The 461,373-nt window shown below is 41.3% G+C and carries 358 protein-coding genes, 5 tRNA genes, 3 rRNA genes, 1 other RNA gene, 8 pseudogenes and 1 riboswitch (1 of these 376 cut by a window edge); of the genes and pseudogenes, 242 read left to right on the top strand and 133 right to left on the bottom strand.

Annotated features, from left to right (window positions below):
* Window positions 1–86: 86 nt before the first annotated feature.
* The 9 genes from Bovatus_RS07495 to Bovatus_RS07455 are packed head-to-tail and all read left to right on the top strand — an operon-like array spanning window position 87 to window position 16,326.
* Entirely contained in the window at window positions 87–1,460 is a 1,374-nt protein-coding gene (locus tag Bovatus_RS07495; RefSeq protein ID WP_025813877.1) for an ATP-binding protein, read from the top strand.
* Between the two features lie 36 nt (window positions 1,461–1,496).
* Window positions 1,497–2,990 carry a type I restriction-modification system subunit M gene (locus Bovatus_RS07490; protein WP_004300588.1) on the top strand — a complete coding sequence of 498 codons (1,494 nt, stop codon included), beginning with the start codon at window positions 1,497–1,499 and terminating at the stop codon, window positions 2,988–2,990.
* 5 nt (window positions 2,991–2,995) lie between these two features.
* Window positions 2,996–4,528 carry a type I restriction-modification system subunit M gene (locus Bovatus_RS07485; protein WP_004300587.1) on the top strand — a complete coding sequence of 511 codons (1,533 nt, stop codon included), beginning with the start codon at window positions 2,996–2,998 and terminating at the stop codon, window positions 4,526–4,528.
* Entirely contained in the window at window positions 4,521–5,651 is a 1,131-nt protein-coding gene (locus Bovatus_RS07480) for a restriction endonuclease subunit S (protein WP_004300586.1), read from the top strand. Before Bovatus_RS07485 ends, Bovatus_RS07480 begins: the two co-directional genes overlap by 8 nt.
* Before the next feature lie 57 nt (window positions 5,652–5,708).
* Window positions 5,709–6,692 carry a site-specific tyrosine recombinase/integron integrase gene (gene xerA, locus Bovatus_RS07475; RefSeq protein ID WP_004300585.1) on the top strand — a complete coding sequence of 328 codons (984 nt, stop codon included), beginning with the start codon at window positions 5,709–5,711 and terminating at the stop codon, window positions 6,690–6,692.
* Window position 6,693: 1 nt separating this feature from the next.
* Entirely contained in the window at window positions 6,694–7,845 is a 1,152-nt protein-coding gene (locus Bovatus_RS07470) for a restriction endonuclease subunit S (RefSeq protein WP_004300584.1), read from the top strand.
* Between the two features lie 32 nt (window positions 7,846–7,877).
* Window positions 7,878–10,808: a type I restriction endonuclease subunit R gene (locus tag Bovatus_RS07465; protein WP_004300583.1), complete on the top strand. Its 2,931-nt coding sequence runs from the start codon at window positions 7,878–7,880 to the stop codon at window positions 10,806–10,808.
* A 23-nt stretch (window positions 10,809–10,831) separates the two neighbouring features.
* Window positions 10,832–12,652, top strand: a complete 1,821-nt coding sequence (locus tag Bovatus_RS07460) for a GmrSD restriction endonuclease domain-containing protein (RefSeq protein ID WP_004300582.1) — start codon at window positions 10,832–10,834, stop codon at window positions 12,650–12,652.
* A 53-nt stretch (window positions 12,653–12,705) separates the two neighbouring features.
* Complete coding sequence (locus Bovatus_RS07455; RefSeq protein ID WP_004300581.1) at window positions 12,706–16,326, top strand: YobI family P-loop NTPase; 3,621 nt, start codon at window positions 12,706–12,708, stop codon at window positions 16,324–16,326.
* Between the two features lie 120 nt (window positions 16,327–16,446).
* Here Bovatus_RS07455 and Bovatus_RS07450 read toward each other — a convergent pair whose 3' ends face one another.
* The 8 genes from Bovatus_RS07450 to Bovatus_RS07415 form a co-directional block, all read right to left on the bottom strand.
* A complete protein-coding gene (locus Bovatus_RS07450) occupies window positions 16,447–16,986 on the bottom strand; it encodes a hypothetical protein (RefSeq protein WP_004300580.1) in 540 nt (179 codons plus the stop codon).
* 4 nt (window positions 16,987–16,990) lie between these two features.
* A complete protein-coding gene (locus Bovatus_RS07445; protein WP_004300579.1) occupies window positions 16,991–18,202 on the bottom strand; it encodes a hypothetical protein in 1,212 nt (403 codons plus the stop codon).
* Complete coding sequence (locus tag Bovatus_RS07440; RefSeq protein WP_032855182.1) at window positions 18,199–18,618, bottom strand: plasmid mobilization protein; 420 nt, start codon at window positions 18,616–18,618, stop codon at window positions 18,199–18,201. Before Bovatus_RS07440 ends, Bovatus_RS07445 begins: the two co-directional genes overlap by 4 nt.
* Window positions 18,619–18,932: 314 nt before the next feature.
* Window positions 18,933–20,003, bottom strand: a complete 1,071-nt coding sequence (locus Bovatus_RS07435) for an AAA family ATPase (RefSeq protein WP_004300576.1) — start codon at window positions 20,001–20,003, stop codon at window positions 18,933–18,935.
* Between the two features lie 2 nt (window positions 20,004–20,005).
* The gene (locus Bovatus_RS07430) at window positions 20,006–20,380 is read right to left on the bottom strand and encodes a helix-turn-helix domain-containing protein (RefSeq protein ID WP_004300575.1); all 375 of its coding nucleotides are present in this window, start codon (window positions 20,378–20,380) and stop codon (window positions 20,006–20,008) included.
* A gap of 99 nt (window positions 20,381–20,479) precedes the next feature.
* The gene (locus Bovatus_RS07425) at window positions 20,480–21,253 is read right to left on the bottom strand and encodes a hypothetical protein (protein ID WP_004300574.1); all 774 of its coding nucleotides are present in this window, start codon (window positions 21,251–21,253) and stop codon (window positions 20,480–20,482) included.
* A 167-nt stretch (window positions 21,254–21,420) separates the two neighbouring features.
* Window positions 21,421–22,536 (bottom strand): tyrosine-type recombinase/integrase, encoded by a 1,116-nt coding sequence (locus Bovatus_RS07420; protein WP_032855155.1) that lies wholly within the window; start codon window positions 22,534–22,536, stop codon window positions 21,421–21,423.
* A 117-nt stretch (window positions 22,537–22,653) separates the two neighbouring features.
* Window positions 22,654–23,532, bottom strand: a complete 879-nt coding sequence (locus tag Bovatus_RS07415) for a helix-turn-helix domain-containing protein (RefSeq protein ID WP_004300570.1) — start codon at window positions 23,530–23,532, stop codon at window positions 22,654–22,656.
* 284 nt (window positions 23,533–23,816) lie between these two features.
* Here Bovatus_RS07415 and Bovatus_RS07410 point away from each other — a divergent pair.
* From Bovatus_RS07410 to Bovatus_RS07365, 10 genes and pseudogenes are all read left to right on the top strand, one after another.
* Window positions 23,817–25,223: pseudogene (locus Bovatus_RS07410) on the top strand (TonB-dependent receptor); the annotation flags it as partial.
* An 81-nt stretch (window positions 25,224–25,304) separates the two neighbouring features.
* Window positions 25,305–26,381, top strand: a complete 1,077-nt coding sequence (locus Bovatus_RS07405) for a sensor histidine kinase (RefSeq protein ID WP_004300566.1) — start codon at window positions 25,305–25,307, stop codon at window positions 26,379–26,381.
* Window positions 26,378–27,457, top strand: a complete 1,080-nt coding sequence (locus Bovatus_RS07400; protein ID WP_004300564.1) for a sensor histidine kinase — start codon at window positions 26,378–26,380, stop codon at window positions 27,455–27,457. Before Bovatus_RS07405 ends, Bovatus_RS07400 begins: the two co-directional genes overlap by 4 nt.
* Window positions 27,454–28,170, top strand: coding sequence for a LytR/AlgR family response regulator transcription factor (locus Bovatus_RS07395; protein WP_004300562.1), 717 nt, complete (start codon window positions 27,454–27,456; stop codon window positions 28,168–28,170). The genes Bovatus_RS07400 and Bovatus_RS07395 overlap by 4 nt, the downstream gene beginning before the upstream one ends.
* A gap of 64 nt (window positions 28,171–28,234) precedes the next feature.
* Window positions 28,235–28,783: an RNA polymerase sigma-70 factor gene (locus tag Bovatus_RS07390; protein ID WP_004304159.1), complete on the top strand. Its 549-nt coding sequence runs from the start codon at window positions 28,235–28,237 to the stop codon at window positions 28,781–28,783.
* 85 nt (window positions 28,784–28,868) lie between these two features.
* On the top strand, window positions 28,869–30,038 hold the full coding sequence (locus tag Bovatus_RS07385; RefSeq protein WP_004300558.1) for a FecR family protein: 1,170 nt from the start codon (window positions 28,869–28,871) through the stop codon (window positions 30,036–30,038).
* Window positions 30,039–30,048: 10 nt separating this feature from the next.
* Complete coding sequence (locus Bovatus_RS07380) at window positions 30,049–33,426, top strand: TonB-dependent receptor (protein ID WP_004300556.1); 3,378 nt, start codon at window positions 30,049–30,051, stop codon at window positions 33,424–33,426.
* Between the two features lie 26 nt (window positions 33,427–33,452).
* Entirely contained in the window at window positions 33,453–34,910 is a 1,458-nt protein-coding gene (locus tag Bovatus_RS07375) for a RagB/SusD family nutrient uptake outer membrane protein (protein ID WP_004300554.1), read from the top strand.
* Window positions 34,911–34,934: 24 nt separating this feature from the next.
* On the top strand, window positions 34,935–36,101 hold the full coding sequence (locus Bovatus_RS07370) for a metallophosphoesterase (protein ID WP_004300552.1): 1,167 nt from the start codon (window positions 34,935–34,937) through the stop codon (window positions 36,099–36,101).
* Window positions 36,102–36,121: 20 nt separating this feature from the next.
* Window positions 36,122–37,270 carry a metallophosphoesterase gene (locus Bovatus_RS07365; RefSeq protein WP_004300549.1) on the top strand — a complete coding sequence of 383 codons (1,149 nt, stop codon included), beginning with the start codon at window positions 36,122–36,124 and terminating at the stop codon, window positions 37,268–37,270.
* 82 nt (window positions 37,271–37,352) lie between these two features.
* Here Bovatus_RS07365 and trxA read toward each other — a convergent pair whose 3' ends face one another.
* Window positions 37,353–37,850, bottom strand: coding sequence for a thioredoxin (gene trxA / locus Bovatus_RS07360; RefSeq protein WP_004300547.1), 498 nt, complete (start codon window positions 37,848–37,850; stop codon window positions 37,353–37,355).
* A 513-nt stretch (window positions 37,851–38,363) separates the two neighbouring features.
* Between trxA and Bovatus_RS07355 the strand changes: the two genes are divergently transcribed.
* The 5 genes from Bovatus_RS07355 to Bovatus_RS07335 all read left to right on the top strand — a co-directional run bounded on the left by Bovatus_RS07355 (window position 38,364) and on the right by Bovatus_RS07335 (window position 42,464).
* On the top strand, window positions 38,364–39,761 hold the full coding sequence (locus Bovatus_RS07355) for an RtcB family protein (protein WP_004300545.1): 1,398 nt from the start codon (window positions 38,364–38,366) through the stop codon (window positions 39,759–39,761).
* Window positions 39,762–39,804: 43 nt separating this feature from the next.
* Window positions 39,805–40,512, top strand: coding sequence for an RNA ligase family protein (locus tag Bovatus_RS07350; RefSeq protein WP_004300543.1), 708 nt, complete (start codon window positions 39,805–39,807; stop codon window positions 40,510–40,512).
* A gap of 2 nt (window positions 40,513–40,514) precedes the next feature.
* Window positions 40,515–41,624, top strand: coding sequence for an AAA family ATPase (locus tag Bovatus_RS07345; protein ID WP_004300540.1), 1,110 nt, complete (start codon window positions 40,515–40,517; stop codon window positions 41,622–41,624).
* A gap of 145 nt (window positions 41,625–41,769) precedes the next feature.
* On the top strand, window positions 41,770–42,015 hold the full coding sequence (locus Bovatus_RS07340; RefSeq protein ID WP_004300538.1) for a hypothetical protein: 246 nt from the start codon (window positions 41,770–41,772) through the stop codon (window positions 42,013–42,015).
* Entirely contained in the window at window positions 42,015–42,464 is a 450-nt protein-coding gene (locus Bovatus_RS07335; protein ID WP_004300536.1) for a WG repeat-containing protein, read from the top strand. The genes Bovatus_RS07340 and Bovatus_RS07335 overlap by 1 nt, the downstream gene beginning before the upstream one ends.
* A 970-nt stretch (window positions 42,465–43,434) precedes the next feature.
* Here the strand turns inward: Bovatus_RS07335 and Bovatus_RS07330 are convergent.
* From Bovatus_RS07330 to Bovatus_RS07320, 3 genes are all read right to left on the bottom strand, one after another.
* Window positions 43,435–44,934, bottom strand: coding sequence for an L-lactate permease (locus tag Bovatus_RS07330; protein WP_004300533.1), 1,500 nt, complete (start codon window positions 44,932–44,934; stop codon window positions 43,435–43,437).
* Window positions 44,935–45,026: 92 nt separating this feature from the next.
* Complete coding sequence (locus tag Bovatus_RS07325; RefSeq protein WP_004321329.1) at window positions 45,027–46,478, bottom strand: DUF3868 domain-containing protein; 1,452 nt, start codon at window positions 46,476–46,478, stop codon at window positions 45,027–45,029.
* Window positions 46,479–46,502: 24 nt separating this feature from the next.
* A complete protein-coding gene (locus tag Bovatus_RS07320; RefSeq protein WP_004300526.1) occupies window positions 46,503–47,090 on the bottom strand; it encodes a DUF3575 domain-containing protein in 588 nt (195 codons plus the stop codon).
* 250 nt (window positions 47,091–47,340) lie between these two features.
* Between Bovatus_RS07320 and Bovatus_RS07315 the strand changes: the two genes are divergently transcribed.
* The 4 genes from Bovatus_RS07315 to Bovatus_RS07300 all read left to right on the top strand — a co-directional run bounded on the left by Bovatus_RS07315 (window position 47,341) and on the right by Bovatus_RS07300 (window position 53,475).
* Window positions 47,341–48,885 carry an acyl-CoA carboxylase subunit beta gene (locus Bovatus_RS07315; RefSeq protein ID WP_004300524.1) on the top strand — a complete coding sequence of 515 codons (1,545 nt, stop codon included), beginning with the start codon at window positions 47,341–47,343 and terminating at the stop codon, window positions 48,883–48,885.
* Between the two features lie 78 nt (window positions 48,886–48,963).
* Window positions 48,964–50,475: an acetyl-CoA carboxylase biotin carboxylase subunit gene (gene accC, locus Bovatus_RS07310; RefSeq protein WP_004304129.1), complete on the top strand. Its 1,512-nt coding sequence runs from the start codon at window positions 48,964–48,966 to the stop codon at window positions 50,473–50,475.
* Window positions 50,476–50,504: 29 nt separating this feature from the next.
* A complete protein-coding gene (locus Bovatus_RS07305) occupies window positions 50,505–51,029 on the top strand; it encodes a biotin/lipoyl-containing protein (protein WP_004297139.1) in 525 nt (174 codons plus the stop codon).
* An 88-nt stretch (window positions 51,030–51,117) separates the two neighbouring features.
* Window positions 51,118–53,475, top strand: a complete 2,358-nt coding sequence (locus Bovatus_RS07300) for a hybrid sensor histidine kinase/response regulator (RefSeq protein WP_004297137.1) — start codon at window positions 51,118–51,120, stop codon at window positions 53,473–53,475.
* A 105-nt stretch (window positions 53,476–53,580) separates the two neighbouring features.
* On the opposite strand, the gene bioD is transcribed toward Bovatus_RS07300, so the two are convergent.
* From bioD to Bovatus_RS07270, 6 genes are all read right to left on the bottom strand, one after another.
* Window positions 53,581–54,234: a dethiobiotin synthase gene (gene bioD / locus Bovatus_RS07295; RefSeq protein WP_004297136.1), complete on the bottom strand. Its 654-nt coding sequence runs from the start codon at window positions 54,232–54,234 to the stop codon at window positions 53,581–53,583.
* Entirely contained in the window at window positions 54,231–55,097 is an 867-nt protein-coding gene (gene bioC / locus Bovatus_RS07290; RefSeq protein WP_004297135.1) for a malonyl-ACP O-methyltransferase BioC, read from the bottom strand. The genes bioD and bioC overlap by 4 nt, the downstream gene beginning before the upstream one ends.
* A gap of 64 nt (window positions 55,098–55,161) precedes the next feature.
* The gene (locus tag Bovatus_RS07285) at window positions 55,162–55,824 is read right to left on the bottom strand and encodes a DUF452 family protein (protein ID WP_004297134.1); all 663 of its coding nucleotides are present in this window, start codon (window positions 55,822–55,824) and stop codon (window positions 55,162–55,164) included.
* On the bottom strand, window positions 55,821–56,975 hold the full coding sequence (locus Bovatus_RS07280) for an 8-amino-7-oxononanoate synthase (protein WP_004297133.1): 1,155 nt from the start codon (window positions 56,973–56,975) through the stop codon (window positions 55,821–55,823). The genes Bovatus_RS07285 and Bovatus_RS07280 overlap by 4 nt, the downstream gene beginning before the upstream one ends.
* A 221-nt stretch (window positions 56,976–57,196) precedes the next feature.
* Window positions 57,197–59,611, bottom strand: coding sequence for an adenosylmethionine--8-amino-7-oxononanoate transaminase (gene bioA / locus Bovatus_RS07275; RefSeq protein ID WP_004297131.1), 2,415 nt, complete (start codon window positions 59,609–59,611; stop codon window positions 57,197–57,199).
* Between the two features lie 88 nt (window positions 59,612–59,699).
* Window positions 59,700–60,809 (bottom strand): DUF4421 domain-containing protein, encoded by a 1,110-nt coding sequence (locus Bovatus_RS07270; protein ID WP_004297129.1) that lies wholly within the window; start codon window positions 60,807–60,809, stop codon window positions 59,700–59,702.
* Between the two features lie 157 nt (window positions 60,810–60,966).
* Between Bovatus_RS07270 and Bovatus_RS07265 the strand changes: the two genes are divergently transcribed.
* Complete coding sequence (locus Bovatus_RS07265; RefSeq protein ID WP_004297128.1) at window positions 60,967–64,095, top strand: SusC/RagA family TonB-linked outer membrane protein; 3,129 nt, start codon at window positions 60,967–60,969, stop codon at window positions 64,093–64,095.
* A gap of 14 nt (window positions 64,096–64,109) precedes the next feature.
* Window positions 64,110–65,591: a RagB/SusD family nutrient uptake outer membrane protein gene (locus Bovatus_RS07260; RefSeq protein WP_004297127.1), complete on the top strand. Its 1,482-nt coding sequence runs from the start codon at window positions 64,110–64,112 to the stop codon at window positions 65,589–65,591.
* A 132-nt stretch (window positions 65,592–65,723) separates the two neighbouring features.
* Here Bovatus_RS07260 and Bovatus_RS07255 read toward each other — a convergent pair whose 3' ends face one another.
* Window positions 65,724–66,929: an MFS transporter gene (locus tag Bovatus_RS07255; protein WP_004297126.1), complete on the bottom strand. Its 1,206-nt coding sequence runs from the start codon at window positions 66,927–66,929 to the stop codon at window positions 65,724–65,726.
* 207 nt (window positions 66,930–67,136) lie between these two features.
* Here Bovatus_RS07255 and Bovatus_RS07250 point away from each other — a divergent pair, with 207 nt between their 5' ends.
* From Bovatus_RS07250 to uxuA, 5 genes are all read left to right on the top strand, one after another.
* Entirely contained in the window at window positions 67,137–67,382 is a 246-nt protein-coding gene (locus Bovatus_RS07250) for a GlsB/YeaQ/YmgE family stress response membrane protein (RefSeq protein ID WP_004297125.1), read from the top strand.
* A gap of 44 nt (window positions 67,383–67,426) precedes the next feature.
* Entirely contained in the window at window positions 67,427–67,714 is a 288-nt protein-coding gene (locus tag Bovatus_RS07245; RefSeq protein ID WP_004297124.1) for a YtxH domain-containing protein, read from the top strand.
* 390 nt (window positions 67,715–68,104) lie between these two features.
* On the top strand, window positions 68,105–69,178 hold the full coding sequence (locus tag Bovatus_RS07240) for a LacI family DNA-binding transcriptional regulator (RefSeq protein WP_004297122.1): 1,074 nt from the start codon (window positions 68,105–68,107) through the stop codon (window positions 69,176–69,178).
* Between the two features lie 21 nt (window positions 69,179–69,199).
* Window positions 69,200–70,012: an SDR family oxidoreductase gene (locus Bovatus_RS07235; RefSeq protein ID WP_004297121.1), complete on the top strand. Its 813-nt coding sequence runs from the start codon at window positions 69,200–69,202 to the stop codon at window positions 70,010–70,012.
* 63 nt (window positions 70,013–70,075) lie between these two features.
* Window positions 70,076–71,245 (top strand): mannonate dehydratase, encoded by a 1,170-nt coding sequence (gene uxuA, locus Bovatus_RS07230; RefSeq protein WP_004297120.1) that lies wholly within the window; start codon window positions 70,076–70,078, stop codon window positions 71,243–71,245.
* Window positions 71,246–71,319: 74 nt separating this feature from the next.
* Here uxuA and Bovatus_RS07225 read toward each other — a convergent pair whose 3' ends face one another.
* Window positions 71,320–71,916: a 3'-5' exonuclease gene (locus Bovatus_RS07225; RefSeq protein ID WP_004297119.1), complete on the bottom strand. Its 597-nt coding sequence runs from the start codon at window positions 71,914–71,916 to the stop codon at window positions 71,320–71,322.
* 310 nt (window positions 71,917–72,226) lie between these two features.
* On the opposite strand from Bovatus_RS07225, the pseudogene Bovatus_RS25155 reads away from it, so the two are divergent.
* From Bovatus_RS25155 to Bovatus_RS07215, 3 genes and pseudogenes are all read left to right on the top strand, one after another.
* Window positions 72,227–72,397 (top strand): annotated as a pseudogene (locus Bovatus_RS25155) (ammonia-forming cytochrome c nitrite reductase subunit c552); the annotation flags it as partial.
* 37 nt (window positions 72,398–72,434) lie between these two features.
* On the top strand, window positions 72,435–73,259 hold the full coding sequence (locus tag Bovatus_RS07220) for an AraC family transcriptional regulator (RefSeq protein WP_004297116.1): 825 nt from the start codon (window positions 72,435–72,437) through the stop codon (window positions 73,257–73,259).
* A gap of 81 nt (window positions 73,260–73,340) precedes the next feature.
* Complete coding sequence (locus Bovatus_RS07215) at window positions 73,341–73,757, top strand: pyridoxamine 5'-phosphate oxidase family protein (RefSeq protein ID WP_004321324.1); 417 nt, start codon at window positions 73,341–73,343, stop codon at window positions 73,755–73,757.
* A 67-nt stretch (window positions 73,758–73,824) separates the two neighbouring features.
* Here the strand turns inward: Bovatus_RS07215 and Bovatus_RS07210 are convergent, their stop codons facing one another.
* Window positions 73,825–74,100: a putative quinol monooxygenase gene (locus tag Bovatus_RS07210; RefSeq protein ID WP_004297114.1), complete on the bottom strand. Its 276-nt coding sequence runs from the start codon at window positions 74,098–74,100 to the stop codon at window positions 73,825–73,827.
* Between the two features lie 393 nt (window positions 74,101–74,493).
* On the opposite strand from Bovatus_RS07210, the gene Bovatus_RS07205 reads away from it, so the two are divergent.
* From Bovatus_RS07205 to Bovatus_RS07095, 24 genes are all read left to right on the top strand, one after another.
* On the top strand, window positions 74,494–75,333 hold the full coding sequence (locus tag Bovatus_RS07205; protein WP_004297112.1) for an RteC domain-containing protein: 840 nt from the start codon (window positions 74,494–74,496) through the stop codon (window positions 75,331–75,333).
* A gap of 108 nt (window positions 75,334–75,441) precedes the next feature.
* Window positions 75,442–76,044: a DUF1062 domain-containing protein gene (locus Bovatus_RS07200; RefSeq protein WP_004304101.1), complete on the top strand. Its 603-nt coding sequence runs from the start codon at window positions 75,442–75,444 to the stop codon at window positions 76,042–76,044.
* An 85-nt stretch (window positions 76,045–76,129) separates the two neighbouring features.
* A complete protein-coding gene (locus Bovatus_RS07195; RefSeq protein WP_004321318.1) occupies window positions 76,130–76,831 on the top strand; it encodes an SIMPL domain-containing protein in 702 nt (233 codons plus the stop codon).
* Between the two features lie 217 nt (window positions 76,832–77,048).
* On the top strand, window positions 77,049–78,137 hold the full coding sequence (gene rsgA, locus Bovatus_RS07190; protein WP_004297109.1) for a ribosome small subunit-dependent GTPase A: 1,089 nt from the start codon (window positions 77,049–77,051) through the stop codon (window positions 78,135–78,137).
* Window positions 78,138–78,335: 198 nt separating this feature from the next.
* A tRNA-OTHER gene (locus tag Bovatus_RS25375) sits at window positions 78,336–78,455 on the top strand.
* Between the two features lie 213 nt (window positions 78,456–78,668).
* The gene (locus Bovatus_RS07185; RefSeq protein ID WP_004297108.1) at window positions 78,669–80,915 is read left to right on the top strand and encodes a hypothetical protein; all 2,247 of its coding nucleotides are present in this window, start codon (window positions 78,669–78,671) and stop codon (window positions 80,913–80,915) included.
* Window positions 80,916–81,184: 269 nt separating this feature from the next.
* Window positions 81,185–81,802 carry an HU family DNA-binding protein gene (locus tag Bovatus_RS07180; RefSeq protein ID WP_004297107.1) on the top strand — a complete coding sequence of 206 codons (618 nt, stop codon included), beginning with the start codon at window positions 81,185–81,187 and terminating at the stop codon, window positions 81,800–81,802.
* Window positions 81,803–81,883: 81 nt separating this feature from the next.
* On the top strand, window positions 81,884–83,596 hold the full coding sequence (locus Bovatus_RS07175) for an ATP-binding protein (RefSeq protein WP_004297105.1): 1,713 nt from the start codon (window positions 81,884–81,886) through the stop codon (window positions 83,594–83,596).
* Window positions 83,597–83,630: 34 nt separating this feature from the next.
* Window positions 83,631–84,206 carry an RNA polymerase sigma-70 factor gene (locus Bovatus_RS07170; protein WP_004297104.1) on the top strand — a complete coding sequence of 192 codons (576 nt, stop codon included), beginning with the start codon at window positions 83,631–83,633 and terminating at the stop codon, window positions 84,204–84,206.
* A 144-nt stretch (window positions 84,207–84,350) separates the two neighbouring features.
* Entirely contained in the window at window positions 84,351–85,349 is a 999-nt protein-coding gene (locus Bovatus_RS07165) for a FecR family protein (protein WP_004297103.1), read from the top strand.
* 145 nt (window positions 85,350–85,494) lie between these two features.
* Window positions 85,495–88,749: a TonB-dependent receptor gene (locus Bovatus_RS07160; protein ID WP_004297102.1), complete on the top strand. Its 3,255-nt coding sequence runs from the start codon at window positions 85,495–85,497 to the stop codon at window positions 88,747–88,749.
* Between the two features lie 32 nt (window positions 88,750–88,781).
* Entirely contained in the window at window positions 88,782–90,335 is a 1,554-nt protein-coding gene (locus Bovatus_RS07155) for a RagB/SusD family nutrient uptake outer membrane protein (protein ID WP_004304085.1), read from the top strand.
* Window positions 90,336–90,369: 34 nt separating this feature from the next.
* Window positions 90,370–91,788 (top strand): DUF5121 domain-containing protein, encoded by a 1,419-nt coding sequence (locus tag Bovatus_RS07150; protein ID WP_004297100.1) that lies wholly within the window; start codon window positions 90,370–90,372, stop codon window positions 91,786–91,788.
* A 31-nt stretch (window positions 91,789–91,819) separates the two neighbouring features.
* Entirely contained in the window at window positions 91,820–94,387 is a 2,568-nt protein-coding gene (locus Bovatus_RS07145) for a beta-mannosidase (protein ID WP_004297099.1), read from the top strand.
* A gap of 45 nt (window positions 94,388–94,432) precedes the next feature.
* The gene (locus Bovatus_RS07140) at window positions 94,433–96,526 is read left to right on the top strand and encodes a hypothetical protein (RefSeq protein WP_004297098.1); all 2,094 of its coding nucleotides are present in this window, start codon (window positions 94,433–94,435) and stop codon (window positions 96,524–96,526) included.
* A gap of 73 nt (window positions 96,527–96,599) precedes the next feature.
* Window positions 96,600–97,556, top strand: a complete 957-nt coding sequence (locus Bovatus_RS07135) for a hypothetical protein (RefSeq protein WP_004297097.1) — start codon at window positions 96,600–96,602, stop codon at window positions 97,554–97,556.
* 72 nt (window positions 97,557–97,628) lie between these two features.
* Complete coding sequence (locus tag Bovatus_RS25815; protein WP_004297096.1) at window positions 97,629–97,943, top strand: hypothetical protein; 315 nt, start codon at window positions 97,629–97,631, stop codon at window positions 97,941–97,943.
* An 87-nt stretch (window positions 97,944–98,030) separates the two neighbouring features.
* Window positions 98,031–100,190, top strand: a complete 2,160-nt coding sequence (locus tag Bovatus_RS07125) for a TonB-dependent receptor (RefSeq protein ID WP_004297095.1) — start codon at window positions 98,031–98,033, stop codon at window positions 100,188–100,190.
* Complete coding sequence (locus tag Bovatus_RS07120) at window positions 100,187–100,678, top strand: DUF4625 domain-containing protein (RefSeq protein WP_004297094.1); 492 nt, start codon at window positions 100,187–100,189, stop codon at window positions 100,676–100,678. The genes Bovatus_RS07125 and Bovatus_RS07120 overlap by 4 nt, the downstream gene beginning before the upstream one ends.
* A gap of 162 nt (window positions 100,679–100,840) precedes the next feature.
* Window positions 100,841–101,440, top strand: coding sequence for a cytochrome c nitrite reductase small subunit (gene nrfH / locus Bovatus_RS07115; protein WP_004297093.1), 600 nt, complete (start codon window positions 100,841–100,843; stop codon window positions 101,438–101,440).
* Between the two features lie 39 nt (window positions 101,441–101,479).
* The gene (gene nrfA, locus Bovatus_RS07110) at window positions 101,480–102,961 is read left to right on the top strand and encodes an ammonia-forming cytochrome c nitrite reductase (protein WP_004297092.1); all 1,482 of its coding nucleotides are present in this window, start codon (window positions 101,480–101,482) and stop codon (window positions 102,959–102,961) included.
* A gap of 12 nt (window positions 102,962–102,973) precedes the next feature.
* A complete protein-coding gene (locus tag Bovatus_RS07105) occupies window positions 102,974–104,197 on the top strand; it encodes a cytochrome c biogenesis protein ResB (RefSeq protein ID WP_004297091.1) in 1,224 nt (407 codons plus the stop codon).
* Complete coding sequence (locus tag Bovatus_RS07100) at window positions 104,194–104,985, top strand: cytochrome c biogenesis protein (protein ID WP_004297090.1); 792 nt, start codon at window positions 104,194–104,196, stop codon at window positions 104,983–104,985. Before Bovatus_RS07105 ends, Bovatus_RS07100 begins: the two co-directional genes overlap by 4 nt.
* 29 nt (window positions 104,986–105,014) lie before the next feature.
* The gene (locus Bovatus_RS07095; protein WP_004297089.1) at window positions 105,015–106,295 is read left to right on the top strand and encodes an alginate export family protein; all 1,281 of its coding nucleotides are present in this window, start codon (window positions 105,015–105,017) and stop codon (window positions 106,293–106,295) included.
* Between the two features lie 66 nt (window positions 106,296–106,361).
* Here Bovatus_RS07095 and Bovatus_RS07090 read toward each other — a convergent pair whose 3' ends face one another.
* The 6 genes from Bovatus_RS07090 to Bovatus_RS07065 form a co-directional block, all read right to left on the bottom strand.
* Window positions 106,362–107,123: an NADPH-dependent oxidoreductase gene (locus tag Bovatus_RS07090; RefSeq protein ID WP_004297088.1), complete on the bottom strand. Its 762-nt coding sequence runs from the start codon at window positions 107,121–107,123 to the stop codon at window positions 106,362–106,364.
* Window positions 107,124–107,163: 40 nt separating this feature from the next.
* On the bottom strand, window positions 107,164–108,003 hold the full coding sequence (locus tag Bovatus_RS07085; protein ID WP_004297087.1) for an aldo/keto reductase: 840 nt from the start codon (window positions 108,001–108,003) through the stop codon (window positions 107,164–107,166).
* Window positions 108,000–109,193 carry an MFS transporter gene (locus tag Bovatus_RS07080; protein WP_004297086.1) on the bottom strand — a complete coding sequence of 398 codons (1,194 nt, stop codon included), beginning with the start codon at window positions 109,191–109,193 and terminating at the stop codon, window positions 108,000–108,002. The genes Bovatus_RS07085 and Bovatus_RS07080 overlap by 4 nt, the downstream gene beginning before the upstream one ends.
* Before the next feature lie 9 nt (window positions 109,194–109,202).
* Window positions 109,203–110,276: an alpha/beta hydrolase gene (locus Bovatus_RS07075; protein ID WP_004321299.1), complete on the bottom strand. Its 1,074-nt coding sequence runs from the start codon at window positions 110,274–110,276 to the stop codon at window positions 109,203–109,205.
* A 376-nt stretch (window positions 110,277–110,652) separates the two neighbouring features.
* The gene (locus tag Bovatus_RS07070) at window positions 110,653–111,489 is read right to left on the bottom strand and encodes an AraC family transcriptional regulator (RefSeq protein WP_004304056.1); all 837 of its coding nucleotides are present in this window, start codon (window positions 111,487–111,489) and stop codon (window positions 110,653–110,655) included.
* A gap of 136 nt (window positions 111,490–111,625) precedes the next feature.
* On the bottom strand, window positions 111,626–112,315 hold the full coding sequence (locus Bovatus_RS07065) for a Crp/Fnr family transcriptional regulator (RefSeq protein WP_004304055.1): 690 nt from the start codon (window positions 112,313–112,315) through the stop codon (window positions 111,626–111,628).
* Window positions 112,316–112,509: 194 nt separating this feature from the next.
* Here Bovatus_RS07065 and Bovatus_RS07060 point away from each other — a divergent pair, with 194 nt between their 5' ends.
* From Bovatus_RS07060 to Bovatus_RS07050, 3 genes are all read left to right on the top strand, one after another.
* Window positions 112,510–113,049 carry a flavodoxin family protein gene (locus tag Bovatus_RS07060; protein WP_004297080.1) on the top strand — a complete coding sequence of 180 codons (540 nt, stop codon included), beginning with the start codon at window positions 112,510–112,512 and terminating at the stop codon, window positions 113,047–113,049.
* 406 nt (window positions 113,050–113,455) lie between these two features.
* The gene (locus tag Bovatus_RS07055) at window positions 113,456–114,268 is read left to right on the top strand and encodes an MBL fold metallo-hydrolase (RefSeq protein WP_004297078.1); all 813 of its coding nucleotides are present in this window, start codon (window positions 113,456–113,458) and stop codon (window positions 114,266–114,268) included.
* A 30-nt stretch (window positions 114,269–114,298) separates the two neighbouring features.
* A complete protein-coding gene (locus Bovatus_RS07050) occupies window positions 114,299–117,658 on the top strand; it encodes a S41 family peptidase (protein WP_004297077.1) in 3,360 nt (1,119 codons plus the stop codon).
* Between the two features lie 156 nt (window positions 117,659–117,814).
* Here Bovatus_RS07050 and Bovatus_RS07045 read toward each other — a convergent pair whose 3' ends face one another.
* Window positions 117,815–118,486: a YczE/YyaS/YitT family protein gene (locus Bovatus_RS07045; protein WP_004297076.1), complete on the bottom strand. Its 672-nt coding sequence runs from the start codon at window positions 118,484–118,486 to the stop codon at window positions 117,815–117,817.
* Window positions 118,487–118,641: 155 nt separating this feature from the next.
* On the opposite strand from Bovatus_RS07045, the gene Bovatus_RS07040 reads away from it, so the two are divergent.
* Window positions 118,642–119,532, top strand: a complete 891-nt coding sequence (locus Bovatus_RS07040) for a helix-turn-helix domain-containing protein (RefSeq protein ID WP_004297074.1) — start codon at window positions 118,642–118,644, stop codon at window positions 119,530–119,532.
* A 196-nt stretch (window positions 119,533–119,728) separates the two neighbouring features.
* On the opposite strand, the gene Bovatus_RS07035 is transcribed toward Bovatus_RS07040, so the two are convergent.
* Both Bovatus_RS07035 and Bovatus_RS07030 read right to left on the bottom strand, forming a co-directional pair.
* A complete protein-coding gene (locus Bovatus_RS07035) occupies window positions 119,729–121,486 on the bottom strand; it encodes a 1-deoxy-D-xylulose-5-phosphate synthase (protein WP_004297073.1) in 1,758 nt (585 codons plus the stop codon).
* Between the two features lie 141 nt (window positions 121,487–121,627).
* On the bottom strand, window positions 121,628–122,533 hold the full coding sequence (locus Bovatus_RS07030) for a helix-turn-helix domain-containing protein (RefSeq protein ID WP_004297072.1): 906 nt from the start codon (window positions 122,531–122,533) through the stop codon (window positions 121,628–121,630).
* Window positions 122,534–122,723: 190 nt separating this feature from the next.
* On the opposite strand from Bovatus_RS07030, the gene Bovatus_RS07025 reads away from it, so the two are divergent.
* The 6 genes from Bovatus_RS07025 to Bovatus_RS07000 all read left to right on the top strand — a co-directional run bounded on the left by Bovatus_RS07025 (window position 122,724) and on the right by Bovatus_RS07000 (window position 128,410).
* Window positions 122,724–123,419 (top strand): flavodoxin family protein, encoded by a 696-nt coding sequence (locus Bovatus_RS07025; protein WP_004297071.1) that lies wholly within the window; start codon window positions 122,724–122,726, stop codon window positions 123,417–123,419.
* A gap of 16 nt (window positions 123,420–123,435) precedes the next feature.
* Complete coding sequence (locus Bovatus_RS07020) at window positions 123,436–124,641, top strand: MFS transporter (RefSeq protein ID WP_004297070.1); 1,206 nt, start codon at window positions 123,436–123,438, stop codon at window positions 124,639–124,641.
* 129 nt (window positions 124,642–124,770) lie between these two features.
* Window positions 124,771–125,802, top strand: a complete 1,032-nt coding sequence (locus Bovatus_RS07015; protein WP_004297068.1) for an alpha/beta hydrolase — start codon at window positions 124,771–124,773, stop codon at window positions 125,800–125,802.
* A 17-nt stretch (window positions 125,803–125,819) separates the two neighbouring features.
* Window positions 125,820–126,371, top strand: a complete 552-nt coding sequence (locus tag Bovatus_RS07010) for a cyclophilin-like fold protein (protein WP_004297067.1) — start codon at window positions 125,820–125,822, stop codon at window positions 126,369–126,371.
* 11 nt (window positions 126,372–126,382) lie between these two features.
* The gene (locus tag Bovatus_RS07005; protein WP_004297066.1) at window positions 126,383–127,246 is read left to right on the top strand and encodes a DUF3737 family protein; all 864 of its coding nucleotides are present in this window, start codon (window positions 126,383–126,385) and stop codon (window positions 127,244–127,246) included.
* Window positions 127,247–127,249: 3 nt separating this feature from the next.
* A complete protein-coding gene (locus tag Bovatus_RS07000; protein WP_004297065.1) occupies window positions 127,250–128,410 on the top strand; it encodes a MalY/PatB family protein in 1,161 nt (386 codons plus the stop codon).
* Window positions 128,411–128,489: 79 nt separating this feature from the next.
* Here Bovatus_RS07000 and nrdG read toward each other — a convergent pair whose 3' ends face one another.
* Window positions 128,490–128,975 carry an anaerobic ribonucleoside-triphosphate reductase activating protein gene (gene nrdG / locus Bovatus_RS06995; protein WP_004297064.1) on the bottom strand — a complete coding sequence of 162 codons (486 nt, stop codon included), beginning with the start codon at window positions 128,973–128,975 and terminating at the stop codon, window positions 128,490–128,492.
* Window positions 128,959–131,052 (bottom strand): anaerobic ribonucleoside-triphosphate reductase, encoded by a 2,094-nt coding sequence (gene nrdD / locus Bovatus_RS06990; RefSeq protein ID WP_004297063.1) that lies wholly within the window; start codon window positions 131,050–131,052, stop codon window positions 128,959–128,961. The genes nrdG and nrdD overlap by 17 nt, the downstream gene beginning before the upstream one ends.
* Before the next feature lie 130 nt (window positions 131,053–131,182).
* A riboswitch (cobalamin riboswitch) is annotated at window positions 131,183–131,403 on the bottom strand.
* A gap of 430 nt (window positions 131,404–131,833) precedes the next feature.
* Here nrdD and Bovatus_RS06985 point away from each other — a divergent pair.
* From Bovatus_RS06985 to tnpC (Bovatus_RS06935), 11 genes are all read left to right on the top strand, one after another.
* Window positions 131,834–132,970: an OmpA family protein gene (locus Bovatus_RS06985; protein ID WP_008774604.1), complete on the top strand. Its 1,137-nt coding sequence runs from the start codon at window positions 131,834–131,836 to the stop codon at window positions 132,968–132,970.
* A 201-nt stretch (window positions 132,971–133,171) separates the two neighbouring features.
* Window positions 133,172–134,245 (top strand): STM4015 family protein, encoded by a 1,074-nt coding sequence (locus Bovatus_RS06980; RefSeq protein WP_004321288.1) that lies wholly within the window; start codon window positions 133,172–133,174, stop codon window positions 134,243–134,245.
* 3 nt (window positions 134,246–134,248) lie between these two features.
* A complete protein-coding gene (locus tag Bovatus_RS06975; protein WP_004297059.1) occupies window positions 134,249–135,259 on the top strand; it encodes an STM4014 family protein in 1,011 nt (336 codons plus the stop codon).
* Window positions 135,246–136,100, top strand: a complete 855-nt coding sequence (locus Bovatus_RS06970) for an STM4013/SEN3800 family hydrolase (RefSeq protein WP_004297058.1) — start codon at window positions 135,246–135,248, stop codon at window positions 136,098–136,100. Before Bovatus_RS06975 ends, Bovatus_RS06970 begins: the two co-directional genes overlap by 14 nt.
* Window positions 136,097–137,374, top strand: coding sequence for an STM4012 family radical SAM protein (locus Bovatus_RS06965; RefSeq protein WP_004297057.1), 1,278 nt, complete (start codon window positions 136,097–136,099; stop codon window positions 137,372–137,374). Before Bovatus_RS06970 ends, Bovatus_RS06965 begins: the two co-directional genes overlap by 4 nt.
* 11 nt (window positions 137,375–137,385) lie before the next feature.
* The gene (locus Bovatus_RS06960; RefSeq protein WP_004321286.1) at window positions 137,386–138,951 is read left to right on the top strand and encodes an STM4011 family radical SAM protein; all 1,566 of its coding nucleotides are present in this window, start codon (window positions 137,386–137,388) and stop codon (window positions 138,949–138,951) included.
* A 237-nt stretch (window positions 138,952–139,188) separates the two neighbouring features.
* On the top strand, window positions 139,189–140,553 hold the full coding sequence (locus Bovatus_RS06955; RefSeq protein WP_004297055.1) for an MATE family efflux transporter: 1,365 nt from the start codon (window positions 139,189–139,191) through the stop codon (window positions 140,551–140,553).
* Between the two features lie 40 nt (window positions 140,554–140,593).
* Entirely contained in the window at window positions 140,594–141,142 is a 549-nt protein-coding gene (locus tag Bovatus_RS06950; RefSeq protein WP_004297054.1) for a Crp/Fnr family transcriptional regulator, read from the top strand.
* 158 nt (window positions 141,143–141,300) lie between these two features.
* On the top strand, window positions 141,301–141,669 hold the full coding sequence (locus Bovatus_RS06945) for a hypothetical protein (RefSeq protein WP_170834904.1): 369 nt from the start codon (window positions 141,301–141,303) through the stop codon (window positions 141,667–141,669).
* A 1-nt stretch (window position 141,670) separates the two neighbouring features.
* Window positions 141,671–142,015, top strand: a complete 345-nt coding sequence (gene tnpB / locus Bovatus_RS06940; protein WP_004297053.1) for an IS66 family insertion sequence element accessory protein TnpB — start codon at window positions 141,671–141,673, stop codon at window positions 142,013–142,015.
* Window positions 142,016–142,103: 88 nt separating this feature from the next.
* The gene (gene tnpC, locus Bovatus_RS06935) at window positions 142,104–143,882 is read left to right on the top strand and encodes an IS66 family transposase (RefSeq protein WP_004300191.1); all 1,779 of its coding nucleotides are present in this window, start codon (window positions 142,104–142,106) and stop codon (window positions 143,880–143,882) included.
* A 237-nt stretch (window positions 143,883–144,119) separates the two neighbouring features.
* Here tnpC (Bovatus_RS06935) and Bovatus_RS06930 read toward each other — a convergent pair.
* Both Bovatus_RS06930 and Bovatus_RS06925 read right to left on the bottom strand, forming a co-directional pair.
* Window positions 144,120–144,193, bottom strand: a tRNA-Asp gene (locus Bovatus_RS06930).
* Between the two features lie 55 nt (window positions 144,194–144,248).
* Window positions 144,249–144,322: transfer RNA gene (locus tag Bovatus_RS06925), tRNA-Asp, on the bottom strand.
* Window positions 144,323–144,764: 442 nt separating this feature from the next.
* Between Bovatus_RS06925 and purU the strand changes: the two genes are divergently transcribed.
* The 10 genes from purU (at window position 144,765) to Bovatus_RS06875 (ending at window position 154,934) form a co-directional block, all read left to right on the top strand.
* Window positions 144,765–145,622, top strand: a complete 858-nt coding sequence (purU, locus tag Bovatus_RS06920; RefSeq protein WP_004297049.1) for a formyltetrahydrofolate deformylase — start codon at window positions 144,765–144,767, stop codon at window positions 145,620–145,622.
* Window positions 145,622–146,212, top strand: coding sequence for an imidazole glycerol phosphate synthase subunit HisH (gene hisH / locus Bovatus_RS06915; protein WP_004297048.1), 591 nt, complete (start codon window positions 145,622–145,624; stop codon window positions 146,210–146,212). Before purU ends, hisH begins: the two co-directional genes overlap by 1 nt.
* 18 nt (window positions 146,213–146,230) lie before the next feature.
* Window positions 146,231–146,950, top strand: a complete 720-nt coding sequence (gene hisA / locus Bovatus_RS06910; RefSeq protein ID WP_004297047.1) for a 1-(5-phosphoribosyl)-5-[(5-phosphoribosylamino)methylideneamino]imidazole-4-carboxamide isomerase — start codon at window positions 146,231–146,233, stop codon at window positions 146,948–146,950.
* 103 nt (window positions 146,951–147,053) lie between these two features.
* On the top strand, window positions 147,054–147,809 hold the full coding sequence (hisF, locus tag Bovatus_RS06905) for an imidazole glycerol phosphate synthase subunit HisF (RefSeq protein ID WP_004297046.1): 756 nt from the start codon (window positions 147,054–147,056) through the stop codon (window positions 147,807–147,809).
* Window positions 147,810–147,939: 130 nt separating this feature from the next.
* Window positions 147,940–148,551 (top strand): bifunctional phosphoribosyl-AMP cyclohydrolase/phosphoribosyl-ATP diphosphatase HisIE, encoded by a 612-nt coding sequence (gene hisIE / locus Bovatus_RS06900; RefSeq protein ID WP_004297045.1) that lies wholly within the window; start codon window positions 147,940–147,942, stop codon window positions 148,549–148,551.
* 41 nt (window positions 148,552–148,592) lie between these two features.
* On the top strand, window positions 148,593–149,321 hold the full coding sequence (locus Bovatus_RS06895; RefSeq protein ID WP_004297044.1) for a cell division ATP-binding protein FtsE: 729 nt from the start codon (window positions 148,593–148,595) through the stop codon (window positions 149,319–149,321).
* Between the two features lie 13 nt (window positions 149,322–149,334).
* Window positions 149,335–150,654, top strand: coding sequence for an aspartate kinase (locus Bovatus_RS06890; RefSeq protein ID WP_004297043.1), 1,320 nt, complete (start codon window positions 149,335–149,337; stop codon window positions 150,652–150,654).
* 78 nt (window positions 150,655–150,732) lie between these two features.
* Entirely contained in the window at window positions 150,733–151,893 is a 1,161-nt protein-coding gene (gene lysA / locus Bovatus_RS06885; RefSeq protein WP_004297042.1) for a diaminopimelate decarboxylase, read from the top strand.
* 141 nt (window positions 151,894–152,034) lie between these two features.
* A complete protein-coding gene (locus tag Bovatus_RS06880) occupies window positions 152,035–152,514 on the top strand; it encodes a ferritin (RefSeq protein ID WP_004304025.1) in 480 nt (159 codons plus the stop codon).
* A 155-nt stretch (window positions 152,515–152,669) separates the two neighbouring features.
* Complete coding sequence (locus tag Bovatus_RS06875) at window positions 152,670–154,934, top strand: sensor histidine kinase (protein WP_004297040.1); 2,265 nt, start codon at window positions 152,670–152,672, stop codon at window positions 154,932–154,934.
* 31 nt (window positions 154,935–154,965) lie between these two features.
* On the opposite strand, the gene Bovatus_RS06870 is transcribed toward Bovatus_RS06875, so the two are convergent.
* Together Bovatus_RS06870 and kbl are read right to left on the bottom strand one after the other, a co-directional pair.
* Entirely contained in the window at window positions 154,966–155,373 is a 408-nt protein-coding gene (locus Bovatus_RS06870; RefSeq protein WP_004297039.1) for a DUF2721 domain-containing protein, read from the bottom strand.
* A 211-nt stretch (window positions 155,374–155,584) separates the two neighbouring features.
* Window positions 155,585–156,778, bottom strand: coding sequence for a glycine C-acetyltransferase (gene kbl, locus Bovatus_RS06865; protein WP_004297038.1), 1,194 nt, complete (start codon window positions 156,776–156,778; stop codon window positions 155,585–155,587).
* Window positions 156,779–156,914: 136 nt separating this feature from the next.
* Here kbl and Bovatus_RS06860 point away from each other — a divergent pair, with 136 nt between their 5' ends.
* The 5 genes from Bovatus_RS06860 to Bovatus_RS06840 all read left to right on the top strand — a co-directional run bounded on the left by Bovatus_RS06860 (window position 156,915) and on the right by Bovatus_RS06840 (window position 162,183).
* Window positions 156,915–157,868 (top strand): NAD-dependent epimerase/dehydratase family protein, encoded by a 954-nt coding sequence (locus Bovatus_RS06860; protein ID WP_004297037.1) that lies wholly within the window; start codon window positions 156,915–156,917, stop codon window positions 157,866–157,868.
* Window positions 157,868–158,716, top strand: coding sequence for a DUF4348 domain-containing protein (locus Bovatus_RS06855; protein ID WP_004297036.1), 849 nt, complete (start codon window positions 157,868–157,870; stop codon window positions 158,714–158,716). Before Bovatus_RS06860 ends, Bovatus_RS06855 begins: the two co-directional genes overlap by 1 nt.
* A 47-nt stretch (window positions 158,717–158,763) precedes the next feature.
* Window positions 158,764–159,756 (top strand): UDP-N-acetylmuramate dehydrogenase, encoded by a 993-nt coding sequence (gene murB / locus Bovatus_RS06850; RefSeq protein WP_004297035.1) that lies wholly within the window; start codon window positions 158,764–158,766, stop codon window positions 159,754–159,756.
* 10 nt (window positions 159,757–159,766) lie between these two features.
* The gene (locus Bovatus_RS06845) at window positions 159,767–160,525 is read left to right on the top strand and encodes an MBL fold metallo-hydrolase (protein WP_004311496.1); all 759 of its coding nucleotides are present in this window, start codon (window positions 159,767–159,769) and stop codon (window positions 160,523–160,525) included.
* Window positions 160,526–160,608: 83 nt separating this feature from the next.
* Window positions 160,609–162,183 (top strand): DUF3352 domain-containing protein, encoded by a 1,575-nt coding sequence (locus tag Bovatus_RS06840; RefSeq protein ID WP_004297032.1) that lies wholly within the window; start codon window positions 160,609–160,611, stop codon window positions 162,181–162,183.
* A gap of 102 nt (window positions 162,184–162,285) precedes the next feature.
* On the opposite strand, the gene Bovatus_RS06835 is transcribed toward Bovatus_RS06840, so the two are convergent.
* Entirely contained in the window at window positions 162,286–162,660 is a 375-nt protein-coding gene (locus Bovatus_RS06835) for a DUF3127 domain-containing protein (RefSeq protein WP_004297031.1), read from the bottom strand.
* A gap of 153 nt (window positions 162,661–162,813) precedes the next feature.
* Between Bovatus_RS06835 and dnaN the strand changes: the two genes are divergently transcribed.
* The 29 genes and pseudogenes from dnaN (at window position 162,814) to Bovatus_RS06690 (ending at window position 195,618) form a co-directional block, all read left to right on the top strand.
* Complete coding sequence (dnaN, locus tag Bovatus_RS06830) at window positions 162,814–163,938, top strand: DNA polymerase III subunit beta (RefSeq protein ID WP_004297029.1); 1,125 nt, start codon at window positions 162,814–162,816, stop codon at window positions 163,936–163,938.
* A 101-nt stretch (window positions 163,939–164,039) separates the two neighbouring features.
* Entirely contained in the window at window positions 164,040–164,819 is a 780-nt protein-coding gene (locus tag Bovatus_RS06825; RefSeq protein ID WP_004297028.1) for a 3'-5' exonuclease, read from the top strand.
* Window positions 164,819–166,027 carry a bifunctional phosphopantothenoylcysteine decarboxylase/phosphopantothenate--cysteine ligase CoaBC gene (gene coaBC / locus Bovatus_RS06820; protein WP_004297027.1) on the top strand — a complete coding sequence of 403 codons (1,209 nt, stop codon included), beginning with the start codon at window positions 164,819–164,821 and terminating at the stop codon, window positions 166,025–166,027. Before Bovatus_RS06825 ends, coaBC begins: the two co-directional genes overlap by 1 nt.
* A 26-nt stretch (window positions 166,028–166,053) precedes the next feature.
* The gene (recN, locus tag Bovatus_RS06815) at window positions 166,054–167,715 is read left to right on the top strand and encodes a DNA repair protein RecN (RefSeq protein WP_004297026.1); all 1,662 of its coding nucleotides are present in this window, start codon (window positions 166,054–166,056) and stop codon (window positions 167,713–167,715) included.
* Between the two features lie 48 nt (window positions 167,716–167,763).
* On the top strand, window positions 167,764–168,507 hold the full coding sequence (gene rlmB, locus Bovatus_RS06810) for a 23S rRNA (guanosine(2251)-2'-O)-methyltransferase RlmB (protein ID WP_004297025.1): 744 nt from the start codon (window positions 167,764–167,766) through the stop codon (window positions 168,505–168,507).
* A 1-nt stretch (window position 168,508) separates the two neighbouring features.
* Window positions 168,509–170,215, top strand: a complete 1,707-nt coding sequence (locus Bovatus_RS06805) for a serine protease (RefSeq protein WP_009000042.1) — start codon at window positions 168,509–168,511, stop codon at window positions 170,213–170,215.
* Between the two features lie 360 nt (window positions 170,216–170,575).
* Window positions 170,576–171,520, top strand: coding sequence for a tyrosine-type recombinase/integrase (locus Bovatus_RS06800; RefSeq protein WP_052587871.1), 945 nt, complete (start codon window positions 170,576–170,578; stop codon window positions 171,518–171,520).
* A gap of 357 nt (window positions 171,521–171,877) precedes the next feature.
* Complete coding sequence (locus Bovatus_RS06795; protein WP_004297022.1) at window positions 171,878–172,474, top strand: UpxY family transcription antiterminator; 597 nt, start codon at window positions 171,878–171,880, stop codon at window positions 172,472–172,474.
* Entirely contained in the window at window positions 172,452–174,866 is a 2,415-nt protein-coding gene (locus tag Bovatus_RS06790; protein ID WP_004297021.1) for an SLBB domain-containing protein, read from the top strand. Before Bovatus_RS06795 ends, Bovatus_RS06790 begins: the two co-directional genes overlap by 23 nt.
* A 12-nt stretch (window positions 174,867–174,878) precedes the next feature.
* Complete coding sequence (locus Bovatus_RS06785; protein ID WP_004297020.1) at window positions 174,879–176,009, top strand: chain-length determining protein; 1,131 nt, start codon at window positions 174,879–174,881, stop codon at window positions 176,007–176,009.
* Between the two features lie 24 nt (window positions 176,010–176,033).
* Window positions 176,034–177,440 carry an undecaprenyl-phosphate glucose phosphotransferase gene (locus tag Bovatus_RS06780; RefSeq protein WP_059365513.1) on the top strand — a complete coding sequence of 469 codons (1,407 nt, stop codon included), beginning with the start codon at window positions 176,034–176,036 and terminating at the stop codon, window positions 177,438–177,440.
* A 138-nt stretch (window positions 177,441–177,578) separates the two neighbouring features.
* Window positions 177,579–177,872: an acyl carrier protein gene (locus Bovatus_RS06775; protein ID WP_004297017.1), complete on the top strand. Its 294-nt coding sequence runs from the start codon at window positions 177,579–177,581 to the stop codon at window positions 177,870–177,872.
* Window positions 177,872–178,570, top strand: a complete 699-nt coding sequence (locus tag Bovatus_RS06770; RefSeq protein ID WP_004297016.1) for an SDR family NAD(P)-dependent oxidoreductase — start codon at window positions 177,872–177,874, stop codon at window positions 178,568–178,570. The genes Bovatus_RS06775 and Bovatus_RS06770 overlap by 1 nt, the downstream gene beginning before the upstream one ends.
* A gap of 19 nt (window positions 178,571–178,589) precedes the next feature.
* Window positions 178,590–179,927: an ANL family adenylate-forming protein gene (locus Bovatus_RS06765; RefSeq protein WP_052587870.1), complete on the top strand. Its 1,338-nt coding sequence runs from the start codon at window positions 178,590–178,592 to the stop codon at window positions 179,925–179,927.
* 4 nt (window positions 179,928–179,931) lie between these two features.
* Entirely contained in the window at window positions 179,932–180,579 is a 648-nt protein-coding gene (locus tag Bovatus_RS25790; protein WP_004297014.1) for an acyltransferase, read from the top strand.
* A gap of 142 nt (window positions 180,580–180,721) precedes the next feature.
* The gene (locus tag Bovatus_RS06755; RefSeq protein ID WP_004297013.1) at window positions 180,722–182,269 is read left to right on the top strand and encodes an MATE family efflux transporter; all 1,548 of its coding nucleotides are present in this window, start codon (window positions 180,722–180,724) and stop codon (window positions 182,267–182,269) included.
* An 87-nt stretch (window positions 182,270–182,356) separates the two neighbouring features.
* Window positions 182,357–183,361: a glycosyltransferase family 10 domain-containing protein gene (locus Bovatus_RS06750; protein WP_004297012.1), complete on the top strand. Its 1,005-nt coding sequence runs from the start codon at window positions 182,357–182,359 to the stop codon at window positions 183,359–183,361.
* Between the two features lie 107 nt (window positions 183,362–183,468).
* Window positions 183,469–183,837, top strand: coding sequence for a hypothetical protein (locus Bovatus_RS06745; protein ID WP_170834904.1), 369 nt, complete (start codon window positions 183,469–183,471; stop codon window positions 183,835–183,837).
* A gap of 1 nt (window position 183,838) precedes the next feature.
* Window positions 183,839–184,183, top strand: coding sequence for an IS66 family insertion sequence element accessory protein TnpB (gene tnpB / locus Bovatus_RS06740; RefSeq protein WP_004297053.1), 345 nt, complete (start codon window positions 183,839–183,841; stop codon window positions 184,181–184,183).
* Between the two features lie 88 nt (window positions 184,184–184,271).
* Complete coding sequence (tnpC, locus tag Bovatus_RS06735; RefSeq protein ID WP_004300191.1) at window positions 184,272–186,050, top strand: IS66 family transposase; 1,779 nt, start codon at window positions 184,272–184,274, stop codon at window positions 186,048–186,050.
* Window positions 186,051–186,137: 87 nt separating this feature from the next.
* Window positions 186,138–187,244, top strand: coding sequence for a polysaccharide pyruvyl transferase family protein (locus Bovatus_RS06730; RefSeq protein ID WP_081015846.1), 1,107 nt, complete (start codon window positions 186,138–186,140; stop codon window positions 187,242–187,244).
* Window positions 187,244–188,413, top strand: coding sequence for a Coenzyme F420 hydrogenase/dehydrogenase, beta subunit C-terminal domain (locus tag Bovatus_RS06725; RefSeq protein WP_070275893.1), 1,170 nt, complete (start codon window positions 187,244–187,246; stop codon window positions 188,411–188,413). Before Bovatus_RS06730 ends, Bovatus_RS06725 begins: the two co-directional genes overlap by 1 nt.
* Before the next feature lie 342 nt (window positions 188,414–188,755).
* A complete protein-coding gene (locus tag Bovatus_RS06720) occupies window positions 188,756–189,886 on the top strand; it encodes an O-antigen ligase family protein (protein ID WP_167560851.1) in 1,131 nt (376 codons plus the stop codon).
* Window positions 189,887–189,913: 27 nt separating this feature from the next.
* Window positions 189,914–190,711: an alpha-1,2-fucosyltransferase gene (locus Bovatus_RS06715; protein ID WP_004296622.1), complete on the top strand. Its 798-nt coding sequence runs from the start codon at window positions 189,914–189,916 to the stop codon at window positions 190,709–190,711.
* Between the two features lie 12 nt (window positions 190,712–190,723).
* Entirely contained in the window at window positions 190,724–191,695 is a 972-nt protein-coding gene (locus Bovatus_RS06710; protein WP_004296623.1) for a glycosyltransferase family 2 protein, read from the top strand.
* Window positions 191,692–192,768 (top strand): glycosyltransferase family 4 protein, encoded by a 1,077-nt coding sequence (locus Bovatus_RS06705; protein ID WP_004296624.1) that lies wholly within the window; start codon window positions 191,692–191,694, stop codon window positions 192,766–192,768. Before Bovatus_RS06710 ends, Bovatus_RS06705 begins: the two co-directional genes overlap by 4 nt.
* Window positions 192,769–192,932: 164 nt before the next feature.
* A pseudogene (locus Bovatus_RS06700) lies at window positions 192,933–193,913 on the top strand (acyltransferase family protein).
* Window positions 193,914–193,936: 23 nt separating this feature from the next.
* Complete coding sequence (locus Bovatus_RS06695; RefSeq protein ID WP_052587855.1) at window positions 193,937–194,695, top strand: WecB/TagA/CpsF family glycosyltransferase; 759 nt, start codon at window positions 193,937–193,939, stop codon at window positions 194,693–194,695.
* A gap of 689 nt (window positions 194,696–195,384) precedes the next feature.
* Entirely contained in the window at window positions 195,385–195,618 is a 234-nt protein-coding gene (locus tag Bovatus_RS06690; protein ID WP_004296628.1) for a DUF4248 domain-containing protein, read from the top strand.
* A 59-nt stretch (window positions 195,619–195,677) separates the two neighbouring features.
* Here the strand turns inward: Bovatus_RS06690 and Bovatus_RS24620 are convergent, their stop codons facing one another.
* The 4 genes from Bovatus_RS24620 to Bovatus_RS06680 form a co-directional block, all read right to left on the bottom strand.
* Window positions 195,678–196,121, bottom strand: coding sequence for an N-acetylmuramoyl-L-alanine amidase (locus Bovatus_RS24620; protein ID WP_008020284.1), 444 nt, complete (start codon window positions 196,119–196,121; stop codon window positions 195,678–195,680).
* 16 nt (window positions 196,122–196,137) lie between these two features.
* The gene (locus tag Bovatus_RS25475) at window positions 196,138–196,236 is read right to left on the bottom strand and encodes a smalltalk protein (protein ID WP_004303901.1); all 99 of its coding nucleotides are present in this window, start codon (window positions 196,234–196,236) and stop codon (window positions 196,138–196,140) included.
* 70 nt (window positions 196,237–196,306) lie between these two features.
* Window positions 196,307–196,795, bottom strand: a complete 489-nt coding sequence (locus tag Bovatus_RS06685) for an HU family DNA-binding protein (protein WP_004296631.1) — start codon at window positions 196,793–196,795, stop codon at window positions 196,307–196,309.
* A gap of 256 nt (window positions 196,796–197,051) precedes the next feature.
* Window positions 197,052–199,379, bottom strand: coding sequence for a DUF3987 domain-containing protein (locus Bovatus_RS06680; RefSeq protein WP_004296633.1), 2,328 nt, complete (start codon window positions 199,377–199,379; stop codon window positions 197,052–197,054).
* A gap of 152 nt (window positions 199,380–199,531) precedes the next feature.
* On the opposite strand from Bovatus_RS06680, the gene Bovatus_RS06675 reads away from it, so the two are divergent.
* The 6 genes from Bovatus_RS06675 (at window position 199,532) to Bovatus_RS06650 (ending at window position 204,885) form a co-directional block, all read left to right on the top strand.
* The gene (locus tag Bovatus_RS06675; protein ID WP_004296634.1) at window positions 199,532–199,891 is read left to right on the top strand and encodes a hypothetical protein; all 360 of its coding nucleotides are present in this window, start codon (window positions 199,532–199,534) and stop codon (window positions 199,889–199,891) included.
* Window positions 199,892–200,028: 137 nt separating this feature from the next.
* Window positions 200,029–200,535, top strand: coding sequence for a DUF805 domain-containing protein (locus Bovatus_RS06670; protein WP_004296635.1), 507 nt, complete (start codon window positions 200,029–200,031; stop codon window positions 200,533–200,535).
* Window positions 200,536–200,661: 126 nt separating this feature from the next.
* The gene (locus Bovatus_RS06665) at window positions 200,662–202,920 is read left to right on the top strand and encodes a hypothetical protein (RefSeq protein ID WP_004296636.1); all 2,259 of its coding nucleotides are present in this window, start codon (window positions 200,662–200,664) and stop codon (window positions 202,918–202,920) included.
* Window positions 202,921–202,924: 4 nt separating this feature from the next.
* Window positions 202,925–203,497 (top strand): sigma-70 RNA polymerase sigma factor region 4 domain-containing protein, encoded by a 573-nt coding sequence (locus Bovatus_RS06660; protein ID WP_004296637.1) that lies wholly within the window; start codon window positions 202,925–202,927, stop codon window positions 203,495–203,497.
* A gap of 4 nt (window positions 203,498–203,501) precedes the next feature.
* The gene (locus Bovatus_RS06655) at window positions 203,502–204,569 is read left to right on the top strand and encodes a RyR domain-containing protein (RefSeq protein ID WP_004310255.1); all 1,068 of its coding nucleotides are present in this window, start codon (window positions 203,502–203,504) and stop codon (window positions 204,567–204,569) included.
* 22 nt (window positions 204,570–204,591) lie between these two features.
* Complete coding sequence (locus Bovatus_RS06650) at window positions 204,592–204,885, top strand: RyR domain-containing protein (protein WP_004303891.1); 294 nt, start codon at window positions 204,592–204,594, stop codon at window positions 204,883–204,885.
* On the opposite strand, the gene Bovatus_RS06645 is transcribed toward Bovatus_RS06650, so the two are convergent.
* Genes Bovatus_RS06645 through Bovatus_RS06635 form a run of 3 tightly spaced genes read right to left on the bottom strand, consistent with a single transcriptional unit; the run spans window position 204,860 to window position 210,468 of the window.
* Window positions 204,860–208,141 carry a CHAT domain-containing protein gene (locus Bovatus_RS06645; RefSeq protein WP_004296640.1) on the bottom strand — a complete coding sequence of 1,094 codons (3,282 nt, stop codon included), beginning with the start codon at window positions 208,139–208,141 and terminating at the stop codon, window positions 204,860–204,862. The two genes, Bovatus_RS06650 and Bovatus_RS06645, sit on opposite strands and share 26 nt — an antisense overlap.
* 20 nt (window positions 208,142–208,161) lie before the next feature.
* Complete coding sequence (locus Bovatus_RS06640) at window positions 208,162–208,830, bottom strand: hypothetical protein (RefSeq protein WP_004296641.1); 669 nt, start codon at window positions 208,828–208,830, stop codon at window positions 208,162–208,164.
* 21 nt (window positions 208,831–208,851) lie between these two features.
* Window positions 208,852–210,468, bottom strand: a complete 1,617-nt coding sequence (locus Bovatus_RS06635; RefSeq protein WP_004296642.1) for a formylglycine-generating enzyme family protein — start codon at window positions 210,466–210,468, stop codon at window positions 208,852–208,854.
* Between the two features lie 95 nt (window positions 210,469–210,563).
* Here Bovatus_RS06635 and Bovatus_RS06630 point away from each other — a divergent pair, with 95 nt between their 5' ends.
* The gene (locus Bovatus_RS06630) at window positions 210,564–210,938 is read left to right on the top strand and encodes a RidA family protein (RefSeq protein ID WP_004303886.1); all 375 of its coding nucleotides are present in this window, start codon (window positions 210,564–210,566) and stop codon (window positions 210,936–210,938) included.
* On the opposite strand, the gene Bovatus_RS06625 is transcribed toward Bovatus_RS06630, so the two are convergent.
* A complete protein-coding gene (locus tag Bovatus_RS06625; protein ID WP_004296644.1) occupies window positions 210,906–212,396 on the bottom strand; it encodes a bifunctional folylpolyglutamate synthase/dihydrofolate synthase in 1,491 nt (496 codons plus the stop codon). The two genes, Bovatus_RS06630 and Bovatus_RS06625, sit on opposite strands and share 33 nt — an antisense overlap.
* A 131-nt stretch (window positions 212,397–212,527) precedes the next feature.
* Here Bovatus_RS06625 and Bovatus_RS06620 point away from each other — a divergent pair, with 131 nt between their 5' ends.
* A complete protein-coding gene (locus Bovatus_RS06620; RefSeq protein ID WP_004296645.1) occupies window positions 212,528–213,853 on the top strand; it encodes a PhoH family protein in 1,326 nt (441 codons plus the stop codon).
* Between the two features lie 120 nt (window positions 213,854–213,973).
* Here Bovatus_RS06620 and Bovatus_RS06615 read toward each other — a convergent pair whose 3' ends face one another.
* The 4 genes from Bovatus_RS06615 to Bovatus_RS06600 all read right to left on the bottom strand — a co-directional run bounded on the left by Bovatus_RS06615 (window position 213,974) and on the right by Bovatus_RS06600 (window position 216,776).
* Window positions 213,974–214,951 (bottom strand): dihydroorotate dehydrogenase-like protein, encoded by a 978-nt coding sequence (locus tag Bovatus_RS06615; RefSeq protein ID WP_004296646.1) that lies wholly within the window; start codon window positions 214,949–214,951, stop codon window positions 213,974–213,976.
* 23 nt (window positions 214,952–214,974) lie between these two features.
* Window positions 214,975–215,643: a YggS family pyridoxal phosphate-dependent enzyme gene (locus Bovatus_RS06610; protein ID WP_004296647.1), complete on the bottom strand. Its 669-nt coding sequence runs from the start codon at window positions 215,641–215,643 to the stop codon at window positions 214,975–214,977.
* A 6-nt stretch (window positions 215,644–215,649) separates the two neighbouring features.
* Window positions 215,650–216,129 (bottom strand): DUF4494 domain-containing protein, encoded by a 480-nt coding sequence (locus Bovatus_RS06605; RefSeq protein WP_004296648.1) that lies wholly within the window; start codon window positions 216,127–216,129, stop codon window positions 215,650–215,652.
* 83 nt (window positions 216,130–216,212) lie between these two features.
* Window positions 216,213–216,776 carry an HdeD family acid-resistance protein gene (locus tag Bovatus_RS06600; protein WP_004296649.1) on the bottom strand — a complete coding sequence of 188 codons (564 nt, stop codon included), beginning with the start codon at window positions 216,774–216,776 and terminating at the stop codon, window positions 216,213–216,215.
* A gap of 137 nt (window positions 216,777–216,913) precedes the next feature.
* On the opposite strand from Bovatus_RS06600, the gene tpx reads away from it, so the two are divergent.
* Window positions 216,914–217,414, top strand: coding sequence for a thiol peroxidase (gene tpx, locus Bovatus_RS06595; protein ID WP_004296650.1), 501 nt, complete (start codon window positions 216,914–216,916; stop codon window positions 217,412–217,414).
* Window positions 217,415–217,612: 198 nt separating this feature from the next.
* Complete coding sequence (locus tag Bovatus_RS06590; protein ID WP_004296651.1) at window positions 217,613–218,497, top strand: DUF3078 domain-containing protein; 885 nt, start codon at window positions 217,613–217,615, stop codon at window positions 218,495–218,497.
* A 169-nt stretch (window positions 218,498–218,666) separates the two neighbouring features.
* Here Bovatus_RS06590 and Bovatus_RS06585 read toward each other — a convergent pair whose 3' ends face one another.
* The 4 genes from Bovatus_RS06585 to Bovatus_RS06570 all read right to left on the bottom strand — a co-directional run bounded on the left by Bovatus_RS06585 (window position 218,667) and on the right by Bovatus_RS06570 (window position 223,496).
* A complete protein-coding gene (locus Bovatus_RS06585) occupies window positions 218,667–219,311 on the bottom strand; it encodes a DedA family protein (protein WP_004296652.1) in 645 nt (214 codons plus the stop codon).
* A gap of 30 nt (window positions 219,312–219,341) precedes the next feature.
* Window positions 219,342–220,793: a tetratricopeptide repeat protein gene (locus tag Bovatus_RS06580; protein ID WP_004296653.1), complete on the bottom strand. Its 1,452-nt coding sequence runs from the start codon at window positions 220,791–220,793 to the stop codon at window positions 219,342–219,344.
* A gap of 102 nt (window positions 220,794–220,895) precedes the next feature.
* Window positions 220,896–222,635, bottom strand: a complete 1,740-nt coding sequence (locus Bovatus_RS06575; protein ID WP_004296654.1) for a glutamine--tRNA ligase/YqeY domain fusion protein — start codon at window positions 222,633–222,635, stop codon at window positions 220,896–220,898.
* Window positions 222,636–222,683: 48 nt separating this feature from the next.
* Entirely contained in the window at window positions 222,684–223,496 is an 813-nt protein-coding gene (locus Bovatus_RS06570; RefSeq protein WP_004296655.1) for a PstS family phosphate ABC transporter substrate-binding protein, read from the bottom strand.
* A gap of 177 nt (window positions 223,497–223,673) precedes the next feature.
* Between Bovatus_RS06570 and pstC the strand changes: the two genes are divergently transcribed.
* The 6 genes from pstC to Bovatus_RS06540 all read left to right on the top strand — a co-directional run bounded on the left by pstC (window position 223,674) and on the right by Bovatus_RS06540 (window position 228,815).
* Window positions 223,674–224,870 (top strand): phosphate ABC transporter permease subunit PstC, encoded by a 1,197-nt coding sequence (gene pstC, locus Bovatus_RS06565; RefSeq protein WP_004296656.1) that lies wholly within the window; start codon window positions 223,674–223,676, stop codon window positions 224,868–224,870.
* 1 nt (window position 224,871) lies between these two features.
* Window positions 224,872–225,747 carry a phosphate ABC transporter permease PstA gene (pstA, locus tag Bovatus_RS06560; RefSeq protein ID WP_004296657.1) on the top strand — a complete coding sequence of 292 codons (876 nt, stop codon included), beginning with the start codon at window positions 224,872–224,874 and terminating at the stop codon, window positions 225,745–225,747.
* Window positions 225,748–225,755: 8 nt separating this feature from the next.
* Complete coding sequence (gene pstB, locus Bovatus_RS06555; protein WP_004296658.1) at window positions 225,756–226,514, top strand: phosphate ABC transporter ATP-binding protein PstB; 759 nt, start codon at window positions 225,756–225,758, stop codon at window positions 226,512–226,514.
* 55 nt (window positions 226,515–226,569) lie between these two features.
* Window positions 226,570–227,259, top strand: coding sequence for a phosphate signaling complex protein PhoU (phoU, locus tag Bovatus_RS06550; RefSeq protein WP_004296659.1), 690 nt, complete (start codon window positions 226,570–226,572; stop codon window positions 227,257–227,259).
* A 375-nt stretch (window positions 227,260–227,634) separates the two neighbouring features.
* Complete coding sequence (locus tag Bovatus_RS06545; RefSeq protein WP_004296660.1) at window positions 227,635–228,237, top strand: riboflavin synthase; 603 nt, start codon at window positions 227,635–227,637, stop codon at window positions 228,235–228,237.
* Window positions 228,238–228,269: 32 nt separating this feature from the next.
* Window positions 228,270–228,815, top strand: a complete 546-nt coding sequence (locus Bovatus_RS06540; protein ID WP_008777194.1) for a nitroreductase family protein — start codon at window positions 228,270–228,272, stop codon at window positions 228,813–228,815.
* Between the two features lie 212 nt (window positions 228,816–229,027).
* Here Bovatus_RS06540 and Bovatus_RS06535 read toward each other — a convergent pair whose 3' ends face one another.
* The 3 genes from Bovatus_RS06535 to rnpB all read right to left on the bottom strand — a co-directional run bounded on the left by Bovatus_RS06535 (window position 229,028) and on the right by rnpB (window position 234,181).
* Window positions 229,028–232,312, bottom strand: a complete 3,285-nt coding sequence (locus Bovatus_RS06535; protein ID WP_004296662.1) for a S41 family peptidase — start codon at window positions 232,310–232,312, stop codon at window positions 229,028–229,030.
* Window positions 232,313–232,363: 51 nt separating this feature from the next.
* Complete coding sequence (locus Bovatus_RS06530; RefSeq protein WP_004296663.1) at window positions 232,364–233,683, bottom strand: YihY/virulence factor BrkB family protein; 1,320 nt, start codon at window positions 233,681–233,683, stop codon at window positions 232,364–232,366.
* A gap of 112 nt (window positions 233,684–233,795) precedes the next feature.
* Window positions 233,796–234,181: RNase P RNA component class A (rnpB, locus tag Bovatus_RS06525), an RNA gene on the bottom strand.
* A 98-nt stretch (window positions 234,182–234,279) separates the two neighbouring features.
* On the opposite strand from rnpB, the gene Bovatus_RS06520 reads away from it, so the two are divergent.
* The 30 genes from Bovatus_RS06520 to Bovatus_RS06375 all read left to right on the top strand — a co-directional run bounded on the left by Bovatus_RS06520 (window position 234,280) and on the right by Bovatus_RS06375 (window position 279,971).
* A complete protein-coding gene (locus Bovatus_RS06520) occupies window positions 234,280–235,260 on the top strand; it encodes a C40 family peptidase (RefSeq protein WP_004296665.1) in 981 nt (326 codons plus the stop codon).
* A 4-nt stretch (window positions 235,261–235,264) separates the two neighbouring features.
* Window positions 235,265–236,416, top strand: a complete 1,152-nt coding sequence (locus Bovatus_RS06515) for a dipeptide epimerase (RefSeq protein WP_004296666.1) — start codon at window positions 235,265–235,267, stop codon at window positions 236,414–236,416.
* A gap of 219 nt (window positions 236,417–236,635) precedes the next feature.
* Window positions 236,636–238,171, top strand: coding sequence for a trypsin-like peptidase domain-containing protein (locus tag Bovatus_RS06510; RefSeq protein ID WP_004296667.1), 1,536 nt, complete (start codon window positions 236,636–236,638; stop codon window positions 238,169–238,171).
* Between the two features lie 184 nt (window positions 238,172–238,355).
* Complete coding sequence (locus tag Bovatus_RS06505; protein WP_002561589.1) at window positions 238,356–239,216, top strand: sigma-70 family RNA polymerase sigma factor; 861 nt, start codon at window positions 238,356–238,358, stop codon at window positions 239,214–239,216.
* Window positions 239,217–239,350: 134 nt separating this feature from the next.
* Window positions 239,351–239,974, top strand: a complete 624-nt coding sequence (locus Bovatus_RS06500; protein ID WP_004296668.1) for a murein L,D-transpeptidase catalytic domain-containing protein — start codon at window positions 239,351–239,353, stop codon at window positions 239,972–239,974.
* A gap of 77 nt (window positions 239,975–240,051) precedes the next feature.
* Window positions 240,052–240,453, top strand: a complete 402-nt coding sequence (locus tag Bovatus_RS06495) for a hypothetical protein (protein WP_004296669.1) — start codon at window positions 240,052–240,054, stop codon at window positions 240,451–240,453.
* A gap of 90 nt (window positions 240,454–240,543) precedes the next feature.
* Complete coding sequence (locus Bovatus_RS06490) at window positions 240,544–241,734, top strand: clostripain-related cysteine peptidase (protein ID WP_004296670.1); 1,191 nt, start codon at window positions 240,544–240,546, stop codon at window positions 241,732–241,734.
* 57 nt (window positions 241,735–241,791) lie between these two features.
* Complete coding sequence (locus tag Bovatus_RS06485; RefSeq protein ID WP_004296671.1) at window positions 241,792–242,337, top strand: RNA polymerase sigma factor; 546 nt, start codon at window positions 241,792–241,794, stop codon at window positions 242,335–242,337.
* 62 nt (window positions 242,338–242,399) lie between these two features.
* Window positions 242,400–243,572, top strand: a complete 1,173-nt coding sequence (locus Bovatus_RS06480) for a FecR family protein (protein ID WP_004296672.1) — start codon at window positions 242,400–242,402, stop codon at window positions 243,570–243,572.
* A 148-nt stretch (window positions 243,573–243,720) separates the two neighbouring features.
* Entirely contained in the window at window positions 243,721–247,146 is a 3,426-nt protein-coding gene (locus Bovatus_RS06475; protein ID WP_004296673.1) for a TonB-dependent receptor, read from the top strand.
* A gap of 5 nt (window positions 247,147–247,151) precedes the next feature.
* Entirely contained in the window at window positions 247,152–248,909 is a 1,758-nt protein-coding gene (locus Bovatus_RS06470; protein WP_004321141.1) for a RagB/SusD family nutrient uptake outer membrane protein, read from the top strand.
* A gap of 29 nt (window positions 248,910–248,938) precedes the next feature.
* Window positions 248,939–251,767 (top strand): SusC/RagA family TonB-linked outer membrane protein, encoded by a 2,829-nt coding sequence (locus tag Bovatus_RS06465; protein WP_004321138.1) that lies wholly within the window; start codon window positions 248,939–248,941, stop codon window positions 251,765–251,767.
* A 26-nt stretch (window positions 251,768–251,793) separates the two neighbouring features.
* Window positions 251,794–254,457 (top strand): RagB/SusD family nutrient uptake outer membrane protein, encoded by a 2,664-nt coding sequence (locus tag Bovatus_RS06460; RefSeq protein WP_004296676.1) that lies wholly within the window; start codon window positions 251,794–251,796, stop codon window positions 254,455–254,457.
* Between the two features lie 19 nt (window positions 254,458–254,476).
* Window positions 254,477–257,626, top strand: a complete 3,150-nt coding sequence (gene bglX / locus Bovatus_RS06455) for a beta-glucosidase BglX (RefSeq protein ID WP_004296677.1) — start codon at window positions 254,477–254,479, stop codon at window positions 257,624–257,626.
* A 16-nt stretch (window positions 257,627–257,642) separates the two neighbouring features.
* Window positions 257,643–258,824 (top strand): metallophosphoesterase, encoded by a 1,182-nt coding sequence (locus tag Bovatus_RS06450; RefSeq protein WP_004296678.1) that lies wholly within the window; start codon window positions 257,643–257,645, stop codon window positions 258,822–258,824.
* 57 nt (window positions 258,825–258,881) lie between these two features.
* On the top strand, window positions 258,882–260,942 hold the full coding sequence (locus Bovatus_RS06445) for a SusF/SusE family outer membrane protein (RefSeq protein WP_224440791.1): 2,061 nt from the start codon (window positions 258,882–258,884) through the stop codon (window positions 260,940–260,942).
* Between the two features lie 1,309 nt (window positions 260,943–262,251).
* Window positions 262,252–263,779 (top strand): 16S ribosomal RNA (locus tag Bovatus_RS06440).
* Between the two features lie 185 nt (window positions 263,780–263,964).
* Window positions 263,965–264,041, top strand: a tRNA-Ile gene (locus tag Bovatus_RS06435).
* Window positions 264,042–264,104: 63 nt separating this feature from the next.
* Window positions 264,105–264,178 (top strand) — tRNA-Ala (locus Bovatus_RS06430).
* A 160-nt stretch (window positions 264,179–264,338) separates the two neighbouring features.
* Window positions 264,339–267,218 (top strand): 23S ribosomal RNA (locus Bovatus_RS06425).
* Window positions 267,219–267,295: 77 nt separating this feature from the next.
* Window positions 267,296–267,406 (top strand): 5S ribosomal RNA (gene rrf / locus Bovatus_RS06420).
* Together the 16S, 23S and 5S rRNA genes with 2 tRNA genes alongside form the textbook arrangement of a ribosomal RNA operon.
* A 452-nt stretch (window positions 267,407–267,858) precedes the next feature.
* Window positions 267,859–268,449: a V-type ATP synthase subunit E family protein gene (locus tag Bovatus_RS06415; RefSeq protein WP_004297635.1), complete on the top strand. Its 591-nt coding sequence runs from the start codon at window positions 267,859–267,861 to the stop codon at window positions 268,447–268,449.
* Window positions 268,450–268,460: 11 nt separating this feature from the next.
* Entirely contained in the window at window positions 268,461–269,303 is an 843-nt protein-coding gene (locus Bovatus_RS06410; protein ID WP_004297637.1) for a DUF2764 domain-containing protein, read from the top strand.
* A 17-nt stretch (window positions 269,304–269,320) separates the two neighbouring features.
* The gene (locus tag Bovatus_RS06405; protein ID WP_004297638.1) at window positions 269,321–271,081 is read left to right on the top strand and encodes a V-type ATP synthase subunit A; all 1,761 of its coding nucleotides are present in this window, start codon (window positions 269,321–269,323) and stop codon (window positions 271,079–271,081) included.
* A gap of 29 nt (window positions 271,082–271,110) precedes the next feature.
* Entirely contained in the window at window positions 271,111–272,439 is a 1,329-nt protein-coding gene (locus Bovatus_RS06400; protein ID WP_004297639.1) for a V-type ATP synthase subunit B, read from the top strand.
* Between the two features lie 107 nt (window positions 272,440–272,546).
* A complete protein-coding gene (locus Bovatus_RS06395; RefSeq protein ID WP_004297640.1) occupies window positions 272,547–273,152 on the top strand; it encodes a V-type ATP synthase subunit D in 606 nt (201 codons plus the stop codon).
* A complete protein-coding gene (locus Bovatus_RS06390; protein ID WP_004297642.1) occupies window positions 273,149–274,966 on the top strand; it encodes a V-type ATP synthase subunit I in 1,818 nt (605 codons plus the stop codon). Before Bovatus_RS06395 ends, Bovatus_RS06390 begins: the two co-directional genes overlap by 4 nt.
* 74 nt (window positions 274,967–275,040) lie before the next feature.
* Window positions 275,041–275,505 carry a V-type ATP synthase subunit K gene (locus Bovatus_RS06385; RefSeq protein WP_004297644.1) on the top strand — a complete coding sequence of 155 codons (465 nt, stop codon included), beginning with the start codon at window positions 275,041–275,043 and terminating at the stop codon, window positions 275,503–275,505.
* 202 nt (window positions 275,506–275,707) lie between these two features.
* On the top strand, window positions 275,708–277,369 hold the full coding sequence (locus Bovatus_RS06380) for a glycogen/starch synthase (protein WP_004297648.1): 1,662 nt from the start codon (window positions 275,708–275,710) through the stop codon (window positions 277,367–277,369).
* A gap of 37 nt (window positions 277,370–277,406) precedes the next feature.
* A complete protein-coding gene (locus tag Bovatus_RS06375) occupies window positions 277,407–279,971 on the top strand; it encodes a glycosyltransferase family 1 protein (protein WP_004297649.1) in 2,565 nt (854 codons plus the stop codon).
* 210 nt (window positions 279,972–280,181) lie between these two features.
* On the opposite strand, the gene Bovatus_RS06370 is transcribed toward Bovatus_RS06375, so the two are convergent.
* Window positions 280,182–281,285 (bottom strand): TlpA disulfide reductase family protein, encoded by a 1,104-nt coding sequence (locus tag Bovatus_RS06370; RefSeq protein ID WP_004297651.1) that lies wholly within the window; start codon window positions 281,283–281,285, stop codon window positions 280,182–280,184.
* 138 nt (window positions 281,286–281,423) lie between these two features.
* On the opposite strand from Bovatus_RS06370, the gene Bovatus_RS06365 reads away from it, so the two are divergent.
* The 7 genes from Bovatus_RS06365 to tnpC (Bovatus_RS06335) all read left to right on the top strand — a co-directional run bounded on the left by Bovatus_RS06365 (window position 281,424) and on the right by tnpC (Bovatus_RS06335) (window position 288,531).
* On the top strand, window positions 281,424–282,815 hold the full coding sequence (locus Bovatus_RS06365) for a polyamine ABC transporter ATP-binding protein (protein ID WP_004297652.1): 1,392 nt from the start codon (window positions 281,424–281,426) through the stop codon (window positions 282,813–282,815).
* An 11-nt stretch (window positions 282,816–282,826) separates the two neighbouring features.
* Window positions 282,827–283,627, top strand: coding sequence for an ABC transporter permease (locus Bovatus_RS06360; protein WP_004308090.1), 801 nt, complete (start codon window positions 282,827–282,829; stop codon window positions 283,625–283,627).
* Entirely contained in the window at window positions 283,621–284,415 is a 795-nt protein-coding gene (locus Bovatus_RS06355; RefSeq protein ID WP_004297655.1) for an ABC transporter permease, read from the top strand. Before Bovatus_RS06360 ends, Bovatus_RS06355 begins: the two co-directional genes overlap by 7 nt.
* A gap of 32 nt (window positions 284,416–284,447) precedes the next feature.
* On the top strand, window positions 284,448–285,779 hold the full coding sequence (locus Bovatus_RS06350; RefSeq protein ID WP_004297656.1) for an ABC transporter substrate-binding protein: 1,332 nt from the start codon (window positions 284,448–284,450) through the stop codon (window positions 285,777–285,779).
* A gap of 170 nt (window positions 285,780–285,949) precedes the next feature.
* Window positions 285,950–286,318, top strand: coding sequence for a hypothetical protein (locus Bovatus_RS06345; RefSeq protein WP_170834904.1), 369 nt, complete (start codon window positions 285,950–285,952; stop codon window positions 286,316–286,318).
* A 1-nt stretch (window position 286,319) separates the two neighbouring features.
* Complete coding sequence (gene tnpB / locus Bovatus_RS06340) at window positions 286,320–286,664, top strand: IS66 family insertion sequence element accessory protein TnpB (protein WP_004297053.1); 345 nt, start codon at window positions 286,320–286,322, stop codon at window positions 286,662–286,664.
* 88 nt (window positions 286,665–286,752) lie between these two features.
* The gene (gene tnpC, locus Bovatus_RS06335; protein WP_004300191.1) at window positions 286,753–288,531 is read left to right on the top strand and encodes an IS66 family transposase; all 1,779 of its coding nucleotides are present in this window, start codon (window positions 286,753–286,755) and stop codon (window positions 288,529–288,531) included.
* A 125-nt stretch (window positions 288,532–288,656) separates the two neighbouring features.
* Here tnpC (Bovatus_RS06335) and Bovatus_RS06330 read toward each other — a convergent pair whose 3' ends face one another.
* The 21 genes and pseudogenes from Bovatus_RS06330 to Bovatus_RS06230 form a co-directional block, all read right to left on the bottom strand.
* Window positions 288,657–289,349: a DNA alkylation repair protein gene (locus Bovatus_RS06330; RefSeq protein ID WP_022199559.1), complete on the bottom strand. Its 693-nt coding sequence runs from the start codon at window positions 289,347–289,349 to the stop codon at window positions 288,657–288,659.
* A 124-nt stretch (window positions 289,350–289,473) separates the two neighbouring features.
* Complete coding sequence (locus Bovatus_RS06325) at window positions 289,474–290,133, bottom strand: DUF4840 domain-containing protein (RefSeq protein WP_004300189.1); 660 nt, start codon at window positions 290,131–290,133, stop codon at window positions 289,474–289,476.
* Window positions 290,134–290,305: 172 nt separating this feature from the next.
* The gene (locus Bovatus_RS06320) at window positions 290,306–292,003 is read right to left on the bottom strand and encodes a hybrid sensor histidine kinase/response regulator transcription factor (protein ID WP_004300188.1); all 1,698 of its coding nucleotides are present in this window, start codon (window positions 292,001–292,003) and stop codon (window positions 290,306–290,308) included.
* A 685-nt stretch (window positions 292,004–292,688) separates the two neighbouring features.
* Window positions 292,689–294,242, bottom strand: a complete 1,554-nt coding sequence (locus Bovatus_RS06315; RefSeq protein ID WP_004317799.1) for a BT_3987 domain-containing protein — start codon at window positions 294,240–294,242, stop codon at window positions 292,689–292,691.
* A gap of 27 nt (window positions 294,243–294,269) precedes the next feature.
* On the bottom strand, window positions 294,270–295,505 hold the full coding sequence (locus tag Bovatus_RS06310; RefSeq protein WP_032846868.1) for a DUF1735 and LamG domain-containing protein: 1,236 nt from the start codon (window positions 295,503–295,505) through the stop codon (window positions 294,270–294,272).
* 14 nt (window positions 295,506–295,519) lie between these two features.
* Window positions 295,520–296,554 (bottom strand): glycoside hydrolase family 18, encoded by a 1,035-nt coding sequence (locus tag Bovatus_RS06305; RefSeq protein WP_032846860.1) that lies wholly within the window; start codon window positions 296,552–296,554, stop codon window positions 295,520–295,522.
* A 24-nt stretch (window positions 296,555–296,578) separates the two neighbouring features.
* Entirely contained in the window at window positions 296,579–298,174 is a 1,596-nt protein-coding gene (locus tag Bovatus_RS06300; protein ID WP_004300183.1) for a RagB/SusD family nutrient uptake outer membrane protein, read from the bottom strand.
* Between the two features lie 4 nt (window positions 298,175–298,178).
* Window positions 298,179–301,517 (bottom strand): annotated as a pseudogene (locus Bovatus_RS06295) (TonB-dependent receptor).
* A gap of 144 nt (window positions 301,518–301,661) precedes the next feature.
* Window positions 301,662–302,648, bottom strand: a complete 987-nt coding sequence (locus Bovatus_RS06290; protein WP_004300180.1) for a FecR family protein — start codon at window positions 302,646–302,648, stop codon at window positions 301,662–301,664.
* 56 nt (window positions 302,649–302,704) lie between these two features.
* Window positions 302,705–303,256, bottom strand: a complete 552-nt coding sequence (locus Bovatus_RS06285) for an RNA polymerase sigma-70 factor (RefSeq protein WP_004300179.1) — start codon at window positions 303,254–303,256, stop codon at window positions 302,705–302,707.
* A 242-nt stretch (window positions 303,257–303,498) separates the two neighbouring features.
* Entirely contained in the window at window positions 303,499–304,809 is a 1,311-nt protein-coding gene (fucP, locus tag Bovatus_RS06280) for an L-fucose:H+ symporter permease (RefSeq protein ID WP_004300178.1), read from the bottom strand.
* Between the two features lie 19 nt (window positions 304,810–304,828).
* The gene (locus Bovatus_RS06275; RefSeq protein ID WP_004300177.1) at window positions 304,829–305,221 is read right to left on the bottom strand and encodes an L-rhamnose mutarotase; all 393 of its coding nucleotides are present in this window, start codon (window positions 305,219–305,221) and stop codon (window positions 304,829–304,831) included.
* A gap of 6 nt (window positions 305,222–305,227) precedes the next feature.
* Complete coding sequence (locus Bovatus_RS06270) at window positions 305,228–306,658, bottom strand: rhamnulokinase (RefSeq protein WP_004300176.1); 1,431 nt, start codon at window positions 306,656–306,658, stop codon at window positions 305,228–305,230.
* Window positions 306,659–306,675: 17 nt separating this feature from the next.
* Entirely contained in the window at window positions 306,676–307,314 is a 639-nt protein-coding gene (locus tag Bovatus_RS06265; protein ID WP_004300175.1) for a class II aldolase/adducin family protein, read from the bottom strand.
* A gap of 129 nt (window positions 307,315–307,443) precedes the next feature.
* On the bottom strand, window positions 307,444–309,219 hold the full coding sequence (gene fucI / locus Bovatus_RS06260) for an L-fucose isomerase (protein WP_004300174.1): 1,776 nt from the start codon (window positions 309,217–309,219) through the stop codon (window positions 307,444–307,446).
* 67 nt (window positions 309,220–309,286) lie between these two features.
* Window positions 309,287–310,282, bottom strand: a complete 996-nt coding sequence (locus Bovatus_RS06255; protein ID WP_004300173.1) for a GntR family transcriptional regulator — start codon at window positions 310,280–310,282, stop codon at window positions 309,287–309,289.
* A gap of 177 nt (window positions 310,283–310,459) precedes the next feature.
* On the bottom strand, window positions 310,460–311,014 hold the full coding sequence (locus Bovatus_RS06250) for a 30S ribosomal protein S16 (protein WP_004300172.1): 555 nt from the start codon (window positions 311,012–311,014) through the stop codon (window positions 310,460–310,462).
* A 106-nt stretch (window positions 311,015–311,120) separates the two neighbouring features.
* Entirely contained in the window at window positions 311,121–312,422 is a 1,302-nt protein-coding gene (locus Bovatus_RS06245) for a Na+/H+ antiporter NhaC family protein (RefSeq protein WP_004300171.1), read from the bottom strand.
* A 47-nt stretch (window positions 312,423–312,469) separates the two neighbouring features.
* Window positions 312,470–315,628: an ATP-binding protein gene (locus Bovatus_RS06240; protein WP_032846867.1), complete on the bottom strand. Its 3,159-nt coding sequence runs from the start codon at window positions 315,626–315,628 to the stop codon at window positions 312,470–312,472.
* A 147-nt stretch (window positions 315,629–315,775) separates the two neighbouring features.
* On the bottom strand, window positions 315,776–317,380 hold the full coding sequence (locus tag Bovatus_RS06235; RefSeq protein WP_004300169.1) for a GAF domain-containing sensor histidine kinase: 1,605 nt from the start codon (window positions 317,378–317,380) through the stop codon (window positions 315,776–315,778).
* A 499-nt stretch (window positions 317,381–317,879) separates the two neighbouring features.
* Complete coding sequence (locus tag Bovatus_RS06230) at window positions 317,880–318,407, bottom strand: DJ-1/PfpI family protein (protein WP_004303842.1); 528 nt, start codon at window positions 318,405–318,407, stop codon at window positions 317,880–317,882.
* Window positions 318,408–318,573: 166 nt separating this feature from the next.
* Between Bovatus_RS06230 and Bovatus_RS06225 the strand changes: the two genes are divergently transcribed.
* Window positions 318,574–318,924: a winged helix-turn-helix transcriptional regulator gene (locus tag Bovatus_RS06225; RefSeq protein WP_004300166.1), complete on the top strand. Its 351-nt coding sequence runs from the start codon at window positions 318,574–318,576 to the stop codon at window positions 318,922–318,924.
* 29 nt (window positions 318,925–318,953) lie between these two features.
* Complete coding sequence (locus Bovatus_RS06220; RefSeq protein ID WP_004300165.1) at window positions 318,954–319,397, top strand: GNAT family N-acetyltransferase; 444 nt, start codon at window positions 318,954–318,956, stop codon at window positions 319,395–319,397.
* 457 nt (window positions 319,398–319,854) lie between these two features.
* Here Bovatus_RS06220 and creD read toward each other — a convergent pair whose 3' ends face one another.
* The 3 genes from creD to Bovatus_RS06205 are packed head-to-tail and all read right to left on the bottom strand — an operon-like array spanning window position 319,855 to window position 322,130.
* Window positions 319,855–321,207: a cell envelope integrity protein CreD gene (gene creD / locus Bovatus_RS06215; protein ID WP_004300163.1), complete on the bottom strand. Its 1,353-nt coding sequence runs from the start codon at window positions 321,205–321,207 to the stop codon at window positions 319,855–319,857.
* Window positions 321,208–321,233: 26 nt separating this feature from the next.
* Window positions 321,234–321,530: a winged helix-turn-helix domain-containing protein gene (locus tag Bovatus_RS06210; RefSeq protein WP_004300162.1), complete on the bottom strand. Its 297-nt coding sequence runs from the start codon at window positions 321,528–321,530 to the stop codon at window positions 321,234–321,236.
* On the bottom strand, window positions 321,531–322,130 hold the full coding sequence (locus Bovatus_RS06205) for a hypothetical protein (RefSeq protein WP_004300161.1): 600 nt from the start codon (window positions 322,128–322,130) through the stop codon (window positions 321,531–321,533).
* Window positions 322,131–322,383: 253 nt separating this feature from the next.
* On the opposite strand from Bovatus_RS06205, the gene Bovatus_RS06200 reads away from it, so the two are divergent.
* From Bovatus_RS06200 to Bovatus_RS06185, 4 genes are read left to right on the top strand one after another with little or no spacing between them, the layout of a single operon-like run.
* Entirely contained in the window at window positions 322,384–322,824 is a 441-nt protein-coding gene (locus tag Bovatus_RS06200; RefSeq protein ID WP_004300160.1) for a MarR family winged helix-turn-helix transcriptional regulator, read from the top strand.
* Window positions 322,805–324,124, top strand: coding sequence for a TolC family protein (locus Bovatus_RS06195; RefSeq protein ID WP_004300159.1), 1,320 nt, complete (start codon window positions 322,805–322,807; stop codon window positions 324,122–324,124). The genes Bovatus_RS06200 and Bovatus_RS06195 overlap by 20 nt, the downstream gene beginning before the upstream one ends.
* A 14-nt stretch (window positions 324,125–324,138) precedes the next feature.
* Window positions 324,139–325,209, top strand: a complete 1,071-nt coding sequence (locus tag Bovatus_RS06190) for an HlyD family secretion protein (RefSeq protein WP_004300158.1) — start codon at window positions 324,139–324,141, stop codon at window positions 325,207–325,209.
* Window positions 325,206–326,810 carry an MFS transporter gene (locus Bovatus_RS06185; RefSeq protein ID WP_004300157.1) on the top strand — a complete coding sequence of 535 codons (1,605 nt, stop codon included), beginning with the start codon at window positions 325,206–325,208 and terminating at the stop codon, window positions 326,808–326,810. The genes Bovatus_RS06190 and Bovatus_RS06185 overlap by 4 nt, the downstream gene beginning before the upstream one ends.
* A 116-nt stretch (window positions 326,811–326,926) precedes the next feature.
* Here Bovatus_RS06185 and Bovatus_RS06180 read toward each other — a convergent pair whose 3' ends face one another.
* Window positions 326,927–328,417, bottom strand: a complete 1,491-nt coding sequence (locus tag Bovatus_RS06180; protein ID WP_004300156.1) for a UxaA family hydrolase — start codon at window positions 328,415–328,417, stop codon at window positions 326,927–326,929.
* A gap of 30 nt (window positions 328,418–328,447) precedes the next feature.
* Window positions 328,448–329,512 carry a LacI family DNA-binding transcriptional regulator gene (locus tag Bovatus_RS06175; protein WP_004300155.1) on the bottom strand — a complete coding sequence of 355 codons (1,065 nt, stop codon included), beginning with the start codon at window positions 329,510–329,512 and terminating at the stop codon, window positions 328,448–328,450.
* Window positions 329,513–329,765: 253 nt separating this feature from the next.
* Here Bovatus_RS06175 and Bovatus_RS06170 point away from each other — a divergent pair, with 253 nt between their 5' ends.
* The gene (locus tag Bovatus_RS06170) at window positions 329,766–330,791 is read left to right on the top strand and encodes a sugar kinase (protein ID WP_004300154.1); all 1,026 of its coding nucleotides are present in this window, start codon (window positions 329,766–329,768) and stop codon (window positions 330,789–330,791) included.
* A gap of 54 nt (window positions 330,792–330,845) precedes the next feature.
* Window positions 330,846–331,514: a bifunctional 4-hydroxy-2-oxoglutarate aldolase/2-dehydro-3-deoxy-phosphogluconate aldolase gene (locus tag Bovatus_RS06165; protein WP_004300153.1), complete on the top strand. Its 669-nt coding sequence runs from the start codon at window positions 330,846–330,848 to the stop codon at window positions 331,512–331,514.
* Window positions 331,515–332,097: 583 nt separating this feature from the next.
* On the opposite strand, the gene Bovatus_RS06160 is transcribed toward Bovatus_RS06165, so the two are convergent.
* Genes Bovatus_RS06160 through Bovatus_RS06130 form a run of 7 tightly spaced genes read right to left on the bottom strand, consistent with a single transcriptional unit; the run spans window position 332,098 to window position 341,956 of the window.
* Window positions 332,098–332,436 (bottom strand): DUF2149 domain-containing protein, encoded by a 339-nt coding sequence (locus tag Bovatus_RS06160; protein WP_004300151.1) that lies wholly within the window; start codon window positions 332,434–332,436, stop codon window positions 332,098–332,100.
* Window positions 332,423–333,031, bottom strand: coding sequence for a MotA/TolQ/ExbB proton channel family protein (locus Bovatus_RS06155; RefSeq protein ID WP_004300150.1), 609 nt, complete (start codon window positions 333,029–333,031; stop codon window positions 332,423–332,425). Before Bovatus_RS06155 ends, Bovatus_RS06160 begins: the two co-directional genes overlap by 14 nt.
* An 8-nt stretch (window positions 333,032–333,039) precedes the next feature.
* Window positions 333,040–333,753, bottom strand: a complete 714-nt coding sequence (locus Bovatus_RS06150) for a hypothetical protein (RefSeq protein ID WP_004300149.1) — start codon at window positions 333,751–333,753, stop codon at window positions 333,040–333,042.
* Between the two features lie 6 nt (window positions 333,754–333,759).
* The gene (locus Bovatus_RS06145; RefSeq protein WP_004300148.1) at window positions 333,760–338,178 is read right to left on the bottom strand and encodes a cobaltochelatase subunit CobN; all 4,419 of its coding nucleotides are present in this window, start codon (window positions 338,176–338,178) and stop codon (window positions 333,760–333,762) included.
* 38 nt (window positions 338,179–338,216) lie between these two features.
* Window positions 338,217–340,364: a TonB-dependent receptor gene (locus Bovatus_RS06140; RefSeq protein ID WP_004300147.1), complete on the bottom strand. Its 2,148-nt coding sequence runs from the start codon at window positions 340,362–340,364 to the stop codon at window positions 338,217–338,219.
* Window positions 340,361–341,044 carry an HmuY family protein gene (locus Bovatus_RS06135; protein WP_004300146.1) on the bottom strand — a complete coding sequence of 228 codons (684 nt, stop codon included), beginning with the start codon at window positions 341,042–341,044 and terminating at the stop codon, window positions 340,361–340,363. The genes Bovatus_RS06140 and Bovatus_RS06135 overlap by 4 nt, the downstream gene beginning before the upstream one ends.
* Before the next feature lie 15 nt (window positions 341,045–341,059).
* Window positions 341,060–341,956: a calycin-like domain-containing protein gene (locus Bovatus_RS06130; protein ID WP_004300145.1), complete on the bottom strand. Its 897-nt coding sequence runs from the start codon at window positions 341,954–341,956 to the stop codon at window positions 341,060–341,062.
* A gap of 196 nt (window positions 341,957–342,152) precedes the next feature.
* Between Bovatus_RS06130 and Bovatus_RS06125 the strand changes: the two genes are divergently transcribed.
* From Bovatus_RS06125 to Bovatus_RS06090, 10 genes and pseudogenes are all read left to right on the top strand, one after another.
* Window positions 342,153–343,034 carry a hypothetical protein gene (locus Bovatus_RS06125; RefSeq protein WP_004300144.1) on the top strand — a complete coding sequence of 294 codons (882 nt, stop codon included), beginning with the start codon at window positions 342,153–342,155 and terminating at the stop codon, window positions 343,032–343,034.
* A gap of 18 nt (window positions 343,035–343,052) precedes the next feature.
* Entirely contained in the window at window positions 343,053–343,433 is a 381-nt protein-coding gene (locus Bovatus_RS06120) for a thioesterase family protein (RefSeq protein WP_004300143.1), read from the top strand.
* 80 nt (window positions 343,434–343,513) lie between these two features.
* On the top strand, window positions 343,514–344,416 hold the full coding sequence (locus Bovatus_RS06115) for a cation diffusion facilitator family transporter (protein ID WP_004300142.1): 903 nt from the start codon (window positions 343,514–343,516) through the stop codon (window positions 344,414–344,416).
* 47 nt (window positions 344,417–344,463) lie between these two features.
* Window positions 344,464–346,062: an aspartate:alanine exchanger family transporter gene (locus tag Bovatus_RS06110; RefSeq protein WP_004300141.1), complete on the top strand. Its 1,599-nt coding sequence runs from the start codon at window positions 344,464–344,466 to the stop codon at window positions 346,060–346,062.
* A 46-nt stretch (window positions 346,063–346,108) separates the two neighbouring features.
* On the top strand, window positions 346,109–346,489 hold the full coding sequence (locus tag Bovatus_RS06105) for a hypothetical protein (protein WP_004317845.1): 381 nt from the start codon (window positions 346,109–346,111) through the stop codon (window positions 346,487–346,489).
* 84 nt (window positions 346,490–346,573) lie between these two features.
* Window positions 346,574–347,236: pseudogene (locus Bovatus_RS25870) on the top strand (TonB-dependent receptor); the annotation flags it as partial.
* 342 nt (window positions 347,237–347,578) lie between these two features.
* Window positions 347,579–348,676 (top strand): annotated as a pseudogene (locus tag Bovatus_RS25865) (TonB-dependent receptor plug domain-containing protein); the annotation flags it as partial.
* Window positions 348,677–348,688: 12 nt separating this feature from the next.
* Window positions 348,689–348,895 (top strand): annotated as a pseudogene (locus tag Bovatus_RS25860) (hypothetical protein); the annotation flags it as partial.
* A 124-nt stretch (window positions 348,896–349,019) separates the two neighbouring features.
* Window positions 349,020–349,361: a hypothetical protein gene (locus Bovatus_RS06095; RefSeq protein WP_008776571.1), complete on the top strand. Its 342-nt coding sequence runs from the start codon at window positions 349,020–349,022 to the stop codon at window positions 349,359–349,361.
* Between the two features lie 113 nt (window positions 349,362–349,474).
* Window positions 349,475–351,814: a TonB-dependent receptor gene (locus tag Bovatus_RS06090; protein WP_004300137.1), complete on the top strand. Its 2,340-nt coding sequence runs from the start codon at window positions 349,475–349,477 to the stop codon at window positions 351,812–351,814.
* Between the two features lie 335 nt (window positions 351,815–352,149).
* On the opposite strand, the gene Bovatus_RS06085 is transcribed toward Bovatus_RS06090, so the two are convergent.
* Window positions 352,150–353,064, bottom strand: a complete 915-nt coding sequence (locus Bovatus_RS06085; RefSeq protein WP_004300135.1) for a cation diffusion facilitator family transporter — start codon at window positions 353,062–353,064, stop codon at window positions 352,150–352,152.
* Between the two features lie 184 nt (window positions 353,065–353,248).
* On the opposite strand from Bovatus_RS06085, the gene Bovatus_RS06080 reads away from it, so the two are divergent.
* The 4 genes from Bovatus_RS06080 to Bovatus_RS06065 all read left to right on the top strand — a co-directional run bounded on the left by Bovatus_RS06080 (window position 353,249) and on the right by Bovatus_RS06065 (window position 359,948).
* A complete protein-coding gene (locus Bovatus_RS06080) occupies window positions 353,249–355,555 on the top strand; it encodes a family 20 glycosylhydrolase (RefSeq protein WP_004300134.1) in 2,307 nt (768 codons plus the stop codon).
* 265 nt (window positions 355,556–355,820) lie between these two features.
* Complete coding sequence (locus tag Bovatus_RS06075) at window positions 355,821–357,593, top strand: ABC transporter ATP-binding protein (RefSeq protein ID WP_004300133.1); 1,773 nt, start codon at window positions 355,821–355,823, stop codon at window positions 357,591–357,593.
* Window positions 357,586–359,322 (top strand): ABC transporter ATP-binding protein, encoded by a 1,737-nt coding sequence (locus tag Bovatus_RS06070; protein WP_004300132.1) that lies wholly within the window; start codon window positions 357,586–357,588, stop codon window positions 359,320–359,322. The genes Bovatus_RS06075 and Bovatus_RS06070 overlap by 8 nt, the downstream gene beginning before the upstream one ends.
* 17 nt (window positions 359,323–359,339) lie before the next feature.
* Complete coding sequence (locus tag Bovatus_RS06065) at window positions 359,340–359,948, top strand: TetR/AcrR family transcriptional regulator (protein ID WP_004300131.1); 609 nt, start codon at window positions 359,340–359,342, stop codon at window positions 359,946–359,948.
* A gap of 317 nt (window positions 359,949–360,265) precedes the next feature.
* On the opposite strand, the gene Bovatus_RS06060 is transcribed toward Bovatus_RS06065, so the two are convergent.
* From Bovatus_RS06060 to Bovatus_RS06015, 10 genes are all read right to left on the bottom strand, one after another.
* Complete coding sequence (locus Bovatus_RS06060) at window positions 360,266–362,365, bottom strand: cytochrome c biogenesis protein CcsA (protein WP_004317851.1); 2,100 nt, start codon at window positions 362,363–362,365, stop codon at window positions 360,266–360,268.
* A 20-nt stretch (window positions 362,366–362,385) separates the two neighbouring features.
* The gene (locus tag Bovatus_RS06055) at window positions 362,386–363,540 is read right to left on the bottom strand and encodes a Rid family hydrolase (RefSeq protein WP_004300129.1); all 1,155 of its coding nucleotides are present in this window, start codon (window positions 363,538–363,540) and stop codon (window positions 362,386–362,388) included.
* Window positions 363,541–363,561: 21 nt separating this feature from the next.
* Complete coding sequence (locus tag Bovatus_RS06050; RefSeq protein ID WP_004300128.1) at window positions 363,562–364,275, bottom strand: hypothetical protein; 714 nt, start codon at window positions 364,273–364,275, stop codon at window positions 363,562–363,564.
* 23 nt (window positions 364,276–364,298) lie between these two features.
* Window positions 364,299–365,513 (bottom strand): porin, encoded by a 1,215-nt coding sequence (locus tag Bovatus_RS06045; RefSeq protein ID WP_004300127.1) that lies wholly within the window; start codon window positions 365,511–365,513, stop codon window positions 364,299–364,301.
* A gap of 27 nt (window positions 365,514–365,540) precedes the next feature.
* Window positions 365,541–366,971: a di-heme oxidoredictase family protein gene (locus tag Bovatus_RS06040; protein ID WP_004300126.1), complete on the bottom strand. Its 1,431-nt coding sequence runs from the start codon at window positions 366,969–366,971 to the stop codon at window positions 365,541–365,543.
* 110 nt (window positions 366,972–367,081) lie between these two features.
* On the bottom strand, window positions 367,082–368,236 hold the full coding sequence (locus tag Bovatus_RS06035; RefSeq protein ID WP_004300125.1) for an imelysin family protein: 1,155 nt from the start codon (window positions 368,234–368,236) through the stop codon (window positions 367,082–367,084).
* Between the two features lie 26 nt (window positions 368,237–368,262).
* Window positions 368,263–369,603, bottom strand: coding sequence for a hypothetical protein (locus tag Bovatus_RS06030; protein ID WP_004300124.1), 1,341 nt, complete (start codon window positions 369,601–369,603; stop codon window positions 368,263–368,265).
* A 390-nt stretch (window positions 369,604–369,993) separates the two neighbouring features.
* Window positions 369,994–370,356 carry a DUF2023 family protein gene (locus Bovatus_RS06025; protein WP_004300123.1) on the bottom strand — a complete coding sequence of 121 codons (363 nt, stop codon included), beginning with the start codon at window positions 370,354–370,356 and terminating at the stop codon, window positions 369,994–369,996.
* Between the two features lie 33 nt (window positions 370,357–370,389).
* A complete protein-coding gene (fldA, locus tag Bovatus_RS06020; RefSeq protein ID WP_004311873.1) occupies window positions 370,390–370,896 on the bottom strand; it encodes a flavodoxin FldA in 507 nt (168 codons plus the stop codon).
* A 135-nt stretch (window positions 370,897–371,031) separates the two neighbouring features.
* Complete coding sequence (locus Bovatus_RS06015; protein ID WP_004300121.1) at window positions 371,032–372,207, bottom strand: phosphoribosylaminoimidazolecarboxamide formyltransferase; 1,176 nt, start codon at window positions 372,205–372,207, stop codon at window positions 371,032–371,034.
* Between the two features lie 208 nt (window positions 372,208–372,415).
* Between Bovatus_RS06015 and Bovatus_RS06010 the strand changes: the two genes are divergently transcribed.
* Together Bovatus_RS06010 and Bovatus_RS06005 are read left to right on the top strand one after the other, a co-directional pair.
* Window positions 372,416–373,120 carry a hemerythrin domain-containing protein gene (locus Bovatus_RS06010; RefSeq protein ID WP_004311871.1) on the top strand — a complete coding sequence of 235 codons (705 nt, stop codon included), beginning with the start codon at window positions 372,416–372,418 and terminating at the stop codon, window positions 373,118–373,120.
* Entirely contained in the window at window positions 373,110–373,721 is a 612-nt protein-coding gene (locus Bovatus_RS06005) for a helix-turn-helix transcriptional regulator (protein WP_004300118.1), read from the top strand. The genes Bovatus_RS06010 and Bovatus_RS06005 overlap by 11 nt, the downstream gene beginning before the upstream one ends.
* 543 nt (window positions 373,722–374,264) lie before the next feature.
* Here Bovatus_RS06005 and Bovatus_RS06000 read toward each other — a convergent pair.
* The 13 genes from Bovatus_RS06000 to trpB form a co-directional block, all read right to left on the bottom strand.
* Window positions 374,265–374,912, bottom strand: a complete 648-nt coding sequence (locus Bovatus_RS06000) for an acyltransferase (protein WP_004300117.1) — start codon at window positions 374,910–374,912, stop codon at window positions 374,265–374,267.
* Window positions 374,864–375,811 (bottom strand): glycosyltransferase family 2 protein, encoded by a 948-nt coding sequence (locus Bovatus_RS05995; protein WP_004300116.1) that lies wholly within the window; start codon window positions 375,809–375,811, stop codon window positions 374,864–374,866. Before Bovatus_RS05995 ends, Bovatus_RS06000 begins: the two co-directional genes overlap by 49 nt.
* 11 nt (window positions 375,812–375,822) lie before the next feature.
* Window positions 375,823–376,980, bottom strand: coding sequence for a sugar transferase (locus tag Bovatus_RS05990; RefSeq protein ID WP_004300115.1), 1,158 nt, complete (start codon window positions 376,978–376,980; stop codon window positions 375,823–375,825).
* A gap of 17 nt (window positions 376,981–376,997) precedes the next feature.
* The gene (locus tag Bovatus_RS05985) at window positions 376,998–377,363 is read right to left on the bottom strand and encodes a response regulator (RefSeq protein WP_004300114.1); all 366 of its coding nucleotides are present in this window, start codon (window positions 377,361–377,363) and stop codon (window positions 376,998–377,000) included.
* Between the two features lie 234 nt (window positions 377,364–377,597).
* The gene (locus Bovatus_RS05980) at window positions 377,598–379,982 is read right to left on the bottom strand and encodes an LruC domain-containing protein (RefSeq protein WP_004300113.1); all 2,385 of its coding nucleotides are present in this window, start codon (window positions 379,980–379,982) and stop codon (window positions 377,598–377,600) included.
* Between the two features lie 241 nt (window positions 379,983–380,223).
* Window positions 380,224–381,264 (bottom strand): asparaginase, encoded by a 1,041-nt coding sequence (locus Bovatus_RS05975; RefSeq protein WP_004300111.1) that lies wholly within the window; start codon window positions 381,262–381,264, stop codon window positions 380,224–380,226.
* 754 nt (window positions 381,265–382,018) lie between these two features.
* Window positions 382,019–382,789: a tryptophan synthase subunit alpha gene (gene trpA, locus Bovatus_RS05970; RefSeq protein WP_004300109.1), complete on the bottom strand. Its 771-nt coding sequence runs from the start codon at window positions 382,787–382,789 to the stop codon at window positions 382,019–382,021.
* Between the two features lie 18 nt (window positions 382,790–382,807).
* On the bottom strand, window positions 382,808–383,431 hold the full coding sequence (locus tag Bovatus_RS05965) for a phosphoribosylanthranilate isomerase (RefSeq protein WP_004300108.1): 624 nt from the start codon (window positions 383,429–383,431) through the stop codon (window positions 382,808–382,810).
* A 26-nt stretch (window positions 383,432–383,457) separates the two neighbouring features.
* Window positions 383,458–384,240 (bottom strand): indole-3-glycerol phosphate synthase TrpC, encoded by a 783-nt coding sequence (gene trpC, locus Bovatus_RS05960; protein ID WP_004300107.1) that lies wholly within the window; start codon window positions 384,238–384,240, stop codon window positions 383,458–383,460.
* Window positions 384,241–384,288: 48 nt separating this feature from the next.
* Complete coding sequence (trpD, locus tag Bovatus_RS05955) at window positions 384,289–385,284, bottom strand: anthranilate phosphoribosyltransferase (RefSeq protein WP_004300106.1); 996 nt, start codon at window positions 385,282–385,284, stop codon at window positions 384,289–384,291.
* Window positions 385,285–385,288: 4 nt separating this feature from the next.
* Window positions 385,289–385,855 carry an anthranilate synthase component II gene (locus Bovatus_RS05950; protein WP_008651733.1) on the bottom strand — a complete coding sequence of 189 codons (567 nt, stop codon included), beginning with the start codon at window positions 385,853–385,855 and terminating at the stop codon, window positions 385,289–385,291.
* A gap of 45 nt (window positions 385,856–385,900) precedes the next feature.
* The gene (locus Bovatus_RS05945) at window positions 385,901–387,307 is read right to left on the bottom strand and encodes an anthranilate synthase component I family protein (RefSeq protein WP_004300104.1); all 1,407 of its coding nucleotides are present in this window, start codon (window positions 387,305–387,307) and stop codon (window positions 385,901–385,903) included.
* Window positions 387,308–387,355: 48 nt separating this feature from the next.
* Window positions 387,356–388,543 (bottom strand): tryptophan synthase subunit beta, encoded by a 1,188-nt coding sequence (gene trpB, locus Bovatus_RS05940; protein WP_004300103.1) that lies wholly within the window; start codon window positions 388,541–388,543, stop codon window positions 387,356–387,358.
* A 360-nt stretch (window positions 388,544–388,903) separates the two neighbouring features.
* On the opposite strand from trpB, the gene Bovatus_RS25470 reads away from it, so the two are divergent.
* Both Bovatus_RS25470 and Bovatus_RS05935 read left to right on the top strand, forming a co-directional pair.
* Entirely contained in the window at window positions 388,904–389,044 is a 141-nt protein-coding gene (locus tag Bovatus_RS25470) for a hypothetical protein (protein WP_004300101.1), read from the top strand.
* A gap of 79 nt (window positions 389,045–389,123) precedes the next feature.
* A complete protein-coding gene (locus Bovatus_RS05935; protein ID WP_004300100.1) occupies window positions 389,124–390,269 on the top strand; it encodes an iron-containing alcohol dehydrogenase in 1,146 nt (381 codons plus the stop codon).
* A gap of 76 nt (window positions 390,270–390,345) precedes the next feature.
* Here Bovatus_RS05935 and Bovatus_RS05930 read toward each other — a convergent pair whose 3' ends face one another.
* Complete coding sequence (locus Bovatus_RS05930) at window positions 390,346–391,971, bottom strand: sensor histidine kinase (protein ID WP_052587998.1); 1,626 nt, start codon at window positions 391,969–391,971, stop codon at window positions 390,346–390,348.
* 337 nt (window positions 391,972–392,308) lie between these two features.
* On the opposite strand from Bovatus_RS05930, the gene Bovatus_RS05925 reads away from it, so the two are divergent.
* The 3 genes from Bovatus_RS05925 to Bovatus_RS05915 all read left to right on the top strand — a co-directional run bounded on the left by Bovatus_RS05925 (window position 392,309) and on the right by Bovatus_RS05915 (window position 397,461).
* The gene (locus Bovatus_RS05925; RefSeq protein ID WP_004300098.1) at window positions 392,309–394,168 is read left to right on the top strand and encodes an SLC13 family permease; all 1,860 of its coding nucleotides are present in this window, start codon (window positions 392,309–392,311) and stop codon (window positions 394,166–394,168) included.
* A gap of 360 nt (window positions 394,169–394,528) precedes the next feature.
* The gene (locus Bovatus_RS05920) at window positions 394,529–396,868 is read left to right on the top strand and encodes an LruC domain-containing protein (RefSeq protein WP_004300097.1); all 2,340 of its coding nucleotides are present in this window, start codon (window positions 394,529–394,531) and stop codon (window positions 396,866–396,868) included.
* Between the two features lie 128 nt (window positions 396,869–396,996).
* Complete coding sequence (locus Bovatus_RS05915; RefSeq protein ID WP_004300096.1) at window positions 396,997–397,461, top strand: hypothetical protein; 465 nt, start codon at window positions 396,997–396,999, stop codon at window positions 397,459–397,461.
* Window positions 397,462–397,527: 66 nt separating this feature from the next.
* Here Bovatus_RS05915 and Bovatus_RS05910 read toward each other — a convergent pair whose 3' ends face one another.
* The 3 genes from Bovatus_RS05910 to Bovatus_RS05900 form a co-directional block, all read right to left on the bottom strand.
* Window positions 397,528–398,175: a GNAT family N-acetyltransferase gene (locus Bovatus_RS05910; RefSeq protein ID WP_004300095.1), complete on the bottom strand. Its 648-nt coding sequence runs from the start codon at window positions 398,173–398,175 to the stop codon at window positions 397,528–397,530.
* Between the two features lie 157 nt (window positions 398,176–398,332).
* Window positions 398,333–399,256, bottom strand: coding sequence for a Ppx/GppA phosphatase family protein (locus tag Bovatus_RS05905; RefSeq protein WP_004300094.1), 924 nt, complete (start codon window positions 399,254–399,256; stop codon window positions 398,333–398,335).
* Window positions 399,253–401,322 (bottom strand): RNA degradosome polyphosphate kinase, encoded by a 2,070-nt coding sequence (locus Bovatus_RS05900; RefSeq protein WP_052587997.1) that lies wholly within the window; start codon window positions 401,320–401,322, stop codon window positions 399,253–399,255. Before Bovatus_RS05900 ends, Bovatus_RS05905 begins: the two co-directional genes overlap by 4 nt.
* A gap of 173 nt (window positions 401,323–401,495) precedes the next feature.
* Here Bovatus_RS05900 and Bovatus_RS05895 point away from each other — a divergent pair, with 173 nt between their 5' ends.
* A complete protein-coding gene (locus tag Bovatus_RS05895; protein WP_004303713.1) occupies window positions 401,496–402,074 on the top strand; it encodes an HdeD family acid-resistance protein in 579 nt (192 codons plus the stop codon).
* 79 nt (window positions 402,075–402,153) lie between these two features.
* Here Bovatus_RS05895 and Bovatus_RS05890 read toward each other — a convergent pair whose 3' ends face one another.
* The 6 genes from Bovatus_RS05890 to dapF form a co-directional block, all read right to left on the bottom strand.
* Entirely contained in the window at window positions 402,154–404,343 is a 2,190-nt protein-coding gene (locus Bovatus_RS05890; RefSeq protein WP_004300091.1) for a glutamine synthetase III family protein, read from the bottom strand.
* Between the two features lie 46 nt (window positions 404,344–404,389).
* Window positions 404,390–405,778, bottom strand: a complete 1,389-nt coding sequence (locus tag Bovatus_RS05885; RefSeq protein ID WP_004300090.1) for an ammonium transporter — start codon at window positions 405,776–405,778, stop codon at window positions 404,390–404,392.
* A 48-nt stretch (window positions 405,779–405,826) separates the two neighbouring features.
* On the bottom strand, window positions 405,827–406,183 hold the full coding sequence (locus Bovatus_RS05880) for a P-II family nitrogen regulator (RefSeq protein WP_004300089.1): 357 nt from the start codon (window positions 406,181–406,183) through the stop codon (window positions 405,827–405,829).
* 144 nt (window positions 406,184–406,327) lie between these two features.
* A complete protein-coding gene (locus tag Bovatus_RS05875) occupies window positions 406,328–407,053 on the bottom strand; it encodes a hypothetical protein (protein ID WP_004300088.1) in 726 nt (241 codons plus the stop codon).
* Between the two features lie 72 nt (window positions 407,054–407,125).
* The gene (locus Bovatus_RS05870; RefSeq protein ID WP_004300087.1) at window positions 407,126–408,358 is read right to left on the bottom strand and encodes an LL-diaminopimelate aminotransferase; all 1,233 of its coding nucleotides are present in this window, start codon (window positions 408,356–408,358) and stop codon (window positions 407,126–407,128) included.
* Window positions 408,359–408,418: 60 nt separating this feature from the next.
* The gene (gene dapF, locus Bovatus_RS05865; protein ID WP_004300086.1) at window positions 408,419–409,228 is read right to left on the bottom strand and encodes a diaminopimelate epimerase; all 810 of its coding nucleotides are present in this window, start codon (window positions 409,226–409,228) and stop codon (window positions 408,419–408,421) included.
* 414 nt (window positions 409,229–409,642) lie between these two features.
* Between dapF and Bovatus_RS05860 the strand changes: the two genes are divergently transcribed.
* Window positions 409,643–409,939 carry a thioredoxin family protein gene (locus Bovatus_RS05860; RefSeq protein ID WP_004300083.1) on the top strand — a complete coding sequence of 99 codons (297 nt, stop codon included), beginning with the start codon at window positions 409,643–409,645 and terminating at the stop codon, window positions 409,937–409,939.
* Window positions 409,940–410,185: 246 nt separating this feature from the next.
* Here Bovatus_RS05860 and Bovatus_RS05855 read toward each other — a convergent pair whose 3' ends face one another.
* From Bovatus_RS05855 to gltB, 4 genes are all read right to left on the bottom strand, one after another.
* Window positions 410,186–410,953 (bottom strand): glycerophosphodiester phosphodiesterase family protein, encoded by a 768-nt coding sequence (locus tag Bovatus_RS05855; RefSeq protein ID WP_004300081.1) that lies wholly within the window; start codon window positions 410,951–410,953, stop codon window positions 410,186–410,188.
* Window positions 410,954–411,124: 171 nt separating this feature from the next.
* Window positions 411,125–412,792, bottom strand: a complete 1,668-nt coding sequence (gene asnB / locus Bovatus_RS05850) for an asparagine synthase B (RefSeq protein WP_004300078.1) — start codon at window positions 412,790–412,792, stop codon at window positions 411,125–411,127.
* Window positions 412,793–412,831: 39 nt separating this feature from the next.
* On the bottom strand, window positions 412,832–414,175 hold the full coding sequence (locus tag Bovatus_RS05845; RefSeq protein WP_004300076.1) for a glutamate synthase subunit beta: 1,344 nt from the start codon (window positions 414,173–414,175) through the stop codon (window positions 412,832–412,834).
* A gap of 166 nt (window positions 414,176–414,341) precedes the next feature.
* Window positions 414,342–418,892 (bottom strand): glutamate synthase large subunit, encoded by a 4,551-nt coding sequence (gene gltB / locus Bovatus_RS05840; RefSeq protein ID WP_004300074.1) that lies wholly within the window; start codon window positions 418,890–418,892, stop codon window positions 414,342–414,344.
* Between the two features lie 362 nt (window positions 418,893–419,254).
* Here gltB and glmS point away from each other — a divergent pair, with 362 nt between their 5' ends.
* The 26 genes from glmS (at window position 419,255) to Bovatus_RS05710 (ending at window position 451,578) form a co-directional block, all read left to right on the top strand.
* Window positions 419,255–421,099 carry a glutamine--fructose-6-phosphate transaminase (isomerizing) gene (gene glmS / locus Bovatus_RS05835; protein WP_004300072.1) on the top strand — a complete coding sequence of 615 codons (1,845 nt, stop codon included), beginning with the start codon at window positions 419,255–419,257 and terminating at the stop codon, window positions 421,097–421,099.
* A 28-nt stretch (window positions 421,100–421,127) separates the two neighbouring features.
* Window positions 421,128–423,011, top strand: a complete 1,884-nt coding sequence (locus tag Bovatus_RS05830; protein ID WP_004300070.1) for an amidophosphoribosyltransferase — start codon at window positions 421,128–421,130, stop codon at window positions 423,009–423,011.
* Between the two features lie 27 nt (window positions 423,012–423,038).
* Window positions 423,039–424,184, top strand: coding sequence for a glutamine-hydrolyzing carbamoyl-phosphate synthase small subunit (carA, locus tag Bovatus_RS05825; protein WP_004300068.1), 1,146 nt, complete (start codon window positions 423,039–423,041; stop codon window positions 424,182–424,184).
* Between the two features lie 2 nt (window positions 424,185–424,186).
* Window positions 424,187–427,414, top strand: a complete 3,228-nt coding sequence (gene carB / locus Bovatus_RS05820) for a carbamoyl-phosphate synthase (glutamine-hydrolyzing) large subunit (protein WP_004300066.1) — start codon at window positions 424,187–424,189, stop codon at window positions 427,412–427,414.
* Between the two features lie 171 nt (window positions 427,415–427,585).
* On the top strand, window positions 427,586–428,956 hold the full coding sequence (locus Bovatus_RS05815) for an OprO/OprP family phosphate-selective porin (protein ID WP_004300062.1): 1,371 nt from the start codon (window positions 427,586–427,588) through the stop codon (window positions 428,954–428,956).
* 35 nt (window positions 428,957–428,991) lie between these two features.
* On the top strand, window positions 428,992–429,999 hold the full coding sequence (locus Bovatus_RS05810) for a lamin tail domain-containing protein (RefSeq protein WP_052587995.1): 1,008 nt from the start codon (window positions 428,992–428,994) through the stop codon (window positions 429,997–429,999).
* 17 nt (window positions 430,000–430,016) lie between these two features.
* Window positions 430,017–431,114, top strand: coding sequence for a metallophosphoesterase family protein (locus Bovatus_RS05805; RefSeq protein WP_004300058.1), 1,098 nt, complete (start codon window positions 430,017–430,019; stop codon window positions 431,112–431,114).
* Window positions 431,115–431,258: 144 nt separating this feature from the next.
* Window positions 431,259–432,206: a tyrosine-type recombinase/integrase gene (locus Bovatus_RS05800; RefSeq protein ID WP_004317894.1), complete on the top strand. Its 948-nt coding sequence runs from the start codon at window positions 431,259–431,261 to the stop codon at window positions 432,204–432,206.
* 351 nt (window positions 432,207–432,557) lie between these two features.
* On the top strand, window positions 432,558–433,139 hold the full coding sequence (locus tag Bovatus_RS05795; RefSeq protein WP_004300054.1) for a UpxY family transcription antiterminator: 582 nt from the start codon (window positions 432,558–432,560) through the stop codon (window positions 433,137–433,139).
* A gap of 66 nt (window positions 433,140–433,205) precedes the next feature.
* On the top strand, window positions 433,206–434,318 hold the full coding sequence (locus Bovatus_RS05790; protein ID WP_004317895.1) for an MraY family glycosyltransferase: 1,113 nt from the start codon (window positions 433,206–433,208) through the stop codon (window positions 434,316–434,318).
* 1 nt (window position 434,319) lies between these two features.
* Window positions 434,320–435,207 carry a glucose-1-phosphate thymidylyltransferase RfbA gene (gene rfbA, locus Bovatus_RS05785; protein WP_004300050.1) on the top strand — a complete coding sequence of 296 codons (888 nt, stop codon included), beginning with the start codon at window positions 434,320–434,322 and terminating at the stop codon, window positions 435,205–435,207.
* 4 nt (window positions 435,208–435,211) lie between these two features.
* On the top strand, window positions 435,212–436,276 hold the full coding sequence (gene rfbB, locus Bovatus_RS05780) for a dTDP-glucose 4,6-dehydratase (protein WP_004300048.1): 1,065 nt from the start codon (window positions 435,212–435,214) through the stop codon (window positions 436,274–436,276).
* 5 nt (window positions 436,277–436,281) lie between these two features.
* Entirely contained in the window at window positions 436,282–436,686 is a 405-nt protein-coding gene (locus tag Bovatus_RS05775; RefSeq protein ID WP_004300047.1) for a sugar 3,4-ketoisomerase, read from the top strand.
* Window positions 436,683–437,105, top strand: coding sequence for a sugar 3,4-ketoisomerase (locus Bovatus_RS05770; protein ID WP_004300044.1), 423 nt, complete (start codon window positions 436,683–436,685; stop codon window positions 437,103–437,105). Before Bovatus_RS05775 ends, Bovatus_RS05770 begins: the two co-directional genes overlap by 4 nt.
* Entirely contained in the window at window positions 437,102–437,761 is a 660-nt protein-coding gene (locus Bovatus_RS05765; protein WP_004300042.1) for an acetyltransferase, read from the top strand. Before Bovatus_RS05770 ends, Bovatus_RS05765 begins: the two co-directional genes overlap by 4 nt.
* 16 nt (window positions 437,762–437,777) lie before the next feature.
* Entirely contained in the window at window positions 437,778–439,277 is a 1,500-nt protein-coding gene (locus tag Bovatus_RS05760) for an O-antigen translocase (RefSeq protein ID WP_004300040.1), read from the top strand.
* Window positions 439,278–439,288: 11 nt separating this feature from the next.
* Window positions 439,289–440,578: a glycosyltransferase family 61 protein gene (locus Bovatus_RS05755; RefSeq protein ID WP_004300039.1), complete on the top strand. Its 1,290-nt coding sequence runs from the start codon at window positions 439,289–439,291 to the stop codon at window positions 440,576–440,578.
* A gap of 145 nt (window positions 440,579–440,723) precedes the next feature.
* A complete protein-coding gene (locus Bovatus_RS05750) occupies window positions 440,724–441,749 on the top strand; it encodes a hypothetical protein (RefSeq protein WP_224440792.1) in 1,026 nt (341 codons plus the stop codon).
* Complete coding sequence (locus tag Bovatus_RS05745; RefSeq protein ID WP_004300035.1) at window positions 441,746–442,861, top strand: glycosyltransferase; 1,116 nt, start codon at window positions 441,746–441,748, stop codon at window positions 442,859–442,861. The genes Bovatus_RS05750 and Bovatus_RS05745 overlap by 4 nt, the downstream gene beginning before the upstream one ends.
* A gap of 12 nt (window positions 442,862–442,873) precedes the next feature.
* A complete protein-coding gene (locus Bovatus_RS05740) occupies window positions 442,874–443,389 on the top strand; it encodes an acyltransferase (RefSeq protein WP_004300033.1) in 516 nt (171 codons plus the stop codon).
* Window positions 443,390–443,396: 7 nt separating this feature from the next.
* Window positions 443,397–444,497 carry a DegT/DnrJ/EryC1/StrS family aminotransferase gene (locus Bovatus_RS05735; protein ID WP_004309278.1) on the top strand — a complete coding sequence of 367 codons (1,101 nt, stop codon included), beginning with the start codon at window positions 443,397–443,399 and terminating at the stop codon, window positions 444,495–444,497.
* 7 nt (window positions 444,498–444,504) lie between these two features.
* Entirely contained in the window at window positions 444,505–445,749 is a 1,245-nt protein-coding gene (locus tag Bovatus_RS05730; protein WP_224262691.1) for a glycosyltransferase family 4 protein, read from the top strand.
* 31 nt (window positions 445,750–445,780) lie between these two features.
* On the top strand, window positions 445,781–446,773 hold the full coding sequence (locus Bovatus_RS05725) for an NAD-dependent epimerase/dehydratase family protein (RefSeq protein WP_004300024.1): 993 nt from the start codon (window positions 445,781–445,783) through the stop codon (window positions 446,771–446,773).
* Window positions 446,774–446,785: 12 nt separating this feature from the next.
* Window positions 446,786–447,580 (top strand): polysaccharide biosynthesis/export family protein, encoded by a 795-nt coding sequence (locus Bovatus_RS05720; RefSeq protein WP_004300023.1) that lies wholly within the window; start codon window positions 446,786–446,788, stop codon window positions 447,578–447,580.
* A gap of 9 nt (window positions 447,581–447,589) precedes the next feature.
* Window positions 447,590–450,028, top strand: coding sequence for a GumC family protein (locus Bovatus_RS05715; protein ID WP_004300020.1), 2,439 nt, complete (start codon window positions 447,590–447,592; stop codon window positions 450,026–450,028).
* 503 nt (window positions 450,029–450,531) lie between these two features.
* Window positions 450,532–451,578, top strand: coding sequence for a mannose-1-phosphate guanylyltransferase (locus Bovatus_RS05710; RefSeq protein WP_004300018.1), 1,047 nt, complete (start codon window positions 450,532–450,534; stop codon window positions 451,576–451,578).
* A gap of 3 nt (window positions 451,579–451,581) precedes the next feature.
* Here Bovatus_RS05710 and Bovatus_RS05705 read toward each other — a convergent pair whose 3' ends face one another.
* The gene (locus Bovatus_RS05705) at window positions 451,582–452,478 is read right to left on the bottom strand and encodes a helix-turn-helix domain-containing protein (RefSeq protein ID WP_004300016.1); all 897 of its coding nucleotides are present in this window, start codon (window positions 452,476–452,478) and stop codon (window positions 451,582–451,584) included.
* 161 nt (window positions 452,479–452,639) lie between these two features.
* Between Bovatus_RS05705 and Bovatus_RS05700 the strand changes: the two genes are divergently transcribed.
* The 5 genes from Bovatus_RS05700 (at window position 452,640) to Bovatus_RS05680 (ending at window position 458,621) form a co-directional block, all read left to right on the top strand.
* Window positions 452,640–453,899 (top strand): TolC family protein, encoded by a 1,260-nt coding sequence (locus Bovatus_RS05700; RefSeq protein WP_004317898.1) that lies wholly within the window; start codon window positions 452,640–452,642, stop codon window positions 453,897–453,899.
* 16 nt (window positions 453,900–453,915) lie between these two features.
* Window positions 453,916–454,821 carry an HlyD family secretion protein gene (locus tag Bovatus_RS05695; protein WP_004303643.1) on the top strand — a complete coding sequence of 302 codons (906 nt, stop codon included), beginning with the start codon at window positions 453,916–453,918 and terminating at the stop codon, window positions 454,819–454,821.
* 31 nt (window positions 454,822–454,852) lie between these two features.
* Entirely contained in the window at window positions 454,853–456,322 is a 1,470-nt protein-coding gene (locus tag Bovatus_RS05690; RefSeq protein WP_004300011.1) for an ATP-binding cassette domain-containing protein, read from the top strand.
* A gap of 2 nt (window positions 456,323–456,324) precedes the next feature.
* The gene (locus Bovatus_RS05685; RefSeq protein ID WP_004300010.1) at window positions 456,325–457,428 is read left to right on the top strand and encodes an ABC transporter permease; all 1,104 of its coding nucleotides are present in this window, start codon (window positions 456,325–456,327) and stop codon (window positions 457,426–457,428) included.
* Window positions 457,429–457,505: 77 nt separating this feature from the next.
* Window positions 457,506–458,621, top strand: a complete 1,116-nt coding sequence (locus Bovatus_RS05680) for an ABC transporter permease (RefSeq protein ID WP_004303641.1) — start codon at window positions 457,506–457,508, stop codon at window positions 458,619–458,621.
* A gap of 97 nt (window positions 458,622–458,718) precedes the next feature.
* Here Bovatus_RS05680 and Bovatus_RS05675 read toward each other — a convergent pair whose 3' ends face one another.
* From Bovatus_RS05675 to Bovatus_RS05660, 4 genes and pseudogenes are all read right to left on the bottom strand, one after another.
* Complete coding sequence (locus Bovatus_RS05675) at window positions 458,719–459,147, bottom strand: Hsp20/alpha crystallin family protein (RefSeq protein ID WP_004300008.1); 429 nt, start codon at window positions 459,145–459,147, stop codon at window positions 458,719–458,721.
* 271 nt (window positions 459,148–459,418) lie between these two features.
* Complete coding sequence (locus Bovatus_RS05670) at window positions 459,419–459,895, bottom strand: alanyl-tRNA editing protein (protein ID WP_004300007.1); 477 nt, start codon at window positions 459,893–459,895, stop codon at window positions 459,419–459,421.
* A gap of 3 nt (window positions 459,896–459,898) precedes the next feature.
* Window positions 459,899–460,705: pseudogene (locus tag Bovatus_RS05665) on the bottom strand (KilA-N domain-containing protein).
* A 108-nt stretch (window positions 460,706–460,813) separates the two neighbouring features.
* Window positions 460,814–461,373: the 3' portion of a SanA/YdcF family protein gene (locus Bovatus_RS05660; protein WP_004300005.1), read on the bottom strand. It continues 76 nt past the right edge of the window; only the last 560 of its 636 coding nucleotides appear in the window; its start codon lies off the right edge, out of view — the gene reads right to left on this strand; it ends in the stop codon at window positions 460,814–460,816.

Genomic DNA, 461,373 nt, shown 5'->3' with positions numbered 1-461,373 from the left:
TGACTCTATCAGGATAAAAAATACAGCTTAAAATTTTGTATTATGCCATAAAAACATTATGTTTGCACTGCATAATAATGTGGGATATGAAATTTGTTGATAGAATAGATGAAGCAGCACGACTGAAGGATGCTCTTGCAAGAGAGAAATCCTCGTTAGTTGTGATGTATGGTCGCAGACGATTGGGTAAATCAACGCTTATTAAAAGGGTGTTGTCAGAAAATGATGTATACTTCCTTGCAGACCGTTCGGAAGGTCAACATCAGAGGGCATTACTTGCAAAAGTGATAGCACAGGTGTTTCCTGATTTTGAGAAGTTGTCGTATCCCGATTGGGAGTCGATGTTTCGTGCGGTTAATTATCGAACAGACAAACGTTTTACTTTGTGTTTGGACGAATTTCCGTATCTTGTGGAGCAATCTCCTGAACTGCCGTCTGTATTGCAGAAACTTGTTGATGAGAAACAGTTGAAGTATAATCTGGTGCTTTGTGGTTCATCACAAAATATGATGTATGGGTTGTTTCTTGATTCTACTGCGCCTCTTTATGGTCGTGCTGATGAGATAATGAGACTTACCCCTATACGTTTACCCTATATTCAGGAGGCATTGAACCTTAATGCGATGAACGCTATTGAAGAGTATGCTATATGGGGCGGTGTGCCGCGCTATTGGGAACTGAGGGAAAACAGAATTTCGCTTGATGATGCCATGTGGCATAATATCCTTTCTGTAAATGGGACTCTTTATGAGGAGCCGGTAAAACTGTTTCAGGATGATGTTAAGGATATAGTCAAGACTTCGACAATAATGTCTTATATCGGTACTGGTGCAAACCGTCTTTCCGAAATTGCTGCACGATGCAATGAACCTGCAACTAATCTGTCGCGTCCATTGAAGAAACTTGTTGATCTCGGTTTTTTGGAAAAAGATGTTCCGTTCGGGATTGATGAAAAGAATGCGAAAAAGAGCCTCTACAAGATTGCCGATCCGTTTATGGCATTCTACTATCAGTTTGTTGTCCCTAATCGTTCGTTCATTGAACTTGGTCGTCGCTTACCCATAGAACAGGCTTTGACTGCTCATTTCTCTGAGTATGTGAGTATGCAATGGGAAAAACTGTGTCGGGATGCCGTAACAGGAAATCTTGTTAATGGAGTAGTTTATGGCAAAGCAAAACGCTGGTGGGGCTCTGTTCTCAATGAGGATAAGAAGCCGGAACAAGTTGAATTTGACGTGATGGCTGAATCGCTCGATAAAAAGTATCTGTTGGTCGGAGAATGTAAATGGACAACAGGGGAGAATGGCAAACAGCTAACTGCTGAGCTTCTCCGCAAAGCTAATCTGTTGCCGTTTGCTAAGAACTACACTATCGTTCCTGTACTGTTCCTTAAGAACGCTCCGAAAGATGATGCTGGGAATGCAATGTTGTCGGAAAATGTTGTAGAGTTAATGAAGTAAAGAGATATCAAATTTACGATTTGACAGAGTTATTAGATGGCAAAAAAAACAATAAATAAAGAGCTTACAGGTGCACAGGACTTATACAATTTCTTGTTTGAGGCCTGTAATATAATACGCGGTCCTGTAAGCCAAGATAATTTTAAGGATTATATCACGCCTTTACTTTATTACAAGCGGATATCTGATGTTTATGATGAAGAAACAGAAGAAGCTTTAATATCAAGTGGTGGTGATAAGGAGTATGCATCTCTGCCAGAACAACATCGTTTTGTTATTCCTGATGGTTGTCATTGGCAAGAAGTCCGAGAGCGTACAGAAAATCTTGGAGCTGCCATAGTCGGTGCTATGAGGCAGATAGAGATAGCAAACCCAGATACATTGTATGGGGTGCTATCTATGTTTTCATCTCAGAAATGGACTAACAAAGCAATACTCAATGATAGCAAGATTCGTGACCTGATAGAACATCTATCAAAACGAAAACTTGGTAATAAGGATTACCCTGCGGACTTAATGGGTGATGCTTATGAAATATTATTGAAGAAGTTTGCCGATGATAGTAAGGCTCAAGCTGGAGAGTTTTATACTCCTCGTTCTGTTGTGAGATTATTAGTGCATATTCTCGATCCGCAACCGGGGGAAACTGTATATGATCCTGCTTGTGGTAGTGGAGGAATGCTTATCGAAGCTATACGATATATGCACGATGATTCTCTTTGCTGCGGAAGTATATTCGGACAGGAAAAGAATGTCGTGAATGCGGCCATTGCTAAAATGAATCTATTCCTGCATGGTGCATCTGATTTTAATGTAATGCAAGGCGACACATTGAGAGACCCAAAAATTCTTCAAGGTGGTAATATCGCCAAATTCGATTGTGTTATAGCAAACCCCCCATTTTCTCTTGAAAATTGGGGAGCAACGGAATGGAGTTCAGATAAATATAAGCGCAATATCTATGGCACACCGAGTGATAGTTGTGGTGACTATGCGTGGATTCAGCATATGATATGTTCTATGTCTTCCGGCAAGGGGCGTATGGCTGTTGTAATGCCGCAAGGTATTCTGTTTCGTGGAAATCAAGAAGCAGAAATAAGGAAACAATTAGTCGAAAGTGATTTGATAGAAGCCGTTGTTACATTAGGAGATAAATTGTTTTATGGAACTGGACTTTCACCGTGCTTTTTGATAATACGAAGAATGAAACAGGCTCATCATTCCGGACGGATTTTGATGATAGATGGTTCCAAAATTCTAACTCAAAAGAGAGCGCAGAATATTTTAGAAGAGAATGATATAGATAGGTTATATTCACTTTATCAAAATTACTCCGATGAAGAGGACTATTCTCGAATCGTTACATTGCAGGAGATAAGAGATAAAGAGTATAATCTTTCGCCCAATCGCTATGTGGTTTACCACAAGGAGGAAATTCGTCCTTATGCGGAAGTGTTGGCTGAGTTCAAACAAGCATACGCAGATGTGAAGCGATTGGAGAACGAATTTTCATTACTCATTAACGCATAATCAATATGGCAGAAAAAGTAAAACAATATCGTCTTCCTGATGACCCTATTACGCTCGATGAACTTAAAAGTTTCCTTTGGGCGGCTGCCACTCATTTGCGTGGTCAGATTGATGCTGCAGGATATAAAGAGTATATTTTCCCTTTGCTTTTTTTCAAACGCATTTCCGATGTTTATGATGAACAGTTTGAAGGATTTGTGTGTGAAGGAGGAGTTGAGTATGCAGGTATGCAAGTAGAAGATCTCCCCATCCGTATTCCTGATGGTGCGCACTGGAGAGATGTTCGTGAGGTGACGGAAAATGTTGGTAATAAATTAGTCGAAGCATTTATTGCCATTGAGCAAGCCAATCCTGCTAAGGAAATGGATGGTAGAAAAATCGGAGGATTAGAAGGTATTTTCGGACCTAAGGATGGCTGGACCAATAAGGCGAAGATGCCTGATAATATCATTACTTCGTTGATTGAGGATTTTTCTAAATATACGTTGAGCCTAAAGGCTTGTCCTGCCGATGAGATGGGGCAGGCATACGAATACCTTGTTGGAAAGTTTGCCGATGATGCCGGAAATACTGCTCAGGAGTTCTATACGAATAGAACAGTCGTTCAACTTATGGCTGAGATACTGCAGCCACAACCGAATGAAAGCATTTATGACCCAACTTGTGGTTCCGGGGGTATGTTGGTTAAATGTTTAGACTATCTTCGCAACAAAGGTGCAGAGTGGCAGAGTGTACAGGTGTTCGGACAAGAGGTGAATGGCTTGACTTCTTCTATTGCACGAATGAATCTTTATTTGAATGGAGTTGAAGATTTTTCGATTGCATGTGCAGATACGTTGGAGCATCCTGCATTCTTGGATGGCAGCCATCTTCGTAAGTTCGACATTGTTCTGGCAAATCCTCCTTATTCAATCAAAGAATGGAATCGTGAAAAATTCATGAATGATAAGTGGGGACGTAATTTCTTGGGAACGCCTCCGCAAGGAAGAGCTGATTATGCATTTTTTCAACATATTATTGCTTCGATGGATAGAAATACTGGTAGGTGTGCTATATTGTTTCCCCATGGTGTACTATTTCGTGATGAAGAATATGAGTTGCGCAAAAAATTAGTTGAAATAGATATTGTAGATTGCGTAATTGGACTTGGTCCTAATCTATTTTTTAATGCTTCTATGGAGGCTTGTATTATTATCTGCAAAAATAGAAAAGAAGATAGTCATAAAGGTAAAGTTATTTTTATTGACGCAAAAGGAGAGGTATCAAGAAAGAATGCTGAAAGTTATTTAGAAAATACTCACATCCAGAAAATTATTTCTGCTTATGAAAATTTTGAAGATATAGAATATTTTGCAAAAGTTGCTGATATAAATGATATAGATAATAATAAGAGTTTGCTTAGTATACAAAGTTATGTCAAGCAAAAAGGAACAAATGAAATATACATTTTGGATGAATCACTCCCAAAATGGATTGAGGCTTCAAGATCAATGCATATCGAAGTTGCTAATCTTTTAAGTATGCTAAAATATGAGTAGGGTAAAGTTTGGAGATGTCGTTAAAGATGTGAAGATAAATATAGATCGTCTAAATAATCCGTATGAATACTATGTTGCAGGCGATCATATGGATTCGGAGGATTTAACCATACATAGGAAAGGATGTTTTACAACAGATGATGTTGGACCTGCTTTTATTCGTGTATTTAAACCAGGTCAGATTTTGTATGGTTCAAGAAGAACATATCTAAAGAAAATAGCAGTTGCTGATTTTGAAGGAGTATGTGCTAATACTACTTTTGTTTTTGAAACGAAAGATCCTCATGCATTTGAGCAACGTTTGTTGCCGTTCATTATGCTATCAAAGGATTTTACGACTTGGTCGATAGCTAAATCAAAAGGTTCTACAAATCCTTATGTGTTATTTTCTGATTTGGCTGATTTTGAGTTTGAATTACCTCCATTAGAGGAACAAAAAGTTCTTGTTGATAAATTATGGGCAGCCTATCGATTGAAGGAGGCTTATAAGAAACTACTTGTTGCCACTGATGAAATGGTGAAATCGCAATTTATCGAGATGTATTATAATACTCATAATAAGCAAACCCTTGAATCGGTTTGTCCAATCATGAATAAGGGGATAACGCCAAAATATGTTGAATCTTCTTCTGTCTTAGTGATTAATCAAGCATGTATCCATTGGGATGGTCAACGTTTGGGTAATATAAAATACCACAACGAGGAAATCCCAGTTAGGAAGAGAATACTTGAATCAGGAGATGTTCTCTTGAATGCAACTGGAAATGGTACTCTTGGACGATGTTGTGTATTTATTTGTCCTTCAGACAATAATACCTACATAAATGATGGACATGTGATTGCCTTGTCAACAGATAGAGCAGTGATTCTTCCAGAAGTGCTTAATACATACCTTTCTTTAAATGATACGCAAGCAGAAATATACAGGCAATATGTAACTGGTTCTACAAATCAAGTTGATATCGTATTCTCAGATATCAAGAAAATGAAAGTTCCTGTTCCTAGTATGGATGAACAAATCTTGTTTGTTGAGGTCCTCACACAAGCCGATAAATCAAAATTTGAGTTGAAGCAGTGTATTGAAAATATCGATAAAGTCATAAAGAGTTTAATAAACGGATAGAATAAGAGAGATACGTTGATAGCTGCGGCTTAATTGGATAACAAATTTATTAATAATATGATAGAGAATCTGATTAATGACATAGAGCAGGCTATGCTGGGAGTTTTAAACAATGAGCAAATGAGTCAATTACGAAAGGTGCTAGATTATGCCTTTCGTGATATCAACGTGTCGTCTAAGAACAATGAAGAGTGCAGTGGTAATAGTGAATTAATAGATAGTTTTTTGTCGGCTAAACGAGTCGAAGGTTGTTCGGATAAGTCGATGCACTATTATCGAAGTACATTAAATAATGCTATCAGGAAAATAGAAAAAAATATTCGCCATATCACTACTGATGACTTGCGTAATTACTTAAATGATTATCAGCAGACAAGCGGTGCTACAAAGGTTACGGTAGACAATATACGTCGCATTTTGTCAAGTTTCTTTTCATGGCTTGAGGATGAGGATTATATTGTGAAGAGTCCGGTACGTCGGATTCATAAAGTAAAAGTCGGAAAAACAGTCAAAGAAACATACTCCGATGAAGCGTTAGAACAAATGCGTGACCATTGCGAAGGTATTCGCGATTTAGCCTTGATTGATTTGTTGGCCTCTACTGGTATGCGTGTCGGGGAGTTGGTCAAACTCAATCGGAACGATATAGACTTTGAAAACCGGGAATGCATCGTTACCGGTAAAGGAGATAAGCAACGTCGAGTTTATTTCGATGCTCGTACAAAGATACATTTACAACGTTATTTGGCAGAACGGATAGATGACAATCCTGCCCTGTTTGTTTCATTATTAGCACCTTACGATCGCTTACAGATAAGTGGTGTGGAAATACGTTTACGTCGTTTGGGGCGTGAATTGAATATTCCTAAGGTGCATCCTCATAAATTTCGCCGTACGTTGGCGACAATGGCGATAGATAAAGGTATGCCTATAGAGCAGGTCCAGCATCTCTTAGGGCATCAAAGTCTTGATACAACATTGCAATATGCTATGGTGAATCAGACAAATGTAAAAATGTCTCACCGTAAATTTATTGGTTAGTATGTCGCAATTTATCGAGATGTTCAAAGAGAAGGGGTATCCTTTGAGAATGCTAAAATCGTTTGCTGATGTATCCACTGGAGGTACGCCTTCTAAGGCAAATCTTGAATATTGGAATGGAGATAAGCCATGGGTATCTGCAGAGGACATGAAAAATAAGTATGTATATGACACTTGCGAGAAGGTCACAGAAGCCGGATATGCTACATGCAAGATTATCCCAGTAGATACCTTGATGTATGTATGTCGAGGTAGTATCGGAGTAATGGCAATCAATAAGATAGAATGTGCAACCAATCAGTCTATATGTAGAGCAAAGTGCCACGATAACGTATGTAACGTAGAGTTTCTTTATCATGCTTTAATGTATCAAAAAGACAACATTAAGAAAATGGGGACTGGCACATCATTCAAATCATTGAATCAAACTTCATTCTCTGAATTGAAAATAGAATTGCCCCCTTACAATGAACAGATGAAGTTTGTAAGCATTGCTCAACAGGCCGATAAATCAAAATTTGGCGACTTCAAATCGCAATTTATCGAGATGTTTGGGAATCCTCTTTCTTTAAATCAGAAGAATGAGTTGAAAAGATTAGGAGAATGTTGTATTCTAAATCCAAGACGTCCTAACATTGCTCTTTGCGACACCGATAAAGTCTCTTTTATTCCTATGCCGGCGGTAAGTGAGGATGGATATTTGGTAGATATGACTGACGAAGAATATGGAAAAGTAAAAAAAGGCTTTACATATTTTGAGAATAATGATGTCTTGTTTGCCAAAATTACACCTTGTATGGAGAATGGCAAAGGAGCTATTGTACATGGACTTACAAATGGTATAGGAATGGGATCTACAGAATTTCATGTATTGCGGCCAATTAACGGAATATCTAGTCCCTATTGGCTGTTAGCATTAACACGAATGCCTATATTTCGTGAGCGTGCTGCAAAAAATATGTCTGGAACAGGCGGGCAGAAAAGAGTTAGTGCTTCATATCTGGACCATTTTATGGTTGGATTGCCTGCGATGGAGGAACAAAGGCGTTTTGAAGCAATATATAGACAAGCCGACAAATCAAAATCTGTCATTCAAAAAGCTTTAGTATATTTGAATGACATACAGAGTGACGAATTAGGGAAAATCGCTTAATTATTAAATTGATAACAATAAAAACCATAGATATGTTTAACGAAGACAATACAGTGGAGCAAATGCTCATAGAAGCTGCAACCCAAAGTAGTTGGCAGTATGTAAAGTCACAGGATATACCTCGTAGTTCTGATTCTGTCCTTGTTGAATCATGGCTATTGGAAGCTCTTGTCAGGTTAAATCCAATAACACGTCAACAAGCGGAGCAAGTTATTTATAAACTCCGTGCTGCTATTACTTGTGGAGGTAATTATGATGAATTGGTGACTGCCAATGACCGTTTTCGTACATTATTATTTAATGAAAACACAGAGCCTTTTGGAAAGGATGGTGAATATATACCTATCAGATTCTTTAGCGAAGATGCGGTCGAAGATTATTGTGTAGTGACCAATCAATGGGAGTTTCCACGTAGTTCTGTTGAAGGAGGTAAACGTTTGGATTTGGTTTATCTGATAAATGGAATTCCGGTTTGTGTTGGTGAAGCAAAATCTCCTGTTCGCCCTCAGATAACATGGGCTGACGGAGCCATTGATATGCTGCATTACGAAAAGAGCATTCCAGAAATGTTTGTTCCGAATATATTAACCTTTGCTACAGAAGGTAAAGAACTTCAATATGCCGGCATCTGTGCCCCTGTTGACAAATGGGGACCTTGGTTTAATGATGAAAGTCGTCAGCATGGTACAATAGAGTCGGTTAAAAGTAACGTAATGGGGTTGGTTCAACCAAACCGACTGCTTGATATATATCGTTACTATAGTGTTTTTACAGGAACATCATCAGGCAAAAAAATAAAAATAGTTTGCCGTTATCAACAATATATAGGTGGTGAAGCTATTGTTCAGCGTGTCTTAAATACATATCGAGAGAAACAAGGTCCGAAGAAAGGTCTTATTTGGCATTTCCAAGGTTCGGGAAAATCATGGTTGATGGTATTTGCTGCCCAAAAATTACGTTTGCAGAACGAATTACATGCTCCCACAGTTGTTATCGTTGATGACCGTATTGATTTGGAAGATCAGATAACGGGCGATTTTACTCGTGCTGATATTCCTAATATAGAATCTGCAAAGACAAAAGATGAGTTAGTTGCATTTTTCAAGCAGGATCAGCGCAAGATTCTGATAACGACAATTTTCAAGTTCGGAGATGTTGATAGTGTACTGAATGAAAGAGATAATATCATTTTATTGGTAGATGAAGCACACCGAACTCAGGAAAAGGATTTAGGACAAAAAATGCGCAATGCATTACCTAATGCATTTTTCTTTGGCCTTACCGGAACGCCTATCAATAAACGAGATAAGAATACTTTTCAATCTTTTGGAGCTGATGAGGATTTAGAGAAAGGTGGATATATTTCAAAATATACTTTCCAAAATTCTGTTGAAGATGGAGCTACGCTTGAATTGAATTTCCAAACAGTGCCGGTAGAGATGCATCTTAACGAAACTCAATTACAAGAAGAATTTGATGAACTGACCGATCAAATATCCGAGGACGAAAAGAACGAATTAGTAAAACGAACTTCTGTTGAAGCATTTTTTACAGCAGAGAAGCGAATTAACGATGTCGCACGTTATATTGTAAATCACTTCAAAGAGTATGTAGAGCCCACTGGAATGAAAGCTCAAGTCGTGGTATATAACCGAGACTGCTGTGTGAAATATAAGAAAGCGATTGATGCTCTTTTGGGTTCGGAAGATGCAACCACTATCGTTATGCATACGGCTGGCGATAAAGCTGATGAGTATAAAGCATACCGTCGTGATAGAGAACAAGAAAGAAAACTTCTTGACCAATTCCGTGATCCATTGTCACCGATTAAAATGGTGATTGTCACTTCAAAGCTGTTGACAGGTTTTGATGCTCCAATTTTGCAATGTATGTATCTTGATAAACCAATGAAGGATCATACGTTGTTACAAGCTATTTGCCGTACGAATAGAAAGTACAATGTTGATAAGAAATGTGGTCTGATTGTAGATTTCGTTGGTGTATTTGATAATGTAGCCAAAAGCCTTGCTTTTGATGAGGAGACGGTAAAAACGGTTGTAAAGAATATTGATGAGATAAAAGTGTTGATACCTCAATTTTTGCAAGAGTGTATTGACTTTTTCCCTGGTGTAGACCGGACAATCGGTGGTTGGGAAGGTTTGCAAGCTGCCCAGCAATGTTTACTTGATGAGTCTACAAAAACGAATTTTGCAAAACATTTTTCACGATTGGCTAAAGCTTGGGAAACAGTAAGCCCGGATGCAATGCTGGCTGCTTATCAGGCGGATTATACTTGGCTGGCTCAGGTATATCAAAGTGTACGTCCTGTTAGTACCGGAGGATCACTCATATGGACTTTATTGGGTGCTAAAACCATTGAAATCATTCATCGTAACATTGATACAATTGATATTGGGACTCCACTTGAGGATCTTGTGGTAGATGGAGATGTAATTGATATGGTGTTGGAGCAAGCCAAAGACAATCCTAAAAAGATATTGGAAGTGGAAAAAATGCTTCGTTTGAGGTTAGGAGAGCATCATGGAGACCCCAATTACAAGGCATTTGCTGAGAAGTTGGATGAACTGCGCCGTCATATGGAGGAAAATCTTATAACTAGTATTGATTTCCTCCGAGGATTGCTCACCCTTGCTAAAGAAGTGCTTGAGGAAGAAAAAAACTCAAATCAACCTCTTGACAAGAGGGAACAAGCTAAAGCTGCTCTTACGGAGTTGTTTGAATCAATTAGAACTGAGGATACTCCTATCATTGTAGAACGTGTAGTTGCTGATATAGATGAAAATGTGGTAGCTATTGTACGTAAGTTTAAAGATGCTTTTAAAAGCATTACAGCTCAGCGAGAGATAAAAAAGAAACTACGTTCTATTCTGTGGGTTAACTACCAGATTAAAGATCAAGAAGTTTTTGATAAGGCTTATCAGTATATTGAGATGTATTATTAATTGGTTGATAAAATAAATTTGTTATGGCTGTTGAATCACACGATAAGAAACTTGATGACCTTCTAAAAATGGTTGAAGAAGGTAAGGCTCAATTACCCGACTTTCAACGTAGTTGGGTTTGGGATGACACGAAGATATGTAAACTAATAGAAAGTATCACATCTGGCTTCCCAATGGGTGCAGCGATGTTTTTGGCTAATGGTGGTGAGCATATCCGTTTTAAGTATCGCACATTTGAAGGTGTGGATTCTATATCAGAAGTTACACCTGAGTGGCTTGTGCTCGATGGACAACAGCGACTCACAACCTTATATCAGGTCTTGAAAAGTAAGAAAGCAACTAATACTCGATTAGAGACCAATCGAGATACAATTATCAAACGCTATTATTATCTAGATATTCGTAAATGTCTAGACTCTACTGCGGACAGATTGGAAGCAATCATATCTGTATCAGAGAAGAAACAGCTTACAACAAATATTGGTCGTGATGTAACGCTGGACTTATCCACAAGAGAGAAAGAATTTGAGAACCTGATGTTTCCCTTGAATATTACGTTTTCTCATAATGATACGGAAGATTGGCATTATGATATGGAAGACTATTACAAAGGTGATAGAGAGTATAGAAATTTATTCCGTGATTTCTCACAGCAGATTCTTCGCCCAATTTTAGAGTATAACATACCTATAATTCAGCTTGATAAAGAAACCCCGAAAGAAGCTGTCTGCCAGATTTTTGAGAATGTAAACACTGGTGGTGTACCTCTTACGGTTTTCGAACTCGTCACAGCTACATTTGCTGCTGAAGGACATGAATTGAGAAAAGATTGGGAGACCATTCGTCATATTTTTGCTCAAAAAGTAAATGGCGAGCTATTGAAAGAAATCACTGGCGCTAATTTTTTGGCAGCAATGACTCTGTTGGTATCATATTATAAAAGAGTGGTTTCAGGTGATGATGAGCGTGTGGCTGTAACATGTAAGAAAAAAGACATTCTTAGGCTTGAATTGAAAGATTATTTGAAGTATCATGACGCTTTGATTAAAGGTTTCTGTGATGCAGCTGATTTCTTAGTACATCAGGGGATTTTCCGTTCCAGAGATCTTCCATATTCGTCACAACTTATTCCACTTGCTGCAATCTTTGCATACGACAACGAAAATAAAAAAATGTTGCATCTTGGAAGCAAACAGGAATTATTGTCTCGTTGGTATTGGTGTGGCGTAATGGGTGAACTATATGGGGGTGCCAATGAAGCTAGATTTGCAACTGATATAATGGGCGTATTCCGTTGGATGGAAGGTGGTGAAATGCCAGAGACTGTATATCGTTCCAATATACAACCAACTCGTTTATTGACCATGCAGACTAGGAATAGTGCAGCGTACAAAGGTGTTATGGCACTTATCTTACAAGATTCACCACTTGATTTTATGACAGGTCATCGTATGGATATAGCATCTTACATTGATGAAGATGCTGATATTCATCATATATTCCCTCAAACTTATTGCGAGAAAAATAACCTTCCACGTATAAAATGGAATTCTGTCATTAATAAGACTCCAATTTATGCATCTTCCAATCGTTCAATAGGAGGACATGCACCAAGTACCTATATTGGAACTATGGCAAATAAGGGATTAAAACAAGTTGAGATACAGGAAGCTATAGAGTCACATAAGGTAAGTTATGCTCATCTTGCATTAGATGATTTCAATGCTTATTTCATAGATCGAGCAAAACAATTGCTTGACAGAATAGAGCAAGCGACAGGCAAATCTGTCTCAGGAAGAGATAGCGAAGAAACAATCCGTGAATTTGGTGTTGCTTTAATATAGATAGCAATCTGTAACAAACTAGAAAAATATGATTAATAAATAGCTGAAAATAAATGAACTGGAGATTTTGGAAGAAAATATGTGCAAATAATTCGATGGAGGATGATAAACAAGTATCATTAACTCCTGCTCTGCTTAATCGTGATAGTGAAAGTGATAAGAAGCAGTATAGGAGTGTTTTGAATCTTGCACGAAAACTAGAAGAGAAAGACATATTGAACATTGCTCTTACTGGTCCTTATGGATCCGGTAAGAGTTCCATTCTTCGCTCTTTGATGAAAGACTATCGTAAATACAAATATCTTTCAATATCTCTTGCTACTCTAAAGTCACCATTAGATGATAAAAAGAATAAAATAGATATTGATACGATGAATAATCGTATTGAATACAGCATTCTTCAACAACTTATTTATAAAGAAAAACAAGAGACGCTTTATAACTCCAGATTAAAAAGGATTTATCATAAATCAACTTGGGCTCAATATGCTTTATCTTTTGCAATAATATTTTATATTGTTGCCTTAATTATTGTATTTGAACCATCATTTTTGGAGGTGGATTGGATTTGCAATCGCTTAAGTAATCCAGTATTAAATAAATGGTCTGATATTTTTGCTCTATCATATATATTTGTTGCAACAATAATATTCGTTCAAAAGACTGTCAAATCATTGAGTAATAGTAAACTGAATAAGTTAAATCTAAAGAATGGAGAGATTGAATTAAAAGAAAACAAAGAAGATACATCCGTTTTCAATAAGCACATGGATGAGATTGTCTATTTCTTTGAGGTTACTGATTATAATGTTGTGATTATAGAAGATTTAGATAGATTTGATAATACGGATATTTTTCTTAAGTTAAGAGAGGTAAATCAACTCTTGAATCAGTCAAACTCTGTGGGGCGTAAAGTTACGTTCATTTATGCGGTTAAAGATGATATGTTTTTTGATGAAGAACGTACTAAATTCTTTGATTATATCACAACTGTAATCCCAATAATCAATTCTTCAAACTCGGCAGACAAACTGAAAGAGGAACTAGAGATAAAAGGCTATTCAGATCTTAATGTCGAGGTAATAGACAGTTTGGCTTTTTTCATTGACGATATGAGATTACTGAAGAATATTGTCAATGAATATGCCCAATATAGAGAAAAACTTGATGAGAAACTTGATCAAAACAAACTTCTTGCAATGATTGTATATAAAAACTACCATCCAAAAGATTTTGCTGATCTGCATAAAGGAAAGGGTGTTTTGTATGATTGTTTGCATAAGAAAAGTGAATTATTGGTTGAGCGCAATAGACAGATTGACGAGCGTATTAATGGAATAACTAAAAAACTTCAATCTTTAGAAGCGACACATGCCATACAAGAAAAAGAATTAAGGCTGATTTATATTGAAGGGTATCGTAGAAAATTATCAAAACAAAATGAAAATAATGCCTTTTTGTTTTTTGTCGAAAACAATTTTATACCTCTTGAAGATATCGCAGAAAATGAAACGTTATTTAATTCCTTTATATCGCAATCCTCATTTCGATATCAATGTTTTAAGAGGCATCAAACTAACACATATTATGGTGTTAGATATTATTATGATACATCTGAAGATAGTTGCAATATTCAATTCAGTCAAATAGAGAAAATAGTTAATTCTACCTTTACCTACCATGAGCGATTAGAAGCCTTGCGAGAAGGGGAAAAAAGATATCGTGAACAAATCAAGATACTAGAATTATCTCGTAATAATCATTATGCTACTCCAATACAAGAACTGTTGCTGGATGTTGATATGCAGACGCATAAAATTTTTAGTGAACTCAATGTCTCTAAAATGCTTGAAGTTTTCTTGAAAGAAGGACTTATAAATGAAGATTACTTTGATTATATATCTTTCTTTTTTGGTAAGTCAATTAATAAGCACGACCATGATTTTATCCTTGAATTAAAACTTCGGCATAGTTTGCCGTATGACTATCATATAGATAAAGTAGGGCAGTGCGTAAAAAACATTCCTGATAAATGTTACAACGATGTAAGTATATTGAATATTCAGGTGGTCGATTGTATTTGTCAGCATCTTGAAGAAGCAAATAACTCAAAACTTCATTCGATAGCACAAGTTATTATGCATAATAAAAAGTGGGACTTTTTGATTGACTTCTATAAATCAGTTGAAGATTCAAGCTCGCTTTTCAACCATTTGGGCAGTATCGTTGATGGATTATGGAAGATCTTCGTGAAACAGAATTCCGATGAATTATTCGAGTCTTGGTTACGATTCCTCGAATTGAACCATTCCACCAAAGAAAGTCGTAACTGGTTGAATAAACACTTCGCATTTATATCTCATAGAGTAGATCTCATAGGTTTTGATACAATCAAACAAATAGTGTCGAATGGAAAACTGATTTTTACAGATATAGATGCAGAGTCTAGGTGTTTGCTTGAGTATGTTGTAGAAAACAAAGCATATATGTTGACACCAGAAAATGTTGTATGCGCATTTGTTCATTATCGAAATGAGAGGGTGGAAACATTGGATAATTATCCTTTAAATGTTACAATACTGAGGAGCTGTAAATCAGCTAAATCTATATCAGATTATATAGATGAATGTTTTGACAATGCACTAAATAATGTATTTATTACAGATACGGCAAAAAAAGAGAGTGTGGGAATTATTCTTGAAATTATTAATTCTGAGGATATAACAGAGGACACAAAACGCAAATACCTTTCTGGGCAACAGAATAAAGTTTCTCTTTCCGATGTTAACAATATACAGTGGGAGTTCGCTATTGAAGTTGATATAGTTATACCAGCATGGCCTGAGATATATGCATTTTATGAGAGTCAGAATAATGTAATGATTTCCAGTTTGCGAATATTCATTACCAAACATATTGATGAATTAACAGATATATCTGAATTGGATGATACTCAGAAAGAACTACTGGCACACAGTGCTTTATTGACATCAGATTTTGAAATTTTGGTATACGATAAACTTGTCAAAATCTTTGATGGAGTTACATTTAAGGATGCGGATATTAACAGTGTAGATAACGCTCATTTTAAGTCGTTACTTTGTGCTGATATGCTTCCATATAGCACATATTATACGACAACAATTAGAGACAATCATAGTGATGTACTTACTTATTATGTAGATAAGTATTTGGATGAGTGTATTATAGAAATAGAGGAGTTGCCTACAGATATGAGGCTATACAAGCATCTTATGAAAAATCCAAGAGTAATCGGTGAAAAAGCTCTAAGTGTAGTTCAACATTTTCTTCCTCATATTGTGTGGGATAACGAATTGGCAAATATCACTCTTCCTGTGTTGAAAAACAATATTGAAAAATTTGATTATGACATAGAGAAGAACATTTTGGTCGCCTCTACTAATTTGCCAGAGCGATTGTCTTTTTTGATAGACTTGGTTGAAAAGTTTAGAGATGATTTTGACATTGTGACAGAATTAATAGAGTCTTTAGGCGATTCTTATCGAAGTATTACAGATAAATCAAAAAAGGCTACTATAGAAAATAATCACATGAATGAAATGCTTTTAGGGAAGCTAAAAACTATTGGATATATCTCATCATATAGAGAAGATGATGATAAACTTCGTGTAAGTCATAAACGTAATCACTAAATCAAATGCAAGAGAATAGAGGAATTTATAACTAAAGTTATGGAAAGAAAAGGGATTGTTTGATAACGAATAAAATAAAGTCTCAACCGATAGCATTCCTATCCGATTGAGACTTTTCGTTTATTTATCCCTGTCCGAAAACTTCTGTATAATTACAGCAATACCAATCCCCAAAACAACCATAAGAATACAACCAATAACAGCCTTCCAAATCAATCCGGAATGCAAAATCTCTGCATTAGCTACTATCATGCACACGAAAAAAGAAGATAGAGCAACTACAATGGTAATCAAAATGTAGAATGCCGTATCTGGGATGGGGATGGCATTGCTGGCTTTCTTTATTCTTCGCTCGGCTTCCTTACATTTGCTCTCAATCTGGCTGAGAAAATTGTATAGAAGGGTCGCACCGAATTCTACTGCTAACTTCTGTATTTCTTCAGAAATAATAGGTTTGCACTCATGTATAGAGTCGGATAGATTTTCAACTTCTGTTCTCAGCTTATATACGTTGTCATTCAGGCTGACAAGTTCCTTTGCGTTGATATCGAGTAACTGCTTTTCTTCCTCCAGATATTCATTCTTGGGAGTGGCTTTTATGGCTTCCGCTTCACTCATTTCCGCGGAAAAATCGAATTTCTTTTTCATGTTCGGTTTCATGGGCTTATCGTTTTAATCCTGTTTTCAGTTTCTTTCCTAACGAACGACTGGCGGCATGAGCGCATCTGCGAGCCCATTGCAAATTGTCTTCATCCTTGTCTCTCCACGGAAGGTCGCTTTGTGAGCCTCCACCACCTCCACCGGTTGTTACGTTGGGGGTATCTATCAGTCCGACAAATATAGCTACTGCCATATCGGTAAGTTCCTGACAGTTGGCAATAAACCTGTAATCAAATTCGTCATTAAAACAGTCAAGTATTTTTTCCGGAATATAGAATCTGTAATCCTTACCTTCATGGCTGAGGGCATAGGAAATCATATCCTGACTATATGTGAGATATTGGGTATAGTCAATAGGAGCAACCTTATGTATCGCTGCCTGTTGAACGGCTTTGGGAGCATTATTTCTAATGACGGTAGCTGACTGATGGTGCAGTTTCTCCCATGTCGCAGGAAGTTTCGAGACCATCAGGTTCCTGCCGATTCCCAATTCTGAAGCCTTGTATTTGGTGTTTCCATTCATGAGGGCATATCCACGAAGAATACCTTTCTTGTCCTCTCTTTCATGGACGGTATAACCTTTCCGTATAAGAGTGTTCTTGTACTCATCCCATGACCATGATGGCATTGCTTTCAACACCTCCATACAGTCCCGGTTCACTTGTGGAATGTTACGATTTCTGATTTGTTCTGCAGTCGTCCAGCCACGTTTCTTTGCCACTCGCTCGGCGGCACGTTGCGCCCGAAGATGAATGTTATGGTCGTTGTTGATATTGCCATTTTCATCCAAACGGCAGACCGCAGCATGGAGGTGGGGAACTTCGCCTTTGGATTCTGTATGCAGCCAAACAGAGTATTTACTGTTAGCTAAATTGGTTGGACAGGAACGGATTTTTCCATCCTTGCCGGTAATCACCTGTTTGTCGAACTCCTCGGCGAAATCTTGCCAAAGTTTTTGCCAATCTTCGATGTCATAGAATTGGGTATGTTTGGGCGATGGACTCAACTCGATTCTGATAACGGAGTTCTTTATCGGGCGATGCTGGGATATGGTCAACTGCATGGAGTTCCATATCCCCATAGCGTCCGGTTCTGAGGGCAACAGATTGTCCAATACCCGATAAATTTTCTCCGGATGCTTCTTATGTTGTGATTCACCGGTAATGTAACGGAGGTCGTTGATGCCGTGCGATATGGCTTTGGCTTTTGCAATCATTCTTCTTCGGATTTAAGGTTGGACGGAATTTTGTTCTTCTCTTTTACAGTATTCAGGAACTGGCAGACACTTTCGGCTACATTGCCAAGTTCCTTGAGCCAGTTGACCATGAACGGAATCTGATTGAACATTGCCATGCGCTGCTTTGTGGACATTCCGTGTAGGGCGGAGGTGTATTTTACGAGGTCTGCCCGACAATCGTCCAGATTCTGCAACAGGGCTGCTTCTTCTTTCGTAAGTCTCACTTTGGGCTTGAAGTTATAGGCACACGACAATAGGTAATCACTTATGGTCATACCGCATTGGGTAGCCATTGATTTTATATACTCCTTTTGAGTAGGAGTGACTTTCGCTCCGATGAAGACGTTTCTGGTTTCTTTAGAGGAGTTCGATGTATTTTCAATATCTTCTTTCATTTGAATCATTGTTATAATTGTGAATAGGTGCGAGCTTGCGAGTACCGCACCGGCGAGGGAACTGAGCAGGCAAGAGTGCCAGTGTACAACCGTAACGTAGTGAGGTTATACCTTGGCATATCTTGCAACAGATACCTGTTGATGCTTTCCGGCAAGCCATATTGGATGTACATACAGAATCGGCAGACGGATTTGAACCAGAAACTAAGATATTCATCTAAAAGAGGGGGGATAGAATGAATACCTTGTGTGCAACCCCTGACTACTTTGCTTTATTCTTATATATACGCCCCGACAATAAAGTAAAGTTGAACTCAATAATGGTATTCTGGATTGAAGGCATAATCTTTCCCTTCTTTTATAACCATTTGTTTGTCACTGAGCAATGTTGCGACCTTTACCGCCTTGTTATAACCGAGTTTTATACCCTGTAATCCGTAACCCTCTTGCAAGCGTTCTATATAATCATCGTAATTGTTGATGTTGCCATTGGCAAAAACGGCATTCAATGCTGGACGATGTACATTCTTTGGAATCTCCTTGTCCGGATCGAACGGTCCTTTGGTTGGTCGTCCGGTCTTCTTCTCTTTTGGCAGATAGGACTCTACCGGTTCGGGTATGGCTTCCTCGTTTATGCGGAAAGCGAAAGGTTCAAACTCACGGTCGCGGATATGCACGGCTTCGACCACGCTTATGGTCTTGTCCTCTTTATCCACCTCGATCTGCATAATGGTTTCCGCTTTATTGTTGAGTTCAGTGCCGATGTGACCACGAGCATGTTCGTCATTCTTGTTCTGATGCAGTACGGTATGGATGTGAATCTGTCTGTCGTCCGTCCACTGCATGAATTTGGAGATGATATCGGTAGATTCACCGGGAGAATTGATGTCATACAGGAAATCACGAATGCCATCTATGATGACCAATCCCAAATCCGGTATTGTGCCAATGGCCTGTTCGACTATCGCCAGACGTAGTTTAGGGGAGAACTTGCGTAGAGCCAGCATGAGCAGATTATCCGGTTTCTTGTCTTCCGGCAATTCAGCTAAACGTAGGATTCGTTTCAATATCTGCTGGCAATGATGTCGTCCTTGCTCCGTGTCGATGTACAGAATATTTCGCTTATTATCGGGAAAAGTGGACCGATAATGAAGAACGGTGCTGTTTCTCAATGCCGATGCGACTATGGCCGATACGTTAAAGGTTTTCTTGCTTTTGGCTTTTCCGATGGACGCACTGAAGTTTCCTAATGTACCGATAACAGCATCGTCTACCATCAGCACCACTGGCGACTGCTCGTAGGTATTCGTCACGCTCACGATTGAATCTTCCATGTAAACCGCCAATTCTTCACATGAAGGAGTCGTATTGTCCGTCTTCTCCATCTTTACCAGTTTTTCGGGTTCGGTTTACGACGATGGGATGCGAGCATGGACTCATTCTCTTCCTCAAAACTTTGCGGAGCCGGAGTCTTTCGGGAAGATTCCAGCCATCTATCCAGTTCATCACGATAGATGTAGAGATGTTTTCCTTGTTTTATAACCGGAATATCATCCTTTTTGACCTTGTAATAAAAGGTTGACAACGGCATTTTAAGATAGTTGCAAGCCTCCTGTACGGTCATGGGAACGTGCGTGTTCTCTTTGGTTTCGTACTGCTTGGAAAGTTTCTCCGTTAGCAGATTTTCCATACTTGCGATTCTGTCGCATAGTTCGCCCACCACAGTCGGCAGGTCGTTGAATGTCAGTTGGTCTTTTTCCATATTATACTCTTTTAATCGTTTAATATACTGCGAACCAACTCAATGAAACCTTGCAGAACAATACAGACCGGATTAATTATTTCGTCTGCATGCGTTTTTTTAGTCTGAGTTACTATTATCTGTTTCTAAATGGAAGCGATAATCGCCTTTATCGGGCACGTCAATAGGAATCTGACTAGGAACTTGATCCCGTAAATTAAGTTTGAGATATTCAAGAGTCGCATTTTCGAGTTCGTGAGGAAATGAAGACTTGATAAAAATGGCTCTTTTTGCCAATGATACTCCCAAGCGTTCACCTACATTCCATGCCAGATGGCGAAGTCCCGGTGATCTCAGTGGATTATCTATATTGGAGCGAATGGGCTTGTATAAATCGGATCTATCACAGGCCATATACTCAATATTAGAAATGAGGATTGCAATAGCTTCTTTAGACAGATAGGGTGCGGTTTTAATAGTTACATATTCACGAATAGCATTCATGACTTCTACTTGTTTTTCTGCTTCTTTCTTTTTGATGTTCTCTCGTATTGTATCATAATTATCTATAACTGAATTATTGGGCTGTTCAATAGTTTGAATTTCATCTGCACAATCGGTTTTTATTTCGAAACCAGAGTCAGTAATAATAGGAGATTGCCGGTCAAAAGAAAAATTGATTGGATTCTTCGTCAACCATGTGTAGAAAAATCGTTGCAGTAGACCACACAATAGGATTGTAACCACAAGGCCGATTATAACTGGAGTCGTTATTGTTGTGGTATTGATTTTGTGATAAGTGAATAGGTAAGTGTCTACTGCCACATAGGCAATTACCAATAATGCAAGAATAAAACTTATCCTCTTGGTCCGAATTTGAGTATTATTTGTCATCTGCTGCAAGTATTTGAAATGGTTATATGGCAAAGTTATGTGCTATATTCCAGATATATATAATTAGTGATGACGAATCGCTCAATATTTGTAAAAAATAACGGTTAGAGTATGATTTCAGACTAAAAATCATACTCTAACCGCTTAAAAATAGGGATAAGTGGCTGTCAGTCCTTCCGTGTCAAGGTAATCTTCTTGCTAGCTTCACGTTTGTTGGCATCCACTACTTTGATATACCTTTGAGTGGTGGTGATACTCTTGTGTGCCATGATGCTCTGTATGGTGCGGATGTCCGTTCCGGCAGCTGCTTGTAGCGTTGCAAATGTTCTACGATACGAGTGAAATGTTATGTTCTTGGTAATTCCGGCAGAACGAATCCACTCTTTCATTGGGATTTGCGTCCAACTACGCATAAGTCCCTTGAATACCAAACCTTTCTTTTCAGAATTATAGCCTATCAATCCCAATGCTTCTTCACTAATAGGAATGATATCTTCCGCTTTGTTTTTTTGTGTAATGATATGTACGCATTTCCCTCCGGCTGAGTAGTCTACAATATCTTCCCAGCATAGTGCGAGTATATCACTGATACGTAAACTGGTCATACATGAAAACAGCGATGCTATTTTCAGAATGGGCTTCTTGCACGGTGTTTCAGCCAACTTGTACAGTTCATCTACAGACAGATACTCCTTGACTACATCCTCTGTTTCAATCTTATCCAAAAAATCATTGACATTGGTCTTTATCATTCCATTGCGGTAGAGTATTTTCAGGAATCCCCTGAAGGTAGACCAGTATCCCGATGCGGAGTTTCGTGTTATGCGTCCTTTGCGTCTCAGTTTTTTAGCTGTGAGCAGATACTCCCGAAACTTGTTGCAAAGGTCTATGTCAATCTCTTCAAAAGTACATTTACCATGTACGAAGTTGTTGAAATGCAGATAGACAAACTCCCATTTCTGGTCATGCTTACGGAGTTGCTTGCGATAATGCTCCAAGAAGTCTGCCTTGAGTTTGTACTTGTCAAAGAAGTCATACCGTTCATTGACAACTGACTCGAACCTGCGGCAACGGATGGCTTCGGCTTTCTCGGTCATTACCTCGTTGAAATTCTGTTCTCGTTTGTTTCTCGGATTGGCATAGACATAGATGCCAAGCGATTCATGACGGATAACTTTCATAGTCTCTTTGTCTCGATACCCAGGATAATAATCTAGATAGAAAGACATCATTCTACCTTTTAACGGACGTGTTCTCAACGTTACTGTTTTACATTCATGCATACTAATATATTTTTATGGTTATTATTAATTCGCTGGCAAAACTCTGTAATGTAATCATGCAGATTATCTACAGCAGAGATTAATTTTTGAATAATTAATGGATAGCGACAAATTAGATTATTTGTGAACACCCATAACCCTGTCAAACTCTACTTTTAGGAATCGGACGAACCGTCCGTTCTTCTCGCGATTGATCTGATGGAATTGCAGAATTCCGTAAACAGAGTCGCGGGAGAGTTTGAATTTTTCCATAGCCTCCTTGACGGTATAGTATTCCGCTTTGCTCTCCTGTTCTGAACTCTTCGAGAGGTCGAAGTGGAGCTTTGAGTAGAATATCTGCCCATGTTCCTTCTTGGATGGGATATTGTTCCGATACACCTGCGAACGGATGGCGACGCGTGTCATACCGTATTTTTCCTGAATATCTTCCGGTGTGTACCATTCGGTCAAGTCGGAATCCACCTCGTATTTGGCAAAGGCAGCATCGATATGTTTCTTGCTATAATAGTTGAATTGGCGTATTCGTACCTTCGGAACTTTGTGCTGCCGTGTATAAGTCCACACCCATTTGGCGTTGACCTTATATTTCTCTGCAATTTCTTCAGCAGTGTAATACTCAGTGATGTCGAAGTCCTCTTTAGGCATGATGCGCTCATACGGTTTGGTTTTCATCATTAGTTCGATGTCAGCACGACGAATGAGCGACTTCTTACCACTGATGCGTGAAGCCCGAAGTTTGGATTCCTTTACCAATTTATATATGTATTGTCTGGTTACGCCCATCAACTTTGCTGCTTGGGCAAAAGAGAAGAAATCCTGTCCCTCGGCGGCTTGTCGAGGTTGTAGCAACTCTTGCGAGCGTTTCAACTGCCGCTTGCGTTCCCGGATGCGTTCTTTGTAGCCAAGATTGGAACACTGATGGCTACAATAGCAGGTCGTTGTCTTTTGAGCTATAAATGGCTTTCCACACCATTGACAAATCTTTCTTACTTCCATATTTTCCTCGTTTATATTGGGGATAATTTCTCCTTATTTCTCCCGGATTTTGTCAACACATGTAAACCATTGTCAACACACGTCAACTAATGCGTCATTGTGACATTCGGGCTAACCGTGAATTTGTGTCGCGGTAGAAATATGATAGAAAAATATGGATAAAAACCGTTACTACCAAATAAGGATTAGAAAGTGTTAAAATAGAAAAGCCGCTGAAATACAGCGACTTTATTCTAAATGGTTATAATTGGTTATGGCAGTTTCTAAGCCATCATTTGCCGATGCAGAAAGCAGGAACATTCTCTGTCTGGGGAACCAGCCTGATTGATAAATTCGGCAGTGATTTTGAAAAGAATACGGATAAATGGGAATATATGAGCGACCGTAACGAATCAAAAGACAAACAGTATATGGCTGCCGGAGGTATCAGCCACCGTTATTTCTTCAACAATGACGCATCATTGAAAACCACTATTGCCGGTACTTATTCACAACTGGACGGAGGAGCAACCATGTTTAACCACTCTCTGGAATCTACTCCCTACATGGATCTTAACTCGAAACATACCAACTTGATACTGACTTCAACTTTCAACCGTAAATTCAGTAACCGTTTTACTAATAAGACAGGATTTACGTATAATGCCATGTTCTATCAAATGAACCTTGCCATTGCTCCTTATGAAGCCGAATCACTGGAAACCGTATCTCAAGGAAAAGGCAATACGAGTCTGATATCTGCCTACAATAGTTCTTCTGTAGGATTGACGGAACGTTGGACGCTCAATGCCGGTATTTACGGGCAATTTCTAACCCTGAATAATAAGTGGTCTGTTGAACCCCGTATTGGTTTGAAATGGCAAGCTACTCCGAAAGCAACTTTCGCACTGGCTTATGGTATGTACAGCCGTATGGAGAAAATGGACGTCTATTTTGTGAAAACGAAAAGTACAGGAGACAAATCCGTCAACAAGGAACTCGATTTCACCAAAGCGCAGCACGTCATGTTGTCTTTTGGATACAAAATATCCGATCGCATGAATCTGAAAATAGAACCTTATATCCAATTTCTCCATGATGTGCCTGTGATGGCTGACAGCTCTTATTCCGTACTCAACCGCTCTGATTTCTATGTGGAAGACGCATTGGTTAATAAAGGAAGAGGACGCAATATAGGCATTGACATCACTTTAGAACGTTTCCTGGAAAAAGGACTCTATTACATGATTTCCGGTTCTCTTTTCGATTCCCGTTACCGGGGCGGAGACGGTGTGTGGTACAATACGAAGTTTAATCGGAATTATGTCATCAACGGACTGATTGGAAAGGAATGGATGCTGGGACGTAATAGACAGAATATTCTTAGCATCAATCTGAAATTGACCTTACAAGGAGGTGACCGGTATTCTCTGATTGACAGGGAAGCAACGATGAATCATCCTGATAAAGAGGTGCAATATGACGAAACGAAAGCATTTTCTAAACAATATTCTCCCATGCTTATCGGCAACTATACCGTGAGTTACCGCATCAACAAGAAGAAAGTTTCTCATGAGTTTGCAGTGAAAGGACTTAACTTTACCGGTGCGAAAGAACACTATGGACATGAATATAATGTGAAAACTGGAAAAATTGATGTTAGCGACGGTTCTACAACATTGACAAATGTGAGTTATAAACTTGAATTTTAGATAACCGATATAGAAGTCCAACCGGAAAAATGTTTTATCTTCGTCCCCGGAGATAAAACATCTTCCCTGATTAAATACACGATGGCTGAAACAATAACAACAGACAATAAATCTACTTTATTATATCGATTCCTCGTTAGTCCGGAACTTCGATGGGCGCGTTATCTGGTGCTTATTATGGTGTTGGCTACCATATCATTCAATCAGGTTTTTATTATATTCCTCGATTATCGGGATATATTGGGAGGATGGATTTATACATTCACTTTCTTATATCTACTGACTTATATAGGAGTTATTTATCTGAATCTTTTCTGGCTCTTTCCAAAGTTTTTGCTGAAAAGACGCTATCTAAGCTACATATCCTTACTTTCAGTAGCAATGATGCTTGCTCTGGCAATACAAATGGCAACGGAATATGTATCTTATTCCTGCTGGCCGGAATTTTACGAACGTGCCTCTTATTTTTCCATACCTATAGTGATGGATTATATATCTTCTTTCATGTTGTCCACACTCTGCATGATAGGAGGAACAATGACTGTTCTCCTGAAAGAATGGATGATAGACCATCAACGTGTCTCACAAATGGAAAAGGTTCACGTACTTTCGGAAGTGGAACAGCTAAAAGAACAAGTCAGCCCCGAACTTCTTTTCAAAACATTACATCATTCGGGGGAACTGACATTGAGCGAACCGGAAAAAGCCTCGAAGATGCTGATGAAATTAAGTCAACTACTTCGTTATCAACTATATGATTGCAGCAGAACAAAGGTATTGCTTAGTAGTGAAATTAATTTCCTGAATAATTACCTGACCTTGGAACAGAATTCCCAGGCACAATTCAATTATGAACTGCTTGCGGATGGAGAAGTAAATAGAACACTGGTTCCACCCTTGCTTTTCATTCCATTTGTGCAATATATTGTAAAATCAATCAACGAACAGCGAACATCAATCCCTGTTTCTCTCAAAATCCATTTGAAAGTAGAAGAGAACACAATTATATTCACCTGTCTTTGCCTACAAGTGAATCTTTTGGAAGATAAAGGACTTGAAAGAATCCGCCAAAGACTGAACTTATTATATGGCAATCGTTACAGACTATTCCTGACGACAGAAAGCATCTGGTTGGAATTGAAAGGAGGTGAAGTATGAACCTGAATACAGAACATAGAAGAATGGAAGATAAAAGTGTTACAGCTTTTTTGTTAAGTCCTCATTACCGGACATGCAGACATCTGTTACTGCAAATAATAGTTCTTTTGATGACTATTAATGTCTTTTGGTACGAACCTTTGCAGTCAGTTTCTTTTTGGCGGCGTTTTGGTGGATTCCTGGCATATTTTGTTTCCATTAATACAGTAATCTATATGAACCTGTATATATTAGTACCCTGTTTTCTGTTGAAGAACCGCTTAGGTCATTATGTCCTGGCGGCTGTCCTGACGAATTTGGTAGTCATCGTCTTCCTTTCAATCACCCAGGGATTACTCTTTGAAGTAATTCTGCCCGGAAAAGATCCTGGCAGATTCGCTACTTTCATTAATACTTTTTCGGGGATACTGACCATCGGTTTTGTTACCGCAGGTTCGGCAGCCATATCGCTGTTTACCCATTGGTTGCGCTACAACCTGCGTATTGACGAACTCGAGTCCACTACTTTGCAATCCGAACTGACATTTCTGAAGAATCAGATTAACCCGCATTTCCTTTTCAATATGCTGAATAATGCCAATGTCCTGATAAAGAGAAATCCGGAAGAAGCTTCCAAAGTACTTTTTAAACTGGAAGATTTGCTACGGTATCAGATTAATGACAGTTCGCGTGAAAGAGTTTCGTTGGCTTCGGATATCCGTTTCCTGAATGACTACCTGAATTTGGAAAAGATACGCCGTGACAATTTCCAGTTTACGTTGAGGCAGGAGGGAGAAGTGGATTCCATTTGGATTCAGCCTTTATTATTCATTCCTTTTGTGGAAAATGCGGTGAAACATAGTTTTGATAGTGAGCATTCTTCGTATGTCCATGTCTTTTTTAAGGTGGAGGCTCACCGGCTGGAATTCCGGTGTGAGAATTCTAAACCGGCTGTTGCAGTCCAGCAGGGTAAAGTCGGTGGAATCGGACTTGCCAATATTCAGCGTAGATTAGGATTACTGTATCCTGAACATTATAAGTTGGAACAAAAAGAAGATGAAAATCTCTATTCTGTAATTTTAAGTATAACATTATGAATTGTATCATTGTAGATGATGAACCCTTGGCACGTGAGGCCATGAAGTTATTGATAGAAGAATCCGATAATCTCCAGTTGATAGGCAGCTTTAATAGTGCTGCAACTGCTTCCGACTTTATGGAGCAGCAGGGAGTCGATCTGGTTTTTCTGGATATTCAGATGCCTGGGATTACAGGAATAGAGTTTGCCCGTACGATTTCCAAAAAAACACTGGTTATTTTCACCACAGCCTATACAGAATATGCGCTGGATAGCTATGAAGTAGATGCAATCGACTATCTGATTAAGCCCGTCGAAGCGGAACGTTTTCAAAAGGCGGTGGATAAAGCGTTATCCTATCATTCTCTATTATTGAAAGAAGAGAAAGAAGCTATCGAAACGATTGTTGCCGCTGAATATTTCTTCGTAAAGGCAGAGCGCCGGTATTTCAAGGTGAATTTCTCCGATATTCTCTTTATTGAGGGATTGAAAGATTACGTCATTCTTCAACTGAACGACCAGCGTATCATTACTCGCATGAGCCTGAAAGCCATATTCGATTTATTACCAAAATCTATTTTTTTGCGGGTGAATAAATCCTATATCGTCAATACCGATCACATCGAGTCATTTGACAATAATGATATATTTATAAAATCGTATGAAATTGCTATCGGTAATAGTTATCGGGACGACTTCTTTGAGGGTTTTGTAATGAAACAAAGATTGTGATTTTTCATTTTTGTTTGGTTACATAATTTTCAAATGGTATATTTGTAACCAAAATAAAGAATACGTGATTGGCACAACAGACTATATTAGTATTAAGTTAACTGATGAGACGCAGTTTCGTTCTATATTCGACAAATATTACATATCTTTATGTATGTTTGCTAATCAGTATGTCGAAAATGATGCATTAGCGGCTGATATTGTTCAGGAGTGTTTTGTGAAGTTGTGGCAGTTGCGCGATGATTTCATGTATGTGCATCAGATTAAATCATTCCTCTATACGTCGGTACGCAATAAATCTTTAAATGAACTGGAACATACCAAGGTCATGAACGAGTATGCACAGAAAGTTCAGGAAATGAGTAAAGACTCTTTTTTCCAAGACAAGGTCATAGCAGAAGAAAGTTACCGGATATTAGTGGATGCCATTGAAAAACTACCGCCACAGATGAAAAGCATTATGCAACTGGCGCTTGAGGGAAAAAGCAATCCGGAAATTGCTGAAACACTGAATATTTCCGGCGAAACGGTACACTCCCAGAAAAAGATTGCCTACCGTAAACTACGCGTATATTTGAAAGACTATTACTACCTGGTTTTTTACTTTTTATAGTTTCTTTTAAAAAAAATCATTTTTAATACACCCTGATTTTCAATTCACCTGTTTTAGTATAAACAACGATTAAAACATGTGAATTATGATAAACCAACATTTCTATATTGCAAGACTTATTGCCAGATACTTATCTGATGAAATCGGGGAAGAAGAACAGGCGGAACTGACCCGGTGGAGAGATGAATCGCCCGAAAACGAACGCCTTTTTCAGGAAATCTGCAAGGAAGAAAACATAAAGCAGAATATGCAGAAGCGGCAAACTTTCCATGCAGAGGACGGATGGGAGGGAGTGCAAAGAAAAATCCAACGCCATCGGTTCAGACATCGGATACTGAATATATGTAAATATGCTGCTATTTTCATTTTTCCGGTGGCTATTGCTACTGTGGCAATATATAAGAGCGGTAATGAACCCCAGCCGTTATCTCAAGTAGAGGAACAAATTGTTCCGGGTGGTAAGAAAGCCGTTCTTATTTTGGATAATGGAGAAGCAATTGATTTGAAGTCCACTTCCGGCGTGGAATTGAAAGAAAAAGATGGTACAGTCATTCAGGTGGATTCTACCGTATTGAATTATCAGCAGGCTCCCGCCCGGACATCCGAAAAACTTGCATATAATAAGGTAAACGTTCCTCGTGGTGGTGAATATCAGCTGATGTTGAGCGATGGAAGCAAGGTACAGTTGAATTCTATGAGTTCCATCCGCTTCCCTGTTCAGTTTGCACAGGATTGCCGTCTGGTAGAATTGGAGGGGGAGGCCTATTTCGAAGTAAGCAAAACCGGACAGCCTTTTATTGTACAAACCAAAGGGATGAAAATAGAAGTATTAGGAACTACTTTTAATATATCAGCTTACGCAAACGAAGAATATCAAACTACACTTGTCAGCGGTTCGGTAAAAGTACAGACTGAAAATGGAAGTAACCGGATTCTGAAACCATCGGAGCAGGCTTGTATTACTCCGGGCAGCAACCAGATCAATGTACGCAATGTAGATACTGCATTTTATACTTCATGGATACATGGAAAGATCAATTTCAAAGATCAGCGATTGGACGACATCATGAAAACTCTTGCCAGATGGTATGATATGGATGTAGTCTATGAGAATGAAGCGACCAAGGAGTTACGCTTCGGCTGCTATGTTAACCGCTATAATGAGATTACCCCATTGGTGAAATTGTTGGAGCAAACGGGTAGAGTAACAGTCACAGTAGAAGGAAAAACTATCAAAATATTCACTAATCATTAATCCCTGTTTTATGGAAAAACTACGTAATGTTGCCAGATTTGGGAAATATGGAAAACGTCTTTGTATGATGTTCCTTTTTCTCTGTATTACGACTTCAGGGCTGATGCGGGCATCTGTATTCGCACAGACCACGGTTACAGCCAAATTCAGAAATGTAACACTGAATGAAGTTCTTTGGGAAATTCAGAAACAAACGGACTTTACCTTTATCTACAGCACAAATGATGCGAAGAAAGTCAGAGTGGAAAATCTGGATGTGAAGAATGAACTGATTTCTGAAGTGCTTAACAAATGCCTGCGAAATAGCGGACTGACTTATACGGTTCATGATGGAGTAATTGCCATCCGTAAGGCTGAACCCGTTAGGACGGAAACTGTTGCACGTGAGAAATATACGATTACAGGGAAAGTAATTGAAGATAGTGGAGAGCCGATAATCGGAGCTAATGTCATCGTGAAAGGTACAACTAACGGTATGATGACTGATATGGACGGTAATTTCCATCTGGAAGTTACAGACAAGAAAGTGACTCTGATGGTTTCTTATATCGGTTATACGTCACAGGAAGTCGTTGCAACTCCCGGCAAGCCGATGAGCATAATCCTGAAAGTGGATAATAACCTGTTGGACGAAGTGATTGTAACGGGATATGGTACTTTCAAGAAATCGGCTTATGCAGGTTCTGCCAGTATCGTAAAGACAGATGCTGTGAAAGATGTGCCTAATGTATCTTTCCAACAGATGTTGGAGGGGGCGGCTCCCGGTGTCAGCGTAAATACCGGTTCGGGTATACCGGGTTCGTCAACGTCCATCCGTATCCGTGGTATGGGTTCGTTCAATGCCTCCAATTCTCCGCTGTATGTAGTGGATGGTGTTCCTGTATTGTCGGGTAATATTGGTGCATCCGGTAGTGATTCCGGTTTGGATGTAATGTCTACCTTGAATACATCGGATATTGAAAGCATCACTGTTATCAAGGATGCCGCTGCTGCTTCACTTTATGGTTCACGTGCAGCGAATGGAGTTGTCATTATTACTACGAAACAAGGAAAAGCAGGTAAACCGGTCTTTAAATTGAAATCGGATTGGGGATTCTCTAATTTTGCCATGCCTTTCCGCGAATTGATGGGCGGACAGGAACGTCGTAACTTGATCCACGAGGGGCTTCGAAATTATGCTTTAACTTATAGCGGTAAGACCGATGATGAGGTGGGACTTCATCAGGGGATGACCGAGAATGAAGCATGGGCTTATGCCGATTCGAATATTGACCAGTATGCACCGATCCCTTGGTGTGGTTTTGTGAATTGGGATGATTATCTGTTCCGTAACGGTAGCCACCAGAATTACGAGTTTTCAGCTTCCGGCGGACAGGAAAAGATTAAATACTATACGTCCATCGGCTATATGAAGCAGGATGGTGTTACGATAAACTCCGGTCTGGAACGTATTTCTGCACGTTTGAATGTAGACTATCAGATGGCTAAATGGATGAATATCGGTGCAAAGATACAGTTCTCCAAAGTGAATCAGGATACTTATTCAGAGGGGACATCGTATACTTCTCCAATTTACGGTACGCGTAATGGAGCCACACCGTCTGACCCTATATGGAATGAAGACGGCACCTGGAACCGTGCATTAATCAAATTAGATGACCGTAATCCGATGTTATCAAATTCTTATAATTTTAAGAGAGAATATGCGACCCGTTCTTTCAATACCGTATATGCATCATTCGATATTTGGAAAGGAATCAAGTTTGCGTCTACATTCAGCTATGATTTTGTGATGAACAAGTCTCGTGCATGGAAAGACCCGCGTACCAGTGACGGTGACGATGATAACGGGCGTTTCAGCAAAGATTATAATGATATTACCAATATGACATGGTCTAATATTCTGACTTATCAGACAAAGATCAAGAAAAAACATAATCTGGACCTTTTGGCTGGTTATGAAATCAACAGTAAGGAGTCGGATGGACTGGGAACTACTATCTCTAATTTTGCACGCTGGGATAAACCGGAAGTCAACAATGGTGTAGTGTATCAGAGTATGGGAGGTTCTAACAGTACGACGCGTATTGTCTCTTATATTACACGTGCCAACTATGATTATGACAACAAATACTATTTGGGAGCGAGTTGGAGAACAGACGGAAGTTCGCGATTGGCAAGAGAGAATCGTTGGGGAAATTTCTGGTCATTGTCCGGTGCATGGAGAGTGAGTAGCGAGAGTTTTATGAAACCTCTTCAGAACTGGTTAAGTGACTTGAAACTTAGAGTTTCTTACGGTGTGAACGGAACTCTGCCGTCTTCTTATTATGGATATATGGGATTGAGCAGTCTGACTAGTAATTATAACGATAATCCGGGTATCACGCAGTCGCAACTGGAAAACAAGGAACTGACTTGGGAAACCAACTACAACTTCAACTCCGGTATCGACTTGGGATTCTTCGACAACAGACTGAATGTTACATTTGAATATTACGTTCGTACAACGAAAAATCTGCTTTACAGCCGGCCATTATCTCTTGCAACAGGTTTCTCAAGTTATCTTGCCAACATAGGCAAATTACAAAACAAGGGATATGAATTGGAAATTCGTTCAACTAATATCGAGACAAAAGATTTTCGTTGGAGCACTAGTTTGAATCTGGGACATAATGCCAATAAAATCCTGAAGTTGGACGGAGATTTGAAACAAGTAACCAGCGGAACATCTATTCATAAGGTAGGTTTGCCCTATTCTACCTATTATATGATTGAATTTGCAGGCATCGACCCGGTAGACGGTGAACCGATGTTCTATAAGAATACGACGGATGAAAATGGAAATCTGAACAAAGAAACTACTAAAGATCCGCGTAGTGCGGAAAAAGTGATACTGCAATGTGCCGATCCTACTATCACCGGTGGACTGGGTAACAGCATCTCTTATAAGTGGTTTGATCTGAATTTTAATGTGAATTTCTCTTTTGGGGCATGGAACTATGACGGCGCGGCAGGCAAACTGGAACACGGTGGCGACGGAACACTGAATATTCCTATTTATTACCGGAAACGCTGGCAGAAGGAAGGGGATGAAACGAGTATTGAACGTTTTGTAGTCGGTAGATCAATTTCCATGACTGATTATGCTACCACACGTCGTTTATACAGTGGAGATTATGTTCGTCTGAAGAATCTAACTTTCGGTTTTACACTGCCGAAGACATGGACTCGGAAAGTGGGTATAGACAATATACGCCTGTATGCATCGGGCAATAACCTGTTAACTTGGGCGGCATACGATTATATTGACCCCGAATCGGGTTCATCACCTAGTTGGGATACTCCTCCGATGAGAACTTATACATTCGGTTTGGAAGTGAAATTCTAAGTGCATTAATCTATAAATGAATAAGTATGAAAAAGATAAAATATATAGCTTTAGGTGTCTTTGCAACCTTATTGAGTAGTTGCGGAAATGACTGGTTGGATTTGCAATCTTCCACAGCTATAGAAACCGATGGTTCATTGACCGAATTAAGAGATTTTGAATTTGTGCTGAACGGTGCATACAGCAGTATGCAGTCATCCAGTTATTATGGAGCAGATATGTTCTGTTATGGTGATTTGAGGGGAGATGACATGAAATCTTATAAGTCTTCCAGCACCAATGTCAGTTTCTATACATTCAAGTACAATAAGACGAATGGACCTAGTGGTTTCTGGGGGATGTACTACGGTATTGGTAAGAACCTGAACATTTTATTCCGGGATATTGAAAAGATAAAGCTTGTTCCCGATCGGGAAATTACAACCCCGAAACTGGAGAAGCTGACAGAGCAGGAGTATTATAATGACTTGAAAGGAGAGGCTTTGGCAATACGTGCCTTGTTGCTGTTCGATATGACACGTATTTACGGGTATCCTTATCTGAAAGATAACGGGGCATCACTGGCTGTGCCCATTATTGATAAAGTGGTAGAAGATAAGAATATCAAACCTTCCCGCAATACGACCGCCCAATGTTATAAGGCCATCACAGACGACCTGACAGATGCGGTGAAGCTGCTTCGTCCGGTAAAGAAAGAGGGTAAGATCAATAAATGGGGGGCAATGACATTATTAAGCCGGGTTTATCTCTATATGGGGAATGACAAAGAGGCATACGATGTGGCTGCCGAAGCTATTAAAGGTGCGGAAAAACAAGGCTATAAGTTGTGGACCAATGATGAATATGCCAAGATATGGGCTACTCCGTTCAATAGTGAACTGTTGTTCGAAATTGTGAATCTGACAACTGATAGTCCGGGAAAATCATCCATCGGTTATCTTAGCACCAAATATAATCTGATAGCTACCGAAAAGTATTGGAAAGACTACATGAAAGACAATTCCGATGATGTTCGTAGTCAGATGGTGTCTACGGCAAGTAGCAGTAAACCTTATTGCTTGAAATATCCGGCACAAGGTTCTAAATCGTATGAAGATGCCAATATCCCGGTTTTCCGTCTGTCGGAACTCTATCTGAATGCAGCTGAAGCTGCGATTAAGAGGAATGATATATCTAATACGCGCAAGTATCTGAAACCTATTTATGCACGTACGGATAAGGATCTGGATGCCGTGGCAGATGAAGATATAAACCTGGATCTGGTGCTTGAACAGCGTCGCATTGAATTCTGGGGAGAGGGACAGCGTTTCTTTGATTTACTTAGAAATAACAAGAAAGTGATACGTGAAGACTATTTGAGCGAAGTTCCCAATGAAGCGGTAGAGTTTGATTGGAGTTATTATAAAATCGTTCTTCCTGTTCCTAACCACGAAATGGAGTACAATGAGAATATGGTTCAGAATCCGGAATATGAATTGCATTAATTAACGCATTAACGTATAGAAATTATGAAAAAGATATATAGCATCTATTTCCTTTTGGGTTTGTTCATCACGGCCTTTTATTCGTGCGGGGAAGATCTGACTCCCGTGGGACCGGATATAGCTGAAATCACTCATTTCCGTAATGATGGTCCTTACCTTTTCTATGAAAACGGTAAACTTAAAATTCTGGAAGTGACTAAAGAGAATACATTGAACATTCGTGAAGAATCCGGATTACCAGCCGGATTGAAGCTGGATGTGTATTCGGATGATAATCAACTCCTTTTTCAGGTACCCATTAATAAGATTGAGAATTTTGAACGTCCGGCATGGGAAGACCGTACCGAGTATGCTAAAACATTTGCCGTATCCGACCTTCACGGGCGTTTCGACTTGTTTGCTGCTATTCTGAAAACAGGGGAAGTGATTAATGATAAATATGAATGGATATATGGCAGTAACCATTTGGTGATTGATGGTGATATTTTCGATCGTGGAGCAGACGTACTTCCTATTTTATGGCTCATATACAAATTGGAATTTGAGGCGAAAACTGTTGGCGGCAGAGTGACAACCATCTTGGGGGATCACGAAGAAATGATAATGCGTGATAATCTGAAATATACGTATGCCAAGTACAACACTCTTTCGCAAAGAGCGATGAACATGACCTATGGAAAGATGTGGGGACTGACGAATGTGATGGGTAACTGGCTGCGTTCTAAAAACACCATTCAGATTGTAGGTGAAAACCTTTATGTTCATGCAGGATTGAGTAAGGCGTTTATGGAACGCGAAGAGACGATTCCCGAAATCAATGAACTGGTGAGCAAGAGCATTTACCTTTCAAAAGAGGAACGGAAAAAACAATATCCGGATATTGCCGATTTCCTTTATAGCGATAGTTATAACGGTCCGTTGTGGTATCGTGGAATGGTTAAGACTGGCAGTGATTACAGTCCGATAAAAGAAGCGGATGTAGATAAACTTCTGGCTGAATATGATGTCAAACGTATTATTATCGGTCATACGGAAAATAGTCGTGTGAAGTATACCTATAATAAAAAGGTATATGATATTTGTGTTAATCATCCCAAGGCTTTTGAAAAAGAGACTCGTGCTGTGGTTATTGAAGGAGATGATATTAAAGCCATCAATGACGAAGGAGAATTAGTAACGATTAAAAAATAAACTTCAAGAAAGAAAAGAATATGAGCACTCGTTTTTTGAGATTATTTCTTTCTACTCTTGTTCTCGTTTTAATAAGTTCCGGCATTCAGGCCGGAACTTATCATTCAGGAGATAAGAAGAAAGAGAAAAAAGAGAAATTGTCTGGTGACGGACCCTATATACTCTATCAGGCAGACGGTAGTACACGGGTTATTAATGTCAATAAGAAAGGACGGATTACAGACAAGACTTATGCGACATTACCTAAAGATTTCAGTTTCCGTGTGACGGATCATGAGGGACGGTATCCATTTGATGTAAAACTCCATCCATTGAAAAGACCGGAGTGGCAATATACCCGTCCGGAAAAAGTTTTTGTGATGTCCGATCCTCATGGGCGGCTGGATTGTGTGATTAGCCTGTTGCAAGGAAACGGAGTGATTAATGATAACTATCAGTGGAATTTCGGTAGTAATCATTTGGTGATTATCGGAGATATTTTCGACCGTGGCAAGGATGTACTGCAGATCTTCTGGCTGTTCTATAAATTAGAAGACGAAGCGGCTAAAACGGGCGGTCATGTCTCTTTCCTTTTGGGAAACCATGAGGCTCTGGTGTTGTCCAACGATCTTCGCTATACAAAAGATAAATATAAATTGCTGGCAGAAAAACTGGGAGTGGAATATCCCTCATTATTCGGCACAAATACCGAATTGGGCCGTTGGCTTGCAACACGTAATACAATGCAAATCATTGGAACCGATTTATATGTACATGCCGGATTAGGAAAATTATTCTATGATAAGGACTTGAATATCCCCACTGTGAACGAGGAAATGAGCCGGGCACTTTTCATGAGCAAAAAAGAGCGTAAGGCGCTTTCTCCACTGACTGATTTTCTGTATGGTAATGACGGTCCGATCTGGTATCGCGGCCTGGTGAGAGAAGATCCCAAGTATAAACCGTTGGTACAGGACTCTTTACAAATGATGTTGGATCGTTATATGGTAAAACATATCCTTGTGGGGCACACTATCTTCAAGGATATTTCAACCTTTTATAATGGTAAAGTCATCGCTGTCAATGTTGACAATAAGGAGAATCGGAAGAAAAAGCGTGGACGGGCTGTATTGATAGACAATGGAGTTTATTACGTCGTTGGTGACGACGGGGTTCAGAGAAAACTATAATGAGTTTAACTAGAACTAGCCCCCTATCCATCTTCAAAAGACGAATAGAGGGCAGTCACCATGACGAGAAAAAAGTCGAAGTCTATTGCTTTGCTTCGTTATTCTGTTTCAGAAGAAATTCATCAATTGCTTTTTTAAGCTGGTCTTTGGGCATAGCTCCCTGCATGATTCTAGGTTCCTCTTTCATCGGAATCATCAATAGGGTAGGGATGCTGCGGATACCGAATGCCGCTGCCAGATCTTGTTCTTTGTCCACATCAATCTGGTAGATATCTACTTTACCGCTATATTCTTTGCTCAGTTCTTCCAGAATCGGATGCATCACCTTACATGGACCGCACCAGGTAGCATAGAAATCTACGATAGCAGGACGGCTGCCCTCAAATTTCCAATCGTTCGGACTGGCTTCATAATTATATACTTTCTTTAAAAAATCGGCTTTATTTAATGCTACTACTTCCATTTTATTGTCCTCCTTTGTTGATTCATTACTCTTTTTATTTTCTCCGCTGTTGCCTGCACAAGCTGTGGTTGCCAATATAACGGCAAAAGCACTCAATAAACCTTTCATTAGTTTCATATACTATTCTTTCTTTTTGTTTTCTCTGTTGCAAAGATAGGGGATATAAAGGGAGTAAAAAATAGCAATTTGACAGAAACTCTTGGCAAAACTTCCCTCGGATAGTTACTGAACGCTAAAATTTGTCTATTATTCTTTGGAGGAAATAAAAATAAGCACTACTTTTGTCGCGATAAAATGAGTATTCACCCTTTAAAAACAGATGGAAAGGGTATTAATTATGTTGGAGCTATAATATTTTCAAATTAGGACTAAGTTGTCTCGTCGAGAGGATGAGGCTTTGCAACTTATTGTTTTTACACTGAACTTATGGTTCTTATATTGACCGCAATTCTACTAACAAGCGGTAATCGTTGATTAGTCCTGCAATCACTTTTTATATTTTAAATTAATCACTTTAATGCGGTGGTGAGGTATTTCATATCCATATCCAAAGCATTGGTATCACGTGTATTGCATTGTTGTCTGCCGGTGAGGCCGACAGGGAATGCTGTATGCGAACGAAAAAAGAGTATGGGAATACGATTAAAAGATTTAAGCAAACTGGGATACCGGGATAATGTTGCCCGTAGTCTGGTAGTGGACATTGTGAGCAAACATTGCAAATACGACACTAAAGAACAGATTGAAATGACATTGAGCGATATACTCGAGCATCCCGAATCTTACAAAAATAATGAAATTTGGAATAAGCTGGCCGAACGCCTTTCGCCTACTATCATAGCGAAAGAGTTTATAGCTTATGATTTATTGGATGAGCCGTTGATGTATAAAACCTATGGAGGTAAATTTATCGAAACGCTTGCCAAACAACAGATGAACCTGGCTATGCGCTTACCTGTAACGGTGGCCGGAGCATTGATGCCTGACGCTCATGCCGGATACGGGTTACCTATCGGTGGAGTGCTTGCTACGGATAATGTAGTGATTCCGTATGCCGTAGGCGTTGATATCGGTTGTCGGATGAGCCTGACGGTATTTGATGCCAGCGCTGACTTCCTGAAACGATATACCTATCAGATGAAAGAAGCCTTGAAAGATTTCACTCATTTCGGTATGGATGGCGGATTGGGTTTTGAGCAAGAACATGAGGTGTTGGATAGGGAAGAATTCCGTTTGACGCCTTTGTTGAGAGATTTGCATGGAAAGGCAGTACGTCAACTGGGGAGTTCCGGTGGTGGCAATCATTTTGTGGAGTTCGGCGAGATCGCTCTGCAAGAAAATAACGTGTTGAATCTTCCAGAAGGAAATTATCTGGCATTGTTGTCACATTCCGGTTCACGAGGATTGGGAGCTGCCATTGCCAAACATTACAGCCTGTTGGCACGTGAAGTGTGCAGGCTTCCCCGTGAAGCACAGCATTTTGCCTGGCTGGATTTAAACACTGAAGCGGGGCAGGAGTATTGGATGAGTATGGATCTGGCAGGTGATTATGCCCGTGCCTGTCATGAGCGAATTCATTTGAATTTGGCGAAAGCATTAGGGTTGAAGCCGCTCGCTAATGTCAACAACCATCATAACTTCGCTTGGAGAGAGGAAATAGCACCGGGGCGTATGGCAATCGTGCATCGCAAAGGAGCTACTCCGGCACAGAAAGGACAAGCGGGATTGATTCCCGGTAGCATGGCTACTGCAGGTTATCTGGTTTGTGGCAAAGGGATGGAAGCTGCTTTAAATTCGGCTTCTCATGGAGCCGGCAGGGCGATGTCCCGCCAGAAGGCAAAAGATAGTTTTACGCAATCGGCTTTGAAGAAACTACTGTCGCAGGCGGGAGTGACTTTGATTGGTGGGAGCGTGGAAGAAATGCCACTGGCATATAAAGATATTGACAGAGTGATGTATACACAGGAAACGCTGGTGGAAGTGCAGGGTAAATTTATGCCTCGCATCGTTCGAATGAATAAGGAGTGATGTGATGAAAGAAATTAGTATTTAATTAAAAAAAAAGAAAGAAATGATATCAGAGAAATATGGTCGCACTTATCACTATCCGTTCTCTCCCGGAACGACTAGTGACGACCGGATTAACCATACGTATTGGGAGGACATCCAACGGATTCGGACATTGGTGCATACCGAGAAGCTGGATGGAGAGAATAATTGTTTAAGTCAGTGGGGTGTTTTTGCCCGTTCGCATGCTGCTCCTACTACTTCACCTTGGACGAGGCAACTGCGTGAGCGTTGGGAATTGATAAAGAATGATTTGGGTGATATAGAAATCTTTGGAGAGAATCTATATGCCGTACATTCCATAGAATATCAGCGATTAGAAACGCATTTTTATGTTTTTGCAGTCCGCTGTATGGATCAGTGGCTGTCGTGGGAAGAAGTAAAGTTTTATGCAGCTTTATTCGACTTTCCTACTGTTCCGGAGTTGAAGATAGAGTCTGTTTCCGGTTTGACACCGGAACTATTAAAACAGGAAATCATCCGTATGTCACAAGAACCGGCTATCTTCGGCTCTTGTGAACCGTGGACGAAAGAGGTTTGTACCCGTGAGGGAGTAGTCAGCCGCAATGTCGGAGAATATCTGGTAAGCGAATTTGCACATAATGTATTTAAGTATGTGCGGAAAGGACATGTTAAAACAGACGAGCATTGGACACGTAACTGGAAGCGTGCCCCGCTTGTTTGGGAATTTAATAATGAAAAGGAGGAATAAAGATGAATTGGAAATTGATAGAAGATAAATCGTGGTGCTCACTCGAACAACAGTTCGAGTGGGTGCGCGAAATGAATACTGTTCAGCAGGATATTCGTTATCATGCCGAGGGCAGTGTAGCCGAACATACCCGTATGGTGTTGGAGGCATTGCAGCAGTCTTCCGCTTATCATTCTCTTTCTACTTTGGAGAAAGAACTTATTTGGACATCTGCCTTGTTGCATGATGTTGAAAAACGTTCAACTTCCGTGGATGAAGGAGAGAGGCGGGTATCTGCTAAAGGACATGCCAGAAAAGGAGAGTACACTGTCCGCACTATTTTATACCGGGATTGTCCTGCTCCATTCCATATCCGGGAACAGATTGCATCTTTAGTCCGGTACCATGGATTACCTGTTTGGCTGATGGAGAAGCCTGACTCTGTGAAGAAACTCTGTGAAGCTTCTTTACGGGTAGATACTTCATTGCTAAAGATGTTGGCCGATGCTGATATCAGAGGACGCATTTGTGAAGATAAGAATGAACTGCTGGAAGCACTGGAACTGTTTGAGATTTTCTGCCGTGAACAGGATTGTTGGAAGAAACCAAGAGAATTTGCCACTGATTATGCACGTTTTCATTACTTCCATACTGAAGACAGTTATATCGATTATGTCCCTCACGAACAGTTTAAATGTGAAGTGACGATGTTGTCAGGACTTCCGGGAATGGGGAAGGATTATTATATTCAATCTGCTGGCATAGATGTTCCGGTGGTGAGTTTGGACGTCATTCGTCGAAAACACAAATTGAGTCCTACGGATAAGTCTGCGAATGGATGGGTAGTGCAAACAGCGAAAGAGGAAGCCAGAACGTATCTCCGCAAAGGTCAGGACTTTGTTTGGAATGCTACTAACATAACTCGTCAGATGCGTGCCCAATTGATTGGTTTGTTTGTTGATTATGGTGCAAAAGTAAAGATAGTCTATCTGGAACAACCATACCACATTTGGCGTCAACAAAATAAAAGCAGGGAATATGCACTTCCTGAATCTGTTTTAGATAAAATGTTGGATAAACTGGAGGTTCCTCAACTGGCGGAAGCGCATGAAGTCGTATATCATGTGGTATAAGCGACGTGAAAAGTTGATAAAGGTGATTCTAGAGCCACTCATTTGATGATGAGAAATAGAATTGTTATTTGTTAGAAGAATTATTGTGTATCAGAATTATATCCGTTATATTTGAGAATATTATGATGGTTGTAATTCTGATATCATGGAACACATAGTTAAAACTTATATTTTACTTTTATTCTCTTTATTAGTATCTTCTATAGGATATGCACAAGAAGAGAACGATATCATATATATTCAGGAAGGGAAATGGGGCGTTATTTTGTGTGGTGAACGTGGTTATGCTTGGCTGGATAATAAAGGAGATACTATTTTCGGCTTTGGAAAATTACAGGAAATTTCAGCTGATGATGACTTTAATTTGGTCTTGGCTGAAAAAGCCTTGTAGTGAAGAGGCAGGATAAGGTGGGAGTGGTGATGAAGGATGGTGAGCAGCTAATTCCCTGCGAGTATGATTCGATTTCTTCATGGTGGGAATATGGGCCTTCCGCGCATTATGTTGTGAAAGATAAAAAAGTGGGAATTATTGATTATATCGGTAAAGTATTACTTCCTACAGAATATGATAGTTTGGATTATGTAACTAAAGATGTTGTAATAGTAACTAAGGATAGTAAATATGGAGCTGTTGATATAAATAATAGATTAGTGCTTCCTTTCGAATATGATGATATTAGATTTGATATTGAGGAATGGTGTGCTACAGGTTATGAGTATATTAGATATATTTATGTGCGTAAAGATAAGAGATATTATAAATATGATAGAGAAACACCTATTATGGAAGTGATGCTTCAGAAAAGTATAATAGATAAGATATTTAAAAATTATTTGTAGTTATATTTAACAGTTTCAAGGAAAGATGTGAGAGAGAATAAGTTGAAATCACCCTCACTACGCTAATGCTGTAGTAAAGGTGATTGCTTATTTCTGGCACTTTTCGTACGTTTTCTACCAAGAAGAACCGGTTTATATCAGTGCTTTACTGCTATTTTCTTCATCGGATCCTGCATTAAGTCGTTTCTGCAAATATTTTACATTCTCAAGATGTATATAGTTAACTAAGTACATCTGCTTAAACTGCCATGTGTTTTTTAGTAGTATTCACAATACTGTATGGATTTGAACTAATTCATAGTATAGGAGTTTGAACTAAACATTACATAATGAAAAAACTATCTATCATACTATCATTCATTTTAGTAATGTTTTAATTATCACTGTAATATCTATGCTAGATAGCTTTAAAAAAATGTATCTATCATACTTTTACCAGTAAAAACGGGTTACCTATCATCTACAAAATAGCCGTATAAATATCCTATAAGCATAAGACGGCTTGTTTTTGTCACAATGAAGCCATATAAATCCGAATATCGCAGCTCAAAAATCCCACTTAAACAGCGATAAATTTATAGCCCACAAGTGTGTGCTGCATAGCCCGCATATGTAGGCTGTATGGTTTACATGCGTGGGCTGTACGGCACACACTTGTGAACTATAGAAATACTGCCGCTCCTCATAGATAATTAAGCTGTCAAATACAGGTTATCACCCTATAAAGTGTGCATTCGTATGTCTTTAAATGGATTATCTCACCTAATGCTACACTAAAATAGATACAGTATAGGAATGATAGATGTTTTTTCCACTATGTATGACCGAATCCATACAGTTTCACTCATTTTCGCACTGTTTCATTCATTTCCGTGCAAAAACGAGCTAAATGTTTTAATATCTAATGGTTAAGCGGAAGTATTATCACGCTTTGTTAACAGTATTATTATCTTCTTCAATTTTAGGGTAATTAACTGAAAATATAAACAATAATTCCTGTAATCGCCACATATATTAAAGCATAAGGAATAGCTGCTTTCAGTATTTCACCTTCTTTTCCCTGTTGGTTTCCGGCAGAAGTAGCAATGGCAATACTTTGTGGAGAGATAATCTTACCCCCTGTAGCACCTACTGTATTTGCAGCAGACAGCCAATCCGGACTGACATGAATTTGCCCAGCCACACTTGCTTGCAACTTTCCGAAAAGGATGTTGGAAGATGTATCGCTTCCGGTGATAAACGTTCCCAAACAACCGATAACCGGAGCAAATAACGGGTATAAACTTCCGGTAGCCGTAGCCAGTGCTGTGGCAATCACGGCGATCATTCCGGAACTATCCATAATAGTAGATAACCCCACGAGGCAGATAACCGTAATGAATGTTTTCTTCAACTGCTTCACGGTATTCCAAAGAACGATGAACAGATCTTTTACTTTAGCCCCCTGAATCAATCCACCGATAAAAGTACCGATGAAAAGCAATACTCCGGCATGGGTCAGCCAGGAAATAGTATAATTAACGGTGGACGCATTGATAGGAAGGCTGATTCTCGTAATCCAGTTATTCTCTAATGTATGACGTAATCCCGGAAAGAGGGGACTGGTTAAGATAATCAGAAACAGAATCAGTAAATAAATGCTCCATGCATTTAATATATCTTTCGTTTTCAGATGGCTTTTTCGTGCTTTCTCTTCTTTGGATGCAGTAAGTTTTCCATAAATAACGATTACGATAATAGAAAGAATACTGCCGATTATGGCCGGAGATTCAGCACCCATATATTTTGCTGCCACATATTGGCTGGCTAAAGAGACTCCGCCTACCAATAAAGCCAGGAATATATTTTTCGGGAGCGACTTAAGTTTGGAATCAGTAAGGAAAAGTAGAACCAGCGGAATCAGGAACATTAAAACGGATAATTGCAATACGACATTCGTACTAAGATGCAATACGTCCAAATTCGTTTCTTTGGCCAATACTAATACCGGAGTTCCGATTGCTCCGAAAGCAGTGGCTACACTATTGGCAATCAGACTCACCGTTGCCGAAAAGATAGGCTTGAATCCTAGACTGATAAGAATTGCCGCCGGAATAGCTACTGCTGTTCCGAAGCCGGCCATAGCTTCCAATAGACCTCCAAATCCCCAAGTCAGTAATAACACCTGAATACTTTTATCGGTAGAAATAGATGCGAATTGCTGTTTGATAATCTCCATCTTTTCAGTTTTCAACAATACATTATAACTGAAAATAGCCATCAAAATAATGATTAAGATAGGAGAGACAGCTTTTAATGCTCCATATAAAAAGGAGTAAAACAGATTGTCTACCGAGAAAGCGAAGCCGAAAAGAGCAATCAGCATCGTCACAATCAGAGAAATGATACTACTTTTATCACCTGACATTTTAAAAAATGCCATCAGTATAATCAACAGTAACACTGGAATAACAGCAAGGATCAAGGTCATAATTATCAGATTTAAAAAGTGGAACGTCGTTTATTATTGATATAACAAACGAACGCCCCACTTTGGTCGGTTGAATAAATAGATTTTTCTGTTTATTTCATCTTCACACTTAAAATTTGTTGTAATTGTTTTAAGTTGGCAAGGGCAGCTTCGTTACCTAGCTTTGCTGCCTGCTCGAATGCGGCCATGGCACGGTTAATGTCTCCGTTAAGGAAATTGTAGACTCCGGTATTGTTGATGAACTCGGCAGTATTGTGATCGGCTTTCTCCATAAACTTCACTGCTGCATCCAAATCCTTTTGTGATAATGCGACGGCTCCTGCGTTCAGGTTAGCTACGGCGTCAGTAGGATACATGCGTACAGCAATATCGAATACATTAACAAAATCCTTGCTGCCTTTCGGATAACTGTTGGCCACCTGATACATTTCGTTCAGACTAAGATATTTCGGATTTTCCCGGATAATGATACGGCCTTGTTCAACATCGAAATTGACAACGGTATAGTCAATCTTGCAGTTCACTTTACGCAATCCCGGATAAATCTCTTTCAGCATACTACGGTAAGGAGCTCCGCCGCCTACACGCATGATTTCCTGTTTACGTTTGGCATCGTCAGTTGTATTTTTGATGATGTTCAGGAATGTTTCCTTCTCCTTCATCGAAGAAGATTGGAGTGCTTTTACCAATCCATCCCAGTTTTCTCCACCGAAAGTCACTTTATATAGTTTGGAAGGCACTTTTTCGTTCTTAACCAGATAATCCTTCAAAGCTTCCGCACGTTTTTTGGAAAGCTGTTCATTGAAGGTAAGAGGTCCTTCCGGCGAGGCGAAACCTTTGATACTGATACCTTTCACAGTCAGGTTCCGGTCATTCTGTATTTTGTCAAACATGGCATGGATATTCACCAATTCAGCATGATTGTTCATGAAGTCGGTAAGGATCACCGATTTGTTGACCGGAAAATCCAGATGAGCTTCATATTGTTCGCTACGGTTTTTGACCACTTCTACGGTTGGCTGAATATAGGCAATGATAGGAGACATGGCACTTAAACGTTTGGCTTCGGTAGATACATCATTGGTAATCAGTTCCTGTGCATTCATTTCCTGATAATTGCCGCATCCGCATAGATTCTCTACAAGTTGCAAACTGGCATTAGCCATCCAGGGTTTGTAAGGAATCACCTGCGTATAATTAAAAGTTTCCCTTTTATTATAAGGAACGATAATGGCGGTAGGTTCTTGCTTAGTGATTGCCAGACTGCGGATATATGCTTTTTCGCGTCTTTTACCATTGACGATGATTTCTTGCAAGGGTACATTATGCTGTCCGTCCGTCAGCAGGGGAATAAGGCTTAAACTTCGGGCGGAACCTATTGTCAGATTCTTCATGTCGAAGGTCATGCTGACATAGAGAGAGTTACCTTGTTGCCATAAAGATACGTTCGAGAGAGTGAGCGCATCGTTCAGGAATTTTTGTGCATGAGCCGGTAGGATGGCGGCTGCAAAAGCTATAAATAGATAAATAAGTTTTCTTTTCATCATTGTAAGTTTTAGAGAGTTCGATTATTTGATGACATAAATGAAACTAAGACCGATTTTGGTCGGACCGAAATAATTGCGGGTGTTATGTCCCAACTTTTCACCTCCGTCACCACGAGCATACTTGTCATATTCCAGACGGGCGTATCCCACTCCGATGGTAGCTTCCATACTCCATCGTTTGCTTATGATCCATTGATATCCGTAGGAAATACCGGCTCCGTACAGATTGCCGTCGTAACGGTCATGTCCCATTCCGAATATATTCAGATTGCTGACATTCATTTCTCCGTAATGTCCGTGCAAACCGAAGAAACTTCCGTTGAAACGTTCGCAGAGCCAATAGCGTAATTCCGGCTGAACGAGCCAATGTTTGATTTGACGGTCGTCACCAAACTTCCACGGATTGTAGTTACCGGATATGTCGAGAGTCAGTTTCTTTGCCAATCCCACTTCGATTCCTAAATTGGGCGTAGAAGTGGCCCAATAGAGAGCATTGGTCTTGATGGCAAATTTGGGTAGATAGGTTTCATTCCGTTGTACCTGTGCATGAATACTTGTACCGAACACGAGCAGGAAACCGGCTGCTAATAAGATTTTAATTGTTCTCATTTTGTTAGGGTATAGGTTTTATTAAAAATGATAAGCGATAAACAGAAAAGCGGGGAAGTTTGTTGTCGCAACCTGCAAAAAAAGCTCCCTAAATAAATGGATAAAGATGTTTTAAGGCATAAATGCTAACAATTTCCACGCATGATGCGTTCATTATATAAAAGTACCTTTGTGTAATCAATATGACAATGATTTCATTTATTACTGTTTATTTTTACACACACACATACAACTTTAATAATTACAGCCTATGAAAGAGCTTATTAGCAACCTGGAAGTACTGAACAGGAAAGCAGAAAAAGGCGGCGGAGACGCTCGCATTGAAAAACAACATTCTGTGGGCAAGCTGACCGCCCGTGAACGCATCGATTTATTATTGGAGAAAGGTTCGTTTATCGAACTGGATAAGTTGGTAACCCATCGGTGTACCGATTTCGGTATGGAAAAGCAGAAATTCGCCGGAGACGGGGTGGTGACGGGATATGGTATGATTGGCAAGCGCCTGGTTTATGTATTCGCACAGGATTTCACCGTATTTGGAGGAGCTCTTTCGGAAACGCACGCTAAGAAAATTTGTAAAGTGATGGACATGGCCATGCAGATGGGAGCACCCATCATCGGATTGAATGACTCGGGAGGTGCACGAATTCAGGAAGGAGTACGTTCTTTGGCCGGATATGCCGAGATATTCCTGCGCAATTCTATGGCATCCGGAGTGATTCCGCAGATTAGCGCAATCATGGGACCTTGTGCCGGTGGTGCTGTTTATTCTCCTGCATTGACCGATTTTATTTTGATGGTGAAAAACTCCGGTTATATGTTTATTACAGGACCGGATGTGGTGAGAAGCGTGACACAGGAAGAAGTGACAAAAGAAGAACTCGGTGGAGTAGGCGTGCACATGACAAAGTCCGGTGTAGCCCATCTTTCTGCGGAAAACGATATTGAGTGCATCAATTATATTCGTGAATTGATCTCCTATCTGCCGGGGAATAATATGGAAGAGCCTCCGTTTGTAGCGACCAGCGATTCGCCGACTCGCCTGACTCCGGAACTGGCAGATTTGATTCCGTCCAATCCGAATCAGCCGTATAATATAAAAGAGATGATAGAAGCGGTGGCTGATGATAATAGTTTCTTCGAGCTTCAGGCAGAATATGCTGCGAATATTGTGACGGGATATATCCGCCTGAATGGAAAAACGGTGGGAGTGGTGGCTAATCAGCCATTGGTGCTTGCTGGTACACTGGATATCAATGCGTCTATCAAAGCCGCCCGTTTTGTCCGCTTCTGTGATGCTTTCAATATCCCTTTACTGACACTGGTAGATGTTCCGGGATTCCTTCCGGGAATCGATCAGGAATATGGCGGAATTATCCGTAACGGGGCAAAATTACTTTATGCTTATTGTGAGGCTACGGTGCCGAAAGTGACGGTTATTACCCGCAAAGCATACGGTGGTGCTTACGATGTGATGAGTTCCAAGCATATCCGTGGAGATGTAAATCTTGCTTTCCCTACCGCCGAAATCGCGGTGATGGGACCGGATGGAGCTGTGAATATCCTTTTCCGTAAGGAAATAGATAAAGCCGAGAAACCCGAAGAGAAACGGAAAGAACTTCAGGATGATTATCGCGGAAAGTTTGCCAATCCTTACCGGGCGGCGGAACTGGGATATGTGGATGAAGTAATCGATCCGGCAGTAACCCGTTTGCGGTTGATTCGAAGTTTCGAGATGCTTGCCAACAAACGGCAGTCGAATCCTCCTAAGAAACATTCTAATCTACCGCTGTAAGCCTGTTTATGGATTAAATCCGTGCCTAAAATTATTAAATTGCTCTTTTAAGTTTTGACTTCTAAAAAGAAAAAGATTATGATAAAAAAAATATTAGTAGCCAACCGGGGTGAGATAGCGATGCGCATCTTTCGGACTTGTCGGGTGATGAATATCTCGACAGTGGCTGTTTATACCCATGTAGACCGCGGAGCTTTGCACGTGCGTTATGCGGAAGAAGCCTATTGCATCTCCGAATCGCCCGAAGATACCTCCTACCTAAAGCCGGAATTGATATTGTCCATTGCCAAAAAGACCGGAGCCGCTATTCATCCGGGATATGGTTTCCTGTCGGAGAATGCGGATTTTGCCCGCCGTTGCGAAGAAGAGGGAGTGATTTTTATCGGACCGAGTGCGGATATTATTTCCAAAATGGGAATCAAGACGGAGGCCCGTAAGATTATGCGGGAAGCAGGATTGCCTATTGTGCCCGGAACCGAAACACCGGTACAGGGCATTGATGAAGTGAAGAAGGTAGCTAATGAAGTTGGCTATCCCATTATGCTGAAAGCACTTGCGGGAGGTGGAGGAAAAGGTATGCGTCTGGTACGTACGGAAGAAGAGGTGGAAACTGCTCTCCGTTTGTCGCAATCCGAAGCAGGGACATCCTTTGGCAATGATGCGGTTTATATTGAAAAATATATTGAGAATCCGCATCATATCGAAGTTCAGATCATGGGAGATAAGTATGGAAATGTCGTTCATCTGTATGAACGTGAATGTTCCATTCAGCGTCGTAACCAAAAGGTGATAGAAGAAAGTCCTTCTCCTTTTGTGAAAGAGGAGACGAGAAAGAAGATGTTGAAGGTAGCCGTGGAAGCCTGTAAAAAAATAGGTTATTACAGTGCCGGGACATTGGAGTTTATGATGGATAAGGACCAGAACTTCTATTTTCTCGAGATGAATACCCGTTTGCAGGTAGAGCATCCTGTGACGGAGGAGTGCACAGGCGTTGACTTGGTACGGGATATGATAACTGTTGCTGCCGGAAATCCATTACCTTACAAACAGGATGATATTGAGTTTAGCGGAGCAGCGATCGAATGTCGTATTTACGCCGAAGATCCGGAGAATAACTTCATGCCCTCTCCCGGTGTGATTACTGTCCGTGAAGCTCCCGAGGGACGTAACCTGCGTCTTGACAGTGCCGCTTATGCCGGATTTGAAGTCTCTCTGCATTATGACCCGATGATTGCCAAGCTATGTTGTTGGGGGCGTACCCGTGCATCGGCCATTTCCAATATGGCACGTGCTTTGCGCGAGTATAAGATTCTGGGAATTAAGACAACGATTCCTTTCCATCAACGTGTATTGAAGAACGCAGCTTTCCTGAAAGGTGAATATGACACGACGTTTATTGATACACGCTTCGATAAGGAAGACCTGAAACGTCGTCAGAATACAGATCCGACAGTGGCTGTCATTGCTGCCGCAGTGCGACATTACGAGCGTGAGAAAGAAGCGGCTTCCCGTGCAACAACACTCCCGGTAGTAGGAGAATCACTCTGGAAGTATTATGGTAAATTGCAGATGACTGCTAATAATTATTGATTTGAGACTAATAAATAACGGAACAGATTATGGGTACAACATTAGCTACATATTACGCCAAGCTCCAGGATATGCCGGACAGTGAATATAAGGTGGAGATTCTGGAGGACGGACCAATCAAGAAGATTGCAGTCAATGGTAAGATATATGAGGTCGATTATAACATGGGTGGCGACTCTATCCATTCGATCATCATCGATCACCACTCGCATGGAGTGCAGATTTCTCCTTCTTCCAATAATTCATATACGATTATGAATAAAGGGGAGCTTTATCAGATTGAATTGCAGGGAGAAATGGAGAAGATACATAATGCCCGCACTGCTGCTGAATCCGTAGGGCGTCAGGTGGTACAGGCACCGATGCCGGGAGTTATCCTGAAGACGTATGTAAAGAAAGGAGATCTCGTGAAGCGGGGTGATCCGCTTTGTGTATTGGTGGCGATGAAAATGGAGAATGAGATACGTTCGGTGACGGATGGAGTTGTGAAAGAAGTATTCGTGGAAGATGGCATGAAGGTGGGATTGAACGACCGGATTATGGTAATTGAGTAATTCTTTGAAAAAAACGGGGTAAATACGTGCTTTTATTCAAAAAAATATTTACTTTTGGCAGATAAGTACGTATTTACACCGTTACATTATGAGTATCGAACAAAGCAAAGAAGCATTATTAGAACAGTTAGAAGCACTTAAAAAAGAAAACGAGCAGCTTAGAAAAGAACTTTCTACCCTTAGGGATGAGAAATATAACGATCGTCCTGTTAGTTTTAAAGAAAAATATGCTGTTAGAATACTAGACTCTCTTCCCGATATGCTGACTGTCTTCAATCAGAGTGAGGTAGGTATTGAAGTTGTTTCCAATGAGGAAACCAACCATGTAGGAATATCAAACAAGGATTTTAGAGGGATGCGTATGCAGGATATGGTTCCACCGGAAGCATATCAGAATATTCACTCCAATATGCGTCATGCTATCACCACCGGAACTGTTTCAACTGCACATCACGAACTGGATTTTAATGGTGAACGCCATTATTACGAGAACCGTATTTTTCCGTTGGATGAGGAATACGTGCTGATTATGTGTCGTGATATAACGGAACGAGTAGCTACCCAAAGGCAGTTGGAAGTTTTTAAAAGTGTGCTCGATAAGGTGAGTGACAGCATTCTTGCTGTGGCGGGAGATGGAACGCTGGTTTATGCGAATAAGCAATTTATAGAAGAATACGGTGTAACGCAAGAGTTGGGTACACAAAAAGTATATGATTTGCGTGTCTCTATGACCGACAGGGGGGCGTGGGAAAAAAGATTGCAGGAAATTCGTGATAACGATGGTAGCTTTGCTTATCGGGCGGCTTATATACCTTACGGGCATACGAAGGAGAGAGTACATCAGGTATCTGCTTTTCTGATTCGTGAAAATAATCAGGAACTCATTTGGTTCTTTACGCAGGATATTACTGATGTTATCAAGAAACGGGATGAACTCCGCGAACTGAATTTATTGTTGGATGGTATTTTAAATAATATTCCGGTCTATTTGTGTGTGAAGGACCCGGAAGATGATTTTAGATATTTGTATTGGAATAAGGCATTTGCCGATCATTCAGGTATTCCGGCGTCTAAAGCTATCGGGCATACGGATTATGAAATATTTCCGGTGCATGGAGATGCGGAGAAATTCCGTAAAGATGATTTAGAATTACTTCAGACTCATAAGCGCATTGATATGCAGGAAACTTATTTGTCCGCTAATGGAGAAGCGCGTATCGTGCAGACTTTGAAAGCACTTGTACCGATGGAGGGACGTAAACCGTTGCTGATTGGCATTTCATGGGATATTACTAATCTTCAGAATATTGAGCAGGAACTGATTAGGGCAAGGATTAAAGCGGAGCAATCCGACAGATTGAAAAGCGCTTTCCTTGCTAACATGAGCCATGAGATCCGGACTCCGCTGAATGCTATTGTAGGATTCTCCCAGTTATTGCCTTCTGCCGAAACTGCTGAAGAGAAAAAACTCTATTCGGATATAATCAATCAGAATTCGGATATTTTGTTGCAATTGATTAATGATATTCTGGATTTATCGAAGATAGAAGCCGGGACACTGGAATATATCAAACGTCCAATGAATCTGGGAGAGGTCTGCCGAACAATTTATACTGTTCATAAAGAACGTGTGAAAGAAGGGGTAACTCTTGTCTTTGATAATGAGGAGGAGGATTTGCTCATGGAGGGAGATCAGAACCGTATCATGCAGGTGATAACGAATTTCCTGACTAATGCAAGTAAGTTTACCTATGAAGGAGAGATCCGTTTTGGTTTTGGACGAATGGATAAAGATATTCGTGTGTATGTAAAGGATACAGGAATAGGGATAGAACCGGAAAAGGTAGATCATATCTTCGAGCGTTTTGTCAAACTGAACTCTTTTGCCCAAGGGACAGGATTAGGTCTGTCTATCTGTCGGATGATTATCGAAAAAATCGGTGGAGAAATAGGGGTGACTTCCGAACTGGGTAAAGGCTCCACATTCTATTTCACGATCCCTTATGAAGAAACCGGAGAGCATGGTAAATTCTTTAAAGAGTCGAAAGTGGTATCTAAAGGAAATACAGTCAATCGTGTACAACAGATTAAGAAGATTCTGGTAGCAGAAGATGTGGAGAGCAATTTTATCTTGCTGAAGAATCTGATTGGCAGGGAATATACATTGCTTTGGGCTAAAGACGGAGTGGAAGCTATCGAAATGTATAAGCAGTACCAACCGGACTTAATCCTGATGGATGTAAAAATGCCGCGTATGGATGGACTGGAAGCAACCCATATTATCCGCTCTTATTCTAAAGAAATTCCAATCATTGCTTTGACGGCTTATGCTTTTGAGGCGGATAAAGAATTGGCATTGGAGATGGGTTGTAATGACTTTGTGACCAAACCGATTTCGGAAAGAACATTGAGAAAGGCTTTAGATAAATATTCGACTACTGTTTAAAAAAAGGATTATGGCTATATGTATCCGGTGAAAGTTACTTATGATAGCCATAATCCACAAAAGAGTACGATTGTTGTTGAGTGAAAGTAGTCGGTGATTACTTTTCTATAGATTCTTTTTTATTTCCGGAACCAGTATAAACTTCGTTTCCGGAAAATACTTTTTCAGCCAGGTCCGGATAAATTCCATTGTATCATTCTGAATCGTCTTGTCTTCTACGGTAGGATATAAATTATATAATACGGTATCTAGTACAATGCCGCGTTTTTGTATTGCTTCGAGACTAAGCAGGGTATGATTGATACTCCCCAGTTTGCCCGAAGTAACAAAGATAAGCGGATATTTTTCTTGGACGATGTAGTCAATGGTTAAAAGTTCAGTTGTCAGGGGAACCATAAGGCCGCCTGCTCCTTCAAGTAAAACAGAGTCATACCGTTCACTCAATTCTTCGGTCGCACGTTTTATTTTATCAAAGTCGATGGGGCGGTTATCCAGCTGGGAAGCAAGATGCGGAGAGGCGGGATAAGAGAAAATCTCCGGCATGGTTAGTCCCTCTTGGTCTTCTTTGGTGAAAGGGATTCCCATGATTTGCCGATGTAGGTCAATATCTTCGGAATGACCTACATTTCCCGTTTGAATAAATTTCTGGGTGATGGTGCGATGCCCGTTCTTGTTCCATTCACGAGCTAGAAAGCCGGTGGCATAGCTTTTTCCGGCATCAGTGTCGATACCGCTTACGAAATATACATTCTGTTTCATACTTTTTTCTTTTTTGCGATGATATAAATAGGGTGATATGTTAAGGACACAGAAGTGCCCTGAGTAAATTCCTGCGTGTAACGTTCACAGAAGAGTTGCAAGTCACGACGAGTCCACTGTTGTTGGGGGAGATTGTTCTTAGAATTGTTCTTAGAATTAGTTCTTGAATTATTCTTTGAATTGTTGTCTGATGAACACAAATCGTTCTCTTGTTTTCCGGTAGGAGAGGATTGCGTTGATAAGCCATTGACTCCGGTTTGCTTCAAGTGATATAGTACTTTTATCGGGTCTTCGAACGAAAGCGGGATAAGCTCTTCTTCTGAATACAGTATGTCAAAATGGGGTGACAAAGCTACTTCGAGCTCTTCCCGTGAACGATAAGGAAGTCCGTTGCCGGTAAGTTCGCGTATTTCTTTCATGTTTTCTTTTCCAAAAGTGCTAAAAGCAAAATAACCCTGATTATTGAGTAGGGTATTACACCTTTCGAAAAAGTTTTCCGGTGATTCGAACCATTGCAAGGCGGAGCAGGAAGTTATCAATGTACTTTCGGTGGGGAAAGAGACTGTTTCGGCATCTCCCGGAAGAAAAGAAACCTGCTTCTTCATTAATAAGTCCTCACAGCAATATTTCATATCGGGGCAAAGGTCATTAAGTAATAACTCTTCCGGACGGAGGGCTTGGAGCAGCATACGGGAGTAAATACCGGTTCCGCAGCCAAATTCAATTACTTTCGAACAGGGAGAAGGTATGTGTTCTGTAAGCAAACGAATCATTTTACCTGCTATTTGCCGTTGCACGTTTGCTTCCTTTGGATAGGTAGTGATAGCTTTTGAAAAACGTTCTGCGATTAGTCGTTTATTCATAATCGATATTTATTTAATAGGCTGATATACTTGATAATCACTTTATTTTAAAATGATGGATGCATCAGTTCTCCGGCTGCATGAGTATCGTGTTAAAAAGCTCTTGTTGGTAATGTGCCGCTTCCACTTGTTCAAGAGAGTCCACTTGGTTTTCCCATGCCAAATATTGGTTATCCGGGAGGAAAATGCGGTCGCCTTTTCCTATGATAGCTTTTTGCCATTTAAAATCAGAGGGCGGCAATGATAAATATTGTTGTTGTATAGCGGCAAGTTCTTCTTTGAGTTCTTCCATCGGACGCTGGGGGGATATGGTTTGAAAAGTTTTATAGTCAGCTATTGAACCACACATTCTTCTTTGAAATTTTTGCAAGGTTTGTTCATTCAGCCCTTGAAGTGTGCCATCGAAAATAGAGTGAGCGATACCTTTGGTTTCGTGTATGGGGTAGAGGGTGCCGTTGATGGCGATACTTTGGGAGACAGGCAGATGTGGGTACTGCTTCATGATTTGCGAAGCTGCCCAGACTCCCATCGACCAGGCGATAAGTGTAATCTGGGAATAGGTTTCTAATAAGTCGGTATCAAATGCTAATGAACGGTAATCATAGCAAATCATCCAGTCCTTATCTGTAGGATGAATGGTCAGGAAAGGAGTTTCGTCCATCCCCCAACCGGCGAAGAAAAGCAATAGATGCTTCTGATTATTCTTTATGATAAAATGCTGCTTCATTCGTTTATCAATTTGATGAGTTGGTCAATTTCATGTTCAGTGATGTCCGCTGTCAGTGAAAAACGGATACGTGAAGTTCCGTCGGGTACGGTAGGCGGACGGACGGGCAATGCATAGAATCCTTTGCGCTGGAGTTCTTCTGCTTTCAATATGGTATCTTCACTGGCTCCTATAATCATAGGTACAATATGGCTCACCGATGGGCAATTATATCCTTTGGCTGTAAGGGCTACCTTTAGCTTTTCACTGATTTGTAGCAGGTGAGCCCTCTTATGTTGTAAAGCTGAAAGGCGTTCTAACATCCACGAAGTCCACTGGATATTGATAGGAGGAAGTGCGGTGGTGAATATAAACGTGCGCATTTTATTAATAAGATATTCCCGAATGAGTTGCCGACAGACAATATAGGCACCTGCCGAAGCAATGGCTTTTCCGAATGTTCCTACTAAAAAGTCTATATCGTTGATACAGTCCTGTTCTTCGGCACATCCTAATCCTTTTTTTCCTCGTACACCAAAAGCATGAGCCTCATCTACATAAAGAAGAACATTGGAATAACTCTTTTTGAGTTGAATGAGAGCGGGAAGATCAGCTTCATCGCCATCCATGCTGAAGATACTTTCGGTAACAATAATAAGCTGCTCATAAGCGTTATGATTTTCAGCAATCAGTCGTTGCAACTGGGAAATATCATTGTGACGATACCGAATACATTTAGCTGATGATAATTTAATTCCGTCTATCAGGCTTGCATGCACTAGCTTGTCGGCAAGAATCAGTGTGTGAGTATTGCAAATGGCAGGAAGTATTCCTGTATTGGCATGATAACCACTATTGAATATAAGTGCACTTTCCGTTCCGAACATCGTGGCTAGCTGTTGCTCCAACTTCTGATAGTCACTAAAATTGCCGGTCAGTAACCGGGAAGAGGAGGAAGTAGGCAGGAATGTTTCAGGGGTGAGTGTTTTTAAGAATTCCTTCCTCAATGAAATGTCATTGGACAGCCCGAGATAATCATTAGAAGATAGGTTCAACATTCGTTGTCCGTTCAGCAGAACATCTCGTCCTTCGTGAATAAGCGGTGGGAGAGAACGGTAGTTCTTTTTCTCTTTCAAGGTCTGGAGTTCCTGGTTTATATGTTCTAATGTCATGAATTATTGTTTTAAGTAATAAGTATTCGATATATGGATGGTTGAAAGCGTAATCAGTTGTCTATAAGATGTTTATTGTCTAAAGAAGTATCCCGAAAGTTTCTCACCGACCAAGGCATCCTTCCTCGGTGAGGAAAGGCCCGTTCCTCACCGAGGAACACCCTTTTGCTCACCGAGGAACAGATTCTTGGGTGAAAATCTGGTAATATTCTTCTTATCTGTCATCTTTTTTGAATAACTTTAAGTAAGCCGGAAGTCAGTTCGCTTAATTGTTCCGAAGTGATGATGAAAGGCGGCATCAGATATACCAGCTTGCCAAAGGGACGTACCCAGATTCTTTCTTCCACAAATCTTCGTTGCATATAGGCCATATTTACCGGACGTTTCATCTCAATGACTCCGATGGCTCCGAGTATTCGTACATCAGCCACTTCCGGAAATTCCCGTGCAGGAGCCAGTTCTTCTTTCAGTTGAGTTTCGATTCGCTTCACATTCTCTTGCCAACCGGATTCGAGCAGCAGGCGAACGGAAGCGCAAGCCACTGCACACGCAAGTGGATTCCCCATAAATGTAGGTCCGTGCATAAAAGCTCCCGGTGCGTGGTTAGAGATTGTATCTGCTATCCGGTTGCTGGTCAATACAGCAGAAAGTGTCATATATCCTCCGGTCAGTGCTTTACCGATACACATTATATCCGGTTCTACTCCGGCATGTTCCCAAGCAAAAAGTTTACCGGTTCGTCCGAATCCCGTTGCTATCTCATCGAAAATAAGAAGAATATCGTGCTTCCGGCAAAGCTTTTCTGCTTCACGTAGGTACTGCGGATGATAAAACCACATCCCGCCTGCTCCCTGTACCACCGGTTCTAGAATAAGCGCCGCCAACTCTTTTGAATGTTTTTCAATCATCTCTTGTAGAGGTAGTATATCTTTCGGATTCCATTCTCCGTCGAACCGGGAAGTGGGGGACGGGACAAAATAACGTACAGGCAATGCCGAACCGAAAAGACTGTGCATACCCGTCACCGGATCACATACAGACATGGCATTCCACGTATCACCGTGATAGCCGGAACGGATAGTCACGAAATTGTTCTTTTCCGGTTTTCCTGCTGCATACCAATATTGTACAGCCATTTTCAGTGCCACTTCTACGGCTACCGAACCGGAGTCAGCATAGAATATTTTCTGCATGGAGGAAGGAACCAAAGGCAATAACAATTTCCCCAGTTCAATGGCCGGATCATGCGTCAGTCCTCCGAACATGACATGAGACATTTTATCTAATTGTTCTTTTGCCGCCTGATTTAATACCGGATGATTATATCCATGCACTGCACACCACCAGGAAGACATTCCGTCAATGAGCGTTCGTCCGTCTTCGAGGGTAATGGTAGCGCCGTCTGCCCGTTTTACTTTGTAGACAGGAAGCGGATCGGTAGTCGAAGTATACGGATGCCAGATGTGCTCGCGATCAAATTGGGAATCGGCGAAATGATAGCCTTCTTCCTGAATCATCTTTTTGTCTTCCGATACTTTGGAGCCGAGTGTTGTCAATAGGTCGCCTACGATAGCCGAGTTAATTCCGATATATAATGCCTTGTGCATCGCTTCGGAAGAAAGTTGTGAACGTCCTCCGGCAAAACGCAGAAAAGCGGTCGGATTGATAAAACGAAAGAGTGCGATGGTTTTAAGTATTTCTTCTTCGCTTAGAGGCTGCTCGTTTTCCAGTGGAGTTCCCGGAATCGGACTAAGCAGGTTGATAGGTATGGATTGAACATTCAGTTCTGCCAATGTGAAAGCAAATTCAATCCGTTGTTCCATCGTTTCTCCCATGCCGATGATACCTCCGCAACAGATATCCATGCCTACACGACGGGCTGCATCGAGAGTAGCCAGTTTCTGTTCTTGCGTATGCGTAGAGCAGAGTTTGGAAAAATAAGACGGGGCAGTTTCCAGATTACAGTGATAACGGGTGATTCCCGCTTCATGCAGGGAACGCAATTCTTCTTCATTGAGCAGTCCCAGAGAAGCACAAAGTTGAATCGACGAATGTCGACGCATATAGTGGACTGTATCGCAAAGTTGGGTAATCTGTTTGGGAGATGGTTTTCGTCCGCTGGTAACGAGGGAGAATCGGTTGACGTCCTGGGCTTCGTTGTATTGGGCCTGTCGAAGACATTCTTCAGCGGGAAGGAGATCGTAAATCTCGGCTTTAGTCTGGTAGTGGGAGGATTGTGCACACCATTTGCAGTTTTCCGGACATCGGCCGGACTTGGCGTTGATGATGGAACACATGTCGAACTCGTGCGAAGCACGCGCGACGGTAATCTCATGCGCGGCGGCATAAAGCGCCTCGCTGTCAGCCATGTTGGCTAGCCAAGCAGCTTGGTCGGGTGATATGTCGATACCCGCCAACACTTGGTCTTTGATTTCCTGAAGTGTCATAAATGTATGATAAGGGATAGTTTGTGCAGCATTCTGCTTACGAAGAGCAACGTCTACTACATTGATATGCAGATGACCGATTTGGAATTCACGTCCCATACTTGCAAAGGCAGCATAGTTCTTTCTTCCCCAGTAGCGAAAGCGGGAAAGGAGCGTGCGTGTGGTCTGTATGTGGCGTTGTTGCTTCATTGATTTTTTTACTTTTGTTCGTTAGAACGTGGCAAATGTACAAAGATTCTTTGGATAAGCAAGTTGATGATTTCTAGTTTCTGTGGTATTATTTCTTTTTCCTGTATTCTTTGCGGGTGTTGAAGTTGAATCCGGCATATATTTGGAGAGTACCGAATCCATTGTCTACAGAGAAATTGTTGCGATGATAATTGTAGTTTTTCCCAACAAAAGAAGTACCTACATAATACTTTCCGGTGTTGTAGACAATCCCTGCACGAACCAGAAAATCCAGATTGAATTTACCGTACCATGCTTTTGCTTCATTTGTTTCTGCGTCCACATCGGAAGCTTTGTAGGCAATGGCAGGGGTGAGAGACAGGCATGCCAGACAGTTGCGGGCAAAGACCCAATTGTAGGCGTAGCCGAAACTGATATTGGCATTGGTGTATTTAATATTCTTGACTTTCATGGCAGGATTCATCGCCTCCTGGATAAACCCCGGAAGTGCTGTATAGTCGAAGTCGAGATGATGCTTTGAAATGGAAAAACCTGCAATAAATGTACCTGCATTGCGTCGTTGATTAGTGGACTGACTGAATGCGGCAGGATAGGAGAATTTACGGTTATTGAAGATATAATATAGATTCAGTCCTTTGATATCTACCTTTATTCCGCTGAAATCTTCGGAATAGTTAGAGGGGATATCGTCTGAAAATCCTCTGATTTTATGTATTTTGTAATCATTACCAGTGCGGCGATAGAAGATATCCACACCCAGTTTGGAACTGTATAGGCTAAGATCGAATTCTGTTCCTCTGTTCTTTCGGGTACCTTTTTTGAAAATATCGTTCACATCTACAGACCATCCCAGGAAAATCCATCGCCAGCCGAAATACAATCCTATCTTGTTGTGCGGGTTGGGAGAAAAACTAAGTTTCTGTGGCTGCGGCAATTCACTGGTGATAGAATAATACTCAAAGTTGCTGAAATGAGTAACCATCAGCGCATAGTTATAACGGTTGGGACTGATATAGAGCGTATCGAAATCACTGAAGTTCATAAACTTCTTGATCGCTCTTTTAAAAGCACTTGGCTTGGTGGTTGTTGTGGAATCTACTTCTGTACTATCGTTGCCTAAAGAGACTTTCTCTTCAGTCTGCGCCTGTAAGGACAGTGAAAATAACAGAAAAAGATATAGAATAACCCGTTTCCCCATGTGGTTCTTTGTTGGTATAGATATTTTTAGTTTCACGAATGTACTATCTTTCGTTGATTTATACTAGCAATCTTCTAAAAAATGTTTCGTTTCCTAAACAAAAAAGTTCAATGTACTGTTAGTTACAACAAGCAAATAAATCTTAAGCCACAAAATTATGAGAATCTATTTACGTTTATTAGTCGTGTCTCTTCTGCTTTTTGCAGGAAATATAGTATATGCGGAAGCACAGCAGGAGAAACGCGTGACAGGCACAGTGACTTCTGAAGGAGAACCTTTGCCTGGTGTCTCCGTACAATTGAAAGGAGCATCTTCCGGCACCATTACCGATATTGATGGAAAGTATTCGATTGAGATTCCTGCGACCGGCACTTTAGTGTTCCGTTTTGTAGGAATGAGAACGGTGGAACAACCGGTGAATAACCGGAGTGTGATTAATGTCACGTTGGAATCGGAAAGTAAGGAACTGGAAGAAGTAATGGTGGTAGCTTATGCTACCGCTAAAAAGTATAGTTTTACCGGAGCAGCTTCGACGATGAAAGCAGGTGAGATTGAAAAGTTACAGACTTCCAGCATATCACGTGTATTAGAGGGCACGGTATCCGGAGTACAGGCAAGTGCGGCAAGTGGGCAGCCAGGTACGGATGCGGAAATCCGTATTCGTGGTATCGGATCTATCAACGCTTCCAGCGCCCCGCTTTATGTAGTGGACGGTGTCCCGTTCGATGGTAGTGTGAACTCTATCAATCCGGATGACATATCTTCGATGACAGTATTGAAAGATGCGGCCTCTGCTGCTTTGTACGGTTCCCGTGGTGCGAATGGAGTGATTATTATCACCACCAAGCAGGGAGATCAAAATACCAAAGCAACGGTAAAGGTGAAAGCTTCCTTAGGAGGTTCCAACCGTGCCGTGCGTGATTATGATCGTGTCAGTACCGACCAATATTTTGAATTGTATTGGGAAGCACTTCGCAATCAGTACGCCAAGAGCGCGGATTATACTCCGGCAACTGCTGCGGCACAAGCATCCAAAGACCTGGTTACGAAATTGATGGGAGGTGGACCGAATCCATACGGTCCCCAATATGCGCAACCGGTCGGTACAGATGGAAAATTGGTGGCAGGTGCCCGTCCATTATGGAATTCAGACTGGAGTGACGCCATGGAACAACAAGCACTTCGCACAGAGTTGAATCTAAGTGTTTCCGGAGGCGGAAAAGCAAATCAGTATTTCTTTTCAGCCGGATACCTGAATGATAAAGGTATTGCGCTTGAATCCGGTTATCAGCGTTTCAATCTTCGTTCCAATATCACCAGCGAAATGACCTCCTGGTTGAAGGGAGGAGTCAATTTGAGTTTTGCACATTCTATGCAGAACTATCCGGTTTCTTCCGACTCTAAAACCAGTAACGTGATTACCGCAGGGCGTACCATGCCGGGATTTTATCCGATTTATGAAATGAATACCGACGGTAGTTACAAATTGGATGAGAATGGAGACCGCATTTATGACTTCGGCTCTTATCGTCCTTCCGGTTCGATGGCAAACTGGAATCTGCCGGCTACTTTGCCTTTAGACAAATCAGAACGAATGAAAGATGAAGTTTCCGGTCGTACTTTTCTGGAAGCTACGATTATTGAGGGATTGAAATTCAAGACTAGTTTTAACTTTGACTTGATTAATTATAATACGTTGGATTATACGAACCCCCAATTGGGCCCGGCTAAAGAAAACGGCGGCGGCGTCAGCCGAATGAATACCCGTACTTTCTCTTGGACATGGAATAATATTGCTACGTATGACAAGACAATCGGTGAACATCATTTTAATGTCCTTGCCGGTGTGGAAGCCTATTCTTACCGTTATGATGAACTGACAGCATCACGTTCCAAAATGGCACAGCCTGATATGCCGGAACTGGTAGTCGGTTCGCAGTTGACCGGAGGTTCGGGGTATCGCATCGATTATGCGTTGGTGGGTTATCTGACTCAAGCATTATACGACTATCAAAATAAATATTTCTTCTCGGCATCCTATCGTCGCGACGGTTCTTCACGTTTTGCGCCGGAGACCCGCTGGGGAAATTTCTGGTCGTTGGGTACTTCTTGGCGTATCGACCGGGAAGAGTTTATGGCAAGTACTTCCGACTGGTTGTCTGCCTTGACTCTGAAAATGAGCTATGGTGCGCAGGGAAATGACAACCTAGGTACTTATTATGCAAGTAAAGGACTTTATACTATTGTTTCCAATTTGGGAGAAAATGCGTTAGTGTCCGACCGTATGGCAACTCCGAATCTGAAATGGGAAACAAACCTCAACTTTAATGTAGGTATCGACTTCTCCCTGTTCAATAACCGTTTTTCCGGTTCGTTTGATTTCTTTACACGTCGTTCGAAAGACCTGCTTTATTCACGTCCGATAGCTCCTTCCCTGGGATACGGTTCTATTGACGAAAATGTAGGAGCCTTGAAGAATACAGGTATAGAAATGGTACTTAACGGAACGATTATCAATCAGAATGGTTGGGTATGGAAACTGGGTATGAACTTGACGCATTATAAGAATAAGGTGACAGACCTCCCATTGAAAGATATGCCGCGAAGTGGTGTGAACAAGTTGCAGGTAGGTCGTTCGGTGTATGATTTCTATATGATAGAGTGGGCGGGGATAGATCCTGAAAACGGAGATCCGCTGTGGTATAAGGATGAGGTGGATGCAAATAAGAATCCGACCGGAAAACGTGTCACAACAAATGATTATGGTTCGGCTGACTATTATTATGTTGACAAATCGTCTCTTCCGAAGGTGTATGGCGGATTCAATACGTCTCTTTCTTGGAAAGGATTCGATCTTTCGGCTATCTTTGCTTACAGTATCGGCGGATATATCTACAATCGTGATGTTACAATGATTCTGCACAATGGAAGTTTGGAAGGTCGCGACTGGTCGACGGAGATTCTAAGAAGATGGACTCCCGACAATCGCTATACCGATGTCCCTGCTTTGAGTACTACCTCTAATAACTGGAACTCGGCTTCCACTCGCTTCTTGCAGAATAATTCGTATATGCGATTGAAAAACCTGACACTTTCCTATAACTTACCCAAACAATGGATTAGTAAGTTGTCATTGAGCAGTGTGCAGGTATATGTACAAGGAGATAATCTGTTTACCATTCACCGGAATCAGGGACTAGACCCTGAACAGGGAATTACCGGTATCACTTATTACCGTTATCCGGCTATGCGAACCATCTCCGGAGGTATCAATGTTTCTTTCTAAATTCAGACTAAATTATGAGAAAAATAAAAATTCAATCCATTCTTGCGGCAGTTGCCGGACTTTTCCTGGCAACGAGTTGTAGCAGCAGTTTTTTGGATACGGACCCCACAGATGCGGTAAGTTCGGATAAGGTATCTGTACCCGAAAATGCGGAGGCACTTGTGAATGGTGCCTGGTATAATCTGTTTGATTATTCAAGTACCTATGCCAATATCGGTTATCGGGCACTTCAGTGTCTGGATGATATGATGGCAAGTGATATTGTTTCCCGTCCGAAATATGGTTTTAACTCTTCGTATCAGTTTAATGATATAGCGCAATCCTCAAATGGTAGAACAGAGTTTGCCTGGTATCTGATATATAAAACGATAGATAATTGTAACACTGCCATTTCTATCAAGGGGGATTCGGAAGAACTCCGTCAGGCACAGGGACAAGCATTGGCATTACGCGCCTTTTGTTATTTGCACTTGGTACAGCATTATCAATTCACCTACTTGAAAGATAAAGATGCTTCGTGTGTTCCTATATATACCGAACCTAGCAATAGCTCCACTGTACCGAAAGGAAAATCAACAGTGGCACAGGTTTATCAGCTTATTTTCGACGACCTCACTTTGGCGAAGGACTATTTGAAAAACTATGTCCGCAGCGGTGATAATCAAAAGTTCAAACCAAATGTAGCAGTAGTCAACGGTCTTTTGGCTCGTGCTTACTTGCTGACAGGACAGTGGGAAGAAGCTGCGAAAGCTGCTGAAGCAGCACGTGCAGGATATACGTTGATGACAACTACAGCCGAGTATGAAGGTTTTAATAATATTTCCAATAAAGAATGGATATGGGGATTTCCTCAAATTCCTTCCCAATCGGATGCCAGCTATAATTTCTATTATTTGGATGCAACATACGTAGGAGCATATAGCAGCTTTATGGCTGATCCCCATCTGAAAGATACATTTACCGAAGGTGATATTCGTTTACCTTTGTTTCAATGGATGCGTGAAGGATATTTGGGATATAAGAAATTTCACATGCGTGCAGATGATACGGCTGATCTGGTCTTGATGCGTGCTGCTGAAATGTATTTGATAGAAGCGGAGGCGAAAGTTCGTGATGGTGTAGCGTTGGCACAGGCTGTAGCTCCATTGAATACATTGCGTAATGCCCGTGGAGTAGGGGATTATGAGGTGACAGGAAAATCACAGGAAGATGTAATCAATGAGATTCTGATGGAACGTCGCCGTGAACTTTGGGGAGAAGGATTTGGTATTACCGATATACTTCGTACACAAAAGGCAGTAGAACGTGCTGCTTTATCGGATGAGATGCAAAAGACAGAAGTCGATTGCTGGCAGGAGGGTGGTAGCTTTGAAAAACGAAATCCTCTGGGACATTGGTTCCTTAACTTCCCGAACGGTAAACCGTTTACAGTAAATAGCACCTATTATTTATATGCTATTCCACAGAAAGAAATTAACGCTAACCCTAACATATAAATAGCTCTCTTAATTTTTTGACTTTGACCTTAACTTGTAGACCGGTATACGTCGTGACGACGCATACCGGTCGTTTTCTTTGGAAAAGAGGGAGCGCAAAATGTGACACACCCTATTTTATTTAATCTAATCTTATTCTATTTTTTTCTTCTTCAAATTAGGTAAAAAGAATGTGACCAATCCTAGTAGCGGCATATAAGCACAGATATTATATACATATTCAATACTCGTTTTATCCGCTAAATTACCGAGTACAGCAGATGCTACACCAGCCACCCCGAATGCAAATCCAAAGAATAACCCTGATATTAATCCGAGCTTGGTAGGAAGCAATTCCTGTGCATAAAGCAATATGGCGGGAAAAGCGGAAGAAAGCATCAATCCCACACAGAAGCTAAGGATAATAGTCCACATCAAATTAGCATGTGGCATTAGTAAACTGAACGGGGCAGCTCCTAAAATAGAAGCCCAAATCACATACTTCCGACCGATACGGTCACCGACAGGTCCGCCGATTAATGTTCCGATAGCAGTAGCTACCAGAAAGATAAATAAATATAGCTGCGAATCTTGTACACTTACATTGAATTTATGAATCAAATAGAAAGTATAATAACTCGTGAGACTTGCCATATAGATATATTTGGAGAAAATCAGAATCAGCAATATCGCGATTGAAAGGGCTGTCTTATCCATAGGCAAAGGAAGATGAACAGGTTTTCTAACACTGACAGTCTGTGCTTTCATCCGGTTTAGATATGATTTATACCATTTGCAAATTGGGTACATCACTCCGATAGCAGCTAAAGCCACAAATGCAAATACGATGAGATGTTGTCTGCCATAAGGAGCCACCAATAGAGCAACCAGTAAAGGACCTAATGAACCTCCGAAGTTGCCACCTACCTGAAAGAGTGATTGTGCCAGTCCACGTTTTCCGCCGGAGGCAAGGAACGTGATACGGGAGGCTTCCGGATGCAGTACGGAAGAGCCAATTCCGATTAAGAATACGGAGGCTAATATCCAGTATAGATTATCAGAGAATGCTAAGTTTATCAAACCAATCAGTGTAAAGCTCATTCCGATAGGCAATGACCATGCGACGGGATGCTTATCAAAGAAAATTCCGGTAATCGGTTGAAAAACTGAAGCGGAAAGTTGATAAACTAGTGTGATAAGTCCGATTTGCGCGAAACTAAGTCCTAAATCATCTTTAAATAAAGGATAAGATGCTGATAGCACCGACTGTAAAAGATCGTTGAGGCAATGCGAAAGACTCAATGCAATCAAAATGGAAAATGTAATTTTTCCTACGGGTTGTTCCTGATTCTGTACCATAATACCTATTTACTATTGAAGTGTTCCTGAAAAATCGGCTGCAAAGGTACGGAAACTTCCCGTTTCTCAATATATATTTGCTGTGATTAATTCAATATGATAGGAATAAAGCTCTAAGACTAAGGATTGTAAATTGTCGTTAATTCAGTTTTGAGTGACTGAACTATTCTTCATACCTACTGTTGTTAAATAAAAAAGGAGGATTATATGGGCTTTATATGGTATATCGTTATTGGTATTGTGGCTGGATTCCTCGCAGGTAAAATAATGCGCGGCGGAGGTTTTGGTCTTGTTATAAATTTATTACTTGGTATTCTTGGAGGTGTACTGGGCGGTTGGGTGTTTGCCCTTTTCGGACTGGCAGCTTCAGGACTGATCGGAAGTTTGATAACTTCCACCGTAGGAGCTATCCTTGTATTGTGGATTGCTTCTTTATTCTCGAAATCTAAATAGATATTTATATAATTTATTTTTAATCCTAAAAACAGAACTTGATTATGGAATGTAGACATGGAAATTTCTGGATTGGACTCGGAATTGGGTCAATCCTTGGCGCAGTAGCTTATCGTCTTTCACGTACAGCAAAAGCAAAACAATTAGAAAGTGAAATTTATAATGCTATCCATCGCATAGGTCGTGATGCTGAAATAGCTGCTGCTCATGCTGAAAGAAAAGCAGTGGATCTTGGACTTAAAGCAGTAGAAGCCGGTGCGGAAATTGCTGATAAAGTAGCAGATGAAGCCGATAAAGTGGCTGGAAAAGCAAAAGATAAGTGGGGGAAATAAGAACTCCAAAACGGGTAATCGATTTAAATAGAATCGGTTACCTGTTTTATTTTATATACGTTTAATCTTTTATTTCTAGCCTTATCAGTCACTATTTGAATGATGTGTGCACGAACACATATTGGTGTGTCTTCTCCATTATTTTCACTTCCTTCAAGAATCAAAAGCTATTTTCCCTCTGATTTCTCATCTGATAAATGCTTTTTTCTCTATACTATCTTTACTTTTTCTTATGTTTAACAACATGTATACTTCCTGGTTGTTCTGGTTAACTAGCTGATTATTAATAATATGTTCTTTATTGTATGTTATGTGTGTGCGCACACACTATTGCTTAATTCAATAATTCATTTTACTTTTGTCGATGAAAAACAAGATACTTATCAATAAATGGATAAAGAGTTTTCAAATATTCGGATTGTAGACATTGCTAAGATGGCAGGTGTCTCTGTTGGCACGGTAGATCGTGTAATCCATAATCGTGGTAGGGTATCTGAAGAAAATAGGAAAAAGGTACAGGCGATTCTGGAGATGGTACATTACCAGCCCAATCTGATGGCACGTTCATTGGCGGCCTCCAAAAAGCAATATCATCTTCTAGCGATTACTCCTTCTTTTGTTCAGGGAGAGTATTGGGAAGCTATTTCGGAAGGTATAGATAAAGCAGCGTCGGAAATGGAATCGTATAACATCACCATTACCAAACTCTTTTTCGATCAATATAATAACAAGACTTTTGATGATATCATCCGTAATCTGCTGAATGAGAAAGTAGATGGTGTATTGATTGCGACTTTGTTTACGGATTCTGTTATCCGGCTTTCGCAGGAACTTGACAGGAATGAAATACCTTATGTGTATGTTGACTCCAACATTGGAGGGCAACATCAACTGGCTTATTTCGGAACGGAGTCTTATGATGCCGGAGTGATTGCTGCCAGATTGTTGATGGACCGGCTTTCTTCGTCTTCCGATATATTGATGGCGCGAATTATTCATAGTGGGAAGAATGACTCTAATCAGGGAAAGAACAGGCGCGAAGGTTTCTGCCATTATCTCACGGAAACAGGGTTCAACGGAAATCTGCATGAAGTGGAGTTGAAAATAAATGATTCAGTGTATAACTTCATGAAACTGGATGAAATATTTGAAGCTAATCCAAATATAAATGGGGCTGTTATCTTCAATTCAACTTGTTATATTTTAGGGAATTACCTGAAAGCGAGAGGAATGCAGTCTGTTAAATTGGTTGGTTATGACCTTATCGGGAGAAATACACAGTTGCTTTCCGAAGGTGTCATAACCGCATTGATTGCGCAGCGTCCGGAGCGTCAGGGATATGATGGTATTAAATCATTGTGTAATCATCTGTTGTTCAAACAGGGCAGTGAAAAGGTTAATTTGATGCCTATCGATATTCTTCTCAAAGAGAATCTGAAATATTATCTGAACAATAAATTATAAACATATAAATTTGTAAGAACCATGAATGAATTATTTAACGTAAAAGGCAAAGTAGTTGTTATCACCGGTGGAGCTGGTATTTTAGGTAAAGGTATTGCTGCGTATCTCGCAAAGGAAGGTGCAAAAGTAGTTGTGCTCGACAGAAGTGGAGAAGCAGGAAAAGCATTGGTAGACAGTATCAAAGCCGAAGGAAATGAAGCCATGTTCCTTTACACGGATGTGATGGATAAAGAAGTGTTGGAAGGCAACAAAGTGGAAATCATGAAGGCTTATGGCCGTATTGATGTATTGTTGAACGCTGCCGGAGGTAACATGGCAGGTGCAACTATTGCTCCGGATAAAACTTTTTTCGATTTACAGATTGACGCATTCAAGAAAGTAGTGGATTTGAACCTTTTCGGTACAGTATTGCCTACGATGGTATTTGCTGAAATTATGGTAGAACAGAAGAAAGGTTCTATTGTAAACTTCTGTTCTGAATCGGCTCTTCGTCCATTGACCCGTGTGGTAGGTTATGGTGCGGCAAAAGCAGCTATTGCCAACTTTACTAAATATATGGCTGGCGAACTGGCTTTGAAATTCGGTAACGGTCTGCGTGTAAATGCCATCGCTCCGGGATTTTTCCTGACCGATCAGAATCGTGCGTTATTGACTAATCCGGATGGTTCTCTGACCGATCGTTCAAAGACCATTCTCGCTCATACTCCATTCAACCGTTTCGGTGAACCGGAAGACCTTTATGGAACAATCCATTATTTGATTAGCGATGCTTCTAATTTCGTAACAGGTACAGTAGCTGTTATCGACGGTGGATTTGATGCATTCTCTATCTAATATTGGGATGGTATCATTCTGTTTTTAATCATAATTAGTAACTTGTAATCAGGAAAGAATAATATGTATTTATGTGAACAAACTTGGCGCTGGTATGGTCCTAATGACCCGGTTAGCTTGTGGGATATTAAGCAGGCAGGCGCTACTGGTATAGTAAATGCTCTTCATCACATTCCAAATGGTGAAGTGTGGACAGTAGAAGAGATCATGAAGCGTAAGCAAATGATTGAAGAAGTGGGTCTGACATGGTCTGTGGTAGAAAGTGTACCTGTACACGAGCATATCAAAACACAGACGGGCGACTTTATGAAATACATCGAAAACTATAAGGAAAGTATCCGTAATCTGGCGAAGTGTGGCGTGATGGTAGTTACTTATAACTTCATGCCTGTATTGGACTGGACCCGCACAGATCTTGCCTATACAATGCCGGACGGCTCTAAAGCACTCCGCTTTGAAAAAGCAGCTTTTGTAGCTTTCGATCTTTTCATCTTGAAACGTCCGAATGCTGAAAAAGACTATACTCCGGAAGAAATAGCTAAAGCGAAAGCTCGTTTTGAGCAGATGAGCGAAGACGACAAGAAATTGTTGGTTCGTAATATGATTGCCGGACTTCCGGGTTCGGAAGAAAGTTTCACAGTAGAACAATTTCAGCAAGCATTAGATCGTTATGACGATATTGATGCAGAGAAGCTTCGTTCCAACCTGATTTTTTTCTTAAAAGAAATTGCTCCTGTTGCCGATGAAGTAGGAGTGAAACTGGTGATTCATCCGGATGATCCTCCTTATACCATCTTAGGTTTGCCTCGTATTTTGAGTACGGAAGAGGATTTCAAGAAATTGATTGAAGCCGTACCTAACGAATCTAATGGCCTCTGCTTGTGTACAGGCTCTTTCGGTGTGCGTGCCGACAATGATCTTGCAGGTATGATGGAGCGTTTTGGCGACCGTGTGAACTTCGTACACTTGCGCAGTACACAACGTGACGAGGGAGGAAACTTCTACGAAGCTAATCACTTGGAAGGAAATGTAGACATGTACAACGTAATGAAGAGCCTTATTCTTCTACAACAGCGTCGTAAATGCTCTATCGCTATGCGTCCCGACCACGGACATCAAATGATTGATGACTTGAAAAAGAAAACGAATCCGGGATATTCTTGCCTGGGCCGTCTTCGCGGATTGGCTGAACTTCGCGGCTTGGAAATGGGTATTGCAAAATCTATCCTCTAATCGAAGTACATAGTTAGCACTTTATTATCAAACACTACGGCTATTATTGATTGAAATAATAGTTGTAGTGTTTTTCATTTGCTCTTTTTCACTGGTTGAGGAATAAGTGAAGCGAATAAATCTCCAACATGTATATCTTTATCAGCTTTCTTTGTTTTTCTTTCTTTTTTCGGTTCGGGAATAATAAGTAAAGCTATTTGTGCGCAAGCCTCTGCATCTGCCAGTGCGTGGTGGTGATTCTCTAAATGATATCCGCATCGTTCTGCTACCGTATGCAACTGATGATTGGGCAAATCTTTTCCAAAGACTTTCCTCGAAGTACGGCAAGTACAATAAAACTTATAATCAGGATAAGTCATGTCATATAATTCGTGAACCGCCCGGAGACAACCTTCATCAAAAGGACTGTTGTGCGCTACAAGTGGCAGACCGTCTATCAATGGTTTGATTTCCGCCCATACTTCCGGAAATTCGTCGGCTTCCATCGTGTCGTCGTAAGTTAAGCCATGAACAGCTGTGGTCCATTGCGTATAATAATTGGGGCGGGGACGGATCAGACGATAGATTTTATTCGTTATTTTTCCTTCCCTTACGATGACAACCCCAACACTGCATACGCTGGTACGTTTGCCGTTGGCTGTTTCAAAGTCGATAGCTGCAAAGTTTATCATCGTTTCTATTATTTTTTCGGATACAAATATAGCATAAAAAATGAGGTTGGAGAAAATATAGTAACAGGATTGGCAAATAGAAACCTTTTACTAAAAATTGAATTAAAATGGACTTTGGGGAAACATTTCCAATAAAAAACTCTTCTTTTAAAGAATTTACACTATTTTTGTTCGACATAAACCAAAGGCATGGACAAAATGGAAAATCCGGGACCATTTGCCCCCTCCTGTCCAAATCAAATTGATCCCCTGAATCCAATCTAAATTGATCCCTTTTGTCCAGCTGAAAGTGACCCCTTCAAATTGAACGTACGGATATACTGGTGATGTTCCGCTTCCGGATATCACAACGAAAGAAAAGGCGCAGCAATATATCGGTTTGGATATGGCTGCCGAAAAGGTAGGCAAAGATAAATTTCTCGAAGAAATTGTCCCTGAATGGCTTCAAAAGGCAAAGGCAAACGGACGCATCGTTGATTAGAATTTATTTTCGCTATATTTGCGTACAAAATAGATCCATGTATACAGAATATCAGCCTTCTCATTTACTTGTTCCCTACATTGATAGCTATTGGGAGTTTAAGGGCAATCCGGATTATGGTATGCGCATCCATATTCTGCCGGATGGTTGTACCGATTTTATATTTACGCTGGGAGAGGTGGCTAATGCTGTTGAAGAAGGGAGTCTGATTATGCAACCCTATCGTTCCTATTTTGTAGGACCTATGACAAAATATTCGGAACTCGTCACTTATACAGAATCGATTCACATGTTTGGCGTTCGTTTTTTACCTTGTGGTTTGTCTTGCTTTACAAACCTGCCTCTACACGAATTTGTGAATAGCAGAGTCAGTACTAATGAGATGAAGGCTGTTTTTGATGACACTTTTATTGAAAAATTAGGTGAGCAGAAGCATGTCACAGATCGAATACGAGTAGTGGAAGAATATTTGCTGGCATATTTGGCGCGTCATTATCAGCCTGCCGATTCTCATGTCGCTATGGCAGTGAACATGATTAATCATTCCAAAGGAAAACGTTCAGTTCGCAGCTTGATGGATGATGTCTGTTTGTGTCAGCGTCATTTTGAGAGAAAGTTCAAGCATTATACCGGATTTACTCCTAAAGAATACAGCCGTATTGTTAAATTTAAGAATGCTGTGGAATTGTTGAGAACCACAACATCAGCCAATCTGTTGACTACGGCAGTTGATGCAGGATACTATGATTTAGCGCATTTTTCAAAAGAGATTAAGTCGATGTCCGGCAATACTCCTGCGTCTTTTCTTTCCCTAACCGTTCCGGAAGAAACCACACTTACTTATATCGAACCACAAAGATAGATTAGGTAAAAGTCGCTTTTTTACAATAGAATGGGAAGATATGCCGTTACCTTTGCAAGGTTAATAAAAAACAATCAATTTATGACCACAAAAACAATGAAAGAGAAAGCAACAGAATTGTTGCAGAGATGTGAAGTAGTTACCCTTGCTTCTGTGAATAAAGAAGGTTATCCCCGTCCTGTGCCGATGAGCAAAATCCTGGCAGAAGGAATTTCCACTATCTGGATGTCTACCGGAGCAGATTCACTAAAAACAATTGATTTCTTATCGAATCCGAAAGCAGGATTATGCTTTCAGGATAAAGGAGACAGCGTGGCGTTAACGGGGAAAGTGGAAGTTGTAACTGACGAAAAGATGAAGCAGGAACTTTGGCAGGATTGGTTTATCGATCATTTTCCCGGTGGTCCCACTGATCCCGGCTATGTCTTGTTGAAATTTGAATCGAATCACGCAACTTATTGGATTGAAGGAACATTTATCCATAAGAAACTCGACTAATTCTACTCGGAAAGATAGAGGAATAGCGGATTTAATGAGGCTGTTCTCGAACAGCCTCGTAATTCATTTAGAATTCAAATTTTTCCAATTTCATTTCAGCCAATTTCTGAATGATACCTACATATTGAGCGAAATGAGGAGATTTTTCGTGTGCTGCCAATACTTCGGCATTCTGCCAAGTTTCGCAAATCATGAAAACGTCAGGACGCGTGCTGCTTTCGAAAGTATCATAAGCAATGCATCCTTCTTCTTTTAAAGAACAGGCAGTCAGTTCTTTTGCCGCTTTTATCGCTTCTTCGCGGTTGGATTCGTTTACACGAACAAAAACATTTAATCTGATCATAGTCTTTTTTATTTATATAATTAAAAGAATTGCTTTCTCACAGTATCTGTGAAAAGTCGGAGGCAAAGATACTATTTTTCTATACTTCTGGTGAGTTTATTTCAAAAATTCATATAAACTTCATGTCATCCTAAAAAAACAATTATATTTGCATCTGAATTCTAAAAGCAATGATTTTGGGCACAATTCTTAAATTTGTTATAGCTTAATATTAGCCTCATAAACCACAGGCTAATTTCTTTCGTTTGAGTAGTTCTATACTTGAACAGGTTTTTCATTTTATCATTTTTATTATTCACTGCATCGTTTTTCAAAACTGATGCAATTAAGGTATTCAGGCTTTTAGTCCGGTTTATGCTAATCAGATGGGAGTGGTGGGTGCGTTGAGAATGAATGGAAAATTTCGTAAGAAATAGTAAGCTGAACATAGAAGAAGAAATAAAAAGGATTGAGCTTCAGACGGTTGATCCTTTGGATAGAATCAGGCAGATCATTGGTGTCGTACAGGTTTCACTGACCTCGCTGAAAACAGCTGTTGCCGGATATCAGTTTCGAAGTGCTGAAGAAGAGATTCTTTTCTTTAAAGTATCGAAACCGCAGATTTCCGGTCTGTTGATGTTTTATGTCCGTTTGTATCAGATTGAAAAGAATCGTATCGACAAATCTCTGTCATCCCAATGCAGATATCTGAAGATTGAATTGGAGAACCTGCAAAAATTATTTTTGAATAATGACTTTTATGAATATTATCGTGTCGGTCGGACAGAGCTTGATAGCCGCTATTTCATTCGGGAGAATTATGATATTCTTTCTGATATACATTGTCATCTACTGGATAGAGATATTTCTTTTACCACCTTGCATGATTCGAGTGTTGCAGAAATTTTGGCGAATAATCGTTTGATAGAATATGTGTCGGAAGAAATAGAGCAACTGACAGAGAAACTTCATCTTAAATTCACTTCCATTGTAGACAGTAAACTGTTGCAATGGACGGACAGTAAAGTTGCTTTGGTTGAGTTTATCTATGCCTTGTATGCAGGTAAATGCTTTAATAATGGAAATACGAGTTTGAAAGACATTGCTTTTTGTTGCGAAACACTGTTTAATATCGAGATAGGTGATTTTTATCGTATATTCTTGGAAATCAGGAATAGAAAGAAAAGCAGAACCCAATTTCTGGATAAGTTGAAAGAACAGATTATAAAGATGATGGATGAGCTTGACAGATAAATTTCAGGGCGTCTTGTGACATCTTGTGAATTATACAAATGGCTATTATCCAACTTTGCGGAGAAATATAATTGATTCACAAAGAAAGATAATCGCTTTTGTATAGTTATGGAAACAACATTTACATGGGAGATAAGGGTGAAGAATTGCCCCTTATTAATTAAGAAATGCAGTCACTGTGATAGTGACCGCTTTTATTGCAGTGATAAGTTCAGGATGAATGCACAGAAGAAAAACATTGATGTCTGGCTGATTTATAGATGTGTGAAATGTGATAACACTTGTAATATGACTCTGTTGTCACGAACTAAACCCGACTTGATTGATAAAAAGCTCTTTCACAGCTTTTCTATGAATGACAGGGAAGTTGCCTGGCAATATGCCTTTTCTGCCGGAGTGGCAAGTAGGAATAATCTTCAATTAGATTATGACAGTGTTGAATATGAGGTGATAAATACCGTCTCTTTAGAAGACATCCTGAATATGAGTAGTGAGATCATAAGTATCCAAGTCAAGTGTGATTTCGACTTGAGCCTTAAATTATCCTCATTGATAAAAAGATGTCTGCCTCTTTCCAGTACCCGCTTGAAGCTGCTGTTTGAAAAAGGGTATATTTCTTTACTTTCCGGCAAAACATCTTCCAAGTGTAAGGTAAAGAATGGCGATACTATTTTGATGGATCGAAAAAGCCTGATTGATTTCTTGGGATAAAATCGGTTTTACAGTTTTTTTTAATAGCTTTGTGAAATGATAATTCGCATTCTGTAAAAGAGGTTGTACTATTAAGATGGAAGATATGAAAAAGGTATGTTTATTAGCTTTTGTTTTGTTTACTTGGAGTATCGTTGTGAATGCACAGGAAAGTGATGGACGATACGTTGAAGTGACCGGTTCTTCTGAAATAGAAGTCGTTCCGGATGAGATTCATTTTCTGGTTCAGATTAAGGAGTATTGGCAAGAAGAATACACCGGTAAATCAAAAAAAGAAGAAGATTTTCATACGAAAGTGCCATTGGCAATGATAGAGAAAGATTTGCGTAAAAGTTTACGCAAAATAGGAATAACGGATGATGCTATCCGCACACAGGAAATAGGAGATTATTGGCGTCAGAGAGGAAAGGAGTTTCTGATAGGTAAGCAATTGGATATCCGGCTTACGGATTTTGAGCAGATTAACTCTATTATTCGTTCAGTCAATACGTGGGGAATTGAGTCCATGCGCATCGGAGAACTCAAACATAAGGATTTGCCAATGTATCGGAAACAAGGTAAGATTGAAGCACTGAAGGCTGCCCGTGAGAAAGCATCTTATCTGGTGGAAGCGATGGGGCAGCAGTTGGGTGAAGTGATTCGTATCATCGAACCTGCCGATAATAACATAAGCCGTTATCTTCCTTTCGAAGCGCAGAGCAATGTAAGCATGGGTGCGGCAGCTACCGAGCAGTACCGGGTTATCAAGCTACGGTATGAAATGATGGCTCGTTTTGCCATTAAATAAAAATAGTCTATCTTTGTCGCATGACAAGAAATAATAAATCGGATTTGGTTTAGTAAACAATCTGTGTTTCTGATACAGATTGTCCTTTCGTTTGCTCTCGGATGATTCCTTCCGGGAGTACTCTTTATGTCTTTATAATTTCAATTTTTAACTTGCGTACAAGGGTGCTAAAAGCATCGTGGTGCTTTGTAACGTGTACGCTGTATACATTAAGATCATGAATAACGAAAATCAAACAATTCACAAATTCGACTTTAATTTAAACTGGTATGGCTGGAATGATAAACTAAGCCAACTAAAACAAGAATCACTCTACAGCACTCTTCCTCATGGACGTATATCCATAGTACATCGTACCTGCTACGAGGTCGTTTCCGAAAACGGATTGTTTCAGTGTGAACTCACGGGAAACATGATGTATGGGAAATCTGATGCTGAATTACCCTGTACGGGTGATTGGGTGCTTTTTCAACCATTTGATGAGAATAAAGGGATTATTGTCTATATGCTACCTCGTGAGCGGACATTGTATCGCAAGAAAAGTGGTACAGTTGCCGATAAGCAGGCCATTGCTTCTTACGTCGATAAAGCATTTATTGTGCAGAGTCTTGACGATAATTTCAATGTCCGCAGAGTAGAACGTTTTATGGTTCAGGTATTAGAAGAAAACATCAAGCCTGTATTGGTACTTAATAAATCCGATTTAGATTTTGACAGGCAGAGTGTTGAAGAACAAATAAATCATATCTCCAATCAGATACCCGTATTTTTTACGAGCATTCATCAACCCCAAACGATTCTCCGGTTGCGGGAATCCATATCAGAGGGAGAAACTGTTGTGTTTGTCGGTTCTTCGGGTGTCGGGAAAAGTTCTCTGGTAAATGCACTCTGTGAAAAATCTGTGTTGCTTACCTCCGATATAAGCCTGTCCACAGGAAAAGGCCGGCATACATCAACCCGTCGGGAAATGGTATTGATGAATGATTCGGGTGTTTTAATCGATACTCCGGGTGTGCGTGAATTTGGCTTGGTTATCGACAATCCAGACTCACTGGCCGAAGTACTTGAAATCTCTGACTATGCAGAATCGTGCCGTTTCAAAGATTGCAAGCATATCAACGAACCGGGTTGTGCTGTTTTAGAAGCAGTCAATAGCGGTGTGTTAGATTATAAAGTTTATGCAAGCTATCTGAAACTTCGCCGGGAAGCGTGGCACTTTTCAGCTTCCGAACATGAGAAACGTAAAAAGGAGAAGTCCTTTACAAAACTTGTAGAAGAAGTAAAGAATCGTAAGGCAAATCGCTGATTTCTATTTAAACGATGCAGGTATTGGAATTTATTTTTTTCTTTAAAAGAGCAAAAAAGTTTTAGTTGCGCAAAAAGGCTGCGCACCACTGCATCTATCTTTGTCGAAGAAACAAGAAAACAGGTCAAGTACGGGTTACTTCCATACATCCTGTTAAGATATTGACTCATACGATTATCAGTTTTCCTGTTTCGTAAAGGGGCAGTAGCTCAGTGGGTAGAGCATCATACATAATCTTGAGATTATCCTGATGAAAAAGGTCAATTAAGATTTACTTCTATCCTGTGATGGTCGTCGGTTCGACTCCGGCCTGCTCCACAAAAAATAAATATAGAGGTAGGACAGCAGCTTCGGGATTATCTGAAATGAGGTCAACCGGGGCTTACTTCTTAACGGTGGATAACGCTGGTTCGAATCCGGCCTGTTCTACCTCTTTTTATCAACTAAGGTCAAGGAAGACTTACTTCAAAACCGCAGGAATGCTCCATTGATTCACAGTCTTCCGATTACCTTACTTAAAAAAACAAAGTTATGAATAAAGATTTGTTGAAAGTGTCTATCAGGCAGAATGCAATCTATTTGCCTTTGATAGAAGAAGAGAAAAAGCAGGAAGAGTTGACTTCGACTACCATTGCATTGGTAGCCCAACTCCGTAAAGTAGGATATAGCTTGTCCGAAGAACTGCTGCATGCCGTTAATCAGTTATATCCGGCTCAACAGATGATGATTCTTCAGGTGATGAAAGAAGCATTGGGCGTGACGCTAAACTGGGCTCCATTGGTGAAAGGGTGGGATGTACCTACCGGAGAAACGCGCTTGGATCATCTGGTTACATGGATCGCTAACCTGTTTAATAGCCAGAAAGGCGTTAAACTACCTTGCGGACACGTGATCCCTGATAATACATTCCCTATGGAACGATACAATGGTTGTCCGTTCTGCGGAACCCCGTTCCAAACGGCTACTACGGAATATTTCGGACAGGGAAGTAAACTGAAAGTGCTGGAACTTTGGCAGGACAAGGAGCTGAATGCTTTTTTCTGTGACTTGCTTGAATCGCGTACAGCTCTTGATGCCACACAAGCGGATAGCTTGAAAATAATGCTTGGCGAACTTCCGTTACCGGCAGTCGGAATCAAAATGAAGGAGACATTGATGTTGGTGATAGATACATTGGTGGAACAGGATAGAGCGCAGGAAGCGCAAATCTATTTCTCTACTCCGAATGATATATTGCGTTATCTGTGGTATAAGAAAACCGGATTCCTGCAAATCATAGAGCCTAAGACTATTATCCGTAAAACAGGTAGAAACAACACACATATATGTGGAGTTTTGGATAAAAGTCGTTCGGCAGCTCAAGCGAAGCGTGAGGAGTTGAAGTTGAAATATACGCGTCGTGAATGTAAAATGGTAGCTCTTTGGTTGAACAACCTGACAATGGCTCCGGAGAAGGCTTGCGAAATCATGCATCCGAAAAGAGAGATGTGGGTACGTATGATACGTGCGTTGCGTCTGGCGGAATATGCCCGTAAGCCGGAATTCGGAAATTTGAAGGAATTGATGGATATATTCTACCGCGAGGCATATACCGTTTGGCAGGGAGAAGTGGAGCGCAACCGTTTGAAGGCGGATGCGGAACAGACATTTGCTTTGTTAAAGCAGCGACCGGGTATGTTTGCACGTTCTTTATTTGCGAATATGCTTTGGTTCGGAGCGGAAGAGACGTTGGCTGCATTTAAAGAAGTGGTTCATTTGTTGCCGGCACGTTTGGTAGTTACTTTGGGTATGTATGCGGAGAGCTACTTTGAACCGGGACGTAAGAGAATGGTGAAACCTTTAGGGGGGAATGCTCTTTTGATAGAACCACATTATTTGGTGGGTCTGTATATGGAGGATCAGCTAAAAGCGATGGTGAAGGATGTACAGGATTTGTGTAAGGAAGTCGTAGCTGCCCGTTTCGCCAGTGCAACTGTCGAAAGTGAAAACAAAAGTATGTATATTGACCCTATGTTGTTCCATATTCCGTTGGCTATCGGCGATCGTAGCGAAACAATTCAGGATACTTCCTGTGCTTTGCAGGGAACGCGTTTCCCGGTAGAGGGGGATAAAGTGCGATTGTTTATGCAGTGGGGAAAAGGGCTTCCGGCACAGCATCTTGACATGGACTTGAGTTGTCATATCACTTTGCCTTCCACAACAGAAGTTTGTTCCTTCTTCAACTTGCAAGCTATTGGCGCTAAACATAGCGGGGATATCCGAAGTATTCCTAATAAGAAAGGTACTGCTGAATATATCGAGCTGGATTTGAATGAACTGAACCGTGTAGGTGCGGAATATGTCGCTTTCACTTGCAATGCATATAGCAACGGGACTATCTCTCCTAATCTGGTGGTAGGTTGGATGAACTCTGCCTATCCAATGAAGATATCGGAAAGAACAGGAGTAGCTTACGATCCTTCTTGCGTACAACATCAGGTACGTATTTCCCAAAGTTTGCAGAAAGGGCTTGTTTTCGGAGTTCTGAAAGTGAAAGAACGGGAAATCGTTTGGCTGGAAATACCTTTTGGTGGACAGACGATTCTTTCTTTGGATACACAGACCATTGAAAAGTATCTGGATAAGCTGGAAGCGAAAACAACTGTTGGTGAACTGTTAGCTGTCAAAGCACAGGCACAGGGATTGAAGTTAGTTGATATTCCGGAAGCGGACGAGATATATACTCGTGAATGGGCATTGAATACTGCCGCTGTGACTAAATTACTGTTGGGTGATTAAATTCTTGGGAGGAATTGTCTTTTTCCTCCTAAGATTTAAAGGTCGTATCGCATAAAGTTATACCTTTGTATGCGATAGATTAATCGTCTGACAGCTGTTGAACTTTCGTCTGACAACTGTTATCTTTCCGTCTGACAACTGTCAGACGAAAAAGATACAGCTGTCAGACGATTATTTTTATATGAACTGAAGATTAAAGTTCAATGAACAGGCGATTAAATATACGTAGTGAAAGTAATAAATGTATGAACTAATAAAAAGATATACTTATGAGTGCTCAATATGATTTGTATGAAACACCGGATCCTGATTGTACCGGAGAACAAAAGCCTTTGCATGCCCGTATCGTTCCAAATGGAACTTACTCGAAGAAAGAATTCATGGAACGTGTATCTCGTTCTTCCCAGACTTTTAACTATAACGTGATAGATGCGGTAGTAGGAGTTGTATTGGATGAACTAGCCGAAACGTTAGCAGAGGGATATATCGTAGAACTTGGCGAACTCGGGCATTTTAGCATCTCTTTGAAATGTACGCATAAAGTAATGACTAAACGTGAGATTCGTGCCGAATCAATCTGTTTTGATAACGTGCATTTGCGCACTTCCAAAGAGTTCAAAAGGAAGATTAAGCGTGAAATAGAGTTGGAACGTGTGGATAAATCCAAACACTCTTCTCAAAAAGTGGAATTTTCTATGGAGCAACGCCAACAGCTTTTACAGGAATTTCTAAGGAAAAATGGTGGTATTACCCGATTGGAATATAGTAGCCTGACCGGACTTTCCCGGCTGAAAGCAATAGATGATTTGAATACTTTCATTGAGAAAGGGATTCTTCGTAAACGTGGAGCTGGAAGAACCGTGTTTTATGTTTGGCAACAAGAGTAATAACAATCAATTCAAAGATTTCTTCTTGTTATTGCTAACAATTTTGTACCTTTGTTTGTCTATAGAAAAAATAGTAGGATTATGGCAAGTATAACAATTCCTTATGCAGTAGCAGATTTCATAGAAATGCGTGAACGTGGTTTTTATTACGTAGATAAGACCCAATATATAGCTAAGCTTGAAGATTATAAGGCTCCTGTATTTCTGCGTCCCCGTCGCTTTGGGAAGAGTTTGTTAGTCTCTACTCTAGCTTGCTATTATGACCGTACGAAAGCGCATCGGTTTGAAGAATTGTTTGGTGACACGTGGATTGGAAACCATCCGACAAAAGAACATAACCGTTATATGATAATCCGTTATGACTTCTCCGCAATGGTAATGTCAGACCATATTCAAGGGCTGGCACAGAATTTTAATGACTTGAATTGCGGTCCGGTAGAAGTAATGGTAGCACATAATCGTGATTTGTTTGGTGATTTTGAATTTAGCAATCGTGGCGATGCATCTAAAATGCTGGAAGAAGTGCTTACTTACGCCCGCTCTCACGAATTGCCTAAAGTCTATATTTTGATTGATGAATATGATAATTTCACCAATCAATTACTTACTGCCTATAATGATCCACTCTATGAAGAAGTTACTACTAATGACAGCTTTCTGCGTACTTTTTTTAAAGTAATTAAAAAAGGTATTGGTGAAGGTAGTATCCGTACTTGTTTTTGTACAGGTGTGCTGCCTGTCACTATGGATGATTTGACTAGTGGATATAATATTGCAGAGATATTGACTCTTGAGCCTAATTTCCTGAATATGCTTGGGTTTACATACGAAGAAACTGAAACATATCTACGTTATGTGCTTGATAAGTATTCTACAGGACAGGATCGCTTTGACGAAATATGGCAACTAATAGTGAGTAACTATGATGGTTATCGTTTCCGTCCGAATGGAGATCGGTTATTCAATGCCACTATCCTTACTTACTTCTTCAAGAAATTTGCAGCCAATGCCGGTAGTATTCCGGACGAATTGGTAGATGAAAATCTACGTACTGACATTCATTGGATTCGTCGGTTGACTCTTTCGCTGGATAATGCGAAAACGATGTTGGATGCATTGGTAATTGACGATGAATTGCCTTATAATGTGGCTGATCTTGCTAGTAAGTTTAATAAGAAAAAGTTTTTTGATAAAGAGTTTTATCCCATTAGTTTGTTTTATTTGGGAATGACGACGTTGAAGGATAAATTTGTAACCACATTGCCTAATATGACGATGCGTAGTGTATACATGGACTACTATAATCAACTGAACAAAATAGAAGGCAATGCACAACGTTATGTTCCTGTGTATCGGCACTATGATTCCAATCGAAGCTTAGAACCACTCGTTCAGAATTATTTCGAACAATATTTGGGACAATTTCCAGCACAAGTTTTTGATAAGATCAATGAAAACTTTATCCGGTGTTCTTTCTACGAACTGGTATCGCGTTATTTAAGTAGTTGTTATACCTTTGCCATCGAACAGAATAATTCAGTAGGCCGATCAGACTTTGAAATGACCGGTATTCCCGGTACAGATTACTATACGGATGATCGTGTGGTCGAATTTAAATATTATTGTATGAAAGAAGCTGAAAAGATGCTTGCGCTTTCCGAGCCTCTTCCCGAGCACGTGGAACAGGTGAAAAGATACGGTGAAGACACTAAGAAAAAGTTTCCTAATTATAATGTACGGACATATGTGGTGTACATTTGTGCTAATAAGGGATGGAAATGTTGGGAAGTATGAGACAATAAAATCTGCAATATTGCACTAACTGTTTATGAAAAATGAGAGTCATATTATCTCTCGAATGATTTCCGGAGATATAAATGCTTTTAAACTTCTTTTCGATCGTTACTATTCTCAAGTGCGTTTCTTCACATTGGGGATAGTGAAAGATTCTTTTGTTGCCGATGATATAGCTCAAAATGTATTTATCAAGGTCTGGACAAAAAGAGAATTGATTGATTGCGAACGGAAGTTTAATAACTATTTGTATTCCATCACAAAGAATGAGATAACAGATTATTTCCGTTCCTTAGTCATTTCAGAACCTTTGGAAAGCATTTCATATCTGAAGGATAGCGATCATACAGATGAAATGATAGAAAGTGTTTATGATCTGTCACATATTAAAGAACTGGTGATGAAAGAAGTGGATAATATGCCTCCGCAGCGTCGTGCAGTGTTTGTCATGAGTCGTTTGCAAGGATTGTCTAATGATGAGATAGCCTCTAAACTAGGAATATCCAAACGCACGGTAGAACGCCATCTGAATATAGCGTTGCATATACTTCGTGAAAAACTGGGAGGATTTCTTTATTGGATTGCTGTTTTGTTCATTCTTTCTCTCTGATTTTAATTTTTCCGCTCTGCCATACTACTTTTTGTTACACCTCTATTCCCAATTAATAGTTTATAAATGTTAAAGTCGAAAAAGCATTGGGTGTACTTTTTCTAGCTTCCGTATATCAGATATAACCAGATAATACGAAGAAAAATGAAACTCTTACCTCCCGGAATATTGAAAGACTATTTCTATAACTTGAAGAAGGATATCACTTCAAGTGCGTTTGGACGATGGTTCATAGAGAATGAGTCTAAACCGGAATTCGATCAGGAATTGCAAGAAATTTGGAAAGAATCGTCTCAAGTAGCCTGTGACCGCGAAATGACCTCTTCTGCATTTGTGAAGGTCTGTGAAGCTATTGGTGGAGTAGCTCCGTCTCCTCAAAAGAGTACATTCACGAGAACAATACATTATCTGATACGTGTTGCAGCTATTCTGTTTATTCCTTTATTGGGAGCTACTCTTTATCTATATCTGGATAACAAGGAATCACAAGTCAACTGGATAGAAGTCTATGCCGAATATGGGCAAAAGAAAGAAGTTATTTTGCCCGACCAGAGTAAAGTTTGGCTGAATTCCGGTACACATATTATCTATCCCGAATGGTTTACCCAAGTTCGCCAGATATTTGTTAGCGGAGAAACCTTTCTGGAAGTGACAAAAGATCCGGAACGTCCTTTTATTGTAGATACAAAAGATTTAAGCATCAAAGTGCATGGAACAAGATTTAATGTACGTTCTTATACGGAAGATAAAGGCACGGAAGCCACACTGCTTGAAGGAAGTATTTCTTTGTTGGTGAAGGGAGATTTAAATCAGCAGGATATTTTCCTTGTTCCGGGTGAGAAAGCTATACTGGATAAAAAACAAGTTAAACTTGAAAAGTTTGACGTCGATGGGTATCAATCCTGGCGAAACGGACAGTATACATTCAGAGACAAGACACTGCAAGAGATTATAACGGAACTTCAACGTCTGTTCAATGTTCAGATTGTGATAAGGGATAAAGCGCTACTCAAAGAAATTTTCTTTGTCACATTTGCCCAGGGACTTTCTTTGGATGAGATGCTCGAAGCATTGAATATAGACAATGAATTATGTATCAAGCGAGATCAGGATATTATTGAAATTTCAAGAAAGACGAGATAGACAACCCAGTTATTAACCTTAAAATACATGTGCGGAATGGATGGATAAACAAATAAAAAAATAAACGAGAAAGTGGTTGCGACACTTTCCCGTTTTGGAAATCAGTTAACAAAATTAATTATTAACTTAGATCATTGCCAAAGGTATGAAATATCATGAAAAACCGGCTCATTTTAGAGAGCTATTTAGCAATCTTTTACCAATTCTATTGGCGCTATTTATCTGGACGAATCCGGTATTGGCGCAGAATAATGGAGAACTTATCACGCTTAGTCTCAAAAATAAGACAATTGGTGAGGCGTTGGAAACAATCAATAAGCGATACAACTACACGTTTGTTCTTCGAACACCGGATATTGATACAAAAAGAAAAGTTTCAATAGACGCCAAACAACAAAAGATCGAAGATGTACTGAATAATCTGTTTCGGGGGCAGGATGTCTCTTTCGATATCAATAACAAAACTGTCCGTATCTCCAAGAATGTCAGGCAGAAAGACGCAGAATCTACACAGGGGGCTACTGCCAGAAACGTGACAGGACAAGTTACGGATAGTTCCGGCGAACCGATGATAGGTGTCAGTGTGATGGTGAAAGGAAGTAATAATGGAGTGGTGACCAATATGGATGGTAAGTACGAAATCAAAATCGATCATCCTAATCAAGTACTTCAATACTCTTTTCTCGGTTATCTGTCCCAGGAAAAAAGAATCGGAGACAACCGGATGCTGAATGTAACTTTAGAGGAAGATGTGAAAAAACTGGATGAAGTGGTTGTAGTAGGCTATAGCGTACAGAAGAAGAAAGATATAACGGGAGCTGTATCCACTGTTCTGGCAAAAGATATAGAAAATATTCCCGTGAATGATTTCGGGTCGGCACTTGCCGGACGTTCTGCGGGAGTACAAGTTATCACCCCTTCGGGGAAGCCGAATGAGGGTTTCTCTATCCGTGTCCGGGGAGCTACGTCTATCAATGCAGGAAACGAACCTTTGTATGTGGTGGATGGAGTGCCGACCAGTGACACAAAAACGATCAACCCTTCCGAAATAGAAAGTATTACGGTATTGAAAGACGCTTCTTCTGCTGCAATCTACGGAAATGCAGGTGCGAATGGGGTAGTACTGATTACTACCAAAAGAGGCCGGAAAGGTGAAGCGCAAATTGAGTTGAATGCCTACTATGGTTTTTCGGAACGTGCCAAGAGAATAGATGTTTTGAATAAAGATGAATATCAGGATTTACTTTCCGATTTGGGGTATCCGGCCATGGATACCTCCGTGTATAATGCCAATATCGACTGGCAGGATGAAATGTTTCGCAATGCGGCCATGCAGAATTATCAGTTATCCATTTCCGGTGGAAACGAAAAATCCCTTTATTACATTTCAGCCGGATTTATCAAACAGGATGGTATTGTAAAACCATCTTCATTTGAACGTATGAATTTTAAGATCAATCTGGAACAGGAATTGAAAAAATGGGTAAAGATCGGAACGAACCTAAGTTACAGTAAGATCAATGATGTCGATGTTTCGGATGGAAATTCCGAGACCGTTATTCTGCAAGCCATCACCACTCCATCTGTGGTAGGTAAATATAATGCGGACGGAACATTTCCTACGCTACCGTTTTTGTCTTCTTTGGAGAATCCTTTAAGTGCGGTAGAGTCATATACTCGTGATTATGTATATCATAAATTGTTGGGTAACCTCTATGCGGAGATTTCTTTTACTCCGGATCTGAAGTTAAAAACAAGCATGGGCATCGAAATGGGTGCTTCCCGGTACAAAGAATTTCTGGACCCGTTCAGTTCAGCTTGGGGACGTAACCAGCAGGGACAAGCGAGTTATAACACTTCGTTAAATTACAAATGGATCAACGAAGAAATTCTGACTTATACTAAGAAGATAGGAGATCACAGTTTCTCGGCTTTGGCGGGGTTTGTGGCTTCCCGCTATGTGGGAGAATCGGCAAACAGTTCTATACGTGGATTCTCTGATAATAAAATACATTCTATGAACGCCGGAACTGTATTAAACAAGCCAAGTGAAGATTATGGTGCATCTACCAATGCTTCTGTATTGGGGAGAGTGACCTATGACTACCAGAATAAGTACCTCGCCACTGTCAATTTCCGTGCTGACGGTTCTTCCAAGTTTGGAGTGAACAACCGTTGGGGGTATTTCCCTTCTTTCTCTTTGGGATGGAGACTGACTGGGGAGGAATTTATGAAACCATTGGATTGGTTGAGTGATTTGAAACTGCGTGTCGGCTGGGGACAGGTTGGTAATGACCAGGTGGGTTATTATAGTTCTTATGGGATTTATGGAATCGGAGCCAATTATAATATGGATGGCATTATTTTACCAGGATATTATCAGAGCCAGATAGGGAATGATAAGTTGCGTTGGGAGAGAACTACCCAGACCAATGTGGGACTCGACTTCTCTTTCCTTAATGGAAGAATGACGTTGACTGCCGATGCATACTATAAGAAAACAACCGATTTGCTGTTAATGGTAAAGCTGCCTCAAACTTCCGGATTCGATTCGGGTATGCAAAATGTAGGTAGCGTGGTAAATAAAGGATTGGAGTTCCAACTGACCACGCGTAATCTGACCGGAGAACTAAAATGGACAACAGATTTTAATATCTCCACTAATAAGAATGAGGTGACAGATATGGCAGGAAGTCCTGCTATCTTTACCGGATCACTTGATAAGAAAATCTCCGGAAATGTGTCTATCATTCAGAAAGGACAGGCTTTAGGTTCTTTTTATGGTTTTCAGGCAGCAGGAGTAAACCCGCAAAACGGACGTATGATGTACGAAAAGGCTAACGGAATGTTAGTGTATGAAGAAGATTTGAGTGCAGATGAAGACCGCCGGATCTTAGGTTGTGCACAGCCGAAATTTCTGTATGGCATCAACAATGTTTTTTCATATAAGAATTTTGACCTGTCTTTCTTCTTTCAGGGTTCATACGGGAATGATATTTATAATGCCACCCGTATGTTTACCGAAGGAATGTTCGACTCCCGCAACCAGTCCGACCGTGTCCTGATGCGTTGGCGTAATCCGGGAGACTACACTACTGTGCCCCGTGCGGAGAAAGATAAATACCCGGCTATTTCTTCCCGTTTTGTAGAAGACGGATCTTACTTTAAACTGAAAAATGTGAAACTGTCATATACTTTGCCGCGTCCGCTGACCCGGAAGGCTTTGATGGACAGAGTGACGGTCTATATATCAGGGGATAACCTGGTGACTTTTACCAATTACAGAGGTTATGACCCGGAAGTGAATATCGGTGGAGGCAGTTCTTCGGCTATGGGAATCGACCAGGGTGTCTTCCCCCATGCAAGAACTTATATTCTGGGAGCTACTATTGTATTTTGAGCATTGTTCAACTCATTAAATCTAAAAAAGACATGAAACAGATATATTCTATATTTATATCCGCAGCTTTGCTGCTCAATGTAGGGCTGACCTCCTGTGATAGTTTCCTGACAGAAACACCGCAGGGAGAACTGACCGAAGCCAATGCTTTTACTTCCATAAAAGATGCGGAAGCACTGATTATCAGTTGCTATGACGGAATACAGAAGGGGCATGAAGAATATTATATGTGGTATTATATGATTCTTGCAGACTGTTTTGCGGATAATGCATACAGTGGTGGTGATGATGTGGATATCAATAATGTGTTCTTACGCGACCTGACTCCCCGTAATGCGGTTGTTATGAAATCATGGAAGTCGCTTTACGGAAGTATTATGCGTTGTAACGTAGCTTTGAAATATATACCTCAAATTAATGATCCGTTGTTGGACGCGGAAGCTTTTACCGGAGTGAGTAAACGTGAAGAAATGCTTGGAGAAGCTTCTTTCTTGCGGGCGTTGCATTATTTTAATTTAGTAAAGACCTGGGGATGTGTGCCTGTTGTGACTACTACGGGAAGCACTGCTCCGGCTGATGTGCAAGTGCCTCGTGCCGATTCGGAAGAGGAAGTTTATGCACGTATCATTGAAGATTTGGAATTTGCGTTGACCCGTTTACCGGACAAGCGTGCTACGGAAGCTGAAACCAGAGGATTTGCCAGTAAAGGGGCGGTTAACGCTTTGTTTGCAAAAGTGTATGCAACGAAAGGTGCACCCGGCAATGTAGAATGGGATAAGGTGAAGACCTATTCGGAAGCAGTGATGAATTCGCCGGTATACCGATTGGTGGATACGTATGACCATCTGTTTGACGATGAACATCGTAATAATAGTGAGACGATTCTGGCTGTACAGTATATCGCCAACAGTACGGAAAATAATTACGTACCTGTTCTTCTATTGCCTCCTTCCATGACAGAGCAGAATTGGCGTAAATATCTGACACCTTCCCAAAGTTTGCTGAAAGCTTTTGATGATGAAGGAGATCAGGTTCGTAAAAACTCTACGGTCATCTTTGAGGACATTAACAATATTTGGTTCGACCAGTATTATGCGCAACTGAAGAATGGACAATGGGAAACCCGCACATTGCCTTTCCCTTACAAGTGCAGGGCAAAGAATCGGGTAGGATGGGATTGCGGAGACTTGATCTATATTTTCCGTCTGGCTGATATTGTTTTGTTGCATGCAGAAGCAGTCAATGCTTTGTCCGGTCCGGCAACTGCAATAGCGGAACCCAATCTGCAAAAGATTCGTACCCGTATCGGACTTCAGGAATTGAATGCCAGTTCAAGAGAAGAACTGACCCGGCTCCTTTTGAAAGAAAGACGCTTGGAACTGGCTTACGAAGGAGAGCGATTCTTTGATTTGAAACGTTATGGAATTGCTCAAAGCACCCTGTCAAGTCTGACGTGGTCGGAAATTGTGGATGGAGAACAAACGACTGTTACGGGTAAATTCCCCGCACACATGTTGCTGATGCCTATTCCGCAGGAAGAAAGGGATCGTAATCCGAACCTAACTCAAAATCCGGGGTATAATTAATCCTCTTCCTTTATTAATCTTTAAATGAAGAAATATGAAAACGAATTTATATAAGCTTGTTTCATTCTATATATTTATCGGGTTACTGGCTGTTTCTTGCCAGAATCAGGATGAAATGTTTTTCGATCCGTCTGCCGAAGCACCTGTCATTGGAAAGTTATCCTTGAATCAGGAACAGTTGCAATATGGTGGGTCGGTAAAATTAAACGTGGAGGTGACGGATGCAGATGCCTTGTCGCACGTAGAAATACGCTTGGTTGCCAATCAGGCGGTGCTTTATTCCAAAACTCTTCCGGGAAATAATCAAAAGACATTGAAAGTGGAAGAAGAAATCGAAGTGCCGTTCGGACGTTTGTGTGGCGAGCAACTTGCTTCTCTGGAGGTTGTGGCTACAAATAAAAATGTGAAAACAGCAGAACAATCTTACGAGATTCCATTGGAAAGGCCGGATTTTGCACAATTATATGTAGTGGTTGGTGAAACAGGGGAAGAAATTGTGCTGCAAAGGGATGAAAGTAATCCGTTAACTCCTTATTTATATAAGGCTACTGTAGACTTGCCGAATAATACAAATGTGTTTATATATAGCGAGCCGGAAAAGAAAGGAATGGTATGGGGATTTGATGCCAGTACGAATACTTGCGAGTTGGCTTCGTCGCGTCCGGTTTCCCTTTGTGATTCACAGAGTACGGAAGAGAAAGTGAGAGAGGTGGTATTCGATGCTTTTTCTTTTGAGATTTCACCTCTGAAAAAGGAAATGACGGTAAATGATGTTGTCTTCATGCTGTATAAGAAGAATGCGTCGGATAATGATTTTGTAAGCAATACACTTCGTGCCCAGAATGTTTCTTTGACAAACGGTGAAGAAGTGAGGACAGAATTGATTGATCTCAATGTGTTGAAGTTTGATCCGGATTTCTTTAAACTGGAAGGAGATAAGTTGATGTATATCGGGCAGACAGGTAATGTGACGTTATATATGAATACGATGTTCAACTTTGTTTTTGTAGAGAGTGCGGAAAATCCGTTAACTACTAATGTTTCCTATCCGGAAGTTTTGTTTGTGAATGGTTGGGGAATCGGTCGCCCGGAATTGTGGAACTATAATCCGGATTGGGATTTTAATAATGCGGTTATTTTCCGTAAAGTATCGGAAGATGCTACCCAAACAGTTTACTCGCAGACTGTCATTGTCAGTAAATGGGTTCAATTCAAATTCTATAATCAAAAAGACTGGGGAGGTGAGTTCTCTTGTCCGAATATAACGTTTGAAGATGACAACTTTAAAGCCGTAGAAGAAAGCGGTAAACCGGGAAATTATAATATATCACCTTCGTTGGGCGATGATACGAGTTATAAATCAGCGGTTGCCAAGATTACATTTATTGTTCCGAAATCGGGAAATACAACTCATTTCCGGAGTACTATTCTGGTAGAGAGTGACCTGGATTGAGTAATCACTTATCATTAAACTAATTTGTATTATGCATAAAAAGATTCAATATATATTATTGCTTATGTTATTTACCTGTTTGATACCTGTTACGGCGAAAAACAAAAGCCGGATCAGTCTGAATGATGAATGGCAGTTCAAGCAATCTATATCTCAAAATTGGCTCCCGGCACAAGTGCCCGGAGCCGTACATACCGATTTGATGAATAATCGTATGATAAAGGACCCGTTTTACGGAGTGAATGAGAAATCCCTGCAATGGATTGGAGAAAAGGATTGGGAATATAAAAAGACTTTCATAGTAGATGAGGCTCTGCTTCAAGCGCCCAATGTACAGCTAGTTTTTGCCGGACTTGATACGTATGCCGATATTTATATCAATGATTATCTAGTGATGAAGTGTGACAATATGTTTCGTACATGGACTTTGAATCCTCTTCCTTATTTGAAGAAAGGGGAGAATACTATCCGCATCTATTTCCATTCTATATTTAAGGTGGATATGCCTAAGTACCTGGCGTCTCCTTTCCAGTTGCAGGCATGGCCTAATAATGATCAGTCGGATATTATGTTAAGCCTTTATGCCCGCAAAGCCGGATATAATTATGGATGGGACTGGGGCCCTCGTTTGATTACTACCGGTATCTGGAGAGATGTTTATCTGGAATACTGGGATGATATCCATATCGATGGAACTCAAATTATTACCCGGAAACTGGAGTCGGGAAAAGCGAAGATGGAGGCTGTTTGTACGGTGATGAGTGATGAGGATACGAAGGCAACGTTTACAGTGGAATATGATAAGAAAGAGGCTGTTCGTAAACAAGTAGCATTAACTAAAGGGATGAACACGGTACGGGTAGACTTCGAAGTGAAGAATCCTGAATTATGGTGGACTAACGGATTAGGCAATCCCCGGATGTATGATTTCGATATTGTATTGGATAAAGAAGGACGTAAGGTGACAGACCGTGTAAAGACGGGTATCCGTACATTGGAAATAGTTCGTGAAAAAGATGAACAGGGGCAGTCAATGTTTGTGAAGCTGAATGGAAAAGCGGTCTTTATGAAAGGAGCCAATTATATTCCTTTGGATAATTTTCCGAACAGGGTGCCTGAAAGTTGGTACGAATATATCATCAAGTCGGCAGCTGATGTGAATATGAATATGTTGCGTATTTGGGGTGGAGGTATTTATGAGATGGATGCGTTTTATGAAATGTGTGACAAATACGGTATTCTTGTCTGGCAGGATATGATGTTTGCCTGTGGCATGTTCCCCGCTGACGAGCATTATTTGAATAGCGTGGCCGAGGAAGTGAAGGATAATGTAAAACGCTTGCGTAATCATCCTTGCATTGCACTCTGGAACGGAAACAATGAAAATGAGATTTCATATTTCGGATGGGGATGGAAAGATCGTTATACGCCCGAAGAAGACAGAATTTATCAGAGTAATCTGCATAAACTCTTTTATGACGTAATTCCGGAAGCGATACAGGCTGTGGATGAAACGAGGTATTATCACCCGACATCTCCTGTGACCGGCTATAATAATATAGATTATAATATGGGAGATGTACACTTCTGGTCTGTCTGGAAAGGAGGATGGCTTGAAGAGTACACGGAAGCTAAAAACATAGGTCGCTTTATGAGTGAGTATGGTTTTCAGTCTTATCCGGAGATGCGCACCATCCGTCGTTTTGCAAGTGAACATGATTTGCGTTTGGATTCGGAAGTTATGTTGTCTCATCAGCGTGCCCGCAATGACCAGACTCGTGATCCGAATTTCGGGAATAATATGATGAAGATGTATATGGAGAAATATTTTAAAGTTCCCGATGATTTTAGTGCATTTGTTTATATGAGCCAGTATTTGCAGGCGGAGGCGGTGAAGATTGGAATTGAAGCTCATCGTCGTGCAAAACCCTACTGTATGGGAACACTTTATTGGCAGATTAATGATTGTTGGCCGGTAGCTTCGTGGTCAAGTATTGATTATTGTGGCAGATGGAAGGCTTTACAGTATTATGCCCGCGATGCATATGACGAGGTATTGGTTTCTCCTTATGCTTCCGGAAAACAAGTCGTATTCAAGGCCATTTCCGATCGTTTGCAAAAGATGAAAGGAGAGTTGGAGATAACGACTCTGACTTTGGAGGGACAGACGGTGTTCTCAAAGAAAGTTTCATTTGATTTGGGTGCTAATGGGTGTGAAGATGTGGCTTCGATAACAACTACGGAACTTTATGGAGGTAAGAAAGAGAACGAAGTTTTCATTTATGTGACGTTGAATGAAAATGGTAAAACTGTTTCTTCGAACATCCATTATCCGGTCTACTCCAATCAGTATACTTATTCAAAGGTGGCTCCTATTATAACGGTGGAGAAGACCAATGAAGGAGTCAATTTACGGCTTCGTTCTTCTGCACTGATTAGAGGGCTTTATCTTTATGTAGATGACGATGAAAGTTTCTTTGAGCAGAATTACGTAACGCTGATACCGGGAAAAGAGGAAGTGGTTCAGGTGAAGACTCATCTTTCAGCGGCGGCTTTTGAGAAGCAATTGAAATATCTCTCGGTAAATCAAGTCAATTGATTGTGAAATGTATATCTCAATCGGACCTATTAATACATAATAAAAATGAAGAAGATAATGAATAATATATTGGCAGCTTGTCTGCTTTCCAGCCTGATAGCTTGCACTTTGGATGATCCCTATATGCCGGTTAATCCAGAAGAAAAACCGGCTCCTCCTGTGGTTACGGAGTATCAGCCTGTCGCTTTAACGATAGGGGCTAATGGTCGTTTTGATGTTTCCGGTTCCTCTGTAAAAATAGGGTTAAACGGGAAGAATTCTACTTATGGTGTTTGTCTACCACAGATTGCGCAGGGACATTTTATTGCGGAGGTAACAGCTGATAAAACAACTAACTTTGGCTTGGCTATTGTCCGGGAGAAGAACGGGAAACCGGATTTCAATAATTATACTTCGGTGAGTGTGTGTACAGAATCCGGTGTGTCGACCGTACGGGTATTGGATCGTCAGGACGGAATAGATAACGTTTTGGATAATACGAAGAAGATAAATAAAAATGATTATTCTTTCCGTTATTCCATACCTCTCAATAATAGCTATTTTTCTGTTCCTTTTACAGCTTCTACAGGTAAGGCACGTATCATCAGGAATAAGATATCCGGTTTCTTTCATTTTTATGTGAGTGTTGGAAAAGAAATTGATGGGAAATTTCATGAGAACTGGATTGAACTTGCTCAATCGAAAGATTGGGGAGGACAGGGACAGAACTATTTTATTTGTCCGATAGTCAGGAATGGTAATGAAAACTCGACAGAAGTCAACTTTTCAGATATTCGTTTTGAAGAGTTTTCGGCTGAAGATGTCGTGGAGTCCTCTCCGGAATTTGATGTAAAACAGCGTAATTTTACATGGGCTGGCTTTCCGGGGGATGCGACGGTAATCAGTTTCAATCCGAAACATTGCCCGGCTGCTGCACAAAACAGACAATTTGTTTTCTGGTCGGAGGCAAACTTTGTACCTGCTTGGCACATGAATAACGAATTGCTTTATTGTTATGAGTTTGCTGAAACATGGTCGGATTTGAGTAAAGGATGCTTCGAGCCAATGTCGGATCGTTTGTTGGCGCATGCGAAAGTGGATATCATAGAGAATAATAAAGTAAGGAAAGTGGTTAAGTACCATTATGCGTTGGTAAATCCGGATTATAAGGCTCCTTATCCTGACGGGATATATCCGGAAGTAGACGAGTATTATACTTTCTATGCTGACGGAGTAGGCGTGAGACGCATCGAGTATATTCAGAAACAGGCGGGACAGGCTTATTATCGCTATCATGAGTTGAGTGAGCCCATGGTTATTTCCGGCAGTTCATCCATTCCGTCAGATCATGTGAAACAACCGGCTTTTAGTATTTCTAATCTTTCAGGCAACCGGTATGATCTTTATCCGGCTAAACCATTTGATGAAGTCAACCAGAATGTGAAAAACTGGAAAGAGCAAATCTATACTGCTCATTTAAATAATGCTCCTGATGCTTTTTCTGTTTTCTCTTATACTCCTGAACGTCCGGAAGTCTCTCCGTTGCCGATTGAGAATGACTTGACCTGGCATGATATAAATTATCAGATGTCTCATTGGCCGGTAGATAAACAACCCTATTTAAATGCCCGTTATGGGGATTATGATAAGTCAACGGCTACCTGGCCGTCACAGGTCTCTCATTCTTCATTGATTGGCGTGGAGGCTAAAGGGGACGTTTCCTGGAATACTGCTTATCAGATTAATTCGGATGGAAATAAATATAGAGTATATTTGATGCTGTTGGGTATCAATCAACCTGATGCGGCTTCTGATATAGATGCGTATACAAGAGGATGGCTGTATATGGGAAGCCCGACGAATCTGAACGGAGTTTCTTATAATCCAGATGTAACAGGGTATTCCAAACGGGAGATGGTTTTGATGAAAACGACAGGTACAGGAAGTTGTCAGTTTACTTGTAACCCTACCGGCGCAGTGAAGAATCCTGTATTTAGAATTGATAATTGGACCGGAAGCGGAAATGTAACGGTCAAGGTTGGTGGAAAGACGTTGGTGTCTGATAGTGACTATTTGAGTGATAAAGTAGGAGGAAGCCTCGTAATCTGGCTTAATAAAACAATATCTTCTACATTCTCTGTCGAAATTATTCCGGTATAAAATGATCCTTTGGAGAGGACTTCTCAAATCCTCTCCAAAGGAATTTAAATAAATCAAGAGAGGTTGGCCTTTTATGAAATATATACTATTCATTCTTTTGTTTTTTCTCTGTTTATCCTGTTCACATCGTCCGGTTCAGGAGGTTGATACAGTTTCTTACAGAGGGTGGGAGAACTGCCTTAAGCTATCTAACAGGGCTGTTTCCGTAATTGTTAATCCGACGTATGGCGGACAAATTCTATATTTCGGCTTAGAGAGTCGTGGAGATAATATATTGTGGAGTGATTCTGTTATCAACGGTTGGACTGTAGAGAACTATATACGAACAAGACGAAGTCCTGATGCCGGTAGATTTGATATCGGTAATGAACGTAGAACGGAGAATATCCATGATTCAATTTGGGCAGGACCTTATCAAACCTTTATTGAGGAAGATAAATTGCGCTTGGTCAGCCATCCCTCACAGGCGATGGGTATTCAGGTGGAGCGGATTTACTTTTTGGAAGAGAACCAGCCGGTTCTGCATATTAAACAGCGAATGTCTAATATTTCAAATGGGGAGGTTGAATATTGTTTCTGGACACGTACATTACTGCCTGCCGGTGGGATTTACTATTGTGAAGCGATGCCAAATTCACAATATCCATTGGGATTTAGTGAGATTTCATTGTCAGCAGATACATTAATTCCCTCTCATCATCTGCAGGAACGTATTCATGTAGAGAATCATTATTTTACCGCATTTCCCGGAGGAGACGAACAAAAGAAATATGGGATAAATACTACAAACGGTATGTATTTCTATCAGTTCAGTGATTATTTGTATATCAAACAAAATAAGTATGTTCCACAGGGGAAATATGATAATAATTTGCAGGTGTGTTTTCCTAACATGATTTATTTTAATGATGAATTTTTGGAAATGGAACCGAACAGTCCTATGGTTAAACTAAAGCCGGGAGAGGCTTATGAATATGAAGAGATTTGGACATTAAGGGAGGTGAACTCTATTACTGATAACACATATTAAGATGTATAACTTGCTGATTATTTTTCATACTGTTATATTTGTCCCGCTATTCTATTAATCAATAGAGGGAGAATGTATCAAAAGAAAAATATAAGGGTATATATAGCATGGATGTTATTCATGACATTCATTCCCTTCTTTGTAGTGAAGACCTTTCACTATCATGGAAGTGAGGATGAAAAGTCGTGTTCCCATGCAAAGCATTCTCACCAATCATCTGATGATTGTGCGATCTGCCAATACTCCCTTTCTTTCTTTACTGAACCTCAACCGATAGAATTTCATTGCACACTGACGCTCGTGCCCTACGAGCCGATTATTTACCAGGATAAGGTTGTTTGCAAACGAACTTATTCGCATCATTTACGCGGGCCTCCGGTCGCATGATTACATACTCATATTTTCAATGGAGATAGATTGGCTTTCAATCTATCCTTACATTCATTTTACACATTAAATAAAAGATTGTAATTGATGCGTATCGGAATTATTTCGGGCGTAATAGGGCTATTTGTAACCTTATCCGTCCATGCACAGAAATCCGATTCAATCAAGAGCATGCTTTTGCCTGATGTTGTGGTAACCGAAACGTACCAGCAACGTCAAGCGAAAAAGTCTGCCCTTACGGTTGATGTAGCCGATCAGGATTTTTTGCGCAAACATTTTACAGGAAACTTCATGCAGGCGATGGAGAATATTCCCGGAGTACAGGCAATGGATATTGGTTCGGGCTTCTCCAAACCGATGATTCGCGGAATGGGATTCAACCGGATTGCTGTATTGGAAAACGGAATCAAACAGGAAGGACAACAATGGGGAGCCGATCACGGACTAGAACTGGATGCTTTCAATATCGGAGCAGTCAATGTATTGAAAGGACCCTCCTCACTGCTCTATGGCAGTGATGCAATGGGAGGAGTGATTGATGTTGTTCCGTCGGCTGTTCCTGCTGATAATCGTGTATTCGGAGATGTCACACTGCTGGGTAAATCAGTCAATGGAACCATCGGAGGATCACTGATGCTGGGAATCAGGAAGAATGCCTGGTACTCCCATATTCGTTATTCGGAACAACATTTCGGTGACTATCGTATTCCGACGGATTCTATTGTCTACCTGACACAAAGAATTCCCATATATGGGCGTAAACTCAAGAATACAGCAGGCATTGAACGCAATATCGGACTTTTTACCCAATATCAACGAAGAGCCTATAAAGCGAATTATGCTGTGAGTAATGTATATCAAAAGACGGGATTCTTTCCGGGGGCACATGGCATACCCGATGCGTCACGTGTGGAAGATGATGGAGACAGCCGTAATATTGAATTGCCATTCAGTAAAGTGAATCACCTGAAAGTGACCACCCACCAGCAATATGCATGGGAGAAACTGATCTTGTCAGGCGATTTAGGTTTCCAGAACAATCACCGTGAAGAGTGGAGTGCTTTCCATACTCACTATGGTTCGCAACCCGCACCGGAGAAAGACCCCGACAAGGAACTTGCTTTTAATCTGAACACTTTCAGTGCTTCGGTGAAAGCTCGTTTTATTGGTTCTTCTTCGTGGGAACATATATTGGGGTGGGATGGACAACATCAACGGAACGACATTTCCGGCTATTCGTTTTTACTGCCTGAATATCGCCGTTTCACTACCGGAATGCTTTGGCTTACGACATACAGACCCAACAATGTGTTTTCAGTCAGCGGAGGAGTGCGATATGACTACGGATATATGAATATCTCTTCGCATGAAGATACTTACCTTGCCGATTATCTTCGGAAACAGGGCTATGATCCGGAACAGATAGACTTCTACAAGTGGAACAGTCACTCTGTGAATAAGCACTACGGTGATTATTCTCTTTCTCTGGGATTGGTATGGACTCCCTCCGACAAACATCTGGTAAAGGTGAATATCGGGCGTAGTTTCCGCCTGCCCGGTGCGAATGAGTTGGCTGCCAACGGTGTACATCACGGCACTTTCCGCCATGAACAGGGAGATGCAAACCTAAAGTCCGAACAAGGCTGGCAACTGGACGCTTCTTATCATCTGAAGTACCGGGGAATTTCTTTCTCCGTCTCTCCATTTGTCAGTTGGTTCAGCAATTACATCTTTCTGCGTCCTACCGGAGAGTGGTCTGTATTGCCTCATGCCGGACAAATCTATCGCTATACCGGAGCAGAAGCGCTATTTGCAGGAACTGAAGCTACCGTAGATGTTGATTTTCTGCGCAACTTCAATTATCGGATTTCCGCTGAATACGTTTACACCTATAATTGTGATGAACATATTCCATTGAGTTTCTCGCCACCTCCTGTTATGCGCAATACATTAACCTGGCAAAAGAATCGGTATATGTTGTATGCAGAATGGCAGAGCATTGCCCGGCAAAATAGAGTGGACCGTAACGAAGACCGTACAGCCGGAGCAAATCTCTTTCATCTGGGTGGTTCATTGAATATTCCGATAGGTGGAAACAATGAGATTGAAATAACCCTGACCGCCCGGAATATATTCGATACCCGATATTACAATCATCTTAGTTTTTACAGGAAAGTTGAAATCCCCGAACCGGGACGTAACTTCCAGATATTAATCAAAGTTCCATTTAAAAAATTACTGAAATGAAAAATAAATTTTATCTCCCAATGATTAGCCTTTTGGCAACAGTTACTTTCATGTTTTCCTCTTGTGATAATGATGACTCCAGTGATACGACCAAACCTCTGATTGAACTTCACGAACCGGAAGAAGGTCAGGCTTTGGAGATAGGAAACGAACATGGGGTTCATTTTGAAATGGATTTGTCGGATGATGTCATGCTGAAATCCTATAAGATTGAAATTCATAGTAATTTCGACCACCATTCACACGGAGGTAATAGCAGGGCTGCACAGGAAACAGTAGATTTTAGTTTCAACAGATCCTACGATGTGTCCGGACAGAAAACCGCCCATATTCATCATCACGATATTGTAATACCGGCCAATGCTACTGCAGGAGATTATCATTTGATGGTTTATTGCACGGATGCCGCAGGTAACGAATCTTATATCGCACGCAATATCAAATTAAGTAATGAGGTGGAAGACGAAGGCCATCACCATGATGAATAAGACAATACATAGAGAAAGAATGAGGTGAGGTCAAAAAGGGACGTTTGACACATTCCCATTCTGTTTTTTTACGTAATGAGTATTTTTTCTTTCGAAAGGTGTAATAGATATTACACCTTTTTTGTTTCCAATCCTTTACTTTTGTGAAAAATACTTTTTCGTATGATGAAGTTTCCAATAATAAATCGACTCTTTCCTTCTTATAAATGGAAGGTAGCGGCTGTCATCATTGGCGGTGTTATTGTGGGTGGAGGAGCACTGTTTATGTATATGCTCCGGGCGCATACCTATCTTGGAGATGACCCGGCTGCATGCGTGAATTGTCACATCATGACTCCTTACTATGCAACCTGGTTCCATAGTTCACATGCCCGGAATGCCACCTGCAATGATTGTCATGTGCCGCATGAAAATGCTGTGAAGAAATGGACCTTTAAAGGTATGGACGGTATGAAGCACGTGGCTGCATTTCTTACCAAAAGCGAGCCGCAGGTCATTCAGGCTCATGAAGCCAGTTCCGAAGTGATTATGAATAATTGCATCCGCTGTCATACACAACTCAATACAGAATTTGTGAAGACGGGGAAGATTGATTATATGATGTCACAGGTAGGAGAGGGGAAGGCTTGCTGGGATTGCCATCGTGATGTTCCTCATGGTGGAAAGAATTCCCTGTCCGGTACTCCGGGAGCGATTGTTCCTCTTCCGGAATCGCCTGTTCCCGAATGGCTCCGGAAGATGGTGAATCAGAAAGATAAATAAGAAATGAAATACGTAATAAAATAATAAAACCGATATACAATGGAAAAGAAATTAAAATCATGGCAAGGATGGCTGTTGTTCGGAGGTTCAATGGTCGTTGTATTTGTTTTGGGATTATGCGTTTCTGCGTTGATGGAACGGAGGGCGGAAGTTGCCAGCATTTTCAATAACCGTAAAAACGTTATCAAAGGGATTGAAGCACGAAATGAACTGTTTAAGAATGACTTTCCCCGTGAATACCAGACTTGGACGGAGACTGCAAAGACTGACTTTGAGAGTGAATTTAATGGAAATATTGCTGTAGATGCTTTGGAAAAACGTCCTGAAATGGTGATTCTATGGGCGGGATATGCTTTCTCAAAAGATTATTCCACTCCACGGGGACACATGCATGCCATTGAGGATATTACGGCATCTTTGCGTACCGGTTCGCCCATGAGCCCGACTGAAGGTCCTCAACCGTCTACCTGCTGGACTTGTAAGAGTCCGGATGTTCCCCGTATGATGGAGGCATTGGGTGTCGATTCTTTCTATAACAATAAATGGGGGGCTATGGGCGCCGAAATTGTGAATCCTATCGGATGCTCCGATTGTCATGATCCCGAAACAATGAATCTTCATATCAGTCGTCCCGCTTTGATAGAGGCTTTCCAACGTCAGGGTAAAGACATCACTAAAGCTACTCCGCAGGAGATGCGTTCATTGGTATGTGCACAATGTCATGTGGAATATTATTTCAAAGGGGATGGTAAGTATCTGACTTTCCCCTGGGACAAAGGTTTTACGGTAGAAGATATGGAGGCTTATTATGATGAGGCCGGTTTCTATGATTATATTCATAAATTGAGCCGTACTCCGATTCTGAAAGCGCAGCATCCTGACTATGAGATTTGTCAGATGGGTATCCACGGACAGAGAGGGGTTTCTTGTGCCGATTGTCACATGCCGTATAAGAGTGAAGGTGGTGTGAAATTCAGTGATCACCATATCCAAAGCCCGTTGGCTATGATTGACCGCACCTGTCAGGTTTGTCACCGCGAAAGTGAAGAGACTTTACGTAATAATGTGTACGAACGCCAACGTAAAGCGAATGAAATCCGTAACCGTCTGGAACAGGAATTGGCAAAAGCACATATCGAAGCTAAATTTGCCTGGGACAAGGGTGCTACAGAAACACAGATGAAAGATGTGCTCGCACTGATTCGTCAGGCACAATGGCGTTGGGATTTCGGAGTAGCTTCACACGGAGGTTCTTTCCACGCACCGCAGGAAATTCAGAGAATTCTTTCTCATGGATTGGATCGTGCCATGCAAGCCCGTCTGGCTGTATCCAAAGTATTGGCAAAGAATGGATATACGGGAGATGTTCCGATGCCGGACATTTCAACAAAGGCAAAAGCACAGGAATATATCGGCTTGGATATGGATGCTGAAAGAGCGGCTAAGGAGAAATTCCTGAAAACAACTGTTCCGGCATGGTTGGAGAAAGCGAAAGAAAACGGCCGTCTGGCACAGAAATAAGAGAATTTATATATGTGGAGCTATAAAGAAGGGCTGGTGATTGGCGCAGGATTACTGGTGATAGGGCTATTGCTGCAAATGACAGTGGGAGCCATACATTGGGACCTGTTTGCCTGTCCGGTCAATGTGATTGTGTTAGTGGTTTATATCATTGCTTTGGTAGCCATGCACCTTCTTCGCAAACGTGTCTATTTATTCGGATGGTTGAGTCATTATTCCGCTGCTGTCTCGTCTCTATTGTGGGTGGTCGGCATGACGGTAGTGATGGGACTGATCCGGCAGGCTCCTTCCGGTCATGCTCCGGCTGATCTGCTGGGATTTTCGCAGATGATTTCTTCCTGGCCTTTTGTCCTGCTCTACTTTTGGATGGTCACCGCCTTGGGGCTGACAATCCTTCGCACCGGTTTCTCTTTGAAGATCAGCAGGATTTCTTTCCTACTGAATCATATCGGATTGTTTATTGCACTGATAACAGCCACTTTGGGAAATGCCGATATGCAAAGGTTGAAAATGACAACCCGGATGGGAAGTGCCGAATGGCGGGCTACGGATGATAAAGGTCAACTGATTGAACTTCCGCTGGCTATCGAACTGAAGGATTTCACTATCGACGAATATCCTCCGAAACTGATGTTGATTGATAATGAAACCGGCCGTACGCTTCCCGAAAAATCTCCTGTACATGTATTGTTGGAAGAGGGAGTGACAAATGGCAGCTTGCAGGACTGGCAGCTAACTATTGAGCAATCTATTCCGATGGCTGCTTCTGTGGCTACCGAAGATACTTTGAAGTTTACTGAATTTCATTCGATGGGAGCGACTTATGCTGTCTATCTGAAAGCAGTCAATCAGAAGAATCAAACAACCAAAGAGGGATGGGTAAGTTGCGGTAGTTTTCTTTTTCCCTATAAGGCAATCCGGCTGGATTCTTTAACCAGTATTGTAATGCCGGAACGGGAACCGCAGCGATTTGTATCGGAAGTGAAGATTTACACACAAGAAGGAACGATCACGGGAGGAACCATTGAAGTGAACCGCCCGATGGAGATAGAAGGTTGGAAAATTTATCAACTTAGTTACGATGAAACAAAGGGACGATGGAGCGATATCAGTGTCTTCGAGTTGGTTCGCGATCCGTGGTTGCCGGTTGTTTACACAGGAATAATAATGATGATGGCAGGAGCCATCTGTCTGTTTGTCAGCGCACAAAAGAGGAAAGAGGAGGACAAAGCATGAGTTGGGAATACTTTATACTATTTGCAATAGCCGCACTGGTTTGTTGGGCTTTGGGAGCTTTTGCTGCCTGGAAAGGTACAAAAACGGGATGGGCTTATGGATTTACTTTCTTAGGTCTGGCTATTTTCTTCAGTTTCATTATCGGAATGTGGATTTCATTAGAACGTCCTCCGATGCGGACAATGGGAGAGACACGGCTGTGGTATTCTTTCTTCCTTCCGTTGGCGGGATTGATAACCTATGCACGCTGGAAGTATAAATGGATTTTAAGTTTCAGTTGTATCCTTTCATTGGTCTTTATTTGTATCAATATCTTCAAACCGGAGATTCATAATAAGACGTTAATGCCTGCTTTGCAAAGCCCGTGGTTTGCCCCTCATGTCATTGTGTATATGTTTGCTTATGCTATGTTGGGAGCGGCGACGGTGATGGCCGTCTATCTGCTTTGGTTCAAAAAGAAGGAGATTGAACGGAAAGAAATGGATTTGTGTGACAACCTCACCTATGTAGGTCTGGCATTTATGACATTAGGTATGCTTACCGGAGCTATCTGGGCAAAAGAAGCCTGGGGACATTACTGGGCTTGGGACCCGAAAGAGACTTGGGCGGCAGCTACCTGGTTCGCTTATCTGGTGTATATCCATTTCAGATTGGGCAAGCCATTGAAGGCACGTCCTGCGTTGATTATTCTGTTAGTATCATTTGTCCTGTTGCAAATGTGCTGGTATGGAATCAATTACCTTCCGGCCGCGCAAGGAGTCAGTGTGCATACTTATAATTTAAATTGAAATATCGAATCACTTAAACTTCAATATCAATGAAAACACTTTATTGGTCATTCTTGCTTATGCTATTGCCAAGCATGGCATATACACAAAACACGGAGAAAGAGAATGAATTTACGATGTCTATGCAAATCAGACCTCGTGCGGAGTATCGGAATGGTGCATTGACTCCACGGGATGAAGGGGTAGCTCCTACATCTTTCATCAATAACCGTGCACGCCTCTCGATGGATTATAAACGTTCGGATCTGGAACTAAAGATGTCGGCACAGCATGTCGGTGTTTGGGGACAAGACCCGCAGATTGAGAAGAATGGGCGTTTTATGTTGAATGAGGCTTGGGCGAAACTGAACTTTGGTGAAGGGTTCTTTGCTCAACTGGGACGTCAGTCATTGATTTATGATGATGAACGTATTTTGGGAGGACTGGATTGGAATGTAGCGGGCCGTTACCACGATGCATTGAAGCTGGGATATGCCAACAAAAATAATGAAGTCCATCTGATTCTTGCTTTTAACCAGAATAATGACAATAGAACAAGTGGAGGTACTTACTATGATTCTTCTACCGGACAGCCTTATAAGAATATGCAAACCGTCTGGTATCATTATAAAGCGGATAATGTTCCGTTCGGAGCTTCTTTATTGTTTATGAATCTGGGATTGGAAACGGGTGATAAAGCCACGGATGATTCTCATACCCGCTATTTACAAACAATGGGTACTTACCTCACTTATAAGAATAGTAACTGGAATCTGGATGGTGCTTTCTACTATCAGATGGGTAAGAATAAAGCTGCGGAGAAAGTTTCAGCTTTGATGGGTAGCATACAAGCCGCCTATACGTTTAATCAGACATGGGGAGCCGTGGCTAGTTTTGATTATTTAAGCGGTGATAAAGGAAATGGCGGTAAGTATAAGGCTTTTGATCCTCTTTATGGGACCCATCATAAATTCTATGGAGCAATGGATTATTTTTATGCTTCTACATTTGCAAACGGTTATGCACCGGGATTGATGGATGCTCGTATCGGAGGTCGTTTCCGTCTATCTGGCAAGGTAGATATGGAACTTAATTACCATTATTTTAGTACAGCAGTTAAAGTTCAGGATTTAAAGAAATCATTAGGTTCGGAAGTTGATTATCAGATTAACTGGTCGATCATGAAAGATGTGAAACTCTCTGCCGGATATTCTTTTATGCGTGGTACGAAGACGATGGACGCTGTGAAAACCGGCAATCATAAAAGCTGGCAGGATTGGGGATGGGTATCGTTGAATATCAATCCGAAAGTATTTTTCACTAAATGGTAGAGAAATAAACAGAATGATGAGAATCCCGGTTGACTTATGTTGACCGGGATTTTAGGACTTTGATCTCTATACCGAATATCTGCTTTTAGCCGAGGTAAATCCCTGTTGACTTAAGGCATCCGCAACTCCTTTGTAATGAAACGGATGTCGGTAGAAATCAGCTGCCAGGTCTGTCCAGTTGCCTACACGATTATTCCATGGACGTTCTTTAAGATAATGGGCGTAGATAACGTCATATTCAGCGAGTTTATCTTTTAAATCAGTCTTATATGTCTCTTCGAAAAAGACAGCCTGTTGTGGAAAACGAGGCTTTAATCCCGGTTCTTCTGCGGGGTAGCCGATACATAATCCCAACATAGGAAAGACATATTCCGGAAGTTGCAATTCATGGACAATTTCCAGCGCATTTTTACGTACATCTCCAATAGGGACTGTTCCCAATCCCAATGATTCGGCAGCCACGACAGCCGCTTCGAGAGCGATACCGACTTCATGAGCTCCCACGAGCAATGTGTCAATGTCCTGCATTACTTCATCGAGCGTTTGCTCTTTCTTATGGCAGGCAAGAGCCACCCTATGGTAATCAGTACAGAACACGAGGAATACGGGAGCTTCGGCAATGTGTACCTGATTTCCGCATAATTCGGCTAAACGTCTTCTATGGTCGGTATTCTTTACTGCAATTATGGAAACGAGTTGCAGGTTTACCCAGTTCGGTGCGGCTTGTACGGCACGGATGATGGAGTTTAAATCTTCATCACTTACCGTTCTGTCGGTGTATGAACGGATGGAACGATGTGCCAGCATACTATCTATGACTTTATTCATTTTTCTTATTATAGTTCATAATTTATAGCATTTCATGTTATTACCAACCTGCCAATGGTATTTTCCGTGCCGGTGCGGGAAACGCGGTATCCAAATCATGCAAATCTTCCTCTGTCAGATGAATGGAAAGGCTTCGGAAATTATCTTCCACATGGGTTACATTACCGGCTTTGGGTATGGCAATGATACCGGGCTGACGCATCGTCCACGACAATGCGATTTGTGCAGGCGATACATCGTGTCGCCGGGCGATTTCCACCAATGTAGGGTGGCGCAGAAGTCGTCCTTCTCCGATCGGCGAATAGGCCATAAGCGGCATTCTACGGGCAGCGCACCACGGCATGAGGTCGAACTCTATGCCCCGGTCGCCGAGGTTATAGAGTACCTGATCGGTGGCGCAGCCGCTTCCACCGGACAGTGAAACAATACGTTCCATGTCGGCTGTGTCCATATTACTGACACCCCATAAACGGATTTTTCCCTCTTGTTGCAATTCGGTCATCGCCCGAACGGTTTCTTCATAAGGATGGCGTCCTTTCCAGTGCAACAGGTAGAGGTCGATATACTCCGTTCCGAGCTTCAGCAAACTTCGTTCACAGGCGAGTTTCGTTCCACGATAGCTTGCATTACTCGGTAAAACTTTGCTCACGAGAAGCACTTTCTCTCTACAGTCGCGGACAGCTTCGCCTACCAGTTCCTCGTTGTCGTACATCTCGGCAGTATCGACAAGGTTCATTCCCAGCTCGATGCCATGTTGTAATGCCCGTATTTCTTCATGCCGCCGTGCGGCGGATTGTCCCATTTTCCATGTGCCTTGTCCCAACGGACAAACAGTTTGTCCATTCGGGAAAGTGATTATTGGTCGTTCTGTTTTCTTCATATTGTCACTGCCATTATGTGTTTATTGCGGCTCATTAAGCTATTCCTGATAATAATGCTTGCCACTCCGACAAGCAGGAATGCCACAGCTCCCAACGGAGATGATTGTGTTCCCCATACGGTTATGAACATGCCACATATTGCCGCTCCCAACGCTGTTCCGAGATTTGCGGCGGTCAGGAACAATCCGTTGGCAAAATCGGGTGCTTCGGTTGCCGACGTAGATACCATGAATTGATTCCCGTTATTTGCAATACCTGCGAATATTCCCAATATCAGAATGACGATTGACGTTGGTATGGTCAGTTTCCCTAGTCCGTAAAGTACGAGATAAAGTATCGCCATGATGGCAGGTACGTATTTCAACGTGGCGAAAGGACGTTGTGCCAACAACTTTCCGGCTGCGATATTTCCGACGATATTTGCCATGCCGTAAACAAACAGCAGAAGGCTGATTACCTTGAAGGAGACATCTGTAACCGTTATCAGGTAATCGGACAAGTAGCTGTAAAATCCGAACATGGCTGCATTCATCAGTAATGCCGCAAGGAAGGAGTTCCACAATACGGGCTTTCTCAATACGCTGAGTTGTGTGCCATACGATAACCGTTCCTTAACGGGCATGGACGGTATGAGGAAAATAGTGGCGAGCAGTACAAATGCATTGACAACGGTAAAAAATACCATTGCTGCAGAGAATGAAAATTCACTGGCGATGTAGCTCGTCACGGGCACTCCGAGCACCATTCCTGCCGATACTCCGGCAAAGATTTTGGAAACGGCTTTCGGAGCATCCTCCCGACTAACGGAAGAGGCTGCGGTTGAGAAAGCGATGGATACATAGAGCGGATGAAAGAATGCCGGAATCGCACGGGTTATCAACAGTACGGTAAAGTTCGTCGTGAAGACCGAAACGAGGTTGGAAATCACGAACACGGACAAGGCGAGCACCATGACCGTTTTACGGTTTACCCGTGAAAAAAGTAACGGTACGACGGGAGCAGAGAAGGCAATGATCAGCGCAAAGAGGCTGACCGTCCAACCCGCATCCGGCACCGTAACACCGAAGGTTTCGGCAATGATAGGGATGATGCCCACTACTCCCATTTCAGTATTCAATATTCCGAATACTCCGAGTGTGAGGATGAACATCAACAAGTGGTTATGCTTATTTTTAGTTGATATACTCATGTTTTTATTTTATTTGAGGTTTGACTTGAAAAATGCTTCCAGTTTGTCAAACGGAATCTTCCGGTCGTAAAGGTCGGTGTGGTTGGCTCCGGGAACGATTAGTAACTCCTTGTTGTTGCCCTTGAGGCGTTTGAAGGCATCCTCGCTGAAATAACGCGAATGGGCATTTTCGCCGTGAATGAGCAATACAGCATTGTCAATCTCGTGGATATAGGTTAACAATGGCATATTGATGAACGAAAGAGCCATCGTGGGGTTCCATGCACCATTAGAATTGATGGCACGGGCGTGAAAAGCACGTTCAGTCTTGTAATAATCGAAGTAGTCTTTGACGAATTGCGGCTCGTCGCCCTTGATGCTAGTGGGCAGACCGGGCGTACCGGGAGTGGCCGTGCCGTTCTGTGCATCACGGGTCCGGATAGCATTCATCGCCTCGCGTTTGTTGCGGCGTACTTCGGCACTGTCCTCGGCATCGAAATAGCCGTTGGCATTCACGCGGCTCATATCGTACATTGTAGAAGCTACTGTTGCTTTGATGCGCGTGTCCATTGCCGCGGCATTCAGTCCCATACCACCGAATCCGCAGATGCCGATGATACCGATGCGTTTGGCATCTACATTGGGGTGTGCAATCAGGAAATCCACTGCCGCGCTAAAATCTTCGGTGTTGATGTCGGGCGATGCCACATTACGGGGTTCGCCACCGCTCTCGCCCGTATAAGAGGGGTCGAACGCAAGGGTGAGGAATCCGCGTTCGGCCATTGTCTGCGCATAAAGTCCCGATGACTGTTCCTTCACAGCCCCGAAAGGGCCGCTAACGGCAATGGCAGGGAGTTTACTTTCGATATTCTTGGGTTCGTACAAGTCGGCGGCAAGTGTGATGCCATAGCGGTTTTTGAAAGTTACTTTACGATGATTAACCTTGTCGCTCTGTGGGAACTTTTTGTCCCATTCCTGTGTAAGATTCAATGTGTCCATATGATTACTTGTCTTTTGATTTGTAATACCGTTCGTGCAGCCGGTAAGCAACCCCATACTTAACAAGGCTGCGATAGCTGCGGATTTAAAATTCGCTGTTCTCATCATTCTATTATTTAAATGGTTATTGTTCTATTTCATATTGCAAAGGTACGGCTATAAAATAAGCGGCACATTATTGTCGGGCTCAAAAGGAGTTACTCAAAAGCTCAACTATCTATTTTCTTAAAAGCTCCATGCAAATGGCAGGAAAAGTAGTTCTGAATTTATGATAATCAAGTTTGGCGGTGGACAATATGGCATCAGCATACACATTGCTATGAAGATTGTATACTCTATATTTTCCGGTAAATTATCAGGGCTGCCCTTACCGTAAGGTTACTGTAAGGAACAAGCTGTAAGTTGATATTTAAGCCTCACTGCGATGTCGCAGTGAGGCTTAAATAATTTAATTAAAAAACTCAATATATTTTGCTCCGATTTACACGAATGTGGCGGTCGGCGGCATACCGTACTGTTTTTTGAAGGCGGTTGAGAAGTGAGACGGGTTCTTGAAACCGACTTCGGCATAAACATCCACGACCTTTTTGCCGCCCTCTTTCATCAGGGCGTAAGCTACTTCGAGTCGTTTACGGATAAGCCATTTTTCGGGAGTGAGGTCGCTGATTTTCTTGAAATCCCGTTTGAATGTGGCAAGGCTGCGTCCCGTGTAGTGTGCCATCTCTTCCATCGTGAGCTCGTACATGTAGTTCTCGTTCATAAATTCCAGAATATCTATTTTCCACGGTTCATTGAAGTCGAAAAGCGTCGGCGCGAACTTTTTGTCGATATGTAATAATGCGAGCAGACCTTCCTGCAATTTCAGTTGCATCAGGTCATCCGCAGGTTTCACCTTCGGATCGAAGTAGGGCGTCATCGAAGCGAACAGACTGGCGAGTTCGGCCGTTTTCGGAAGTTTTATCACTCCGGAATTGAGTTTCGCGGTATTGGTCGGTACTTTACGTTGTTCCAACTTACCGTACATTTCACGTAAGAAACGACGTGTGAACATCAGGAAGATACCGCAGTAGCGTTCACCATCTTTCGTCTTCTTGTACATCGTAATGTGATGGTCGCGCGGTATGAAGACGCATTCGCCTTTTCCGACATGAATTTGCTCATTGCCATTGTCGAGAATCATCTCACCCGAATAGACGTAATTGATGGCATATTCGCGGGAGCGATGTACGCAGCCGCTGAGGTCATCATAGAAGAAGCTGTAGAATACATCGTTGTAATTGAAGATAAGCTTCATTTGCCCTAATTGTTCATCTGTCATATTTTTTTGCTTTTCTTTCTGATTGCAAATATAGCAAAAACAGTTTTATTTCTCTTCGGCTCATTTATATATTTAACTTGTTTTCGATATAAGAGCCAAATTATTCCTTAGTTTCAACCCTGCCCCTGTTTCTTTATTATATGAATTTCTCTAAAGCGGCCTTATTCAAAATTTCCACCCGTTTCCCTTCCATAGTGATAAGCCCTTCCTTGATAATCTTATTAATTTCTTTCGATAAGGCGGGACGTGATACATTCAGGTATTCGGCAAGTTGGGATTGCGTATGTGTAATCTCCACTATCAGGGAATCTTTCTTCTTGTGCTCGAACAGATAAACGATAAATCTTTCCCGGACAGTCTTGCGGGAGAGTGGTTTCAGACGTGATACGGTACAGATATTGCAATTGCCTGCAATGCAGAGAAAATTGTGCAATACTTGCGGGTCCTGGCTGATAACTTTAAAGGTAGAATCCTTTGTTGCCATAAGTATCACACTGTCCTCAAGGGCAGTGAAAGTAGCCGGCAATGTGTTGTCCGAGCTAAAAAGATGTGGAGTGGCAAAAGTGCGTGGCGCAATGATATATTCAATCATCACTTCATTTCCCAGTCCGTCGATAATATCCGTGCGCAATTTCCCTTCCAACAACACATACAGTTTGTTGCAAGGCGTTCCCTGCGTAACAACTATCTCTTTCTTGTTTGCTATATAGACTACGAAATCTAGTTTCTCCAATAGGGATTCTTTAATGTTTAAGGGCAAATTCCGGAAAAGGGGGATTTGAAACAGCTTTTCTTTATGTGTGTCGGTCAGTTGTATTTTTTTCATTGTATCATGTTGTTCGTATTGTGGACAAAGATATAAATTAAATATTGGTAGAAAAAATCTTTTGTTATGTTTGAATCTGTAATCTGGGTATATTTCTCTGTAATTTATATACATTCGCTATGTTATAAATTGTCTATTTTTGCAGAGTGAACAGACTGATTAATTCTGAAAGATAAAAGTAATAAAAGAAAGTTATGGCTAAAAAAGTTTTGATAATTTCGTCCAGTCCACGTAAAGGTGGTAATTCGGATTTGCTTTGTGATGAATTTATGAAAGGTGCTATCGAGGCGGGCAATGAAGTAGAGAAGATTTTTCTGAAAGACAAAACGGTTCATCCTTGTACGGGATGTAGTGTTTGCAGTATGTACGGTAAACCTTGTCCGCAGAAGGATGATGCAGCGGAAATTGTAGAAAAGATGATTGCTGCAGATGTGATTGTAATGGCAACCCCGGTCTATTTTTACACCATGTGCGGGCAGATGAAGATAATGATTGACCGCTGTTGCGCACGTTATACTGAAATAACTAATAAGGAATTTTATTTCATTATTGCGGCAGCAGAAAACGATAAAGCAATGATGGAGCGTACTATCGACGGCTTCCGTGGCTTCCTCGATTGCTTGGAAGGACCACAGGAAAAAGGGACGGTCTATGGAATCGGTGCATGGAAAGTAGGAGAGATTAAAGATACTCCCTACATGCAGGAAGCATATAATATGGGAAAGATGGTGTAACTGTTTGTTTTCCATATTAAAGATATTCATAAAGAATATGATAAATGGATTTGTTCGAATATTTGAGATATAGTTTTGAACTTAACTTTTAAAACCTGACGGGAAATCTGGAAAAGACGGTTATGTTTTCCAGATTTTCCGCCGTCTTTTTTTATAAGAAGAGGGGAAAAGGTGAGGGTAGTGAGGGAGGATTTCTAACATTCGTGTTTTTTTTTAGAGAAAATATAGATAGGAAAAAATAAAATATAAAAATAAAAGGTTGCAATTCCTCCCTCACTACCCTCACCTTTTTCCCCTTTTTACGATTACTTAATTGACTGGATTGCTTGTTCTGCCACAGAATTATTATAATTTTGTGGCAGAACTTTTTATTTTGTATAATTCGTTTGATAACTAACTAAGTATCATGGGCTATAAAATAACGACTCTTGTGGAGAATTGTGTCTATGGACGTAAATTGCAGGCAGAACATGGTCTTTCTCTATATATCGAGACTCAAGAACATAGATTACTTTTCGATACGGGAGCATCCGACTTGTTTATCCGTAACGCCCGCTTGTTGCATATTGACTTGCAAAAAGTAGATTATTTGATATTATCTCATGGTCACAGCGATCATACGGGCGGACTACGTTATTTTTTGGAATTGAATACACAGGCAACCGTTGTCTGTAAGCGTGAGATTTTTTCTCCTAAATTCAAGGATGAACGTGAGAACGGGATGATACATACACAAAACCTCGATCGTTCCCGTTTCCGCTTTATTACAGAGCAGACCGAACTGCTTCCCGGAGTTTTCCTTTTTCCGTCTATTGATATTATAAATCAGGCAGATACCCATTTTGAACGTTTTTGGGTTCAGCAAGAAGATGGATGCAAAATACCGGATACTTTTCAGGATGAATTGGCGATGGTATTGGTGGAACCGGAAGGATTTTCTGTATTAAGTGCCTGTTCTCATCGGGGAATAACCAATATTTTGCGTACGGTTCAGGCTGCCTTTCCCGAATCTCCTTGTAAGTTACTTCTGGGAGGTTTTCATATCCATAACGCGGAAAAACAAAAATATCAGGTCATTGCAGATTATTTACAGGAATATCTTCCCCGACAGATTGGCGTTTGTCATTGTACGGGAGTGGATAAATATGCCTTCTTTTATAAAGATTTTGGTGATAGCACATTTTATAATTACACGGGAAAACTAATTCAAACCGATTGATTTATCGGAATAAATTTATAATAATTTGATATGAAGAAACTAATAACTTCTTTAGCGCTGGTACTATCAGCATTATCCAGCTATGCAATTACTCCTTTGTGGATGCGTGATGCACGTATATCACCGGATGGATCAGAAATTGTTTTTTGTTACAAGGGTGACATTTATAAAGTCCCTGCACAAGGAGGAACAGCTGTTCAACTCACCACACAAACCTCTTATGAAGCCAATCCGGTTTGGTCGCCCGATGGCAAGCAAATTGCGTTTGCCAGTGACCGGAATGGAAATTTTGACTTATTCATTATGCCTGCTGACGGAGGTGCCGCCCGGCGACTGACCTATCATTCTGCATCAGAAATACCGTCGGCTTTTACTCCGGATGGAAAGTATGTCTTTTTCTCTGCCTCTATACAGGATCCGGCAAGCAGTGCCCTGTTTCCTACAGGAGCGATGACGGAATTATATAAAGTTCCTGTTGCCGGCGGACGTACCGAGCAAGTGCTGGGCACTCCTGCCGAACTGGTCTGTTTTGATAAAACAGGGAAGAACTTTCTTTATCAGGATCGTAAAGGGTTTGAAGATGAATGGAGAAAGCATCATACTTCTTCCATTACGAGAGATATCTGGTTATATAATACCCAAACGGGAAAACATACGAACCTGACAAACCGGGGAGGAGAGGACCGTAATCCTGTGTATGCACCTGATGGTAATGCTGTCTATTTTTTAAGTGAGCGTGATGGAGGTTCCTTCAATGTGTATACTTTCTTTTTGAATACTCCACAGGAAGTGAAAGCTGTGACTACTTTCAAAACTCACCCGGTACGTTTTTTGTCTGTCAGCGATAAAGGTACCTTATGTTATACCTATGATGGTGAGTTATACACACAGAAGTCTGGTGCACGTCCGGAAAAAGTAAAAGTAGAATTGGTCCGTGATGATGAGCAGCAGCTTGCTACACTTAAATTCTCACAGGGAGCAACTTCCGCTTCTGTATCTCCGGACGGTAAACAAATTGCTTTTATTGTACGTGGTGATGTGTTCGTGACTTCAACTGATTATGCTACCACCAAGCAAATCACAAATACTCCGGCAAAAGAAGCTGCCGTTTCTTTTGCTCCGGACAACCGGACACTGGTTTATGCCAGCGAGCGAACCGGTAACTGGCAACTTTATACCGCCAAAATAAGTCGTAAGGAAGACCCGAATTTCCCTAATGCCACTCTTATTGAAGAGGAAGTATTATTACCGTCTAAAACGGTAGAACGTACTTATCCGCAATATTCACCGGACGGTAAAGAATTGGCTTTTATCGAAGACCGTAATCGTTTGATGGTACTCAATTTGAAAACAAAAAAGGTACGTCAGGTAACGGATGGTTCTACATGGTATAACACCGGAGGAGGATTCGATTACGAATGGTCGCCTGATGGTAAATGGTTCACTCTTGAATTTATAGGCAACCGTCACGATCCTTATTCGGATGTAGGCATTGTCAGCGCACAGGGAGGGGCAATTACTAATCTGACAAATAGTGGATATATCAGTGGTGCTCCGCGTTGGGTACTCGATGGGAATGCTATTCTTTTCCAAACCGAACGCTATGGTATGCGTGCGCACGCTTCCTGGGGATCGCAGCAAGATGTGATGTTGGTGTTTCTCAATCAGGATGCTTATGATCGTTACCGTTTGAGTAAGGAAGATTTCGAATTACTCAAGGAATTTGAAAAGGAACAGAAGAAGGCAAAGGAGAAAGACGATGAGAAGACGAAAGACGGAAAGAAGTCTAAGGCGGAAAAAGCAGATAAAGGAAATGCTAACAAGGGAAAGACTGATAAAAGCAAGGCCGACAAGGAAAAGAGCAAAGTAGATAGCAGCAAAGACAGTAATCAGGATGAGTCTGCTGATGATAAGGCAGATCAAAAAGAGATACTTGTCGAGCTGAACGGCATTGAAGACCGTATCGTACGTTTGACTCCCAATTCTTCCGACTTGGGTAGTGCCATACTTTCAAAAGACGGGGAAGATCTTTACTATTTCTCCGCGTTCGAAGGTGGATATGACCTTTGGAAAATGAATCTCCGTGAAAAAGATACGAAGCGTCTGCACAAACTCAATACCGGTTGGGCATCGTTGATGTTGGACAAAAAAGGAGATATCTTTTTGTTGGGAAGCCGGATTATGCAAAAGATGGATGCCAAGTCGGATGCGTTGAAGTCCATCAGCTATCAGGCTGAAATGAAAATGGACTTGGCTGCCGAACGTGAAACGATGTTTGACCATGTGTACAAACAACATCAAAAACGTTTTTACAATGTCAATATGCACGGGGTTGACTGGGATGCTATGACTAATGCTTATCGTAAGTTCTTGCCTCATATTGATAACAATTATGACTTTGCAGAATTATTGAGTGAGTGGTTGGGTGAGCTGAATGTTTCACATACCGGAGGACGTTATTCTCCCAAAGGAAAAGGAGATGTCACTTCTAATCTCGGACTTTTGTTCGACTGGGATTATCAGGGAAAAGGAATGCAGATTGCCGAAGTAATAGAAAAAGGTCCGTTCGATCATTCACGTACCAAAGTAAAGGTTGGTTGCATCATTGAAAAGATTAATGGAGAAGAGATAACTCTCGATAATGACATAACCTGTCTGCTGAATAATAAAGCAGGGAAAAAAACATTGATTTCAATCTACAATCCACAAAATAAAGAGCGTTGGGAAGAAGTGGTGATGCCGGTCACCAACGGGCAACTGAATGGATTGTTATACAAACGTTGGGTAAAACAACGTGCGGCAGATGTTGAAAAATGGTCGAAAGGACGTTTGGGATATGTTCATATTCAGTCGATGGGAGATGATAGCTTCCGTACTGTATACTCGGACATTCTGGGAAAATATAACAACTGCGAAGGCATTGTGATTGATACCCGTTTCAACGGTGGTGGCCGTCTGCATGAAGATATTGAAATACTGTTCAGTGGTCAGAAGTATTTCACACAAGTAGTGCGTGGACGTGAAGCCTGTGATATGCCGAGCCGTCGTTGGAACAAACCTTCCATTATGTTGCAATGTGAGGCCAACTACTCGAATGCACACGGAACTCCGTGGGTATATAAACATCAAAAGATTGGCAAACTTGTCGGTATGCCTGTTCCGGGTACTATGACAAGTGTGTCTTGGGAAACTTTACAAGATCCTTCACTGGTCTTTGGTATTCCTATCGTCGGTTATCGTTTGCCTGACGGCAGTTATTTGGAAAATACCCAATTGGAACCGGATGTAAAGGTTGCCAATAATCCGGAAACAGTAGTCAAAGGAGAGGATACCCAACTAAAGGTGGCTGTGGATGAACTTCTGAAAGAGATAGATAGTCAGAAGAAGTAAATACGAGTATAATTATATCTAAAATAAAGAGTCGCTTCTTTGAAAGAATCAATCAGATTCTAACAGAGAAGCGACTTTCTTTTATAGTGATTTTCTTATATTGACCTTTTTATATGACTCCTTTTATAAGGCGTTTATTTTAAATAGATATAGGGCTTACTTCCAGACCGGCAGTAATCTATGGAGGGTTTTTCTAGTCATTATCTTCTGATTCAGGAAGCTGACGATATACCCCGTTATACAAGCGGCAATGAGTGATCCTTCTCGTACTCCCTGAATACCTTGAGTCAGCAGCAGCGAGAGAATCACGGCTAATGTAACCAAAGTAATATCAAAATAAACTTTGAACTTTCCAAATTCCTTGTTATAATGGCGGGATGCATATTTCACAAATGCTTCTGCGCTCATCATGGCTACTTTTGGTTTCAGTTCAAGCACTACTCCGATAGACTGCACCATGCATCCTGTAAGTAATAAAGCAATCGACATACCATAATTAGCGGGATGCAGTTCGCTTGTCAGCATCATATTGAAATCAATGAATGCCGAAAAGATAAAAGAGAACGGTAGTTGAAGAAGAATTTCAATAATATCTTGTCGGGTTCTATTCTTTCGGATTAACCAGAACTGTCCCAGGATAAGCACCATGTTGATGATAAATGTGCAAGTACCCAACGATAAAGGACTATTCAGGCTTAATACATAATTGATGCTCGATATGGGAGTAGTTCCCAATGCCGAGCGTATAATCAACACGATACCTGCCGCTAAAAAATAGAGTCCGATAACAAACACTAAATACCTCTTAAAAATCTCTTTCATTTCCATGTCTTTTTAACCTCTTTCTATTGATTCCTTTCTCATGTATTGAAAAGGATATGCAAAGGTCTTGTTTTTTACTCTGAAATAGATTATCTAATTCCATACAGTTTTTGTCATATCCGAAACAAATCGTATTTTTACGTCATAAAATAAAGGTGTAAATGGTAAAATCTCGTATATTTGATAATACACAATTGTTGAAGGAGCATCCTGAACTTCCTCATTATAAAGAGGAGGTAGTCTGTTTCCGGAGTGAATATAAAGATAGAAGTTATCCGGCAAATGAATGTTATTTCAATCGGGAGCTTTATATGATATTCGTTCTTGAAGGCCGTTCGGAAATTCTACTGAATGGAGAGTTTATTGCGATAGAACCGAATATGTTACTTATTCACGGAGCAAATTATCTCACGGAACATCTTTATTCAAGCCGGGATATTAAATTTATCACTCTCGCCCTTTCCGAATCTATGCGGACGGACGATTCATATCTGACACAAATCACGGCAATCCTGTTGGCAACCATGAGGCGGAATAAGCAATATACGATTCAGTTGACAGAGTATGAAGCTCAAATCATCCATAAGGAGCTGGAAGTATTGATGCATCTGATGAATATTGAACATCATTTCCTTTTCCGGCGTATACAGGCAGCGTGCAATTCTCTGTTTTTGGATATAGCAGATTTTCTTTCCCGAAAGACCGTTATCAAAAAAGAGATCAGTCGTAAAGACCACGTTCTGCAAGAATTTCATGCACTTGTTACCCGTAATTTCAGGGAAGAACATTTTGTGAGCTTTTATGCGGATAAACTGGCTATTAGTGAACAGTACCTGGTACGCATTGTACGTCTTGGAACAGGTAAGACTATCAATAGCCTTATTAATGAATTGTTAGTAATGGAAGCGCGTACTTTATTGAGTTCTACCAAATTTACGGTTGGCGAGATTGCTGCTAAACTGGGGTTTAGTGATGCAGCCGGTTTTTGTAAGTTCTTTAAAAGAAATGCGGGACAGACCCCGTTGAATTATCGGAAAGGATTATTGATTTGAACGGAAAGGATTATTGATTTGAACGGAAAGGATTGCTGAACTGAATGGGGAATTACTGAACTGAATAGTGAATATAATGAATTTAAATAATAAGTTGGCTGATTTGAATGAAAATGGAAGTAGGTTGATGCAACTCAACTGTCCTTAAAGACCGTATACATCAACCTACCTGAATATATAGTGAATGGGTTTGATTTTAACCGATCACTGCTGTGATATCTTCTACAATCTGTTCATCCGTCAGATGATTGGCACGGAGAAACTCCTGTATATCATATCGGTCAACAAATTCTTTTTTAGCTCCAAAGTTCAGAACTTTCATGTTTGTAGCACCATAATAACGGGCAATCTTTTCACCGAAACCGCCATCCAATACACCGTCTTCCAACGTAATCACTAATTCGTGATCTGCTTTCAGTTCATCCATCAGTTCGTTGTCTACACCGGTGATGTAACGCGGATTGATGAGTGTTGCGTCAATATTGGCTTTTTCTTTCAGAAGTGATGCAACCGACTGTCCCAATCCATAGAACGAACCTAAAGCAAGAATGGCTACTTTTGATCCACGATGCGTCACTTTATAGCGATTGAGAACACTATAATCAGTCTCCACCGGTTCCCCACAAGTAATTACATCTGTTGCCGGTACACGGATAGCAACCGGGTATTCATTTTGGCGGATACTCCATTCTAGCATAGCAAGATATTCCTCTTTGCAAGTCGGTGCCAGATAAACCATATTAGGAATATTGCTGATGAGCGGAATATCGAAGAAGCAGAGGTGAGTTACATCATTCATTCCGGACAGTGTTCCCCAGAATACCAACAAAACAGCCGGGTTATTATTGATACAGAGGTCTTGCGAAAGTTGATCGTATGAACGTTGGATAAATGTACTATACACTCCGTAAACAGGTTTTCCGCCATTGGCTGCGATACCCGAAGCAAGAGCTACTGCGTGTTCTTCTGCAATGCCGACATCTACAAACTGTTTGCCAGCTTCCTTGCGGCGGTCCGGAGTGAATCCGAGAACGGCAGGAGTACCCGAAGTGATTGTCACCACACGAGAATCTTCTTCCATCTTTTTCAGCAGATATTGAGCGGTTACTTCGCTGTAATCTTCTTCCTCATAATTGACTTTTGCTTCTCCGGTTTCCGGATTGAATGGAGTGCGCCAGTGATAAGTCTCTTTATCCTGTTCGGCACGTTCATAACCTTTACCTTTCAAAGTGTTGATGTGTACTACTATCGGATGCTGAATATCTTTCACTTTGGAGAATGCTTCAATCAACGCCTGTACATCGTTACCGTCATTTACATATATATAATCCAGACCCATAGCCTTGAAGAAGTTACATTCGCACTGACCGTTGCTGTCACGCAATTCTTTCAGGTTCTTATATAGTCCACCGTGATTTTCGGCAATAGACATCTGATTGTCATTGACAATAATAATCATGTTAGTACCAAGCTCTGCTACATAATCCAATCCTTCGAAAGCTTCACCTCCGCTTAAAGAACCATCCCCTATGACGGCTATGATATTTTCATTGCCGCCTGTAAGGTCACGTCCCTTTGCCAATCCGCTGGCCAGACTGACAGAAGTGGAAGTATGTCCAATGATGAAGAAGTCATGTTCACTTTCTTGCGGTTCGGTATAACCTGATACGTTGTCGTATTTTTCCGGATGAAGGAACGCATCTTTACGACCGGTCAGCATCTTGTGTACATAACTCTGGTGCGATACGTCAAATACAATTTTGTCTTTGGGCGAATTGAATACATAATGTAAAGCAATCGTTGCTTCCACCATTCCGAAATTAGGTCCGAAATGCCCGCCATGCTCACTTAATTTTTGCAGGAGTGCTGCACGGATTTCTCCACCTAATTCGTTTAGCTCTTTTTCCGACAGTTTCTTAACATCTGCAGGAGAATAAATATTTTCTAAATACATATCAAACAGTTTTTCTAAATAATGTTTTTACTTATTTCTTTATGACACTGCAAAGATACAGCAGGATTTGAAATCTGTTTGTATATGAATTACGGATTGTTTTACCTATATTACAGTTCCCTTATTTGAGGGACTATATTTTTATGCTAAAGCCTGATTTCTGTATTCATTAGGCGTGCATCCGACGCGTCTTTTGAATAATCTGCAGAGATGTTGCGGGTATTGGAATCCTAACGAATAAGCTATCTGGCTGACGGTTTCTTCCGTATCGACAATACGTTCTTTGGCTAGTTCGATTACTTTGGTCTGAATATGTTCCTGTGGAGTTTTTCCTGTTTCTTTTTTTACCATATCACCAAAGTAGTTGGGGGAGAGATAGACTTTATCAGCAAAGTACTTCACGGAAGGTAACCCGTTTTGTATGGGAAGTTGATCTTGGAAATATTCATCCAGAAGTTGTTCAAACTTTGTAAGAGCATCTTTATTGGCACTGTTCCGGGTGATAAACTGCCGTTCATAAAAACGCATACAGTAGTTCAGTAACAGTTCGATATTCATGGCGATTAATGCTTTGCTATGTTTATCGATACCATGCTCAAGTTCGATACTGATTTTCTTCAGGCAATCCATGACTATTTCCTTTTCCTGATCTGAAAGATGTAAAGCCTCGTTTACTGCATAAGAGAAGAAAGTATATTTCTTAATATCTTTTCCAAGTGAGGTGCCGCGAATCAGGTCCGGATGGAAAATAATACCATAAACAGCCGGATTGATTTCATCTTCAATGGTACTCACACCGGCTGTCTGACCTGGGGCAAAACAGACAATGGTTCCTTCTTGGTAATCATAATACTGACGACCATATTTAATGTCACAGCTCTTGCTCTCTTTTAGGAAAAGAGCATAAAGACCATAGTTCATCTGGATATGGTTAACTGTTTTCGTTGCTTTGGTCAAGTCGATGACACTAACCAAAGGATGCAATGTTTCCAGTCCGTACAGTTCGTTATACTGATTTACATTCTCTAGTTTTATAACTTTATCCATGGCTTTTGGTATTTGGAATCGGTAACAAAGATACAGATAAATGTTCTGTTTTCATAGTAGGGAAATGACTAATCTGTAATTGGGGTTATCATACCCGTAATCCGTCTACAACGGCTTCTTTATATTCTTCTGACCTTTGCCATGTTAAATAAAACTTGATGAATCAGAGGAAATTAATAAAAGAGAGAATATGGATAGAAAGCATTTTTTGAAAAGCGTGTTACTAACAACCGGAGGCGTACTATTAGGTGGTACGACTATTTATCGGTGTTTGAATAGTAAAGAAACGACAGACACTTCACTTCCTTCGCTAATCGATAAAACACATCAGGGAAATATGAAAAAGATACTTGTAATAATGAGTGCAGGCACAAAACGCGGCAATACAGACCGACTGACCGATGCATACATTAAAGGATTGGTAGAGCGCGGACATTCTGTGACGAAGGTTTATCTGGGTAGTATGCGGATAGAAGGGTGCCGGGGATGTGGAGTTTGTCAGCGTCTTGCACATCAGTGTACTGTTCGCGACGACATGCAGGATATATATCCTTTGTTTGCGGAATGTGATACAGTGGTTATGGCTTCTCCTCTTTACTTTTGGACAATCACGGCAAAGCTGAAATCGTTCATTGATAGACTTTATGCCATTTCTGTCGATGATAAATATCCTCAAAAAGATTCGGTATTACTGATGACAGCCGGTGATGATAATGATACGACCTTCGAACAGCCCATACGATATTTTCGTCTTCTCAATCAGGCGTTAGGTTGGAATGAAGTGGGATTATATTGTGCCGGCGGTTCTACCGGATGCGAGAAACTGGCACGGCAGATTGATAAAGTACATCTTGAAAACGCCTATAAAATGGGATTGGAATTATAAATAGCATATAGTAACTATGGAACAAAAAAATAAATTAAAACTCAATTCGGGCGGTTTGCTCGTCTTTATCCTTACGGTCGGTGTATTTGGAATTATAAACACCGAAATGGGAGTAGTGGGGATCCTGCCCTTGATAGCCACAACTTTTAATGTTTCCGTACCTCAAGCCGGCTGGACGGTAAGTGTTTTCGCATTGGTGGTGGCTGCGTCAGCCCCTGTGACTCCTTTATTATTTTCGGGGATTAACCGGAAGAAAGTAATGTTGCTGGCATTGGGATTGTTTACAATAAGTAATGTAATATCCATGTTTACCTCTAATTTCACAGTATTGTTGATTGCTCGGATACTTCCCGCTTTCCTGCATCCGGTATATGTCTCTATGGCTTTTACAGTAGCCGCGGCGTCTGTCAGCAAGGAACAGGCTCCCAAGGCTGTTTCTAAAGTCTTTGTCGGTGTGTCCGCCGGCATGGTGCTGGGCGTTCCGGTGACTAGTTTTATTGCCAGCGAAGTTTCGTTCTCCATGGCGATGTTGTTTTTCACTGTTGCAAACGCATTAGTCTTTGTTGCTACGATTCTGTTTATCCCTTCCATGCCTGTAAAAGAAAAAGTATCTTATGGTGCACAGCTTAGCGTATTGAAGAAAACAACGATGTGGTATTCAATTATTGCTGTTACCTTAATTAATGGAGCTATGTTCGGATTCTTTAGCTATATGTCGGATTACCTGAAAAAAGTAACGGAGGTCCCATATAATGTGATAAGTGCAGTGTTGCTCGTATATGGTTTGGCAAATATTGTGGGTAATGTGATGGCGGGGAAACTGCTATCAATAAATGCCAAACGTTCAATTATCCTTATGCCTTTTGCATTATTGGTTTCATATATCTGTCTGTTCATCGTTGGAGAATGGATTGGAGCTATGGTGATTGTCATCCTTATTTTAGGCGTATTGGCGGGTATAGCAAGTAATAATATGCAATATATGATAGCAGATGCTGCTCCCGAAGCACCAGACTTTGCCAATGGAATGTTTCTGACTTCAGCCAATTTAGGAACGACGATTGGTACAGCTATATGCGGAGCTTTTATTACAGAGATGGGCACACGATATTCTGTTTTCGGCTCGTTGTTTTTCCTGATTGCGAGTATTGTATTCGTTTATCTGCGGGTTCGCGTAGCGCATATCCGGAAGCAGGTTAATATCAATATTGTAACAGAATAATAAAAAAATATAATCTGTAATTGGGGTTATTATGTCAGTAATTCATCTACAAAAGGTCTCTTTCTTTCATCGTATTTTTGCAATGTAGAAAGTAGACAATCAATTCTTTAATAATTAAAAATAAGAGATATGAAACGGATTTTATTATTAACAACTGTATTTATGATGATGCTTGGAACTAGTTTTTCTTCTGCACAGACAGATGCAGATAACTTTTATAAAAGTGATTTGGTAAGTGTGGAGAAAGTTTCTTTTTCCAACCAGTATAAAATGAAGGTAGCCGGAAATTTGTTTCTGCCTAAGAATATGAAAGAAGGGGACAAATACCCTGCAATCATTGTCGGACATCCAATGGGAGCTGTCAAGGAACAGAGCGCGAATCTTTACGCAACGAAAATGGCCGAACGGGGGTTTGTAACACTCTCCATAGACCTGTCTTTTTGGGGTGGGAGTGAAGGCGAGCCGCGCAATGCTGTTCTGCCGGAAGTTTATGCGGAAGACTTTAGTGCCGCAGTTGATTTTTTAGGTACCCGTCCGTTTGTTGACCGGAATCTAATTGGAGTAATCGGTATTTGCGGTAGTGGAAGTTTTGCTATCAGTGCAGCGAAAATAGACCCTCGCCTTAAAGCCATTGCGACAATCAGTATGTACAATATGGGTACGGCTAGCCGTAACGGGTTAAAACACTCATTGACATTGGAACAGAGAAAGCAAATAATGGCTGAAGCGGCAGAACAGCGTTATGCTGAATTTTTAGGTGGAGAAACTAAATATACAGGTGGCACTGTACATCAACTGACAGAAAAGTCCAGTCCGATTGAACGGGAGTTCTATGAGTTCTACCGTACACAAAGAGGAAAATTTACCCCCGACGGAGCAACTCCTATGACCACCACTCATCCTACACTTTCAAGCAATGTGAAATTTATGAATTTCTATCCTTTCGAAGATATTGAGACTATTTCACCCCGCCCTATGCTTTTCATCACCGGTGAAAATGCCCACTCACGTGAATTTAGTGAAGACGCCTACCGATTCGCTGCCGAACCTAAAGAACTGTATATAGTACCCGGTGCCGGACACGTAGATCTTTACGATCGTGTGAGCCTTATTCCATTTAATAAACTGGAATCCTTCTTTAAGGAATATCTAAAGAAATAAGTTTTAATACTATAAATATGAGATACTATATAATAGCAATTCTTACTATGCTGACATTATCGGTCGGTTCCGCATCATGTAGCGAAGATGAACCTATACAGGGAACAGGTCAACAAGTGACTCCGGGTAATGGTTCTGGTTCCGGTGATAATGGCAGTAACAATAATGGCAATAATCCCGATGATAATGACGACAATAACGATGATACCCCAGTGAGCAATAATCTTAAAATAACAATCGGACCTGTTTCATTCAATGCCACATTGGACAATAATGAGACAGCGAAAGCATTTAAGAGACTACTCCCTATGACAGTGGATATGTCCGAACTGCATGGTAATGAAAAATATTATTATCTGTCGAAAGGTTTGCCGACAGCGTCGTCCAATCCCGGGACTATTCGGACAGGTGACTTGATGCTTTACGGTTCCACTTGTGTGGTCTTATTTTATGAAACCTTTTCCACTTCATATACTTATACCCGTTTAGGACGTATAACAAATCCTTCAGGACTGGCCTCCGCCCTTGGTTCAGGAGGCGTAAATGTAACTTTTGAAATAACAGATTAAAGAATAAACTAATGGAACAAATAAGAAATAAAGAATATGGAGGCGAACGTCCTCTGTTCGCGACCCACGACCTTCAACTGGAAGATGTAACAATTCACGCCGGTGAATCTGCATTGAAAGAATGTAGTAATATTATAGCAATCAACTGTCGCTTTGAAGGAAAATATCCTTTTTGGCATACCAACGGATTCATTGTGAAAAACTGTCTCTTTACAGAGGGAGCCCGTGCTGCTCTATGGTACTCTCAAAGTCTGCAAATGGCAGATACCTTGGTAGAAGCACCGAAGATGTTCCGTGAAATGGATGGAATAAAACTCGAAAACGTGCAGTTGCCTAATGCTTTGGAAACGTTTTGGTATTGTCGTAATATAGAGCTGAAGAACGTACAGATTGATAAAGCGGATTACCTTTTTATACACAGTGAGAATATTAAGATACAAAACTATGCCCAAAACGGGAACTATTCGTTCCAATATTGCAAGAATGTAGAAATCCGTAATGCAGTTATCAACTCCAAAGATGCTTTCTGGAATACGGAAAATGTAACAGTCTATGATTCCGAGCTGAACGGAGAATATCTGGGCTGGCATTCTAAAAACTTACGTTTGGTAAATTGCAGGATTTCGGGGACTCAACCGCTTTGCTACGCACATGATCTGGTGATGGAAAATTGTACGATGGCAGAAGATGCTGACCTTGCTTTTGAACACAGTAGTGTGAAGGCAACGATTAAAAGTCCCGTTCATAGCGTAAAAAATCCTCGTACGGGAAGTATTGTTGCCGAAAGTTTCGGAGCAATCATTTTGGACGAAAATATTAAATCACCAGCAAATTGCGAATTGAAACTTTGGGACGATCTAACCTGTTTTGATTGAAATATGAAATATAATTTCGATGAAATTATTCCACGCAGAGGTACGAATTCCTATAAATGGGATTCGTCCGCAGATGCGGATGTCTTGCCGATGTGGGTGGCTGATATGGATTTCCGTACAGCTCCCCCCGTCGTGGAGGCATTGAAGAAGCGGGTGGAACATGGGGTTTTCGGATATGTACGCGTACCTGACGCATACTACGAAGCGATAACCAATTGGTTTGCACGACGACATGCCTGGCGGATAGAAAAAGAATGGATTATTTATACTACCGGAGTTGTGCCGGCAATATCTGCTGCAATTAAAGCACTGACAGTACCCGGCGATAAAGTGATGGTACAGACGCCTGTATATAACTGCTTTTTCTCCTCTATCCGTAATAACGGGTGCGAGATGATTGCCAATCCTTTAGTATATAGAAACAGAGGGTATCAGATTGACTTTGATGATTTGGAGAAGAAAACTTCCGATCCGAAGGTAAAACTCATGTTGTTATGTAATCCGCATAATCCTGTCGGAAGAGTATGGAGTAAGCAGGAATTAAGGCAGATAGGTGAGATTTGTATTCGGAATAATGTGTTTGTGATTGCTGATGAAATTCATTGTGAATTGGTTTTTCTGGGGCATGAATATACTCCTTTCGCTTCTATATCAGAAGAGTTTCTTATGAATTCGGTAACCTTTGTTTCGCCTAGCAAGGCTTTTAATCTGGCAGGGCTTCAGATAGCCAATATTATTTCTGCAGATGCAAATGTACGGGTGAGAATAGATAAAGCGATTAATATAAATGAAGTTTGTGATGTGAATCCTTTCGGAGTGGAGGCGTTGATGGCTGCTTACAATGAGGGCGAAGAATGGCTGGAAGAACTTAAAATCTATTTGTTTGCGAATTACATCTATTTAAAAGGTTATTTTGATGAATATCTTCCGGAATTTCCCGTAATGATGTTGGAAGGTACATATCTGGTTTGGGTGGATTGCTCGGTCTTGAATCAAACGTCAGCAGAAATAGTAAAAGACTTGTTGAAGAAAGAAAAACTTTGGGTGAACGAAGGCAGTCTGTATGGAGAGACTGGTGAAGGGTTTATCCGTATCAATATTGCGTGTCCGCGACAGCGGTTGATAGAAGGATTAAACAGATTGAAGCGGGTACTGAAATCATAAATACGAATGAAAAGAAGTAGTTAGAAAAAAGAACGCTCAAACGGTAAATATAACATACTCCGTTTGAGCGTTTCTCTTATTAAGAAATCTTTTTGGAATGATGGGGGAGAAAACGATAAGTTATATCCTCCATTATTCCATTTTCTATGTGGTACAACCGTTGATTGGTCGTTTCAGATTTTAATCCTCCCAGAGACTCGATGTAAGGTCCTAACTTTATATATTGGAAATGAGATACATCAAAGTGCTCCGGCAGCTTGCTCTTCCCGGAGTACCATCCGACTTTTACCGGAGTGATGGTCTGCTTGTGTAAAAAAGCAGCTAATTGTTCCACTTCTGCGGGTGAAGCATCACCGCCCATGAAACAGACACAGGTAATTGCTTTTCCATATTTACCGAGCAGGGTAGAAAGACTTTCTTCCGTCAATGGTTCTCCTACGTCTTCCATCAGATATGCACTGTGGCACCCTTTACAATGGTTGGGGCAGTTGGAGAGGTTGATGGCTAATGTCACCTCATCCGGTATCTCCTGAAAAACAATATCATAATCAGCGTACCGGAGCATAATATCTTAAATCGGCCTCCTTTTGCCGTGCTTGGGAGAAATTGCTGATACGCTTCATATATCCGATGACGCGGGTCAGATAATCCACATTCTCGCTGTGACATTCGGGACATTCATGCAAATACCGTTTGTCGATATGATGGCATTTGTTACATACTGTATTCGGAATATTGAATGTGAAGTAGTTGCAACCTTCGGTAGCGGCAACACGAAGCAACTGCCGGTATTGCTCTTTGCTAAGATGCTCTTCCAGATTCATGTGCAAAGCCGAACCACCCGTCAGATGCTCGATATAACGATGCCCGTGCAGGCGGAATTTATCGACAATGTTCAGCGATTTGTCTTCTACAATATAGAAATAGCTGTTGTAACATTCGCGGTAAGTCTGGAATCCGGCTTCCTTGTCCCATTTCGCGTGTTTCACACCCACATTTTCGGCAGGAATCATTTCGCAGTTGAAAAGTACTTCTTTGGTACGATATTTCTTATTGTATTTCTCAATCATGCCGAGAATCTCCTGCACAAAAGCCTCGTATTTCGGATTGTCGTTGATGTCGATTCCCATAAATTGGGCTGCTTCCACCAGTCCGTTCACGCCGATAGTCAGATATTGGCGGCTCATATTGATATAACCCGCATCAAACAAAGGTAACATACCCTTTGCCTGCAATAATTTCAGGTTCTCATTATAGGCAAGCTGTACTTTGTGAACTAGGTCTACTACTTCTTCCAGGAAGAAAGGGTAGAGGATACCTGATTTCACAGCATGCTGTATACAACGGTTCAGATTGATGGTCAACACGCTCTTCGAACCGGTAGAGACTCCTCCGGCTCCCAGTGTATAACTAAAGCCATTGTCCTGTATTTCATTACGTAGACGGCAGCAGCTACTCAAAGAGTCGGCATTGTCACTCATATAGGTGAAGAATGAATGTCCTTCGGCATACATTTCAGCGGTGAAGTCGCCATATTCCTTATCCAGTACATCGCCGTCTTTGGTCAGGAGTGCCATTGTCTCTACAGGGAATGTCAGAACGGTGCGTGTACGCTCCTTATTAAACCATTTCATAAAACGCTTCTGCAACCAGCTAAGCGAATCCCAGTCGGGTTTGCTTCCGTCGGGGAAAACAAAGTGCTCGAAAAGGCTATTGAAATAATACTTGTCATAATAAGCCACATTCCAGAAAACTGCTTGGAAATTGCGGGCACCCGTAGGCTGGTTGATGGAATATACGATTTGCTCGAAACAGTCTGTGATGATTTTATCGATCGATCTTTGTTTCAGAGACAAGTCTGCCAGTTTATCCGGATGTTTATAATAGTCCTGTCCGTATTCCAAACCAATGAAATAGTTCATGTACATCAGGAATTCAGGAGTGGCACATGCGCCGCTTAGCATACTGGATACGATAAATACCATGTTGATAAATCCTCCGCAGAAGGATTTCAGATTGGTCGGGGCGGTAGAATTGCCTCCTACTGCTGTTGTTCCTGCTATCAGCCAGGGATACATAGTAATACTGGCACAGTAGTTCGCCAGATTGGTTTCATCATTTTTGTAGATGAAGTGATGATTCAGGAGTTCCAAATAACGGTCGGAAGCCTCTTTACCATACATATCCCTCAAACGGTCTGTCAGCAGGCGGCGGTTGAGGCGGATGAAATTGGATTTGGGCAGTTCTCCTATCAGCGTGGCGATATTCTTGTTTTCCACATTGGCGTTGGCATCGTACTTGCTACCGCTGGCAGGGTTGGAAGCATCGCAATAATCCATGAGGAATTTAAGTTTGTCTCTGACTTCACGGTCTTCCAAATGTTTTTGACGATACAGCATATACGCTTTGGCCACGCTGTAATAATGTTCTGCCATCAAGGCGACTTCCACCTGGTTTTGGATTTCCTCTACGTTTGTTCCGTCACTGATACTGACACGGCTTAACACATTGGTTATCACATCTTGTGTAGCAAAACTACCTACTGATAAAAATGCCTTGGATATGGCATTTTTGATTTTGTCGAGGGAAAAAGCTTCTTTTTTCCCGTCTCTTTTGATAATGAATATCTCCGAACTAATCATACCTATATTTTAAGAATTAACAAAATAGATTTAGTGCCTACATAGTTATTCATGCACGACAATTTCTGGAGACTTGTAATAAAATGGACCTGTACGATTCGTTCTATTGCCTTTCACCCGAAAGCCTGGAATAACGGAAATTTTATCGGCAGGTCTTCTGACTTGTTTTTGTTGTGGCGCCTTCCCGATCCGTTTCATGAATCAGTGGCAAATGAATGCCATAACATTTCTCTTTTTTATGAGAGAGATAAAACTTACAGCTACGGGGATAGTTCCGGATTTTCACTGGATTCCCTTTTAATTCCGTCTGGTGATAATGCCATTCCGGAAACCGATGTTGGCGGCAAAGTTAGAAATTAAATCAAGATTCCAATTGAAAAGGAAGAAAAATATTCGCTCTTTATCAGAACGATATATGGCATTAACAACCTGATAACTTTCCGTTTATGTTCTATTCTTCGCATTTTAGTAGAGTCCGGTTTATGTATTTCCTGCCTGATGGATGAATGAAAGTGTAGAATAATGAAATAAGATGCATAATGGTTAGCGATGTTGGGATCCCTTTCTCTTCAGGGAATGAGGCGTTTGCATTGATGTTTCCATATTTTAGATTTTTCGAAAGCATAATAGATGTTAATAGGGCTCATGGCTTGCGAACTAATTTTTGATATGATATGTTGTTTAAAGTGAATAACGAATTAAAAAATAAACTAGAAAGTTAGACATGAACAAACAATACATTTCTAATGATTTAGCAGATAAAACATTACATTTAAAACTTATGAATATGAGAAAATCTATTATTTTATTAGCTTTTATATTGGGTGGCTTTACAGTAGCAAATGCCCAATCAGTTGTAGAAGGTACCAAACTTACAGATAATTGGTCTGTCGGAGTAAATGCCGGTGGAGTTACTCCCCTTACTCACAGTGCTTTCTTTAAAGGTATGCGTCCCACTTTTGGAGTGGGAGTCTCAAAGCAATTAACTCCTATCTTCGGTTTGGGATTCCAAGGAATGGGATATATCAATACCACATCCAGTAAAACGGCTTTCGATGCTTCGGATGTCAGCGTATTGGGTAAAGTCAATTTGATGAATCTATTTGCAAGTTACACTGGCGAACCTCGTTTGTTTGAAGTGGAAGCTGTGGCCGGAATGGGTTGGTTACATTATTATGTGAATGGCGATGGCGATCAGAACTCCTGGTCTACGCGTTTGGGATTGAATTTCAATTTCAACTTGGGTGAAAGTAAAGCATGGACATTAGGAATCAAACCTGCCATTGTGTATGATATGCAAGGTACTTACCCTGAAACAAAGAGCCGTTTCAATGCTAATAACGCAGGTTTTGAGTTGACAGCCGGATTGACATATCACTTTAAGACAAGTAACGGAACACATCATTTTGCCAAAGTGAGAGTATATAATCAAGCCGAAATTGACGGACTGAACTCTTCAATCAATGCACTTCGTGCAGATGTAAACAACAAAGATGGTGAGATCAGCAATGCAAACCAACGTATCAACGGATTGCAGGAAGAACTTGAAGCATGCCGCACAAAAGTGGTTCCGGTGGAGACTGTAGTGAAAACCGCCCGTGTACCTGAATCTATCATTACTTTCAGACAAGGTAAATCGTCAGTTGACGCTTCACAACTTCCTAATGTGGAACGTGTAGCTTCTTACCTGAAGAAATATGCTGATTCTAAAGTGGTTATTAAGGGATACGCTTCTCCGGAAGGTAGTGTTGAAGTGAATGCCAGAATTGCCGCAGCACGTGCAGAAGCTGTAAAAACGATCTTGGTCAACAAGTATAAAATCAGTGCATCTCGTATCACTGCTGAAGGTCAGGGTGTAGGCGATATGTTTACTGAACCGGATTGGAACCGTGTAAGTATATGTACTATTGAAGATTAAACTGATATATTACAGAAATAGAATAATGAAGGCTGCCCCAAAAGGCAGCCTTTGTTGCATATCTTGGGTTGTATTTTTGAATACTCTGAAAGTTTAGTAAACAGATTTCTTTGTACATTACATAAAATGGTTATTTTTGCAGGTATTGTTCATGCGCGTTCTGTGTTGAGTGTGCAAATATCAACCATTAAAAACTGTATTATGAAGAGAGTATTCGTTTTTCAAGATTTTAAATCGCAGAAATTCTGGAGCATAGAGGTAGTCGGAACAGATGTTACTGTAAATTATGGTAAGTTGGGGACCGACGGACAAACACAAGTGAAAAACTACGCAACGACTGAAGAAGCTGAAAAAGCAGCCAGCAAACTGATTGCGGAAAAGACCAAAAAAGGGTATGTAGAAACTGCTGAAGAAACTGCACGTGAAATGAAAGTGGAAGCCAAGAAATATACTTTGAGTTATGATGAGTATGAAAACAATGTGAATCTTCTGGATAAGATATTGAAAGATAAACATCTCTCTGAATATAAACAAATAACAATCGGTTGTTGGGATTATGAGGGTGGCGACTGTTCTGCCTTATTACAGGGAATGATTGAAAATAAGGAGAAGTTCGCACAAATAGAAGGCTTGTTCTGGGGAGATATTGAGCAGGAAGAACAGGAGATTTCATGGATTGAACAAGCTGATATTAGTCCGCTGCTCGATGCCATGCCTAAATTGAAAGATCTGAAAATCAAAGGAACCAATAATCTGCGTTTGGGAAAGACTTCACGGCCGGAGTTGCGGTCACTCGAAATTATCAGTGGTGGCCTGCCTACCGAAGTGGTAGAAGATATTCTTGGTTCTGATTTCCCCAATCTGGAAAAACTGATTCTATATGTTGGTGTGGAAGATTATGGATTTGAAGCTGATATTGAGATATTCCGTCCGTTGTTCTCCAAAGAACGTTTCCCGAAGCTGACTTATCTGGGGATCGTCAACTCTGAAGAACAGGACAAGATTGTAGAAATGTTCCTGGAGTCGGATATTCTTCCCCAACTTGAAACAATGGATGTTTCGGCTGGTACTCTCAAAGATGAAGGTGCCCAATTATTGCTGGATAATATGGATAAGATCGCTCATTTGAAGTTTATCAATATGCGCTATAATTATTTGAGCAAGGAGATGAAGAAACAGTTGCAGAGTCTCCCTATGAAAATAGATATTGCTGAAACTGAAGAGGCAGATGAATATGATGGTGAATTGTGGTATTACCCGATGATTACAGAATAGGAGATGCAGATAATCGTTGTCAGCAACTCTCTGTCCAAACGTATAGAATACTTTATTGAAGCAGGCAAACACTTGCAGACGGAAGTTCGTTTTATGACTTACGGGGAACTTTTTAACTGCTTGCCGCAACTACGGCAGGCAGTTATCAAACTGGAACCTTGTGTAAGCGATGAAACGAATTTCCTGAAATATGCGCTGTTGAATCAGGCATATAAGGAGACACTGCAACGTTTAGGCGAGATGAGGCTATCTGATGACGTGTGCTTTTTGAATACTCCCCATGCTTTATTACGTGCTCTTGATAAAAAGGAAACTAAACAAGTGTTGATGGACAGAGGGTTGAAAGTGACTCCGATGTTACCTTCTCCCCGTTCTTTTGATGAGTTGAGAGAGCTTCTTGCCGATTGCGGTAGAGGATGCTTTTTGAAACCCCGTTACGGTTCGGGGGCGGGAGGTATTATGGCTGTTCGCTATCAACCCAACCGGAATAAATGGGTAGTCTATACTACCTTACAACAAGTGGACGGAGTCATTCATAACACCAAACGTATCCACCGTTTGAGTACGGAAAAAGAGATGATCCCGTTGGCGGAAGCGGTGATGCAAACAGAAGCTATTTTAGAAGAATGGATTCCTAAAGAGCAGTTGCAGGGAGAGAATTATGATCTCCGGGTAGTGTGCCGGGAATCTGAAATTGATTATATCGTTGTGAGATGCAGTAAAGGAAGCATAACCAATCTGCATCTGAACAATAAGGCACATTGGTGGAACGAATTGTCTTTGCCGGAAGTAGTGCGGCAACAAATCTATTTTCAGTGTCAGGAAGCGGTTCAATCTTTGGATTTGCAATATGCCGGAGTGGATGTACTGATAGAGAGAGGAACAGATATTCCTTATATAATAGAAGTCAACGGACAGGGAGATCATGTGTATCAGGATATGTTTGCTCATAATTCTATTTATATTCAACAGATAAAAAACATAAAAAAGAGATATAACCATGCAAATAGATGAACTGCCGGCTGGCGAACAGACCCAAAATCCGGATCTGGATATGAATCAGGTGGTGGGTACTCATGATATATTGATGCTTTGCTTTGATACCTTGCGTTATGATGTCAGCAAGGAGGAAGAAGCGGCGGGAAGAACACCGGTACTGAACAGTCACGGAGGAGAATGGGAAAAAAGACATGCACCGGGAAATTTTACTTACCCGTCTCATTTTGCCATCTTTGCAGGATTTCTGCCTTCTCCGGCGGAACCTCATTCGCTACGCAGCCGTAAGTGGTTGTTTTTCCCTGTGCAAGCTGGTACGGGACGTATTCCGCCTGCGGGAAGTTATCCGTTTACGGAAGCAACTTTTGTGCAAAGCCTTGCCAATGTAGGTTATGAAACGATTTGTATAGGAGGGGTGAACTTCTTCAGCAAGCGTAATGAACTGGGGCGTGTGTTTCCCGGTTACTTTACTAAAAGTTATTGGCTGCCGACCTTTGGATGCACGGCACCCGATAGTACTGAAAAACAAATTGATTTTGCATTGAAGAAACTCGAAAACTATCCGGAGGACAAACGGATTTTTATGTATATCAATTTTTCTGCTATTCATTATCCGAACTGTCATTATGTGGAAGGCAAAATGAAGGATGATAAGGAATCACACGCTGCCGCGCTGCAATATGTCGACAGTCAGCTCCCCCGTTTATTTCAGGCCTTTCAGAAACGGGGAAATACGCTGGTGATTGCTCTTTCCGATCATGGCACTTGCTATGGAGAGGATGGATATGAATATCATTGCATATCTCACGAGACGGTTTATACAGTCCCTTACAAACACTTTATTTTAACGAAAAAATGAATCAACCGCTACCACGATATGTAGACTATATGTATAGTTACCCACATAAAACTGCTTATCGTTCTTTTCCGTCCCCGGTTTCGCTGGTTCCTTACCTGAAACAGGTGGAAGGACAGAAAGCATCGCTTTATTTCCATATTCCTTTTTGTAGTCATAAATGTGGATATTGCAACCTGTTTTCTCTGCAAACAAATCGTGCGGATTATATCGCAACTTATTTGGAAACTCTTCACAAGCAGGCGCAACAGTTGTCTCCACTCACTACCGGACTGGCATTTGATAGTTTCGCCATTGGAGGAGGCACACCGTTGCTCCTCACTGTTCCTCAACTGGAATACTTACTGGATACAGCTGCCTTATTCGGAGTGCATCCTTCACATACCTTTACTTCCGTAGAAACATCGCCGGAATATGCCGATCCTGCCCGTTTGGACTTATTGAAGCAAGCAGGAGTGGCTCGTGTGAGTATTGGCGTACAGAGTTTCCTTGACGAAGAATTAACTGCTTTGAAAAGACGTCCCCGGCGAGACATGATTAATCAGGCGCTGGAGGCTATCCGGAAGAGACAATTCCCGTTTTTTAATATTGATTTGATTTACGGAATCAAAGGACAAACTGTGGCCAGCTTTCTTTATTCATTGGAACAGGCTCTTCTGTTTCAGCCTAACGAACTCTTTATCTATCCGCTATATGTGCGACCGGAAACGGCTATCACGGAGCGGGAATCCGACGATGTCTGTTTTCAGATGTATTGTGCCGCTTGTGATTTGTTGAAAGACAGAGGTTTTCTACAAACTTCGATGCGGCGTTTTATTCATCATCCGTCTACTGATGCGGAAATCTCATGTGGGGATGAAGTGATGCTGTCGTGTGGCTCCGGCGGACGCAGTTACCTGGGTAATTTGCATTATGCCACCCGGTATACTGTTTGCCAGCGTTGTATTGCCGGAGAGATAGATGATTATATGGGCACTACTGATTTTACAGTGGCTCGTAATGGATTTATTCTTTCGCAGGAAGAACAGCGGCAACGTTTTATCATTAAAAATCTGATGTATTATATGGGGCTTGATAAGGCCGAATATGAGCGTCGTTTTGGAGAATCACCGGATAATGTGCCGTTGTTTCGACAGTTAGCTGAACGGCAATGGATAGAAGATACGGATAACGGTCGTATTTGTCTGACTTCCGACGGAATGGCATACTCCGATTATATTGGTCAGTTGTTCATTACTCCTGAAATAAGAGAACTGATGGAAACTTATTCTTATTGAACGAAATAGAAATGGAAAACGAAGGCTCTTTACTTTCCTTCAGGCGTATATATTATCGCGGCAAATTGAATAGCTGCAACTATACCTGTTCTTATTGCCCTTTCGGCAAGAAGTCGCATCTGGCAGATACGACACAGGACGAACAGGCATGGAATCGTTTTATAGCAGCTATTGAACAATGGAAAGGGGAGCCGTTGCAGTTATTTATTATTCCTTACGGTGAAGCATTGATCCATCGTTATTATCGGAAAGGAATGATGCACTTGGCAGCATTGCCACAGGTGGCTGGAATTTCCTGTCAGACTAACCTTTCTTTTCCGGCTAAACACTGGCTTGATGAGATTCGTGTAACTCCCACTGTGATAAGTAAGATAAGGCTTTGGGCCAGTTTTCATCCGGAGATGACTTCGGTAGAGAAATTTGCGCATCAGATTCATATACTCCATCATGCGGGAATACAGGTATGTGCCGGAGCGGTAGGAAATCCCTCTGCAAAGGCCGTACTCAATGATTTACGGAATGCTCTTTTACCGGATATTTATTTATTCATTAATGCTATGCAAGGGTTAAGGGCACCATTAAGTCAGGAAGATATTCAGTTTTTCAGGCAACTGGATAATCTTTTTGAGTATGACTTGAAGAATGCTCCGGTACAATGGGAAGTTTGCGCAGGAGGAAGGAATAATTGTTTTATCGATTGGAAAGGGGATATGTATGCTTGTCCCCGAAGCCGGGTGAAGATTGGTAATTTTTATCAAGGTGATGGAGCTGTTCTGCCGCTATCTTGCGAGAGGAAGGTTTGTGATTGTTATATTGCGTTCAGTAACCTGAACAATCACCCTTTACATCGAATCATGGGAGAAGGGGCGTTCTGGCGAATACCGGACAAGCCACTTATTACGACTGTTTTCTTCGATGTGGATGGAACTCTGACTGATTCACAGGGAAAAGTTTCTGAAAGTTATGCTAACGCTCTACGATATATGGCACAGTCCGTTTCCTTATATCTTGCCACTTCTCTGTCGATGGAGCAGGCGAAGAAAAAGCTGGGAAAGGCTCTTTTCTATTTATTCAGGGGAGGAGTTTTTGCAGATGGAGGTTTATTATCTTATTCGGGCCAGATCAGGTGTTTGCCGGTGAAAGTATATCCGGAGGTATATGGAGAATCTGCAAAAGTCACTATTCATAATTATGAAGGAGTGGTTTACAAGTATAGTATATTGGTACGTGATAAAGAACAGAGAGAAGCTATTCTTATCCGGTTGAAAGAGAATCCCTGCCAGGTTTTTCATAAAGCTCCGCTGATAACAGTCATTCATCCTGAAGCGAGTAAAAAAGAGGGGGTAATTCAGTTATGTAAGGCTTTGAGTTTATCTTTTGAACACACCTTAGTTGTAGGAAATTCGTTAAAGGACTGGCCGATGATGTCCGTAGTTTCTCATTCTTGTGCCGTAATGAATGCGGAACCCTTATTAAAAGAACGCGCACGTTATACGCTGAATCCGGATCGGTTGGCAGCTTTCTTTCGTTTTTCTAACGGAGATCCTATAGACCAAACCTCGTCTGATAATAGTTGATATATAGCTAGTTACATCTTCATAAGAAAATAAAAACCGGTTAAAATTTGGTAATTATGAAAACAAAGCCCATATTTGCAGCCCTGAAATAGGGACAGGCATAAAAATCCTCATCGGAGGGTGCTATAATAATAATTATAGTGCTGGATAAGATGAATGGTGCAAATCATTCGCTTGTCCGGCACTTTTTTTATGTTGTAACAAAATAAGATAAAGAGGAAAAGTATCGAAGAAACTATGAAAGAGTTAGATTTGACACAAGGAAGCGTACCGAAGGTATTGTTGCAGTTTGCAGTACCTTTTCTGATTGCCAATGTGCTCCAGGCACTTTATGGCGGAGCTGACCTTTTCGTTGTCGGACAATATGATGATTCGGCAAGTGTGGCAGCCGTAGCTATTGGTAGTCAGGTGATGCAGACAATTACAGGTATTATTCTGGGTATTACTACTGGGACAACAGTGCTGATTGCTATTGCTACCGGAGCTAAAGACAATCGAAAAGTAGCTTTTACTATCGGGTCTTCCGTATGGTTGTTTTCAATAACCGGCGTAGTGCTAACTTTAGTCATGGTGCTTTTTCATAGTCGGATAGCAGAACTGATGCATACTCCTGTCGAAGCGATGGTAGATACGAAAAACTATATTTTGGTATGCTCTCTGGGTATTCTGTTTATAGTAGGATATAATGTTGTATGTGGTATTTTGCGTGGATTGGGTGATTCTAAAACACCACTTTATTTTGTTGGGCTGGCATGTGTGATAAATATAGTGCTCGATTTTATATTGGTCGGTTATTTCCATTGGGGAGCTGCAGGAGCGGCTATTGCTACTGTAAGTGCACAAGGAGTCAGCTTTGGAATAGCGCTCTGGTTCTTATACCGGCACGGATTCCATTTTGATTTTTCACGGAAAGATATTCGATTGAACCGGAATCTGTCTAAAAAGATCTTGGTGTTGGGAGCACCTATTGCTTTGCAGGATGCTTTAATCAATGTTTCTTTTCTGATTATCACTGTCATTGTCAATCAGATGGGAGTCATTGCATCTGCTTCCCTGGGTGTTGTTGAGAAAATCATCGTGTTTGCTATGCTGCCTCCGATGGCTATATCATCGGCTGTGGCAACCATGACTGCACAGAACTATGGAGCGGGACTTATCAAGAGAATGAATAAATGTCTGGCTTCAGGGATTGGGATTGCTCTTGTTTTCGGTGTGTCGGTTTGCGTGTATTCGCAATTCCTGCCGGAGACTCTTACTGCTTTCTTTACGAAAGATGCTGCTGTGGTGGCAATGGCGGCAGATTATTTGCGAGGGTATAGCATCGACTGCATCGTGGTTAGTTTCGTGTTCTGCATTAATTCTTATTTCAGCGGACAAGGAAACTCGTTATTCCCGATGATTCACAGTCTGATAGCCACTTTCCTGTTCCGTATACCGTTGTCATACTGGTTCAGCCAGATAGATAGCTCGTCGCTGTTTATCATGGGATTTGCTCCACCCATTTCAACGGTCGTTTCATTATTGATCTGTATCTGGTATTTACGATATACCCAAAGGAAATTATATTTGAGAGGCACAATGATGCCTGCTATGTCGAATTAGGTGTTTTTAAGTGACATATATTAACTAAAATCTATTTTGTATGGAAGCTTATTTGAAGAAACTCTGTTTTGAGTATCAGGTGGATGAAAGAGAAGTGAAAGAGCTGTTGGCTCGAATGGAAATGGTGTATCTGGATAAAGGAGAAACGATTGCTTCTGCCACATTGCCAGAGCAGAGCTTGTACATTATTGTTTCCGGTATTTTGCATACATATACCACTCATGAAGGAGAAGAGAGAACCAATCGGTTTTTCTCTGCGGGTGATGCTGTGTTATGCTATAATTCAAGTCAGTATTCTATCAAGACACTGACGAAATGTGCTGCTTATTACATCAGTGAAGAGGAGATTGAAGAGTTGTGTGCATCTTCAATTTCATTTGCGAATCTGGTCCGTCAACTGATGGAGTATCAGTTTTACTTTAAAGAGGAAGAGGATATGAATGCCCGCAAGCTGACAGTAAGGGAAAGGTACCTCTCTTTATTGGCGGAAATTCCGGATATTCTGTACAGGGTGCCATTGAAGCACATTAATCATTACTTGGGGGCAGATGTGACCAGTTTGGGATATCTGGCCGGAAGTTCTAAATAGGAAATATAACCTAGACATATTTTTCTATGTATTCCTTATCAGATGGTTCATGGCTTATTCAATCGAATCGAATTTGAAAAGTAACCATTCTATTTTCCGCCTTGACATAAGTTGTTAGCCGCCATATCTTTGCGCCGTAACCTTTAACAAGAATGATTATGGCAAAAGAAAAAGTAAACTATCAGGAGGTATATGACCTCTACCAGTTATGCAGCGAGACCAAAGATCTTCGAGAGTTCTGTGCTGATTATGGTGTAAATTACGACAAGTTCATGAACTGGCAGCGTCACCAGTTGTGGAGTGAGAAGTTAGGCAAGACAGTCCAGGTTGAGCAGCCCAAGGTTGCCAAAGTCCAGATAACCGGGAAACCATGCAATAGTCCAACTGTGAAGTTGGACGTGAAACATCCTGAAGGTGAACCACCAATAAAATGGATCAAGTTACAGCTGGCGTCTGGCGCAACACTGTTCCTGAGAAACACCACCGTTCTTGATTTGAGCCTGTTGCTTAATAAAATGATAGGATGATATGCTTGGACTGAGTGCTAACCTTAACTATTACCTGTTTAACGGTAATGTTGATTTGCGGAAAGGCATTTTCCGTCTGTGTGAGAGTATAAGGGAAGAAATGTCCCTTGACCCGAGCGATGCGTCCAATGTATATATGTTCATGTCCCGGAACCGAAAGGTTGTGAAGATACTTCATTACGAACGCGGTTTTTATGTGCTTTACGAAAAACGTCCTGTTATGGGCAAATTCAAGAAACCTGTATTTGATGAAGTCTCCAGGTGCTACCGGATACAGTGGTCGGACATGGCTTATCTTACGGAAAGCATTGTAGTTGACAAGATGTACGTTAGTCCGAAAGGCTAATATTAACATACTGATTATCAACAGGATAGTATAAAAAATAAACGGTAAAAAGTTTGCGTAAGTGCCTGATTTTTCGTACCTTTATATCATGATTGATGAAAGAGCATACGAGTTACTTTGCTGCCAGCTGGGTCTGGCGAATGAGGAAAAGGCAGGTCTTCGCAAACAGAATAAAGAATTGATTGCGAGGCTTGAGTCTATTGAAGAATCCAACAGGGAGAACTCTAAAAATCTGATAGATACCATCAATGATCTCAAAGATACCATCGAAAAGCAGTCAACCACGGTTGAACATTACAGGAAAGAAATGGAACTTATGAGAAAGCAGCTTGAAGCAAAGGATGAGGTGAACAGGATGCTGGCAAACGAGATCTCCAATCTCAGACTTCAGCTTGAGGACAGCAGGAAACACCGTTTCGGCCGTACTTCCGAGCAAAGAAGGCTGTTGAACAACCGTAATCTCGACAAGTCCGCTCTGGAACAATCCGAGTATGACGGTTCTGACAGGAAGGATGATAATAATAAGACCGATGATAACGAAACCGGCAGCAATACCTCTTCCGGCAACATACCTGCCCAGAACAGCAAACCTTCAAGGAGAAAGGAAACCGCACCACGTGCCGGGAAAACAAAATTGAAAGTTGACAAGGTGGTAGTACATGAAGTGGACGAGTATTACACGCTTCCAGAAGGGGGACGGTTTATGAACCGCAACGGTATGCCTGATGTGTGGGAATACAGGGTCATAGAACATGTAAGGGCTTATAACGTGGAGCATGTTTACAAGGTGGCAAGGGTAAAGCTTGCGGACGGCACTTTCACAAGCACCATGGAACATCCGCTGAAAAACCTTGGAGGTATCTTCTCTCCTGAACTGCTTGCCCGTCTGCTTTGTCTGAAATATGACTTCAGCATGCCTGAGAACAGACAGATAAGACTGCTTGCAAGAGAGGGTATCCACATAAGCAATACCACGCTGAACAGCTATATCCATAACGGAATCGCCAAACTAAGGGAGTTCATGGAAGATGTCTTCAAGGAGTTTGTACAGAGAGCTAATTACCTTATGGTTGATGAGACTACTGAGCTTGTTGGAGTGGAAACAAAGGAAGGTAAGGCTTACAGGAGAAAGTACTTATGGGCTTTCTTTGCCAAGCATATTAAGATGGTCTATTATCACTATAATAACGGCAGCAGGTCGTCCGATGCGGCAAAATCATTCCTGGAATATTTTATGGGAACCATATCCACTGACGGATATACGGTTTACAGGATGTTTGACGGAGACGACTCAAAGGTGCTTCATATAGGATGCTGGACGCATTGTAGAAGGTTGTGGGTTGATGCCCTGCCTTCAGACAGAACAGCGATGGACATAATAGATCCTATCGGTGAGATGTTCAGAAATGAAGACCTGTTCCGTATGATGAAACTCAGCGGTGAGCAGATTAAGGAAAGAAGGCTTAAGCTAACAGGACCGATTCTTGAACGTATCCATCATAAGGTGGTCATTATGATGCAGGATGCGAAGATTATGGCTAACGAACTGATGAGAAAGGCCGTGAACTATACGATAAACCAGTGGAAATCCTTGAGAAATATCCTCAAGGACGGTTCAGCAGAAATCTCGAACAACCTCTGTGAGCAAAGGATGAAACCTGTAAAGCTGCTGCTCAAGAACTGTATGAACGTTGGCAGTGAGGATGCGGCAGAAAACTCTGCATTCACCTTCTCTCTGATAGAAAGCTGTAAGTTGAACGGCATAGACCCTCAGAATTACCTGAAACACTTGTTTGAATGTATTCTTCATGGTAAGGACTGCGACAAGAAGGCTCTTCTGCCATGTTTCTATAAACCGGAATGTTAAAACAAAAATATTTTCTTACGGGCATTTTTATTTTATCGGCTGAAAGACAGCCGATAAAATTGGCGTGGCGGAAAATAGTATGGTTACATAAAATGATTGGTTAAAAAATCATTGTAGAGTTTGAATGGGCACATCTATCGCCTACTTAAACTCTGTTTTAAATGAAGTGAAGAAAAAGAAAAAAGCTCTGAATTTCTTGAATTTCAGAGCTTTGCTTTAATTTACTATTTGCTTTCGCGGTGCGTACGGGACTCGAACCCGTGACCCCATGCGTGACAGGCATGTATTCTAACCAACTGAACTAACGCACCAAATTTTAATTGGATTAACTCATTTATATTTCTCTCTGCTTCTTAGTGAAAGAAGCGGTGCGTACGGGACTCGAACCCGTGACCCCATGCGTGACAGGCATGTATTCTAACCAACTGAACTAACGCACCAGAATTTCAATTTATTAATCTGCATCTCTCTCGATTGCGGGTGCAAAGGTAGTTGTTTTTTGTAAACCTGCAAGCGTTTTGAGAAAAGTTTTTTTCAAGAAAAAACAAGAAAAATGCTTAGTGTCTCATTTTGAGTACTTTTGTAATGAAAAAAAATATTCGTTTTTCTTCTCTTCGGATAGTGACGGTATCTGATCGTTATAGTGACGCTATCACGATGGAATACCGTCACTATCCGAAGGCAATGGTATCACTATCCTAAAGTTTGTCATTCTTTTCATTGAAAATAACTCTCGATATCTTTCTATCTGTAAGAAATCACCGTTTTTATATCAACTTTCTGCTTGAATAATTCGTAATTTTGCAATAAATCGTTATTTTTGCGGACTAAAATTAGAAAGGTAGAAAATAATCTGCCTAGAATCGTTAATTAGTAGAAAGAATGATGACAACAGCCAAACTGTTATTGCACTGTCCCGACAAACCGGGAATCCTAGCGGAAGTGACAGACTTTATTACGGTAAACAAAGGAAATATTATCTATCTGGATCAGTATGTAGATCATGTAGAGAACATCTTCTTCATGCGTATTGAATGGGAACTGAAAGATTTTCTGGTTCCACAGGAAAAAATTGAAGATTATTTCAGAACACTCTACGGGCAAAAATATGAAATGGATTTTCGTCTTTATTTCTCTGATGTAAAACCACGTATGGCCATTTTCGTATCCAAGCTGTCACACTGTCTTTTCGATATGTTAGCCCGGTATACGGCAGGAGAGTGGAATGTAGAGATACCTCTTATTATAAGTAATCATCCGGATTTGCAGCACGTAGCAGAACGTTTCGGAATTCCTTTCTATCTGTTCCCTATCACCAAGGAGACGAAAGAAGAACAGGAGCGCAAAGAGATGGAATTGCTTGCCAAACATAAGATTACATTTATTGTATTGGCACGCTATATGCAGGTGATCTCCGAACAGATGATTAATGCTTATCCGAATAAGATTATCAATATTCATCATTCTTTCCTTCCTGCGTTTGTAGGGGCGAAGCCTTATCACGCAGCTTTCCAGAGAGGGGTGAAAATTATTGGTGCAACTAGTCATTATGTAACGACAGAGCTGGATGCCGGACCGATTATTGAACAGGATGTAGTGCGCATTACTCATAAAGATGCTATTGAAGACCTCGTAAATAAAGGAAAGGATTTGGAAAAAATCGTTCTTTCGCGTGCAGTGCAGAAGCACATCGAGCGCAAAGTTTTGGCTTATAAAAATAAAACAGTAATATTTAGCTGATGAAAGTAGCAGTTGTAAAATACAATGCCGGCAATATTCGTTCTGTGGATTATGCTTTAAAGCGGTTGGGGGTAGAAGCGGTGATTACTGCTGATAAAGAAGAACTCCAATCGGCCGATAAAGTTATTTTTCCCGGAGTGGGAGAGGCGGAAACTACCATGAACCACTTGAAGGCAACGGGACTGGACGAACTGATTAAGAATCTCCGTCAGCCTGTATTTGGAATTTGTCTCGGCATGCAGTTGATGTGCCGGCATTCCGAAGAAGGAGAAGTCGATTGTTTGAATATCTTTGATGTGGATGTGAAACGTTTTGTCCCGCAGAAACATGAGGATAAAGTGCCGCACATGGGATGGAACACCATTGGAAAAACGAATAGTAAATTGTTTGAAGGGTTCACCGAAGAAGAGTTTGTCTATTTTGTGCATAGCTTCTATGTGCCGACCTGCGACTTTACTGCTGCTACAACTGACTATATTCACCCGTTCAGTGCTGCGCTCCATAAAGATAACTTTTATGCTACCCAGTTCCATCCGGAAAAAAGTGGTAAGACAGGAGAGAAGATTCTGACAAACTTTTTAAACCTCTAAGATACAAATAGTAAATAGATGATAGAAATTATTCCAGCCATTGATATTATTGATGGAAAGTGCGTACGCCTTTCCCAGGGAGATTACGATAGTAAAAAGGTGTATAATGAGAACCCGGTGGAAGTTGCAAAGGAGTTTGAAGCGAACGGTGTTCGCAGGCTCCATGTGGTAGACTTGGACGGTGCTGCTTCTCATCATGTCGTTAACTATCGGGTGTTGGAACAGATTGCTGTACGCACTTCTCTTGTCATAGATTTTGGTGGAGGAGTAAAGAGTGATGAAGATTTGAAAATTGCTTTTGAGAGCGGTGCGCAGATGGTAACCGGAGGAAGCATTGCAGTGAAAGATCCAGAATTATTCTGTCATTGGCTGGAAATATACGGCAGTGAGAAGATTATTTTGGGGGCAGATGTAAAAGAACATAAGATAGCCGTCAATGGTTGGAAAGATGAAAGTGCCTGTGAACTTTTTCCATTTCTCGAAAATTATATAGATAAAGGTATACGAAAAGTAATCTGTACGGATATTAGCTGTGACGGAATGTTGAGTGGCCCTTCTATCGATTTGTATAAAGAGATGCTGGCAAAATTCCCTGACCTTTATCTGATGGCTAGTGGCGGGGTGAGCAAGGTGGATGATATTGTTGCTTTGGATGAGGCTGGTGTTCCCGGAGTTATTTTCGGTAAGGCATTATACGAAGGACATATCACCTTACAAGATTTGAGAATCTTTCTGTAATGAGCGTATCGGAATAAATAAGATACCTTTATAATAAGGGAGATAAGAATCAAGCTTCAGGAATATAGATTATAAATTGTTGAACAATAAATAAAATAGGATTGTGTTAGCAAAAAGAATAGTACCTTGTCTGGATATAAAAGACGGACAAACCGTGAAAGGAACGAATTTTGTCAACTTGCGTCAAGCCGGTGATCCGGTGGAACTAGGTCGTGCTTACAGTGAACAGGGGGCGGATGAACTTGTTTTCCTGGACATTACTGCAAGCCATGAAGGACGTAAGACTTTTACGGAATTGGTAAAACGGATTGCTGCTAATATCAATATCCCATTTACCGTAGGTGGTGGAATCAATGAATTAAGTGATGTAGACCGTCTGCTGAATGCAGGGGCAGATAAGATTTCTATCAATTCTTCCGCTATCCGCAATCCCCGGTTGGTTGACGAGATAGCAAAGAATTTCGGCTCACAAGTTTGTGTGTTGGCTGTAGATGCCAAACAGACCGAAAACGGTTGGAAATGTTACCTGAACGGAGGACGCATCGAAACGGATAAAGATCTGTTCGAGTGGACTAAAGAAGCACAGGAACGCGGAGCAGGAGAAATACTCTTCACAAGCATGAATCACGATGGTGTAAAAGCCGGTTATGCAAATGAAGCACTTGCCGCTTTAGCGGATCAACTCTCCATTCCCATCATAGCTTCAGGAGGTGCGGGCTGTAAGGAGCACTTCCGTGATGTCTTTTTACAGGGAAAGGCAGATGCTGCATTGGCTGCCAGTGTTTTTCACTTCGGAGAAATTAAAATTCCCGAATTAAAATCGTATCTTTGCGGCGAAGGAATTACCATCAGGGGGTGAGGCACCCCGGCCGGGTTTTCCTGCGGATGGATTATATAGTCAGATAAATATAGGAACTGTCTGCAAAAGAATTCCGTAGGCGAATAGGTAGTAATTGTAAATTGGAATAGTAATTAGAACTTATATAAAAATGGAATTGGATTTCGATAAAATGAACGGACTCGTTCCGGCTATCATACAGGACAACGAGACACGTAAGGTCTTGATGCTGGGTTTCATGAATAAAGAAGCTTATGATAAAACGGTGGAAACCGGAAAAGTTACATTCTTTAGCCGTACGAAGAATCGTTTATGGACAAAAGGCGAAGAAAGCGGTAACTTCCTTCATGTTGTATCTATAAAGGCTGATTGTGACAATGATACATTATTGATTCAAGTAGAACCGGTAGGTCCTGTGTGTCATACAGGCACAGATACTTGTTGGGGGGAGAAAAACGAAGAACCGGTCATGTTCCTGAAAGCATTGCAGGACTTTATAGACAAACGTCACGAAGAAATGCCCGAAGGTTCTTATACAACCAGCCTGTTTGAGTCGGGAATCAATAAGATAGCTCAAAAAGTAGGTGAGGAAGCTGTGGAAACAGTGATCGAAGCAACGAACGGTACTGACGAACGTTTGATCTACGAAGGAGCCGACCTCATTTATCACATGATTGTATTGCTTGCTTCAAAAGGCTATCGCATTGAAGATCTTGCACGTGAACTGCAGGAAAGACATAGCAGTACCTGGAAGAAGCATTAATAAGTAAAGATTAGAAATTAAAAATTAAAACGGGAGTCGGCATGGATGACGGGGCGTTGATACAATATAAGAACGTAGAAATCCATCAACAGGAACTCTGTGTGCTAAGTGATGTAAATCTGGAATTGCACAAAGGAGAGTTTGTCTATTTGATCGGAAAAGTAGGCTCGGGGAAAACGAGTCTGCTCAAGACTCTTTATGGCGAACTGGATGTAATTGACGGTGAAGCGGAAGTGCTGGGCTATAATATGCGATCTATCAAACGTAAGCATATCCCGCAATTGCGCCGCAAGTTAGGCATTGTATTCCAGGATTTTCAGCTGCTCACAGACCGTACTGTATATAATAACCTGGAATTTGTGCTTCGTGCCACAGGCTGGAAAAACAAACAGGAGATACAGGAGCGTATTGAAGAAGTGCTTCAACTGGTGGGAATGTCCAACAAAGGTTATAAACTTCCGAACGAACTTTCCGGTGGCGAACAGCAGCGCATTGTGATTGCACGTGCCGTACTCAATTCTCCGGCTATCATCCTGGCGGATGAACCAACCGGAAATCTGGATGTGGAAACAGGTAAAGCCATCGTTGAATTGTTGCACAATATCTGCGAATCCGGCTCATCGGTAGTGATGACGACGCACAATTTGCAACTGTTGAAAGATTATCCGGGCAGGGTATATCGTTGTGCCGACCATCAGATTGTAGATGTGACTGATGAATATATGCCCAGACAGAGAACAATAGAAATAGATTTAAATATAGATAACTAAAACAGTAACGAAAATGAAAGTTTTAAAGTTTGGAGGAACTTCCGTAGGTTCTGCTCAGCGCATGAAGGAAGTAGCCAAATTGATTACCGATGGTGAACAGAAGATTGTTGTTCTTTCTGCTATGTCAGGAACAACAAACACATTGGTGGAAATTTCGGACTATCTGTATAAGAAGAATCCGGAGGGTGCCAACGAGATTATTAATAAGCTGGAAGCAAAATATAAACAGCATATTGATGAGCTTTTTGCAACCCAGGAATATAAACAGAAAGGTCTTGAAGTTGTCAAATCCCACTTCGACTACATCCGCTCCTATACTAAAGACCTTTTCACTTTGTTCGAAGAGAAAGTGGTTTTGGCACAGGGAGAGCTTATCTCTACGGCGATGGTAAACTTTTACCTGCAGGAATGCGGTGTGAAGTCCGTGTTGCTTCCGGCTTTGGAATTCATGCGTACTGATAAGAACGCAGAACCGGACCCCGTATATATTAAGGATAAATTGCGTGCTCAATTGGATCTTTATCCGGATACGGAAATCTACATTACGCAAGGTTTCATCTGCCGCAATGCTTACGGTGAGATAGACAACCTGCAACGTGGTGGTAGCGACTACACCGCTTCTCTGATCGGAGCAGCAGTGAACGCTTCCGAAATCCAGATCTGGACAGATATCGACGGTATGCACAATAACGACCCGCGTATTGTTGACAAGACCGCTCCGGTACGCCAGCTGCACTTCGAAGAAGCAGCCGAGTTGGCTTACTTCGGTGCAAAGATTCTGCACCCTACTTGTATCCAGCCGGCTAAATATGCCAATATCCCTGTCCGCCTGTTGAACACAATGGATCCGGAGGCTCCGGGCACACTGATTTCTAACGACACGGAAAAAGGCAAGATCAAGGCAGTAGCTGCAAAAGATAACATCACTGCTATTAAGATTAAATCCAGCCGCATGTTATTGGCTCATGGCTTCTTGCGTAAGGTGTTCGAAATCTTCGAAAGCTATCAGACATCTATCGATATGATCTGTACGTCAGAAGTCGGTGTATCTGTTACGATAGATAACACGAAACATCTTAATGAGATTCTGGATGACCTGAAGAAATACGGAACAGTAACCGTTGATAAAGAAATGTGTATCATCTGCGTTGTAGGTGACCTTGAATGGGAAAATGTCGGTTTTGAAGCGAAAGCACTTGATGCGATGCGCGATATACCGGTGCGAATGATCTCGTTTGGAGGAAGTAACTATAACATCTCCTTCCTCATTCGGGAGTGTGATAAGAAAGTAGCTTTACAATCGTTGAGCGATATGCTTTTCAACAGCAAATAATTCCACAAATAATACGAGCGCTTTTACCGAACTGATAAAAGCGCTCTTTTTTAACCAACTAAACAAGTTTTTCGAATTATGAAGGGAATATTTCCAATCGATAAATTCCGCACTTTGCAGACGCCTTTCTATTATTACGATACCAAAGTGCTGCGCGATACATTGTCGGCTATTAACCATGAGGTTGCCAAATATCCTAATTATTCAGTGCATTACGCTGTCAAAGCAAATGCCAACCCGAAAGTACTTACCATCATCCGTGAGAGCGGAATGGGAGCCGACTGTGTGAGCGGTGGAGAAATTCGTGCCGCTATCCGTGCAGGATTTCCGGCCAATAAAGTTGTTTTTGCAGGAGTAGGTAAAGCAGACTGGGAAATCAATCTCGGGCTGGAGTACGGCATCTTCTGTTTCAATGTAGAGTCTATTCCCGAACTGGAAGTAATCAATGAATTGGCCGCTGCTCAAAATAAGGTGGCTAATGTTGCTTTTCGTATCAATCCGGATGTAGGCGCACATACTCACGCAAATATCACTACAGGTTTGGCGGAAAACAAATTCGGTATCAGCATGCAGGATATGGACAAGGTGATAGATGTGGCGCAGGAGATGAAAAACGTAAAGTTTATCGGGCTTCACTTCCACATCGGTTCACAGATTCTGGATATGAGCGATTTTGTAGCTCTCTGTAATCGTGTCAATGAATTACAGGATAAATTGGAAGCTCGCAGAATTCTGGTAGAACATATTAATGTAGGAGGTGGTTTGGGAATTGACTACGGACATCCCAACCGTCAGGCTATTCCGAACTTCAAGGATTACTTTGCTACCTATGCCGGACAATTGAAATTGCGTCCTTATCAGACCTTGCATTTTGAATTGGGACGTGCAGTTGTAGGACAGTGCGGTTCCTTAATCTCTAAGGTTTTGTATGTAAAACAAGGCACACGGAAGAAATTTGCCATCCTGGATGCAGGTATGACCGATCTTATCCGTCCGGCTCTGTATCAGGCATTCCATAAAATGGAAAATATTACTTCCGAAGAACCATTGGAGGCATACGATGTAGTAGGACCGATCTGTGAATCGTCGGATGTTTTCGGAAAAGCAATTGACCTGAACAAAGTGAAGCGTGGTGACTTGATAGCCCTTCGCTCTGCTGGTGCTTATGGTGAAATAATGGCTTCCGGATACAACTGTCGTGAACTGCCGAAAGGATATACTTCCGACGAACTGGTGTAAGTAAAAAATGAACCGCTACAATCAAAATGTGAATGTAGTTTAAAAATATAGGGTGCATGGAACAATTTTAACTGAAAGCTTGTTATTTTTGTAATGAGTTCAAAAAGAAACTACATTAACAACTTAATAAAAAATACGATTATGATTTCAGAAAAATTACAGAATGCAATTAACGAACAGATTACTGCTGAAATGTGGTCTGCTAACCTGTATCTAGCAATGTCTTTCTATTTTGAGAAAGAAGGTTTCAGCGGTTTTGCTCATTGGATGAAAAAGCAATCCCAGGAAGAAATGGGACACGCTTATGCAATGGCAGATTATATCATCAAACGTGGAGGAACTGCTAAAGTAGATAAAATAGATGTTGTTCCTAACGGATGGGGTACTCCTCTGGAGGTATTCGAACACGTATACAAACATGAATGTCATGTTTCTCAATTGGTAGACAAGCTGGTAGACGTAGCTGCTGCTGAAAAGGATAAAGCAACACAGGATTTCTTGTGGGGATTTGTTCGCGAACAAGTAGAAGAAGAAGCTACAGCACAAGGCATTGTTGACAAGATCAAGAAAGCTGGTGATACCGGAATTTTCTTTGTAGACTCACAATTGGGACAGCGTTAATGATGTTACTCTGAAAAATAGTTCTTTAATATATTATAGAAGCTGCCTGAATTCCTGTTCAGGTAGCTTCTTTTTTTTCACTTATTTGGCTTATGTTCGAAAATAAACTACCTTTGTGTTACGAGTCGGAGAGAAATTAATCCCAGTTATTATAAATGAATGGTTTGAACAGAGGAATTATAAGATTGCTCCTTTTATCTTTATTGCTCCTTTTAGGGGTGAGTAGTTGTTCTCAAAAAGAGGAACGACGTATCTTAGTTGTCCACTCTTATGAGGAGACTTATGCGGCTTATCCGGAATTTAACCGGATGATAGCGGAGCAATTTGAAAAAGAGAAAATTGATGCTGATATTCGTACCGTTTATTTAGACTGTGAATCCTACTGGGAAGAGCCGGAACTTGAGCGGATGCGCTTTCTGGTTGATTCCGTATCGAAAGACTGGCGGCCGGAAGTGATTCTGGTGAATGAAGACCAGGCTACTTATTCATTGATGAAATGCGGAATTCAGTTGGCGAAAGAAGTGCCTGTGGTTTTTGGTGGTGTCAATTATCCGAATTGGGGATTACTGAAACATCATCCCAACGTGACAGGCTTCCATGACAAGATAGCCTTTAATGAGAATATCAGTGTGGCAAAAGAGCTTTTCGGTGAGCACGTTCGTTTGTTTACCATGCTCGATACTACCTATATCGACAGACAAATCAGAAGAGATGCAAAGGAACAGTTTAAAGGACATAAAGTGACCGGATTCATAGATAATCCCGAACTTTCTCCTGAAGAACAGATACGTTTGGCACAGGAAGAAGGTTATACCCGTTTCATGGCTATTCCTTTGCGTAATGCCAGAAATCATTCGGATGCTACTTTTATGTGGGTTTTAAACAGGAGTTACCGCGATCAATGTTATATCCAGTTGAAACGTGATTACACCACTATTAATATTGGGAGTATCTGTGGTAGTCCTAGTCTGACAGCTATTAATGAAGCCTTTGGGTTTGGTGAGAAGTTGTTGGGTGGATACATCACTTCGCTGCCTATTCAGGTAGAAGAAGAGGTGAAAACTGCCGTTCGCATATTGCATGGCGCAAGTCCCTCGGATATACCCATTGTTGAAAGCCGGAAAGAGTATGTCGTAGACTGGAATACAATGACGCAAATTGGTTTGAGTAAGGAAAGTATTCCTGCTAACTATCGTATTATCAATATTCCGTTCAGAGATGAATATCCGTTTTTGTGGGGAGCCTTAGTCGCTTCATTTGTTCTTTTCCTGATTTTACTTTTTGCTTCTCTTTGGTGGCTATATCTTCGGGAACAGATGAGGAAAAAACAGGCTCTTATAGCATTGGCTGATGAAAAAGAAACATTGTCATTAGCCATTGAGGGTGGAATGACGTATGCTTGGAGATTGGATAAGGGTTGTTTTGTTTTTGAGGATGCATTCTGGGCGTCGCAAGGGCTAAATCCTAGACAACTTTCGTTTAAGGAATTCATGAGCTTTATTCATCCCGATCATTGGGAGGGAGTGAAGTTCAACTGGCGAAATCTGAAAAGTGCTCATAAAAAAATTGTGCAGGAGCTTTGTAACTTCGACGGTAAAGGCTATCAGTGGTGGGAGTTTCGTTATACTACTAAACAGCTTTCGGGTGGTGAATATAAAACAGCAGGTTTGCTGCTCAACATACAAGATATAAAAGATCGTGAGGAGGAACTGGAAGCTGCACGCTTACTCGCTGAAAAGGCGGAATTGAAACAATCATTCTTGGCAAATATGAGCCATGAGATACGTACTCCACTTAATTCGATTGTTGGCTTTGCCAATATTCTGGCATTGGAAGATGGATTGAGTTCCGTAGAACGCGAAGAATACATCGGCACTATTAATAAGAACAGCGAGTTGCTGCTCAAATTGATTAACGATATTCTGGAGCTTTCTCGTATCGAATCAGGCTATATGTCTTTCTCGTTTAAGAAATGTAGGGTGAGAGAGCTGATTGATGACATTTATATGACTCACCAGGTCTTGATTGCTCCACGTCTGGAATTCCTGAAAGAAGTGGATAATATACCTTTGGAAATTAATGTGGATAGAGAGCGTTTGATACAAGTTCTAACAAACTTCTTGAATAACGCCAGTAAATTTACGGAAATCGGATATATCAAATTAGGGTATATTTATCTGCCGGATGAGGGGCATGTGCGGATTTATGTAGAAGATACTGGGAGAGGTATTCCACGCGAAGAACAACGGATGATTTTCAGCCGTTTCTACAAACAGAACGAATTCTCACAGGGAGCAGGATTGGGGCTTTCTATTTGTCAGGTAATTATAGAAAAACTGGGTGGAAGGATTGATCTCAAATCCGAAGTAGGCAAGGGAAGTCGCTTTACGGTCATCCTTCCTTGCCGGGTAGTGTCTTGATAAAACTTAATAGGAGGGATTGTCAACCGTGTTATTTTTGGTTTTTCCCTTTCTCCATCGTTCCCAAGTAAATCTCCAATGAACGGGTGGAAATCTGTATTTCGCGGAAAGATACGCCTAGAGAGGCTATCAACAGAATCAGTGCCAGTCCGAATACGTAAGCAGAAAATAATTGCAGTCCGATATAAATAAGAAACATACTGACTACGCAGAGAAAAAGACTTGCAATACCCAGTCCTTGCATTGTACGGGTCAGGTTCAACCGTTTCCGTAAGTTCTCGATTTGAGCTTCAGTGATATCCGAAGGGTTCTCCACGTAGCGGTCACGCAGTTGGCGCACAAGTTGGGCATACGATAAGAAACGGTTGGTGTAAGCCAATAAAATCAATGAAACTGCCGAGAAAAGTAGGGCAGGAGTAGTGAGGGTCAGTTCTTCCATAATTTATTTTTTATAGTCAAGTAGCGGTTCAAAATTCATTTTATAAAAGAGAATTTAGGCGCAGATTACATAGATTTCACGTATTATACGTTTTCTAGAATGAAGCTTGTTATAAAGCAACTGTGTAAGATACGTGAAATCTGTGTGATCCGTGTAATCCGTGTAATCTGCGCCTAAAATATAGATTCCGCAAGGAAACCTTGCTTCGGAGTTATTCCGCTTTCAATACGTTGAGCTCTTTACCTACCTTGATAAAGGCAGCGATACACTTGTCAAGATGTGCTTTTTCGTGTCCTGCAGAAATCTGTACACGGATGCGGGCCTGATCTTTCGGCACTACCGGATAGTAGAAACCTGTCACATAGATTCCTTCTTCCTGCATGCGTGCAGCGTAAATCTGGGATAACTTCGCATCATACAGCATAACAGCACAGATAGCACTTTGTGTCGGTTTAATATCAAATCCGGCAGCCGTCATCTTATCGCGGAAGTAGTTTACATTTTCAACCAACTTGTCATGCAGTGCATTGCTCTCTTTCAGCATCTTGAAAACTTCAAGACTTGCACCGATGATACCCGGAGCCAATGAGTTGGAGAACAAATACGGGCGACTACGTTGACGGAGCAAATCGATAATCTCTTTACGACCGGTGGTAAATCCTCCCAGTGCACCGCCGAAAGCCTTACCCAACGTTCCGGTATAAATATCTACACGTCCGTGAGTCTTATACAACTCGCTTACGCCATGACCAGTGGCACCTACCACACCGGCAGAGTGGGATTCATCCACCATTACCAACGCATCGTATTTCTCGGCAAGATCACAAATCTGATCCATCGGAGCTACGTTGCCATCCATTGAGAACACACCGTCCGTAACAACAATACGGAAACGTTGTGCCTGCGCTTCTTGCAGACATCTTTCCAAGTCTTTCATGTCAGCATTGGCATAACGGTAACGTTTTGCTTTGCAAAGACGTACCCCGTCAATGATAGAAGCATGGTTTAGCGAGTCCGAGATAATGGCATCCTCTTCAGAGAAAAGCGGTTCGAATACACCGCCGTTAGCGTCAAAGCAGGCAGCATACAGAATCGTGTCTTCAGTCTGGAAATAGTCCGAGACGGCAGCTTCCAGTTCTTTGTGTATATCTTGTGTTCCACAAATGAAACGGACGGATGACATTCCGTATCCACGGTTGTTCATCATTTCCTGCGAAGCCTTGATTAATCGGGGATGATTGGACAATCCTAGATAGTTGTTTGCGCAGAAGTTTAATACTTCCTTACCTTTTACAGTGATGGCAGCTTGCTGCGCACTTTCAATCAGTCGTTCTTCTTTATAAAGTCCGGCTTCCTTAATTTCAGCCAATGTTTGGCGGAGATATTCTTGCATTTTACCGTACATAGTGTTTGGGTGATTAAGTTATATTGCAAAGGACACAATTTTTCTTGGAATAACAATGTCTTTTTGATTAAAATCTGAAAAAAAAGTGCTTACTTTGCGCACTATTTAAGCTTGATATTCTAAGTCAGAAGAAAAAATGGAACACATTTTGATTATTGGAGCTACCGGACAGATAGGGTCGGAGCTGACGATGGAGCTACGGAAACGTTACGGAAATGCAAATGTAGTAGCAGGTTATATTCCGGGTGCAGAACCTAAAGGGGAATTAAAGGAGTCCGGACCGTCGGCTATTGCTGATGTAACGGACGGAGAAGCGATCACATCTGTAGTAAAAGAGTATCACATCGATACGATTTATAATTTGGCTGCTCTGTTGTCCGTAGTTGCCGAGTCGAAACCCAAGCTGGCCTGGAAAATAGGCATCGATGGATTGTGGAATGTGCTGGAAGTGGCACGTGAACAAGGGTGCGCAGTGTTTACTCCGAGTTCAATCGGTTCGTTTGGCGCTAGTACGCCTCACACGAAAACACCGCAGGACACCATTCAACGTCCCCGTACCATGTATGGAGTCACTAAAGTAACGACAGAGTTATTGAGTGATTACTATTTTAATAAATACGGTGTCGATACCCGTGCTGTCCGTTTTCCGGGCATTATTTCGAATGTGACCCCTCCGGGAGGAGGTACGACCGATTATGCTGTCGATATTTACTACTCGGCAGTGAAAGGAGAAAAGTTTGTGTGCCCCATTAAGCAAGGCACTTTAATGGATATGATGTACATGCCGGATGCGCTGAATGCAGCAATCACACTGATGGAAGCCGATCCGGCAAGATTGATACACCGCAATGCTTTCAATATCGCTTCCATGAGTTTCGATCCGGAAACGATATATCAAGCTATCAAGAAGCATGTGCCGCAGTTTGAGATGATTTATGATATAGATCCTTTGAAGCAGCGCATAGCCGATAGCTGGCCCGATAGTCTGGATGATACCTGTGCTCGTGAAGAGTGGGGATGGAAGCCGGCCTACAATTTGGAAAGCATGACGGTGGATATGCTTGAAAAGTTAAGAGAGAAACTGAAATAATGAAAAAACTAATTGCAGGGGTCATACTGCTCGGTATATTGAGCTCTTGTGGAAACAAGAAAACAAATATTGACCCCTTCGCATCTATTACTAAAGAGGTGGATTCAGTCCGGCAGATAGCCGATTCTAGCCACCATGATAAATCGCCGGAAGATCCGCAGCCTATACAGGCGGATGAATCTTTCGATGATTTTATTTACAATTTTGCTTCCGATGATGTGTTACAGCGTCAGCGTGTGAAATTTCCATTGCCCTACTACAATGGAGATAAGAAGTCAAACATCGAGGAACGCAACTGGAAGCATGACGACTTGTTTACCAAGCAGCATTATTATACACTGCTGTTTGATAGAGAAGAAGACATGGATCTAGTAGGAGATACCTCCCTCACTTCTGTGCAGGTAGAGTGGATGTTCGTGAAAACACGAATGGTGAAAAGATACTATTTTGAACGTATCAAAGGTGCATGGATACTGGAGGCAATCAACCTGCGGCCCATTGAACAAAGTGATAATGAAAACTTTGTTGAGTTTTTCGGACATTTTGCAACGGATAGTCTTTTTCAGAGTCAGCGTGTGCGGGAGCCGTTGGCTTTTGTAACCAGTGATCCGGACGATGATTTCTCCATTTTGGAGACAACCCTCGATCTTAATCAGTGGTTTGCCTTCAAACCGGTACTTCCTGTCGACCGCCTTTCTAATATTAATTACGGACAGCGGAATGACGATGATTCGCCCACGAAAATCCTGGCGTTGAAAGGTATCGGAAATGGTTTTTCCAATATCCTTTATTTCCGCCGGAAAGCCGGAGAATGGGAATTGTATAAGTTTGAAGATACAAGTATCTGATACAGGTTACGACGCACTATAACAGTATAACTTATAACTAAAAATATATGTATTCTCTTTTGCCCTACAATACATTCGGCATCGATGTCAGTGCCGCTCGTTTTTTAGAATATTCTTCGGTTGAAGAACTGAAGAAGCTGATTGTGCAAGGTGCCATTGTGACACCTTTTTTGCATATTGGTGGCGGCAGTAACCTGCTGTTTACCAAAGATTACGACGGGTTGATACTCCATTCCCGCATTGAAGGAATCGAAGTGACGGAGGAAGATGAACACTCTGTGTCGGTACGAGTGGGAGCGGGAGTAGTATGGGATGACTTCGTTGCATATTGCGTAGAACATGGATGGTATGGAACGGAGAACCTGTCGCTCATCCCCGGTGAGGTCGGAGCGAGCGCGGTACAGAACATCGGAGCTTATGGCGTTGAAGTGAAAGATCTGATAACAGCTGTGGAAACGGTGAACATTCAAGCTGAAGAACGCGTTTATTCGGTGGAAGAGTGTGGATATACCTACCGCAACAGTATCTTTAAACGCCCGGAAAACAAGTCGGCTTTTGTCACCTATGTCCGTTTCCGACTTAGTAAAAAAGAACATTATACGTTAGATTATGGAACCATTCGTCAGGAGCTTGAAAAATATCCGGCATTGACGCTTTCTGTTGTACGGAAAGTGATAATTGATATTCGTGAGAGCAAGTTGCCCGACCCGAAGGTAATGGGAAATGCCGGCAGCTTCTTTATGAATCCCATTGTGCCGAAAGAAAAACTGGAAGCCCTGCAGCAGGAATATCCCCGGATACCTTACTATGAGCTGGCAGAAGATCGGGTGAAAATTCCGGCAGGATGGATGATCGACCAATGCGGCTGGAAAGGTAAGGCCTTAGGTCCGGCTGCCGTACATGATAAACAAGCGCTGGTGTTAGTGAATCTTGGTGGAGCAAAAGGTAGCGATATTCTTGCGCTTTCAGATGCAGTCCGAGCCTCTGTTCATGAGAAGTTCGGCATTGATATCCACCCGGAAGTTAACTTAATAAATTGAGAAGTAACAAGTGAAAGTAAGAATCATTGGAAGTGGAACATCGACGGGAGTACCCCAAATCGGCTGTACATGTCCGGTTTGTACTTCTACCGATCCGAAAGATAACCGATTGCGTGCATCTGCTATTGTTGAGACAGATGATGCGCGAATTTTGATAGATTGCGGTCCGGATTTCCGGACACAGGTATTGCGTCTTCCTTTTGAGAAGATAGATGGTGTGCTCATTACGCATGAACATTATGACCATGTGGGTGGGTTGGACGATTTGCGTCCGTTTTGCCGGTTTGGTTCAGTGCCTATTTATGCGGAAAATTATGTGGCACAAGGCTTGCGCTTGCGTATGCCCTATTGTTTTGTTGACCATCGTTATCCGGGAGTTCCCGACATTCCTTTGCAGGAAATCTCGGTGGGACAGGCTTTTTCAGTTAACCACACGGAGGTGCTTCCTTTACGTGTGATGCATGGTCGATTGCCTATTCTGGGATATCGTATCGGGCAATTAGGTTATATCACTGATATGCTGACCATGCCCGAAGAATCCTATGAACAATTGGCGGGAATAGATGTTTTGGTAGTGAATGCACTTCGGATTGCCACGCATCCTACTCATCAGAATTTGGAAGAAGCATTGGCAGTGGCGCAGCGCATTCAGGCAAAGAAGACGTACTTTATACACATGAGTCATGATATGGGCTTGCATGCGGAGGTTGAAAAGAGCCTTCCGGAAAATATTCACCTGGCATTCGACGGATTGGATATCTATCTTTGATTATCGGTGAAATTTTTAGCAAAAGTTTTGTTTTCTTTGTAGAAATTATTATTTTTGCACCTAGCCGATAAACAGCGAATATTATGAAACTTCGTACGATAGTGAAAATAGCGATCACGTCTTCTGTTGTACTTTTGTGCTCAGGTTTCGCATTGTACTCTTTTTTTAGACTGTCGGCGGCCGAAGGGCAGAAAGATTTTGATCTTTATGAACTGGTTCCATCCACCACTTCAGCCGTATTTGTTACCGATGATGTGCTCGAGTTTGTAGCGGAGGTCGATGATCTGACTTGTAGTAAAAATCAGCAATATCTTTATGTATCCAAACTTTTTTCTTATCTGAAACAAAGCCTTTATGCCCTCTCGGAAGATACTCCCCATGGCTTGAGTCGGCAAATGAATCAGATGCTGATTAGTTTCCACGAACCGGATAACGAACGGAACCAGGTACTTTATTGCAGATTGGGAAATGGAGATAAGGAATTGGTAAACAGGTTTGTGCGTAAATATATATCTTCGCTTTATCCACCGAAAACGTTTGTTTACAAAGGAGAGGAAATAATCATTTACCCGATGGCAGATGGTGATTTTCTAGCCTGCTATCTGACGTCTGATTTTATGGCGTTAAGTTTTCAGAAAAAACTGATTGAAAACGTTATTGATGCATATAAGAGTGACAAATCATTGGCGGATGATCCGACCTTTACAGGAGTGCGTGCTCCGAAAAAAAGTGTAGCGGCCGCCACAATCTATGCCCGAATGAAAGGGATGATGGGATGGACGGAATTTGACATGAAGATGAAAGATGATTTTATCTATTTCTCCGGCATCACACATGATGCAGACACTTGCTTTGCATTTATAAACCAACTTCGCCAGCAGCAATCAGTCAAAGGCTTCCCGGGTGAAGCACTACCCTCCACTGCTTTCTATTTTAGCAGACAGGGGATTACGGACTGGGCGTCTTTGCTTTCTTATGGAAATGCGCAGGAGCAGAACGGGGCAGTCCGCACGAGTGAAGTGCAGAATAGAGATAAGGAATTTTCCCGCTATCTGATGGAAAATGCCGGGCAAGACCTGGTTGTCTGTCTCTTCCAGCGTGAAGATACGTTGCAGGATGCAGCGGCAGTCTTGAGCCTGTCTGTGGCAGATGTGACGGAAGCTGAAAGGATGCTTCGTGCCTTTGTCAATACTGCTCCGGCAGATGAAGGAAGAAAAACTCCCCGTATTACTTTTTGTTATACTGTAAATAAGGCATACTTGGTCTATCGGTTGCCTCAAACAACATTGTTTAAACAACTGACCAGTTTTGTTGAACTGACTTTGGATGTGTATGCAGCATTTTATGGCGGACGTTTGTTACTCGCTCCGGATGAGGATAGCCTGTCGCATTATATTCGCCAACTGGATAAAGGGGAAGTGCTTAATGGGGCAATGGCTTATCAGACGGGTATGGATCACCTGTCTGATTCATATCATTTTATGCTGATGGCGGATTTCGATCACGTGTTCCGGCAATCGGAAAATCACGTCCGTTTCGTACCGGATTTCTTCCTGCGCAATGCAGACTTTTTCCGTAATTTTACACTCTTTGTCCAGTTTGCCTGTACCGATGGAGTAGTATATCCCAATATTGTTTTGAAATATAAATCAGAATAAAAATCGTGGTTTATATACAATCATTCTATAAAAAAACTCCCGACAGATTAAATTCTATCGGGAGTTTTTTTATGCTTATTCGTCCGACGAATGACTTTCGGTTTAGAATGGCAGATCGTCTTTTGCGTCGCCCGGAGTAAATTCCGGCATTGCCGACGGAGCTGCGGGAGGAACGGAACCGCCTGTAGCCATTGGGGCACCTACGCTGACACGTTCTACTTTCCATGCACGGATTCTGTTGAACCAGCGGTCTTGCCATTGGTTAGAATCGATGTCGAATGAAACAGTCAGTTCTTCGCCCATTTGAATGTTGAACTGATCTATTTTATCTGCCCCAAATACTTCGAAGCACATTTTGCGTGGATATTGGTCGTGACTTTCGATAACAAACTCTTGCGCTTTCCACTCGTTGCCGGTAGCTTTTGAAACTCCTCCTTTGGGCTGGAGGATAGCGATGATTTTTCCTGTAAATTCCATTGCGATAATTTTAAATTCTGGGGCGAAGTTACAATTTTTTAGTAATATCCCTCACACAATGCCTGTTTTTTTCTTTTGTTTTATTGGGCAGCCCAAATCTTTTTTCGTAACTTTGTGCGATAGAACATTTAAAACTTAAATACACGAAAATATATGAAATTTATCGTTTCAAGTACTGCTCTTTCCAGCCATTTACAGGCCATCAGCCGTGTGATTAATTCAAAAAATGCGCTGCCAATTCTCGATTGTTTCCTCTTCGAATTGGAAGACGGAACATTGTCTGTGACTGTATCCGACAGTGAAACAACGATGGTGACTACCGTAGAAGTGAATGAAAGCGATACAAACGGGCGTTTTGCCGTAGTAGCGAAAACATTGCTTGATGCACTGAAAGAAATCCCGGAACAACCACTTACATTTGAAATCAATCCGGATAATTATGAAATAACAGTGCAGTACCAGAACGGAAAATACAGCCTGATGGGGCAGAATGCGGATGAATTCCCGCAATCGGCTACACTGGGTGATAATGCAGTCCGTGTAGAAATGGAGGCTAGTGTACTTTTGGGAGGTATCAACCGTTCGGTGTTTGCTACTGCCGATGACGAACTTCGTCCGGTGATGAACGGTATTTATTTCGATATTACCACAGAAGACATCACAATGGTTGCTTCAGACGGTCATAAACTGGTGCGTTGCAAGACATTGGCAGCCAAAGGTAACGAGCGTGCAGCCTTCATCCTTCCAAAGAAACCGGCTACTTTGCTTAAGAATCTTTTGCCGAAAGAACAAGGCACAGTGACGATCGAATTCGATGAACGTAATGCTGTATTCATGCTCGAAAGCTACCGGATGGTTTGCCGCCTGATTGAAGGACGTTACCCGAACTACAACTCGGTAATTCCGCAGAACAACCCGCACAAAGTGACCGTAGACCGTCAACAGTTGGTAGGAGCTTTGCGTCGTGTGTCTATTTTCTCATCGCAGGCAAGCAGTTTGATTAAACTCCGTATGCAGGAAAACCAGATTGTGATTTCCGCACAAGATATTGACTTCTCTACTTCTGCCGAAGAAACACAAGTTTGCCAGTATGCAGGTGCAGCAATGAGCATCGGTTTCAAATCGACATTCCTCATCGATATCCTGAACAATATTTCAGCAGACGAAGTAGTCATCGAACTCGCAGATCCTTCACGTGCCGGAGTAATCATCCCGGTAGAGCAGGAAGAAAACGAAGACCTGCTGATGCTGCTGATGCCGATGATGCTAAATGATTAATAGTAATCACCGCAAAATAACACAGAGTTCCACAGAGTGTTTTATGTATTTATTGCTCTGTAGAACTCTGTGTTACTCTGTGGTGGAAAAAATAATTAGAAATGAAATTAAACCTGAAAAATCCCATTGTTTTTTTTGATTTAGAAACAACCGGAACCAATATCAACACAGACCGAATTGTTGAAATCTGCTATCTGAAAGTATATCCGAATGGAAATGAAGAAGCAAAAACATTACGTATCAATCCTGAAATGCATATCCCGGAAGCATCTTCTGCTATACATGGCATTTATGATGCCGACGTAGTCGATTGCCCTACTTTCAAAGAAGTGGCGAAAAACATAGCCAGGGACATTGAAGGTTGCGATTTGGCAGGATTTAATTCCAATCGTTTTGATATTCCTGTCCTTGCTGAAGAGTTCCTTCGCGCCGGAGTGGACATTGATATGACGAAACGCAAATTTGTAGACGTACAGGTGATCTTCCACAAAATGGAACAACGCACCTTGTCTGCTGCCTATAAATTCTATTGCGACAAGAATCTGGAAGATGCACACACTGCCGAAGCAGATACACGGGCCACTTACGAAGTGCTGAAAGCACAGCTCGACCGTTACTCCGATCTTCAGAATGATATTGCGTTCCTGGCAGATTATTCAAGTTTCAGCAAGAATGTAGACTTTGCCGGACGCATGGTGTACGATGATAATGGGGTGGAAGTGTTCAACTTCGGAAAATATAAAGGAATGTCTGTAGCCGAGGTTTTGAAGAAAGATCCCGGATATTACAGTTGGATTTTGAATAGTGATTTCACGTTGAACACTAAGGCGGCATTGACAAAAATCCGTTTGCGTGAAATGAGTAATTTGATTACAAAATAATGCTAAAAGGAAAAAAAATAATTCTTGGAATTACCGGCAGTATTGCCGCGTACAAGGCGTGCTATATCATTCGTGGACTGATAAAACAGGGAGCGGAAGTGCAAGTCGTAATTACTCCGGCGGGAAAAGAATTTATTACTCCCATCACTCTTTCGGCTTTGACCAGCAAACCAGTCATTAGTGAGTTTTTTGCCCAGCGTGACGGAACGTGGAATAGCCACGTCGATCTCGGATTGTGGGCGGATGCTGTATTGATTGCACCTGCCACTGCCTCTACTATCGGTAAAATGGCCAATGGAATAGCCGACAATATGCTCATAACAACTTATCTTTCGGCAAAAGCTCCCGTGTTTGTTGCTCCGGCAATGGATCTCGATATGTTTGCCCATCCCGCCACCCAGAAAAATCTGGATATACTGCGTTCCTACGGTAATCACATTATCGAGCCGGGAACAGGAGAATTAGCCAGCCACTTGGTAGGAAAGGGACGTATGGAAGAGCCGGAAAACATCATCCGGGTATTGGATGAATTCTTCGCTTCGAGTGATGAACTATCCGGAAAGAAAGTGATGATTACAGCCGGACCTACTTACGAAAAAATTGACCCGGTGCGTTTCATAGGCAATTATTCTTCCGGAAAGATGGGATTTGCGTTGGCAGAAGAATGTGCCCGTCGCGGAGCGCAGGTGACATTGATAACAGGTCCTGTGCAGCTCAAAACGAAACATTCCCGTATCCGGCGTGTAGATGTGGAATCAGCAGAAGAAATGTATGCGGCTTCACAGATCTATTTTCCAGATGCTGATGCAGGTATTCTTTGTGCGGCAGTAGCCGACTACCGTCCGGAAACAGTGGCCGACAAGAAGATTAAGCGGGAGAAAGAAGAGGAACTAACCCTCCATCTTCAGGCAACACAAGACATCGCTGCCAATTTAGGAGCACTGAAAGGGAAAAATCAGTTATTGGTTGGCTTTGCCCTCGAAACCAATAATGAGCAGCAGAATGCCGAAGGAAAGCTCGAACGCAAAAACTTCGACTTTATTGTGCTCAATTCGTTGAATGATGCTGGAGCCGGTTTTCGCCATGATACCAATAAAATAAGTATCATTGACAGGAAAGGTCGTACAGACTATCCTCTGAAGCCGAAGACGGAAGTAGCCCAAGACATCATCGACCGTCTGGTAGCCACCCTGTCTCCCGGTTTTTAATTTTTAATCTTTAATTAAAATAGAAGGTGTTACGTTCACTATACATTCAGAATTACGCATTGATAGAAAAACTGGATATCAGTTTTGAAACAGGCTTTTCCGTTATAACAGGTGAAACGGGAGCCGGAAAATCAATTATTCTGGGAGCTATCGGACTCCTGTTAGGACAGCGTGCCGATGTGAAAGCGATTCGCCACGGAGCTTCCAAATGTATCATAGAGGCACGTTTCGATATATCTGCCTATGGTATGCGTCCGTTTTTCGAAGAAAACGAGTTGGAATATGATGAAGAGTGCATTTTGCGTCGTGAAGTGCAGTCTTCCGGTAAGAGCCGGGCATTCATCAACGATACTCCTGCTTCGTTGGCACAAGTGAAAGAGCTGGGCGAACAGCTGATAGATGTACATTCGCAACATCAGAATCTGCTGCTTAATAAAGAAGGATTTCAGTTGAATGTGCTTGATATTCTGGCGCATAATGACGCTGCATTGGCGAAATATCATCTGTGTTATGACGAATGGAAACAGACAGATCGCGAACTCGCTGAATTAGTGTCACTGGCAGAGAAAAGTCGCTCCGATGAAGATTATATCCGCTTCCAACTCGAACAGCTCGAAGAAGCCTGTTTGGTGGAAGGCGAACAGGAAGAACTGGAGCAGGAAGCTGAAACATTAAGTCATGCAGAAGAGATAAAAGCCGGACTTTACCGGGTGGAGCAGTCGTTTGCTTCGGATGAAGGTGGCTTGCTTTCTTATCTGAAAGACAGTCTGAATACACTGAATAATCTGCAAAGAGTATATCAGCCGGCCAAGGAACTTACCGAACGTATGGAGAGCGCTTATATCGAACTGAAAGATATTTCGCACGAAGTCTCTTTACAAAGTGACTCCGTTGAATTCAATCCGGTTCGTCTGGACGAAGTGAATGAACGGTTGAATCTGATTTATTCCTTACAGCAGAAACATCGGGTACAAACCCTTGATGAATTGATAGCGCTAACGGATGAATACCGCAGCAAATTGTCGGACATCACTTCCTATGATGAGCGTATCGCCGAACTGACTGCTCGCAAAGAGGAACAATATAAACAAGTGAAACAACAGGCAGAAGTGCTGACCAAAGCCCGTACGAAAGCTGCTCGTGAAGTAGAAAAACAGCTGGCTGCCCGGTTGATTCCATTAGGAATGCCGAATGTTCGTTTCCAGATAGAAATGGGACTGAAGAAAGAGCCGGGATTGCAAGGAGAGGATACAGTCAACTTCCTGTTTTCCGCCAATAAGAACGGTACCTTGCAGAATATCTCTTCCGTAGCTTCAGGAGGCGAAATTGCCCGTGTCATGCTTTCTATCAAGGCAATGATTGCCGGAGCCGTCAAGCTGCCGACTATCGTATTTGATGAAATAGATACTGGAGTCTCCGGTGAAATAGCCGACCGTATGGCGGACATGATGCAGGAGATGGGCGATCGCAACCGTCAGGTAATCAGTATCACCCACCTGCCGCAGATTGCTGCCCGTGGGCGTGCTCATTATAAGGTATACAAGAAAGATAGCGATACGGAAACCAACAGCCATATCCGCCGTCTCACTGACGAAGAACGGGTAGAGGAAATAGCTCACATGCTTAGTGGTGCCACTCTGACCGAAGCTGCCCTTAGCAATGCCAAATCCCTGCTTGCCCGCAACTGATAAATAGTGAATAGTAAATAGTAAATAGTAAAATAGAAAATCAACCAGATGTTAGATAAAAGTGAAATGATTTTCGGCGTTCGTGCCGTGATAGAAGCCCTTCAGGCTGGAAAAGAGATAGATAAGATCCTCGTGAAGAAAGATATTCAAAGTGATCTTTCCAAGGAGCTTTTTGCAGCTTTGAAAGGTACGCTGATACCTGTTCAGCGTGTTCCGGTAGAGCGTATCAACCGTATTACCCGGAAAAATCATCAGGGAGTGATCGCCTTCATTTCTTCTGTGACTTATCAGAAAGCGGAGGATCTTGTTCCTTTCTTGTTTGAGCAAGGAAAAAATCCGTTTTTTGTTATGCTCGACGGAGTGACTGATGTACGCAATTTCGGGGCGATTGCACGTACCTGCGAATGTGCAGCTGTCGATGCTGTGATTATTCCTGTCCGGGGTAGTGCGTCGGTCAATGCTGATGCCGTGAAAACATCGGCAGGAGCACTACATACTCTTCCGGTATGCCGTGAACAGAACCTTCGTTCGACTCTGCAATATCTGAAAGACAGTGGTTTCCGCATTGTGGCTGCTACCGAAAAAGGAGATTATGACTATACCAAGGCCGATTATACAGGTCCCCTCTGCATCATAATGGGAGCGGAGGATACAGGAGTTTCTTATGAAAACCTTGCCCTCTGTGATGAATGGGTGAAAATTCCGATGCTGGGCACTATCGAATCCTTGAATGTCTCTGTAGCTGCCGGTATCTTGATTTACGAAGCTGTGAAACAAAGAAACAATGACTGATATGAAGAAGATTTTAATTCTACCTTTGCTGCTTTTCTTTCTGGTACAAGGAAGCATGGCACAAACCCCAAAATGGGTAGAGAAGGCAAAACGTGCAGTCTTCTCAATAGTGACTTATGACAAGAATGATAAAATGCTGAATACGGGAAACGGATTCTTTGTGTCCGAAGACGGATTGGCTTTATCAGATTATACTCTTTTTAAAGGAGCTGAACGTGCGGTAGTGATTACTTCCGAAGGCAAGCAGATGCCGGTCAGCCTGATACTTGGAGCGAATGATATGTATGATGTCATTAAGTTCCGTGTGGCTATCACCGAGAAGAAAGTGCCTGCGCTGATTGTTGCCAAAACAGCCCCGGTGGCAGGAGCCGAAGCATGGATGCTTCCTTATTCTACGCAGAAAAGTATTGCTTGTGTTAATGGTAAGGTGAAAGATGTTTCCAAAGTAGCCGGAGAATACCATTATTATACATTGAGCATGCATATGAAAGATAAGATGGTGAGCTGTCCGGTGATGAATGCGGAAGGTCAGGTATTTGGTATTGCGCAGAAATCATCCGGTATCGATACGGTGACTACTTGCTATGCGGCGGGAGCAGCTTTTGCCATGTCGCAGAAAATCAGTGCTCTTTCTTTGGGAGACGCTGCCTTGAAAAGCATTGGTATCCGGAAAGGTTTGCCCGAAACGGAAGATCAGGCATTAGTATATCTGTTCATGGCCTCTTCGAGCCTTTCGGGCGAGGACTATGAAAAGCTGTTGGATGACTTCATCCGTCAGTTCCCTGCCAATGCAGATGGTTATCTCCGTCGTGCCAATTATTATGCATCTAAAGGTAAAGACGACCAGACTTGGTATGATAAAGCCGTTGCCGACTTTAATCAGGCTCTGAAAGTAGCCCAGAAGAAAGATGATGTATATTATAATATAGGTAAGCTAATGTATGCTTATCAATTATCGAAGCCGGAGAAAACTTACAAAGACTGGACGTATGATACCGCTTTGAAGAATGTCCGTCAGGCAATCGCTATTGATCCGCTGCCAATTTACACTCAAATGGAAGGTGATATACTGTTTGCCCAACAAGACTATGCCGGTGCTTTGGCTGCTTATGAAAAGGTAAATGCCAGCAATATTGCTTCTCCGGCCACTTTCTTTAGTGCTGCCAAAACGAAGGAACTGCTGAAAGGGGATCCGAAAGAAGTGGTGGCCTTAATGGATAGCTGTATTGCCCGTTGCCCGCAACCAATTACAGCCGACTTTGCTCCATACTTGTTGGAACGTGCGCAGATGAATATGAATGCCGACCAGGCAAGAAATGCAATGCTCGATTATGATGCTTACCATACGGCAGTCAAGGGAGAAGTGAACGACGTGTTCTATTATTATCGCGAACAGGCAGCTTTGAAAGCCCGTCAGTTTCAACGCGCTTTAGACGATATTGCCAAGGCCATCGAGATGAATCCGACAGACCTCACCTATCAGGCAGAGCATGCAGTTATAAACCTCCGTGTAGGACGGTATGAAGAAGCTATTCAGATTTTGAATAATATATTGAAGACTGATCCCAAATATGGTGAGGCTTACCGTTTATTGGGACTTTGCCAGATACAGCTGAAGAAGACAGATGAAGCTTGCGGCAACTTTAAGAAAGCGAAAGAATTGGGTGATCCGAATGCAGATGAATTGATAACCAAATACTGCAAGTAAAAAGATCATCTTCTTGAAGATAAAAAAAATGAATCCCTGCCAACTCGAAAATTGGCAGGGATTCCTCGTTTTTGGGGACGTTGTATAAAAAACTCTCTCTCTTTTTATTTTTCCCCACTTCACTTGTTAAGCTCAGGTTGTAGGTTTTAATGATATATGGTTTGATTTCTCTTTTTTTCCTCTTTTATAAGTTAAATGCACGGTTATTGAAAATACTGCATGGCTTCACTTATTTTTTTTAGAAATAATTCGAAATTCTATCTAAAACAGTAAGTAAATTTAAAATTGTGGTTCATTTTATCTATAATCTTACTATATTCCGCACGTTTTTAATAACACGTATGAGATAAGTTATAATTTATGGAAAAAAATCGATTTACTATTTGTGCAAACAATTACATCGATTGTTTGCGACAAGAGGGTCGTTATTCTACGGCCCATGTGTATAAACACGCTATTCGTTCTTTTTCGCAGTTTTGTGGAACTCAATCCATCACGTTTAGTAAGATAAACCGTGAAACTCTAAAGAGGTATAGCAACTATCTGATGGCTTCCCGTTTGAAGCCCAATACGATTTCTACGTATATGCGTATGTTGCGTAGTATCTACAATCGTGGTGTCGATATGCATCAGGCTCCTTATGTACATGGTTTGTTCCGGGATGTTTTTACCGGGGTGGACACACGTCAGAAGAAAGCTATCCCGATCGGCGAACTTCACATGCTATTAAACAAAGATCCTCAATCGGAAAAGCTTCGTCGGACGCAGGCCATTGCCAATCTGTTATTTCAGTTTTGTGGAATGCCTTTTTCTGATTTAGCCCATTTGGAAAAGTCTAATCTGGAACGGGGGCTTTTGAAGTATAATCGTACCAAGACCGGTACTCCTATGAGCATAGAAGTACTGGAGTCAGCGCAGAATGCAATTGGGGGATTGTATAATAAATCTGACGCCCGGAGTTCTGGCTATCCAGATTATCTTTTCCGGATATTAAGCGGAGCGTACAAGCGGAATGAAGAAGGAGCCTATCGTGAGTATCAGTCAGCTTTGAGACGTTTTAATAATGAGTTGAAAAGCCTGTCCAGAAAATTAAGGCTACATTCGCCCGTCACGTCGTATACGCTTCGTCATTCTTGGGCTACGACTGCTAAGTACAGAGGTGTACCTATCGAAATGATTAGCGAATCACTGGGACACAAATCTATTAAAACAACACAGATATATTTAAAGGGTTTTGAATTGGAAGAAAGAACAAAAGTAAATAAATTGAATTATTCTTACGTTTGCAATTTCAAAACGCTCTGATTGATATTATTAAAGCATTATGGATTAGGGACTTGATGCTGGTGTTACTTCTTAGGTAACGGAATTATATTCGCTACAAAGATAGGTAAAAATATTAATAGCAAACAAACAATAAACTTCTTTTTTTCCTTTTTCTCTAAAATATGCAACATGAATCTATCTGAACATGAAGGATAACATCTTCATGCTCAAAGGCTTTTTATTACCTAAATTCAAGAATGTTTTATATTGAATGTTAGGTGCCCACTTTTATATTCCCTCATAATCGATTTTTTTCCTTTTTTCACAGCGATGTGTATTCTATATGTGTGTTGTCCGTTACCTAAGAAGTAACGGATGAACATGGGGTAAAAAAATATGATTTTAACGAAACCGAAATCAGTAAATGCCGGGCCTAGTAGTGGGACAGGGGAAGGCGTAGCACACTCAAAACGCTGGTATGTAGCACTCGTTCGAATGCACCACGAGAAGAAAGTTGCCGAGCGTTTATCTAAGATGGGAATTGATTCTTTTGTTCCCGTTCAGCAGCAAATTCATCAATGGAGTGACCGTCGTAAGATGGTTGATACAGTCTTACTCCCAATGATGGTTTTTGTACATGTCAATCCAAAAGAACGTATGGAAGTCCTTTCATTTTCTACGGTCAGCCGTTATATGGTGATGCGTGGAGAGAGCACTCCTGCCGTTATTCCTGACGAGCAGATGGCCCGTTTCCGTTTCATGCTCGATTATTCCGAAGAAGCAGTCTGTATGAATGATACTCCACTAGCGCGTGGTGAGAAAGTTCGTGTCATAAAAGGTCCTTTGAGTGGACTTGTTGGCGAACTTGTGACTGTAGGCGGGAAGAGTAAGATTGCCGTTCGTTTAAATATGCTTGGCTGTGCTTGTGTAGATATGCCAATCGGTTATGTAGAATCCACAAAAATCACCAATGACAACACGAAGAAAATTTAACGTATTTCTATTCATTCTGTTGCTGGGAGTTTTTTCTCCTTTAATGGCTCAAAGCATGAGCGACTCCCAAGTTCTTGAATATGTAAAGGATGGCATCCGCCAGGGTAAAGAACAGAAACAACTAGCTTCTGAACTGGCACGTAGAGGTGTGACCAAAGAACAGGCAACTCGTGTGAAGCAACTATATGAACAACAAAACAATGTTAATGCTTCCAATGCAACGGGTACCGATGTCAATGAATCACGCCTTCGTGAGGAAATGAAAGAAAACACTTCCGATATGCTGGAAGACCATCCGAGCACTCAAGACCTCGCACGTGGCAATCAGGTTTTCGGACGAAATATTTTCAACACCCGTAACCTGACTTTTGAACCGAGCGTCAACATCGCCACTCCTTTAAATTATCGTCTTGGTCCCGGTGATGAAGTGATTATCGACATCTGGGGAGCCAGCCAGAACACTATCCGCCAACATATTTCTCCTGACGGCACGATCAACATTCAGAAAATTGGTCCTGTCAACCTGAACGGACTAACTATTGCTGAAGCCAATGACTATCTCAAAAAGACATTAAACAAGATATATAATGGTCTTAATAATGCGAATGATCCCACCTCTGACATCCGTCTGACTTTGGGCAGCATACGTACTATCCAGATCAATGTAATGGGTGAGGTTGTCCAACCGGGTACTTACTCCCTCTCTTCTTTTGCCACAGTTTTCCATGCACTTTACCGTGCGGGTGGAGTCAGTGACATAGGAAGCCTTCGCAATGTCCAGCTGGTACGTAACGGCAAAAATATCGCCACGATCGATGTCTACCAATTTATCATGAAAGGAAACATTCAGGATGACATCCGGCTTCAGGAAGGGGATGTAGTAATAGTCCCCGCCTATGACGTATTGGTTAAGATCGACGGAAAAGTGAAACGCCCAATGCGTTTCGAAATGAAAAAGGATGAAAGCCTATCCACTCTTATCAGCTATGCCGGTGGCTTTGAAGCTGACGCCTATACCCGTTCCTTACGTGTCGTACGCCAGAATGGACAGGAATATGAAGTAAACACAGTCAAAGACCTTGACTATAGTGTCTATAAAATGCGAAACGGTGATGTTGTGACCGCCGAAGCCATCCTTAACCGCTTCATCAACAAACTTGAAATCCGTGGAGCCGTTTATCGTCCCGGCATCTACCAGTTGAATGGAAAACTGAATACAGTCCGTGAACTGGTAAACGAAGCTCAAGGCCTGACCGGTGATGCCTTCTTGAACCGTGCCGTTCTCTACCGCCAGCGTGAGGACTTGACTACCGAAGTTGTTCCAGTAGACATTAAAGCTATCATGGACGGTACTTCCCAAAACATCATCCTGATGAAAAACGATATCCTTTATATTCCTAGTATTCATGACCTGGAAGACAGAGGCAACGTCGTAATCCATGGTGAAGTAGCCAAACCTGATTCTTATCCTTATGCGGATAACATGACCCTTGAAGACTTGATCATTCAAGCAGGTGGATTGCGTGAAGCCGCTTCTGTAGTCCGTGTAGATGTATCCCGTAGGATTAAGAATCCTCGTAGTACAGTGGATAACGATACTATCGGTCAGATATATACATTCTCCCTAAAAGAAGGTTTTATTGTAGATGGAACTCCCGGCTTTGTCCTTCAACCTTATGATGAAGTTTATGTACGTCGTAGTCCGGGTTATCAGGCTCAACAGAATGTGATTGTTGAAGGTGAAATTCTGTTCGGAGGCTCTTATGCAATGACCAGTCGTGAAGAACGTCTTTCGGACTTGATCAATAAAGCTGGAGGTGCAACGAATTATGCCTACTTACGTGGTGCCAAATTGACTCGTGTCGCCAATGCAAGTGAAAAGAAACGCATGGGTGATGTGATCCGCTTGATGAGCAGACAGTTGGGTGAGGTTATGATGGATTCTTTGGGGGTTCGTGTAGAAGACCATTTTACAGTCGGCATTGATTTGGAAAAGGCACTTGCGAATCCTGGAAGTACAGCAGATATTGTCTTGCGTGAAGGTGATGTAATTTCTATTCCGAAAAACAATAATACGGTTACAATCAATGGCGCTGTGATGGTTCCGAATACGGTTTCTTATATGGAAGGAAAGAATATAGATTATTACCTGAATCAAGCAGGAGGTTATTCTGAAAATGCGAAGAAGAGTAAGAAATTCATCGTTTATATGAATGGTCAGGTAACTAAAGTGAAAGGTAGTGGTAAGAAGCAAATTGAACCGGGTTGCGAGATAATTATACCAAGTAAAGCTAAGAAGAAGACTAATATGGGTAATATTCTAGGTTACGCTACTACATTCAGCACATTAGGAGTGATGGTTGCTTCTATAGCTAATTTAATAAAAAAATAACGAATACTTCTTATGGCTACTCTGCTAGAAGAAGAACTTGGAAAAGAAATGAAACAGAGACAGAATAACCATACGGATGAAGAGATAGAAATTAGTCTGATGGATATTTTTCGTAAGATTATTGCTATTCGTAAAGCAATCTATAAGGCTGCTGGCATAGGTTTGGTGATTGGTATTATCATTGCAATAAGTATTCCTAAAAAGTATACGGTTGAAGTAACTCTTTCTCCAGAGATGGGTAATGTTAAAGGTGGTGGCTTGTCAGGGTTAGCGGCCTCTTTCTTGGGGAGTGGGGCTACTATGAGTGAAGGTACTGATGCTTTGAATGCTTCTTTGTCTGCCGATATAGTATCTTCTACTCCTTTTTTATTGGAACTTTCTACAATGAAAATACCTGTGTCGAAAGATGAAAATATGACTTTGAATACTTATTTAGATGAAGAATCATCTCCTTGGTGGAACTATATAATCGGATTTCCGAGTATGGTAATTGGGGGAATAAAGTCTTTGTTTACCGAAAAAGATGATGAATCAATGGCTTTTAGTGGAGTCCATCAAGGTACAATTGAGTTATCTAAAAAAGAGTTGAAGCGGATTGGTATGTTGAAAAAAAAGATTACTGCTACTGTAGATAAGAATACATATATGACTTCCGTAACTGTGACTTTACAAAATCCTAGAGTAGCTGCTGTAGTTGCTGATTCTGTTGTGAAGAAGTTGCAGGAGTATATCATAGGCTATCGTACTTCCAAAGCAAAAGAGGATTGTATCTATTTGGAGAAACTATTCAAGGAACGTCAACAAGAGTACTATACTGCCCAGAAAAAATATGCTGATTATCTGGATTCTCATGATAATATCATATTGCAGAGTGTCCGAACAGAACAGGAAAGGTTACAGAGCGATATGGGTTTGGCCTATCAAATGTACAGTCAGGTGGCAAGCCAACTTCAGGTTGCCAGAGCTAAAATTCAGGAGGAAAAGCCTGTATTTGCTGTCCTAGAACCTGCAGTAGTTCCATTGCTACCTTCGGGAATCAGTAAAAAAATATATGTTTTGGCTTTTGTCTTTTTATCTGTATGTATTGTCATATCTTGGAATTTATTCGGAAAAGATTTCTTGAGTGAGTTTAAAAATATGTAGATTTAAAGTCATTAGTGGAGTGATATGGCATCAACTAATCAAATAAATAAAGTAGTAGAACTCATTGTAGTTTTAGGAGATCTGATCATTCTGAATTTTTGTTTGTTCCAGCTCCTTTCCTTTTGGGAAAAAATATTCATATATTCACCTTTTTCTTGTACTGCTTCTTTGATGATGACTTCACTTAGTCTCTGTTATTTAGCTTGTTCTGCATCTCGCGGAAAAGCTTGGAGTAGTAGAGAAATTCGTGCGGATCAGCTTGTTTTGCGTGTATTTAAGAATATAATAGCATTTTCTGTCTTTTGGGCATGTATTATGACTTTTAGTGGAATTTCTATTCTTTCTCCTCTCTTTTTTGTTAATTATTTTTTTATTCTCTTTGTCGTTTTATGTATTTATCGTATTATTATTCGTCGTTCATTGATTGGTTATTGCGCTAAAGGTAAGCATAAACGTTGTGCTGTTTTTATAGGTGGAGGCAATAATATGCAGATGTTATATGAGGAAATGGAAAGTTCTTTGGCATCTATTTATGAAGTCGTAGGCTATTTCGATATTTGTCCTAATGATACTCTTTCGTCTCAATGTCCTTATTTGGGCAGTCCTGACAGTTTTGCCGATTTTATGTCTGTGAAAACAGGAATAAAGCACGTTTTCTGTTCATTATCAATGGATCAGGGACGTTATAATTTTTCCATAATGAATTATTGTGAGAATCATTTGCTTTATTTTCATGGTGTTCCTAATGTATGTAAAGGGTTCCCTCGGCGTATCTGGCACAGTATGGTTGGTAATATGCCAATTCTGAATTTGCGATATGAACCTTTAAGTAAAATGGAAAACCGTGTACTAAAACGGATATTTGATATTGTATTATCAGGAATTTTCCTGATTACTATTTTTCCTTTTATTTACTTTATTGTGGGAAGTATTATAAAATTGACTTCTCCTGGTCCTATATTCTTTAAACAAATGCGAACTGGTTTAAATGGAGTGGAATTCAAATGTTATAAATTTCGCTCTATGAAGGTAAATGAGGAAGCTGATAGTAAACAGGCAACGGCTAATGATCCTCGAAAGACTCGATTTGGGGACTTTCTCCGACGTTCTAATCTTGATGAACTTCCACAGTTTATTAATGTTTTTAAGGGGGATATGTCAATAGTGGGACCCCGTCCTCATATGTTGGCTCATACAGAAACTTATGCACGACTGATTGATAAATATATGGTACGGCATTTTATAAAACCTGGAGTAACTGGATGGGCACAAACGCATGGATTCCGTGGTGAGACTAAAGAATTGTCACAAATGGAAGGACGAGTTAAGGCTGATATTTGGTATATGGAGCATTGGACAATATTGCTTGATTTATATATCATTTACAAGACTATAGCAAATGTGATTATGGGAGAGAAGAATGCATACTAGGAAACGTTTGTAAAATGTTTTGTTTGTATTACATAATATTAGAGGAAGATAGTCTGTTAAATGTTAGTAAGTTATAGAACATGATGAATAGTATTGGATTAATGGGATATTTTTATTATAATATAAATTCAAAAAAATATGGATAAAAATCAAATTAACTACATTGTAATCAATGTCATTCAAGAGTATTGCGCTACAAATGGTTTGGTAATAAAAGACTTGGATAAAGATACACCTCTTATTGGTAGTGCTCGTATTCTCGATTCTATGGGACTTGTAAATATCGTTGTGGATATTGAAACGGCTTTCCTAGATGAAGATATAGAAATTTCACTGACTTCCGAAACGGCAATGTCTGGTCGTATAAGCCCTTTTCGAACAATTGGATCATTGTGTAACTTTATTGCTCGCCAATTGGGCTTGGAAGAATAATGAATCGAGTTATAATTATTACTGGAACTAGGAAAGGAATTGGATATTTCCTAGCAGAGAAATATTTAAACGAGGGTGACATTGTATATGGGTGTAGTCGTCGTGAATGTGAAATCAACCATGAAAATTATCATCATACCCGTCTTGATGTTTCAGATGAACCTGCTGTGATAGCTTTTGTTCGTAATGTTTACAAAGAACAAAAACGAATTGATATACTGATTAATAATGCTGGAATAGCCTCAATGAATCATATTCTGTTGACCCCAAAAACGACTGCAGAGAGGGTATTTAATACAAATTTTATGGGTACATTTTTAATGTCCCGTGAGTGTGCGAAGTTCATGATAAGACAGAAAAATGGTCGTATCGTAAATTATTCAACAGTAGCTGTTGCACTTAATTTACAAGGAGAACTGGTTTATTCTTCATCAAAGGCTGCAATAGAACAGTTAACTAGAGTGCTTGCTGGTGAAATTGGTGAAAGTGGCGTAACTGTTAACACTATTGGTCCCACTCCGATTGATACTGATTTAATCAAAAATGTTCCAGAAAATAAAATTGAAGAACTGAAAAGTCGTCAATGTATCAAGCGACTTGGGAATTTTGAGGATGTTAAAAATGTCGTAGATTTTTTTATTCGTCCTGAGAGTGAATTTATAACAGGGCAAATAATTTATTTAGGTGGCGTATTTTAATTGTAAAAAAGAGTTTGTTATGAATTGGTTGGTTGAAAAGATGAAAGAAGATGGTAGTAAGAATGCTATTATTTTCAAAGGAAAGGAATATACTTATGAAGCACTTGTGGAACAAATTGAGGATTATTATATAATAATTAGTAAACAAATCAATCGAGGGGAAATTGTTTCAATAATTTCGGATTATAGTTTTCAGTCTATTGCGCTTTTTTTGGCATTGTATGAGAATCGAAATATCATTGTGCCAATTACTACAAAGATTAATCAAGAGATAGTCGACCGAATTCGTGTCGCAAATAGTGATTATCGTATTGAAATAGATGATAAGCTCAATATATATAAAACAACAGAGAAAACCGAAGATCATCCTCTTGTGATAAGGCTTCAGGAGTATCATCATTCAGGTCTTATTCTTTTTAGTAGCGGTTCTACAGGAGCACCAAAAGCGATGATTCACAATCTCGATAATTTGGTTGACTCATATAAAGGGAAACGTGGCAAGAACATTGTATTTTTGATTTTCTTAATGTTTGATCATATCGGTGGACTTAACTCTTTGTTAAATTGTCTTTCGATGGGTGTAACAATGGTCTTCCCTGAACATCGAGAACCGGAACATGTCGCGGAATTGATAGAAAAATATAAGGTTAACATTCTTCCGGCATCCCCAACATTCCTAAATTTAATGTTGATAAGTGAATCAAATTCAGGCTATAATATGAGTTCTCTACGGATGATTACCTACGGGACGGAGCCAATGCCCGATAGTTTACTATTAAAATTAAAAACAGCTTTTCCTCGTGTTAAGTTTCTTCAAACTTTTGGGACGAGTGAAACAGGTATTAGTCAAACTACAAGTAGATCATCTGATAGTACATTTTTAAAAATAGATGATCCAAATACTGAAATAAAAATAGTCAAAGGTGAACTATGGATTCGTAGTAAAACTCAAGTCATGGGATATCTAAATTCATCAATGGAACGATTTACCGAGGATGGATGGTTTAAGACAGGAGATTTGGTAGAAGAAGCAAGTGATGGTTATATAAAAATAGTTGGACGTAGCAAAGAGTTAATCAATGTTGGTGGAGAGAAAGTTTTGCCTTCTGAAGTAGAGTCAGTATTATTTCAAATACCGAATTTAGTAGATTGTATTGTTTATGGTGAAAAAAACTTTATTACAGGAATGATAGTAGTTGCAAAAGTTCTTTTTAAGGAGCCATTGAAGCCTTCAGAGGCAAAAAAGCAAATAGTACAGTTTTGTAATGGTAAACTTGATAGATATAAAATTCCTGCTAAAGTAATTTTAATGACCGAATCGGAGTATTCTGAAAGATTTAAGAAGAAAAGATTGTAAGTCTATGCTTAAAAAAATTATAGGAAAATGGAATGCAATCATTAGAGGGTTGAGAATCCTTAATTATGAATATTTTTCGACACGTAATGATTGTTTGGGGAAATGTGGAGTAAACTCACATTATTTGCCTCCTACTCTTTTGGGTAAAAGAGAGAATATTTTTTTGCATGATTATGCATATATTGATTACCGTAGTGTTTTGTATATTACTGGTGGTAAATTGGTAATAAAAGAAAATTCTATTGTTGCTGAAGGGTTAACTGCTATAACAGGTCAACATCAATCGAAAATAGGGGAAGTATTTGGTAAAGCTGGGAACAGTAATTTATTAGAGAAAGATATTATAGTAGAGGAGGATGTCTGGATTGGTGCTGGTGTTATGTTGTTATCAGGTGCACATATTGGTCGTGGTGCTATAATTGGTGCAGGGACAGTTGTACGAGACCAAAATATTCCACCATATAGTATTGTGGTTGGTAATCCTGCTAAGATTATTGGCTTTAGATTTACTGTTGAGGAAACATTGGAACATGAAAAGCTTATTTATGATGAACAAAATCGTTTGCCAGAGAAGAAATTACAAACCAATTACAAATATTATTATGAGAGCAGGATTGGACAAATTATGAATTATTTGGCTTTGCGTTTATGAAGCATATTATGTTATGATTGTCAGAAATCTAGTTTTACTTTCCATATCGAATTATATTACTAATAATGAAAGAAATCCAATGTTAATAAATCTTGCTATTTTTAGACATTGTTGATCGATGAGTGAATTTTACAATTAGAATATGAGCCGTAATCCCAATAAAATAGTTAAAAATACATTTTTTCTTTATGGAAAGATGTGTATTACTATATTTTTTACACTTTATACCACTCGCTTAGTTCTGAAATCATTAGGAGTCGTGGATTATGGTATCTTTGGAGTGATTGGTGGGGCAGTTAATATGCTTGGCTTTTTGTCTGCGTCTATGGCGGCTACTACTCAACGATTTATGAGTTATTCAGAAGGATCTGGTAATTTTGAAGATAAAAAACAGGTGTTTAATGTAAGTATGATGTTGCATTTTATTATTGCTGTTTGTGCGTGTATATTGCTTTGTTCCTTTTCATATCTATTTTTTGATAAGATAATAAATATTCCTATTGAAAGGCTGTATGCAGCAAAAGTGGTTTATTATTCTATGGTGTTTAGTGTAGTAATTACAGTATTATCTGTGCCATATGATGCTGTAATTAATTCTCATGAAAATATGTTATACTATTCAATAGTGGGTATAATAGATTCTTTTGGAAAGCTAACAATCGCGGTTTATATTACAACATTTGTATCTGGAGATAAATTGATTGTATACGGTATTTTAATGGCGGCATTATCTATTGCTGTTATGATGGCTATGCAAATATATTGCCATAAGCATTATCCTGAATGTGTTTTTAAGCCAGTAACATATTTTTCGAAGAAAAAAATGAAACAGATGGCATCTTTTGCATCATGGAAACTATCCACACAGTTTACAAGTATGGTAGGAAATTATGGTGCGGGTTTATTAATGAACCATTATTTTGGAGCAGTCATTAATGCAGCAATATCAATAGCAAGTCAAGTGATATCTCAGTTACAAGCATTCTCGAATAATATGATTAAAGCTGTTAATCCTGTTATTGTAAAATCTGAAGGGGAGAATAATAGAGAAAATATGCTTCAGGTTTCAATGTATAGTTGTAAATATTCTTTTTTGATATTCGCTCTTTTTGCTGCTCCTGCATTGGTATGTCTTGATAAATTGTTAGTATGGTGGTTAGTAAATGTACCACAGTGGGCTTACCTCATGACATTAGTTGGGATTCTTAGAACTTTGAATGAGTGCTTATTACTTCCTTTAGAGACAAGTATTGGTGCTACAGGAAAAATAAAAGGAAACAGCTTCTACAGTTCATTAATCAACATGTTTCCCTTGCTTCTATTAATCTTATTATTTTATATGGGGTATTCTCCTATGGCATATATTGTTGTTTCATTCTTTGTATGGGGAATAATATATGAACTAAAAACTGTATATTTTGCAAGAAAAATATGTCGATTAAATATCAGAACATTTTTTAATGGATATGTAAAAAGACCATATATAACGTTTTTGTTTTCCGTTGCTTTAGGGGTATTAGTCCGTTCTTTATTGGGGAATAGCACATTAAGTATTTGTATTACAATAATTATCGTTTTAATAGTTTTCATATTTTGTGTTTGGTTCTTTGTAATGGAAATGATAGAAAAGGAATATGTGAAAAATATGGTAAAATATTTTTATTGCAAGATAAATAGAGAATATAAGTGAGAAATGATTTATACAATAATGAAACAATAACAATAAACTTTCAGAATTAATTTGTTTTTAAGCAAAAGAAACAGTTATAATATTATTATGATAAAAATTTATATTCCTGGACCATTTTCTATTCCTATTTGGCGTCAATTCCCTGATTCTAAGCGGTGTATATGGGGAAATTGTGAATTTTATTTTGAAGAACCTAAAGAATATGATTATCTTGTTGTATGGGGACTTGAAAAAGAATTACCAACATTGTGTCCAAAAGAAAAAAGATTGTGCTTTTTGGGAGAGCCGCCGTATGTGAAACGATATCCTAAAGCGTTTCGAGAACAATTTGGTTATGTTTTTGGATGCCAGCCTAAGATGATTAACAAAGGCCTTATGCGAAGATTAATGCCTACTCTTGCTTGGATGGCAGGTTGTAAAATAGGAGCTAATGTCTTTAAAGATGATCCTGATACATTTATGTCCTATCAGGATTTTAAACACTATGAAGCGAAAGAATCTCGATTAGATAAAGTATGTTTCATAACGTCAAATAAAAAGTTTACTAAGGGACATCGAGATAGAGTAAATTTTGCTAATAAAATATTAAAGAATCATATTGATTTTATTGATGTATATGGCAATGGTTATAATCCTGTTGATGACAAATTGGAAGTGATGTCTAAATATAAATATGTGCTGGCTATTGAAAATGGGCAATGTATGGATTATTGGACAGAAAAATTGGCAGATTCTTATTTAGCGGGTTGTTATCCTATATATTATGGTTGTCCAAATATTAGCGATTATTTTAAGCAGGATAGTATGCTGAAAGTTGATATAAGAGACTATGAAAAAACGATAAGCGCTATTAAAAAAATAATAGATCAGGATCTCTTTTCAGCATCTAAAGAAGCTGTCTCTGTAGCAAGAAATTTGGTATTGGATAAATACAATATGTTCAATCTCATTGCAAATGAGGTTAATAAAATAGACTCATATAGCTCTGTGATTGAAAAAATGTCGTTACCGGAAACAATATACCCAATGAAGTACACTTTAAAAGATTTGTTTTTGTGTAAATTGGCGAGATTGTTTAATATAACATTATAGATAGAACTTAAATTTTTATTATGTCGATTGTAACCATTCTATTTTCCGCCTTGACATAAGTTGTTAGCCGCCATATCTTTGCGCCGTAACCTTTAACAAGAATGATTATGGCAAAAGAAAAAGTAAACTATCAGGAGGTATATGACCTCTACCAGTTATGCAGCGAGACCAAAGATCTTCGAGAGTTCTGTGCTGATTATGGTGTAAATTACGACAAGTTCATGAACTGGCAGCGTCACCAGTTGTGGAGTGAGAAGTTAGGCAAGACAGTCCAGGTTGAGCAGCCCAAGGTTGCCAAAGTCCAGATAACCGGGAAACCATGCAATAGTCCAACTGTGAAGTTGGACGTGAAACATCCTGAAGGTGAACCACCAATAAAATGGATCAAGTTACAGCTGGCGTCTGGCGCAACACTGTTCCTGAGAAACACCACCGTTCTTGATTTGAGCCTGTTGCTTAATAAAATGATAGGATGATATGCTTGGACTGAGTGCTAACCTTAACTATTACCTGTTTAACGGTAATGTTGATTTGCGGAAAGGCATTTTCCGTCTGTGTGAGAGTATAAGGGAAGAAATGTCCCTTGACCCGAGCGATGCGTCCAATGTATATATGTTCATGTCCCGGAACCGAAAGGTTGTGAAGATACTTCATTACGAACGCGGTTTTTATGTGCTTTACGAAAAACGTCCTGTTATGGGCAAATTCAAGAAACCTGTATTTGATGAAGTCTCCAGGTGCTACCGGATACAGTGGTCGGACATGGCTTATCTTACGGAAAGCATTGTAGTTGACAAGATGTACGTTAGTCCGAAAGGCTAATATTAACATACTGATTATCAACAGGATAGTATAAAAAATAAACGGTAAAAAGTTTGCGTAAGTGCCTGATTTTTCGTACCTTTATATCATGATTGATGAAAGAGCATACGAGTTACTTTGCTGCCAGCTGGGTCTGGCGAATGAGGAAAAGGCAGGTCTTCGCAAACAGAATAAAGAATTGATTGCGAGGCTTGAGTCTATTGAAGAATCCAACAGGGAGAACTCTAAAAATCTGATAGATACCATCAATGATCTCAAAGATACCATCGAAAAGCAGTCAACCACGGTTGAACATTACAGGAAAGAAATGGAACTTATGAGAAAGCAGCTTGAAGCAAAGGATGAGGTGAACAGGATGCTGGCAAACGAGATCTCCAATCTCAGACTTCAGCTTGAGGACAGCAGGAAACACCGTTTCGGCCGTACTTCCGAGCAAAGAAGGCTGTTGAACAACCGTAATCTCGACAAGTCCGCTCTGGAACAATCCGAGTATGACGGTTCTGACAGGAAGGATGATAATAATAAGACCGATGATAACGAAACCGGCAGCAATACCTCTTCCGGCAACATACCTGCCCAGAACAGCAAACCTTCAAGGAGAAAGGAAACCGCACCACGTGCCGGGAAAACAAAATTGAAAGTTGACAAGGTGGTAGTACATGAAGTGGACGAGTATTACACGCTTCCAGAAGGGGGACGGTTTATGAACCGCAACGGTATGCCTGATGTGTGGGAATACAGGGTCATAGAACATGTAAGGGCTTATAACGTGGAGCATGTTTACAAGGTGGCAAGGGTAAAGCTTGCGGACGGCACTTTCACAAGCACCATGGAACATCCGCTGAAAAACCTTGGAGGTATCTTCTCTCCTGAACTGCTTGCCCGTCTGCTTTGTCTGAAATATGACTTCAGCATGCCTGAGAACAGACAGATAAGACTGCTTGCAAGAGAGGGTATCCACATAAGCAATACCACGCTGAACAGCTATATCCATAACGGAATCGCCAAACTAAGGGAGTTCATGGAAGATGTCTTCAAGGAGTTTGTACAGAGAGCTAATTACCTTATGGTTGATGAGACTACTGAGCTTGTTGGAGTGGAAACAAAGGAAGGTAAGGCTTACAGGAGAAAGTACTTATGGGCTTTCTTTGCCAAGCATATTAAGATGGTCTATTATCACTATAATAACGGCAGCAGGTCGTCCGATGCGGCAAAATCATTCCTGGAATATTTTATGGGAACCATATCCACTGACGGATATACGGTTTACAGGATGTTTGACGGAGACGACTCAAAGGTGCTTCATATAGGATGCTGGACGCATTGTAGAAGGTTGTGGGTTGATGCCCTGCCTTCAGACAGAACAGCGATGGACATAATAGATCCTATCGGTGAGATGTTCAGAAATGAAGACCTGTTCCGTATGATGAAACTCAGCGGTGAGCAGATTAAGGAAAGAAGGCTTAAGCTAACAGGACCGATTCTTGAACGTATCCATCATAAGGTGGTCATTATGATGCAGGATGCGAAGATTATGGCTAACGAACTGATGAGAAAGGCCGTGAACTATACGATAAACCAGTGGAAATCCTTGAGAAATATCCTCAAGGACGGTTCAGCAGAAATCTCGAACAACCTCTGTGAGCAAAGGATGAAACCTGTAAAGCTGCTGCTCAAGAACTGTATGAACGTTGGCAGTGAGGATGCGGCAGAAAACTCTGCATTCACCTTCTCTCTGATAGAAAGCTGTAAGTTGAACGGCATAGACCCTCAGAATTACCTGAAACACTTGTTTGAATGTATTCTTCATGGTAAGGACTGCGACAAGAAGGCTCTTCTGCCATGTTTCTATAAACCGGAATGTTAAAACAAAAATATTTTCTTACGGGCATTTTTATTTTATCGGCTGAAAGACAGCCGATAAAATTGGCGTGGCGGAAAATAGTATGGTTACATGTCGATTCAGAAAAGAATATCAATTTTAACATTGCATGATGTGCCTAATTATGGTTCTGTTCTTCAAACATTTGCAACTCAAGAAATTTTTAAGAGACTGGGATTGATTACTAATATTATTGATTATAGACGTCTTTCTTCTGTTAGTTTGTGGAAAAGAGTCCAGATGGCAACCAGGAATGACAGTCTAGCTAAAAAGGCAATAAAATCGATACTATATTTCTTTTATTTATGGCGTCAGGATAAAGTTTTTGGACAGTTTCGTAATGATAATATTTCTTCTCGAGGTCCTGTGTTAAATTGTGAGGATGATTTTGATAAATTACAGATAGATGCGGATATTTATTGTACCGGCAGTGATCAGACATGGAATAGTGGATGGTATGGGAGAATTTTGAAATCATATTTTTTGACTTTTTGCCCGGATAATATTAAAAAGATATCATACGCAGCCAGTTTTGGAAAAACATCTTTGGAAGATTCTGAAAAAGAAGAAATACGAAAATATTTATTAAGATATGCTGCTATTTCACTACGTGAAGAAAGTGGGGTGAAAATCATAGAGGAGTTGGGTATTTCAGGATCTGTTCATGTTTTGGATCCTACATTACAATTAGATGCTGCTTTTTGGCATAGGTATATACGAAAGCCTTCCGAAGAACATTATGTATTGGTTTATCAATTGAATAAACATCCTTGGTTTAATGACTTTGCAGAATCTTTCGCCCGCCAAAAAGGTTTGAAGTTGATTCGTTTTGGTGCTAATGTCCATCAGATATTTAAAAGCGGAAAATTGCTTTTCTTGCCAGAACCATTTGATTTTCCATCTTATATTGCTTTTGCAGATTATGTGATAACTGATTCTTTTCATGCTACGGCATTTAGTCTTAATCTCAATACAACCCCAATTTGTATTTATCCTGATCGTTTTTCAGGTCGTATAGAAGACTTATTGAAATTAACTAATCTCGAACGGCTACATGTAATAAACTCTGAAGATTGGCGTGTAATGGGGAACGATCCTATCAATTGGGAAGAAGTGAATGCTATTTTTGCGAGATACAGAAGAATAGGGGATGACTTTCTTTATAGAGCTATTGAATAATGGAGAATATAACAGAATTTTGTACAGGATGTAGAACATGTGAACAAGTATGTCCGAAGTCTTGCATTTCAATGAAATTTTCGTCTGAAGGGTTTCTTGAGCCTTTTATCGATTTAGATCAGTGTGTGGATTGTGGATTATGCCAAAGACGTTGTCCACAAAATAATTTGAAAGTTTACCCACTATCCGAAAAGGTTTTTGCTGTAAAATCTAAAAATGATAAAGAGCTTTATAAAAGTGCATCAGGAGGAGCATTTGCAGCATTGGCACGATATTTTTTGGAACAAAATGGAGTATGTGTTGGAGCATCTTATTATAAAGGATGGAATGTTGGGCATAAAATTATTAGGAGCTTGGATGATCTCCCTTCGCTTCAAAGTTCAAAATATGTTCAAAGCGATACATTGCATACTTATTCAGAGGTTCGTTGTCTTTTAAGTCAAGGGATTAAAGTGTTATATAGTGGTACACCATGTCAAATCGCAGGATTGAACTCTTTTTTAGGAAATGTAGACAAATCTAATCTGTTGACTATTGATCTGATATGCCACGGGGTTCCTAGTATTAAACTTTTCAAAAGTTATATTCAATGGCTCGAGCATAGATATGGAGAGCCGATAATTGATTTTAATTTTCGTGATAAAAGTTCGGGCTGGGGATTAAATGTTAAAATAAAAACGAAAACAAAAACAAAAACGAGAAGTTGTGTCATAGACCCTTATTATTATCATTTTCTTAAAGGTGATACATATCGTGAATGTTGTTACCGTTGTTCGTATAGCAGACCAGAGCGTGTAGGAGATGTAACAATTGGTGATTTTTGGGGTATAGAGTCGATACTTCCTGATTTTTTTTCAAAGAAAGGAGTATCCTGTCTTATTTTAAACACTCCTAATGTCATGGCACTTATACCTATGTTTAAGAGTCTGTTTGATATGGAAGAAGTGTCATTAAATGATGTAATGAAATTCCAGAGAAACTTGGTTGCCCCCACACCAAGGCCCGATATGCGTGATATAATATATAAGCGTTTAGATGAAAAAGATTTGGAGTCGTTCTTTAAAACGGTTCTGACATATCCTCTTAATGTTAAGTCGGAGCTTATAGCAATATTACCTGAATGGATGAAGAAAGTTTTACGTAAAATGCTTTCTGCTGTCATGCGCTAATAGTTAGTATTATTTTCTTTATATCTCCTTATATTCATAAATTCGTTAATTTGTTGAGCAAAAAAATGTTTAAGAACTTGATTGGAACTTTGTTGTATTCCATCATCATGCTTCTAGTCACTTTTATATTGAATTAATAAGGAGATACTTGTTGGATGCTGTTTTTGATAAGATGACTGATTGGGTGTGTAATATTGTTGGAAAAAGATGTTGTCTTTTCGAGAGAAAATAAAATGAATTGAACGAATAATGAGTATAAAATGTGACAGTAAATTACTAGTGAAGCCATTATTCTTTTTGGTTATAGTGGATACTATAAACGGATTTTTTCTTAATAAGGGAATGGAATCTTCCATTGGCATTATTTTTAAGGCGTTTATTTTGTCAGTTGCTTTTAAAATATTATGTTCATCGCCAAGATTCAAAGGATTACTGTTTTTTACTGTAATTTATATTCCTGCTTTTTTATTACTTGTCATTCTTAATACGGATTCTCAAATAGTTCCAACCATAAACCATTTACTGAAATTTGTAAATGTTGTTTTTATATATTATGCTGCAGTTGTTGTGTTTAAATCGGAAAGTATACAAGAAAAGGATATACAAGTGATATTCTATATAAATTCTATTGTACTTTTGTTGAATATTTATAGTGGGTTGTTGGGAGTAGGATATTATGCCTATGGTGAAGGTTGGGGGTGTAAGGGATTTATGTATGCTCACAATGAGATGTCTGGAATGCAAGCTGTTCTATATGGTGTTTCTTATTATTTTATTTATAATAGGTATGTTACGAAGAAGATTATTCTTTTGGTTGTTAACCTGCTTTTTTTAATAGCGGCTCTATTGGTTACAACAAAGGCGGGCATACTTCTTGTTTTGACAAGTTTGATTCTAGTTCCATTTGTACACATGAAATATGGCATTTTTCGTTCTTTCTTGAAAATGTCAAAAATAAAGCTAATCGTCTTACTTTCTATAATATGCGTGGTATCATACTGTGGTTATGCATTGCTTGAGTATAGCGGTGCAATTGATCGTTGGACGTATTTCTTTGATAAAGATGGGGTAAATGCCATCTATTCTTCACGTGATACTTTTTGGGAGGAAGAGAGAGTAGAGTGGGAAGAAGGGAATATTGTAGTTAAACTATTTGGAATGGGGGGAGCTAGAACTGTAGAAATGGATCAAGCGGATACGTTACTCAACTATGGAATCGTTGGATTAATTATTGTTTATTCATTTTATTTTTCTCTCATTGTAAAAGCTTTTAGGTACAGGGAGAAAAGTCAATATGCCAAGTTTGTTTTCGGAATGGATATTTTTATACTTGCAGCATCATGTTTCGCTGGACATCTTCTGTTCTCTGGTCTTATGGGGATTCCATTTGCCTTGATGAATGCATTGATATTTAGTCCAAAAATGCAAGCTGCAAGTAATATGGAGAACAGGTATTGTAATTGTAGGAATTAGCTTCGATAATAAATATAAAATTCACTCATGAAAATTGTTTTATTTACTCCTGGACTCGGAAATCAGATGTTTCAATATTTATTTTATTTATATCTTCGAGATAACTATCCTAATCAAAATATTTATGGATATTACAACAGAAATATTCTCAACAAACATAATGGGCTTGAGGTTGATAAGGTTTTTGATATTCAACTTCCGCCCCATACTGTTATAAGTGATGCTTCTGCCTTTTTTATTAGAGCCTTGGGAGGGCTTGGATTAAAATATTTTATAGGGAAGGATCAACTTTCGCCTTGGAAAGTTTACTTTGACGGATATTGGCAAAACAAAGAATACTTCCAGAATAATGTAGATAAAATGAGATTCAGAGAGGGATTTCTAAATAAGAAAAATGATGATATACTCTCTTTGATACGAAATACGAACTCAGTATCAGTGCATGTGAGAAGAGGAGATTATTGCGATAGTTGTCGTAAAGACTTATTCTTACAGTCTTGTACGCCTCAATATTATGAGTCGGCTATAAGTGTAATGAAAGAGAAGTTCCAAAAACCTGTGTTTTTTGTGTTTTCTGATGATATTCCGTGGGTTAAGGTGAATCTGAATATACCTAATGCTTATTATATAGATTGGAATAAGAAGGAGAATAGTTATTTGGATATGTATTTAATGTCCTTATGTACGGCTAGTATTATAGCCAACAGCACATTTAGTTTTTGGGGGGCAATGTTAGGAAATAAAAAAGAATTAGTTATTAAGCCAAAGAAATGGATTGGAGATGAAATTCCTGAAATATTTCCTCCTTCTTGGCTTTCATTGTAATAGAATTTATTTATGAATCCATTAGTATCTATCGGTGTACCGATATATAATGTTGAGTCCTATATTGAACGTTGTGCCCGGAGTCTTTTTGAACAAACTTATGTTCATATAGAATATATATTTATTGATGATAATTCTCCAGATGATAGTATTGGTATACTTAAAGCTACTTTAGAGGATTATCCTGCTAGGATGCAGCAGGTTAAAATAGTAAGGCAACCTGTAAATGTTGGTTCGTCAGCAGTAAGAAATAAGGCTGTTAGTATGATGTCTGGAGAATTTGTAATGTGGGTAGATTCAGATGATTTTGTAGAGTTGGATATGGTAGAAAAACTTGTTAGTGCACAACGACAAAACGATGCTGACATTGTTACATGCAATACAATTGTTCATCTGCCTAAAGGGAAATTCTCCACAATGTTTTCTCCTATATATAATACTCCTAAAGAGATGACTTTGCAGTTATTAAGAAAAAAAGTGCCAGTAAGTGTTTGGGCAAGACTTATACGACTATGCTTATATATTGATAATGATGTTCAATCTCTTGAAGGAATAAATAATGCTGAAGATTATCAACAGATGCCTAGGTTAACTTTTTATGCTCAAAAAGTATGCAGTATAAATGATGCACTATACCATTATAATTGTACAAATAATAATTCATATACAGCTACATATTCTCCTAAACTTGCAGAACAAGTGATGATCTCTGTGAACCTCTTAGAGCAATTTTTCCAAGATAAGGGTATTGAATATGTAGATGCATTAAACTTTTCTAAGGCGGAAATTTATGCGCGTGATTTAGTGAAGTGTTGCAGACTGGGATATAAAGAATATTATTATTTTACACGTGGAATGGTAGAAAAAATGGATAGGAAGTATTTTGTAAGTCTTCCTTTACCTTTTAGAATATTATTAAAATTACCTAATTACTATATCGCTTTGATTTATGTAAAATTGGCATCTATGTTTAAGAAACAATGAAAATTTTATTGATCTCAAATATGTATCCTTCAGAAAAGGATAAAACATATGGAACATTTGTAAAGATGTTTAAGGAGAGTATAGAACATAACACGAATGATATCGTTTTTGATTGCTGTTTTATTCGAGGTCGTTCTAATAGCTTTATAGTTAAAGTATATAAGTATATTATTTTTTATTTTGCCATCATCTATAAGACGCTTTTTACGAAATATGATTTTATTTATAATCATCAAATAACACATTCCGCTCCAGCATTACGATTCTGTAGGTGCTTTAGGAAATTTAAACTGGTTATGAATATCCATGGGGGGGATATCGTCACGATTGATAAAACATCAGAGAAGCTATTAAGCCTTGCATTTCCGCTGCTTATTAATTCCGACTTGATAGTAGTACCATCGGAATATTTCAAGAATATTGTTTTAAATAAGATTCCGGGAATTTCTTTGAATCAATTGTTTGTGAGTGCATCCGGAGGTGTAGATAAAAATGTATTTACTTGCTTAAATAGTCATATAATGTCAATAGGGACAATTGTTTATGTATCAAGAATAGATGCAGGAAAAGGATGGGATGTTTTAGTTGATGCTATTGGGGAATTGAAATTGAGTGGAGAAATCTCGGGAAAAAGAGTTTTATTTGTTGGTTATGGGGGCCAAACAGAACTTTTAAATAAAAAGATTAAAGAGTTTAATTTATCAGATTGCTGTTGTTATCTCGGTCCTAAAACACATCAAGAGTTAAATGAATTATATAACCAATCTGATGTAATGATATTTCCTACAATGCTTTATGAAAGTTTGGGTCTTGTAGGAATAGAAGCTATGGCTTGCGGGTGTCCTGTAATTGGTTCTAATATAGGTTGTTTACCCGAATATATTAAGGATGGAATAACAGGTTTCTTATTTGAGTCTGGCAATAGTCATGAGTTGGCGGAAAGGATTACTTATTTTTATAAACTTACTGATGAACAACGAAATACAATGAGAATACAGGCTGTAAAGACTGCTCATCAATATGACTCTGATGAAATCTCACGAATGTTGATAAGTAAAATGAAAGAGATATAAGCATGTTGATTGCCAAATGAAAAAAAGGATTGTAAAATAAGAGATGAGTATTTATTGTTAAATAATAATGTAAAATATTTTTGCGGATTGATGGATCAATTTATGGTATATCTAAAGTGTTTTAAGTCAATTAGTAAGTTTAAGTTAGATATAAATAGTAGAATATGAAACAACGGTTAGAAATTATTGATTTTCTACGAGGCTTTTCTATTTTTACCATTGTATTAATGCACTTGCTACAGAGCTATCCAATTAATCCTCTTTTCATGAAGGCTTCCTCTTTTGGAGGGGCGGGAGTACATATATTTATTTTATGTAGTGGGTTTGGGCTTTGTCTATCATATTTGAACAAACCGCTTACATATTCCCAATTTATAAAACGGTGATTTACTAAAGTGTATTTGCCATACCTGATTGTTGTATTGGTAAGTGCTATGATTCCATTTTACGATACATCACCGAATAAAATACTTCAAGTACTAAGCCATCTGTTTTTTTTCAAGATGTTTTTTAATGACTTAGAGAGTTCTTTAGGAGGTCAAATGTGGTTCATTTCAACACTCTTTCAGTTTTATATAGTATGGTTTTGGGTGTTGAAATTATTTAATAGGCCCAAGGGTGTGATATACGCATTGTTAGTAAGTCTGGCATGGGCTACGATTGTGGCGGTATTGGGAAAGAATGAGATACGTGTGTGGAACAGTTTTTTCTTGCAGTATTTATGGGAATTTGTTTTAGGCATACATTTGGCTACATATTATAAATCTAACTCGGCGAAATTTTGTATACCGAGCTTTAAGGTGTTGATTCCAATTTGTATGATAGGTATAATTCTTACGGGATTTGCTGGGCTAAAAGGAGGAATATGGAAACTATATAATGATGTTCCTTCTATGATGGGATATTTATCTGTATTACTGATTATCTACAAACTAAAGATCAAGTTCATTAATAATGTATTTATATTCACAAACAAAATTTCTTACGAATGGTATTTAGTGCATATATTGGTCTTTAGTTGTACTTCTTATTATATGCATCAGTTTGGAATGTCTACCGTGATAATAGCTATTATCTCACTAGTCCTTTCATATTTTATAGCTTTTCTATATCACTTGATTTTGAAAAGAATAAAGATTATTTGAAGATAAAAGAAAAATCAAAGCAAATGATAGCTGAAAATAGAATCTGTTTTTTAAATATTGATATTCAGCCTTTTACACAAAATAGACTTTTGTGTGAGTTGAATGAGGGAGTTCTTTATACTCCCAATATTGACCACTTAGTAAAGCTTCAACATGATCGGGAATTTTATGAGAGCTATCGGCAAGCGGATTGGGTGGTGTCCGACAGTCGGATTTTGTATTGGATATCCAAACTGTTAAAACATCCGATACCTGAAGCTATTCCTGGTTCAAGTTTCTTTCCGGCATTTTACAATTATCATGCCAATGATCCTGATTGCAGAATCTTTTTATTGGGTGCTGCTAAAGGAGTTGCTAATAAAGCAATGGAAAATATAAACAGGAAAGTAGGGAGGCAGATTGTTGTTGGTACTCATTCTCCGTCTTTTGGATTTGAGAAGAATGAAAAAGAATGCATGGAATTGATTGATATAATAAATGCTTCCGGTGCAACTGTATTATTAGTGGGAGTTGGTGCTCCAAAACAAGAAAAGTGGATAGCTAAATATCGTAGTCAGATGTTCAATATAAAACTTTTTATGGCTCTTGGAGCAACTATCGACTTTGAAGCTGGTAATATAAAACGTGCTCCTATTTTATTCCAAAAAATGGCAATGGAGTGGTTTTATCGTTTTCTAAGAGAACCGAAACGCCTTTTTAGACGTTATTTTATAGATGATGTTTGTTTCTTTTACTACTTTGCTAAGCAATTATTGGGGCGTTATAAAGATCCTTTTGCATAATTCTATGAAAATCATGTAAAAGGAGAATTAAAGGTACATAGGGAGGAGAGAACTATATAAAAGGCACTCATATGATGTCTATTTAGTAGAGACAGAATTATGTTTTGATGGGGAAGTATTTGTATACTAGCAAGTTGGTAGTTTGTTTTTATAGTATAAATAATTTTCAATATGTAATAACTCACTCTAATTTGTGGTAGAATCTACAATAAATATGAGCTAATTCAATGTACTCATATATGCTTTTATCAGTTATGGTTGATTGCTAACTGTATATAGGGTGTGTCGTGTTGGAAGATTACAATGTCGTTTTATAATTATGTATGAAGATGTGAAAATTTTAGATTTAAATGATATGGCAATAAGAAATGGTATAAAATAAAATGTTGAGATGTAATAAACACGTGAGTGTTTCGTATGTGAGATGAAAAAAATGTAGGTCCCTAGCTTCATGCTGTAAGGGCATGATTCTCCTACATTGTGGATTGGAAATCGTACGACGGTACATTTCTGATCTACGCCCTGACATCGGAGGTTAAAGCCGATGTGAATTTCCCACTATATCAACTGTCTGTGAAGATCGTTGATATTTTTTACTCTCATTATACTGGATAATAATATCAGTTTTCTTTGTTTATATGTTGAAATATTTGTAACTTTATAGCATAGAAAACAGTAATAAAGAAACAATGGAACATTCAGACTTTGTAGTGAAATGTTATAATAAACAAGAGTTAGCCCAGATGTATTTTCCTGATCTGACGATTCGTGCTTCGGTCAATAAACTTCGGAGGTGGATGAGGAGATGCAAGCCGTTGATGAATGAAATACTATCTACTGACTTTCATCCGAAGACAAAGGCATTTTCTGTGAGAGAAGTGCGGCTTATTACCTATTACTTGGGAAAGCCGGGGGAACTGTAAATGATATAAATATAAAAAACTGCGGGAGACTGCACTTTCGCGAGCTCCCGTAGTTCTTTTTATATATTCATATACTCTTTTCGACTGTCAAAACAGGGACAAGCCTTATGAATCGAAGCACTAAGTTGATAATGCCCCAGGATTTGCGCATCCGGATACTGATGTTTGAGAATCGTCAACAAGTCAAGTAGCGCGAAGCGCTGCGCCTGTGTTCTCGTATCCGCCGGACGACCTTCTTCATCCAACCCACCTTCATAGCAAATTCCAATACTATGCCGGTTGAAACCTCGCACATGCGCACCGGGCTCTGATACCGGGCGACAATGGTGAAGTTCCCCATTACGGGTGATGTAAAAATGATACCCTATGTCCTTGAAACCTCGTTGCAGGTGACATTGTCGAAGCTGCTCTACGGTGAAGGAAACATTGCAGCGCGTCGCGCTGCAATGAATCACCAACAACTTAATCTCACGTGGGAGATAGTTTTCTTCTGAATTTTCCATATCGGTCAGCAGGAGATTAATGTCCCACGCAGGACGTTACACCGATAGCCGAAATGATCGAAGTCGCGATAGTTACAATAAACTGGAGAATGTTTTTCCAAAGTTGCTTTTTCATATAAATTTGAATTAAAGAATAAATACTACTGATACATTATGAACTCAAGAACCAGTCAACAACCGGTTGATTAAGCTGCCGGGTCCGGAGCTTCCCCGCTGCCGGAACCTCCCTGATTATCATCACCGCCATCATCAGGAAGCGGATCTTTATCCGAATCAGTGGAAGAATCACTTTTATACAATGTATAATCCAATGTCTTACACAACTTGCGGAGATCACTACCCGGATAGAAGAGCACTTTGCCCTTATCAATGCATGATGCCTTGAATTCCTTTGCCGTATCGGTAGGAGTACCGGTCTTGATACTCATACGGAAATTACCCAGGTCACCCATCTGGACGATATTTCCTTCATCCAGTACATTGACGATTTCGAGCAAAAACTCACCGATACAACCTTCCAGTTCCCCTTTGGAATAAGAAGAGCGTTCAGTGATACGTTTACAAACTTCCTTGACCGTCACTTTACGACCGCTACGCGCCACTGCATAAAATTTCGGAGTTTCACTAGGTTTCAACAGGTTCTTACGAGCCATGAGAGTGTAATTCTGTGCCATAACTTTTAATTTTAAATCATTAATTTTTAATTGTTTAATTGCCTTGTAATCGATTACATGACAAAAGTACTACATCGGGAAAGCGGTATGACGCATAATGACGCACACAGGCGCACAGATAAAAAGAAAAAACATCGGGAGATTTGTATCGAAACTTCCCAATGTTTGATATCAATCATTGAGATGTTTTTTTCAAATCTCCCGATGTTTTTCCGGGCCCTCCAAAAGGACAAAAGGACAAAAAGGACAGATGTGACTATTGCTCATTCATCTTGGCATAGGAACCATGAGATATCTTATTGATCTTTACTCCATTAAGCGATTTTAGCAGACGTGTTACCTTACGATGGTTGAAATCGTATTTTGCGCCAATCTGAATCGCTTCGTCTGTCGTGAAACTGTCGGGCAACTCTTGAACGAAATTACGAATAGTGTCCGGATTCTTCAGTGGACGGACCGAAGGAGACGGCATGGATGAGTGCAACAGCCGGCTATGTTCGTAACAACATAGAACGATTTGAAGAGAACGCTCAAAATCAGCGTCCGTGCAATAAATCTCGGGAGAAAGATCGGTTGCCTCAAATTGCCGGATACGGGTCTGGATCATACTGATACGCATCACCAGAAAAGCATAGCGTTTCACTACAGCTTGGAGGTCATCGTTGCCTTCCAATGCCACCTCGGACAGCATACGTGAGAAAATCTCATTCAGACGGTTCCATTGCAGGCGGTTGAAATGAAAAAGAACCGGATGAGCCAGACAGAAGTGATATAATTCGGAGACACGATGCGCAATCGGTTTGAAAGAATCTTCCAGTGAGACGCAGTCGTCGCCCATTTCTTTCCAGTGCGGAGCTTCGCGGAAAGTGTAAATCAGGGTGCGGCTGGGCAATCCGTTTTCGTAGCTGCTCAATAGGCCGTCTATTTGTCCGGGAGTACCCGTCAGCAGTAAAGCCAATTTGGGATGGCGTATATAGATCGGAATGAGGCCGTTGGCTTTGTAGGAAGAATCTATATTTTCGTGCTCAAAAGCCTTGCGGAGCATATCGTCGAAATTGCCACAATCCAGATGATTGGCTGTGGATAGCGTTTGTGCCTCCGTGTCGAAAATGATGCTTCCCTGTGGACCGTTGTCCTGCATCTGCATTTGCATGCGGGTATAGCTGGTAGTAGCAGGAATGAATAGCATTTTGAAAGGAGGTCGTTGCGGTTCTTCGGAGCATGCTTCTCCTTTCTTTTTCTGTTTTTGATATTCTGATTGCCAGTTATTATGTACAGTTTGGTAGTTTTTCATCATAGATTCACTGGTAGACAGGATTTCTGAATGTATTTCTTCCAACAGGTATCGTCCGGTTTGGGCGATACTTTTACCACTGGCGGCAGGCGAAAGTATGACACTGAATATATGCGTGGAGTATTTTTTATGATTATAAATTCCGAAAGTCTGCGGAAGTGCTGCGCTCAAGGCCGTGAGATCGGAAAGGAGAGCGACATCTTGTTCGCGTTCGCTTCCGTCTTCAATGATACAGTCATTTAATAGGTCGGGAAGATTATTGTACAAACTGCGGGGAAATAAAGGAGTTCCTTTTCGGAATTCTTCTCCCAGCCAATAGGCTTCGTCGTCGGTATCGGAATTTTCTGCAGTACTATATTGTCTTTTTGTCCTTATGTCCTTTTGAAAAGAAGGGGCGCTGGCCGGAGAGGAAGCGGGTGCATGTTCATTAACTTGTTTATATCCAGACGATAAAACCTTTGTTAGTTCTTCGGGACGAAAATCCGTGTGCTCGAAAAATACAGTAAGTTCGCGTAATATGCTTTTCTGGGGATAGTGTCGGCGGCAGGCTTCGCAGGCAAGTTTGAAGACGTTGGAATGGCGCTGACCGGCTGTTAGCGGATGAAAGAAAATATAGGACGAAATAAATTGGGCGATTCCTTCTTCAGACACGTTTTCTGGAGTATTATCCTGAAGGGGAAAGGGAGGAAGCACTTCATTTTCAGAGAAAGTGTTTGTTTCTTCTTTTATAAGTGGCTCCAACACAAATGCCTGATAGAGCGCCGCAACATATCCGTTGGGGGAATAACTGAAATAACACATGCGACTTTCGTCCTTGCATGCCGGGTCACTCTCCAATCCCAGCAGTTGATTGTAGTAGCGGCTCACTAGTTGCTGCCCTTCACGATGGCGGTTTTCGATACCTTCTACATAGGCGAAAACTTTCACTCCGTCGGTAGGGCTTTCTATTGCCGCTACTGTGTGGGGATCTGCCGCACAACGTTGGATGACTTGAAGACGATCTTTTACATGATCGTAATCAAGTCCGACAATATGGCTGGGGAGAAGAAAGTTTTTGATAGCGTGCGCTCCGTCGAATGTGCCTGCCGGAGTGAAGCAGGGGAGTTGGTTTTTCAGCTTCTGTGCTGCGGCATGGTCTCCTTCTGCATGGTACCGCCGAATAGCGTTTATGATGGAGGCATAGATCGGATGAATGCACATAATAATGACTTCAAGGAAAGACATGACTTGGGGCTTTTTTGAATACACATTTTCGTAAACCGAGACTTTGATTTCTTCTAAAACTTTCATATAAAATTGTTTTTGTAAGATTGAGCTACCTGACTATCAGATAACGGGAACAAAGGTCGGGATATTAAAAATAGGGTTGCTTCCCTATGTGGATAGCACTTGATAAAGCAAATAAAAAATGAAATATTATAATTTATTAATCATAGAATGACATGGCAAAAGAAAAACAGGAACCTTATGAGTTTTTAAGCAATTTGGTATTGGCTTTAATGGATATGGATCGTATTTTCAGTAACAGTTTTTTCATAAGCGAATTCGCTATCTCTCCTAAAACATTAGGGGAGATAAGGCGGGGAGAGGATATGTGCATTTATCAGTATGTACGGGTGATCCGGTGTATGACGAAATATCTTCATTTGATTATTCAGCTGGATATGTTGCTGAAGGAGTTAAGAATCGTACTGTCTTCCCATTGTGATTTGGTGGTTGCTACGGTTCCGCACCGTTCTTACGGAACTTGTCAGCCGAAAGAGTGGGTGGTAGTAATACATTGGGATGGAGTGAAATTGTGATTTCTACAGAAAATAGGGCATTTTTTCAATCTTTTTGCCCGATTTCTTTCTTTATTTAATTTTTTTTATATCTTTGCTTTCATATTGAGAAACACGGATAAAAACTCACTTATTTATTCATATAAATTTAATAAATTATGTTCAAAGCTCCTTTCTCATTTGACGGGCGTATTCGTAGAATTGAATATTTCCTGTCGGGTATTATCGGTGGTATAGTTTCCAGTATTGCATGGGCGCTAGGTGTAGGTACATTTGTTTTGGGTGCTGCCAGCGGATCGGCCGGTGGATCAGTATTTGGTTTATTGATCGGTCTTGCTGCTATGATTGCTTCCATCTGGTTCTCTTTGGCACAGGGTGTGAAACGTCTGCACGACTTAAACAAATCCGGTTGGCTGATTTTGTTGTGCTGTGTGCCTATCATTGGTTGGATTTTTGCATTGTATATGTTGTTTGCAGATGGTACGGTAGGTCCTAATCCTTACGGAGCAGATCCGAAAAACCGTATGCCATATCAGGCACAGCCTGCTTCTGTAAATGTGACTGTAAACGTTTCAAGAGAAGAGGTGAAAGTTGACAAGCCGGTGGAGGATGCTCCCGCACCTGCAGAAGCTCCAGCGGAGGAGAATAAAGAAAAAGCTGAATAATCTTATTAAAGAAGAAATAGGAAAGCCTCTTGCAAAATTCGTATTGCAGGAGGTTTTTTATTACTAATCTGTTTGTTATTCAATATTTTGTATAAATTTGTAGAATAAATAATCAATCTATCGAATATGTATATGTTAAGCACAGTAATCTCTCAAACTGGTGAATGCAATGCACAGCACGCGACAGACCCTTGTTTTTTAAATCAATGGGGATATTCTACCCTTTTGTTAATCATTATCGGGATAGGTTTAGTATACCTGCTTTTTAAGAAGCGGAAATTCTTAGTGGATAACCTGAAATGGATTGCAGGTACAGTATTTATTGCAGGTTTCCTGATATATTGGTACGCTTTTAATGAGGGAGGGAGTGACAGTAATTCGATAGCGTTGGCGTTTAGGTCTGCTCTGTCTTCTATGGAAATGTTCGCTTCGCATTCCGATCTTTTGGAGGTTCCTGAAGATCTGCATCATGATCCTTTCTACATGACGATATTTTCTGTGATACATTTCCTGGCCGTTATAGTGAGTGCGGTTTTTATCATCAAACTGTTAGGATTCAGATTCATCTCATGGGTGCGGTTATGTGCGGCGAATCTTTCAAGAAAGAAGAAATGCCGGCTGTTTATTTTCTGGGATGTCAATGATAATGCGATACTGCTGGCTAACAGCATAAGAAAAAAAGCGGCAGAGCCCAAGGGGAAGAATGAAGAAGGTTGGGAGAATTGTAAATTCATTTTTGTGAGGTTGCTTTCTGCTAATGAAAGCAGTTCTCATGGCCGGTTCACATTCAGTCATTTCTTTAATTCGTCTCATGACGGAACTGAAAAATTCATAGAAAAGATAGAAGAGCTTGACGGCATACTGGTTAACTCTAAATTTGGAATCACAGGCCGGGTTATAGATAAAGTCAAATCGGAATTTGATTTATACAAATATCTCGGATTGAGGAGATTGGGAAACCTAATCAAGAAGTACCCGCAGGCAACTTTCTATTTCTTGTCTCCCAATGAAGAACTGAATCTGGAGGCGGTGTCTGTTTTTAAGGAAATAGCGAAATGTAAAGAAGATAGAGTCCATAATCAGGTTCAGATTTATTGCCATGCGCGTAAGAACAACCAGAACCAGAAGTTGGAAATATGTGATGGGTTGAAACATCAGATTCATATCATCGACTCGTCTAATCTTGCTGTATTGCAATTAAAAAAGAATGTGAGGAATCACCCCGTGAATTTTGTAGATGTCGATACATCGAAGGCTTGTGTAAAGAAACCTTTTACGTCGATGATTATTGGCTTTGGAGAAACCGGACGTGATGCATTTCGTTTTCTATATGAGTTTGGGGCATTGATCGATGTAAATGGCAATAGGAACCCTCAAAAAATATATGTGGTTGATGAACATATAGATGAATTGAAAGGTGATTTTTTAATGAAAGCACCTGCCTTGAAGGAGAGGAAAAATGAGTTGGAATGGTGTGAAGAAATGTCTATCCATTCCGAACGTTTTTGGGAAAAATTTTCTGAAATCATTCATGATCTAAACTATGTTGTAATTGCTATAGGAAATGATAATGAAGGGATGGCATTGGCGATTGATCTCTACGAATATGCCTATCGATATAGAAAGGATTGTTTCAATGATTTTAGGATTTATCTGCGCGTCAATGGAAGTTGCAACACCATTCAGCTGAAGCAAATAAAAGAGTATTTTAATATTTATGGCAATACCCGGGATGTAATCATAACTTTTGGAGCGCAGGAAGAAATATTCTCGTACGATGTGGTATCGACAGATGTGCTTGAAGTATTGGCAAAGGAATTTTATTATGCATATCAGAAAATTATGATTGACGCAATGCCTGAAACGAATGAGAAGGAAATTGAAGAGAAGAAGAAAGCGAAGGAAAGCCTGAAGCAAACAGCGGAAGAAGAATGGAATGCGCGTAGAGAGGCATTGCAGGACAAGCATAGCTTGGATGCACAAATTAAATTGGCTTATCAGGAAGAGCAGGATAGGGCTAATGTATGGCATATCGATACCAAAAAGTTTTTAGCCGGGGCCATGGGAGAGGATGGCAAAGATAATAAGGAAAGATTGAAAGAGATGGTTGAGCTGACGCAGCGTGATGCCCATACATTGAACTATTCTAAGGTTTGTGACGTTGTTTCCAGTACATTATTTGATAATTTGAGTAAGTGCGAACATTTGCGTTGGAATGCATGTATGGAACTGCAAGGATTTGTAACGTGTGACGGAGATAAAGACTTTCAGCAGAAGAAGCATAAATGCATCGTCGATAATGATATTTTAAGAAGTAAATATCCGGAAACCATCCCTTATGACCAGTGTGTGGTTGAGCTAAGTTTTAGATTGAAAAAGAACTAACTATATGACAGATCAGGAAATAGTCGACGGATTAATCAATCGGGATGAAAAAATCACCGATTGGTTTTTCAACATAAAATATCGTCCGTTGTTTATCAATGTAATTAAGCTGATATTTGATTACCAGGTTGATTACGATGAATGTATCAGCGAACTCTACTATCATCTAATGAAGAATGATGCTGCCGTTCTTCGTAATTTTGAGGGACGTAGCACCATTGGAACATGGATTAAGATTGTGGCAATTCGTTTTTTCTGTTCCCGGAAAAAACGTGAACAGATGATAGAAGACGAGAGTAAAGAGCCTCTTTATGAGCAGAATCATGAAGAAGAAATAGACGACTCTGAATCGAAAATAGCCGCAAAGATTGATTTGGAACGTTTGTTCGATCTGATGTCGAATAAGCGGTATGTGATGGTCATCAGGGAATTAGTACTCAAAGAGGTCGAACCTGAATTTTTAGCATTATCTATGGGAATAACTGTTGCTAATCTGTACAATATTAAAAAGCGTGCGCTGGCAGCATTGGCTCACTTAGCTATGAATGATAAGAAGAAGTATGAAAACAAAAGATAAAAATATGATAACCGAAGAATTGTTGGCTGCTTTTGAAGAAGGTAAGACGAATGCTGAAGAAACAGCTTTGGTACTTGAATATCTGGCGACTGATGAAAGTTTGCAAGAGGAATTTATCTTGTCTCAACAGTTGGATGCCATGATGGGAGCTGATGATGAAGAAACGGACTTCCTGCCAATGGCGCAGATGGCAGCCAAATCGGAAGGTAATCTTTGTGATTTCCAGTGTGAGCAGTTTATTTTGAAACGTAGAAAGATTGAATATAATTCGGATGAACTCTCGGAGGAGGCCAGGAATAACAGTTGGTTGAGGGAGAGGGGAACTCCTTTGCATAGTGTAGGCCGCCTGCTCGAACAACGCGGATTGATTGTGATGCGCAGTTATGGTTCCAGTATTGACAGTGTCATACGTGCCCTCAAGGCCGGACATGATGCGATTGTTGTGGTAAATAGTTGCCGGTTGCCGGGAAATAGTGAGGAGGAAATTGCTTATCATGCAGCAGTAGTGCTTGATGTAAATGAAGAGGAAGTGACGCTTTATGATCCTGCAACAGGAGAGGAAAGTACGGCCTATCCCAAGGATCACTTTATTGCGGCATGGAATGATGCAAAAGCGTATCTTGCGAGAGTGAAAGTGCCTGATCTGGATTATAATCCGCGGCCTATTGATCTGGAAGATGTTGAATTGAGCACTGATTTGATTGAATTGCGTGAAGCCATTGCTGAAAATGCGCACGAAATCTGGGCCGACCAGCGCCAGGAAGAGGGATGGACTTATGGACCGCAGAGGGATGACGAGAAGAAAGAGACTCCGGACATGGTGCCTTATTCCATGCTTCCTTATTCGGAAAAAGAATATGATCGACGTATGGCGTTTGATACGATCAAGCTGATGAAAAAGCTGGGGTATAGTATTATCAAACAGGGCGATACGGCTCTTCATAATGAGCTGATGAGAAAATTGAAGAATGAAGGTGATGCCAAAGTCTGTGAATGTGGTGCGTCTATTTTTATGGACCAAATCTATTGCAGTCATTGTGGTAAAAAGATAGATTGGAAATTGTTCCGCTAATATATAAATAATGAATCATAAAATGAAAGAGTATATTCCCAATCCGGTGGATACAGGACATATCCAACTCCCGAAGGAGTTGGAATATTTGGTAGAAGAGATGGCTAAGAATGTTCATGAAGTCTGGTCGAAAACCAGAATAGAACAAGGTTGGACGTATGGAAAAAAGCGGGATGATGTGTTGAAGCAGCATCCGTGCCTGGTCCCGTATGAAGAATTGCCTGAAGAAGAAAAGGTGTACGACAGAAATTCTTCGGTGGAAACCTTGAAACTGATTATGAAACTAGGGTTCAAGATTTCGAAGGATGAGGAATAGGCGATCTGCCTGCATCCAACAAGATAAATGGTGCCCAATATTTACTGTCTGCATATCCGTTCTCACGAAGGTACTGTTGCGCTTTTATAAGAGCCTGTCGTTCGGATAACCCTGAAATGATGTTCTCATAGAATTTAGTCATGAGAAGCATGGAGGCCTGGTCGTCAACAGCTGAAAGTGTCATGAGGATGGTTTGTACTCCTGCATTCTTAAAGCCTCGTTGAAGACCGAAAAGACCATCCGCACCAAGAGTACCTTGACCGGTGTTGCAGGCAGAAAGAACAACCATACGACAACCGCGGAGGTTTAGTGTACTGATTTCATCTGCACGGAGCAGTCCGTCATTATTCTCTTCCGTGGCATTGGCGCCGGACATAATCAGGAAGCAATGCTTCATCGCATCATCGGCTTCACGTTGCTTCAATTCTTTATAGTCTCCGTGAGTAGCTATGTGAATCAACGAAACAGCTTTGCCGTCGAGTGCCCGGAACTGCTTTTCCGTTCCGTTTTCACCTACGAATAGATTGGTTTTAATCTTCTTTTCTTTCAATAGGGAATTTACGTTATTTACTTCATTGAGCGTATATGGTAACTCATGATACCCATTCTGTCCGTTACGGAATTTCCCGGAGTTATGATCTGTAGAAACAATATTGCGAACTTTGGTTGAAGCCATTTCGTAGTCTAATCCTCCGAAAAGTGCGGCTGATGAGTAGTTCAGTGAAGCTTTGTCGAGTGCGATTTCTTTTGTTGACGATAAACGATAGACGGCTTTCTGGAATGCTAACGGCAGGTTACCCGCTCCATACGGAAGATATTCTACAGGTAACTGATGAAGTATCCCGTCTGGTGAAAAATAAATAGTGTCCGCTTTGCTGATATATTCATCCAGCGCTTTCCAGAAATGTGCCCTGTTTTCGGTTGTGGTGAAAGCAGTAGGCGATTGTATCTCTTTCGATAGCAATTTCTGACTCATTAACTTGATTGCGGTGGGAGACACGTCACCCGGACGAAGTACGAAAGCGGTCAGGTGTTTGTCCGGAGCTAGTAATTCATCGTCTATGAGAGCAAATTCTATGGCGATGGAGTTTCCATGCAGATGCTTTTGTACGTCTTGCCATTTGACGGAAAGATAACGGGTATAGTCGCCGAAATCAGTAGATTTTCGCATCAAGTCCAGTTGCAGCTGTTCATACTCCTCTTTCTGGCGGATGATATTTTTCCGTGCTTCCGTCTGATTGGTTGCATTCGGGAGTTCACTTTGCATGGATAAAATTTGTTCCGCCATAAGGGTAGCCTTGTTGTATTGGTCGAGCAGGGATTTATCTCCCGAAGCGCGGATCAGAGACTCCAGTTCAATAGACGAATTGAGCATAATACCTTTTGAAAACAATAATGCATCGTAACCTAACCGGGCAAAACGTTGTTTTTGTTCAGGTGTACCTGTTGCGGCGATATTGGCTGCACGGAGGGGAATACTGTCCAGTGAGGAACGGATATCCTTCCAGAATGCCAGGCGTTCATCGGCTTTCGAGAGACGGAAAAGATTACGCAGCGCGGTTGTTTCGCTGGAGAGGAAAGGTTCCATATAGGCTAATGCCTTGTCGGTCTGTCCTTGGGTATAGTAGATGTCAGCGATAGTCCCTAATGCGGAGACATACATCAAACCGTCTTCTCCCCATTGCAGGCGATAAGCGTCCAATTGTTCAAGATTCTCTTTCAATAGCCTGTTTAAAACCGCCATTCGTTGACGTTCGGCATCCTGTTCTGTCTGCCTGGCTGCTGTCTCATTGCCCATCATGGTGTGGCAACGATTCAGACTGCTAAGTGCATCCTGATATTTTACATCACTGCCGGGAAGAATTTTGTAAATGTCTGCAGCCTGTTGGTAGTTTGCTGCTGCTTCTGCATATTGTTTTTGTCGGTATAAGATACTGCCTCTGGAACGCAGAATTTCCCCCATCTTATCTGACTTATCACCCGTCGGAAGCAGTTTTTCGGCTTTTGTGAGTATTTCGAGGGCTTTTCCGTACTCCTTGGTGAATCCGTAGTTACGGCACAATGCAACGGAGGCGTCTACATATTTGTCCAGTCTGTCCGGCAACATCTGTGCATAAACCGACAGTGCCTGGTTGAGCATACGATTGGAGGCCTCATACTTGGCGGCAATGCTATAATTGAGTCCGCCCAGATAAGATTCCAATGCAAATTTAGCCTGTTCGGCAGGATTGTTGCGAAGGATGTCTGCTGCCAGTTCGTAGTATTCGCCGGCAGATGCGTGATCTTGTATTCCGGAAAGAAATTGCGCATAGTTGTGGCGTACTTTAAAAACAATCTCCTTATCAGTATTCACATCGCATTTCTTTAAAGCATCCAGAAAATGTGCCCTTGCCTTATCATTGTTACCTATGCTGGCAAAATACTGGGCACGCTCGGTCAGGCAATCAGGTTCGTCGCAAGGCTTTTCCAATTCTTTTTTATTGTGAGCTTCTACCAATTTCATGTATTCTAATACTTTCGGCTGATTGTTCAGTTCCACGTAGATGGATGATATCCAATCGAGAAGTTGCTCGTATTCTTTTGAATCGTCAGGAAAGATGTTGAAGGCCTGCTCATAATAAGTGACTCCTACATCTTTACGTCCCGACAGGTAGTACAACGAACCTATCTGCTGGAGTTGACGGGCAACTGAAAGGGACTTTTCGCCATACATCTTTTTACTGATGGCTATTTCCTCTTCTACGATGGCACTTGCTTTGTCCATTTCTCCTAAAGCTATGTAGCAGCGGGCGAGATTGATATGAAACATGAATGCCTGTTCAGGACGGGGCTGAATGCGACTGCACAGTTCCCATGTCTTGCCATGAATTTCTGCTGCTTTAGGATAGTCTTTTGCAACAGTCAGGTAGTAGAGTCCTGTGTTGTTCAGGGAGGAAATGTATTTGATATTTGTTTCGCCCAGTATGGTCTTGCGCATATCTGCTGCCATTTGTGTATAGGTTAGTCCTTCGGGACGTTCCAGATTCAGATAACAACGGCCGAGAATGTGCAGGCAGGTAGCGCGTTCCGCACTCTGTGTCTTTCCCGTTTTGACATATAATTCGTCCGCTTGTTTCAGTTTGGTAATGGCAGTTGGGTAATCTTGTTTACTTTCTAGTTTTTGAGCTTCTTCAACCAGTAGGTCGGCTTGGCTTGTAGTCTGTGAGTAGGCTGTCAGACATAGACAGGCTAATAGAGATAGAATGAATTGTCGCATATAATAGAGATTTTAGTGGATTAAAATAAGATCAAGGCAAAGCTCCCGTCTCTCTTGCTTTTATTGGTGATCGAGACGATGATTTTATACCGTTCGTCCGAGCTAACCTTTTCTTTACGGAAAGGAAGACCTTTCCGGACACTGTCATTACATTTGTATTCCCGTTCACTTTTCGATTGATAACCGATTGTCTTTATTTTCCAACTGAAAGAGCGATTCACCTCTGCCACACAGCCTATCTGCGAGGTTCCCGAACAGCTCGGAATCTCGAAAGTACAGGTCTGACCGGCAGCCACCATTTTGGTATCTAATCTTACTTTGTTGGTGGAGTCCTTATCACCTCTCATCCTCGCTTCTGCTGCATACTTGTCCGCAATTTCATAGATTGTTTCATTATCAACGCAGGCTTGAATGAATTCGTAGTCAAATACCAGATGTCCTTTCAGGCTCAAAACATCGCCCTGGGTTTGTTTGACGGTTAATGGGATAGGGGCTGCATCACGCAGCGTTTTGCTTACTGCCAGCAGTTGTTCGCCACTGGCAAATCCGCCGTCCAATGCTTCACATGCTTTCTTACAGGCGTCGAACACCGTTTCAAAGGGTGTCGTTGTCTGTGCATTGGCACTCATTTGCCCTCCGATGGAAAAAAACAGGAGGATGAATACTCTGAAAATAGTTTTCCTGCTCATTTTTATTCTGCATTCATAGTGTTATTGAATAGGATTAAGTACCACACGAAATCCGATATGTGGTTCTGATGTATCGTAAGTCTGTACGCTACGATGGCGAATGTCCATATCACGTTCGTTGGCCAGGTAGCTGCCTCCTCTCACTATCTTTTTATGGTGTCCGGGATTCTCTGCCGGACCTTGGGGATCTGTGACCCGTGTATTTTCATACCGGCTCATCCAGTCTGTACACCATTCGGCGGCGTTGCCTGACATGTCGTATAAATCGAATCCGTTTTCGCGTTTCTCGCCAACGGGATGCAGGTGTTCATTAGCATTGGAGGCATAGTAAGCTACATCACGAATGTTGTCTGAACCGGCATAAGGATAGCTTTCGCCTCCGGCGGCTGCATACTCCCATTGCGCCTCCGTAGGGAGGGAAAAAGGTAAACCGGTGAGCTTGTTCAGTTTCTTGGTGAAGGCCTCTGCATCATTCCACGTTATATGTGTCATAGGCAGCATGCCTTCTTCCGTAACAATGGAGTCATTCATAATGGCATACCACAACGAACGTGTTACTTCGTATTTACACATATAATAATCGGAACTTAATACAACGGTGTGCTGCGGTGAGTCATATCCTTTTCCCATAGTTTTCCCCATGATGAATTCTTTGTTTTTGGCCGGAATCAGCAGCATATTATTCATCATGTCCACCAGGGAGCGGAGCTGGGGCAGTGTGATTGTGGGATTCCATTTTACGTCTACCCATTCTTTCTCTCTGTCTTTTATATCCCTGTTTCCGGTGTTGTTTACGGAAGCGCGTCCGTCATTCCGGAGTGCATTGAATTCATGCAGGATGGAGTCGCATGTAGATTTCAAAGAACTGTCCGGGTGTTTCTTTATGAAACTACTATAATCGTCATAAGTGCGGCAATCCTTGAATTCCAGTTTTTGTTCTGCCGTTCTTTGGATGGAAGTATAAGTTTTGCTTCCTGCTACTATTAATGATAGAGCAATGAAAGTCATCACAAGCCATTTGGCAGATACATAAGAAGGTTTTGATAACATTTGTTTCAGGAGGTCACCCTTTATATCTTTGAATCGGGCTACTCGTGAGTTGCTGTAAAATACAGCTTGAAAATCTTTTAATCCGCTAATGTCCGGTGGTAGTTGCAGGGTGGCGAAATCATAGCTTTCACTTTCCTGCGGAGCAATCGGAATGATATTTATCTGTTTGGGGTTTCTACTCCGGTGGTGTAACGCACGGCCTAATTCTATCCGGACAAAATCGATTTCTCCGGTATGGCTGATCTGCTTAATTTCCGTTTCAAACTCTTCATAGGTCAAGGATGCCATCCGTTCGTAGAAAGCCACTTCTTCCATGTCCCATGTTGCTTTTTCGCCTGTCTCGACCGCTTCTTCATTGAGCGGGCGGATCGTTGTAAACGTCTCCGGCACCATAAACATAATGAAGTCTTTGCACTCATCAATACGGCGAATCAACTCAACATCAAACCGACCGTTTAAATTGTCTTTATCAAAGCTCACCCTTTTGCGGAATCCGGATTCTTCCAGCATCAGTTGTAGCATTTCAGGCTTGTCGCCCGAACATCTTTTACGGTAACTTATGAATATGTCGTAATTATGCTTGCTCATCAGCTGCTAAGATAATAAAAAGAAACAGATTTGTCAATCTTACTCGAAATTTATTTTTATCTTTGAAATTCGGTAAACAGAAAAAAGAAATATATATGAAAAAAGTAATTTGCAGTGAGAAAGCTCCGGGGGCTATCGGCCCTTATAGTCAGGCGATAGAAGCCAATGGTATGGTATTTGTGTCCGGTCAGTTGCCTATTGATGCCGCTACGGGACAGATGGCTGAAGGGATAGAAGGACAGGCTCGCCAGTCGTTGGAGAATATCAAACACATTCTTGAAGAAGCAGGATTGACAATGGGAAACATTGCCAAAACCACTGTCTTTCTTCAGGATATGTCCCTGTTTGCAGGGATGAACGGTGTGTATGCCACGTATTTTGACGGAGCCTTTCCGGCACGTTCGGCGGTTGCCGTAAAAGCTCTGCCAAAGGATGCGTTAGTAGAGATTGAGTGTATCGCGGTTCGCTAACAAATCTGCGACAATGAAACTGCTGCCTCCTACAAAGATCAGATCTTTGGGGGGGCAGTTCTTTTTTGCCGCCTGTACAGCTTCTACAACAGTGGGGTAGGTGGTACCTTTCAATCCGGCTTCTTCTGCCAATGCCAGTAGTTCATTTTCCGGAAGCGCGCGTTTAACGCTTGCTTTGGTAAAATAATAGGTGGCATATTTCGGCAATGCTCGCAGAACCCCCCGGATGTCTTTGTCATTGACCATGCCGAATACAATATGGATCTCCTGATCGAAGGTTTTGTGAATGGCATTGAGCTGTACATGGATATATTCGATTCCATCAACATTATGTCCCGTGTCACAGATAATATCCGGATAGCTGTGTACTTTCTGCCAACGCCCCATCAGACCGGTGAACTGACATACGTTTGCAAGACCTGCGCGATAGTCCTGGGATCTGATGTTGTAGTTCAGACGGGTCAGTGTCGCAAGGGCTTTTAGGATGGTAAACATATTTTCGAATTGGTAAGCTCCGCTCAACTCTGTGAAAAGTCCGAAAGGAAACATCTCATTGTGGATTTTGATAGCATCTTTTCTTTTGTCGAGTATCTGGTCTAGCGTACGTAGACTGTCTGACAGGTCTAACATGAGTAATGCTTGCCGCATCTGGTTTGCCTCTTCTTCTGATTGTTCGTCCATTGCTTCGATCATTTCGTGCATGCTCTGAATTGTGTTGTCCATCATCGGTCTTATTTCTTGCAATTTCGAATAAGGAACTATTTCCATGTCCCAGTACCGGGCATTTTCACGGGCATATTCGATAGGCGCATTCTTTTCTTTAGCTTTCATGGTAAATACACGTTTCACTGCCCCTTGGGCTCTGCCGATAACGACCGGAACTCCTTCTTTGATAATTCCGGCTTTCTCTTTGGCAATCTTCGTCAGCGTGTCACCCAGATATTGGGTGTGGTCGAGGCCTATGTTGGTGATAACACACAAATCCGGATGGATGATATTCGTACAGTCCAATCTTCCGCCCATGCCTACTTCGATAACTGCTACATCTACTTTCTGGTCGGCAAAATAACGGAATGCCATAGCGGTGGTCAGTTCGAAGAATGAAGGGTGCAGCGGCTCGAAGAAAGAGCGATGCTCTTCTACGAAATTGACTACATACTCTTCCGGTATCATCTCACCGTTGATACGGATACGTTCGCGGAAGTCGATTAAATGAGGGGAGGTGAATAGTCCTACCCGGTAACCGGCGCACTGCAATACGGCTGCGATGGTATGTGAACAGGATCCTTTTCCATTGGTTCCGGCGATATGTATCGTCTTGAATTGTTGATGAGGATGCCCAAAATGTTCGTCCAATTTGTGTGTGGTCTCTAAACCCGGCTTATATGCTTTGCCTCCTATTTGTTGAAACATTGGCGCACTCTCATATAAGTACTTTAAAGTGTTCTGATAGTCCATGTTTTATAATATTTAACGTCGGGCAATCTTTATTGCCCACTAATTTGTTTATCTTTAGAACCGTCAATCTGACTATAAATGGGGGATTGGCGAATGAGATTGCAAATATCAACATTTAAATCTAAGAAATCATGGGAACTAAGAAAAATTTTGTGCTAGACACAAATGTTATTCTTCACGACTACAATTGCTTGAAGAATTTTCAGGAAAATGATATTTACCTCCCTCTTGTTGTACTCGAAGAACTGGATAAGTTCAAAAAAGGAAACGAGCAGATAAATTTCAATGCTCGTGAGTTCGTGCGCGAATTGGATGTGCTGACAAGCGACGAGCTTTTCTCCGACGGAGTGAAGCTTGGCGAAGGATTGGGACGTCTGTTTGTCGTGACAAGCAATGTGCCGGCTGCCAAAGTGTGGGAATCGTTTCCTATAAAGAAACCCGACCATTTGATTTTGGCGGCAACCGAATACTTGACCGACAAGTATCCGAAAATGAAATCTATCTTAGTGACCAAAGATGTGAATCTGCGCATGAAAGCCCGTTCAATCGGTCTGCTTTGCGAAGATTATATTACGGATAAGGTGGTAAATGTAGATGTGTTCGAGAAATCTAATGAGATTTTTGAAAATGTAGATCCGGCATTGATCGACCGTATTTATTCTTCAAAGGAAGGCATTGACTTGAGTGAATTTGACTTTAAGGATTTGATTCATCCCAATGAATGTTTTGTATTGAAGAGTGACCGGAATAGTGTATTGGCACGCTACAATCCTTTTACCCATTCTATTATCCGTGTGATGAAGGGTAAGAATTATGGAATCGAACCACGGAATGCGGAACAGAGTTTTGCTTTTGAGATTCTGAATGACCCGAACATCAAACTGGTGGCTCTGACAGGAAAAGCGGGAACAGGTAAGACTTTGCTGGCTTTGGCTGCTGCTTTGGGCAAGCTGACGGATTACAAACAGATTTTGCTGGCACGTCCCGTTGTGGCGCTTTCCAATAAGGATATCGGTTTCCTTCCGGGAGACGCACAGGAAAAAGTAGCTCCTTATATGCAGCCGTTGTTTGATAACCTGAACGTCATAAAACGTCAGTTTGCTACAAACTCTACCGAAGTGAAGCGCATAGAAGATATGCAGAAAAGCGAGCAGCTGGTGATTGAAGCTCTGGCATTTATCCGTGGTCGTAGTTTGAGCGAAATGTATTGCATCATTGACGAAGCGCAGAATCTGACCCCGAATGAAATAAAGACAATCATCACCCGTGCAGGCGAAGGTACGAAGATGGTATTTACGGGAGATATCCAGCAGATTGACCAACCTTATCTGGATAGTCAGTCCAATGGCTTGGTATATATGATTGATCGTATGAAAGACCAGAATATCTTTGCACACGTCAATTTGCTGAAAGGTGAACGAAGTGAATTGAGTGAACTGGCAAGCAACCTGTTATAACAGATTTCTCTGCTAAGCGAGATAAATTAATAAGTGATTAAAAAAGTAAACGGTGAACATCCTGTTGCAAATAGCACAATTTGTTCACCGTTTTCTTTATTGATTTAGTATACTTTTTCCTTATTCTTTCTTTCCGAAATATTTCAGGAACTGTGTACGTTCGAATGTATTAACACCCTGAACATCCTTAATATTCAGTTTGCCTTTGAATTGAGCTATATTCCTGAACCCTTTGCGTTCCATCCATGCAGAGAGGAAGCGGTTGGCTTCTCCGATGAATGCATTTGTATTTAGATAGACTGCGCTACAAACTTCTACAGCCGAAGCACCGGCAAGGATAGCTTTCACTACTGATTCTGCATTGGCAACACCACCGGAAGCTGCATAGTCGATCTTGTCTACTACTGCAGACGCAATTCCGATCCAACGAAGCGGAATGGCGAGGTCGGAAGCATTGCTGAATATTTCGCCTGAAATATGCTCCATCTTTTCGATATTGATGTCCGGCTGATAGAAACGGTTGAAGAGAACAACTGCTGCTGCACCGTTGGCATACAACTGATCGATTAATGCCACAGGATTTGTCAGGTTATCACCCAGTTTCATGATTACAGGTATCTTGATTGTTTTTTTAATGTGGCGGAGAATATCGATGTGGCGTTGTTCGAATGAACCGTATGTATATTGCACTTCCGATTGCAGGGCAAGGATATTGATTTCCAATGCGTCGGCACCGGCTTCTTCAATCATCTTTGCAAAGTCAATCCATTCGGAATCAGTGTAGCAGTTGATGCTGGCAATGATAGGAATGGGGCATACCTTCTTACTTTCTTTTATTAAAGTCAGGTATTCGGATAGCTTGTGCTCACGGATATATTCTTCCAGATAGTCACTGGCTTCCGGATAGAAAGCCGGATCTTTCAGTTGGTCTGCTTCCAGCATGATCTGTTCCTCAAACAGTGATTTCAGAACAATTGCACCGGCACCATCTTCGGCCAATTTTTTGTTTTTGCCGGCACTGTTGGTCAGCCCCGAGCTACTGATAATGATAGGGTTTCTAAGGGAAAGCCCTGCGAAAGTAGTTTTTAAATCGGTCATAGCAATATGTTTTTTACTCCTGATTAATAAATTCGTTCTCCGAAAATCTTGCTTCCTACCCGTACCAGCGTACTTCCTGCGGCAATGGCTTCGTGGTAGTCATGTGACATTCCCATCGACAGCTCGCAGAAAGTATCGGAGTGGATGAACCAAGTTGTTTTTATCTCGTTAAAGAGCCTATTTAGTAAACCAAATTCCCGGTTGATTTGTTCAATGCAATCGGTGTTGCTGGCCATCCCCATTAATCCGCAGATGCGTACATGAGTCAGCTCTTTCCATTCTCCGGCATTCAACATCTCCTTACATTCTTCGGGACTGAAACCAAATTTGGTTTCTTCCTGCGCAACGTGAATCTGCAATAGGCAGTTCACTGTACGTCCCGCTTTGACAGCTTGTTTGTTGACTTCGGCCAGCAGTTTATAACTATCAATTCCATGAATCATCGCTACGTATGGTATCATGTATTTGATTTTGTTCGTCTGCAGGTGTCCGATGAAATGCCATTCAATGTCTTTGGGCAAACTTTCGTATTTAGCTGTCATTTCCTGCACTTTGCTTTCTCCAAAAATACGCTGTCCCGCCTGATATGCTTCTTCTATCGCTTCATTGGGATGGAATTTTGAGACAGCAACCAGCCGGACTCCTTGAGGGAGTTCGGCCAGCACTTGCTTTAAATTGTCAGCAATACTCATTGTTACTTATGCTTTTGATGGGTCAAACTCCGGTTTGTCATTCGGTTCGGCGCTGTAAGGATATACATCCATGAGCGGAGTCTCGGATACCATACCGATCTGATAATCTGCCATGGTTCCTTTCATTCCTTCATCCAGCTTCTTGACTGCGTCGCGCAAGTCGGCAGCTTGTACCAGTACTTGGGTGGAAGTCTTTTTTTCAGCACCGCTTTTTTCATCCAGAGTGATGAAAATAAGTTTGCATTTGAACCAGCGGTCGGCACTTTCTTCGTCGCTAGGGAAAAGTTCGCTATAGTTGGCACGTTTAATATCCGAAACGGTAAATTCTCCGGAGATAAACGGAGTCATTTCTTCAATAATCCGTGCTTCTGCTTCTGTAAAACTGAGTGCGTCAACAAGATAAGGTTCAGTTACTTTCTTCTGCATTCCGTTTTCCATTACTTTTTCATAACGGATCTTGCACTCAAACCATGTATGCATTGCCATAATTTTCTTCCTTTTTAATTAATTGATTTATGTAAATTGCCTACAAAGATAAACAAAATCCCAAAGTAAGTGCCGAAAGCTTTTTATTTTCTTTTATGCAGATTCTTTAATTCAAATGAAAGCATGACACGGAAAAGTCCGATGATGAGGAAAGCAAAAGAAATCATATACACTGCGTAGAGCGCTCCTATGGCGGGTTGCCATAATATTAAAAGAGAGCACAGGATGGCAAGAATACCGAAAGCCATGTACCAGCCCCAGTCGCGGGTTCCGTAACGTTTCAGGTCGATGGAATAGCCGGTGGAGGAGAACCCTCGGAACATAAGCCAGAAGGCTATGATGAAAGGGATAACTTCCATGCTGACCATCGGATAGGCAATCAGGTAAATACCCAGAACGAGGTCGATGAGTCCTCCTACGATATACCACCCCCAGCTCGGGACACCTTTCCGGTTGCTAAGAGCGAAGATGATTTCCAGAATACCGCTTATCAGCATCGATACACTGAAAATGATACTTAGAGCTACATAGGTGCTTACGGGTGAGAACATGAGCCAAAGGGCTACAATGATATACACGATTCCCAAAAGAAGAGAAGTCCACCAATTTTTTACTGAATGTTGAATCTCATTGAATACAGTTTCCATACATTTTATATTTTAAATTGAACACTAGAGTGATTTCGTTGAGGAATAACAAATTGAATTTAGAAAAGGTTTTCCGTGAACATATTTGGGGGAATAGTTGTTTCCTATATAAAGTAAATTTTAAATATACATGCATTATGGCAACAACAAATTTCAAAGGACAACCGGTGAAACTGATCGGTGAATTTATACAAGTAGGTAAGGTAGCTCCTGACTTCGAGCTGGTAAAAACAGATTTATCTTCTTTCTCTCTGAAAGATTTAAATGGTAAAAATGTGATTTTAAATATTTTCCCTAGTCTGGATACCAGCGTATGTGCAACTTCTGTACGTAAGTTTAATAAAATGGCTGCCGGATTGAAAGATACGGTAGTATTGGCTATTTCTAAGGATCTTCCTTTTGCACACGGCCGTTTCTGTACGACAGAAGGTATTGAAAATGTAATTCCATTGTCTGATTTCCGCTTCTCTGATTTCGACGAAAGTTACGGAGTGCGTATGGCAGATGGTCCGTTAGCAGGACTTTTGGCGCGTGCGGTAGTTGTGATTGGCAAAGATGGCAAAATTGCATATACGGAACTTGTTCCTGAAATCACCCAGGAGCCTGATTATGACAAAGCCTTAGCTGCTGTAAAGTAATATAGAATATGGAGTATTAAGTATTAGGTATTAACTATTAGTTGCAGCTAATAAACGAATATGGCTAATACTTAATACTTAAGCCTGCTACTTATCTTAAAGATTTTGACCTAATGGGAACTGGTAAAAAGGCTTGGTAAACTGCCAAGGCTCCGTTCTTGTTAGGTTGTGTTTTTTCTACACTAAACCTCAACTATCATGAACAAAATGAAAACTCTATTCATCGCCCTGTTATGTATGGGCGTTGGAACCTTGTCGGCCCAAACTGCCGATAGTACACAAATTTCTCCCTGGACAAAAGAAGGATTTGCCGGACTGAAACTAACGCAAGTGAGCCTCACTAATTGGGCTGCCGGAGGTGATAACTCCGTTGCCTTTGACTTGCAGGGCACTTATCAGATTAATTATAAGAAAGGAAAACATCTGTGGAATAATCGTATCGAACTGGCTTATGGATTAAATAAGACCGGTGACGACGGAACCAGGAAAGCAAATGATAAAATCTATTTGAATACGAATTATGGCTATGCTATTGCCAAAAGTTGGTATGCCAGTGCGTTCGCCACTTTCCAGACACAGTTTTCTCCAGGATATGACTACTCCGTCAATAAAGACATTGCTATCTCCGAATTTATGGCTCCTGCCTATTTGACTACCGGTTTGGGCTTTACGTATGATCCGGGTAAGATATTTACCGTTGTATTGTCTCCTGCTGCGTGGCGCGGAACATTTGTACTCAATGACCGTCTCTCTGACGAAGGAGCTTATGGAGTGGATCCGGGCAAACATCTATTATCCAGCTTCGGTGCTAACTTGAAAGGAGAAGCCAAATATGAATTCTTGAAAAATATGACGGTATATTCACGTTTGGATCTATATTCCGATTATCTGCATAAGCCGCTGAATATAGATGTGAACTGGGAAGTACAAGTAAATATGATTATCAATAAATGGTTCTCAACCACACTTACTACTAACCTGATGTATGACGATGATGTGAAAATCGTGCAAAAGGATGGTACAAAAGGTGCTCGTGTGCAATTTAAAGAGATATTGGGAGTAGGAGTTCAGTTTAATTTCTAATTAGCTCTTATCTACCACAAAAAATAAACCACAGAGGACGTAGAATACACAAAGAAGTAAGAATTTAACGGGTAATAGCCGATTTACAATAATGGATGCCCCGGTAACTCTATGTTCTTGCTTTGTGTTCTCTGCGTCCTCTGTGGCTTTGCAATGAGTATTTTACTACTTATTTTCTTTTTTTCAGCCCTTTATAAGCCAAAAAAACGATTACAATTACCACCACTGCTATAATGACATAGCCGATTTCGTGACTGTATTCGGTGGCCATTACATAGACATCGTTAGTCGTTTTGAGGTCTGTAAAACGGTAAATCAGGTATCCGAGCAAAGCTAATATGCTGTTCCATATAGCAGCGCCGAGAGTTGTATAAAGCAGGAAAGGACCTATTTTCATGCCGGCTAACCCTGCGGGAATACTGATAAGTTGGCGTACAGCCGGAATAAGACGGCCAAAGAAAGTAGAGGCTGCACCGTGCTTTCTGAAATATTCTTCTGCATGGTGTATTTTCTCTTCGTCAATAAGGCACATGTGCCCTAAACGGCTGTTAGCGAATTTATAGATAATAGGACGACCCAACCAACGTGCCAGGTAATAATTAACTAATGCACCGATATCTGCTCCTATAGTTGCAAATAGGACAACGAGAAAGATATTCATACTGTCGTCTGCCATAGCTTTCCATGCGGCAGGGGGTACTACGGCTTCCGAGGGGAAGGGAATAAAAGAGCTTTCGATAGCCATAAAAATAGTGACTACCCAATAGTTCAAGTTTTCTAATACCCATTTAAGAAGTTCTGCTACTGATTCCATGTTTTTTGAGGATAGAATTTATAAATTGATTTATTTTTTTCCTTTTGTTTTTTTCTTATTCTCTTTTTTCATGCGTTCCCACACTTCTTTGAGAGTTCTTTCGTCTTCTTCTCTGTGTTCGGGACTGTTCAACAGATCCAGGATCATGTCTTCTTCCAGTGGATGTTCACATTCCTTGTTATATTTAAAGAAGTTGTCGATTTCACCGTGCATGAGGCAAAGAACACTCAATTTCTCCGTCACATCTTCGTATTTCGGATTTATCTGGTACACTTTTTCAAAGTATTCTTTCGCTTCGATCAGATAGTCACTTTCCGAATAAGCAGAGGCAATCATATACCACATTTCTATGTTCGGATTGATCTCTATCGCTTTTTCGAAAGAGATGGCAGCTTCGTCTTCTAGTTCCTCTGCCAGGTATAGTTTTCCTTCTGTCAGATAAATCAATCCCTCGTTCGGGTTTATCTCTTTGGCTTTCTCGCATAACTCATGCGCCTCTTTATACCTTTCCAGGTGAGAGAGGGCGAATGCTTTGCTGGTATAGGTGTCTATCAATAAAATAGACTGCTTGTCTCCGTCTTCTTCAAAACGTTCGATCACTTTGTCGTAATAGTCATCGGCTTTTTGCCATTCTTCTTTATTACCGTAGGATATTCCCATAAACATGTAACCCAGTTCGGGGGGAATGGCTTTGAGCTCAATCGCCTTTTGGTAATTCTCGATGGCATCATCCGAATTGTTCAGATAGAAGAAACAATGTGCCTTGTAGGCATAAGCTTCCCCGTACTGATCGTCGGCTGCCAATGCGAAATCACAGGCTTCGATGGCTTTGTCTATTTGTTCCTGGACAAAGTAACATTTCACCAGTCCCATCCAGTAGGAAGGGTTGAATGGAGATTTGTCAATGAGTTTATTGTAATAGATGATGGCTGATTCTACCTGATGGGTCGATGCCAGATAATCGGCTGTGAGAGCCATGTATTCTTCATCTTCGGTATAACGGGATTTACCTCTGTCGAGCCATTCTTTGGCTGCGTCCGGGTATCCCATGTCCAGATAGAGAAATACAACATCAATGATTGTTTCCAGCTCGTCGGCATCCGCTATTGTGCTTAACAGCCATTGAGCTTCCTCCAGTTTTCCTCCATTCAGCAATAGTTCGGCTTTCAGCAGTTTCACTTCGGAATCAAATTCTTCGGTAATCGAATCCGCTACTTTTTTTGCTTTTTGCAGCTTTTGGGTATCCAGGTAAAGATATGCTTGTTCTATAAGCAAATCTGTGTTTCCCGGATGTATTTTAAGTCCATAAGTGATTACTTCTTGTGCTTCTTCAAATTTTCGTTCGGAGGCATACCAGTCGGCGATGTCGGCCAATTGGTCAGCATCCAGATAAAGTTGTCGGTTTTCTGCTTTTGCTTCTTCGTAGTTTGTGATTAGTGTGACTAGTTCCTTTTTTGCTGATGGCGAATTTTTTCTACCCATTTTACTTTTAGATTTTTAATTGCTAAGATGGGGCTGTTGCAAAAGTTCAGATGATGATCCTTTTGACACAGCCCCATTGTAAAGTTAAGCTTGAAAGCTTAGTTATTTATTAATCTTACCCCATGTGTCTTTCAACCCTACTGTACGGTTGAAGATTAGTTTATCCGAGGTTGATTCTTTGTCAATATTAAAGTAACCGATCCGTTGGAACTGCAGATAGGAGAGTGGAGGCAGGGTAGCTGCGAACTTCTCTATGTAGCAGTTGGGCAGAACTTTCAATGAATCCGGATTAATGATTTCTTTCATGGCTTCCAGTGCTTCGCATTTTTTTGCTTCGCGGATGGCGGCCAGTTCGTCACGTGGATTTTCCACTTTCCACAAACGGTCGTACAAACGTACTTCTGCTTGCAGGCAGTGGTTGCAGCTTACCCAGTGGAGCGTACCTTTCACCTTGCGGTTCGCATCCGGCATGCCGCTGCGGGTATTTGCGTCATATTCGCAATATACTTCTGTGATAACACCGTTTTCGTCTTTCTTGCAACCGGTACATTTCACGATATAAGCATTTTTGAGACGTACTTCTTGCCCCGGTGTCATGCGGAAATATTTCTTGGGAGCGTCTTCCATGAAGTCTTCGCGCTCCATCCACAATTCGCGGCTGAACTCGATCAGGTGACTTCCTGCTTCCGGATCTTCCGGATTGTTGATTGCTTCCAGTTCTTCAACCTGTCCTTCCGGATAGTTGGTGATAATCAGTTTAACCGGGTTGATTACTGCAGATATACGGGTAGCACGGCTGTTCAAATCATCCCGGACAGAGCTTTCCAACAGGGCGATGTCGTTCAGGGCATCGTAAGTGGTATATCCGATTTTATCGATAAACTTATGAATGGACTCCGGTGAATAACCGCGACGGCGGAAACCGCAGATCGTCGGCATACGAGGGTCGTCCCATCCGTTTACCAATCCTTCTTTCACCAGTGTGAGCAGGTTACGTTTGCTCATCAGGGTGTAACTTAGGTTCAGTTTGTTGAATTCAGTCTGACGGGGACGGTTGTCGTTCAGGTCTTTTCCTTCTTTCAACCAATCGATGAAGAGGTCGTAAAGCGGACGGTGTACCACAAATTCAAGTGTGCACAGAGAATGAGTCACTCCTTCGAAGAAGTCACTCTGTCCGTGGGCGAAGTCATACATCGGATAAGCTTTCCAGGTAGTACCCGTACGGTGGTGCGGGTGTTTCACTACACGGTAAATAATCGGATCGCGGAAGTGCATATTCGGATTAGCCATGTCAATCTTGGCACGGAGCACCATGGCGCCTTCTTCGATCTCGCCGCTATTCATTTTCTTAAAAAGTTCGAGGCTCTCTTCGATAGGACGGTTCCGGTAAGGGCTTTCCACACCCGGTTGGGTAGGAGTACCTTTCTGCTGTGCAATCAGTTCGGAACTCTGTTCGTCGATATATGCTTTTCCCTCCTGAATCAGGCGGATAGCGAAGTCCCATAATTGTTGGAAGTAGTCGGAAGCGTAGTATTCATTTCCCCACTGGTAGCCTAGCCATTGGATATCTTCTTTGATAGCTTCTACATATTCCACATCTTCCTTGGTAGGGTTTGTGTCGTCGAAACGAAGGTTACATACACCGCCGTGTTTTTCTGCGATGCCGAAATCAAGGCAAATAGCTTTGGCATGGCCGATGTGAAGATAGCCGTTGGGCTCGGGCGGGAAACGCGTCTGCACTTTTCCACCATTTTTACCTTCTTTCAAGTCTTTCTCTACTGCCTGTTCAATAAAGTTCAAGCTTTTCTTTTCGCCTGCTTCTTCGTTTTTAATATCTGTCATAACGGTTAATGTTATCTGTATTTAGGCTACAAAAGTAGGACATTTTTTTTATTTAACCGGAATATAACCGCTCTTTTTTATAATGTCCTGTCCGTCGGATGAAAGAATAAACTGAATCAGGGGGTTAACTTGTTCCTTATTTTTTACATTGTAATAGTAGTAAAGCGGCCGGACGATAGGGTAGGTTTTGTTGGTGGCATTCTCTACCGTAGGGGTGGCGTAGTGGCTTCCGTCATAAGACACGGAAAGCGTTTTGACACGGGGAGACACGTAGGCCAGTCCTACATATCCGATGGCTCCTTTGGTCTGGCTGACAGACTGGATAATAGCACCTGTTGCCGGCATGGAAAGGCTGCTTGCCATGTAGTTTTTATTTTTCAGTACGCTCTCTTTGAAAAATTCGTAAGTACCGGACGATGTTTCACGCGAGTAGACTACTATTTTTCGGTTGTCTCCGCCTACCTGTTTCCAGTTGGTTATCTTCCCCCGGAAAATATCCTCCAGTTGTTGGCGGGTCAGCTGTTTCACCGGATTAGAGGGATGCACCACCACGGCGAGGGCGTCGTAGGCAACAATCACTTCGTTTACTTCTTCTCCTGCCGCTTTAATTTTCATCTTCTCGCTGAACTTGATCGGGCGGGAAGCCATTGCAATGTCCGTTGTATTATCCATTAAAGCGGAGATACCCACACCGGTTCCGCCACCGGTTACAGTGACACGGGCATCCGGATGCTGGTTCATAAACCGCTCTGCTGTCTGTTGTGCGACAGGCAGTACCGTGTCGCTACCTTTTATACGTTGTGCGTTGGCACCGAGCGAGAGTAAGGAAAGGGCGATTAATAAGTTTCTTCTCACTTTCATATTTCTTCTTTTTATTGACTTTGCAAATTAAGCAATCGGATATTACATTTCCATTTCATCCGGAATGGAAATGATACTTGTAACACAAACGTAACATGATTGAAACATTTCCTTCAAACGTTAGTCACATCTCCTTAATAAAGAGACGCTTTCTTTGCATCAGAAATCATAGTAGGTATGAAAAAGGTATTTGAAAGGATTATAGAAGGAATGTTGACTTGTAGCGGTTTCGTGACAAGTATTACTATTCTGCTGATTGTGCTCTTCCTTTTCACGGAAGCTTTCGGGCTGTTCAAGAGTAAGGTGATTGAAGAGGGATATGTGTTGGCGCTGAATAAGAGCAACAAAGTTAGTGTGTTGAGCCCTGCACAGATAAAAAATGTTTTTGATGAGGAGATCACAAACTGGAAGGAACTCGGCGGGGAAGATCTCCCTATCCGGGTTTTTCGTTTGGAGGATATAACGCAGTATTATACGGAAGAGGAGCTGGGACCTGCTTATGAATATGCAGGCGACAAGATTACGGAACTGGTAGAGAAAACACCGGGTATCGTAGCTTTTGTTCCGCAGAAGTTTATTGTTCATCCGGACGCGGTGCATTTCATAGAGGATAACACCATTTCCGTGAAAGATGTATTTGCGGGTGCCGAATGGTTTCCTACGGCCACTCCGGCAGCTCAATTCGGCTTCCTGCCGTTGATTACCGGTACGTTGTGGGTGAGTCTGTTCGCCATTCTTTTTGCTTTGCCGTTCGGGCTTTCGGTTTCTATCTATATATCTGAAGTGGCAAACCCGAAAGTGCGGAACTGGCTGAAACCGATTATCGAACTGCTGAGCGGTATTCCTTCCGTGGTCTATGGCTTTTTCGGGTTGATTGTCATCGTTCCGTTGATTCAGAAGTTGTGTAATCTTCCGGTGGGAGAGAGCGGCCTGGCAGGGAGTTTCGTACTGGCCATTATGGCATTGCCTACCATCATAACGGTGACGGAAGATGCGATGCGTAACTGTCCGCGTGCAATGCGGGAAGCGAGTCTGGCGTTGGGGGCTTCTCAATGGCAGACTATATATAAGGTCGTAATTCCTTATTCTATTTCGGGTATTACATCCGGCGTGGTACTTGGCATCGGACGTGCTATCGGGGAGACGATGGCGGTATTGATGGTGACCGGTAATGCGGCTGTGATTCCGACAACTATTCTTGAGCCTTTACGTACCATTCCGGCTACGATTGCCGCCGAACTGGGAGAGGCTCCTGCAGGTGGTCCGCACTATCAGGCATTGTTCCTGTTGGGTGTCGTACTGTTCTTCATTACATTGATTATCAACTTTAGTGTGGAATATATTTCTTCTAAAGGATTAAAACGTAGTAAATAAGATGGAAATACGGAGTAATAATAAAGCTAAACACCGTTCGCAGAAATTTGCTTTCGGGATTTTCCGGTTGTTGAGTCTTTGCATTGTATTGATATTGTTTGCGATTCTGGGATTTATCATCTATAAGGGAATCGGTGCTATCAGTTGGGATTTTATCACTTCGGCTCCTACGGACGGAATGACAGGTGGCGGTATCTGGCCGGCTATTGTCGGTACCTTCTACCTGATGGTGGGAAGTGCACTATTTGCATTTCCGATAGGGGTGATGAGTGGAATTTATATGAATGAGTATGCGCCGAAAGGCAGGTCGGTACGCTTTATCCGGGTGATGACCAATAACTTGAGCGGTATTCCTTCCATCGTATTCGGATTGTTCGGTATGGCGCTGTTTGTCAATTATATGGGGTTTGGTGATAGTATTCTGGCAGGTTCTTTGACATTAGGTTTGCTTTGCGTACCTTTGGTCATCCGGACAACGGAGGAAGCCTTGAAAGCCATTCCCGACAGTATGCGTGAAGGTAGCAGGGCATTGGGAGCGACGAAGTTGCAGACGATATGGCATGTTATTTTGCCGATGGGTATGCCAAACATTATCACTGGGTTGATTCTCGCCTTGGGGCGTGTTTCGGGAGAGACGGCGCCGATTCTGTTTACTTGTGCCGCATACTTCCTGCCGCAACTTCCTACCGGCATTTTGGATCAGTGTATGGCCTTGCCTTACCATTTGTATGTGATTTCCACCAGTGGAACGGATATGGAGGCACAACTGCCGCTGGCTTATGGCACGGCATTGGTATTGATTATGATTATCCTGTTGGTGAATCTGCTGGCTAATGCCTTGAGAAAGTATTTTGAGAAAAGAGTAAAAACGAACTAAATTAGTATATGGATACAGTGAAAATAGATGCGCGTGATGTGAACTTCTGGTATGGGGACTTTCATGCATTGAAGGGCATCAGCATGCAGATTGAGGAAAAATCGGTTGTTGCTTTTATCGGACCGTCCGGTTGTGGCAAATCTACTTTCCTCCGGCTTTTCAACCGGATGAATGATTTGATTCCTGCTACCCGTCTGGAGGGAGAAATCCGTATCGACGGACATAATATCTATGCGAAAGGCGTGGAAGTGGACGAACTCCGCAAGAATGTGGGAATGGTGTTCCAGCGTCCCAATCCTTTCCCGAAAAGCATATTCGAGAATGTGGCTTACGGACTTCGTGTGAACGGAATAAAAGATAATGCTTTCATTCGCCAGCGTGTGGAGGAAACATTGAAAGGAGCGGCTCTTTGGGATGAGGTGAAAGATAAGTTGAAGGAATCGGCTTATGCACTGTCCGGCGGACAGCAGCAGCGTCTTTGTATCGCCCGTGCGATGGCTGTCTCTCCTTCGGTATTGCTGATGGATGAACCTGCGTCTGCGCTCGATCCTATTTCTACGGCGAAAGTGGAGGAGTTGATTCATGAACTGAAGAAGGATTATACGATTGTAATCGTTACGCATAATATGCAGCAGGCGGCCCGTGTCAGTGATAAGACGGCGTTTTTCTATATGGGAGAAATGGTGGAGTTCGATCAGACGAAAAAGATATTCACCAATCCGGAGAAAGAGGCTACCCAGAATTACATAACGGGACGTTTTGGGTAATCCGGGTATCTGGAACCCAATTGATAGAATATTAATCATTTATATATAATAGACTATGGTAAAGTTTATAGAATCGGAACTCATCCTATTGAAGAAGGAAATTGATGAAATGTGGACCTTGGTGTACAACCAGCTTGACCGTGCCGGAGAGGCTGTGTTGACCCTTGACAAGGAGCTGGCTCAACAGGTGATGGTTCGCGAGCGCAGGGTGAATGCTTTTGAATTGAAGATAGATAGTGATGTGGAAGATATTATCGCATTGTATAATCCGGTGGCGATTGATCTTCGTTTTGTGTTGGCTATGTTGAAGATTAACACAAATCTGGAACGTTTGGGTGACTTTGCGGAAGGGATCGCCCGTTTTGTACTTCGTTGCAAAGAACCGGTATTGGATGCGGAGCTGTTGTCTCGTCTTCGCCTGGCAGAGATGCAGGCAGAGGTGTTGTCGATGCTGGAACTGGCAAAACGTGCCTTGAATGAAGAGAGTAATGATTTGGCGGCAGGAGTGTTTGCTAAGGATAATTTGCTAGATGAAATCAATGCGGATGCAACAGGGATTCTTTCAGACTATATTATCGAACATCCGGAAGCTGTACATACTTGCGTAGATTTAGTCAGCGTGTTCCGTAAACTGGAACGTTCGGGAGATCATATTACCAACATTGCCGAAGAAATTGTTTTCTTCATTGACGCCAAAGTGTTAAAACATCGTGGCAAAACGGACGAAAACTACCCGGAAAAGTAATTTTCTGCCGATTTTTAAACAGAAATTAGGGCTCCTTAAAAAATTATCTTATATTTGTCTCCTGTAACGGACAAGTTACAGGAGATTTTGCTTCAAATGATAATAAATCCAAAGAATTTTCAAAAAGATGTTATATGACATGTTTTATAATTTGGATAGTATCGGTAAAACCGCCTATATTTGCACCGTTATCCTGAAAACAATCTTTTTACCTTAAAAAAAAACTAATACCTATTGAAAACTGAAAAATGGAGCTTTGTGAAAAGCCCCATTTTTTTTTGCTCTTATTTTCTAAGCTGCTTCCTTATTCGTATCTTTGACCCTTGCATTAAGAGAGTACTTTCAATTGTAAAATCGTAAATAGTAAATAGAATTATGTTTTCTGGAATCGTAGAAGAATATGCTATTTTGGTAGCACTGGTGAAAGACCAGGAGAATATACACTTTACATTTAAGTGTTCGTTTGTGAATGAGTTGAAAATCGACCAGAGTATTTCTCACAATGGTGTATGCCTGACGGTAGTGACTCTGACGGATGATACGTATACGGTGACTGCCATGAAAGAAACGTTGGAGCGTTCTAACCTCGGTTTGTTGAAAGTGGGGGATAAGGTGAACGTTGAACGTAGCATGATGATGAACGGTCGGTTGGACGGACATATCGTTCAGGGACATGTGGATCAGACTGCTACTTGTATCGATATTAAGGATGCGGAAGGCAGCTGGTATTTTACATTCCGATATGCGTTTGACAAGGAGATGGCGAAACGCGGATATATCACCGTGGATAAAGGTTCGGTGACTGTGAACGGTGTTAGCCTGACGGTATGTAATCCGACGGATGATACTTTCCAGGTGGCTATCATTCCTTATACATACGAGCATACGAACTTCCATACGTTTGAGATTGGCAGTGTGGTAAATATCGAATTCGATATTATCGGCAAGTATATCAGCCGGATGATTCAATATAAATAAGAAAATATAAATAAGTGACTGGAGGATTGGAAATGGCATATACTGATTTTCTTCAATTGGTGCAGGCTCGTCAAAGTGACCGTTCGTATGATAAAGAACGTCCGGTGGAGCCGGAAAAGTTGGAACGGGTACTTGAAGCTGCACGTTTGGCGCCTTCAGCCTGCAACGCACAACCTTGGAGGTTTGTGGTCATCACAGACAAGGAACTGGCTCAAAAAGCCGGGAAAGCTGCTGCTGGCTTGGGAATGAATAAGTTTGCCAAAGATGCTCCCGTGCATATTCTGGTTGTAGAAGAATCTGCTAATATAACCTCCCTGCTTGGCGGAAAGGTAAAAGGCAAGCATTTTCCGTTGATCGACATTGGAATAGCGGCTGCTCATATTTCTCTGGCAGCTGAAGCCGAAGGTTTGGGTTCTTGTATTCTGGGTTGGTTCGATGAAAAAGAGCTGAAACAGCTTGCCGGTATTCCTGCTTCGAAACGTTTATTGCTGGATATTGTCATTGGCTATCCGGCAAAGGAAAAACGTAAGAAGATAAGGAAGCCGAAAGAAAAGGTGATTTCATACAATCGTTATTGATTGAAAAATAATTATATTCTTAGCCCTTTAGGATAAGCATATAACAGAAAGCATCATTGGTTTTAAAGGAAGGGGACGTTCCTTTTAAACCAACGATGCTTTCCTTTTAAAGGAACGACCTGTTTCTTTAAAACCAATAAATGGCTTTTTAAGGTGTTGATAGTTAGCGCGTTATTGATGCCGCTTTTCCGGCGGCATCAATAATGCTATATTTATTTCTTTTTTGACAAATCTTTCAATAGGTAGTCTACTGCTGCTTTCAGTTGTGCATCTTCTCCTTTCAGGCTGGCTGCCGGTTCGTTATAAACTAGAATATCAGGTTGCAAGGTCTGATTTTCGAGATAGTTGCCTTGCATATCCATACAACCCACCTGTGGGATACCGAATACAATAGACGGATCTATCTGGCGTTCCCACCACACAGCGGTCATTGTGCCTGCCACCGGGGCGCCTACCAGTTTACCAATACCTAGAGTCTTATATACGTAAGGAGTGCCATGAGCATTGCTGTAATTGTCTTCGCAAGTTAGCATGCATGAGGCTTTCAGCCATTTGTTGAATGGATCGCTGCCGATATATTGTCCGCGTGGCACGAAACGTTGATATTCCTTTCCACTAAGTAAGGTGACTACATCATCGTGCAGCCATCCGCCACCATTATGGCGGGTATCTACCACTACGGCTTCTTTATTACGATAACGGCCGAGTAGTTCGGAATAGATCTTGCGGAAGCTGGGGCTGTCCATACCTTTAATATGTACATAAGCAATGCGTCCGCCGGAAAGCTCTTCCACTTTCTTGGCGCAGCGCTCTACCCAACGTTTGTAAAGCAGGTCGCTTTGGGTTCCATAGCTGATTGCTTTTACTGCTTCTTCAAAACGTTTTTTAGTAGAAGGATCGTATACGGTAAGTACTACTTTGCGTCCGACTTTGCCTTCAAATAACGGGAAGTAATCAGCACCGGCTTCAATCGCTGTGCCGTCTACTTTTTCAATGATGCAACCTGCCTTCACTTCTGTCTTTTTCTGGGTGAAAGGACTTTGCTTCATGATTTCCTTGATCTTTAACCCGGCACCGTCGTATGACTCATCGTAAAAGACTCCCAGAGTAGCGGTAGGCATTGCGCTGCCTCCTGCTGCAAACCGGGCTCCGGTATGGGAACCATTCAATTCGCCAAGCAATTCACTCAACATTTCCGTGAAGTCATAATTGTTGCTGATGTGGGGCAAGAAGCGTTCGTATGCTTTTTTATATCCTTTCCAGTCCACTCCATGCAAGTCGGCAATATAGAATTTGTCATTTACTTGCTGGCAAACGTGGTCGAAGATGTATGCGCGTTCATCATAAGGACGGTAATCGAAGAATGCTTCAAATTCTATCGGTGTAATTTTGCTACCGGCAATCTCTATTTTCTTCAATCGGCCACCTGTGCACATAAAGATATTCTTTCCTTCTTTATCCGGTATGAGTGAGCCGCCGCCAACTCCTTTCAATAATATTTTAGTCGTATTTTCTTTCAGTTTATGCTCCCAAAGGTCATAGTCTCCTTCAAAAGCTGCCAGGTAATAAAGAATATCACCCTTCGGACTCATAACAGCGTCACCCAGGCGGGAAGAATTTACAGTTAGACGAACGATGCGGTCAAAACGATTCTCCAAATCGAATGTAAGAGGGTTCACTTCCGTACTGTCTTTTTTCGCATTCTCATTCTGGTTCGTTTTCTTCTTACTGTCTTTAGTGTCTTCTTTCTTCTCTGCCTTTTCTTTCTTGGCTTTTTCTTTTTCTGCTTTCTCTGCCTTTTCCGCTTCTTCAAGTAAGGCAATATCTTCTTTGCTCATCAGGAAGCGGTTGTAGGCATCGACGTCGAAAAACATAATATAGGTGTCGTCTTCACTTCCCCAGCTACCATGGCTACGGTATCCGGCACGGTCACTGTTCCATATCATTGCTTTTCCACCCAACACCCATTTGGCATTGCTGTCGCTGTATCCGCTTTCGGTAAGATTGACCATTTCGCCTTTTCCGTCGGCTTTCAGCAAAACGACGTCTTTATTATTCCAGCCTCCTATGCCAATGAAGTCTGATAGAATCCATTGGCTGTCGGGGCTCCATTGGAACCATTGGTCACCGTCGGCATAAGAATATTGATATTTGGCATCCATCACTGTGCGCACAGCCTTGCTTTTTAGATTGATGACACGGATAGCGGTACGGTTCTCGAGGAAAGCAACCTCTTTACCGTCAGGACTGAATTGTGGTTGGAAAGAAGCGACTTTGGAGTTTGTCAAACGTTCTTCTTTCAATTCTGTGGCATAGGTGAATTGTTTCTCCTCTTTGCGTACGATGGTGGAAGTGTAAAGCTGCCACAATCCATCGCGTTCTGAAGAATAGACGAGTGTGCGTCCGTCGGGAGCGAAACTGATGTTACGTTCCTGATCGGGTGTGTTGGTGATTTGTTTGGTTGTTTTGTAGTCAATAGAGGTTACGTAAACATCACCGCGCATAATGAATGCGACTTCTTTTCCTTTGGGAGATACAGCGATGTCGGTAGCCCCGTTGGATTTGATTTGGCGGATAATATCTTTGTCATTCTTGTCTGCCAGGATACTTATATTTACCTTTTGGGGTTGTTTGCCCGGAGTAAGTGTATAAATCTCGCCGTCATAACCATAACAGAGTGTGCCGGTGGTTGAAATGCTTAGAAAACGTACGGGATGCTTTGTATGGAAAGTGATTTGTTGGGAAGTGGTGGTTCCGGGAGTACGTTGGAATATATTGAAGGAACCTTTCTCTTCACTTAGATAATAGAATGATTTACCATCAGGACTCCATACCGGTTCGCGGTCTTCACCTCCGAAAGTAGTTTGTTTTTGATAAACAGGTTTTTTCCCGGGAGTGTATGTCCAGATGTCACGGGCAATAGGGGATACCTGATGCTTGCGCCAATAGTCTTCGTATCCTTTCTTGTCCTGATAGAGCATCACTCCCTCCTTATTAATAGAGATGCATTCCATTGGCATGGATGAGAACATAGCGGGGCGTCCTCCCGTCACGGCTACCTCGTACACTTGCTGGAACTGGCCGGAAGGAAACCCGGCATCTTCGGCAGAGGGAACAATGTTGGCTGTGAATAAAATGTGTTTGTTGTCTTTGTAGGCAACGGGTTTCTCACTGCCTGAATGAGTGGTCAGTCGCTGGGGTGTTCCTCCTTCACTGGATACGACGAAAACGTCGAGACTTCCCATGCGATCCGATGCAAAGGCAATTTGTTTACTGTCGGGACTCCATACCGGTTCCGTATCAAAAGCCGGATTGGTGGTGATTTGTGTGGCACGTCCGCCGGTTGACGGTACCGTGTAGATGTCTCCTTTGTAGGTAAATGCAATGGTGGTTCCGTCTGGAGAAAGAGCGCAGTGGCGCATCCATAAAGGAGATTCTTGTGCAATGCTTGTCCCTGCTAGACAGATGACAAATGCACTTAGCAGTAGCTTTTTCATTTTTTCTAATATTGTGTTAAGTTCATTTTCGCGATTTAAGGTTTGACTTTCCTACAAATCCTTCAGTAATACTTTACTTGCTTTTTTATAGTATTCTTCTCTGGATTCGGTCAGCACCTTCCATTCGTCGTTGAATTCTTCGTCTTTGTCTATTTTGAAATTCTCGGAGCCGTATGTGTCCAAACGGTCCAGCAGGACAGCCACATTCAGTTGATTGATATCCATTGAAGGCTGGTAACCGATTTCTTCGCTTTTTTCGTCGGTAACAACCTCGTGAATCAATTCTATTTCCTGTAACTGATAAAGTACCTGATTTGTCAGTCGGATGGGGATCTGATGCTCCTCCGATATTTCTGCAGCCGTATAGGGCGGTTCGTTCTTTTCGAATCGTTTGGCTATGAGTGACATAATCAGGATGGATATAAAATCCCGGTATCGTCTGCTGATGTTCCGGGTGTCCTGGTCAAAGCTAAAGCTGCGGATATTCTGTCCGGCATACGTCAGTTCGGCTCCAAACAAACAGATTGTCCAGGATATCTGCAACCAAAGCAGAAATAAGGGAAGTGCGGCAAAACTACCATAAATGGCATTGTACTTTGACACCCACAACTGGCTGTTGATGTACAGGAACTGAAAAGCCTGATAAGCAGACCCTGCCAGAATACCTGCAATGAGAGCGTGTTTGAATTTCACTTTCGTGTTCGGCATGAAGATGTACAGCCCGGTGAACATCAGCCATGTCAGGACAAAAGGAATAAGCCGTATCATGAATTTCATAACAGGAGCGAGCAGGACGAAATCATCCATCTGCTTGAGAATGGTGCTCATAAACAGAGAAAGTCCTCCGGATACCACGATCAGAATCGGCATCAGCAGGAACATGGAGAAATAGTCCGTAATCTTGCGATACATGGATCGTGCTTTTTTCACTTCCCAGATACGGTTGAAGGTGATTTCAATATTACTGACCAGATTGATAACCGTCCATAACAACATTACCAAACCAACTCCAATGAAAATACCTCCTTTGGTCTGTGAAAGATAGGAATTGACAAATGAGAGAATGGCCTCCGTTGTTTCTGTATTTCCTCCAAAACCGTTGCGGAACTGATGTTCCATCAGGTTGTCGAACCCGAAACCACGCGCTACGGCAAACAGGATGGCAAGTATCGGTACAATGGCAAGCAATGTGCTATAAGTAAGTGCAGAAGCTTTATTGGCCATCCGGTCTTTGGTAAACCGATTGATACAAAGATAGACGGTCTTTATAATATTGTAGAGTGAGAACTTGGTTCGGGTCACTTCGTCTTCCGTAATGCGCCAGATGTCATACGTAAGAAACTTCCATATATCGGTGATTTTCTTCTTCATAGTTCTTCGCTAATTACTAATTGCAAGCAACTAATTACTGATTACAACAGACTTGCTCGAACAGTCGATCCTCATCCATTAGTCATTTGTAATTAAATGGATAATTAAAAGAAAAAGCAGTCAGCCTATAAGCCGAGTTCTGTACCCATATAATTTCCGATTATTAATCTTTAATTATATCAGGTGCCTGTCATTTATCTGAGTGGCGTGTCACCACGACACTTTAGCGGTCTACCCTCCGACATGGAGCGAGCAACTCTCATAACGCCGGTTTACATGACCTTACAACTCCTAAGACGTACAGCCCGCATGTCGCCATGCGACTGGTGGGCTCTTACCCCACCTTCTCACCCTTACCTCTCCCCGAAAGGAGCGGCGGTTATTTTCTTCTACGTTACTCTACCCTCGCGGACAGCTTTCTGTTAGGAAGTAGGATGCTCTATGTTGCCCGGACTTTCCTCCTGCACGAAACATGCACGCGACAGACCGGCCAACTGCTTTAGACTGCAAAAATACGTCATTTATTTTGTTTTAGCCAAAGAAAGTATCACAAATAGAAATAATTTCTAACTTTGCTATCATTAAAATAGATTTTAATGAAGAAGAATATCCTCCTTTTCTATTGTTTCCTGGCGACGATGGCAGCTAGCCTGAAAGCACAGGAAATACGTCCCATGCCTGCCGATTCGGCTTATGGGGTAGTACATATTTCAGTTTGCAATTTGCGCGAGGAAGGCAAATTTACTTCCGGCATGAGCACGCAGGCATTGTTGGGAATGCCGGTCAAGGTGCTTCAGTATAACGGCTGGTACGAGATACAAACACCGGATGATTATACCGGATGGGTGCACCGGATGGTGATTACCCCCATGTCGAAAGAACGGTATGATGAATGGAACCGGGCAGAAAAGATAGTGGTTACCTCGCACTACGGATTTGCGTATGAAAAACCGGATGAGAGTTCCCAACCCGTATCCGATGTTGTTGCGGGCAATCGTTTGAAGTGGGAGGGGAGCAAAGGACATTTCTATCAAGTGTCTTATCCCGACGGACGGAAAGCATATCTTTCGAAATCCATTTCCCAACCGGAAGCGGGATGGCGAGCTTCACTGAAACAAGATGTTGAAAGTATTATTGAAACAGCTTACTCGATGATGGGAATTCCTTATCTATGGGCAGGAACCTCTTCCAAGGGAGTGGATTGTAGCGGACTGGTACGGACCGTACTTTTTATGCATGACATTATTATCCCGAGAGATGCCTCTCAACAGGCCTATGTGGGCGAACATATCGATATTGCTCCTGACTTCTCTAATGTCAAACGGGGAGATCTGGTGTTTTTCGGCCGGAAAGCGACTGCGGAACGTAAAGAAGGTATTTCTCACGTCGGCATTTACCTCGGAAACAAGCAGTTTATCCACGCATTGGGAGATGTGCACGTCAGCAGCATGAATCCTGCGGATCAAAACTATGATGAATTCAACACGAAGCGTTTACTTTTTGCTGTCCGTTTTTTACCTTATATAAATAAGGAGAAAGGAATGAATACCACAAATAAGAACCCCTTTTATCAATAAAAGAATGCAGAACAGGAGAGATTTTTTGAAAACGGCAGCTTTGGCTGCTTTCGGTTCGGGGTTAGTAGCCCGTCAGGCACTAGCCGGAGAATCGTTGCTTTCTACCATTCATATAAATAAGCTCGGTTTGGGAGGGAAGATGAAAATGACTTTTTTCCCTTATGAATTGAAGTTGAGGCACGTGTTTACAGTTGCCACTTATTCGCGTACAACAACTCCCGATGTGCAGGTAGAAATAGAATATGAAGGCGTGACGGGATATGGAGAAGCCTCTATGCCTCCTTATTTGGGAGAAACAGTAGAGTCTGTGATGAATTTCCTTGGGAAAGTGAATCTGGAACAGTTTAGTGATCCTTTTCAGCTAGATGACATTTTGTCATACGTTGACAGCCTCTCGCCAAAGGATACGGCAGCGAAAGCTGCGGTAGATATCGCCCTTCATGATCTGGTAGGGAAACTATTAGGCGCTCCCTGGTATAAGATATGGGGATTGAACAAAGAAAAGACACCTTCCACTACCTTTACGATAGGCATCGATGCGCCGGATGTAGTGCGGGCGAAAACAAAAGAGTGTGCCGATCAGTTTAATATATTAAAGGTGAAACTGGGACGGGACAATGATAAGGAGATGATTGAAACCATTCGTTCGGTAACAGACCTTCCGATAGCGATAGATGCCAATCAAGGATGGGCAGACCGCCAATACGCGCTCGATATGATTCATTGGCTGAAAGAAAAAGGCGTTGTGATGATAGAACAGCCCATGCCTAAGGAGAAGCTAGAGGATATTGCCTGGATAACGCAACAGAGCCCGCTACCGATATTTGCGGATGAATCCTTGCAGCGTCTGGGAGATGTAGCCGCTTTAAAAGGCGCTTTCACGGGAATCAATATAAAGCTGATGAAGTGTACCGGTATGCGTGAAGCATGGAAGATGGTGACATTGGCTCATGCACTCGGCATGCGTGTCATGGTGGGCTGTATGACAGAGACTTCCTGTGCTATTTCTGCAGCTTCACAGTTCTCGCCATTAGTGGATTTTGCCGACCTGGATGGCAACCTGCTTATCTCTAATGATCGCTTTAAAGGGGTGGAAGTGGTGAAAGGAAAGATCACTCTGAATGACTTACCTGGAATCGGTGTCATGAAAATCTGACTTTACTGAATGAATGTCAGAGTGTTAAAGCCATCTGACATACAACGAATGTAAATTTGTCAGGTGTTGTCGTTAACCGCTGTTAAGCTCTAAATATTCTCTGTTAAAAGTGGACAAAAAAGAGTGACAAGTAGAATAAGTGAACGATATTTGTTATTATTTTAACGTCGTAAAAGTTAAAACAATGTCGAATATTAACAATTTAAAGAATTATAAATCATGAAACAGACAACAAAGAACATTCTGGGAGTAGGAGCAATCATTCTTCTTAGCTCAGGAGTTGCAGGATTGACAACTTACAAATTGTTGCAATCTAACGAATCTGCAAAAGAAACATCTTTTAATGAGATGTTCAAGCAGAATCCCAATGTCAAATTGGCTGCTTTTGACGCTGTGAACGCTCAACCTGTTGATTTGACACAGGCTGCCGAGAATTCACTTCATGCTGTCGTACATATAAGGTCTACTCAAGAAGCTAAAACAAGAACTGTTCAGCAAGCGCCGGACATTTTCGATTTCTTTTTTGGTGATGGACGCGGACAGCAACGTCAGGTACAGTCTCAACCTCGTGTAGGTTTTGGTTCGGGAGTAATCATCTCGAAGGATGGATATATCGTAACGAATAATCATGTGATTGAAGGTGCGGATGAAATCAGTGTGAAACTGAATGATAACCGTGAGTTTAAGGGACGCGTGATTGGTACTGACCCTAGCACCGACCTTGCGCTGGTGAAAATTGAGGGTGATGATTTCCCGACTATTCCGGTGGGAGATTCCGAAGCGTTGAAAGTAGGAGAGTGGGTATTGGCAGTAGGTAACCCGTTCAATTTGAACTCTACTGTAACTGCCGGCATCGTAAGTGCAAAAGCCCGTTCTCTGGGAGTATATAATGGTGGTATAGAATCATTCATCCAGACGGATGCTGCCATCAACCAGGGTAACAGTGGTGGTGCACTGGTAAATGCCAAAGGTGAATTGGTTGGTATCAATTCAGTGCTTTCTTCTCCGACAGGTGCTTATGCAGGATACGGTTTTGCTATCCCGACCAGCATTATGACGAAAGTAATTGCCGACTTGAAACAATATGGAACAGTACAACGTGCATTGCTCGGTATTCGTGGTGGCTCTATCGGTAGCAGTTTGATGGACGACCGTCAACCGATTGACAAATCCGGTAAGACATTGGCAGATAAAGCTAAAGAACTGGGTGTTGTAGAAGGAGTATGGGTTTCTGAAATCGTAGAGAATGGTTCTGCTGCCGGAGCTGATATCAAAGTCGATGACGTAATTATCGGTGTGGATAATAAGAAAGTATCCAATATGGCTGACTTGCAGGAAGCACTTGCTAAACATCGTCCGGGTGATAAGGTGAAAGTAAAACTGATGCGCGATAAGAAGGAAAAGACCGTTGAAGTAACGTTGAAGAACGAGCAAGGTACTACCAAGATCGTGAAGGATGCAGGCATGGAAATCCTGGGAGCTGCTTTCAAAGAGTTGCCGGATGACTTGAAGAAGCAATTGAATCTAGGTTACGGTCTGCAAGTGACAGGAGTTTCTTCCGGTAAGATGTCAGATGCAGGAGTTCGTAAAGGCTTCATTATCCTGAAAGCTAATGACCAGCCGATGCGCAAAGTCAGCGATCTGGAAGAAGTAATGAAAGCTGCTGTTAAGTCTCCGAACCAGGTATTATTCCTGACCGGTGTGTTCCCATCAGGTAAACGCGGATATTTCGCTGTCGATCTGACTCAAGAGTAATATATAAAAATAAGGTAAGAAGATTGCAGGATAAGCTAATGAAATAGAAAAAGGATGCCGCCAATCAACTTGTCGGCATCTCTTTTTGTTTTATTAGATGAAAAATATAGTGTAAAAGTTACTTAATTTTGTATGTTAACAAATTATTTGTCGTAACTTTGCACTCCAAATCTGTTTTTAAAGAATGAGACAACTAAAGATTACCAAAAGTATCACTAACAGAGAGAGCGCTTCTCTTGATAAGTATTTGCAGGAAATCGGCCGTGAAGACCTGATTACTGTCGAGGAAGAAGTGGAACTCGCTCAACGCATTCGTAAGGGTGACCGTGTAGCATTGGAAAAATTGACACGTGCCAATCTTCGTTTCGTCGTATCTGTGGCTAAACAGTACCAGAACCAAGGTTTGAGTTTGCCTGACTTGATTAATGAAGGCAATTTAGGACTGATTAAGGCTGCCGAGAAATTTGATGAAACACGTGGATTTAAGTTCATTAGCTACGCTGTATGGTGGATTCGCCAGTCTATTCTGCAAGCATTGGCAGAGCAGTCGCGTATTGTTCGTCTCCCGTTGAATCAGGTAGGTTCGCTGAATAAGATCAGCAAAGCCTTCTCGAAGTTTGAACAGGAAAACGAGCGGCGTCCGTCTCCCGAGGAGTTGGCAGACGAACTGGAAATTCCGGTTGATAAAATCTCTGATACGCTGAAGGTATCCGGCCGTCATATTTCGGTGGATGCGCCTTTTGTGGAAGGGGAGGATAACAGCCTGTTGGATGTGTTGGTTAACGATGATTCGCCAATGGCGGACCGCTCTCTGGTTAATGAGTCTCTTGCGAGGGAAATTGATAGAGCTCTTTCTACGTTAACCGATAGAGAAAAAGAAATCATTCAGATGTTTTTCGGTATCGGACAGCAAGAAATGACATTGGAAGAAATCGGCGATAAATTTGGCCTCACACGTGAGCGCGTTCGTCAGATTAAAGAAAAAGCAATTAGAAGACTTAGACAAAGTAATCGTAGTAAATTGCTCAAATCTTACTTGGGATAAGTAAGGAATATCAGTTTCTGAAAGAAAAAAGAATTTGAGTCGCATAAGTCGCACTTTTCATATAGAAGAATGTACTTATGCGACTTTTTACATAAGCCCCATTCTATAATTCAATCTTATACTATGCGAGTTTTATGAAAAAGTCAGTTTTAATATCATTGGTTCTTATTGTTTTGGGAGCAGGGATGGTGGCGTATGCAAAATGTGCGGCATCCTCTTCTGATTCGGTGCCTGTTAAAGTAGAGCAGCGTTTGCGGGAAAAAGCACAGGCAGGAAAGGCTTATTGTGATAAGAACGGATATAATACGAATTATTGCTTTCTGGTAGATTTCAGTATTCATTCTGGTAAAAGGCGTTTCTTTGTATGGGATTTCAAAGGAGATTCCGTGAAGTATGCCAGTCTCTGTGCTCATGGATATGGGAAAAATAGCACTGTGTCCAAGCCTGTATTCAGCAATGTGGAAGGTAGTTATTGCTCTTCTTTGGGGAAATACAAGGTGGGTATCCGGTCGTATAGCAAGTGGGGAATCAATATTCATTATAAATTACATGGATTGGAAGCGACGAATGATAATGCTTTCAAGCGGTATATCGTGTTGCATTCTTATACTCCGTTGCCGGAAACAGAGGTGTATCCTTTGCATCTTCCGTTAGGAATCAGTCAAGGGTGTCCTGTAATATCCGATGAAGTGATGAGGAAAGTTGACGGGTTGCTCAAAGCGGAAAAGAAACCAGTCCTGCTATGGGTCTATGACTAAGAAATGCTATTTATTTGAGATAAATAGAGGTAATCTCCTCTTTTTTGTTACCTTTGCAAGGTTAAAAATTATATGATATGAAATACGTAAAAATACTATTTGCAATTGCACTTGTGTTTACCATGTGCTCTGCTTTTTCCTTGAAAAAAGACCACTCTAAACCGGTTTATGCTTTTGGAATTTCTGCCTCATTTACGGATACAGTAGTCTATTTCACGGACATTCAGATATTAGATAGTGCGAAGGTTAGCAAGGAAGGCTTCTTGTCTCACCGTGAGTTGTATAGTTATCAGTTGAAGAATTATCTGGAGGATAACCAGTTGCAACAGAATAGTACATGTATGATTTACTTCTCGGAAAACAAGAAGAAATTAGAAAAAGAAGCAACGAAGATTCTGAATAAATACAAGAAAAATAATAGAATGACGGTGTCGCGGATTGATTCTGATAAATTCCACTTTACGAAACCGGAAGAATAATAAGCAATAGTTAAATTGTTAATATAATAAGAGATGCAGCTTTGCATCTCTTATTTTTTTATCTTTGCCTCGTAATAAACTTGAAATCTAATGAAAAAGATAAAAATATTCTCCTTGTTTGTGTGTTTGGCTATGCTGGTAATCGCTTGTCATAATGACGATGATGAAAGAGGAGTCCAGATGCGTACAGTTCTTGTTTATATAGCAGGTGACAATTCTCTTCGCAGCTTTGCTACAGAGGATTTGGCGGAAATGACAGAGGGAATGCAGTCTGTAGATGATAACTCTTATAACCTACTCGTATACATTGATACCGGATCAAGTCCTAAACTAATTCGATTGAAGAAGGATAAAAAGAAGAATGTCGTACAGGAGGTAATCGCTACGTATGAAGGACGAAACTCTGTAGATGTCTCTAAGATGAAGGAGGTTATCAACACGGCATTTTCTGAATATCCGGCACAGAGTTATGGGTTGGTTTTGTGGTCTCATGGAGAAGGATGGTTGGCAAAATCGCAGAATAAAACCCGTTGGTGGGGACAGGATGGTGGTTCAAATTACATGGATATTTCCGAGTTAAAAGATGTTCTGCGTAATGCGCCTCATTTGAGTTTTCTTCTTTTCGATGCATGCTTTATGCAATCTGTTGAGGTGGTCAATGAATTGAAGGAACATGCGGATTACATAATAGGCTCTCCGACAGAGATACCCGCACCGGGTGCTCCATATCAGAAAGTAGTTCCGGCTATGTTTGCCAATAATGCATCGGCTACGGACATAGCAAAGGCATATTTTGAATTTTATGCAGATGAAAATCTTTATACTGGCAAATTGCCATATAATTGGGGCTTAGGTGATCCCTGGACGGCAGGAGTCTCTGTTTCTGTAGTGAACACTTCCATGTTGGAACAACTGGCTAAAAGCAGTAGTGAGATTATTCCGAAATATATTAAGGGCAGACAAGCGATAGCCACATCGGGCATACTCTGTTATGATTGTCGGTCCAGTAAGTATTATTATGATTTTGATGGATTAATACGTTCTTTAGGTAGTGAGACTAGCGAATATGAGGCTTGGAAAGCTGCTTATGATGCTGCTGTGGTTTATTGGAAGACTACTCCTAATAATTACTCCAGTTATGGCGGTAGTTTCTCGATGAATGGCTCTGCAGGACTTTCTACTTATATATTTCGTCAGTCGTATGAAGAGGAGATAAATCCTTTTTATCGTCAGTCGATACAATGCTACTCCGCTGCCGGATGGGATGAGACAGGCTGGTGATAATTACCATTTCAATATTCTTTAGAAGATAGGATTCTAACTTTTTGTGAAGATAGTGTGAAGAATAAGCAATCCTTATATAAGTGGTTATATGAGACGTATGAGAACGATTTGTTTTCATACGGCATTGCTTTTGGCATTAGTAAAGAACTTTTAGAAGATGCCATTCACGATGTTTTTTTGCATTTATATGAGCGTGAGCACAAACTTTGGGAAAGTCAGAATATGAAGTTCTATCTGTTGAACTGTTTGAAGAACCGGATTCGGACCATTAAGAAAAAAGAAATGAATACCGAATTTCTGGAAGAAGGTTCTGATAACTATAGTTTCCTTATTGAAGTGAACGGCTTTGAACTCATAGATGAAGAAAAAGAAAGAGCCGCTATGCAAAAACAGCTGAAAAAGATGCTGGATAGCCTTACAGACCGGCAACGGGAGGCTGTATATCTTCGTTATACCCAAGGACTTAGCTATGAGGAAATCGGGAAATTGATGGGAATACAACCTAAAGCAGCACAGAAATTAGTGTATCGGGCTATCGAACAAATGCGTAAAATTCAGCCTCAAATTATTTATTTTTTCCTTTTCGGTTATTTTCTTTAATTTTCGTGGGGGTATTTTTGTTCTTTGCGTGTTTTTAAAGTGAAACCGTAAAAAGAACGAGTATGCATTCAGATCGAATACCCGAATCGACAAAACAATGGCTACAAAATGAAGACTTCATATTGTGGTGTCTGGCTCCTACCCAGGAATCGGAAGAATGGTGGGTTAATTATCAAAAAGAGCATCCCGAAGATCAAGCATCCCTACAGGAGGCCCGCAAAATCATGTTATCTGCCCGGCTGAATCCGGTTCAGCGCTTACCCGAAGAATCAGAAAGATTGTGGGCACGTATAGAGACAAGCATGGAGCGTCGTGATAAGAGACATCGTTTTATCTTATTTACCCGTTATGCTGCCGCCTGTGTACTAATATTAGGTATTGTTTCTTTCTGGTTGATTCATTCTTTTCAGACGTCCGGAACTGCTGATGATCTGCTTGTCAATGTGAAAGCAGATACTCTGTATCAGAAAGTAATGCTGATAAGAGATGATGCGGAAGCGATTCAGATAGAGAATAATGCCGTCATTACTTATGATAGCAATATTACTATTCAATCCGATGGTAAGGAAACAGAGATAATCAAAGAGGGAGCGGCTCAACCCGGAAAACAAAATACACTGATAGTTCCTTATGGTAGCCATTCATCCATTGTATTGGCAGATGGATCGAAAGTATGGATTAATTCCGGAAGTAAATTACGTTTCCCTTCCTCTTTTGGTCCGGGCGAACGCAGGATAAAAGTAGAAGGAGAGATTTATATAGAAGTTGCCAAAGATACTTCCCGGCCTTTTTATGTAGAGACCCCCCAACTGACAGTTAATGTATTGGGAACAAAGTTTAATGTGTCTGCCTATGCTGATGATGCATTGCAATCCGTGGTGTTGGTAGAAGGAAAAGTAAATGTAAAAGCAAACTCCAATGAAGATTTTGTCCTTTTGCCTAATCAGCGTTTTAAGTTGAGTGATGGGATATCCGGCATCGACGAAGTTAATGCTTACGATTATATTTCATGGAAAGATGGCGTACTTCAGTTCCGGGGTGAGACAATGAAAGATATTATCCAACGGCTAAGTCGCTACTATAATGTATCTATCACATGTACGCCGGAAGTTGCGCAAAAGTGTACAATGGGAAAACTTATCTTATTTGATGATATAGAACAAGTCATGAAAACCTTCTCGTTGCTGTACGATGTCCAGTGTACAATTGAAGCGGGAAGTATAAAAATCGAGTAATAACCCTAAAAATTTAATGCCTATGAATAAACCACAGAAATGAAGCCTTTGTAAAAAAGAAGTTCGGAAGAGAGGCAACTCTTCCGAACCCGTGAGATTTAAATTTTTCAATTACTTATGAAAAACCTAAAAATTGATACGCAAAAATATGGAAAATTCCTATTACAATCATGCAAATAGGGCATATTTTCTTTGTAAATCATATCTGTTTGTGAAATTTTTTGTTATTTTTCTATTTATAGCGAATGTAACTCTCGCTAATGGAAATGGAACGAGCGAACTCTATGATATAAAGAAAGGGACTCTACTGGAATATTTTAAAGATATAGAGAAAGAAACAGGCTACGTTTTCATCTATTCGAAAGATATCCGGCCTAGTTTAAATCAAGTTGTCAGTGTAGATCTATCCAGGAAGAAGACAATCACAGAAAAATTGTCAGCCTTGTTTGAAAAGACAAATCTGGTATATGAAATAAATGGAAAACAGATTGTTGTAAAGAGAAAAACGGCAGTGAAAAAGAATCTTTCTTCACAGCCACAGGAGCCTCGGAGAATAACCGGTACTATTACCGATACAAAAGGAGAACCGATTATCGGTGCCAATATCAAGGAAGTCGGTACATTTAACGGCATAATTTCCGATATAAATGGGCGCTTTGCCTTATCTGTAAATCCGAATGCAGTTTTGGAAATCAGTTATATCGGTTATGTCACGACGACAGTACCTGTAAAAGACAATAAAGTGCTTTCTATTGAAATAGAAGAAGCCGAGCAAAGTCTGGAGGAAGTCGTTGTTGTCGGCTACGGAAAGCAGAAGAAAGAAAGTGTGACAGCATCTATCGCTTCTATTTCGAGGAAAGAACTGGTACAGACACAACAATCCAATATTAGTAACATGCTGGTAGGACGAATGCCGGGATTGATTGCTTTTCAAAGAAGTGGTGCTCCCGGCGAAGACGCTTCCAGTCTGTTAATCAGAGGTGTCAGTACATTTACAGACAACACGGCTCCTTTAATAATGATCGATGGCATCGAACGAACTAATTTTGACGGCATAGATCCGAATGAAGTTGAATCATTGAATATACTTAAAGATGCTTCGGCAACAGCGATCTATGGAGTAAAGGGAGCTAACGGCGTAGTATTAATTACTACCCGTAAAGGGGAAAGAGGGCGTCCCCGGTTGAGCTATTCGGGTAATTTTGCTTTGCAGCAATCTACCCAGCTCCCCAGTTATCTGAATAGTGCGGATTATGCAACTTTATACAATGAAGCTTTAGAAAATGACTCCCGGGTTTCGGGTTCTACCTACCAACCGAAATTCACGGATAAAGATATTGAATTGTACAGAAATGGCTTTGATCCGATTTTGCATCCGAACACTAACTGGATAGACGATTTTCTTAGAAAGTTTTCTACCCGCACTCAACATAACATCAACCTTTCGGGTGGTACAGAACGTGTGAAATACTTTATATCGGGAAGTTATTTCGATCAGACCGGTATCTATAAACATACCAAGATAGATTCGGATCATGATGTAAATCCCCGTAACACCCGTTATAACTTCAGAACTAATTTCGATTTTCAGATAACGCGGGACTTTTCGGCAACTGTTCAAATGGCCGCCCAGATAGGCAGAGTGATTACTCCGGGCTCCGGTAACAGTGGAATCTGGCAAGCTATTTCTTTTGCCAATCCCTTGAGCTCTCCGGGATTGGTGGACAATAAAATTGTCCGCATACAGGATGGATTGGGAAGCGTCAATCCCTGGCAAACCTTATTAAGCAACGGTTATCAGAAAGATAATAGAAATAACATCAATACAACATTACGTCTGAATTATGATTTATCATCTTTGCTGACCAAAGGTTTGTCCGTACACGGGAGTATCGCGTATGATAGCTATTATTACAGCCGTAAGAAATATTCGAAAACCTTTCCTTATTATCTTGCGCGCCGTGATGCGGAAGATCCGGATTACATCTATCTGATCCCCCAATCAGAAGAGAGTATCTGGTCTGTAAGTACCGGATGGGATAAGAACCGGAAAGTATATATGGAGTTTGGAATTGATTATAATAGAACTTTCGGGCTTCATAAAACGACAGCACTTATTCTGTATAATCAGAGTAAATATTATTCCCCCTCCCTTCAATATTATGTACCTAATGCTTATCAGGGATTGGTAGGACGATTGACCTATGAATATGCCTCCCGTTATTTGGCAGAATTCAATATGGGATACAACGGAACCGAGAATTTTGCCAAAGGCAAACGGTTCGGATTTTTTCCTGCTGTTTCATTAGGTTGGGTCATCAGTGAAGAAAAGTTTTTTCCGAAAAACAATATCGTTAAATATCTAAAGGTGAGAGGGTCCTACGGAGAGGTAGGAAACGATCAGATAGGTGGTGATCGATTTTTGTATCTGCCGTCTTCTTATGGAGCAGCGAGCGATTCGGGTGTGAACAAGTATAATTTCGGTTTGGCTTCCAATCCGTATACTTCACTGATGATTGTTGAAAATAAAATCGGTAATCCTGATTTGACTTGGGAAAAGGCGAAAAAGATGAATGTCGGTGTAGATATTAATCTGTTCAATAATTGTCTGACTGCTTCATTTGATATATTCAAAGAAAAACGGAATAACATATTAGCCAACAGATCAACATCCCCCATGATTATAGGTGCTAATCTTCCTGCATATAATTTTGGAGAAATGGAAAATCGCGGTTGGGAAATGGACCTTAATTTTAGACATCATATACAAGATTTCCATTATTGGGCACGCTTCAATTATTCATTTGCGAGGAATGAAATCATCTACATGGATGAAGTGCAGAAGAGATATGATTATCAGATGACTACCGGAAGAAGAAAGAATCAGTTTTTCGGACTGATTTTTGACGGATACTATAACTCGTGGGAAGAAATCAATGCATTAGACCGTCCTAAAAGTTCATGGAGCGGGAATCAGTTGCAACCGGGAGACGTCAAGTATATAGACGTCAACCAGGATGGAGTGATTGATGATTACGACATGGTCCCGATAGGATACACCCCCGTACCGGAGATTATTTACGGTTTCTCATTCGGAGCGCAATATAAAGGATTTGATTTCTCCATCTTATTTCAGGGAGCCGACAATGTATCCATTAAATATTTCGGACGGTCGATGTGGCCTTTCGCGAAAGGAGAAGAGAGTGCGAAATCTCTGATAAAAGAACGTTGGACACAGGAACGGTATGAGGCAGGAGAAAAGATCACCTTTCCCCGTTTGTCTCTGAATCCCAACGGAGAAACCGATCACAACTATCGTCCTTCTACTCTTTGGATACGGGATGCCAGTTATTTGCGATTGAAAAACCTCGAAGTAGGATATACATTTACCGGAGGTTTTGTCAAACGGCTTAACCTGAATAGTGTAAGATTATATTTCAACGGTTCCAATTTATTCACGTGGACAGATGTGGTAGATCTGGACCCGGAAGCACCTTCGAGAAGTGGAAATGTTGAAATCAATACATATCCGTTGCAGAAAGTATATAATATTGGTCTTAATATAAATTTTTGATAATCATGAAAAGAATAACATATATATGTGCAATACTTCTGTCGTCTGTATTGATGTTTTCGTGTAGTGACTATCTGGAAGCTCCGCCCTCTGTCGATTTGGATGAAGACGGTGTCTTTGCCGACAGGACTTTGACAGAACAATACATAACAGGCATCTATGCAGAAGGTATGCCGCTGGGGTTCTCGATGGGAAGTAGCGGGATCGACCGTAAACTGTGTGCAACCTCAACCCTGGCAGGAGCGTGTGATGAAGCCGAACAAGGTGCAAACTGGGGGAAGGGCAATGCCTCGTGGAACGTGGACAATCATAACAACAGCAGCATAGACTGGGATGAAGACCCCCGTCACAACACCCGTTGGCAGACATTACGAAAATGCAATATCGTGCTTGAACGTATTGACGAAGTGCCCGATGATCCGGGAGACGTTGATTTTAAGAAACGTTCCAGAGGCGAAGCCTATTTTATGCGGGCTTTGGTCTTCTGGGAAGGAGTATATAGATATGGTGGACTGCCTATAATATACCGTAGAATAAATCCGTCGGAAGATGGTAAACTACCCCGTAATACATTTTCCGATTGTGTAGACTCCATTCTTGTCGATTGTGACCGGGCTGCCTCCATATTACCGGATTATTATACGAATTCGATATTGGTGGGACGGGCAAACAGGATAGCCGCCTTAGCTCTCAAATCCAGAGTACTCCTGTATGCGGCGAGTCCTTTGTTCAATACCGACGATCCGTACCTTCCTTTAAGTGGAAATAATGACCTGATAGGATATGGAAACTATAGTAAAGAACGCTGGAATGAAGCTGCTAAAGCAGCCAAGGCAGCCATTACCGCTGTTGAATCTTCTGGCTATTATGACTTGTACGATGAGGGAACACCTGAAACAAATTACGAACATGTGTGGACTGCTCCCGATAACAAAGAAATAATTCTGGCCAACAAGAAATACCGGAATTTCACAACAAGCAGTCATCCCATAACAAGCAATATACCGGCATGGGCGGGAAGTAGTTGGAGCGACGGCGGTCTTTTTACAACCTTCAATTTCGTGCGTTTCTATGAGAAAAAAGACGGGAACCAACAAACATGGAATATGGATGGTGGCGATGATCTGCTTGAAAAGTACGACGAACTGGACCCTCGTTTTGCGCAAACCATTGCAGCACATGGAGCTAACTGGAATACAGAGATTGGAATTCTTAATTTTCTGCCCGGTGGAGCTCACAATGTAGCCAATGATAAAACGAAACACCTGGTTCGCAAATGGGTACCTCGCGTACTAAGAGCAACGGCTCCGCGCAACTCCACTAATATGGACTGGATTGTCTTCCGGGTAGCCGAACTCTATCTGAATTATGCAGAAGCTTTGAATGAATATTATGAAACTCCCCCGAAAGAAGCATTCGATGCAGTCCTGAAAGTTCGTGAACGCTCCGGAATGCCGGGCTTTCCTTCCACTTTGAATAAAGAGCAGTTCAGGGAGAAACTGCGAAGAGAACGAGCCGTGGAACTGGCTTATGAAGATCATCGTTTCTGGGATATACGACGTTGGCTGATAGCCGATGATGAAGGTGTTATGAAAGGTGCCATGTATGGATTGCAGCTCTCCGCTGTTACAGGAGCACCGGGTAAAGTACATTACAAACCTTATGTCTTTGAAAACAGATTATGGAGTGACCGTTCTTATTTACATCCTATCAAGCAGACCGAAATAGATAAAGGGTATATGCTTCAGAATCCGGGATGGTAAATATGTTCAATCAACTAAAAATAAAAGGTATGACAATAATAAACAGTATATACAAAGGGAAGCGTTATGCTATACTTTTGACTACTATTCTCACTTTTTATGCTCCCGTTTTGTTTGCTCAACACATAGCCGACTCTGCACTTGTAGAAGTCGCCAATGGGCAACAACCGGAATGGAGGCGAACAAGTGCCATTTCTTCCATACGTGGGGAAGATTTGATGAAAACTACTTCCGCAAGCTTGGGAAATAGTCTGCAAGGACAGCTTCCCGGACTAACATTGTTGCAACAAAGCGGAGAGCCCGGCTATGATTTCTCTATCGCGAATCTCTACCTCCGGGGACGTACTTCCTATGCAAGCGGACAAAAAATGCTGGTATATGTCGACGGTTTCGAAGCCCCGATTGAAAGTCTGTCCACTGCGGAAATCGAGTCTGTAACATTATTGAAAGACGCTTCGGCTCTGGCTTTATATGGTATGCGTGGTGCAAATGGTGTTTTATTGGTGACAACCAAGAAAGGATGCGTTTCCGCTCCGCAAGTCAGTATCCGTTTACAAACGGGAATACAACAACCGTTGGGCGTTCCCGATCCTATCAATGCGTATGATTATACCACCTTATACAATCAGGCGCGTGTGAATGACGGATTGCCTCGTTTATACACTCCAGAGGAATTGAATGCCTATCAGAACAACACCGATCCTTACTTTTACCCCAATGTAAACTGGAAAAAGGCCATTTTGAATAATACAGCTCCTTTGAGTATGGCTGATTTAAGTTTTAAAGGAGGAGGAGATGTGGTGCAATACTATGTAATGATGAATCTTTTGCAGAACATCGGTTTCTACAAAGACACCGATAAAAAACGCCGGGAAAACTCGAATGCCTATTATGCGAGCTTTAATTTCAGGTCTAATTTGAATATCCAGATAAGCAAACACCTGTCTACCGGACTCAATTTTAGCGGGAGTGTAGGTAATCGCTCTATTCCCGGAGGCAGCAGTTCTGCCAACGGACTTTTGGGAGCGATATGGAGAACAGCTCCGAATGCATTTCCGGTGTACAACCCCGACGGATCGTATGGAGGAAATGCCGCTTTTACCAACCCGGTCGGTAATATCGTCAGCAGAGGGCTTTATAAAGAAAACAGCCGGACTTTCCAACTGATTTTTATGCCTAAATACGACCTGGAGAAACTGACAAAGGGATTAAGTGTCAGTGCCGGTATTGCCTACAACAACTATATGGCGGATTCATCTATAAAGAATCAGAATTATGCCCGTTATTCTCTTTCCAAAGGAGCAGGGGGAGAGGTGCTATATACACCCTACGGCGCTGATTCTCCTTTGGAATCCGATGAAGGATTCCGTACTGACTGGAGCCGTCTGAACTTTAAGGCACAGTTGGATTATGATCGCGTTTTCAAGCAACATCAACTCACTGCCAGCATCTTTTTCCTGTCTGATTTATATCAGAAATATGGAAGTCGTGATGACATTAAATACTTGAATTATGCAGGGCGGGTAACTTACTCTTATAATCAAAAATACATAGGAGAATTTGCAGCTTCATATACAGGTTGTGATGATTATGCTCCTGGAAAAAGATATGGATTCTTTCCCGCTTTCTCCGCCGGATGGATACTGTCGAAAGAAAACTTCATGAAAAATATCAACTGGGTTGAATATTTGAAACTAAGAGCATCTATCGGACTGGTTGGAAACAATCAGAATGAGAACGGACGTTATCTGTTCGACCAGACTTATAGCAGTAACGGCTCCTATTTTTTAGGTACAGGGTCGTCATCAACAGGCGGGTTTCGGGCAGATATGATTGCCAATCCCGATATTAGTTGGGAGAAGGAACGTGTATTCAATATCGGATTGGATGCAGTTTTACTGAAAGGGCTGTCGGTAGAATTCGATTATTTCCATAAAGAAAGATATGATATCCTGTCACAGCCGTATTCCACTATTCCCGGATTTGTTGGAGCCTCTTATGGCGACATATTGCCTTATATGAATGTAGGTAAAGTAAAGAATCAAGGTTTCGAGGGTACGATCAGGTACGAAAGCAGTCTTAAAAATAACTTCAACTATTACGTTGAAACATCGGCGTGGTATGCAAAGAATGAAATTGTCGATATGGCGGAAGAAGTGAAACTCTACGATTATCAATATCGTAAAGGACGTTCCGTGAATACTCCTTTTGTACTTGTTGCTGACGGACTGTATCAGGAGAGTGATTTCGATTCGAATGGAAGTCTGAAGTCACATTTACCGGTACCGCAGTTTGGAGAAGTAAACCCCGGTGATATAAAATATATCGATAAAAATGGTGATGGAGTAGTCGATTCCAATGACTCCTATCCTGTGGGATATTCTAATATTCCGGAGTGGAATTATGCTTTGAAAATAGGCTTTGAATGGAAAGGGATAGACGTTGAGGCTTTATTTCATGGCGTTGCCAATAGAGACATCTATTTGAGCGGGCCGTTGGCTTATTCCTTTACCGACAATGGCTCTGCTTCAAAACTGGCTCTCGACAGCTGGACACCGGAGAATCCCAATGCTTCTTATCCCCGTTTGTCTACCCGGACATTTGAAAACAATTACCGGATATCTACATATTGGAAAAGAAACGGAAACTACTTCAGAATGAAGAATATCCGGATTGGATATACCTTCCCCCAGTCAATAGCAAGAGCGATAAAATTGTCCAGATTGTATGTGTATGCTAATGCGAGCAATCTTTTCACCGTGAGTCATCTTGACGGATTGGCCGACCCGGAAAGCAGTTCTTTGATTACATATCCGTTGACACGTTCCTACAACCTGGGAATAAAAATTGATTTTTAATAGGTAAGAACAAAAATATAATAATTATGAAATACCCAATAGGTTTATCTATCATATTGAATGCTCTTGCTGCTATCAGCATATTGTCCGGATGCAGTGATTATCTGGACAGAGAGTATGATTCGTTTATCGACAACGAGATGACCTTTACTTCCTATGAACGTACAAGCAAATTTCTAGTCAATGCTTATCGGTATCTGCCTGATGGTTTCAACCGTATCGGTTCCGAAGCTATGTTGGATGCCGCTACCGATGATGCCGAACATGCTAATGCCTCCTGCAACATCCAGCACTTCAACACCGGAGCCTGGAATTCAAGGTCCAATCCGGATGATTTGTGGAATAAGTATTACGCAGGAATTCGCATAGCGAATGAATTTATAGAAAATGTAGACAGAGTGAATCTGGATAAATACAGACTCGATCCGGATAATCAGAATGAATATCAGAACCGTCTGAATGACTTGAAAACATGGAAATATGAGGCCCGTTTTTTAAGAGCGTTTTTCCATTTCGAGCTGGTGAAACGTTTCGGACCTGTACCTGTGATTACTTCTACACTATCCGTCAATGCGGATTATTCGGAGACTCCACGCCCGTCTATGGACGATTGCATCTCATTCATCTCCAGCGAATGTGATAAGGTAGCCGAAGTGCTCGATTTAACTCCGGGACGAGGAATCGATTCGGATTTGGGACGTGCAACGAAGGGAGCCGCATTGGCTTTGAAAAGCAGAGTTTTATTGTATGCGGCCAGTCCCTTGTATCTGGACTGGCAGAATTTTTCGGAAAGCGATCTTCCTTCCGATATGGAGAAATGGAAAGCTGCGGCACAGGCTGCGAAAGACGTAATTGATCTGGGCATATATTCGTTGTATGGCAGTTATGCCACTTTATTCAAGAATAACTTTCAGAATTCCGAGTTTATTCTGATGCGTCGTTATGGAAACAATTCCGACTTTGAAAAATACAACTTTCCTGTCAGTTATGGTGGGGTAGGCGGCATCAATCCTTCGTTGAATCTGGTAGACTCTTATGAAATGAAAGATGGCAGCTATTTTAGTTGGGAGAATGAGGAAAATGCCGTTCGTCCGCAATTCTACCGGGATGACAGGTTGAATGCTACCATTCTGCTGAATGATTCCGTTTGGAAAAGCACGGCGGTAGAGAATTGGGACGGTGGAAAAGACGGTCTGGGCGTTACCAATGCAACCAAAACCGGATTCTATCTGAAAAAATACCTCAATGAAGATGTGAATATCCAAACCGGCGGAGGAAGTCAGGGACATATCTGGCCGTTGTTTCGTTTAGCGGAGATTTACCTGAATTATGCGGAAGCCTTGAACGAATACGATCCCGAAAATGCGGATATAGCAGAATACGTCAATCGAGTGCGCAGCCGTGCCGGACAACCGAATCTGCCTTCCGGATTGACGCAGGACGAAATGCGTGAGCGTATCCGGCGTGAACGTCGTGTCGAACTGGCATTTGAGGAGCATCGTTCGTGGGATGTAAGACGGTGGAAGATTGCGCAAGAAACACTCGGAGGAGATTTGCTAGGTCTTGAAATCACCCGTAAGAATCAGGCTCGAAGAGCTGTTACCCGGAATTCCGTAATACCGGCTAACGAAGTTCCGGAAGGATGGCATTATTACGATGGAGACGAATTCAATGATTTGGTCATAAACAACTCATATTGGGGACAGTATGGAAGCGACACTCCGGTAGGAAACTCCCAGTATGGACAACCCACCGGAAATATCCAGACTTATCGTAAAAAACAGATTACGATTGAGAAAGGGAGTGGCGGATTGAGCTTTGCCCGGATAGCAGCCACCAAGGACGACAATCCACCGGCTCCGACATTAAGCACTGCCAGTACGAGAGAAGGATGGTGGTCGGGAGCTTTGTCCAGCCGGGATACCGACAAATATGGTTATCAGGGGAAATATTACCCTCTGCATTCCCGCATTGAGATTCGTGCAAAAATACCTTATATATATGGTATATGGATGGGACCGTGGTGTCGTCATTATGCAGGAGCCAGTGTTGCGGAACTTGACATCGAAGAGTTTTTCGTCAAGGAATTTGAGAATACGGCTTCACCCCGCCGGCTTAGCCAGGCTTTACATTTGCATGATAATAAAACAGGCAATCTGGGAATCAACGTGAATGGGTACGGACGACATACAGTGCTTGATTTTGATCCGGGAGCAGACTTCCATACGTATGGCGTTCAGGTAGATCCGGACCCGGTTTCTCCGGATAAGCATGCTATCATCAGCTACCTGTTGGATGGTAAAGTAACCAATACATTCAAGACGATTGACTATGATGACAGATATAATACATTTATAACCAAAGCAATAGCGGAGGGAAGAGAAAAGCGAACCTGGGACATTGCGATAACCGGACAAATCGGAGGAAAGAATGAAAATGGTATCGGCTATCCCGAAGACAGGAATGCCAATTTGAGAAACGTTTCGATGGATGTAGATTGGGTACGTGTATTTACCCGGGATGAAACAGAACCAGAGATTCCTGAAAAGCCGGAATATCCCGTCGAGAAGTTTGATTATTCCCGTGCTGTGGTAGAAAAGAGAGTGTTTGATTCTAAAATGTATTGGTATCCCATACCTGAAAGTGAGATTCTGCAGTTGAAGAACTGGAAACAGAATCCGGGTTGGTAAATCATTAAAAAGAAATATCATGTTGAAAATAAAGATTCTAATAATCATATTTTGCTGTATCGGGGTGGTGAAAGCCCAAACCGTTATTCCTCCTTCATCAGAAACCCCTCCCGGATGGATTTATTACGATGGAGACGAGTTTAACGGAGATGTGATTGACTCCCGGTATTGGGGAATATATGGTTCCCCAAAAGTGGGGCGACCCACCTATAATCAGGAAAATAAAGCCATGCTTCAGACATATCGTCCGGAGCAGGTCTTTATCGAAACCCTTCCTACAGGAGAGAAGATTTGTCGAATTCGCTCATTCAAAAGTAAAGATGCGCCCAGTCCCGTTCATCCCAGTGTGAAGAGTAAGACCGGATGGTGGTCGGGAGCGCTGTCCAGCAGAGATTCCGATACGGAGAAATATTATCCTCTTTTCTGCCGCATAGAGATCAAAGCCAAAGTCCCATATCTATATGGGCTTTGGAATGCACTTTGGTTGAGGCATTATAAAGGAGCTGGAGTAGCCGAAATAGATATACTGGAGTTTTTTACCAAAGCTTTCGGGGAAAATCCTTATCCGGCCAAAGCGAATCAAACCTTGCATTTGTTCAATTCGGAAACGCAAAAGTTGGGAATCAATCTACCCAAAGGTCAGATACGATATACTGAAATCGGAGACGATAAGCCGGGAGATAATTTCCATGTATATGCGGTTCAGATAGATCCCGATCCTGTTGATAACAATCATGCCATCATTACGTTTCTGATAGATAATAAAGTCAATTACCAGATACATACCCGTACACAGTTGGGGGATGCATATACTGATTTTATCACTAAGGCTCGTAAAGAGGATCGGCTGGACAGAGTTTGGGATATTGCTATCACCGGGCAGGTAGGAGCATTTGACAAGTTGGATGTCGGCTATCCTGCGGAGGAATTGCAGCAATTTGATTTCGATATTGATTGGATAAGAGTTTATGTTCGCGATCCGCATACCCGGATCGTCGGAAATAGTAAACTACCTCATACTCCGGAAGCGGATTCATTTGTTAAAGATTTGCTCTCACGGATGACTGTGGAAGAGAAGATCGGCCAGTTATCCCAATACGTAGGCCGTACCCTTTTAACCGGTCCTGAATCAGAATATTTGAGCGATTCATTGATAGCACGCGGACTTGTAGGTTCTGTTTTGAATATATCCGGTGCAAAGACATTGCGTGATTTGCAGGAAAAGAATATGCGTCATTCCCGGATAAAGATACCGATTCTTTTTGGGATGGACGTGATTCATGGATATAAGACAATCTTTCCGACTCCTTTGGCGGAATCGTGTAGTTGGGATTTAGCAGCGATCGAACGAGCTGCCAAGATTGCTGCGATTGAATCCTCGGCAGCCGGACTACATTGGACGTTCGCTCCTATGGTCGACATCGCAAGAGACGCCCGTTGGGGCAGGGTAGTGGAAGGAGCAGGAGAAGACACCTACCTGGGAAGTGAAATAGCCAAAGCAAGAGTGAATGGTTTTCAGTGGAATCTTTGGGAGAATAATTCAGTATTGGCATGTGCAAAGCATTGGGTAGCTTACGGACTTCCCCAGGCGGGAAGAGATTATGCTCCGGTGGATATGTCGGAACGGACTTTGTTTGATACTTATCTACCTCCTTTTAAGGCTTGCATTGATGCGGGAGTACTTACTTTTATGAGTGCTTTCAATGATATAAATGGTATTCCTGCGTCCGCACATCCGTTCCTGCTCAAAGACTTATTGAGAGGGCAATGGAATTTCAATGGTTTTGTGGTAAGCGATTGGGAAGCAGTGAAGCAGCTGGTGGCGCAGGGAGTGGCGGAAGACGATAAAGACGCTACCCGTCTGGCTTTCAATTCCGGCATCGACATGGATATGACAGATGGGCTCTATAATAAATACATGAAAGAACTGATAGAAGCCGGTAAAATCAGTATGGAAGATGTCGACAATTCCGTCAGTCGGATTCTGCATATCAAATATGCTTTGGGACTGTTTGTTGATCCATATAAATTCTGTAATGAAGAATACGAATCGCAGACAATCATGAAAAAAGAATTTCTGGATGCAGCACTGGACATGGCTCATAAATCGGCTGTCCTGCTGAAGAATGACAATCATACATTACCGCTGGCAAAAAATGTCCGTTCCATTGCCGTGGTAGGTCCGCTGGCCGATAATCAGACCGAACTGCTGGGCTCGTGGAGAGCAAGAGGGGAAGATCGCCATGTGACGACTGTATTGCAGGGCATAAAGAACAAAATCGGCGGTAACAAAACGAAAGTTGGATATGCCCGTGGTTGCGATTTTGACGGAGAAGATAAGTCAGGATTCAAAGAAGCAGTGAAATTGGCTTCCAAAAGTGATATGGTGATTGCCGTTGTCGGTGAAAAAGCTTTGATGAGTGGCGAATCGAGAAGCCGTGCCCAACTGGATTTGCCGGGTGTGCAGGAAGAATTGATAAAAGAACTGGTTGCCACAGGGAAACCCGTTGTCGTCGTATTGATGAATGGGCGTCCGCTGTCTATCGAATGGGTGGACAAGAACGTATCGGCCATTCTCGAAACCTGGTTTTTAGGTACTTCTGCAGGAACCGCTATTGCTGATATACTGTTCGGTGATTATAATCCTTCCGGAAGATTGACCATTTCTTTTCCACGGGTAGAGGGACAAGTACCGATTTACTATAACTATAAGAAATCCGGACGTCCGGGAGATATGCTCCATTCCTCAACCACCCGGCATATCGATGTTCCGAATGCTCCGCTCTATCCTTTTGGTTACGGTTTGAGTTATACCACATTCAGTTATTCAGCTCCGCAGAGCACCCAAAAAGAATATACGCGACAGGAGACCATCTCCGTTTCGGTGACAGTAACCAATACCGGAGACAGAGATGGCGAAGAGACTGTGCAACTGTATGTGAATGATAAAGTTGCTTCTGTTGTGCGTCCGGTAAAGGAGTTGAAGGCATTCAAGAAAATATTCCTGAAAGCGGGGGAGTCAAAGACCGTTCAGTTTGACATTTCTCCTTTAGCTTTAGGCTTTTATGATGCTGCCATGAACTATGTGGTAGAACCCGGTGAATTTGAAATTATGACCGGCTGCAACAGTAATGATTTACAAACCATATCGGTCAAACTAATAAATTAGAAGGAGGAACCGTTCTATGAGAAATTGGATAATTGTATTTTTTGTCATCTTTGCCGCTCGGCTTTCTGCACATGACGGTGACAGTATAAAGATCACACACGGTCCTTACCTGTGTGATATGAGTACCGACGGCGTGACAGTGGTATGGACTACAAACAAACCTGCTCTTTCGTGGGTGGAAGTGGCGCCTGCCGGTGAAGATCATTTCTATGGGAAGGAACGTCCGCGATATTACGATACGGAGTCCGGACGTAAGCGGGCCAATGATACAATCCACCGTGTACGCATCAAACATTTGGAACCCGGCAGGGAATACAGATACCGGATTTTTTCGAGAGAAGTTGTCTCCTGGCCTTCGAGTGACTGGGTAACTTATGGATTGATTGCTGCTTCAAATGTATACAAGCAAGAACCTTTCAGATTCAGAACTTTCGACGACCGGAAGAAAGAAATTTCCTTTCTGGTATTAAATGATATTCACGGGCGGAGTGACTATATGAAGTCTCTGTGTCGGGAAGTAGATTTCAAATCTCTTGATTTCGTTTTGCTTAATGGAGATATGTCGTCATGGGTAGAGGGGCAGGAGCAGATATGTAAAGATTATATTGATGCTTGTGTCGAATTGTTTGCGTCCGAAGTGCCTATTGTTTTCAATCGGGGAAACCATGAAACACGTGGAGTTTATTCCGATGCGTTGATAAAGTATTTTCCTACGTCTACCGGAACTTTTTATTATCGTTTCAACATAGGTAAGGTTTGTTTTCTTGTTCTTGATTCCGGTGAAGATAAGCCGGATTCGGATTTGGAGTATGCCGGTATTGCCGACTATGACAATTACCGAGAAGAAGAAACCCTATGGTTGCGGAGTGTGGTGGAAGAAAACGATTTTAAGCAATCATCCCTTCGGATCGCATTCCTGCACATCCCGCCGACGATAGGCAACTGGCATGGAAACTATCATTTGCAGCAAACCTTGTTGCCCGTTTTAAATACGGCTGGAATTGATCTGATGTTATCCGGACACACTCATAAATATTATTTCCGTGAATCAGAACCCGATAAAGCCAACTTTCCCATCCTTGTCAATGATAATAACAGCTATCTGCTTTGTAAGATAAAAGATGGAAAAATGGTGATTGATGTGGTAGGAGCGAATGGAAAAGACAAGAAGCAACATCAGTTTGATGTGAAATTTTAGTCAAATACCATTAGATTCCAATAGTATAGTTATTTATAATTTAATGTAATCATGAAGATGAAAACTATAATAAAATTATTATTTGTATTTTCGTTGCCATTTATTTTCTGTCGTTGTGCCGACGACGGGATACACTATGAACGGGAAATCAATGTTCCCGAAGGTATCTATCTGACGGGGAGTGCGTCCCAATTCTCGGTAGAGGCAATCAATGGTAAAATGAATGTGATAAAAGAGGGCACTTTGGTCGCATTGAACACATGGCTGACATCCAGCGGAGATTTTTATATCTCTTTAGTCGGACCGGATGGGCAACCCGTTTATTATGGGCAGGGAGCGCTTTTGCAAAACGACAACAGTGAGGTGCCAACTTATTCTTTGGCTCCTGGAACCGGCGGTTTCAGAGTAATGGAAGATGGATTGTATCAGCTAATTGTGAATCCTTTATTGAAACAGGTTAATATTGTTCCATTCAATTTCCGTTTGACGAGTAAATTCGAACTGACAGAAGACGGTGAAAACGAACTCTTTCTTCAAAAACCGTCTTACGACCATATTAACCATGTGGCTACCTGGGTGTCCAGTGGCGAGTTAGAAGTGATATTACCGGCAGAGTTTTCGTTTAATTATACCGATAATACGTCTTTTGATGTGAAGGAAACAGATACGGAGAAATATACATTCTCTTCTATGTACACCGGAACGGGAGGAAGTATAAAAATGAATGTTTTAACTGAAGAATATGCCGAACTAACCAACCAGTCGCAAGTGCAGCTCAATCTTAAAAACAAAGGTGAGTATAAAGTAACGCTTCAATATGAAGTCTTGACAGGAAAATTCTTTGCGAAGATGACGGGCAATGAGATCATAGAACCCGAACCGGAGGGGTATCCAGAGAAACTATATATGATTGGAGATGAATTTGGAAACTGGAATTGGAATTCGACAAATGTGGTAGAGATGGCCCCTGTGGGACAGCTTGGCAATGGTGCATTCTGGACTATCAAGTATTTCAATGCTGGTCAGGGAATTAAATGGGCATCGGAAAAATCTGATGCGGAAAGTTTTGCCTCTTTGGGTACAAATGTCAATTATGTTGTAGGCAGTAACGGAAGAGCGACGGTAGAAACAAGCGGCCTGTATTTGGTATATGTAGATATGAACCGTAATCTTATAACTTTTGAGAAACCTGCCGTTTATGGAATAGGTGAGTGTTTTGACGGACAGGAAGTATCGTTCGATCTTTCCGGGCAGAATTTCTCTGCTGTCACTACAACACAAGGCAATCTTCAGATGTATGCAACTTCCGACTATAACAATAGAGACTGGAACACTATGGAATTCAACATCTATAATGGACAAATCTATTATCGTGGTGTAGGTGCTACACTGGAACCGGTTCCTGTTGCTTCTAATATACCAATAGAACTTGATTTCTCTCAAGATAAAGGTAAAATAGCTGTGACTTTTGCCTCTCCAAGTGATGTCCCCTCAACAGCGAAGGCTATTTATATGGTTGGCGATGAATTTGGAAACATGAATTGGGGCTCGGATGGGGTTATCTCATTAGATAAGGTTTGGAACAGTGCCGACCGATGGATACATATTAATTATTTCAATGCCGGAACTAAACTTCGTTTCTCTACATCCAAGATATTTGGTGATGGAGAGTTTACCGGACTGACTAATAATGTGGGCTTCGAAATCTCTGACGAAGGACTGGTGGTTATCCCCCAAAGTGGTACTTATATCATTTTCGTTGATTTAGGTTCGAAGACCATCTCCATCCAAAAGCCTGTAATCTATGGGTATGGAACGGCAGCCGGAGGAAACAACGAAAAGATCTTGCCTTTTACGGAAAGTAGCGACGGGAAAACATTCTCTGTTACTTTACCTAATGGAGGACGTTTCAGAATACATCCTTATATTCCTGCTTTTGATAATCTTAATCCTTCATTTGGTGCTTGGAAACGCGAATATGCTGTTAATCCGGAGACTCTTGAAATCTATTTGCGTAAAGAGGGCATGGATGAACCGAACAAAGATTATGTATGGGCTGCCAACACTATAATAACTCTTGATTTCAGGGCAGCGAAAGGAACGATAGTAGTTCCTTAGCCCGGTCTGCTCCAAGAAAAATTGTAGCTGATTATATTTTTATATCACTTTTACCCTCACACCCTCACACCTTCGTTCAATCCCTTTATTCATCGTGGTTGCAAGGTGTGAGGGAACGTGTGGCAGTAGGGTGAGGGTAAAAAGTTACCCTCACCCTATTTAATTTTAGTTTTACTTTTAATTTGTTGATTTATAGTGAAATACACTTCTGCTTGGATGTAAATAACTAATCTCATATCTCACTATTTTGATCCTTTTTCTATCATATAAATGCCGAAAGTGTGTCATTAGTATCTGCTTTTGAAGTACCGTCTCTTATTCTATATTCTTTCATCAATTATAGGTTAATACCTAATGATCTTTCTGTAAACTCTTAATGCTTCTTATGGGCTCACTATAGTAGATAGACTTGTTTACAGTAGTGAGCTTGTTTGTCTACATTTGATAGCTTATTTGTTCACATTGGTGAGCCCTTACTAATCACTAAGCGAGAATGTATACTATTCTCGAACATTTCCGTTCTGCACTCTGTAATCTGAAAAAGGAGGTATTGACCTAAGTTTAAATAAATGGGTTGAGTTGGTGAGTCTTTGTACTACAGATTTTTCCCTTACAGGCATCTTCTTGCTTTTTCCTTTTTCGCCTTTACGCGCCCGCGTGTGATATAATAATGTGTATCCCTCTCGTCGTTTCCGCACACAATTTCCCCATACATAAAAATATGTTCTACAACATCGTTATGCATCAGCACTTTAGCAAATGTATTCAAAAATAATTAGAAAAAATAGTTTGATATATTTGGAGTGTATACCAAAAGGGCGTACTTTTGCACCCGCTTTCCAAGAGAAGAAAGCCTTGAAAAATTGACTTAGTGAAAAAGTGGAATTATACTTAAAGAAAAGAACAAAAAACTTCCGAAAAAGTTTGGATTATAATAAATAAAGTTCTTATCTTTGCAGTCCGATTTGCAAAGAAAATTGGCAAGAGTTATTCTTTCATACCTTCTTTCCCTTTCGCATAGAGAGCCAGAGAAATCGAGTAAAAAGAAAAACTAAAAAACTTCCGAAAAAGTTTGGTAGTTAAAAATAAAGCCCTTACCTTTGCACCCGCTTTTAAAGCGAAAGCAACAAGTTCTTTGAAATATTGATAAACAATACAAGTAGTACAAGTAAAAAATAGAACCGTCAATACTTGTCTTATGAAGTAGTGATACAATTAAGACTAATAGGTATTTGAATAAGGTCAATAAATTTACGGCGTCCTGAACAGAGCAAAAAGATCATCTTAACCGATGATAAAAAATACTTTTACAATGAAGAGTTTGATCCTGGCTCAGGATGAACGCTAGCTACAGGCTTAACACATGCAAGTCGAGGGGCAGCATTTTAGTTTGCTTGCAAACTGAAGATGGCGACCGGCGCACGGGTGAGTAACACGTATCCAACCTGCCGATAACTCCGGAATAGCCTTTCGAAAGAAAGATTAATACCGGATAGCATACGAATATCGCATGATATTTTTATTAAAGAATTTCGGTTATCGATGGGGATGCGTTCCATTAGTTTGTTGGCGGGGTAACGGCCCACCAAGACTACGATGGATAGGGGTTCTGAGAGGAAGGTCCCCCACATTGGAACTGAGACACGGTCCAAACTCCTACGGGAGGCAGCAGTGAGGAATATTGGTCAATGGGCGAGAGCCTGAACCAGCCAAGTAGCGTGAAGGATGAAGGCTCTATGGGTCGTAAACTTCTTTTATATGGGAATAAAGTTTTCCACGTGTGGAATTTTGTATGTACCATATGAATAAGGATCGGCTAACTCCGTGCCAGCAGCCGCGGTAATACGGAGGATCCGAGCGTTATCCGGATTTATTGGGTTTAAAGGGAGCGTAGGTGGATTGTTAAGTCAGTTGTGAAAGTTTGCGGCTCAACCGTAAAATTGCAGTTGAAACTGGCAGTCTTGAGTACAGTAGAGGTGGGCGGAATTCGTGGTGTAGCGGTGAAATGCTTAGATATCACGAAGAACTCCGATTGCGAAGGCAGCTCACTAGACTGTTACTGACACTGATGCTCGAAAGTGTGGGTATCAAACAGGATTAGATACCCTGGTAGTCCACACAGTAAACGATGAATACTCGCTGTTTGCGATATACAGTAAGCGGCCAAGCGAAAGCATTAAGTATTCCACCTGGGGAGTACGCCGGCAACGGTGAAACTCAAAGGAATTGACGGGGGCCCGCACAAGCGGAGGAACATGTGGTTTAATTCGATGATACGCGAGGAACCTTACCCGGGCTTAAATTGCAACAGAATATATTGGAAACAGTATAGCCGTAAGGCTGTTGTGAAGGTGCTGCATGGTTGTCGTCAGCTCGTGCCGTGAGGTGTCGGCTTAAGTGCCATAACGAGCGCAACCCTTATCTTTAGTTACTAACAGGTTATGCTGAGGACTCTAGAGAGACTGCCGTCGTAAGATGTGAGGAAGGTGGGGATGACGTCAAATCAGCACGGCCCTTACGTCCGGGGCTACACACGTGTTACAATGGGGGTACAGAAGGCGGCTACCTGGTGACAGGATGCTAATCCCAAAAACCTCTCTCAGTTCGGATCGAAGTCTGCAACCCGACTTCGTGAAGCTGGATTCGCTAGTAATCGCGCATCAGCCATGGCGCGGTGAATACGTTCCCGGGCCTTGTACACACCGCCCGTCAAGCCATGAAAGCCGGGGGTACCTGAAGTACGTAACCGCAAGGAGCGTCCTAGGGTAAAACTGGTAATTGGGGCTAAGTCGTAACAAGGTAGCCGTACCGGAAGGTGCGGCTGGAACACCTCCTTTCTGGAGCGATGCCGTAACTGTCACAAAACGTGGCAGCCACTAAAAGACTTTAAAGGTTCTGTTTTTTGTACTACTGGTACTTGTTTATTTATAACATATAGATCAACCATCTATAGAAGTATAGATAGAGATAAACAAGAGAAAAAAGAAGCCGAGTCTAGACGAAAGGTAGACAAGGTTGAACTAGTCCTATAGCTCAGTTGGTTAGAGCGCTACACTGATAATGTAGAGGTCGGCAGTTCAACTCTGCCTGGGACTACCAAGCTCAAGAATGAGGAACAGGGAAAGCTAAAAGCTAAAAAACAAAATTCTTGAATAACCTCTTGGGGGATTAGCTCAGCTGGCTAGAGCATCTGCCTTGCACGCAGAGGGTCAACGGTTCGAATCCGTTATTCTCCACGATCTCTGAAAAAGAGAAACGATCTTTGACATGATGTACAAAAAGTAAAATTTTAGTAAGAGCTAAAAGTATATATCAAACCGTACGTGTTCGAGTATGCAATATTGATAGAAGGAAGCAATTCCACTACCAATACCAGTACGAGAATAAAACGTTTGAAAGAAAGTAAGCAAGGGCGCATGGCGGATGCCTTGGCTCTCGGAGGCGATGAAGGACGTGATAAGCTGCGATAAGCTTCGGGCAGGTGCAAATAACCTTTGATCCGAAGATTTCCGAATGGGACAACCCGTCATTCTGAAGGAATGACATCTTGCATAGCAAGAGGCTAACGCAGGGAACTGAAACATCTTAGTACCTGTAGGAAAAGAAAATAATAATGATTCCCCTAGTAGTGGCGAGCGAACGGGGATTAGCCCAAACCAATGTTGTTACGGCAATATTGGGGTTGTAGGACCACGATGTCGCAAGAAGTTTAGTGAGAAGAACCCTTTGGAAAATGGGACCATAGACGGTGATAGTCCGGTATTCGAAGCTAAATGAAGCGTAGTGGTATCCTGAGTAGCGCGGGACACGAGGAATCTTGCGTGAATCTGCCGGGACCATCCGGTAAGGCTAAATACTCCCGAGAGACCGATAGCGAACCAGTACTGTGAAGGAAAGGTGAAAAGCACTTCGAATAGAAGAGTGAAATAGTCCCTGAAACCGTGCGCCTACAAGCGGTCGGAGCTGCTTCAGCAGTGACGGCGTGCCTTTTGCATAATGAACCTACGAGTTACTTTTTCCGGCAAGGTTAAGGATCTTGAGATCCGCAGCCGAAGCGAAAGCGAGTCTTAACAGGGCGATTAGTCGGAAGGAGTAGACGCGAAACCAAGTGATCTACCCTTGGTCAGGTTGAAGGTTAGGTAACACTAACTGGAGGACCGAACCGATAAGCGTTGAAAAGCTTCCGGATGAACTGAGGGTGGGGGTGAAAGGCTAATCAAACTTGGAGATAGCTCGTACTCCCCGAAATGCATTTAGGTGCAGCCTTGGGAATTACTACTGTGAGGTAGAGCGACTGATAAGATGCGAGGGCTTCACCGCCTATCAAGTCTTGATAAACTCCGAATGCGCAGTAGTTCGATCCCAGGAGTGAGGGCATGGGTGCTAAGGTCCATGTCCTAAAGGAGAAGAATCCGGACCATCAGCTAAGGTCCCGAAATAATTGCTAAGTTGAACTAACGAAGTCAGATTGCTAAGACAGCTAGGATGTTGGCTTGGAAGCAGCCATTCATTTAAAGAGTGCGTAACAGCTCACTAGTCGAGGAGTTTGGCGTGGATAATAATCGGGCATCAAGCAATTTACCGAAGCTATGGGATCCGTAAGGATCGGTAGGGGAGCATTCCACTCTGCGTCGAAGGTGAAGCGTGAGCTTTGCTGGAGCGTGTGGAAAAGCAAATGTAGGTATAAGTAACGATAAAGGGGGTGAGAAACCCCCTCGCCGAAAGACTAAGGTTTCCTGATCAACGCTAATCGGATCAGGGTTAGTCGGGTCCTAAGGCTCAGCCGAACGGTGAGGCCGATGGCAGAACAGGTTAATATTCCTGTACTACCTTAAAGAGTGACGTGGAGACGGAGGAGTGACAGCGCCGCGGACTGACGGAATAGTCCGTTGAAGGGTGTAGATGTTGATTATCCCAGGCAAATCCGGGATAAGAGTCGAACCTGATAGTATACCAAATTCTTCGGAATAAGGTAATAGTGCGTGTAAACATACTCCCAAGAAAATCCGCTAAACTTAATCTTTAAGGTACCCGTACCGCAAACGGACACACGTAGTCGGGTTGAATATACTAAGGCGCTTGAGTGATTCACGGTTAAGGAACTAGGCAAATTGACCCTGTAACTTCGGGATAAAGGGTCCCAACGAGAGTTGGGCGCAGAGAATAGGTCCAGGCAACTGTTTAACAAAAACACAGGGCTGTGCCAAATTGAAAGATTACGTATACAGCCTGACACCTGCCCGGTGCTGGAAGGTTAAGAGGAGATGTCATCGCAAGAGAAGCATTGAATTGAAGCCCCAGTAAACGGCGGCCGTAACTATAACGGTCCTAAGGTAGCGAAATTCCTTGTCGGGTAAGTTCCGACCTGCACGAATGGTGTAATGATCTGGACACTGTCTCAACCGTGAGCTCAGTGAAATTGTAGTATCGGTGAAGATGCCGATTACCCGCGATGGGACGAAAAGACCCCGTGAACCTTTACTATAGCTTAACATTGAATTTGGGTAATTGATGTGTAGGATAGGCCGGAGACTTTGAAGCAGGTACGCCAGTATTTGTGGAGTCGCTGTTGAAATACGGCCCTTTGATTATTTGAGTTCTAACTCGTAGATACGAGGACACTGTTTGGTGGGTAGTTTGACTGGGGTGGTCGCCTCCAAAAGTGTAACGGAGGCTTCTAAAGGTGCCCTCAGGACGATTGGTAACCGTCCGTAGAGTGTAATGGCATAAGGGCGCTTGACTGGGAGACAGACAAGTCGATCAGGTAGGAAACTAGAGCATAGTGATCCGGTGTTTCCGTATGGAAGGGACATCGCTCAAAGGATAAAAGGTACTCCGGGGATAACAGGCTGATCCCTCCCAAGAGCTCATATCGACGGAGGGGTTTGGCACCTCGATGTCGGCTCGTCACATCCTGGGGCTGGAGAAGGTCCCAAGGGTTGGGCTGTTCGCCCATTAAAGTGGCACGCGAGCTGGGTTCAGAACGTCGTGAGACAGTTCGGTCTCTATCTATCGTGGGCGTATGAAATTTGCGTGGCTCTGACACTAGTACGAGAGGACCGTGTTGGACTGACCGCTGGTTTACCAGTTGTGCCGCCAGGTGCATTGCTGGGTATCTAAGTCGGGATTGGATAAGTGCTGAAAGCATCTAAGTACGAAGCCAGCCACAAGATTAGATTTCTTAGGGTCGTCAAAGACGATGACGTTGATAGGATGCAGGTGTAAAGGTGGTAACATCAAAGCCGAGCATTACTAATTGCCCGTTCACTTTCTTTCGGACATGTACCGGTTGGGTATATACGTTTAGCTTGCTAGACACTGAAATTTTACTTTTCATCATGTCATAACCTTCTTCAGGTGGTTATAGCACGAGGGTTCCACCTCTTCCCATTCCGAACAGAGAAGTTAAGCCTCGTCACGCCGATGGTACTGCGTAACAGTGGGAGAGTAGGTAGCCGCCGTTTTAAAGAAGCCCCTTGATTCATTTTGAGTCAAGGGGCTTCTGTCATTTGGTACTTTGCGAAAATTATCAATCTTCAGTCTTCCGGTAAGTCATTGTCGAATAGATCTCCCCGAAGTTTTAGTTTTCTATGAATTTGGTGAAATACCGATAGCTTTTGTTATTTAATCTTGTATTAGTATCCTGTTTGTCGTTTTAAGTATATACATATTTCCAAATGTCTTTTAGATTCCTTATATTTGTTTACCGGCTTGAAAGATTCGGTAAATGTGTCATTTAGTAATAAAAAAGGGGAAAAAGCGGAATAAAATAGGTGTAGGACTGTGATTTTTTTGCAAACAAATCTTTTTCTTTTCTTCTTTCTCTTTTTTATCAAATTGATTTTTGTAAATTTGGCGAGAATCTGACAAAGGACACATAGTTAATATAGTAATAATACTAAATACTCCTGTTAATATGGAAAACAAAATTCAAGAGTTGACCGATAAGATTTATCGTGAAGGCGTGGAAAAAGGAAACGAGGAAGCGCAGAGACTTATTGCGAATGCTCAGGAAGAAGCTAAGAAAATCATTGAGGATGCCCGAAAAGAGGCAGAATCAATTGTAAACTCCTCTCGTAAATCTGCTGATGAGTTAGCAGAAAATACTAAATCAGAGTTAAAACTATTCGCCGGTCAGGCTGTGAATGCGCTCAAATCAGAAATCGCTACAATGGTAACTGATAAGTTGATAACCGCTTCCGTGAAAGATTTCGCTCAGGATAAAGATTACCTGAATGCGTTTATCGTAGCATTGGCATCCAAATGGAGCATAGATGAACCTATCGTCATCTCAACAGCCGATGCGGAATCGCTGAAAAAGTATTTTGCAGCTCATGCAAAAGCTTTATTAGACAAGGGGGTGACCATTCAGCAAGTAAATGGTATCAAAACTCTGTTCACTGTTTCTCCGGCGGACGGTTCGTATAAGGTGAACTTCGGAGAAGAAGAATTCATGAATTACTTCAAAGCGTTCTTGCGTCCTCAATTAGTAGAAATGCTATTTTAAAAGAAGCGACTATGAGTAGTAAGTACTATTACTTGGTAGCAGGTTTGCCGGAACTTTCGCTGGAAGACAGCAAACTGAGCTATACAGTAGCCGATTTTAAAACTGAAATCTACGATGGATTGTCTGCTTCAGACCAGAAGTTGATTGACTTGTTTTATCTGAAGTTTGATAATGCAAATGTGCTGAAACTTCTCAAAGATAAAGAAGCGGAAATCGACAAACGGGGAAACTACTCTGCTGACGAACTCTCTGAATATATTTCTATTCTGAGAGAAGGCGGAGAAATCAGTCCTAAAGAATTTCCGGTCTATCTATCCACTTTTATTACTGATTATCTGAATACTCCGGCTGAAAGTACGGTTTTACACGAGGATCATCTGGCTGCTCTATATTATGAGTATGCGATGAACTGTGGGAATAAGTTCGTTTCTGCCTGGTTTGAATTCAACTTGAACATCAATAATATTCTTGTTGCATTTACTAGCCGTAAATTCAAATGGGATATTGCTTCCAACGTTGTGGGAAATACGGAAGTATGCGAAGCATTGCGTACATCGAGTGCCCGCGATTTCGGATTGTCCGGTGAGGTGGATGTGTTTGAATCGTTAGTGAAAATCAGTGAGATTACAGAACTGGTGGAGCGTGAGAAGAAGTTGGATGCTTTGCGGTGGAATTGGATGGAGGATGCTATTTTCTTCGACTATTTCACTATCGAACGTATTTTCGCTTTCCTGCTGAAGCTGGAAATGATTGAACGGTGGATTTCACTGGATAAGGAAAGAGGTAATCAGTTGTTCAGAAGCATTATCGAATCGCTGAAGAACGAAGTGCAGATTCCTGCAGAATTCAGATAATAAAATAAAAAAAATATATGGCAACAAAAGGAACTGTTAGTGGCGTTATTGCCAACATGGTGACCCTCGTCGTTGACGGACCGGTAGCTCAGAATGAGATTTGTTATATCTCGACCGGTGGTGATAAGTTGATGGCGGAGGTGATTAAGGTTGTAGGTTCACATGTATATGTCCAGGTGTTTGAAAGCACACGTGGACTGAAAGTGGGCGCCGAAGCCGAATTTACAGGACACATGCTTGAGGTGACATTAGGCCCGGGTATGCTATCGAAAAACTATGATGGTCTGCAAAATGACCTCGACAAGATGGATGGAGTTTTCCTGAAAAGAGGACAATATACATATCCGTTGGATAAAGAACGTGTATGGCACTTCGTACCCTTAGCGAATGTAGGTGACAAAGTGCAGGCTTCTGCATGGTTGGGACAGGTGAATGAAAACTTCCAGCCGCTGAAAATCATGGCTCCGTTCACTATGAAAGGAACGGCTACCGTAAAAACAATCATGCCGGAAGGTGATTATAAGATAGAAGATACAATTGCCATCCTGACAGACGAAGAAGGAAATGATATTCCTGTGACTATGATTCAGAGATGGCCCGTGAAACGTGCGATGACGAATTATAAGGAGAAACCGCGTCCTTTCAAATTATTGGAGACTGGTGTACGTGTGATTGATACGCTGAATCCGATTGTGGAAGGTGGTACGGGATTTATCCCCGGTCCGTTCGGTACTGGTAAAACAGTGCTTCAGCACGCTATCTCTAAACAGGCGGAAGCGGATATCGTTATCATTGCGGCTTGTGGTGAACGTGCCAATGAGGTGGTGGAAATCTTTACCGAGTTCCCCGAACTGGTAGACCCGCATACGGGACGTAAGTTGATGGAACGTACTATCATCATTGCGAATACTTCCAACATGCCGGTAGCTGCCCGTGAAGCATCTGTATATACAGCAATGACACTGGCGGAATATTACCGTTCCATGGGATTGAAAGTCTTGTTGATGGCAGATTCTACTTCCCGTTGGGCACAGGCTTTGCGTGAGATGTCCAACCGTATGGAAGAATTGCCTGGGCCGGATGCTTTCCCGATGGATATTTCGGCTATTATCTCCAACTTCTACGGTCGTGCGGGATATGTAAAACTAAGTAATGACGAAACGGGTTCTATTACGTTTATCGGTACGGTATCTCCTGCGGGTGGTAACTTGAAGGAGCCGGTGACTGAAAATACGAAGAAAGTAGCCCGTTGTTTTTATGCTTTGGAACAGGATCGTGCGGATAAGAAACGTTATCCGGCAGTGAATCCGATTGATTCTTATTCAAAATATATCGAATACCCGGAATTTGAGGAGTATATCAAAGGTCATATCAACGATGAATGGATTGGAAAGGTAAACGAACTGAAAACCCGTTTACAGCGCGGTAAGGAAATTGCCGAACAGATCAATATCCTCGGTGATGATGGTGTACCGGTAGAATATCATGTGATTTTCTGGAAATCAGAATTGATTGACTTTGTTATTCTGCAACAGGATGCTTTTGATGAAATTGATGCGGTAACTCCGATGGAACGTCAGGAAGATATTCTGAACATGATAATCGACATCTGTCATACGGAATTTGACTTTGATAACTTCAACGAAGTAATGGATTACTTCAAGAAGATGATTAATGTCTGTAAGCAGATGAACTACTCGAAGTTCAAATCGGAACAGTATGAAGGATTCCAGAAACAACTGAAGGAATTGATTGCCGAAAGAAGTGTCAATTCATAATCTTTAATTTATAATTTTAATTATCAAAGATGGCAACAAAAGCTTTTCAAAAGATATATACCAAGATTACTCAGATTACCAAGGCTACTTGTTCGCTGAAAGCGACAGGAGTAGGGTATGACGAGCTTGCCACTGTGGACGGTAAACTGGCACAGGTGGTTAAGATTGCCGGTGACGATGTCACTTTGCAGGTATTTGAAGGTACGGAGGGTATTCCGACCAATGCCGAAGTAGTATTCCTCGGCAAATCGCCTACATTGAAAGTGAGTGAGCAGCTGGCCGGACGTTTCTTCAACGCTTTCGGTGATCCGATTGATGGAGGTCCGGACATTGAAGGACAGGAAGTGGAAATTGGCGGTCCGTCTGTGAACCCGGTTCGACGTAAACAGCCGTCGGAACTGATTGCAACGGGTATTGCCGGTATCGACTTGAACAATACACTGGTATCGGGTCAGAAGATTCCGTTCTTTGCCGACCCCGACCAGCCTTTTAATCAGGTAATGGCAAATGTAGCCTTACGTGCTGAAACGGATAAGATTATCCTCGGAGGTATGGGTATGACGAATGACGACTACCTGTACTTTAAGAATGTGTTCTCTAATGCAGGTGCGCTGGACCGTATCGTGAGTTTCATGAATACGACCGAAAATCCTCCGGTAGAACGTTTGTTGATTCCGGACATGGCATTGACTGCTGCAGAGTATTTTGCAGTAAATAATAATGAGAAAGTGCTGGTGCTATTGACGGATATGACGAGCTATGCGGATGCGTTGGCAATTGTATCTAACCGTATGGACCAGATTCCTTCGAAAGACTCTATGCCGGGATCGCTTTACTCGGATTTGGCAAAGATTTACGAAAAGGCGGTGCAGTTCCCTTCCGGTGGTTCAATCACTATTATTGCGGTGACTACTTTGTCTGGTGGAGATATTACGCATGCTGTACCTGATAATACGGGTTACATCACTGAAGGTCAGTTGTTCCTGCGTCGTGATAGTGATATCGGTAAGGTAATTGTTGACCCGTTCCGTTCATTGTCTCGTTTGAAACAGCTGGTAACCGGTAAGAAGACACGTAAGGACCATCCGCAAGTGATGAATGCCGCTGTACGTCTGTATGCCGATGCCGCTAACGCTAAGACGAAGATGGAAAATGGTTTCGACCTGACCAACTACGACGAACGTACGTTGGCTTTTGCGAAGGACTATTCCAATCAGTTATTGGCTATTGATGTCAATCTTGATACTACTGAAATGCTGGACGTTGCCTGGGGCTTGTTCGGTAAATATTTCCGTCCGGAAGAAGTGAATATCAAGAAAGACTTGGTGGATCAATACTGGCCGAAACAAAATAATTAGACAATTAGACGATTTGCTATTAGGATGATAGTGGACGGATTATATATGTATATAAGAAGTAATTTCAATCGTCTGATCGTAAATTGTTAAATTAGTAAATCAACGAGATGGCTATAAAGTTTCAATATAACAAAACCTCTCTTCAGCAGCTCGAAAAGCAACTGAAAGTGCGGGTGCGTACGCTTCCTATTATTAAGAATAAGGAAAGCGCCCTCCGCATGGAAGTGAAACGCTGTAAAACGGAAGCTGCCGATCTGGAGGATAGGCTCGAACAACAAATTCAAGCCTATGAAGCCATGTTCGCCCTTTGGAATGAGTTTGACGCTTCATTAATAAAGGTGAATGATGTTCATCTTGGCGTGAAAAAGATTGCAGGTGTGCGCGTACCGTTGCTCGAAAATGTAGAATTCGAGATACGTCCGTACAGTATGTTTAATGCTCCCAAATGGTATGCCGACGGTATCCATCTATTGGAAGAGCTGGCTCATACGGCAATTGAACGTGAATTTATGCTCGCCAAGCTGAACTTGTTAGAACATGCAAGGAAAAAGACCACTCAAAAGGTGAACCTTTTTGAGAAGGTGCAGATACCGGGTTATCAGGATGCATTGCGAAAGATCAAACGATTCATGGAAGATGAAGAAAACTTGTCGAAATCTTCGCAAAAGATCATGAAGTCCCATCAAGAAAAAAGGAAGGAGGTAGAGGCATGATTACAAAAATGAAGAAACTCACATTCCTGGTTTATCACAAAGAGTATGAAGAATTCCTGAACAGTCTGCGTGAACTTGGGGTAGTCCATATTGTGGAGAAACAACAGGGGGCTGCTGATAACACGGAGTTGCAGGAGAATATTCGTCTTTCCAATCGCTTGGCGGCTACCTTGAAGTTGCTTCAGAATCAGAAGCATGAAAAGAATGCTGTAATTGCTACGGAAGGTGGAACGGCTGCCCGTGGTATGCAAGTGCTGGACGAAGTGGATGCCCTGCAAACAGAGCATGGAAAGCTGTTGCAGCAGTTGCAAAGCTATGCCAAAGAGAAAGAAGCGCTGGAAGCCTGGGGTAACTTTGAACCGGATAATGTTCAGAAACTGAAAAATGCCGGTTATGTAATCGGTTTTTATAGCTGTTCGGAAGGAAATTACAAGGAAGAGTGGGAAACGGAATACAATGCAATGATTGTGAACCGTATCTCTTCTAAAGTATTCTTCGTGACTCTGACGAAAGGCGGGCAGGAAGTGGATTTGGATGTAGAACAGGCGAAATTACCTGCATACTCTTTGGCACACCTTGAAACGCTTTACAATACGACCGAACAGGCCGTTGAAGAGAATGAAAAGAAGCTGGTTACGCTTTCCGAAACAGAAATTCCTTCCTTGAAGGCTGCTCTGAAAGAGTTGCAAAGCCAGATTGAGTTCTCTAAGGTGGTGTTAAGTTCCGAACAGACTGCCGGTGACAAACTGATGTTAATTGAAGGATGGGCACCTGCATTCAGTCAAGTGGAAATAGAGGCTTACTTGAATGACGCACATGTATATTATGAGATTACCGATCCGATGCCGGGCGATAATGTTCCTATTCGATTGAATAATAAGGGATTCTTTGCCTGGTTCGAACCGATCTGTAAGTTGTATATGCTTCCGAAGTATAATGAATTGGACTTGACTCCGTTCTTTGCCCCGTTCTTTATGGTCTTTTTCGGACTTTGTCTGGGAGATTCCGGATATGGGGTGTTCCTGTTCCTGGGAGCTACGGCCTATCGGTTGATGGCGAAGAAAGTGACTCCGTCAATGAAGTCGATCATTTCATTGATACAGGTATTGGCTGCTTCAACATTCTTTTGCGGTTTGCTGACAGGTACGTTCTTCGGAGCGAATATCTACGATTTGAACTGGCCGATTGTTCAACGTCTGAAACATGCCGTCTTGATGGATAACAATGATATGTTCCAATTATCGTTGATATTGGGAGCTATTCAGATACTATTCGGTATGGTGTTGAAGGCGGTGAATCAGACCATTCAGTTTGGCTTCAAATATGCAGTGGCAACTATCGGATGGATCATCCTGCTGGTTTCCATGGCAGTTTCGGCTTTGTTGCCGGAGGTAATGCCGATGGGAAGTACAGTGCATTTGGTTATTCTGGGTGTTTCGGCTGCTATGATCTTCCTTTATAACAGTCCGGGAAAGAATGTTTTCCTGAATATCGGACTGGGATTATGGGATTCATATAATATGGTCACCGGTTTGCTTGGCGATGTATTGTCTTACGTTCGTCTGTTTGCCCTCGGACTTTCCGGAGGTATTTTGGCGGGAGTATTCAACAGCCTGGCAGTAGGTATGAGTCCGGATAATGTAATAGCAGGCCCGATTGTTATGGTACTGATTTTCGTTATCGGTCATGCCATCAATATCTTTATGAATGTGCTGGGTGCAATGGTTCACCCGATGCGTCTGACGTTCGTTGAGTTCTTCAAGAACTCCGGATATGAAGGAGGCGGTAAAGAGTACAAACCGTTCAGAAATTGAAAATTTGAAGATTAAGAATTAGAAATTGAGAATTAATATTTTAAGAATTAAACAATAAAAAATAGAATAAGATTATGGAAATGAATTTGTTTATCGCCTACATTGGCATCGCGATTATGGTTGGTTTGTCGGGCATCGGTAGTGCTTACGGAGTAACTATTGCAGGTAATGCTGCTATCGGAGCATTGAAGAAGAATGATAGTGCATTCGGTAACTTCCTGGTATTGACAGCTCTTCCGGGTACACAGGGTCTTTATGGTTTTGCAGGTTATTTCATGTTTCAGACAATCTTCGGTATTTTGACTCCTGAAATTACACCTATCCAGGCATCAGCAGTGCTTGGTGCAGGTATTGCTCTGGGATTGGTTGCTTTATTCTCCGCTATCCGTCAGGGACAAGTTTGTGCAAACGGTATCGCAGCAATCGGACAGGGACACAATGTATTTAGCAATACGTTGATTCTTGCCGTATTCCCCGAACTCTATGCAATCGTTGCTTTGGCTGCAACCTTCTTGATTGGTAGCGCACTCGTTGCATAATTTTTAGCAAGAATATTTCCTATAAAGGACTTTCAATCCCCTTGTACATGCTGCTTTGCATGTGCAAGGGGATATTCTTTTTTCATTGTTAGACAACGTTTCTTTCCTCTTCTTAACTCATATTTTTTGTATAAAGTATTATTTTTCAAAGAATAATGTGTACTTTTGCACTCGCATACTAAAAAGAGTTTTAATATATTATATGGTAAAAGATTTATTAACCCCCGATTATATCTTCGAGTCCAGCTGGGAAGTATGTAATAAAGTGGGAGGGATATATACCGTCTTGTCGACACGGGCAAATACATTACAGGAAAAATTCCGCGACAGAATTTTCTTCATAGGTCCTGATGTGTGGCAAGGAAAGGAGAACCCTCTATTCATCGAGTCGGATAACCTATGTGCTGCCTGGAAAGAGCATGCGCTTGAGAAAGACGAACTTTCTGTCCGTGTGGGACGATGGAATATCCCCGGTGAACCCATAGTCATTCTTGTTGATTTCCAACCTTTTTTTGAAAAGAAAGACGATATATACACAGAAATGTGGAATCGTTATCAAGTAGATTCGTTGCACGCCTATGGCGATTACGACGAGGCTTCTATGTTTTCCTATGCCGCAGGAAGAGTGGTGGAGAGTTTCTATCGCTACAACCTGACGGAAACGGATAAGGTGGTATATCAGGCACATGAATGGATGACTGGAATGGGAGCACTTTATGTACAGGAAGCTGTGCCGGAGGTTGCTACTATTTTTACGACCCATGCTACGTCTATCGGTCGTTCCATTGCCGGCAATAATAAGCCGTTGTATGACTATCTGTTTGCTTATAATGGCGACCAGATGGCACAGGAACTGAACATGCAATCGAAACACTCGATTGAGAAACAGACTGCACATTATGTAGACTGTTTTACTACGGTGAGTGAAATAACCAATAATGAATGCAAGGAATTACTGGATAAACCGGCAGATGTTGTTCTGATGAACGGTTTTGAAGATGATTTTGTGCCGAAAGGAAGCACGTTTACCGGCAAGCGTAAGCGCGCACGTACCTTGATGCTTAGTGTTGCCAATAAATTATTGGGAACAAATCTGGGTGATGATACGTTAATTGTCGGAACCAGTGGGCGATATGAGTTTAAGAATAAAGGTATTGATGTTTTTTTGGAATCATTAAACCGCTTGAACAGGGATAAGAAACTACATAAGAATGTGTTGGCATTCATCAATGTACCCGGTTGGGTGGGAGAGCCTCGCGAGGATTTGCAGGCACGTTTGAAGAGCAAAGATAAGTTCGACACTCCCCTCGAAGTACCGTTTATCACTCATTGGCTGCATAATATGACTCATGACCAGGTGTTGGACATGTTGAAATATCTGGGAATGGGCAATCGTCCGGAAGATAAGGTAAAGGTGATTTTTGTTCCTTGTTATCTGGATGGTCGTGATGGTATCATGAATAAAGAATATTATGATATATTGCTGGGGCAGGATTTGAGTGTCTATGCTTCTTATTACGAACCGTGGGGATATACTCCGCTGGAAAGTGTAGCTTTCCATGTGCCGACAATCACTACGGATCTGGCAGGATTCGGACTTTGGGTAAACAGCCTGAAGAACCAGCATGGCATTAATGATGGAGTGGAAGTGCTGCATCGTTCGGACTATAATTATTCGGAAGTGGCGGATGGTATCAAAGATACGATTACGTTGTTTGCGGATAAGACTGATAAAGAGGTGAAGGAAATCCGTAAGCGTGCTGCTGAAGTTGCAGAGCAGGCTTTATGGAAGCACTTTATACAATATTATTATGAAGCTTATGATATCGCTTTGCGTAAGGCAAGGATACGTCAGTTGAGTTAAGAAAGAAATTATTTATCAATAAGTAAACGAAAACATTATGAAAATCAAAGTTAGTAATGTGAATACTCCCAACTGGAAAGAGGTTACTGTGAAATCACGTATACCGGAAGAGTTGGAGAAGTTGTCTGAAATCGCACGCAACATTTGGTGGGCATGGAATTTTGAAGCGACTGAACTGTTTAGAGATCTAGATCCGGAACTTTGGAAAGAATGTGGACAGAATCCAGTACTGTTGTTGGAACGTATGAGCTATGAGAAGCTGGAAGCGCTGGCAAAAGACAAGGTGATTCTAAGAAGAATGAATGAAGTTTATACGAAATTCAGAGATTACATGGATGTGAAGCCGGATGAGCAACGCCCATCTATAGCTTATTTCAGCATGGAATATGGCTTGAGCAGCGTCCTGAAAATATATTCCGGTGGTCTGGGCGTATTGGCTGGTGACTATCTGAAAGAGGCTTCCGACAGCAATGTTGATTTGTGTGCGGTAGGTTTCTTGTATCGTTACGGCTACTTTACTCAAACGTTGTCTATGGATGGACAGCAGATTGCCAACTACGAGGCACAGAACTTCGGTCAACTTCCTATTGAACGCGTAATGGATGCCAATGGTCAGCCGTTGATAGTTGACGTTCCTTATCTTGATTATTTTGTTCATGCAAACGTATGGCGTGTGAATGTTGGACGTATTTCTTTGTATCTGCTTGATACGGATAATGAAATGAACAGCGAATTCGACCGTCCTATCACTCACCAGCTTTATGGTGGTGACTGGGAAAACCGTTTGAAACAGGAAATCTTGTTGGGTATCGGTGGTATCCTGACTCTGAAAGCTCTGGGTATCAAGAAAGATGTTTATCACTGTAATGAAGGACATGCTGCATTGATTAATGTTCAGCGTATCTGCGACTATGTAGCTACTGGATTGACTTTCGACCAGGCTATTGAGTTGGTTCGCGCTTCTTCTCTTTATACTGTTCATACTCCGGTGCCTGCAGGTCACGACTATTTTGACGAAGGTTTGTTCGGCAAATATATGGGTGGTTATCCTTCCAGAATGGGTATCTCATGGGATGACTTGATGGATCTAGGACGTAACAATCCGGGCGACAAGGGCGAACGTTTCTGTATGTCTGTTTTTGCTTGTAACACTTCACAGGAAGTGAACGGTGTAAGCTGGCTGCACGGAAAAGTTTCTCAAGAAATGTTCTCTTCTATCTGGAAAGGTTATTTCCCGGAAGAAAGCCACGTAGGATATGTAACGAATGGTGTTCACTTCCCAACTTGGAGTGCAACAGAATGGAAAGAATTATACTTTAAATATTTCAACGAAAACTTCTGGTTCGATCAGTCTAATCCTAAGATTTGGGAAGCTATCTACAATGTGCCCGATGAAGAGATTTGGAAGACTCGTATGACTATGAAGAATAAGTTGGTTGACTATATCCGTAAGTCATTCCGCGATACATGGTTGAAGAACCAGGGAGATCCTTCTCGTATCGTTTCACTGATGGATAAGATCAATCCGAACGCATTGCTGATTGGTTTCGGCCGTCGTTTTGCTACTTACAAACGTGCACACTTGCTGTTCACCGACTTGGATCGTCTTTCTAAGATCGTGAACAATCCTGATTATCCGGTACAATTCCTGTTTACAGGTAAAGCTCACCCGCACGATGGAGCAGGCCAGGGCTTGATTAAGCGTATCATTGAAATCTCTCGTCGTCCGGAATTCCTGGGTAAGATTATCTTCCTCGAGAATTACGATATGCAACTGGCTCGTCGTCTGGTTTCCGGCGTTGATATCTGGTTGAATACTCCGACTCGTCCGTTGGAGGCATCCGGTACATCTGGTGAAAAAGCTTTGATGAACGGTGTTGTCAATTTCTCCGTATTAGACGGATGGTGGCTGGAAGGTTACCGTGAAGGTGCAGGTTGGGCGTTGACTGAAAAACGTACTTACCAGAATCAGGAACATCAGGATCAGCTGGATGCTGCTACTATTTACAGTATTCTTGAAACTGAAATCCTTCCGTTGTATTATGCACGTAATAAGAAGGGATATTCTGAAGGCTGGATCAAAGTGGTGAAGAATTCTATCGCACAGATTGCTCCTCATTATACCATGAAGCGTCAGTTGGATGATTACTATAGCAAGTTCTATTGCAAACTGGCAAAACGTTTCCAGACTTTGGCTGCTAACGATAATGCAAAAGCAAAAGAAATCGCAGCTTGGAAAGAAGATGTGGTTGCTAAATGGGATTCTATTGAAATCGTATCTTGTGACAAGGTAGAAGAGCTGAAGAATGGTGATATCGAAAGCGGAAAAGAATATACTATTACTTACGTTATCGATGAAAAAGGCTTGAATGATGCAGTGGGACTTGAATTGGTTACTACTTACACAACTGCAGACGGAAAACAACATGTTTATTCTGTAGAACCGTTCAGTGTAGTCAAGAAAGAAGGCGACTTGTATACATTCCAGGTTAAACACAGCTTGTCAAATGCAGGTAGTTTCAAGGTGTCTTACCGTATGTTCCCGAAGAATCCGGAACTTCCACACCGTCAGGACTTCTGCTACGTACGTTGGTTTATCTAATTGCTTGAGTAAAAGTAGGGGAGTATATTTCCCTCACTTTCATACATACATTCAGCCCCTGTATTCTTTGAGAATGACAGGGGCTGAATTTTTTATCTGTTTGGAGAGTGAGGCGTAAAGTCTCGCAAATAAAAAAGACTGTCTCATTTTCTATTTGAGACAGTCTTGTATAAATTTCAAGGCCTTTGGAAAAGCCTTTCTTTGGATTTGTTATTTTACAGCTTCTGCAATTTTAGCTTGAAGTTCTTCTCCGTGCAGACCGCGAGCAATAATCTTACCGCTACCGTCGATCAATACAGTGTGAGGAATGCTGTTTACAGCATAAAGCTGTGCACCTTCACTTTGCCAGAATTTCAGGTCGGACATTTGCGGCCAAGTCATGTCTAGCTTCTTGATTGCTTCTTTCCATACAGCACCATCCTGATCGAGAGATACACCTACGATTTCGAAGTTTTTGCCTTTGTACTTAGCGTATGTTTCTACCAGGTTAGGCATTTCGCGACGGCAAGGACCGCACCAGCTAGCCCAGAAGTCAACCAATACTACTTTTCCTTTGCCTACATAATCAGACAATTTCACTGTCTTTCCTTCCGGAGTCTGCATTTCGAAATCAACAAATTGAGTACCTACAGCAGTCTTTTTCTGCTTGTCAGTCATCTCTTTGATTCTTACGATTGTTTCGTCATTCTGGAAATTAGCAGGAATTTGTTGCAACAAAGCCTCATTTTCGTCCGTAGAGTTATTGTAGAAAGTTTGTTTAAACAAGAATACTCCAACCGGGTTGGTGATATTCTTTTGTACGCCTTCTTTGATTGCTTTGTCATATTGTTCTTCCAGCTGAGCACCTTCTTTTTGTTTGGCCTCTTTCTGCTCATCACTTAAAGATGTATTACCCATTGCCTCATAAATGGCATTCATTTTTTTGCTGATGTCATTGATTTGAGCTCTGATTTCCTGGTATGCATCGTTGTTGGGAGTACCGGTAACAGCGTCATTATCCTTGGTCAGGGCAACGTTGATTTTTCCGTTTTCCAGGAAGAAGTCGATCATCAACGGTTCTCCGTTCACTTCACAAGTGACATAACGGCTAACCACAGAATCTTGTGTGCCTTCAAAGGTAAAAGTACCTTTGGTGATAACGGCTGTATCTAGTTTGGTCAGATTTCTACCATTGGCTTCCTGAAGATAAACGGTGTCACCATCGCTTGCACCTTCTACTGTACCTGTAATAGTGTATCCGGCTTTGTTTCCGCCAGTACAAGCTACCATGCTTAACGCTGCCGTTGCAATAACTAAATAAGTAAACTTTTTCATGCTTTTGTAAAATTGGTGAATAAATATTTATGCAAAGATAGATTTTTTTTCTGTCGGGCATCGAAAAACACTGTTATATTAGATTAACACGTAGGTGGAAACCGCAGAAATGTGTACCTTTGCAGCCCAAACTTTAGTATGAATATGCAAGAAGATAAATCCATCATTGAGGTGAGCCATGTATCGAAGTACTTTGGCGATAAAACAGCATTGGATGATGTGACTCTGAACGTGAAAAAGGGCGAGTTTGTGACTATCCTTGGTCCTTCCGGTTGCGGTAAAACCACGTTGTTGCGTCTCATTGCTGGTTTTCAGACAGCTTCGGAAGGCGAAATCCGAATTTCGGGGATGGAAATAACACAAACTCCTCCCCATAAGCGTCCGGTGAATACGGTATTCCAGAAATATGCCTTGTTCCCGCACTTGAATGTGTATGATAATATCGCTTTCGGCCTGAAACTGAAAAAAACACCGAAACAGACCATTGAGAAGAAGGTGAAAGCTGCTTTGAAAATGGTAGGCATGACGGATTATGAATACCGCGATGTGGATTCTCTTTCCGGTGGTCAGCAACAACGTGTAGCTATTGCCCGCGCCATCGTGAATGAGCCGGAAGTGTTGTTGTTGGATGAACCGCTGGCAGCGCTCGATCTGAAAATGCGTAAGGATATGCAAATGGAGCTCAAAGAAATGCATAAATCTTTGGGAATCACGTTTGTGTACGTCACTCACGATCAGGAGGAGGCACTTACGTTAAGTGACACGATTGTCGTGATGAGTGAAGGAAAGATTCAGCAGATCGGTACGCCGATTGATATTTATAATGAACCTATCAATGCTTTTGTTGCGGACTTTATCGGAGAAAGCAATATCCTCAACGGTACCATGATTCATGATAAACTCGTACGTTTTTGCGGTACGGAGTTTGAATGTGTGGATGAAGGATTTGGCGAGAATGTTCCGGTGGACGTAGTCATTCGTCCGGAGGATCTTTATATTTTCCCCGTTTCGGAAATGGCACAGTTAGTAGGAGTGGTAGAGACTTCTATTTTTAAAGGAGTGCATTATGAAATGACGGTGTTGTGCGGCGGATATGAATTCTTGGTGCAGGATTACCATCATTTTGAAGTAGGGGCTGAAGTCGGTCTGTTGGTGAAGCCTTTCGATATTCATATTATGAAGAAAGAGCGTGTTTGCAATACATTCGAAGGAAAATTGCTGGATGCTACTCATGTGGAATTCCTGGGCTGTAACTTTGAATGTGTTCCGGTGGAAGGAATCGCTTTCGATACGAATGTCAAAGTGGAAGTAGACTTTGAAAAAGTGATTCTTCAGGATAATGAAGAAGACGGAACGCTGACGGGCGAGGTGAAATTCATCCTTTACAAGGGTGACCATTATCATCTGACTGTATTGTCAGATTGGGACGAGAATGTATTTGTAGATACGAACGATGTATGGGATGACGGTGACCGTGTAGGTATTACCATCCCTCCAGATGCTATTCGTATAGTTAAAATAACCGATTAACAGGAAAGGAAGTGAATAAGAGGTTTATAGTCTTTTTGTCATCACGTAAGAGTTGGACTCTCCCTTACATTATTTTTTCGGCGATCTTTGTGATTATACCGTTGTTCTTAATTGTCGTATATGCCTTTACCGATGATAGCGGCCATTTGACACTCGCCAATTTTCAGAAGTTCTTCGAACATCCCGAAGCAATCAATACCTTTGTCTATTCGATTGGTATTGCCATTATTACCACCCTTGTTTGTATTTTATTGGGTTATCCTGCTGCCTGGATATTGAGTAACAGCAAGCTGAACCGTTCCAAGACGATGGTCGTACTGTTTATTTTGCCGATGTGGGTAAATATTCTGGTGCGTACCCTTGCCACTGTTGCCTTATTCGACTTTTTCAGTGTGCCGTTGGGCGAGGGAGCGTTGATATTCGGTATGGTATACAACTTTATCCCTTTCATGATTTATCCTATCTACAATACTTTGCAGAAGATGGATCATAGCTATATCGAGGCGGCGCAAGACTTGGGAGCCAATCCTGTGCAAGTCTTTCTGAAAGCAGTCCTTCCGCTTTCCATGCCGGGGGTGATGAGTGGTATCATGATGGTGTTCATGCCGACTATATCGACATTTGCCATTGCCGAGTTGCTGACGATGAATAACATCAAACTCTTTGGTACGACGATTCAGGAAAATATCAATAACAGTATGTGGAACTATGGAGCGGCACTTTCGCTCATTATGTTGCTATTGATAGCTGCTACTTCCCTGTTCAGCACCGATGATAAGGAAAACTCAAATGAAGGAGGCGGGCTATGGTAAAGAAGATATTTGCACAGACTTATTTGTGGATATTGCTGCTCTTGCTTTATTCTCCGATCGTGATTATTGTGATCTACTCATTTACAGAGGCGAAAGTGTTGGGTAACTGGACGGGATTTTCTACCAAACTTTATTCTTCGTTATTCACTACCGGTGCTCATCATTCTTTGATGAATGCATTGATTAATACGATCACTATCGCTCTACTGGCTGCAACAGCATCTACGTTATTAGGAAGCATCGCTGCTATCGGTATATTCAATCTGAAAGCCCGTTCACGCAAAGCGATCGGATTTGTGAACAGCATTCCTATTCTGAATGGTGATATTATCACCGGTATATCCTTGTTCCTTTTGTTTGTATCTCTGGGGATCACACAAGGCTACACAACCGTAGTGCTTGCTCATATTACTTTTTGTACCCCGTACGTTGTTTTAAGTGTATTGCCCCGTTTGAAGCAGATGAATCCGAATATTTATGAAGCTGCCCTCGATTTAGGAGCTACTCCTATGCAGGCCTTGTGGAAAGTCATAATTCCGGAGATTCGTCCGGGAATGATTAGCGGCTTTATGCTTGCACTGACACTATCCATTGATGATTTTGCCGTAACTGTATTCACTATCGGTAATCAAGGTTTGGAAACGCTTTCTACTTATATCTACGCCGATGCCCGCAAGGGAGGTTTGACCCCGGAACTTCGCCCGCTTTCGGCTATCATTTTTGTCGTGGTACTGGCGTTATTGGTTGTAATCAATTACCGGGCAGGAAAAACGAAGAAAAAAGATTAATAGACTATCAAATGTGCTACTACGTAAATAATATGAAAAGAATAATTCCTGCTATCCTGCTCTTATTGGCTTTGACCGGGTGTTATAATTCCGGTGAACCTCGTGAGCGGGTTCTTAAAATCTACAACTGGGCGGATTACATCGGCGAAGGTGTGCTTGAGGATTTCCAGGCATATTATAAAGAACAGACCGGTGAGAATATCCGTATCGTTTACCAGACATTCGATATCAACGAAATCATGTTGACGAAAATTGAAAAGGGGCATGAAGATTTTGATGTTGTTTGTCCTTCGGAATACATCATCGAGCGTATGCTGAAGAAGCATTTGTTGCTACCTATCGACACGAATTTCGCACATTCTCCCAATTACATGAATAATGTGGCTCCATTTATTCGTAAGCAGATTAATAAATTGAGTCAGCCGGGTGAAAAAGCCAGCCGCTATGCTGTATGTTATATGTGGGGGACGGCAGGTATTCTGTATAACCGGGCTTATGTGCCCGATTCGGTAGCCCTGTCCTGGGATTGCCTTTGGAATAAAAAGTATGCCGGAAAGATCCTGATGAAGGATAGTTATCGTGATGCTTATGGAACAGCCGTGATTTATGCGCATGCAAAGGAACTGAAGGAGGGAACGGTAACAGTGGAAGAGTTGATGAACGACTATTCTCCACGTGCGATGGAGTTGGCTGAAAAATACTTAAAAGCCTTGAAACCGAACATTGCTGGCTGGGAAGCGGACTTTGGCAAGGAAATGATGACGAAAAATAAAGCTTGGCTGAATATGACTTGGAGCGGTGATGCAATCTGGGCGATTGAAGAGGCCAATGCGGTAGGAGTGGATTTGGATTATGAAGTTCCCGAAGAAGGAAGTAATATTTGGTATGATGGTTGGGTGATCCCGAAATATGCCGGGAATCCGGAAGCGGCCAGTTATTTTATCAACTTTATGTGTCGTCCGGATATAGCCTTGCGGAATATGGATTTCTGCGGATATGTAAGTTCCATAGCTACTCCCGAAATACTGGAAGAGAAGATAGACACCACTCTTCATTATTATTCCGATTTAAGTTACTTTTTCGGACCGGGTGCAGACAGCGTGCAGATTGATAAAATACAATATCCGGATCGTAAGGTGGTGGAACGATGTGCCATGATTCGTGATTTTGGCGATAAGACAAAAGAAGTTCTTGATATTTGGTCGCGTATTAAAGGAGATAATTTGGGAGTGGGTATCACTATTCTTATTTTCGTCGTTGTTGCATTGATGAGTGGTTGGATGATTTATAAGAAGTGGCAGCGTTATAATCGTCAGAAACAACAAAGACGTAGAAGCAGAAGGAAAAAGGTCAGGAGGAATTAGTGTTTCTCCGGATTGCAAACAAAAAATAAATTAGGTGGAAAATAAAAGCGGTATCTACGGTAAGAAATAAGAAGCACGGTGAACAGAATGCTGTAACCATTCTATTTTCCGCCTTGACATAAGTTGTTAGCCGCCATATCTTTGCGCCGTAACCTTTAACAAGAATGATTATGGCAAAAGAAAAAGTAAACTATCAGGAGGTATATGACCTCTACCAGTTATGCAGCGAGACCAAAGATCTTCGAGAGTTCTGTGCTGATTATGGTGTAAATTACGACAAGTTCATGAACTGGCAGCGTCACCAGTTGTGGAGTGAGAAGTTAGGCAAGACAGTCCAGGTTGAGCAGCCCAAGGTTGCCAAAGTCCAGATAACCGGGAAACCATGCAATAGTCCAACTGTGAAGTTGGACGTGAAACATCCTGAAGGTGAACCACCAATAAAATGGATCAAGTTACAGCTGGCGTCTGGCGCAACACTGTTCCTGAGAAACACCACCGTTCTTGATTTGAGCCTGTTGCTTAATAAAATGATAGGATGATATGCTTGGACTGAGTGCTAACCTTAACTATTACCTGTTTAACGGTAATGTTGATTTGCGGAAAGGCATTTTCCGTCTGTGTGAGAGTATAAGGGAAGAAATGTCCCTTGACCCGAGCGATGCGTCCAATGTATATATGTTCATGTCCCGGAACCGAAAGGTTGTGAAGATACTTCATTACGAACGCGGTTTTTATGTGCTTTACGAAAAACGTCCTGTTATGGGCAAATTCAAGAAACCTGTATTTGATGAAGTCTCCAGGTGCTACCGGATACAGTGGTCGGACATGGCTTATCTTACGGAAAGCATTGTAGTTGACAAGATGTACGTTAGTCCGAAAGGCTAATATTAACATACTGATTATCAACAGGATAGTATAAAAAATAAACGGTAAAAAGTTTGCGTAAGTGCCTGATTTTTCGTACCTTTATATCATGATTGATGAAAGAGCATACGAGTTACTTTGCTGCCAGCTGGGTCTGGCGAATGAGGAAAAGGCAGGTCTTCGCAAACAGAATAAAGAATTGATTGCGAGGCTTGAGTCTATTGAAGAATCCAACAGGGAGAACTCTAAAAATCTGATAGATACCATCAATGATCTCAAAGATACCATCGAAAAGCAGTCAACCACGGTTGAACATTACAGGAAAGAAATGGAACTTATGAGAAAGCAGCTTGAAGCAAAGGATGAGGTGAACAGGATGCTGGCAAACGAGATCTCCAATCTCAGACTTCAGCTTGAGGACAGCAGGAAACACCGTTTCGGCCGTACTTCCGAGCAAAGAAGGCTGTTGAACAACCGTAATCTCGACAAGTCCGCTCTGGAACAATCCGAGTATGACGGTTCTGACAGGAAGGATGATAATAATAAGACCGATGATAACGAAACCGGCAGCAATACCTCTTCCGGCAACATACCTGCCCAGAACAGCAAACCTTCAAGGAGAAAGGAAACCGCACCACGTGCCGGGAAAACAAAATTGAAAGTTGACAAGGTGGTAGTACATGAAGTGGACGAGTATTACACGCTTCCAGAAGGGGGACGGTTTATGAACCGCAACGGTATGCCTGATGTGTGGGAATACAGGGTCATAGAACATGTAAGGGCTTATAACGTGGAGCATGTTTACAAGGTGGCAAGGGTAAAGCTTGCGGACGGCACTTTCACAAGCACCATGGAACATCCGCTGAAAAACCTTGGAGGTATCTTCTCTCCTGAACTGCTTGCCCGTCTGCTTTGTCTGAAATATGACTTCAGCATGCCTGAGAACAGACAGATAAGACTGCTTGCAAGAGAGGGTATCCACATAAGCAATACCACGCTGAACAGCTATATCCATAACGGAATCGCCAAACTAAGGGAGTTCATGGAAGATGTCTTCAAGGAGTTTGTACAGAGAGCTAATTACCTTATGGTTGATGAGACTACTGAGCTTGTTGGAGTGGAAACAAAGGAAGGTAAGGCTTACAGGAGAAAGTACTTATGGGCTTTCTTTGCCAAGCATATTAAGATGGTCTATTATCACTATAATAACGGCAGCAGGTCGTCCGATGCGGCAAAATCATTCCTGGAATATTTTATGGGAACCATATCCACTGACGGATATACGGTTTACAGGATGTTTGACGGAGACGACTCAAAGGTGCTTCATATAGGATGCTGGACGCATTGTAGAAGGTTGTGGGTTGATGCCCTGCCTTCAGACAGAACAGCGATGGACATAATAGATCCTATCGGTGAGATGTTCAGAAATGAAGACCTGTTCCGTATGATGAAACTCAGCGGTGAGCAGATTAAGGAAAGAAGGCTTAAGCTAACAGGACCGATTCTTGAACGTATCCATCATAAGGTGGTCATTATGATGCAGGATGCGAAGATTATGGCTAACGAACTGATGAGAAAGGCCGTGAACTATACGATAAACCAGTGGAAATCCTTGAGAAATATCCTCAAGGACGGTTCAGCAGAAATCTCGAACAACCTCTGTGAGCAAAGGATGAAACCTGTAAAGCTGCTGCTCAAGAACTGTATGAACGTTGGCAGTGAGGATGCGGCAGAAAACTCTGCATTCACCTTCTCTCTGATAGAAAGCTGTAAGTTGAACGGCATAGACCCTCAGAATTACCTGAAACACTTGTTTGAATGTATTCTTCATGGTAAGGACTGCGACAAGAAGGCTCTTCTGCCATGTTTCTATAAACCGGAATGTTAAAACAAAAATATTTTCTTACGGGCATTTTTATTTTATCGGCTGAAAGACAGCCGATAAAATTGGCGTGGCGGAAAATAGTATGGTTACCAGAATGCTGATGGCAGGATGTTCGCCGTGCTTGGTATTTATCGTCTTTTCATTTCTCGGAGAATGTCCTTGGTGTCCTTATCTACCCGGAATGACTCAATTGTTTTTTGCAGTGCCTTGTTGTAAGTCCAGTTATCCAGTGTGCTATGTTTCAGATACTCCATTGTCTTTTGGGGAAATTTGATAAAACACAATGATATCATCCATGCCATAGCCATGCGTGCATAATATGCATCATGATTGAATGAGTCGGCATATTTCAGTAACGAATCGATATGCGCGTCATCTACATAATGGAAAAGCATCACAATTCCGAAACGTATTTCAAATTCTTTAGAGGATTTCAGATAGGGTTGGATAAATTGCCATACGTTTTCTTTTCCTTTTTTCACAGAAGTTTTCAGTTCACTGCAGAATATGTCGCATACAGCCCAATTATCTATACGGGGAATGAACATCGTTACGTATTTCATTTGTTCTTCAAGTTCCATTTTTGCCAGTCCGATAATCATTCCCTGAAGCATTGTTTCTTCATAATAAATCGTATCGGTTGATTCGACAAATGTACGCCAGTCTTCTTTCTTAATAATTTCTTTGGCCATTGTCCGCAGTTGGGGGATGCGTACGCCGAGAATGTTGTTTGCTCCCGGGAGGAGGGAAGAATGAAATTCCTGATATTTGGAATCTGCTAATGTTTGTAATTCTTTCCGGATATTTTCAGTTGTAGTCATTTTCATATCGTTGGTTATTTCACAAAGGTATAAAAAAAGAGTATGCGCGCTGTGTGCAGGCATACTCTTTTTGGAGGTAATTCCCATCATAATGAAAATACGTTGGGAAAGTTTATCCGATCAGTTACTTTTTGACCATGTCGAAACTGAATGTGGTAACCGAAAAGTTTTCAAGCGGCTCTCCTTCTACTTCCACTTGGGTGGCTTTGATTACAAAGGTGAGTTTTTTATCTTTATATGTATATTGACCCTTTTCTTCCGCTTCTATAGTTACTTTTACAGTAATTTGAGGAGCTTCCTCTCCCTCTGTTTGTACTTGGGTAGGGATCGTGTATTTTATTTCCAAAGGTTCAGGTTTTAATTGAAGTAGAATGGAGCCTTTGCTATCATCATTAAAGGCTGCAGTATAAGGAATGTTGTAATTGATATCACCCAAAGTCTCAATGATAATTTCGCCTATTTCTTCACCGACAATACTTTTAATCAGATCGTCAACCGGAAGTTTTTTTATCATAATCTGATTGTCTTTTACTTCAGCGGTAACTGTGGCTCCTTGCGGCTGTTCTTCTTTGAAGGAATAGTTTTGTGGATTGACGGATGGAGCAGTTTCTGTCAGCATATTACCGGAATAATTACCTTCCACATCTTTAAGTGAATATACGGGAATATCAGAATCGTTATCACTACTACATGCTGTAAAAGTGGCTATCAGGCCTAATGACATTACTAAGAAAGCAAAACGATTAAAACAACAAGCTTTTTTTATTTCAGTTATAATTTTCATACTGTTTTAAATTAGATTATTAATTTCAAAATTAAGGTGTACGTACATAAAGTAAATGCCGGTACTTGTGAAATACTGCATAAGGAAATAAAAATAGAATATTTTTTTATATGAGTATTGCCATGAAGATCCCTGTTCATGGTATCTTCAATTATAAAATATTCTTTTTATTTTATAGCTTTTTCGTAATGGACTTGCTTGGAGTTATCCCGAAATACTCTTTGTATTTATGGCGGAAATTCTTAAGATTTTTCAATCCAATCATTTCAGGAATAACCTGGACAGAGTATTTTCCACTCTCCAATAACTCACGTGCTTTTTCCATACGAATACGATAAATAAAATACTTCGGTGCTTCTCCCGTCAGTGCTTTCCATTTATTAAAGAAAGCAGTTCTGCTCATATACAGTTCAGAGGCAATTTCATCTATCGTCAGATTTTCCTTATCTATATTTTTTAGAATAAATTCTTTTACTTGATTGATGAATGTGTAATTACTATCATCTAAAACTTTCTCTTCTTCCTTTTCCAAGAACTGCTTTCCGAAAACTGTCTGCAAGAATGATCTTCTTAGAGAACGGTTGTTTTTGATAAGTACATTCATTTCTATCTTTAAATCTTCGATGTGGAAAGGCACATATAAAAAGATGTCGGCCAGAGAACTTTCTCTTTTGTTGCGTTGTCCTATATCTATACGTGAACCGTAAAGGATGATAGGAATAACGGATGTTTCTCCTGATGTCTTTAGTCTTGATGACAGTTCATAGCCATACATTCCATGCAGCATAAGGTCGCAAATCACTAAATCAGGATATTTCTCTTTTATACATTCTAAAGCTTCAGAGCCATTCCCGAAACTTTTCACATCAAAATCCTTTGATAAACATTCTTCCAAATAAGACTTGAATTCTTCATTACTGTCAGCGAGAACAACAGTAGGCTTGATTGAACTTTTTTTATGAGCAATCTTACCCAATGAAGTATCAGTCTTTCTTTCTTCCGACTTTTTTGCGGAGTGTATGATATTATATCCGGATACCTTTCTTTCTGAATTTGTTGTAGGAAATCTTAGTGAGACAGTGTGGGTTGAATGATTGATAAGAATATTCCCATCACATAGTTTCATTAATTTTTTGCAGAGTACACTTTTGGCAAATGCATATTTGAACTCTGATTTATGTTTAGGTTTAATCAAGTGATACTTTTGGCGCCTATAACATGTTAGCAATTTGCCCTTGTTGGCATCGAACGTTTTAAGTTCCCAGTGTTCGGAATTAGAAGAAATTGAAAAGATAATCCTTTTATCTTCAGGTTTCGAATGTTCTATTGCGTTTTTTATGAATTTATCAATGATGGGAGAGATTTTACTTTGATCGAACCAAACGCTGGCATAATTAAACTCTGTTTTTATTTCTAACTTAATCCGCTTGTCCGTAGCGAAATTTTTCAATGAATGGACTCTGTTATTAATGAAGTTTCCCAGTTCATATTCGGCAATATCCATCTGTTTGGAGTAGATAAGCAGATGTCGCAGATTCATTAATTTGGTTAGGTGTTCATCAAGACAGTCTATATTACGAATGACTAGTGATAACATTTTCTTTATGTCTTCGGGGCAACTATCATCACAAGCAGCTCTTAGAGGGGTATGAACGAGTGTGATAGGGTTGCGAATGCTTTGAAAAGAATCCATGAAATATTGGTGCTCTTCTTTTAAGATTTTGATTTCCTTATGGAGGGTAAGAAAATGAGATAAGAGCCAATATAATGAAATTCCTCCGGCTGTAAGTAGTAAGAAGAAGTGAGACTGGTGAAAGATATTTGCATCTATAATAGAGACAAATAGTGACGTTATCATTAAGTATTTCATATTTATTTTTTGTTGAAGTCACTTGGACTGTATACCTCTATTCCTTTTTAGTTGAGGGGGGATGAGAAAATGCACAACGAGTGTGATTTAGGGCATTACTAAACTCAAACAGTCTAATCTCAAAATTATTTGTTCTTTGAAGGTCAATATTAAGAAAGCGAGTTCCGTATGCAGATTTAAATCCTTACGTCTTGAATCATTCTTTAAGGAATATCTATTTCCTCCAAGTGACAATAATTAATAGATCATTTTTTCTGAATATATAATACTAAATAGAGATTCTTTGACGGTGGTGGGCGTATCTTGTATTTGATACTGTAATCTTTTGGGGCTATCAGTATCACAATATGCTTTTTCATATGTAATTCCTAAGGTAAAGTAAACATATTTTCTTTATTGAAATATAGTTTGTTTTTGCGGAGTAAAAGTAATGATTTGGTATAATAAATAAATGATGAGTTATTGGCAAATGGTGTATTGTTATTGTTTGGTGTTGTTTTGTAGGTGATAAGTGTTGTGTTTTTGTATTATTTTAATTGATGATATTTGGTGGAAATAGTGAAACCGGAACTTTAACCAAATAGATGGTTAAAATTCCGGTTATATTATTTTACTGATAATAGGCGCATAAGCTCCTGTTAGTAAGGAAAGGATTTGTTTTTCCCCCCCTGTTTAATTGATAATTCTACATCTCGTAATAGTTTTTATCCCCTTTCATATCCTTGTATTTACCATTATGCAAATAGTTGATGTCCGGTTCATATTTATGGCCTCCTTCCACTCTATAAAAGGCTGCTGCCCCTGCATTTATGTTAGCATGATATGGTGTTGCTTCCAGTGCGTCCGACCAGAAAGGGATATTACGCATTATGTAAAGTTTGCCAAGACCTTTGTCATATAACTTTTCTCGTAACGTTTCCGGATACGATTCGTCATTTTCATAATCGAACGTATATTCGTCGGTGCTGAAACCGCCATATTGAGATTTGTCCAGTCCTGCTATTGGTTTTTCAATCGAGCTATCCTCCCATGGATTCATAATTTTGGTATTTACCCATGTCCAGGCATAATCAATATATTCACCTGCTCTGATACCCGCAGCCTCGGAGGCTAGTGAACCGGCCGGATCACCCGTTATGGTAACTGTAATCAGTTTGGTCTTGCCTAAAGATTCCCGTAGTGCTTTGATGAGCTTCGGATACGAGGTCGCATTGGCAGCCGGATGTCCGTTTATACCATATTCGGCACCTTCGTCCATGAGATTAATGCCATCTACACGGTAGTTGGCGAGCTTCTTGACTTCCGCTACAAAGGCTGTAATCTGCTCATCTGTCAGGTTGCAGAATCCCAAGCCGGTCCCTTCTGCTTTAAGGGTGACGCAACGCTTTATACCATAGCTGGAGAGTGACGACATATTGCTTAACTGCTTTTTGAAATTGGCTGATTGGTTCAGAGTCACTTTTCCATTCGCATATCCCAGTGTTGCGGCATTCACATTAATGATGTCATATAAATAGGCATACCACGACGTTTCCCATAACTCATAATGTCCGGGACCGAATGTTTCATTATCATATAATACCATGATAAATTCTTTGGCAATGGAGGCGTTGACTTTTTCGCCATCAATAAACCCTACCATCTTGTACTTTTTCATATCAGCCTTCATCGGGCTCAACCACGGATAAGTAGAGCGTTTATAATAAATCTTGTAATAGATTTCATTACTATCCCGTGACGGACGAATTCCGCTTTCTTCCGGTAGTTCTACGGTAATAGGGAGCAAAGAATAATCATGCAATGTGCCTAGCGGATTCAGGCGTACCATGATAGTATCCGACATTGTATCTCCTGCCTTAATAGTCATTGCACCATCGTTACTGATGCCCTCAATGCTGATAGTAGACATTTTCCGGTATTCCGTACCGTGTTCTTCATTGTATTTGTCTACTAAGTCGAGGTCGATTTTCATTGTGATTCGGGTGTCCTGTGCCACCGGCTTCACCGTTTGGTAGAAGAATGCAAAATCGGGAGTCTTGGTATTGGTCATGGTGATTTCCAGGTCACTGGTTGTCATATCACATTTTAGCATGCCAAAGTTATTGTCTAAAGCCGTCTCGTTAGGTAATTTACCTACGGGAGTGGCAATGGAATTATCTTCGCAGCCTCCTAGCATGCCGGTTACTAATGTAATGGCAGCCATGCAGAGAACATTTTTGAAGTTTATATTTCTTTTCATGTCCATGGTTATCTTTAAAGTGAATGATTACTTGTTGATTTGTGGAATTTCGATTCCCGTCGGCCACACAAGAGGTTCGGCAGATACTGCATCGAATCCGTGTTTCGAATGGTCCTTGACAATGTTTCCCTCACCTTCATTAAATTTCCAGTAAGCAAGCAGGCTTTCTTCGTTTTCAGGATCTTCCACTTTATACATATTCGTCCAGATTTCCTCTTTCGTACGGCAAGTGTTCCAGATACGTATCTCTGCGATGTTACCGTTGAGTTGCCGTAGCTCATCTTCATAAGAGCGTCCTATCTGGAATTCGCAATCCGGCGTTCCACAGATATCCACAGTAGCTCCTTTTCCATAAGAGATATCCTGACTTTGCAGTTGTCCGTTCACATAATAGGCAATAAAATGTTCCTTGGCGTTGTACACCAGCGCTATATGATACCATGTCATTGCATTCAGTGACTTAGCCCTGTCGGCGGCGGGGAATTTGACTCCGTCCGGTCCCTGCATCTGCAACTGTTGGCGTGGGAAACTTGTATCACCTATACGCATTAAGAAATGCTGTTCTACTCCCATGATCGTACTGATATCCGATGCACCGGCCGTATTGCTTGGTCCGCTGTATGTAAAGTCCTCTACATATACCAGTGCTTCCATGGTAATCTGACCTAATTCTTTCAGACAGGCATTTTTCTCTTCGTCGAGGAAAGTAGGCACTTCCAGATAATTGTCTTTCAGGTTGGCGGCTACCGTGATAGCGCTTGAACGGCGCACCAGATAGAACAATGTTTTCGAACCGTTCAATAGATGAACGCCACCCGACGTTTCAGAGATGGTGAGCGGAACCAGATAAGTTTTATCAATCTCCAGATCTAACAGGTTATTAAAATAGATCGTATCAATCAATGATTCACTCTTTTCGGCTTTGATAATCAGTTCGCTGTTCGACAGGCTATAATATTTACTATCCAGCATTCCATAATCAGTCCCGTGCCGGGCATTGAATTCGTTTATCAGTTCGGGATCCGCTTTCAGCTTCACTACGATGTCTTTTCCTGCCGGGTAAGTCAACTTGGCGCTGAAGGCACGTTTCTGTTCATTCAGCGTATTTCGGAAAGTCACTCTTTCTGAATTGCTGTTACTGGCTTCCTTGATATAGACCATGTTGTCGAATGGTGCTTTATTGCTGTAATCCGTATTGTCACAGGCAATCATCAGTCCGCAGATGATTGCAGCCAGAGAGATGATTATTTTATATCGTTTCATAGTTCCTCCTTTCATTAATTAATCGGTGATGGGTTCAGTTTTTGGATAGCATCACGTATACGGCGGTAGTTAGTCACCCCATCGGTGGCGAGATAATCTTCATTGGCATTGTAGATAGAAACTCCTGCCAGCGGACCATTGTTACCCAGTCCTGTGATGAAATGATTGATGATGTAGGCCATCCCTTCCGAGGTTTGTATAACATCCAAATCTTCCCGGCTGATGATACCGGTTTTACCGTCATCGGTCGGAGGAGTGGCTGTCGTTATCACTTTCTCTTTGGGCATTTTCCCATAGAAACCTACAGGTTGGCTCATATTCAGTTTTATTTCGAGTGAGCTTTCAAGCAACACAATTTGCCCATCCACGAAATAGTCTACCAAATCGATGAACGGCTCTTCGTATCTTCCGCTATAATCCACTGTAAATGTGACGATGCCATCAAAGAAAACCAACTTTCCATTATTAGCTTTCGGACCGCCGATAGCGGCAAGTTTTTCCCGGATAGCCGTCGTTACCTCATTGAAGAAATCGACATGCATCATACTTCCGGCACGACCAAACTGCACATAATAACCGTCAAATTCATCACTCTCCCCGTTTTTCAATGCCGCATTCATTTTCGTTTTGAATTCTTCCAGGTTTTCTGTTTCTTCGCATTGGTCGTAGAATTCGGATAAATTCTTGTAATAGAGAAATTTGGTGCCAGTCCGTTTGAGTTTGGATATGTCTTCCTTATCATAAACGGACAGATTATCAGCGTTGGTCAGCACCACAAAATCTACGCTATCGGGCAAGGAACGCAAGAAATCCTGTTCGCCCAATGTCGTACCCGGATTGTTGGCAAAACGTATTAACATTAACGTATGCTTCCGGTTTTTGTATTCTTTCAGACTTTGCTCGTATTTTTCATGCAAGCTGGGGTCTTGTTCGTCGGGAAATATAGGGTTGTAATCAACCGGTGTCGGTTCTGTCCAGTCGCTACAGGCAACGAACATCAGTGAGCAGGCTACGGTCAATATGACACTTATGAATGAATTCAGTTTCATTGTATCTTGGGTTTAAGTTCCACATTATTTTACATTCGGATTGCAGTCCCACCATAAGCGGGTAGCGCCGTTATCTTCTCCATTGAGCTTTCGCAGGGCACCGAGCATATTTTCCGCATTCAGCTGATATTCTTCAGCAGGATAGGAGAGACGTCGTATTCCCAGTGTCAGGTTAGTGATTCCCACTCCCTTGTTGTCCATTATCGGAAGGAATTTAGGATACCCTGTGCGGCGATGTTCGCACCAGGCTTCAATGCCCAGAGGAAACATGGCAATCCATTTTTGAGTAATGATACGTTCCAGGTTTTCTTCGAAACGGGTATTCTCCTTGTCCTCGTTCCAGGCAATGGTGATGCTGCTCGGAGATTGGGCGCTGTATGTACCTCTCGGGTCTTTGTAAGCCCCCGGCACCAATGCTTTATTCTGGGAGTATCCGCTTGCTCCGCTTGCGCCCCATTGCTCAAAGGAAAGGGTGATCGCCTTCTCATATAGCTGTTGGGCATCTCCGCTCATTGCCCATCCCCGCAGGGCACCTTCGGCGCGAAGGAACGTGACCTCGGCGGCAGTCATCCACATATACGTATCATTGGCAGTCATCAAACGGTTGGAATAGGTTTGTATCAACTCGTCGTCCGTCACTTTGGAAGGAAGAATACCAATGCGTAGCCCATAGTAATCGGTATCATCCTGATACTTTCCCTGGGTGAAGTATTTTTCCAAACGCGGATCGTTATATCCCTGCATATAGGAAACGATTTCCGCAGCTATCCGGTAATCCTTCCAATCATTGAAACAGAGAGCCGAACGATTCTCCTCCACATGCAGTTGCGCGTTGTCCTCATTGTTCTCTATCACACCTGCGGCTACGGCTTTCTCGGCTATTTCCCTGGCCAGTTCCGGTTTCACATAAACGATACGCATGGCCATGCGAAGCTGTAACGAGTGAAGGTATTTATACCATTTCCGCACATCTCCATAATAAAGATTATCCAGTTTCTTAAATCCTTCCGCACTTAGACCTAGATTCTCCTTCAGAGCTTCATCTGCTTCTTCCAATTCCTTGAACATAGCCACATAAACCTCCTCTTGAGAGTCATAAGGAGCACTAAGGCCGTCACCTTCCGTTTTATCTCCCAATACTTTGGTATAGGGAATCGGCCCGAACATATCCGTAGACCGGTGCATGATAGCGACTCGCAGAATCTTGGCGAATGCCAGTGCGACGGGGTCATTGGTACGGTTGATAATATCCCGGTAGGAAGGATACATTTCCGAGATAGGATCGGAGAACGAAGCCTTCAGCCAGTCCGACTTGGGATTATAAGTCGAGTATTTTTCAGTCCAACCCACACGAGTCTCTCCAAAATAACGCCCGTAGGCTCCTCCGCACATCGCTTCCACAAATTGATAAAGATGCTCTTGTGTGGGAACCACCAATGCTTCCATGCTCTTTAGAGACGAGCCGATGATATGGTTTTCGCGCATCAGTTCATCCTGCGTTGTCTCGTAAGGATTACGATTGATATCCATATCGATACAACTTCCCGTCCATAGCATCAGCGTTAGCAGGTATGCCAGTCGGAGGGTTGCTTTTCTGTATTCTTTCATTTGAGTATTCATAGTTTTAGAAGTTAATCTTTACATTAAAACCAAAATTGCGTGTACTGGGCATCATGAAGTAGTCGATTCCCTGATAGAAATTGCTTGTTGTGGCAATCGCTTCCGGGTCGAAAGGTGCTTTGCAATAAATCATCCACAGGTTACGTCCCACTACAGAGACGTTGATGTCGCAGATATTACCCAACCATTTGCGGGGGATGGTGTATCCGATGTGCGCTTCCTGCAAACGCAGATTTGTGGCACTATACGTATAATATTGCGGCAGCCCGCTTGAGGTAGCTACAATCTCGTAATACTGCTGTGCGTTCACCCAGCTACGTCCGTTGACGAGTACTCCGCCACGGTCACGGGCGGCAGCAGATGCTTCGGATACGCCATATTGGTCGAGAGCAGCCTGTGTGGCTGAATAAACAATACCTCCCAGGCGGGCACTTAATTGGAATCCCGCATAAATACCTTTGTAAGAAAAGCTGTTGTTCCATGCCAGGTTTGCTTTAGGAAATACGCTGCCTAATTTGATGTCAGGTAGATTATCCGTTTTGGCGACATCCCCATTTTTGTCTATCTGGATATATCCTTTATCGTCACGTATGAAGTCGGCATTCGTGTACAGGTCTCCCAGTGTGCCTCCTTCTTTCAGGATAAATTTGGTATATCCCAGTCCTTTTAGTTCAAGGCGGTCTTTGTTGACGATTTCTCCGGTTTCGGGATGCACATAGTCCTTAACCAACTCCACAATTTTGTTTTTATTCCAGGAGAAAGTGAAATTACTGTTCCATCCGAAGTCGCGCCATGTATGTCCGTAAGAGAGTAGCCCCTCGACACCGAGATTGCGTACATAACCGGTTTGCACATAAAGAGTCGAATAGCCGGAAGACACGGTGATTTTCGGGTCGAATGTCTGGTTATAGGTATTGGCATAGTAGAATGAACCACTGACTTTGAAATCCTTGAAGAAAGTTCCGTCCACACCTATTTCCCAGGAGTCGGTACGTTCCGGTTTCAGTTTGCCGATAGGATAATGGGTTTTGGCGTTCCAGTCCTGTTTGGTAGGGTCATAGCTGTAAGTCGGTTGTACCAGAAAACGCGGGTAGGGGGTACCCACAGAACTGAATGACCCGCGTACTTTCAGGTAATCAATCGCTTTGGGTAATGTCACCATTTCGCTGATTACTGCCGAAAGACCTACCGATGGATAGAAGAAAGAAGTAGGATTCGAGCCTTTCAACTGGGAAGCCCAGTCGTTACGTCCGGTCAACGTCAGGTACAGCATGCTTTTCCATCCTATTTCCGCACTGGCAAAAATAGACTGCGTCATTTCTTCCCAACCCTCCTGTGTTGTCCGTTTCTTGGCATTATCCAAATCAAATACATTGAATACGTTGGGTACTCCCGTGTCGCGAATCGGACCACCGTAACCCAGTAAATCACTGGAGTTGTCGCTCAATGAAGTACCGGCATTGACTACTACCGTGAAGTCGTCAATGCGTTTATTGATATTCACCATGAAGTCGGCATACGTCTGTGTTTCGTTCACCTTTTGGATGGTGTAATGTCCCTGGGTACTACCTTCGGTCAGTGTAGAGATCGTACTTGCGTATAGCTTTTGCTGATAAGTATTGTCGGTGTTATCCACGCGGATACGTGCCGATACATTCAGCCAGTCCAAAATGTCGTATGTCAGTCCGGCATTCAGCATATAACGCTTTTTCTCATTCGTGCGGACGTTCCGGTAAGCAATTCAGTAAGGATTCTGCATACGCAAATCCCCTTCACCTTGCGGCCAGTAAGCCACATTGATTTTACGTGCTTCGTCATAACGTTCGAAGGCTTTTACTAGAGAAAAGTTATCGCCCCGTGGAAACAGGTAAGCCGAAACCAATGGATTGGAATAAACTCCCTGATTGGTCATGTTGCGGTCATTTTGTATGATATAACTGGCTCCTACATCCAATTTCATCTTGTCATTCAGGAAATGAGTCGTATTGCGAAATGTGAAATTATATCGGTTGTACCTATTGTTCGGAATCATCCCTTCTGAATTGACTGCTGCGGCAGAAAAGAACGTTTGGTTCTTGTCCGTACCTGTCGAGAGGGTGATGGAGTTGCTGTAAGCCGCTCCCGTATCAAAGAAGTCGGTGGGTTCATATCCTGTTTGGTTGGCCGGATTCAGTTTAGGCCCCCAACTTAATATGGGAGAACCTTCCGCATCGCCCCGTGTACCGGTTCCATACCGATTCTGAAACTTGGGCAATACAAATGGGTTCATAAATTCCATGCTGCTTGAGAAAGTAGCCGACAGTTTTCCTATCTGTCCCCGCTTGGTAGTCACTACAATAGCGCCGTTGGCAGCGTTGCTGCCATACATTGCGGCTGCTGCCGCACCTGTCAGGAAAGAGATGCTTTCAATATCGTCGGGATTAATATCCGCAATGGCTTCCGTAGCACCTTTGGAGTCAAATTCAGTACCGCCTCCACCGCCGAAGTTATACATCGGAATACCGTCAATGACGTATAGCGCATTACTGCTCTGCTCGATAGACTTTGTACCACGCATCACCACTTTACTGGCACCTCCCACACCGGAAGAAGAAGCATTAATGACAACGCCGGCAGCCTTTCCGCTCAAACTGTTGATAAAGTTGGCGTCTTTTATTTCCGGCATCTTGTCTGCTCCGATTTGCTGGACGTTGTAGCTCAATGCTTTTTGCTCGCGTTTGATGCCGAGAGCAGTTACTACAACTTCCGATAGCTGTTGCGTATCGGCTGTCAGTTGAATGCGGTAATTATTCTGGTTGGTGACTTTAATGCTTCCTGAAGTATAACCGATATAAGTAAATGTCAGTGTATTTCCGGTGGAAGCTTTGATCAGGAAGTTCCCGTCGATGTCTGTGATAGATCCGGCGGCAGTGCCTTCCACTTTGATGTTCACTCCGATCAAGGGATCGTTGTTTTCATCAACTACCTTACCGGTGATCTTTTTGGTCGGGTTGCTTTCTTTCTTTTGTTCCGGAATAATCATGATATATTTCTCTTTCAGTTGATAGGTGAAACCTGTACCTTTGAGAATTTGAGCGAGCGCATTTTCCAACGAAGCCGCCTCTATATTGAGGGTGATGGCCGGTTTGTTTTTCAGTTGGGAATCGTTGTAGCCTACGGACATGCCGGATTGTCTTTCAACTTCTTTTAGTGCTTCAATCACAGATATACTATTCTTTTTAATAGTGACTTTAGCGCCATTTTGTGCAAGGGAAACTGTTGTGGCGAGCATCAAACAGAAAAAAAGCATAAAACTTCTTCCCTTTGTCTTCTTGTCTACTATAAATTTATAAATTTGTAGCATTTTCTTAGTATTAGGTTATTGACTAAATTATTTCGAGGTAATTTGTAGAGTAAACTCTAATATTGGGAATTCAGATTTCATATCCGGGACGGAGTGAGGCCTCTGTTCCGGGTATTTTTTTGCATGGCATATAAGGTTAAAAAGTTATATTCTTGTTAGATAGCACTTGTCTTCTACTATTCTATAGTCCATTTGTCCGACCACGTTCACGATGATTTCCATCACTTCTTCGAGTGGTGCGTTGTCCTTGAAACGAAAACTGAACCTGTCGTTTTTGAGGTTCTTGATACTATATACAAAGGCATAAGGATATTTTCGCTCCAATACGTTGATGATGTCCGTCAGCGTCATCTTTTGCAGAACCAGTTCTCCGCGTTGCCAGGCTGTCACATCGTCCATATCCGGATTGGAGAGATCATATTTCTTATTGTTTCTGTTATAGGCAAACTGTTCGTTGGGATGGAGAATGACACTTGTTGTCAGATTGTTATAATCTACACGGATACTGCCTGAAATGAGGGTCGTTGCTATTTCCTGGCTTTCAGGGTAGGCAGATACATTAAATTCCGTACCTAACGCAGTAATCTGTAAATCATTGGATTTCACGATAAACGGACGTTTCTTGTCCGGCTTAACCTTGAAGTTGGCTTCGCCTAACAGGAATACACTACGACTATCTCCGGTAAACTCCTGCGGATATAAAAGTGTACTTTTCGAGTTGAGTTGCACTTTTGTTCCGTCGGGCAGCGTCAAACTTCTCATTTCTGCTATCGGAATATATTGCTGTAACAAGTCGGTTTCCGCTTTTGTGCCTACAGTCGATAGATAGACCGAAGAGGCAAGCAGGAGGAATAAGATAGCAGCTGCGGATTGCCATATATGTATTGGGCGAATTCTTCTCTCTTTGGGTACGGTTGGAATACCTTGCTGTTTTTTCAGGCGTTCGTAAGACTTCTGCATTCCTTTCACGTTTTTTTGCCGTTGCGCTTTGTTCCATAGCTCTCTCAAAGCATCTTCTTTCTGGGATGCATGATCCTCATCTACCAGCCATTGATAGAATTCATTTTGGGTAGCTTCCGGATAGTTATTGCCGGTAAATAATATCAGTATTTTCTGAAAAAAGTTCCTCATTTGCGCTGTTCTTTTTAGTGGTTACACTATTAGCACAATCGAAAATGGGGGATTACTTAAAAGAAACACAAGAAAAATGCAATAAAAATAGTTTTTTTTATTTCGAGCAGGGTCAGATAGATTTGGTGTTCCACAGTTCGTACGGAAATATTGAGTGCTTGTGCTATCTCCATATTACTCATATTGTTGATGCGGCTCATTTCAAAAACTTTTCTGCGGCGTTCGGGAAGGCGGTCGAGAATTAGGCGGATGATTAATAGTGCTTCTTTATAATAGATAGGGTCGAGAGTATCTTCGGATTTTAGTAAGTCTTCGATTAGATATTTCTGCGATAATTGTTCCTGATAGGATTGTTCCACTCTTTTGCGTTTGATGAAATTGAAAGTTGTGTTTTTAGTCATGGCGTAGATATACTGGCCTATGTCTTTGTTTTTCAGCCAGACCTCCGGTTGTGTCCATAATTTAGCGAACACATCCTGAATGATATCTTCTGCGTCCTCTTCAGATTTGAGCAAGTTTATAGCGAAATATTTAACAGCGGAATAGTGCGTGGTAAATATAATTTCGAATTGGCGGGCTAGATGAATAGGGTCTTGGTTTTGGCTCATAGGTTTATCAGGTCTGTTGGTATGAGACAAATGTATGTAAATAATTCAACAATACTAAGAAGCCAAGATTGGTATGCGAAAAAGGAAACTAAAAAAACGACTTCAAGTTCTGTGTTTTTATGAACTCTTAACTGTGAAAAGGAAAAAAATAGTGACGCTATCCAGTAGGGATGGCGTCACTATTCGAGTGAGATGGTGACGGTATACCAATGTGATACCGTCACTATTTTTAGATATGTATTTTACCAGTTTCTTTTCACTGTGCGGTAACCGTAGCCGATAATTACAAGAAAACAGATGAACGGAAGAATAAATGAAACATTGACAGCCGGTAACCACGCTATTTGTTCCAAATCAATGATGCTTGCCTGTAGCGGTGGAAGAACAGAACCTCCCAGGATAGCCATAATAAGGCCGGCAGCTCCGAACTTCGCATCATCTCCCATACCTTTCAAGGCAATACCGTAGATGGTAGGGAACATCAATGACATACAAGCCGATACTGCTACCAGACAATACATTCCGAAGATATTTTGAAGGAAGATTACACCTAAAGTGAAAATACCTCCAAAGATAGCAAGAATCATCAGCAATTTACCCGCATTGAGATAGCGCAGAATGAACGTACAGATAAAACGGCTAATACAGAATATCACCATTGCTATGATATTATATTGTTGAGATAGTACTTCCGCACTTTTCTCGTCCATACCTTGTGACATGAACAAGCGTGTTCCATACTGAATGATGAAAGTCCAGCACATAATTTGTGCACCTACATAGAAAAATTGGGCAATTACACCTTCACGATAACGCGTTTGGGTGAAAATACGTTTCAGTGTAGGGAAGAAGTCTATTCTATGATTCTGATCTCCATTCTTAGGCATCTTGACGAATCGTATCAGAAGCAACATGGCTACGATAATCAGTCCGATAATGAGATAAGGAGCAATCAGGACGCTAAGGTCGCTTTCTTTGATTGCTTGAAATTCGCTGTCGTTAAGCAATGCGCGGTCTTCGGTACACATCGGATGCAATTTCGCTTGAATGAACTGCATGGCTACATACATTCCGAGAAGTGACCCCATCGGGTTGAAAGACTGTGCAAGGTTCAATCGCCGGGTAGCTGTTTCTTCCGTTCCCATGGAAAGAATATACGGATTACAGCTTGTTTCGAGGAAAGATAATCCGCAGGTCAGAATAAAATAAGCAATCAGAAACGGATAGTACTCACCCGTCATTTTGGCGGGGAAGAATAAGAAGGCTCCGAAAGCATACATACCCAGTCCTAACAAAACACCTGCTTTGTAGGAATATTTGCGGATGAAGATGGCAGCCGGGAAAGCCATTGCAAAGTAGCCTCCATAGAAGGCAACCTGTACCAATGCCCCGTCGGTGGCACTCATCCGGAAGATTTTAGAGAATGCCTTTACCATCGGATTGGTAATGTCATTGGCAAATCCCCATAACGCAAAACAGGAGGTAATGAGAATAAAAGGTATAAGATAACTGATGCCATCTTTCGAAATGATGGACTGCTTGGTGTGTTTCATGGTTGTCTCTGGTATTTTTTTAAGTATTATACAAATGGAACATTCTTTCCATCGGTTTCCATTTCTCTGCGGAACTCATTCCGGGTGCGGCTTGTTGGAAGATAGCCATATATTCTTCCCACTCTTGTTGGCGGGGAAGGGTGTTCAGACGTTCCATTGCCGTGTCCCAGTCAAAATCAAGGGGAGTTTCGACGATCATAAACAGTCGGGTTCCCAGGATATAAATTTCCATTTCCAGGATGCCAACTTCCCGGATACCGGCAAGAATTTCCGGCCATGCTTCCGCCTGGCTATGTCTTTTCCGATATTCGGCGATTAGTTCCGGAGAATCGCGTAAATCAAGGGTTTGGCAATATCGTTTGACGGGAACGTCATAAGATTGAACCTGATAACCGGTTTTAGATGTTTCCATATACTTTTATTTTTTAGGATAATATACTTGTGGTGTAACGCTGCGAGTGACAATTTCCCGCAATTCACGAAGATTGGCAATTTCTCCTTTAGCCATTGCCTGCGTCAGAATGTTTCCCATTGCAGTGGCTTCCACCGGACCTGCATAAACAGGAATACCGAGTTCGTCAGCTGTCAGTTGGTTGAGTAACTTATTTTGTGATCCTCCTCCGATGATATTTAACTGACGGATTGGAGCGGGGAGGCAACGGTTGAGCTGTTCCACAGCCAGCCGATATCTGAAAGCTAATGACTGGAGCACACATCGTACAGTCTCTGCCTTGTTTTGGGGAATTTGCAAAGCATGATTCCGGCAATAATGAATAAGCGCATTCTCCATATTTTCCGGATTCATGAATATGGTGTCGTCTACAGGGATGATTGTATCAATCTCGGCTTCGGCTGCTTGCGGGATGATTATATCATAATCTTGTTCCTCGCCACACGCTTTCCACTCGCTCATCAAGCGTTGCAGAATCCATAATCCTGTTATATTCTGGAGGAAACGGATTTTGCCGTCTACACCTCCTTCATTGGTGAATTGAGCTTTTCTTGCTTCTTCCGTTAATATGGGTTCGTCCACTTCAACTCCCAGTAGCGACCAAGTGCCGGAACTAAGGAAAGCGATAGGACTTTCTGCAGCAGGAACAGCAGCTACGGCACTGGCTGTATCATGTGAACCTACGGCAATAACGTCTACGGCACCCAGTCCGGTTTCGCGTGCAATATCCTCTTTCAGAGTGCCTCTGATTGTTCCGGGAAGAATGATTTTACCGAACAGATGTTCGGGAAGACCTAAGCTATGTATGGTATCGAATGACCAGTTGCGTGATTTGGCGTTGAGTAATTCAGAGGTGGAGGCGATACAATATTCATTATTGGCTACCCCTGTCAGGAAATAACTGAAGAGATCGGGCATGAATAAAAGTTGCCGGGCAACTTCCAACTGTGCATCTTGATTTTGCTTCATGCTGTAAAGTTGAAACAGCGTATTGATAGGCATCACCTGAATACCGGTTTCGGCATAATGTCGATGTTCATCCATGCACTTGAATACTTCTGCCGGCATTCCCTCTGTTCTTGCATCCCGGTAACAGACTGGATTTCCTAATAGGTTTCCATGTTTGTCAATCAGTCCGAAATCCACTCCCCAAGTGTCAATACCAATACCTTTTACGGCATATCCTTTTTGTGCAGCCAGTTTTAGTCCGGTTTTCATATCTTCGAACAGAGCCGGGAAGTCCCAGTAAATATGATTGCCTAGTTTGACCTGCCGGTTGGAGAAGCGGTATATCTCTTCCAATTCCAGCCTGTCGTTAAGAAGAAAGCCGGCGATGATTCGCCCGCTGCCGCCTCCGAAGTCTGCTGCTAAATAAGTGTGTTTGATGGTATCTTTCATGGTAATATGCCTGGATATTAGTTGGTTTTCTTTCCTAATACGTAGATTTCCAGGTCTTCAATTTCTGCCGGTGTGAGCACTGAATAATCACCGCCGGATTGAACAATGATGCGACAAGCCATTTCGAAAAAAGTAGCCCGTTCATATACTTGGTCGAAGTCTTTTCCGCACACCACTTGTCCGTGGTTGGTCAGTAAAACCGAGTTATGCTTTTGCATGGCTTCTACCACGGCTTTCGCCAGTTCCGGTGAGCCGGGACGATAATACGGAATCACAGGTATTTCCGAACCTACATGGCAAGGAATTTCTGCTGTTACATTGAAATTTGCCGGCTTGTTCTTCATGCAGGAGACAGCGGTGGCATATTCCGATTGGAAATGGAGAACGACATTGACGTCCGGACGTTCACGGAGAATACCCAAATGGAATGTACTTTCCATAGAGGGTTTTACACCATTGGCAGGAATGCCGCTGGCGATATTGCAGATTGAAACCTTTTCTTTGCCAAGTGTGGGAACCCAGGAACCCGTACCAGAAATCAATGCTTCTTCGCCGATTCTCCAGGAAAGGTTACCGCTGCTGCAAAGCATTAACTTTGCATCCCCGTAACGATGTGCTTGTGCAATGAACTGTGCAATATGTTCGTTAGTAATCATAGTGTTACTTATTTAAGTCGCTGTAGGGGGCGGGGCTATCCCGACATTTGTTATGTGTCGGGTGGGGGACCCCATCCCTACGAACGGCAAAGTTAAAATATTTATTTATACAGGACGAAAAAAACTTGTTTATTTATAGATAGGGCCATAAGTTGCACAAGCTCTGTAGTCTGATCCTTCTTTATCCATGCCGAAGGCATTCCAGGCTGCCGGACGGAACATCTGATCTTCTTCTACATTGTGCATACATACTGGAATACGGAGCATGGAAGCAAGAGTGATTAAGTCCTGACCGATGTGTCCATAGCTGATAGCTCCATGATTGGCTCCCCAGTTATTCATTACTGAATATACATCTTTAAAAGCCGGTTTTTCGCACAGGCGGGGTACAAACCAGGTGGTAGGCCATGTAGGATCTGTACGCATATTGAGTTTCTGATGGATTTCCGGATCAATTTCCACTGTCCAACCTTCTGCGATTTGCAGGACAGGGCCTAAGCCTTTAATCAGGTTGAGGCGCATCATGGTAACAGGCATTCCGCCTTTTGACAGGAAGTTGGACGAGAAGCCACCCCCACGGAAGTAGTCACGGTCTGCCGGATACCAGGTCGTTGCTTTGAGACAGTTCTCTACATCAGCGTCCGTCAGGTTCCATGGTTCTTTCATAACCGGATTGCCTGCTGCGTCTAATGATTGGCCGGAACCGTCGAGAGTCGTTGCACCGGAATTGATAAGATGGATGATACCGTTTGCTGCCAATCCGCTCAACTCTTTGCCGGTTACACGTTTCACGGCTTCAGGACTCCAGTAAGTACGTACGTCGGAGAATATTTGTGCACGGTTGGTCAATAGATGTCCGAACAGCATAGCTACGCCGTTGCAGGCATCGTTCTCGGTAGCTACGACAAATGCTTCACGGATACCGTTCCAGTCAAAAGAAGTATTGAGCAGAGCTTCCGGATAGTCACCGTTAGGATAGAAGTCTGTCCATTGGCGTTGTCCCTGGAAACCGGCTGCAATGGCATTGTGTCCCAAGGCTTCTTCCTTGAATCCCATTTCTTTCAATTTGGGATTTCCGGTCATCAAGTCGCGCATGATAATCGTCATCTTTACAATGAATTCCCAATCAGCATCTTTCTGTTCACGGGTTTTACGTTTTTCAGGACGGTTCTTGAAGTCTTCACCTTCGTTTGTCTTGCAATTTTTTTCAGTCCAGGCCATGGCTTTGGCGTATTCTTCGTGGTCATAGATGCCTTCGTCCATTCGACGGATGATTTCTGTGAGGTCTATTGACTCATTACGCATTCCCAAATACTCTTGGAAAAAATCAGGATTAACAATAGAACCGGCGATACCCATAGATACACTACCCATTGACAGGTAAGATTTGCCTCTCATCGTAGCTACTGCCTGTGCAGCACGTGCAAAACGAAGAATCTTTTCTGATACATCTTCAGGGATTGTGTTGTCGTCCAAATCTTGAACGTCGCGTCCGTAGATACCGAATGCGGGAAGGCCTTTTTGTGCGTGTCCGGCAAGTACGGCAGCAAGGTATACAGCTCCCGGACGTTCTGTGCCGTTGAATCCCCAGACAGCTTTCGGATAATGCGGGTTCATATCCATCGTTTCAGCACCATAGCACCAGCAAGAAGTGACGGTAATGGTAGAGCCGACCCCTTCTCTTTCAAACTTTTCCGCACAAGCAGCGCTTTCGGCTACGCGTCCGATCGTGCTATCGGCAATGACACATTCCACCGGACTTCCATCACCGTTTTTCAGGTTGTTGCTGATTAGCTCGTCTACTGCTTTTGCCAAATTCATTGTTTTTTCTTCAAGGCTTTCGCGAACGCCACCTTGGCGACCATCAATTGTGGGACGAATCCCGATTTTCGGATACTTTTTCATGGTTTCTATCTATTAAAGGATTAATTAATATCTGTGCTGAACTGTGCTGATATATTCGCAAAAAAAATTAAAGTGACTTTCGAAGCCTTACTTCTGTTGGTAAGAACTTCTGAACCGGTACATTATTAAGAACGAAATTGGCCGCTTCGTTTCCCATCATTTCCCAATCAATACTCAATGAGGTTATTCCTTCGTCAATCACTTCGTAGGAAGGAATATCATTATACGCTAACAGACCGAAATCTTTTCCGCATTTCAGCCCTTCCAATCTTCCTTGTTTCACCACTTTTACTACATCTTGTTGCTTGATGGCGATATAGGCAACTCCCTTACGTACGATCAGATTCTCAATATCCTCCTGTATTTCACAGAGGAATCCTTGCTCCTGACAGAAACGGGTAAAATACACCTTACTGCTTTGGGGATGTTTCAGGCTTTTGGGAAACAAAAAAACGAGCTGGTGATAGTTCTTCAATCTTTCCTTGAGCAGATTCAATGCCTGATAGAAAAATTCATCAAAATCCTGGCAGATATATGAATACTTTTCTTTTTCGAATTTGCCGAAATCAAGGAGTAGTAATCTTGAAGGATTAATTTTATTGAGAACAGTGCTGAATTTTTCGTTATCGAAATTCATCACGATGTATTTGTTGTATTTCCCGATGGATTCCCGGAGGATCGTATTGAACAACCGTTCGTTGTATTGATGAAATAATAAGTCTACCTTATAGTTGATAGGCAGATGTCTGACGAAACTGTTATATAAGGCTTCTTTGAAAGGAGTATATTGGTCGAGCAGCAATAAGACATTGGTCACCTGGCTCGTCACATAATAACCCTTGCCGGGAGTGGAGTCGATCAAGCCTCGTTCGCGTAAATCAAGGAAAGCCTTGAAAACGGTGTCGCGTGATACTCCGTATTGAGCACTCAACTGATTGATGGAAGGCAAAGAATCTCCTTCAAGAAATTCTTTTCTGGAAATCGCCTGGCTAAGTGCGTCCGCTAGTTGCGTAACCTTGCTTGCCTGTTGTCCGAATGTTGCCTTTTTATCAATTCGTTTCATATTCGAAAAATAAATAACACTATGCTGAACTATGCTGATGCAAAGAAAGGCATTTTATTCTGAACGGAATAAATAATTTGATATGTTTTATAGCAGAAAACAATAAAAAAATCCCCTCCGGCGGACCGGAGAGGATTTATAGCTTTTCCTGATTTCTTGTTCGGAATCTGCTGAAATTTATTCAGCAGCAGCTTCTGTTGCAGGAGCTTCTTCAGCCGGAGCTGCGGCAGCTTCTTCTGCAGGTGCTTCAGCAGCAGCTTTTTCGGCAGCTTCAGCAGCTTTCTTTTCAGCGAGTGCTTTTGCTTTCACTTCGTTGATCTTCTTTTCTGCTTCCAGACGTGCTTTTGCTTCAGCTTTCTTAGCTTCGTCTTGTTTAGCCTTCAAAGTAGCCAAACCTGACTGTTTGTTGTTTTTCCAAGCTTCGAATTTAGCTTCAGCTTCTGCTTCTCCGAATGCGCCTTTTGCTACACCGCCCAGAAGATGTTTCTTCATGTAAACTCCTTCACGAGAAAGAATGTTACGTACAGTGTCACTTGGTTGTGCACCTTTCAGTACCCATGCCAATGCAGCGTCGAAATTCAAATCTACTGTAGCAGGATTGGTGTTAGGGTTGTAAGTACCAATCTTCTCAATAAATTTACCATCACGTGGTGCTCTGCTGTCTGCAATTACAATTGAATAGAACGCGTAACTTTTACGTCCGTGTCTCTGCAATCTGATTCTAGTTGCCATTTTAAATAATTGTTTTTAATGATTGATTTGAATTATGCTATTATCTCGTAATAGCGGGCACAAAGATACGGCTTTTCTTTTGATTGACAAACATTTCGCATCTTTTTTACGAATACCGTTTCGGATAGCGGAACAAAATTGCTAGCAGGGCGCATGCTCCCATTGTAAACGGATAGTAGAGATTTCCGATGATACTGATGGGGGAGATACTGGCAAGTCCCGCTGCAATCAGCATCTGCGCTCCGTATGGAATAATCCCTTGTATCAGGCAGGAGAAAGTATCGAGGATACTGGCTGTTTTTCTTCGGTCGAGATGGAATTTCACGGCAATATCTTTGGCAATCGGTCCTGTTGTTATAATGGCAATCGTGTTGTTGGCTGTACATAAGTTGGCGATACTTACCAGGGCGGCAATGCTTAGTTCGGCTCCTCTTTTACCATTGACGTGGCGGGTGAGTTTCCGGATAATGAAATCGATACCACCGTTATAACGGATGGTTTCGAGCATCCCTCCGGCCAATAGAGTGATAATAATCAGTTCTCCCATTCCTGTAATTCCCGTTCCCATGGCACCAAACCAGTCGAAAATTCCAAAGCTGCCGGTCGCGATGCCAATGATGCCACTTGTCAATATACCTATTATGAGTACGAGCATCACGTTCATTCCGGCAATGGCTGTTCCTAATACTATTATATAAGGTATAACTTTGATCCATTCAATGGTCTGTGTTTGGGCGGGAGCGGTAATGGATAGTCCCTGAAATATGTAAATTCCCAACACAATGATGGCTGCCGGGACGACAATCATAGAATTTACACGGAATTTATCGCGCATTACACATTCCTGGGTTTTTGTCGAAGCGATGGTGGTGTCGGAGATAAAAGATAAGTTGTCTCCGAAAAAAGAACCGCCTACTACGACGGCTACCATAAAGGGGAGAGCTATTTCTGTCTTTTCTGCCAGTCCTACGGCAACGGGAGTAAGGGCGACGATAGTTCCTACGCTGGTTCCGATGGATAAAGAGATGAAACAGGCGGCAATGAAGATGCCTGCCAGTAACAGGTTATCCGGCAGAATATGCAGTGTCAGATTGACAGTGGCATCGATTGCTCCCATTTGTTTCGCACTATGAGCAAAGGCTCCGGCAAGAATGAATATCCATATCATCAGGAGGATATTTTTATTGGCAGCTCCCACGGAGAACTGATAGATGCGTTGGTCTAGTTTCAATCCTTTGGTAATAGCAATGGCGTAGCAGGAAGAAACAAGGAAAGCCACCGTGATAGGCACTTTATAAAAGTCGTTGACAAGAATGGAAGTTACCAGGTAAAGGCATAAGAATACGAGCAACGGACTTAATGCCCACCAACTTCCGGTGCGGTTTTTATGTATTTTTTCTTCAGTCATAAATGGAATATGTAGATATTCGTTTTTTGCTTTCGGTTCTCTGTCTCTTAAAGTAAAATAATACGCTTTTGCATGATTTCCGTCAGTTGTGCTTTCAACAGGCGGGCATTGATAGGTTTAGGCATATAGCCGTCAAAACCGCTTTCCATCACCCGTTGTTCATCCGAAGCGTATGCAAAAGCCGTAATGGCGATAATAGGTACCTTGGCAGAATATTTGCGTATTTCTTTAGTTGCCTCGTAACCGTCCATGACCGGCATATTGATGTCCATCAATATAATCTGCGGATTATATTGCTTGAACATTTCCACCGCCTCTTGTCCATCCCAGGCATGAATTAATTGATACTCTCCCTTTAGTATGGATGCGAACAGTTTGTAGTTACTTTCATTATCCTCGGCAATCAGAATGGTAAACTTGTTTTTTTCTATACTTATCGGCTGAATTTCCTCTTTTTTTATGCTTTCTTCTACGGCTATTGCGGCTTTATATGGCAGCGTGAACCAGAATGTTGAACCTTTGCCCTCTTCCGAGTCTACTCCGATGGTACCTCCCATGTGTTCTACCAGAGTCTGGCAGATAGAAAGTCCCAGGCCGGTGCCTTGTTCGAAACTATTTAATTTGACGAAGCGTCCGAAAATGCTCTTTTGCTTGTCTTTGGGAATGCCACAGCCAGTATCGCTGACATAAAAATAGATCTCTTTGCCGCGGAGTTCATAACCAAAACGAATGTATCCTTCAGTGGTGAATTTGATGGCATTGCTTATCAGGTTGATGAGCAATTGTGACAGCCTGTTCTTCTCTGTATGGATAAAGCAGTTTTTCTCTGCCAGATGGCAGGTTAACTGTACTTTTTCAGATTTTATTTTTAATTGTAATGAGCTCGTTAACTCGTTCAGCATTTTGTTCAAGTCTATGTTGGAATATTGAAATTCCAATGTTCCGGCTTCAATCTTTGATAAATCAAGAATGTCACTGATTAATTGCAATAACAAGGTATTATTGTTTTCAATGATGCTCACATATTCCTGCTTTTCCTCTTCCTCGTCTGTTGAAGCCAATATGCCGGAGAAACCGACAATAGCGTTGAGGGGAGTACGGATTTCATGGCTCATATTGGCGAGGAAGGCAGACTTCAGACGATTGGATTCTTCTGCCCGGTCTCTGGCTGTGGTCAATTCCATTTCCATCTTTTTCCGTGTGGTGATGACTAGTGAAGAACCGACCAGGGTGAGCGGCTTGCCGTTTTCGTCACGGGTCTCTACAGCGGCTTGAGCTTCCACCCATTCGATTCTGTGAATGTTATTCTGTACATTGATAACCCGGTATTCTTCCCTGACTTTATCCGATCGCCCTTCTATCAGGTCATCATAGGCTTTTTCTACCCGTTTACGGTCTTCTTTGAATATCTTTGAGAAATATTGGGAATCGGGCACTGCCAATTGTTCTTCATTCACGTCTTTATCGTTTGTGCTAAGCTCAATAGGCCTATTGATGTCGCAAAGTATGGTTTTGCTTCGCAAATCCCATTTCCAAGGCACGATATTGGCTACGTCCAGTGCCATTGCCAGTTTATTGTTGGTAGCACTTAGTTTTTGTTGTGCTTTGTGTAGTTCGGTGCTGTCCAGGCAGAAAATATCGACAATATTGTTGTGGTGAGTTCCTTTTAGTACTACATCATAGAAGGTGTCTATCTGTTTGAAATAATAGGGGAAAGTGATAGCCTTGTTTTCCGCAAGTGACATTTTGGTGAAATGCAGGAACTCCGGCATGGATTCAGGGAATATTTCACTGGCTTTCTTGCCTACTACATCTTCTTTACGGAAAAAACTTTTCTCGAAATGAGCGTTGACATTCCGGTATACAAGTTCTATAGGGGTACCTTCTTCATTCATGATTAACTCTTCTTGCATATACAATATAGGCATATTGTTAATCAGGTTTTTGTAAGAAGTCATTGTGTCAATCTCTTTCTGTTGTATTTTCTTGAGCTTATTCAGATGACTGATGCGGTATTGGAAGAATAGGGCAAGCAGTATGAAGCAGACTATGGTTCCTAAAATAAAGTATCCGTACTGTTCCCAAAACGTAGGCGGCTTGTTAAAGAAAATAGTGCCCGGTGGACATAAGTATGGCGACATTCCTTTACGTAGCAAAACATTGTAGTTGATAGTCGGAGCGGCATCTGAAGGCTCGTAAAAAGGTATCTCGGATGCTTGTTTGCCATTCAATATTGATTGGATCGTTTGTATGATTTTCTGGCTGTATACATGTTGATCGTAGATGTATCCGCCAATTATTCCTCCTGCGTTGTCCTTGATTGTCATCATCCCAAGGCTGAACAGAGGTGCGGAAGTCGTTGAGACTAATAGGTGTGAATTTGTAACTAGCGAGGTGTTGCCGGCAAAGGTGTGTTTGTAAAACCATGAAGAGAAAAGTATTCCTGTTGTTTTAGGATCAACGGTGTAAAGGGTGTCCAGTAAATGATTGGTTTGCATCTTCCGGGGCGATATGAATTGATAATTGATGTCGGGATGGCTCTTTTTCAATTCTTGTTTGATAACCATATTGTAAGTCTGGTTGTTTTGCCGTTCATCACCGATAAATATGAAATTTTTAATATCGGGAGTCATTCGGCAAATCAGGTCTATATTTTCTTTAATATAGAAATTGGAATGTAGGAAAGTGAGATTGTAAGGCTGCGCCATATCTGCAATCGGGGTTCTTGCAGTCAACTCAACAGGCTTCTTTTGGAGATAAAATTCCTTCGGGCCGATGTAATCTTCTTCAGCACATAGTATAATCGGAATATTTCCCCACATCTTTCTGAAGTCGTCCCGTAATATCATGCTGGAGTTTCCGAGTAATATCAACATACGCGGAGAATGTCGCTTGTATTTTTCCAGAACTGCCTGTCTGAATTCATTCAAAGTGGAGTCTGTGTCCATCATTAGCATGTTCATGTGTTCGGTATAGAGTGCTAATTGAGGCGAATTCTGGGCATATTCGGTAATGGCTGAAATCATTCTGAAGCTCCAGGGAGCTGCTTCTGTATATGAATTAATGATTAAAAGATAATTTGACGAGTTCACTGAATCTTTTTGAGCTAGAATCGGTGATATGTAGGAAAAAGCTAATAGACAGAAAGACAAAAATAATTTTATTATATATGAGTTAATTATTTTGGTTTGAAAAAGAGTTGTCATTTTAAATTTAATTTTCTGGTGGCTTATTAAGTTTATGCATTGGCAAAAGTATTAATAATAAATGAATTAAACTTGATTTTGACCATAAAAAATGAATGAAAAAAAGACTTCAGGTCTTTTTCTGATTAACGGGCTTTTTATTCAATTTTATAGGGATACGCTTTGGTAGGGATGAGTAAACCAAAAACGCGAGCCGGTTCCCATCTCGGATTCCACTCCAATAGTGCCGCCGAGATGTTCGATAATGCTCCTGCAAATAGACAGCCCTAAGCCTGTGCCTTTTGAGAATGAATTGAGTTTCACAAAGCGGTCGAATACCCGGTCTACTTTGTCCGGTTCAATCCCCATTCCTGTATCAGCTACGGAAAATTCAATTTCACAGGTATCTTCTTTCAGATGATATTCAAGAAGAATCTGTCCCTTATTTGTAAATTTGAGGGCATTGTTGATAAAGTTTGTGATAACCTGCATCAGACGTTTCTTGTCAGTATAGATATAAAAATTGGGTAGGGTGGGGGCTAGTAATACAGGTACCGGCTTATCTTCTTTTATATCATAATTGCGTATGATATCTTCACAGAAGCTCTTGATGTCCAGATAATCCATGGTGAAGTCGAGTGTTCCGGCTTCTATTTTTGATAAGTCGAGAATGTCGGATATCAGTTGTAAAAGAAGTTCGGTGTTTTCTTGCATGATATCGACATAATCCTGGCGTTCCTTTTTGTCATCCGATTCGACCAGTAAACTGGCAAAGCCGACAATCGCATTGAGCGGAGTACGGATTTCATGACTCATATTGGCGAGGAAGGCTGATTTTAAGCGGTCCAGGTTTTCCGCTTTTTCTTTGGCTATCCTTAGTTCTTCTTCTATTGTTTTTTGGTGGTCAATATCAACGCTGGTAATCACGTGTGCCATCTGTCCGTCTATCCAGGCAAATGCTGCACTGAATACCCGGAACCAACATTTGTCGAACGGGCGTTGGTAATCCCAGGAATATACCTTGGTTGGCAGCCCGTTTTCATCTATCAAATGTTTCTTAGGACAAAACTCACATTCTCCGGTTTTATCTTTATATAGAGCCTGCCAGCATTTTTTTCCTTCAAAGTGTTCGATACCTCCATAAGGAGCGGCCATAGATTCATTGGCATATAGCATATCATGGGAATCAAAAGAGTTTACGTAGATGTCAACCCCCATATTATTCATGATGCTGCTTAACGTCTTGCTCGCCCGTACTTCTCTTTCTTTATATTCCCGCACTGCTATTTCCTTGGAGAGGGAGCCTAAAATGAGATGAATCATTTGCAGTTCTTCATCGGTGAAAGATATTGCATGTTCTCTGTCTCCAAATCCGATGAATCCGATAATTTTTCCTTCGGAGTCTTGAATTTGCCGGATTAGTAATGAATCGACTTTATAGAAATCCACGATGTCTACATCATCCCAAGAAGTATTTTGGTTTCTGCAAGCATAAAAAGGTTTGTTCTTTCCATTTGCACGGACAACATGTTGATTGGTCATTTCGCTGATTTCAAAACGTTGTCGCAAAACGTTGTCGTTATTTCCGACAGTTTCCTTTAGATAGAAGTAGCGAAATCCGTCAGTTTGATAAATGAATCCTCTTTTAAAGCCATAGTATTCGCAAATATCCGTAAGTGATTCTGTGATTTTTTTCTCAATAGAGTCACAGCTATTCAGTCTTTCTAAAAAATGAAGTAAAAATGCATTGTAATTCTCTCTTTCTCTAATCATATTGTTTTAGGCATCTTGTTTGGTTATTTAAACTCGGAAGGAGTATGCTGTTTATCTCTTTCAAGTCTTCAAGCTGCTAATATACGGACTTTTAAAAAATGATGAACGCTGTTTCAGATTTTTTGTAATGTTCCGTTTTTCTTTTTTTTGGTACGAAAAGAGAATGTGATATATGATATTTCTCTTGGATTTTAGTTAACTAACAATAATCATTTGAGAAATAAAGGAGTGAACACTTGTGCGGATTTATTGAATTGAATAATGATTGGGGAAGTTAGTCGGTCATTGAATTTTTTGAATCTGTAAGTGATTGATTATTAATGCGCAATAAATGTACATTTTTCCTTTAAAACCAACGGGTCGTTCCTTTAAAAGAAACGACCCGTTGTACACCGAGAAACACACTGTTGCTTTTAAAGGAACGTGCTTTTTCATCTTCGGATGCGTAGATTAATATAATAATGTTTATATTTATTGTTTTATATCTACGTTGCAAACATTATTTTAATGCTTCGATAACCTGTGGCATCATTGTCCAAATGGTGTTTTCATCTTGAGCAGTAAAAAAGTTGCCATCTATCTCTGATTTCTTATCGGTAGCTGTTCCGTTTTGAATAGCTGGTTTAGCTAATGGGTGAACTGCTACTTTCTTCCCTTTGGTAATTCCGGTAAAGTCAAACATCATTGCACCGGCACAATGTCCGATCATCATTTTCCCTTTATCTCCGAAAGTTTTAATGACTTGCATCAAATCTACGTTATAGGGTTTATCGGCATTCTGCTGAAATACAGGTACTGCATCCCCACAAGAGAAAACGAGTGCATCGAATTCATCTTCGTGTCCCTTCAAATTAGTGATCACATCGTCTGCTGTCAGGCTGATTTCTGAATTTGTTTTAATCTCCTTCGTATCCGATACGGCAAATACTTTATATGAAATGCCATTCTCGAAAAACGCTTCCAAATATTGGAATAATCCACAACCATTTACCGGATTCACTGCTAAAACTGCAACTTTCTTTGCCATAATCATAATTATTTAAATGAAACAATAGTTATTATTAGTAAGTTTATTACTTTTGTGATGCAAATGTATCTTTCTAGTTTGAGAAATGCAATAACGTACTTGAAAATAAGGAAGTTACATAGAGGTAACTATTGTTGGAACTCAATAAAATACAAAACGTTAAAGAATGAAAAACTTTCATCCGATAGGAAATTGTCCGATAAGAGATGTGCTTAGCCGCTTGGGAGACAAGTGGTCGATGCTGGTGCTTATTACGCTGAACGCAAACGGCACCATGCGTTTTAGTGATATTCATAAAACGATAGAAGATGTTTCACAAAGAATGTTGACTGTAACATTGCGTACTCTGGAATCAGATGGATTGGTTGAACGGAAAGTATATGCTGAAGTACCTCCCCGTGTGGAGTATTGTCTGACAGATACGGGTGGCACTTTGATTCCTCATATTGAAGGACTGGTGGGATGGGCTTTGGAGAATATGGATACTATTTTGGACCACAGACAAATGAGTCGGTAACATTTTTATTTTATGATAAAATAGATAATATGGAGATAAAGCTAGTAACTTCAGATAAAAAAGAATTTCTCGAATTATTACTCTTGGCTGATGAACAGGAAAGTATGATTGACCGGTATTTGGAGCGCGGCGATATGTTCGTTCTTTATGATAACGGATTGAAAGCTCTTTGTGTAGTGACTCGTGAAGGGGAAGGTATTTATGAAATCAAGAATATTGCTACCGTTCCTTTCTTTCAACGGCAGGGGTACGGAAAACGTTTAATCGAATTTTTATTTGAATATTATCAGGGAAAGTGTTCTGAAATGTTAGTGGGTACAGGCGATGTACCTTCTTCCAGATCTTTTTATGAACACTGTGGTTTCACGGTTTCTCACCGGATAAAGAATTTCTTTACTGACAACTACGATCATCCGATGTATGAGGATGGTGTGCAGTTGGTGGATATGATATATTTGAAGAAAACATTTTAGTGTGTAGTGAGTGAAGGAAGTTCAATCGTTTGGATGAAATAAAGAATTTTGTTTGTTTATGTTACTGTATGAATGAACGGCTTATTTATAACCTCCTATTGTATGAAAACGTGTTTGTCAATTTTTACAATTAAAGACTACGTTCTTAATAAACGTACTTTCGGTTTATAATAAACTTTTTGATAGTTTATTATAAACGGTATCAGAGTTTATTAAAAACTATTTTGAGTATTTTTAGAGATTCTATAGAATGAGTTAAGTAAAAATATAAACAAAATAGGGCAATGATCGTTAGATCATTGCCCTATGATATATCTGTATTAATACTAAAATGTATCAGTTTAAAGGTCCTTTATGTCTCTATTTTTCCTAGATTTTTCATTTCTCTTATTGCTTTTGTTTTCTCAAAGATACAAAATAAAAAGCCATTTGTCAAGTGTTTCAGAAGAAAAGCCGATTATTCATTAAACCAGTCTATTTTCTTTGAAAAATACATCACTATTGCCAGAATGATAAACAGTCCTAAGCTGCCTGCCAATAATGCGAAAGTCTCCAGCTGGATAAGAACAAAGATATAAATATAGAGTATAGCCAATAGGCCGGACATGATTAATGATGGTTTCTTTTTCTTGGTAATTCCGAACATATAGCCGCCTACCAGTATAATAGTCAGTGCAGAAGATAACAAATAGGCCGGGTTGAAACCGACGTGCTCGGAGAAAGAGAGGAGCAGGCTGTAGAATAGACAGAGAGCTAGTCCTACCAATAAATACTGCAAGGCATGAATACGGGTCTTGTTCATGATTTCAGTGAAGAAGATCACTCCGAAAGTCAGTAGGATAATCAGAATGGCATACTTTGCGGAGCGCATGGACTGCTGGTACTGTTCCACCGGAATTTTGAAATTCACACCGAAACTGGAGTTTTCAATATCTTTGATGTTCGAGGTGTTGTAGTCAGCCATCACCTGCGAATAATTCCGATTCAAGTTTAAAACCTGCCATTGCGCGGAAAATTCCTTCTCCGTAATATTCCGGTTGTTAGGCAGATAGTTTCCGGTAAAGCTCGGTGTATTCCAGTTGGCTTTCAGATCTACACGGGTTGTTTTACCCAACGGAATAAAGTTGAGTGACTGTGAACCTTTCAGTTTGATTTTTATTTCATAAGGGAGTTTTTTATTCTGCTTCAATTCCGACAAATTAGCGATCGCATGAACTCCGGTATTATCTATGCCTCTGTTGTCCATACCCGGCTCGAAGATGTAAACTGAATCTCCCAAAGTGATGCTGATTTGTTCGCTGATGCCACGCATATCGGTCAGATTCAGGCAAATAGCTGCCCTGTCAAACTGCAGCTGTTCCATATCTATTCTGCTCTTTTTCAATTCTTCCGAACTGAATGACCCTTTCAATGTCAGTTCCGATTGATATACATTGACCTCGTAGATACTTCTTTTCAGAATTTCAGTCTTTAGTTGTCCGCTGACCATAAGCTCATCGGGAAAAAGTATCAGGTCTTTGATAGAAACCTTCTTCTCGCCGTTATTTTCAATGACGACCGGATACTGGAGATTCAGGTAGGGGCCCGTGATGGTCTGTGCCAGACTCCATTTTTCACTTACCTCGTCGATAGCTTCTTCCTGGGTTCGTCCCCGTTCGGAAATAAGATTTTCAATCATGAACATCGGTATCATCAGGAGAAGAATTAATAATCCGATGATGACAACCTTGATTGTTTTGGAGAAACGGTGGAGACATCCCATAGGTTGCTGCACCTGTTGCTCATTTGAATTTTCATTGAAACCGTCCATAAGCCAGTAGTGTTTTGATGAATTATTTATTTTGATTTTAGAAATTTCTCTAAAGCTTCAATATGAGATTTGAAAGCTTCTCTGCCTTGCGGGGTTGCTTGAAAAACAGTTCGTGGCTTTCGTCCAACAAAACTTTTGTTACATACGATATATCCCAGTTCTTCCAGGGAACGGGTATGGCTGGCAAGATTGCCGTCTGTCAGAGAGAGCTGCTCTTTCAGAAAATTGAAGTCGGCTTCCTCATTTACCATCAGAATAGCCATGATACCGAGCCGGACCTTGCTTTCGAATGCTTTATTAATATATTGGAATGCTTCTATCATTTATGATCTCTTTCTTTCGTAGTGTAAATAGAACAATATGCCATAAAGAATATGGAAACCGCCGAAACCGATGGTCCAGAACAGCAGTGAATGACCTTCCCAAAAACAATCTACGACTCCCAGGCAAATGAAAGCATATCCTAACCATACGATACTGGAGTAAGTGAACTTGGATACGTTGACCAGTGCTAGTCCGTAAAATAAAAGCATGACGGAAGCCAGGATGTCATAATACTCATGCATCATGATGGAGATGCATAAAACACCTCCGGTCAGCATCGGAAGAGAAAAGTTCCACAATGCCCGGTAGGTGAGGCGGCTGAAAAATTTCTGTCCTGTCTTCTTGGATTTATAATAGGACAGGATGCAGGCGGTGACCGCAGCTGCTACCAATACGAGCGAAGCTATAATAACCATTAGTTCGAGAGCAACAATTAAATGTGTGCCCGGGGTAATAACTTGTGTAGCGATGTATGCGCCAGCTAATGCGTAAATGCCCGCCATGATTGCAGCGAGACCACTTAGAGAGATAAACTTGGACGACTTTTCCATCAACTCTTTTATCTCATTTACCGATTCTAATGCTTTATCTTTATCCATATAAAAAGTACTTTGTGATACAAAGTAAAATAAAAGATTTCAGATGAACAAACTTTTTGCCTGAATATTTTAATGATAAATATTTGAATGGTATGATAAGGCGTTAATATACAGTTGTTTAATGGGTGAATGAACGAATAGTCAGAAATTATATAAAGAGGGTTTGAAAATGAAATTAGTCAAACGTTTGACTAATTCGGAGGAAATACCTAACTTTGCCGCCGAAACGAAACAGGTAAAAAGAGTATAGAAAATGAGAGAAGGAGCAGAGTTTAGAGAACTCATGTTGCAGATTGTTCGTACCCGTATGGCTTTTCGCCGGTCTATGCAACGGACATTGAGAAAAAATAATGCGGGTATTACGTTTGAGATGCTTCAGGTATTAAGTAGTTTATGGCATGAGCAGGGAATTAGTCAGCAGATATTGGCGGAACGCATTGCAAAAGATAAGGCATGTCTCACCAATTTGATGAATAATCTGGAAAAGAAAGGGTATGTTCATCGGAAAGAAGATCTTGCCGACCGTCGTAATAAACTGGTGTTCCTGACTCCCGAAGGGGAAGAATTTAAAGAACAGATTCGTCCGATTCTCGATCAGGTTTATGTATATGCAGAAAAAATTGTTGGTATAGAGAGCATTGAAACTATGTTGTCTGAATTAAAGAGTGTATGCGATGTACTTGAAAATGTATAAGAAGTATGGGGCGGTTTTATCTAGCCTGTTTTTGGCTGCTCAATCCATAAATGCACAAACGGATTCTTTGTTTCTCACTATCGATCAGCTTTTTGAACGGGGGGTACAGCATAGTCTGCAACTTCAGGCGGATGTAATGAAAGAATCTATGGCGCAGGAGCGGATACGGACCGCACGGTCTGCACAGTTACCGGAACTGCAGATCGGACTGAAAGGGGGATTTGTAGGGCAGCCTGTTGTTTGGGAACGGGGATTATCCGATCCTTCATATCCGGAAGCACCGGACTGGTCACAAAATTATGCGATTGATCTGGCACAGCCTCTCTATCAGGGTGGTAAAATCCGAAGTGCTATTCATAAAGCGGATATAGAAAAACAAGTTGCCGAACTACAAACGTTGACCGATGAGGCGGAAATAAAGTTACGGTTACTCAATCAGTATATGAACTTGTTTAGTCTGTTTAAGCAGCATGAGATACTGACACGGAATATTGAAGAGTCGGAACTCCGGTTACGCGATATCCGGCGAATGAAAAAAGAGGGGCTGATTACCAATAATGATGTATTGCGGAGCGAAATGCAGCTGACTAATGACCGACTGTCTTTGGAGGAAGCGGAAAATAGCATTGCGCTTGTATCGCAGCAACTCAATATCTTGTTGGGGCAGGATGAGAACTTGTTATTACAACCGGATACAACCATTCTCTATCAGGCAGTTGCTTTGCAGTCCTATGATGACTATATTGTTCAGGCGTATGAAAATGATCCGGCGATGAGGCTGCTTCGCGCACAGACAGAATTGGCAAGGAATGAAATCCGTTCTGCCCAATCCTTATCTCTTCCCAGTGTGTCGCTATATGCATCGAATACATTGGCACGTCCCGTTTCACGTACATTGGCGGATATGTATAACAATAACTGGAATGTGGGAGTATCGGTTTCCTATCCTTTATCTTCACTGTACAAGAACAATCATAAAGTAAAAGAGAGCAAACTGATGGTGTCTTTGCGGAAGAATGAAGAAGAACAGAAAATGCAGGGAATCCGCATGGATGTACGTTCGGCATTTTTACGCCACAGGGAAGCGTTGCAGAGGGTAGAGGCTCTAAAACTGTCTGTCCGGCAAGCGGAAGAAAATTACCGTATTATGCAGAATCGTTATCTGAATCAACTGGCTATCCTGACTGATTTACTTGATGCGAATTCCGTCCGTTTGAATGTGGAATTGCAGTTGGTCACTGCACGCACTCGTGTGATTTATACTTATTATCAACTTCAGAAGGCTTGTGGACGTCTTTAATAAACAGAACAGATATGGCAATTGAATGGAAAGAAAAACAGAAGAAACTGAAAAAAGTAAGAGTTCGTAATATCGTTTTAAATTTAGTATGTGTCTGTTTGGCTGTCTCCGGACTTTGGTGGACTGCTAATTACTTCTGGCGTTATGTGAATTACGAAGTGACTAATGATGCTTTTGTAGATCAATATGTAGCTCCTTTGAATGTCCGGGCTTCGGGTTATATCAAGGAGGTTCGTTTTAAGGAACATCAATATGTCCATCAGGGAGATACTCTGCTGGTGCTTGACAATCGTGAATATCAGATTAAGGTAAAGGAAGCGGAAGCTGCATTGTTGGATGCACATGGCTCGCAGGATGTTCTTCATTCGGGTATTGAAACTTCCCATACGAATATTGCCGTACAGGATGCCAACATCGCTGAAGCGAAAGCGAAACTTTGGCAATTGAAACAGGATTATCATCGTTTTGAACGTTTGTTGAAAGAAGAATCTGTTCCGGAACAGCAGTATGAGCAAGCGAAAGCTGCTTATGAGGCAGCAAAGGCACGTTATCAGGCATTAGTTGCACAGAAACAGGCGGCATTATCACAATATGCGGAGACAAGTAAGAAAACAACCGGTACGGAGGCTGCCATTTTGCGTAAAGAAGCAGACCTGGATTTGGCTAAGCTGAATCTGTCTTATACGGTTCTCACTGCTCCTTATGATGGATATATGGGTAGGCGTACGCTTGAACCCGGTCAATATGTGCAGACCGGACAGACTATTTCTTATTTGGTGCGTAACAAGGACAAGTGGATTACCGCTAATTATAAAGAAACGCAGATTGCTAATATCTATATTGGCCAGCAGGTGCGTATTAAAGTAGACGCAGTGCCCGGAAAGATTTTTCACGGGGAAGTCACTGCAATTTCCGAGGCAACCGGGTCTAAATATTCCTTGGTTCCTACAGATAATTCTGCCGGCAATTTTGTAAAGGTGCAGCAGCGAATCCCTGTGCGTATCGACTTGGAAGATGTTTCTCCGGAAGAAATGGCACAGTTGAGAGCCGGGATGATGGTGGAAACAGAAGCTTTACGCAAATGATTACCATGAAGGAATTGGAGGCACCTGTTCGTCAATGGGTGCCCGATTGGCTTGGACTTATCAGCATTTTCATCGTGATTCTTCCGGTCACTATGCTCAATGGCTCGTATACAGGCAGTATGCTGGAAGTGTCGAACACGCTGGGTACTAATTCGGAAGATATTACGATGGGGTATTACGCTGCTTCGGCAGGTATGGCTATCGCATACCCGATTATTCCTAAGGTGTTGGCAGCCTTTTCCGTGAAATCTCTGTTATTGATTGATTTAGTACTGCAATTCTTCTTGAGTTGGGTTTGTGCACGTACGCAAAACGCAGATATTTTGATTGTCTGTAGTTTTGCTGTCGGTTTCTTGAAAGGGTTTCTTATGTTGTGGTTTATTCGTTATGCCCAGAAGATTTTCAGTCCGAAGAATGTGCGTAGCGAGTTCTATTCTTATTTTTATCCGTTGGTTTACGGTGGGGGACAAGCTTCGATGCTGGTAACGGCTTTACTGGCGTATCATTATAACTGGAAGTATATGTACTACTTTATGATGGTATTGATCTTGATTTCCATTCTGTTTGTTATCATCTGTTTCCGGCATAATCGTCCCATAAAAGCTGTCGCATGGTCTGATCTGCATATCCGTGAGATGTTTGTTATTTCGGCCGGGTTGCTGATGTTGATGTACGTTATCAATTATGGCAAAGTGCTCGATTGGATGGCTTCCGGTAAGATATGTATTTATATTGTAATAGCACCTATGCTGATTGCGCTGTTCATCTGGTATCAGAGCCGTTTGGAGAATCCTTATGTAAGTCTGGCTCCTTTGTTCCAACCCAAAGCAATTGTGGGCTATTTTTATATGATGCTTGTGATGTTTTTCAGTACATCAACCACTTTGCTGACTAACTATCTGACTGTTATTCTGAAAGTAGATACTACGCATACCTATTCTCTTTATATTTATTTGCTTCCGGGATATGTAGTCGGCGCCTTTATTTGTTTTTGGTGGTTTCGCTGGCAACGGTGGCGTTTCCGTTTTCTGATAGCGGGAGGAATGAGTTGCTTTGTGATTTTCTTTGCCATTTTGTATTTTGGCATTTCTCCGGATAGTACGTATGAGATGCTCTACCTGCCTATCTTCTTTCGTGGTTTGGGTATGTTGACTTTGATTATTGCTTTTGCCCTATTTGCCGTGGAAGACTTGAATCCGAAATACTTATTGTCGAATGCTTTCTTCCTGATTATTTTCCGTTCCGTGCTGGCACCTATCATGGCGACTTCTTTTTATAGTAATGTACTGTACCGACTGCAACAAAAATATATGTATTCTTTGTCGGAGACTATAACTGCTACTGATCCATTGTCGTCAACACGCTATAGCCAGTCGCTGAACAATGCGATGACACAGGGACATCCGTATGATGAGGCTGCGCAGTTGGCAACCAACTCCTTATATAATACGTTACAACAACAAAGCCTGTTGCTGGCACTGAAAGAGATTCTGGGTTATTTGTTGGTTATATCTGTTGTCATAGCTGTGATTTCTCGTTTTATTCCTTTCCATAAAACAATCCGCGTTACGTTTAAGAAAACAGGCGATGATATGGTATAACAAAAAAAGAGTTGCTATCCTTCACTCAATGATAAGTTGAACGGGATAGCAACTCTATTGTTTTAACAATGTATCTTTTATCTTCGATATATTTGTTGTATCAGATAGCGACCTGTTTACAAGGTTACCCCTGTTTTAAAGATAGCAATTTCGCGATAGCCTTTCTTTTCGTTGTTTACGAATTCACCGCTTGCCACTTTGATGATATAATCAATGAAGCGTTCACAAGTCTTTTCCATCGGTTCGTTTTCTACGATCACACCGGCGTTGAAGTCAATCCATCCCGGTTTGTTTTTAGCCAGGGTTGAATTGGTGGAAATCTTCATGGTCGGAACAAAAGTGCCGAAAGGAGTACCGCGTCCGGTGGTGAAAAGTACCATGTGACATCCACTTGCTGCAAGAGTAGTGGCTGCAACCAGGTCATTGCCCGGAGCAGAAAGCAGGTTGAGTCCTTTTTTCTGTAAACGTTCGCCGTAAGGCATTACGCCGGATACATAACTCTTTCCACATTTCTGGGTACATCCCAGTGCTTTTTCTTCCAGAGTAGAGATACCACCGGCTTTGTTGCCCGGAGAAGGATTTTCACCTACAGGCTCTCCATGTGACAGGAAGTATTCTTTGAAGTCATTAATCAGATGGACAGTCTGTTCAAACAGCTCTTCGTTTTTACAACGGTTCATCAGGATTGTTTCTGCACCGAACATTTCCGGAACTTCAGTCAATACGCTTGTACCTCCCTGTGCAATCAGGAAATCGGAGAACATACCCAATAGCGGGTTTGCCGTAATGCCGGAGAAACCATCGGATCCACCGCATTTCAATCCCACGCGTAGTTCGGACAAAGGAACATCGGTACGTTCATCTTTAGAAGCCTTTGCATACAAATCACGGAGGATTTCCATTCCTTCTTCGTATTCGTCACCTACCTTTTGAGTAACCATGAACTTCACACGGTCTTCATCAAACTCGCCCAGGAACTCACGGAATACATCCGGCTGGTTATTCTCACATCCTAAGCCTACTACCAATACAGCACCTGCATTGGGATGAAGCACCATGTCACGAAGAATCTTTTTCGTATTTTCGTGGTCGTCACCAAGTTGTGAGCAACCGTAGTTGTGTGGGAAAGCGACAATGGCATCCACTCCCTTACCTTCAGTTTCGCGACGAAGTCCTTCGGCCAGTTGACCGATGATACCGTTTACGCAACCTACCGTCGGGATAATCCATATTTCGTTTCTTACCCCTACATCACCGTTTTTGCGACGATAACCTTTGAATGTAAGATCTTTATGAGGAATATCCAAAGAAACCTGAATCGGGTTGTAAGTATAGTCCAACAATCCGGCGAGGTTGGTTTTGATGTTCGTTTCGTTCATCCAGTCACCCTGTTTCTTTGCCATCCGTGCATGTCCGATAGGGTAACCGTACTTGATTACATTTTCGCCTTCAGCAAAGTTCTTCAATGCGAATTTATGTCCCACAGGAATGTCTTCATTCAATGTAATCTCAATGCCATCTACAGAAAGATGCTCTCCTGCCGGGAGGTTAACAATGGCAACGGCGACGTTGTCGGCAGGATTAATTCTTAAATACTTTGTTTCCATGTAATGTACTTGTAAAGTTGTACTTTGTTGTTATTTGCTATGGTAATAGTCTATTGTCTCTACTGTTAACAGATCAATGGGCATATAGTTGATACGAGTCACTTCTTTCTTGAAAATAAGATGATCGCATAGAGCTTTGATGCCATTGGCTCCTTGCAGTTCCGGCTGCTGGGCGATGAGGAAGGAGATACTTCCTTCTTTCAGGCAGGTGACATTCCGTTCCAGAAGGTCATAGCCTATCAGATTGAAGTCTTTCTTTCCACGGCTTTGCAGGTACTCGCCAACGATGTAGGCTTTAGAGTTGAAAGTGATTCCGTTCTTAACCATCGGATAAGTGCGGAAGAATTCGTCCAGCATCTCGTTATCTTCGTCGTTGCGTTCGGCATGCAAGTCAAGTTCCAGTATAGTACAAGACGGATGATGTTCTTTCATGTACTGCCTAAAACCGATTTCTCTGTTCTCCTGCTGATTAGATCCTACAATTCCTTCATGTATTTTGCGGAAAATCACAATTTCCTTTTCCTCCCGTGCCAGTAACATCATCATTCGAGCAGCGAAATATCCGCTTTGACGTGAGTTCTGACCAAAGAAGGCGAGGGGAGGAACCTCTTTAATATTGGAGTCTATATATATATAAGGTATATCCAGTGCCTGCAACTGATCGGTGAATCCTTTCGTATATTGCGGAGCGGTAGGAGCTACCATCACTCCGTCCGGCTGCAGGGCCAGGATGGCTTCACTGGCGTTGACGAATGAATGATAATCGTATGGATCGTAATAGTTGATTTTCACCGAAGTATTGAAATCCGAATAAGTGGCAATAGCTTCGTGGATACCGGTTTCTACCGCTGTCCAGTATTCGCCTTCCAGATGCTCCGGCAGCAGACAGATAAACGTATACTTCTTATTAGAAGCCAAAGCACTGGCGTACATGTTGGGCTGGTAGTCAAGCTGCTTCAGAATTTCTTCTACGCGTTTCTTGCTGGCTTCCGACACTCCGCTACGTCCATGGATAACGCGGTCTACTGTTCCCACTGATACATCTGCCAGACGGGCGATGTCTTTGATCCTGATCCTTTCGGGCAATTTATTCATACGATAACCTTTATTTATATAGGTTTTTGTGCTCGCACACAATAATAATCTTAATATTTTCGATACAAATATATAACAATTTTTGTAATTACGAAAATTGTTGTATCTTTGTGCCCGCACACGAAAGGTATGTGATATTAGTTATGTTATATATTAATATTCATATAATCAATGTGTTAACCCTTGAAATGGGGCTGGAATGATAAATTGAAAGTTCATAATATTAATAACTTAGAAATTGAAACATAAGATTATGGGAAAGAAAGTCGTTACATTAGGCGAAATCATGCTTAGATTATCAACTCCGGGTAATACTCGTTTTGTTCAATCTGATTCTTTTGATGTAGTATATGGTGGTGGAGAAGCTAACGTTGCAGTAAGCTGTGCCAATTACGGACATGAGGCCTATTTCGTAACTAAATTGCCGAAACATGAAATTGGACAGTCTGCTGTTAACGCATTGCGTAAATATGGTGTTAAGACAGACTTTATTGCTCGTGGTGGCGACCGTGTAGGTATCTACTACTTGGAAACTGGTGCTTCTATGCGTCCTAGCAAGGTTATTTATGACCGTGCTCACTCTGCTATTGCTGAAGCTGACGCTGCTGATTTCGATTTTGATGCAATCATGGAAGGTGCTGACTGGTTCCACTGGTCTGGTATCACTCCGGCTATCTCTGACAAGGCTGCCGAGTTGACTCGTCTGGCTTGTGAAGCTGCAAAACGTCACGGTGTAACTGTTTCTGTTGACTTGAACTTCCGTAAGAAACTGTGGACTAAAGAAAAAGCACAGTCTATCATGAAACCGTTGATGCAGTTTGTAGACGTATGTATCGGTAACGAAGAAGATGCAGAACTTTGTTTGGGCTTCAAGCCGGATGCTGACGTTGAGGCTGGTCACACAGATGCTGAAGGTTACAAAGGTATCTTCCAGCAGATGATGAAAGAATTCGGATTCAAATATGTAGTTTCTACTTTGCGCGAATCTTTCTCTGCTACTCACAACGGTTGGAAAGCGATGATCTACAACGGAGAAGAATTCTATACTTCAAAGCGTTATGATATCGATCCGATTATCGACCGTGTAGGTGGTGGTGACTCTTTCTCCGGCGGTATTATCCATGGTTTGATGACTAAACCTAATCAGGGTGCTGCTCTTGAATTCGCTGTTGCTGCATCTGCATTGAAACATACTATCAATGGTGACTTCAACCTTGTTTCTGTAGAAGAAGTAGAAGCATTGGCTGGTGGTGACGCAAGCGGTCGCGTACAGAGATAATTTGGAGAGTTGAAAAGTAAAGAAAATCAATTCATTTAAATAGTAAATAATAAGATGGCAAAATTCGATAAAATAGCCGTATTGAATAAGATCGGCTCTACAGGAATGGTTCCTGTATTCTATCACAAAGATGCAGAAGTTGCAAAGAAAGTAGTAAAGGCTTGTTATGACGGTGGTGTTCGTGCTTTCGAATTCACAAACCGTGGTGACTTTGCACAGGAAGTATTTGCTGAAATCGTTAAATTCGCAGCAAAAGAATGCCCTGAAATGGCAATCGGTATCGGTTCTATCGTTGATCCGGCTACTGCTGCTATGTACCTGCAACTGGGTGCTAACTTCGTGGTAGGTCCGTTGTTCAACCCTGAAATTGCTAAGGTATGTAACCGTCGCTCGGTAGCTTATACTCCGGGATGTGGTTCTGTGTCAGAAGTTGGTTTTGCGCAGGAAGTAGGTTGCGATCTTTGCAAAGTATTCCCGGGTGATGTTTACGGAACTAACTTCGTGAAAGGTTTGATGGCTCCGATGCCATGGTCTAAGCTGATGGTAACAGGTGGAGTAGAACCTACTAAAGAAAACCTGACTGCATGGATTAAAGCCGGTGTATTCTGCGTAGGTATGGGCTCTAAACTGTTCCCGAAAGATAAGGTAGCAGCAGAAGACTGGGCTTATGTAACTGCAAAATGTGAAGAAGCTCTCGGCTATATTGCTGAAGCTCGTAAATAAGATTAGAGAGCGAAAGCTATCTATAATAAAAAGAGGTTGATGCGACAGTCTCTTTTAAAATATGCCTCGAGGGTTAGTTAGTTTAGTTAGTATATGAGGCATATTTTCATTTTGTTTAAAGGTGTTTAAAGGGGATAGGCCATCGGAATGAGTGACTCATTTCGGTGGCTTGTTTTTTTATTTCCTTTTTATATGTTGTCGATGTTCGAATATATAAATGGGCAGGAATATTAACAAGAAGCAGAGAACACTGATGAGGAGCAGATAACGGTTGTAGAGATACTCTCCCTCCTGGGGAGGAGTACTTAACAGGCATCTTAAGCAATCGCAGTCCATATCCTGACTGTCGTGCTGGCAAAGCAAAAAGCAGAAAGTAATGAGAACGATACCTAATAACAGGCAGATGATTAGTAGATTTCTGCGATAATGTGTGTGTCTTTTGTCGGGTTTTGATAAAGAAGAAACCATGTTTTGTTCTGATAGTTATCAATGTAAAATGAAAGAAATAAAGGGCAGACAATGCCTGAATAGGATTGTCCTGCCCGATACTATTGATTATTGGTAGGAAATATACTTTTAATGGTTATTCCGGAACATAAATAATCTCACCGTTATCCAGTTCGTAGGCTATCCCTACTTTTCTTCCTCTTTTCCCTGAATCCTCCTCTTTCTGACCGGAAGGCTTGTAAGTGTTGATTTTCTTTCCTTCCTTGGAGATGATTTCCATATTTTCTTTACCAGGATTCTTCACGATGGTGAAATCTTCCTGTCCGAAAACTTCCGTCATATTCATGTGCATCACCATTGCTACCATCAATGCCACGGCAAATACCATCGCTACGTCGAACAAGTTTACTACTACACTTAGCGGGTCGGTATCCTCTTCTTTGAGGAATTTGCTGACTCTTCTATTTCTTTTCATTATTGGACTCTCCGGTTGTTTCGTTTAATACTCTTGATACATAATCGAGGTTGTTGACATCTTTGGCATACCAACGTTGTTTGAACTGCATGGATATCAGTCCCACAGCACTAATAACCAAACCTACAACAGTCGTTGCAAATACTACCTGCATATTATATGCCATTCCGGAGATATCTCCTGTAGAAAGTCCCACAAGTGCCGGACTCATGGAAATCAATGTTCCTATCAATCCGAGAACCGGACCTATCTTAGCCAGCATTTTAGAAAGAGACACATCTTTCTCTGCTTCATTCTCGAATTTTGTTATCAGGAAGTCAGAGTAATCTGCACTGGCCGGATGGTAGAGCAGATCGCGGAGATAACCCATATATAGTGAATTGTCTTTGTCGGGTAAAGCTGCTTTCAGATCGTCTATCCGTGCATCTTTAATGAGTTGGTCCAGTGCTTTGTCATTTTTACGTTTGGTCATGTACATGTTGTAGGTGCCTCCGATCAAAATAAGTGAACGAACGAACAGGCACAGCAAAATAATGATATCGGGTATAAGTAAACTGTTCGCTACCCAGAATAAAAGTTTAGAGATGAGTTCCATATAATATTTTATTGATTGATTTTACTTCTTTTTTTTAATTCTTTACGTTGTAATAAAGGCCATTTCAGCTTGTTCCAGGCAAATCCAATGAGAAACAGGACAACGAACAGACCGATGGACAAGATAATCGCTTTCCAGTTGAGCGCCTCTTCGGTGGCGGCATAGGTCGTTTTCCCATTGACAGTGGTCAGTAGTCCGAGGATACAGATGAATAAGCTGACAAGGAAATGAACTTCCAACCGGAGATCGTCTTCGGGTACAAGATACTTCATCAGCCGGCTTAATAATGGGATGGCGATAACCACTATCCCTGCAAGTGACCAGGCTGTCACTGAAAAGTCTACGCCAGGTAACCGGAAGATAGCTTCTGTGAGATAGTAGAATAATACGGGGAAGAGCAACAAGCTGGGATACCAGCGAAGTAATTCCGCCCACCATAAATTCTTCTTACCATAAAGTCCGCGCAGGAAAGCCACGCAATAGCCGAAGCAGAGTGCTGACTCAAGCGTTATGATAATAGCCATGTTTTGCAATGCTTCCGTGTTCTGCAGATAATCAGCAATCTGTGTCTTTGACTGGAGAATAGCATACTGCCAGGTGCCGGCTACAAAAAGACCGGCTATCAGGCTGTATATTACGGTTTGCCAAAGTTTCCAGAAACTGAGTTTGAAACTGCAGTTAATCACGATAAACAGCATTAATATGTGAATGATTAACTCCATATTACATTACTTTTTCCGTTTCTTTTTAAGTATTAGCAACATGACAACAAATGCTACCAGAACAATACCTGTGATAAGGCCTCCATTCAAAGAATTTTGCTCTTCCTGTGCCCCTTGTACGGCATCGCTCGATTGTTTCTTCAATACCATGCCTCCTTTGGTCGCTTCTCCGTCCAGGGTGGCTTGTTTCATTTGTTTCAGTTCCTTGTTGTAGTTGGCTGCGGTTTGCGCATCTACTTGAGAGGCGATGAACTGCTGTAATTTGGCATTGTCTCCGGTAAATCCGCTGCCCGAAGGACCGAATTGTCTGACAAGGTCTGTATGCAGTTTGGCAATATTGGAGAGTTGTTCCGGAGAAGCTTTCCAATATCCTTTGCGGGCAGTTTCCATCATAACGGCAGTCACTTCCTGTAAAGCTGCGGGATTCTGTTTTTCAAAGAAGTCTTTTACATTCAGTTTGTATTCGTCTTTGACATATACATCATATATATTATCCCAAAGTTCCTTGTCGATAGCGGCAGGTTTCATCACGTTCCAGCCATACGTATTGGTTACAGTCTGGGCAACCTCGCTTGCTGCAGAAGCACCGCCTTTCATTTTCTCTTTGATATAGGTAGGATTCAGAATCGTTGTACGGCTTTCTACACCGACTGCTTCTTTAAGTTCCTGCATTTTCATGTTGTTGCGGTTCCGGTAGTCGCTAAGATAAGCGTCCGGGTCTTTACCGGTAACATTGCGTACGGCAAGATTCATACCTCCCATGAATTCATATACGTGGTCGAGGCTCAATGCTCCCCAAGTGTTGCTTTGGCGGGGCTGAACGACAACATCAGTACTGTTCAATGCTGCTTCAAAAGCAAATTTCTGAAAGACTTCCCAGTGTTTTTCGTCACCGTAGAAGGCTCCCATATTGTTGAGGTAAGTATCTGCGATTTCCGATTCACTTTCCCAACGGTCGCCGGATTCCACCATTCCCTGAATTCCTGTACCATACATGCCATTAGCACCTCCGAATACTCGGAAAGAAGCCATCTCGCGTGCATCTTTCGGACTGACACCTTTTTCAGTCAGCACTCTTTCAGCTTCTATCACACTGGCGGCTACCTGATTTTCAAACTTGTCGTCTTTCGCTGTCGCAGCCATTTCTACTGCACGGTTAATCAGGAAGAGGCGGGAAGCGGCGATATCACGGAGTTGTCCGGAAGTCTGGACCACTACGTCGATACGTGGACGTCCCAGTTCGGCTGAAGGAATCAGTTTCAAATCGCTGACACGACCGAATGCGTCACGGACGGGTTCTACTCCCAGCATATAAAGAACTTGGGCAATAGTAGCTCCGCCAGTTTCAATAAATTCGGAAGACCAGAGCGTATAACTTACTTTGCGTGGAATAGAATCATTATGACGTTGTTTGTAGGTATCAATTGTTTGTTTAGCTAAAGCAATACCCTTTTCCCAAGCAGATTCTGTCGGAGTTGCTTCGGCATTGATAGCATACATATTACGTCCGGTAGGCAAAGCGTTCGGATTAGCTATTGGGTCACCGCCCGGAGTAGGAGCGGTGTATCCGCCTTTCAATGCATTGAGCAGACTGTTTAGTTCCTCTTCGGGACTTGTCATGAGTGCATTTTTATAATTACCTACATTCTTGATTGTACGTTCTACTTCCGCTACGGCAAGTGCTAGTTCAATCTCTTCTTTGCTGTATTCTTTCGTCGCTTTCCCCATAGCGGCCATCATGGCTGACATGCCTTTCGGTTTTTCTTGTTTGGAGCCTTTCATCTGTTTATCTGAAGACCCGTGTTTATCTGAAGACCCGGCAGGCTGCTCTTTATCCTTGTTGGATTTCATGGCAGCTTCCATCTTTTTCAGAGCTTCGGGATTTGCTCCCATAGATTTAGCCATTTCCATAGCTTTTTCGGGGTCCATATTGGCACCCATCTTTTTCATGGCTTCCTTCATGCTGTCAGGCATATTGCTATGAGGAGTTTTTCCTTTGCCTGACATAGCCGGATGATCCTTGCCGGATTTCTCTTTATCAGCATTTTCATTCTTTGCAGATGCAGCCATCATCATTGCCATCATACCTTTCGGAGCATTGCGTTCGGCTTCTATCTGACGTGCTTTGGCAAGTTCTTGCGGTGTGATGCCAGCTGTACGGCAAATCAGTTCATCCGTGGCTAGTGAAGGATTGGCAATTAGCTTTTCTACCAACTGACGGGCAGGGGTCAAATACTGTTGTGTAAAAAGGCTGCGATGCTTGCTGACGGCATCTGTCGCTTTGCCACGCTGCTTGTCAAGAGCCAGCAGACTGTATGCGATAGGTTCTGTAGCCATTGCATAGACGGAAGAAGTGATCCGTTCCGGTTCATAAGGAACTCCCATTGTATAGAGTTGCCCCGTGATTTTCTCGGTAGCCAGTTCTTCAGCGAAGTTTTCTACCCGGGCGATTTCATCTTCTGTATATGGTTTGTTGGCAATGCTGTCCAAACCTAAATCACGGTGAATTCCCATCTTCACAGTCAGCGTTTTGATCGCTAATGATTCTTGATCTTTATTCTCTTTTTGAGAGTTATTGTAAATCTTGATTTTTTCCATCAACTCCCGATAAATACCGCGTACGCTGCTTTCAAGGAAAGGAGGAGTGAGGTATGATTGTATAGTTGCGTAAGAACGACGTTTAGCCATCATCCCTTCTCCAACATTACCGATGGAATAGATGTAGAAGTGCGGAACTGCCCCTACCAGGCGATCCGGCCAGTCGTTGCTGCACAATGCCACTTGTTTTTTGGGAGTAAATTCAAGACTTCCGTGTGTACCGAAATGGATCAGTGCGTCAGCCTTGAAGCCATGTTGCATCCATAGATAGGAAGCAATATAGGTATGAGGAGGTGCCATATTAGTGCCATGAATCACTTGGAAGGAGTTGTCACCACTTCCGGCTGCATTTTGTGGCATTAAGACTACATTCCCGAATTGCAGACGGGCAATACCCAATTTACCGTCGTTAGTCGCCATATAGTTGCCGGGGAATTCGCCGAAAGCATCCACCACTTCCTGATATTTTTCAGGGCGGAGTGACTTTTTCACCCAACTTTCATATTGATCTTTGGTGATAAGTTCGGGATGTCCTTTTTGCATAAAGTCATTAAAGGCTCCCTCTGCGTAAGAGTTGAACACAGCGCCTTGAGCCTGTATCATTTTACCCAGTTCTTCAGCATTTGCAGGCAGACCGGATATGTTGTATCCTTCCTGTTTCATGCGGACCAGAAGATTGTATAGGGAAGGAACCACCTCCATACCGGCAGCGGTCAATGCATTTTGCCCCGGACCTTTATAATAGTAGATAGCTACCTTCTTCTCGCTGTTCGGCTTAGTATTCAGATTCAAATAATTATTGATTGTGGATACGAAAGTCTTCAAGCGTTCAGGTACTGCATACGAATGGCGCAATCCTTCTTCATCCTCATATTGTGCAAAGAGAGCGAAAGGACGGATGGCACCGTCAATTTCTGGAGTCACGATACTTTGTGACATAAATCCTCCTGCCATTCCCATCGGATCTTTCTCCCATTCGTCTACCAGGCTGTTGATGGTGAGCGGAGCAAACAAGAGGATATTCTTAGCTTTCAGATAATCCACCATTTTGTCTCCCATGCGTCCGTGTGCCATGTTGATGATTGCGTTTGGCTGCACTTCGTCAATAAATGACATGAATTTCGTCATTGACTGAACCGGATAAACATTGTAACCTTCTTTTTCAAGAGCCTCAATAAGTCCGGTGGCATCAGCCATTTGTCCGGTTATCATGATTTTACGTGCTCCTTCTTTATAAAGACGGTTGTCCTTCATGAATTTCTCATAATCTGCCACGGTGAGGAACTCCAGTTCATCATCCGGGTTGGTGAGTCCGGCGTGATAGAGCATGTCGCTGGGTCTTTCTGCCGGGTCTTCCACTTCCGGTATGGAAGAGATTTTACCGTCAATAGCTTTACGGATATAATTCAGCATATTCCGGTAGTTGGTCTTTCCTCCATTAGTCAGATAACCTCGTATCAGATTCTGTTGTACGCTGTCCAGATTACAAATGTTGTTGGCCGGGTTGGTAGCCATGGAAGTATATACAGGAATACCTTTGTCGGCAGCCTGTTGTATCTGTTGACGTTGTTCCTCGACGATATGCAGACCCATTCCGTTGATGAATACCATGTCGTAACCGGTCAGACGGTCGAGGTTGTCGAGCGATACTTCACTGAGTTTGATGGATGAATTGTCGTTGGCTTTCGATATACTTCCCTGCTGTATGGTCTGGAAGTTGATGAAAGCAATCTTTGTAGGACTGAACCAGGTATTCCATACGGACATCCCTATCAGAGCTGCAGCAACGATGCATACACCTAAGATGATTTTACTTTTCTTTTTCATTTCTCTTATTTTTAGCTTTGTATGTAGTTTTATCTTTTCTATTTTCTGAAGAACCTGTCTACGTCTAATGCAAGTCCGATGGAGAAGTTGCTTCCCCGGGTATAAGGAGAGTTTGCGTCATAATAGCTCGGAACATAATTAAATATGTTGTTGACGGCCATATTCAGGCTGACTCCTTTCCAGATCCCTTGTGTCAACGTCAGGTTCCACATCGTATATCCCGGATAAGTCACTCCGGTAGTCCCTTCATCCGGATTATTGCCCACATATTTATTGGTTTCTACTTTGGATAACGCACGTCCGTTCAGGGAAAGATTGAATTGATAATTATCCCATGATTTGCCGTATTCGATACGTGCGGTCGCTGAATGTGGGCGGGTACTGGAGAATTTCATTTGTCCGTCGCGCATAAACTCGTGGAGGTATCCGTAAGAAACACGTATTCCCAGACCACAAGGATATTTGGCGGAGGCGTTGATATCCACACCGGCGATGTCTACTTTCTCTGTATTGATATATAGCTGTGCCCATCTTCCGTCAGTGTCGCGGAATGAAGTCAGGTCGATCCGGTCATTGACAAGGTTGTAATATCCTGAAACGGTAAAATTGTAACGGTTCTTGGTATATTCCGCCGAGAGCGAGAAGTTGTGGCTCGTCTCCGATTTCAGGTCGGGATTACCATAAATCATCATGGCATTTGCCATGTCGAAGTTCATATACATTTCTTTGAGGGTAGGAGAGCGGAATCCCTGTGAGTATGAGCCACGGAGGGAGCAGTTGGCTATTTTGTACATCAGTCCGATGTGCGGAGATATATGACGTACGTTAGATTGTGAGAAATAGTCGAAACGTACCCCGCTGATTACGTTGAAATGTTCGGTCGGGTTCCAGTCGAACTGTCCGAATGCATCTGCCGAGTGCATGGTATAACTTCCATTGTTGGTAAATTGATAAGACAATAGATAGTCACGCATATAATCTCCTCCTACGGTCAGAATGTTTTTATCGTTGAAGGTGTAATTGTAGAGTGCGCGTACGCTATGTTGCACATTGCTGTAATCACGGACATCGTATTTGTATGGGGTCAGATAATCACTTTTATCATATTGGTCGAATGTATAGGCAACTTCCAGATTACTCATGATGTTGAAATCATAGTTGGCTTTCAGACCTCCGCTGAAATCACGATAACGGTCTTTGCTGTCTCCGGTCTTATCCCGTTCGCGGAAATAATAACCTCCGCGTGCAGTCAGTTTCAACTGTTCAATCGGTCTGTAAACAAGACGTTCTTTCACATTCCATGTGCGGTTTCCGAAGATGGTTGTCACATCTCCTTCCGGTACGTCGTAAGAATCGGACATTGTATGTTGCACATTCGTCTGGCTGTTGAATTTACCGGCTTTGAAACTGAAAGTTCCGCCATATCGTTGGTCGTTATGTTCACCGAAGCGGCTGTTTACATTTAAATTCCATGGGTCCTCGGAATCACGGGTGATGATGTTGATTACGCCACCTACTGCACTGGAACCATAGAGAGTAGAGGCAGCCCCTTTTACAATTTCTACCCGTTCCACGTTATCGAGGTTCAATCGGTTGTAGTCGACGTTGTTTAAAGTTTCCCCTGCCAGACGTTCGCCATCTACCAGGAAGAGTACAGAGTTTCCTCCGAATCCCTGCATATTGATAGAAACCTGCTGATCCATTGAATAGGAAAATTCAATGCCCGGCAGTTCCGATTGTAATAATTGTCCTACGTTGGTTGCATCTACCTTCTTTATATCGTCTGCTGTGATTACACGAGTGATGATAGGAGCATCTTTCAGTAATTTGGGAGTACGTGTACCTGTGACAACCACTGTTCCCAGGTCAAACTGATCTTCCGATAAGCGGAAACTTAGTCTTTTCTCTTTCCCTACAGTCAGTCTTTTTTCTTGTGGCTGATAGCCTACATACGAGGCGGTGATGAGGTATGTACCGGTTCCGGGGAGTTGTAATGTATATGTGCCGTCGACGGATGTGACGGCTCCGGTTCCTTTACCTTTGATGGAAATCGTTGCACCGGGGAGAGGTTCCCCTTCTGTATCAGTTACACGTCCGCTGATGTGATAAGTTGAGTGTTGTGCTAATGTGGTGCAAGTTGCTATAAATGAAAAAAGCAATAATGAGATTATAAATGTAGGTTTCATTCTTGTTGATTAGTTTCATTGTTGTTGTCCTCGAACTCAAGCGGATATTGGAAATCGAAGTCAATATATCCTTTTATACCTCTGGCATTCATGTAGTTGGTAAAACGGATCGCGGCGTATGTATTGTCTTTCAAACGTATCAAAAAGACTTGGTTTGACATGGTGTATACCGGAGGCATTGTTGCGGTATTAACGTCCAGCCAGCTGGAAAGAACAGCATTACGGTAAGACTCTGTGTAGATAATGTTTCCGTCCATCATGCCCGACATGTCAATAGCTATTTTATCGGTTGTCCATTCATCTTTTACAAAATCTTCCGCTTTAGGCAGTTTACCTGTTGCTTTAAACTCGTCGATACTTGTGTAAGTTGTTTTGTAGGCAGCACCCTCATTGGTTTTTATATCATAACGATGAATAGCGAAATCCCACTTATCAGGAATTTGACTCTCATATTCCTCTCCGATTTTAACGGTGGTAACTGTACGTTCCGAAAGGTTAATGTAGGCCCATTCTGTATATTCAACAGTCTTGACTTGTGAAAAGCTGTTCTCCTTGATTTCCATCTCCGTTTCGATGGGGGCATCATAAATATTTTCAAATATTCCATTACAAGCAGAGAGCGACATTGCCGCTCCCAGTACTATAGTATATTTGAAAATAGCGTTCCTGCTTCTTTTCATTGCTTATTTAATCGTTTATTGTGCGCTGTTAGTATTGCTTCCAGTAAAATCTGCTGTAATGTCCCATGGCATACTTCCTGGTTTAAAAACTACAGTAATAGTAGTTGTTCCGTCTGACTTAACTGTACCGCTTAAACTCGTACCGGTGATTGCCAGAATTTCTCCTGTAGTCTTTTGGGTGTCTGCTTCAAAGCTACCGATATTGAGTGAGTAACTACCGTCGTTTGCTTTAGTAACATTTACTCCCTTTACAGTGAACTTTTCAAAATAATTCATAGAACCGCTTGTGTTATTGAAGCCGCTAATGGTAACATCTACTGTACTGCCTGTTGGGTTTTCGATGATAACTTTGCAATCCTCAGTAGATTCAGTGGTATTTCCTCCTGGAGTAGTGACTGAAAGAGATAAATTAGTTTGGTATTTATAAGTATCTTTTATATAATAACCAACAGGAGTTTCTCCTTGTATGAAATCAATCTCCATTTTTCCCATAGGTACAGGAATATCAACATTGGCTTTCAAACTTAACACTTTAGAACCATCTACACTACCTTCTAATGTGTAGTCGTAGCTACCGCCTGTGCTGCCGCCCATAGACATGGCAACTTCACCGGAACCGCTGAAAGACTTATTAGAAGAAAGTTTTAAATTATTCAGAGTGAAATCTCCAGATCCGGATTTATATACCAAATTGATGGTACCATCTTCGTTGGCAGTGATTGTTGCTGTGGATTCATCACCCAACAAATAATCAGAGAACATATTGCATGCGCCGACTGAATAACCTTTATAAGCTCCTGCTATTTCTTTGGCAAAGTTAGGTTCATCGTCGTCGTTGTCGCTACAAGAAACGAAAGTAGAAGAAAGAGATATTGCCATAAGGGCAACCATCCAAAAGTTTAAGATTTTCATACTTAATTTTGATAGATAATGATTAATTAAATTTCCAGCTGCAAAGTTACGGGGATATATATACGGGGGAAATACCTAAAAGAAATGAAAAAATGAGAGGCTTTAATTATATGTAGGTATTGGGAGGAGTGGATTAACTCGTTATTTTTGCAGTCTTTTACTAAATTGATGATTAAAAAATTAAAATGAGAAGAAAATGAAAGGCGGCTACAGTAGAAAAAGTGTATTGACAGGGATTACTTCTTTCCTGATTGTATTGTTTACTATGCCGTTGGGGCATGCATTAATGATTTTTATGGAGCATGTGCTCTCATCCACAGCTCTTCACTATGCGGCTTTCACGATGGGAGCAGTAGGTCTGGTGATGGTGATTATTGGAGTGTTTGCAAAAGGAGATACACGACAGACATTATGGGGATTATTCGGAGGACTACTCTTCTGGACCGGATGGGTAGAGTTTATCTACGTATATTATGCACATCGTTATGAAGTGCAACCATTGCTGAACGCTGCCGGTGAAGTCGTGACAAAACCGGAATACTTAATCATGCCTTCCTCCTTCGGTTTTTGGGTGATGTTTATGTTGATTTACATTTTCAGTATAAAAAGCGGATGCGACTTCTTTACCTATCTTCAAAAAGTCTTTTTCCGTAAGAGTACCACCACGATTGTAGTACGGCCGATGACACGTCATACATCAATTGTTACTTTTATGGAGTTAAATCTCATCATGTGGACGAGCTATCTCGTGCTGCTCTTCTGTTATGATGAGAATTCTGTCGGCGAGCATAGCCCTGTTACTGCTATAGTTGCTTTCGGCTGTCTGGCAGGTTCATTTTTTATGTTTAAACGCCTGTTGAAAATCGCTCAATGGGGATATGCCATGCGCTTTTCTATTGCTACGGTAGTAGTGTTCTGGACTTTTGTAGAAGTATTGGGACGCTGGAATATCTTTCATGAAATATGGGTAGAACCAATGGCATATACAACAGAGATGATTACGATACTTTTGGCTTTTTTAGCTCTGTTGGCATTTCTGTTCTACCAGTCTGCTAAAAAGAAGAATAGTCATAACTAAAATATAGAATCAGAAATTATGTTAGAAAAAGGATTGCAATTTATAAAGGAAGTAGTGGTTAAACCGGAAAATCTGGCAGTGGCAATGGGATCGGGTGATCTCCCTGTTCTTGCTACTCCCGCTATGGTAGCATTCATGGAAAATGCAGCTTTGTCTGCTGTTGAAGATCAACTGCCGGAAGGCAGTACAACGGTAGGAGCAATGATTCAGACTACACATCTTAAACCCACTGCATTGGGAGACACGGTTCTTGTAACAGCCACACTTCTTGAGGTAGAGGGACGAAAGTTAACATTTTCCGTAGTAGCCTCTGATTCACAGGGTAAAATTGGTGAAGGAACACATATACGTTATGTGGTAGACCGGAATAAGTTTATGGAAAAACTAACCAGTCGTTAATACTGCCAAAAGTGGAAAAGGATGAACTAATCTCCGGGTAAGATGTTTTTTGTATATTAGATATAATAACAATATATAATATGGAACCTCATCATCACCACGAACATAGTCATCGGTTGACATCGCTCAATAAAGCTTTTATCATAGGCATCGCTCTGAATATAACTTTTGTCATAGTAGAATTCGGAGTAGGATTTTATTATAATTCTTTGGGGTTACTTTCCGATGCCGGGCATAATTTGGGTGATGTAGCCAGTCTGGTACTTGCCATGTTGGCCTTCCGGTTGGAGAAAGTTCACCCTAATAGTCGTTACACGTATGGATATAAGAAGAGTACGATACTTGTTTCTTTATTAAATGCAGTTATACTGTTGATTGCTGTTGGCATTATTATTGCCGAGAGCATAGACAAATTATTTCATCCGGTTTCGGTTGATGGTTCCGCTATCGCATGGACAGCTGGGGTGGGAGTGGTCATCAATGCGCTTACTGCATGGCTTTTCATGAAAGATAAAGATAAGGATCTGAATGTGAAGGGGGCCTACTTGCACATGGCAGCAGATACACTGGTATCTGTCGGTGTAGTTGCTTCCGGTATTATTATTACGTATACAGGATGGAGCATCATTGACCCGATTATCGGACTTGGCATTGCTGTTATTATTATTGTCTCTACCTGGGGATTGCTTCATGACAGTCTCCGGTTGTCTTTGGATGGAGTACCAGTGGGGATAGACGCTCAAAAGATACAGCAACTTATCGTGGAACAACCCGGTGTGGAGAATTGCCATCACTTGCATATTTGGGCGTTAAGCACAACGGAAACCGCTCTGACTGCCCACGTTGTCATTGATAATATCACACAGTTGGAGGAAGTGAAACATCATATAAAGGAAGCACTCGAAGAGGCAGGCATTCATCATGCCACTTTGGAGTTTGAAGACGAAAGAGCTACTTGCAGCAACGAATGTTGTGAGGATTAAATAAAATCCGTACCTTCGCGCCCTTAAACTAACTAACCTTTATTTTTATGTTTACTGACTTATTGCATTCCTCTTATTTTTCCCTTTTCCTGATTGTCGCATTAGGGTTTATGCTGGGAAGAATAAAAATCAGAGGATTATCTCTCGATGTGTCGGCAGTTATTTTCATTGCCCTTCTTTTCGGGCATTTTGGTGTTATCATTCCTAAAGAATTAGGAAACTTCGGTTTGGTGCTCTTCATTTTTACCATCGGTATTCAGGCAGGGCCCGGATTCTTCGATTCTTTCCGCAGTAAAGGAAAGACGCTTATTCTCATTACTATGCTTATAATTTGTTCCGCCTGCCTGACCGCAGTCGGGTTGAAGTACGCATTTGATATTGATACACCGAGTATTGTCGGTCTGATTGCCGGTGCGTTGACCAGTACACCGGGTCTGGCGGTTGCTATTGACAGTACCAATTCTCCTTTGGCATCCATTGCTTACGGTATCGCATATCCGTTTGGAGTAATCGGCGTGATTCTGTTTGTCAAACTGTTACCTAAAATTATGCGGGTAGATTTGGATAAAGAAGCCCGTCGCCTGGAGATAGAACGTCGCGGACAATTTCCAGAACTGACTACTTGTATCTACCGTGTCACCAATTCGCATGTGTTCAACCGTAACCTGATGCAAATTAATGCACGCGGTATGACGGGCGCTGTTATTTCCCGTCTGAAGCACAATGATGAAATATCTATTCCTACAGCCCATACAGTGCTGCGTGAAGGAGACTACATACAAGCCGTAGGTAGCGAAGAATCATTAAATCAGCTTGCTGTGTTAATCGGTAAGAGAGAAGAAGGCGAACTGCCTTTGGATAAAACGCAGGAAATAGAATCTTTACTGTTGACCAAAAAGGACATGATAAATAAACAACTGGGTGATTTGAACTTACAGAAAAATTTTGGTTGTACAGTGACTCGTGTCCGTCGAAGCGGTATTGATTTGTCTCCATCTCCAGATCTCGCTTTGAAGTTTGGTGATAAATTGATGGTTGTCGGTGAGAAAGAAGGACTTAAAGGAGTAGCCCGCCTGCTGGGTAACAATGCGAAGAAACTGTCTGATACGGATTTCTTCCCCATTGCGATGGGTATTGTACTGGGAGTGCTGTTCGGCAAAATAAATATATCTTTCTCTGATAGTCTGTCATTCTCTCCGGGACTGACCGGCGGAGTATTGATGGTAGCCCTTGTGTTGAGTGCGATTGGTAAGACAGGCCCCATCATCTGGTCTATGTCCGGACCTGCCAATCAGTTGTTGCGCCAGTTAGGTCTGCTTCTTTTTCTTGCCGAAGTGGGAACTTCTGCCGGTAAGAATCTGGTAGCCACTTTCCAGGAAAGCGGATTGCTGATGTTCGGAGTAGGAGCTGCCATCACATTGATACCGATGCTTGTAGCAGCTATTGTCGGACGTCTGGTATTTAAAATCAGTCTGCTCGATTTGCTGGGAACGATAACGGGAGGTATGACGAGTACTCCGGGACTTGCTGCTGCCGATTCAATGGTGGACAGTAACATACCGAGCGTAGCTTACGCAACTGTTTATCCGATTGCCATGGTATTTCTGATTCTGTTTATTCAAATCATAGCTTCGGCAGTATATTAACAGAATTTTGTATAATCATTGATTGTTAAATAAATAGTTCGTATCTTTGCCGCCTCAAAGAAAAAATGAGGTGAAACGATTGTTATTGAATATTACACGCTACTTCTTACCGATACTGTTTGTGTCGTATCTGGTAAGCTTCACATTCTTTGCCCACGTGCATGTGGTCAATGGCGTGACAATCGTCCATTCACACCCGTTTAAGAAAGGGGCGGCACATAAACACTCTACAGTCGAACTGCTACTGATTCATTTTCTGTCTCATTTAACGGCAGACGGTGCAGCCGTAGTTTTTGCTCTTTCCCTTTTTATTCCTTTCTTATTGTATTTGTTGCTCGGCCGTTCACCGTATGCTCACTATCACTGTCCGTATCATGGGGTAGTGGGACTTAGAGCACCTCCGGCTATTCGTTTCTCCATTCTTTGAATGATGATACCGTACCTTGCATGAGGTAGGGCATTATCTGTCTATCCATGTGAATACTTATCGAAAACGAATAACAAACGAAAAATGAAGAAATACATCTTTTCGCTTGTCTGCTTGTGCTGCGCATTGTTGCCTGCCCTTGAAGGACAAGCTCATGAATATCCTAATCATCCTGAATTACGTAAGTCAGATGCCAATATCGTTGGCCATATTCTTGATAAAAACACCAAAGAACACTTGCCCTATATAACAGTCGCCTTGAAAGGTACTACCATCGGAACGGTAACCGATGCTACCGGGCATTATTTCTTGAAGAATCTTCCTGAAGGCAATTTTGTGCTCGAAGTTAGTTCGGTGGGGTATAAAACCGTCAGACGGAATGTGACGCTGAAGAAAGGGCGCACATTGGAAGAAGATTTCGAGATAGAAGAAGATGCAGTTGCCTTGGATGGCGTAGTAGTATCTGCCAATCGTAACGAGACTACCCGTCGCCTGGCTCCGACACTGGTGAATGTGGTGGATCTGAAAATCTTTGAGAATACCAATTCTACGACTTTGGCACAAGGATTGAGCTTTCAGCCGGGTGTCCGTGTAGAGTCTAATTGTCAGAATTGCGGCTTCCAGCAAGTGCGTATCAATGGACTGGATGGCCCTTATACGCAAATCCTGCTCGATTCCCGTCCTATTTTTAGTGCACTTTCCGGTGTGTATGGCATCGAGCAGATTCCTGCCAGCATGATAGAACGTGTGGAAGTGATGCGTGGAGGCGGATCTGCTTTGTTCGGCTCGTCTGCTATTGCCGGAACAATCAATATCATTACCAAAGAACCGATGCGCAATTCCGGTATGTTATCGCATACCATTACAGGTATTGGTGATGGCGATGCTTTTGATAACAGTACGGCGCTGAATGCATCACTTGTGACGGACGACCAGCGTGCCGGTTTGTATATCTTCGGTCAGAATCGCCATCGTTCCGCGTATGACCATGATGGTGACGGATATTCTGAAATCCCCAAGATACACGGCCAGACCATCGGTTTCCGTTCATTCCTGAAAACAACGACATATTCGAAACTAACTTTTGAATATCACCACATGGAAGAATTCCGTAGGGGAGGAGACTTGTTGAACCGTCCACCTCACGAAGCGAATGTAGCGGAACAGACCGAACACTCGATCAATGGTGGAGGACTGAAATTTGATTATTTCTCACCTAACGAGAAACATCGTTTCAATGTGTTTGCATCAGCGCAGCATATCAATCGTGACAGCTATTATGGTGGCGGCCAAGATCCGAATGCTTACGGAAACACCACCGACTTAAACTGGATGGCAGGATCGCAATATGTCTATAGTTTCGGAAAATGTATCTTCATGCCTGCTGATCTGACTGCCGGAATAGAATTCAATCAGGATAAACTGGAAGACAATATGTGGGGATACCACCGTACAGTAGACCAAAAAGTGAATATCGGTAGTGCTTTCTTTCAGAATGAATGGAAGAATGAGCATTGGGGATTTCTGATTGGCGGTCGTTTGGATAAACATAACCTGATTGACCATGTGATATTCAGTCCGCGTGCCAATCTGCGTTATAATCCGACGGAAAATATCAATCTTCGTTTCAGCTACTCATCCGGTTTCCGTGCTCCGCAGGCTTTCGACGAGGATTTGCATGTGGAGAATGTAGGCGGTAATGTGGCGATGGTTGAACTGGCCGATAATCTGAAAGAAGAAAGATCACAGAGTTTGAGTGCTTCGGCAGATATTTATCATCGTTTTGGTGCGTTTCAGGTTAACTTTTTGGTAGAAGGATTTTATACAAAGTTATCAGATGTATTTGCCCTTACCGACGGAGAGGTAGTGGATGGAATTCTGACACGTACACGCTACAATGCACCGGGAGCCCGTGTGATGGGATTGACATTGGAAGGAAAGATGGCGTATCTGACTAAATTCCAGGTTCAGGCAGGAGTCACCCTGCAACAGAGCCATTATAGCGAACCGCACGTATGGAACAAAGAAGCTCCGGCTGTAAAGAAAATGATGCGTACACCGAATACTTACGGTTATTTTACAGCAACCTATACCCCGATAAAACCATTATCTATCGCTCTTTCCGGTACATATACCGGTTCGATGCTGGTTCCCCACGAACCAGTTCCGGGATTCCTTGAAAAACCGATAACGGTGAATACGAAGGACTTCTTCGATATCGGTTTGAAGGCTGCCTATGATTTCAAACTTTACAAGTCGATGAACTTGTAGGTAAATGCCGGTGTACAGAATATTTTCAATGCCTACCAGAACGACTTCGACAAAGGGGCTGACCGTGACTCCGGTTATATCTATGGTCCGTCATTGCCGAGAAGTTTCTTTGCCGGAGTGAAGATAAGTTATTAAAATTCGGTTAAGATTTAAAATCGTTATAAATAGGGATTGTTTTGCATGGAGACAATCCTTATCTTTGCAAAAAACAAACTAAACCTTGACTTAGGTGCACAGAATAAATGTGCAAGATGACCGAATGAAACAATTGTACCTACATATAATGAAGTGGTTTCTGCCTGTACTGTTTATCTCGTACATGGCAGGAATCACTTTGTTTACTCACTCCCATGTGGTCAACGGGGTTACAATTGTCCATTCACATCCATTTAAAAAAGGCAGCGAACATAGCCATACGACGGTTGAATTCCAACTAATTCATCTCTTGAGTCATGTGTTGGTGACCGACAGCGGTTTGATACCAACATTCTCTGTTGCTGCTTTATCTCTATTATGCATCCTGTTTGTCCGCCCGCAAATTGAGCAATTTTACCGTTCTTGTCCGGGCGTAATATCTCTTAGAGCACCTCCTATCGCTTAGTCTATCTTTTTGGGGGAACAGTATTAATGTATTAGGATCAACGATTAACGATCGCTGCTTCCCTTTCCCTTTATTATTATTTTTCGAATTAAAACATTAAAAGACTAACGACAATGAAGAAATATCTTTTAGTCCTGGTCGGCCTGTGCTGTGTCTTGTCATACGCATTGGCTGAACGTCCGGACTACCCTGAACTGAAGAAATCCGATGCGAATATAATAGGTCATGTACTGGATAAAAAAACGAAAGAACATCTTCCGTACATCACTATCGCACTGAAAGGAACGACCATAGGAACCGTGACCGATGCTACCGGGCATTATTTTTTGAAGAATTTGCCGGAAGGAAATTTTATACTGGAAGTTAGTTCAGTAGGTTACAAGACAGTGACCCGCAACGTAACTCTGAAAAAAGGAAAGACACTGGAAGAAGATTTTGAAATAGAAGAGGATGCGATTGCTCTCGACGGAGTAGTAGTTTCCGCCAACCGGAGTGAAACGACACGTCGTATGGCTCCTACTTTGGTGAATGTTGTCGACCTGAAACTTTTTGAAACCACCAACTCTTCCACTTTATCACAAGGACTGAACTTCCAGCCCGGAGTGCGTGTGGAGACAAATTGCCAGAATTGTGGCTTCCAGCAAGTCCGCATCAATGGTCTGGACGGACCATATACACAAATTCTGATAGATTCGCGTCCCGTATTCAGCGCCCTTTCCGGAGTGTATGGACTGGAACAGATTCCTGCCAGTATGATTGAACGTGTAGAAGTGATGCGTGGGGGAGGCTCCGCCTTGTTCGGTTCTTCAGCTATTGCAGGAACGATTAATATAATCACCAAAGAGCCTTTACGTAATTCGGGTCAGCTGTCGCACACCATAACTTCTTTAGGAGGAAGCTCCTCATTCGATAACAACACCTCGCTGAATGCTTCATTGGTGACGGACGATCATCGTGCCGGATTGTATATCTTTGGTCAGAACCGTTATCGGTCGGGATATGATTATGACGGAGACGGATTTACCGAACTGCCCAAATTGAAGAATCAGACAGTGGGTTTCCGCTCTTATCTGAAAACAAGTACTTATTCCAAACTGACCTTTGAATATCACCACATGCAGGAATTCCGTCGTGGAGGGGATATGTTGAACCGTCCTCCTCACGAAGCGCATATTGCGGAGCAGTTGCAACATTCTATTGATGGTGGAAGTTTGAAATTCGATTATTTCTCTCCGGATGAAAAGAACCGTCTAAGTGTTTTTGCATCGGCTGCCAATACAGACCGGGACAGTTATTACGGACCGGGTAACGATCCTCTGAAAGCCTATGGAAAGACAACGGATTTAACCGCTATGGGTGGTGCACAATACGTACATACGTTTGACAAGTGCTTTTTTATGCCTTCTGATCTCACGGCAGGGCTTGAATATAACCGTGACCGCCTAAAAGATAACATGTGGGGATATAACCGTCACACGGATCAGACGGTGAATATTTACAGTGCTTTTCTGCAGAACGAATGGAAGAACGACCGTTGGGGGATTCTGATTGGTGGTCGTCTGGATAAGCATAATATGGTGGATAATGTGATCTTTAGTCCCCGTGCCAACTTGCGTTTTAATCCTACCCAGAATATTAACCTGCGTTTAAGCTATTCTTCCGGATTTCGTGCTCCGCAGGCTTTTGATGAGGATATGCATATTGAAAATGTGGGCGGAACGGTGGCTATGATCGAGCGTGCAAAGGATTTGAAAGAAGAGAAATCCCAAAGTTTCAGTGTTTCTGCAGATATGTATCATCGTTTCGGAGCATTCCAGACGAATTTGTTGATTGAGGGTTTTTATACAAGACTGACCGATGTTTTTGTATTGGGCAAACCTTACGACCGTGGTGATGGTATATTAGTGAAAACACGTAGCAATGGCCCCGGTGCTAAAGTGATGGGATTGACACTGGAAGGTAAAGTGGCTTATCTTTCTATCCTGCAAATACAAGCGGGATTAACTTTACAACGTAGCCGGTACGATGAACCGCATAAGTGGCATGACGATGCACCGGCAGAAAAGAAGATTTTCCGTACTCCCGATACATACGGTTATTTCACTGCTACTTGTACCCCCATCAAACCTTTATCTATTGCTTTGTCAGGAACCTATACCGGCAGGATGTTGGTGCAACGTATGGATATCACCGCCGAGAATGCCGAACTGGGTAAAATGCCTGAAAGAAAAGCGGAAGCAATCAGAACACCTCGTTTCTTTGATTTGGGAGTGAAACTGGCTTATGACTTCAAGTTATACAAAACGGTTGATTTGCAATTAAACGGCGGAGTTCAGAATATTTTTGAGTCTTATCAGAAGGACTTTGACAGAGGAGCTAACCGGGATTCCGGTTATATTTACGGTCCTTCTTTGCCGAGAAGTTTCTTTGCCGGAGTAAAGATCAGCTATTAATCGGTCATAAAAATAGTTTCCCGGCACGGTACTTTTTGTTTCCTGCGTTGAAACACTTTGTTTCAAATAGTGAAACGATTTGTTTCACACCGGGAAACACTTTGTTCCAAGCCTTGAAACTAAAAGTTTCAAGCGGCTGAAACTAATATGTCGTATAGAGACTTGTTCTTTTCTCCTTGTTAATCATTGATTGATCGGGCGGTGATAGGTGATAGATGCGGTGATAGGTTGCAAACAACCTGTCACCACCCCTGAAATCCCCATGAATAAGAGCTTTTGGAAGTGTCGGTGATAGGTGATAGAGGAAAGTGAAAGAAACTCTGTGTAGAGATGGATCAAACCATATCTTTATCGACCCCGAATTTTTCTCCTGTCTGACATTTACCGGCAGGTTCCACATGTACCAGAATGTCATATACATTATCTACCGAATTAATGATGCTCTTCTCCACTGCATCGGCAATCTCATGGGCTTGCGTGATCGTGATTTGTGGATTCACTTCTATATCAAGGGTAATCATATAGAGATTCCCTATCATTCGTGACCGGACGCGATGCGGATTACTGGCACCGGGCACTTTCTCTACAGCCTCGAATATCTTATTATATACATTGACATCTTTCACCCCGTCCATTAGCTCCACATTGGAATCAATGAAGATGCTGATGGAAGATTTGATGATAAAGAGACTGATTATCAATCCTGTTATCGAATCGAGTATCGGCAATTTGAAGATAAAAGTAAATATCAATCCTAACAAAACACTGGTTGAAATGACAACATCATTACGCATATTGATAGCGTTTGCCGTGAGCATGGAACTGTTGATCTTCTTTCCCTGTTTGTACTGGTATGAAGCCAGTAAGAGTTTACCGATAATAGAAAATATAGTGACATAGATGGCGATAGCCGATGGTATCTCTTTCACTTCATCTGAAAAGATGTTTTTAGTGGATGATAGCAACATTTGTACACCGGCATAAAATATCACGAGTGATAGAATCTTTGTTGCGATCCCTTCCGCTTTCTCATATCCGAATACATATTTCTTTGAAGGAGGGCGGTTGATGAGGCGTGCCGTAAAAATCATAACGATAGAGATAACGACGTCGGTTGCCGAGTCGATACCGTCGCCGACTACGGCTAAACTACCGGCAAATAAACCGATTATGATTTTGGATACGGACAAGATTGCATTGCCAATTGTGCTGATCCACGAGGTTGTGATTAGTATTTTCTCTCTTGACATTGAAGTGACTCTTTATAATTGTTTGTAATGGGATTGGGGAGCAAAGATAAACATTAATAGGAGTCTGTGATATGAAGTCGCAAAAAACTTTTTCTGCCTTTTTAGTAGTTTATACGTTTTAGTTGTATTATATATAGATGGTCAATTAAAAACAGGACAATTAATTTATTAAATAGTTAACCGCATGTTCAAAAAACTAAGTAGCTCTTTTCTCATTGTGTCAGCTTGTATTTTTTCTTCTTGCACGCCTACCGTCAAGCAAGAGATTGCAATCTTACCTACCCCCGTTAGTCTGACCGAGCAGTCTGGCTCGTTTGTTTTAAAAGATGGAATGAAGATTGGGGTTTCCGATCAGTCCTTGTTTCCGGCTGCCGGGTATCTGCAGGAGATTCTTCGGAATGTCATATCGTCTTCTGTTGAAGTCACTACCGATAAGAGTCAGGTAGATATGTATTTTCAGTTGAAGGATACTGTTGGAAAGCCTAGCTCTTATAAACTTGAGTCTACACCGGAGTATATTCGGGTAGAGGCAACTGACTATTCGGGTATTATTTCTGCTATTACTACTATTCGCCAGTTGCTTCCTGCAACGATAGAAGTGCAGGGAGAGAAACAGAATTATTCTATCCCTGTCGTGCAAATAGAAGATGCGCCACGGTTTGAATGGCGTGGATTTATGTTGGATGCTTCCCGCCATTTCTGGAATAAAAAAGAAGTGAAGCATGTATTAGATCTGATGTCTTTGTATAAACTTAATAAGTTCCACTGGCATCTGTCCGACGATCAGGGTTGGCGTATAGAGATCGAGAAATACCCGTTGCTTACAGAAAAAGGGGCCTGGCGTAAATTCAATACGCAGGATCGTACCTGTATGGCACGTGCGAAAGAAGAAGATAATACCGATTTCCTGATTCCGGAAGATAAGATACGCATTGTGGAAGGAGATACGCTGTATGGAGGTTATTACACTCATGATGATATAAAAGAAATAGTAGCCTATGCTACGCAAAGAGGTATCGATGTCATTCCCGAGATCGATATGCCGGGACATTTCCTGGCAGCTATCGGTCAATATCCGGAATTGGTGTGTGACGGATTAATCGGGTGGGGGAAAACTTTCTCTTCTCCTATCTGTCCGGGCAAAGATACAACGCTGGAGTTCTGTCAGAATGTGTTCAAAGAAGTTTTTGAACTTTTCCCTTATGAATATGTGCACATGGGTGGTGATGAAGTGGAAAAAGCCAACTGGAAGAAATGTCCTCTTTGTCAGAAACGGATTCGTACGGAGAAACTGGGTTCGGTAGAAGAACTTCAGGCATGGTTTGTACGTGACATGGAGAAATTCTTCCTTGCCAACGGAAAGAAACTCATAGGCTGGGATGAAGTGGTATCCGACGGATTATCTTCCGATGCTGCCATTACCTGGTGGAGAAGTTGGGCGAAAGATGCATTGCCTACGGCAACTGCACAAAAGCAGAAAGTGATTGCTTGTCCGAATGAATATTTCTATTTCGATTATGCGCAGGATCAGAATTCAGTAAAGAAAATACTTGCGTATGATCCGTGTGCAGACGAGCGGTTATCGCCGGAACAGAAGAAATATATCTGGGGTGTGCAGGCGAATCTCTGGGCTGAATGGATTCCGACAATGAAGCGCATTGAATATTTGATTGTTCCCCGTATGATAGCGTTGAGTGAAATAGCTTGGGCGGAGCCGACAGCTAAACCGGGTCTCGAAGAATTTTATCGTCAGCTTGTTCCGCAATTTAAGCGGATGGATGTGATGAGGGTAAATTATAGGGTGCCTGATTTGCAGGGATTCTATAAAGTGAATGCATTTATTGATGAAACAACTGTGGAATTGACCTGCCCGTTACCCGGTACTGAAATACGTTATACGACAGACGGCAGTATGCCTACCAAAGAATCAGCTCTTTATAACGGTGCTTTGGAAGTTGGGAAGACTACGGATTTCGCTTTCCGCACTTTTCGTCCGGATGGTTCTCCTTCGGATGCGGTGCGTACCAAGTATGTAAAGGCTCCTTATGCGGAGGCGGTGACTGCTCCGGCTGCTTTGCAGCCCGGCTTGAAAGCAGTATGGCACGATTTCCGTGGTAATCTTTGTGCGGATATTGATGCAGCTCCTGTCAAAGGGGAGTATGTGGTGGAATCGGTATCCATTCCCGAAGAGGTGAAAGGAAATATCGGTCTGGTATTGACCGGCTATCTGGAAGTTCCTGCCGATGGTATCTATACATTTGCCCTTCTCTCGGACGACGGTAGCACATTAATGCTTGACGGTGAATTGTTGGGAGATAATGATGGAGCACATTCGCCGGTAGAGATTATTGTGCAGAAGGCTTTGAAAGCCGGGCTTCATCCGATAGAGGTACGTTACTTCGATTGTAACGGAGGCGTATTGCAGATGGAACTGGTGAATGAAAAAGGTGAAAAAGAAGTATTGCCAAGTGCATGGCTGAAACATGAATAGCAAATTTCATTATTTTTAGGTATTGTCCGTCTTGCCGGCGAGCTGTACCTTTGCAGAAAATATTTGAAAACTTATGCGAATCAGTGAGAGACGAGTCGAGATTAATCATATATCAAAGGTGCACATGCACCGGATTGAATGGGATGAAGAGAGCTTATAGAAATATAAGCTCTCTTTTTTTTGAACGATTTCGAATATTGTTCTTTTTTGAAAACAAGCGATAAGTTAAATGATTGTCGAACTTAATATAGATTGAACGTACGTTATGAGTACATTGAAAAAACTTCAGAACTACATGGGTAAACGGAAAGTGCTTTTGCCTGCGGCAATGCTGCTGTCTGCCCTAAGTGCCCTGGCGGGCATGTTGCCTTATATCCTTATTTGGCTGATTGTGAGAGAACTGCTTGAACACGGAGAGATAACCTCTTCCGGTAATGTGGTGACGTATGCCTGGTGGGCGGCAGGCATGGCCGTGGCGAGCATCGTCCTTTATTTTGCCGCATTGATGTCTTCGCATCTTGCAGCTTTTCGGGTTGAATCGAATTTGCGTAAAGAAGCCATGCGCCAGATAGTGCGTATGCCTCTCGGCTTCTTTGACATTAATACGAGCGGACGTATTCGCAAGATTATAGATGACAATGCAGGGGTTACCCATAGTTTTCTGGCACATCAGTTGCCCGACCTTGCGGCTACTTTTCTAGTGCCGTTGGTAGCTGCCATACTGATTTTTGTGTTCGATTGGATACTCGGTCTGGCATGTATCGTCCCTGTAATTATTGCCATGCTGGTTATGGGTTTTATGATGAATGCGGAGGGACGGCAGTTTATGAAAAGCTACATGACCTCTCTGGAGGAAATGAATACCGAAGCTGTAGAGTATGTGAGAGGAATTCCCGTAGTGAAGGTTTTCCAGCAGACTATTTACTCTTTCAAAAACTTTCACCGCTGTATCATGAATTATAATAAAATGGTATTCGGCTATACACGAATGTGGGAGAAGCCGATGTCGCTCTATACCGTAATAATCAATGGTTTTGTGTTTTTCCTTGCTCCGTTGGCTATTTTGCTGATTGGTTATTCAGGTAATTATGCATCGGTATTACTTAATTTCTTCCTGTTTGTTCTCATTACTCCTGTATTCTCCCAAAGTATCATGAAGAGTATGTATCTCAATCAGGCTTTGGGGCAGGCGAGTGAAGCTATCGGACGTCTTGAGAATCTGGTTGCTTATGAGCACCTGACTGTTGTAGAGCATCCACAACCGGTAAAGGAATTCAGTATTCAGTTCGAAAAAGTTTCCTTCAGCTATCCGGGAGCTAATCAAAAGGCGGTGGATGATGTTAGTTTCACTATTCCGCAAGGAAACACAGTAGCTCTTGTCGGAGCTTCGGGCGGAGGGAAAACAACGATTGCCCGTCTAGTTCCCCGTTTCTGGGAGGCAACGGAAGGGAAAGTTTTAATAGGTGGCATCAATGTAAGAGAAATCGCTCCCGAAGAACTGATGAAATATATTTCTTTCGTGTTCCAGAATACAAAGCTGTTCAAGACTTCTCTGCTCGAAAATATCAAATATGGTAATCCCGACGCGACAATGGAGGAAGTGGAACGGGCAGTAGATATGGCACAATGCCGGGAAATTATCAATAAACTTCCGCTCGGACTGAATACGAAGATTGGTACGGAGGGAACATATCTCTCCGGCGGGGAACAGCAACGGATCGTACTGGCACGTGCAATCCTGAAAAATGCTCCCATCATTGTACTGGATGAGGCGACTGCTTTTGCCGACCCCGAAAATGAGCATCTCATCCAGCAAGCCTTGAAAGAACTGACAAAAGGAAAAACCGTATTGATGATTGCTCATCGTCTTTCAAGCATCACTGATGCCGACAATATCCTCGTCATTGACAAGGGGAAGATTGCGGAACAAGGTACACATGCCAACCTGCTTGGAAAACAAGGCATCTATTATCATATGTGGAATGAATACCAGCAATCTGTTCGCTGGACAATAGGAAAGGAGGTTTCTAATGATTGAAGTAATAAAAAGACGTTTTGCCCTTTCAACTAAAGGAGCGAAAGATTTCTGTAAAGGTGTGTTTTTCACTACACTGCTCGATATTGTATTGATGTTGCCGGCGGTATTTGTTTTTCTTTTTCTTGAGGAATATCTTCGTCCTGTGTTTCAGCCTTCGGCTTCGGTGACGCATGGTATTCTCTATTATAGCATACTCGGTATTGTCTTTATGATAGTCATGTATATATTTGCGGTATTGCAATATCGTAGTACCTATACCACCGTTTATGATGAGAGTGCAAACCGGCGTATCTCATTGGCGGAAAAACTTCGCAAGTTGCCTCTGGCTTTCTTTGGCGAAAAGAATCTTTCCGACCTCACCGCCACGATTATGGATGACTGCACTGATCTCGAGCATACTTTCTCGCATGCGGTTCCCCAGTTGTTTGCTTCCATTATCAGTATTCTGCTTATTACCGTCGGCATGGCATTTTATAACTGGCAGTTGACGATTGCTTTGTTCTGGGTAGTGCCGCTTGCTGCCGCAATCCTTCTTTTCTCGAAGAAGGAAATACAGAAAAGCAATGAAAGTAATTATCTGAACAAGCGGATGGTGACCGAGCATATCCAGGAAGGACTCGATACCATTCAGGAGATAAAATCCTACAATCAGGAGAGAGACTATCTGGAAAAACTGGATGCGAGCATTGATACCTATGAAAAGGTATTGACTCGTAATGAACTGGTGCTCGGCATGTTGGTAAACGGTTCCCAGAGTGTATTGAAACTCGGACTGGCAAGCGTTATTATCGTTGGTGCCAATCTCTTGGCTTCGGGTACGGTTGATTTGTTTACCTATCTTATATTTATGGTTATCGGGTCGCGTGTGTATGCTCCGGTCAGTGAGGTGATGAATAATATTGCCGCTTTGTTCTATTTGGATGTGCGTATCAATAGAATGAATGAGATGGAAGCATTGCCGGTACAAAACGGGACTACCGAATTCACTCCTCAAGGTTATGATATCGAATTCAGACAGGTAGACTTTGCTTATGAGCAGGGAAAACAAATTCTGAATAACTTGTCTTTTATTGCCCGGCAAGGTGAAAAAACGGCTTTGGTTGGTCCTTCAGGTAGTGGCAAGAGTACGGCGGCCAGGTTGGCGGCACGTTTCTGGGATATCCAGTCGGGAAAGATTACCCTCGGCGGGCAGGATATCAGTCGGATTGATCCTGAAACTTTGTTGAAAAACTATTCCGTTGTCTTTCAGGATGTAGTTCTTTTCAATGCTTCCATTATGGATAATATCCGTATTGGCAAACGGGATGCTACGGATGAGGAAGTCCGGAGAGTTGCCCGCTTGGCACAATGTGATGAGTTTGTCACTAAAATGCCGCAGGGATACCAGACGATTATCGGTGAGAATGGAGAAACATTATCCGGCGGTGAGCGTCAGCGTATTTCCATTGCCCGCGCTTTGTTGAAGGATGCTCCGATTGTTCTGTTGGATGAGGCTACGGCTTCGCTTGATGTTGAGAATGAAACCAAGATACAGGCAGGTATATCTGAATTGGTACGTAACAAAACGGTGCTGATTATTGCGCACCGTATGCGAACCGTTGCCAATGCCGACAAAATTGTAGTATTGGAGAATGGAAGTGTTGCTGAAATGGGAACACCGGAGGAATTGAAAAAGAAAAATGGTATATTTGCCCGGATGGTGAACAGACAGGTTACAAATATGAATTGATAAATAGCAACGATACTATGCAATTTTTGAAAGGAGATATACAAGAGGGAATCTTGAAGGCAGCCGAAGAAGTGTTTCTGGAAAAGGGATACAAGGATGCCTCTATGCGTGAAATAGCTTCGAGGGCAGGGGTGACGGTGAGTAATATCTATCATTATTTCACCAATAAGGATGAGATATTCCGTACGATTCTGAAACCGGTATTGAATGATCTGTATGCTATGATTTATAATCACGATGCAGATCAGATGACGATAGACGTCTTTATGGATTCGGATTATCAGAAAATGTCTGTACGGGAATATATCAGATTGGTCTCTGAACATCGTGACCGTTTGCGGTTGCTGCTTTTTCAGGCACAAGGTTCTGTTTTGGAGAACTTCCGTTCTGAATATACAGATTTGATGACGCGTACGATTTCTGTTTTTTTTCAAGGAATGAAGCAGAAATATCCGCATATCAATATAGCAATAACTAACTTCTTTATTCACCTGAATACGGTATGGTTGTTTGCCCTACTCGAAGAGCTGGTGTTGCATCCTGTGAAGAAAGAAGAGATGGAGAAGTTTATAGCGGAGTATATCGCTTTTGAAACGGCTGGTTGGAAAGAGCTCATGAATGCATGAGCTCTCTCACTTTATTCTCTTACTGATATAAAAAAACGTCCGGCTTTCACAAGCCGGACGTCCTTGCCTCTTTTAGAATATGTCATCTATTCATATTCCAAAATGAATACATTATATGGTTTTTCAACTTAACAACCAAATAAAAGAAATGCGGGTGAATCACTTCGGCCGATTTCTATGTATTTTTAATGTGGCTACGTAATATAATTATGACTAATTAATTTAATTCTGATACTGCAAAGATAGGGGCTTTCCGCTTTTCCCGCAATCCCTTAAAATGGGTATTCTTCTATCAATTACTAGCTATATATGGTGGTTCAGGCGTTTGCATAACTATGCATCCCTCCAAGAACATAATTTACCCCGAAATAGGTCATTAAGACGGTCAGGAAAGCAAGAATCATATAGATATGGAAGAATAGAGGCTTGCGGAAAATGCGCAGACTTTGTGAATGGAAGGCTACTCCATATACCAGAAAAGTAATCAGTGCCCATACTTCTTTCGGGTCCCACGCCCAGTATCGTCCCCAGGAAACGTTTGCCCAAACTGCTCCCAGAAAGATGCCTGCTCCTAAAAAGAAGGTGGCAGGGTAGAGCAGCAAGCGGCTGACTAGCGTCAACTGTTCTATCCGGTTGTCTTGTATAGCGTCGTTTCCGGAGACATTGTTTTCCGATTCTTTTTTCCGGAGGCATAATGCCAGTATTCCGTTTAGCATGATGAATGCCAATAGGGCATAAGACATCATAATCAATGAAACATGAATACTTAGCCATGGAGAGACGAGCACCGGCATTAATGGGGTTATCTGGGGATTCATTTGTCCCAGATAGGAAACCAACAAAGCAAAGCCGGAGAGGAGGAATCCGAATGGAAGTATAAATGAAAATCTTCGATGGAGCAGACAGGCTATCAAAAGAATACAAAGAGCCATAAACTGCATGGTTTCGTAACCGTTGCTAAGTGGAATACGACCGCCGATGTACCAGCGCAGGCAATATCCTGCTAAATGGAATATGAAAGCAAGATAGAGTGCAACAGAAAAGAAAGTTCCTGCTGTGCGGGAAATCGTTTTGGCTTTGGGCGAGAGGATATTTCTTTGCAGGCTGTTATGAAGTAGAAGCAGGAAAGACAACACTCCCAATGACAGATTTATCATAAAAAGAATCTTGCTGAACGGAATCCGGTTGTAGAGTAATTCTGCTTTCACTTCCAGTTCGGAGAGAGGTTGCACGCTGCCATCAGTGGGTAATGGATGGATGAATGTTCCTTTTTCCAACATCAGGATCAGGCCTACTTTTTCATCTGTTTCCTGGATTGCTTTGGCGAGTTTGTTTTGTTGTCCTTGTTCACGTTGCCAATGTTCACGGAGACGGTAAACAGAACCGTCAAATAAATCAGTTAATCGAGCATAAGGTGTTTGTAAGTTTAATAAATGCTGTAATTCTGTATTTTTGATGTATATCAATGGCTCATTTCTCCACACTTCCGGATAAAGTAACCAGCCACCTATCACTTGTTCAGGTGTCAATCCTTTATATGAAGCTTCTCCTGTCAGTTTCTGAATGAAATCACGGGCTAATGTGTTGAAAGGTACTACCCGGTCGTGATAAATAACCTGTTCCTGTGCTAAACTGTCCGCTTGTGTTTGTTTCAATGCAGGAAGGAGTTTTTTTTGTGCTTGCATGTTACCTGCAAGGCAGAAAATAAACAGTATAAATACACCTCCTTTTTTAAGTAGCGGGTGGTTTAGCAGGCGTCGGAAATCACTACTGCGGGAAAATAGTAGCCAAATCATGGAGAGACCGAGCAGGATATATCCTGCATAAGTCACTCCTGTTCCCCATGGATCATAATTGACAGTCAGCCAGCTCCCTTTTCCGTCATCATCGAAAGATGACTGATAGAAACGGAAACCTTGTGATGTAAATATACGATTCATTGAAATCTGTTCGTGTAATAGAACATTTTTCTGTCCGGGAAGAGAGTAGGTGATATAGCTGATGTAGTCTGCCGGTGCTTCTGTTCCGGGATAGTATGCTATACGGAAACTATCTAGTTGTATTGTGAATGGCAGATCAGCTTTTCTGCCGCTTTCCGATTCCTGGAAACTGTCTATTGTTGCCCCCGGAAGCAAGTGTACGTATCCTTTTTTGCTTCCGATAAACGTAATCATGGCCCCCACCAAGATAACGAGGAGGGAGCCATGAAACAACAATATGGGGAACCGTCGCCATAAAGCGCGTCGGATGAGAGCAACAAGTGCAATGGTGGCAATTGTTCCCCACAAACAACAAAACCAGCATGTATGATATATATTTCTTTCTACAAAATCTGTCCCATACGCTTGTTCTACGAAAGTAGTCACAGCGAGTAGTCCCACCAGACAGATATATAAGATAATAAGTAACCTTTTCAACTGTATAATCTTTTATGATATTAAAATGGAGCGTATTCCTTATTCTTACATTCTTTCACTCCCATACATTCCATCTCAATCAACCATCCGGGACGGCATACCGGAGCATGAACAAATACTTTAGGAGTATGTGGGAAACGTTTGTCATACATTGCTTTAACAACTGCATAGTCGGCTATGTCACGCAGATATACAATCATTTGTCCCAAATCTTCAAACGTGCAGTCCGCTTCTTTCAACAGGGTTTCCACATTCTCCCACATTCGTTCTGTCTGTTTGCGGATGTTGCCGGGATATACCACTTCGCCTTTGTTGTTGATACTTGCCGTTCCTGAAATAAATACCTGTCGGCGGTCGCCATAATCTACATACGTGCCACGTTCAAAGCTTACTCCATATTCATAAGTTGGGTTCAGATGGGTAGGAGCATAGAGGAAATGAATCTGTTCCGGTTGCAGTCCTGCTACGGCGTAAGTATCCATTTGTACCAGTACTTTCGGGTCGGCATGCCGGCCGTCGATGCCTGTGCTGGAAATATAATGTGTTTTTTCTGTCAGGTTTTGGGTGACGAAAACTTCATTACGTGCTTTCACTACTCCGGCATAATTCACATCTACATTTTGCACGAAAAACCATGTACGGATACAATTGTCTGCCAGTTTACAACCTTGTTCCATGAGTTGCATCACATAGTCGTTCAATAATAGACGGGTCTGGTATTCCGAATTGGCGGCACGATTGAATGCACTACCGCCCCAGAAGTGGCGATAGGCACTGTGTTTCACCTCAAAAAGCCCGTTATGTAAGACTTGTGTCTGTACATCTGTCAACAGGTAAACCCATAAGGCTATTTTTGTTCCGTCCAGCGGGGGCTGTTCCACAATGGAAAGTGCGCAGTCCGAACCTTCGGTTGTCAATGCCAGTAGTGTATCTGCCTGATTGGCAGCGTCACTAAGGAAATAACGTTTGAGGATGGCAACTGCTCCTTTCAATTCTTGGGTAAGTAAATAATCGTAGGTGTTTAATACTGCATTCAGCTGTTCTTCGTATGTATCTTCCGGTTTAGTAGAATGAATGATAATATGATACTCTGAAGCTTCTCCTCCTGCATTATATTTAAAAATCTCTGTTAGCGTCTTTTCAGACTGAATATTCTGTTGTTTTTTGTTGTTCATATCAGTTGGGTAAATAACTATTTATTCTTGCGCACCGTTATTGATCCAGTCGTCAATAAGGGTCAAAATCGGAGATGATACTATTTCTTTTGAGTGATCGTATCCCCAGGTTGAACTAATAGTGGTATTCAATAATGTGTGCAATACGCTTTCTTGCGCACTGCCCGGCTTGACGAGTAACATGCCATCTACTTTCTTCGACGGGCGGTTGACCAGTGCCTCGTAACTTTTGCCTTCTGTCAGATACAGGTTGGCTGCTGCCGAACTACTTCCGCCATGACAGTGTGCGCATGTCGTATTAAATACTTTTTCTTGAATGCCATGGTACATACCTACATTTACAGTTCCCACATCCATAAGGATGGTGTCGTCAACTGCTGTAAGGTCGTCCATTGACTGAAAACTGATAACTCGTTTTCTCAATTTATTAATAACGCACAATTCAATAGTGGTTACTTTATCACTGACTCCTGTCATCGTAACCTGGATCTCATCATCTTCGACCGCCGGAATTGTTTTGGTGACAACGGCATACTCGCTCTCATCATTGAAGCCTGCCACTACAACACTATAACCATCGGGCCATTTACTGATACCATTGATCTTACCGCTCATCTTCAGCGTGCGTCCTTCTTCTGATAGGGTCTCTGTCTTTTCGTAAATACGTCCGTCATCGCATGATGTGATGTATGCCAATAACAGTAGATAACCTCCGAAAAGAATATATTTTTTCATAAACAAATCCTTTCTTGTGCTATTTAGAATGTATACTGGAGTAGAATACTGGCCGAATGTACTGCCAAACCTAAATCGTCGTTATCCCGATCAAGTTGGGTATCATGACCTTTACGGGCAATATACTGGTACATCGCTTGTAACTTCAGATTACAGTTCTTGAAAAAATAGTTCATACCCACGGCTGGCATATTTAGAAAACCATTGGTGTCCATTCCGTTACGGTTGAAGAAATCATAGCGTGCAGCTGCTTGCAGACGGGGGGCAACGAAGTAACCACCTTGTACATAGCCGCCCAGGTAATTATATGACTCGGAAATCTTTTGTCTTTTTGTGAAGCCAACATTCATATAATAGACTTCAGCACCCAGGTAAAGTTTGTTCTTTAGCATTGCAAACTCCAATCCGGCACGATAATCATTGGTACTTTCATTTTCACTTTCTACATTGATAGAGGTAGAAATACCAAACATGATTTTGTCTTCATTCAGCCTGTTCGGATTTCCCTGTGTAGCGGGCATCACTCCTTTAGGCATATAGGTGAAACGTCCGGCGTACAGTAAAGACGGAATGTGCCAGTCATCACTAAATGTTTTTGTTGCTGTATTTACCGCTGCACCCGTACCGTTGAATAAACCGATTTCATACCCGAATTTATCAGCTACCAAACCGTGAATCTCTACACCTAAATCGAATCCGGTGCCAATATTGGGTGTTACCGCATTCAAAGAATAGGGGAGGATAACGGGAGCAGTCAGTGATACTGGCAAACTAGGTAACAATGTTTCTCCCAGTGTTGTCAGGTAGGCATGTGAAAACGGAGTTTTGAATTTACCGACCCGGATGGCAAACTGCTTTTTCAGTTGAACATCAAACCAGGCTTGTTGAAGTAATGCGCCTCCACTGGCTGCCGCATTTATGGAAAGGTTGAAAGATACTTTATCGAAAGCCTTTCCGGTGAATCCGAGTACGGCGTAAGGAACTGAAAATCCGGAGTTGGCTATGTTATCTTGATTGTATGCTTTATCCAGTCCTTCATCGTCGTACCAATTGAGGTTTGCACTGGTCTGTACGAGCAAATAGGGTTTGAATACAAAATCTCCTTTCTTGGTTTCGATAGTGAATCCTTCTCTTCCAGCTAATGATACTACACCATTTTCTGTATCTTCTTCATGTTGTGCCATAGCGGCCAAAGGCATTATGGCAGTCAGCATGGCAATGATTATAAATCTCTTCATAATTACTTTATATATACTACTTTTAGTTTAAAGTGAATTTAAAAATGCAATCAGCGCATCCCGGTCTTCCTTACTCATATTCTTAAATAAGTTCTTTGATGCTTCTCCTTCTCCGCCATGCCACATGATGGCTTCTGTCAGATTGCGGGCACGTCCGTCATGCAAGAAATAAGTATGTCCGTTGACCTTTTCTTGTAAGCCGATTCCCCAAAGAGGGGTAGTACGCCATTCGTTTCCACGTGCCAGCCCGCTTATATAGTTGTCGTTCAGTCCGACTCCCATAATTTCAGAACCCATATCATGTAATAGATAATCAGAATAAGGGTGAATCGTTTGACCGCCTAACCACGGGAGTTGAGTATTATTTAATAAAACACTACCACGTGTCTTAGTGTGTAAAGTGGTCACATGACAGAGATGACATTTGGCTTTATAGAAGTTCTGTTCCCCTTTGATTACTTGCGGATCGTTTACATTACGCCGGGCGGGAACACCAAGACTTTGCATATAGAGATCTACGTTTTCCATCTCTTCTGTGCTGACATCCAGTTGGTCGTAAGAAAGCCCCATCATGCTACCTTGGTTTACTTGTATTTGTCCTTCACAGATTTCTTCCGGATAGCGGCTGTTGGTAACGCCCATATCACTGGAGAATCCCAATTCTACAGTTAAATCGGCATGTTGAGCTTTGTTGCCGGACAATCCCAGACTTCTTACTCCGCGTTCGGTGATGTAATTACATCGTCCGCTGATTCCATATTCGGGATAATTACTTTTTGCTGCAAGTGCTTCAATTTCAACAGGATCTAGTGCCATCATTTGCCCCATGCCTACATGGCGTAATGGAATACGTACGGTACAAAACAAATCTTCCGGTTTGATTTCTTCGGCATACCATTCAGATATAGTATAATTGGGTTTGCAAAGTGTGTAGGCTTCTCCATCAGGGAAAGAAAATGTCTCGTAAGTGTATTCCACAGACAGTTTGCCTTCCGGTTGCACTCCATAGATTGCCTGGTCATGAAGCACACGTCCATAATCTTGAAAGAAAGCTCCGTTTTTACGGGATATGTAGACTAGCATGGAAGAGAATCCATAGCTGCCCGATCCACCCTCTGTCCATAAAGAGGGTTTGGTACGTCCCGCATTCCGGTGGCAACTGCCGCACGAATAACCGGCATAAACGGGACCAAGTCCGCCGCCATGACCGTTGTTACTTGTACGTACATCGTCATATAGTCTGTCACCTCGGGTGAAACGTACATCGTATGCTCCTGTTATCCAATCTGCAGGCGTGTCATAAGCAACAGACGAATTCAAGAAAATAGTTGATGTTCCGGCTGATAGAGCATAGCCCTCCGGAATCTCGATATCCAATATGTCAATTCCGTCATCATTACAGGCAGAGCATGCCAACAGGCAAAAGAAAGAGAATGAATATTTTAGAAAGTGATTCATTGTTTATTGACTTTGTTTCAATAATATGTTTTAAACATACCAAAGAAGTAAAGGTGGATCATTGAATTCCAACCTTTACTTCTCAATAATATCTTAGCTAAGATAAAGCTTTATTGTACTTTACGTGGTTCACCGTTTTTGTAGAGAAGGAATTCCAATGTGTGGAAACCGCGTACATTTTGTGCCGATTCGACAGCAGCTTCATCATCACCTTCACTCCATTCGAGATCACTCCAACTTTGAGAATTCAGTATTTGTACAATAGCATTCTGATCCAAAGGCCAGCTGTCCATGTTAGGATCAAGTCCCATTTCGTCTACCGGACCGAATAAGAAAGCTTCGCTCTTTTCCCATGGTTCACGGGCAGTGATCCAAGCATCACAAGCTGTTTCAAAAGCACTATTTGACGGATTGTCTGCAAGGACTATTACTGCATTGTAGAGAGCGTCATTTTTTTCTTTCAAACTTTTGTAGGTAGGCACTACTACTGCATCTACATATTGTGTTACTACAGGATTAAGTACTGCGTCCGTATTGATATTGTTGCTATTATTTGCAATATAGGATTTTAAGTCATTCTTCAGTATACTTTCCAGCTCTGCACAAGCATCCATAGCTGCTACCGTTTCGTTACTGGGAATATGATTACGGAAAGGTTGCGGAATATCCTGAATGGCTTTTGCCGCTTTTTGGATAGCATTCTTTATCTTGGTATCTAATGATGAATTAGCACCGGCGATAACAGTAGATAAAGAATTAGCATTTATATTACCGTCTAAAGAACCGTAATATGCATTCCGGATGGAATAAATGTTATTGGTATAGTCATCACGAGAATGCCAGCTGTACCAGGATTCCACAGCATATAATGCTTCTTCAGTATTTCCGGCTTTATACAAGTTGTATGGGTCACCAATTTTGGCAGTACCGACTTCATTGGCAATTTCCGCGCATTTATCCACGATTTCTTCCACACAGCTCAAGGCGCTTGCGTAAGGAGAGCCACTATGAGCCTTGAACAGGGAAGCATAGCTTTCACCTCCTTTATAGCTTGAATTCCATGCGTTGTAGAGATTGGTTGCATCTGTTTTTAGAAGTGCTGCTACATTTCTCATGTAGTTATGCCAGCTTGATGCGTTTTCAGGAGTGTAATCAATATTGGCAGGATCTACTGTTGGGTTGTCATCATCACTGCTGCAAGAAGTTGTTGTGAATGCTAATCCCAATATTAGGGCTGCGACATAAAAGAATTTTGTTTTCATCATATAAAAATTAAATAATTGATTATTTGTTATTTCTTAATAAACCATCCTATATAGGCAATTCCAATAGAAAATTCGTTTTCACTGTTGTATGACTTTGATACGCCAAAAACTTTATTTGTACCAATCTGGCGGGTTGCATAGTCTGCTTTTATCACTAAGTTTGGCAAAGCGTACCAATTTAATCCCGCTGTCCACATACTTACTTGGCAACGTTTTTCCATCGTTTGCCCTTTTTCCCCTTTCTCTTGTGGGTTGTAGTATTCATAGCGGGCAAATGGATAGATTACCGGAATCTTTTTATTGCCTCCGAAGACCGAGCGGATATTAATGCCGGCTTCTGCTGCATAACTTACGGCATTCTTCGCTACCGGAGCCAGACGGCTGTAAGGCGATTTATTGGATAATTTGACATTTGCCTGACTTACTCCTAATGAATTTCCTAAATTTCCATATAAGATATTACCGCGTGCCGTTACATATTTATTGCGATACTGTGCATCTGCGGTGAAGATTCTTATCGGAATTTTTCCATAGTTTGCATAAGTCTGTTCTTTATCAGAGTTGGCTCCTGCATCTGCACAATAATAAAATGATGCACCTACACGTAAACCGGGAACTCCTTTATAATCTAAACGAAATACATACGCGGGAGAAGTGAAGTTGTCTTCCTCAAAGATTCCCTGTTTGCCACTACCTACCCATGTGTTACGATCGAATCCATTAGGGTTCAGGCCTGCTACCACCATAGCTTGGTAATCGAAGCTTGCATACCCTTTTCCGAAAGAACCAAAGATTTCCAGACCATTTTCATGCCAGGTAGAAGGCAAAAGGCTTGTTTCACCTTCCGGGCGTGAAGTTCCGAAGAAATTGATCGGTTCATGGTGTGCGTTAGTCAATCCTACCGGAACAATAATATGTCCGGCACGTACATTGAGGGAGCGGTGAATTAAACGTGTGATGTGAAATTGTTCGATAGCTACTTCACCTCCTTTTTCAACTTCTGTTTCGTATTCACCGTTTTCGGTGTTTTCTAATTCGAAAGCTGTACCTGTTCCACCAGATTCGAACTCAATCTCTGCACCGAGTATCCATTTGGAATTGAACTTATAATCAAAAGCTAAAACGAAACGGGGAATTGAAATGGTATTCCTGTTTTTCTTTGGATTACCATCGTTTCCTCCATAGAAACGGTTGATGCCATAATCTTTAAAATTAGCGACCATTTCACCGTATCCTCCAAAACGGAATTTTGTATATTCTTCTGTAGAAGAAGAATTACTACTTTTGGAAATTTCTTTTGTCTCCTGTGCTGGAATTGTAAGAGAAGGTAGGAGACTAAGAATAACGATTGCTGTTATTTTTCTCATCTTTTTAATAATTTTATCGGCTGCAAAGTTAGATTAGGTTAAAAAATGTGGCAATACCTAATATTAGGCATAGTTGTTTCTTAAATTCAGTATATGTAGGTAATTTTAATCTAAAGAGTAAAAAAAATATAGTAGTAGATAAAATAAAACAGACAAAGGTGTATTTCAGTATGATAATTTTTACTGATATACACCTTTGTCTGTTGTTAGTGTGTAGAGTTGTCTTTATTATTTCATAGTGTCACCGATTTTGTTTGTAATTGAGCGAATCGTTTCTTCTACAACCAGTTTCCTTGAGTATATCTACCATCAGGAAACTACCTTTTCAGAAACGATTCAACTCAGACAAACTACATACAAACAAAGCTAAACTTATGCTAAGGTTATCGCTTAAACTGCCATCTTTATACCTTCTTTTTTACTGCAATATCGTTTGCATTGCTGGCAAAGGTCATATCCCAGCATGGCTCCTAAAATAAAATCTTCTTCAGCAGTCAGTTGGTTTAAAGGACGGATGATGATGTGCCGCATGGCTTCCATACATTCTGCCTTTCCAAAAAACAGGTTGATTTTATTGGTACCTACTTCCTGTATCATATAACTGATCTTTTGATTTTTCAATCGGCGGATGGCAAATTCTTCGTGCTCTTTACTCATTGTGTAAAGTACCATGTTGCGTACGCCTTTCTTAAACTCATAAATATGATTAAGAAAAATTCGGATTTCGCCGGGGATGATTCTTTCAGTTGCCATGATGCAAAGTATTCTTTTTATGTTAAGGTAAAATTAGCTAATTTCTTGTTTCACTTGTTCGGCCCATGCGCTGATACGTTCGTCTGTTTTGCTATCTTCGTTGACTTCGTCAAGTGGAAGACCTACAAACTTACCGTCTACGACGGCAATGGAAGAATCGAAGGTATAGCCTGCAGTATCTGTTGCTCCACAGAATTTGCAGTGAGTATCTTTCAGATCTTCATAAAGAATACCTATTGCGTCACAGAATGTGTCGCTATACGAGTCAGAGTCGCCGCAACCGAACAGGGCTACAGATTTGTGGGATAAATCACACTTCTTTAAAACTTTTACTCCATCGTACCAGTCATCTTGAAGTTCGCCTGCTCCCCATGTGGAAGAGCCGAGCACCAATACATCATATTCATTGACTAATGCCTCTGTTAGCTTGGATACATCAAATACATCTGCCGATGGTACATCTAATTTCTCTGCAATTCGACGGGCAAGGTCTTCTGTTGTTCCTGTTGTGGAACCATAAAATACACCAATTTTATTCATCTTTGATTCGTTTTTAAATGTAACGCTGCAAAGATAGAGGGTCTTAAAGAAATAGGAAATCCCCATTTATAATGGAAGATTTGTCTCCTTCTCATTATAAATGGGGATATATGGAATAAAAAATGGTCGATCTTTTTAATGGTGGAACAAGCGGATGCCTGTAAATGCCATTGCCATATTGTATTTGTCGCAAGTTCCAATCACATGATCGTCACGTACTGATCCGCCCGGTTGTGCAATATAGCTGACGCCACTCTTGTGTGCGCGTTCTATATTATCTCCGAATGGGAAGAATGCATCTGATCCTAAAGCTACGCCTGTCATCGTATCCAACCATGCCCGTTTTTCTTCGCGTGTCAGTATTTCAGGCTTTTCAGTGAAGAACTGTTGCCAGATACCGTCTGCCAGTACGTCGTCATAATCTTCCGAAATGTAAACGTCAATCGTATTGTCACGGTCTGCACGACGGATTTTTTCAATCCATGGCAAGTTCATCACTTTCGGGTGTTGGCGTAAATACCAGATATCTGCTTTATTTCCTGCCAGGCGCGTACAGTGAATACGTGACTGTTGGCCTGCGCCAATACCGATTGCCTGTCCGTCTTTGGCATAACATACAGAATTGGATTGTGTATATTTTAAAGTGATTAAGGCAATGATTAAGTCGCGTTTTGCATCAGCCGGGATTTCCTTGTTCTGCGTAGGCATCTCTTTCAAAAGACTTTCATCGATCTTCAATTCGTTTCTTCCTTGTTCGAAAGTTACTCCGAATACATCTTTATGTTCGATAGGAGCCGGGCGGTATGCAGGATCTATCTTTATTACATTATAGGTTCCTTTTCTTTTATTCTTTAGAATCTCCAGTGCTTCGGGAGTATAGTCAGGAGCAATGACGCCGTCGGATACTTCACGGTTGATGATGCGTGCTGTTTCTTCGTCACAAGTGTCGGACAATGCGATAAAGTCTCCGTAAGACGACATACGGTCTGCTCCACGTGCACGGGCGTATGCTGTAGCCAATGGAGATAGTTTCATGTCATCGACAAAATAAATCTTCTTCAGCGTGTCGCTCATTTCTACCGCAACAGCAGCACCTGCAGGGCTGACATGTTTAAAAGAAGCGGCAGCCGGCAGTCCGGTAGCTTCTTTCAGTTCTTTCACTAGTTGCCAACTGTTGAATGCATCCAATAGATTGATATAACCGGGACGTCCATTCAATACTTCGATGGGGAGTTCGCCTTCTTTTATGAAGATACGGGCAGGCTTTTGATTAGGGTTGCAGCCGTATTTCAGCTCGAGTTCGTTTGCCATTTTATTAATTACAAATTACGAGTTACTAATTACAAATTGATAGCGACAAAATTACTAAAAAAAGACTAGCTTGCCTAAAGTTACGCTACAAAATAGTAGCATATAATTAGTATTTGGCTATTTCCGGCGAATTAAAATACCTATAAATGATGATTGTATTTCAGCAAAATATTCCGTTCCTTTGCAGTCTCTAATATAAATAGGTATGATGGATAATTTACAAAAATATAAGCCAACTGATAAGATGATTGATCTCATCAGCGATAATTATTCTTTGTTGCAAGTGATGAGTCGTTTTGGGCTTTCGTTGGGGTTCGGTGACAAGACAGTCAAGGAGGTGTGTGAACTGAATGGAGTAGACTGCCGGACCTTTCTGATTGTAGTCAACTTTATGGCTGAAGGCTTTTCCCGGCTCGATGGAGATAAAGATGATATTTCCATACCTGCATTGATTGATTATCTGCGGCAGGCACATATTTATTTTCTGGATTTTTCTCTTCCCGCTATTCGTCGTAAATTGATCGAGGCAATCGACTGTTCGCAAGACGATGTTGCTTTTCTCATCCTTAAGTTTTTCGATGAATATACACGAGAGGTGCGTAAGCACATGGATTATGAAGAGAAAACCGTATTTAAGTATGTCGATTCATTGATTAAAGGAGTTGCTCCCAAAAACTATCAGATCAGTACATTTTCCAAGCATCACGATCAGGTAGGGGAGAAATTGACAGAACTGAAAAATATCATTATTAAATATTGCCCTGCCAAAACAAATGAAAATCTTTTGAACGCGGCTCTTTTCGACATATATGCTTGCGAAGCCGGACTGGAATCTCATTGCAAGGTTGAGGACTATATTTTTGTTCCTGCTATTCTGAATTTGGAAAGGAGGATTAGGGAAAATGAAAAATAACGAAGTAGTTCGAATAGCTATTGCAGAGACCTCTGTAATTATTCGTGGTGGGTTGACTGCTGCATTGAAGCGTCTTTCTAACGTAAAAGTACAACCAATAGAATTACTGTCTGTTGAAGCTTTGCACGATTGCGTCCGAACGCAATGTCCCGAGATGTTGATTGTCAATCCTACTTTTGGTGATTACTTTGATGTAGCTAAGTTTCGAGAAGAAATATCCGGTAAAAGAATACGTTTAATAGCGTTGGTTACTTCTTTTGTAGATGCTTCATTATTGGGTAAGTATGACGAGTCTATTTCGATATTCGATGATTTGGAAACTCTTTCTAAGAAAATTGCAGGTTTATTGAATGTGGTTTCCGAAGAAGAAGAGATGGATAATCAGGATACGCTTAGCCAGCGGGAAAAGGAAATCGTCATCTGTGTGGTGAAGGGAATGACAAATAAGGAAATAGCGGAAAAGCTTTTTTTGTCGATTCATACAGTGATTACACACCGAAGAAATATTAGCAAAAAATTGCAAATACATAGTGCTGCCGGTTTGACTATCTATGCTATTGTAAATAAGCTGGTTGCATTGAGCGATGTGAAAGATTTATAGCCTGCGGAAGTGTTATAAAATATAAAACCGTTTGCGTACACGAAAAATATTCGTACCTTTGCAAAGCAGTTGAGAAATTGCTGTTAGTTTATAAGGTAAAAGAAAATATTAAATAAGGTATTAGATTAGACAGTTTAAGGTATTAAAAGTTTTTTAGTTTAGTTCAATAGGATAAGTTTTTAGTAGAAGGTAAAAGGATAACAATAGGTAAGACGTTTTTAGGTAAAAAGAAGATTAGTTTTCAGGAAATTTGAGGTACTATGGAAAAGCCTTTAGGCTTTTCTGATGCAGTGGCGAGTGGTTCTATAAAAAGAATTAGCTCGTTTTTTATTTATATGGGATTTAAGTCTGTGGATTGGATTAAGGTAATAAAAAACAAAATCCCGACGAAATCGCTTCGGCGGGACTCTATTTCATTTTTTACTTAAATGTGGCTACGTAATAAAATTATGACTAATTAATTCAATTCTGATACTGCAAAGATAATGCGTTTCAGAATGTGTCACAATCACCTTTATGAGGTATATTCTGTAGCTATTCTCACTATTTATGGTTAGTAGCAGGTGTTTTCTCTACTTTTTTCCACTCTTTAGTCTCGAAATCGTATGTTTTTATGATTCTTGCAGGGCATCCGGCACATATTGAATAGGGTGGGACGGAATGACTGACTACACTTCCGGCGGCCACTACGCAATGTTTCCCTAAAGTTACTCCCGGTAGAATGACCGAATTGGCACCTACCCATACATCATCTTCGATAACAACAGGCAGTGTGCTGACACCTTGTTCGTCAATCATCTTTTCTGCATCCTGATAATTATGGTTGAGTCCTGTGACCGTTACATTCTGTGCCAGGTTGACATGATTGCCAATATTAATCGGACCTATGATTGTGTTTCTCAATCCGATGCGTGTATAATCTCCGATTGTCAAGTCGCCAACTGCATTATTCAGACAGGAGAAGTCTTCGACAACAGAATATTTACCCAAAGAGAATCGGTTGAAAGGAGGGAGGTCTTTGCGTACACTCCGATAGATGACAGAACCCTTTCCGCGTTTCAGGTATATGAAATCGAAGAGCCGTATCCACCAATTAGGGCGAGTTTTAACGGGGTGCATGATAAAACGATGTACAGCCTGTTTTAAGCCGGGGTTTTCTTTAATTCGCTGTTTAAGTGTTTTCTTCTCCATATTGAATGTTTTTTCTTCTTTTTGTCCTCTACCAGATAATCAGGAATTGCCAGGCTATAAGTGATTAATAGACCGAAAAGTGCAATCCACCATCCGAATGATAAGGTCCAATTATATACGGTAATCAACGAAGTCCAAATACTTACGAAGATACATAATTTAAGTGGAGAAGGCGTTAATTGTTGTACGATCCGGTTGCAGAAACTCCAGTTTCCTTCAAATATGGAAGGGAGTAAGTAGGAAGTTGTTTTCCGGATACGTTTACGGTAAGGACAGGCGGGTGCGGACTGGCAATAAACAATCACATCCGGCAAGTAGTCAATGTATATATTCTGTCGGAATAATTTTCGTTCGATATTAGTCTTAGAACTTTTCATGTTCTTTTGCAGCCATTTTAGGTCGATTGCCATATTAGTTCCCAATAAATTGGATGACAGTCCGAATTGTGTATTGCCGGCTCTACAGAGGCTGTTTTTTATTTCCTCACGTATAGCCCGGAAGCGATTACGGATGCCTTTGCGGTTTTCTACTATCGTATGTAGTTGGATGGCTTGTACACCGGCATCATAGGCATTATATATTTTATTCAGGAATTGCGGAGATAAAGCGCATGCTGTATTGGACAGGAAGAGAACCAGGTCGTATCGTTCCTGGTCTAAACTGTTGATTGTCTGATGTAGATCGCTGTATGTGATAAACTCGTACGCTTCTTCTTTATACATATCCGGAAGAATACTTCCCTCCGGAACGAGAATGGCGCAACCATATTCCTTTTGAGCCTTCGGGTAGGTGATATGTTTGAAATGTGAGGCTATGGCCATCACAAAGAGGTATAGGAGCAAAAGCCCTGTACAGAAGAATACCAGATCATCTATTATGTAGATATAAGAGTCTATCATCTGGAAGGAGATTATACGTTCTCTTTTTGAATGAATGCAGTAACTGTTTTCAGAATAATCTTTATATCCAACCAGAAAGAGAATGTCTTTGCATAGGTGATATCCAATTGCTTGCGTTCTTCAGCAGAAAGTTTACCGGCTTCGCCTCTTTTCTCTACCTGCCATAAACCGGTCAATCCGGCCGGACCCATGAAACGGTCGATGTGTTCATCGCTTGTCAGCAACTCGGCTTCATAGAGTGGGAGAGGGCGGTTGCCTACTATTGACATATCCCCTTTTAAAATATTAATAAGCTGGGGTAACTCGTCAATACTATATTTACGTATAATACGTCCAATCTTAGTTATTCGAGGGTCATTTTCCAGCTTAACGAAAGCATTGCTTTTTTCCTTGGACTTCTTGTTAATGTAGTCTTCTTCGGAGATTACGAAATCGTCAGATATCAAGAGGATTTCTTCTTCATCGATTTCTTCATTCACTTCCGCTTCCGGTTCTTCTCCCCAAATATCCTCATCTTCCTGCTGATATTGGTTAAGGGCATTGAAATCCTTTAAATGCTTGTCTGCATCAGTATACATCGAACGGAATTTAAGGAAGTCGAATATCTGATAATTACTCCCTACGCGCTTGGATTTGTAGATAATAGGACCCTTACTTTCTATCCGGATAGCTAGTGCAGTAAATATTAAGAGAGGAGAAAGACATAATATCGCCATTCCCGAAAAGAATATATCAAAAGTTCTTTTCCATAAAGGCAGGCGGAAAGCATTTATATTTTGTGCTTTAAGTTGAAGTGCCTTTATTTTCTGATCTTTTCTTCGTTTAAGGAAAGTTGATAAATCTTTTAAAGCCTCCTGGCTTGTTTCATATTTTATCGTATTGTTGATACCGGCTTTAAGGTATTCGGATGCTTCTTCCTTAGATAAGGAGTCGATAACGAGTACCATATAAAGCCCCGGATACTTTTTACGCATGTATTGGATATCTGCAATATCTTTGGATATGTTCACTTGTTCGAAAAATAGAGCTGCGTCATATTTTTCGCGTATTTTCTCCAATACTTTGACAGCTTTGCTACAATTGGGTGCAGCATAGAATACCCCAATACTTAGTCGGGAGAGTAGTTCTATTGTTTTGCTATCTCTGCCTATATAAACAAAATATTGCATGTGTAGAAGACCCGGTATTAGTCAATAATCTTTTTGATTCGGATTTTGAGTTCCAAAGGGTTGAATGGTTTCAGGATATAGTCTTCTGCTCCCTCTTCCAATAGTCTGATTCTTTCCGTTGTACTTTCCTCACTGGATAACATAACGATAGGAATTGACTTGAATAATTCATTGTTCTTCATGTATCTTAAGAATTCATCCCCCATCATGAGAGGCATACGAATGTCTGAAATAATGAGGTCAGGTACATTGCCTTCATTAAGCCATTCTATTGCTTTGATGGGATCTTCCAAATAGGTAAAATCATACTCTTTTCCTAGATACACACCGGCCACTTTTCCGATTGTCGATTTATCATCGACTAGTAATATTTTTTTCTTCATACGAATAGACCTTTCTATCGCTTGCTTTGTTATTTGATTTATAGATTAAGATTGTTGTCACATAATATTTGTGATACACTGCAAATATAGATATTATTTTAGAATAATCCCCAATCTGGAGAGTAAAATTCGTGATATATCTTTTTTTTCTATTAATTGCAACTTACAGCATCTTAATGAAAAAACACGGATTCCATAAAAACAGGAATCCGTGTTAAAGATTAATTGTTAGGCTTATTTATATACTCTTGATGAATCAAAAGTTTTCCACCATTCTTCATTCTTAGTACCGCCACTGGTCACCCAACTTTCGAATAACGAGTAAGCTGATTTGATATTCACATATTCCAAAGGCCATTTGAAGTCTGTCGGAACCATGATTCCCCATGCCAGGTTATCTTTGCTGATGTAATATCTCTTGCGGGAAGTAGAACTATCGTCGTTGTTTCCTCCGAACAAGTCTGTATTTGCCAACTTAGTTGGTTGATAACCGACAATATGAATCTCCTTACGCTGGTTTCTGTTTCCTTCTACGAAAATGAAAACATTCAGTTTATTGATATTAAGCTCATCCACAGAGATAGGATTGCTGAACTTTATAGTGAAACTGATATTTTTAGGACTCGTATTGGCAGAGTGACCTGCAATCGTATTGATCTGTTCGTAACGGTCTCTTCCCAATGCTTTGTGAGCATCGTCAAATAATGGAATAACCGCATAGTCCTGTCCGTTCTCAATCAGATTACTATTCACATTGAAACCTTTAAAAAGAGAGTTGTCACTGAATTCCACCGGTTGCGTAATGGCACTGGCAGGAACACCGTCCAGCATGATAGCAGCTCCAATACTCTTGGTAGCTCCGGCAGCCGATAAATCAAGACTTAACGTGAACTCTTCTGCCTTATTGCTCTTATTGATGGAGATCTTTCTTTCCTTGATAATCAGAACAAGGTCGTTCATATCGTAATCCCCATATAAAGGCCATTGGTCTTCAAACAGATAAGCATAATTGCGATTATCGTCCATGATGATCGGGAACTTAGGATCTTCAGGATCTCCTCCTTCATTTTCGTTATTCTTTTTACCCGTGCAGACTTCTATCGTAACTTTGGATTCTCCCATTTTAGTAAAGTATGCACCATTCTGCACGTAGAAGTTGTTCCAATATGGGCTTTTTTCAACATGATTATCGCATTCAATGACTAAATTACCATCATACGTGAAACCTTGTCCGGTTATAACCGGAGATTTTATCATGGAAGTATTTTCGCCTTTTCCATAAAACTTAGCATGACCGGTGTTCATATAAATACTTACAGTTGCGTCCAGCATAGAACCATTGCTTAAGTTTACTGTTCCATTGACAAACTCCATCTTAGGAGCTTTTAGGTATCCCTGGGTAAAGTTGAATGTTGCTCCGTTCGCATAGAAAGAAGTAGTGGCTTCCATGCTACAAGCATTGTTGAATGTTGTATTGGTGAGACTGATGGTCGTAAATCTCATGATGTTGTTATTAGTAGCAACAGCATCAGAATTTGCAATTAATGCCTCTCCATAAATCTCTCCATTATTTTCTAATGAGAAGTTGGATGGCAGATTTAATTCGCCTTTCAACTCAATCTTATTGTCATTCACAATTTTTGTGTTAGAATTGATTGAGATATCCTTGCTTGTTATGGTTCCTTCATTGTAGAGTGTTGCGCCGGAGTGTAGCGTCATTTTGTTTGCAACAGTTAGTGTACCCCAATTTCTAAATGCGGCAGGTGCTCCATTGGTGAATGATACATCGTCTGCATTTACTTCTCCTGTTTCCATGATAGTCAGCATGGAGTTTCTTATGAACGTCATGGTTCCTGATGCTTTAATCTTTGCATTGTTCATCACAATGATTTCAATTCCGTTTTGGAATTGGAAAGTTGCAGGAATAGTCCATTGGGCATCTACATAAACTCTGGTTGCGATATCACCGTCATATCCGTCAAATTTGAATGTACCGTTATAGTCAGAGGTGATTTTGTAATTAGCATTACGCAGTAAAGTCGTTCCGGTCATTTCTGTAACTTCCTTAGCATCGGCTGGTATGGAAGAGTAATCAGGTTTTTCAAAAGCAAGACTCCTTGTAGCAACGCCACGACTCATTAACGCTCTATTCTGTGCTGCAGATTCTGCATAATAGAGTTTACAGGTAATATTATCGCTGTTTTCGGGTACATCGAACTGATATACCTGTTCACGTCCTCTAGGGTCGGTTTGCTTCACATAAATACCCTTTTGAGTTGGCAGCAGGCTGACAGCGGTTGTAAATTTAAAGTTGTTTTCTTTATTAGCTGTCCTTGCAGCGAGCACGGAAGCGCTTTCATTAGTCAAAGGATCTTCTGCATATATTTCAACTAAATAAGCAAATAACCCTCCTTCTTCATCTTTCACTTCGACCGAGACATTTTTAGTGGTTATCATGTTCCAATCGATATCATCGGGAGCAGCAAAGCCATCTCCCATCGGGTTAGGTGTTTCGTAAGACGGATCATAGAGATCCTTTCCAGAGTCAACACAACTAGACATAGTACCTGCCATCGCTATTGCAATGATGGGTACAAATTGAATTGTTTTCTTCATCATAATGTATTATTGCTTGATTGTTTGTAACCAAATCCATCACAAAAATAACTGCATATCTTTTATTGGAAATGTTTTTTCTGTTATTTTATGGAGTGAAAACAACTATACTTCCGTTTTGGTTCTTCTTTGGCTCTTTTAGGTTTGATTCGGCCTTGATGATGATGAAGAGAAATCCCCTGATTTTCACTTTTATACAACTGTTTAAAATGAAAATCAGGGGGTTACAATAGATGGATTTAACTTAAGACTTGGTGATTTCTCCTATTAAGCAGGAGTTCATTTTATATCGGATATCCTTGTTGGGTAATCCATGTCCCAATAAAAACATGAGCTTTGTTATGGCACATTCGGGGGTACTGTCATATCCACTGATTACACCTGCTTCCAGAAGATGCATTCCTGTTTCGTAACGTCCCATTTCTACTGCTCCGGAGGCACATTGTGTAATGTTGACAATGATAATTCCACGATCGGTAGCTTCCTTTAGTTGGCGGATGAACCATTCTTTTTGCGGAGCATTTCCCGAACCGAAGGTTTTCATGACAACCGCTTTCAATCCCGGAACATGAAGCAGAGAAGTCACGATACTCTCTTGAATGCCCGGAAAAAGCGTTAGAATAACCACATTGGTGTCGAACAGGTAATGCGGCTTTAACGGTTTTGTCGGGTCTGGTTTCCGAATGAGATTAGGCTCATATTTAATGTGGATACCTACCCGTGCCAATGGCGGATAATTGAAAGAGCGGAAAGCATTGAAATTCTCCGCATTGATTTTGGTGGTACGGTTACCACGCATCAAATGATTCTCAAAGAAAATACAAACCTCCGGAACAATGGCTGTACCATCCGGATTTTTAGCTGCTGCAATTTCGATGGCTGTTATGAGGTTTTCCTTTCCGTCTGTGCGCAAAGTCCCGATCGGGAGCTGGGAACCTGTGAGGATGACAGGTTTGCTTAGATTTTCGAGCATGAAACTTAGTGCAGAGGCAGTGTAAGCCATTGTGTCTGTTCCGTGAAGGATGACGAAACCATCGAAATAATCATAATTGTAATTGATGATCTTTACCAGTTTTGCCCAGTAAGCAGGTTCCATGTCCGAAGAGTCGAGAGGGGGATCGAATTGGTAGGAGGAAATGCGGTAGTTGAATCTTTTCAGTTCAGGGACGTGCTTAAGCAAATGATCGAAGTTGAAATTTTCTAAGGCACCTGTTTCCGGATTCTCTATCATTCCGATAGTCCCACCCGTGTAAATTAACAAAACGGAAGGAGTTTCTGCTCTCATAATTGTTGAATTACTGTTAAAACATTGGCAAAGATACGGATTAAATGCGAATAATGAGTGGTAAACGAGGAATTATATAAAGTTGGAAGGACAAGGCTATAAAAAATATCTATGTTGCATTTTTGCGATATGTAGTATGAAAAAATGTCCTCATCTTTGGGGCAGGTTGGACGAAGTGTCCGGCTTTAAATAAAAAACGAAAGAGAAAATGAAAAATGACCGGTATTTTCCGTTAGAAATCTGTTTTTGGGCAGACGACAATTTGAGCGTCATGATGTATCAGATAGGGGGAGTGCAACTTGTAGGGATTTATGTGTTGTTGCTGTATCTGTGTGCAAAGAATAACTACAGCAAATCAGTGGTTAATAGTATGCAAAAACCAGTGGAAAAAAGTGCAGTGGAAAAAACCTCTGAAACGCCGATGGATAAAGGGCGAAAACCGAATGAAACCCAAGAGAGTAGAGTAGAAGAGAAGAGAAATATTACTACTGTTGTAAACAACAGCAGCAATATTGGCGAGGAAAGGAAGACTGCTGCTGTTGTTGTTCGGACTTCGGATTCGGTGAATGACAGGGGCAACGAGATTGTCAGCCCACGCCTCGATCCTGTTCAGTCCACGTCTTGTTTTTGTTCAGCTCACGGCTCGTCTCTGCTCGTCCCACGGGTGAAGTACGCCCTCCCCACGGCTTGCAGAAATAGCCCCATGGTTTGCGGAAATAGCCCTGCGGCCTGCGGAGATTTTCATCCGAGGCTCTTACTTCAGGGCTTCTTTCAGTCTGGTAATCGCCTTTTCCGGGTCTTTTTCTTCTTCGAGCAGAGTGACGAACTTACTGCCGATGATAGCTCCGGAAGCGTGTTCGCAAGCTGCTTGGAATGTTGCTTTATTGGAGATACCAAATCCCACCATCAACGGATTGTTCAGATGCATATCTTCAATCTTTTTGAAGTAAGCCCGTTTTTGTTCGTTGAAATCTTGTTGCGCTCCGGTGGTTGCTGCTGATGAAACCATATAAATAAATCCGTCGGTATGTGTATCTATCTCGCGTACCCGTTCTTCGCTGGTTTCCGGTGTGATGAGCATAATCACTCTGATGTTATAGCGTTCGGCAATGATACGATAATGTTCTTGGTAATCACGGAAAGGGAGATCAGGGATAATGACGCCGTCGATACCACATTCCACACATTTACGGCAGAAATTCTCAAATCCGAACTGCATGATTGGGTTTAAATATCCCATAAGCACAAGTGGGATTTTTACGTCCTTGCGAATATCCCGTAATTGTTCAAAAAGAAGTTTTAGAGACATACCGTTGCGTAATGCCTGCGTAGCGGCATTCTGAATAACAATGCCATCTGCCATCGGATCACTGAAAGGAATGCCGACTTCAATCATACTCACTCCGTGCTTTTCGAGCGTGCGGATTACATCAGCGGTACCATCCAAAGTAGGAGTACCGGCACAAAAATAAATAGAAAGTATGTCTTTCTTGTTGCTATTGAAAAGTTGATTAATTCTATTCATGACGTTGGAATTTTTAGATTATGATTTTAATTCGTTTAAAAATGTCCGGATACGCTCCGGATCCTTTTCTCCCGGTTTCAATTCAAAACGGCTGTTGAGATCGTATCCGGCAAGCCGGGGATGCTTGAACTCTTTCAGGGCATTGGCACTGTATGAGTTAATGCCTCCGCTCAATAGGAAGGGTACATGTCCATTGTACATATCCAGGATGCTCCAGTCGAATTGATTTCCCGAACCACCATACTGTTCGCATTTGGTATCGAACAGAAAAAGATCACAGACTTTTTCGTAGTCATATACCTTTCTCAAATCTTTGGGACGGTCTACTGAAAAGGCCTTGATGATTTTCAATCCAGTGGAATGTAAGGACCGGCAGTATTCCGGTGATTCATTTCCGTGGAGCTGTACATAATTCAGTCCGAAACGATCAGCATACATGCTGATTGTCTGCTTGTCTTCGTTGACGAAAACTCCGACACGCCGGGCATGAATGGGCAAGTAAGCCGGAAGCTCGTAGACATATCGGGGAGATTTAGGATAGAAGATGAATCCCAGCATATCTATGCCTTCGATAGACTCTACGTCCTGTATGTTTTCAGCTTCACGCATACCGCATACTTTGATAATTTTTCCGTTAATCATAGGGCTGTCCGTTTTGAATAATTAGTTTATTGGATTGCTTGCAGGAAATTCTGTAAAGTTTCTCCCGGTTGCTGTGTTTTCATAAATGTTTCACCGATCAGGAATCCACGGAATCCGGCTGCCCGAAGTCGTTTTACTATTTCCGGATCGGAGATGCCGCTCTCGGATACCAATACAGCATCTTGGGGAAGCTGTCCGGCCAAGCGGAAAGAGTTTTCTACATCAGTGAAGAAAGTACCCAGATTACGATTGTTGATTCCTACCATATCTATTTTCTTGTCGATGTATATTAATTCTTCGGAGCTATGAATCTCCAGAAGAACTTCCAGACCTAGTTCATGAGCTTTTTCTGCAAGTTCATTACATTTCTCCGGTTCTAATGCGGCTGCGATAAGAAGTACGGCATCGGCACCGACAATTTTGGCTTGATAAAGCTGGTATTCGTCAATGATGAAGTCCTTCCTAAGAATGGGGATCTCTACCAAAGGGCGTGCAGTGCGGATGTCCTTCAGGCTTCCTCCGAAAAACTTCTCGTCGGTGAGGATGGAAAGGGCAGAGGCTCCTGCTGTTGCATAGGAGGGAACAATCTCTTCCGGGCATGCTTCTTCCTTTATCCATCCTTTGGATGGAGACCGACGCTTGAATTCAGCGATAATACCCGATGCAGACGAGGCTAATGCCTGCTTCATAGAACGAGAGGTCGGAACTTCGCTGATACCTTCCTGTAATTGCTCGATGGAGATAGCCTGCTTTTGCAGGTCAACTTCAAATCGTTTGTTTGCTATAATCTCTGATAATATATCTTTCATTGATGTGGAATTATTAATTGTAAATGATGGATTTGCAAAAATAAAACATTAACTGTTCAATTCAATGAATTTTTTTAGGGTAGCTAATGCGCGTCCACTTTCCAATGACTCTTTGGCGAGAGCAATACATTCTTCAATAGTCTTCTCCGGACAAATCACATGGATGGCGAAAGCTGAATTGACTACCACTACATTTTTTTGAGCTTCCGTAGCCGTGTTATTCATGATCTGGTCGAAAATCTTAGCTGCATCTTCCGGTGTTTGTCCACCATCCAGATCAGTTTCCTTATAGCGGGAGAATCCGAGACTCTCGGGAGCGTAAATCTTTTCATGATCGCTGGTCGCCACTTTAAACTCATTTGTCAGAGAGATTTCGTCATATCCGTCGAGACTATGAACAACGGCAAATTTCGTCTTGCTTTCCTGATAAGTATAGGTATAGAGGCGAAGTAACGGGAGGTTGTAAACTCCTAAAAGCTGATAGGCCGGTAATACCGGATTAACCAACGGACCGAGCATATTAAAGAAAGTGCGCACTGCCAATCCTTTACGAACCGGAGCAACTGCCTTTAATGCCGGATTGAATAAAGGAGCATGCAGATAGGCAAGATTACATTTCTCCATGCTACGGCGCAGTTGATCGACGTCACTGGTGAACTTTACACCGTGTTGCTCCATCACATTACTGGCACCGCTGACTGATGTTGCTCCGTAATTACCATGTTTCACAACCGGGAAACCGGCTCCGGCAACAGTAAAACAGGAAGCTGTAGAAATATTAAATGTATTTTTTCCATCACCTCCGGTTCCTACGATATCTATCGGAGCAAATTCACTTAAATCAACCGGAATACGCATTTCAAGCAATGCATCGCGGAAACCGCATAATTCTTCCACAGAGATATTACGCATCAGAAAGACGGTGATTAAAGAGGCTACCTGTACATCATTATATTTTCCTTGTGCGATGTTCTGTAAAATGGTGCGAGCCTCATCGCGTCCCAGATATTGATGTTCGAAAAGTTTGTATAGAATCTGTTTCATAAGTTTAATCGTTTAAGAAGTTTTTAATAATTTCTTTTCCTTGCGGAGTTAATACTGATTCGGGATGGAACTGAATACCATGTACATTGTAGGTCTTATGGCGGATTGCCATGATTTGTCCTTCCTGACTTTCTGCCGTTATTTCCAGACAATCGGGAAAACCTTCCCGGCTGACTACCCAGGAATGGTATCTTCCAACAGGGATTTCTTTTCCCAACCCTTCAAAAAGCAAATCCTGGTGAAGGATGGTAATCGGAGTCTGTACCCCGTGATATACTTCTTTGAGATTTTCCAAGCGTGCTCCGAAAGCTTCGCCGATGGCTTGATGACCGAGGCAGACACCCAGAATACTTTTGGTCGGGGCATATCTTTTAATAATAGGTAATAGTAGTCCGGCCTCTTCGGGTATGCCCGGTCCGGGAGACAGGATGATTTTATCAAATCGGTCTACTTCATCAAGCTCTATCTGGTCGTTGCGGACTACTTCTACATCTGTAGCCCCTAATTCTTTCACTGCGTGCAGTAGGTTATAAGTGAAAGAGTCGTAGTTATCTAAAAGTAATATTTTCATTTTTATTGTCATTGTAAAATGGTTGTTCAAATACTATCTCTGCTTTCAATTTTTTAATTTGACAGCTAAATCAATCGCCTTTTTCAGTGCTCCCAGTTTGTTGTTCACCTCTTGCAGTTCATATTCATCCTGACTGCGGGCTACAATACCTCCTCCGGCTTGGAACCAGAGTTCATTGTTTCGGCTTACAAAAGTACGGATAGTGATAGCCTGATTTAATTCGCCGTTCAATCCGATAAAACCGATACAGCCACCATAGGCTCCACGATTATGTGGTTCGATTTCGCTGATTAACTGCATAGCGCGTACTTTGGGAGCACCGCTTAATGTGCCGGCAGGAAACGTATCAATAAACGTTTTTATTTTGTCTGCACCCTCATTCAACACACCGCTGACACGGCTTACCAGGTGAATGACATGACTATAATATTGTGGTTCCTTATAGAATAATACGCGTACATCATGACAATTACGGGAAAGGTCGTTTCTGGCAAGATCAACCAGCATGACATGCTCTGCATTTTCTTTAGGGTCAGCCAATAAAGCTTCTGTCAGTTCCCGGTCTTTTACTACATCTCCGGTACGGCGGGTAGTTCCGGCAATCGGATCGATGTAAGCACGACCATCTTCGATTTTGCAATGTGTTTCCGGTGAAGAACCAAAGATGCGGTATCCTCCGAAATCGAAGTAGAAAAGATAAGGAGAAGGATTGATGCTGCGGAGTGCGCGGTAAACTTTGAAATCATCTCCGGCATAAGGTTGGATAAATCTTCTGGAAAGTACGATTTGGAAAACATCTCCACGCATACAGTGTGCGATTCCTTTGCGGACATTGGCTTTATGCTCCTCGTCGGTGATAGGGCTGGTAACGGGACCTGTTACAGAGAAGTTGTAAGAAGCATAATTCCGGTTTTCGATGGCTGCTTCCAATTCCGGCAATCCGCTTTCTTCTCCTTCGGACAACATTTCAACGAGTGTCAATTCGTTTTTGAAATGATTGAAAACAATGACATACTTATATAATATGTATAGCAAATCCGGAGCGTCATTTTGCTCATCGTGACTTTCTTTCACCGGGATGTGCTCGAAGTATTTCACAGCGTTGAACGTCGTGTATCCGTAAAGTCCACATACATTCTTATTATCCCCGGTCACCTGGAATTGATTGATAAACCGGTTCATGGCCTTTTCTACATGGAAGGTTTTTGTCAGGGGTTCTTCCGTGCGGCTGTTATCGGGATAGTTGGCAGTGACAATACCGCCGTTTATACCGATACTTGCCAGGGGACAGAGGGCTATAAATGACAAGGAATTTTCTCCGGCATGATAGTCGGAACTTTCCATTAATGCAGATTGCGGATACATGTCGCGCACTTTCAGGTAAATGCTGACGGGAGTATGCATATCTCCGAGCACTTGTTTGCTATGAGTTGTATAATTAAATGTTTTCATTTCTATAATTGCTTGATTATTGATTACGAATGATGGTTTACTAATTACTTATTGCTGTTCATTAAACGATAAATAGGTTTCAATATCTTTGTCTCCTCGTCCTGAAACAGTCAATACAACGATATCTTCCGGTTTGAACTTCAATTTTTTCAAAGCTCCTAATGCATGGGCGGATTCCAGTGCAGGGATAATACCTTCGAGTTTAGTTAGTTCGTAAGCGGCTTCTATTGCTTCGTCGTCATTGATTGCCAAAACGTTGGCACGTCTTTGTGCGGCAAGATTGGCGTGTATCGGACCAATGCCCGGATAATCCAGTCCGGCGGAAATCGAGTAAGGCTCTTCAATCTGTCCGTCTTCGTTTTGGATGACGTAAGTACGCGCTCCGTGGATAATTCCCATTTTACCGAGTTGGATGGTAGCGGCGGTCATTCCGGTTTCTATTCCTTTACCTCCGGCTTCTGCCAGAATGATGCCTACCCGTTCATCGTTGATATAATGATAAATCGTTCCGGCAGCATTACTTCCTCCTCCAACGCAGGCTATCAGATAATCCGGATAGTCACGCCCTTCTTTTTCTTGCAGTTGTTTTTTTATTTCTTCGCTGATAACAGATTGCAGGCGTGCCACCATATCAGGATAAGGATGAGGGCCTACGGTAGAGCCGATAATATAATAAGTGTCGGCAGGATGGCAGCACCAGTCGCGGATCGCTTCGTTGGTTGCGTCTTTCAAGGTCATGTTTCCGGAAGTAACGGGAATAACGGTAGCTCCCAGCATTTTCATTTTCTCCACATTGATGTGTTGGCGTTCTACATCCGTTTTTCCCATATAAACGATACATTCCATATCCATCAATGCACATACGGTAGCTGTTGCTACTCCATGTTGTCCGGCTCCGGTTTCGGCGATGATGCGCTTCTTTCCCATGCGGCGTGCCAGCAAGATTTGTCCGATGGTGTTGTTGATTTTGTGCGCACCGGTATGATTCAGGTCTTCTCGTTTCAGATACAACTTGCAACCATACTTTTCGGAAAGGCGTTTTGCCAGATAGAGTGGGGAAGGGCGTCCTACGTAGTCGCGTAATAACTGCTCAAATTCCTTTTTAAACTCTTCGCTTTCAATCACTTCGAGGTACTTGTTTGTCAGTTCCTCAACACATTTGTGGAGGATTTCCGGTACATAAGCACCACCGAATTCTCCGTAATAGCCATCCTGGTCAACTAAAAAACTTTTCATAATCCTATCTATTTTTTTATGTTATTATCTAAATCTGTTCGAAAATGGGCAAATAAAAAGAGCCCTGCCGCAAGTTGCGACAGGGCTCTTTCAAATCTGTTATATCTTTAATGAGGTATATACATACGAGCACTGCTCCCTTACGACTGTCGGAGTTGTAACGGGTGCCACCACCAATATGTATTTACTAACATTGTTCTCATTGTCTTTTGTAATTTTATGGGGGCAAATATAGACACTTTGTTTGAAACAGCAAACAAAAAATGACTTTTTTTCTCTTTTGCCTTCATTTTTCTGATATAGAACAATTTTCAACCTGAACTGTTCTTATAAATATTGAATATTTAAACAAAAACAATTATGAAACAGAGAAAAGTTTTAGTAGGTATTGCTATTGCCATTTTCATTATATTATTATTGTATTGGTTATTGGTAGCAGAGGATATGAAACCTTGGTTGTCGGCTATGGTTCCTTCCGTGGCACAACAATTCTTTGCTTGATTCTGACAGGGTTCGGATAAATCATGTATCTTTGCAAGGATAGTGACTAATAACCAAAATAATAACAATAGACTAAGATATGGAAAATTTTATTTTTCAAAATCCCGTGAAACTGATAATGGGAAAAGGGATGATTGCCCGGCTGGCTAAAGAAATACCGTCCGACAAGCGTATTATGATTACTTTTGGCGGTGGAAGCGTGAAGAAAAACGGAGTGTACGATCAGGTAAAGGAAGCATTGAAGAATCATTTTACAGTAGAATTCTGGGGAATCGAACCCAATCCTGCCATTGAAACTCTCCGTAAAGCTATTGCTTTGGGAAAAGAAGAGAAAGTAGATTATCTGCTGGCTGTTGGTGGCGGTTCCGTTATTGACGGTACGAAATTGATTTCCGCAGGAATCCTGTATGATGGTGATGCCTGGGATTTAGTACTTGCCGGACGTCCAGTCACTCATACTGTACCTCTTGCCACTGTATTGACTTTGCCCGCTACCGGTTCGGAGATGAATAACGGGGCAGTTATTTCCCGTCGTGAAACAAAAGAGAAATATCCTTTTTATGCCAACTATCCAATCTTCTCTATTCTTGACCCGGAAGTAACCTTTACCTTGCCTCCTCATCAGGTGGCCTGTGGTTTGGCTGATACCTTTGTTCATGTGATGGAGCAATATATGACTACTCCCGGACAGAGCCGCATTATGGATCGTTGGGCGGAGGGCATTTTACAAACTTTGGTAGAAATAGCTCCGAAAATCCGTGAAAACCAGCATGATTATCAACTGATGGCTGATTTTATGCTTTCGGCTACAATGGCATTGAATGGATTTATTGCTATGGGAGTGTCGCAAGACTGGGCAACTCACATGATTGGCCATGAAATTACTGCTTTGCACGGATTGACACATGGTCATACGTTAGCCATTGTTCTTCCTGCCACTTTACAGGTGCTTCATGAAGAAAAAGGAGATAAACTTTTGCAGTATGGTGAAAGAGTCTGGGGAATTACTTCCGGTACGCGAGAAGAACGGATTGATGAAGCGATTTGTCATACCGAAGAGTTCTTCCGTTCACTTGGGCTGACTACACGTTTGCATGAAGAGAACATCGGACAGGATACTATTCTGGAAATCGAACGCCGATTCAATGAACGTGGTGCTAAATATGGAGAGAATGGAAATGTAACGGGTGCTGTTGCCCGCAGGATATTAGAGACTGCACTTTAAGCATACTCTTACATTAAGAATATAGGATAAAGAGGATATTGGAACATACTTTTCACCATATCCTCTTTTCTTTTTATTATTTCTCGATTTTCTCTGACCTTGGAATTCTGAACCAGAAGCGAGAGCCTTCTCCTTCTTTAGATTCCACTCCGATAACCCCGCCCAGTCTTTCTACTATGACACGGCAGATGGCTAGTCCGAGTCCTGTCCCTTTAATAAAGGAGTTCAGTTTGACGAAGCGTTCAAACACTTTATCTATCTTGTCAGCAGGAATTCCGATACCTGTATCTTTTACATAAAAGTATATTTCATCTTTGGCTTCTTCAATCCGGTATCCCATTTCGATAGAACCTTTAGGGGTGAATTTCAAAGCATTATTTGTAAAGTTGATGATAACCTGTGATAGACGTATGCGGTCGGTATACATCATGCATTGATCTGCTTTCTCTGTGAATAAGATTTGAACGTCTGGGGAAGAATTCTTTTCTTGCATTTGTCTGCAAATACCTTCCATCAATTCATTGATATCAGTCTGTGCAAATGTGAATTCCATAGTACCGGCTTCAATTTTAGAAAGATCGAGGATGTCGTCTATCAGTTGCAATAATAAGATATTGTTGCTGGAGATGATTTTTACAAATTCTTTTCTCTCTTCCTCTTCCTCCGTTTGGCAAATCATTTCGGAGAATCCTACGATCGCATTTAGCGGGGTTCGTATTTCATGGCTCATATTAGCGAGGAAGGCAGATTTGAGCCGATTGGATTCTTCGGCTTTTTCCTTTGCTTCCTGCAGCATTTTGTCCATCTTTAATTTTTCAGTGATGTTTTCAAAACGAAGTAATCCTCCAATAATTTCAGTTTCCTTTTCATCGCCGAATACAGGTGTTGCGGTCACTTCAAAATCGACATCGTCTACTCTGATGGTATGCCGGATAATTTTGCCCTGTTCGATAGCTTTCTTGAAAGCACATTGTCCACACGGTTCATTACGAAGTGCACTGGTCTGATAGCAAATTTTTCCCGGTATGTATCGTCTGCCTTTTACCAGGCTGGCTATTTGTCTTGTTTCCTCCCATTGTACGCGGTAATTTTTATCAATATAGATAAGGCCGAAGTCGATACTTTTTAGAGCTAGTTTTTGCTTCTTCAATGCTTTTTCCAGTTCTTCCTTGGCGGCAACTAATTCTCTTTCATAATTCTTGAGTTGTGTGATATCCCACCGGGTTGCCAACAGCCATTTCTTTTCTCCTTCCCATGAAATAATAGATTTAACAGCAATAGTATCATGGGTGATTCCATCGGGAGTGGTGTATTTTTCTTCCTTGCGATATACTTTACCTTCTTGTATGAGTTCTTTGTCGATATGCCGGTATTTTTCACCTCTTTCTTCTCCGTAAATCTCATAATCAGTATGTCCGATGGCTTCTTCACTGCTAATGCCGGATTGAGCGGCTGATTCTTTATTCCAGTAATAGTATCGGAAATCATTTGTAATATCTTTTACAAAGATAGGAAAAGGAAGGTTATCGAGAATATCAAAGGAGAAACGGTAGGAATGATTGGTCTTTTTAATCGTTTTTTGCAATTTACGGATTCTATATAGTAAGATGCTGATGATAAGGAGCAGAATAATTACCAGTAAATAATTATAACCCCAATGAGCTTCGTTAATCCAATAATTTAACAAAATATTGTTTGCCATAAAATGTTTGATATAAATGAGGTGTAAAGATATGAATTGTTCTTTAACTTTCAAAAAATAATACATAAATATATTGCCTTTCAATATTATATTGTGAGGCTGTAATTATATGTGATGAAGAAATTATGGATATATGGTATCCTTTAGTTCTTGTATAGTATCATATTTTGCTTGATTTCGAGTCTTTTTTCAGAGAGAAAATGTATTAAAATATTAAATGATGTCTCATGAACTAAAATCATTTCTAATTTGTTTTAATAACGCTGGAGTATTTTCTATTTTTGTTCACCTAAATAAGTTTTGATAGAGTCAAAATAAAACAATCATTTAATTACGTATGCTAATAACCATTATTATTCTCGTTCTTTCGGCTGTCTTTTTCGTGAACGGCAAGGTTCGTTCGGATATTGTGGCACTGTGTGCACTGATAGCCTTACTTATTTTTCAGATATTAACTCCTGATGAAGCACTTTCCGGTTTTTCCAATTCGGTGGTCATTATGATGATCGGATTGTTTGTAGTGGGAGGGGCTATCTTTCAAACGGGATTGGCAAAGATGATTAGTTCCCGTATTCTTAAACTTGCGGGAACCAGTGAGATCCGGTTGTTTCTGTTGGTGATGTTGGTGACTTCGGCCATTGGTGCGTTTGTCAGTAACACAGGTACGGTGGCACTGATGCTTCCTATTGTTGTCAGTCTGGCAATGAGTGCCGGTATGAATCCGAGCAGGCTGTTGATGCCGTTGGCTTTTGCAAGTAGTATGGGAGGTATGATGACTTTAATTGGTACTCCGCCGAACCTTGTGATACAAAATACGTTGACTTCTGCCGGACTTGAACCGCTTTCCTTCTTCTCTTTCCTGCCTGTCGGCATTGTCTGTGTGATTGTCGGTACGCTGGTATTGATGCCACTTAGCAAATGGTTTCTTTCTAAAAAAGGCCAGAAAGATGATAATAAACGTTCGGGTAAGTCACTGAAACAGTTGGTAAATGAATATGGGCTTTCCAGCAATCTGTTTCGTTTGCAGGTAATAAAAGATTCCCGGCTTTTGGGCAAGACGATTATTGACTTGGATATTCGTCGCAAATATGGTTTGAATATCATGGAAGTACGTCGTGGTGATGCATCGCAACATCGTTTTCTGAAAACGATTACCCAGAAGTTTGCTGCACCGGACACGATGTTGCAAGCCGAGGATATTTTGTATGTGACAGGAGAATTTGATAAGGTACAGCTTTTTGCAGAAGATTTCCTGCTAGAGATTTTAGGTGACCATGCAACGGAAGAAACTCAAAGCGCAACTAACTCTCTGGATTTTTATGACATCGGTATTGCTGAAATAGTGTTGATGCCAGCTTCTAATTTGATAAACCAAACAATTAAGGAAGCCGGTTTTCGTGATAAGTTTAATGTGAACGTATTAGGGATCCGTCGTAAAAAGGAATACTTGTTGCAGGATTTGGGAAATGAGCGGATTCATAGTGGTGATGTGCTTCTGGTCCAGGGAACGTGGAATAATATAGCTCGTCTTAGCAAGGAAGATTCTGATTGGGTTGTTTTGGGACAACCTTTGGCGGAAGCGGCTAAAGTTACATTAGATTATAAAGCTCCGGTAGCGGCTGCTATTATGGTATTAATGGTAGTAATGATGGTATTCGATTTTATTCCGGTTGCTCCGGTTACGGCTGTTATGATAGCGGGTATATTGATGGTATTAACCGGATGTTTTCGTAATGTAGAAGCAGCTTATAAAACGATCAACTGGGAGAGTATTGTATTGATTGCAGCTATGCTTCCTATGTCTCTGGCATTGGAGAAAACGGGAGCTTCGGAATACATTTCCAATACGCTGGTTAACGGCTTGGGATCATACGGACCTGTTGCGTTGATGGCAGGTATTTACTTTACGACTTCGTTGATGACGATGTTTATCAGCAATACAGCTACGGCTGTCTTACTCGCACCGATTGCTCTGCAAAGTGCCATACAGATCGGAGTAAGTCCGGTTCCCTTCTTGTTTGCTGTGACGGTAGGTGCAAGTATGTGTTTCGCTTCTCCATTCTCTACACCGCCTAACGCCCTGGTGATGCCTGCCGGTCAATATACTTTTATGGATTATGTAAAAGTAGGATTGCCATTGCAGATTATTATGGGGATTGTGATGATTTTTGTTTTGCCTTTGATTTTCCCCTTTTAATTTTTAGTTTTTATCCTTTCAATAGGGAAATGAAAGAACTCGGGATTTTGTAGTGCTCTGTAGTACTGAATCTTTGTCGTTTAATTGAGAGTTGCATAGAATATGCAACTCTTTGTTTTTTGCTGCATACTGCAATGTTTATACTTCTAAGTTTTTTATATTCAATGATGTAGCCACCTATCTTTCAATAGAAATAATTAGATTTCCATCTTCTAAAAGATGTTAACTATGTGTCGAAAAATACAACTTTAACTGTCTTTTATCTATAAATACAACTATCTTTGTGTGTTCATTACTGATTGTTGATTAGTGGTGATTTGTATTTTGTGCAAATAAAGCAAACTTAAGCATTCAAAGATTATGAAACAGAACATTGCAAAAGTCTTCACTTTTTCGTTGTTGGCGTCCTCCATCAGCTTTACTAGTTGCGTTGATAATGAGAAAACTCTGTTTAATGCAGATCAACTGAAGCAAACTTACGAAGAAACCTTTCCTGTAAAGAACATCGATCCTAATGGAGATTGGACCATGTCGCATAAAGTGACGGCACATGTGTCGGTTAATGGAGATTTGGGCACAGATTATAAGATACAGATATTCGATGCTGACCCATTAAGCTCGGAAAGTACAGCAAAAATCTTAGCGGAAGGAACTGCCAATCAAAGTACAACTTTGAATGTCGTGATGGACTGTGCAACAGCTCTCAATAAAGTGTTTGTTGCACGTATAGACAATCATGGACATTATATGGTGCAGCCCGTAGCTATTGAAAATGGAGAAGTAACCGCACAACTTGGACATGAAAAGGATGTGCCTACACGCTCTATGTCACGAGCTGTAACGACGACAGGTATACCGGCTATGGCAGCTCCTTATACAGCTGATGATATTAATAGTAAAAAAGCAATAGCTACTGATGTCCAAGCTGATTGGGATTTGGGTGCAGGTTCCGGATGGTTTGAATATGCTAAATTACCTGTATTCAAAGAACAAGAACGTTGGTTTAAAATTCAGAGTGGTACTTTTAATAAAGGATTTACTACTACTGGAACCAGTGGTGGAGCCCAGGCTGTGAAAGTAATCGTTCCTCAAGGAAGTACATGGATTATTGAAAGTAGTTATCAATTTAGCGATATTACAGAAATTATAGTTGAGAATGGTGGGAAAGTAGAGATAGCTAAAAATGCGAGCTTGGTGTTGACAAATAAGTCTTATTTAACAGTAATGCCGGGCGGAAGTATCACGGGTAAGGGAACTATCCAAATAACAAATGGTTCTAGTGGATTTAAAAACTATAATGCGGGCACTATTAATTGCTCTGTATTAGATTTCAACGGTGGTGTGGGAGTCTTTTATAATTATGGATTACTTCAGTTGGAACGCTATGAAGCTTCAACAAATGGAATGGAACTAGTGAATCATGGTACTATGGAGGCTGAAAGTATCAATGGTAACAATAATACCAATATTAAAAATGGTTGTTATTTGAAAACCGGTAAATTCCAATTTGGCACACTTGTTATGGGGAATACTTCCGAAGCTATTTGCGAGGAGCTTGGTTATAATGGTAATGACAACGACATTGTAATGGAGGCGCAATCCATGTTGACTTGTACAGGTAAGGCTAGCTTATATAGAACTGTTACCGGTCCAACTGTGGGTACTGCTTTATTGAGAATTAATGAGATTGCTAATCTTAGTGGTTTGGCTCAATCTAATTCTAAAGTAACAAATAATATCATTTGTGAAATAACAGATCAGACATATAAAGGTGAAGCGCACTATGACTGGTCTCCTTTTGCATGGCTAGTAAATAAAGGATTGCAGCAAGGCGCTACCTATTGCAATCCGGGTAAGGCTGATTTTATACTTCCTGCTGACGGTGAATGTATCAAAGAAGGATACAATTCTGATGAAAATCCGGATGATGTAGAGATTCGAAATGCAGTTTATTCTTATGCCTTTGAAGACAATTATCCGCAAGCGGGAGACTATGATTTCAATGATATTGTGTTGAATGTCAATTTGCCTGCTGCTGGTAATGATGTGAAAGAATTGAAATATACAGTCGACCTGCGTGCGGTTGGTGCTGTGAAGCAATTAGGTGCTGGATTAAGAATACGAGGAATCGATAAAAGTAATGTGGAAGAGGTAAGTTTTGGTGCAGGTGCTACCCAACGTACCAACTCATTAAATTCTGGTATATTTGAAAATGCATCTTATGAAACGAACGGTAATGAGCTTGTGATTCCTTTATTTGGAGATGCACATTATGTATATGGATATACTGGATTACAACGTCCTATGTTGAATACGGGGAATGCTAGTACTCCTCTTACAGACATATATACTCTTGAAGTGAACATAAAACTCAAGAATGCAATATCCATCCCTAGTGTGACAGATGGCTTAGACTTCTTTATTGCATATCAGGGGGGAGCTCAAAAGAGAACAGAAATTCATCTGAATCAATTTAATTCGGCTACAGCGAATGGTCAATTGGCTGATAAGGAAGTGCTTGAGGTAATCAAAGCCGTTAATAATACATGGGCTCTTTGTGTACCTGAAAAGTTTGCTTATCCTACAGAGACAACAGTGATAACGAATGCATATTCTAAATTCGCCGACTGGGCGCACGATCAGAGTACAAATACTGACTGGTATAATACTGTAAGCAGTAATAAGGTAATGAAGTATTAAGTCATTGATTTTATAAAAGATCAGTTGCTATAATAAATTCTACTGAATATAGAAAGACGATTAATACGAAGGATTTTCCCGATATTAATCGTCTTTTTTACATCATATAAACTGTACATAGAACGGACATGAAATATTACCCTCCTAAGAAAAAGCCATTAAACTATTTTGAACGTCAACAGAAAAAGTTGCATCCAAAGAAGTACCATTATTACTTCTTCGATTATATGTATTATTGTGGCGAGAAATGGAGTGAGAAAGGAAAAGGAGCAAGGACGAGCGGAATGATTGTACTCTTTTCATATTGGAGCTTTTGCATTATCCTGCCATTGTGTATGTACCTTTCTTCGGTTTCAATAGTATCACGTACAGATGGTTGGCATATCATTGGCCTGTTCTTTCTCTGTATTATCCCACCGGTCGTATTTTGCATGTTACGTTATCGAACCCAACGCCGTTCTGCCCTTATGATTCATTATCGCCGTAGTGAATGGTGTAAAGGAATTCTGGTGTGGCTGGCATGTTCAATGTGGTTTCCGCTTTGTATATTGGAACTCTGGGTATTGATCGGGATGGGCTGGCTTTCAACATAAAATTATTAAAAGCTTGATTATCCCGATAATTATCTTGGCTTTATGTGATTTGGTACCAAAGATGGACTAAACCGCTTTTCTTCTCATTACTACCAGCTGCTCAAATCGTTTTTGTGACGGAGTTCCAACCTCAACTTCTTTTGGAGGAAATTGTTTGTCGAACTCATTAGCAGCAGATTTATCAATCTGATATATTTCATCTTCTATATAGCGGCCTTTTGCATTGGCTAAAGCATTATCATATAATTCACAAACATGAAGAGCAGTAGCATACATATTATCTTCAGTGCGAATCCCTAATGTTTCGGCAGGAATGAATCCTTGTCGGAGATAATAATCCGGGTCACCACAAAGTAAAATAGCACGAAATCCCATTTCGGAAGCTAATTTTTTGGTAAGTGCAATCATTTTTCCTCCGATACCCTGCTGTTGGTATTCGGGGAGAACAGAAATGGGACCCAGGCTCAAAACCTCATATTGGTTACCGTCATCTGCCATGATAAATGATTTGAGGCAGACAACATTACCGACAATCTTGTTATTATGTTCTGCAACTATATCGAGCTCCGGCACAAACTTAGGATGGTTACGCATAATATGAAGGAGGTAATGTTCGTCACATCCCGGAGAATAATGATTCCAGAATGCTTCCCGTGTAATGTTTTCGGTTTCATGATAATCCGAAGATTGCTCAATTCTAAGTTTTATATCCATATTGTTTCAAATATATAGTTGCACAAATATAAAGAACAAAATCCGAATACCTAACTCTTTTAAAGATGAATCTATACATTATAGCAAGATGAGACAAAAACTCCCGATACTAAGTCTGGATATACTGGTATCAGGAGTTTTTTTATATATTCATTCATCAAGATTGCGGAGAATCAGACCTGTTCATGTTTTGCGTGTATAAGCTATCTATAATACCGTCGGACAGTCCGATGGTAGGTACAATAATTCCGGTAGCTTTTACATGAGTAGCTATCTCGAGAAATATTTCTGCAGCAGGAACAATAACATCGGCCCGGTCCGGTTTCAACTTATATTGCTTAATACGTTGTTCGGTAGAGAGGGCTTTCAATGTTTCATATATATCTTGCAGTGATTCGATGGGTAGGAGAGACGCTTTTTTATCTTTCTTGTCCGCTAAACGAAATAACTTATTAATATTTCCTCCCGAACCGATGATACTGATAGGGGCATATTCTGTGGCAAGCCCTATCAGATCAGTGCGCAAAGCTTCCTTTTCTTCTTCCTTTACCATGCCGCTAAGCATACGTACCGTACCTATATTATATGAACGGGAATTTTTCAGTTCACCGTTGCTGATAAGATTGATTTCCGTACTACCACCTCCTACATCTGCATACAGGTAATTTTGCCCTGAAGCAAATAACTGTTCGATATGATTGTCGTAAACAATATGCGCTTCTTCCTGCCCGTCGATGATTTCTACACGGATACCCGTCTTTTTGACGATCTGCTGAACGATATCCTTACCATTACGTGCATCACGCATGGCAGAGGTGGCACACGCACGATAGTCTACCACATCATATATCTTCATTAATTGTTTGTAGGCTTTCATCAGCCGAATCAGTTTCTTCTCTTTTTCTGCAGAGATAACCCCCACAGTAAAGGCGTCTTCTCCCAACCGTAACGGAATACGGATGAGCTGCACCTTACTCATTAATTCGGGCGCATTCTCCTCGTTTACACATTTTATCAGCAGTCGTACCGCATTAGAGCCTATATCTATTGCTGCATAATTAACTTTTTTCATACTTATCATAATGTATTCTTGTATTCGTTATATAATTCTTCTTGTGAGCGGAATGGGACACTGTTTTCTTCCCGTTCTTTTTCCCGGTTCTCACCTGTACCATCTACAATTCTTCCTTTTGCCGTATCCCGGAATCCGTAGCAGACAATTCGTTTTAAATCTGCCTGAATTTCTTTATCATAGACCGGTGCCGCCACCTCAATACGATTATCCAGGTTGCGAGGCATCCAGTCGGCAGAACCAATGTAGTATTTTTCTTCTCCACCATTGGCGAAGATGAAAATGCGCGAATGTTCGAGATAACGGTCGATAATACCATTGATGTGTATATTCTCGCTGATACCCGGAACGCCTGTCACTAAAGAACAGTTACCGCGTACTACCAGTTCCACTTGAACACCCGCTGTTGAGGCTTCGTATAGCTTTTCAACAAGTGCACGGTCAGTAATATGATTTACTTTAGCAAGGATATAAGCCTCTTTTCCCTGTTCCTTATTTTTTATCTCTTTGTTGATAAGCGCAATGAATCGTTTACGCATATCATTGGGAGAAACGAGCAATTCTTTGAAATCAACAGGAGTATAAGGCTTTTCGATAAAATCGAATACGGCATTGACTTCCCGGACAATGGGACGGTGAGCAGTCATAATGGTATAGTCAGTATACATGCGTGCATTTCCTTCATGGAAATTTCCTGTACTGATGCAGGCGATATCTCCGTGCCGAGTACCGATATACAGCAATTTAGAATGGATTTTCAAACCCTCTACTCCGAAAATAACATGAATCCCCGCATCCTGCATTTTCTTGCTCCAGTTGATATTAGACGCTTCATCAAAACGTGCCAACAGTTCGATAACTACTGTGACTTTTTTCCCGTTTCTGGCTGCACAGATTAAAGCTTTTATCACTTTGGACTCTTTAGCCAAGCGATAAAGCGTCATCTTGATGCTTTTTACTTCTTTACTGATAGCAGCTTCGCGCAACACACGGATAAAAGTATCGAAGCTATGATAAGGATAATGTAAAGAACGATCTTTCCGACGAATCAAAGTGAGCAGACTTTCCATACCATTCAGTTCAGGCTTGAAAATAGGTTCCCAAACTGGATATTTCAGTTCATGATGACCGCAAACCGGAAATTTCATCAAATCCTTGAAATTGTGATAGCGTCCTCCGGCTACACGCGTGTCATTCTTATCCACGTTCAGGCGGCCGGCCAACTTTTTCAGCAAGTCTTTAGGAATTTGTTCGTCATAGACGAAACGGATCGGTTCCCCTTTCTTCCGGCTTTTCACACCTTTGGAAATCTTCTGGAGTACCCCTGTCCGTAAATCACTGTCGATCTCCATTTCAGCATCTTTCGTGAATTTGAAAGTGTACGCTTCATAATCTGTATACTTCATACCGACGAAAATCATCGGTAAACAGTAACGGATCACGTCGTCAAGAAACATGAGATATGTTTTTCCATCCGAATCAGGCAATTGAATAAAACGGCCGAAGTCTTCGGTCGGCAGTTCAATCACTGCATAGTCTTTCTCCTTTATCTTTCCCGTTTCATCTTTGCGTAGCAGACGGATGGCAAGGTAAATATCCTCATCTGTCTGATCGTCCAGCGGGCGGGTTCCATTGAGGAAAAGCGGGTTGGTAGAACCATTCAGTTTGTTGCGATAGAAAGAAGTGACGAATGCTTTCTGTTCGTCTGTCATCTCCGTATCTTTGATGACGTAGATATTCTCTTTCTTCAATTCCTCCATAATGGAAGCGAATGTTTCCTCAAACTGCTTGTAGTAACGATTGTGCAGCTTCCCTATTTGTTTCAGAGTGCAGGCGGCAGTTTCTTGTTCTGCCTGTATGTTTTTATCAGCATATTCAATAATCCGGTTCAGAGTAGCTACACGGACACGAAAGAACTCATCCAGGTTATTTGAATAAATCCCAAGAAAAGTGAGCCGTTCCAATAGTGGCACTTCGGAGCGGGCAGCTTCCAGCAGAATATGTTGGTTGAAGTACATCCAACTGATGTCACGCTCTACATAAGGGTATTTCTTTTTTATTTCGCTTTGTTTCATTGTGAAAAAGGAACTGTTTAAAATTTCTGCAAAAATATCAATGTGAGATGTAATCGTCATAACGATATTATTACGAACTTATTACAATGTTTATTTGTTATTTTTATATATCAGTAGAAACACTTATATTCGCAAAAGTATTGGAACAGACTCGGTTAAAAAATATAGAATTTATGAAAACAATGAATTATTCCCTTATTCGCATTCTCTTCGCACTTGTGATTGGATTGGTACTCGTGATTTGGCCCAATGCGGCTGCCAGCTATATTGTCATTACGGTAGGTGTTGCCTTCTTGATTCCCGGTGTTATCAGCCTTTTTGGCTATTTCGGCCGGAAAAGACCGGAAGGTGAAGCAGCTCCCCGTTTTCCGATAGAAGGAATCGGTAGCTTATTATTCGGACTTTGGCTGATTGTGATGCCTGAATTCTTTGCAGACGTCCTGATGTTTTTATTGGGATTTATCCTGATTATGGGAGGAGTGCAACAGATTGCTTCTTTGTCGATGGCTCGTCGGTGGATGCCCGTTCCGGGAGCTTTTTATCTGATTCCTTCGCTGATTCTTATTGCGGGTATCATCGCTTTGTTCAATCCGACAGGAGCGCGTAATACTGCATTTATAATTATTGGTATCAGCAGTTTGGTTTATTCTCTTTCCGAATTGATAAACTGGTTCAAGTTTGCCCGTCGCCGCCCGAAGGCTCCGGTTATGCATGACGATGATGATATTGAAGACGCAAAGATTATCGAATAAAAAAAAGAAGAGGATTGCTTCACAGCACTCCTCCCCGCAAACTTAAAACAACCAACAAAAGAAATAGATAATTTTTTTTCTATCTCACAAATAACAGTTCCCTGTATTTTGGAAGCGTCCACATCTGATTGTCAACAATTAGTTCCAACTTGTCGATGTGATAACGGATTTCTTCCAGTGCCGGGACAATTGTGTCGTGGTAGGCAATGGCTTTTTCCCGTTCGCTTTCTATCTTGTTTGCAACCTTACGAGCCTCAATCATTGCATCTACATGCTCCTTGATGAAAGCTGTACGGTCGGCAATCTCTTCAATAAGCTCCAGGTTCTTAGCTGACAATTTCGCTGCCTTTTCTGCCGGGAAAAGAGATTGCATCTTATAGACATTATTAATTAAGTCCGTCTGGTATTGAGTGGCAACCGGAATGATATGATTCATTGCCAAGTCACCCAATACACGTGCCTCAATCTGAATCTTCTTCGTATAAGTTTCCCATTTCACTTCGTTACGAGCTTCCAGTTCTTTCTTGGTCATTACACCGGTAGCTTCGAACATGGCAATTGTTTCCGGTTTCAGGTAATTGTCGAAGATAACAGGAACACTGGTTTCACAATCCAGTCCACGACGGGCAGCTTCTTTCTTCCATTCGTCACTGTAACCGTTACCATCGAAATGAATGGCTTTACATTCTTTGATATATCCGCGGATGATTTCAAGAATGGCGGAAACTTTGGGTTCTCCCTTTTCAATCAACGCATCCACGTCCTTTTTAAACTTCACCAATTGATTTGCTACGGCCGAGTTCAATGCAATCATGGCAGAAGCACAGTTTGCTTCGGAACCTACGGCACGGAATTCAAAGCGGTTGCCAGTGAAAGCAAATGGAGAAGTACGGTTACGGTCTGTATTATCGATCAGTAATTCAGGAATCTGCGGAATATCCAACTTCATTCCCTGTTTACCGCTAAGGCTGATTAAATCATCTTTCGTACTGTTTTCGATATGATCCAATACCTGCGACAACTGTTTTCCAAGGAAAGAGGAGATAATTGCAGGAGGCGCTTCATTCGCTCCCAAACGGTGGGCGTTGGTAGCACTGGAGATAGAAGCTTTCAGTAATCCGTTATGATGATAAACTGCCATCAATGTATTGACAACGAATGTAACAAAACGCAGATTGTCTTCCGGAGTCTTGCCCGGTCCCATCAATAAGATACCTGTATCAGTGCCCAAAGACCAGTTGTTGTGTTTACCCGAACCATTGACACCTTTGAATGGCTTTTCATGAAGCAGTACGCGGAAACCGTGGCGACGGCTCACCTTACGCATCAATGACATAATCAGCAAGTTATGGTCGTTGGCCAAGTTACATTCTTCAAAGATGGGAGCCAGCTCAAACTGGTTTGGAGCAACTTCGTTGTGACGGGTCTTGACAGGAATACCCAGTTTCAGAGCTTCAATTTCAAGGTCTTTCATGAAGGCAGCCACACGGGTGGGAATAGCACCGAAGTAGTGGTCTTCCAACTGTTGGTTCTTGGCACTGTCATGTCCCATCAAAGTACGTCCGGTCAGCAATAAGTCCGGACGTGCGGCATATAAACCTTCGTCCATCAGGAAATATTCCTGTTCCCAGCCTAGATAAGCAACCACTTTCTTAACTTCCGGATTGAAATAATGACATACGTCTACGGCTGCTTTATCTACGGCGCGTAAAGCCTTCAATAAAGGCGCTTTATAGTCGAGAGCCTCACCGGTATATGCGATAAACACGGTTGGGATACAAAGCGTATCATCCACAATAAAAGCAGGTGATGAAGGATCCCAGGCACTGTAACCACGCGCTTCGAATGTATTGCGGATTCCGCCATTCGGGAAAGAAGAAGCATCCGGTTCCTGCTGCACAAGCAGTTTGCCTGTAAATTCTTCCATCATGCCCCCTTTACCGTCATGTTCGACGAAAGCATCGTGCTTTTCTGCCGTGCCCTCGGTCAGCGGTGCAAACCAGTGTGTGTAATGAGTGACACCCATTTCGACAGCCCATTTTTTCATGCCGGCAGCTACCTCGTCGGCAATGCTGCGATCTAGCGGAGCACCGTTGTCAATTGCATCAATCAGTGCATTGTATACCTTACTGGGAAGGTATTTGAACATTTTTTCCTTGTTGAATACATACTTTCCGAAGTATTCCGAAGGACGTTCGGCAGGGGTTGCTACCTCAACAGCTTTCTTTTTGAAAGCTGTCTCTACTACTCTGAATCTAAGTTTTGACATAATACCTGATTTGATTTGTTGTTAAATATGTTAGAGTTTCTCTGTTTTAACTGTTGTATGCGGATTCTCCATGTTCATAGATGTCAAGTCCCTCTTCTTCCACCCGTCTGTCGACGCGGATACCGATGAGTGAATCCACAATTTTGTAAAGAACAAAAGTGATGACCGCACTGAATAAGATAGAGACTACTGTTGCGACAATCTGCACCCACAACTGATGCCAGTCACCATAAAGAGCTCCTTCTACGCCGCCTTCACCAGTGATATATTGAGTGGCAAAGACTCCGGTAAGAATAGAACCTACGATACCACCGATTCCGTGTACCCCGAACGCGTCGAGTGCGTCGTCGTATTTGAATTTGGGCTTCACTACCGCTACCATGAAAAAGCAGATAACCGGAGTAATCAGACCGATAAAGAAAGCACCCAATAAATCTACCGTGCCCGCTGCCGGGGTAATGGCAACCAATCCGGCCACTGCGCCTGTACATGCACCTACCGTTGTCGGTTTTTTATTGCAGAACCAGTCAATAAGCATCCAAGTGACTGCTGCAACAGCTGTGGCAATATGCGTTACCATGAAAGCGTTGGCTGCAAGTCCGTCGGCGGCCAAGCCACTTCCTGCATTGAATCCAAACCATCCCAACCACAGGAAAGACGTTCCCATGAATACGAAGGTGATGTTATGCGGAGTAATCGGGTGACCGATCCGGTAATCCTCTCTTTTCCCCAGCATGATTGCCATAACAAGGGCTGAAATTCCGGCATTGATATGCACTACCGTACCACCGGCAAAATCGATGGCTCCCATTTGCTGAAGGAATCCGCCTCCCCATACCCAATGTGCCATCGGGAAGTAAGCCAATATTACCCAGAGGATAATAAATACCATGTATCCGGAGAATTTGATTCTTTCGGCAAATGCTCCCAGGATAAGTGCAGGCGTGATGATGGCGAACATACATTGGAACATGACGAATGTCAGTTCGGGAATATCCCCGGTTGTTAACGTATTGATGGTGATTCCGTGGAGGAATGCTTTGTCGAATCCTCCTATAATGGCTCCCAACGGATTGCCTGATTCCATAAAACTGGTACCGAATGCCCAACTATAACCGAAAGCGACCCATAATATACTGACTACACCGACAATGAGTAATGTCTGCATGATGATACTCAATATATTTTTCTGGCGTACCAATCCGCCATAGAACAATGCGATACCGGGGATACTCATTAATAAAACGAGAATGGTAGCTACGATAAGCCAAGCTGTGTTGCCGCTGTTGAGAACAGGAGTTTCTTCTACAATTGTTATCTCTTCTGATAATTTTACAGTGTCTTGTGCATAAGCACTGGGAGCAAATAAACAGGCCATAATGATGGCTGCCATGATTCCAATTTTGGAAATGGCATATATAATATGTCTACTCATGATGATTTTACATTATTAGTTATACGGATAGCTGTTGGGGAGAAAGAGTTATCTTTCTTGTTCTGCGTTGTAGAGTGCGATATCTCCTCTCTCGCCGGTACGGATGCGGATGGCGTCTTCAATAGGAATAACGAAAATACGTCCGTCTCCGATTTCTCCCGTGTGTGCGGATTTTAGAATAGCTTGTACGGTCTTTTCTGCATTCTTGTCGCGTACTATAATAGAGATCAGGATACGTTCGATAGAACTTGTGTCGTACATAACACCGCGATAGATACGGGCTTCCCGGGCTTTTCCAATGCCTCTTACATCGTAGTAAGAGAACCATTCGATGTCCGCTTCGAGGAGAGCTGTTTTCACGTCCTCGAATTTGGTTTTACGGATAATAGCTTCAATCTTTTTCATATACCTTAAATATTAGTGTTGACCTGTAAAAGAAAGAGGTATAGGGTGTGGCAGCCATAGTAGGTTACCATACAACAAACCGATAAAATCTAAACTCTAACTACCCGATCCCTATACGCTCTTTGATATTCTAAATTCTCTCTCTTAAAAACTTAATCCGAATGCGAAGTAGGCTCCTTCTGTCCGTGGATTGACAGATACCTTGGCAAATGCCGGAACGGAGAAGGAATCTGTGATTTTGATATCCTTGGAAGCTCCGAGACTTACATCTGATATGCAGAAACCACTTGTATAGCCATTGTAGAAAGTTGTCTCCCAAGGAACCATACCTAAATCTACTGTCCAGTCGAGACCTCCCAATTTGAATGGTGCGCTAAGTGCGAGGTAAGAAGAATAAGCTCTTTTGCCATTTTCTTTCACGCCGTCGGCACCTGCAAAATTTGTATACCAGTTGACTGCCAGTGGTCCGAAGTCATATCCGACTTGTGCTTCAAATACATGAGCCGTTGAATGAGCTCCGTATTTAAAATACTTGTTAGTTGCTACTTGGGTATTAAACCAATAATCCGTCACTGAAACGCTAAAACCACCTGTCGAATAACCGAGAGTTAAATCGAACTCTTTCGTATCTGTCGATTCGAACCCTACCGATCCCCATGCTCCGAGTGAGAAACCCTTGTAAGCGATTCCCAATGAAGGCTGAATACTAACTCCGCCTAAATCCTGGCCACGCCAGATGTAACCACTCACCAGATCGGCTCCAACGGAAGCTTCCACTTTATCTTGCGCCAACATTGCGGATGGAGCAAACCCTGTCAGTAATAATGCTACTATTATTACTCCCCATTTTTTGTTAATCGTCGTTTTCATCGTCTTTTTACCTTTAAGTTAGAAAAATGTGGATGTACGGTCCATGTATATAGTAGCGCGCGAAATACTATCTTATAGCCAGTTTTTTATTCTTCTCATTGCTTCGATACAGTCGTTACGTTCGCCAAAGGCAGTCAGACGGATGTATCCTTCACCGCTTGGTCCGAAGCCTACACCGGGGGTACCGACTACATTGGCTTCATACAACATCTGTTCGAAGAATCGCCATGACGAAAGCCCGTTCGGAGTTTTCACCCACAAGTAGGGAGCGTTGACTCCTCCATACACTTTCAGTCCTGTGGCTTCCAATCCCTCTTTCATAATTTTGGCGTTGGTCATATAATAGCCGATTGTTTCTTTAATCTGTGCTTTGCCTTCTGCACTGTAAACGGCTTCTGCTGCCCGTTGAGTAATGTAAGAAGTACCGTTGAACTTGGTGCACTGGCGGCGGTTCCACAATCTGTTGAGTGGGATGCGGTCTCCTTCCAATGTGGCGGCAGTAAGCTCTTTCGGAACTACGGTATATCCGCAGCGTACTCCGGTAAATCCTGCCGTTTTTGAAAAACTACGGAATTCGATCGCACACTTTTTAGCTCCCTTAATCTCATAGATAGAGTGGGGGACATTCTCGTCCTGGATATATGCTTCATAAGCGGCATCGAACAGAATCAATGTATCGTTTGCCAATGCATAGTCCACCCATTTCTTCAGTTCCGGTTTGGTTAAGGTCGTTCCTGTCGGGTTGTTCGGATAGCAAAGATAAACAATGTCTATCCGTTTGTCCGGAATTTCCGGAATAAAGTTGTTCTCACTTGTGCAAGGCATATAAGTAACATTACTCCATTTGCCCGTCTCTTCTTCTAACACTCCGGCGCGTCCGCACATGACATTGCTGTCTATATAAACCGGATAGATGGGATCTGTAACACCTACGCTATTGTCATGGCGAAGAATATCGCCTATATTTCCGGTATCGCTTTTGGCACCGTCACTGACAAATATCTCGGATGCCGAGAAGTGAATCCCACGTGGAATAAAGTCATTTTTTATAATTGCTTCAATCAGAAAATCATATCCCTGTTCAGGACCATATCCGCGGAATGTATCTTTGCTGGACAGCTCTTCTACCGCTTTGTGCATGGCTTCGATACATGCTTTCGGAAGCGGTTGGGTGACATCACCGATACCCAACCGGATAATATCCTGTTTAGGATGTGTTATCTTGAAGGTATTTACCTTTTTCGCTATGTCCGAGAATAAATAGCTTCCCGGTAACTTCAAAAAATGTTCGTTTACTAATGCCATCTTGTTATTGTTTTAAGTTCTGCAAAATCTAATACTCAATATCTGATACTTAATACTTTTTTAATACTTATCCTCAATCTCCCCATCGAAAACTTTGGTTGCCGGTCCGGTCATTAATATATGTCCGGAGATTTCATCCCATTCAATGGTGACTGTCCCTCCATCCATGATTACATCGCTTTTTCTTCCTGTAAGTCCGTTGATGAAGGCGGCTACTGCTGTGGCACAAGCACCTGTTCCGCAAGCTTGAGTGATTCCCGATCCTCTTTCCCATACCCTCATCCGTATGGTGTCTTTGTTGACAATCTGTGCAAACTCCACATTAGTTCTATCGGGAAAAAGAGGATGATTCTCCAGTTCAGGACCGATTTCCGGTAAATTAATCCGGGTGATATCCTCAACAAATGTGACGAGATGCGGATTACCCATTGATACTTTGGTTGACCGGAAAGGATACTTTCCTCCCCACTGAATCTCTTCTGTTTCCAATGGGCTACCCATATCTACGGTGACTGCACTGACTGTTTTTCCCTCTACATGCAGTTTCAGAATTTTTATTCCTGATCGTGTATCCAGCGTAATTTCTGTTTTGTCAGTCAAGCCGTATTCATATACATATTTGCCTACACAACGGCTTCCGTTGCCACACATCATAGCTTCCGAACCGTCCGCATTGAAAATACGCATGCTGAAATCCGCTTTATCAGAGACACCAATCAATATAAGTCCATCACTTCCGATTCCTGTATGAAACTTGCTCCATTCGATTGCCTTCTTTGCAGGGTCGGCTATCGGATATTGGGTTGCGTCTACATATATGTAGTCATTTCCAGCTCCATGCATTTTTGTGAACTTAATCTTTGTTGTCATTTTGATTGATATTTATCTGTTGTTGTAACCTTTTGTTTTATTACAATGCAAAGGTATGACTTTTTGCTTTATATTTTACTAAAAAGTATATCTAATATCTATTTATTTTCTCCAAACTTATAATCACTTTATATACGGCTGTATTTAGTTATAATTTGAAATTATACCTATTTATATATTAATAAACTGTTATTTGGATGAATTGTTTTGCATATTCTTCCATAATATATGAAGAATATTTAGCCTTGATAATCGGTGAAATCAGCAATAAAAACAAGAAATAGATCCTTTTCCTTTTGACGATATGAAAGTGAAAATCCTTATTTATCTATCATATTGCTCGCCGGATATTCTGAAGAACCTTTTTCTGTATTCATTGTTTTAGCACTATCATTAATATAAAAACGTAGAGATATGAATATAGAGAAACAATTAGAAACAGCAGTTAAAACCAACCATTTGGTGTTGGTAGTATTTTATGCCGACTGGTCACCTCATTATGAGTGGATAGGTCCTGTGCTTCGGACTTACGAAAAGAGAACTGTAGAATTGATAAGAGTGAATGCTGAAGAAAATAGAACAATAGCCGATGCGCATAATGTAGAAACAGTGCCCGCCTTTCTTTTATTGCATAAGGGACATGAATTATGGAGACAGGTAGGAGAGCTTACGGTAGGAGAGTTGAAAGAGGTATTAGATGATTTCCAGTAAATCGTTTGTAATCTTTTATTGGCATATATGAAAATGACCTTTTCTTTTTCAGATGAAAAAAATGAGTGTTCTTAATATGCTGGTATTTAGTTTGTTATGAAAGCTCATTTTTCCTTTAAAAGAAACGGGTGGTTCCTTTAAAAGGAACCACCCGTTCGACACCGAGAAACATCCTGTTTCTTTTAAAGGAACGAGCTGTTTCTTTAAAGACGGATATTAAATAGTTTACTTTGTAATGATTTTATCTTATTGATGTTTTTTCAGTTCTTCTTGTAAGATGACTGGTTCGTTGGTGGTAATGAAATCTACTTTCTGTTCGATCAGCGATTTCATATCTTCCACTTCGTCCACAGTCCACACATTTACTTTCAAGCCGAGTTCATGAGCTTCTTTGATCCATTCGGGGTGTTTCTTAATCACTCCCATGTGATAATCAAGACCGGCAGCACCGAGTTCCTTTAATTCTTTGGGAGACAGTTCTCCGTTAAGGTAAAATACCGGAGTACCGGCAGGAGCCAGGCGGATAAACTCTTTCATGGCATGCAGGGAGAATGTGATATATTCCATGCGGTTTTCCAGTCCCATTTTCTTCACCATGGCAAGGATTCCCTGTACGGCTTTGGTTTCACGTTTCTTATTGCTATGTGCTTTCAGTTCGAGAATCAGTCGGGTATTACAGTTCTTCCCGGCTTCCAGATATTGTTCCAGGCTGGGTAAGTTTTCTCCGTTGGATAATTTAAGTCCGGTCAGTGCGTCACCTTTGGAATACTCCATCGGTCTCATCTTGTATACAGGATCATGGTTGACCACCAACTTGTTATCCTTAGCGATCCATACGTCAAATTCTGAACCGTAACAACCGATGGAATCTGCTTTTAGAAGTGATGAAATACTGTTTTGTGATGATCCCGGAGTTTTCCAGAATCCACGGTGGGCTATCACTTTTGTCTGTGCCTGCATACAGCAAGCAACCATTAGAAGGGCAGAAGCCATCATCATTTTTTTTAAATTCATTTGTTTGGTCTTTTAAAAGTTTGATAGATTTAATTGGGTTTGGCCTCAAAATTATAAAAAAGAAAACGCAAATCAGATAATAATATGCTAATCTGCGTTAATCCTTGGGATTTTAAAATAGAAATGCTACAAAAGAATAACAGAATCTGCTCTTTCCGTTATTTTTATCAGTTAAGTATAGGCCTCTTCGTGTATTCCTCTCACCGCACGTCCGCTAGGCTCATTCAGATTCCTGAAAGCAATATCCCACGTCAGCGCTTCTGCTGTGGAACAGGCCACACTGGGAACACTCGGTACGCTGCGTGCTGCACTTTCACTGGGGAAATGCTCTTCAAAGATACTACGATAATAGTATTCTTCCTTGTTTTGCGGAGTATGGATGGGGAAGCGTTCGGCAGCATGTTCCATTTGCTCATCGCTTACGGCAGCTGCTGTGATTTCTCTCAAAGTATCGATCCATGAATATCCCACACCGTCACTGAACTGTTCTTTTTGTCTCCACGCCACACTTTCCGGTAACATATCGGCAAAGGCTTCGCGAACAATCCGTTTCTCAATTTCCTTTCCGGGGCACATTTTAGCTTTCGGATTCAGGTTCATGGCTACGTCGAGGAATTCTTTATCAAGGAAAGGAACACGTCCCTCTACGCCCCATGCTGATAGACTTTTGTTGGCACGAAGACAATCGTACATGTGTAACTTTGAAAGTTTACGTACCGTTTCTTCGTGGAATGCCTGTGGAGTGGGAGCTTTGTGGAAGTATAGATACCCTCCGAAAACTTCATCGGCACCTTCACCGCTCAACACCATTTTAATCCCCATCGATTTGATGACACGTGCCAGTAGGTACATGGGAGTGGAAGCGCGTACCGTGGTTACATCGTATGTCTCGATGAAATAAATGACATCACGCAGGGCATCCAGACCTTCCTGAACAGTATAGTTTATTTCGTGATGGACAGTACCGATATATTCAGCCACTTCACGTGCTTTAATCAAATCGGGAGCACCTTTTAATCCGATAGCGAAGGAGTGGAGTTGAGGCCACCACGCATCACTCGCTCCATCTGTTTCTATACGCTTTGCCGCATATTTTTTGGCAATAGCGGAGATAACAGAACTGTCCAGTCCACCCGAAAGAAGCACTCCATAAGGTACGTCACTCATTAACTGACGATGTACGGCATCTTCTAATGCTGTTTTTACATCATCGGTTTGTGCGTCATTGTCTTTGACGGCTTCATAAGCGGTCCAGTCGCGTGAATACCAACGTTTCATTTTTCCCTCTTTGCTATGGAAATAATGTCCGGGAAGGAATACTTCATATTCGTCGCAAAATCCTTCAAGTGCTTTCAGTTCGCTGCCGAAGTAGATTCTTCCTTCTTTATCTTTCCCTATATATAAAGGAATAACCCCTATCGGATCACGGGCAATCAGAAATTCATCCTTTTCTTCATCATAAAGAACAAAAGCAAAGATACCGCTAATATCTTCCAGAAAGTGGATGCCTTTCTCTTTGTAAAGAGCAAGAATGACCTCACAGTCACTTCCTGTCTGAAAGTTATATTTTCCGGCGTATTGAGCACGAATGTCCCGGTGATTGTAGATCTCACCGTTTACAGCAAGCACCTGTTTACGATCAGGAGAGTATAACGGTTGTCCGCCGCTCTGCGGGTCGACGATTGACAGGCGTTCGTGTGCCAGGATGGCACTTCCACCTACATAGATTCCACTCCAGTCCGGTCCGCGATGACGGATTTTCTGGGCCATCTTCAGTGCTTTATCTCTTAGTTCTTTCGTTTGAACCTTTATGTTGAGTATACCTGCTATTCCACACATAACTTTAAGTTTTTGGGGGTGATGTAATATGTTGATTGTTTACACTTTCGTCAAGTAAGTGTCTATTTCTGCAGCCGCTTTTCGTCCTCCTGCCATGGCACGTACGACGAGGCTGGTTCCTGTATCCGCATCTCCGGCAAGGAATACATTTTCGGCAAACTTCGGCTGTTCCGGTTTCAGGAATCCCATCGCCAGTAATACCATGTCCGCTTCGATGACTTCCTTCTTTCCTGTCGGTTTCATCGTGGGGCGTCCGCCATCTGTTGCCGGAATCCATTCCACTTCTTCCACTTCTACGCCTGTCACTTTTCCATTCTTTCCGAGAAACTGATTGGAAGCCAGACACCAACGGCGTGTACAACCTTCTTCATGGCTGGAAGTCGTTTTGAAGACTACCGGCCATTGAGGCCATGGGGTAGCCGGATTGTATCCGACAGGAGGTTTCGGCATGATCTCTATTTGAGTGACACTGACGGCTCCTTGTCGCACGCTGGTTCCGATACAGTCGGAACCGGTATCACCGCCACCTATCACGAGAACCTTTTTGCCTTTGGCATTTACCAACTTGTCTTTCGGGAAAGTCTGTCCTGCCAGAATCCTGTTCTGTTGTGCCAGCATTTCGAGTGCGAAATGAATCCCTTTCAGTTCACGTCCCGGAATACTCAAGTCACGTGCTGCCGGTGTTCCGGTACAGATGCAGTAAGCATCGAATCCTTCCGGTAAATGATTGACATCTATTTCTACTCCCATCTCAAACCGGATTCCTTCTGCGGCCAATATCTTCATCCGTCGGTCGATTACATTCTTGTCCAGTTTGAAATTAGGGATGCCAAATCGCAGTAATCCTCCGGGAGCTTCATCCTTATCGAATAGAGTAACGCTATATCCTTTTATATTTAACTGATTGGCAACTACCAGTCCGGCAGGACCTGCACCAATCACCGCTACTTTCTTTCCGTTTCTTTCCGGAGTCTTTACCTGTATATATCCTTCACGAAAAGCCGCTTCCACGATTGCCGCCTCATTCTCACGAATGGTTACCGGCTGATCGCACGAAAGTTTCAACACGCATGATTTCTCGCAAAGGGCAGGACAGATACGTCCTGTAAATTCCGGAAAATCGCAAGTAGACGACAACACCTCGTAAGCCTCTTTCCATTTCCCCCTGTACAATGCATCCTGCCATTCCGGTTGTTTATTCCCTATCGGACATGCCCAATGACAGAAAGGTACCCCGCAATCCATGCAGCGTGATGCCTGCAACTTACGGCTATTTGTATTCAATGTCTGTTCCACCTGACTGTAGTCAGTGATTCGCTCGCTCACAGGGCGATATCCCGCCTCCTGACGAGCTATATTTAAAAATGCTCTAGGATCTCCCATATAAATTAAAAATTGAGAATTAAAAATTGAAAAATAGTTGGTGATCGAGAAATTATTAAATCAAGAAGTTGTTAAATTGAAAATTAAAAGTTGAAAAATAATAGAATTGGAAACAAGTATTCACTACATTTATTTCTCAATTTTTAATTTTCAATTCTCAATTTATCTAATAGTCTCTTTGCATATCTGCAATTTTTTGTTGTAACTTTCTCATTTGTTCTTCCTGTAGTACTTTTTTGTATTCGATGGGCACTACTTGGATGAATTGATCTACGTAATGATTCCAGTTGTCGAGCATAGTGCGTGCCAGTTTCGAGCCTGTGTAGAGGTAATGCTGGCGGATTAGTTCGTGCAACTCTTTCCGGTAGCTGGCTTCTTCGATGAGTGATAGTTCTACCATTTCCATGTTGCAGAAATAATCGAAGTTGCCGTCCTTGTTCCATACATAAGCCACACCGCCACTCATACCGGCTGCAAAGTTACGTCCGGTTTGTCCGAGGACTACCACACGACCTCCGGTCATGTATTCGCAACAATGGTCACCCACGCCTTCTACGACGGCAACTGCGCCGGAGTTACGAACAGCGAAACGTTCTCCTACACGGCCGTTGATATATACTTCACCGCTTGTTGCGCCATAAAGCAAGGTATTACCGGCGATTGTATTTTTTTCGGCTTCGAAGTTGCTGCGGATAGGAGGCAATACGGAGATACGTCCACCACTCAATCCTTTACCCAAGTAATCATTCGCTTCACCTTCCAGTTTAAAATTAACTCCCGGTACGAGAAAAGCTCCGAAAGATTGACCTGCCGAACCTTTGAATTTTACATTCAGCGTATGTTCCGGCAATCCTTTGGCACCGTATTTCTTGGCGATTACTCCGGAAAGCATAGCACCTATTGCACGGTCTGTATTGGCAATCGTATATTCTAAAGAAATCTCTTTCTCATGTTCGATAGCTTCCTGTGCGGCATCGATGATGGTTACATCCTTTACAGCAGAAATTCCATGATCCTGATCGATGACATGACGGATAGCCGCACTGTTGTCAACACGTGCCAGCAATTTGGTGAAGTCGATTAAAGCATGTTTCGGATTCGGGTCATTGACATCGGACTTGCGTTCGATTAAGTCTGTACGTCCGATGATGTCATCCATCCGGGTGAATCCCATTTCAGCCAAATGCTCACGGACTTCCTGTGCCAGGAATGTGAAAAAGTTTACTAAATATTCACTGCGTCCATGAAAGCGTTTGCGTAACTCTTCATTCTGCGTGGCAACTCCTACCGGACAAGTGTTCTGATGACATTTACGCATCATTACACAACCCAATACGATTAATGCAGAGGTGGCGAAACCATATTCTTCGGCACCCATCAATGCCATTAAGATGATATCCCGTCCCGTTTTCAGCTGTCCGTCGGCTTGCAGAACTACTTGGCCACGAAGTCCGTTCAGAACCAGTGTTTGCTGTGTTTCGCTCAATCCTAATTCCGGCGAGATACCCGCATAGCGGATAGAAGAAGCAGGAGAAGCACCCGTCCCCCCTTCGGCGCCAGAGATGACAATCAAATCCGCCTTTGCTTTTGCCACACCGGCGGCAATTGTACCGACACCACTTTCTGCTACCAGTTTTACACTGATTTTGGCCTGTGGATTTACATTTTTCAAATCGAAGATCAGTTGAGCCAAATCCTCAATCGAATAAATATCATGATGGGGCGGGGGAGAAATCAGCGAAATCCCCGGAATGGAATGACGTGTTTTCGCAATCACATCATTTACCTTAAATCCCGGAAGTTGTCCCCCTTCACCCGGTTTGGCTCCCTGTGCTATCTTAATTTGAATTTCGTCCGCATTCACCAGATACTCTGCCGTTACACCGAAACGACCAGAAGCTACCTGCTTGATCGCACTTCGTAAAGAACTGCCATCCGGCAACGGTTGGAAACGCGCGGCATCTTCACCACCTTCACCAGTATTACTGCGTCCGTGGATTTTATTCATGGCAATAGCCATTGCCTCATGGGCTTCTTTGCTGATGGAACCAAAAGACATAGCTCCTGTGACGAAACGATGCAGAATATTTTCCACCGGTTCCACCTGATCGATAGAAATAGGATTACGACGGAATCCCAGGAAGTCACGAAGGAAAATAGGCTTCTCTTTTTCGTCTACCAGATGGGTGTACTCTTTAAATTTCTTATAACTCCCCAGTCGTGTAGCCAATTGCAGAGTGCTGATTGTTTCCGGATTCCATGCGTGCTTTTCTCCATCTTTACGGAAAGCATACAAACCGTTATTTTTTAATAACTCTTCATTTTTAATACTTTCAAATCCTTCTTTATGGAAAGCAATGGCATCTCTGGCTATTTCTTCCAGACGGATACCTCCGATCGGTGAACCGAGTCCTCCAAAATAAGCCTTGCTCAATTCTTCACTCAAACCGACAGCTTCGAAAATCTTAGCACCACGATAGGAGCGGATCGTAGAGATACCCATCTTACTCATGATTTTAAACAAGCCTTTACAGATGGATTTGATATAGTTCTTTTCAGCAGTGGTATAATCTAACTGAATATCCTTGTCTTTTACCAGTCGGTCGAGGACAGCGAATGCCATGTAAGGATTCAGGGCACTTGCTCCGAAACCCAATAATAACGCGGCGTGCATCACTTCACGTATTTCACCACTTTCTACGATCAATGCCGTTTGCACCCGTTTACCAACTGAAATCAGGTGATGATGAACAGCGCTTACTGCCAGCAATGATGGAATGGCAGCATGGGTAATATCCACCTCACGGTCCGTCAGGACAATGTAGTTTACACCTTCCGTCACGGATTCTTCCGCCATTTTACAAAGATGGGTCAGTGCTTCCTGCAATCCGGCTTTCCCTTTTGCAACCTCAAACAACATGGGTAGTTTGACTGTTTTGAAGCCTTTATACCGGATATTACAAAGAATATCCAGTTGGGTATTGCTTAAAATCGGATGATTCAGGCGTACCATTTTGCAATGACTTTCACTGGGCGTCAGAATATTCATACCGACTGCTCCAATGTATTCCGTCAATGACATCACCAGTTCTTCACGAAGTGGATCGATGGGCGGATTGGTTACCTGTGCAAATTGCTGACGGAAATAGTTGTAAAGCAACTGTGGCTTATCTGAAAGTACGGCGAGTGGCGTATCGTTACCCATTGAATTGATCGGTTCTGCTCCGGTGCTTGCCATTGGCATAATCAGCCTCTCGATGTCCTCTTTGGAGTAGCCGAAAGTACGAAGCATCCGGTCGTAGTTTTCTACGTGATGAGGAACTTTGCGCCCGCTTTTCAGTTCATCCAGCTCGATTCGGTTGGTAGATAGCCAGGTGCGGTAAGGCTTGGCTTCAGCCAACTGTTTTTTTAGTTCGTCGTCATAGTAGATCTCGCCTTTTTCCGTATCCACCAGCAAGATTTTGCCGGGCTGTAAGCGACCTTTTTCTTTGATGTCTCCCGGTTCGAAATCCATAACACCGACTTCCGAAGCCACTACCATCATATCGTTTTTAGTAATCAGATAACGGGCAGGGCGCAGGCCATTGCGGTCGAGCATACCTCCGGCAAATCGTCCGTCGCTGAATAGTAGTGCGGCCGGTCCGTCCCACGGTTCCATCAGGATGGAGTGGTATTCGTAGAATGATTTCAGATCCTCACTGATCGGGTTCTTCTCGTTGAAAGATTCCGGCACGAGCATAGCCATGGCATGTGGCAGGCTCAATCCTGACATCACCAGGAACTCTAGTACATTGTCCAGAGAAGCACTGTCGCTCATGCCCGGTTGTATAATCGGGCGGATTTCTTTTATATCGCCTAAAGTGGGAGTGGAGAGTACACTTTCACGGGCTTCCATCCATCCTCGGTTACCACGGATAGTATTGATTTCACCATTGTGTGCCAGCAGGCGGAATGGCTGTGCCAATCCCCATGTGGGGAATGTATTGGTACTGAAACGAGAGTGCACCAATGCCAGTCCGCTGGTAAAATAGCTATTTGTCAGGTCCGGATAGTAGTTGCGCAGCTGTAATGATGAAAGCATACCTTTATATATAATGCTTTTGGTAGAGAGTGACACGACATAAAAATCGTCTTTTGCCGGAATAGATGACAATCTGACTTTATTTTCGATTCTTTTCCGGATCAGGTATAACTTCCGGTCGGCAGTTTCCGTTTCCGTAAATCCGGTAATGAATACTTGTTTGATGTCCGGTTCGTTTGCCAGAGCCGATTCTCCCAGGATTTCGGGGCAGGTGGGCACATTGCGCAAATGCATCAATGTGAGTCCTTCTTTTTCAATTTCTTCAATAATAATACTTAGAATAGCTGCCTGGTCTTTTTCGTTTTTCGGTAAAAACAATAATCCTGTGCCGTACCGTCCTTTTTCGGGGACAGGAATACCTTGTAATAAAATAAACTCATGCGGAATTTGAAGCATGATACCTGCACCGTCACCGGTCTTGTTATCCGCACCCTCGGCACCGCGATGGCGCATGTTCTCTAATACCTTTAAAGCCGACTCAACAATGTCGTGTGACTTTTCTCCATGAATGTTAACCAGCATACCGACACCGCAGGCATCGTGCTCGTATGCCGCATCGTACAAGCCCATCTGCTGGGGCTGTCGTTGGTAAAGGAATCCTTCTGTTACGTTGTTAAAAAGTTCTTGTTTCTTCATTCTTACTAGCTTTATTGTATGATAATACCTATTTGATGTATCAAATTGTTTGGCAAAGTTAATGTTTTAATTTCAAAATGATAGTAAAATTTAGCTTTTGTGTGACGCGAAATAAGAATAGGAATCTTTATTCTTTTAATTTGTTATTAAAAACAGGAAATTTACTTTTAATTTGTTAGCTTATTTATCCTTATTTGAAGCTGATTGTAATTTGTTTCTTTTTGAGCTAAAAATAATATATTATTTAACTTTTTGATGTGTTTGCAACTTTTTTATGCGTTTATGTCAAATAAATATGCTTTTTGTTGTCTTTATGTTATTTGTAATGTGTATATTTGCAGGCGAAATAAAAATATCATAATATGTGTGGAATAGTAGGCTATATTGGTAAACGAAAAGCCTACCCTATCCTTATCAAAGGGCTGAAGCGACTGGAGTATCGTGGATATGACAGCGCGGGGGTAGCAATCATTAGTGATGACCAACAGTTAAATGTGTATAAGACGAAAGGAAAAGTCTCTGATCTTGAAAATTTCGTCACACAGAAAGATATTTCCGGTACAATCGGAATTGCCCATACCCGTTGGGCTACTCACGGGGAACCTTGTTCCGCTAACGCCCACCCTCATTACTCTTCTTCCGAAAAGCTCGCTCTCATTCATAACGGTATTATTGAAAACTATGCCGTTCTCAAAGAAAAACTTCAAGACAAAGGCTATATTTTTAAAAGTAGTACAGATACCGAAGTCCTCGTTCAATTAATAGAATACATGAAAGTCACTAATCAGGTCAGTCTGTTGACGGCTGTTCAGTTGGCATTAGGAGAGGTGATTGGTGCTTATGCGATTGCGATTCTTGATAAGGAGCATCCTGATGAAATTATTGCTGCCCGTAAGAGCAGTCCGTTGGTAGTGGGGATTGGAGAGAATGAGTTCTTTCTTGCTTCGGATGCTACTCCGATTGTAGAATATACCGACAAGGTGGTCTATCTGGAAGACGGGGAAATTGCTGTCTTGAATCTGGGGAAGGAGTTGAAGGTGGTCAACTTGAGCAATGTCGAAATGATACCTGAAATAAAGAAGGTGGAACTCAACCTCGGTCAGTTGGAAAAAGGGGGATATCCGCACTTTATGTTGAAAGAGATTTTCGAACAGCCCGATTGTATTCATGATTGTATGCGCGGACGTATTAATGTGGAAGCTGATAATGTGGTACTTTCTGCTGTGATAGATCATCGGGAAAAGCTGCTGAATGCCAAACGGTTTATTATTGTTGCTTGCGGAACTTCCTGGCATGCCGGACTGATCGGTAAGCATCTGATTGAGAGTTTCTGCCGCATACCGGTGGAAGTGGAGTATGCTTCCGAATTCCGCTACCGTGATCCGGTGATTGACGGGCAGGATGTGGTGATAGCAATTTCCCAGAGTGGTGAGACGGCAGATACATTGGCTGCTGTGGAATTGGCGAAAAGCCGCGGAGCATTTATATATGGTATTTGCAATGCGATTGGCTCTTCTATTCCCCGTGCCACTCATACCGGTTCATATATTCATGTGGGTCCGGAGATCGGAGTGGCTTCTACCAAAGCATTTACCGGACAGGTCACTGTATTGGCGATGTTGGCATTGACACTTGCCAAAGCGAAAGGAACCATTGACGAACAGCATTATCTTTCAATCGTACAGGAGTTAAATCATATTCCGGAAAAAATGAAAGAGGTGTTGGATTTGAATGATACTTTGGCGGAGTTATCGAAAACTTTCACTTATGCGCATAATTTTATTTACCTGGGACGCGGATATAGTTATCCCGTTGCTCTGGAAGGTGCATTGAAATTGAAAGAAATATCGTATATTCACGCCGAAGGTTATCCGGCTGCGGAGATGAAACACGGACCGATTGCTCTGATTGATGCGGAAATGCCGGTAGTGGTGATTGCTACGCAGAATGGATTGTATGAGAAAGTATTAAGTAATATTCAGGAGATCAAGGCACGGAAAGGAAAAGTGATTGCGTTTGTGACGAAAGGAGATACCGTTATCAGCAAGATTGCTGACTGTAGTATCGAACTTCCTGAAACAATCGAATGTCTCGATCCGTTAATAACTACGGTACCTCTCCAACTTCTTGCTTACCACATTGCGGTATGCAAAGGGATGGATGTGGATCAGCCGAGAAATCTGGCGAAGTCGGTAACAGTAGAGTAACTTTAAGTAGTAACTAGTATATAGAGAGATGGAACAATTGAAACATGAATGTGGCGTTGCCATGATACGCTTGCTCAAACCGTTAGAGTATTACGAGAAAAAGTACGGGACATGGATGTACGGTCTTAATAAACTCTACCTGTTGATGGAGAAGCAGCATAATCGTGGACAGGAAGGTGCGGGACTGGCGTGTGTGAAACTGGAAGCAAATCCGGGCGAAGAATATATGTTTCGTGAACGCGCTTTAGGTTCCGGAGCCATTACGGAAATCTTTGAAAACGTTCAAAACAATTTTAAGGATCTCACTCCCGAACAGTTGCACGATGCAGCGTATGCCAAACGAACTTTGCCTTTTGCCGGTGAAGTATATATGGGACATCTTCGTTATTCCACGACGGGAAAATCCGGAATCTCTTATGTGCATCCATTTTTAAGAAGAAATAACTGGCGCGCCAAGAATCTGGCTCTCTGCGGAAATTTCAATATGACGAATGTAGACGAGATATTTGCCCGTATCACTGCCATTGGTCAGCATCCGCGTAAATATGCCGATACATATATCATGTTGGAGCAGGTGGGACACCGTCTTGACCGTGAAGTGGAGCGTGTATTCAATCTTGCCGAAGCCGAGGGGCTTACGGGCATGGGAATCACTCATTATATAGAAGAATATATTGATTTGGCAAACGTGTTGCGTACTTCCAGCCGCGAATGGGATGGGGGATACGTGATCTGCGGATTGACCGGAAGCGGCGAGTCCTTCGCCATCCGCGACCCATGGGGAATCCGGCCTGCATTCTGGTATCAGGATGATGAGATAGCTGTTCTTGCTTCCGAGCGTCCGGTGATCCAGACGGCTTTGAATGTTCCGTTCGAGGAAATCAAAGAATTGCAACCGGGGCAAGCATTGTTAATCAGCAAAGAAGGTAAAATCCGTACTTCGCAAATTAACAAGCCGCGCGAAAATCATGCCTGTTCTTTCGAACGTATCTATTTCTCCCGTGGGAGTGATGTCGATATTTATAAGGAAAGGAAACGGTTGGGTGAAAAGTTGGTTCCGAGAATATTGAAAGCTATCAATAATGACATCGATCATACGGTTTTCTCTTTTATTCCCAACACTGCGGAGGTGGCTTTCTACGGAATGTTGCAGGGACTGGACGACTACTTGAATGAGGAGAAAGTGCAGCAAATTGCCGCATTGGGACATCATCCGGATATGGAGGAACTGGAAGTCATTCTTTCCCGTCGTATCCGTAGCGAAAAGGTGGCGATCAAGGATATCAAGCTCCGTACGTTTATTGCCGAAGGAAACAGTCGTAATGATCTGGCAGCCCATGTGTATGACATTACATACGGAAGTCTGGTGCCCGGTGTCGATAATCTGGTGATTATTGACGACAGCATTGTGCGTGGTACTACGCTGAAACAAAGTATTATCGGTATTCTCGACCGTCTCGGTCCGAAGAAGATTGTGATAGTATCTTCCTCTCCGCAAGTCCGTTATCCTGACTATTACGGTATCGATATGGCAAAGATGAGCGAGTTTATCGCTTTCAGGGCTGCTGTCGAACTTTTAAAGGAGCGGGATATGAAAGATGTGATTGCGGCTGCCTATCGTAAATCGAAAGATCAGGTGGGACTGCCGAAAGAGCAGATGGTAAACTATGTGAAGGATATCTATGCTCCGTTCACCGATGAGGAAATCTCTGCCAAGATGGTGGAACTGCTGACTCCCAAGGGAACAAAGGCGAAAGTGGAAATTGTCTATCAACCGTTGGAGGGATTGCACGAGGCTTGTCCGCATCATAAAGGCGACTGGTATTTTAGCGGTAACTATCCTACACCGGGAGGCGTGAAAATGGTGAACCGGGCATTCATCGACTATATAGAACAAATGTATCAATTCTAACAACCATACAACGATTCAATAATAAGAATGAGAAATGTGACATTAATCCTTGACGACGGGAGCCGGTTTTCCGGTAAGTCGTTTGGCTACGAGAAGCCGGTGGCAGGCGAAGTAGTTTTTAATACTGCCATGACCGGATATCCGGAGAGCCTCACTGACCCTTCCTATGCCGGACAGTTGATGACGCTTACCTATCCTTTGGTAGGTAACTACGGTGTTCCTCCTTTTACCATCGAACCGAATGGACTTGCCACTTTCATGGAAAGTGAGAAAATCCACGCGGAAGCGATTATCGTAAGTGACTATTCTTATGAATACAGCCACTGGAATGCGGTGGAAAGTCTTGGTGATTGGTTGAAACGTGAGCAGATTCCCGGTATCACAGGCATTGATACGCGCGAACTGACTAAGGTTCTTCGTGAACATGGAGTAATGATGGGAAAAATCGTTTTCGATGATGAACCGGATAATGTGCCTGAAGCAGCATACGCAGGCGTCAATTATGTAGATCGTGTATCTTGCAAAGAGATTATTTGCTATCTTCCTGCCGGAACTTCACAAACTTTCTCCGTAAATAGCTCTTATGCGCAGCTTAATTCTCAATTCTCAACTTTCAGTTCTCAATTTAAGAAGGTTGTCCTGGTAGATTGCGGTGTAAAGACAAATATTATTCGTTGTCTGCTGAAACGTAATGTAGAAGTGATCCGGGTGCCTTGGGATTATGATTATAACGGACTCGAATTTGACGGGTTATTTATCTCCAACGGACCGGGTGACCCGGATACTTGTGATGCTGCGGTACAGAATATACGTAAGGCGATGGCAAATGAAAAATTGCCTATCTTCGGCATCTGTATGGGTAATCAGTTGCTTTCAAAAGCGGGCGGAGCCAAGATTTATAAATTGAAATACGGACATCGTAGCCACAACCAGCCGGTGCGTATGCTAGGTACAGAACGTTGTTTCATCACTTCACAAAATCACGGTTATGCCGTAGATAATAATACGTTGAGTGCAGATTGGGAACCGTTGTTCATCAATATGAACGATGGATCCAATGAGGGAATCAAACATAAAAAGAATCCTTGGTTCTCTGCGCAATTCCACCCGGAAGCTGCGAGTGGACCTACGGATACGGAATTCCTGTTCGACGAATTTGTAAAACTATTGTAACAATGAAAGAAAATATAAAGAAAGTATTGCTATTGGGTTCAGGTGCCCTGAAAATCGGTGAGGCTGGTGAATTTGACTATTCCGGTTCACAGGCACTTAAAGCCTTGAAAGAAGAGGGGATTGAAACCATTCTTATCAATCCGAATATTGCTACGGTACAGACTTCCGAAGGAGTGGCAGATCAAATTTACTTTCTTCCGGTGACTCCGTATTTCGTAGAGAAAGTGATCCAGAAAGAAAAACCGGAAGGTATTATGCTGGCGTTCGGTGGTCAGACAGCTCTGAACTGTGGAGTAGCATTGTATAAAGAAGGTATTCTTGAAAAATATAATGTGAAAGTGCTGGGTACTCCGGTGCAGGCCATTATGGATACCGAGGACCGTGAACTTTTTGTTCATAAATTGAATGAGATCAATGTAAAAAACATCAAGAGTGAAGCCGTAGAAAATGTGGAAGATGCACGTCGCGCAGCAAAAGAACTGGGTTATCCTGTAATTGTTCGTGCCGCTTATGCGTTAGGAGGCTTGGGGTCCGGTTTCTGTGATAATGAACAGCAACTGGATGTGCTGGTAGAAAAAGCATTCTCTTTCTCCCCACAGGTATTAGTGGAGAAATCACTTCGCGGCTGGAAAGAAGTGGAATATGAAGTGGTACGTGACCGTTTCGATAACTGTATCACCGTTTGTAATATGGAAAACTTCGATCCGCTGGGTATCCATACCGGTGAGTCTATCGTTATTGCTCCTTCACAGACGCTTACCAATAAAGAGTATCATAAACTTCGGGAATTGGCAATACGTATCATCCGCCATATCGGTATCGTGGGTGAATGTAACGTACAATATGCCTTCGATCCCGAATCCGAAGATTACCGGGTGATCGAAGTAAATGCCCGCCTTTCCCGTTCATCGGCTTTGGCATCTAAGGCAACCGGTTATCCGCTGGCTTTCGTTGCTGCCAAATTGGGATTGGGTTATGGACTCTTCGACCTGAAGAACTCTGTAACCAAGACTACTTCCGCTTTCTTCGAACCGGCATTGGATTATGTCGTATGTAAGATTCCTCGTTGGGATTTAGGTAAATTCCACGGTGTAGATAAAGAGTTGGGTTCTTCTATGAAATCTGTGGGTGAAGTGATGGCTATCGGACGCACTTTTGAAGAAGCTATCCAGAAAGGTCTTCGTATGATCGGACAGGGAATGCATGGTTTTGTGGAGAACAAAGAATTGGTTATTTCCGACATTGATAAAGCCTTGCGCGAACCGACCGATAAACGTATTTTCGTGATCTCGAAAGCGTTTCGTGCTGGCTACACCATCGATCAGGTGCACGAATTGACTAAGATTGATAAATGGTTCTTGCAGAAGTTAATGAATATTATGAAGACTTCCGAAGAACTGCATAGTTGGGGAAACAATCACAAACAGATTGCCGATTTGCCGAACGAATTGCTTCGTAAAGCTAAGATTCAAGGTTTCTCCGATTTTCAGATTGCCCGTGCCATCGGTTACGAAGGTGATATGGAAGATGGAATTCTTTATATCCGCAAACACCGTAAAGAGGCAGGCATTCTTCCGGTAGTGAAACAGATCGATACATTGGCAGCCGAATACCCGGCACAAACCAATTATCTGTATCTTACTTATAGCGGTGTAGCAAATGATGTGCGTTATCTGGGCGACCATAAATCCATCGTCGTATTGGGTTCCGGTGCTTATCGTATCGGTTCTTCCGTAGAATTCGACTGGTGTGGCGTACAGGCTTTGAATACCATTCGCAAAGAGGGATGGCGCAGTGTCATGATTAACTATAATCCTGAAACCGTATCTACGGATTACGATATGTGCGACCGTTTGTACTTTGATGAATTGACTTTTGAACGTGTGATGGATATTCTGGAACTGGAGAATCCGCATGGGGTAATTGTATCTACCGGCGGCCAGATTCCAAATAACCTTGCTTTGCGTCTGGATGCACAGAAGATCAATATTCTAGGTACGAGTGCCAAGAGTATTGATAATGCCGAAGATCGTGAGAAATTCTCTGCCATGCTTGACCGTATCGGTGTGGATCAGCCCCGTTGGCGTGAATTAACTTCTATGGATGACATTCAGGAGTTCGTTGAAGAGGTAGGTTTCCCCGTACTTGTTCGTCCGTCTTATGTGCTTTCGGGAGCTGCGATGAATGTTTGTTCCAACCAGGAAGAATTGGAACGTTTCTTGAAACTGGCAGCTAATGTATCGAAGAAACATCCGGTGGTAGTAAGCCAGTTTATCGAACACGCCAAGGAAGTGGAAATGGATGCGGTGGCGCAGAATGGAGAAATTGTAGCATACGCTATAAGTGAGCATATCGAATTTGCGGGAGTACATTCCGGCGATGCAACGATTCAGTTCCCGCCGCAAAAGCTGTATGTAGAAACTGTTCGCCGTATTAAGCGTATCAGCCGTGAGATTGCTAAGGCTTTGAATATCTCCGGTCCGTTTAATATTCAGTATCTGGCGAAAGACAACGATATCAAGGTGATTGAATGTAATCTGCGTGCCAGTCGTTCTTTCCCGTTTGTCAGCAAAGTGTTGAAGATCAACTTTATCGAGCTGGCAACGAAAGTAATGCTCGGTCTGCCTGTGGAGAAACCGGAAAAAAATCTCTTCGAACTGGATTATGTGGGAATCAAGGCTTCCCAATTCTCCTTCAACCGTTTGCAGAAGGCCGATCCGGTGTTGGGGGTAGATATGGCTTCTACCGGTGAAGTGGGTTGTATCGGAATGGATACTTCCTGTGCCGTACTCAAAGCGATGCTTTCCGTGGGCTATCGTATTCCGAAGAAGAATATCCTGCTGTCTACGGGAACAATGAAACAGAAAGCCGATATGATGGATGCGGCCCGTATGTTGGTGAATAAGGGATACAAACTCTTTGCAACGGGTGGTACACACAAAACGCTTGCAGAGAATGGAATTGAAAGTACTCATGTCTATTGGCCGAGTGAGGAGGGACATCCGCAAGCATTGGAGATGCTTCATCGCAAGGAGATCGACATGGTAGTCAATATCCCGAAGAATCTGACAGCCGGAGAATTAAGTAATGGGTATAAAATCCGTCGTGCTGCCATTGACTTGAATATACCGTTGATTACGAATGCCCGTCTGGCTAGTGCATTTATCAATGCCTTCTGTACGATGAGTGTGGATGATATAGCTATCAAGAGCTGGGCAGAGTATAAATAAGCAGAATGTCATCTTTTTGAAAAGAGGCTGACATCACATTGAAATGAAAATGGTAAGGCCGTTCCTGTTATTCGGGAGCGGCCTTTGTTGTTGTAGAAATGTAATAACTCTGTCATTCATTTGTATTTCCATGTCGTTTACTTTGCGCCTGCAAAACGATAGAGATACGATATGAGAAAAAGAAACATGATTCTGGTTGCCGGTCTGTTGGCATTTACTTCAGTATGGGGACAAAACACGACTTCCGGTTGGGAAGATGAATCGGGTAAGATACCTGTAAAGGCTTATTTTGAGAGTGGAAAACTTCACTTTGCTTCTAAAAATGAAAACTTTCATTTATGGTTTGATAATCGAATTTATTTGGATGCAGCGGTTTATTCGCCCACATCGAATGTGGATGATCTGACATCCAAAACGAACAAGGATCTGGAGGACGATGACAATCAATTCCGTTTTAGTAACGGGGTGAGTATTCGTCGTGCACGTTTCGGTGTGAAAGCCACTTTATACAAAAAATGGTTTGCAGAACTGGATCTGGATTTCGCTTACAATGAAGTGGAAATAAAAGATATGTATCTGGGCTATAAATTTAATAATCATTTCTTTGTAAAGGCGGGAAATTTTAAAGTTCCGATGAGTATGGAACGCACAACAAGTTCCAAATATCTGATGGCTTCGGAACGTCCGATGGCAGTGGAAGCTTTTGCTGACGGGCGCCGTCTGGGACTTGTCGGAACTGGTTGGGGAAAACATTGGTGGGCTTCCGCCGGAGTATTTGGCAGGGAGGTGGATCTTATTCAGAAAGAACGTAATAGAGGGAATGACGGTTATGCTTTGGCTACCCGTGTAGCAGTGTCGCCTATTTACAATGAAGATATGACGATTCATGTCGGCGGATACTTTAACTATCAGACACCTTCCGGTTCAGGGCTGGAGAATAAAACGGTTCTTTTCCGGACTTTCCCGGAGAGCAGGGTAGACCGTCGCCGATTTGTGCAAGCCGAGATTTCGAATGTCAATCATTATTATACTACAGGCTTCGAACTGGGATTCCGTTATCGTAAGTTGCTGACTTATGGAGAATATATTTATAACAACATATCCCGCTATACCTATGGTGCTAATAATCAAAAGACTGATTTGAAAAATGCAGTATTTAATGGTTGGTATGCTACGGCATCTTATATGATATTGGGAGAAAACCGTCAATACTCCCCGGATGAGGCGGAATTTGGTCCAATGAAAATGCGTCGTAAAGGGGGGAATTTGGAAGTTGCGGCTCGTATCAGTAATATAAATATGAATGATTTCCATGATCCGGCTGCGTATATAACAGGAGGTAAGGCAACTAGCTATTCTGCTTCGTTGAACTGGTATCCTGTACGTAATGTGGTGATTGGACTGAATTACATTTATATGAATAATGATAAATATGCCGACTCTAAAGGACAAATTACCAAAGGAGGTAAACCTTTAAGTGAAGTAATGCCTTCAGGAATCGATTTTAATGTATTTCAGTTGCGTACAATGATTTCTTTTTAAACGCGAATAACGATATAAACTAAAAAAAGATGATTATGAAAAAGTTTTTGCTGATGAGCACACTTTGTGCTTTGGCTTTGGTTGGGTGTAAAGATGACTCGGAACCGGAAATTCCTACTGATATTGATTATTCAGGATTGGTATTGAATGAAATTTGTGGAAACGATGGGAATACAAGTGAAGAAGATTGGATTGAGATTTATAATACTTCCAATACAACAATTAATCTCAATGGCGTTAAACTGGTGAAAACTGATGAAGAAGGTGTTTCGGAGGCTATTTATACGTTTGGGGAAGGTGCAACCATTGCCGGTAAAGCATATTTGCTGAAAGTCAAAGGCGTTGATTTTACTCAAGGAATATCAAATACTAAATCTGTTTCTATCACTTTGCAAATGCCCTCTGGTAAAGATATAGACAAATTTGATAAGGATGCGGAATTTGGTGATGGAGGTAAACATGAAGTGGGAGGAAGTTATTCACGTATTCCTGACGGTACGGGAGAATGGACTGTTGTATTGAAAGCTACTAAAGGAACGGCTAATAAAGTTACGGAACCTGAAGGACCTTCCGGTATTGATTATACTGGATTGGTGCTGAATGAGTTGAATGGTAATAAACCCAAATATATTGAGTTGTATAATAGTACAGGTCATGAACTGGATATAACCGGAGTAAAGATTAAAAAAGATGATGGGGATATTGTTTATATAGCTCCCGAAGGAACTAAAATACAGTCTCATGGTTTTTTAGTGCTTCTTTCGGATCAAGCGGATTATTCTACAGGCTTTACAAGTGGACTCTCCGCTAAAAAATCTGTGAAGATTGAGCTTCTTTCACCGGAAGAAACTGCCATAGACGTATTTAAGAATCTAACGGATGCCGGTGAAGAGGTTTGGGGAGAAACACCTAAATACAATGGAGAAACAGAGGGAATGGCGTATGCCCGTAAGGATAACGGTGCTGAATGGTATATGATGAAAGCCACTCAAGGTGAGAGTAATAGCACCACTGCCGGACTAAGTACAAAAATAGAATGGTAAGATTATAATTGTAAGGAATGAGAAAGCTAATCCTTTTATTATTTACGGGAATTCTTCTTTTTAGCTGCACCGCTGCCGGAGCAGACGAAGGAAGAATTCTTCGTTTTATATATTGTTCAGACGTACATTATGGGCTTGAACGTGAATTTCGGGGAAAAGAAGTGGGAAGTGATGAGGTAAGTCGTGCTATGTTGGCAACCTTCAAATTGCTTTCTGAAACTCGGCTGCCGGAAGATAGTGGGGTGGGCGCAGGAATAAAATTTGGTTCTCCTGATTTTGTTGTTTGTACGGGGGATATTGCCAATCGGATGGAAGAAGGAGTTCAATCTGCTACTACATCATGGAGTCAATTTTGCAGTGATTGGGATTCATCGATAAGTTCTCCTTTGTATCTGGTACCGGGTAATCACGATATTTCTAATGCGATAGGTTATTCCAAGGTTTTATCTCCAGAAAAAGATGCATCCAGTGCTGCCGGTATTTTCAACCGGATGATGCGCCCTGCGATGGAACGTACGGCGGAGACTTTTAATTATCAAACGGATAAGGTGCATTATTCCTTTGTAAAGGACGGGGTACGGTTTGTTTTTATGGGAATGTGGCCTGATGCATATATGCGTCAATGGTTCGATCAGGAAATAGGAACTGATACGATTACTCCTGTTATTTTATTTACCCATGATCCTCCCATTGCCGATACCAAGCATTTTACGAATCCGAACGGTAAGCATACGATCAATTCAGTAGATAAGTTTCAGAATTTGTTGGCAGATACCTGTCTGGTGACTGATGTCAAAAAGAAAGCCACAAAGAATTGGGAAAAGCTGGAGCAGTTTATCCATTCTCATTCTATGATTAAGGCTTACTTTCATGGAGATAAGAATTACAATGAATTTTATACCTGGAATGGGGTAAATGGAACAATTGATTTACCTGTTTTCCGGGTGGACTCCCCTATGAAAGGTGAGTATTCTTCTGCTGACGAACGTCTACTTTCCTTTATTGTAGTTACCATGGATGTGAATCAACGCTTGTTAACGGCTCGTGAATGTTTGTGGAATACGGAAAACAAAACCAGTATCCAATGGGGAAGTTCTTGCACTATCACTTTCTGATAAATAGCCAAATTTAGTATTAAATCGTATAGGTTACTAAAAACTTTATAAGAAAACGACCGTAAATCACCTTCTTTGTTGTAAATTCGTTCTATTTCTCGTAATATCAAACTTATTTTAATCAATTAATATAGAAAGTAAATTATGAGAAAAGACGGATTTACCGTATGTGCAAATAATTATATAAATTGTTTGCGTCAGGAAGGGCGTTATGCCACAGCACATGTTTATGAGAATGCACTTCGCTCTTTCACCATATTTTGTGGAACAGAATGTGTGTCATTCAGTTTGATTACTCGTGAGAACTTGAAGCGGTATAGCAGTTATCTGATGTCCTGCCGCTTGAAGTTGAACACGATTTCCACCTATATGCGAATGTTACGTTGCATATACAATAAGGGAGTAGATACTCATCAGGCTCCTTATATTCATCGCTTGTTTCGTGATGTCTTTACCGGAGTAGATACTCGTCAGAAAAAAGCAATTCCTATAAACGAATTACACACGCTGCTTTATAAAGATCCGCAGTCCGAAAAACTTCGCCGGACGCAAGCCATCGCTAATTTGTTATTTTTATTTTGCGGAATGCCTTTCGCCGATCTTGCTCATCTGGAAAAGTCGAATTTGGAGGGGAATATATTGAAGTACAACCGTATCAAGACTGGAACCCCAATGAGTATAGAAATCTTAGAATCGGCTTCATGTATTGTTTCCCGACTTCGTAATACGCATTCTGCTGTTCTCCCCGAGCATCCGGATTATCTTTTTTATATATTAAGTGGAAAAAATAAACGGGATGGGGAAGCGGCATATAGAGAATATCAATCCACACTGCGTCGTTTTAATAATGATTTGAAGAGTTTAGCTAAAAAATTACGTATCCATTCATCCGTGACTTCTTATACATTTCGTCATTCCTGGGCAACTACCGCTAAATACAGGGGAGTACCTATCGAAATGATTAGCGAATCATTGGGGCATAAATCTATTAAGACAACACAAATTTACTTGAAAGGCTTTGAATTGAATGAGCGTACCAAAGTAAATCGACTGAATTATTCTTACGTCAGGAATTATAGGGGAATTCTTTGAAAAGTATATTAAGTCTTTGATAACCAGTCTAAATACGCAGCTGTTACTTCTTAGGTAACGGAAATTATAGAGTACTGGACACCTACCACAAAAAGAAGAAGAAATACGTACGAACAAGGGAGTTTAGATACATTTTGCCTGATATACAGAGATATTTGAAAAGTATAGGCAGTCGAATTCATAGAACATGAAATAGGAATGTTTCATGTCCCGATACATTTTTACTGTATATTTAAATAAAAAGAGAAAAAAAAGGAATTTTGCTTGTATGTTATTAACAAATTTGTCTATATTTGCACCGAATAATTTCCGTTACCTAAGAAGTAACGGAAACTTAAGGGGTAAAAAAGTATGATTCTAACGAAAGAAACTTTAAGTGCTGGGCCTAAAATTGGGACAGGGGAAGGCGTAGCACACTCTAAACGCTGGTATGTCGCTCTGGTTCGTATGCATCATGAGAAGAAGGTAGCCGAACGTTTAGACAAAATGGGGATTGAAAATTTTGTACCGGTCCAGCAAGAAGTCCATCAATGGAGTGACCGCCGTAAAGTGGTTGAATCCGTGTTGCTTCCCATGATGGTTTTTGTACATGCTGATCCTAAAGAACGCAAAGAGGTTCTTTCCTTTTCTACCGTTAGTCGTTATATGGTAATGCGCGGTGAGAGCAGTCCGACTATCATTCCTGATGAACAAATGGCCCGTTTCCGTTTTATGCTCGACTATTCCGAAGAGGCAATCTGTATGAATAGCGCTCCTTTGGCACGTGGTGAAAAAGTACGTGTTGTCAAAGGTCCTTTGACTGGTCTTGTAGGAGAACTTGTCACGGTGGATGGCAGGAGTAAGATTGCTGTCCGGTTAAATATGTTGGGGTGTGCTTGTGCGGATATGCCGGTTGGGTATGTGGAAAAGATTGAAAATCAAGTTGCTGTATAAAAATGAATTATTGCATCAACTAAATGGGGCTTAATATTAAACTTTATTCATGAAATAATTATTCGAATGAATTATATATTTATAATCTTAGCTTTTGTTATTTCTGTCTGTATAGCGTTATTTGTCATACCTCGCATATTACTAATTTCTCTTCGTAAGAGATTATTTGATATACCAGATAAACGTAAAATCCATACATGTGCCATTCCACGTTTGGGGGGAGTTTCTTTTTTCCCAACGATATTATTTTCTTGTTGTTTGGTATTGGCATTCCGTACTATAACAGGATATTATATTTCAGATTTACATGCAACTTGTTTTTTATTGGAATGTTTGTTTTTAGTCTGTGGGTTGACTCTTTTATATTTGACAGGAATTACAGATGACCTTATTGGAGTGCGTTATCGCCAAAAGTTTGTGATACAAATTCTCTGTGCTTGTTTTTTTTCTATCGCAGAGCTTTGGATAAATGACTTATATGGGTTATTGGGGATATATGCAATTCCAAATTGGATTGGTATTCCTTTTACTATATTGACCATTGTTTTCATTACTAATGCTATTAATTTAATAGATGGAATTGATGGATTAGCATCAGGATTGAGTAGTGTTGCGCTTTTGGTCTTTGGCCTTTTGTTTATAGAGAAAGGGCTGTGGATGTATAGTATGCTTGCGTTTAGTACCTTAGGTGTATTAGTTCCTTTCTTTTATTATAATGTTTTCGGTAATGCAGAACGGGCACGGAAAATATTTATGGGAGATACCGGCAGCTTAACTTTGGGGTATATACTAAGTTTTCTTGCTATCAAATATAGTCAGAACAATCCTGAGGTAATTTCTAATACCAAAGGTACTTTTCTTATAGCCTTTAGTACACTAATAATTCCAGCTTTTGATGTGATTCGTGTGGTAATGGTACGTTTGCGTAATGGAAAGAGCCCTTTTGAACCAGATAAGAATCATATTCATCATAAATTTTTGGCAATGGGATTTACACCCCGTAAAGCTATGATTATTATAATATTAATATCCTGTGCATTTAGTGCTGTAAATATTTTATTGATACCATGGGTGAATAATACTGTGATATTGATAGGAGATATTGTAGCCTGGATTGCTTTAAATCTTTGGTGGGATAAAGTGAGAGATAAGCGCACACATTTAAACAGATTATATTAAAATGAAAGGTATTGTTTTAGCCGGTGGATCTGGTACTCGTTTGTACCCTATTACCAAGGGAGTTAGTAAGCAGCTTCTTCCCATATTTGATAAACCGATGATTTATTATCCCATTTCGGTTTTGATGCTTGCAGGTATTCGTGAGATTTTAATAATTTCTACTCCGTATGATCTTCCTGGTTTTCAACGATTATTAGGTGATGGTTCTGATTTCGGTGTCCGTTTTGAATATGCAGAACAACCTTCGCCTGATGGTCTTGCGCAAGCATTCATTATTGGAGAGGAATTTATTGGTGATGATTCGGTTTGCTTAGTACTAGGAGATAATATTTTTCATGGTCAGGGGCTGACTTATATACTAAAAGAAGCTGTACGCATGGCTGAAGAAGAAAACAAAGCTACTGTATTTGGCTATTGGGTATCAGATCCCGAACGTTATGGAGTTGCGGAATTTGATAAAAACGGTAATGTATTAGGATTGGAAGAAAAGCCTGTTCACCCAAAATCAAACTATGCTGTAGTGGGCCTTTATTTCTATCCCAATAAAGTGGTTAAAATAGCAAAGAATAGCAAGCCATCTGCACGTGGAGAATTGGAAATAACTACAGTAAACCAATGTTTCTTGGATACTAAAGAATTAAAAGTCCAACTTTTAGGACGTGGTTTTGCATGGCTTGATACTGGTACGCACGATTCTTTATCAGAGGCTAGTAATTTTATTGAAGTGATAGAAAAACGTCAGGGGTTAAAAATAGCTTGTTTAGAAGGAATTGCTTTTCGGAAAGGCTGGATTACTCCTGAAAAAAAGATGGCATTGGCACAGCCGATGTTAAAGAATCAATACGGGAAATACTTGATGAATGTAATAGATGAATTAAAAGAGAAATAGAAAGATGAAGCGGAATATATTGATTACTGGTGGTGCAGGATTTATTGGAAGCCATGTTGTTCGCTTATTTGTGAATAAATATCCTGAGTATCATATTATAAATTTAGATAAGTTGACTTATGCTGGAAATTTAGCTAATTTGAAAGATATTGAAGGTCAGCCGAATTATACTTTTGTAAAAGCTGATATTTGTGACTTTGAGAGAATAATACAGCTTTTTAAACAGTATAATATTGATAGTGTGATACATTTGGCAGCAGAAAGCCATGTTGATCGTAGTATTAAAGATCCATTTATTTTTGCACAAACGAATGTGATGGGTACTCTTTCATTATTACAGGCAGCTAAGTTGGCTTGGGAAACTTCAGAAACGGGATATGATCATAAACTTTTTTATCATATTTCAACAGATGAAGTATATGGTGCATTAGATTTTGACGGAACATTCTTCACTGAACAAACAAAATATCAGCCACATAGTCCTTATTCTGCTAGCAAGGCTGGTAGTGATCATTTCGTACGTGCTTTTCATGATACATATGGAATGCCTGTTATTGTTACCAATTGCAGTAACAATTACGGGCCTTATCAATTTCCCGAAAAGCTTATACCTCTTTTTATTAATAATATCCGTCATGGTAAAGCCTTACCGGTTTATGGTAAGGGTGAGAATGTACGTGATTGGTTGTATGTAGTAGATCATGCACGTGCTATTGATACCATTTTTCATAAAGGAAAAATAGCTGAGACTTATAATATTGGTGGTTTCAATGAATGGACAAATATTGATTTAATTAAGGTTATCATTAAAACTGTGGATCGGTTATTGGGTAATCCGGACGGTACTTCCGAAAAGTTGATTACATATGTAGCTGACAGAAAAGGACATGATTTACGCTATGCTATTGATTCTAATAAGTTGAAAAAAGAATTAGGATGGGAACCGTCTTTGCAATTTGAGGAAGGTATTGAAAAAACTGTTCGCTGGTATTTGGAAAATAACGAATGGATGGAAAATATAGCGAGTGGAGAGTATAATAAGTATTATGAAAGTATGTACAAAATATAAAAGTTATGAATGTATCAGATTGTAGGTTGATTGATCTTCCAAAATTTTTGGATAAAAGAGGTAATCTCTCTTTTGCCGAGGAATTTAAGCATATTCCATTTAAAATAGAACGGACATATTGGATATACGATGTCCCTGGTGGAGAGAAACGTGGAGGGCATGCATATAAAGAAAATCAGGAATTTATTATTGCACTTTCCGGTAGTTTTGATGTGCTCTTGGATGATGGTAAAGAGAGGAGAAAAATCCATTTGAATCGTTCATACTATGGATTGTACGTACCAAAGCAGATATGGAGACAGATGGATAATTTTTCTACTAATTCGTTAGCTTTAATATTATCTTCAACTCCATATGGAGAAAATGATTATATACGTGATTACGAAACTTTCAAAAATACTGCATTATGAGTAAAAATAGTACAGTCTATGACTGCACAATTATAGAGCTTGATAAGCATCACAGAGATGAAGGTAATATCACTGTGGTTGAAAATGTTAAAACTGTTCCATTTGAAGTAAAACGTACCTATTATCTATACGATATACCAGGTGGCGAGGCGCGTGGTGGACACGCTCATAAAGAATTGTTTCAGCTGGTGATAGCTGCTAGCGGTAGTTTTAATGTAACAGTTGATGATGGCAGTGTGAAACGTACCTTTTCATTAAATCGTCCTTATCAAGGTTTATATATTGTTCCGGGAATGTGGAGAGAACTGGATAACTTTTCATCTGGAGCAGTGTGTCTGGTACTTGCTTCAATGCCTTATGATGAAGCTGATTATATACGAATATATAAGGATTTCTTGGAGTATAAGAATACAAAATGAAAAAGCAGGTATTGATAATTGGTGGTAATGGACATGGTTCTGTTATTGCAGCTTGTATAAAAGATAACCAGAAAAACGGATACGATGAAGATATTGAAATCTGTGGTTTTGTGAACGATTTTGTAGATAATGTAGATGAGTATGCTGTTTTGGGAGGTACTGATAGAATTCAGCATTTTGTCGATGAAGGGTATTATTTTATATGGGGAATACATATGATAGGACGAAATGTCTTGACAGAAGAACTGTTTAAGAGACTAAATGTTCCATTGGATAGATTAGTAACAATAATACATTATACAGCATTTATTGGAGAGAACGTGGTTCTTCATCCAGGGGTAGTGGTCATGTGTCATGCATATATTGCTCCTCGAACAGAACTGGGCATAGGGACAATGGTAAAATCCAATACTTGTATCGGACACGATGTTAAATGTGGACCATTATGTCATTTTGCAATGGGTTCGATAACCGGTTCATTGGTGGTTATAGGTAAGTGTGCTGATGTTTCTATAGGTGCTACAGTTTTAGAAAAGAGAAAGATTGGCAATTTTGCTATGGCAGGAGCAAGAAGTTTGGTTACTCATGATATACCAGACTCTGAAATACATGTAGGGTTACCTGCAAAATTCTTGAGAAGAATTATGGAAGATTAATTCAATAATACTAGGAATGTCAGAAGCAATGGACACTGAAAACAGGAACTCGTATAAACAAAGCCTAAAAGCTACATCATTGTTTGGAGGGGTTCAAATCTTTAATATACTTATACAAATCATCAGGTCTAAATTTGCTGCAGTATTATTAGGCCCTGAAGGGATGGGGGTTATGGGATTGCTTAATTCTACCATTACAATGATTTCATCCTTTACAAATTGTGGTTTAGGGACCAGTGCCGTACGTAATATTGCAGAAGCTAACGGAGCCAATGATACTAAACGTATAGCTTTAATTATTTCTGTATTTAGGAGATTGGTTTGGATTACCGGATTGACAGGTGCATTGATTTGTTTGGTTTCAGCTTCATTGTTAAGTCAAGTGACATTTGGAAATACAGATTTTACTTTTGCTTTTATAATACTTTCATTCTCGGTTTTATTGATGCAATTAACTTCCGGGCAAAATGCTTTAATGCAGGGGATGCGGAAGTATCGTTATTTGGCGAAGGCCAATGTAGTTGGCAATGCAGTCGGTTTAATATTTATCATACCGTTATATTATTTTTGGAAGATAGATGCTATTGTTCCTGTTTTATTGTTTTCGAATGCTTTGATTTTTATCCTGTCTTATATATATGCCCGCAAAATAAAGATTGAGAAGGAAGAAATAACCATTACGGATATAAAAGTTGAAGGGCGAGATATGTTGAAGATGGGAGTGTTGATCAGTCTTCAGGGTATGTTGGCAATATTAGCTTCCTATTTCATTCGTATTTTCATAAGTCGTATGGGTTCTATTGATGATGTCGGGTTGTTCAATGCTGGGTTTACAATAGTCAACACATATGTTGGATTGGTATTTACGGCTATGGCAACAGATTATTATCCCCGATTGTCAGCGATAGCTTCGGATAATGACTCATTTGTTAGGGCGATTAATCAGCAGGCAGAGATTTCGTTACTGTTGCTTGCTCCAATAATTATTGCTTTTATCGCTTATATACGGGTAGCTGTAGTAGTACTTTATTCTACAAAGTTTATACCTACTGAAGGTATGATGTATTGGGCAATGGCAGCCATGTTTTTTAAAGCCATGGCGTGGAGTATGTCTTATGGTTTATTAGCGAAAGGTGATTCCAAAGTATACTTTTGGAATGAATTTATTACAGTTTGTTATGGATTAATTTTTAATATGATAGGGTATTACTATTGGGGATTAATAGGACTTGGCATATCATCATTCATTAAATATGGATTCTATTTTTTGCAGCTATGGATCATTTGTCGAATAAAATGTAATCTCAAATTTACCAGATCAATAATGAAATTATTTATACTATTTTCTTGTATCACTGCCATAGTCCTTACCTGCAAAATATTAATGTTTGGCTGGAGTGGATACGCAGTGGTGACAGTGTTTTTAGTTTTAACGACATATTATTCATATACGGGACTAGATCGTAGGATAGGGATTAGGCAGGTTATAATAAACAAATTACATCGTAAAAACTAATATGATGGATAATGAAGAAAATATTGCTCGAAATAAAACATTCAATAAATAAAAGAATCGGAAATGCTATAGAAAGTATATCATGTAGACTCTATTATCATTCAAAAAAGAACAGTTGGGGGCATTGTTTATATGCGATGAATAATATGGTTTTACGTTGTGTTTCGTTTGTACCGTTTGAAGTTGTTAGTCATCATGTCTATGCGAAATCGCATTTGACTTCATCTATAATACCACTTATTACTAATAGAGTAGGGTATACAAGTAAGTTAACCTATGAGTTGGAGCCTTTGAAGAAAGAACTGATATCAGTTCCGATGCAAGATATTTTTATTTATAAACATGAAGGTGTTAGAATACAAGGAAATTCCGATTTTATCTTAAATGTGAAAGAAAAGTGTGTAATTAACGACTTCTGTTATAATATGAACGATCGCTATGTGATGTTTGATGGGCTTTTATTGCGGTTAAAGAATAATGTTGCTGTTTTACGTAACGATGGCGGTATTGGGAAATGTCGTTATTTGAAGTCTGGAATTATGCTTTCAGGGAAATTTTCATGTAATTACTATCATGAATTGTATGAAATTCTCATTAAACTGCTTGTCTTCAACAGAATAAACATATCAAAAGATGCTCCGTTGATAATCGATGAAATCGTAATGAAAATAGATTCTTTTAAAAAGATTTTTGAGATTCTTAATGAAACCCAACGTGACATAATTACTATAGGAGAAAAAGAAATAGTAGAATTTGGTACTTTATATTCTCTTTCTGCTGTGAATTCTATTGCACCTCATTATAGAGATATTACTGATCCTGATCATTTATTTGGGTTTGTTTTTGATTGTCATTTAACATTGCAAATGCGTGATAAATTGCTCTTGTTTAAGTCTAATTTAGCAACTCCGAAACGCATTTTTCTGACACGGAAGAGTACAAAAAAGAGGCATTATAATGAATTTGAAGTTTGGGGAGTACTTAAAGAATATGGGTTTGAAGTTGTTGCTCCCGAAACATACACTTTTTGTGAGCAAATGGCCTTGTTTAATAATGCTGACTATATTGTGGGTGGTTCTGGAGCTGCATTTACAAATTTATTGTTTTGTCATAGCGGTTGTAAGGTTATTTGTTTTAGATCCATAAGAAACTATTCTCCAATATTTTCGACTATTGCTAATATTGTCGATGTTAAAATGCGGTATTTAGCTGGTATTTCTGATAGTACAGTAGATTTACATGCTGATTACATTGTCAGCACTGATAAACTGAAAAAAATGATTGATTATAATGAGGATTAAAAATAGTAATGATATAACTTATTTTATAGGAGGTATATTACTTTTGTTAACTCTAAGGCCATTTTTTACTTGGAGTCTAAGTGGGTCTTATGCGCAAATTGTATTTCTTTTCCCATTGGCGATTCTATTCTGGCGGAATTATAGAATGAATAGATTGAATGTGCTGTATCTGTTTTTCTTTGTTTTTACCCTTTTGTTAGCTTCTATTTCTCAAAATCGTAATCTGATAGGATTCTTTTTTATGATTATTTTGGCAGCAGTACCTTTTGGATCGAAAAGATTTATGGTTAACGTGTTTGATAGGTACAAAACGTTATATTCTATAATAATTGGAATATCCATTTTGGTATGGCTGTTACTTTTCTTTGGTATTCCTGTCCCTGGAAAAATAATAGCTCCTTTGAATGCTGTAAAAACATATAATTATATTGCATATCCGTTTTTAGTTATTCCTAACTATTTAGGGGCAGGTCTTGATGTTTATTTTCAATCATTAAGATTTTGTGGCCCTTTTGATGAGCCGGGTGTTGTTGGTACTATCGCCGGACTTATGCTGTATATAGATAATTTTAATCTGAAGGATAAAAGGAATATATTTATTTTAATTTCTGGACTTCTTTCATTGTCTCTATTTTTCTATATCCTTTCTGCCATTTTTTTAGTGTATTTTTTATTTTCTAGAAATGTCAAGGTCGTATATAAATTCTTCATCTCTTCTTTAATGGCATTGTTAATTGTTTTTTCTATGCAAAATACAATGACTAGGTTGTTGATTTGGGATAGATTGGAATATGATAAAACACAAGGGATGATCAGTGGGGATAATAGGGCTGATAGTAGTTTAAAAAGTTATTTTAATTCTATTCAGGGTACAAGTCAATATTGGTGGGGGGTAGATAATAAGAGACAGTTGGCAAACTTCTCGGATAGTGCTGGTTATCGAAATGCAATTCTGTCCAATGGAGCTGTTGTCTGTATTATGTACCTGCTTTTCTTTGTTCTTTATGCCTTAAATCGTATAAAGTCCATATGGTATATTCTTATATTTATAACCTTGCTACTTGCTACATTATATCAGCGTCCTGGGTTATTTTCTGTTAATTATATCTTTCTATTTTCTATGTATATAGTAATGCACGACAAACGTGAAAATATAAAATTAAATCCATGATGCATATTTGTTATCTCACAGGGCTTTATTCTCGAAAAGACCCATTGATCTTTGACCGTCAGGGGAAGGCATTGGCAATGGCTGGCTATAAAGTTACTATTGTTGTTTGTGACTTAGAACCGAATGAAACAATTGATGGTATTGAGCTTATTTCGTGTAACTATAAGCCATGCTCGCGTATAGAGAGGATGCTGAATACCAAGAAATTTCTTTATAGGAAAGCACTGATGATAAATGCAGATGTATACCAAATTTCTGATCCGGAGCTATTATCTCTTGGGGTTAAATTGAAACATAAGGGATATAAAGTTGTATTTAATCTTCGTGAGTTTTATCCTGGCATCATTCATGATAAAGCATATTTGCCTAAAATAGCTCGTAATGTAATTGCAGTGCTGATGGAGAAATATCTGAAGTCATCTCTAAAGAAATATAATGCTGTATTTACTGTAACTGATGATACTGACAATCGCCTTGAAAAGTGGGGAATAAAGAATCATTATGTTATTAAAAATTTCCCTGTTGTATCTTCCAGGTTTACTTTATCCAAGGAGGAATATTTATCCCGTAAAAATGTTCTTGGATATATTGGAACAGTCTATTGGATTAGTTGTCAAAAAGAAGTATTAAAAGCTTTAGCGGAATTGCCGGATATCAAATATTATGTTGCAGGTGTGATTGAAGAAGGATATGTTGATGTTCTTGAAACTTTTCCAAACTGGAAGAATGTGGATTTTGCAGGGCCGTTTAAGAAAGAAGAGATATCAACAGTTTTTTCAAAAATGACTATTAGTAATACTCTTCGGGATTTTAGTCGGACAGGCAGTCCGAATGGATCTTTTGGTGTGTTGAAAATATTTGAAAGTATGGAGGCGGGGTTACCGGTGTTGCTTTCGGATGTGAAATGCTATCGTGAAATTGTAGAAAAATATAATTGTGGAATTTGTGTTGATCCACATAATTCGCAGCAAATAAAGGAGGCTATTCAATATTTAGTTGAAAATAAGGAAATGGCTTATCAGATGGGGCAAAATGGTCGACGAGCAGTTTTAGAAGAGTATAACTGGGAAAGTCAGGCTAAACTATACATTGAAGTATTAACAAATATATAAAGCGAGGAATATATGATACACCCACTGGCTGACTGTCAAAGTAAATTGATTGGTGACGGGACTACTATATGGCAATTTTGTGTCATCTTAAATGGTGCTGTTATTGGAAGTAACTGCAATTTATGTGCCCATGTTTTTGTAGAGAATGATGTTATTATAGGTAACAATGTTACTGTAAAATCAGGAGTACAATTGTGGGATGGTCTAAGAGTAAAAGATAATGTTTTTATCGGAGCAAATGTCTCTTTTATTAATGATTTGATTCCTCGTTCAAAAGTCTATCCAAGTGAATTTCTAATGACGACACTTGAGGAACATTGTTCGATCGGAGCCAATTCTACAATAATGGGAGGATTGATTATTGGTGAGTACGCTCTTGTCGGGGCAGGAAGTGTTGTTACAAAAAATGTTCCGGCACATGAGATTTGGTTTGGTAATCCTGCATGTAAAAAAGGGTATATCACTAAAGATGGTATTGCCCTGGACTTAAATATGTGTGATAAAAATGGAGTTAAACATAAAATATAAAACGGATATGATTAAATTTTTAGATTTACAGAAAGTTACTGCAAAATATGCAGAAGAGATTCATGAAGCAGTATTGAGAGTCGTTGATTCAGGGTGGTATTTACAAGGCAAAGAAAATGCAATGTTTGAAACACATTATTCTTCATATATTGGTACTAAATATACTATAGGATGTGCTAACGGCCTTGATGCATTGATTTGGATTTTCCGTGCTTATATTGAAATGGGGATAATGAAACCTGGAGATGAAGTTATCGTTCCTGCAAATACCTATATTGCTTCTATTTTAGCCATTACTGAGAACGGACTCATTCCTGTGTTGGTTGAACCCAATCTGGAAACATATCAAATTGATGATTCTAAGATTGAAAAAGCTATAACTTCTCGTACAAGAGCTATACTTATAGTACATCTCTATGGTCAGTGTGCGTATACTGAGAAAATAGGAGAATTATGTGAAAAATATAATCTTAAGCTTGTAGAAGATAATGCGCAGGCACATGGCTGCAAATTTAATGGGAGAATGACAGGCTCGATAGGCGATGCTGCAGGGCATAGCTTTTATCCGGGTAAAAACTTAGGTGCATTAGGGGATGCAGGAGCTGTGACAACGAATGATGATGAGTTGGCACATATAGTAAGGTCGGTTGCTAATTACGGATCTGCAAAGAAATATGTTTTCCAATATGTAGGGCGTAATAGTCGTCTTGACGAAATTCAGGCAGCTATTCTTGATGTTAAACTCCGTTATCTTGATAATGATATACAATTAAGAAAAGAAGTTGCAAAATATTATATAGAAAACATTGAGAATCCAGCGATTATTTTGCCAATTGTGAAAGATTGGAATGCACATGTATTTCATCTTTTTACAATTCGTTGTGCAGATCGTGATGGCTTGCAACAATATTTAGCAGAGAATGATATTCAAACTAATATCCATTATCCTATTCCTCCTCATAAACAAGAATGCTATAAAGAATGGAATGATCTTAGCTTTCCAATTACAGAATTGATTCATGCTGAAGAATTGAGTATTCCAATGAGTCCTGTTATATCTATGGAAGAGGTTGAAAGGGTTGTAAAAGTGTTGAATGCTTGGAAGTAATAATCTTATGATGAAGAAAAAGACTATTTGGTTCATAAATAAAGATGCAGCACCTATTGAATTTTATGGCACTCATTTGAGAACAATAAAGTTGGCACAATATTTTCAATCAGAAGGCTATAATGTGAAATTGTTTTGTTCTAGTTATGTTCACAATAGAAACTTATGTTTGTCTGACTCTAATAAGACATTTGAAGAGAAAACTTATGATAATATCCCTTTTGTTTTAGTAAATGCAGGTTGTGGATCTACTAATGGGATAAGAAGGATTATATCATATTTTAGGTTTGCGGTTAAATTATTCATCCATAGAAAACAATTTGAGAAACCGGATGTGATAATTCATACATCTCGTATTCCTTTTGATATTCCAATTTATCAACTTGCTAAAAAGGTAAAAGCAAAATATATCGTGGATGTTACAGATTTATGGCCTGATTCATTCGTAAGCTTAGGCTTATTGGGAAAAAATAATCCATGCGTGAAAATTGCTTATTGTTTAGAACGATATATTTATAGTAAAGCAGACAACGTTGTTTTTTCTATGCCTGGTGCAGTTAATTATGTGAGAGAAAACGGATGGGATAGTGATCAGGGGGGGACAATTGATTTAAACAAATTGCATTATATAAATAATGGTATTGATTTGTCTGAGTTTAATGTTAACATGCAAAGATACAAAATAGAAGATTTTGATTTGGCAAACGATAAAACTTTCAATATTATTTATCTGGGAAGCATTCGATTGGCAAATAATCTTAAACTGCTTATAGATTCAGCTAAAATATTGCAGAATAATAGTGTGCAGGTCTTGATTTATGGTGATGGTGAGGATAGGGCTTTTTTAGAGCATTATTGTGAAGAACAACAGATTACAAACGTAAAATTTAAAGCAAAATGGACATCACCTGAGTATGTGCCATATATACTTTCAAAAGCAGATGTGAATGCTCTGAATTATTCTACTAATTTCGGGAAGTATGGTGGCAGTATGAATAAGATGTTTTTGGGACTGGCAAGTGGTAAACCATTATGTTGTAATGTAGGAATGCCATACAGTATCATATTAGAGGAGGGTGTCGGCATAGACTGTAAGTTAACTGATCCGCAGGATTATGCCGCTGCTATACTTTCGCTTAAAAACTTGCCTTCTGATGAGTATCAGACAATATGTAATAAAGCGAAAAAAGCAGCCGAAAAATATGATTATGCGAAACTATGCGTGAAATTTAAAGATGTCTGTAATTTGTAAATTGTTAGTAAAAAGATAATTAGTAAAAAACATGAAAATAACTTTAATTGGTGCGTCAGGTTTTGTCGGGACTCGTTTGATTACACTTTTGAAAAAAGCACAAAGATATGAGATGTTGAATATTGATTTGCAACAAAGTCGTTTCTTTCCAGAAGTTACAGCAATTGGTGATGTACGTGATCAGGATTATTTAGATAAGAAATTGGAAGGGGCTGAATGTGTTGTTTTATTAGCAGCACAGCATCGGGATGATGTTGTTCCGGTATCTCTTTATTATGATACAAATGTAGGTGGTATAGAAAAGACATTAAAAGCAATGGAGAAAAATAATATAAAACGAATCATTTTTTTTTCATCTGTTGCAGTATATGGTCTAAATAAAAAGAATCCAAATGAAGAATATCCGGCAGATCCGTTTAATCACTATGGGAAAAGTAAATGGCAGGCAGAGCAAATTTTGCATGAATGGTATAAGTTACATCCGGATTGGAATATTGATATTATTCGTCCAACAGTCATTTTTGGAGAACGTAACAGAGGCAATGTGTACAATTTATTAAAGCAAATTGCGAGTGGAAAGTTTCTAATGATTGGTTCTGGAAACAATAAAAAGTCAATGGCTTATGTCGGTAATGTTGTTGCTTTTGTAAAATACATGATTGATGAGGTTCGGACAGGTTATAATGTGTTTAATTATGTTGACAAGCCGGATTTTACAATGAATGAACTAGTGGCTCATGTGAGCAAAGTTATGAATAAACATATTCCGGCTACTCATTTCCCTTATTGGTTGGGCATGATAGGAGGATATTGTTTTGATATATTTGCTTGCATTACTCGTAAGAAATTGGCAGTAAGTTCTGTGCGTGTGAAGAAGTTTTGTGCAACAACTGAATTTGATGCTGCTAAAATACATTCTTCTGTTTTTAAAGCTCCTTATTCTTTAGGAGAGGGGCTGGCAAGAACTTTAGAGTTTGAATTTATATACCCCCCTACAGATGATATTACTTTTAAAAGTGAATAAGATGATAAGAATATGGAAAAAGTAAATAAACTAATATGTATGATATTGTTGTCTTTTTTATTAGCAGCATGTCAATCTTATAAAAAGGTACCTTATTTGCAAGACGTGGAAGCAGTCAATCAAGCTACTCAGCAGGAAACTCTTTATGATGCAAAGATCATGCCGAAAGATTTATTGACAATTGTGGTTTCGTGTACCAGTCCGGAACTAGCTGCACCCTTTAACTTGACAATTGCCAGCCCGTCTAATTTATCAATACAGTACACTACTACTCAGCCTGTGTTACAACAATATTTGGTTGACAATGAAGGGAAAATATCTTTTCCAGTATTAGGAGCACTGACAGTTGGAGGGCTTACAAAGAAACAGGCAGAGCAGTTAATCGTTGATAAATTGAAGCCTTATATGAAAGAAAATCCTATTGTCACAGTACGTATGGTAAATTATAAGATATCAGTCATTGGAGAGGTTGCTCGACCGGGTACATTTACTATTTCTAATGAGAAGGTGAATCTATTGGAGGCATTGGCCATGGCTGGTGATATGACGGTATACGGTCTTCGTGATAATGTGAAGCTGATTCGTGAGGACGCAAATGGCAAACAGCAAATTGTCACTTTGGATTTAAATAATGCCGAAACGATTCTTTCACCTTACTATTGGTTACAACAGAATGATATTGTTTATATAACTCCCAATAAAGCAAAGGCTCGAAATTCCGATGTGGGCAATAGTACCAGCCTCTGGTTCTCCGCTACCTCTATCTTGGTATCCGTTGTCAGCCTATTAGTAAACATCTTAAAATAACGATTTGCAATGAAAGAAACAGAATTCAACGGAACACAAGAGCCTAAGGAAGAAAGTATAGATGTCAAGGAACTGCTGTTTAAGTATTTGCTCCATTGGCCTTGGTTTGTGGGGGCGGTTGTGGTATGTTTGATTACAGCATGGGTCTATTTGTATATAGCTACTCCTGTGTATAACATATCTGCTACGGTTTTAATAAAGGACGATAAAAAGGGAGGTAGTGCCGGAATGCTTTCTGGGCTAGAGAGTTTGGGATTGGATGGTTTGATGTCTTCTTCACAGAATATTGATAACGAGATTGAAGTGCTCCGTTCCAAGACTATCGTCAAAGAAGTGGTTGAAGATTTGGGCCTCTATATTTCTTATACGGATGAGGATGAATTTCTTTCCAGGAATATGTATAAAACTTCACCAGTACAAGTGAGCATGACTCCGCAGGAGGCCGATTTATTGGAGAAACCGATAATTGTGGAGATGATATTGCAACCACAAGGAAGTCTGGATGTGAATGTGAAGCTTGGCGATGATGAATATCAGAAACATTTCGAAAAGTTACCGGCTGTTTTTCCTACCGATAAAGGAACATTGGCTTTTTTCCTGACACCGGATTCTGTATTATCTAAAAGAATATTGGAAAAAATTACAGATTCAGAAAAGACTACACGTAATATTACAGCAACAATTAATAAGCCTTTGGCTGTAGCGAAAGGGTATTGCAAAAATATGACTATTGAGCCTACTTCCAAAACCACTTCTGTGGCTGTCATATCATTGAAAAACTCAAATGTACAACGCGGCAAGGATTTTATCAATAAGTTATTGGAGATGTATAATATCAATACGAATAATGATAAGAATGAAGTGGCACAGAAAACAGCAGAATTTATCAATGAACGTATTAGTATTATCTCCAAAGAACTGGGTAGTACGGAAAAGGATCTGGAAAGTTTCAAACGTGGGGCGGGTATTACGGATTTGACCAGTGATGCACAAATAGCTTTGACGGGTAGTGCTGAATATGAAAAGAAGCGTGTGGAGAATCAAACCCAGATTAATTTGCTGCAGGATTTGCAAAAATATATGCAAAATGAAGGTTATGAGGTTTTACCTAGTAATATCGGATTGCAGGATGTGAATCTTGCGGCTGCCATCAACCGTTATAATGATGTGCTTGTTGAGAGAAAACGTTTGCTGCGTACATCAACGGAGAATAATCCTACCATTATAAACTTGGATACAAGTATTCATGCCATGAAAGAGAATGTACAAGTATCTTTAGACAGGGTTTTGCGTGGATTGTTGATTACAAAGGCAGATTTGGATCGTGAAGCGAATCGTTATTCCCGTCGTATTAGTGAGGCACCTGGTCAGGAGCGTGAGTTTGTGAGTATTGCTCGCCAACAGGAGATAAAGGCCGGACTTTATTTGATGCTTCTTCAGAAGCGTGAAGAGAATGCGATAACTCTGGCTGCTACAGCCAATAATGCGAAGATTATAGATGACGCTATAGCAGATGATACTCCTGTATCTCCTAGAGGCAAGATAATTTATCTGGTTGCTTTAGTGTTAGGAATCGGAATTCCGGTGGGGATTATTTACCTGCTCGAATTAACCAAATTCAAGATTGAAGGTCGTTCTGATGTAGAAAAGCTTACTTGTGTGCCTATTGTTGGTGATATTCCATTGACTGATGAAAAGCAGGGTGCTATTGCTGTATTTGAGAATCACAATAACTTGATGAGTGAAACTTTCCGCAATATCCGAACGAATCTTCAGTTTATGCTTGAAAATGACAAGAAGGTGATTCTGGTTACTTCTACGGTTAGTGGTGAGGGTAAATCTTTCATCTCTGGTAATCTTGCTATTAGTCTTTCTTTATTAGGGAAGAAAGTAGTAATCGTTGGTCTTGATATTCGTAAACCGGGCTTGAATAAGGTATTTAATATTCCGAGAAAAGAAGTTGGTATAACTCAATATTTGGCTAATCCGGAAAAGAACTTGATGGATTTAGTACAGCTTTCTGATGTAAGTAAGAATCTTTATATTCTTCCCGGTGGAACAGTTCCTCCTAATCCTACCGAATTATTGGCTCGTGATGGACTGGATAAAGCGATTGAAACTCTTAAGAAGAATTTTGATTATGTGATTCTGGATACAGCTCCTGTTGGTATGGTTACTGATACCTTGTTGATAGGACGTGTGGCTGACCTGTCTGTTTATGTCTGCCGTGCAGACTATACTCATAAAAACGAGTATACTTTGATTAATGAACTTGCTGAAAACAATAAATTGCCTAGCCTGTGTACTGTAATAAATGGTTTGGATCTGAAAAGAAGAAAATACGGTTATTATTACGGTTATGGTAAATATGGCAAGTTCTATGGTTATGGTAAGCGCTATGGTTACGGTTATGGATATGGAGAACATTTTCATGACAAGGAGTCATAAATTCAACCAATATAGCGGTTAATAAACTTTGATATAGAATTCGCCAATATATATATTTTATTGGTGATCGAGATTTTTTTTAGTTAATAATGTCATAGAGTACTTTTAATACTTTACACAAAAGTGAGATGGAACATGTAGGTCCCTAACTTCATGCTACACACATGAAGCACCCTACATTTTGTGGTCAGGAAATGTGCGGCGGTGTATTCCTGATCAACGCCCTCATGTCGGTGTAAATCCGATGTGATTTCTATTATATCAACTGTCTGTGAAGATCGTTGATATTTGAAATGATATTATCACTAGATAATATACAACTCAAAACGGGAGACAGCACTTTTGTTGTCTTCCGTTTTTATATTGAATACTTCTTCATTATAAATATTGGTACTTTATCGGGAGCTTACAAATACTCTTATTTTTATTTGCTGTTTTGGACATTTTAGCGTAACTTGCACACCTATTTTAAAGAATATTTTTTTTACAGGAGAATAACAGGTATGGATAATCATGTTGTAATAATGGCTGGTGGCATAGGGAGCCGCTTTTGGCCGATGAGCACTCCGGAATGTCCTAAACAATTTATTGATGTAATGGGATGTGGCCGGTCGCTGATTCAGTTGACGGCAGATCGTTTCGACGGTGTTTGTCCCAGAGAAAATATGTGGGTCGTAACTTCTGAAAAATACATTGATATTGTTCGGGAGCAGTTGCCGGAAATTCCGGAAAGTAATATTTTGGCGGAGCCTTGTGCGCGCAATACTGCACCCTGCATTGCTTTTGCTTGCTGGAAGATTAAGAAAAAACATCCGAATGCTAACATTGTAGTAACTCCTTCGGATGCATTAGTCATTGATACGGGAGAATTCCGTAGAGTGATGGAGAAAGCCCTTCGTTTCACAGATGATGGCAGCGCTATTGTAACGATAGGTATCCGGCCAACTCGTCCGGAAACCGGATACGGATATATTGCTGCTGCCGATCACCTCCAGACAGATAAAGAGATTTATACAGTAGATGCTTTTAAGGAAAAACCGGATAAAGAAACTGCCGAAAAGTATCTGGCAGAAGGCAATTTCTTCTGGAATGCGGGAATCTTTGTATGGAATGTGCGTACTATTACTTCCGTGATGCGTGTATATGCTCCGGGCATCGCACAAATTTTCGATCGCATTTTCCCCGATTTCTATACAGAGAAAGAGAATGAAACAATCAAGAAGTTATTCCCTACTTGCGAAAGCATTTCTATCGACTATGCAGTGATGGAGAAAGCGCAGGAGATTTATGTACTTCCCGCTTCTTTTGGCTGGTCAGATCTGGGTACATGGGGAGCACTTCGCGGTTTGCTTCCACAGGATAAGTCTGGAAATGCAACCGTAGGAACCGATATCCGTTTGTATGAAAGTAAAAATTGTATTGTGCATGCCAGCGAAGAAAAACGAGTAGTTATTCAAGGCTTGGATGGATATATCATTGCAGAGAAAGATAACACATTATTGATCTGCAAGCTGGAAGAAGAGCAAAGAATTAAGGAATTCTCGAAATAAAATTTATTTCGAGAATTGATATTCATGTGGTGTCATTCCTGTCATTCGCTTAAAGAACTTCGAGAAAAAAGAAGGATTAGGGAAGTTCAATTCATCAGAAATTTGATAAACAAGCAGATTGCTATGTTTTAGCAATACTTTAGCTTCTAATATAATGGACTGGTTTATCCAGTCCATTACTGTTTGTTGACTGGTTTGGCGGATGATCGTATTAAGATAACGAGGAGTGAGACATAGCTTATCCGCATAAAAACTAACATTACGTTCTTTCTTGCTATAAGCATTGACTAAAGAAATGAAACGCTGGAAAATCTCTTCCTGATGTGTCTGACAGCTCTGTTCTTTTTGATTGTTGTTTTTGACAAGATATTCTATATTGCACAAAAGACTAATTAGTAGATATTGAATAGCTTCCCGTCGGAACGTCGGTTCTTGTAATATATTCCATATTAAAGCAAAATAACTCTTAAACAAGTCGTATTCATGTGAGGTCAGAGATAATATGAGGTTTTTCTGTAACTGTGAGAGATGAGTGAAGAAATTGTCTTTTCCGGCTATAGAAAGAAATTCCGCGTCCATGGCTACCATCTGCATATCAAAATCCGGAGAGACTTCTATAATCTGAAGAATGGAATTCGGAACAATTAATAGTAGCTTGTCCGGCTGAAAAGTTTCTTCTATCAGGTTGATTAATACGCGCGCATATCCCTGTTTGATAACTGCGATACGTCCCTCTTTGATACGATAAGGTTGATCTATTGTGATAAGATTGGATTCTATTTTGGCGAAGCTGTTTACGAATCCGAAATGCGGAGATATGAAACGAAATTCGTTAAATCGGACGATATCCGGATTTTCTAAGATTTCGAGACCTATATTTAATGGTATTTTCTTTTCCATCTTTATCTGTTTTTTCCGCCAAAGATAATAAAAATCAGCAAATAGCCTTTTATTCTTTCTCTTTATCGAACTATTGGAACATTTTTACTAACTATCGGAATGTGAACGTATCTTTGAAACCTCTATCTTTGTCTTTTGAAGAAATTAAAGAAATGATGTGTATGAAAAGAATGGTTTTCAGTTTCTCCTTTTTATTGTTTGTATCGGGAATAAATGCGCAGATAACGTTGGAAGAATGTCAACGGAAGACGCAGGAAAATTATCCGTTGGTACATCAGTATGGCTTGGTGGAGAAAACAAAGGAATATAATCTTGAGAATGCGGCAAAAGGATATTTGCCACAGTTTGCCCTTTCGGCTAAAGCTTCTTATCAGAGTGAGGTAACGGAAATTCCGGTGAAGCTTCCCGGAGTGGATTTGAAAGGACTGCCGAAAGATCAGTATCAGGTGATGTTGGAGTTACAACAGAAAATCTGGGATGGTGGAGGAATCCGGACGCAGAAGAAACAAACGACTGCGGAAGCGGAGATAGAGAAAGAAAAACTGAATGTGGATATGTATGCGCTAAATAGTCGTGTAAATGACCTTTATTTTGGGATTCTTTTGTTGGACGAGCAACTGAAACAGAATGTATTGTTGCAAGATGAACTGGAGAGAAATTATCGCCAGATTACTGCCTACGTAGAAAATGGCATTGCCAATCAGGCCGATTTGGATGCTGTGAAAGTGGAGCAGTTGAACACAAAGCAGAAAAGAGTTGAACTGGTTTCATCGCGTATGGCGTATTTGAAGATGCTTTCACTTTTGGTAGGAGAGAAATTGTCGCAGGAAACGGTTTTGGAGAAACCTGTTCCTCAAGATGACATTTCGGCTGTCGGTGAGATTCGTCGTCCGGAATTATCTTTGTTCAATGCGCAAGGAGTAGGATTGCAAGTACAGGAGAAAGCTTTGAATGTGCGTCATCTTCCACAGTTCGGATTATTCGTGCAGGGAGCTTATGGAAACCCCGGATTGAATATGCTGAAAAATGAATTTTCTCCCTACTATATTGCGGGTGTTCGCCTTTCATGGAATTTTGGTAGTTTGTATACCTTGAAGAATGACCGGAAGGTAATTGAAAATAAACGCCGGCAATTGGATAATAACCGGGATGTGTTTCTGTTTAATACAAGATTGGAGATGACACAACAAGATCAGGCCATCCAATCATTGGAAAAGCAAATGCAGGATGATGATGAGATTATCCGTTTGCGTACCAATATTCGCAAATCGGCAGAGGCCAAAGTGGCGAATGGAACATTGACGGTGACCGAGATGCTTCGGGAATTGACCAATGAGAGTTTGGCACGTCAGTCGAAAGCGTTGCATGAAATTCAACGGTTAATGGGAATTTATCAATTGAAATATACTACGAATGATTAATATAACTTCTTTAGATATGGAACGAATGACAAAGATAGGAATGGTTGGAGTGGCATTGATAATGTTGGCTGCTTGTGGTAAGGGAATACCCAGCTATGATGCAACCGGCACGTTTGAAGCCACAGAAGTGATAGTCTCTGCCGAAGCTGCCGGAAAGTTGTTGCGACTGGAGGTAGAAGAGGGGACAAGACTGAAAGCAGGTGAGGAGATTGGACTGGTGGATACGGTGCAATTGTATTTGAAGAAATTACAACTGGAGGCCAGTATGAAATCTGTGGAAAGCCAACGTCCGGATCTTGCTAAACAGATAGCTGCTACCAAACAGCAAATAGCAACAGCTGAACGTGAAAAGAAACGCGTGGAAAACCTGCTTGCTGCTGGAGCGGCGAATCAGAAACAGTTGGACGACTGGGATGCACAAGTCAAATTGCTTGAAAGGCAGCTTGTCGCACAGGAATCATCATTGCAGAATAGTACAAATAGCCTGATAGAACAAGGAAATTCGGTTGCCATACAGGTTGCACAGATGGAGGATCAGTTAGCTAAATGTCATGTCCAGTCGCCTATCGAAGGTACAGTATTGGCAAAATATGCAGAAGCCGGTGAATTGGCGGCGATAGGTAAACCGCTGTTTAAAGTGGCTGAAGTGGATCGCATGTATTTGAGGGCTTACATCACCTCCGAACAGTTGTCGCAAGTGAAACTGGGAGATGAGGTAACTGTGTATGCTGATTATGGAAACTCGGAGCAGAAAGCTTATCCGGGGGTAGTGACATGGATTTCCGACCGTTCGGAGTTCACTCCCAAAACGATTTTGACGAAAAACGAACGTGCTAATTTGGTATATGCAGTGAAAATTGCCGTGAAGAATGACGGAGCATTGAAGATTGGTATGTACGGAGGAGTGACATTGAAAAATTAAAAATTGAAGATTAAAAATTAAACGCAAGGGAATGGCAAAGGGAGAACCCATAGTGGTTGTGAAAGAAGTCGGCAAGAACTATGGAACAGTGGAGGCGCTGAAAGACGTTTCTTTCGTTGTGGAACGAGGAGAAATCTTTGGTCTGATAGGGCCTGATGGTGCCGGTAAGAGTTCCTTATTCCGTATTCTGACTACTTTGTTGCTGGCGGATAAAGGAACGGCCATGGTTGCCGGGCTGGATGTGGTAACGGATTATAAACAGATTCGTACGAAAGTGGGATATATGCCCGGTCGTTTTTCACTTTACCAGGATCTTTCGGTAGAAGAGAATCTGGAGTTTTTTGCTACCGTGTTCCATACGACAGTTCAGGAGAATTATGATTTAATTAAAGATATCTACCAACAGATAGAACCGTTCAGGAAAAGAAGGGCAGGGGCTTTGTCAGGTGGTATGAAGCAGAAACTGGCATTGAGCTGCGCTTTGATTCATAAACCGGATATTTTATTTCTGGATGAACCCACTACCGGAGTAGACCCCGTGTCGCGTAAGGAATTCTGGCAAATGCTCCGAAACTTACGGGAACAGGGGATTACCATTGTTGTTTCTACTCCCATCATGGATGAGGCCCGGCAATGTGACCGGATTGCTTTCATCAATCATGGACAGATTCATGGCATTGATACTCCCGAACGTATTCTTCATCAATTTGCGTCTATCCTTTGCCCTCCTTCCTTGGAACGGGAGGAAGTGAAGCATGAAGTAGCTCCGGTCATTGAAGTGGAACAGTTGACAAAGTGTTTTGGAGATTTTACCGCAGTAGATCATATCTCCTTTCTGGTGAACCGGGGCGAGATATTTGGCTTTCTGGGTGCTAATGGAGCAGGAAAGACGACAGCTATGCGTATGCTTTGCGGATTAAGTAAACCGACATCAGGCATCGGGAAGGTGGCAGGATATGATATTTACCGGGAGGCCGAACAAGTTAAGAAACATATCGGATATATGAGCCAAAAGTTTTCGCTATATGAAGACCTGAAAGTGTGGGAGAATATCCGTCTGTTTGCCGGAATTTATGGCATGAAGGAACAAGAGATAGAACGGAAGACAGAAGAATTGTTGGATCGTTTGGGGCTTACTGCCGAACGGGATACTCTGGTGAAGAGCCTTCCGGTGGGATGGAAACAGAAATTGGCTTTTTCAGTATCAATATTCCATGAACCGAGAATCGTTTTTCTGGATGAGCCGACCGGTGGAGTAGATCCTGCTACGAGAAGACAGTTCTGGGAATTGATCTATCAGGCAGCCGATCAGGGTATTACCGTGTTTGTCACTACCCATTATATGGATGAAGCAGAATATTGCAACCGGATATCTATCATGGTGGACGGTCAGATAAAAGCACTTGATACACCTGCCCGTCTGAAACAACAATTCAGTGCGGAAACGATGGATGACGTTTTTCAGAAATTAGCCCGCGGTGCGGTGCGCAAAGCAGATTGATTATGAGACAGTTTATAGCTTTTATAAAGAAAGAGTTTTATCATATTTTCCGTGACCGGCGAACCATGCTGATTTTGTTGGGGATGCCTGTCGTGCAAATTATTCTATTCGGTTTTGCTATCAGCACGGAAGTGAAGAATGTTCGGTTGGCGGTGCTCGATCCTTCTAATGATGTGGTAACGCGAAAAATAATTGATCGTTTGGATGCCAGTGAGTATTTCACCGTTACTGCACGTTTTCATTCGCCCCAGGAAATGGAAGCTGCTTTCCTAAAGAATGAAGTTGATATGGCGATTGTCTTTAGCGAACGGTTTGCGGATGATCTCTATACGGGTGATGCTCGTGTACAGCTGATAGTAGATGCAACAGATCCCAATATGTCGACTTCGCAAGTTAATTATGCGACAGGAATCGTTTCTATGGTAGGCCAGGAGATGATTCCCCCGAATATGTCGGCTGCCCGCCTGACTCCTGATATCAAATTGCTCTACAACCCGCAGATGAAGAGTGCTTATAACTTTGTTCCGGGAGTGATGGGCTTGATCCTGATGCTGATTTGCGCCATGATGACCTCGATTTCCATTGTTCGTGAGAAAGAAACAGGCACGATGGAAGTATTATTGGTTTCACCTGTGAAGCCGCTATTTATTATTTTGGCAAAGGCTGTACCTTATTTTGTGCTGTCGTTCGTCAATCTGATAACGATCCTTTTGCTTTCGGTCTTTGTGTTGGATGTTCCGGTGGTAGGAAGTTTGTTCTGGTTAATCACGGTATCTTTGCTGTTTATCTTCGTATCGTTGGCATTGGGCTTATTGATTTCATCAGTCACACGTACACAGGTTGCGGCCATGCTGGTTTCCGGATTGATGCTGATGATGCCCACAATGCTTTTATCGGGCATGATTTTCCCTATAGAGAGTATGCCGGTGATACTTCAATGGATCTCGGATATACTTCCGGCACGTTGGTATATACAGGCTGTGCGTAAACTGATGATTGAAGGAGTACCAGTTGCATTGGTGTATAAAGAGATTGGTATCTTGTTATTGATGGCGACGGTACTTATTACGATCAGTATCAAGAAATTTAAGTATAGATTGGAATAATATGTCGATATGCCAATTGGCTGTATGAATACTATACAGTGTGCTAATGGGCAGATTGATAAATGGAAGAATTATTTATGATAAAGTTCCTGATAGAAAAAGAGTTTAAACAATTGCTTCGCAATTCGTTTCTTCCGAAATTGATTCTTGTATTTCCATGCATGATTATGCTGCTGATGCCTTGGGCGGTAAATCTGGAAATCAAGAATATACAGCTGAATATTGTGGATAATGACCATTCGGCTATTTCACAACGTTTAGTCAATAAGATTGCCGCCTCTACCTATTTCCGTCTGGTGGAAGTGCCGGCTTCGTATGAAGAAGGCCTACGGAATATTGAAATTGGAACGGCGGATATTGTGATGGAAATTCCGCGGCATCTGGAACGGGATTGGATGAATGGAGAAGATACCCACATACTGATAGCAGCCAATGCTGTGAATGGGACAAAAGGAGGGCTGGGGAGTTCTTATCTATCTTCTATTATTAATGATTATGCAGCCGAGCTGCGTTCGGAATATCCTGCAACTGCTACAGTCTCCGGTGCTTTCCCTTCGATAGGCATTGATACACAGGGGTTGTTTAATCCGAATCTGAACTATAAACTCTATATGATTCCGGCATTGATGGTCATGTTATTAACTTTGATTTGTGGTTTCTTGCCTGCATTGAATATAGTTAGCGAGAAGGAAGTAGGAACGATTGAGCAAATCAATGTGACGCCGGTTCCGAAGTTTATCTTTATTTTGGCAAAGCTCTTGCCTTACTGGTTGATTGGTTTTGTGGTGCTGACTGTATGTTTCATATTAGCCTGGTTAATTTATGGCATAGTGCCGGTCGGTCATTTTCTATTGATTTACTTTTTCGCAGTTCTTTTCGTTCTGGTAATGTCCGGTTTCGGACTTGTTATTTCCAACTACTCGGCAACGATGCAACAGTCTATGTTTGTTATGTGGTTCTGTTTGTTGGTTGTAATTTTGATGAGTGGTTTGTTTACTCCCATTAGCAGTATGCCGGAATGGGCTCAACTAATTACTAGGCTCAATCCTTTGAGGTATTTTATGGAAGTGATGCGAATGGTGTATTTAAAGGGGAGTGGTTTCTTTGATTTACTGCCACAGTTTGGAGTATTGTTGTTTTTTGCAGTAGTGTTTAATAGTTGGGCAGTGATTAGTTATCGGAAGAATAACTAAGGATAATAATATAAAAACAGCTCGTTTCCTTTTCAGGGAAAGAGCTGTTTTATTACTTCTTATCACCGTTTCCGGTGAACAGCAAGTGGTTACCGTATTACTTTATTTCGATTTGCCGATTGGGCTTCTTCACTTCTTCTTCAGAGAGTTTCGGAAGTTCGATGTTTAAAACACCATGTTCTACGGATGCAGCAATTTTTTCTTTGTCCACATTGTCCGGTAGAATCATTGTTTGCTGGAACTTAGAGTATGAGAATTCGCGACGCAGATAGCGACCGTCTTTCTTTTCCTCCTTGTTTTCAGTCTTCTTCTCCATGCTGATAACGAGGTTGTTGTCTTCATCAATGCGAACATTGAAATCATCCTTCGTCATACCAGGAGCAGCCAATTCCACTTTGTACTCTTTTTCTGTTTCCAAAACATTAATTGCAGGTGCAGTAGCATTTGCTTTTACCATCCAATCGTTATCAAAGAAATCATTAAAGATACTTGGTAACCAACTTTGAGTTCTTCTAACAGGCATCATAATTTTAGTCTCCTATCTTTAAGTTAAACATTCAATTAATAAATTTAGAACTTCGGCATTTTCACTTCCGATGGTATCGGTTATCCCGCCTTCCATCGTCCGCTCTCGAACCGTTGTTCGCTTCTATAAATGCAAACCTTATGCCAAGAGATTTTAGAGACTAAAATTGTCTATTTGTCATTTTTATAATGTCATTTTTGCAATATAAATGACAAAATGTATCCTGTTTTTATTTATTTTATATAAGATAGATATTAATTTGATAACCTGTTTACTTCTTCTCGATCAGTTTGAACCTTATTCTTAGTGTTTGCCTTTCTTCGTCATAATCATAACTAATGATTTTGAAGGTACCCACTTCAGAAGTATGGGATACATGCAATCCGATGCAGGCGCAGGCATCATAATCTCCAATGCGGACAATGTGAAGAGTTTCGCTTGCATCGGCAGGTAGCTTACTTAAATCTACAATATCTTTGGCCTGTTCATGAGTCATAAACTCAACAGTCACAGGTAGGTTCTGACTGATTACCTCGTTCACTCTATCTTCAATAGACTGGATTTGTTCCGCTGTCGGACATGACGAAAGTATATAGTCACATTTGCTTTTTTTTCTTTCGATGTGGGCATTGCGAGAACGTGGGCAGCCAAAGGTTTTCACCATGGTGGCATTGAGTAAATGCTCTGCTGTATGCATAGGAGGGTATTCCTGCTTGTTGTGATCGTTGAGTTGAATTTGTTGTTCCATAAATTATTTCAATAACTTTTTATTTTTAATATCTTCTAATATGTTCATTTGTTGAATTGCTATTTGATTTAATTTGATGAGTCTATCCTTTTGTGCCAAACCTTCGTTTATGAAAACTGCATTTTAGTTTTCCATATTTGATAAGCAGATAAGTTCGTTGATTGAGGCATAATCGCGGATATTTCCTTTTAAATCAGGGTGTGTATCCCGCCATTCTAAGGCTGTCATTCCAAACATGGCTACATTAAGGACATCAGCTTCGCTGGCATAAATCATAGATGTTTGCTGTGAAGTGATTTCTTGAGGGATAAGATGTTGTTTGATTGCATCAGTATGAATATGGTAATTAATTTTAGATAATTCTCGCTTTGCCGACCAACCAAGTTGAGCTTGCTCTTGCTCTTTGAGACGTTGGAATTCTTTTACTATGTATAATTCAAATTCAACGGAAATCCAACTTGCAAATTTGAATGCAATGTCTTTGTGAGCAAAAGTGCCCCCATATCGTCCTGATTTGGATATAATTCCAATAGCACAGGTGGTTTCTATCCATTTTTGAGGGGAAAGAGTAAACGCATTTAGTCCTGCTTCTTTTTTAAACCCCTCGAATTCGAGGGGTTTAAAATGGGGGTTGTACAATATCTCCCATAATCCTAAATATTCAATGGTCATTCTATTACGTAGCCAGTTGGCAATAACAGCATTGGCATCTGTCGTCTTGTATTTAGCTATGTCGGTTAAGGAAATGTAATCTGTATCGTTGATTTTTAGGATAGTAACATCTGTTTTCTGAACTGTAATCTTTGCCATATTCTGATTTTTCAGTAAAGGTAGAGCTATATTTGGGAATAAAGAAACGTATATCACTTTTTATTCAGAATATGTTAAACTCACTTCCATGCATCGGAGGTATCTCGCTTATTCAATTATTATTTTCTCTCCCAAGAAATGAGGTTGTTTATCTATACCTAAATCTATAAACATTTTGACTCTTGCAAGTAATTCCCGGATGTTAGTTTTCAGTCCGGCATAAGCATTTACATTTGGGGCGTTGTACCCGATGGCGTCTATTCCATTTTTCTCTGCAAGATAGATCGCTCGTTCGTTATGGAAACGTTGGGAGATGATGGTCAGACGATTTTGTCCAAACACTTCTTTGGCACGTACAACAGAGTCGAGAGTCCGGAATCCGGCATAATCTAAATAAATGGATTTTTCAGGAATACCTTTTTGCATGAGTGCTTTCTTCATTTCTTCCGGTTCATTGTAATCCTCTTTACGGTTATCGCCGCTGATGAGGATATATTTAATTTTTCCGGCTTTATATAACTCCACTGTTGCAAGAATCCGATAATCGAAGTATAAATTGTTATTTCCACTTTTCAACTTGGGAGAAGTTCCGAGAAGTAATCCTACATTGTTGGAAGGGATGGTATTTACTTCCGTATATAGTTTGGAGACTGTGTGTTTCTTGATCG

Source organism: Bacteroides ovatus, from assembly GCF_001314995.1.
GTDB lineage: Bacteria > Bacteroidota > Bacteroidia > Bacteroidales > Bacteroidaceae > Bacteroides > Bacteroides ovatus.
Note: the sequence above shows the minus strand (reverse complement) of the source record. Positions and strands in the feature narration are given on the sequence as shown.

Bases quoted from the DNA above. Each gene is read 5' to 3' on its own strand.
- Bovatus_RS07495 (WP_025813877.1), top strand. From the start codon at position 87: ATGAAATTTGTTGATAGAATAGATGAAGCAGCACGACTGAAGGATGCT.
- Bovatus_RS07490 (WP_004300588.1), top strand. From the start codon at position 1,497: ATGGCAAAAAAAACAATAAATAAAGAGCTTACAGGTGCACAGGACTTA.
- Bovatus_RS07485 (WP_004300587.1), top strand. From the start codon at position 2,996: ATGGCAGAAAAAGTAAAACAATATCGTCTTCCTGATGACCCTATTACG.
- Bovatus_RS07480 (WP_004300586.1), top strand. From the start codon at position 4,521: ATGAGTAGGGTAAAGTTTGGAGATGTCGTTAAAGATGTGAAGATAAAT.
- xerA (WP_004300585.1), top strand. From the start codon at position 5,709: ATGATAGAGAATCTGATTAATGACATAGAGCAGGCTATGCTGGGAGTT.
- Bovatus_RS07470 (WP_004300584.1), top strand. From the start codon at position 6,694: ATGTCGCAATTTATCGAGATGTTCAAAGAGAAGGGGTATCCTTTGAGA.
- Bovatus_RS07465 (WP_004300583.1), top strand. From the start codon at position 7,878: ATGTTTAACGAAGACAATACAGTGGAGCAAATGCTCATAGAAGCTGCA.
- Bovatus_RS07460 (WP_004300582.1), top strand. From the start codon at position 10,832: ATGGCTGTTGAATCACACGATAAGAAACTTGATGACCTTCTAAAAATG.
- Bovatus_RS07455 (WP_004300581.1), top strand. From the start codon at position 12,706: ATGAACTGGAGATTTTGGAAGAAAATATGTGCAAATAATTCGATGGAG.
- Bovatus_RS07450 (WP_004300580.1), bottom strand. From the start codon at position 16,986: ATGAAACCGAACATGAAAAAGAAATTCGATTTTTCCGCGGAAATGAGT.
- Bovatus_RS07445 (WP_004300579.1), bottom strand. From the start codon at position 18,202: ATGATTGCAAAAGCCAAAGCCATATCGCACGGCATCAACGACCTCCGT.
- Bovatus_RS07440 (WP_032855182.1), bottom strand. From the start codon at position 18,618: ATGAAAGAAGATATTGAAAATACATCGAACTCCTCTAAAGAAACCAGA.
- Bovatus_RS07435 (WP_004300576.1), bottom strand. From the start codon at position 20,003: ATGGAGAAGACGGACAATACGACTCCTTCATGTGAAGAATTGGCGGTT.
- Bovatus_RS07430 (WP_004300575.1), bottom strand. From the start codon at position 20,380: ATGGAAAAAGACCAACTGACATTCAACGACCTGCCGACTGTGGTGGGC.
- Bovatus_RS07425 (WP_004300574.1), bottom strand. From the start codon at position 21,253: ATGACAAATAATACTCAAATTCGGACCAAGAGGATAAGTTTTATTCTT.
- Bovatus_RS07420 (WP_032855155.1), bottom strand. From the start codon at position 22,536: ATGCATGAATGTAAAACAGTAACGTTGAGAACACGTCCGTTAAAAGGT.
- Bovatus_RS07415 (WP_004300570.1), bottom strand. From the start codon at position 23,532: ATGGAAGTAAGAAAGATTTGTCAATGGTGTGGAAAGCCATTTATAGCT.
- Bovatus_RS07405 (WP_004300566.1), top strand. From the start codon at position 25,305: ATGGCTGAAACAATAACAACAGACAATAAATCTACTTTATTATATCGA.
- Bovatus_RS07400 (WP_004300564.1), top strand. From the start codon at position 26,378: ATGAACCTGAATACAGAACATAGAAGAATGGAAGATAAAAGTGTTACA.
- Bovatus_RS07395 (WP_004300562.1), top strand. From the start codon at position 27,454: ATGAATTGTATCATTGTAGATGATGAACCCTTGGCACGTGAGGCCATG.
- Bovatus_RS07385 (WP_004300558.1), top strand. From the start codon at position 28,869: ATGATAAACCAACATTTCTATATTGCAAGACTTATTGCCAGATACTTA.
- Bovatus_RS07380 (WP_004300556.1), top strand. From the start codon at position 30,049: ATGGAAAAACTACGTAATGTTGCCAGATTTGGGAAATATGGAAAACGT.
- Bovatus_RS07375 (WP_004300554.1), top strand. From the start codon at position 33,453: ATGAAAAAGATAAAATATATAGCTTTAGGTGTCTTTGCAACCTTATTG.
- Bovatus_RS07370 (WP_004300552.1), top strand. From the start codon at position 34,935: ATGAAAAAGATATATAGCATCTATTTCCTTTTGGGTTTGTTCATCACG.
- Bovatus_RS07365 (WP_004300549.1), top strand. From the start codon at position 36,122: ATGAGCACTCGTTTTTTGAGATTATTTCTTTCTACTCTTGTTCTCGTT.
- trxA (WP_004300547.1), bottom strand. From the start codon at position 37,850: ATGAAACTAATGAAAGGTTTATTGAGTGCTTTTGCCGTTATATTGGCA.
- Bovatus_RS07355 (WP_004300545.1), top strand. From the start codon at position 38,364: ATGGGAATACGATTAAAAGATTTAAGCAAACTGGGATACCGGGATAAT.
- Bovatus_RS07350 (WP_004300543.1), top strand. From the start codon at position 39,805: ATGATATCAGAGAAATATGGTCGCACTTATCACTATCCGTTCTCTCCC.
- Bovatus_RS07345 (WP_004300540.1), top strand. From the start codon at position 40,515: ATGAATTGGAAATTGATAGAAGATAAATCGTGGTGCTCACTCGAACAA.
- Bovatus_RS07340 (WP_004300538.1), top strand. From the start codon at position 41,770: ATGGAACACATAGTTAAAACTTATATTTTACTTTTATTCTCTTTATTA.
- Bovatus_RS07330 (WP_004300533.1), bottom strand. From the start codon at position 44,934: ATGACCTTGATCCTTGCTGTTATTCCAGTGTTACTGTTGATTATACTG.
- Bovatus_RS07325 (WP_004321329.1), bottom strand. From the start codon at position 46,478: ATGAAAAGAAAACTTATTTATCTATTTATAGCTTTTGCAGCCGCCATC.
- Bovatus_RS07320 (WP_004300526.1), bottom strand. From the start codon at position 47,090: ATGAGAACAATTAAAATCTTATTAGCAGCCGGTTTCCTGCTCGTGTTC.
- Bovatus_RS07315 (WP_004300524.1), top strand. From the start codon at position 47,341: ATGAAAGAGCTTATTAGCAACCTGGAAGTACTGAACAGGAAAGCAGAA.
- accC (WP_004304129.1), top strand. From the start codon at position 48,964: ATGATAAAAAAAATATTAGTAGCCAACCGGGGTGAGATAGCGATGCGC.
- Bovatus_RS07305 (WP_004297139.1), top strand. From the start codon at position 50,505: ATGGGTACAACATTAGCTACATATTACGCCAAGCTCCAGGATATGCCG.
- Bovatus_RS07300 (WP_004297137.1), top strand. From the start codon at position 51,118: ATGAGTATCGAACAAAGCAAAGAAGCATTATTAGAACAGTTAGAAGCA.
- bioD (WP_004297136.1), bottom strand. From the start codon at position 54,234: ATGAAACAGAATGTATATTTCGTAAGCGGTATCGACACTGATGCCGGA.
- bioC (WP_004297135.1), bottom strand. From the start codon at position 55,097: ATGAATAAACGACTAATCGCAGAACGTTTTTCAAAAGCTATCACTACC.
- Bovatus_RS07285 (WP_004297134.1), bottom strand. From the start codon at position 55,824: ATGAAGCAGCATTTTATCATAAAGAATAATCAGAAGCATCTATTGCTT.
- Bovatus_RS07280 (WP_004297133.1), bottom strand. From the start codon at position 56,975: ATGACATTAGAACATATAAACCAGGAACTCCAGACCTTGAAAGAGAAA.
- bioA (WP_004297131.1), bottom strand. From the start codon at position 59,611: ATGAAGCAACAACGCCACATACAGACCACACGCACGCTCCTTTCCCGC.
- Bovatus_RS07270 (WP_004297129.1), bottom strand. From the start codon at position 60,809: ATGGGGAAACGGGTTATTCTATATCTTTTTCTGTTATTTTCACTGTCC.
- Bovatus_RS07265 (WP_004297128.1), top strand. From the start codon at position 60,967: ATGAGAATCTATTTACGTTTATTAGTCGTGTCTCTTCTGCTTTTTGCA.
- Bovatus_RS07260 (WP_004297127.1), top strand. From the start codon at position 64,110: ATGAGAAAAATAAAAATTCAATCCATTCTTGCGGCAGTTGCCGGACTT.
- Bovatus_RS07255 (WP_004297126.1), bottom strand. From the start codon at position 66,929: ATGGTACAGAATCAGGAACAACCCGTAGGAAAAATTACATTTTCCATT.
- Bovatus_RS07250 (WP_004297125.1), top strand. From the start codon at position 67,137: ATGGGCTTTATATGGTATATCGTTATTGGTATTGTGGCTGGATTCCTC.
- Bovatus_RS07245 (WP_004297124.1), top strand. From the start codon at position 67,427: ATGGAATGTAGACATGGAAATTTCTGGATTGGACTCGGAATTGGGTCA.
- Bovatus_RS07240 (WP_004297122.1), top strand. From the start codon at position 68,105: ATGGATAAAGAGTTTTCAAATATTCGGATTGTAGACATTGCTAAGATG.
- Bovatus_RS07235 (WP_004297121.1), top strand. From the start codon at position 69,200: ATGAATGAATTATTTAACGTAAAAGGCAAAGTAGTTGTTATCACCGGT.
- uxuA (WP_004297120.1), top strand. From the start codon at position 70,076: ATGTATTTATGTGAACAAACTTGGCGCTGGTATGGTCCTAATGACCCG.
- Bovatus_RS07225 (WP_004297119.1), bottom strand. From the start codon at position 71,916: ATGATAAACTTTGCAGCTATCGACTTTGAAACAGCCAACGGCAAACGT.
- Bovatus_RS07220 (WP_004297116.1), top strand. From the start codon at position 72,435: ATGTATACAGAATATCAGCCTTCTCATTTACTTGTTCCCTACATTGAT.
- Bovatus_RS07215 (WP_004321324.1), top strand. From the start codon at position 73,341: ATGACCACAAAAACAATGAAAGAGAAAGCAACAGAATTGTTGCAGAGA.
- Bovatus_RS07210 (WP_004297114.1), bottom strand. From the start codon at position 74,100: ATGATCAGATTAAATGTTTTTGTTCGTGTAAACGAATCCAACCGCGAA.
- Bovatus_RS07205 (WP_004297112.1), top strand. From the start codon at position 74,494: ATGGAAAATTTCGTAAGAAATAGTAAGCTGAACATAGAAGAAGAAATA.
- Bovatus_RS07200 (WP_004304101.1), top strand. From the start codon at position 75,442: ATGGAAACAACATTTACATGGGAGATAAGGGTGAAGAATTGCCCCTTA.
- Bovatus_RS07195 (WP_004321318.1), top strand. From the start codon at position 76,130: ATGAAAAAGGTATGTTTATTAGCTTTTGTTTTGTTTACTTGGAGTATC.
- rsgA (WP_004297109.1), top strand. From the start codon at position 77,049: ATGAATAACGAAAATCAAACAATTCACAAATTCGACTTTAATTTAAAC.
- Bovatus_RS07185 (WP_004297108.1), top strand. From the start codon at position 78,669: ATGAATAAAGATTTGTTGAAAGTGTCTATCAGGCAGAATGCAATCTAT.
- Bovatus_RS07180 (WP_004297107.1), top strand. From the start codon at position 81,185: ATGAGTGCTCAATATGATTTGTATGAAACACCGGATCCTGATTGTACC.
- Bovatus_RS07175 (WP_004297105.1), top strand. From the start codon at position 81,884: ATGGCAAGTATAACAATTCCTTATGCAGTAGCAGATTTCATAGAAATG.
- Bovatus_RS07170 (WP_004297104.1), top strand. From the start codon at position 83,631: ATGAAAAATGAGAGTCATATTATCTCTCGAATGATTTCCGGAGATATA.
- Bovatus_RS07165 (WP_004297103.1), top strand. From the start codon at position 84,351: ATGAAACTCTTACCTCCCGGAATATTGAAAGACTATTTCTATAACTTG.
- Bovatus_RS07160 (WP_004297102.1), top strand. From the start codon at position 85,495: ATGAAATATCATGAAAAACCGGCTCATTTTAGAGAGCTATTTAGCAAT.
- Bovatus_RS07155 (WP_004304085.1), top strand. From the start codon at position 88,782: ATGAAACAGATATATTCTATATTTATATCCGCAGCTTTGCTGCTCAAT.
- Bovatus_RS07150 (WP_004297100.1), top strand. From the start codon at position 90,370: ATGAAAACGAATTTATATAAGCTTGTTTCATTCTATATATTTATCGGG.
- Bovatus_RS07145 (WP_004297099.1), top strand. From the start codon at position 91,820: ATGCATAAAAAGATTCAATATATATTATTGCTTATGTTATTTACCTGT.
- Bovatus_RS07140 (WP_004297098.1), top strand. From the start codon at position 94,433: ATGAAGAAGATAATGAATAATATATTGGCAGCTTGTCTGCTTTCCAGC.
- Bovatus_RS07135 (WP_004297097.1), top strand. From the start codon at position 96,600: ATGAAATATATACTATTCATTCTTTTGTTTTTTCTCTGTTTATCCTGT.
- Bovatus_RS25815 (WP_004297096.1), top strand. From the start codon at position 97,629: ATGTATCAAAAGAAAAATATAAGGGTATATATAGCATGGATGTTATTC.
- Bovatus_RS07125 (WP_004297095.1), top strand. From the start codon at position 98,031: ATGCGTATCGGAATTATTTCGGGCGTAATAGGGCTATTTGTAACCTTA.
- Bovatus_RS07120 (WP_004297094.1), top strand. From the start codon at position 100,187: ATGAAAAATAAATTTTATCTCCCAATGATTAGCCTTTTGGCAACAGTT.
- nrfH (WP_004297093.1), top strand. From the start codon at position 100,841: ATGATGAAGTTTCCAATAATAAATCGACTCTTTCCTTCTTATAAATGG.
- nrfA (WP_004297092.1), top strand. From the start codon at position 101,480: ATGGAAAAGAAATTAAAATCATGGCAAGGATGGCTGTTGTTCGGAGGT.
- Bovatus_RS07105 (WP_004297091.1), top strand. From the start codon at position 102,974: ATGTGGAGCTATAAAGAAGGGCTGGTGATTGGCGCAGGATTACTGGTG.
- Bovatus_RS07100 (WP_004297090.1), top strand. From the start codon at position 104,194: ATGAGTTGGGAATACTTTATACTATTTGCAATAGCCGCACTGGTTTGT.
- Bovatus_RS07095 (WP_004297089.1), top strand. From the start codon at position 105,015: ATGAAAACACTTTATTGGTCATTCTTGCTTATGCTATTGCCAAGCATG.
- Bovatus_RS07090 (WP_004297088.1), bottom strand. From the start codon at position 107,123: ATGAATAAAGTCATAGATAGTATGCTGGCACATCGTTCCATCCGTTCA.
- Bovatus_RS07085 (WP_004297087.1), bottom strand. From the start codon at position 108,003: ATGAAGAAAACAGAACGACCAATAATCACTTTCCCGAATGGACAAACT.
- Bovatus_RS07080 (WP_004297086.1), bottom strand. From the start codon at position 109,193: ATGAGTATATCAACTAAAAATAAGCATAACCACTTGTTGATGTTCATC.
- Bovatus_RS07075 (WP_004321299.1), bottom strand. From the start codon at position 110,276: ATGAGAACAGCGAATTTTAAATCCGCAGCTATCGCAGCCTTGTTAAGT.
- Bovatus_RS07070 (WP_004304056.1), bottom strand. From the start codon at position 111,489: ATGACAGATGAACAATTAGGGCAAATGAAGCTTATCTTCAATTACAAC.
- Bovatus_RS07065 (WP_004304055.1), bottom strand. From the start codon at position 112,315: ATGAAAAAAATACAACTGACCGACACACATAAAGAAAAGCTGTTTCAA.
- Bovatus_RS07060 (WP_004297080.1), top strand. From the start codon at position 112,510: ATGGCTAAAAAAGTTTTGATAATTTCGTCCAGTCCACGTAAAGGTGGT.
- Bovatus_RS07055 (WP_004297078.1), top strand. From the start codon at position 113,456: ATGGGCTATAAAATAACGACTCTTGTGGAGAATTGTGTCTATGGACGT.
- Bovatus_RS07050 (WP_004297077.1), top strand. From the start codon at position 114,299: ATGAAGAAACTAATAACTTCTTTAGCGCTGGTACTATCAGCATTATCC.
- Bovatus_RS07045 (WP_004297076.1), bottom strand. From the start codon at position 118,486: ATGGAAATGAAAGAGATTTTTAAGAGGTATTTAGTGTTTGTTATCGGA.
- Bovatus_RS07040 (WP_004297074.1), top strand. From the start codon at position 118,642: ATGGTAAAATCTCGTATATTTGATAATACACAATTGTTGAAGGAGCAT.
- Bovatus_RS07035 (WP_004297073.1), bottom strand. From the start codon at position 121,486: ATGTATTTAGAAAATATTTATTCTCCTGCAGATGTTAAGAAACTGTCG.
- Bovatus_RS07030 (WP_004297072.1), bottom strand. From the start codon at position 122,533: ATGGATAAAGTTATAAAACTAGAGAATGTAAATCAGTATAACGAACTG.
- Bovatus_RS07025 (WP_004297071.1), top strand. From the start codon at position 122,724: ATGGATAGAAAGCATTTTTTGAAAAGCGTGTTACTAACAACCGGAGGC.
- Bovatus_RS07020 (WP_004297070.1), top strand. From the start codon at position 123,436: ATGGAACAAAAAAATAAATTAAAACTCAATTCGGGCGGTTTGCTCGTC.
- Bovatus_RS07015 (WP_004297068.1), top strand. From the start codon at position 124,771: ATGAAACGGATTTTATTATTAACAACTGTATTTATGATGATGCTTGGA.
- Bovatus_RS07010 (WP_004297067.1), top strand. From the start codon at position 125,820: ATGAGATACTATATAATAGCAATTCTTACTATGCTGACATTATCGGTC.
- Bovatus_RS07005 (WP_004297066.1), top strand. From the start codon at position 126,383: ATGGAACAAATAAGAAATAAAGAATATGGAGGCGAACGTCCTCTGTTC.
- Bovatus_RS07000 (WP_004297065.1), top strand. From the start codon at position 127,250: ATGAAATATAATTTCGATGAAATTATTCCACGCAGAGGTACGAATTCC.
- nrdG (WP_004297064.1), bottom strand. From the start codon at position 128,975: ATGCTCCGGTACGCTGATTATGATATTGTTTTTCAGGAGATACCGGAT.
- nrdD (WP_004297063.1), bottom strand. From the start codon at position 131,052: ATGATTAGTTCGGAGATATTCATTATCAAAAGAGACGGGAAAAAAGAA.
- Bovatus_RS06985 (WP_008774604.1), top strand. From the start codon at position 131,834: ATGAATATGAGAAAATCTATTATTTTATTAGCTTTTATATTGGGTGGC.
- Bovatus_RS06980 (WP_004321288.1), top strand. From the start codon at position 133,172: ATGAAGAGAGTATTCGTTTTTCAAGATTTTAAATCGCAGAAATTCTGG.
- Bovatus_RS06975 (WP_004297059.1), top strand. From the start codon at position 134,249: ATGCAGATAATCGTTGTCAGCAACTCTCTGTCCAAACGTATAGAATAC.
- Bovatus_RS06970 (WP_004297058.1), top strand. From the start codon at position 135,246: ATGCAAATAGATGAACTGCCGGCTGGCGAACAGACCCAAAATCCGGAT.
- Bovatus_RS06965 (WP_004297057.1), top strand. From the start codon at position 136,097: ATGAATCAACCGCTACCACGATATGTAGACTATATGTATAGTTACCCA.
- Bovatus_RS06960 (WP_004321286.1), top strand. From the start codon at position 137,386: ATGGAAAACGAAGGCTCTTTACTTTCCTTCAGGCGTATATATTATCGC.
- Bovatus_RS06955 (WP_004297055.1), top strand. From the start codon at position 139,189: ATGAAAGAGTTAGATTTGACACAAGGAAGCGTACCGAAGGTATTGTTG.
- Bovatus_RS06950 (WP_004297054.1), top strand. From the start codon at position 140,594: ATGGAAGCTTATTTGAAGAAACTCTGTTTTGAGTATCAGGTGGATGAA.
- Bovatus_RS06945 (WP_170834904.1), top strand. From the start codon at position 141,301: ATGGCAAAAGAAAAAGTAAACTATCAGGAGGTATATGACCTCTACCAG.
- tnpB (WP_004297053.1), top strand. From the start codon at position 141,671: ATGCTTGGACTGAGTGCTAACCTTAACTATTACCTGTTTAACGGTAAT.
- tnpC (WP_004300191.1), top strand. From the start codon at position 142,104: ATGATTGATGAAAGAGCATACGAGTTACTTTGCTGCCAGCTGGGTCTG.
- purU (WP_004297049.1), top strand. From the start codon at position 144,765: ATGATGACAACAGCCAAACTGTTATTGCACTGTCCCGACAAACCGGGA.
- hisH (WP_004297048.1), top strand. From the start codon at position 145,622: ATGAAAGTAGCAGTTGTAAAATACAATGCCGGCAATATTCGTTCTGTG.
- hisA (WP_004297047.1), top strand. From the start codon at position 146,231: ATGATAGAAATTATTCCAGCCATTGATATTATTGATGGAAAGTGCGTA.
- hisIE (WP_004297045.1), top strand. From the start codon at position 147,940: ATGGAATTGGATTTCGATAAAATGAACGGACTCGTTCCGGCTATCATA.
- Bovatus_RS06895 (WP_004297044.1), top strand. From the start codon at position 148,593: ATGGATGACGGGGCGTTGATACAATATAAGAACGTAGAAATCCATCAA.
- Bovatus_RS06890 (WP_004297043.1), top strand. From the start codon at position 149,335: ATGAAAGTTTTAAAGTTTGGAGGAACTTCCGTAGGTTCTGCTCAGCGC.
- lysA (WP_004297042.1), top strand. From the start codon at position 150,733: ATGAAGGGAATATTTCCAATCGATAAATTCCGCACTTTGCAGACGCCT.
- Bovatus_RS06880 (WP_004304025.1), top strand. From the start codon at position 152,035: ATGATTTCAGAAAAATTACAGAATGCAATTAACGAACAGATTACTGCT.
- Bovatus_RS06875 (WP_004297040.1), top strand. From the start codon at position 152,670: ATGAATGGTTTGAACAGAGGAATTATAAGATTGCTCCTTTTATCTTTA.
- Bovatus_RS06870 (WP_004297039.1), bottom strand. From the start codon at position 155,373: ATGGAAGAACTGACCCTCACTACTCCTGCCCTACTTTTCTCGGCAGTT.
- kbl (WP_004297038.1), bottom strand. From the start codon at position 156,778: ATGTACGGTAAAATGCAAGAATATCTCCGCCAAACATTGGCTGAAATT.
- Bovatus_RS06860 (WP_004297037.1), top strand. From the start codon at position 156,915: ATGGAACACATTTTGATTATTGGAGCTACCGGACAGATAGGGTCGGAG.
- Bovatus_RS06855 (WP_004297036.1), top strand. From the start codon at position 157,868: ATGAAAAAACTAATTGCAGGGGTCATACTGCTCGGTATATTGAGCTCT.
- murB (WP_004297035.1), top strand. From the start codon at position 158,764: ATGTATTCTCTTTTGCCCTACAATACATTCGGCATCGATGTCAGTGCC.
- Bovatus_RS06840 (WP_004297032.1), top strand. From the start codon at position 160,609: ATGAAACTTCGTACGATAGTGAAAATAGCGATCACGTCTTCTGTTGTA.
- Bovatus_RS06835 (WP_004297031.1), bottom strand. From the start codon at position 162,660: ATGGAATTTACAGGAAAAATCATCGCTATCCTCCAGCCCAAAGGAGGA.
- dnaN (WP_004297029.1), top strand. From the start codon at position 162,814: ATGAAATTTATCGTTTCAAGTACTGCTCTTTCCAGCCATTTACAGGCC.
- Bovatus_RS06825 (WP_004297028.1), top strand. From the start codon at position 164,040: ATGAAATTAAACCTGAAAAATCCCATTGTTTTTTTTGATTTAGAAACA.
- coaBC (WP_004297027.1), top strand. From the start codon at position 164,819: ATGCTAAAAGGAAAAAAAATAATTCTTGGAATTACCGGCAGTATTGCC.
- rlmB (WP_004297025.1), top strand. From the start codon at position 167,764: ATGTTAGATAAAAGTGAAATGATTTTCGGCGTTCGTGCCGTGATAGAA.
- Bovatus_RS06805 (WP_009000042.1), top strand. From the start codon at position 168,509: ATGAAGAAGATTTTAATTCTACCTTTGCTGCTTTTCTTTCTGGTACAA.
- Bovatus_RS06800 (WP_052587871.1), top strand. From the start codon at position 170,576: ATGGAAAAAAATCGATTTACTATTTGTGCAAACAATTACATCGATTGT.
- Bovatus_RS06795 (WP_004297022.1), top strand. From the start codon at position 171,878: ATGATTTTAACGAAACCGAAATCAGTAAATGCCGGGCCTAGTAGTGGG.
- Bovatus_RS06790 (WP_004297021.1), top strand. From the start codon at position 172,452: ATGACAACACGAAGAAAATTTAACGTATTTCTATTCATTCTGTTGCTG.
- Bovatus_RS06785 (WP_004297020.1), top strand. From the start codon at position 174,879: ATGGCTACTCTGCTAGAAGAAGAACTTGGAAAAGAAATGAAACAGAGA.
- Bovatus_RS06780 (WP_059365513.1), top strand. From the start codon at position 176,034: ATGGCATCAACTAATCAAATAAATAAAGTAGTAGAACTCATTGTAGTT.
- Bovatus_RS06775 (WP_004297017.1), top strand. From the start codon at position 177,579: ATGGATAAAAATCAAATTAACTACATTGTAATCAATGTCATTCAAGAG.
- Bovatus_RS06770 (WP_004297016.1), top strand. From the start codon at position 177,872: ATGAATCGAGTTATAATTATTACTGGAACTAGGAAAGGAATTGGATAT.
- Bovatus_RS06765 (WP_052587870.1), top strand. From the start codon at position 178,590: ATGAATTGGTTGGTTGAAAAGATGAAAGAAGATGGTAGTAAGAATGCT.
- Bovatus_RS25790 (WP_004297014.1), top strand. From the start codon at position 179,932: ATGCTTAAAAAAATTATAGGAAAATGGAATGCAATCATTAGAGGGTTG.
- Bovatus_RS06755 (WP_004297013.1), top strand. From the start codon at position 180,722: ATGAGCCGTAATCCCAATAAAATAGTTAAAAATACATTTTTTCTTTAT.
- Bovatus_RS06750 (WP_004297012.1), top strand. From the start codon at position 182,357: ATGATAAAAATTTATATTCCTGGACCATTTTCTATTCCTATTTGGCGT.
- Bovatus_RS06745 (WP_170834904.1), top strand. From the start codon at position 183,469: ATGGCAAAAGAAAAAGTAAACTATCAGGAGGTATATGACCTCTACCAG.
- tnpB (WP_004297053.1), top strand. From the start codon at position 183,839: ATGCTTGGACTGAGTGCTAACCTTAACTATTACCTGTTTAACGGTAAT.
- tnpC (WP_004300191.1), top strand. From the start codon at position 184,272: ATGATTGATGAAAGAGCATACGAGTTACTTTGCTGCCAGCTGGGTCTG.
- Bovatus_RS06730 (WP_081015846.1), top strand. From the start codon at position 186,138: ATGTCGATTCAGAAAAGAATATCAATTTTAACATTGCATGATGTGCCT.
- Bovatus_RS06725 (WP_070275893.1), top strand. From the start codon at position 187,244: ATGGAGAATATAACAGAATTTTGTACAGGATGTAGAACATGTGAACAA.
- Bovatus_RS06720 (WP_167560851.1), top strand. From the start codon at position 188,756: ATGGAATCTTCCATTGGCATTATTTTTAAGGCGTTTATTTTGTCAGTT.
- Bovatus_RS06715 (WP_004296622.1), top strand. From the start codon at position 189,914: ATGAAAATTGTTTTATTTACTCCTGGACTCGGAAATCAGATGTTTCAA.
- Bovatus_RS06710 (WP_004296623.1), top strand. From the start codon at position 190,724: ATGAATCCATTAGTATCTATCGGTGTACCGATATATAATGTTGAGTCC.
- Bovatus_RS06705 (WP_004296624.1), top strand. From the start codon at position 191,692: ATGAAAATTTTATTGATCTCAAATATGTATCCTTCAGAAAAGGATAAA.
- Bovatus_RS06695 (WP_052587855.1), top strand. From the start codon at position 193,937: ATGATAGCTGAAAATAGAATCTGTTTTTTAAATATTGATATTCAGCCT.
- Bovatus_RS06690 (WP_004296628.1), top strand. From the start codon at position 195,385: ATGGAACATTCAGACTTTGTAGTGAAATGTTATAATAAACAAGAGTTA.
- Bovatus_RS24620 (WP_008020284.1), bottom strand. From the start codon at position 196,121: ATGGAAAATTCAGAAGAAAACTATCTCCCACGTGAGATTAAGTTGTTG.
- Bovatus_RS25475 (WP_004303901.1), bottom strand. From the start codon at position 196,236: ATGAAAAAGCAACTTTGGAAAAACATTCTCCAGTTTATTGTAACTATC.
- Bovatus_RS06685 (WP_004296631.1), bottom strand. From the start codon at position 196,795: ATGGCACAGAATTACACTCTCATGGCTCGTAAGAACCTGTTGAAACCT.
- Bovatus_RS06680 (WP_004296633.1), bottom strand. From the start codon at position 199,379: ATGAAAGTTTTAGAAGAAATCAAAGTCTCGGTTTACGAAAATGTGTAT.
- Bovatus_RS06675 (WP_004296634.1), top strand. From the start codon at position 199,532: ATGGCAAAAGAAAAACAGGAACCTTATGAGTTTTTAAGCAATTTGGTA.
- Bovatus_RS06670 (WP_004296635.1), top strand. From the start codon at position 200,029: ATGTTCAAAGCTCCTTTCTCATTTGACGGGCGTATTCGTAGAATTGAA.
- Bovatus_RS06665 (WP_004296636.1), top strand. From the start codon at position 200,662: ATGTATATGTTAAGCACAGTAATCTCTCAAACTGGTGAATGCAATGCA.
- Bovatus_RS06660 (WP_004296637.1), top strand. From the start codon at position 202,925: ATGACAGATCAGGAAATAGTCGACGGATTAATCAATCGGGATGAAAAA.
- Bovatus_RS06655 (WP_004310255.1), top strand. From the start codon at position 203,502: ATGATAACCGAAGAATTGTTGGCTGCTTTTGAAGAAGGTAAGACGAAT.
- Bovatus_RS06650 (WP_004303891.1), top strand. From the start codon at position 204,592: ATGAAAGAGTATATTCCCAATCCGGTGGATACAGGACATATCCAACTC.
- Bovatus_RS06645 (WP_004296640.1), bottom strand. From the start codon at position 208,141: ATGCGACAATTCATTCTATCTCTATTAGCCTGTCTATGTCTGACAGCC.
- Bovatus_RS06640 (WP_004296641.1), bottom strand. From the start codon at position 208,830: ATGAGCAGGAAAACTATTTTCAGAGTATTCATCCTCCTGTTTTTTTCC.
- Bovatus_RS06635 (WP_004296642.1), bottom strand. From the start codon at position 210,468: ATGAGCAAGCATAATTACGACATATTCATAAGTTACCGTAAAAGATGT.
- Bovatus_RS06630 (WP_004303886.1), top strand. From the start codon at position 210,564: ATGAAAAAAGTAATTTGCAGTGAGAAAGCTCCGGGGGCTATCGGCCCT.
- Bovatus_RS06625 (WP_004296644.1), bottom strand. From the start codon at position 212,396: ATGGACTATCAGAACACTTTAAAGTACTTATATGAGAGTGCGCCAATG.
- Bovatus_RS06620 (WP_004296645.1), top strand. From the start codon at position 212,528: ATGGGAACTAAGAAAAATTTTGTGCTAGACACAAATGTTATTCTTCAC.
- Bovatus_RS06615 (WP_004296646.1), bottom strand. From the start codon at position 214,951: ATGACCGATTTAAAAACTACTTTCGCAGGGCTTTCCCTTAGAAACCCT.
- Bovatus_RS06610 (WP_004296647.1), bottom strand. From the start codon at position 215,643: ATGAGTATTGCTGACAATTTAAAGCAAGTGCTGGCCGAACTCCCTCAA.
- Bovatus_RS06605 (WP_004296648.1), bottom strand. From the start codon at position 216,129: ATGGCAATGCATACATGGTTTGAGTGCAAGATCCGTTATGAAAAAGTA.
- Bovatus_RS06600 (WP_004296649.1), bottom strand. From the start codon at position 216,776: ATGGAAACTGTATTCAATGAGATTCAACATTCAGTAAAAAATTGGTGG.
- tpx (WP_004296650.1), top strand. From the start codon at position 216,914: ATGGCAACAACAAATTTCAAAGGACAACCGGTGAAACTGATCGGTGAA.
- Bovatus_RS06590 (WP_004296651.1), top strand. From the start codon at position 217,613: ATGAACAAAATGAAAACTCTATTCATCGCCCTGTTATGTATGGGCGTT.
- Bovatus_RS06585 (WP_004296652.1), bottom strand. From the start codon at position 219,311: ATGGAATCAGTAGCAGAACTTCTTAAATGGGTATTAGAAAACTTGAAC.
- Bovatus_RS06580 (WP_004296653.1), bottom strand. From the start codon at position 220,793: ATGGGTAGAAAAAATTCGCCATCAGCAAAAAAGGAACTAGTCACACTA.
- Bovatus_RS06575 (WP_004296654.1), bottom strand. From the start codon at position 222,635: ATGACAGATATTAAAAACGAAGAAGCAGGCGAAAAGAAAAGCTTGAAC.
- Bovatus_RS06570 (WP_004296655.1), bottom strand. From the start codon at position 223,496: ATGAAAGTGAGAAGAAACTTATTAATCGCCCTTTCCTTACTCTCGCTC.
- pstC (WP_004296656.1), top strand. From the start codon at position 223,674: ATGAAAAAGGTATTTGAAAGGATTATAGAAGGAATGTTGACTTGTAGC.
- pstA (WP_004296657.1), top strand. From the start codon at position 224,872: ATGGAAATACGGAGTAATAATAAAGCTAAACACCGTTCGCAGAAATTT.
- pstB (WP_004296658.1), top strand. From the start codon at position 225,756: ATGGATACAGTGAAAATAGATGCGCGTGATGTGAACTTCTGGTATGGG.
- phoU (WP_004296659.1), top strand. From the start codon at position 226,570: ATGGTAAAGTTTATAGAATCGGAACTCATCCTATTGAAGAAGGAAATT.
- Bovatus_RS06545 (WP_004296660.1), top strand. From the start codon at position 227,635: ATGTTTTCTGGAATCGTAGAAGAATATGCTATTTTGGTAGCACTGGTG.
- Bovatus_RS06540 (WP_008777194.1), top strand. From the start codon at position 228,270: ATGGCATATACTGATTTTCTTCAATTGGTGCAGGCTCGTCAAAGTGAC.
- Bovatus_RS06535 (WP_004296662.1), bottom strand. From the start codon at position 232,312: ATGAAAAAGCTACTGCTAAGTGCATTTGTCATCTGTCTAGCAGGGACA.
- Bovatus_RS06530 (WP_004296663.1), bottom strand. From the start codon at position 233,683: ATGAAGAAGAAAATCACCGATATATGGAAGTTTCTTACGTATGACATC.
- Bovatus_RS06520 (WP_004296665.1), top strand. From the start codon at position 234,280: ATGAAGAAGAATATCCTCCTTTTCTATTGTTTCCTGGCGACGATGGCA.
- Bovatus_RS06515 (WP_004296666.1), top strand. From the start codon at position 235,265: ATGCAGAACAGGAGAGATTTTTTGAAAACGGCAGCTTTGGCTGCTTTC.
- Bovatus_RS06510 (WP_004296667.1), top strand. From the start codon at position 236,636: ATGAAACAGACAACAAAGAACATTCTGGGAGTAGGAGCAATCATTCTT.
- Bovatus_RS06505 (WP_002561589.1), top strand. From the start codon at position 238,356: ATGAGACAACTAAAGATTACCAAAAGTATCACTAACAGAGAGAGCGCT.
- Bovatus_RS06500 (WP_004296668.1), top strand. From the start codon at position 239,351: ATGAAAAAGTCAGTTTTAATATCATTGGTTCTTATTGTTTTGGGAGCA.
- Bovatus_RS06495 (WP_004296669.1), top strand. From the start codon at position 240,052: ATGAAATACGTAAAAATACTATTTGCAATTGCACTTGTGTTTACCATG.
- Bovatus_RS06490 (WP_004296670.1), top strand. From the start codon at position 240,544: ATGAAAAAGATAAAAATATTCTCCTTGTTTGTGTGTTTGGCTATGCTG.
- Bovatus_RS06480 (WP_004296672.1), top strand. From the start codon at position 242,400: ATGCATTCAGATCGAATACCCGAATCGACAAAACAATGGCTACAAAAT.
- Bovatus_RS06475 (WP_004296673.1), top strand. From the start codon at position 243,721: ATGGAAAATTCCTATTACAATCATGCAAATAGGGCATATTTTCTTTGT.
- Bovatus_RS06470 (WP_004321141.1), top strand. From the start codon at position 247,152: ATGAAAAGAATAACATATATATGTGCAATACTTCTGTCGTCTGTATTG.
- Bovatus_RS06465 (WP_004321138.1), top strand. From the start codon at position 248,939: ATGACAATAATAAACAGTATATACAAAGGGAAGCGTTATGCTATACTT.
- Bovatus_RS06460 (WP_004296676.1), top strand. From the start codon at position 251,794: ATGAAATACCCAATAGGTTTATCTATCATATTGAATGCTCTTGCTGCT.
- bglX (WP_004296677.1), top strand. From the start codon at position 254,477: ATGTTGAAAATAAAGATTCTAATAATCATATTTTGCTGTATCGGGGTG.
- Bovatus_RS06450 (WP_004296678.1), top strand. From the start codon at position 257,643: ATGAGAAATTGGATAATTGTATTTTTTGTCATCTTTGCCGCTCGGCTT.
- Bovatus_RS06445 (WP_224440791.1), top strand. From the start codon at position 258,882: ATGAAAACTATAATAAAATTATTATTTGTATTTTCGTTGCCATTTATT.
- Bovatus_RS06415 (WP_004297635.1), top strand. From the start codon at position 267,859: ATGGAAAACAAAATTCAAGAGTTGACCGATAAGATTTATCGTGAAGGC.
- Bovatus_RS06410 (WP_004297637.1), top strand. From the start codon at position 268,461: ATGAGTAGTAAGTACTATTACTTGGTAGCAGGTTTGCCGGAACTTTCG.
- Bovatus_RS06405 (WP_004297638.1), top strand. From the start codon at position 269,321: ATGGCAACAAAAGGAACTGTTAGTGGCGTTATTGCCAACATGGTGACC.
- Bovatus_RS06400 (WP_004297639.1), top strand. From the start codon at position 271,111: ATGGCAACAAAAGCTTTTCAAAAGATATATACCAAGATTACTCAGATT.
- Bovatus_RS06395 (WP_004297640.1), top strand. From the start codon at position 272,547: ATGGCTATAAAGTTTCAATATAACAAAACCTCTCTTCAGCAGCTCGAA.
- Bovatus_RS06390 (WP_004297642.1), top strand. From the start codon at position 273,149: ATGATTACAAAAATGAAGAAACTCACATTCCTGGTTTATCACAAAGAG.
- Bovatus_RS06385 (WP_004297644.1), top strand. From the start codon at position 275,041: ATGGAAATGAATTTGTTTATCGCCTACATTGGCATCGCGATTATGGTT.
- Bovatus_RS06380 (WP_004297648.1), top strand. From the start codon at position 275,708: ATGGTAAAAGATTTATTAACCCCCGATTATATCTTCGAGTCCAGCTGG.
- Bovatus_RS06375 (WP_004297649.1), top strand. From the start codon at position 277,407: ATGAAAATCAAAGTTAGTAATGTGAATACTCCCAACTGGAAAGAGGTT.
- Bovatus_RS06370 (WP_004297651.1), bottom strand. From the start codon at position 281,285: ATGAAAAAGTTTACTTATTTAGTTATTGCAACGGCAGCGTTAAGCATG.
- Bovatus_RS06365 (WP_004297652.1), top strand. From the start codon at position 281,424: ATGAATATGCAAGAAGATAAATCCATCATTGAGGTGAGCCATGTATCG.
- Bovatus_RS06355 (WP_004297655.1), top strand. From the start codon at position 283,621: ATGGTAAAGAAGATATTTGCACAGACTTATTTGTGGATATTGCTGCTC.
- Bovatus_RS06350 (WP_004297656.1), top strand. From the start codon at position 284,448: ATGAAAAGAATAATTCCTGCTATCCTGCTCTTATTGGCTTTGACCGGG.
- Bovatus_RS06345 (WP_170834904.1), top strand. From the start codon at position 285,950: ATGGCAAAAGAAAAAGTAAACTATCAGGAGGTATATGACCTCTACCAG.
- tnpB (WP_004297053.1), top strand. From the start codon at position 286,320: ATGCTTGGACTGAGTGCTAACCTTAACTATTACCTGTTTAACGGTAAT.
- tnpC (WP_004300191.1), top strand. From the start codon at position 286,753: ATGATTGATGAAAGAGCATACGAGTTACTTTGCTGCCAGCTGGGTCTG.
- Bovatus_RS06330 (WP_022199559.1), bottom strand. From the start codon at position 289,349: ATGACTACAACTGAAAATATCCGGAAAGAATTACAAACATTAGCAGAT.
- Bovatus_RS06325 (WP_004300189.1), bottom strand. From the start codon at position 290,133: ATGAAAATTATAACTGAAATAAAAAAAGCTTGTTGTTTTAATCGTTTT.
- Bovatus_RS06320 (WP_004300188.1), bottom strand. From the start codon at position 292,003: ATGAAATACTTAATGATAACGTCACTATTTGTCTCTATTATAGATGCA.
- Bovatus_RS06315 (WP_004317799.1), bottom strand. From the start codon at position 294,242: ATGAAAAGAAATATAAACTTCAAAAATGTTCTCTGCATGGCTGCCATT.
- Bovatus_RS06310 (WP_032846868.1), bottom strand. From the start codon at position 295,505: ATGAAACGATATAAAATAATCATCTCTCTGGCTGCAATCATCTGCGGA.
- Bovatus_RS06305 (WP_032846860.1), bottom strand. From the start codon at position 296,554: ATGAAACTGAATTCATTCATAAGTGTCATATTGACCGTAGCCTGCTCA.
- Bovatus_RS06300 (WP_004300183.1), bottom strand. From the start codon at position 298,174: ATGAATACTCAAATGAAAGAATACAGAAAAGCAACCCTCCGACTGGCA.
- Bovatus_RS06290 (WP_004300180.1), bottom strand. From the start codon at position 302,648: ATGAGGAACTTTTTTCAGAAAATACTGATATTATTTACCGGCAATAAC.
- Bovatus_RS06285 (WP_004300179.1), bottom strand. From the start codon at position 303,256: ATGAGCCAAAACCAAGACCCTATTCATCTAGCCCGCCAATTCGAAATT.
- fucP (WP_004300178.1), bottom strand. From the start codon at position 304,809: ATGAAACACACCAAGCAGTCCATCATTTCGAAAGATGGCATCAGTTAT.
- Bovatus_RS06275 (WP_004300177.1), bottom strand. From the start codon at position 305,221: ATGGAAACATCTAAAACCGGTTATCAGGTTCAATCTTATGACGTTCCC.
- Bovatus_RS06270 (WP_004300176.1), bottom strand. From the start codon at position 306,658: ATGAAAGATACCATCAAACACACTTATTTAGCAGCAGACTTCGGAGGC.
- Bovatus_RS06265 (WP_004300175.1), bottom strand. From the start codon at position 307,314: ATGATTACTAACGAACATATTGCACAGTTCATTGCACAAGCACATCGT.
- fucI (WP_004300174.1), bottom strand. From the start codon at position 309,219: ATGAAAAAGTATCCGAAAATCGGGATTCGTCCCACAATTGATGGTCGC.
- Bovatus_RS06255 (WP_004300173.1), bottom strand. From the start codon at position 310,282: ATGAAACGAATTGATAAAAAGGCAACATTCGGACAACAGGCAAGCAAG.
- Bovatus_RS06250 (WP_004300172.1), bottom strand. From the start codon at position 311,014: ATGGCAACTAGAATCAGATTGCAGAGACACGGACGTAAAAGTTACGCG.
- Bovatus_RS06245 (WP_004300171.1), bottom strand. From the start codon at position 312,422: ATGACTGAAGAAAAAATACATAAAAACCGCACCGGAAGTTGGTGGGCA.
- Bovatus_RS06240 (WP_032846867.1), bottom strand. From the start codon at position 315,628: ATGACAACTCTTTTTCAAACCAAAATAATTAACTCATATATAATAAAA.
- Bovatus_RS06235 (WP_004300169.1), bottom strand. From the start codon at position 317,380: ATGATTAGAGAAAGAGAGAATTACAATGCATTTTTACTTCATTTTTTA.
- Bovatus_RS06230 (WP_004303842.1), bottom strand. From the start codon at position 318,407: ATGGCAAAGAAAGTTGCAGTTTTAGCAGTGAATCCGGTAAATGGTTGT.
- Bovatus_RS06225 (WP_004300166.1), top strand. From the start codon at position 318,574: ATGAAAAACTTTCATCCGATAGGAAATTGTCCGATAAGAGATGTGCTT.
- Bovatus_RS06220 (WP_004300165.1), top strand. From the start codon at position 318,954: ATGGAGATAAAGCTAGTAACTTCAGATAAAAAAGAATTTCTCGAATTA.
- creD (WP_004300163.1), bottom strand. From the start codon at position 321,207: ATGGACGGTTTCAATGAAAATTCAAATGAGCAACAGGTGCAGCAACCT.
- Bovatus_RS06210 (WP_004300162.1), bottom strand. From the start codon at position 321,530: ATGATAGAAGCATTCCAATATATTAATAAAGCATTCGAAAGCAAGGTC.
- Bovatus_RS06205 (WP_004300161.1), bottom strand. From the start codon at position 322,130: ATGGATAAAGATAAAGCATTAGAATCGGTAAATGAGATAAAAGAGTTG.
- Bovatus_RS06200 (WP_004300160.1), top strand. From the start codon at position 322,384: ATGAGAGAAGGAGCAGAGTTTAGAGAACTCATGTTGCAGATTGTTCGT.
- Bovatus_RS06195 (WP_004300159.1), top strand. From the start codon at position 322,805: ATGTACTTGAAAATGTATAAGAAGTATGGGGCGGTTTTATCTAGCCTG.
- Bovatus_RS06190 (WP_004300158.1), top strand. From the start codon at position 324,139: ATGGCAATTGAATGGAAAGAAAAACAGAAGAAACTGAAAAAAGTAAGA.
- Bovatus_RS06185 (WP_004300157.1), top strand. From the start codon at position 325,206: ATGATTACCATGAAGGAATTGGAGGCACCTGTTCGTCAATGGGTGCCC.
- Bovatus_RS06180 (WP_004300156.1), bottom strand. From the start codon at position 328,417: ATGGAAACAAAGTATTTAAGAATTAATCCTGCCGACAACGTCGCCGTT.
- Bovatus_RS06175 (WP_004300155.1), bottom strand. From the start codon at position 329,512: ATGAATAAATTGCCCGAAAGGATCAGGATCAAAGACATCGCCCGTCTG.
- Bovatus_RS06170 (WP_004300154.1), top strand. From the start codon at position 329,766: ATGGGAAAGAAAGTCGTTACATTAGGCGAAATCATGCTTAGATTATCA.
- Bovatus_RS06165 (WP_004300153.1), top strand. From the start codon at position 330,846: ATGGCAAAATTCGATAAAATAGCCGTATTGAATAAGATCGGCTCTACA.
- Bovatus_RS06160 (WP_004300151.1), bottom strand. From the start codon at position 332,436: ATGAAAAGAAATAGAAGAGTCAGCAAATTCCTCAAAGAAGAGGATACC.
- Bovatus_RS06155 (WP_004300150.1), bottom strand. From the start codon at position 333,031: ATGGAACTCATCTCTAAACTTTTATTCTGGGTAGCGAACAGTTTACTT.
- Bovatus_RS06150 (WP_004300149.1), bottom strand. From the start codon at position 333,753: ATGGAGTTAATCATTCACATATTAATGCTGTTTATCGTGATTAACTGC.
- Bovatus_RS06145 (WP_004300148.1), bottom strand. From the start codon at position 338,178: ATGAAAAAGAAAAGTAAAATCATCTTAGGTGTATGCATCGTTGCTGCA.
- Bovatus_RS06140 (WP_004300147.1), bottom strand. From the start codon at position 340,364: ATGAAACCTACATTTATAATCTCATTATTGCTTTTTTCATTTATAGCA.
- Bovatus_RS06135 (WP_004300146.1), bottom strand. From the start codon at position 341,044: ATGAAAAGAAGCAGGAACGCTATTTTCAAATATACTATAGTACTGGGA.
- Bovatus_RS06130 (WP_004300145.1), bottom strand. From the start codon at position 341,956: ATGAAAATCTTAAACTTTTGGATGGTTGCCCTTATGGCAATATCTCTT.
- Bovatus_RS06125 (WP_004300144.1), top strand. From the start codon at position 342,153: ATGAAAGGCGGCTACAGTAGAAAAAGTGTATTGACAGGGATTACTTCT.
- Bovatus_RS06120 (WP_004300143.1), top strand. From the start codon at position 343,053: ATGTTAGAAAAAGGATTGCAATTTATAAAGGAAGTAGTGGTTAAACCG.
- Bovatus_RS06115 (WP_004300142.1), top strand. From the start codon at position 343,514: ATGGAACCTCATCATCACCACGAACATAGTCATCGGTTGACATCGCTC.
- Bovatus_RS06110 (WP_004300141.1), top strand. From the start codon at position 344,464: ATGTTTACTGACTTATTGCATTCCTCTTATTTTTCCCTTTTCCTGATT.
- Bovatus_RS06095 (WP_008776571.1), top strand. From the start codon at position 349,020: ATGAAACAATTGTACCTACATATAATGAAGTGGTTTCTGCCTGTACTG.
- Bovatus_RS06090 (WP_004300137.1), top strand. From the start codon at position 349,475: ATGAAGAAATATCTTTTAGTCCTGGTCGGCCTGTGCTGTGTCTTGTCA.
- Bovatus_RS06085 (WP_004300135.1), bottom strand. From the start codon at position 353,064: ATGTCAAGAGAGAAAATACTAATCACAACCTCGTGGATCAGCACAATT.
- Bovatus_RS06080 (WP_004300134.1), top strand. From the start codon at position 353,249: ATGTTCAAAAAACTAAGTAGCTCTTTTCTCATTGTGTCAGCTTGTATT.
- Bovatus_RS06075 (WP_004300133.1), top strand. From the start codon at position 355,821: ATGAGTACATTGAAAAAACTTCAGAACTACATGGGTAAACGGAAAGTG.
- Bovatus_RS06070 (WP_004300132.1), top strand. From the start codon at position 357,586: ATGATTGAAGTAATAAAAAGACGTTTTGCCCTTTCAACTAAAGGAGCG.
- Bovatus_RS06065 (WP_004300131.1), top strand. From the start codon at position 359,340: ATGCAATTTTTGAAAGGAGATATACAAGAGGGAATCTTGAAGGCAGCC.
- Bovatus_RS06055 (WP_004300129.1), bottom strand. From the start codon at position 363,540: ATGAACAACAAAAAACAACAGAATATTCAGTCTGAAAAGACGCTAACA.
- Bovatus_RS06050 (WP_004300128.1), bottom strand. From the start codon at position 364,275: ATGAAAAAATATATTCTTTTCGGAGGTTATCTACTGTTATTGGCATAC.
- Bovatus_RS06045 (WP_004300127.1), bottom strand. From the start codon at position 365,513: ATGAAGAGATTTATAATCATTGCCATGCTGACTGCCATAATGCCTTTG.
- Bovatus_RS06040 (WP_004300126.1), bottom strand. From the start codon at position 366,971: ATGAATCACTTTCTAAAATATTCATTCTCTTTCTTTTGCCTGTTGGCA.
- Bovatus_RS06035 (WP_004300125.1), bottom strand. From the start codon at position 368,236: ATGATGAAAACAAAATTCTTTTATGTCGCAGCCCTAATATTGGGATTA.
- Bovatus_RS06030 (WP_004300124.1), bottom strand. From the start codon at position 369,603: ATGAGAAAAATAACAGCAATCGTTATTCTTAGTCTCCTACCTTCTCTT.
- Bovatus_RS06025 (WP_004300123.1), bottom strand. From the start codon at position 370,356: ATGGCAACTGAAAGAATCATCCCCGGCGAAATCCGAATTTTTCTTAAT.
- fldA (WP_004311873.1), bottom strand. From the start codon at position 370,896: ATGAATAAAATTGGTGTATTTTATGGTTCCACAACAGGAACAACAGAA.
- Bovatus_RS06015 (WP_004300121.1), bottom strand. From the start codon at position 372,207: ATGGCAAACGAACTCGAGCTGAAATACGGCTGCAACCCTAATCAAAAG.
- Bovatus_RS06010 (WP_004311871.1), top strand. From the start codon at position 372,416: ATGGATAATTTACAAAAATATAAGCCAACTGATAAGATGATTGATCTC.
- Bovatus_RS06005 (WP_004300118.1), top strand. From the start codon at position 373,110: ATGAAAAATAACGAAGTAGTTCGAATAGCTATTGCAGAGACCTCTGTA.
- Bovatus_RS06000 (WP_004300117.1), bottom strand. From the start codon at position 374,912: ATGGAGAAGAAAACACTTAAACAGCGAATTAAAGAAAACCCCGGCTTA.
- Bovatus_RS05995 (WP_004300116.1), bottom strand. From the start codon at position 375,811: ATGATAGACTCTTATATCTACATAATAGATGATCTGGTATTCTTCTGT.
- Bovatus_RS05990 (WP_004300115.1), bottom strand. From the start codon at position 376,980: ATGCAATATTTTGTTTATATAGGCAGAGATAGCAAAACAATAGAACTA.
- Bovatus_RS05985 (WP_004300114.1), bottom strand. From the start codon at position 377,363: ATGAAGAAAAAAATATTACTAGTCGATGATAAATCGACAATCGGAAAA.
- Bovatus_RS05980 (WP_004300113.1), bottom strand. From the start codon at position 379,982: ATGATGAAGAAAACAATTCAATTTGTACCCATCATTGCAATAGCGATG.
- Bovatus_RS05975 (WP_004300111.1), bottom strand. From the start codon at position 381,264: ATGAGAGCAGAAACTCCTTCCGTTTTGTTAATTTACACGGGTGGGACT.
- trpA (WP_004300109.1), bottom strand. From the start codon at position 382,789: ATGAATAGAATTAATCAACTTTTCAATAGCAACAAGAAAGACATACTT.
- Bovatus_RS05965 (WP_004300108.1), bottom strand. From the start codon at position 383,431: ATGATTAACGGAAAAATTATCAAAGTATGCGGTATGCGTGAAGCTGAA.
- trpC (WP_004300107.1), bottom strand. From the start codon at position 384,240: ATGAAAGATATATTATCAGAGATTATAGCAAACAAACGATTTGAAGTT.
- trpD (WP_004300106.1), bottom strand. From the start codon at position 385,284: ATGAAACAGATTCTATACAAACTTTTCGAACATCAATATCTGGGACGC.
- Bovatus_RS05950 (WP_008651733.1), bottom strand. From the start codon at position 385,855: ATGAAAATATTACTTTTAGATAACTACGACTCTTTCACTTATAACCTA.
- Bovatus_RS05945 (WP_004300104.1), bottom strand. From the start codon at position 387,307: ATGAAAACATTTAATTATACAACTCATAGCAAACAAGTGCTCGGAGAT.
- trpB (WP_004300103.1), bottom strand. From the start codon at position 388,543: ATGAAAAGTTTTTTAGTTGACCAGGATGGCTATTACGGAGAATTCGGT.
- Bovatus_RS25470 (WP_004300101.1), top strand. From the start codon at position 388,904: ATGAAACAGAGAAAAGTTTTAGTAGGTATTGCTATTGCCATTTTCATT.
- Bovatus_RS05935 (WP_004300100.1), top strand. From the start codon at position 389,124: ATGGAAAATTTTATTTTTCAAAATCCCGTGAAACTGATAATGGGAAAA.
- Bovatus_RS05930 (WP_052587998.1), bottom strand. From the start codon at position 391,971: ATGGCAAACAATATTTTGTTAAATTATTGGATTAACGAAGCTCATTGG.
- Bovatus_RS05925 (WP_004300098.1), top strand. From the start codon at position 392,309: ATGCTAATAACCATTATTATTCTCGTTCTTTCGGCTGTCTTTTTCGTG.
- Bovatus_RS05920 (WP_004300097.1), top strand. From the start codon at position 394,529: ATGAAACAGAACATTGCAAAAGTCTTCACTTTTTCGTTGTTGGCGTCC.
- Bovatus_RS05915 (WP_004300096.1), top strand. From the start codon at position 396,997: ATGAAATATTACCCTCCTAAGAAAAAGCCATTAAACTATTTTGAACGT.
- Bovatus_RS05910 (WP_004300095.1), bottom strand. From the start codon at position 398,175: ATGGATATAAAACTTAGAATTGAGCAATCTTCGGATTATCATGAAACC.
- Bovatus_RS05905 (WP_004300094.1), bottom strand. From the start codon at position 399,256: ATGATAAGTATGAAAAAAGTTAATTATGCAGCAATAGATATAGGCTCT.
- Bovatus_RS05900 (WP_052587997.1), bottom strand. From the start codon at position 401,322: ATGAAACAAAGCGAAATAAAAAAGAAATACCCTTATGTAGAGCGTGAC.
- Bovatus_RS05895 (WP_004303713.1), top strand. From the start codon at position 401,496: ATGAAAACAATGAATTATTCCCTTATTCGCATTCTCTTCGCACTTGTG.
- Bovatus_RS05890 (WP_004300091.1), bottom strand. From the start codon at position 404,343: ATGTCAAAACTTAGATTCAGAGTAGTAGAGACAGCTTTCAAAAAGAAA.
- Bovatus_RS05885 (WP_004300090.1), bottom strand. From the start codon at position 405,778: ATGAGTAGACATATTATATATGCCATTTCCAAAATTGGAATCATGGCA.
- Bovatus_RS05880 (WP_004300089.1), bottom strand. From the start codon at position 406,183: ATGAAAAAGATTGAAGCTATTATCCGTAAAACCAAATTCGAGGACGTG.
- Bovatus_RS05875 (WP_004300088.1), bottom strand. From the start codon at position 407,053: ATGAAAACGACGATTAACAAAAAATGGGGAGTAATAATAGTAGCATTA.
- Bovatus_RS05870 (WP_004300087.1), bottom strand. From the start codon at position 408,358: ATGGCATTAGTAAACGAACATTTTTTGAAGTTACCGGGAAGCTATTTA.
- dapF (WP_004300086.1), bottom strand. From the start codon at position 409,228: ATGACAACAAAGATTAAGTTCACAAAAATGCATGGAGCTGGAAATGAC.
- Bovatus_RS05860 (WP_004300083.1), top strand. From the start codon at position 409,643: ATGAATATAGAGAAACAATTAGAAACAGCAGTTAAAACCAACCATTTG.
- Bovatus_RS05855 (WP_004300081.1), bottom strand. From the start codon at position 410,953: ATGAATTTAAAAAAAATGATGATGGCTTCTGCCCTTCTAATGGTTGCT.
- asnB (WP_004300078.1), bottom strand. From the start codon at position 412,792: ATGTGTGGAATAGCAGGTATACTCAACATAAAGGTTCAAACGAAAGAA.
- Bovatus_RS05845 (WP_004300076.1), bottom strand. From the start codon at position 414,175: ATGGGAGATCCTAGAGCATTTTTAAATATAGCTCGTCAGGAGGCGGGA.
- gltB (WP_004300074.1), bottom strand. From the start codon at position 418,892: ATGAAGAAACAAGAACTTTTTAACAACGTAACAGAAGGATTCCTTTAC.
- glmS (WP_004300072.1), top strand. From the start codon at position 419,255: ATGTGTGGAATAGTAGGCTATATTGGTAAACGAAAAGCCTACCCTATC.
- Bovatus_RS05830 (WP_004300070.1), top strand. From the start codon at position 421,128: ATGGAACAATTGAAACATGAATGTGGCGTTGCCATGATACGCTTGCTC.
- carA (WP_004300068.1), top strand. From the start codon at position 423,039: ATGAGAAATGTGACATTAATCCTTGACGACGGGAGCCGGTTTTCCGGT.
- carB (WP_004300066.1), top strand. From the start codon at position 424,187: ATGAAAGAAAATATAAAGAAAGTATTGCTATTGGGTTCAGGTGCCCTG.
- Bovatus_RS05815 (WP_004300062.1), top strand. From the start codon at position 427,586: ATGAGAAAAAGAAACATGATTCTGGTTGCCGGTCTGTTGGCATTTACT.
- Bovatus_RS05810 (WP_052587995.1), top strand. From the start codon at position 428,992: ATGAAAAAGTTTTTGCTGATGAGCACACTTTGTGCTTTGGCTTTGGTT.
- Bovatus_RS05805 (WP_004300058.1), top strand. From the start codon at position 430,017: ATGAGAAAGCTAATCCTTTTATTATTTACGGGAATTCTTCTTTTTAGC.
- Bovatus_RS05800 (WP_004317894.1), top strand. From the start codon at position 431,259: ATGAGAAAAGACGGATTTACCGTATGTGCAAATAATTATATAAATTGT.
- Bovatus_RS05795 (WP_004300054.1), top strand. From the start codon at position 432,558: ATGATTCTAACGAAAGAAACTTTAAGTGCTGGGCCTAAAATTGGGACA.
- Bovatus_RS05790 (WP_004317895.1), top strand. From the start codon at position 433,206: ATGAATTATATATTTATAATCTTAGCTTTTGTTATTTCTGTCTGTATA.
- rfbA (WP_004300050.1), top strand. From the start codon at position 434,320: ATGAAAGGTATTGTTTTAGCCGGTGGATCTGGTACTCGTTTGTACCCT.
- rfbB (WP_004300048.1), top strand. From the start codon at position 435,212: ATGAAGCGGAATATATTGATTACTGGTGGTGCAGGATTTATTGGAAGC.
- Bovatus_RS05775 (WP_004300047.1), top strand. From the start codon at position 436,282: ATGAATGTATCAGATTGTAGGTTGATTGATCTTCCAAAATTTTTGGAT.
- Bovatus_RS05770 (WP_004300044.1), top strand. From the start codon at position 436,683: ATGAGTAAAAATAGTACAGTCTATGACTGCACAATTATAGAGCTTGAT.
- Bovatus_RS05765 (WP_004300042.1), top strand. From the start codon at position 437,102: ATGAAAAAGCAGGTATTGATAATTGGTGGTAATGGACATGGTTCTGTT.
- Bovatus_RS05760 (WP_004300040.1), top strand. From the start codon at position 437,778: ATGTCAGAAGCAATGGACACTGAAAACAGGAACTCGTATAAACAAAGC.
- Bovatus_RS05755 (WP_004300039.1), top strand. From the start codon at position 439,289: ATGAAGAAAATATTGCTCGAAATAAAACATTCAATAAATAAAAGAATC.
- Bovatus_RS05750 (WP_224440792.1), top strand. From the start codon at position 440,724: ATGAATAGATTGAATGTGCTGTATCTGTTTTTCTTTGTTTTTACCCTT.
- Bovatus_RS05745 (WP_004300035.1), top strand. From the start codon at position 441,746: ATGATGCATATTTGTTATCTCACAGGGCTTTATTCTCGAAAAGACCCA.
- Bovatus_RS05740 (WP_004300033.1), top strand. From the start codon at position 442,874: ATGATACACCCACTGGCTGACTGTCAAAGTAAATTGATTGGTGACGGG.
- Bovatus_RS05735 (WP_004309278.1), top strand. From the start codon at position 443,397: ATGATTAAATTTTTAGATTTACAGAAAGTTACTGCAAAATATGCAGAA.
- Bovatus_RS05730 (WP_224262691.1), top strand. From the start codon at position 444,505: ATGATGAAGAAAAAGACTATTTGGTTCATAAATAAAGATGCAGCACCT.
- Bovatus_RS05725 (WP_004300024.1), top strand. From the start codon at position 445,781: ATGAAAATAACTTTAATTGGTGCGTCAGGTTTTGTCGGGACTCGTTTG.
- Bovatus_RS05720 (WP_004300023.1), top strand. From the start codon at position 446,786: ATGGAAAAAGTAAATAAACTAATATGTATGATATTGTTGTCTTTTTTA.
- Bovatus_RS05715 (WP_004300020.1), top strand. From the start codon at position 447,590: ATGAAAGAAACAGAATTCAACGGAACACAAGAGCCTAAGGAAGAAAGT.
- Bovatus_RS05710 (WP_004300018.1), top strand. From the start codon at position 450,532: ATGGATAATCATGTTGTAATAATGGCTGGTGGCATAGGGAGCCGCTTT.
- Bovatus_RS05705 (WP_004300016.1), bottom strand. From the start codon at position 452,478: ATGGAAAAGAAAATACCATTAAATATAGGTCTCGAAATCTTAGAAAAT.
- Bovatus_RS05700 (WP_004317898.1), top strand. From the start codon at position 452,640: ATGAAAAGAATGGTTTTCAGTTTCTCCTTTTTATTGTTTGTATCGGGA.
- Bovatus_RS05695 (WP_004303643.1), top strand. From the start codon at position 453,916: ATGGAACGAATGACAAAGATAGGAATGGTTGGAGTGGCATTGATAATG.
- Bovatus_RS05690 (WP_004300011.1), top strand. From the start codon at position 454,853: ATGGCAAAGGGAGAACCCATAGTGGTTGTGAAAGAAGTCGGCAAGAAC.
- Bovatus_RS05685 (WP_004300010.1), top strand. From the start codon at position 456,325: ATGAGACAGTTTATAGCTTTTATAAAGAAAGAGTTTTATCATATTTTC.
- Bovatus_RS05680 (WP_004303641.1), top strand. From the start codon at position 457,506: ATGATAAAGTTCCTGATAGAAAAAGAGTTTAAACAATTGCTTCGCAAT.
- Bovatus_RS05675 (WP_004300008.1), bottom strand. From the start codon at position 459,147: ATGATGCCTGTTAGAAGAACTCAAAGTTGGTTACCAAGTATCTTTAAT.
- Bovatus_RS05670 (WP_004300007.1), bottom strand. From the start codon at position 459,895: ATGGAACAACAAATTCAACTCAACGATCACAACAAGCAGGAATACCCT.